Origin of the sequence: Planococcus sp. MB-3u-03 (genome assembly GCF_002833405.1) — a bacterium.
In the GTDB taxonomy this organism is placed as follows: domain Bacteria; phylum Bacillota; class Bacilli; order Bacillales_A; family Planococcaceae; genus Planococcus.
The window spans coordinates 167,501-624,192 of sequence record NZ_CP025135.1 but is presented as its reverse complement, the minus strand read 5'-3'; the positions used below and the strand labels follow the sequence as shown (position 1 = coordinate 624,192).

Below are 456,692 nucleotides of genomic sequence, written 5' to 3'. Positions count from 1 at the left end.
GCGGGAAATGATCCATGCCTTGTGCTTCGAAGTTGCGAAAATAAAGATAGCGTTTGTTTTCCGTTTTGGCGCTGTCGAATGTGGCAAAGCCATCGCTCGTAACAATAAGCTGTTCGGTGTTGTCATCTTTTGCGACCGCTTCAAGCTGTTCGACGTTTGCATCTTGATACTGCACATGCCATTCGCCGTTTTCTTCGATGTCCCCGCGAATCAACAGATCGAGAAACGACACGCCGAGCGTTGCGACGGCGGTGATCATGGCGACAGAGATGATCGCGCCGATAATGGTGACGAGCGAGCGCCGTTTGTTTTCCTTCAAGTGGCGGACGGTGACTTTATTGACGATGTTCATGAGCGGATGACCTCGTCTTTGGCGATTTTGCCGTCTTCGATGGAAATGACGCGGTCTGCTTGCAAGGCAATGCGCTCATCGTGCGTGATGACGATCAAAGTCTGCTTGAAGGTTTTATTGAACATTTTGAGAAGCTCCATGATTTCTTCGCTGTTTTTGCTATCCAAGTTGCCGGTCGGTTCGTCCGCGAGCATGATCGCCGGGTTGCTGACGAGCGCGCGGCCGATCGACACGCGCTGTTGCTGACCGCCCGACAATTGGTTCGGCAAATGGTCCAGCCGTTGGTCGAGCCCGAGCGTGTCGGTGATTTTGCGGAATTGGTGTTTGTCGACGCGTTGTTCGTCGAGCAGCATCGGCAAGGTGATGTTTTCCTCGACCGTCAAGATCGGGATCAAGTTGTAGAATTGGTAGATCAAGCCGATTTGGCGGCGGCGGAAAATCGCCAGTTGTGTTTCGTCCAGCTTGTAGATATTCGTGCCGTCGATCGACACATTGCCGCTGGTCGGGCGGTCGACGCCGCCGAGCAGATGAAGCAAAGTCGATTTGCCGGAACCCGATGGCCCGATGATGCAGATGAATTCGCCTTTGTTGACGGTGAACGACACATCGTCGAGTGCGGTGACTGCCATTTCATCCTTGCCGTATACTTTTGATAAGTTTTTTACTTCCATGATTGTCATGAGTGTACCCTCCGTTTGGTTACTGTTTATTAATTAAGTTGGATTTTCACCACATTCGCAAAACCGCTGCGCTTTCCTGCGGGCGAGCGCCAAGCCGCTTCGTCGCTGCGCTCCTGCAGGGTCTCGGCTGTCTCGCTATTCCGCGGGAGTCTCCGCAGTTTTGCTTCATTCTTTGTCGACTTAAAAAGAAAAACACTACAACTCACCAAAACTTAATGAGATAGTCTGTCAGGATTTCAACCCTTTATCGTCTTACATAACTTTAGTATAGAGAGGGTTAATGACTGCCCGGTGACTCTTAGGTGACAATCCAGTCACTTAAGGAAAATTAGGTAAAGGTCTGTTCTAGTTCACTTGAAGTGGAAGGCAATTTCTAGATATTGATTTCATGTTACAATTTAATTATCAAAACTCCTATTCGACTCAATTTGTTTACACTGGTTTAGAGTAAAACAAATCACTTATTATAGAGGAGGGGTAAAACGTGGATTTTTTATTGTGGTTTATGATCGGTTTCATCCTTATCGGATTGCTTGTATTCCTTTTAATGAAAAAACGAATGGAGACGAAGCTCGCGCATGTTAAAGCAAACCCGGACAGCGAGGCAGCTTCAAGAGATACCAAGCACATGGTTTGGTGGGTATGGAGCGTTACAGCTTGGGGCGTTGTCAGTATAGCACTGGTCGTTTGGTGGTTTAATAGCACCTCCGGATAGCCATTGATGTTAATTAAAAATGCGGAACAGAAATTCCCTGGATGCGGAGTTTCTGTTTTTTTCATTCCACAGAAAAAAGCAGGCGCTAGATCACCTGCTTGTAGAATTTGATATGGAAGCGGGTGCCTTCATTCGGCGTGCTGGCGACTTCGATGTCGCCGCTTTGGCTCGTGATGATGCTATAGGCCATGGCGAGGCCGATGCCGACCGAGTCGTCGCCGGCGTTTTCGCCTTTATAGAAGCGCTTGAAGATATAGGGTAAGTCTTTTCTGGAAATGCCGCTGCCGTTGTCTTCGATGCGGATATCGGTGTACAGCGCGTTTTCGCTATAGCGAATTGTCACCTTTCCGCCTTCCCCGGTATGTTCGACACAGTTCTTCAAAATATTGATGAGTGCTTCTGTCGTCCAGTTGAGGTCGCCTGTAAACGCTGCGTCCTGATCGCCTTCGATGTGAAGTTCCTGCATTTTAATGTCCATCGGGATGTGCAGCGGTTCGACCGCTTTTTCGATGAGCTTGGATACCGGGATGCGGTCTTGTTTAAAATGAATCGTGCCGGCATCGATCTTCGATAGTTTCAACAGCGATGACACAAGCCAGTCCATGCGCTCGAGCTGAACGTGGAGATTGCGGATGAATTCGGTGCGTTTTGCGTCATCCAACTCGCTGTCGCGTAAGAGATCCGCCATGACCATCATTGAGGTGAGCGGCGTTTTTAATTGGTGGGAAATGTCCGAAATGGCGTTTGTCAGCTTGCCTTTGTCTTCACTAAGCAGGGCGCCATGTTCCGACAGCATTTTCGTCACTTTGTAAATTTGCGTTTTTAATAGACTCAGCTCGCCTTCGCGGTTGTCGCGCACATCGAGCTGAAAATCGCCACTGCTGATTTGCTGGAGGAAACCGGACAAGCGCTCGATTTCCCTGTAGCGCCACCAAGTGAAAATGATGGCCGTTGCACTCAGCAATAACGCGACGCCGAGCACAAACCACGCGGCTGAATAAGAAACGAAAATGGCAGAGAGGATCGTGCCAAGTGCGCTGATTGTGATGAGTGTGACCAGCAGCCAGCGGATTTCATTATTGCGCAGCATCCTTACTCACCCGCCTTATAGCCCATGCCGCGGACGGTCTTGATGAGCATTGGCTGTTGAGGGTCATTTTCCAGTTTTTCGCGCAGCCGTTTGATGTAGACCGTCAGCGTATTGTCATTGACGAAATCGCCTCCGACGTCCCATATGCGGTCGAGCAATTGCGCCCGCGTCAGCACTTGGCCGAGGTGGTTCGCGAAAATGAGCAGCAAGCGATATTCGAGTGCGGTGAGGAGAACTTCATTGCCCGCTTTATGGACTTTGCCGTCCGATGTGTTAATGTGCACGTCGCCGAGTTCGACGACCGTTTTCGGCTGCGCATGGCGCTGATAGCGGCGCAGCACGGAATTGATGCGCGACAATAGTTCACGCACGCGGAACGGCTTGGTGATGTAGTCGTCCGCACCCATATCGAGCCCCATGACGACATTCACTTCATCATCGAACGCCGTCAGGAAAATGACCGGGATATCGCTTTTCTTTTTCACGAGCGCGCATAAGTCATAGCCGCTGCCGTCCGGCAAGGACAGATCGAAGAGGCATAAATCGATTGTTGGGAGCTGCTCTTCGATCGCCGCGGCGGCGTCTTTCACGTTATGGCATAAAGCGGTCGTGAAGCCTTCCTGTTGAAGCGAATATGTCAGGCCGGAAGCGATCGTCCGGTCGTCTTCGACTACGAGTATGTTCATCTGTATTCCCCTATCCGTTTTGAAATAAAAAAAGCCGGTACCGGTAGATTTGTTATCATCTACGATACAGGCTTTCGCTGAAAGTGACTAGCTATTGGCTGGAAATAGTGGAAAATCTTAAGAATTGCCTTTTGGCTTTTTCGATTTTTTGACGGCGTTTTCAGAGCTGTAGATAATGCCGAGTGCCATGAACGCGATGCCGAGCGCTGGTGACATATCGCCCGTGAAACTTAAAATCAAAAAGATGAACCCGAGCATGAGAAAGACGTGCCCTGTCGATTTCATCGTCTCCACCCTTTCTTGGTTTGCCGTGTTTTCCATTGTAATGAATTATACGGCTAGCCCTTGAAAAAGTTTCGGTTTACCAAGAGGTCGGACGTCTATTGTATATCTTCTTGCATAAAACCTGTCTATGTAGTAAGCTGTTCAAAGTAAACAACCCCCATAATCTATCTGTATAACCTTAAGAATACGGCTTAAGGGTCTCTACCAGGAACCGAAAAATCCTGATTACAGAAAGCGATCACTCGTTTTCTGTAATCAGGATTTTTTTATTTTCTGACGATACTTCTACAAGTTGAACTTACAAGCCTATAAATGAGAAGAACGCTTAGTTTACAAGCAAAGATATGGAGCAAAACAGCGCAGACTCCTGGGGGACCAGCGAAGTGCTGAAATCCATTCGGGCACATAGCCCGAATTAGTTCAGCTCGAGCCCCCGGAAAGCCAGCTGTTTTGCGGAATATCTGATGAATGTATTAGCAATGTAACTTATTCATTAAAAGGTGCCAAACAGTAAAACTTGTATCTATGAAAGGAAGCGTATGTTATGAATTTGAAAGTTTATATTTTAGCCTTGGCCACGGTGGCTGTTGGGCTTGTGGAACTGATCGTCGGCGGCATCTTGCCGACCATTGCCGAAGAGTTTGATGTGTCGGTGAGCGCTGCTGGCCAATTGATTACTTTGTTCGCCTTAATTTACGCGGTCGCAGGACCGGTGCTATTGATTGCGACCAGCCGCTTTGAGCGCAAGAAAGTGTATTTGATTTCCATGTTCATCTTTTTCCTCGGGAACATCATGACTTTCTTCAGCCCGGACTTCACATGGATGGTCGTTGCGCGCGTCATTACCGCAGCGAGTACGGCGCTCATTGTCGTCTTGTCTCTCACGATTGCCGCGAAAATCGTTGAGCCGCCTTACCGCGCGAAAGCGATCGGCTTGATCTTTATGGGGATCAGCTCATCGCTCGTGCTCGGCGTTCCGCTTGGTATTTTGATCGCTGATGCATTCGGCTGGCGCGTGATTTTCCTTGCGATCGCTGCCCTGTCGCTCGGTTCGATGGCGTTGATCGCGCTCTATATCCAGCCGATTCCTGGAGGCACGGCGATTCCGCTTAAACAGCAATTAAAAGCGGTGGCGAGTGCAAAAATCGGCACCGCCCACCTCGCGACACTATTCATGCTTGCTGGGCATTACACCGTTTATGCGTACTTCACGCCGTTTTTGGAAACGACGATGCAGCTCAGCCCGTTCTGGGTCAGTGCTTGTTATTTGATCTTTGGGATTGCTGCAGTGAGCGGGGGCGCGATCGGCGGCACCATGTCCGATTCAATCGGTTCAAAGAAAAGCATTTTGATCGTCATCTCGGCGTTTGCCGTCAGTTTGTTTGTCCTTCCGTTCACGACTTTCTCGCTCGTGATATTCTTGCCGGTAATGGTCATTTGGGCCGCGCTCAGCTGGGCACTTGCCCCGCCGCAGCAAAGCTATTTGATCGAAACCGATCCGGCCACATCCGACATCCAGCAGAGCTTCAATAACTCGGCGCTGCAAATCGGCATCGCGCTCGGATCTGCAGTCGGCGGTCTCACTTTGACGCAGACCGGATCTGTCACCAGCACTGCTTGGGTCGGCGCCGTGATCGTCCTCGTCGCGCTTGGCTGTGCGGTGTTCTCCATTACGCGCCCGAAAATTGAACGCAATGCGCAAGCGCAGAAAAGCCCGAACTATAGCCAAAACCTCGAACAACATTAAAATGAATTAACACTAGATGAAAGCCCGCCGGGAAATCGATCGATTTCCCGGCGGGCTTTTTTCTTGTATCAGACTTTATTCGACTCATTCATTTTCTTTGAACACTTTTTGAAGAACCGCCACGATAAATTCAAAGTCTTCATCTGTAGACGATAACGGCGGGCTGATTGTCAGTACATTATTGAATCCAGCCACCGTGTCCCCGTTTTTCCCAATGATCAGGCCATGCTCTTTACAGCCGTTTATGATCTTGGCTACGCGCTCAGCTGTTGCCGGTTCTTTTGTTTCTTTATTTTCCACCAGTTCAATGCCCAGCAGAAATCCTAAGCCACGCACATCACCCACGTACGGATGTTCTGTTAAATTCGCCAACTCTTTCAACAAGCGCTCCCCGAGTTCACTGGAACGTTCTATCAGGCTCTCGCGTTCAATGATTTCAATGTTTTTCAGCGCGACGGCACAAGCTGCGGGATTGCCCCCAAATGTATTGATATGCCGGAAGTGGCTATTTTCTTCCTCGGTATCGAATTGGTCGTAGATGTCTTTGCGGATTGCCGTAACGGAAAGCGGCAAATACGCACTGGTCATTCCTTTTGCCATCGTGATGATGTCGGGCTTGATGTTGAAATGTTGATGGCCAAAAGCTTTCCCGGTCCTTCCAAATCCACAGATCACTTCATCTATAATGAGCAGAACCCCGTGCCGTTTGCAGATTTCCTGTACTTTCTCGACATAGACCGGATGCGGGATCAAAATGCCGCCTCCTGTAATGAGCGGTTCCATAATAATACCTGCGATGGTCTCTTTTTGTTCCCAAATAATCTTCTCTTCAAATTCCTGGGCCCGCTGAAGATTATAATCTTCAACCGATTGCCCTGGAGGCCGCCTGTAATTGTCAGGTGGTGCCACGTGCAAAAAGCCTGGCGACAGGGGTTCGTATTTATACTTGCGCAAGGCTTGGCCTGTTGCTGATAAAGCCCCCATGGAACTTCCGTGATATGCACGGTAGCGGGAAATGAATTTAAAGCGTGAAGGTTCTCCGTTTTGCTGATGATATTGCCTCACTAGCTTGAACGCTACTTCGTTTGCATCGGAACCGCTATTGGAATAGAAGATTTTATACTCGCCGCCGAGCAACTCGTTCAATTTCTCAGCGGAAGAATGGCCGGTTCGTGGCTTTGCGTCATCGGGACATACGCCAGCTTTTCATTTGTTCTGCCGCTGCATCAGCCAGCTCCGCCCGTCCATATCCGACATTGACGCACCATAGACCCGACATCCCATCCAGGTAACGATTGCCTTCGTGGTCAGTAATCCACGCGCCCTCTCCCTTTTCTACGACCATTGGGCGCTTTTTTTCATTATATGAGGAGATTTGATGCCATAGGTTTTCTTTGTCTTTTTCCGCTAAAGTGAGTGCCTTTTCTTTTGCTGACTTCATTGCACGTGCCTCCCTTTTCATTTAGAACGCATGACGGGCTGTTACCATCTTTTTGCGGGTGTAAAATTCAATCCCATCGCGTCCATTTGCATGCAAATCTCCATAAAATGATTTTTTATAGCCCGAGAAAGGAAAGAAAGCCATTGGGGCAGGGACGCCTAAATTGATTCCGAGCATGCCGGCATCTATCTCTTCCCTGAACTTGCGGATTGCTTTTGCGCTATCAGTGAATAAGCATGCGCCGTTCGCAAAATCGGATTGGTTGGTTAACTCGATGGCTTCATCCAAGGTTTCCACCCGTACAATCGATAGAACCGGGGCAAAAATTTCTTCTTTCCAAATCTTCATATTTTCTGTAACTTCATCAAAGATGGTCGGTCCGACAAAATAGCCGCCTTCAGGACTTTGATCTCCTCGGCCGTCCCGCAGTAAAGTCGCGCCTTCTTCGATGCCGGATTCGATATAAGCATGCGTTTTCTTTTTATGGGAATCGCGGATCACCGGCCCAAGGAAAACATCTTGATCGAGCCCATTGCCTATCGTCATTTGATCAGCTTCTGCTACTAGCCTTTTCGACAGTTCATCCGCGGCATCTCCTACAGCGACCACGACTGCACAAGCCATGCAGCGCTCTCCCGCAGAACCGAAGGAAGCGTTGATGACATTCGTAATCGTCAAATCCATATCTGCATCCGGCATGACAATTGTATGGTTCTTCGCTCCCGCCAGCGCTTGGATCCGTTTGCCATGGGAGGTGCCTGTTTTATAGACATACTCAGCGACCGGCTGGGAGCCAACGAACGAAACGGCTGGAATATCGGGGTGGCTTAAAATGCCATTAACAATATCATGGGCGCCATGGACGATGTTGAAAACACCATCTGGCAAGCCGGCTTCCTGAAACAGTTCTGCCAGGCGGTTGGCAAGTAAAGGCGTCCGTTCAGAAGGCTTTAGGATGAATGTGTTTCCGCTCGCAATCGCCAATGGGAACATCCAGCACGGCACCATCATCGGAAAATTGAACGGCGTGATGCCGCCTACTACACCGATCGGATATCGGTACATGCCCGATTCTACATTGGTTGCAATGTCCGGCAATTGCTGCCCCATCATTAAAGTCGGCGCACCCGCAGCGAACTCGACACATTCGATGCCCCGCTGCACTTCTCCGTAAGCTTCATTGAAGTTTTTGCCGTTCTCTTTCGTAATGATTGTCGCCAGCTCATCCCAATGATCGACGAGCAATTGCTGATATTTGAACATGATCCGCGCACGTTGCGGCACCGGTGTTTTTTTCCACGTAGAGAAAGCTTCCTTAGCCGAAGCGACCGCAGTTTCCAAATCCTCGGAAGTCGAAATCGGCACTTCTGCTAACAATTCACCTGTTGCCGGATTTGGCACTTCTTCATATTTGTCTGTATTTGATTTTACCCATTGTCCACCGATGAAGTTCATCAAAGTTTTCTTTTCTGTATCTACTGAAGTCATCTTTACTTCCTCCTGTCTCATGCTTATTGTCTTTTCCACGTAATTCTTTAGACTACTAAGTGTACTTTACAAATAATTCCGTCTTCTTTCAATTTACATTTTGTCAAATACATATACGGGAAACTTTACTTTATGGAGGACGATACAATGGAGAAACTAACATTGACAATCCGGCATGTGCTGGAAAGAAAATCGTTTCAAGGTGCAAGGTTAATTGCTGGCCACGAGGGCTTGGACCGGGAAGTGAAGTGGTCCCACGTCCTTGAAGTGCAGGATTTAGATTCTCTGATTAACGGGGGTGAACTCATTTTAACCACAGGTGTGGGCCTTCAGCTTGACCTAATGACTCAATTTCATTACGTAAAAAAATTGATCGATCGCCAAGTCTCTTGTTTGTGCATTGAAATTGGCCCCTATTTCGAAGAAATCCCTGAGGAAATCATCAAGTTGGCGGATTTTCACGCATTTCCGATTATCATCTTCGAAAAGAAAGTCCGGTTTGTTGATATCACACAGGATTTACATACATATATCATCAATCAACATCATCAAATGCTTTCGCAATTGGATACTATGTCCCGAAAATTTAACTCATTGTCCTTAACGCATAATGGAATCCTGAAAATACTTCAAGAATTGAATCATTTCTTCAAGCAAAGTGCTATTTTTATAACCGAAAAACCAAAACTCTATTATTATCCTTCTGAAAGCAAAGTGTGGGAAACCCAAATACGCCTTTTATTGGAACAGTCCTCAGGCCATTACGCAGAGCCAAATTCTCTTGTCGTGGGTGGGCAATCGTTCGCGATACTCCCGATAGAAGGCCTTGGCCAAGTTCTCGGACATCTGTGTCTTCAAAGGAGCCAGACAGTTCCAGAAGATTTTGCCTTCCTCATCCTTGACCGCGCGGCACTCGCTATTGCCCAAATTCTGTTGAGGGATCGGACCATCGAGGAGCGTAAACAAAACAACGAAGATGACTTTGTTCGCAACCTGATCAATGGACGTCCTGTAGATGATGAAGACCTGCAAACCTTTGTTCCAGTCCCAAGTAAGAATATGTATTATCGTATTTTCCATATTCAACTGGCTATCTCTGAAAAGAACCTCCACCCGAGCGATTGGGAAGAAATCAAACTTCAGCGTTTGATGAGCATCCGGACCCTGCTGAAGCGCTGCGGCTTTTTCCCTGCTCTTTCCTGCAGCAAGAACAGCATTACCGCAATTGCTTGTTTTTTGGCAGACAATCGGGTGAAGGAAGAGAAAAGCAGGTCACTTCAAGCAATTGAGCAAATCCGGGAAATGAATGGCAGCAATTATATCGATGGCCAGTTATGCCAATTCGGCATCAGTTCGGTATACCAGGCGTTCTCTCAAGCCAATAAAGCTTATGCCGAAGCATTGAAAGTCGAGGAAATGTGTCAAAAAGGAGTAGCGGAATCGCCTTTTTATGAAGACCTTGGACTCTATAAAATATTATTGGAAATTAAGGACCCTGATTTTTTAAGAACGTATGCCGACAGTTATTTAGCTCCGATTTTTGAATACGATAATAAAATGGACAGCAATTTATTTGAAACCTTAGCCGTTTACCTTGAATCCAATGGTTCTAAAAAAGATACTGCCGAACGCCTATTTATTGTTCGGCAGACACTTTACCACCGACTCGAAAAGTTGGAAATGATTCTTGGAGCGGATTTCATGGCACCAGCGAACCGCTTAGCTCTTGAAAGTGCAGTGAAAGCCTATCGGATTTTGCTATAATCCGTACCAAATCGTCCGCTTGAGAATTCATCTTCTAATTTCCATACTTCACGGCTATATTTTTGATTTCCAAGTAATTACGGAGCGCGACGAAGCCTTTTTCCCGTCCGATTCCGCTTTTTTTGTAACCGCCAAATGGCATTTGAATGCCACCCGCCGCTCCGTAATTATTGATAAATACTTGTCCAGCCTTTACTTTCGCAGCGACAGTGTGAGCAACGTCTATGTCTTTTGTCCAAACTCCAGCAACGAGTCCGTAATCCGTACTGTTAGCTAAATTGATTGCTTCTTCAGCTGACTTAAAAGTGAAAACAGACAGTACGGGGCCGAAAATTTCCTCTTGTGCCACAGAACAATGCGGCTCTAAACCATCGATGATCGTCGGTTCAATATAGAATCCACCTGCTCCACCTTCGGGATTGACTGCACGCCCGCCAGCGATGATTTTGCCCTGCTTCTTCGCTTCATCAATACGTCCCATAATTTGCTTGAATTGCTTTTCATTTAAAATGGGGCCGATATCGGCATCGCTTTCCCCCGGGCCTATTTGAAGCGACTCAAACTTTTGGCGCAGCCTGTCTAAAAACTCCGCTTTGCAGCTTTCTTCAATCAATAGTCTTGAGCCAGCCGAGCAAGTCTGCCCGGCATTTTGTATGATTGCCCGCGTAACCCCTTCGACTGCTTTGTTCCAATCAGCGTCAGCGAAGACAATGTTCGGTGATTTGCCCCCCAGTTCCAATGTTGATTGAACCACATTTTCTGCAGCTGCTTTCATGACTGAGATACCGGTTTGAACCGATCCAGTGAACGTTACATGGTTTATGCCTGGATGCGCTACAAGAGGCGCTCCGACTTCCTGCCCTAACCCTGTAAGATGCTGAAAAATTCCCTTCGGCAGTTCACTAGCAGCAAACCATTCTGCAAGCGCATGGGCAGATAAAGGTGTATCTTCAGCGCTTTTTACGATGACGGCATTTCCGGTGGCAAGAGCTGCACCCACACTTCGCGCAATAATTTGCAGTGGATAATTCCATGGAACGATATGGACGGTGATGCCCACAGGTTCCAATACCGTGACATTTAAAAGCCCATTTTCTATCGGGATGGTTTCCCCTGCCACTTTATCAGCTGCGCCACCATAAAATTCGAAGTAACGCGCTGCCGCTTCTACATCTGCGTATGCTTGGCTCAAAGGCTTGCCAACGTCTTGGCATTCACGCGCTGCCCATTCATCGCGATGGTCACGGATATGCTGCGCCAAACGGACGAGCAATTGCCCGCGCTCGAACGGTTTAATATTTTGCCAGGCATCACTTTCAAATGCTGTCTGCGCGGCTTGAACTGCCCGTTCCACATCTTGTCCATTGCCCCTTACAATTTCCGCTAACTTATGCCCATTGGCTGGGGCATAAACAGAATAGACATCTTCACGCTCTTCTCCAATCCATTGTCCATCTATTAAGAGTGGAATCCGTTGAACTTTTTCGGAATTCATCTCCTCTTTACTCATAAGCCTCTACCTCCATCCACATGAAGGACTGCTCCGGTCACCATCGCCGCTCTATCTGATATTAAATAGGAAATTGATTCTGCAATGTCACTAGGGGCCACGAGCCTCCCCATTGGCACACTATCGGCGAAAATTTGTTTTTTTGTTGTTTCCACATCCGCTCCCGATGCAGCAAATTGGCCGAGCATGCCCGTGTCTGTCGGGCCGGGATGTACCGTGTTCACCCGGATTCCATGCGGTGCAAGTTCGATCGCCAATGCGCGTGAAAAACTTTCTGCTGCTCCTTTTGAAGCGATATATGCCTGAAGGCCGGGTCTTGGACGGACGGCTGAAATAGAAGCAATCGTTATAATGGATCCTTGATTTTGCTTTTTCATATACTTGGCTGCCTCTTTAGAAGTAAGAAACAAGCTCGTGACGTTAACGTTCATCAACTTATGCCAAAGCTCTAGGGAAACGTCTTCTATTGGAGATGCAGACTGAGCCATTCCGATGGCGTTCACTAGACCGTCTATTTTTCCAGATTGTTTATGAGCTTCCGCAAAAGCACTTGCTACCGCTTCTTCATCCAAAATATCAACGGCCACAGCCGTGAATTGTGAATGATCCTGGTCTTTCATCGATTCTTCTTTCAAGTCCATCCCAATCACACGTGCACCTTCCGCTAATAGCTTTTCGCTGATAGCTTTTCCCATTCCGCCGCCAGCACCGGTGACGACCACTACTTTTTCATTCAATTCCATTTCCACACGCCCTTTATGTGTATTGTGCGTTCAATTTTTCGATAATGGCTGTGCCCATCTCCTCTGTTGTCGCTTGCCCGCCGATATCTTTTGTCAATACACGGTTCTCTTCCAGCACTGCCTGTATCGCGTTAATCACTTTGCCTGCAACTTCTGTTTCTCCTATATGCTCCAGCAGTAAAGCAGCTGACCAAATCTGAGCTATCGGATTAGCGATTCCCAACCCTGCTATATCCGGAGCAGAGCCATGGACTGGTTCGAACATTGATGGATAGTCTTTTTCAGGATTGATATTCCCTGAAGGCGATAAGCCCAGGCCACCGACTATCCCTGACCCGAGATCCGATAAAATATCACCGAATAGATTAGAAGCGAGCACCACTTCAAAGCTTTTCGGACGCTGGACGAAATAAGCGGCCAAAGCATCGATATAATACGACTCTAATTCCAGTTCCGGAAATTCCTCGCGCATGACGCGCTCTACACATTCGTCCCATAATGTGTTCGTATGAATGATCGCATTCGATTTTGTAGCACACGTCACTTTGCACTTCCCATGTTTTCTGGCATACTCTCCGGCTGCACGAGTGATTCGCTCAATTCCTGTACGGGTCATGATTGTATTTTGAATCGCCATTTCCGATGGCTCCCCTTTAAACATCCGGCCACCGCTATTCGAATATTCCCCTTCGGCATTTTCCCTGAAGATCGAAAAATTAATTCCTGTTTTGTCTTCCAGCGGAGAAGCGATATTCGGCAATGATTGAACTGGCCGGTAATTGATATACTGGCGGAATTCCTTGCGGATCGGCATGATCAACTCCCAGATGGTCACTTCATCTTTAACTCGAGCGTCTCCAATGGCCCCAAACAAAATGGCATCTTGCGGCATCAGAATGTCCCGCCAATTCTCGGGCATCATGCGTCCGTGCTCCAAGTAATAATCCGAACTCCAATCCAATTGTTCTAACTGAAATGAAATTTCTGGTTCCAACTGTTCCAGTTCGCACAATATGCGCAACGCCTGCGCCATTACTTCTTTTCCGATACCGTCTCCTTCGATGATAGCAATTTTATATGACCCCATTCTGTTTACACCCGCCCATTCAAGAATCGAAGTGCGGCTTCTTTAAAGATGGCCGTAGTCTCAGCGAGTTCTTCAATGTCTACATATTCATTGAGTTGGTGAGGAATTTCACGATCTCCAGCACCAATGGTGACAATAGGAATGCCCTCCATGTGTAGGAAAGTTCCATCCGTTGCTCCTGGCACCCCGTTGTAAATAGGTTCCTTGCCGGTAATTTCCTCAACCGCGCCATAGATTGCCTTTACCACTTCATCTTCTTTAGCTGTTGCGGTGGGTGGGCGATTATCGAGTACCGTCAAATCGATCCGGCAATCCGAATCCTCCGCTTTCATATCAGAAACGATTCCTTCGATTGTTTGGAGCAATATGTCGTGATTTTGCTCCGGTACCGTGCGGATATCGAGCGTCAAGCGGCAATGGTCAGGGATGACATTAATCTGTGCATCTCCAGTTACAGGGGACTGGATAATCGTGGGGGTTATCGAAGGCCATTTTAGATAAGGGTCTTCCCCGAGGCGTTTTGTCTCAGCCTTTTCAAGTTTTTCTATTTTCGTAATGAAACGTGCCAAGCGCCAATTCGGGTTGATACCGCTCCAAGAGATTGCGCCGTGGGCCATTTTTCCGTGAAAATCAACTTGTAAACGAATGGCACCCCGTTGCGCGATGCATACATTATTTTCTTCTGGCTCACAGATAATGGCACCATCTACACCTTTTGCCCACCCTTGCTTTATGAAATGTTTGATACCAAGCATGAGGCCTTCTTCATCACAAGGAATACACAAGATGATTTTGCCGCTGAATTCTTCTTCATCTTGTAAAATCGAGTGGACCGCTGTAATCATACACGCCAGATTTCCTTTCGTATCATTCGTGCCTCGTCCATACATGCGGCCATCCACAATTTCCGCACCGAACGGATCGTATTTCCAAGCCTTGCGGTCTCCTTCCGTCACGACATCCGTATGCCCTTCAAACAATAAAGTTTTTCCTGGCTTTCCAGAATCAATGATGCCGATCACATTTGGCCGTCCTGGAACGACTTCTTCAATATGCGTCTCGATTCCAATTCCCTTTAAATGCTCGGCGACGTAATTCGCTACTTTTTCCTCGTTGCCGCCTTCTACACCTTCACCTCTATAAACACTCGGAATCTGTACCAATTGTTGTGTCAATTCGATTACCGCTTTGCGGTCTCTTGTATAAGAATCACTCTTCAGTCGCGTATTCATGTTTTAATTGCTCCTTTCTCGCTTGTTTAAAGCTATATGCTTTCCGCTCGAATGCCAGGCTTCCTATGACAAATGCTAAAAACGATAGGAGAACCGGCAAAGCCACTGTATGGAGGCCGAACAAATTGCCGTTCGCCTGATTATAGAAATGAAGGCCTATGTAGCTTGATATCCCCATAATCATCGAAGCAATGGCCCCGTATTTATTGCTGTATTTCCAGTAAAGCCCCATGACGATCGGCCAAATAAATGCCGCCTCCAAACCACCGAAAGCAAAAAGGTTCAGGAAGATTAAAAGATCCGGCGGGTTCAGCGCTAACATATAGACGATAATCCCCAGAACTGCCGTTACTCCGAAACTTGCCCGTTTAACGGTTTTCATCGAGGCGTCCGGCTTAATGTAGTTTAAATACACATCTTTTACTACAGTCGAACTGACCAGGATCAGTAAAGAATCCACGGTCGACATAATGGCAGCCATTGGGGCAGCAAGCACAACCCCGGCAAGCCAGGCCGGCAAAACTTCCATTGAAATAAGTGGAATCACCGTATCCCCTACTTCAATCCCTGGAAGGATTGGCCGTGCAAAGACCCCGATTAAATGCATATTGAGCATGATGATCCCAGTCACGATAGTTCCGATAATCAACGCTCGGTGCATCGAGACAGAGCTTTTATAAGACATGGAACGAACCGCAATTTGCGGCAAGCCCACAACCCCGACCCCGACTAATATCCAGAAAGACGATACATATGCTTTCGATAGATTTCCTTCATTCCCATACGGGGTGATTAGATTCGGATTCTCGCTGACTAAATCTCCAATAATGTTCGGGATGCCGCCTCCCGCAATGATTACAGCTACAAGAAGCACGAAAGTCCCTACTACCATTACAGCACCTTGTACCGCATCCGTCACAGCTACTGCACGGAATCCACCGATTGTTACATAAACCAATACTGAAATGGCAAATATGAACAACGCGGTATTATAGGAAATCCCGGTTAATGACTCGACAAGGCGCGCTCCGCCAATCCATTGGGCAGCCATTGCGGAGAACAAGAAAACGATGATTGCAAAAGCAGACAACAGAACCACCGCTGTACTTTGATAGCGCATCTTCAAAAAATCCACTAAAGTGATCGCGTTATAGCGCCTCGCCAAAATGGCGAATTTCTTCCCTAAAATCATTAATACGAAATAACCCGTCACTACTTGGGACATGGCTAGCAAAATCCAGCCAAAGCCCATCGTATAGGCAGTACCTGGGCCACCCAAGAAACTGGAAGCGCTTCCATAAGTGGCTACCATAGTCATCGCTAGAACAAATCCGCCTAGCTCTCGACCACCCAGGAAATAATCTTGAATAAAGCCATCACCAGAAGCGGCTGTTTTTCGGCTAGACCAAATACCGATAAAGAAGATAATCACCAGAAACCCTAGCATCGGAATTATTACAGGCCAGTTCATACCTCATCCCCCTCTTCTGTAAACGGCACTTCTTTAAAGAAAAAGCGAACAACTATGATAACCAATATGGCAATCGTGACGAATCCTACCACACAACTGTAGAAGAACCAGCTAGGCAGCCCGAACACATACGTATATTCTTCGACTGGCCGCGATCCTAAACCATAAGCAAAACCAAACCACCAGATAAAATTGAAGACCGCTAACGCTACACCGATCAATGCTTCCCGATTGGCAATTTTAAAACGCCAGTCTTCAGTTTCTTCCATCCCCTTCATCTTTCTCCCCCCAGTCAAAACTTTTGGTTTAAGTTATAAAATAATTCTAACTTATTAAATAAATTATTATATTGGACATTATGTAAATAAAACTAGAGCTATTTCCTCCATAAGGTAAAGTTGGAAGTAGTGAAATGACAAAAGCCCGCCAGGAAATCAAACGATTTTCCGGCGGGCTTTCATCTCCATCAGTTCTTCTGTTCAACAAAATAATGTTCTGTCACATATTTAAAAGACTCCATCAAAAACTTCCGCGCTCTCTGGCTGATGTCCGCTTTCGGATGGATAATATCAAAGCCGTGATAAGCGCCTTTGAAGAGCTTAAAATCGGCTGGCACCCCTGCTCCCCTTAAACGATCGACCAATTGGATGGTTTCGTCATGGAAAGGCTCGATATCCCCGACGAATGTGACAGCCGGCGGCAAATTGCTGAAATCATTGGCCCGGGCAGGCGCTGCATACACCGGCACTTCTTTCCATACAACCCGCCGAGATAGGCTTTCCACGCCCAGCGGTTCATGTCGGAATTCCACACGTAAGCGTTATTGTCGCGGGCCGATTCCGTCTCCATCCGGTCGTCAATCATCAGGTACAGCGGCATTTGAAAAGCGAGCTGGACCTCTCCTTGGTCTCTCGCGTATAAACTGAGCGCGACGGTCAAGCCGCCGCCTGCGCTTTCCCCGCCGGCCATCAATTGAGCGTCCCGGATGCCCAGCTCTTTGGCATGCTCTTTCATCCACTTCAGCGCGTCGTAGCAATCGTCCAGCGCTGCGGGGTACGGTGCATCGATCGATAAACGGTAATCCGGTGCGACGATGACGCATCCGCTGGTCTCGATGAGTTGTTTGTACATAGCCCCGCTCATCTCCGGCGTCCCTTGCGCGTAACCGCCCCCGTGAATCCATAATACCCCGGGCAGCCGGCGGTCGTGCTGCACCGGTTTATATATGCGCAGGCGAATGGACGAACCGTCGCGCCGCGGAATCCTCACTTCGCTGCAATCAAGCCCGTCGACATCTTTTCCTTCATAGGTTTTGGCCATCTGTTTTTTGGATTTCTGCATCGCTTTGAGAAACTTGTCTTCACTGGACTTCGTAACGAGCCAGTCCAACAACTTTCACCGCATACGCAATTGTTTGACGACCATGTCGCGCGTCACTTTCAAACGGCTTCCCCCTGTTCATGAGAATTCCTTTTGGCTCCATGGTTTTCATTCGCGGAATCCCGCATCTTTCATAATCCAGACATACGGCCTTTCCGGCAAGGCTTCTTCCAAGCTCCGGATCAATTCCAACAGCTCCCGAGTGAAAACTTCATACTCTTCTGCTGGCGCCACCACTTTCAGCACCTTAACGAGTGATGCTGTCGTGCCACGGGTGATGTAGCCTTTTTCCTGATGCAGTTGCGCTTCGAGTTTCTCCAGTTCAAGCGGAGACCTTAACCGGAACGAATACAGCACTTCTTCATGTGCTGCTTTATTGCGGAACGGAAACGCGATCGACAGGATCTCGTCGAGTTCCGCTGCACTCAGTGTGATGACGTGTTCGCCCGCGTCGTCTGCGAAGTCCTGCGCGATGCGCGTGCGCAAGTCTTGGTCGATGACCGTATAAAAATTCGTGATCTGGCCGAGTGACAGGAAATTGACGAGCACCCATAGCGGCAAGTTCTTATGTTTTTCGTAGAACTCGCGGAGCTCCGGATAGCGCACGCGGTGGCGCTTCCGATGGCTTTCGATCAAATTGTTGAGCGTCGCCGTGATGCGGTCGCGTTCGTGAAAATGGATGTTGTCCGGGCTGTAATTCGCGCTGTCGAGAAAGCTGTCGACTTCCGGGAAGCGTTCGGAAAACCGGTAGGCGAGCTTCGATTTGATGCTGCGCTCGAACTTCAAGAGTTCGCCGAGCAATAACAAACGCAGTTTGCGGTCGAATTGATACAGCGCGAGGATATGATTGAACGCCGTCCCAGCTTCGTACAGTTCTTCGCCGTACGGGTTTCTCGTCTCACTGCGCTCAAGGAACGGCTCCTTGTAGCCGTCGATGAGCGCGTAATAATTATCGCGCGACAACACGCGTCTTGCGGCCGCTTCGTCTTCAATAACGAGCCCGCGGCTTTTCAAGATCGCGAGCTGTTCGTCGTGCGTCGCAAAGCTTTTCATGGCCACCTCTCCCTGTTTAGTCATCGCTGAACAATGCGCCGGCAATGGCCGCTGCGTCTTCCTCATCTTCCATCATGACCGTCGCGCTCAAATTGCCGACTTTCGGGTCGTAACCGGCGAACCAGCCCATGTCGCCGTCACCGGTTTTGATGACGGCCGTCTTGCCGGCAAAATCATGGCCGTCTTCTTCACCGGCTTGGACGAGTGCCGTGCGGACCAATTCCGCTTGCTCGGCGCTCAGAAGCTCTTGCTTCAGGTTTTCTTCTTCAGCGTCCCCGAACAGGACCGGCTTTTTCATGTCGCCATCCGCTAAAAAGGTGCCGTACATGAGTGCCGCGTGGAGGATGTTGACGCGCACTTGGCCCTGCCCGGAGGCGGAACTCGCGAGCTGGCCTTCCGAGCCGAACGTTCCGCTTTCCGAAATTTGCGAAGCCGCTAGCGGCACCGGGTAATCGAATGCCTGGCCGAAGCCAAATTCATTCAAGCCTTCTAAAAAGCTATCGTCCGGCATATTGCTCGCCTGGATCGCAAAGTAGATGCTGTCGGAATGGACGAGCGCTTTTTGCATGTCGATCGGATTCGAAACACCCGGATTCGGGCGGGTGATGCGGAAATCGTTCCAGGACGGGAATTTCTGCCACGTCTCCCCGTCGATCTCGATGCCTTCCGCAGGATCCAGCGTCCCTTGCTTCATGGCCACGGCCGCAGTGATTGGCTGCATCACATAAGACGGTGGATACGCTGCCGCTGCCCGGTTGAAGAAGGGCTGGTCCGGATCGTTGGCCAGCTGGCGGAAACGGCTTTCCTTGATTCCCGGAATGAAGTCGTTCGGGTCGTAGGCCGGCGAACTGACCAACACATGCGTCTCGCCCGTGTACGGGTCGACCGCCGCGGCAGTGCCCGGTTTCTTGCCCATCTCTTTATAGATTTCCTGCTGCAAATCGGCATCGATCGTCAGTTCGATCGTCTCGCCGGCTGCCGAGGAGTTGTCGACGGCGGTAATCGTTTCGTTCTGTGCGGTCTTTTCGATCAAGATCTTGCCGCCGCGTTTTCCGCGCAGCTCGGTTTCAAAGATCTCTTCCAAGCCTTCCCGCCCGACGATATCGCCTTGGCCGTATCCCTGGCCGCTGCGCTCTTCCAGCTGTTCAGCGGTGATCGGCGCGATGTAGCCGGTCAAATGCGCCATCGATTCGCCGTACGGGTAATGGCGCATCGTCACTTTCGTGCGCTTGGTCCCGGGAATCGCAAACAGCCGGTTCAATTTTTCGCGGTCCGGCCGGACGGTTCCGAGCGGCACGTAATGATGCGGCTCGACCCACGGCTTTTCGAGTTCTGCGTCAATGTCTTCGACGGACAAATCCAAAAGCCCCGCGAGCCGCTCCGTGTAATCGTCGCGGTCGAAATTCCCCGGCACGACGCCGATCTCATAGGCATCCGTATTGCCGGCGATGACCTTGCCGTTGCGGTCGACGATCTCACCGCGTTCGGTATCGCTGATCTGCACGGAGACATTATCGCCTTCCGACAGGTTCGGCAGGATGAAGGAAGGATCCCATTCCGCGAACCATTCGCCTTCTGCGTTTTCTTCCGCCTCCTCATAGACAAAGCTCAGCGTCTTATCGAATTCGATCTCGCCGATGACGCTGTCCATCGAAATCGCCAGCGGGATATCCGCCGGCTCGTTTTTCAGCCACGGTTCTTCGCCCAATTCCCAATCGATCTCGCGCTCTGTCAGCGATAATTGCTCTTCGAGTTCCACTTGCCATTCAATGAAGGTCTCTTCCCCGAATGCCTCTTTGGCACGCTCCGTCAAAAATTCCTCGTACAGCGTTTCGTATTCGCCCGCCTGCCACAATTCCATGAACTGCTCTGCGCGGGGTGCCGGCGATGCGACCGTCTCCGGTTCCGCTTCTTCCGGCACCGGCGCTTCCGTTTCCTCGTCCGAACACGCCGCAAGCGCAAGTGCCGCGCCAAGCCCGATCATCCACAGCTTCCCTCTGCTCATTTCTACCCCTCCGTCTCCTTAGCCCTTTTTACCATCTTACCCTGAAACCGCTTGCTTCAATACGGAAATTTTTGGGTGAGGGAGTGAAAAGAAGAAATTGAGCTCTTCATTATCCAACGACAGCTGGTGTAAATGTTCCTTATACACTCTTACAAAGACAGTTCAAAGTATGGAGCAAAATTACGAAGACTCCCAAGGGAGCAGCGCTCTTTTAAGCGACGAGATAGCCGAGACCCCGCAAGGCGCGAAGCGACTGAGGAGGCTTGGCGCTCGCCCGCAGGAGGCGAATAGACGAAGCATTGCTGAGTCTGTTCGTTTGCGATGCTCGAGTGCAACGAGAGTTGAGCAAAGCTTTTCGTAGTAATTTTGCGGAATACTAACATTTAAACCGAAGAATCTCGTTCATTATGAAACAAACCGCCCCATCTTCCGTATAATTAAGGAAGAAAAGGAGGCCATTTATGTTCGCTGAAATGAAATCGCGCTATTTAATTCTCTTTACCATCCTCGGCGTCATCGCGACGTTGATCATTTTCATGTTGATCGGCGCGGATCCCGTTACGACCGAAATCGCGGTGCAGATTGCCTTTTATATTGTTGTCCCGTACTTTTTCTTTCATTATTATTGGAGCAAAAACCCCGATTGGTCATTCCGAGAAGTTTTAACCACGAAAGGCGTTAAACCATGGCTTCCCGGCATTACGGGCATGGTCATTGTGTCGATCGCGTTCTCACTCACCATGTTCTGGCTGCAGCTCGCGATTCTTTATCCAGCATTTCCGTGGCTTGCGGAATTATTGCTGACGCCGGTTGAGATGCCGGGCGGGGTCGGGTATGAGTATTTCATGCTGCTGACGCTCGTGATCTTGGCGCCGATCGTTGAGGAATTTGTCTTCCGCGGCGTATTCTTGACCCGGATTGCGGCGAAAACTTCGATGTGGGGTGGCATTTTGATTTCGAGTTTGATGTTCGGCGTGCTGCATCTTGATTTTGTCGGTTCGTTCTTGTTCGGCATCATTGCTTCGCTCCTGTATTTGCGCACCGGCAATTTATTGCTGCCGATTTTCTTCCACATGCTCAATAATGCGTTGGCGGCTTTATCGATCTATGTGCCGATCGACAAGTTTTTCGCGATCGACTGGTTTATCGTGAACACAGCTGCGGATATCGAAGCGAAAGCGTTCGCCAATATCATCGTCTTGATCATCAGCACACTGCTTACCGCATGGATCATCTACCGCCTCGCAAAGGGCTTGAAGGATAAAACCGATACACACGAAATCGCTGAACCCTTGACCGAAAGCGAAACGCCGTAAAGAAAATTGTCGATGATCTGTCACGCCCCGTTCATATAGCGTTTATATTCGTGCGGTATGATACAGTCATACGAACTCAGGGATGTTCCAGCGGCCCATTTTGCCGCGGCGCCCTAAAGCTATAGGAGGATTTTCATGAACAACACAGCTACACCACGCAACAATTCTTTGGAGAAAAAATGGAGCTTGCGCTTGATCCAGTTTTCGGCCATCTTCGGATTTATCGGGACGTATCTCGGCTCACATATGGCGGGACAGATGGATTACGCGCTGCGCCCGATCCACGCCCATATCTTGCTCGTCGGTTGGCTCTCAGTTTTTGCCTGGGGCGTCTTCTACCGCTTGTATACGGTCAAGTACAAAAAGCTCGTCACCATTCACGGATTTCTCGCGATGATCGGTGCCATCGGCTTGACCGCCGGCATGTGGTTCTATAATTTGAATCCGTTCAATATGAACGATACGTTCGTTTTGATCTTCTTCATCGCAGGCGGCACAATTTTGTTGCTCGCGTTCTTATTGTTTGCGATTATTACGTTCTTGACCGAAAAAGACTGACGAAAAACGCCCGGGCGCATCCGGGCGCTTTTTCATTTCACCCTATCCGGCGAAATACCGTATAATGGAAGCATCGTGATACGGAAGGGGAAATGGTGAATGACCCTGAATAATTTGATTCAAAAACGCATGCTTGTGCTGCTCGGCCTCGTGCTCGCCGCAGCGTTGATCATCGCGCTCGTGTGGAGTTCGGATACAGTCGATACGGCGGAACAGGCCGTGCGCGATGGCGATGATGACCTTGTATTGACGCCGATCTACGAATTGAACGGCCGCGCCTTATTTTTCTTCATCCGCGGCGACGATAATTTCGGGGCGGCGACTGCAACGGAATCGTGGTTTGGCTGGCGACTCGAGACGCGAAGCGAAGCCACCATCCCCTCACTCGACGACCCGGATCGCATCGACAGCTATATGAGCAGCGACGGCTTGGTCTACGGACTGTTTGACTCGGCTGACGGACACCACGTGCAGATCGGCGAAGTGCCGGCCGATCAATTATTGCTGGGCGAGCGCTTCCCGGCCGAATTAATAGAAGAAACCGGCCTTGCCGGAAAAGCCGTCTGGTTTATCGAAAATGCGCCAGAAGAACGCCCGATCTCGCTCCAATTGCTCGATGCAGACGGGCAGGAATTGCAGCGGTTGGAAATGTATTAATTTAAAATAGCCTCCACCGTGCAGCTCTCTCATGCACGGCGAAGGCTATTTTTGTGTGTTGCATAATTTCAAGGAAACTTTTACAGACTTGATTCGTATTTCCATTGAGCATCAGCTACTATTTTGCAGCGGGAGGAACAGCTTTTGACAATTAAATCAGATGACCCAATTAAATACCCCACTCAACGCACAAGTGGAGTTTGGCTTCTCTATATCGGAATGATTATTATCGCTGCGGCACTTGCCGGCGGGCCATTGCTCGTCCAGCCTGTGTTGCTTGGGGCCGGTTACGCGATCGGCTTCGTGTTGATCTTGGCATTGCCATTTGTGAACCGCAAACTGGCATACGGCAAAAACTCCAAGTTCCAAGATCGCTTTGAAAACATCGCGATTTTTCTAAATATCGCCTTATGCACAGCATGCGGACTTATCGTCGGCTTTTCGGACCTGAGGGTATTTTGGCTGAGCCTGTTTATCGCCGTCGGAATCCATTTCGTCCTCTTTTATTTCTCTCAAGGCAGTTGGATGGTAGTGCTCGCCATTTTAACAATCGGCAATGGCGTTCTTGGCTTGCTGCTTGTGGATGTCCCTTTTCTTGTGTTCGCGATAATCGATGGCGGCTTGAAAATGGCCATCGGAATAAAGCTGCTTTTGCAAAAGCATCCTTCATTTAAAGCCACTAAACAGATTTCCGCCTAATATTCAAGATTCTCGGGAAGCTGAAATTTATGCTTAGTGTTTTTCTTTTGTCCTCTCGGCTTCTGCTTTCCCGATTGAAAATCCGTCAAATAAGCGGCCGCCGTAAGGCTCGAGGACACTTTCAACAAATTCGATAATATGTTCCGTTTCGTCAGTCCGGTAAAAATGCTCGAACGCCTCGACAAAGCGGACCGCAAGTTCATGGTCATGCGCTTCAAGTGACCGAATGACCCACTTGGATGAGCCGATCCATTTTTGTTCCGTGCGCAAAATGAATTCGCTCACCAAATCCGAAAGCGTGTTGACACAAAACAGCCGTTCTTTCCGGTCGTCGCTGCCCCGCAAATCGTCCAGCACATCGGTAATGAAATAGCGTTTTGTGCGGATCGTATCCGTGCTCCACGCTTCCGGGCCTGCTTCAAGCAAGGCTTTTGCTTCTTGCTGTATGCTTTCCATGATGCCGGAATCTTTCAGAATGATGCCTTCGCTGACCATGCGCGGCATGCTTGGCTTCGCGGCTTTTCGGTCTTTTTCAAAAAAGTCCTTGTACGAACTTAAGTTATAGACAAACACTTCGACCGGCCAGCCATAAAAAATCATCGATTCACGATATGAACTCATCAAAGTTTCATCGAATACGACAATGTCCAGATCCGACGTCGCTGTCTCTTGCCCGCGTACTACGCTCCCAGCCAGCAGCGCCCCGCGGCAATGGCGGAAATTCGTTTCGACAAATACTTTCGCTGTGTGAATCGGTTCCCAACGCTGTCTCATTACTTTCTCCCACACTCTCTTTTATTGATCTTTCCTTAGCATACCCTACATAGTGCACTATTGCGCATAAAAATACAGACATTCTATTGAATGCCTGCAAGTCTGTTAATTATTCAATTCACCCAGCGCATTTCCGAGCGCCGGATAGCGGAAACGGAAGCCTTCCCGCACGAGCCGTTCCGGCACGACCCAACGGCTTTTTAGGATCAATTCCGTCTCGGTCCGAAGCGCTGCCGCCCCTGTTTCGAGCATCCATTTCGATGCCGGCAGCCCGGTCCGGCGGTTCATCGATTGTCTCAGTGCCTTCATCCATTCTTTATTCGCCACGGGATTCGGGGCGGAAGCGTTGAAGACGCCCGAGAGTTCATCGCGGTGCTGCATGAAACGCACGGTCCGGTACAGATCTTCAATATGGATCCAGCTGAACATCTGACGGCCAGTTCCTTGTTTACCGCCGAGCCCATATTTCACGAGCTTGCGATACGGCTCCATGACGCCACCGTCTCCTAGGACAATCGCGATGCGCAAGGCGACTTGGCGCGTGTCGGGCAGTTGGAATGAAAAGAAGCTGTCTTCCCAGGCTTTTGCGACTTCTACGGAAAATCCGCGCCCGATTTCCCCGCCGTCTTCAGTCATCGGGCGGTCTTCGGCATGGCGGTAAATCGTTGCGGTGCTGGCATTGACCCATAATTCAGGGGCGGTGCTGCACGCTTCAATCATTCGTCCAAGCGATTCAGTCGTCTCGGTGCGTGAATTAAAAATCTCGCGTTTATTCGTTTCCGTGTAGCGGCAATTGACTGATTTCCCCGCAAGGTTGATCACCAATTTCGCCCCGTCCAGCGCATCTTTCATGCTGTCTTTATCGTCCCATTGAATATGCTCCGAATGCCGTGAAATGATGTAAACGCGATAGCCGAGCCGCTCGTATTTTTCTTTTAAATACGTTCCGATAAACCCTGTACCGCCTGCGATGACTGCTTTCTTGACCATATTTTTACCTCTTTTCGCCGTAATTCTATCATGTTTGACGACAGACCTATGGGAATAGTTGCAGTTTTTTAGGAAATCGCTTCCCAAGCTATAAGGTCTGTTGAAACTGTTGCTTTTGTTCCGCTTCGGTTACACTAGTTTTTATGTGTTTCCTTAAATGAAGAAAGTTGGTGGATGAATTGAAGAAAAAGAGAGGCTTAACATTTAAAGTCATCAGTGCTTTGATCTTAGGTGCGATCACAGGACTGCTTCTAAATCTTTTTGCGCCGGAAGTTTTCGCAATACTCAATCCTTACGTCTTCGTGCCGGTCGGGCAGATTTTCCTTGCCCTCATCAGCATGCTCGTCGTACCGCTTGTGTTCTTATCAATCGTCCTCGGTACCGCAGGGCTTGGCGATCCAGCGAAGCTCGGGCGCATCGGCATCAAGACGATTTCGTATTTCCTGGTAACGACGACCATCGCGATAGTGATTGGTCTTGGCTTGGCAACAATCGTCCAGCCGGGTGCAGCAGGTGATTTCGATATCGACGCGGCGACTTACAGCCCGGAAGATGCTCCATCGATCGCTGACACACTCCTCAACATCATTCCGAAAAATCCGCTTGAAGCCATGACCGAAGGCAATATGCTGCAGATCATCGTCTTCGCCGTCTTTGTCGGACTTGCCCTTACCGCACTTGGCGACAAGACAAAAGGCATTTTGAGTCTCGTCGAGCAAGGCAATGACGTGATGATGTACCTCGTCGGAATCGTCATGCGTTTTGCTCCGTACGGCACATTCGGTCTGATCGCCACAGCGATCGGTTCGCAAGGTCTCGCCGCCATCCAGGCCATGGGATCTTACATGCTCGTCGTCATCGGCGCCTTGTTGATCCACGCAGCCTTTACCTACGGCGGCACTGTTTATTTCCTGGCAAAGAAAAGCCCAATCTGGTTTTTCAAAACCTTTATGCCGGCTATGACAGTCGCTTTCAGTACTTCCAGCAGCACGGGCACACTTCCGGTTTCGATGGAAGTGGCGCAGCGTGACTTGAAGATTCCGAAGTCGATCAGTTCATTTGTCCAGCCGCTTGGCGCGACAATCAATATGGACGGCACGGCGATCATGCAAGGTGCCGCGACGATGTTCATCGCGCAAGCCTTCATGGTCGACTTGACGCTCGGCCAATTATTGACGGTCGTCTTGACGGCAGTGCTTGCAAGTATCGGGACCGCCGGAGTTCCAGGCGTCGGCTTGATCATGCTCGCGATGGTCTTATCCAGCGTCGGGCTTCCGGTAGAAGGCATCGGCCTCGTACTCGGAATCGACCGCTTGCTCGATATGTCCCGCACAGCAATCAATATCTCCGGTGACGCGGCTTGCGCATTGATGGTCGCTGAATCCGAGAAAAAGCACGGCTTGGAAACAGAAGAAGTTTTGAACCCACAAGAAGCATAATTAACAAAAGCCTCCCGGCGATGTCGGGAGGCTTTTTCTATGGAAAGAATAATAGGAAAAGCTTCCGCTTTTCGACTGCGTTTCAGAGGCACGCTTTCCGGAGGGCTCACATTGAGCCGCTTCATCGCTGCGCTCTTGCAGGGTCTCAATTGTCTCGCTGATCCTCCCGGAGTCGGCCCCTTCCACTCCGTCTTTAGTTTTAGAGTGCAAGTAAATTTATTCTTTCTACTCACTGGAAAATGTGGAAAGGCATCAGGGATTGTAACTTCAGTCATCTTGGCCATGATATAGAAGCCAAAAAGTTCCGATCCATTTCCAAGTTTTTCGACTCAAGCTCCAATGTACTTGATGCTAGTTTAGGGAAGCGATTCCCCCGCTAGCCGGCAACTGATTTCAGAAGCAAAACAATTTAAACAAACTTACCCGCAATGAAATCTCTCAGCTGTCTAGCGTCAAGGGTGAGCCGACGCAGTAAGACAGGCGTTCTTCCTGGCTTGCTGCCAAAGGCCCACCCAAAGCAAGGCAGCGACTATTTGCTGAAGCTCTAATAGAATCCAAAAAACACTTTCACAACCAAACCCTCGCTATCTTCATCTACACATCACCCAAGAAGCATGAAACTACTCTTCTTAAATCGCTGTCCAGCCACCGTCAACTTTGATCGTCTCGCCGGTTACGAAATTCGACAGGGTCGATGCCAAATACAACACCGCGCCGGATGTGTCTTTCGGTTGCGACAGGCCGTCGAGCAGGATTCGGCGATTGACATCTTCTTTAAACGCTGCGTCCTCAAATTGCTTCTCGGTAAATTCCGTTTCGACGAATGTTGGGGCAACAGCATTTACGCGGATTCCGTGCTGTGCCCATTCAACCGCAAGCGCTTTGGTCATCTGCACCATGCCGCCTTTGCTTGAGCAATACGCGGCGCGCTTGATATAACCGACGAAGGCCATTTGCGACGCAATGTTGATGATGCGGCCGCTGTTTTGTGCAAGCATGTATTTCGCTGCCGCCTGGCTCGCGAAAAAGGCGGATTTCAAGTTCAAGTCGAGCACCGTATCCCAATCTTCTTCCGTTACTTCCATCGCAGGCTTCGCAATATTGACACCGGCGTTATTGACGAGCACATCGATTGTGCCGAACTCAGTTGCAGCGGTGTCGATCAATTTTCTCACTTCACTAATATCGCTCAAATCTCCGGCAACCGCGATGCAGTTTGGGTTATGGGCGCGCAGTTCTTCGAGCGTGGCATCAAGCGCTTCTTGGTTTCTTCCGGAAATCGCGACGTTTGCGCCGAGTTCCGCGAATGTCAGTGCAATGTCTTTGCCGAGGCCTTTGCTGCCGCCAGTGACGACGACCGTCTGCCCTTTCAGTTCCGAGAAATAGCTCTTCATTTTAGCCCTCCTGTTCCAAATCGTTTTTCAAAAACTGGATCAAGGTCCGTTCGCGTTTGCGGTTGATCTCTTCGGACACAGCAGGCTTCCAACTGTAGAAGCCTTCACCTGTTTTATCGCCAAGCTTTTGCTGCTCGACCAACTCCGACAAAATCTTTCCGGAGCGCTGATCGTCCGATAATTCTTCGAATAAATAATTCGAAATGGCCGAGAATACGTCGAGACCGCCCATGTCCGCTGTCATCAACGGACCCGTCACCGGAAGCCGCCGCCCGATGCTGTATGTAACCGCTGCATCAATATCTTCCTTGCTGGCAGCACCCGCATCGAGCAACGCTTGCGCTTCACGAAACAGCGCGTATTGCAGGCGGTTGCCGATGAATCCCGGCAGTTCCTTGTTCAACAAGATCGGCTTTTTATTCATCGACTTCAATAAAGCCATCGTGCGTTCTGTCGTCTCCGCTTGGGTCCGTTCCCCGTTGACGACTTCGACAAGTGGGATCAAATGTCCTGGATTCCAGAAATGGGCGACGATAAAGCGTTCGGGATGCGCCATCTCTTCAGCCAGCAGTGAAGGCTTGAAGCCGGACGTATTGCTTGCGATGATGACTGATTGGTCGACTAAGCTTTCTAATTGCTTGTACAAGTCCCGTTTCAATTGCAGATTTTCAGGGACGACTTCCAGAATGAATGTTGCATTCTGTACAGCTTCTTTGAGAGATGTCGTAAAACGGATTCTCTCGCGGATTTCCTGCGCTTCATTTTCATCAAACAAGCCATTGTCTGCCATGACGGCCAGTTTCTGCGCCAAGCCTTTGTCCGCATTCGCCACGTCTTGTTCGTTGATGCCGTAGACAGTCGGCGTCTGACCGGACCAGGCGGCGGACAGAGCGATCGAATGCCCCATCGTTCCGGCACCGAGTATTGTCAATTTCTCCATATGAATGCACCTCTTTTTAGAATGGATGATACAAGGAAACCCAACAGCTTCCGGTTGGGACAGCTGTTGGGCACGTAAATCTTATAGACCGATCGAGAACAAAATCACAGCGAGTACTGCACCGAGCAGCGGTACGACAACGGACAATGCGCCGAATGCCGGGTAAGCGTCGCGGTGGGTCTCCCCTGCGATCGAGCGGATCGTCGTGACGACATAGCCGCCTTGAGGCAAGGAATCCAGCGAACCGGATGAAATCGAAACGGTCCGGTGCAAAGCTTCCGGGTCCACGCCCATATCGAGATAATGAGGCGCGAGCAAAGGAAGCGCAATCGCCTGGCCGCCGGAAGACGATCCGGTGAGACCCGCGATGACCGCAACGGCTAGCGCCCCGCCGATCAATGGGCTGCCCGGGATGCCGGTCATGACATCAACAGCTGCTTCAAAAGATGGCGTCGCTTTGACGACTCCCCCGAAACCGACGACTGCTGCGGTGTTGGCGATCGCAATGACTGCCCCCATCGCGCCGTCGCCGAGCGCTTTGCTCAAGTTGCGGATGAATTTGATGTTGATCAGGCAAGTCGAGATGATCCCGCCCGTCAAGGCGATGATCAACGCAGACGTGCCGAGCGAATCATGGAAAATATACGAGAAGCCAAGGACAATCAGGAGCGGAAGCATGCTAAGGAGCGGATTCGGCAACTCCTTGCGTGATTCGTTGTTCGGGTCGGTCGGGCGCGACTCGAACTCTTCACCTTTTGATTTCGCTTTATTGATCATTTTCGTCAGCCACCAATAACCGAAGACCATCATGAAGACCGCGACGATTGCACTGACTTCCCAGCCGGCGTATGGAGAAGTGCCGAGGAATTCAATCGGGATCCAGTTTTGGATTTCCGGAGATCCGGCAGACGTCATCGTGAATGTCGTCGAGCCAAAAGCGAGTGCCGCTGGAATAAAGCGTCGTGGCAAATTCGCTTGTTTAAAGAGACTGAGTGCCATCGGATATACCGAGAATGCGACGACGAACAAACTGACGCCGCCGTATGTAAGGACAGCACAGGCGAGAACAACCGCAAGTGCAGCGCGTTTCATCCCCATCTTGCCAACAATCCAACGCGATACGCTATCGGCAGCGCCCGTGTCTTCCATCACTTTCCCGAAAATCGCCCCTGTCAGGAACATCAAATACCAGGACGCGATAAAGCCGGTGAAGCCATCCATGTAATTCGTCAAATAATTGGCCGCCCCTTCTCCCGCGAGCTGCGGGAATAAAGGCAATCCGTTCAATACTGCCACGAACAATGCCGTCAGTGGCGCTGCAATCAGCAAGTTCATGCCGCGCATCGTCAGGACAATGAGTAAAATTAATCCACCAAACATGCCTATTAAACCGAGCATTTACATTTCCTCCCCTACCACCTAAATGAAATTAATTTTTGCCGTATCTTCTGACGCGGAGGAGTGCCTGCTCGGCATGCCCTGCGAAATTCTCAAGTTGGCATAAGCGCGCGGCATATTCCCCAATATAGGCGCTCGCTTCCGGTGTCGTCACTTTCTGGTAGGTGACGGTCTTGATGAACTTCCCGACCCACAATCCGCCGGTATAGCGAGCGGCGCCTTTTGTCGGCAAGGTATGGTTCGTGCCGATGACTTTGTCGCCGTATGCCACATTCGTTTCCGGTCCGAGGAACAAGCAGCCGTAATTGGTCATGTGCTCTAGGAAGTAGTCCGGATCTTCCGTCAGGATCTCGACGTGCTCAAATGCCAGACGGTCTGCTTCGATGCGCGCTTCTTCAATCGAATCAACGAGCAAAATCTGTCCGTAATCTTCCCATGACACGCGAGCGACGTCCGCTGTCGGCAAGGTCTCCAATTGACGTTCGATTTCTTTGACGGTTTCATTCGCTAGTTCTTCGGAAGTCGTGATCAATGCGCCTGGTGAAGTCGGCCCGTGTTCGCCTTGTCCGAGAATGTCCGTTGCGACCATTTCCGCATCTGCCGTGTGATCGGCAACGACTAAAGTTTCCGTCGGCCCTGCGAACAAGTCGATGCCGACGCGGCCGTAAAGTTGGCGCTTCGCTTCTGCGACGAAGGCATTGCCCGGCCCGACGATCATATCGACCGCCTCAATCGTTTCAGTGCCGATCGCCATCGCACCCATTGCCTGAATGCCACCAAGCAGGTAAATTTCATCCGCTCCAGCAAGGGACATTGCCGCAATCGTTGCATATGGAATTTCCCCATTGATCGGCGGGGTGCACGCGATGACGCGTTTGACGCCAGCGACTTTTGCGGTCAAGACGCTCATATGGGCGGAAGCGACCATCGGGTAGCGGCCTCCGGGGATGTAGCAGCCGACGCTGTTGACCGGGATATTTTTATGCCCCAAAATAACGCCGGGAATCTGTTCCACTTCGATATCATTCAAGGAATCCAACTGTGCTTCCGCGAACGCTTTGATGTTCTTCTGTGCGAATTTAATGTCTTCGATGACGCTGCCCGGAACTTTGGAAACGATTTCATTGATTTCCGCATCAGACAAACGGAACGATTCAGGCGCCCATTTATCAAATTTCTCGGACAGTTCACGAACCGCCGCATCCCCGCGCGTTTCCACATCTTTTAAAGCCTCTGCAACGATCTGTGAAACTTTCGAATCGTTTGCGCTCACTTCTTCTGCTGATTTACCTGCTTTCAATACTTTGACCATTATGAAAACCTCCATCTTCTTTTTCTTGCATACGTATTCAAAATAGAATAAAGCGCTTTCTTGAATACGTATGCAAATATGTTGTTAAGAACAAGAATATTTTAATTATTTCAGAAAGTCAACCACTGATTAAGTGGTTTTCCTTTCCACAAAGCTTCCTTCTACTTCGACAGCCCGCGCCTGGCCTGTGTATTCGCCGATTTCCCCCAGCAAATAATTTACCGTTTCATCGACCATCTTTTCGATCGGCTGCTCCCACGTCGTCAGTTCGTACGCCGGCCAAGAAGCCATTTCAATATTGTCAAACCCGATCACTTTCACCTGTTCCGGAATCTTGACGCCCTGCTTGCGGAAAGCATCCACGACGCCGAGTGCCATAATATCGTTCGCCGCAAAAACGGCAGACGGGACTTTTCCTTCCGACAGGATTTTCTGCGCAGTTTCGTAACCTCCATTATACGTAAAATCCGAATTGTATTTTTTGTATTCGATGCCTTTCTTCCCCAGCACTTCCGCAAATCCCTGTTCGCGCTCTCGGCTCGTCGAGGTGTCTTCGTTCCCGGAAATATACACCATCGGCCCCGTTCCGTTTTCTGCCAGGTACTCTGCGATTTGCCGGCTGGCGTTCAAATTATTGCAGCACACCGAATGGAAATGGCTGCTCGTCAGTTTACGATTGAAAAAGACCAGCGGGATATGGTTTGCTTGAAATGCTTCTGCGACGTTCATCGACATCGACGCATCGGTGATGATGACACCTGCCACATTGTAATTGAGCAAAGTCTCGATGTCTTCGCTTTGAATTTCGTCATTATTTGTATGGACGAATAAGACGCTGTATCCCTGCTTTTTGAATGAAGTCGTAAATTGCTTAAGGACTTGTGGATAAAAGGGATTTTGGACGCCTTTCATGACAAGCCCGATGATTTTCGAACTGTTGGTGATCAGGCTTCTGGCGTATTCATTCGGCCGGTAGCCAAGTTCTTCGGCTGCAGCCAACACTTTTTGGCGCGTTTTTTCTGTAACTTTCGCTCCGTCGAAAAACACTCTGGACACAGAAGACTGCGAGACCCCTGCGAGCTTTGCGACATCCTTGGCATTGACAGTCGATTTCATACAAATTCATCCTTTTCCGTTGATCTGCTTGGCTTTCAGATTACACTATCCCTCGCGATTTTGCATCTGTTTGCTGGGAAATGAATATTTGGGGGATGGAAAATGATAGCAAAACAAGTAATTGAAAAAGCTTCCGCTTTTCGACTGCGTTGCAGGTGGATGCTTGAGGCTCGCAGGATGCGAGTCATGCAGCTGATGCGACAGGACGTCGCGCTTTCAGCTGCCCGTGGATGGGCAGGAATCGAGCCTCCTCTTCGCGCAAAGTACGCGCTCATGCGGGGTCTCTCAAACCCGCTGATCCCTCAGGCGTCACCACCTTCCACTCCGTCTCTAGTTTTAGAAGGAAAGGGAATTTCTTCTGTCCACTAGTTAAAAAATGTGAAATTGCGTCATGTTTTGTCGCGTAAGTCATTTTTGGTGTAGAGAGACTAATTAGTTCTGATTCGCCAATTAGAATCTCGACTTAAGCGTCAGTTTACCAGACCCTATGTCTCGGGAAGCGATTCCCCCACTAGACGGCAACTTGTTACAGAAGCAGATCCAGCAAATCACACTTCTCTCAGTGAAATCTCTCAGCCGCCCGGCGCCAAGGGTGAGCCGACGCAGTAAGACAGGCGTTCTTCCTGGCTTATTGCCAAAGGCCAACCCAAAGCACGGCGGCGGCTATTCCGATGACACTTTAATTGAATACCGGAACAATTCCACTGTTAAACTCTCACTATCTACTCAAAGATTGTCTCAAAAAGCGGCTTCTCCATTATTCTCATCTACACACCACCGAAAAAGCAGGAAGCGATTCCCCCTCCACCCGACGAAAAGTATAAATGCACAAACAGATGCGGCAATTTTCATCGCAATGAAATCATTAAGCTGCCTAGCGCCAAGGGTGAAGCGAAGCAGTAAGACAAGTGCCCTTCTTGGCTTACTGCGAAAGCTCAACCCCAAGCAAGGCAGCGACGACCAAGTTGACGAAGCATCCAAGCATCTCAATTCCACAAAAACCGCACCTGCTTGGATGCAGCTTCGCTATTCTTGCTCCACACTTTTCTGAATACATCCCAGCTGCCGTCTTGCCGTTTAGTGAGGAGCACGTCAGGGTCTTCGTTGCTTCTGTAAATTTCAGCGTCTTCAGCGAGGAAGTTGGAAGATAAATCAGCGCTCGGCATGACTTCTGGTGCTGTCGACTGGGTGACGGCACCAAGCCTTGTCGACTCGGTGTATTCACCGCCGTCCAGTTCGCCTTCCCACAAGTACTCTTCGCCTTCAACGATTAAAATGCCGGCATAGGACCCGGTCTCTTCGCCATTGCTGAACGTCTGTTCGCTGCATGCCCCGAGCAACAGCAGAGCGGCGATCAAGGCCATCGCTTTCCAAAACAGATTCATTCGCATGCCCCTCCTTTCGTCTCGTTTATTCGACGTTTGATGAGCGCCTCTGTTTCACACCAGAACCCTATCAGCCATATTTTTTCTGGTGTTCTTTTTTGCGGCGCAAATAATCTTCGTCTTCGCGGATCTCGTCCCAGCGTTTTTTGAAGATCGCAGCGGACTCGGCTTTTTCTTCGTCAATCTCGCGGTCCTTGATCGAGCCGTCTTCGTTGTATTTGCGGCCGCCTTTGTAATTCGTGTAACGCCTGGCGCGGGTGTAGCCCATTTGGATGAATTTGCGGGCCATGTCCATGCCGACAAAATCATCCTGTTTGCGGTATTCTTCGAACAGCTCGGAAATTTTGTCGCACGATTCCTGGGCGATGTCCGGCGTCTTGAATCGCCAATGGGGCAGGATTTCACTTTTATACGGTTCCACCATCAACACGCCTTGCTCGCCTTTGCCGACGCGGTACAGTTCGGGGTTTTTCCGCAAGTCCAAATTCTTATAGTCCAAATCGTAATCGAATGCCATGCTGCACCCTCCTTTTGCAGAAACTATACCCTGTCGCGCTGCTTGAAAAACGGCATGAAAAAACCGCCTCAGTGGGCGGCAGTTCATTACGCATGTTCAATGGTCTTTTTCGAGAAAGCGTGGATATCGGTGATGACGTCTTTTAAGACATCAATCGATTTCAATGGGTCGCCGATGAAATCCATGCCGTGGTTGACGTCTTTTAGGACGTGCGAATCCAACTCCTTATTGGCTTGGAGTTCTTCCATCCGGCCGCGGTCGTAATAATGGTCTTTGTCGCCGATAAAACTCAGCGCCGGATTCGGGTGTTGCTGCATCGCCTGGAAGACGTCCTCGTGCTTGATGAGCGGCGTCAGCCAGACGGTTTTCGCGCCTTTGAATTTCTTGCGCTCGAGTTCGTTGGCAAGCGCGATCGTTCCGAGCGATTTGGCGACGAGGAAGAATTTTTCATAGAGGCTGCCTTTCAATACTTGGTCAATCACTTGCTTGACGTCGTGTTTCACCGCTTCGTCGATTTCCGCCATCGTGTACTCGTCGTATAAAGGATTCGTGTAGTCGTAATTAATGCGCAGGATGTCGTATTCCTGTTCCGCCAGCAGCCGCTCCGTGTAATGAAATAGCGGGCTTTTCGCTGTATAGCCGATGCCCGGCAGGAAAATCGCGAGTTTTCTCGTTTGGTCTTGGTTCAGGACGAGGCTGTAGTTGATTGCTTGGCCTTTATCCGTTGTGATGGTTCGGTTGATCGTTTTCATTGTTTCCACTCCTTTCCTATATTATAAAGTTTTTCATGTTAATTGCATGTAAATTTTTCAAAGAATTCGAAAACTTCATGATGGCTCTTTTTTCTACTCTGTTATAATATCCATATCATGAAAGTTGGAGGCGGGTCTCATGTGGAAAGGCATTCGATGGACTGCGTTTTCGGTCCTATTGGCCATCAGCATCCTATTTGCCGTCAAAGGCGTCCAAGTGTGGCTGATGCGCCATGCCACAGAACCGGTCGCGATCCATTTTTATATCTTTGAAATTGGCGAAGCGGTGCTGCCGGGCAATCTGGTGTCCTATGCCGTGGCATTTTTCGTCGCGGCGTTCATTACCGCAGTCGCGGCATTCGCCTTTATCGCGAAGCGGTTATTCGGATTTTAATTTGAGCGGGAAAGAGGGATTTTGATGCATACAGAAAAAGACAAAATGCTCGCTGGTGCGCTTTACCGGGCGGACGATCCGGTACTCGTGCGCGAGCGCGTCAATGCGAAACGGCTATTGCGCTTATTTAATAAATCGATGGAAACCGACAGCCAGGAGCGCAAGCGTTTCATGAGCCAATTGCTCGGCTCGAGCGGCGACCATTTGTATATCGAGCCGAACTTCCGCTGTGATTACGGCTATAATATCCATGTCGGGCATAACTTCTTTGCCAATTTCGACTGTGTCTTCCTCGATGTTTGCGACATCCGCATCGGCGATAATTGCCTGGTCGGGCCTGGCGTCCACATTTATACGGCGACCCATCCGCTCGATATCGAACAGCGGCTGAGCGGTGTCGAATTCGGCAAAGCGGTACGCATCGGCAATAATGTGTGGATCGGCGGGCGCGCTGTCATCAATCCGGGCGTCACGATCGGCGACAATGCCGTCATCGCATCCGGCGCGGTCGTCGTCAAAGACGTGCCGGCGAACACCGTCGTCGGCGGCAATCCGGCAGTCGTCATCAAGATCATCGAAAGCTAATCTGAAGACCATAAGAAAGGGAAGCAAATCCAATCGATTTGCTTCCCTTTTTCATGACTCCATTGTTTGGCCGTTCCGTACCGATTGCTCATGCTTTAATAGCCATTCTTTGCGCGTCAGGCTGCCGGCGTATCCCGTCAATTTGCCGTTCGACCCGATGATGCGGTGGCACGGGATGATGATGCTGATCTTGTTTTTGCTATTGGCATTTCCCACTGCCCGGACGGATTTCTCGTTGCCGACAGCTGTCGCGATATCGCGGTAGGAAGCCGTTTCTCCGTAAGGGATGTCCGGCAGCGCCGCCCATACTTTTTGCTGGAATTCGGTTCCGGAAGAAATGCAGGGAACGGTGAATTCCGTTCGTTGCCCTTTGAAATATTCGTCCAGTTCCTGTAAAGCGTCTTTCAGCACTTGCGGTGTGTCCGGTTGCACCGCATGCAACGGCTGCTCGCGTTCGCTGAAATAAAGCGACACGATGGCTTGTTCGGTACCGGTGATTTCGACGACGCCAATCGGCGATGGATAATCCACTTGATGCAGTTCATTCATAATAATACCCTCCATAAGTAAAATGTCGCGTACGCTTGCCAGCCTGCCCAGTTTTCCGCCAAATTCTCAATCTCGGCAATGCTCGGCTTTTGCTCCAGCCCCAATTGATGCTTCAAGGCATTGTGCAATCCGACATCCGATATCGGAAATGCAGAAGTGAAGCGCAGGCATTTCATCATGACGTAGTGCGCGGACCACGGCCCCACCCCTCTGATCGCCACCAATTGTTTTTCTACTTGCTGCTCTGTTTTTTCGAGCAGTTCGTCTTTTGCGAGACGCCCGTCAGTGATTTGCTCGGCGATGTGGATGATGTATTCCGCTTTTCTCCCCGAAAATTGCAGCGTTCTTAATTGTTCCACTTCCAGCGATGCGATTCTTTCAGCGGATGGAAAGGCCCAATATTCGACTCCGTCCACTGTATGCGAAGTGCCGAAGTGTTCGATCAAGCGCCGTTTTAACGTATAGGCGAAAGTTAAATTGATCTGCTGGCCGGTGATGGCCCAAACGAACGCTTCAAATAAATCGGGCATGCCCATTATCCGGAGTCCCGCGTGCCTCTCCACGACTTCCCGGAGGACCGGGTCGCTTGCCGCCATCGCATAAAACGGCTGCAGGTCAGTTCCCAAGTCGAACCACTCCTTCACATACCGGACGACTGCTTGTCTCCCTTGTTCAGACGGTGAATGATGCGGAAATTCGATATGCAAGGCACTGCCGGAATGACTCAAATCGAATATGACCATTTCATCTTCAATCGCCAACAGCTTCGTGAGGCGCTCATCCTGAATTGTGTTAAGCAACTCTTGATCAGAACGCCCGAGAATGGCCAGGCATTCCGTGAAATTAAAATCTGCTGGCGTGGGAATTTTTAGCCGCTGTGTTTCCGTTTCGCTATCCATTCCGTCCCGCTCCTTTCTCTTTCCGGTATTGGCCCGGCGATTGCTGTTTCAAATCCCGGAACACTTTATAGAAATGAGACGTGCTTTGAAAGCCAGTCTCGAGGCAAATCTCCAAATTCGTTTTGTCGGTGTTCGCAAGTAAATATGCCGCTTTATCGATGCGGATTTTTTCCAAATAACAACGCGGCGTTTCGTCCATTTCCTGCTTGAACAACCGGTCTACATATGACGGGCTCATGCCGACATGGGCGGCCACTTCTTCCAAGCCGATTTTTTGCTGGTAGTGGTCCATTAAAAAAGCGATGACTTGCTGTGTAAATTCCACATAAGGCGATTGTTCGATTTCAGGCTGGCATCTTTTGCATGCCCGAAATCCGCGAGTCTCCGCTTCTTCAATGGAAAAACAGAATTCCACGTTGCGCTTTTTCAGCTTGCGCGATCGGCAGGACGGGCGGCAATAGATTTTCGTCGTTTTCACGCACGTGAAAAACAAGCCGTCGTATTTCCGGTCGCAATCCAGGATCTTCTCCCACATCTCATCGAACGTGAACTTCGCTTCCATTTCCATAGCCGCCGCCTCCCCTCTTTTCTCTATCTTATCTCTTCTCATTTTATCATTACAGTTTCCAGCATTCGTCCTCGTTTTTGCACTTATGGTCTGAAGCCGGGAGATTCGATCTGCTGTTAATTGCCGAAAAGCATATTGACACCTTCTGACACGTTCGGATATTATTGAGTTAACTTATTTTATAAATTAGTTAACTCAATAACGAAGGGACGTTTTCACATGGCACACTCAAACAAAAAATTGCGGATGATGATCGTGACAGCTTTGTTCGCCGCCATTATCGGCATACTCGCTCAAGTCACCATTCCTTTGCCGCTCGTGCCGATTACCGGGCAGACTTTGGCAATTGGGCTTGCCGCCACGATTTTGGGCGCACGCTATGGCACATTGTCCATCTTGGTGTATCTCGCAATCGGCGCTGCCGGAATCCCGGTATTCGCCCAAATGTCAGGAGGCTTGGGCAGTTTGTTCGGGCCGACGGGCGGCTATTTATTCGGGTTCATCCCGACCGCTTTCGTCATCGGCTATTATCTCGAGAAGATGGGCTTTACGCTTATGAACGCTATCATCGCCAACATCCTCGGCATGTTTGTCGCACTCGGCTTTGGAACAGTTTGGCTGAAGGTCTTTGCGGAACTTTCCTGGACCGGCGCCTTTATGGGCGGGTTCGCGCCGTTCATTCTCGTCGGCGTCATCAAGGCCGTGCTCGCTGCATGGATCGGCATATCGGTGCGAAGCCGATTGGCATCGGCGAAGCTATTGCACGGTTTGGAAGCACGGAATCATTCTTCACTATAATTAAATTACAACTTTCAAAGAGATGAACCGGTAACGGTCCATCTCTTTTTGAATTAGCCAATTTCCGTTTAAGTTGGGGTACATCCTGGGTATGCATTGGAAGTATAAGTAAAAACGACAGCAACAAACAACCCGAGGAGGAATTTAGAATGGCAAACGAAAAAATACTAATCACAGGTGCTGGCACCGGATTCGGCAAAAATATTGCGTTCAGCTTGGCGGAAAAAGGCAAATCCGTCATCGCGGGTGTTGAAATCATTTCACAGGTTTCTGCTTTGGAACAGGAAGCGAAAGAGCGCGGCGTATCGATGCAAATCGAAAAATTGGACGTCACGAACCCGAAAGACCGCGAAAAAGCATGGGGCTGGGACATTGATGTCTTGGTAAACAATGCGGCAGTATCTGAAGGCGGATCGCTCGTCGACATCCCGGAAGAAAACCTGCGCCACCAATTCGAGGTCAATGTATTCGGCCCGGTATTATTGACGAAAGGCTTTGCGCGTCAAATGGTGGAAAGAAAATCCGGCCGCATCGTCTTCGTCTCTTCTGTATCCGGCTTGATGGCAGACCCGTTGATGGGGCCTTATTGCGGCACGAAACATGCGACTGAAGCTTTCGCAGATTCCTTGAGCAAAGAGCTGCAGGAGTTCAATGTGGAAGTAGCGACGATCAACCCAGGGCCATATTTGACAGGCTTTAATGACCGCGAGTTCGAAACGTGGAAAACTGGCAGTCTGATTTGGAAAACACAGTCTTCGACTACGAGAAAGCCGCTTTCCTTACGAGCAATTCGATCCGAAAGAAGTCACCGAACCGTCGGTAAAAGTGATTCTTGGCGAGACGAATCAATACCGCAACGTCATTCCGGAAAAATGATTCCACAAGTGAAAGAACGCATGGAAGCCATGTGGAGCAAAACGACTACTGAAGGACTGGGCGAGCGCGACGAAACCGTCCAGAAATCGTACGAGATTGAACCAGGCACTCCAGCTGAATAATATGTGAATGTGAAAAGCCCAGAGACATGATCTCTGGGCTTTTTCTAACTAAATTTTTACTAATCAAGTTCTGACCCACTTCCAGATTTCTCCTGGTGTCGCATTTTTCCGTACATCAGGATGCCGATCTTGAAGATCTTGCCGGCGAGTTTCATGAAGACCCACACGCTGATGGCCAAAATCGCAGTGGCGATTATGATTTCCACCCACGGCCATTGTTCCAGCAACGACAAGCGCATAATAAGGACACCGGGTGCGGTGAACGGAATATAGCTTCCGATTTGTGCCCAAATGCCGCTTGGATCGCTGAAGACCGGGCCAATGAACAGAAATGGGCTGAACGGGAGCATCATGACCATTCCTGGAAATTCCCTGCAGTCGAGATGTCGGCCATCGTTGCGCCAATTCCGACAAATAATGCTGCATACAATAGGTAGCCGAGAATGGCGATGAGCAATAGCACCAGCAATTCAGGGACAAACAAATACTCGACGATTGGAACATCGACTCGCCAAATGAGCACTGGTAGCGCAATCAACACATAGACCACCACTTGGATGATGCCGAGTACGAAATAGCCAATGATTTTACCCTGCATCAGCTCTGCCGGCGTCAATGATGACAGGATAATTTCTGCTATTTTGTCTTTCTTCTCCTGCGAAGCACTTTGGAATATCGCCATGCCTGTGAAGACGATCGACAACATAACGACCGCCGCAAATGCACCAGGCACGACGCGCTCGAGCATCGCCTCACTGAACAAGCCAGCTTGTTCCGGTTCATTCGATGCGTCTTCAAAGACGATGCCTTGTGCGACTGTCCCTGCTTCTTCCGCCGTCAGGCCGAGCTGCTCGATTTGCACCATTTGCAATGGCCCGCCGAGCTGCTGGACTTCATCCATGAAGGCGTCACTGGTTTCGTCGTTCGTATAGACAGGCACCGTGCCGCTTTCGACCGATTGTTCGCCGATGAAAATATAGGCAGCGTCCGTGCCTTCTTCAAGTGCCTCCTCGGCTTCCTGTGGGGTACTGTTAGTCAGTTCCATGTTCCATTCGGTGTTCGCTGCAGCTGCTTCCAATTGTTCGTAGACACCGAGTTGGTCGTTGACATAAACCGTCGTCGTTGCCGGTTCATCGTCTGAACTGAACAATTCAGGCAGTAATAAGAATGCCAGGAAAATGAGCGGAGTCAGAAACAGGCCGATGATAAACGATTTGCTTTTCAGGTTGCGTTTGATTTCCCATTTCGCGACTTTCTTCGTGTTATGCATGCAACTCACCCGCTTCCTTCAATAGGTTTTTGTCCGTGGCGATGTCGATGAAGATTTCATGGAGGGAAATCCGATCGATGGACAGTTCCTGGACGTCGAGTTGTTCCGGCAGATTTCTCAACCAAATCGCGGGTTGCACACGTTTCGACAAGTACAGCACCGCCGCTTCCTCGCTATGTTCGATCCGTTCCACTTCCGGTAAGCTTTCCAACACTTGATGGCTATTGCTTCCATGGATGGTGCATTTAAAATTGGCGTATTCCTTTTTCACTTCACTTAAGCTTCCCGAGATGACTTTGGTTCCGCGATGGATCAAGAATAAGCGGTCCGCCATTTCCTCGACGAGATTCATCTGGTGCGAAGACAATAAGATCGCCGTGCCGTTTTTGGCCAACGAGCGAATTTCATCTTTGAATAACTCCTGGCTGACCGGGTCGAGCCCTGAAAACGGTTCATCCAAAATGAGCAGTTCCGGCTCGTGGAGAATGGAGGCGATAAATTGCACTTTCTGCCCCATCCCTTTCGATAATTCCTCGACCGACACATTGTCCTTGCCCTCCAAGCCGAATTTCTTCAAATATTCCAGCGCACGTTCTTTGGCGCGGTTCAACGGATAATCCTTCAACTCTGCCAGGTACAGCAGGATATCCATCACTTTGACGTTTTTGTACAAGCCCCGCTCTTCCGGCAAATAGCCGATTTTATTGCGGGGGATCTCGTTATTTGTACTATTGCGGAACGTGATGGCCCCTTCATCCGGATACATGATGCCCATGATATTGCGGATTGTCGTCGATTTACCTGCCCCGTTCGGCCCGAGCAGCGCCATGATTTCCCCTTGTTTCACTTCAAACGAGATATTTGAGATGATTTGCTTGTCTTTGAAGGATTTCCCCAATCTTTCTACGGTGAGCATCGTTTCCATTCCCCTCATCCTCTCTTTTTGGTTCATGCTAATAACAGGCTAATAATTTCTTCCAGTTCCAACGCTTTGTCGTCTACAATCCCGATCCCGTGTTCCGCACAGTATTTTTCTGTGCCATCTAAATTATCAGATACAAGTTGCCGGCCCGAGCGCGACCGTTCTCCAGGCACCACGTCAGCAGGCATTTCCGTCAGCCAGTAGCGGCGAAATCCACTGACGAGCTGGTCTTTTTCGTAATGGCCGATTGCCTGCCCATCTTTCATCAAAAACAAATAGTCCGCCAGCTTGCGGAGGCTTTCGGGCTGATGGGTTGTCAAAATGATCGCCCGGTCTTCCCGTTCCATCCAGTCGACCAATAAATCCATCACCAAATTCTTAGAAGGAATGTCCAAGGAAGCGGTCGGTTCGTCCAGAATAAGAATATCCGTATGGCGCGGCAAGGCCAGCGACAAACTTAACTTTTGCTGCATGCCCGGTGATAGTTTGCCGAAGCGCTTGTCCAGCGGGATGTCCAAGAGATGTATCATATGTTCAAAAAGAACGTCATCCCATTTCGCATAGAGCGGTGCAATCAATTTTTTCAAGTCATTGCCTGTATAAGCATTCCAGCCAACGGAAGCTTGCGGCAGGAAAGTGACATGCCTTTTCCAACTTTCGTCTTCCCCACCCACCGGTTTACCGAAAACTTGGATGTCGCCTCCATCCATATTGGCAAGATTCATAATTAACTTCAGCAAGGAGCTTTTGCCCGAACCGTTATTCCCTACAAGTGCGGTGATCGTGCCAGGTTCAATAGCCAGACTGACCGGGCCGAGCCGGAAGTCCTCGATTTGCTTGTTGACTTGCGTTAATTCAATCCATGGAATCATCCGTTATTTCCCCTCCTTCAGCTTGCTCAATGTCTCTTCAAAAACGCGCTTGATGTCATCGGCTGTATAGTCATAATCCATCGCGTTGCGGATGGCCTGTTCAAATTCCTTTTCAACCGAAGCCGTCATCACTTGCTGCTTGGTCGTATGTTGTATTTCTGCGACAAAGGTCCCTTTTCCGTGAAGTGTCTGGATAAAGCCTTGCGCTTCCAGATCCTGATAAGCGCGGCGTATCGTGATGACGCTGATTTCCAAGTCTTTCGATAATGCACGGATTGATGGAAGCGGCGAACCCGCAAGCAAATGTCCTCCTGCAATCAAGGCTTTTAGCTGCTTTTCTATTTGGTGATAAATCGGTTCACGAGAATCTTTGGATAAACGTATCGGCAGCACAAGCAAGCCCTCCTCTCACAGATAATCCGTTTTCTTTATCGTCTTTTTCATATCCGCTTGCCAGTATTTCCAACCGGCAATCATGAGGGCTACAGCTGTGATGCCCGTCAGTAGCGGCCATTCCACAGCAATGGCCATTGTCCACTCAATAAAACCGCTTCCCGACAGCATAGGGAACAGCAAGTAGATGGCGGCTGCCGCGATTAAGATATAAATGAACGACAGTACAATCTCTTTCATCCTGAAATTTCCTCCCGCTTCACTGGCAGCCATCATAAAGCCGACCGCAATCGATATGGCAATCCACAACAGCACGAACACCGGATAAGCAACCGGCGTCATTCCTTCACGAAAATTGTCCGACATGAGCGGCATGGCAATCAGCAGGATCAATTGGAAGGGAAATGAACAGAACGCATGGATGATGAAACGGCTTTTGACAATTGTGTTTTTGCTTATCGGCAATTGCTGGAGCATGATGATCGGCGGGGACGACCATAGATTGCCATCCATTTTCTGCATTTGAAATTCTTTTCCTTTCATCCAGGCAGGAAACATGAAGAACACCAGCAAGAACATGATATCGAACCCTTTGAAGTCGCCTTCCAGATACACATCGAACGACATCATGAAGATGAGGCTCATGGCGATATAAAAAGCCAGGATCAACAATAAGTTGCGCAGCGATGCTTTTATTTCGAAAGCTGCCAAACGGTACGCTTGATTCCAGTCATTCATTTATATACACTCCTTCTCAACTTTTATACTGTTTATACTCATATACACAGTATAACTGTTTATTAGTTTCGTCAACTCTTTTAACTGAATATGTATAGGAGTTCCGCTAATTTTCCGGATAATAGCGAATAAAAAAAGGCTTGGATTTCTCCAAACCTTTTTTATCTCTATTAATCATTACTTCACTGCAAACGGGTACGTGGTGCTTTCTTCTAAAGTTTCGTTTATTAAACGGAGTTCCTCTACGCGGAAGTCAAGGGCTGCCAGTTGCATTGCGTTTTCAAAGACGATCAAGTCGGAGTCTGTGATTGTCTCTTCATCTGATGTGAAGCGAACTGTCGCCGTATCGTTTTCAAGTGAAGCGTCAACCACTTCCAATCCTTCCACCATGGCTGATGAGTAAGTTGCTCCTTCCTGATCCACTGCTTTCATCGCTTCCACTGTCTCAGGGAAGGACAACGGCTCTCCGTTCTCATCCGCCACTTGCTCTCCCACTTCTACGCCAGCTAAGAAGTTCGTCTGCTGCAACTCTTTATCGTAGATTGTATAGTAACCGCGCGAAATTCCTCTTTCTTCTTCAACAATCAAAGGCTTGTCCACTAAGCGCTGAGCTACAATGACATTTTCTTCGCCCTCGGGATTGGTAAACACAATTTCTTCAATGCCATATAGATCGCTGATTCCAAACAATGAACTATAGAAAAAGGTCGTTTGCGCAGAAGTTGTGGATAATGCACCTCCATCCTCTTCATTAAATTTCACGTTAAGCGTCGGCATATCAACAGTCAGCTCAGCATAAGATCCTAGAATTTCTAGTGTGGTAGGGTCGTTTTCAATCAGAGATTGCGTTAAGCTTTCTTCAAATGTGACTTCTTCATTTTCATCGCGTTCAATGTTGAATGCGGTGAGATAGCCGGTTTCTGTGACATAGGCATGGGTCTCGATAAAATAGGATGGACTCACCTGAGTTTCTTCAAAGCCATCTGAAGCATCGTCATTTGGCTGATCGATCGGTTCATCCGAGGCTTCCTCATCCTCATTGTTCTGGCTATCTTCGTTACTTTCCTTTTCTTCTACCGCTTCTTCCTCATTAGGTGTCGGTTCACTTGGAGAATCTGTGTCCTCTGTGCTAGGCGGTGGATTTTCAGTTTCTTGACAGCTTGCGAGTAGAAGTGCGGCAAAAGCCATTCCGGCCATTTTGTTTATATTCCTCACTCATAACGCCTCCTTGTTATTCACGTACCCGTCCTCTGAGTACTAAAAGCGCTTTGAGCGGATATTTTTCCATAGATCATATAAAAATTCATATATATGGGATTTCAAAAATTTAAGTATGCCGGTACTAAGCTTTTGTAAAAGACCATTCTGATTACCCAATCAGTGATTAACATTTCTTTTAAGACCTGCCAATAAAGAATTTTTTTTGTCTATTCAACCATTATATAAATAGCAGGAATTTCCAAATCTAAATCGAAATGATATACAATCGATTACTTTAAAGGAGGGCTAATCATCTCAATTGAAAATTTATTCACTCCCATTAAACTAGCAATCACTTCTCTGGCGCTATTGCTGATATGCGCAGGATTGTCAGGCTTCTTAATCTTCTCGTTTGATGACAATCAAATTGCCCAAAACCAATTAACAGAGCTATTCCAGAATGACCCGAAAGTCCAGCGGGAAATGACACGTACAGAAGCTCAGATGAATTCGGAAATATTCGCCGCCGATGTGGTGGAGGGTGCAAAACAATTGCTCTTTTATCCTTTTTATTTGCTCGTCGCATCCGCCTTATTGAGTGTTGGCGGGTTATTGACGATCAATTTGAACCGCTTTGTGCCCGCTGTACTGTTCTCGCTAGCAGGTGTGCTGTCCTTATTCACCTTGCTGCCTCCGGTCCTGTTGTTTTTCGCCTCGAACCGACTCTTTGCTACTTCCCCTGCCATTAACACCCAATGAAAGGATCGATTTGATGACAGATTTGGGATTGCTATCACAAGAAGATTACTTTATAGCCTTTGAAGGATTTGCAGAAACGAGACTGCCAGGAACAGCATTGCGTATTTCTATACGCGGCAGCGAGAATGAAACAGACCTGCTCTTGAACCTTCCCGGCACAGTGGATAGATGGCATATTGATTTCCGTTCATATGCCACGTATTCCGTAACTTCCGAAGATTTCACAAGAATGTCTGACTCTGACACAGCACATGCTTATCGCATTCATCAACAGTCTGATCTTCTCACTTATTTGGAGAATCGGACGAATTTGAAGCAACGGGAAAGACAAGAAGAAATCAGCTACCAGCATTTCTCTTTCGCCTGTATGGAACATCAATTGGATATAATTTCTTCCGAATCGCCGATTATTCAATTACTTGGCACGAATTAGAAGACTGCATTAGCTCAAAAAAACCACCTGGAGATCAATCCCTAGGTGGTTTTCGCAATACTCAACATCTCGTTTCACTTCAGCCGCTATGCCCCATGCCTTTCATTTTCTTGCCTTTCCCTTTTTTCTCGCAGCGTTTCCCGGCTTGCATGCGCTTCTTGTGCTTGCCGCCTTTGCTTTTGTTCTGGCTCGATGCCATCAAAAACCCAAGGCCGGTCATCATAAGCGGTAGCATCACGATGAGCTCAATCGGGACAATGGGCCGGTAGACGGTTTTTTCCGCCGTCACGTCGTAGATGCCGATGGGTTTGACTGAGAACGATCCGCCTGCCCCTTCCCCGTGGCCGCCTTCGAATTCCTCGAAGCCTGGCGATTCTGCATCTTTGTCTTCTCGTTCGTAGCCGCCGCCAGCACCCGCACCGACGCTATACCTGATTCTCGCTACTGGAATGATGGTCCTGCCCTGCATCTCGATCGGGTCGCCGTATACGAGCGACACATCACGCGCACTTGAAAACTTTTCGAAAATCGGACGTACCGGAGACGATTGGAACGGAATCATTTCTTTTTCATCCATGTTCTACACTCCTTTTTTGACGATGAATTCTCATGGCCAAGGCAGCAGTAATAGCAAGCGGCATAGATCCGCACTGTCGATTGTTAGTATATACATTCGCCCCGCCCGCCACTAACCCTCTAATTTTCATTGCTGAATCCCAGTTAAAAAGCATATAAAAAAACGCCTGGATTTATCTCCAGGCGTTTTCGGCTAAAATATTCTTCTTTTCCATAGAGAAACCGCGATGACAAGCATCAAAATGGCGGACAGAACCAGTGTCGTAATCCATGAACCAGGCTCCTGCCCGGAAATAGGCAACGCCACGTTCATGCCGAAAAAGCTGAAGATCAAGGTCGGAAGGGTTAAGAATACCGTGAAAAGGGTCAAGGTTTTCATCGTGTTGTTCAATTCATTCGATATGAGCGAAGAATACGAGCCCGTGATGCTGTCCAAGATTCTGGTATACAGCTCAGTCGTTTCAATTCCTTGATTGTTTTCGATTTTCACATCTTCCAACAAGTCTTCATCGTCTTCATACAATTTGATGGAATGCGTCCGGAACAACTTCGTGATGACATCGCCATTCGCTTTTAATGATGTCAGGAAGTACACCAAGCTTTTTTCAATCTCCATGATCTTATATAGTTGCTTGTTCGTTAAAGAATCCTTCAAATTGCTTTCGATTTTGAGGCGCTGTTTGTTCAATTTCTTCAACTTCATTATGTACTGGGTAGAAATCGACAATAACACTTCAAGCGCAAAGCGATTTTCATCGACGTATTCACGTTTTTCTTGATGACGTTTTCCACGGAATTCGTCGCTTGGCTGCATATGGTGACGATGAAATCTCCCCCTAAAATGATGCCGATGGGGATTGTAATATAAGAGTCGAGCTGCGGGCTGTTGTCATCGACAATCGGAAGATCGTTAATGATCAATGTAGAATTTGTCTCTTCGTCATATTCAATCCGTGCGCTTTCTTCTAAATCCAATGGGTCTTCTAAAAATTCGATGGGAATATTGAAGCGTTCTACTATTCCTTTGATTTCCTCTTGTGAAGGCGCCACCATATTGATCCAACTATTCTTCTCGAAGGTATCAATTGTTTGTAAATCTCCGCCAGCAGAGGTTTTATGTATTGTAATCATGCTCGATCCCCCTTTTCTTTCTATCTGAAAGCCTCGCTTATCTAGAAACTTCCTATGATTGCAGTTACAGCGATTTTACTTCCAGACCTTTACGAGTTTACCCGAATTAGCTGCAAATCTAACTTTTTTGAAAAGCTACAGTTTCGTTCCAGATTTTCATGAGTGGAATGAAACACCGTCAGCCAGTCCTATATAGAATTTCGGTCATACAAAAAGCTGTTTGGATTTTTTCTCCAAACAGCTTTTGATTTTCAAATATGTGCGATTGCTTCAAAGGTGACGGCATGCTGAGCGTTCTTTGGGTATTGGCCGTATTCGTAATTGGACGACACGATGATGTCTTCGAAGCCTTGGCTGCCGAGCAGCAGCTTGAATTCCTCGACGCCGTACCAGCGCATCGGGAAGCGTTCGAGTTCGGTTTGGATCAGCTTGCCGCCTTGCCATTTCTCGTAGCGGTTATGCGACACGGAACATTGCTTGATCCAATCGACTTCGACGGTCTTGCTCTCGAGCGTGATCACTTCCCCGGCTTTTGTCTGCCAGGTCCGCGTTCTCGGCCGGTCGATCTCAAAGCCTTGCGGAACGTACAAATCGACGAGCAACCGGCCGCCCGGCGCCAGATGCTTACGGAAATTCTTCAAGGCTTTAATCGCCTGTTCACGTCCTGCCAGCAACTGGAACGTTCCCGCCGGCAAAATGACAGCATCGTATTCGACATCGATGCGGAATGTTTCCATATCCGCTTCGAATAATTTCGGATGCAACCCACGTTCTTTGCAATGGGCTCGGCAAATATCAAGCATTTCGGACGAACTGTCGAAGCCGTCGATGTGAAGGCCGTCTTCTAGGAGCGGCACGAGCAAACGGCCGGTCCCGGTAGCGGGCTCTAAAATACGCCCTTCATTCCCGGCAAGGCGCTCCCTGTAGAACTCGACATCGCCGAACGATTTGCCGATCGGCTTATCGAGGTCGTACACTTCTGCAGACAAGGAACTATAATAGCTGAGCATGACATCCCCCTCTTTCGTTTAAGAAAGTATGAACAACCCGTAAAGCGCCAACACGAGATTCGGCAACGCGAACAGCACGAGATTTTTCACTTTGGCGTTGCGCGCCTGCTGTGCCCGGCGGCGTTCTGAACTCGTGTTGAATGAAGATTTCACTTGCTTGCCTGCTGTGATGGACGAGATGACCGCCCAGACAAGCGCGATGACTGCGACCGCACCCGCAATCGGGAACAATAGCGCCCAGTCATCCGCTAGAAAAGCGATAAGTGCGATAAGGCCTGATACTAGAAGGCCGAGTAGAAAATGCTTCATAATAGTATTCCTCCTGTAATTCTAGTTTCCTTCTTATTTTACTAAATGAGGAAGGCTGTGGGAAACATTGCGTAAAAAAAGATGTCTTAACTTCATGAGTCTTTTTCTGTGTGGTCGAGAAAATTAGAAACCCGTATTTTCCGAAGCTTATCGCTCGCTTTCCGTGGGCTCGCGCCCAAGCCTCCTCAGTCGCCTCAAAACCCTTGTGCTCCCACATCTGCGTGGCAGATGCGTCGCAAATGAATTCGCTCAGCTAAGCTTCGCCCATTCATTCCTTGCGGGGTCTCGGTCGTCTCGCTAGTCCACAGGAGTCGAGCGAACGCTTCTCCAAATACTGAGATACAATATTGATTTTTGAATGTAGAAGGGTGCTCTCAATTTTATTCATAACGAATCATGATCTTCTCCAACACTCTGAAAAGTATAGGTGAGTTTCATTCGCCTTTTTCAGATGGCCATTCCGATTTCAGCATGCCGTAGACGACACTGTCGACAAAGTGATCGTAAAGCCATTCTCCCTGGCGAATGGTACCTTCTTCCGTGAAGCCGAGACGGATCGGGATGTTGCGGCTTTTCTGGTTGCCGACCGCTGCACGGATCTCGACTTTATTGAGCCCGCGCTCCGTTAGCGCATAATCCGTCAGCGCCTTTGCGACTCGCGTCATGATGCCTTTTCCCTGGTATTCCGTGTCGAGCCAATAGCCGATATAGGCCGTCTGTTTCGCTTCATTGATTTCGTTGAAGCCGGCGATTCCTGCCAGTTCGCCGCGGTAGACAATCGCGCAATTCAAGCTTTTGCCGAGCGCGAAACTCTCTGCACCCGACTGGATGAAATTTTTCGTATCCTCGATGGTTTTCGTGTGATCGAGCCACGGCAGCCACTCCTTCAGTGCAGCACGCGAACGATCCGTCAATTCAAAAATCCGTTCCGCATCTTGCGTCTCGACCAATTTCAACGCCAACTCTTCATCAATCTTATGTGTAAACATCCCGCTTCCCCCTTTTTTTGAATTATCCATAAGCGTAGCATATCCAGCATTTTACAAGAAGTGATTTTTGCAACTTTAAAAGACGCAATTTTCAGTGTTATAGCGTAAACTGGAAGAAAAGAAAGCGAACGGAGTGAACGCTTATGTTCAGGCTCTTTATTGTCCTCGTCGCTTTGATGGTCGTGCTCATCATCCTCTGTCTCGTCTTGTTTTTCATTCGCCATAAACCGCATAAACTGCCCGCCCCCCACCACGAAGCGCAGTTATTGAAAGAGCGCTTTTCGCGCGGCGAGCTGTCGGAAGACGAGTTCCGCAAGCGCATGAAAGAGCTTGAACAAAAGCCGGGACTGCGTAAAAACGGATAGAATCTACTGGCCATTGTTTATTTTCCTGACAGTCGGGAAATCCAAGGAATAAGCGAATGAACATAATTCTTATAGGAGGTTTTACGGAATGGTAGAACATGCAAAACACGCAGAACTATCCAAGACGCTCCATGACTGCATGGTGGCGTGCAATCATTGTTTCGATGCTTGCCTGAAAGAAGACGATGTGAAAATGATGGCCGAGTGCATCCGGCTCGACCGCGAATGCGCAGACATGTGTGCCTATTTGGCACAAGCCATTGAACGCAACTCGCCGTTTGTCTCACAACTCGCGAAAGTATGCGCGGAGATTTGTGAAGCATGCGGAAACGAATGCAAACAACATGACCATGAGCATTGCCAAAAATGCGCGGAAGCTTGCCTGAAATGCGCAGAAGCTTGCAGACAAGTGGCATAAGAGACATGCGTCCGGCTGATCTGCCGGGCGTTTTTTCATGGGAGAAATGAGGGGACATGATGACAAAACGCATATTGGTCGTCGGCGCCGGCATCGGCGGATTGACGGCCGGATCCTTGCTGGCAAAAGAAGGTTATGAAGTGACCGTGCTCGAAGCTGCTGCAGAACTCGGCGGCTGCGCCGGAAAATACAAACGCCATCCGTATTTATTTCCGGTCGGCGCCACACTCGGCATGGGACTCGAGCCCGGCGGCATTCATGAACGCATATTCCGCCACCTCGGAAAGCAAATGGAACTCGAACCGCTCGAGCGGGTGATGGAAATGGTCCACCCGACAGGAACTTTCGTTTTCCATAAAGACCGCAGGAGGCATGTGCGCGAACTCGCTGCGCATTTTCCACAGCATAAAACCGCGATCCTGTCGTTCTATGCGGAATTGTACCGGACGGCACGCATCACCCGCACCTTGATGGGGCCGCTGCCTGCGCTGCCGCCAGCCAATGCGCGGGAATGGGCTGCGCTCACCAAAGCCTTGCGCCCGGTTCATTTGCGCCTGTTGCCGAAATTCCAGCTGACACTCGGTGACGTGTTGAAAAAGCACGGCCTCCACGAACTCGATGCGTTCCGCCATGTGCTCGATGGGCTGTTGATCGACAGCATGCAGACGTCAACGGAAGATGTCTCGTATCTGCTTGCGGCAGTGGCGCTCGATATTTACCATGAAGGCGCTTATTACGTCCCGGGCGGCTTGTACCGTTTCGCGGAATTGATGGCGGACAGCATTAAAGAAAATGGCGGCAAAGTAAAAAAGCCGCGCACCGTACAGACGCTTGAGTATCAAGAAGGCGTCTGGCATGCCCGCGACCAGCGCGGCAATTCCTACGAAGCGGACGCCGTCGTCTTCAATGCGCCGATCCAGCAATTGACCGAGCTGTTGCCGGTCGATCATCATCACCGATTGAAACGCCCGCTGCAAGAAGGCATCGGCACCGAAACCTGGACGACTTTGACTTTATACTTGGCGATCGATGCAGAGAAACTGTCAGAACCTCTCCCCGAATTCCGCCAGCTCTCGAGCGGTGCGGCCATGGACGAAGGGCATCATTTCTTCATGTCGGCATCACGGCCCGATGACCGGCTGCGCGCCCCTGAAGGCTTCCAGACGGTGACCATTTCGACGCATTCGAAGCCCGGCTATTGGCAGCCGCAGGAGGATTATGAAGCGATGCGCACCGAACTCTCAGAGCGCATGCTGGAGTTGATCGAGCAGCATATCCCAGGATTCCGTTCGGCGATCGTCCATGTCGAAAGCGGCGCCCCGCTCGCCTGGCAGCATTATACCGGACGTCCGAACGGCTATGTGGGCGGCTTCGCGCAGACTTTGGATGCGGCGTTGTTCAAGTCCATTTCACATCATAGCGGTTTGCCGGAACTGTATCTGACGGGTGACCATATCTTCCCTGGCGGCGGCACGATCGGCGTCGCCGCAAGTGGCATCCACTGCGCACGCTCAATTTCCGGAAAAGCTTTGCTGACGTAAAAAACACCCGCCCTCAGATTTGAGGGCGGGTGTTGATCGTTTGTCATGCTAGGCTTCCATTAGATAAGGTATTCACTCATTACCGCTTACTGCACTTGCCCCGCATTCAAGATTTGTGTCCAGTTTTCACCGGCATCCTGCGTCTCCCATGCATGGCCTTTGGCTGTATAAATTGCCAGCTGCTCTGGGTTCTCCGGATGCTGCGCGAGGTAGACAACACCGTCTTCTGTCATCTCCGGCAAGGAAATCTCCTCTTCGCCGCCTGACAGATCACGTTTCACGAGTTTTGCTTCTTCGCTGTACGTAGCGTAATAAAGCGCATCTTCACTGAAGAATGCAGCGGTTCCGAGTTCGCCTTCCGTGATGCGCGTGAAGCTCTCGCCGCCGTCTTCAGACAAGAAAATCCCCTGGTTCGACGCTGCTGCGATCATCATCGAATCATCGGGATGCATCGCAAGATAGGTCACTTTTCCCTCAAGCCCTTCTGCTGCTGTCTGCTGCCAAGACTCTCCGGCATCGTCGCTGCGGTGGAAGCCGGTTTCCATTTCGGAGTTGGCTTGCGGATTGAAGACGAATAAATTATTCGTATTGTAGCCGACTGCCATTTCATGAAAATCCGTTTCTCCTTCAAATCCGAGGTCATCGAAGGTTTCTCCCCCATCATCGCTGCGTTTGATGCCGAGCGGATTTTGCATGCCGGATTGCATATCTGGATGCCCTGATGACACAAAACCAGTCGCCGTGGCGTTAAAGCCCATGAAATCATGGTATTGATCTTCTATTTCTGTCCAGTTTCCATCGCGATTCACTTTCAAGCCGTGATGCGAGGCGAAATACAATCCGCCGTTTTCTTCGATATAACCCATGCCATGAACATGGTCCATCATGCCGTCAAACGGGACTTCAAGCTCCATTGCCGCACTATCCACTGCTGAAGCTGTTTCGGTTTCCTCAGCTGATTCAGGTGCCGCGTCGGTTGAATCTTCTGTTTCCTCTTGAGCCGTTTCTGCGCTACAAGCTGAAATGAACAGCCCGGCTGCCATGACCGGCCATAACCAGTTCTTTTTCATCGCTCGATCTTCCTCTCTGTTGTGCTATTTCTATAGTTTCATGGTCCGCATAAAAGGTCAACTAATTGCGCAAAATGATGCATCTTTGTCACAAAACACATACTCCGCCACGTATCGGGTATGTGGCAAGTAGAACAAGATTTTCAGGAAATGAGGGAATTGCATGATTAGGAAAAAACTCATGATGGGCAGCGCATCACTCGCAGCAGCCCTGACACTTGCCGCGTGCGGAGGCGAGGAAGCTGATAATTCATCCGCTCCCGAAGAACAAGCCGAAACGACCAACGAAGCAGGTGAAGTGCTCGAAGAGATCGATGACCCAGAAGAGCGCGAAGAAAGCGATGGCCATGAAGGCATGGACCACTCGAGCGATGGCGAAGTGCCAGACGAGTTGATGGAAGCCGATAATCCAACCTATGCCGTTGGGGATACGGCGACCATCCAAGCAAATCATATGCCTGGCATGGATGGCGCCACAGCAACCATCGCCGGTGCGTATGACACGACTGCCTACAGCGTCAGCTACACGCCAACTGACGGAGGCGCACCGGTCGAAAACCATAAATGGGTCATTCACGAAGAACTCGAAGACGCACCAGATACCCCTTACGCTGAAGGCGATGCCGTCACACTCGACGCCGAGCATATGGAAGGCATGAAAGGCGCAAGCGCAGCGGTCGACAGCGCTGAAGAAACGACCGTGTACATGGTCGATTTCGAAAATACCGAAACCGGAGAATCAGTCACCAACCATAAATGGGTTACAGAAAGCGAATTAGCCGCTGAGTAATGAAAAGAACGCCTGGGATTTTCATCCAGGCGTTTTTTTATTGGATGAAAAAGCGATATCTCTACGGCATACAGTCACTTCCTTAATCAATTCTCTGCGAAACCGTGGGTTAAGCATGTCCGCCCCCATCACGCTGGTTCTAGGTTCGCTTTTTCTTCAGCGCAATCATTAAGTTTCAAGGCAGCCATTCAGGGAATAAAACTACGTAAACTCTTAATTTTTTCCAGAAGGAAGGCACAAATTATGAAGGAATTTATCGGATTACTGAAGTTCGGCACGAAATCGGCTTTGTGGGCAGCTATTGTAAACACAGTGGTCGCCATCATAAAAACCGCCGCTTACCTCATTACCGGCAACGTCGCGATGTTTGCAGAAATGATGCATAGTTACGGCGATGCTGCTAACCAATTTTTTGTTTTTATAGGTTCTGCACTCAGCAAAAAAGAGCCTACAGAACGGTTTCCAGGTGGATTCGGCCGTTTGGTGAATCTTGTTTTATTAGGTGCGGTCCTGGTCGTCGGGGTACTTGCCTACGAAACGATTGTTGAAGGAATCCATCACATTTCAGATGCCACCCATTCCGAGGACTGGTTCTGGCTGAACATCGGCGTCTTAGGAACAGCAGCCATGCTCGAAGCTGCAGTGCTTTACAAGGCCATGAAAGAAATCACCGAGCATTTGCCGAAAGACGAAGTGAGCGGATTCAAAATCATTCCGGCAAGTTACAAGCATGCCAAAGAAGCAAAACCAGCCACCAAACTGGTCTTTCTAGAAGACAATGTGGCAGTCGGCGGAGCCTTATTGGCGTTATTGGCTATTGTTATTTCCACCTATACACCATTTCATAGCGCAACTGGCTATGCCTCCATCATCATCGGGATTTCGCTTATTGTAGTCGTCGGCCGAATTTTCCTCGACAATGCAGCCGGCGTTCTCGGAGTTGCGGATCTCGGGCTGCAGGCACGCATTGGCAGTAAAATCATGGAGCACCCACAAATAATGGACATTCAAGATTTATATGCCATCAAAGAAGGAGACAGCCTGCATATCGAAATCAAAGTGGAAGTAGATCCATCGATGACGATTGAAGAAGCAGACGATATCCGGGATTATATCGAACAACAACTCAAAGAAAAGATAAAGAATGTCACAGACGTCATCATTGAATTTGATGAAGACGATGGAAAAGTTACTTGGATTAAACCGCAGGAGTGAGAAACAACCGCTTCCTGAGATGGCACGTCTGAAAAGCCGACCGTTGAATGGGTTAAGTTTGTTGGTTTGTTTAACGGATCGAGATATCTGATACTTCATTCTTCGAGCTGTTTGAAGAAAACTATAGAATATGATGCACTTCCACAATTCACTTTAAAACTGAAGAAACAATCTTACGCTCTAAAACTAAAGACGAAGTGGAGGGGGCTGACGCCTGTGGGACCGCGCGAATGAATAAGTGAAGGGGAGCTGAGCTTATTCATTTGCGACATATCTGCTTGCAGATATGTCGCAGGCTTTTTTTCTTTGGCACGTTGGCCGGGCACCCGCCCCATACCCGGGCAGCTGAAAGCGCGACGTCCTGTCGCATCAGCTGCATGACTCACATCCTGCGAGCCTCAAGCAGCCCCCTGCAACGCAGTCTAATAGCGCAAGCTATTCTACTCACTCGCTTACTTACTTCTCTTAAAAGATTTGCCACTTCGTCACTCAGCATACGATTAAAGCACAAAAACCCGCCAGAAATTTTCCTGGCGGGTTCACTTCATTCATCAGGCCGTGTTTGCGGCCTGATTTTTCTTGCGTGCATTCATGTAATTCAAAGCGAAGATTCCGAGCACGATGATTAAGCCGATCGTGTCCGTCAAGGTTTCCGGGAAGATCGTCATCAATGCACCGGCGCCGAGCAGGATCCGCGTCACGACATTCATGCGCGTTTGGAAATAGCCTTCTGCTGCAGCACTGAGTGCGATGATTCCGATAATCGCCGTCACCGTGATCATGACGATCTCGAGTATTGGCGGCAAGGCGAATTCTGTCGCGTTGACGGCCACATCCGTCGTATCGATCATTAGCATCGCTGGATTGTAGACAAACAGATATGGAATGATAAACCCGGCGATGGCAAGCTTCAAAGCATTGAAGCCGGTTCGCATCGGATCCCCTCCGGACACCCCGGCACCCGCGAAGGCGGCCAGCGCGACAGGAGGCGTGATGTTCGCGAAAATCCCAAAGTAGAACACGAACAAATGCGCAACGAGAACCGGGATGCCGAATTCAGCAAGTGCCGGTGCTGTCATGGTCGCTGTGATGATATACGCCGGGATGGACGGCAAGCCCATGCCAAGTACGATGGAGGCGAGCATCGTCAGGAACAAAGTCCAGAACAGGGATCCTGCACCGAACGCCGTGATGGCAGAAGTCATGACCGTTCCGAAGCTTGTCAGGCTGACGACGCCGATGATGATTCCGACGACCGCACAGGCGATCATGACGGAAAGCGATTGGCGCGCGCCGTTTTCAAGCGCTTCGAGGATATCGCGTACGCCCATGCGCGTCGATTTTCGGAAAGCCGCGACGACGACTGTCAGGACGATTGTGTAGAAAGCGGCATAAGCAATCGGCATGCCGGTATAGAGCATGAACACAAGCCCCACAATCGGCAATAGCAGATGCCCTTTTTCTTTCAATACTTCTTTGGTGCGCGGCAAGTCAGCTTTCGGAATCCCGCGTAAGCTGTCTTTGCCGGCGCGGAAATGGACTTGCATGATGACGCCGAGGAAATACAGGACCGCTGGCAAGAGTGCGGCGAGCGCAATCGTGCCGTAGGCGATGCCTGTCGTTTCCGCCATGATGAAGGCACTGGCGCCCATGATCGGCGGCAAAATCTGTCCGCCGACCGAGGCGCTTGCCTCAACGGCGCCTGCAAAGTTTTTATTGTAGCCAATTTTTTTCATTAAGGGAATGGTGAATGCGCCGGTTCCGACGACGTTTGCAATCGCGGAGCCGTTGATGCTTCCCATAAATCCAGACGAGATGACCGCCACTTTTGCCGGTCCGCCCTGCTTGGATCCGGCAAGCGCCATCGCCAAATCATTGAACAATTGGCCCATCCCCGATTTCGCGAGGAACGCGCCAAATAGGATGAACAGGAAAATGAATTGCAAGGAGGCGGAAATCGCCGTCGAGTACAAACCTTCCGTCTTCAAATACAACTGGCCGAAAATATCGCCGAGATCAAACGGGCGCGTCATGAGCATATCCGGCATCCACAGATTGTGGCTGATGAACGGATAGACGAGGAACACGAGCGCGAGGATCGGCAGGATAATGCCAGTCACGCGGCGCGCAGCTTCGAGTACCAGGACGACAGTCGCGATGGCCATGATGATGTCGAGCGTATTCGGAATCCCGCCACGCGTCGTCATGATCGCTTCGTATTCATAGATCAAGTACCCCGCGGTCGCCAAACTGAATAAGAACAAAATCCAATCATAGAATGGGATGCGCGTCTTGTCCTGCTTTTTGAATGCCGGATAGACCAGGAACACAAGCCCCATCCCGACGGCTACGTGAATCGAGCGCGCCTGAAGTGCAGGCAGCGGATTGAATGTCACCCAAAGGTGATACAAGGAGTACGCGATAGCGATTGCCGCAATGGCAAAGACGATATTGCGATTGCGCAATTTGCGGACTTTGGCGTCCGTATCGTATTTCTCCAGCACTTCCTGGCTGACGTTTTTATCTTCTGTATGTGCCGAGACGCTCTCAACATCTAAATCCCGGTTGTCTTTGGTCATAATATCTTCCCTCCTACATAATTCCATAAATGAATATACTCGACCGAAATGCGGAATGTTTCATAATCATCGGTTAAAGCGTAAAGCGGGATTTCCCGGCCGCCTGCGCGTATTAAGGTGTGGGCATTTTCCGAAACGGTCAAATTCAGTTCTTCAAATTCCCGGTCGATTTGCATATGGACGAATCCGTCATCGGATGGCAAAATTGTGCCATCTGACGGCACCCCTGCGCCGAATGTCTTGAAATGGGTTTCCGTCAACAACAGCGTCTGCCCGTTGCGTTCGTAGTATTCGCGCCATTCTTCTTTTTCAACTGAATGAATCCACGACAATTCGAACGCCTCTTCCTTCAAATAAAACCGCTCGCCATCTGTTTCAAAGGCAATGACCGGCAGTTTTATTAGCAGGAAAAAAAGGAGCACCGCAATGAATGCTCCTCCCCACAAAAGCTTTTTATTGTTCACTATAGTAGCGTTCAGCGCCTGGGTGCAATGGCGCCACTAGCCCTTCTTGTGCTTCTTCAAGTGTGATGTCGGTTGCTGCCTGGTGGGAATTCCCGAGTGTTTCCAAGTTGTCGAAGAAAGTCTGCGTCAATTTATAAACATCGTCTTCGCTCATATCCGAACGGACGACCAAGGCGTTCATGATCGCTGCAGTCGGAACCGCTTCTTCATTTCCGTATGTGTCTGCAGGGATATCAAGCGCGACGAAATAACTTTGATCCTGGGCAATTTCCTCAACATCGGCAGGGTCAATCGACACCATACGGATATCCAGTGTTTCCGAAAGCTCCAGTAGCGATGCGTTCGGCAAGCCGCTCGTCAAAAATGCTGCGTCCAATTGGCCGGCACGCAAGCCGTCAGCCGCTTCTGCATAACCGAGGTAATCAACCTGGATGTCGTCGTATGTGATGCCGTGGCCTTCAAGAAGAGTGCGGGCATTGACTTCAACGCCGGAGTTTTGGTCACCGACTGCGATGCGTTTGCCGACCAGGTCATCGAAAGTTTCGATGCCGGATTCAGCGGTCGTTACGATCTGCACATAGTTCGGGTAAAGTGCTGCAATTTGGCTAATTTTATCAGTCGGCTCTGTGAAGCTTTCTTCGCCTTCAACCGCTTGGCTGACGACGTCGCTCATCGTAAATGCCATTTCAATTTTGTCTTCTTTCATTAAGTTAACGTTTTCAACGGACGCACCGGTCGTCTGTGTACGCGAGTTCACGCCGTACTCATTACTGTAAACATCGGCAAGTGTTGAACCGATGATGTTATAAGGGCCGGATGCACCGCCCGTTGCAATCGTCACGATATTCGATTCGAGGCCTTCGCCGCCGCCCTCGCCGCCGGATCCTGATTCTTCACCACCGCCGCATGCAGCAAGCGTCATAGCGCCAGCGACTACAGCCGTGAAAGCGCTTAATTTATATTTGTTCATATGTTCTCCTCCTAATAGCTTTTTCACTATTATAAAGGACAATTTCCTTAAATAAAAGGCAATATTGCATATTCTCAGTTTTTATAGATTTTTCCGAATACTTATTCACCTAAACTATCCCGTTATCAGGAAAATACTAAGAAATCCTGGCTTATATTGGATTTCTTAATAGTTTCACTGCATATCAAATGCTTCAGCCAGCAAACGCACAGTATCTATACGCGCTTGATGGCCGGCAATATTCGGGATGATGGTGATTTCATCAGCTCCGAACTGGCCGGCAACCGTTTCAATTTGCTGCTTGACTTGTTCAGCCGTGCCGACGAGCATGCGGCTCCGGTTGCGCTCGACGCGTTCTTGCTCGACTGCACTGAGCCGCCGCTTTTGAGCCGTTTCGACCGATGGATAATACGGCGGCTGGAAATCCGATTCGACGAACAACAGCCACAAATCGAATGCTTTGGCGAGCTGTTCGGCTTGTTCTTCCGTCTCGCCAACAATGGCGAAAACAGCAATGGCGACATACGGCTGCTCACGCAATCCGGACGGGATGAACGTCTCGCGGTAGCGGTCGATCGCATCGATTCCCGCTTTTTCAGGGCGGGCGAAATGAGCATAGGCATAAGCCATGCCCTGTTCCGCCGCGAGTTTCGCAGAGCCTTCACCTGTACCGAGCAGCCACAATTCAGGCGCTGTCTCCGTGATCGGTGTCGCTTTCAGTTTCTGGAATCGGTGGTCGCTATCCACATCGTCGGTGAAATATTTTTCCAGGTCGATGAGCTGCTGGGCATACGGAACGCGCTTGCCTTTCGATTCATTGAGTGCCTGGTTGACGAGCCGGAAGCTCGGGGAACGCCCGACGCCGAGATCGATCCGGTTCGGGTGCAGCGCTTCAAGCAGACGGAAATTCTCCGCCACTTTATAGGCGCTGTAATGCGGCAGCATGACGCCGCCCGAGCCGATACGGATGCGTTCGGTCAGTGTCGCGAGGTGCATCATGAGCATTTCCGGCGTACTGCCGGCAACTGAAAACACTTGATGGTGTTCCGCGACCCAATAGCGTTTATATCCCAATCGATCTGCCAATTTCGCCAATTCCGCAGTTGAGCGAAGCGCGGAAGCTGCCGTTTCGCCTTCATCAATCGGCGAGTAATCCAAAATATTCAAGACGGTCATACGTCCGCACCTCCTTTTAATCTCTATTCTTCATCATACCACTCGAGCCCATAGAAAAGATAAGGTCGAACTACGTGAGACATTATCTTTGCGAAGTAATGCGCAGCATTATTGAGCAAAAGGTTTTCCGGGCAGACACTTCTCCAAACCACTTAGCTTCATCATTGATCTTTTAATCTGATAACAGTATCTACTCTTACCATGAGTTTCGACAGTAATTACTTCTTTGAAACAATTAAAACGGACCAGGCTTCCCTGGTCCGTTTCCATTATTCTACATTGAAATAACGCGCATCCGGGTGGGCGAAGACGATCGCTGATACCGATGCTTCCGGGTCCATCATGAATTCTTCCGTCAAGTGGACGCCGATGTCTTCCGGTTTGATGAGGCCAAACAGTTTCGCCTGGTCTTCCAGATTCGGGCAGGCGGGGTAGCCGAACGAGAAGCGCTGGCCTTGGTATTTCGCCGCGAACCGGTCGCGCATTGAGAAGTCCGTTGCGTCCGGGAAGCCCCATTGGTCGCGGATTTCCTGATGCATGCGCTCTGCGAAACCTTCCGCTAGTTCCAAAGCGGTCGCTTGCAGCGCATGGCTTTCCAGGAAACGGCCCGCCTCTTTCAAGCGTGTCGCTTCATTGCGGACGCCGTGCCCTGCCGTCACTTGCATGAACGCCACGTAATCCATCTCGCCGCTCGCGGTCGATTTCAAATAATCGGCCAGACAAAGGAACGGCGCTTTAGCTTGGCGCGGGAACGTGAAGCGCTCGATTTCCCTCTTGGCGTCTTTCGGGTCGTAGATGATGACATCGTCTCCGTCCGATTGCGCCGGGAAGAATTGATACATTCCTGCAGGCTTCAGCAGCCCTGACTGGAGAAACTTCGTCGCGAGTTCGTGCAGTTCAACCGCCCGTGTATCGCCTTGCTGCAACAGTTTGTCGCTATAGCCGCGGAGCCCCAAGTGATGGCCAATCAATGTGCGCATATTGACGTACGGATACAAGTGCGCCACTGAATACTCTTTCGATACATGCCTGCGCAAATCGTTCGGCACGTAAACAGGCGCATCTTCGCGTACGGTCTTGACCGGCTTTTCCAAAATGGCGACGGCGCCTTTTTCTGCGCGCGCCGCATCTTGTGCTTGGCGCTTTTCCTGTTGGGCGCCGAGTTCTTCGAGCAAGACCGCTTTGCCGGCACCGCTTTGCAGACGGTTCGCGAGGTCCAGCCCTTGCATCGCGTCTTTGGCGTAAATGACCGGGCCGTTGTATTCGGCGGCGATTTTCGTTTCGGTAAAGCGTCGGGACAAAGCTGCGCCACCGACTAAAATCGGCACATCGATATCCGCTTCACGGAAATCCTGTGCTGTCAGCACCATCTGCTTGGCGGATTTCACAAGCAGCCCCGACAAGCCGACGATATCCGGCTGTTCTTTGCGAATCACTTCGATAAGAGCGGCTGGCGTCACTTTGATGCCGATATCGATCACTTTAAAGCCGTTGTTCGACAAGATGATGTCGACCAGGTTTTTGCCGATATCATGGACATCGCCTTTGACAGTCGCGAGAATGACCTTGCCTTTGCCGCTATCGTCCGCTTTCTTTTCCATAAAGCCTTCGAGATACGACACAGCAGCTTTCATAACGCCGGCTGATTGCAGCACTTCCGCGACGATCAGCTGGTTGTCGTTAAACAAGCGCCCGACTTCGGCCATGCCTTCCATGAGCGGGCCATTGATGATCTCGAGCGGATCTTCATACATCTCCCGCGCTTTTTCAAGATCAGGGATGAGCCCTTCTTTCGTGCCTTCTAAAATATAGTAAGCGAGGCGCTCCGGCACGGTATCCGGAATATCGTCCTCGGTTTTTTCCTTTTTCTTATCGCGGTAGAAATCCGTGAAGTCCGCCAAGTTCTTATCGGTCGTCTCGAACAATAGCTCTTCCGCCATCTTCACTTCTTCTTTCGGAATCGACGCAAAGCGCTCGAGCTTCTCGGTATTGACGATTGCGTAATCAAGCCCCGCTTGCGTGCAATGGTATAGATAAACGGCGTTCAATACTTCGCGGCCGACCGGCGGCAAGCCGAACGACACATTCGACACGCCGAGTATCGTCAACGCGCGCGGCAGCTTTGCCTTGATGAGGCGGATGCCTTCCACCGTTTCAACCGCCGAGCCGATGTATTGCTCGTCGCCTGTTCCGACCGGGAACACGAGCGGATCGAAAATGATGTCTTCCGGGGCGAGTCCCCATTTTTCCGTCAGCAATTGATACGAGCGTTCTGCAATTTCGAGTTTGCGCTCACGCGTGACCGCCATGCCGACTTCATCGATTGTGCCGACGACGACCGAAGCGCCGTATTTTTTCACTAGCGGCATGACTGCATCGAAACGTTCTTCTCCGTCTTCCAAATTGATCGAGTTGATGATCGCTTTGCCCTGGGAGAATTTCAGCGAAGCTTCGATGACGTCTTCGTCCGTAGAGTCGATGACGAGCGGCACTTTCACTTTTTTGACGACTTCCTGCATGAATGCCGCCATATCTTCAAGTTCTTCGCGGTCCGGGTTCGCCAGGCAAATATCGATGACGTGCGCCCCGTTCTTCACTTGGGCGCGGGCAATTTCCGCCGCTTCCTCGAATTTCCCTTCGATAATGAGCCGCTTGAATTTGCGCGAGCCGATGACATTCGTGCGTTCGCCGACAAACAGCGGGCGCATCGAATCGTCGTATTCAAGCACTTCAATGCCGGACACCGCATGGCCATGGCTCGTTTCATTGCGCTCGCGCGGAGCCAGCCCGTCGACCGCTTCACGCACCGCCGCAATATGTGCTGGTGTCGTGCCGCAACAGCCGCCGACGACATTGAGCCAGCCTTTTTCAGCAAAGCCGCGCAATTTTTTCGATAAGGATTCTGGCGTTTCGTGGTAATGCCCTTCCTCGTCCGGCAGACCGGCGTTCGGGTAGCAGCTGACATAGCCTGTCGACAGTTCAGACAGCGAACGCAAATGATCGGTCATGAATTCCGGCCCTGTCGCACAGTTCAAACCGACAGAAAGCGGCTTGATATGTTCGATCGACACGTAAAAGGCTTCAATCGTCTGTCCCGCAAGCGTTGTGCCCATCGGTTCGATCGTCCCTGAAATCATCACCGGCAATTCCACTCCGGTTTCTTCAAAGGCATCGCGTATCGCAATCGTCGCCGCTTTGACATTGAGCATATCCTGGCTCGTCTCCAGCAATAATAGATCCGCGCCGCCTTCGATCAAGGCTTTCGCCTGCACCTGGAAATCGGTTTTTAATTCGTCGAATGTAATGCCGCCCGTTACCGACAAAGTTTTCGTCGTCGGGCCGAGTGCACCCGCAACAAAGCGCGGCCATTCCGGCGTCGAATATTTCGCTTGGCTGATTTTGGCGATTTCGACCGCTTTTTATTGATTTCCGCTGCACGATGGCCGAGCCCGTATTCATCCAAAACGACTGGCGTGCCGCCGAATGTGTTCGTGCAGATGATGTCTGCGCCCGCTTCCAAATAAGCGTCGTGCACCCCTTCAAGCACATCGGGACGGATAATATTCAAGTATTCGTTGCAGCCGTCGTACTCCTCGCCGCCGAAATCTTCCGCGGATAGGTCCGCATTTTGGATCATCGTCCCCATTGCACCGTCGATGATAAGGATGCGTTTTTCGAGTTGCTGTTCAATTAGATGTTTAGGCATAGGCACGATCGCTCGCTTTCTTTAAATCTAGTTGTCGGATGTGGCGAATCAATTCCACCGTCATGTCGTAGCGTACAAATGGCGTGATCAAATAAATGCCGTTGAACAGTTCCGCTGCGGTATCGATCAATTCTTTCGCGATCTGGATGCCTTCCGCCGTCGCTTTTTCCTTGTCTTCGCCGCAAGCCCGCATGCGGTCAAGTGCCTCTTCCGACAATTTGATGCCCGGCACTTCGTTATGCAGGAAATCGGCGCTGCGTATGCTCGTCAGCGGCATGACCCCAAGGAAAATCGGCGTGTCCAAATGCTTTGTCGCCTCGTGGATCTCGATGATTTTCTCTTTCGTATAAACTGGTTGTGAAATGAAATAATCTGCCCCGGCTTCAATTTTCTTCTCGAGCCTTGCTACAGCCCGCTCCACGACGCGAACGTTCGGGTTGAACGCGGCGGCGACAGAGAAATTCGCTTTTTTCCGCAATGGTTTCCCGGAGAATGAAATGCCTTCGTTGAGTTTTTTGATGAGCTGGATCAATTCCATGCTCGATACATCATAGACGCTTGTCGCGCCCGGGAAATCGCCAACTTTTGTCGGATCGCCCGTGACGGCAAGTATGTCGTGGATGCCGAGTGCATTCAGTCCCATAATATGCGATTGCAGGCCGATCAGGTTGCGGTCTCTGCAGGTGATATGCGCTAGAGGTCTGACGTCTTGCTTACGCTTGATGATCGAGCCCATCGCCATATTGCTGATGCGCGGAGAGGCGAGTGAATTATCGGCCATCGTGATGGCGTCAATGCCTTCTGCATCCAATGCTTTTGAACCTTCGAGGAATTTATCGATATCCAAATGGCGCGGCGTATCGAGTTCGACGATGATCGTCCGTTCGGTTTTCGCTTTTTCGTGTAAAGGCTTGTCTTTCAAGGCTTCTGCTTCGCGGATGACGATCGGTTTTTTCTCTTCGACTTTCTTTTCGGTAATCGGCTGCAGATGGCCGATGCGTTTTTTCACCGCTTCGATATGCTTCGGCGTCGTGCCGCAGCAGCCGCCAATCAACCGGACGCCTTCTTCACGCAAAAGCAATGCCGCACGGCCGAAATAATCGGCTTCCGATTCATAGACGATGCGCCCGTCTTCGATATCCAAAAGCGAAGCGTTCGGGTAAGCCGACAAAAAGGCTTTTTCCGGAAGTTCGACGCCTTCGAACGCTTGGATCGTATGGTGCGGTCCAAGGCGGCAGTTGACGCCGACAATTTCCGCACCGAGCGCGTCGAGACGTTTCAATCCTTCGTTCAAGCTCATGCCGTTTTGCAAGATGCCGGGTTCGTGCATCGATAATTGCGCGATGAGCGGGGCGTCGGTCAGTTTCTTCAGATGGCTGACGGTCGCCGCCAGTTCCTCGAAATCGTAATAAGTTTCCAGCAATAAGCCGTCCGGATTGCCGGACAATAGATGCTGGGCTTGCTGGTCGACCATGGCGACGATCTCATCCAAAGTCGCATCGCTTTTGCGGATGCCTCGGATGCCGCCGATCGTGCCGACGACAAACTGTCCGCCGTCTTTTGCGGCTTTATTGGCGATGGCGATCGCTGCTTTATTGATCGCTTCGGTCTGTTCTTCGAGCCCGTAGCGCGCCAGTTTATGGGCGTTCGCCCCGTATGTGTTCGTTTGGATGATATCCGCCCCGGCTGCGATATAATCGCGGTGGATCTTCTCGATCACTTCCGGTCGCTGGATGTTCAATTCCTCGTTGCAGTATTCGATGCCGTAGGAGTACAACAGCGTTCCCATGGCGCCGTCCGCCGTCAGCATTCGTTTTTTCAGTTCATCTAATAACATGATTGGTCCTCCTCCGTCTATTTTGCCGTGCAGCTGCGGACGCATCGATATGAAACAAAAAAAGCCTTCCATGAAAAAGAAGGCTTTACGATATCGGACTCGTTCCTTTTCATCTGCCAGGCGCATGCCTGCTGGAATTAGCACCTGACCGCTAGCGGCTGGTTGCTGAAGCGTCATCGGGCCAGTCCCTCGACTTCTCTAGATAAGAATTCACTATGCAGTTTTTAGTATTCCCACATGATACCCCCTGTGGTGATTTGGGTCAAGGTGATTCATCAAAAAACAAAGAACTTTCTGTTACATTTCTGACTTGCTCACCAGGCATCCGGAACACGCGGATTGAATTTAGCGGCTTCGACGGTGAACTTATACCAAGTGAACGCTTGGCCGTCGATGATCCAAGTGATGTCGATGCGCCGTGGGATTTCGATGCCTTCGACTTCCTGCCATTCATGCACTTCCGCAATGCACGGCAAGCGCTTCGCATCTTCGCCAACATCTTTATAGCGCATCGCGCGCGCCCGCTTCATGCGCCCTTTTTCATCAAATTCAAAGGTCACATTGGCAGTCGACCCGTTATAAGTCATTTCCGCTTCCACAGAACGTTCGTTGCTGTTCAAAAACCGCACGTACGGGCTGAACACCAGTCCCGGCAGCCAGGCCATCTCCATTAAAAAGCGCTGCAAGGCCGATTCATCGAGCTTGCCGTCCGGAATCGCGCGGTTGATCGGCACAAGCCCCGCGAAGCGGATACGCATCCCCGCGCGGCCATTGCGGAAACTATCGGATCCGGTTACGAACAAGCCATCCACTTTCATACGCGCTTTCCAATAGAACGACGGCGGTTCGACAAAGCTGTATTGTTCGGCAGTCGATTCCGTCCATTCTTCCTGATCGGGTTTGGTCTTCATCCAGCCTACTTGCTTTACATAGACGCCCATCACCTGTTCACGGCCGACCGCGCCGATCGTCTCCAGCCACTTGGCGATCGGTTTCGGGAGATTTTCCGTTCTTGCCTCTTCCACTTCCCCGGCGTGCCGGACTTCCGGCCACGTCGGCTTGACGAGCCGCGTCATGTCTTTGTATTTTCGGTAAGCTCCGTATGCCCCAAGCGATGTCAATGCTAAAACCGGCCATCTGCGTTTCATGCCTCATACCCCTCTCCGATTTTGCTGCGCACTTTGTTCCTTGCTATTCTCTTTCGACACGGCATTTATTTTCCCTGCTGGGCGCGGCAATAGAAAACGCCTCCGGAAGAGTGTCCTTCCGGAGGCGTTCGGTATTCATCAGTTTAGATTTTCAAGAGCCGGTTCAAGATGTTCCTTCAATGCCGGCCCCATCGTTTGCGAATAAAGTGTCGTCAAATGATGCTTATCGCGGTAGACGAGCACATTGCCGATCACCGGCGGGCATGTATCATCCGTGCAGAAATACTCGGACATATCGGCGAACGTCACATTATCCGGAATGCCTTCCGTATTTTCCCACGGCACGACATCCGCTAATGCTTTATCGCGCTCGACCGAACAATTGTCGACGCTCAATTCATCGAGGCAAAGCGTCGGGTCGACTTTCATGCGCGGATTGTCGCGCACGGCGAAAATCTCCGCGATCCCTTCGAACTCTTTCCATTTATTGATATAGCCTTTTGGCACCGTATCGCCTGAATTCACCGTCGCTGTCGTGAAAATTAGGTCTGGTGGATCTGCCATTAGCCGTTCCTGCAGATTATCGTTCCAGGTCATGCACGCTTCGTCCAACTGGCCATCGAAATCACCGCTCGAGAAACGGCAGGCGTCTTTATTGTAGACATCGATACGCATGTTCATTTCTTCTGCGACCGCTTCAAGCGCCGGGAACCAATGCCCCGAATGCGAGCCGCCGACCAGCGCGACGACATGCTCTGGATTTTCCGTTACGCCGAACGAACATTCCTTGAGTTTCGAGCTGACACTGCCCGTCAAGAAGCAGTCTTTGTCGCTATAGAATGTCGGCAAATCTTCCTTCGCCGACAAAAAGTCCGGCTGCAGTTCCGCATCTTTTGCAGGCTGGACGTTTTCCAATACGGCGCGTGCGCCGGGGTTATCTTCTACCGTCGCCGTGCCGCCACTGCTCGCCTGGACGAAGACGCCCCATGAGACGCCGACCAAAACAGCGGGCATCATTAAAGCGACAAGCACTTTCGCCAAGCGTTTTTTCGAATGCTTGACCGGCATCTCGCGCACCGGCTTTTCCACGAGGCGGATCGTCATGATCGACAGCACAAGCGTGATCGCCAAAATACTAAAGCCGCCGAGCGCCGTGACTGTCTCTGTATTGAAATAAGCATAATAGAATACCAGCAGCGGCCAATGCCATAAATAAAAGCCATAGGAAATGCTGCCGAAATACTGAAACGGCTTCGAACCGAGCAATTTCTGCACGCCGAATGCCTGCCCGTTTTCACTGGCGATGATGACCAAGATCACCCCGCCGGTCGGCAGCAATGCCGCAAAGCCGGGGAATACGGTCGATACAGGAAGCACCATGCCGGTGAAGGCTATGATCGCAAGCCCTACCCAGCCCATGATGAGATGTGCGCGGTCCGAAAAGCGTAAATACGGAAGCATTAGCGCAAGCATCCCGCCGAGCGAGAATTCCCAAGCGCGTGCGAAGGTATCGAAATACGCCCACGGCTGATTGACCGCTGTGATATAAACCGAATAGCTGAGTGAAGCGAGGAAAATCACCGACAGCACGGCCAGCAAAGTTTTGCGCACCGGCGTCTTAAGGATTTTCGTCGCCAACAGGTAAACGAGCGTAATGACGATTGGCCAGGTCACATAAAACTGGCCCTGGATCGACAATGCCCAGAAATGCTGGAACGGGCTCGCCGTGTTGTTCTGTGCCAAATAATCGACGGCGCTATTGGCGAGCTGCCAGTTCTGGAAATAGAACATTGATGAAAACAATTCAGCGATCGTCTGGCGCCATGTGCTGAGCGGCAATAACACAATCGACAGCACTGCCGAGACGACCATTACCGTAAACGCCAGCGGAAACAGCCGTTTCGCGAGCCCCAGTAGATTTTCCGTGTAATTGATACGGCCATCGCGCACCATCCGTGACAAAAGAGACGTCGTGATCAAATATCCCGAGACGATGAAGAATACATCGACGCCTCCGGATACCGACCCGATCCAAATATGATAGACTGCCACCAAAAGCGCCGCAACCGCGCGGATTCCTTCCAACTCAGGCCGGAAGCGCTTTTCGGGCACCCGTAAATCTGCCATTTCGAGTACCTCGCCATTCTTTAATTTTGTGGGGAAGGAATAGCTGAATACAAAATACTTCTAGCTGTATAATTATTGTTAAAGTGTAAATTTTGAATAATTAAAATCCATTCCTTGCCATTTTCAGTGTACCCCACTCACCCGCAAGTCTCAACAGCTTATGCGATAGTCGAAATATTCTTTGCAACAAAAAAACCTTGCCATGTCCGGCAAGGCCCTTCATTAAAATAAGAAACTGAACATCAATCCGGTGTAAGTCGCTGCGATGAACCCGAGGCTGAAAATAAACGACAGCCATTCGGGCAGCTGCTTGCGATATCCCAGCCATTGCAAACCCAGGAATATCAGGCCGATTGCCATCATCAGGAATCCATCGATATTCGGCGTCCATACTGCGTGGACGGGAATATACTGCGGCCCAGCGAACCACTCGACAAACGGCGCGCCGCCTTCCATGCGGAACGTTTCATTGATATTATGCGGTGGAGCGAGCTTGCTCATGAATGCGGTGATCAATAACACCAATAGCAAGAGCCAGCTCTCCACTTTGAGCCAAGAACGGTTCGGGGCGTCGCTTCTGGATAAGACAGCATTGATGAACGCTGCGAGCAGGAGCGGCACGATACTCAAATGCTTCAGCAGCAAGAGCTGTCCGTAAGGCAAGATCCACGAACTTGCGTAATCTTCCGGCGCCACGAAAAACAGCATGAGCCAGATGCCGCTGCCGATCAAAATGATCATCATGGCCACGGAAAACGGCGTAAACCATTTGAGAAACGCGCGCCAATTGCGACCGTCGCGCAAAAACCAGGCGATGTGGATCAATACGCCTGCCCAGAGCACAAGCGCCAGAAAATGAAGCGCATGCCCGGCAAATCCTTGCCAGTCCGCAATTGACGCAGCGTGGCTGGCATATGCCACATTGAGCACGCTGAGCACGAGCCAAAACGCACGGAGCACCGAAGATCCGTCGCGCCAGACCACGACCAACCACGCCAGCGCCATCAAGACACCGAATACATAGCTTTGGCCAGCGCGAAATTCCGTCGTGACATCAACGACTGCCTGCATCAGGCCGAAGCTCTCCCCCAACAATAAAACGAGCTGAATAACAGGGGGTGCAAGCAAGAGCGGAATGAGCGCGAGCGCAATCAAGACAAGTTTTTTCGGGACTTCAATAAGCGGCTTATTTTCCGGCTTGATGAACCGCAAGACGGCATCGCCCGCAAGAAACGCCAACACCACATAAAGGAGGAAATCCGACAGCGCGATCAACCAGCTCATCGTTTTCTACGCATCAAGACAACGGCAGCGATCAACAGGATAATGGCGATTCCCGCAATGATCAAAGTCATGCTGGAGCCGCTGTTTTCTGCTGGGGCTTCCGGATCGTTCGCTGCTGCTTGTTCCATATCGGAAGCTTCAGTTTGTTCAGCTTCCTCGGCTTCGGCCTCATCGGCCTCCGGTTCAGCTGTTTCTGCCGCTTCTTCTGTCACTTCTTCTTCCTCACCTGCCTGCAACTCAAAAGCAAGAGAACCTTGTATCGGATGGCCGTCTTCGCTCAATACATCATATTCCACGACATAAGATCCGTCTGCGAGCTCCTCGGCCGGCGTACCGATCAATTGGTCGTCCATGACGGCCACTTCACTGAAATCGACAGCGGTCCCGTCCATTGTCATCGTCATTCCACTGCCTTCTTCAATGCCGGCACTGAAATCGAGCGCAACGGCTACTACCGGTTCGGTTACGAGCTCCCCTTCAGCCGGAGTCGAGGCTTCGAGCACAGAATGCGCTTGTGCTGAAATCGGAAACAACAGCAATGCGCTCAATAAAATCATCGTTTTCTTCATCGGAATAATTCCTTCTTTCTTATTAGGTCAAATCAATTTTTCATCAACTCTTTTCAGCCTATTTCATTTGAACGGAAGAAACAAGAGCGGCGCACTTGGATTTATGAAATTTTCCTGAAGATTGATGGGATAGGAAAAAGCCCCGAATGATTTCGGGGCTTTTCAAAGTGTTAAATAAGTTCATAATCCGCTATAAGTCTAAAATGAACTTAGCTTTTCAACATTTAATAATCAATGGCCTGTCTGAGTATTTGGAGAAGCGTTCGCTCGACTCCAGTGGTAAAGCGAGACGACCGAGACCCCGCAAGACGCGCAGCGGCTGAGGAGGCTTGGGCGCGAGCCCACGGAAAGCGAGCGATAAGCTTCGGAAAATACGATTTCTTAAACTTGTCGACAGCCCAAAAGCCCCGAATGATTTCGGGACTTTTGGGCAGTTTCTTTACAATCCACGAACCGCTTCCTGCGAAGTCTTTTCGCGCTTCTTCACAGTTTCGGCAATCAGGCTCACCGTGATCATCGACGTGAAGCCGAGGATCGAACTGAAGAACATCGCTTGGAAAACGTGTTCGATGACACCGGTGCCGGTCAAGATCATATAGCAGCCCGCTCCGCTGACGACAGAGGCGATGGCGCCGGATTTATTGGCGTGCTTCCAGAAATAGCCGAGGCTGATCGGGGCTGCGATGCCGCTGATGATGGCGGAGGTCCCGAAGTTGGTCAATAAAGCTAAAGATTCCGGCCGGTTGATCGACATATAGAGCGACACCAGGCCGATGAAGACCAGCGACACTTTCGATGCCCTCAGCACCTTGGCGTCGAGTTCCTGTTCCGTCAAATTCTTGTTTTTGTAAAGGACCGGCACGGCCAGCACTTTGAACAAATCGTTGCCGATGCTGTTGGTGATGCCGAGATACAAGCTGTCGGTCGTCGACAGGATCGCAGAGATCAAGCCCATGACAAGCAGCGCGACGATGACAACCGGGAAAGCTTCCATGATATACGCCGGAATGGCGCTATCAGCCGATGCGAGCCCCGGCAAGATGATGCGCGCCGCGAGCCCAGCGAATACCGAGAAGATCGACAAGGTGAACAAAGAGACGCCTGCGGATAAAGTGAAGGTCCGCAAGTCTTCCTCTTTTTCGACCGTCAGCACTTTATTCATCAAATGCGGCAGCAGCACGAATGAAAACAGCAGCCACTGGATGCTCAAGATAGCGAAGCCGCTATAGAACGGCCCGCCTGTCGACAGCGGCGAAACGAGTGCCGGGTCGATCGCGCGAAGTTCCGCTTGCAGCGTGCCGAACACATTCCATCCGCCGCCGATTGTCCACAATAACGAAACGAATAACAATAGCGACACGACCGCCATCGTCGCTCCTTGGATGCCGTCGCTGACAATCTGTGCGAATGCGCCGCCGAGGCTGACGTAAACGACCGTGATGATGACGCCGATCGCAATGCCCCATAAATATGGAATGCCGATGACCGTTTCGAACATCGTAGCTAAGCCGACGTTCTGCCCGACGATGTAATAGATATTGAACAGCACTAGTAATGCGACGAGCACGCGTAAGGCTTTGCTGTTATAACGGTTGCCAAGCCACTGGGGAATCGTCAAGCTGCCGCCATTTTTCTGCCCATAGCGCCAGAAGGTTTTCGTGAACAGCAACAGGCCGAGCCACGTAACCCCGAAGCAGCCGATCGTGTACCATAAAGTCGATAAGCCGTATGTATACGCCCAGCCTGGCACCCCAAGAAACAAGTTCGCACTGGCGTATGAGGCGCCAAAACTCATGCCGACGACCGCTGGATTGACTTTGCCTTTCGCGATGGCAAAGCCTTTCATCGATCCGCTATGGGCTTTGCCTTTTTTCCCGAGCCATGTCGTCAAGGCGAAATAGCCGACGAGCATCGCACTAATCAGCGGCAATAGCCAAGTTGTTTCATCACCCATTGCGTTCGCCTCCTTTCGGTTTCGGTTTTGGGTATAGTTTATTCCATAAGGTCAGCCCGACGATCCAAAAGACGGCGACGGCGATCCAGTAAGCTGTCAGCATGCCCATTCCTCCTTTAATTTCTGGCCGGTTCGTGCAAGTGCTTGAACGTTCTGCCCGGATGATTGTCTTTCAATTGCGCTTGGCCTTTGCCGTAGATTTTCTCGCGGTATGTGCCGTCTGTGTATTCTTTCTGCACAAGCCCACGTTCCTGCAAGACCGGAACGACCAGTTCAACAAAGTCCTCGAAGCTTCCGGGTGCGAGCGTATACGCTAAATTAAAGCCGTCGACACCGGTTTCATCTCTCCAGCGCTCGACTTCGTCTGCGACTTGCTCCGGCGTTCCGACCGCGACCGGCCCTCTTCCGCCGATGCCGACGAATGTCGCCAGTTCCCCGATCGTCCATTTTCTGTCCGGATCGGCACGCGTGAACACTTCGACCGCCGATTGCATGGCGTTGCTTTGGATGTATTCAAGCGTATCGTCCGGCTCGTATCCGGAAAAGTCGATGCCGGTCCAGCCGCTCAGCAAGGCGAGTGCGCCTTCGTAGCTGACATGGCTTTTCAAAGTTTCGTATTTCTCTTGCGCTTCCTGTTCGGTCTTCCCGACAATCGCGGTGAAAGTTGTATAGACGAGCACATCTTCCGGGTTTCGGCCGTTCGCCGTGATGCGTTCTCTTAATGCGTCGACGCCTTTTTTCACAACGGGAATCGTCGGCCCTGCCGTAAACACCGATTCGGCGTGCTTCGAGGCGAATTCCCTGCCGCGCGGCGAAGCGCCTGCCTGGAACAATACTGGCGTGCGCTGTGGCGACGGTTCGGATAGATGAGCGCCTGGCACTTTAAAGTAGTTGCCTTCGTGGCGGATGTCATGGACTTTTGACGGGTCGGTATAGATTTTCGACTGTTTGTCGCGGACGACCGCGCCATCTTCCCAGCTGCCTTCCCATAATTTATAGCAAACGTCCAAATATTCGGCCGCGAATTCGTAGCGTTCGTCGTGGCTCATCTGGTCATCGAGCCCGATATTGACTGCGGCGCTTTTCAAATAGGAAGTGACGACGTTCCAGCCGATGCGCCCTTTTGTCAGATGGTCGAGTGTCGACATGCGCCGTGCGAAGGTGTACGGATGTTCGTGGCTGACAGATGCCGTGACCCCGAAACTCAAATGCTTTGTCACCGATGACATGAGCGGCACGACCAATAGCGGATCGTTGACCGGCGTCTGCACCGCATTGCGAAGTGCCGCATCGCGCGTCCCGCCGTAGACGTCGTAGGTCCCGAGCACATCGGCCAGGAACACCGCGTCGAACTTCCCTTTTTCCAATAGCTTCGCCAGCTCGATCCAATATTCGCTGTCCTTGTACGTATGCGATCGGTCGTCCTCATGAAGCCACAACCCCGGCGACTGGTGCCCGCCTGCGCACACCATCTCAAAAGCGTTCAAATAAATCCGTTTCTTCGTCATCGTCAAATTCCTCCTTTTGAAATCGTAATTTCCGCAGCCCTCAGTGGAAAATAAAAATAGCCCTCTTTTCTCTGAAATGAGAAAAGAGGGCTATATGAATAATCGGGTCCGCTCTCTTATCTCCCAAGGAATCTCTCCTTGCTGGAAGTAGCACCTTCCTGATTGATATCAGGGGTTGCTGAAGCGTCATCGGGCCAGTCCCTCGGCTTCTCTGGATAAGATTATTAAATTAATCCCTATCTTAATACTAGGAAATAGAGAAGTCAACCGAATTTTCAAAAATAATTTATTTCTTTAGAAAGCGGATGGGCGAGTCTCCATAATCTCCGGGGATTCTTCTGTCTTTTGCACAGAAAAACGCCAATCCCCTGCAATGGGAATTGGCGTTTCCTGTTATTCTTCCTGCCCGCGTGGTGCTTTTGGCGGTTGGCACGTATCGCATTTGCGCTGGTTGTTCTTGTTGAACTTCGTGAAAGTCTTCTCGAAGTTATTGCCGCATGCGCATTTGAACAAGAGCTTTTGGGAGAATCCGTGGTATTCCGTCGACAATAACTTGCTGTCGGAATTGTTGTTGACGAATGTCCGGATTTTATCGATCGTCCATCGTTTATTCATTCTGTTACACCTCAATTTAGGATTGGCTGGAGGCTTTTGGGCATCCAGTGCCTTGGGACAACGCATAGTTGCCTTAAGTCATCTATTATAGCACGCCTCGAGCCATTCTGTAGCATTGTTCATGCCTGACTGGCAAAACACCTTCTGCCAAATACGATCTGTAAAAAATTTGAATCTTTTTGTAGATTTGCTGCGTATAATTTAACTGATAGCAACATACATCCATTTCACAAATGAAAGGCATGATTTCATGGGCATTGTCACATTAGTCATTTTGATTTTCTTACTTCCTTACGTCTGGTTTCTCTGGACTGGCATCAGTAACAAAACCGGCATGATGGAGAGATACCGCTGGAAAAAACCGCTGGCCGCGCTTCTTGGGCTTGTCCTTATCAGTGCAGTGCTGAATTATTTTTATTCCAACGCCTACCAACTGGCATTTTTCCAGAACGGTTTCGAATTGATGGTCGGCCTCATTGTCGCCGGTGCCTTCCTGGTGATTCTGTCGATCATCAATATTATTGTCGGCATCGTTTATAAAAACGCCCCCAAATCGTTCCACAACCCGAAAGTGGCTTGGACAGTTTCAATGTTCCTGTGTGCCACGATCCTGTTTTTCATCGTCTGGGTTTATCCTTTGGCGGAAAAAGCATCGTATATTACACAGCTCGAGTCAGCGATTGCCGCTGCGAATGAACAGCAAGATGGCGAGGAGATCACTGTCGTGTTCATGAGCTCCGAAAAACAATGCGTCCGCCGCAGAACCGAGAACTGCAACTCGAGCGATTACCAAAATGCTTTTTTCGTCAAAAATAATTTAGACGACACGAAGCAAGTGCAAGTGCAAATACGTGCGCTCGACTACGAACAAAACGAATTGAAATCTGTGGAGTCCAAGATCATGACGCTTCAAGCAGGCGAATTGAAACTAGTTGAGACGGAAGAAACATCGGACCAAGAAAGCATTTGGAGCCGCTCTTCATTTGAAACCGAAGTCCGGACGGCTTCTTACCAATCCATCTATCGTTACCGCGACGCCAATTAAAAAAATCCCTTCCCGCTGAAATTGCGGGAAGGGATTTTGCTTTTACGATTCAGTATGCGTGCTGCTTCCTGCAGCGACCAACTGGAATGCATCCAGCAAAGCGCGCACTTCATCGGTCGTCTCGGTGTGCATCAAATCATTGCGGAGTTCACCGGCACCGCGTACGCCGCGCACATAAATCTTGAAGAAACGGCGCAACGGCTTGAAGGCGATCGGCTCGGTCTCTGTCGAGTATTTATCGTGGAGGTCCAAATGCAAGCGCAACAGGTCGAACAATTCCTGCGTGCTGTGCTCACGAGGCACTTCCTCAAAAGCAAACGGGTTATGGAAAATCCCGCGCCCGATCATGACGCCGTCGATGCCGTATTTATCCGCCAGCTCCTGGCCGGTCTTGCGGTCCGGGATGTCACCGTTAATGGTGATCAAAGTATCCGGTGCGATCTCGTCGCGCAGCGCTTTGATTTCAGGAATGAGTTCCCAATGCGCAGGCACGGCGCTCATTTCCTTTTTCGTGCGCAAATGGATCGACAAGTTGGCGATGTCCTGCTCCAAGACATGCGTCAACCAGCCTTTCCATTCGTCGACACTTGTGTAGCCGAGGCGCGTCTTGACGCTGACAGGCAATCCGCCCATTTTCGCGGCTTGGATGATCTCCGCTGCGTTATCGGGATAATTGATCAAGCCGCTGCCTTTTCCTTTGGCGGCAACGTTCGGTACGGGGCAGCCCATATTGATGTCGACGCCTTTAAAGCCTTGCGCCGCCATGCCAATGCTCATCTCGAGGAAATGCTCCGGCTTGTTGCCCCAGATATGGGCGACGATCGGCTGCTCATCTTCCGTGAACGTCAAACGTCCGCGCACGCTGTGGATGCCTTCCGGATGGCAATAGCTTTCCGTATTCGTAAATTCCGTGAAATACACATCAGGGCTCGCCGCTGCCGCTACGACATGGCGAAATACCACATTCGTCACATCTTCCATCGGCGCCAATACAAAAAATGGCTTCGGCAATTCACGCCAAAAATTCTCTTTCATAACTCAATTCCAATCCTTTCCTTACAGGATAAAACATTTCTTCATCCAAAAATTCACTGTCATCTATAGTAAGAATGCAAAAATATCAAATGGTTCACTACGTCTCGCTATCTTTTCTTAACCTTATACAGTTTACACGATTCCACGCGCTGTGGAAAGAGAGGCGCTTCTGCTTCCGCTTGAACGCAAAAGCCCTTCCCGCAATCCGTAGATTGCCTGGAAGGGCTGAATAGACCACCTTCTATTCACTAAAGCTTTCTTTCATCTTTTGATCCAATTGCTTGAACGCCTGTTGAACCAAATCTGCTGGTATTTCTGCGTACCTGTCTCCCATCGACATCTCAAAATAACACGACCCGCTGTCGATTTCTTTCAAATAACTGGTGATGCCGATCCCTGTTTCTTGCTCAAGCTCCACGATGAGCGGTTCTATTTCTTCTTTAGGATGCGCGAAATGGACATGGAACATATTCGAAACCGGCACTTCCGGCAAAGTCTCAATGTCCTGGCAGGAATTAAAGAGCGCGGCCACTCGCTTCGCTGCTTCGTAATACTGCCCCATCTTTCCGGAGCGCTCGTCGAAAGAATAATCGGCCGAGATGATATATGGATAGAGGCTGATCAAATCGCCCCCGTGCCGCCTTTTCCACACTTTCGATTGCTTCATGAACGCTTCGTCCCCAGCCAGGACGGCGCCGGCAATTCCGCCGATTCCTTTGTATAAGGATAAATAAACGCTATCGAATAAGGCACAAACTTCCGCTGCGGACTTTTCGTAATAAGGAGTAACTTCCAGCAAGCGGGCACCGTCGAGATGAAGCTTGATCTGGTGCTCGCGGCAGTAGCGGGAGATTTGTTCCAGCGTCTCGAAGCTTGGCAATTGCCCGCCGATTTCACGCTGTGGCAATTCCAACAGCACCGCTGCCACTTCCTCATCCAACTCCACGACATCTTTCAACTCAACGACACGGTCCGGGTCCGTCAAATACACCGATTCGATGCCATGCAATTCTTTCAATCCGTCTTCTTCATGGATTTCCAGATGGCTGAGCGGATGGTAGGCCACTCGTTTCAGCGCTTTGTCGTCGCACCAAATCCGCAGCGCAATCTGCTGGGCCATCGTGCCGCTCGGGAAAAAAACTGCGGATTCTTTTCCTAAAAACGCCGCCATCTTCTCCTGAAATTCTTCAATGATCTACCCTGTTCCATACAAATCACTTTCAACATCATCAGCAATTTCTTCAAAAGCATGCTTCAACACACCCGCATTGCGCGTGCCGTGATTCGCCAATTGATACCTCGATTGCTTAAAGACCGATTGCAGTCGATTGAGTTCAGCCAATGTCCCCACTCCTCAAAACGCTTAATTTTGAACTTAATAGAAAGTATAGCGGTTCTTCCCTGCTTTTTTCGCTTGATACAATGCTTGGTCAGCTTGCTGGAGAAGTTCTTTCAAATCACAATCCCCACCGGCAGGATATTGGGCAATGCCGAGGCTCGCCGACAGCGGATAATCGGCTTCCCAATCACTCAAGCTGCCGAGCAGGCGATTTGCCCATTCGCTCAATTCCGCTGCACTGGCTGGTTCGGTAAAACAGACCAGGAATTCATCCCCGCCAAGACGAATCGCCAAGGCAACCGAATGAACGGCGGTAAATCGCTGCAGCTTTGAGGCCACTTCTTTCAATACCACATCTCCCGTATCGTGGCCGTACACATCGTTGACCTTTTTAAAGCCATCCAAATCGAGAAAGAATACTGCGCCTCCCGCTTTCGAATTCCCTTCAAAGAATCGCGTGAGAAAATGGCGATTGTATAGATCCGTCAGCGAATCCCGGTAAGCGAAGCGCTCGAGATCCAAGTAATAGGTAAACATCCGCACAAGGTGCCGAACCACTCCCCATTAATGAAGGAAATCGGCAATCCCAAATACGAGCGCACATTGGCTGCTTCCAGCTTCTCTTCAAACGCTCCCAGTGCATGTCCGTCTTTGACATCCTCATAGACCAAGGGCTGCTTGTTCTTGAAATCGATGCGGCTGCACAGCGAATCCTCCAGATTCAACACCAATCCCTCCGCTATGGGGATCGTCGTGTCGTTCGGCGAATGCTTAAGGATTATTTGCTGAGCTTCACTGATGGAGCTTAAATAAAACAATTGATCCGGCAAAATCTCTTTGGCCAGGCCGATTACATCTTCCGCCAGCTCATCAAAATTCTTATACATTTCCAATTCCCGAAATGTCACCATCATTAAGCACCTCAATTAGTGTCAGATTTCTTATTTGCATTCTTTTGGAAAATTAATCTACTGATACATATTAATAGCCAATATTTAACTATATTTATTAAAGTTTAACATAGAACGCCATCCCGTGAAGCTTTCTTCAGATACAGGAAAATAACAAAAACCCCGGACGGCAGCGCATAAAAACGCGGCCAATCCAAGGTTCATGGTGATCTTTACTATTTTAATAGCTGACCCAGCTCAAGCCGGTCGTGCCTTCCCCGGCATGGACGCCCACGCAGACGCTTAGCGGAATAACATCTACTTTAAGCCCTGAGAATTCCTTCATCAATTCGTTTTTCCACGCTTCCGCGCCGGCTTCATTATTGCAATGGATGACCGCCACTTCCGGCACCATCCCGGACTCCATATCCGCGCGCAAGGCCGAATTGACGCTTTCCTTGGCGCGTTTGTTCGACCGGACTTTCTCTTTCATCGTCGTGACGCCGTCGACAAAAGTGATGACTACTTTGATGTTGAGGATATTACTGAGGAACGCCTGTGTCCCGGACACCCGCCCGCTTTTATGCAATTGGTTCAAGCTCGACGGAATGAACGATAAATGCGATTTGGCGGTCAATTGATTGATTGTCTCTACGACTTCTTCCGGTTCTTTACCGGCTGCGAACAATTCATTGCCGATTTCGATCATTTTCCCCATCGGGAACGAACCGATTTTCGAGTCGATCGGATACACCTTGAAATCCGCCATCTCGGCAGCTGATAGCGCGCTATTATAGGTACCGGACAATCCACTCGACAAATGGAGGGCTACCGCCAAATCGTAGCCTTCCGCCTGCAGTTTTTCGTATAAGGCCGTCATTTCCCCGATGGCCGGCTGTGAAGTTTTCGGCGACACTTTCGCCGCACGTAATTTATCGTAAAATTCTCCCTGCGTCAGGTCGATCGACTCTCGGTACGACCCGTCGTCAAACACGACACTAAGGGGCAATACATAGACATTATGCCTTTGGATGAATGCATCATCCAATTGCGCTGCTGTATCCGTGATCCATGCGATTTTTTTCATTCTAAAAATTCCCCTCTAGATGCGAATTCCATATCGGAAGCAGTTGTCTGCTTTTGTTAACGTACAGGAGGCGCGGCCATAGCGGCTAGTGACAGATGTCACATAAGGGAAAATTAATGTAAGCGTCGACATAATTTGCACTTATCTCCGTAATTTCTTTCCAATTATAAAAAGAAAAAAGCCGCAGATCACTGAAGATCCGCGGCCCTGCCCCTATTTAACCGGTTGTTTCGATTTCGCTTTGCCGATCGCAAAATCCGCAAGCGATGGAATGAGCATGTCTTCCATCGGCGGGTTGTGAAGTCCCGCCCGCACATCGCGGTAATAGCGCTGCAAAGGCGATTTTTCCGACAGGCTGTGTGCACCTGCGACGCGCATCGCCAAATCCACGATATCGACCGCTGAATTCGTCACCGCGACTTTTACGGCCCCGAGTTCCGCAGCCATCTGTGAGCGCTGTTCTTCGTCCGAACCGTCCCATTGTTTCGCGACGGAATGAAGGAAATGCCGTGACCGCTGCAATTCCAATTCGATTTGGCCAATCTTTTGTTTGACGTTCGGCAGCTCGATGATCGGCCCGTTCAAGCTATTCGGCGAATACTCCTGTGCAAAGCGGATTGCATAGTCCTGCGCGGCCTGTGCGATTCCGAGATAGCACGCCGGGATATGGAGCAGCCATCCCGCCGGTCGCTTCTTCCCGGGCACACTAATCTCGACCAAAGCCTTCTCCTCTACTTGGACATTCGTCAACACCAAATCATGGCTTCCGGTGCCGGTCATCGCCACACTGTCCCAAGTCTCGTCGATCGCTATGCCTTCAGCCGACCGCGGAATGAGGAAATAGCCCACTTCTCCGGTCTCTTCAATCACAGCGGTCACGTTGAAGTAATTCAATACCGGCGCCATCGACGTGAACGACTTGCGTCCATCAATGACCCACGAACCGCCAACTTTTCTCGCTGTGGTCGATGGCTTGCCGCCTCTTGTCGGGCTGCCGGTCTGCTTTTCGGTCGCACAATTATTGATCAATGCGCCGCGTGCTTTGATATCGTCAAATAAAGCTTCAAGCACTGATTCGTCCCATTTACCGGTCTCGCCCAAATCTTGAACGATGCCCATATGCCAACCGATTGACAAACCGGTCGACCCGTCCGCGCGGCTGATCGCTTCCTGATAGCGCAGCATCTCAGACAAGGAAATGCCCGCTCCGCCGTATTCTTTCGGAATCGTCAACGCGGGGTAATTGATCGCTTTCAGTTCCTCAAAATTCTCAAATGGAAATTTTCGTTCCAAATCATTGTGCGCGGCCCGTTCCGTAAACGGTGCGACGGTTTCATTCAATATGTCCATGCGTTCTTCAAATGTCTTCGCTTTTAGGATATCCATCATTCTTCACCTTTCTCCTATCTATTGCGCCCATTCCTCCGTCAAAATGAAGCCGTCATACTGCTCATTCGACTCGATATATTCCTGGAACTCCTCGGATTCGTAAGCGTCTTTCAAATCTTTCGCCCACTGAGTATCCGCGTTATCTTCTTCGATCGTCACCACAATCCGATGCTGTTCGGGCGTATTCTCGATTTTCAACGCATCCGTAATCTTGCGGTCCGGCGCATTGGCAATATAATTGCCGTTGACGACGCCAAAATCGATATCCTGCAGCGACACCAGAATTTGCGCTGGGTCCAAGACTTTCAAGTCGAGATCGTAATCCGCATTTTCCACTGCGTTCAAATTAAAATCCGTCACGCCTGCATCGTCTGACACCGTCACCCACCCGAGTTCCTCCAAGATGCGCACTGCGCGTTCCTGGTTGACCGGATCATTCGGCAAGCCGACAGTCGAGCCGTCCTTCACCTCATCCAACGATTGATGATTCGCTGAATACAAACCTTGAGGCGCGCTCGGCACAAAAGCGATGCCGGTCATGTCCATGCCCAATTCCTCGTTGATCCCTTCCATATACGCCGTGCTCTGGAAAATGCTCGCATCGATCAAGCCTTCCTGCATCGCCGGATTCAACTGCATGTTCTGGGAAAAAGTTGTTGTATCCACTTTATACCCTTTCTCCTCCAAAATAGGCAAGATCCCTTCCTTGAATTGCTGCTCGTACGTCCCGACGCCAAAGCCGACACGCACTTCTTTCTTGTCTTCCTCGGAAGCTTCCCCGCTATCGCCGCATCCAGCTAATAATAGCGCACCCGAAATCCCAAACACACCAATCCAACGCTTGTTCATCTGCCATCTCTCCTTGGTCTTTTTTATTTTGAATGAGACGCTACAATTCTTGCGGCCAATAGAAAAACCCCTCTTCATAAAAAAGAAGAGAGGCTCACCGTCCGGCTCTTCTCATCTCTCAAATGCTTAACAGCACCTGCTGGATTTGGCACAGTTTCAAATTGGACATCCAATCTGTTCCGCTGCCGAAGCTTCAAAGGGCCAGTCCCTCCACTTATCTGGATAAGAAATTATGTACTCAGAATTAATGCCGAGTAAATTGATATGATTAATACAATAGCAGAGCTTGGATTTCATGGCAATAGAAAATTTAGAAATCGTACTATAAAAACACTCCTCCCTACTAAATCGGAGAGATGTGTTTCCACGTACCGCTCCTTGCTAAGATATTTTGTATGTTTCTGTGCCAGCAGGAAAATAGTGTATAATCTTCATTTAAGAACTCTCCTAATTCCAAACACTCTAATATTGAAGTTTCCAGTTTATAAAATGCTGTTTCTTTCACTTCAAGAGCCAGCACAATCTCATGAGAGTTTCATTGTTTCTGCACACTAGCTATCTATTCATTTCAATGGAGGGATTCACATGAAGTACACGGTAATTACAGGCGCCAGCTCAGGAATCGGATATGAAGCTGCACTGGCTTTTGCGACATGCGGCAAAAACCTTATTCTTGTGGCAAGAAGGGAAAACGAGCTCAATAATCTTAAAGAGAAGATTCAAAGCATGAACTCTGAGCTGGACGTCGTCATCAAACCCACCGACCTATCCGACAGCGAGCAGGTCCATGCACTATACGAAAGCCTCAAAGAATACGATATTGAAACCTTCGTCAACAACGCCGGCTTCGGAAACAGTGCTACCGTCGCTGAGCAGGATATGACTAAAACGGAAAAGATGCTGCGCGTAAATGTTGAGGCACTCACTACGCTTTCCACTCTTTATGCACGCGACTATGCGGACCAAGAAGGGGCGCAGCTCATCAACGTATCATCTGACTTAGGCTACAGACTCGTGCCAAATGCTGTTACATACGCTGCGACCAAATTTTACGTGAGCGCATTTACAGAAGGCCTTGCCCAGGAACTGCAGGATAACGGAGCTCGATTGAAAGTTAAAATACTCGCGCCATCCATGACCGAAACCGAATTCGTGAAAACTGCGCGGGAACTTGATGAATTCAGCTATAGCGACAATGTGCAGAAGTTCCATACCTCAAAAGAGATGGCACAGTTTATGCTGGAGCTTTATGATAGCGAACAGATTGTTGGCAAGGTCAATAGTGAGACCTATGAGTTTGAGTTGATGGATCCGGTTTTTCAGTATACCTCGAGGAAGTAGAATTCCCTGTCCTTAAGTTCGAGTATAGTTCAAACATCAAAAAATCCCCTTTCACATTACGTGAAAGGGGATTTTCTAGATGGGCTGATGGCTTACATCATTCCTCCCATGCCACCCATATCAGGCATTCCGCCACCTTGACCTGCTGGCTCCGGAATATCAGCCACTACAGCCTCAGTTGTCAGGAACATAGCCGCAACAGATGCTGCGTTTTGCAGTGCAGAACGCGTCACTTTCGTTGGGTCTACGATGCCTTGTTCAAGCATGTTGACCCATTCGCCTGTTGCTGCGTTGTAGCCGATTCCGACTTCTTCCGTTTTCAGGCGGTGAACGATGATCGAGCCTTCAAGGCCAGCGTTCGTTGCGATTTGGCGAACCGGCTCTTCAAGTGCACGGAGCACGATGTTGATGCCAGTCGCGACGTCGCCTTCTTGCTCTGTCGCAATTTGCGCCACTTGGTTGTAGACATTGATAAGCGCTGTACCGCCGCCTGCCACGATGCCTTCTTCAACCGCTGCGCGTGTTGCGTTCAATGCGTCTTCAATGCGCAGTTTACGCTCTTTCAATTCTGTTTCAGTTGCTGCGCCGACTTTGATCACTGCTACGCCGCCAGCAAGTTTCGCGAGGCGCTCCTGCAGTTTTTCGCGGTCGAATTCAGAAGTCGTTTCTTCCAATTGGCTACGGATTTGCGCCACGCGTGCGATGATTTTCTCGGAATCGCCATTGCCTTCAACGATTGTCGTGTTGTCTTTCGAAACGACGACTTTCGCTGCGCGTCCAAGTTGTGCGATATTTGTGGATTTCAGGTCAAGACCGAGATCTTCCGTGATCACTTCAGCGCCAGTAAGTGCAGCAATGTCTTCAAGCATCGCTTTTCTGCGATCGCCGAATCCAGGAGCTTTCACAGCTACTGCGTTGAATGTGCCGCGCAATTTGTTCACGACAAGTGTTGCCAACGCTTCGCCTTCAACATCTTCAGAGATGATGAGTAGCGGTTTGCTTTGCTGAACGACTTGCTCAAGCACCGGAAGGATTTCCTGGATATTGCCGATTTTCTTGTCAGTGACAAGGATGAACGGGTTTTCAAGAACCGCTTCCATTTTATCGGAATCCGTCACCATGTAAGGAGACTGGTAGCCGCGGTCGAATTGCATCCCTTCCACAACGTCAAGTTCCGTCGTGAAGCCGCGTGATTCTTCCAATGGGATGACGCCATCGTTGCCGACGCGCTCCATTGCTTCTGCGATCAATTTACCGACTTCCTCGTCGCCTGAAGAAATCGCCGCTACTTGCGCGATCGATTCTTTGCCTTCGATTTGCTGGGAAATAGATTGCAATCCCGTAACTGCGCTTTCCACAGCAAGTTCGATGCCGCGGCGGATGCCGACAGGGTTTGCGCCAGCTGTGACGTTCTTCAAGCCTTCGCGGATCATCGCTTGTGCTAGAACTGTCGCAGTTGTCGTACCGTCACCTGCGATATCATTTGTTTTGGAAGCAACTTCCGCCACGAGTTTTGCGCCCATGTTTTCAAACGCGTTTTCAAGCTCGATTTCTTTAGCGATCGTTACGCCATCGTTTGTAATAAGCGGCGTGCCGAATTTCTTCTCAAGCACGACATTGCGCCCTTTTGGCCCAAGCGTTACTTTGACTGCGTCCGCTAATTTATCTACACCTTGCAGCATCAAGCTGCGTGCATCTTCACTGAACTTAATTTCTTTTGCCATGATTCGGTTCCTCCTATTAAATAGAATTTATGCTTATTTAGCCGACAATCGCAAGGATGTCGTTTTCACGTAAAATTAAGTATTCTTTGCCTTCGTATTTCAATTCTGTGCCCGCATATTTCGAAAAGACGACGCGGTCTCCTTCAGTTACGTCCAGCTCTGTGCGCTGTCCATTTTCACGGATAAGCCCATTCCCTACCGCAATCACTTTGCCTTCCTGCGGTTTTTCCTGCGCAGATCCTGGCAAGACGATTCCGCTAGATGTCTTTTCTTCCTTTTCGACGAGCTCAATGATGACACGATCTCCTAATGGTCTTAACAATTGAAACACCCTCCTCAAATTAAATAGCTTCTAGTCATTTAGCACTCTCTAGTCTTGAGTGCTAACCCATAGATAAGTTTAATAAAATCTTCAGTTAATTGCAAGCAGAAACCTTATGGCGTTTTGAATTCTTTGCGCCTTTTTCCGTTAAGCCCTACAATAAAAGGAGCATGCGAAAAGAAAGGAATTTGACTACATGACCTCAACCGATAAAACCGCCTCTCCCTCGAAAGCGAAAGGGTATAAGCGCAAAAACATGCGTACGCCGCTCCTGGTCCTGCTCGTCTTCGTAGCCGTTCAGCTCATGCCGATCCTCTTTATCGGCCCGACACTCGGTTATTTCCGAGACCAAGGGCTTGACGATGCCACCGCCCGCGCTTCCACTTCCGGATGGCTGATCTTCCTGACGATGGGCATCGGCTTTTTAGTTACGATGGTTCTCATCTTGCGCGACCGCAACTTCTTCAATATTTGGAAAGGCAAAAAATCGAGCCTTCCCGCTGCAATCGGCTGGGGCGTCCTCGGTTTTCTGTTGTTGATCATCGGGCAATCAATCGCCGCCATGATCGAAATGGCAATCGGCATCGATCCGGGATCCGCCAATACCCAGACACTCGTCCGAATCGCTGAAGTGGTGCCGTACGCGATCATCGCGGTCGTCCTGTTCGGCCCCATACTCGAAGAACTGGTCTTCCGCCGAGTCGTCTTCGGCTCCTTGAACCAGACGCTGAACTTCTGGATCGCCACCGCCATCTCGGCACTCGTCTTCGCGCTCGTCCATCTCGAGTTCACGCATCTTCTGCTCTACTTCACGACCGGACTGATCCTGGCAGCCCTCTATCAGCGGACCAAGCGCATCCTCACCCCGATCATCGCGCACATCCTGCTGAACGGCTATGTCATGCTTATCCAGCTCAATATGGACAAGATCGAAACCTTCATCAAACAAATGGAAAACCTGCAATAACCCAAAAACCGCCACTTCCTTGTTGAAGTAGCGGTTTTTTCCATCTCTGTTAAGTCATAGCTGGGTTGAAATATTTGATTGGCGACAGTTCCACATCCATAATCGAGCCACAAAATTCCTTAAGGTTGGTTTAATGATATTTCCCGCTTCGAAATTCTAGTGAAGTGACTTCTTTTCAATCTCAACTCAGAGACGGAGCGAAAGGGGCCGACTCCGGGAGGATCAGCGAGACAATTGAGACCCTGCAAGCGAATACACGAAAGGCATTGAGCGGATTCGTTTGCGAAGCTCGAACATCGTGAGAGTTGAGCAGGCGTGGTTTTGCGGAGCGACGAAGCGGCTCAATGCGAGCCCTCCGGAAAGCGTGCCCCTGAAGCGCAGTCTTCTATTTCCAATACTTTTCATTCTAAAACTCTTTATACGTTCCATTCCAAACAAAAAACCTCCCGCCATCATTTCGGCGGAAGGTCTTCTGTCTGTTCTGCAATTGCCTGCTGCTGTTCTGCACGCAGGAACTTGCGATATCCAATGCGCGCAATGACCACACTGAATTCATACAATAAAATCAGCGGCAATGTCACGATCATATGGGAAATAATATCCGGCGGCGTAATGAACGCGGCGATCGTCACCAGCGCCAAATACGCATACTTCCGGTACTTCGTCATCATCATCGGCGTCAAAATACCGAGGCGCGTCAAGAACAGCATCAATACCGGCAGTTGAAAGATAAAGCCGAACGGCAAGGTAATTTGGAACAAGAATTGGAAATACTCATTAATCCCAATCGTCTCCTGGATATCCAGGTTCTCCGAAATATTGAGCATGAATCCGATGACATACGGGAACAATACCAAATAGGAAAACGCAATCCCGCCGATAAACAAGGACAAAGAAAACGGAATATACCCAAGCGTCACTTTTCGCTCACGTTCAGAGAGACCGGGGCTAATGAACGCCCAAAATTGGTACATGATTAATGGCGACGTGATGATCAATGCTAAGATCATCATGACCTGCATATATATCTTAATCGGATCGGTAATTTTAAAAGCATTCAGCGTCAGATTACGTGCCTCTTCGCTGAATTGCAAATAGCGGATCAGCGGCTCGGCGAGAAAGAATCCCGCAATGAGCGCGAACAGAAAGAAAACGACTATCAAGGCCAGCCGTTTTCTGAGTTCACCTATATGTTCAACTACCGTCATTTCATTTTGTTGGTTCATCGGACAAACATCCTATCGTGTTACTTGTGCTCGTCTTTCTTGTCTAGATCATTTTTCTTTGCTGCTTCGACTTTCTTGTCATCTTCGTCGTCATCTGCCAACCCTTTTGTGGCGTTTTTGAATTCGCGCAGGGAAGAACCGAATGCTTTGCCTAGTTCAGGCAACTTTTTCGGACCGAAAATCAGCAACGCGACAATCCCGATGATGATTAAACTTAGTGGACCTGGAGCCATATCAGACACCTCCTGTAGTATGCTTCTAGTGTACATGAAACACGGCCCGTTGGCTATTTCCAAAGGCCGTTCAAATGTGAAGGTTTTATGTTAATCATGCTTGATCTGGTAGATCAGAGTTTGCAGTTCGACCGATAAATCGATCGTCTGGACGCGGATATGTTCCGGCACGGAAATGCGTACCGGCGTAAAATTGAGAATGCCTTTAATGTCTGTCTGGGCGAGCCGGTCGGTTACTTCCTGGGCCGATCGCGACGGCACCGTCAAAATGACCACTTCAACGCCATACTGCTTAATCTTCTCTTCAATCAAATCCGGATGGTACGTATCGATGCCGCTGATCTGCTTCCCTTCATGGGGGCTATTCGTATCGAAGGCGAGGATGATTTTCGTGTTATGGTTACGGTGGAAATTGTATTTTAAGAACGCGCTGCCGAGGCTGCCGACACCGATCAAGGCGACATTCGTCGCTTCATCCTGGTCAAGCGTCTTGCGGAAAAACGCCAAGAGCTCCTGCACATCATAGCCATAGCCTTTTTTGCCGAGTGCGCCAAGATGGGAAAAATCGCGGCGGATGGTCGCTGAATCGATTTTCATCGCTTCGCTCAACTCCTGGGAGGAGATGCGTTTCTGCCCGGCGTTGGCGAAATTCTGGAGAAACCTATAGTACAAGGGCAACCGCTTCGTTGTTGCTTGCGGGATTTTCGCTGATTCGTCAAGCATGTGATCGCTTCCTTCTGAACTGTTGTCAAATCGTATCAATCTTACATGACAGGCCTTGATATGTAAAGGCTTGCGCAATTGCGAAGCACTCGCCCATCAGCTACACTTAAGAAGAATAGAGGTGACCCCAATGATCGTATTGCAAGTCAATCAAATCCATAAATCATTCGGTGCAGAGGAAATCATCTCCGGCGCCAAACTCGAAGTCCAACATCGTGACCGGGTCGCACTCGTCGGCCGCAACGGTGCCGGAAAATCCACATTGCTGAAAATCATCGCCGGGGAAATGTCTTACGACAGCGGCGATTTGATCATGCCGAAAGATTTGACGATCGGCTATTTGGAACAGCAAACCGACTTGAATTCAGACGCCACCGTATGGCAGGAAATGATGAAAATTTTCGCCCATTTCCGTGACCAGGAAACCAAGCTGCGCCAGCTTGAAGCCGCGATGGCCGACCCGGATGTTTACAACGACGCAGAGCGCAACGCCAAAGTCATGCAAGAATATGACCTCCTCCAGACCCATTTTAAAGATGCCGGGGGTTTTCAGTTCGAAGCCGATACGCGCGCTGTCCTGCACGGCATGAAGTTCTATCCGGAAGACTATGAAAAGAAAATAACTTCCCTGTCAGGCGGCCAGAAAACACGCCTCATGCTGGCGAAGCTTCTGCTCGCAAAGCCGCAGCTATTGATCCTCGATGAGCCGACCAACCATTTGGACATCGAAACGCTAAGCTGGCTCGAAAACTACTTGAAGAATTACCCTGGCGCATTGCTTATCGTCTCCCATGACCGCTATTTCCTCGACCAAGTCGTCACGCTCGTCTACGAAGTGTCGCGCAAAAAGGTCCGCAAATACACCGGCAACTACAGCCGCTATTTGAGCGAAAAAGCGAAGCAATATGAACTCGACCGCAAACATTATGAGAAAGAACAAAGCGAGAAAGCCAAGCTTGAAGACTATGTCGCTCGCAACCTGGTCCGTGCCTCAACGACTAAGATGGCACAAAGCAGACGCCGGGTGCTCGAGAAGACCGACTGGATGGAAGCTCCGGAAGGCGACGAAAAATCAGCACGTTTCGGCTTCGATATCCAAAAGCAAAGCGGCAATGACGTCTTGAACGTCCAATCGCTGGCAGTAGGCTATGGCGACCAGCCGGTGTCGAATAACATCTCGCTGAAACTTTACCGCACCGACAGCCTCGCACTTGTCGGGCCGAACGGTGTCGGCAAATCGACGCTGCTCAAAACCATCATTAAAGAATTGCCGGCGCTCGCCGGTGACATCCATTACGGCACCGGCATCCAATTCGGCTATTACGATCAGGAACAGGCCAATTTAAAAGGCAATAAGCTCGTGCTCAACGAATTATGGGACGACTACCCTCAAGTGAATGAAAAAGACATACGCGGCATCCTCGGCCGTTTCCTGTTTACAGGCGACGATGTCCTGAAGCCGGTATCAACTTTATCAGGCGGCGAAAAAGCCCGTGTGGCACTCGCCAAGCTCATGATGCAAAAAGCCAATGTCTTGCTGCTCGATGAGCCGACTAACCATTTGGACCTCGACAGCAAAGAAGTATTGGAAAACGCCTTGATCGACTATCCTGGCACATTATTATTCGTTTCCCACGACCGCTATTTCATGAACCGGATCGCTACTAAAGTGGTGGAACTGTCCCGTGACGGCACCACCGAGTACTTGGGCGATTACGATTATTATGTGGAGAAAAAGCTTGAAACCGAAGAACTTGCGGCACTCGATGCACTCGAAGCAAAAGCGAAACAGCCGGAGACTCAAACCTCCGCCTCCACTTCGCAAATCGACAAAGAAGCCAAAAAACTCGAACGCCAGTTAGTCAGGAGAAACACTGAAATCGAACAGGCCATGGAAGCACTTGATGAAGAAATCGCCGCGATTGAAGAACAACTATGCGAGCCGGATATTTTCCAAGATCACGAACGCGTCATGCCTTTGCAATCGCGTCTTGAAAAGCTCAAGCAATCACACGAAGAAAACATGGCCGAATGGCTCGAACTGCAAGAACAACTTGAAGAAATGAATTCCTAACCGCATACTGGGTATGCGGTTTTTCTTTTCCCTACATATAGGTCAATACCATTTATCAAAATAAATATTTCCACAGATTTGTACACAATAGAAGAGTTGTAAAATCAACTATCAACAGAGTTATAAACATTATCCACAGTCTTCTTTTCTTTTATCCACATAGTTTCCCACCTTACCCTCCACAATATATAGGAAATCCACTATTTATCGATAGGTTGTTAACAGCTTATTCACAAATTGTGCATAAGTACAAATGTTCTCTATTGACAGAAAATACATTTCTATGTCCTTGTAAGATTTGGATATTATTCATAAAAAAAGAAGCATTACCGCAATTCTCAATAAATTGCGGCAATGCTTTTATTTAAATCCATGAACTCAGTGGCATGCCCGGGCGCCCATTCATGGCCATATCTCCTGTTAATCCTTTTTCGTACATAACCGTTCCAGCTGCGGCAATCATCGCTGCATTATCTGTACAAAGCGGCAGCGGTGGAATAAAGAAGGGGATACTCTCTTTTTCAAAAGTCTCAGTCAGCGATTTGCGGAGCCCTTTATTGGCTGCTACACCGCCCGCTGCAATCACTTGTTGTACAGCGAATTCCCTGGCAGCGCGCAAAGTTTTTGCCGTTACAACTTCCACGACGCTGTTTTGGAATCCTGCGGCAACAGCTTCCGGCACGGGCGTTTCCCCGCGTTGTTTCATATTATGCATATAGTTCAGCACAGACGATTTCAATCCGCTGAAGCTGAAATCATAGGATCCTTCTTCCAGCCAAACCCGCGGAAAATCGACCGCTTCCACACTTTGATGCGCCAATCGGTCAATATGCGGCCCGCCAGGATATGGCAAGTTCAATGTCCGCGCCACTTTGTCGTAGGCTTCTCCTGCAGCATCATCCCTAGTTTCGCCGATGACTGTAAAATCACCGTGCTCTTTCATGAGAATCAACTCAGTATGCCCTCCTGAAATGACCAATGACAAAAGCGGAAACTCCATTTCCTGCTCCAATCGATTCGCATATATATGTCCCGCGATGTGATGCACACCCACTAGCGGCAAGCTATGTGCAAACGCAAATGCCTTTGCTGCATTGACACCAACTAACAAGGCCCCGACTAGACCAGGTCCTTCCGTTACGGCCACCGCGGATAATTCAGTTGGCACCAAATTCGCCTGCTGCAAAGCCTCTTCAATCACAATAGTGATTTGCTCGACATGATGCCTCGATGCAATTTCCGGTACCACACCCCCGAAGCGCTTATGGCTCTCGATTTGCGATGCCACCACATTGGAGATGATCTCTGTTCCGTTTTTCACAACTGAAGCCGCTGTTTCATCACAACTCGTCTCTATTCCTAATACAAAAATGTCTTTATTCATCGAAATTCACCCACATAACTATGGCATCTTCCTGGTTATCCGTATAATAACCTTTTCGGATGCCACCATTTTTGAATCCTAGTTTCTTATACAAATTAAGCGCAGCTATATTGCTGACCCGTGCTTCCAATGTCATCAATTTCGCACCTTGCGCTTTTGCAGTTTTTATTGCCTCTCTCATCAATGCTTCCCCAAACTTCTTGCCCCGTTTTTTGGGTGAAATGGCGATATTCGTAATATGTGCTTCATCCATGACAAGCCACATACCACAATAACCGACGATTCCTTCTGCCGTTTCAGCCAGCACATAATAAGCAAATTCATTTTTCAGCATCTCTTGCTCAAACGCCTCTTTTGTCCATGCGAGCGTAAACGATTGCTTTTCAATCTCATAAACTGCATCTACATCATGAATGGTCATTTTCCGGAATTTCACTGATTCATTCATTGGCTTTTTCCTTCGTCCATTTTTGTAAGATTCGCTTCCGCCTCGGTAATCCGGCGATATTCAGGAACCGTATAGTGGACTTCTTTCGCTTCTTCAGCCGCTGCCAGTGCAATCAAATTAGACGCTCTTGGCAGCCTATTTTGGAACGGTGCAAAATGGGCCAAGTCCCCCAGTATTTCCTCAATCACTGGGCGGTGAATTTCAAGGTCAATTCCCGTAAACAAAACCGGACGTCCATCGGTATGGACTTGTTCAAGGAACGCCCTAAAGTCGCTATGGCGATCTGAAAGAACTGTTGCCAGATCAAGCCCGTCATAAAGTGCAGTAAAAGCGGTACCACGCCTTGCATCCATGACAGGGCAAACCATGCCGTTAAATCCCTGTCCGTTCGCTGCAAGCACCTTTAAACTCGATACTGTGGTCAACGGAATTTTCAACGACCATGCGAGAGTTTTCGCGATTGTCAGGCCAATTCGAACGCCTGTATAAGATCCAGGCCCTTCTGCAACAACAATTTGTGTTAAATCTCCTGGAGCAATTTTTGCTTTTTTCATCAATTCTTCTACTGCCGGCATAGCAGTTAAGGAATGATTGATCTTTAGATTTTGAGTTTCTTCTATTAATATTGTATCGTCTTTCACCAAAGCGATAGCTAGCGGTGAATTCGAGGTATCGATTCCTAAAATCATTGTGTTAGCTCCCTGCATAAGTTTTCATAACGGACACCGTGCGGGTGAAACTCCACTTCACGTCCCTCTTCAGACAAGCGGCGAATCACAATATCCAAGCGTTCCTCCGGCAAATAATCATGAATAAACTGAGCCCATTCAATCACCGACACCGCTTCTTCCGCAAATAATTCATCAAAACCGATATCTTCATCACTATTTTCCAAGCGATATACATCGAAATGATTCAGATTTAATCGTCCTTCATATTGTTTGAGGATAGTGAAAGTCGGGCTATTTACTGTTCGCTCGATGCCGAGCCCCTTTGCTAATCCTTTAGTAAAAGTCGTCTTGCCTGCCCCTAAGTCACCTTCCAGTGTTAGAAGATCTTGAGGCTGTAAAAGCGAAGCCAATCGAATGGCAAGTTTCTCTGTCTGATCCGGCGATTGCACTGTAATCGTAAAGCTCATGTCTCTTCACCTCGTTTGAGTCTTTTCATAGTTTAGCGGAGATAGCCTTGCAAATCAAAATATATTGTTTCCATAGAAAAAGAGCACAGCGGGTTCGCTGTGCTCACTTTTTGGAATGACGGTCCCGACCGGGATCGAACCGGCGATCTCCTGCGTGACAGGCAGGCATGTTAACCGCTACACCACGGGACCAAAATTATAGACCAGCGACGTCCCTACTCTCACAGGGGAAACCCCAACTACCATCGGCGCAAAAGAGCTTAACTTCCGTGTTCGGGATGGGAACGGGTGTGGCCTCTTTGCCATCATCACTGGACTATGTTGAGCTTGTTCGCTCAAAACTGGATAAATCGACATTGGGAAACTTGCGTTTCAGTTTGTTGGTTAAGTCCTCGATCGATTAGTATTCGTCAGCTGCACGTGTCGCCACGCTTCCACCCCGAACCTATCTACCTCATCGTCTTTGAGGGATCTTACTTGCTTGCGCAATGGGAAATCTCATCTTGAGGGGGCTTCGTGCTTAGATGCTTTCAGCACTTATCCCGGCCACACATAGCTACCCAGCGATGCTCTTGGCAGAACAACTGGTACACCAGCGGTGTGTCCATCCCGGTCCTCTCGTACTAAGGACAGCTCCTCTCAAATTTCCTGCGCCCGCGACGGATAGGGACCGAACTGTCTCACGACGTTCTGAACCCAGCTCGCGTACCGCTTTAATGGGCGAACAGCCCAACCCTTTGGGACCGACTACAGCCCCAGGATGCGATGAGCCGACATCGAGGTGCCAAACCTCCCCGTCGATGTGGACTCTTGGGGAGATAAGCCTGTTATCCCCGGGTAGCTTTTATCCGTTGAGCGATGGCCCTTCCATGCGGAACCACCGGATCACTAAGTCCGTCTTTCGACCCTGCTCGACCTGTCCGTCTCGCAGTCAAGCTCCCTTGTGCCTTTACACTCTGCGAATGATTTCCAACCATTCTGAGGGAACCTTTGAGCGCCTCCGTTACTCTTTAGGAGGCGACCGCCCCAGTCAAACTGCCCGCCTGACACTGTCTCCCAAGCCGCTAAGGCTTGTGGGTTAGAAGTTCAATACAACCAGGGTAGTATCCCACCGACGCCTCCCCGAAGCTGGCGCCCCGGGTTCTCTGGCTCCTACCTATCCTGTACAAGTTGCACCAAAATTCAATATCAGGCTACAGTAAAGCTCCACGGGGTCTTTCCGTCCTGTCGCGGGTAACCTGCATCTTCACAGGTACTATAATTTCACCGAGTCTCTCGTTGAGACAGTGCCCAGATCGTTACGCCTTTCGTGCGGGTCGGAACTTACCCGACAAGGAATTTCGCTACCTTAGGACCGTTATAGTTACGGCCGCCGTTTACTGGGGCTTCGGTTCGCACCTTCGCTTGCGCTAAGCACCCCCTTAACCTTCCAGCACCGGGCAGGCGTCAGCCCCTATACGTCACCTTACGGTTTTGCAGAGACCTGTGTTTTGCTAAACAGTCGCCTGGGCCTATTCACTGCGGCTCTCTCGGGCTATTCACCCTACCAGAGCACCCCTTCTCCCGAAGTTACGGGGTCATTTTGCCGAGTTCCTTAACGAGTTCACTCATCACCTTAGAATTCTCTTCTCGCCTACCTGTGTCGGTTTGCGGTACGGGCACCTCCCGCCTCGCTAGAGGCTTTTCTTGGCAGTGTGAAATCAGGGACTCTGAGGTAAACCTCTTGCCATCACTGCTTGATGTTATATAGAAACGGATTTGCCTCGTTTCTCATCTCACAACTTGGACGTGCACAACCAACGGCACGCTCACCTTATCCTTCTGCGTCCCCATTACTCAAACGGCGGGGAGGTGGTACAGAATATCAACCTGTTGTCCATCGTCTACGCCTATCGGCCTCGACTTAGGTCCCGACTAACCCTGAGCGGACGAGCCTTCCTCAGGAAACCTTAGGCATTCGGTGGACGGGATTCTCACCCGTCTTTCGTTACTCATACCGGCATTCTCACTTCTAAGCGCTCCACCAGTCCTTCCGGTCTGACTTCAACGCCCTTAGAACGCTCTCCTACCACGGACATCTACGATGTCCATCCACAGCTTCGGTAATCCGTTTAGCCCCGGTACATTTTCGGCGCAGTGTCACTCGACCAGTGAGCTATTACGCACTCTTTAAATGATGGCTGCTTCTAAGCCAACATCCTGGTTGTCTAAGCAACGCCACATCCTTTTCCACTTAACGGATATTTGGGGACCTTAGCTGGTGGTCTGGGCTGTTTCCCTCTTGACTACGGATCTTATCACTCGCAGTCTGACTCCCAAGCATAAATCACTGGCATTCGGAGTTTGTCTGAATTCGGTAACCCGGATGGGCCCCTAGTCCAAACAGTGCTCTACCTCCAGGATTCTCTATCTTGAGGCTAGCCCTAAAGCTATTTCGGAGAGAACCAGCTATCTCCAGGTTCGATTGGAATTTCTCCGCTACCCACACCTCATCCCCGCACTTTTCAACGTGCGTGGGTTCGGGCCTCCAGTAAGTGTTACCTTACCTTCACCCTGGACATGGGTAGATCACCTGGTTTCAGGGTCTACAACTGCATACTCATTCGCCCTATTCAGACTCGCTTTCGCTGCGGCTCCGGCTTCTCACCTTAACCTTGCATGCAATCGTAACTCGCCGGTTCATTCTACAAAGGCACGCTATCACCCATTAACGGGCTCTAACTACTTGTAGGCACACGGTTTCAGGATCTATTTCCTCCCCTTCCGGGGTGCTTTTCACCTTTCCCTCACGGTACTGGTTCACTATCGGTCACTAGGGGAGTATTTAGCCTTGGGAGATGGTCCTCCCGGATTCCGACGGAATTTCTCGTGTTCCGCCGTACTCAGGATCCACTCTGGAGGGAATGAACTTTCAGCTACGGGGCTATTACCCTGTCTTGCGGACCGTTCCAGGTCGCTTCGCTTAATCCATTCCTTTGTAACTCCGTATAGAGTGTCCTACAACCCCAGAAGGCAAGCCTTCTGGTTTGGGCTGATCCCGTTTCGCTCGCCGCTACTTGGGGAATCGCATTTGCTTTCTCTTCCTTCAGGTACTTAGATGTTTCAGTTCCCTGAGTCTGCCTTCTCATGTGCTATGTATTCACACATGGATACTGCTCCATTACGAACAGTGGGTTTCCCCATTCGAAATCCCCGGATCACAGCTCACTTACAGCTCCCGAGGCATATCGGTGTTAGTGCCGTCCTTCTTCGGCTCCTAGGGCCAAGGCATCCACCGTGCGCCCTTATTAACTTAACCACTGAATGGTCAAAAATAAGTTGATCGCAAAGCGATCACGCTACTTGATGCTTGTTTCTTAATCAATGTCGATCTATCCAGTTTTCAAAGAACAAGTTTGAAAGTCAATCCTTGCGGAGTGAACCTTCAAAACTGAACGCAAAACGTCAACCCGATCCATAAGAATCGGTTCCGATATTATCCTTAGAAAGGAGGTGATCCAGCCGCACCTTCCGATACGGCTACCTTGTTACGACTTCACCCCAATCATCTGTCCCACCTTCGGCGGCTGGCTCCCGTAAGGGTTACCCCACCGACTTCGGGTGTTACAAACTCTCGTGGTGTGACGGGCGGTGTGTACAAGGCCCGGGAACGTATTCACCGCGGCATGCTGATCCGCGATTACTAGCGATTCCGGCTTCATGCAGGCGAGTTGCAGCCTGCAATCCGAACTGAGAACGGTTTTCTGGGATTGGCTCCCCTCGCGGGTTTGCAGCCCTTTGTACCGTCCATTGTAGCACGTGTAGCCCAGGTCATAAGGGGCATGATGATTTGACGTCATCCCCACCTTCCTCCGGTTTGTCACCGGCAGTCACCTTAGAGTGCCCAACTGAATGCTGGCAACTAAGATCAAGGGTTGCGCTCGTTGCGGGACTTAACCCAACATCTCACGACACGAGCTGACGACAACCATGCACCACCTGTCACCGCTGTCCCGAAGGAAAAGCCTAGTCTCCTAGGCGGTCAGCGGGATGTCAAGACCTGGTAAGGTTCTTCGCGTTGCTTCGAATTAAACCACATGCTCCACCGCTTGTGCGGGCCCCGTCAATTCCTTTGAGTTTCAGCCTTGCGGCCGTACTCCCCAGGCGGAGTGCTTAATGCGTTAGCTGCAGCACTAAGGGGCGGAAACCCCTAACACTTAGCACTCATCGTTTACGGCGTGGACTACCAGGGTATCTAATCCTGTTTGCTCCCCACGCTTTCGCGCCTCAGCGTCAGTTACAGACCAGAAAGTCGCCTTCGCCACTGGTGTTCCTCCACATCTCTACGCATTTCACCGCTACACGTGGAATTCCACTTTCCTCTTCTGCACTCAAGTCCCCAGTTTCCAATGACCCTCCACGGTTGAGCCGTGGGCTTTCACATCAGACTTAAAGGACCGCCTGCGCGCTTTACGCCCAATAATTCCGGACAACGCTTGCCACCTACGTATTACCGCGGCTGCTGGCACGTAGTTAGCCGTGGCTTTCTGGTGAGGTACCGTCAAGGTACCAGTAGTTACTTGGTACTTGTTCTTCCCTCACAACAGAGTTTTACGATCCGAAAACCTTCTTCACTCACGGGCGTTGCTCCGTCAGACTTTCGTCCATTGCGGAAGATTCCCTACTGCTGCCTCCCGTAGGAGTCTGGGCCGTGTCTCAGTCCCAGTGTGGCCGATCACCCTCTCAGGTCGGCTACGCATCGTGGCCTGGTGAGCCGTTACCTCACCAACTAGCTAATGCGCCGCGGGCCCATCCTGCAGTGACAGCCGAAACCGTCTTTCCGTGCCGCCTCATGAGAGGCCGCAAACTATTCGGTATTAGCACCGGTTTCCCGGAGTTATCCCGATCTGCAGGGCAGGTTGCCCACGTGTTACTCACCCGTCCGCCGCTAAGATCATGGAGCAAGCTCCATGATCTCCGCTCGACTTGCATGTATTAGGCACGCCGCCAGCGTTCGTCCTGAGCCAGGATCAAACTCTCCATTATAGAGTAGTATTGATTGCTCAATAGTTGCTGGCGTATCGCCGTCTAAAAGACGCGCGATTCGCTTTGATCTGCATACGCTGATCAGTAGTTAAGTCACGAACACCGAAGTTCGGAATGGCTGATTGCTCCGACCGCCCAGGGGCGACCATCGCAAAAGCCGTTCGCGCACCAAGGCGCTCGTGACGTCTTTCGTTGACGTTTTGCTGTTCAGTTTTCAAGGTTCAAAATAATGATGGAGCGGGTGAAGGAATCGAACCCTCATCATCAGCTTGGAAGGCTGAGGTTTTACCACTAAACTACACCCGCATATTATAATAGAAAATAAATGGCGCGCCCGAGAGGACTCGAACCTCTAACCGCTTGATTCGTAGTCAAGTACTCTATCCAATTGAGCTACGGGCGCAAATAATAATTGATATGTATGGTGCGGCCGAGAAGAGTCGAACTTCCACGGGATTTCTCCCACTAGGCCCTCAACCTAGCGCGTCTGCCATTCCGCCACGACCGCAAATAATATATTTTGAGACAAATTCTATTATATAACTTCAGATCTTCATTGTCAAGAACTAATCATTCAAGTTGAAGTTCGTCTCAGTAACCCTGAAATTGGCTGGGGTACCTGGATTCGAACCAGGGCATGACGGGATCAAAACCCGTTGCCTTACCGCTTGGCTATACCCCATTGAAAAATGGCGGTCCCGACCGGGATCGAACCGGCGATCTCCTGCGTGACAGGCAGGCATGTTAACCGCTACACCACGGGACCATTTGGTTGCGGGGCAGGATTTGAACCTGCGACCTTTGGGTTATGAGCCCAACGAGCTACCGAACTGCTCCACCCCGCGACAATAATAATATTTTCAATTGTATCGCACACAAGTATTATATTAGAAAAGTAATTCAATATATGTATGGTGACCCTACGGGATTCGAACCCGTGTTACCGCCGTGAAAGGGCGGTGTCTTAACCGCTTGACCAAGGGGCCAATTAAATGGCTCCGAAGGTAGGACTCGAACCTACGACCATCGCATTAACAGTGCGGTGCTCTACCACTGAGCTACTTCGGAATAATGTTTAAGTACTTGTCGACTTTTTCTATTATAAAGAGCCTGACAGGAATCGTCAATACTTTTATTCATCATTTTACATTTTAATTTGAGTTCAGTGTTTCGTTTAGCAATCTACTTCAAATTTGCCGAGGCGATAGAACATTCAGCTGACCCATACTTCTCTTTCGTTAATAGATCATGAACGGCTGAGAACCTATGAACGGCGGGTGATTCCTCCGAACTTTTATAGGTCCGCCCTTACCCTTCTTCTATTGAATACAAGTCGCCAGCATTTTCTTTCGCTCATCTCCGACTAGCGAAAAGAAAATACTGCAAGTTGCTAGACACAAAGAAAGAGCCGCTTTTTCAGCGGCTCTTTCTTTATAAATCCTTTTCTCTTTTCATCCGCAGCTTGCCGCTACAACGTCCGCATCTGTACTTGGCAGTGTTCATACGGATCCTTCTCGGGAATTCTGTTTTACAGGAGATGCATTCATATAGATGAAAGCCATTTGTTCTCCGTCGTTTCTCTGCGAGGAGAGAACAAAAGCGCGGAGACCCTGTCTCTTGTAACAACTCTCGAAAATCCTTGTCCCGATGTTTGTATCCTTTTCCTTCAAGGTGGAGGTGATAATGGCACAGCTCATGCTTAATGATGCCCGTCAATTCGTCACCGCCAAACTTTTCATATGAGGCCGGGTTGATTTCAATGTTATGCGAACCCAGTAAGTAACGGCCGCCTGTTGTCCGAAGGCGTTTGTTGAATATGCCATGATGGCGGAATGGCTTTCCGAAGATGTCGCGGGAAATCTCCGCAATCATCTTAGTCAATTCTTCGTTCGTCATCTTATCTCTCCTGAAGATCAGGCTGTTGTTCTTTTGGTGGCAACATTGTCAAGGCAATGCGGCCTTTTTGTTTTTCGACCTGGTCGACCCATACAGTAACGATATCTCCAACCGCCACGACATCAAGTGGGTGTTTAACAAATCCCTTTTTCAATTTAGAGATGTGGACCAACCCGTCCTGTTTCACGCCAATGTCGACGAAAGCTCCGAAGTCGACCACGTTGCGCACTGTTCCTTGCACTTCCATTCCAGGAGTTAAGTCTTCCATCTTTAAGACGTCGCTCTTTAACAATGGCTGAGGGAACTCATCTCGCGGGTCGCGGAAGGGTTTCTTCAACGCATCCACAATGTCTTTAAGTGTCACTTTGCCAACTTCCCACTCCCGGCTTAATGACTCTAGGTCCAAGTCTTCCAGCTTCGCGATAATTTCTGGGCGCCCAATCATTTTCTTGTCCGCATCGATCAACTTGAGGATCCTTTCGGCAGCTTCATAACTTTCTGGGTGAATGCCGGTAGCGTCTAGCGGATTCTTTCCTTCCGTTATGCGCAGGAAGCCAACTGCTTGTTCATAAGTCTTGGCTCCAAGGCGAGGAATTTTCTTTAACTGGACACGGGAAGTGAAGCGGCCGTTTTCATCACGCACTTTAATGATGTTCTCAGCGACGGTCTTGCTGAGTCCAGCGACGTATTGAAGGAGAGAAGCTGAAGCTGAGTTGACGTTCACGCCGACTTGGTTGACTGCAGTCTCAACAACGAAGGTCAATTGGTCTGCCAGCTTTTTCTGCGAGACATCGTGTTGGTATTGTCCAACACCTACTGCTTTCGGATCGATCTTTACGAGTTCAGAAAGCGGATCTTGAAGGCGGCGGGCGATGGAAGCTGCACTGCGTTCTTCGACTTGCAAGTCCGGAAACTCTGCACGCGCTACATCGGAAGCCGAGTAAACACTGGCCCCAGCTTCGTTGACGATGACGTAAGATGCTTTTTTCGGATTTTCACCGAGGAAATCCGCAACGAATTGTTCGGTCTCACGTGATGCTGTGCCATTTCCGATCGCCATGATTTCAATAGGGTAGGTGTCCGTTAGACGCTGTAAGATTTTCTTCGCGCCTTTTTGATCGGATTTTGGCGGATGCGGATAAATGACCGCTACTTCCAATAATTTCCCTGTCGCATCTATCACTGCTAATTTACAGCCCGTACGGTATGCCGGATCAATGCCGAGCACCATTTTATCTTTCATCGGAGGCTGCAATAAAAGATTGCGAAGGTTTTCCGAAAAGATGTGTATGGCCTGCGTTTCACCTTTTTCACTTAGTTCTGTGCGGATTTCACGTTCAATGGATGGCTGGATCAAGCGTTTGTAGCTGTCTTCTATTGCCTCTTCCACTTCTTTCGCGGCAGGGCTTGCTGTTTTCATCCATTTATCTTTCATTAACCGGATGATCCGGTCGACTGGAGGTGTGACAGTCACTTTCAATACACCTTCTTTTTCGCCCCGGTTGATGGCCAAAATACGGTGTGGGACGATTTTTTTGATTGCTTCACTGTATTCATAATACATTTGGAAGACTTGTTTCTCGTCTTCATGCCCTTTTTTAGCCGTTGTTTCCAGCAAGCCTGTATCACGGGTCATTCGACGTGCTTTTTCACGGATATCAGGGTCGTCCGCAAAAGTTCAGCCAAAATATCCTGTGCTCCTGCTATCGCTTCTTCCGCTGTTTCAACCCCTTTTCAGTGCTGATATATTGTTCCGTCGCGGTTTTCAACTGTTCTTTCCCGGTTTCAAAAGCCAATCTGCCAGTCCCTGCAGCCCTTTTTCTTTTGCGATAATCGCTTTTGTGCGGCGTTTTTGTTTATAAGGGCGGTACAAATCTTCTACTCTTTGGAGAACAGTGGCTCCTTTGATGGCTTTTTCAAGCTCTGGAGTCAATTGTTGCTGTTCTTCAATCGAACGGATCACATCTATTTTTCTTTGTTCCAAATTCTGGATATATGTATAACGATCTTCTACTGCCTTTATTTGAACTTCATCCAATGAACCGGTCGCTTCTTTTCGATAACGGGCGATAAAAGGCACCGTGTTTCCGTCTTCAAGCAGCTCAATGACTTGCTTTGCCTGGTTTGGTTTGACACCGGCTTCTTTGGCGATTAATGCGTGCAATTGCTGAGTATCCATTCTATGCACTTCCTTTCTGCCTCTCTATTTTAACATGCCTATGGTTAACCGGAGAAACAAGCCCCCCTTGCTTTTTCCACAAAAAAAGAAGCCTCTCCTCAATGGAGAAGGCTTCCTGAAATTAATGTGGCATCGTCGCCTGTTTGAATGGACGCAAGAATGTCTTCATACAGACGTCTAGGCGCTCCTGCTCTTCTCATCATCGCTTTTGGATTGCGTAAATCCACGCCATCTGAGTGAATCAAGAACAAGTCATTTTCCAAATACGTATACAGCTGGGTTTTCAGCTTTTGAGGCCTCCCCGATAGGTAGCCCATGACTGGTAGTGGATAAATCACTTCATCGGTTTCTCTTCTATAAAGATAGAAACGGATATTGCCTACACAACTGTATTCCAATGTACGTTTCTTGAAATCCACTTTAAAGATAGCGACTGCTGCCCCACGTTTTTGCATCATCAAACCATTAAAGCGGTTCATCAATTGATCGATCGTCTCATGATGATATTCTTTCAGGATCTGTGGGATGACCTGTGACGATTCGCGCGCTACAGGCCCACTTCCCAAACCATCGGCTACGGAGCAAATAAAGTAATCGTCCGTCAAAACAGTGAAATAGCTGTCGCCGGATTCATAATTCCCTTTTTTCGCTGCGTTGTAGGCATAGGCTTCCACATTTTCATGGCGAATTTCTTCCACTAGGAAACCCCGCCGGCAGCCAAAATAGCTTCCTGAAGCTTTTTGATAGCTTTTCGTTGAAGGCGTGAAACGTGCATCTGGGAAATCCCCAGCCGGTCGCCCGCTTCCTTCTGGCTCAGCTGCTCTATGTAGGTGTATTGGATGATCTGCTTTTCCCGATCGGAAAGGACATTCATCGCTTCCGCCACGAGCATGCGCTGATCCGCTTTTTCATATCCGTCATCTTCTTGGCCGACTACATCAAACAATGTAACCGTACTGCCGTCCGAATCCGCCTCGAGTGAATGGTCCATGGAAAGCGCTTGATAGCTTTTGCCCATCTCCATCGCTTCCAAAACGTCGTCTTCGTCGACATCCAGATATTCAGCGATTTCCCAAACCTGTGGAGAACGCTGAAGCTCTGTCGTCAGTACTTCAACAGTCGCTTTGATTCGTGGGCCCAGCTCTTTTATGCGGCGCGGCACATGGATCGCCCATGTTTTGTCACGCAAAAAGCGCTTGATCTCGCCGATGATGGTCGGCACCGCGAAAGCTTCGAAGCTGCGGCCATAGGATGGATCATAACGCCGGATTGCACCGAGCAAGCCAAGCATGCCCACTTGTGCGATGTCTTCGTGATAGGATTTCCCGTTTGAATACTTGCGGGCAATCGATTCCACGAGACGACGGTAATTAAGGACAAGGTTTGTCTGTGCTTCCTCGTCCTCGGTTTTTTGATAAGCTTCAATCCATTCCAGTACCTGTTCTTTCGTTGGCTGATTAGGATGAGATTGTTTCGACATCCTCTTCCACCCGCTCTCCTTCAACATGCTTGGTCATAAAGACAGTAACGCCTTCCTGATGATGCACTTTCACTTCATCCATAAGCGTTTCGATCAAATACAGGCCGAGACCCCCTTCGCGCAGGAACGCTCCCTCTTCCTGGTCGTGATAAGGGCCCACTTTTGCCTTAGTCTCTTCAAAGTTGAAGCTTTGGCCGTGGTCGGCTACCATGATTTCGATTTTATCTTCATACAATGCACAACCGATGACTACTTCGCCTTCTTCGCCTTCTGAATAAGCGTGCTGTACAGCGTTTGTCACTGCTTCACTCGAAGCGATTTTCAAATCTTCAATATCATCAAAAGAAAACCCGATGCGGCTTGCAAGGCCTGAAATCGTCAGACGGGCAACGCCTACATACTGGGATTTGGCCGGGACGCGCATCTCTACATAATCGAAAGGACGCATGATTAATTCCCACCCTTCCCGACTGCTGCTTCAATATCCATAATATCGCCGAGGCCAGTGATATCAAATAGGCGTTTCAAGCGGCTCGAAAGTCCAGTCAGTTTCAAATGGCCGCCTTTTGCGTTGATGGATTTATAGAACGCGACAAAGACGCCCAAGCCTGTACTATCCATGTAATCGACACCGGATAAGTCCAATTCGGCATTCAAGCCTTCTTGCGCCTGGTACGCTTCTAATTTTTCGCGGAGTACCGGTGCTGTATGCGCATCGATTTCCCCGTGAATATCGCCTTTTAATTTATTTTCATTTTCTGTCAAATTAACTTGAATATTCATCTCTATATGACACCCCGTTTTGTATGATTCAATTCGGCTAAAAAAAGCCATTCTAAGCTTTGTTACCCGCTATTCAATGACTTTAAACATCAAATTAAACCTTCTTGTAAACCACTAAAGTGAAATCATCCTGCAGTTCTGCATTTTGCATCCGTTCAAGCTCATCGTAGACATGTTGAACAATTGCCTGAGCTGGTTGGTCTTTCTTTTGCTCGATCAGTTTGTAAATGACCTCGCGCTCGATAAAACCTTCCTCTGTCCGGCCCTCGGTCACCCCGTCCGTCATCATGATGACCATATCGCCTTTGTCCAGGGTGATCGAATGCTCTTCATAAACCGCGGCCGGGGAAACGCCGAGCAACAAGCCTTTTGCTTCGAGTTCATCAAATTCCCCTGCATTCGCGCGATAGAGAATGGCAGGTTCGTGCCCGGCCGACCCGTAAGTGAGCCTGGCTGCCCCTGCATCGTAATTCGCGTAGAACATCGACACGAACATTGAGTCGTCGACGCTTTTTTCAACGATCCGGTTAATGACACCGAGCACGTCTTTCGGCAAGGCGTGCGAGCTGTTCAAACTGTCCATGCCGAATTTGATCATGGACATGCAAAGAGCTGCCGGCAGGCCTTTTCCGATGACATCGGCAACAGCTACTCCGGCGTATCCATCATAATCACTGACAAAATAGATATAATCCCCGTTCATCTTCTTGGCCGGGATCGACAATAAGCCGATATCGAGCCCATCAAGCGACGGCAATTTCGTCTTGAGCAAAGTTTCCTGTACATTTGCCGCCAAGTCCATTTCCACTTTCAGCTCTTCCTGGCGCTTCAGTAAACTTTGGCGTTCTTGCAAGGCCAAGCCGTAATTGATCATCATTTCAATCAGGAAATCGAATGAATGCCAAACAACATCCGGGAGATCACTATAGAGCTCCCGGATGGCTGCTTTGTGCATGCTGATCACTTCTTCCGGAGAAATGTTCTCCAGAATCAGTTGCCTGCTGAAATTTTGGCCGACGTACAAATTTTGCTCCGTCTGCTTTTTTACGTATTCGTTCAGAATTTCTTGATACTGTGCTTCAATGTGTTGAGGCATTTAGCGTTCCCCCTAGCGGAGCCACTTCGTAGCCCGTATATCTGTCCCTTCGCCTTGGATCGTTTCGATCTTGAAATCGTCCATTAAGCGCTTGACACCTGGCAGGCCTGCACCCAATCCTCCTGATGTCGTAAAACCGTCTTCCATTACTTTTCTGACATCCGGGATTCCCGGGCCGCTATCGGCGGCGATAATCAGGATTCCCTTCATGCCGTTTTCGGTCAGCTGCTGAATCTCAATCCTGCCCTGACCGGCGTATAAATAAATATTGCGGGCAAGCTCGCTGATGGCTGTCGTGATCCGCGCTTGGTCCACAGTGCCGAAGCCGAGCTCTTTGGCGACATTGCGCCCGAGCTGTCGTGCCGCAACAATATCCCATTCCGTTAAAATTTCCACTGAGGATTGGTCGCTCATCTTCAAGCCTCCAATTCCAGTTGAAGTTTCTCCAAGCCGTTCTCTAGGTCAAGTGCCGTCATAACATCTTCAAGTCGAATTCCGAGCTCGATCAAAGTGATGGCAACCGCCGGCTGGATACCGGTAATAACCACTCTTGCCCCCATCAGGCTGGACATGCTGATGACATCCCCAAGCACCTTGGCAATGAATGAATCAATAAAATCGATGGACGTCAAATCGATGACCACCCCACGGGCGCTGGTTTCATGCAATTTAGTCAAAAGATCTTCCTGGAACTGCAATGCCGTCTGGTCATCCAGCTCCCATTGGATCGAAACGATTAATGTATCTTTCAGTTTTAGAATTGGGATTCTCACATTCATACTTCTTCAACCTCCACAATTTTCGGTTTGTCCACGCCAGCGCCTGTTCTACGCCACGCTGCAATGTGCTCGTTGTCGTAAAGTCGTTCAAATTGATGCCGAGCGTTACGATCGTCTGGGCAATTTCCGGGCGGATCCCGACGAGCATACATTTCGCCCCGACCAAACGCACTGCATCTGCGGCTTGAATAATATGGTGGGCGACCATCGTATCGACGACCGGCACACCTGTAATATCCAGCAGCACCACTTCCGCACGATGTTTCACAACACCGTCGAGCAGGTTCTCCATAATCAATTTCGCCCGTTCCGTATCAATCGTTCCGACGAGCGGCATGACAGAAACTTTATCGAACACCGGAATCAGGGAAGCGGACAGTTCCTGCAATGCAATCTTCTGCAGGCTGACCGTGCGCTCCCAGGTTTTAGAGTACGTGTCGATCATGCTGTTGCGGATCGGCGTGGCCCAATTCGCAAATTCGTGGATAAATCCATCCATATTATCCGGATGGATCGTACCGGCTTCACGCATTCCTTCGTAGACGATTTCAGCAAAATGGTCGATCGCTTTCGTCATGAACGTGATCGACCAGCCAAGGCGGACCACTTTCTCGGCAAAATCCTGCAAGCGGTCTTCGTAAACTTGATGGCTTTCAAGAAGACTCGAAGTCATCAGCCCTGCGAATTCGCGGCTCGTCTGGTTCACCATCTCTTCCGACATCACCTGAAATGAGGGTTCGCCTTTCTCATCTCTCATCATTTGTTGCCATTTGGCAATGATGTCGGTCATGTTTTCTTGTATATATGTAGCCATTTGTTTGTTCATCTTGTCGTAAAACCCTCCCGGTGACCCTTGCAGCCACAATTTCATACTTGTCTATCCATTGTATCGGAAAACGGAGCATTTCACATCTTTTTTGATGAACCGTCCCGATTATGATGATTTTCTATACGAAAATACCCCGAGAAAAGCCATCTCGGGGTATTTCCATGGAGTATGTATGCTAAAATTTTACAAGTCCGACACTAATTTCCAAGGCTTCATCTACCTTTTCCATCAACGCATCGTCCAGCTGTGTAATCTTATCAGTCAAGCGCGATTTATCAATCGTCCGCAATTGTTCAAGCAAAATAACAGAATCACGCTCAAAGCCGTATTTCTTGGCGTTGATTTCCACGTGGGTCGGCAATTTGGCTTTCTGGATCTGGGCGGTGATCGCCGCAATGATCACTGTCGGACTAAATCGGTTCCCGATATCGTTTTGTATCACCAAGACCGGACGGGTCCCACCTTGCTCAGACCCGACGACCGGTGATAATTCTGCGAAAAAAACATCCCCGCGTTTTACAATCAAGTTGTCACCCTCCGCTTACGAGTTGCACTGTCGTGTGCTCCGCTTCGTACTCAGCGTGCGAACATTCGCAGGCAATCGACAGGTTGATCTGCGACATTTCCACGTAGCCCTTGATCATCGCTTCCCGAATATGATATGAATCGTAGACATTTTTTGTTACCCGTTGAGTGGATACATAGATGAATTCACCGTTCTCCTCAATGCGTTCACCTGAGTGGGCAGTAAGCTCCGACATGAATTGCTTCGGCAACTTGACTACCACTTCTTTCGTCTTTGACTTCTCGTACACAGCCGACACCTCCGAAAATCCCGATCTCTGTCTAGTTTACCTTCTCATCTTACCATTGAATCGTTCGACTGAAAAGGCGATCCGGCATTTTTGGTGCCATTCACATAGATGCGCGGAACCCGCTTTGTCAAAATACAAGGGATCTCATAGGGGATTGTGCCCAGCTTTTCGGCCCATTCGTCGATCAAGACTTCCCCGTCCCCTTGGCGGCCGATCAACTGGACCGGTTCTCCGACCGGAAGCTGTTCTTTCAGGCGGATCATGCATTGATCCATACAAATGCGCCCGACAATCGGCACCCGTTCGCCGCGCACTAACACTTCTTGCCCTTGCAAGCCGCGCAGCATGCCGTCTGCATAGCCGACAGGAAGCGTGGCGATCCACTCTTCGTCTTCACTCCGGTAAGTCGCGCCGTAGCTGATCGTCGCACCCGGCTGAACTTTTTTGATGTGGACGATTTGCGTTTCTAGGCTGAGTGCCGGCTCAAGCGTGATCGGTGAATGCTCGCCGACATAAGGCGACGGGGAGATGCCGTAAAGCGAGATGCCGATCCGCACGGCATCACAAGCGACGGACGGGTGCATAAGCGCCGCGGCGCTGTTCGACACATGAACCATGACCCCTTCCGGCAACTGCTCCAAGACGCCATTCATCCGTTCAACCTGCTGTTCAAAAAGCGCCGGATTCTGCTCGTCTGCTGCCGCGAAATGAGTGAAGATGCCGTCGAATGAAAATTTTTCCGAAGCCAGTTTGGCAAATGCCTCCTGCGCTTCCTCAGGCTGTATGCCAAGACGCCCCATTCCGGTATCGACTTTCAAATGAACCCGCAGCGGCTGTTCTGAAACAGCCGCTTTTTCAGCCGCCTCGATCCACTCGAGCGACAAGGCGGTGATGATGACATTTTCGCGCTGCGCTACGGGCACGAATGCAGCAGGCACTGCCCCCATTACGAGTAGCTCCTGTTCAATCCCCGCACGTCGCAGCAACAACGCTTCGTCCGGCGTGGCGACTGCCAACATGCGGACGCCGCAATCAACAGCAGTACGGGCAATTTCTTCTGCCCCATGTCCGTAGCCGTCCGCTTTAACGACTGCGATCACTTCAGCGTCGCCAGCCCGTTTTTGAAACGCCGACAGGTTATTGCGGATCGCTTCTAAATTAATGACTGCTTTTGTTGGTCGATACATTTCCATATTCTACACATCCTGTTCATTCGGTTTGCAAAACAACTTGCGCGGCGGCAAATTCTTTTGAATGGGTGATCGAAACGAACCCGCATTCCGCACCGCGGAAAAACATGCCGGGTTTGCCGTTTTCATCTTTTCTGATTTCCATATCCGAAAAAGGGCATGCTGCGCCGATTCCGGTACCGCGGGCTTTGGCGAATGCTTCTTTCGCCGCAAAACGCCCTGCCAAAAATTCAGTTCTGCGTTTATTCTTCAATAGAAGATACTCGACAAGCTCCGATTCGGTCAGGACACGCTCGCGGAATTTCGAAGATCTTTCATCGAGCTTGCGGATTCTCTCCAGCTCGACAATATCAAGACCGATTCCTGTTATCATAAAGGTTTCTCCTTTCATTCGCAAATGGGTAACGGGTATAATAAAGCTATGAAATTGAGGTGACCTTATTGTTTATCAGAAGAGAAAGTTTTTCGCAGTACTTAAGAATGTACCCCGTCGTATCAACTTTGATCGCGTTGAATGTCCTCATTCACTTGCTGACATTTTTGCCGATGCTTGGCGAATACATTTACTATTACGGCGTCGGGTCGAACTTCCACATCGCGAACGGCGAGTGGTGGCGCTTTGTGACGCCGATCTTCCTCCACGGGGGATTTATGCATTTGCTGTTCAATATGTTCTCGCTATTCCTGTTCGGACCGGAACTTGAGCGTTTGACCGGCAAGATGCGTTTTATCACCATTTATATGCTGGCCGGCCTTTTCGCTTCGGCGGCCACTTATTTCCTGCAGCCGCTCGATTATGTACATGTCGGGGCAAGCGGCGCGATTTTCGGGATCTTCGGCGCGTTCGGTGCCCTCGTCTATTACGGCGGACGTGCATTGCCGCAACTCAAACAAATTATACTCCCGATTATCGTCATTAGTATAGTCATGACATTTGTGACGCCAAACATCAACGTCACGGCCCACATCGCCGGCATGATCACTGGCTTTTTAATCGGGCTCAGCTATTTCCATCCAAAACGCATCGTCAGCTGGCGCGCCAAAAACCGCCGCTGACCCTCATGAAAAAACCCTCAGCCGAATTCACTCGGCTGAGGGTTTTTCGTTGGTTCCTGATCCATTACCTGGCGCTGCCTTGATGGTTCATACCAAGCCAGGATGCGTTCAGCATCTTCCCGTGCCAAACTCGGCACGAGCGCGGTGGCTCCGAGCATGCCGGATTTGATTGTTGCATGGACAGAAGCGACATCGCGGCGGCGCTGGAAAATCGTGCGCGTCACCGCTACCACTTGAATGCGTTTTTTCAGCATGTAGAATCGGTGTAAGCTAATGCCGCGGAATTGCGCCGTCAATTGGCGCCCCGAGATGGCATAACCCGCCGAACGGTGCTGCCAGAGGCCGATTGCAATGATGACCGGAACGACCGCAAGTGCCCATAAGCCATAAGGATAGAAGAAATAGCCGAGCGCCGCTAATGCCGGAACGAGCCAGCCGATCGACAGTCGGTAAAAGAACGGACGGCTTCTTTTCGGCAAGCGGGTCAATTCCGGAGACCAGTCGAAATCCGGGAACAGTTCATCCAGGACCGGCTTCATCTTCTCTTGCTTAACGAGCGGGAATAAACGGATCTTTTCATCTTTATCGGCCAAGGTGCCCCCTGCGCTTTCGACCGTGACGTTGACATAGCCGAATAATTGGCGCAGTGGATTTTGCGTCATTTTAATGCCCTGTACACGGTTGAACGGCACAGAAACTTTTTTCTTCTCCAATAAGCCGCGTGTAATGTAGATCCGTTCATCGTCTGCAAGGATGGTGAATTGATAATTGGCGATGAGTGTCATGGCCACTGAAATGACCCATGCAAGCAATAACCCTGCAAATACGGTCAATGCAACGACCAGATAGCCGAAGCGCATGAACAGCATGACTTCCTCGTAGATCGCGTCGTAGGGAATCAGCTCGGCAAACTGCGACAGAAATAAGGCGACACCGGAAATGACGACACCGATTCCTCCCGAAGTGGTCGCGAGCACCAATAATTCCTTCATGCTCATGCGGTACAAGACACGCGCTTGTTCTTCCACAGGCTCCTCGCGCGGCGGCTCCGCTTCGGCCGGCCCGTAGAGCTTTTCACCGGACGCCGCGGTTTGTGTGGCATAGCCGCGCTTCGCCATATGCATTTCCTGTTCGATACGGTCAGCTTCCGCACGGTAAATGGCGGTCAGTTCCGCTTCCGACTGCCCCGCTTTTCCGGAGCCGGCCGTTTCGACTTTCACTTTGACGAGCCCAAACGGACGGTGGAAAATCCCTTCCGTGTAATTCAAGCTTTGGATTCGTTCAAACGGGATATAGCGTTTCTTTTTGACGAACAAGCCGTATTCGATCCGCAGCTCCCCATCTTCAAACCAGTAGACAAAGCGTTTCCATTTGATGATGCCGGCAATCAGCATGAACAACAGCACCACGCCACCGATGAGCAGCGGCAATAAACCTTGCCAGCCTTGGTTGAACATGCCCGAGATCCCGTCCTCGCGGAATAAGTTTGCGCCGAAGATGATTACAAAAGGCAAGATCAATTCTTTTAAGCCTTTCAAGAAATTAATGAGTGCTGAAATCGGATGCAGTTTATAGCGCGTCTCAGACATCATCTTCCGCCACCCTTGCGAGCACGGAAATACGGGAGCGCAGTTCATCCGCTTCTTCTGTAATCAATGCTGGAATGGTATGGGTTGTCGCCGCAGTCGAAATGGAGATCTCCGACAGGTCGTATTTGCGGAGAATCGGTCCTTGTTCAGTGTCGACATGCTGGACGCGGACCATTGGCACAAGCGTCCGTTTGACGATGAACAAGCCGTGCTGCAATTCGATTTCCTGGTCGCGCACTTCGTAGCGCCACCTTTCCCAACGGATTTTCGGGAATAAATAAACGAATAGAAAAGCAAACAGCACTAATAATCCGCCCGCTGCGGCATAGATCCAATTTGGCCAGTCGAAAAAATATGCAAGAGTGCCTACACCGGCCAACAGCACTGCGACGACCACTGTCTCGATCATTCCATAGAGGCGCCAGACAGTCAGCCCTTTTCGAGAGATCCGGTTTTTCGGTTGATGGTTCATTATGTCATCTCCAATCAAGAGTACTCTCTTCATCTATACGTTTCATGAACCGGAACGTTTCATTTCATTGTACCTTATTCCGAAACGACAAAAAAGACGGAGAATCGACAGTTGCTGCCGGTTCTCCGTCTTGTTATCTTATTGATTGGATTTTAGGATTCGTGACGGCGAGTGCGTCCTGGACGCCCTCCGCCTGAAGGACGGCTTGAGCTTGATGACTCGCGACGGCCTTTGTAGCCACCGCTTGATGGACGTCCGCCGCCGCCTTTGCCTTTATATCCGCCGCCGGATGAACGTCCGCCACCTTTACCTTTGTAGCCGCCACCGCCACGTGATGGCAATGGGCGCTCTTCAGTAATTTGGACAGGAGCATCTTCCGGATCTTTCGTTAGCGTTTTAAGTGCTGCTGCAATCAAATCAACTGCATCGTGCTTGTCCAACATTTCTGTTGCAAGTTCACGATAGCTGCCAAGATTGTTTTTCTCAGTCATTGTTTCCAATTGTTCCATCGCAACACGCTGAAGTCCGATAACCGCTTCGTCAGCAGTCGGAGGAACTAGAGCTTCCATTTTCTTCTTCGTCGTTCTTTCAACGATTGACAAGTAGCCCATTTCGCGTGGTGTAACGAACGTTACGGCTACGCCTTTTTTGCCTGCACGGCCAGTACGGCCGATACGGTGAACATAGCTTTCAGGGTCTTGCGGGATATCGAAGTTGTATACGTGTGATACGCCTGAGATATCAAGACCGCGTGCTGCTACATCAGTTGCAACAAGGATGTCGATTTTGTTTGCTTTGAATTGCTTCAAAACAGACATGCGTTTCGCTTGGCTAAGGTCGCCGTGGATTCCTTCTGCAAGGTAACCGCGGAGGTTCAAAGCTTTCGCCAATTCGTCGACACGGCGCTTCGTACGTCCGAAGACGATGGCAAGTTCCGGCTGTTGAACGTTCAACAAACGGGAAAGGATGTCGAACTTCTCGCGTTCTACAGATTTCACATAGAACTGCTCGATGTTCTCGACAGTCATTTCTTTCGACTTGATTTTAACGATTTCAGGTGTCTTCATGAATTTTTCTGCGATGCGGCGAATCGGATCCGGCATTGTTGCAGAGAACAGAAGCGTCTGACGGGTTTCAGGGACATTCGACATGATTGACTGAATGTCTTCGATGAAGCCCATGTTCAGCATTTCATCAGCTTCATCCAACACGAGTGTATTGACGTTTTCAAGTTTCAGCGTGCGGCGGTTGATGTGGTCAAGCAAACGACCAGGCGTGCCGACGATGATTTGAGGGCGGTTTTTCAAAGCGCGGATCTGGCGGCCGATTTCCTGGCCTCCGAATACGGACAAGATACGCACGTTTTTGTCTTTACCTAGGTTGTAAAGTTCTTCAGAAACTTGGATCGCCAATTCGCGTGTCGGTGCAATGACCAAACCTTGCACATTTCCGTCGCGTGTGTCGATTTTCTCGATCAACGGAATACCGAAAGCGGTTGTTTTACCAGTACCTGTTTGTGCTTGCCCGATAATGTCTTTGCCTTCCATGCCCAGGCGGATTGTGCCTTCCTGGATAGGTGTCGCTTCCTCAAAGCCCATACGTCTTACGGATTTCAATGTTGTTTCGCTGATGTTTAATTCTGTAAATTTAACCAAATTTTTTCAATCTCCTTTTGTCTTCATCTTATTTACAAATGGTACACATTTTAGATGAATTTATGACAAGGTCGAGCCTTTATTAAGAACTTTCACGTCGAAAATCATGCTCTGGAGTTTTAAGTCAGAGGGGATGTGTGAACAGGAAAAGCTCGGTCGTTGCCGAGCGGTCTGCACAGCGGGGGTTGTCTTCCCCATTAAGTAGAACAAACCGTTTATGCTCAAAAAAAACCTCTTCACGAAGGAAGAGTGTCTCAAAAATGTATCCATTGCTCTAAACAGAATAACACGCTTTATCTGCACATGCAATTGATATGCAAAGGTTCCAATTATCAGTTTACTGTCCCTGACGCATGAATTCCAAGGCTTTCGGAAACCATTCGGCAGCATCGTCGCTATAGCAGATCAAATGCTTGCCGGTTGCCGAGTGATAAAGATGCTTTTCTTTTGAACCGAGGTGATCGTATATATGCTGAGCTGCGGACGGCGGGACGACACTGTCTTTTTCGCCTTGGACGATAAACGCCGGTACATCGATCAAATGATAATAAGGTTCTACGGTCTTGACGACGCGCAGGAACTCAATCGTCGACCGGATCGGCGTATTACGGAATTTGTATTCATATAGATGGAACAGCGCATTTTGATTGATGCGCCTGCCGAGCACATCACGTATCGCTTCTCGAACTTCTTCCCGGATCTGTATCGGGCTGATGTATTTCACGGCCGCACTCAATAACACAAGCCGGTCGATTTTATAACGCATCGACAAGTAAAGCGCGATCAGCCCGCCCATCGAGAAGCCGACGATGATGACACGGTCGGCTTTCGCTTTCAGGCGTTTCAGTGCCAGCTCCGCTTCCATCATCCAAACTTCCGCACTTTGTTCACCGAGTTCAAGCTTTTCGCCATGCCCAGGCAATGTTGGAATTTCAATGACCCAATCCGTCTGCTCGTTCAAGTAATCGGCAAACGGCTCGACTTCAAACGGCCCGCCGGTAAACCCATGGATGCACAAGACGCCGGTTTTCATTGGCTGGTGAACGGTTCGATGACTTTTTCAAGCGCCATGCCACGCGAACCTTTGACGAGAACAGCTGTATCTTTCTTGACGTTTTTCTTCAAAAGGTCGATGATCGGGCCGTAATCGTCTTCGCTCCACAATAATTTCCCTTCATAAGAAGTGGCCAGTTTGTCATACAGCCATTTCATGCGCGGGCCATACAGGCAAACGCCTTCGAGTTCCGGGCCGATCGAACTTGCCAGCTCTTCGTGGAAGCGCTGTTCGTGTTCGCCAAGTTCGAGCATATCGCCGAGCACTGCCCATTTTGTTTCTTTCATCGTCGTCTCACGGATAAAGTTCAGTGCCGCTTTTACGGAAGTCGGCGCCGCGTTGTATGCATCATTGATGAATACTGCACCGTTATCAGCAGGAATCAGCTGCATGCGCATATCAGTCAGTGCAGCATTTTTCAACGAGCGGCGGATTTCTTCTTCCGTCAATCCAGCTTCTAGGGCAATTAAGATCGCAGGCAAGGTGTTTTTTACCTGATGTTCGCCAAGCACAGGGATGGCGAACTTCGCGTCGATGATGCCATTGACCAAGAAACTGCTGCCGTCTTCGGTCGCTTTAATATCAGTCACGCTCAATTCATTGTCCGGCCCGAAGCCGAACGATACCGCTTGTGTGAAATCTTCGACAAACGGCAGTAATAGCGGCTCATCGCCGTCGTAGAAAAGCTTGCCATGCTGTTCGAGCCCGGCGACGATTTCGAACTTCGCTTCGGCGATGCCTTCTCTCGATCCGAGGTCCTGCATATGCGCTTCGCCGATATTGGTAATGACCGCATAGTCCGGGCGTGCAAGCTCAGACAAGAACTGAATCTGCCCGAAGCCGCTCATGCCCATTTCGAGGACCACGTATTTGGTGTCTTCATCCAACGACAGGATCGTCAGTGGCAGCCCGAGTTCATTATTGAAATTGCCTTGCGTTTTCTGGACTTTATAGTATGGCTTCAAGACGCTCGCGACCAGATCTTTCGTCGAGGTTTTGCCGTTGGATCCGGTAATGCCGATCACGGTCGCCTTCAATTCATTGCGGTAAGCGCGCGCCATTTCCTGCAATGCCTTTTCGCAATCGTCAACGATCAATAAAGGCAAATCGGACGGCGGCTCCGGTTCGTCGCTCTGCCATAATGCAGCGGCAGCCCCCGCTTCGATCGCATAGCGGACATATTTATGCCCATTGGCATTTTCGCCGCGGAACGGAATGAACAAATCGCCCGGCTTCAGCGTCCGCGTATTGATCGACACGCCAGTCACTTCAATCCCTTTTAAATTCGTCTTGATGTCCAGCCAATCGGCTATCTGTTCAATCGTTTTTTCCATAGGTTCTCCCCACTCAATCCATTTTAAATTGCAATAATTGTTTTTCTTCAAAACGTTCAATAGCAAGCGCGATAAGTTTCTCGATTAAGTCTGGATACTCAAGGCCGGTATGCTGCCACAACAATGGGAACATGCTATACGGCGTAAAGCCCGGCAATGTATTGACTTCGTTGATGATGATTTCATGTGCATCTGTCACGAAAAAGTCTGCGCGCACGAGTCCCGTACAGTCGAGGATCTTGAAAGCTTTTTTGGCGGAATCGACAAGTTCTGCATAAACCGCTTCCGGCAGTTCTGCAGGGATGATCATCGCCGTGTTGCCGTCTTTGTATTTTGCCTGATAGTCATAGAAAGCTTTCAACGGTTTGATTTCGCCTGCCACCGAGCATTCCGGCTCATCGTTCCCGAGCACGCCGACTTCGATTTCACGGCCGACAACGCCTTGTTCGATGACGATTTTCCGGTCGAATTTTAGTGCTTCCTCCACCGCGGCAATCAGTTCTTCGCGCGATTCGGCTTTGCTGATGCCGACACTTGAACCGAGGTTTGCCGGTTTGACGAATACTGGCCACGTTAACTCCTGCTCGACCTTATCCAACCACTGGTCCTGGCTGTTTTTCCAATCGCGGCGCAGGAAATAGACGTAAGGCGTCTGGTGCAGACCGGCTTGTTCGAACAATTGCTTCATGACCACTTTGTCCATGCCAGCGGATGAAGCAAGAACGCCGTTTCCGACATACGGCAAATTCATTACTTCAAGCAAGCCTTGTACAGTGCCGTCTTCTCCGTTCGGCCCGTGGAGCAGCGGGATGATGACGTCGAGCGCCGGCTCTTTGCCAGTTGGAAGGAAACTGGAGATATCATTTTTACGTTCCGCTTCCCCTTCGATTTGAAGCTCTTCTATAGAAGAAACAGGCCCAGCTAAAGGAGTACCTTTTCGCCATTCGCCTTCTTGTGTGATGTAGATCGGGTAAACTTCGTATTTATCAAAATCAAGCGCTTTAGAGAATGCGCTGGCTGTTGTCAACGATACTTCGTGTTCAGCGGATTTGCCGCCATATAAAAGCCCAATTCGTTTTTTCATTAGTGACCCTCATTTCGTTTTGCATATTGCTTAGTTTATCACGAACGTTGTCAGCCGAAAAATCTTTTTGTCAGCGGCTGTAAAATCGCCCGAACAAAAAATGATACCCGCGTCTTACCAGGTATCATTTCCAGCCTTTTTGTTTTCGGTCGTAGACAATCCGTCCCGATAGCGGCTTGCCGATCGTTTCCCCGAGATCTTCCCAGAACTCATCCATGAAATCGATCTCGCCGACGGTCCGGACGTGGAGTTCAATCGTATTTTTCGTTTTTTCAGGGTCAGCCAGCGACAGCAGCACCCCTTCGCCCATGTCCATGCGCAATTTATGGAATTGCTCTTTCGGCAACTCCGGTATCAAGTCCTTCATCCGGCGGCGGAAAAAATGTTGGCCGTTCGTTTCTTTGCGGATGATTTGCGTAAAATGATTGGCGATCAATGCACCGAGTTTTTCCATGCGCCGGAAATAGATCTTGGTCCATTCCTTTTCCTCGCCCGCCAAATATACATACTCGTTTTGCAGCGTCGTGAAGAATGGGCTTTTCACCGGTTCTTTTTTATGCCCTAAGTAGAGAAGTTCCGCCTGCTCCTGCGCAGTCAGTGAATTCAATTGCTTTTCACTTCGAAAATCCACCCAGCAGAACTCACTTTTCCGGTTAGAGCGGGCCCTTTTCAATTGACTGTATTCTTCTCTTGTTGCGAAGTCCAGATGGGTGTGCATATTAAAAGAAGCTTCCTCATACGGATGCTTCAAAAGCAAAAGATTCTCCGGCATGTCGACCGCTTCGAGAAAATGCCCGAAGCCAAAACCGCTAAAAAGCGCCATCCGGTCCGCTTCGCTCACATAGATATATAAATGCTGTATGTAAAAATCCGTCTTCAACGGCTTTTTCTCCATGTGCCCCACTCCATTTCCTCTCTCATTATACGGCTTAGGCGCCCGTTAGGAAACATTCCTGTTTTCAAATCGTCATTACTTTTTGCATGCGCACAAGTTTGGCATATGCTGTATAATGATGGGCGTTATAGATTAAGAAAAGTATGGGTGAATTGATATGCAAACTAACAAGAGCTTTTCCGATCGTTTCGATTGGTCGCTCACCTTTATATTGTTCCTGTTTTTCATCGTCAGCTTGGTCGCGATCTCTTCTGCCCAGACTTCGGGGCAGTACTTGACCAATTTCGTCCCGCGCCAGGCGCTATTCTATATCGTGTCGGCAGGGATGATCGCGGTATTGATGTACTTCGATACCGATCAATACAAGAAAATGGCGTATTATTTATACGGAGCGGGCATTTTGCTCTTATTCGCCTTGATGATCGCACCGGACGGGCAAGGCCAGATCGCACAGCCGATCAATGGCGCAAAAGCTTGGTTCCACACGCCATTCGTCAATATCCAGCCAGCCGAGTTCATGAAAACCTTCTACATTTTAGCGCTCGCAAAAATGATTTCTTCGCATCATGAACATCATTTGCTGAGCACCATCAAAACCGATTTATTATTGCTCGGTAAAATTGCGGCGATGCTCGCTGTACCGCTCGGCTTTATTTTGTTGCAACCCGACCTTGGAACGGCGCTCGTATTTATCGCCATTACATTGGCTATTGTGGTCGTCTCCGGAATCTCATGGAAAATCATCTTGCCAAGCTTTGGCGGCGTTGCGCTCATCGGCGTCACTTTATTGTGGATGACGCTTAATATGCAGGAATTGCTCGGACGCTTCGGTTTGAAGCCGTATATGTTCGAACGGATCTACACCTGGCTTGATCCTTACTCCTACGCGGAATCGGGCGGCTATAACTTGATCGCTGCCTTGAATGCGATCGGTTCGGGAGAAGTATTCGGAAAAGGTTATCAAGGCCGCCAAGTGTATGTGCCGGAGAACCACACCGATTTCATCTTTACCGTTATCTCTGAAGATTTCGGCTTTATCGGGGCAAGCGCCGTCATTATTTTGTTCTTCATGCTCATTTATCATTTGACGAAAATCACGATCCAGTTCAAAGATACTTTCAGCACCTATGTGTGCGCCGGTATCATCGCGATGATTACGTTCCACGTCTTCCAGAATATTGGCATGACAATTCAATTGCTGCCGATCACCGGAATTCCTCTTCCTTTCATCAGCTACGGTGGCAGTTCCTTAATTGGTAATATGCTGGCGCTCGGCGTCGTATTCAGCATGCGGTTCCATCACAAGAACTATATGTTCGACCGCTCAAGCCAAAATTCATAAGCAAAATAAAAAACTCCGGCGCATTGGGCGTCGGAGTTTTCTTATGAAGAATGCGATGAGGCTTGCGGCGGCTGAGGCAATGATAGGGTTTTGCTCAGCTCTACACGGGATTTTGTTATCTTCGCTTGGACGCCAAGTTTTGCAAGGTTTGATACAATGTTGCGGATCTCTCCATTTTTAATCATCCATAATCACCTCTTCGGGGAGTAATTGTTGCTATTTGGACGTGTGCAGATCTCGCTGATGTGACTGTTCCGTTCGAAATAGTTGACTTTTCTTTATCTACGTATATAATACCATCATTTCAGAGTTTCAAACGTATCAATTTGATGACAAATGCAAAGCTTGAGTTAATCTCTTGAAGCTCATACCCCCTTAAGGTATACTCGGGGTGTAATCGAAACTGTTCACTTATCGATTGGATCAAGCCGGTGAACGATTCGCTATCCGAATAATTGGAGGGGTTTTGAATGAGTGAAGCAATCGAAGAAATGCCATCCCCAGATGCCTGCAGAAAAAGCCACCATCCTCCTTCGGTCAAACGTGATTTGACGAATCGGCTGAATCGCATCGAAGGGCAAGTGCGCGGCATCAAAGGCATGGTGGACCGGGATGTCTATTGCGATGACATCATCACGCAATTGGCAGCTACCCAGTCCGCATTGAACAGCGTGACGAAAGTGCTGCTCGACGGGCATTTAAAAAGCTGTGTCAAAGACCGCCTCGCTTCAGGCGACGAAGAGATCCTGGATGAACTGCTCGTCACTTTCCAAAAGTTGATGAGAAAATAAAATAGAGGAAGCGATCTGCTTTCCATATAACTAAGGAGGAATTTTTCATGAAAGAACAAGTTCACCTACAAGTAAGCGGCATGAGTTGCCAACATTGTGTCAAATCCGTAGAAGACAGCGTCGGCGCACTTTCCGGCGTCGAAAAAGTCGACGTTTCACTTGAGCAAGGCGCAGTGGATGTCACATATGACAGCGCGAATGTCGATGTCGCACAAATCGCCTCGGCTATTGAAGATCAAGGCTATGATGTAGCGGCATTAAGCGAATAACTGCGGAAACGCAGTTATTTTTTTCAAAACAATATACCCCTATAAGGTATGAAGGTGGGATTATACATGGCTACTAAGCAAACGGAATTGCCGATCACCGGAATGACCTGTGCCGCATGTGCAAACCGGGTCGAGAAAGGCTTGCAGAAACTTCCCGGCGTATCGTCGGCGACGGTCAATTTTGCAACCGAAAAAGCATCGGTCAATTACGATGATGAACAATCCAAACTGAGCGATCTGCATCAAAAAGTCGAACAGCTCGGCTATGGCATCCAGCAAGAAGAAGTCGACTTTTCGATCCAAGGCATGACATGCGCGAACTGTTCGGCGCGCATTGAAAAGGCGCTGAATCGAATGGACGGCGTTGAACACGCGACGATTAACTTGGCACTAGAAAGCGGCCACGTTGTCTACAGCCCGGGAACCTTAACGCCTGAGGCTTTCGTTCAAAAAATCCAATCGCTCGGCTATGACGCCGTGCTTGAGCAGGACCAACAGGAAGCGACCGATTACAAGGAACAGGAAATCAAGAAAAAGACCCGCCTATTCTGGATATCTGCCGCTTTCTCGTTGCCGCTCCTATGGACGATGTTCAGCCATTTCACGTTCACGTCTTGGATGTACGTCCCGGAATTCCTGATGAATCCGTTCGTGCAATGGGCGCTCGCGACACCGGTGCAATTCTGGGTCGGCGCGACCTTCTATAAAGGCGCCTATTTCGCATTGAAAAACAAAAGCGCCAATATGGATGTATTGGTCGCACTCGGTACCTCGGCCGCCTATTTCTACAGCGTCTACCTGGTCCTCGCCAACCTAGGCATGGGCCACAATATGGGCTTGTATTTCGAAACGAGCGCCGTCTTGATCACCTTGATCGTTCTCGGCAAAGTATTTGAAGCGCGTGCGAAAGGCCGATCGTCCGACGCCATCAAGAAACTGATGAAGCTGCAGCCGCAGCATGCGCTCGTCGAACGCGGCGAAGAATTCGTCAGTGTTGCGATCGCAGACGTCAAAGAAGGCGATATCCTGTTGATCAAACCAGGCGCTTCGATCCCTGTCGATGCAGCGGTTGTCTCCGGCAGTTCCGCCGTTGACGAATCGATGCTGACAGGTGAAAGCCTGCCGGTCGATAAGTCGGCTGGCGACGCCGTATACGCCGCAACCGTCAACGCCAATGGTTCGTTGAAAGTGCGCGCCGATAAGATCGGCAAAGATACCGTACTATCAAATATCATCCGTGTCGTTGAACAGGCGCAAGGATCGAAAGCGCCGATTCAACGGCTCGCCGACCAAATTTCCGGCATTTTCGTTCCGATTGTCGTCGGCATTGCGATCGTGACCTTCTTGATCTGGTACTTCCTCGTCGCCCCTGGAGATTTCGGGTCAGCATTGACCAGCACGATCGCCGTTCTCGTCATCGCCTGCCCGTGTGCGCTGGGGCTTGCGACACCGACGTCGATCATGGCCGGTTCTGGACGCGCCGCTGAACAAGGCGTATTGTTCAAAACGGCGGAATCCTTGGAAACGACGAAACATATCGACACGATCGTGCTCGATAAGACCGGGACCATCACCAACGGCAAACCGGTTGTTACCGACTTTATCCCAGTGCCGGATGTCGATGCCGAACAAGTCAAACGGCTTGTTGCCAGCGCAGAAAGCGAATCCGAGCACCCCGTTGCACAGGCAATTGCAGACTTCGGGGCTGCAGGGCTTGGTGTCAGCAGATTCGAAGCAGTTCCTGGACACGGCATCAAAGCGAATGTAGATGGCCAGGATGTTTGGGTCGGCAACCGCCGCTTGCTCGATGGCATTACAGTGGACGAACAAGCGGCCGAACGATTGGAACAAGACGGCAAGACTGCGATGTTCATTGCCATCGACGGAAAATACGCGGGCCTTATCGCTGTCGCAGATACGATCAAGGATTCTGCAAAAGCCGCCGTCGAAGAAATGAAACGCATGGGGCTGCGCGTCGTCATGCTGACCGGTGACCAGCAGCGCACCGCCGATGCCATCGCCAGACAAGTCGGCATCGATGAAGTCGTCGCCGGTGTCCTGCCGGCTGAAAAAGCGGGACATGTTGCGAAACTGCAAGAACAAGGGCGCAAAGTCGCGATGGCTGGAGACGGCTTGAACGATGCACCGGCACTTGCGACCGCCGATATCGGCATGGCCATGGGCACTGGCACTGCCATCGCCATGGAAGCGGCCGACATCACCTTGATGCAAGGCGATTTGATGCGCGTTGCGGATGCCGTCCGCATGAGCCGCCTGACCGTCCGCAACATCAAACAGAACCTGTTTTGGGCGCTCGCCTATAACTCGGTCGGCATTCCGATCGCCGCTGCCGGATTCCTCGCGCCTTGGCTCGCAGGCGCCGCGATGGCGTTCAGTTCCGTTTCCGTTGTCATGAACGCATTGCGTTTGCAGCGCGTAAAATTGAATAAGTAAACGATTCCCAAAGCTCCCGGCTGCCATCAGGCAAGCGGGAGCTTTTCGTTGTCCATCTTTTTCGGCTGCCGTTGTTCTGAGTGGCAAACAAGAGTAAAATGAAAACACCAGTCTTTGCAGAAAGCAGGAATTCCTTTATGAAGAAAACCATTTTATTGCTCATGTCCGTCCAGTTTTTCGTCTATCTTGGCTTCGGCCTAATCATTCCGATACTCCCTGAAGTGATCGTCCAGCAAGGTTATGCGGACATCCACGTCGGAGGATTAATTACGATATATGCCCTCTCGTCCTTTTTCACCGCGCCGTTATGGGGCAGATTATCCGACGGCACCGGCCGCAAAAAGCTGATCTTGGTCGGGCTTGCCGGATTCGCGCTCAGTTTTTTCCTGTTCTCGCTGTTTCTCGATAATCTTATCCTGCTGTACATGTCTCGCGTTATCGGCGGCTTGTTCTCGGGTGCGCTTTATACAGCCGTCACGGGATATGTTGCGGATATCACGACCGATGAAGAGCGCAATAAGTACATGGGCCTTCTCGGCATGTCGATCGGGCTCGGCTTTATATTCGGGCCGGCGATCGGCGGCTTGCTCGGCGCGGTCTCCTTATCCTTGCCATTCACCGCCTCAGCTGCCCTTGTGCTATTGTTGATGGTTTATGCAAGCATCGTCTTGAAAGAACCGGTCCGCAAAGGCGAAGCAGTCAAACGCAAGCTGTTGCCAAAAGGCGCCAGCACGCTTTGGCATTACCGTATCCGTTATTTGTTCCTGTTCTCTTTCATGGTGACGTTCCTGCTCGCGGGCTTGGAGTCGACATTCCAATTGTTCCAGATTGACCAAATCCAAATTACCCCGCTCCAGCTCGGCTATTTGTTCATGGCCTCTGGCTTTGTGGATGCCGCGATTCAAGGCGGCGTTGTCCGCCGTGTAAAAAACGGCACCGAGACGCAATGGATCATCGGCGCACAGATCGTCACCGCGCTAGGCTTGGTGCTATTGCCGTTTACAACCAGCTTGGTGTTTGCAGGTGTCGCACTCAGCATCTTCACTGCCGGCAACGCCCTCGCGCGCACCGTGCTCGTCTCGCTCACTTCGAAAGAAGCGGGCGGCAAATACGGCACAGCGGCCGGCATGACTTACTCGATGGACAACCTCGGGCGCATTATCGGCCCGCTGTTTTTCACGTGGCTGCTCACGATGCAATCCGGCGCCATCTATTATCTTTCGGGCGGATTGGCCATTTTCAGCATCATCTTGATCGTCCTGTTCAAAGCTTCCAAAAAATCGTTGCGCTATACAGAACAACAAGCCGGCCAGACCCGGGCATAGAAAATCCCCAGACAGCTCGGCTGTCCGGGGATTTTTTTCATAGATACAATAAAGCGATCCAGATGATGTGAAGCGACAATATGCCAACATACACAAAATTGGCTGCCAGAAGGAAATAGCGCCAGATTCGGGACTCGAGCCGCACGAGCGGGGTGAAGAGGAACGCGGCAAGGCAGGCGGACAACAACAGCTTAACCGAAAAGATCGCAAGCGGCGGCAAGCCGCTGAGCAAAGGATTCGCTTCTTCGATCGCTCCCGCAAGCAGCCCCCAATAAGTCAAAAAACCATCCGCTAAATTCAACACGACCAATGTCCAGATCGGTTTCTTTAGCGGCGTTCTCAATTGCTCGGACATGTCACGCACCTCTCCTCCCTGTAAATTAATTTTATTATGGATAAAAAAGGCATTCGATCAGTTCGACTGATTGAATGCCTAAAAACGCTTAATATGGAGTGCCTCCATTTATATGAAGTACTTGGCCCGTCACGTACGATGAGTCGTCTGAAGCCAAATAGACATATCCCGGGGCCAGTTCATCGGGTTGCCCTGGCCGCCCGAGCGGCGTGCCGCTTCCGAATCCTTCGACCTCTTCCGCTGGGAAAGAAGCCGGGATGAGCGGTGTCCAGATCGGGCCGGGTGCGACTCCGTTAACCCGGATGCCTTCTTTTGCGAGCGATCCGGACAAGGCGCGGGTGAATGCCAGAATCGCGCCTTTTGTAGAAGAATAATCAATTAAGCTTGGCTCGCCGCGGAAAGCGGTGATCGATGTCGTATTGATGATCGATGCGCCAGGTTTCAAATGGTCCAGTGCCGCTTTTGTCAGGTGGAACATGCTGAAGACATTAGTGCGGAATGTTTTCTCCAGTTGCTCTGCCGTGATGTCCTTAAGCGATTCCTGTACATGTTGCTCTGCGGCATTGTTGACCAGCACATCGAGTTTTCCGAATTCCTCGATCACTTGTGAAATGACTTCCTTGCAAAACGCTTCGTTGCCGATGTCTCCGTCGATAAGCAAGCATTTGCGCCCCTCTTTTTCGACAAGCTGCTTCGTTTCCTTGGCATCTTCGTGTTCGTCCAAATAGGAAATCGCCACGTCTGCCCCTTCTTTTGCAAAAGCGACGGCAATGGCGCGGCCGATTCCGCTGTCGCCGCCGGTTATGAGCGCGACTTTGCCAGGCAAACGCTGTGAAGCCCCTGCCAGATTCCCCTGGAAATCCGGGTGCGGTTTCATTTCATTCTCAAATCCAGGCTGGCGCTCCTGATGCTGCGCCGGCACTTTTTCCACTTTGTCTTTCATCGTGCATCCCTACCTTTCTCGAGTTTTATATCTCCTCCGCTTTTCCCTTTCCACGTTCTCCTAAAACATGGAATCGCTTGGACGCAAAAAACAACCGCCTATTCGAAAGAAGGCGGTTGTTGTGGATTCAGGACAATACTTTATGGAGCGGTTTTTCCGCAAGTTCCGGATAGGCTTCGCGAATGATGGCCGGGCGCATGCTGTAAGCCGTCAAGATCAACAGGCAAAGGCTGCAAGCCCATAACACATATTGCGCCGGCACCAGGTCATAGAGCAAGCCGAACAGCAAATAGCCAAGCGGCATCATGGCCATCGCCATCGATTCCAGGATGCCGAAGACGCGGCCGCGGTATTCTTCGTCGACGTCTTTTTGCATCATGACCCCAATCGGCGTGTTGACGAAGACATTGGAGATGCCGAACGCCAGCATCAAGACGAGCAAGTAGATGACATTGCCCCAATAGGACAAGCCGGCGACAAGTGGCAGGGATACAGCCGCAAGGAGCAGTGACATGACGATGATGGCGCGCTTTGAAAATTGCAGGGGGAACTTGACTTCCTTGCGCACTGAGAAATAAATCGATGCCAGCAGCATGCCGAGCGCAATCATCGCTTCAATAAAGCCGAAATGTGTGGCTTGCACTTTTAATTGCTGGACGGCGATGAACGGCAAGCCAATCATCAAGGCGGAGAAGAAGAAATTCAAGCCGACAGCCGTCGTGACAATGACGGTGATGACGCGGTTTTTCCGTAGATAGACTGCGCCTTCTTTCATGCCTTGCCAGACGCCTTGCTTGTCTTCTGCGTTCTCTGTTTCAGTGCGTCTCGTATAAAGCCGGAAGTTCATCGTGGCCTCAAGTGCCGCAGCGAGCGCATAGGCGACCACTTGGATCAGCAAGAAGACATTCATCGACACGAAGCCGAACAGCATGCCGCCGATGACCGGCCCGCCGATTGTGGCGATGGCAAGTGCCGATTGGTTATAGCCCATCGCTTTTTGGATACGGTCCGGGTCGATCAAATTGGCAATGGAAGATGAAAAGGCGACGCTTGTGAACATGGAACTGACGGAAATCAATGCGGTCGCCGTGTAAATCGCTGCCAGCGACAAGCCGTTCGACATACTGTAGAGCAATAGCCCGCCAACCGACAGCACGCTCGCCGATTGGGACAAGAGCACGACCGCTTTTTTCGGGTAATTGTCCGCGATATAGCCGGCAAACGGAGCAAACAAGGTACGGGGCAGAATGCTGCAGATTAAATTGACGGCGAAACTGGCGGCGGAACCGGTCAAAGCCAGGACGTAGAGGCTGATGCCGAATGCGTAAACCGAACTGCCGAATGTGGAAATCAGTTTGCTGATGGTGAACGTATACAGATGGTACGTAGCCTGTTTGATTTTACCCGCTTCGTTCATGTTACTCGCTCCCTTTTCAAAAAGTTTAATTTAATTAAACAAAATATATCACGCTTTTATTCGCATTACAAGAAAAAGTTTAATATAATTAAACTATATTCTTAATTCATTTCCTGCACGGGGCATCGGGCTGGTTTACAATGAAAGTGAAAATCACATTTTCAAAAGAATCGGCGCATGCATGAAAGCATGGCGCCACTAAATATACGAAAAAAGCAGGTGAGTTTATGGCATCTTTGGGAGAACGGATTAAACAGATACGAAAACAGCAGGGCCTGACTTTGCAGGCACTTGCCGGAGATCAACTGTCGAAGGGCATGCTCAGTTTGATCGAGAACAACAAAGCGAATCCGTCGATGGAGAGCCTTTCCTATATTGCCGAGCGGCTCGGGATCGAGCGCAATGAATTACTTCAGGAGATGCCGACCGCGGAGCTTCGCGCTTTGCTCGATGAAATTGAAGAAAAGTATCGGAAGGTCTCCGGAACGGGCGATGAGATGATAGCGGGATATGAGGAAATCGCAGAGCGCATTCATTCTTATGTAGAGAAATTGCCGTTTCGCTATGAAGCGGCGCGGCTGCTTGAAATCTACAGCCGCTGCTGCTATCACACGAAACGCTATGACTGGAAACCGGCGTTCGACCGCGCGGAAGCAATTTACGAACAATTGCATTTGATTAATTCTGTCGCCGATCTTCATATGTTCCGCGCGCTGATGAAATTCACTGACCACCAATACGCTGAAGCTTTGGCGTCATTGCAAGCTTCGCGGAAGATCATTGAAGAGCAAGCCGGTGTTCTGGATCCATTGAAAAAACTCGACTTCGATTATTACGAATCGATCCTGTATTCCGCAACCGGTGATAAAGAAAATGCCCGCCGCTTGATGGAAGAAGCGATTTCATATTCCAGAAAACGACAAATTTTCTACCAGATCAATGCCTTATATCGATTGGCAGGCTTTGAAGCTTTGCTCGCTGGCGACTTGGAGCGCAAAGATTATTACATCGGGAAGCTTAAACTTTTCGCGGAATTTTCGGAGGACCCGGAAATTGGGGCCTATGCCACGGCCATCGAAATCCATTATTTGAATTCGTTTACTCATGAATACGAAAAAGCAGACCGTCTACTCGAAGAAATGCGCCATCTACTGGATGAAGAGGATTTTTATTTTCTGGAAAAAGGCAAGGCACTCTTCGGCATGGGTCGGATCGAGGAGGCGCTTGACTGCTTCAAGCAGCATCGCATGAACCGCTTTATCCACCACCCATATGACTTGTCGATGCATTACGAAAAGAAGCGTATATGGCACTCATCTTCGAACAGATGGGAGATCACGAGCAAGCAAAAATCTATGCCCAACAGGCCAAGAAGTTAATCGAGCCGATGCCGGAGCTTCCGTACAAGCGGTTCATCTTGGAGACCTACCAGAAAATTTTCGGCGAGTCGGATTGAAATTATAGCTTCATAATAAAAACGGCAGGAAAGATAAGATCGAACTACGGGAGAGCTTATCTTTGCGATGTAATGCAGAGCATTACTGAGCAGTTTTTGTGCGATGTAATGCTCTGCATCATTAAGCAAAAGCATTCACGAGCAAACGCGTCTTCAAATACCAAAACAGGGCTTTGATTCTTGAATACAGAAAAGGCAGGAGACCCGGGTCTCCTGCCTTTTCTTATTTAATTTCTTCGAAAGCTTCTTCAATATCATATAAACCAATATTGAGATCCGTTGTTTCGCCAGTTGCAAGTTTCGCGAGCTGCATGCCGAGATAAGGACCTGCCGTGAGGCCCGACGCACCGAGTGCATTGGCCGCGAAAAGCTGCGCTTGCCCCGGCACTTGCCCGATGAACGGCAAGGCGCTCAGTGTCGCCGGGCGGAACCCGGTCGCGGCTCCCGTGAATTCGGCTGCCGCAAGCCCGGGTGCGACGTCCAAAGTTTTCTCCAGGATATGAAAGATGCCTCCTGCCGTCAGCTTGTCATCAAATCCTGCGTTGTTCTCATGTGTCGCACCGGCGACGATGCGCCCGTCCTCAAACGGCACGATGTATTGCCCAAACGGCACCATCGCAACCGGCCAGTCGCCTGTTCCCGTGTCGGCGGATTGCAAATGCAAAATCTGCGCTTTTTGCGGAACGACTTTCAAGTGAAGCCCAAGCGGTTTGAACAGCTCCGCAGCCCACGCGCCGCCAGCAGAGATGATCCGGTCTGCAGCCAAGCTCTCCCCCTTCACTTCCACGCCTGTCGCCTGTCCCGCTTCTATCAGCAGCTTGGCATCACCTTGGATGAATTTTGCGCCCAGTCGCTTGGCAGAACGGATAAGCGCATCACGGATGGCGCCACCGTCAACGCGCGCCGCCCCGCTGACATACAAAGAGCCGTAGCGATCGCCCGCATACGGGAACCTGGCTTTCGTTTGTTCCGGCGTCAGCCGTTCGAGTTCGCCCATCTCAGGAGATCCCGCTTGGCGTTCGCGCGCTTTTTGTTCCATCTTGTCGAGTTTCGATTCTTCGTGGATGCTGACGATGCCCACTTGTTTATAGCCGGTCTCTTTTTCACCGAGCGCTTCGAGTTCCTTGATGAGCACAGGGTAATAAGCGGCGCCGTTTGAAGCGAGACGGTACCAGGCCTGATTGCGCCTTTGGGAGATCCACGGGCAGACGATGCCTGCTGCCGCACCTGTCGCCTGGCCGCGGTCCGCCCGGTCGATCAATGTGACGCTGTTCCCTGCTTTTGCTGCGTAATACGCCGCGCTTGCCCCGACGATGCCCGAGCCGATGATGACGATCGATTTCATTTTTCTGCACCTTGCTTCCTTGACATTCTTCTTTCCATTCTAACGAATCGCGGCAGGAGACTCAAATTGTGCCGGGCTGGATTGGAAATCTTCATTTCGGGTAAAGCAATCATATGAAGAAAATCCAATGGACGAATCTGAAGGAGGAATCAATGTTTATGGAACGTAGCACTGAAACTGAGGCCATCATGCCGATGACATCGATCCGCAGCGGCTCGGGCATCGAAATCGCTCCGGATACTTATTGCTATACGACGAAAATCTCCAATGTCTTCTTGATCGGGAACCCTTCTATCAGCCCGCGCTGGGTATTGGTGGACGCTGGCATGCCGCATTCCGCCGAAAAGATATTAAAGGAAGCTGAAAAACGTTTCGGCCCGGACCAGCAATTGCAGTCCATCTTGCTGACGCACGGCCATTTCGACCATGTCGGCGCTCTCATCGATATTCTTGAAAAGCACCCGGTCCCTGTCTACGCACATCCTGAGGAATTCCCGTACTTGACCGGAAAAGAAGATTATCCAGAACCCGATTCCACTGTAGAAGGCGGAATGGTCGCGAAAATGTCCAAGACGTTCCCGGTAAAAGCCATCGATATTTCCGAGCATTTGGTGGAGCTTCCGGCAGATGGAAGCATTCCCGATTTGCCGAATTGGCGCTGGCTCCATACACCCGGCCATACAAAAGGACATGTCTCGTTCTTCAAGGACGTCGGCCGCGTATTGATCGCAGGAGATGCATTTGTCACGGTCAAGCAGGATTCACTTTATAAAGTGATGCGCCAGAAAAAAGAAGTGCATGGCCCGCCGGTGTATTTAACGACCGATTGGCGCGCTGCCTGGGAATCGGTGTCCAAACTGGTCGACTTGAAACCTTCTTTCGCTGCCACCGGGCACGGCAAGCCGATGAAAGGTTCTGTCTTGGCGAAAGGCCTTGTCGAACTGGCGGATCATTTCCCGGATGTCGCCGTTCCATCTTATGGAAAGTTTGTCCATACGAAATGAAAAATTAAAAGAGCGCTTACATAGGTGCTCTTTTTTATTGCCAATAAAAGTTTTGGAACTTTTCAGAAATCCTGTTTACCATTACCTAAATATGGGTATACATAATATGCACTCCCGCCTTTTTCAGGGAGGAACTAATGAACGGAGATGAACGACAATGACCAAACAAGTGCTTTTTGTATCAGACCATGGCGATCCTTTGGCAAAGCTCGGCGGAAAGCAAGCAGGCGGCCAAAACAATTACGTCAAGCAACTGGCACTCGCTCTTGAAAACAGAGGGTGGCAGGTGGATGTCGTTACCCATTGGTGCGATGAAAATGCCCCACAAGTGGAACATTTCGGTGAACGTTGCCGTGTGATCCGTGTAGAAGCCGGCTATAAAGGATTCGTTTCAAAAAATGAAATGTACTCCATGCTCCCGGCATTTTATAAAGAAATGAAACGGCTATTGCCGCTATCGAATTATGATATCGTCCACACCCATTATTGGCTTTCGGGATTGATCGGCAAGAAGCTCAAAGAAGAATTCGGGCTGCCTTATATCCATACATCCCACTCGCTCGGATGGGCCAAAGAAGAAGCGACCGGCACGCATGACGCACGGCGTGAAAAAGCGGAAGAAACCGTACTTGCCCATAGTGACCATATTTTGGCGACGACAAATACAGAAAAACAAGTGATTAAAGAGAACGTTTCCGCCGCTTCTCCCATCTCAGTAATCCCCATCGGAGTCGACGAGGCGTTCCGCGTCCGCGGCAGCCGACACCATATCCGGAAAAAATTCGGCTACGAGGATCCTCTCTTCGTTTTTGCAGGCCGTCTGGAAGCAACGAAAGGCATCTTCACTTTATTGAAAGCTTTCAAGCTTCTTGCAGAAAAAAGCGGCAGCCGCTACACGCCTGAATTGGTGATTGCCGGCGGTGAACCTGATGCCATCGATACGGAAACAGGATTGCCGAAAGACCCCGAACTGCGTAAAGCAGTGCGAGGCATTGAACAGCATGTCCGCTTTGTCGGCCCCAAAAACCAAGAGCAATTGGCATTGCTATTCAATTCAGCTACAGCCACCATCGTCCCGAGTTTCTACGAATCGTTCGGCATGGTTGCAGCTGAAGCACAAGCTTGCGGCAGCCCAGTCATTGCCTCAAAAGTCGGCGGCTTGAAAAATGTCGTCGAAGACGGTGTCAGCGGCTTGCTTGTCGAATCGCAGAACGAAATCGACTTGGCGATTGCCATGGAAGTACTTTCCGTCAACTCACTGCTGGTTGAACGCCTTAGCCGCCAAGCGGTGCGCATCGCCCGTAAAGATTTCAACTGGGTTAGTATTTCAAAAAGAATAAATACATTGTATGAGGTGATCATCCGTGAACGGAGCAACACACTTGCTAGCGACCGACCTGGACGGAACCTTAGTCGGTGACAGAGCCGGACTGAAGGAATTGCTGGATTTTTATGAGCAGCAGCCCTACGAAGTCAGCTTGATCTATATTACCGGCCGCCATCTCGCTTCGGCACGACAGCTGATTGCAGATGAAGGGCTCCCGATCCCTAAAGCGCTCGTCACCGATGTCGGGACTGAAATCTATATGGGAACCGGTTTTCTGAAAGATGAACATTGGGAAACCCGTTTGATGGACGATTGGGCGCCTGCACAAATCGAAGCGCTAGCGAAGACAATCGACGGCTTGACCCCACAGGATTTGCCTGTAACAAGCCGGCGCTCCTACCATGTCACGGATGCACAAGCGGTCGAACAATTCCGCAATCTTCTCGAAGCAGAACAAGTGCCCCATAAGCTGATCTTCAGCGGCGGCAAGGATTTGGATATCCTGCCGCCGAATAGCGGAAAAGGCCAGGCACTCCGCTACTTACTGGAACGCCATGGAATTTCCGATGCCAAATTGCTGGTCGCGGGCGATTCCGGAAATGACTTGGAAATGCTGACGCTTGGCTTCCCTTCCGTCATCGTCGGAAACGCTCAGCCGGAACTCAAAACCCACGAAGAGCATCCGCTCATTTTTCGCGCGAATCGCCACTGCGCCGGCGGGATTTACGAAGCGTGGAACCATTTTCATGTAGACTGAACCCTTTGGAGAACTTGTTTCTTCCAAAGGGTTTTCTTGTGGCGCTATGGGTAATCATTTGTTTTTTCAGCCATTTCGTTTATATTTAGAAGGAAGACATTTTACGAATCAAGTGGGCCACGCCCATACATAAGCACGTTTGAAATCCACATAAAGGAGGACTGAAGATGAGCAAAGTCGCCAATCTGCAAAAAGAATCACTCGCGATGCTGAAACAAACGAGCCGGACCTTTTTCATTCCGATCAGCTTTTTGGATCCTGTCCTGAAAAAAACCGTCGGCTCCGCCTATTTGTGCATGCGCGCAATCGATGAAATTGAAGATCATCCCGAGCTTCCAGCTGAAGTGAAAGCGTCTCTTCTGCGCTCCATCCAACATATGCTCGAAACGGATATTGATGAAACGGAATACGCGGCGCTTGTCGCCCCTTACGCGGACTATTTGCCATCCGTGACGATGCGGCTCCCAGACTGGGTCGAAGTATGCCCGCCCGAAATCCGCGGAAAAGTTCTTGAATCGACAGCCATCATGGCTGGCGGCATGGCCAAATGGGTCGAAAAAGACTGGGTCATCCATACGCGCGAAGACCTGGACGATTACACCTATTATGTCGCCGGGCTCGTCGGTGTCATGCTCTCCGATCTTTGGAGATGGCATGACGGCACCGAAACCGATACAGAACTCGCCATCGGATTCGGACGCGGTTTGCAGGCCGTCAATATGCTGCGCAATTACGATGAAGATTACGAACGCGGCGTCACATTCGTCCCGGACGGCTGGACGCGCGACGATATGTTCAGCTATGCACGCGAAAACCTGTCGCAAGCCGACCAATACGTAAAATCCATCAAAAACAAACGCATCCTCATGTTCTGCAAAGTGCCGCTTGCCCTGGCCCACAGCACCTTAAAAGCGCTCAAATCCGGCAAGGAAAAGATGAGCCGCCAGGAAGTCGAAGGCATTGTCGAACAATTAAAAGAAGAAGAACGCCTCAGCTAAATAAAACTGCACTCTCATCCGCAGAGTGCAGTTTTTTTATAGTCAGGAAAGTTGCGAGGAATTTAATTACAATAAAAGTTATAATAAGGAAATAACATCCATTCAGCTCTTCCTTTCTTTCAATTACACAACTAGTCTATACTAGAGGCAATACACAATTATCCACAAAGGAGAATGGCCATGACCGTCACCATTATCAGTGTGTTGACTGCTGCAATCTTCATCTTGAATATTTTCTTGGCAGCGGCGCTGGTGTTTCTGGAACGCCGGGATGCTTCCTCCACTTGGGCATGGCTATTGGTTTTGTTCTTTATCCCGATTGCCGGGTTCTTCATTTACCTATTGCTCGGGCGTAAGCTGCGGCAAAAAAAGCTCTTCAAATGGGAAGAAGGCCGCAAACGCATCGGGATCGAAAGCCTGATCGCCCATCAAATGAATGAAATCCATGATGGCACCTTTCCTTTTCAAGATGTCAGCACGAAGGATTACAGCAATTTGATTTACCTGCATTTGCGCAATAACGGTGCTTTGTTGACCCAAAACAATCATGTGAAAATCTTCAATGATGGCCGGGAAAAATTCGATGCCCTGATTCGGGATATCGAACAGGCACAGGACCATATCCACATCCAATACTATATCTTCCGGCTGGACCAGCTCGGCAATCGCATCATGGAGGCTTTGCTCGCCAAGGCGAAAGAAGGCGTAAAAGTACGCCTGCTGTATGATGACATGGGTTCCCGCAGTTTGAGCAAACGCCATTTCAAGGAATTTTCAGCAGCCGGCGGCGAAGTGGAAACCTTCTTTCCCTCCATCATGCCAATCATCAATCCCCGGCTGAACTACCGGAACCACCGGAAGATCGTCGTCATTGATGGAAAGGTCGGCTATATCGGCGGCTTTAACGTCGGGGAGGAATACCTCGGGCTCAACCGCCGCTTCGGCTATTGGCGCGATACGCATCTCCGGCTGGAAGGAAATGCCCTTTACCCGCTCCAGACGCGCTTTATCCTCGACTGGAACCAGGCTTCCGCCCGGCATGACATTGAATACGATGAAGCGTATTTCCCTCCACAGCCTGAAGAAGGATCGACTTCGATGCAGATCGTCTCCAGCGGCCCGGACGAGGAATGGGAACAAATTAAAGATGGCTATTTAAAGCTCATCCATTTGGCGCGCGAATATATTTACATCCAGACGCCGTATTTCGTTCCGGATGCGAGTTTCTATGACGCCCTCCGGATTGCAGCGCTGTCCGGAATCGATGTGCGCATCATGATTCCGAACAAGCCGGACCACCCTTCGTCTATTGGGCAACGTATTCGTACGCCGGTCAGATGTTGCGGGCCGGGGCCCGGGTATTCATTTACGATAACGGCTTCCTGCATACGAAAATGATCGTCATTGACGACGAAGCCTCGACGGTCGGGACAGCGAATATCGATGTCCGCAGCTTCAAGTTGAATTTTGAAGTGAATGCATTTATTTATGATGAGAAGGTGTCGATGGAATTGGCCGACCTGTTCAGGCAGGATACGGAATTGTCGTCGGAGCTGACTTATGAGATGTATATGGCGAGAACCCGCATGATCAAATCGAAGGAATCCATCGCCCGCCTATTGGCACCGATTCTTTAATCAAACCAGCGAATGCCCTTTCCATATGGAAGGGGCGTTTTTTCGTTTGGTGAATTGTATATGTGATGGGGTTTTTAAATCAGAAAATGATAGTGGAAATGTATGGTGGTGGAGATTTCGCTGCAAGGGGCACGCTTGCCGAGGGGCGGGTGTTGAGCCAATGTGCTGCAAAGGACGCAGCACATTTGTCTCGCCAGCCCGCGCGGTCCCTCCGGCGTCGGCCCCTTTCCGCTCCATCTCTAGTTTTAGAGAGGAAATGAAATTCATCATACACTGAAGTAAGCGTGAAAAACTTTAACCATCTTCGTAAATTCAAATTGAATAACGCGTGGAACTTCTCTGCAATTACCAAGTCCAGCTAAGCGTCCCCACCGGCCGATGAAAACAACTAACAGTGACACGTCTTCGCACTCAATATCCAATGAAATCTTAAAGCCGACACGCGCACACGGGCGAGCCGGAGCCATAAGACAAGTGCCCTTCTTGGCTTATGGTGGGAGGCATGCCCAAAGCGGGAGGCGACTATCTCACGATAAAATACTCAACGAACGTTTCACCTCACTATCAAGTCTAACTAAGCGTCCCCGGCAGTGGATGAAATTAACTAACTGTGAAACGTCTTCGCACGCAACATCCAATGAAATCTAAAAGCCGAACCGCGCATACGGGCGAGCCGAAGCAATAAGACAAGTGTTCTTCTTGGCTTATTGCGGGAGGCATGCCCCAAGCGGGAGGCGATTGCTTCACGTTGAAATAATCACCGGCCGACACATCTCACTCTCAAGTCCAGCTAAGTGTCGATACCAGCGGATGAAGACAACTGACAGTGACACTTCCTCACAAATAATATCCAATAAAAAACCGGCCGCTCCCCTTTCAGGAAAACGGCCGGTTCCATTTATTCGCTTGTCGATCAAATCCCCAAATATTCTTCCAAGGTGATGTTTTGGTTGTAGATTGCGGCGGCGGCTTCTTTTCCGACATAGCGGAAATGCCAGGATTCATGCATATAGCCGGTGATCTGTTCTTTTCCTTGCGGGTAGCGCAGGATGAATCCATACTTATGGGCGTTTTCTTTTACCCATTTGCCTCCTGCCGTGTCGCCGAAGGAAGAAGATGCCCAGTGCTGTTCCTGGCCGGCTTCACCGATATCAAAAGCGAGGCCTGTCTGGTGTTCAGAGTAGCCAGGGCGTGCGCTGTAGCGGTCGGCTGCTTCCTGGCCATCTTTTGCGACATAGCCTTCGTATAATTGTTTTTGGCGTGCAAATTCGCGGTATGTGCTGAAGGCGACCAATTGCAGGCCGTCTTCAGCGGCAGCTTGTGCCATCGAGTCAAATGCGCTGCGGGCGTCCGCGTTTTCGCCAGGTGCATACGTTTCCGGCAGCGGATGCTGTTTATTCGCCAGCAGGATGCCGTTCACGATTGTAGGTTCTGATGGCAATTGATCGATCTTCGGATAGACGGTGGCGTCTTTCGGTGCTGGTGCTGGTGCAGGCGTTTCTTCTTTCGGCTGCTCTTCCGGTTGTGCGTCAGGCTGTTCGGTTTCTTCTGTCGCTTCTTGCTCTTCTTTCACTGCCGGTTCCTCCTCTGCCGGAGCTTGCTGCTCGGTTTCTGCCGGTTGTTCGGTAAAGGCCTGTGCTAATGCTTTCATGCTTTCTTCTGTATCCCAATTATGCATAGAGAGCCAGACTGCGGCAATTGCTGCCCAGATTGCTGTCATTGCGATCACCATCCATTTTATATAAAATTTCTTGTCGAATTCGTTTTTCTTTTTTGTCGATTTCATGGGCTGGCCAACTTTCCTGTCAATTCCTTTTCCATTCTATCATTTTCTTTCCGGAAATTCCCCTGGCGCGAAAATATTTCGGTATACTTTAATCAGACTTCTGGAAAAGAGTGGAGATTTATTTATGCACAATCAAAAATGGCTATCGTTGAACTTTTTTGCGTTTTTCTTTACCTGGGGCGTCTTTTTGCCTTATTGGACTGGTTGGCTGACAAATGAAAAAGGACTGAGCGTTTCGGCAGCCAGCGTCATCATGGGGACCGGCATGGTCGCACGGTCGTTGTCGACTTTGTTTTTCTTCCCGCTCCTGACGCGGCTTTTCTCGCTTGGGCGCTTGATGCAGATTCTTGCCATCGCTTCATTTATCGTAATGGCGTTCTATATCCCGGCCAATTCCTATACCTTGTTGTTCATCATCACATTTGCCTTCAGCTTTATCTATCCGAATCTATTGCCTGCGATGGAAAGCGGCGCGACCGTATTGATGCAGACCGACCGCATTCACTACGGCAAAAGCCGGTCCTATGGTTCGCTTGGCTATACGATTGCTTTATTGATTGTCGGGGCGGCTACCGCTGTCTGGCAGGAAAATGCGATTTTATGGATCATGCTTCTAGGTTTGCTGTTCATGGCTGTCACTCAATCGCTTGCTTCTCCTGTCCCGCTGCAATCAAGGCCGGCACCGAGAACGAAGAAAGGGCCAAGCGCCACAGCGGAACTGCTGAAATCAAAAGGGTTTTTAACCGTTCTCGTCGTGTCCATCCTGCTGCAGGGAGCTCATGCGGCCTATTATAATTACGGCTTTATCTACCTTCAGGATATCGGCGTCAACAGTTTCTATATCGGCCTAATTTTGAATGTGGCCGTGATTTTTGAAATCGTCTTTTTCGTCAAAGCCGATACGCTGTTCGAGAAATGGTCGGTGTCGTCGATGTTCCTGCTGGCAGGCATCGGCTCGACCGTTCGCTGGATTTTGATTTTCCTATTTCCATCGGTCTGGGTGTTCATTTTGGCGCAGACGCTTCACGCTTTGTCTTTCGGCGTCGCGCATTTCGCCTTTATCCGCTATATCTTCAAAAAGCTCGATCCTGTCAATATCCCTGCGGCGCAAGGCATGTATGCCGCACTCGGCATGAGCTTGAGTGTCGCACTTTTGACTTTCGCGGGCGGCTATCTATACGAAATCGCCCCGGGCTATTCATTCCTCGGGATGGCGGCGTCTTCGTTTCCAGCAGTGGTGCTGGTGTTGTTGACACGCAAACGCTTTGCTTATTAAAATATTTAAAATAATGTTCCGACCCCTTAACGGCCGCCACTGCGCCGAATAATTTGGCATAACTGTTAAGGGAGCTGGGAATTTTGAAAAAGATATCAAAGCATGACCTGCTGACCCTCATGAGTCAGTTGGACTTTCTTTTGGAAGAACGCAAAAAAGATAAACACCATTATACAGAAACAGCACAGGCTAATTAGCCTGTGCTGTTTTTCATTAGATAAAGATCGTGCCAAGGACGACGAAAAACAAAATGCCGAAGATGATCGCCATGCCTTTCATCCATTTCGCTTCCCGGTCCATACCGCGCTCTTTCATTTGTCTATAGCGGAACGTATTAGTCAAAACGAACAAGAGCGTCATGAACAATACGGCAATTTCCATGCTGCCCATGAACAGGAAGACGATCGCCAGTATGCTGAGTAATAAAATCAAGATTCCTTGCAAAATTTTCGGGTTCATCAATGATCTCTCCTGAAAAAAAAGCCGGCAGCTGCGCCGGCTTTTTTGTTTATTTGTTCTTGTCGGCTGTTTCAGTTTCTTCAACCGCTTCCAGCGCTTTTTCCGGATGTTCCGAATAGAATTTCCGGCCGATGAACGTCTGGATGATCAACAAGATCCCGCCGACTGCCCAGTAAACAGGCAATGCAGCCATCGATGTGAACGAGATGAACATGATCATGATCGGAGACAGGTAGATGAAGAATTTCATCTGCTTTTGCTGCTGTTCCGGCATGGTCCAAAGCGACACTTTCGCCTGGAAGAAGTACACCGCACCCGCAATGAGGGTCATGGCAATATCCGGCGTGCCAAGGTTGAACCATAGGAATTCGTGCGAGCGCACATCCGGCGAATAGAGAATCGCAAAATACAAGCCCATGATGATCGGCATCTGGATGACGACCGGCAAGCAACCCATATTGAGCGGGTTAACGTCATGCTTCTTGTAAAGCCCCATCATTTCCTGCTGGAGCTTCATTTGCTCTTCTTTATCCTTGGTTTCCTTCAATCGCTTCTGGATATCTTCCATCTCTGGGCGCATTTTATCCATCTTCACTTTCATGCCTTGCTGGCGCTTATACGTGCGCAGCATGAACGGCATCAAGACGAGGCGGATGATGATCGTGATGACCACGATCGCCATGCCGTAGCTTCCCCCGAAGAGGTTCCCTAAATAATCGAGCGAGAAATCAAATGGCGCTACAAAAATCGTGTAGAAAAATCCTTCTTTGTTTTCAACTGCTGAACAGCCACTCAAGAAAGCGATCGTTGCCGCAAGCATGAGCAGTAATGTAAGTTTCTTTTTCACGTTTGTCACCTTCACCTTTTTGGACTACTAAGAAGTATAACGATATGGCCGCAAAAATTCAATGCACTGTCCCGGGACTGGTTGCTTTTTTCATTTCTTGTGACAAAAATTAGGCATAAGAAAAAAGGAGAATTGCTTCTCCTTTACTTGGCATTCGGCAAGGTATAGCGGAAATAAGGAATATGCTGGCTGTCGCGGAATTGCTTCGGCGTGACCGAGGTATATTTTTTAAAGATCCGCGTGAAATAGCTCTGGTTGCAGAAATGGAACTGCTTGGAGATTTCCGAAATCCCTTTATTGGAATGGCGCAAATAATATTGCGATTCTTCCACGCGTCGCACGTTCAAGTATTCCACCAATGTAATCCCTGCATGTTCGCGGAAAATGCGCGACAGGTGGCTGGTTGAAATATTGAAGTGTTTGGCGATTTCCTCTACTGACAAGTCGCGCTCCACTTCGTCGTTGATGAAAATGACGACTTTATTGACGGTTTGGTGGCCGAATGATGGCTGTTTACGTTCCGAGATGATCGATGTGAAAAATTCGATCAATTCATCGGCCACGTACATGAATTCCGAATCATTCATATGCTTATCGACCAATTCGACACAAGCTGCATTGAAAGCGAACGCTTTTTTCGGCGGTACGCGCATTTCATACAATTTACGTGCCATGACGGACGATAAAATGATGTAATAATTGCGGACGGTACGGATGATATCTTTTCCTGCATGAAGGGCGAGCATGTCGATCAATTCACGCAATGTTTCTTTAGCACGGTCTTTCTCCAGGTTATGGATTTCGTGCATTAATTGAGTCTCCACTTCAAAAAAACGTTCGAGCCCCTCCAGCTGTGCGACGTTTTCCGTTTCGTTCATAAAGATTCTGGAAATAGTTTCCTGAATGGATGGCGTTTCGAGTATATTCATCTTCTCCCCGGCTTTCTATGTAAAAATTTAACGAACTTATTCATTTAATGAACTGCTTGAATAAATAATAATAATAGCGTTTTACAGATAATTTTACAAGTTTTAAGTAAATTGAGCTAATTTATTTTTCAAACATATGACATCAGTAACAGTTAAAACCAATTATACATTAACTATACGTTTCAGCGACGAAAAGTTCCAATTTCCAATGTTTTACAAAATTCAAAACAGGCCGTCGATGATAAACGGCCTGTTCTGTGCTGCATTTATATCCGATCGACTTTCACGCGGCAGTTATTAGTCGGTTTCCCCAGGGACGACCGCCCGAATATGGCGCGGCATGATTTCAATATCAAATGGCGTAGTGCTGCCTTCATCGCCATCGATATTACAAGACAGCGGTTCGCTCGTACGGATCGAGACCCGCGTCGTGTGGATGGCTTCCACCGATGGATCTTCTTCGAATTTGCCTCGTACCAACGCAGTCGCCATACGGACAAATGCCGGAAGCGCAGCGTTTTCCACGATATACAAATGGAGCAGGCCGTCATCGGTCAATGCTTCCGGCGCCAGCTTTTCGAAGCCGCCTACCGAATTGGTTAATGCCACAAGGACGAGCTTGGCCTCGCCTTCCCAGGTACCGTGGTCATGCTCGATGACGAACGTAGTGACTTCATCGGAAGTGACTGCTTTGACACCTTCGACGAAATAAGCAAAGGCCCCAAGCTTCGTTTTCTGTTCAGGCTCCACTTCATAAGTCGATTCGGCGATTTCACCGATCGCCAGGATGTTCATGAAGTATTGATCGCCGACTTTTCCGATGTCCACACGTTTTTCACGTCCCGTTTTCAAGCCTTCAATTGCTTCTTCCGGATCCAATGAAATGCCGAGCGCACGCGCAAAGTCGTTGACTGTGCCGAGTGGAACCAACCCGAAAAGCGGTTCATGTTCTTTTTCTGCCAAACCCGATACCGCTTCGTTGATCGTTCCGTCGCCGCCCATCGCCACGACAAGGTCATACTGTTTTTCGCAGGCTTCTTCGGCAAAATGCGTGGCATCTCCCGGCCCTGTCGTTTCACGCGTATCGGCTTCGTAGCCCATTTCCGTTAATGTCTTTTCGGCAAAATCTTTATAATCCGCCGCTTTTTCCTTCCCTGAGGAAGGGTTCCATATAAACATCGCTTTTTTCATCTTTTTCCCTCCGGTGCTATAATAAGGTCATGTGTTTCAATACCCTAAACAAAGCGGAATGTAATCCACCTTGCCGCATTTATTTCTTTTCAATCAGGCGCCTTTCGCCCGCGCCGGTCCTAGTCACACACACGCCGCCGAAGTTGGAAATTCCACTCATCACTACATCTTAAAGGAAGTTGGGGACCCCCTTGCGCTTTTTCATTTATCTTATCATCTTCTTCGCGTTTTTCGATTTATTTGCCCAACTGCCGATCATCAGCCCGTTTGCCGTATCGCTCGGCGCCGGTCCGTTTTTGGCGGGTTTGGCTGTCGGAATGTATTCATTGTCGAATACATTCGGCAATATCATCTCAGGCATATTCTCCGACCGCAAAGGGCCTTTCGCCATCTTGCTGACAGGGCTTGCGACGACAAGTGTGGCGCTGTTCATCTACGGCTTGGCGGACGGCCCTTACAGTCTCCTTGCCATCCGCTTTCTTCATGGCTTGGCTGCCGGATTGACGGTACCGGCTGCGTTCACTTATTTAGCGAACCGCACCGACCATAGCCGCCGCGGCAAAAACGCAGCGATTTCCGGGGCCTTCGTCGGCCTTGCGGCAATCATCGGCCCCGCCTATGGAGCGATTTATACGAGCCGGGGCAGCGTTCCGGAAACCATGGCTGTCACCGGCACCTTGATCGGCTTGCTCGCGATTGCAGCCTTCTTTCTATTGCGGACACATCAAGTAAAAAAACAAACGGACAGTTCTTCGGCTAAACGCCAAGCTTTCCAATGGAACTCTGGGCTTTGGCGCTCGTTTTCAGGCGCGTTCTTTTTGATGTTCTCCCAAGGCGTGCTCGCTTATATGCTGCCGCTGAAAGTGGAAGCGCTCGGGTTTCCCACTCAGCTGAGCGGCTTATTGCTGAGTGCATTCGGCTTGTCGGCCATCCTGGTCTTTCTATTGCCGATCAATCGGCTGTTCGATGCCGTCCGCCCGATCACTACTTTGATCATCGGCTTTGCCATCATGGGGGCTTCGCTTTTCGCGCTCGCCAATATCTCATCAGAACCGCTGCTGTATGCGGCGATGTGTACGTATGGCTTCGGTTTCGCGCTGTTGTTCCCTTCGATCAATTCTTTATTGATCGATGCCACAGAACCCGCTTCAAGAGGGCGGGCTTACGGATATTTTTACGCCTTTTTCTCTATCGGCGTCGTTGCAGGATCCGGAGTCACCGGGGCTTTGGCACTCACTGCAGACGGCGGTTTCCTGTTCAGCGGTGCGTTATTGCTGTCGATCGCTTTAGCCAATTGGCTAACGCTCGAACGCTGATTTTCTCGGCAACGAAAAAGACCGCCTCGGCACAGGTGCCAGGACGGTCTTTTTGGAATTTACAGCTTATCGGTATTCAAACGCGGCTCGGACGAAACCGAATCGGTGTTTTCCGATTTTTCTTTGCTGTCATCGTTTGAAGAAAGTTTCACATCGTCATTGTCTTCTTTCTTTTCTTTCTGCTCTTTTTCATTGTAATACTGGACAGTTGCTTGCGTACCGCCTTCAGAAGTCATCTTGTTTTCCTGCAAGTCGGTCTTGTCCAAGCCTTCAGTTTTTTGGTCTTGCTGGTTTTTGTTCTGGTCTAAGTTTTGGGATTCCATATACTCATTCACCTTCGCTTTCACATCATTAAATGCAACAGTTGCTTTCTCGCGGTTTTCCGGTTTTTTGAAATATGCGTATGCACCGGCTGCCAGTCCTGCCAAAAGCAAGCCTCTGCCGCCACCTTTTTTCCTAGCCATTTGCAGCACTCCTTTTACTTTTCTTGTTATCCCTTGTTTACCCTAATCGCCTAAAGCTAATCATGAATCATCCAGCTGTTTCGGCCGCAGATCGTTTCATGTCGATATGCGGGATGCCGTCCTCGTCGTAAACCTCCGAAATCGCTTCAAAACCGAATGAGCCATAAAAGTCTTTCAAATACTCTTGCCCTTGCAATTGAATCTCGGGTTCTTTCCATTGTTCGTCAATATAGCGGATAGAGCGCTCGAGGAGTTCTTTTGCCAGCCCGCGGCCACGCGCCTCTTTTCGGACGATGACGCGGCCGATCGATGGCGCATCGTATTTTTTCCCTGCCGGCACCAGCCGGGCATAGGCAAGCACCTTGCCGTCTTCTTCGTACACGATATGGGTTGAGACTTCATCCAAGCCGTCCAATTCCGGATACGGACAATTCTGTTCTACAACAAATACTTCGACACGAAGCTTCAATATATTGTATAATGCTTGTGCTGTGAAGTCGTCAAATTGATAACTTTTCCACGCCATAATCAATCGCCTCCTGTGATTTCATTATTCCACATCAATGGCTATTCAGGCTAGAGTTTGATATGATAGCAAAAATAATTCCAGAGGTGATCGCATGATTCGCACAGGTACACCGGCAGATATCGAATCTGTACGGGAAATCGCTCACATCAGCTGGAATGATACGTACGAAGGGATCATTCCATCTCCTATACAACAGAAGTTTTTGGAGCAATCCTACTCGACCCCAATGCTCGAAATGCGCATGGAGCGGACGATCCTCCTGCTTGCCGAACAAGACGGGCAGGCTGTAGGCTTCGCAAACTTCACGAAAGTCGATGAAGACGGCGATGCCGAATTGATCGCCATGTACATGAAGCCCGAGCACCAGCGTTCAGGCTTCGGCAAGAAACTATTGTCGGACGGCTTGTCGCGCTTAAAAGGCGGGCAGCAATTATTCGTCTACGTCGAAAGCGAGAACCAAAAAGGCCGCAACTTCTACGAAGCGAACGGCTTCCTCTTGCTCGAAGAATTTGAGGAATTGTTCGAAGGGCACCCCCTTCAGACAGCCAAATACGTTTTCGACCTTTCTGGCCAAGCTCAATAAACCCATAGCTACACAAAAACTCCCTCGAATTCGCTTCGAGGGAGTTTTTTCTTGCATCTGAAATTCCACTATTTCTCTTTTCTTACAACGGGCGGTACGGCGTGTCGTCTTCACGCGTTACCGCATCACTTCTTGTGGCCGGTTCATTGCTGCGGCCCATCAATTCATCTTCACGGAGCGGCGGCTTGCGCACGAAGCACATGATCGCAGCGATGTAGAAGAGGATGGATGTCAGCGACAAGATCCCGGCGAAGATTCCGGCGAGGATGAAGAAAATGCCTGCCGTGTTTGCGGTATCAAAAGATTTCAATTTCGTGATGGCCAAAATGGCGAAGACCGTACTGATCGCAAGCAGGATAACCAATACCCAGCCAATGACATCGAATCCACCCACTACAGCATTAAAAGTATCCACCGCCATCTCGGCATCTTGTGGGTTCGTGATGTTCGGATCGTTGCGCAGTTCCTCTTCCATCTGCATTTGCATCTGGCTGCCTTCAAAACCGCTCAGACTGGTGATGACAATAATCGATAAAATGATGCCGATTACATTGAAAATGGAACCGATGATGCCAAGAGCTTTTTCTCCTGTCCTTTTAATGGACCCGTAATTCTCTGGTGCCTGATTCATAAAAACCCTCCCATTTCTGTTTCGGGGCACCCCACTGCAATGGATGTTTCACATTGTGTGCGGGCCCTTCGCTTTTCTTATTATGTTTCTTCCCTCATACATACGCTTTCGCGCCGTTTTGGTTTCGCATTACTTTAATTCCCGCTAAAAACTTATTAAAACTTGTTTAAGTTTTATCAAGCTGGGTATTTTATTACTATTAGCAAGACAAATACAAATTATAAAAGGGGTTCTAAAAAATGGAAAATAAACTAATTTTTAACCAAGCAGATTTCATGTACGGAGTAGGCGGCGCATCCATCCTTACAGCCATCGTGTTCTTCATGACAAGCCTGTAAGAAGGAGTGAGCCTATGAGACAAACATTCACCAATACATAGAAAAGCAATCCATCCCAAAGAGGAGACGGATTGCTTTTTTTGTGTCTTATTATGCGGTTTTGTGGATCAGGCTTTGACATCGTTGTATTCGTCGGAACGCTCGAACGCTTCCGCTACATACGAACAGACCGGCTGCATCTTGAACTGGTTTTCACGTGCATAAGCTGCCGCGTGGTCGACCAATTCTTTGGCAAGCCCTTGATTGCGCAGGCTTTCTTCGACATAGGTATATTCCATGACCATCAAATCAGCCATTTGCGTCCACGTGATTTCTGCTTTCACTGTCTCGCCGTCTGTTTCGCGAAAAGCGAATTCATCATGCCCAAGTTCTGTAAATTTCAATTCCATCGATCCAATTCCTCCTTATGTTCCACTTTATCTGTGCAAGTGAATCGAAACTTCCCGTTGCTTCAGGTTTCACCGCGAGTTAACGGTTGATCTTCAAGGGACGGAGAGAGTCTTCGATTTCCTTGCGTCTCGGCTCAAGGAAAGGCGGCAAGGCCAAACCTTCGCCAAGCTCGTCTGCGTTTTCATCAGTCGCAAAACCGGGCTCATCTGTCGATAACTCGAACAGGATCCCGTTCGGCTCCCTGAAATAAATCGCTTTGAAATAATAGCGATCCACTTCACCGGACGTTTGGAAGCCATTGGCACGCAAATATTCGTTCCATTGATTATACTCTTCGTAAGTTTTCACGCGGAACGCTACATGATGGACGCTTCCCCGGCCGGGACGCTCCGGCGGAAGGTCTGAGCGTTCCTCTAAATGTATTTCGCCGCCAGGGCCGCCTTCTCCTGTCGTGAAGACGATTATTTCAGGCTGACCTTCCACTTCCGGCGCATAAGCACCGGCTTTTGAAAATCCGAGAATATCCGTCAACACCTTGGCTGTACGCTCCGCTTTCCGCACGGTCAGCCTGACCGGCCCAAGCCCGCGGATCGCAAACTCTTCCGGAACGCTCGCTTTTGTCCAAGGCTCGCCGAATGGAATCCCTTCTCCCTGATCGACGACAAGCATCAGGCGCGATCCTTCAAAGTCCTGGAATTCAACTGTATCCCGGCCAAAACGCTGGGTTTTTTCGCCGTGCGGGACGCTGAACTCACGGAAACGCTCCAACCAGTAATCAAGTGCCTCGCTTGATGGGATACGGAAGCCAGTGTTGCTGATGGAAGTCACGCCTGGATAGGTCCGGCCCGCCATCGGGATATCAAAATAAGTCATATCGGTACCCGGCGTTCCTACTGCGTCTGCATAAAATAAATGATAGGAAGACGGGTTGTCCTGATTGACGCTTTTTTTGACAAGGCGCATCCCAAGAATGCGCGTGAAGAAGTCATGGTTTTTATCTGCGTTGGCTGTAATTGCTGAAACATGGTGAATGCCTGCAACTTGCATAAAAAGCACCCTTTCTTTATCTCGAATTCGAGATTGTTACCTTTAGTTTAGCATTCATTAGGGTTTTTCTGCAAGACTGCTGTTTTCGCTCTACTCCGAGGCGAGTGAAGAGCAAAAAAATATCCCGGAAACCATTTTCATGATTTTCCAGGACAGCGTTGTTTTCTATTCTTTATTGTTCCACGTTTGCATCATTGTGGAAAGATGGCTTAATTGAACCAACCGCGGACGGTGTTGGCCAAATCACGGAAAAACTGTTTGACACTTTCCCAGAAACCTTCGTCATTGACGACGGTGCCGATTTTATCCCCGATGGTGTTGCTCAAGTCTTCCAACTCAGTTGACCATTTAGAGAAATCGATATCGAGCTGGCGGATTCGGTCCATCAAATCGACCAACAATTGGCGATCTTCAGGGCTTAATTCAATCTGTAGGCGGCTCAATTGCTCTTCGACGATCTGCTCAACATCTTCGCGCGTTGCGGGATTCTGTTCAGCGATCTGTTTTTTGATCTCCGTCAGCAATTCGCTGACTTTTTCTTGGTCAACGCCGCCTTCGGACAATTCCGTCGCAACGGATAATTCATCATTGGCGACATCCGTCCGTTCAGGATCCAGCTGTTCCCCATTCACTTCATAGGCTTTGTAGATTCCAACAAGTGCAGAATGGCCAGTGACCGCTTTCGGCGCAGCCACTTCAACGGTCGCATTTTCAATGCCTGCCGTCAGCATGGCGTTGGCGTACATATCAGTCGTCACTTGGGTAATATTGTCCGGCGTGGCAATTTCAATGACCAGCCCTTCGCCTTCTTCCGTGCGGGTGATTTTGGCAGAGGAATACATGCGTGCACGCGCGTCCCCGTCTGTAATGTATGTGACAAGGTCCTGCCCGGTTACTTCAATTTCTTCCACTTCAGCTTCGCCGGCAACGTCCAGGCTTTCAGCGACTTGCGCCTTTTCATCTGCGGACAAATCGCCTCCGTAGACGACGATCGGCAAGCCGAATTTCTCATTTATCCCGACATTCGCGGATGCTGCGCCGGCAAAAGCCAACACGAAAGCAAGCGCCAATGCGGCAAGTGTCATTGTTTTTTTCATCTTTTTTTGCCCCTTTCTTCAAATATTAGTACGCATTTGAGGCAGAAAGGTTCCTTAACCGAGTAATTTTGTCCAGCCGTCTTCTTGCACGATGCGGCGTTCTTTGTAAAGGCGGCCGAGTGCACGCTTGAATGCCGCTTTGCTCATGCCGAACATTTCCATGATTTCATCGGGCGACGATTTATCTGTAAATGGCATTTGGCCGCCTGCATTTTCCAAATAGCGCAGGATTTCTTCTGCATCATCCGACAGGCGTTCCTGTTTGCGCGGCAAAAGAGATCCGTTGAGCGTGCCGTCGTCTTTGACGTCGATGACGCGCACCATTTTTTCTTCGCCAAGGCGCGGTTCTGCTTCGCGCTCTGATTCATGGACGAAGACGCGGTAGTTTTCTGGCACCGACAGCATGAATGAGCCGACTGGCAACAGGCGGTAAGCCCGTGCTTTCAAATCTTTATTATAGATTTCAGCAGGCGCACGTTCACAAAGTTCCAGCACCTTTTCTTCTGTCGCCAAGCGTCCGTAAAGATCACCGTAGCGGTCTGTGCGAAGCGTCATGAAAATATGGTCGCCTTGAGCTGGCCATAATTCCTGCACCGGCGGCAAATCAGCCGGCAGGACGTAAACTTCTCGTGTCGTTCCGATGTCGACGACTGCGCCTTCTCGCGGAGAAACCTTCAATACTTTTGCCCAGCCGTATTCACTCGGCAAAATATGCGGGATCATCGGCGTGGCGGAAATGCCGCCTTGGCGATTGCGGTACAAGAAGACTTCAATCTCCTCGCCGACCTCTTGTCCTTCTTCAATTTCCGATGCGTTCATCGTCACTTCATCCCCCGAACCATCCGTTAAGATCCACTGGGATGTGGAACGGTCTTTAATGTGCAATAATGCTTTCAATCCTGGATGCAAAGCCATGCTGCATACCTCCTCTATTTGGGTTAATTATTTTTTTGCTCAGTGCTTAACTTCTTCAATTTTTCCGCTACGCCCTTATCTTCTTCAAGCAACTGGACCAGATCAGCGATGCGGTCGATGGAATTCCAGCTCAAATGATGCTCGATTCCTTCTACATCGCCGTAGATCTTATCTTCATCCACGCCGATCAGCCGCAAAAATTGCTCAAGCAAATCATGGCGCTGCAACAAGCGCTTGCCGAGTTTCTGTCCCTTAGGCGTCAGCATCAGCCCCCGGTAGCGTTCATAGATCAAGTAGCCGTCCTTATCGAGCTTCTGCACCATCTTCGTTACGGATGACGGCAGCACCGATAGCGCCTCGGCGATATCCGAGACGCGCGCATACCCTTTTTGCTCTATTAATGAATAAATGATTTCAATATGATCTTCCATACTTGGAGTAGGCAAATTCCGTTCCTCCCTCGCGTCGCTATGTTCAGTTTACTATACTGCTGCCGTGTGAACAACTGAGCACAGGCGCTTGCTGCATGCTTTCCAAAGCGCCGAATAAAGGCAATTTTCCAACTTTCTTAAAAACGGCATTGAACGAATGGTGAAAGGTTTAGCGGAATTTCGCTCAGGGTAATGATAGATATAACACAAAAGATAGATGAAACTGAAAGGCAGGTGGAGAACATGGGACGTATTCTTTGGATTATTTTGGTAGTAATTCTTGCGGTATGGGTGATCGGATTCTTATTAGACGTAGCAGGCGGACTTATTCACATTCTTTTGATCATCGCGGCAATCGTCTTGATCGTTAACTTAGTGACAGGCAGGAAAGGTGTTTAGATAAACACCGGACCCTAAAAACCCCGGGAAAGCAGAGCAATCTGCTTTCCCGGGGTTTTTTCATGCTCTCACTTTCGCATAGACGCATGTATCGCGGATTTTGCCGTCATGTCTCGAGAGGCTATCCTTGCGCATGATGCCTTCGAGTTCAAAGCCAAGACGCTCCGCTACTGCACGGCTCCGGACATTGTCCGGGTCACAGCGGATTTCGACACGGTTCGCTTGCAGCTCTTCGAACGCAAAACGCGTGATGCGCTCTACCGCTTCCGTTACATAGCCTTTTCCTTCAAAACGGCTATCCACCCAATAACCGATTTCGAATTTGCGCACTTCCCAGTCGATGCGGTGCAATCCGCTCGAACCGATAAACTGCCCGCTGTTCTTATCGAAGAAATGCAGCCTCAAGTCTTTGCGCAACATAAAATCCGATTCTGCTTGAATCAAATTCGCCGTCATTTCCGCGAGATTCGGCTCGTGTTGCGCAAAAGGCATCCACGGGCGCAATGCTTCTAGTGAGTGGCGCACCGCTTCAAAACTAAGCACAGCATCTTCTCTTTTCGGTGCTCGGATCATTAAACGCTCTGACTCGAATGTTTCCGGAAACTCCAGCAACAACGGATTGAAAGGGGGTTCTGCCGGCGCTTTGACCGCGTCATCCCACATCACAGGCGTCGTCACACCCGCTTCCCAGTCTTCACGGGTCATGCCGTAAGTTACCGCATCATGATAACGGTTTTGTTTCGGCGAGAACCATGCTTGGCGCAAATGCGCTTCCTTCACGAAACCGGTTCGTTCAAACGCTTTACGCATCGCAAAATTATCGTGGCGCGTATGGCCTTCCAGGCGGATTTTCTTCTCCGGCAAGGAAAAGACGAAATCAGCGATCATGCGCAGCGCTTTCGGGCCATAGCCTTGCCCGCGGTAGGAATCGGCAATCCGCAAGTCAAATAACGGAATCTCATCCTGCAGGTCGAAGATTTTCACCAAGCCCACTTGTTCGCCTTCATCATTTTCAATCCAAAAGGTCTTGACCTGATCCGATTTATAACCGCCTTCTACGATCGTCTTTTCGATCAAGGCGCGCACCGGGTGTTCGTGGCCATGATAAGGCCATGAGTTGGTCGTCATAAACTCGATCAATTTCTCGTGCTCTTCCATGGTCCATTCTGTTAACTTCAAATCGCAACCTCCAAACGCCTCTTACTTCTGGACTTTCACCAAGCGCAATGCATTCAAGATGACCAATAGCGTAGCCCCCATATCCGCAAAGATCGCGATCCATAACGTGAGCCAGCCCGGAATGATCAATAGCAGCGCCAAGATTTTCAGTGCCAGTGCAAAGATGATATTTTCCTTTATTATACGCAAAGTTTTTCTGCTTAGTCGAATAGTATATGGAAGTTTCTCCAAATCATCCGCCATTAAGGCGATATCGGCTGTCTCAAGCGCCGCATCCGTTCCAGCTCCGCCCATGGCAATGCCTATATCGGACGCCGCAAGCGCCGGCGCGTCGTTGATGCCGTCGCCGACCATTGCCACGCGGCCATACTTCGCCTGCAGCTCTTTAACAGCCGCTAATTTATCTTCAGGCATCAAGCCGGCGCGAATATCCGTCACGCCGATTTCCGCAGCAATCGCTTTTGCTGTTGCAGGATGATCCCCTGTCAGCATGATGGTGTGGCCAATGCCGATTTCCTTCAAGCGCTCAATGATGGCCGGGCTTTCTTCCCGAATGGCATCTGCAACGCCGATCACCCCAAACAGATGCTTGCTGGAAAATACCGCCATCGCAGATTTTCCGCTTTCCTGCAGTCGATAAGCCGCGGCCGGTGCATGGAAGCCGTGCTCTTCTGCCCATTTCAAGCTGCCGACACGGATTCGCGTACCGCCGATTTCTGCGTACACGCCTTTACCGGTCAAGGATTGGAATCGTTCGGATGGGTATAGTTCAGGTGCTTGTTTGGTGATGGCACGGGCGAGCGGATGCTGTGACAAGGCTTCGACTGACGCCGCAAGCTTGACCACTTCTTCAGCTGTATAGCCTTCTTCCGGCAAAACATCGGTCATTTCTGGATAGCCTTTCGTCAAGGTGCCGGTTTTGTCGAACGCGACAGCCTGTAGGCGTCCTGTTTCTTCCAAATGGATGCCGCCTTTGATGAGCACGCCCTGTCTTGCCGCATTGCCGATCGCCGTAACAATCGCGACAGGCGTCGATACGACGAGCGCACATGGGCATCCCACGACGAGCACAGCCAAGCCTTGATACACCCACAGCTCCCAATTTCCCGTGACAAATCCCGGAACGAGCGCGACTAGAAAGGCGACAGCAATAATTGCCGGTGTGTAATATTTCGCAAAGCGGTCGACAAATTGCTGTGAAGGGGCTTTTTCCGCCTGCGCTTCTTCCACCAAATGAATGATTTTGGCGATGGTCGTATCTTCCACACGTTTGGTGACGGTTACTTCCAATGCGCCTTCTTCATTCATCGTTCCGGCAAACACTTCATCCCCCGGCTGTTTAGTCGCAGGAATCGATTCGCCGGTGATCGCTGCCTGGTTGACAGCTGATTCACCGCGCAGCACCGTGCCATCCATCGCGATTTTTTGCCCGGGCTTAACGATCAATACGTCGCCGATGCGGATGTCTTCCGTTTCCAATTCGATCAATTCGCCGTCGCGTTGGATCAATGCCCGTGACGGGGCAAGGTCCATAAGCGAGCGAATCGATTGGCGGGCTTTGTTCATCGAGAACGATTCCAGCGCTTCACTGATGGCGAACAAGAATACGACAACTGCTCCTTCCCGCCACTCGCCAATGATCACCGCGCCGATGATCGCGATGGTCATCAATGTTTTCATATCGAACTCCAGGCGGCTGAGGTTTTTCACTCCTGTGGAAAACATTCGATAGCCGCCGATCAACATCGATGCGCCGAACAAGCCGATCGACCATGGATGCGCCTCGCCAAGCTGAAATGAAGCGATGATGCCGGCGATGAGAAAGATGAACGAAATGGCCGTTTCGATTGTCTGGCGCCGTTTGTAAAATGGCACGTGGGCCACGCGTTGTTTTTCCGGATAGACGCGAATATGGTCGAAGGCGCCCGCTTTTTCCAATTCTTCGATCGATACATTGCCATCGACACGCAGTTTGGAAGCACCGAAGTTCAGTTCAACGTGTTTCGCTTCCGGCAAATTGCGGATATTCTGTTCGAATTTCGCCGCACAGCTTGTACACGATAGGTTTTCAAGACGATAAGTTTTGCTCAACTGAAACACCTTCTTTCGCATGTTCATTCGCGATGGTCACAAGCTGGCGCACATGGTCATCCGACAAGGAATAATAAATCTGCTTGCCTTTGCGTTCGGATTTCGCCAAATCCCGCTCGCGCAAATACCGCAGATGATGGGAGGCTGTCGCTGTCGATGAACCGATCACCGCAGCGATGTCGCAGACGCACATTTCGGGCTCAATCGTCAGCGCATAAGCGATCTTCAAGCGCGTTTCATCCGCCAGCGCTTTGAACAAAGCCGCAACGCCATCGAGCTCGACCATATGCTGCTGCACCCGATCGACCGCTTCGGGATGGACTTTTGTAATCTCGCACATATCTTTCATCCTGTTCACACCCTTCATTCAAACCTTCATTTGATTGATTTCAGTATAAGGCTATCCAGCCCAACAGTCAAATGCTCATTTGAATGAAAAATGCGGCCACCCGCTCGCAATTCAGGAAATGCTATACTAATGAAAACAACGACACCATAGAACAGGAGAGACGAATTATGTACCAACACGTATTGGTCGCCATTGATGGATCTGAGCACTCAAAACGCGCCGCACAACATGCGATTCAACTCGTTGAAGGCACGCCTCAGGCACAAGTAACAATTATTTGTGCCGTCGATTACGGAAAATCCGAAAAAGAAAGCAATCGAGGGCTCACAAGCGAGCAAATAGCCGAAGCCGCCCGCGACTATCTTGCACCCTTCGAAGACATTTTCCACCAGGCAAGTGTCCGTGTGAAAAGCGTTATTGTCCACGGTGCACCCGGGCCAGCCATCGTCTCCCACGCGAACGAACATCCATACGATATAGTCATCATCGGCAGCCGCGGCTTGAATCCTGTCCAGGAATTTGTGCTCGGCAGCGTCAGCCATAAAGTGGCAAAGCGCGTCAAAGTGCCGGTCCTGGTCATCAAATAAAGAAAACTGCATTCTGTGGAGCCGTTCGATTCCACATTGTTGAACAATATCGGAATCCGCAGCCTATCATGCAGGAAAACAGAAATGGGGATCATGATGCATAAAGGAAAACGCAACTCCATCGCCGATGTGACAGGCGTTACCGTCGGCCATGTCACACTCGATGAAAAGATCAATGAAGAGGAATCGGTCTGCACGGGTGTCACTGCGATCCTGCCGCATACCGGCAACTGGTTCGAACAAAAAACGCCTGCTGCATCGTTTGTGTTGAATGGCTTCGGCAAAACCGCCGGGCTCATCCAAGTCGATGAACTTGGCGTGCTCGAGTCCCCGATCATGCTAACCAACACGTTCAGCGTGGCAGCGGTGCTGCAAGGGACGCTGGATTATGTGCTTGCTGAAAATCCAGCGATCGGCGATTCGACCAGTTCATTGAATTTGCTTGTCGGCGAATGCAATGACAGCTATTTAAATTCGATGCGGCGGATGGCGGTCGAACCGGCTCACGCTGCCCAGGCGATCCGCACAGCTTCTCCTGACTTTGCACAAGGGGCTGTTGGTGCTGGCAAGGGGATGATTTGCTACGGCGTCAAGGGTGGCATCGGCTCTTCTTCACGCACTGTGGAATACGGGGATGAACAGTTCACGACCGGCGCACTCGTTTTGACCAATTTCGGGCGCAAAGAAGAAATCGCCATCGCCAATTGGCTGCCCGAAAATACTCCGGAACAGCGCCCGGACGGATCTGTCATCATTATCATCGCCACCGATGCACCGCTTGATAGCCGCCAGCTGAAGCGGCTCGCTAAACGTGCGGCGATCGGGCTTGGCCGAACTGGCACGCATGTACATAACGGCTCCGGGGACATCATCATCGCCTTCTCCACCGCCTATACGATTCCCCACCAGCAGCAATCCCCTTTTACCGACTTGCGGGTATTGCGCGATGACCACGAAGTGATGGCTTCGCTGTTCCAAGGCGTAATCGAGTCAACGGAAGAAGCGGTCTATCAATCGCTGTTCCATGCCGAGACCACTTCTGGGCGCATGGGACGCGTCGTCGAAAAAGGCCTGTTCGAATAAAAATAAAACACATAAAACCGTTCCGCTAATTCAGCGGAACGGTTTTTTACATAGAAGCAATTGAATACCCGACAGCAAACAGCAACAAGCCGGAAACAAGCGTTGTGGAAATATAAAATATGCCCTGTTTCCAATGGCCGTCTTCAAAATCCTTCACGCTATCGAGCGCCATTGTCGAAAAGGTCGTGAAGGCGCCGAGAAACCCGAAGATTCCGGAAGCTGCCGGCACACCTGCCCCGAGGCATGCGCCGATGATGAGCGATCCGAGACTGTTGACGAACCAAGTCGCAAGTTTCGGCTGGCGCACACGGTTTTCCACCGCCATATAAAAGAGATAACGGGCAATGGCTCCGAGAAAGCCGAATATCGCGATGCTGATCATTCGACCGCCCCTTGCGCCCCGCCAACAGCCCTAAAGCCGCTGCCACAATTGATGCGGCCGTCATGCCAAGAGCATAAATGAGCCCCGTTAATAAGGACGATTCAAGCAAGCGGAACCAATCCGCCGAAAAGGCCGAAAACTCGTGAACGAACCGATAAGCCCGGTCGAGACGAACAGCCGTGTCTCCGCCGAACGCTTCACCAACCGGGCCGCTGCGATGCCGATGATGAAGCTTCCGAGAATGTTCACAAGCCACAAGCCCATCCCCGCTCCGGTGAATTGAAACACGGCAGTGCGGAGAAGCGATCCGGCCATGCCGCCAAACCCTACAGCCAATATGTTTTTCATAAAATCCCCCGAACGTTTTTCTCCAGTATACCTTATTCAGGGGTAAGCGTTAATTCGGCTCCTTCCACATCGCCTTCGATTCGGGTTTCATGAAACTCGCCTTGCGCCCATTTATCGACTTGGTTATGGAAAAAGTCGGATTTCACATGGCCGCTCAGCCCTGGTCCAACAATATGATAGGCTTTTGATAAATCGGCAAGGTCGGCCACAAAACGCCAAGAGGCCCCGTGATCGACTTCGCCGTCATCATTGAAGGCCGCTGCCTGGACGGTAATATTCGAGCCACCCACCGGCACTTTGTCCGGATTCAAGAACCGTTCGAGAATCGGCGATGCTCCAGCGACGGGATGCGGGAATGTCAATTGGTGGTAATCGCCCCATTCCCAGTCTTGCGGATCGCTGCCTTGTGCATCTTCGATATCATCGAGTGCAAGATCAAGTGAGTCAGCCAGCCATTTGCCTGTGCCGCCGTATTCACGCACCCATGCACCTTCTTCTCCCTCAAAAGCCCGGCGTAACAAGGCGTCGGTGATGTGGTTTTTGCCCGATAGCATATCGTAGACATCTTCTGGAAATCGTTCCTCGAATAAGGTGTCCGGCAATTGGCGCATCCATGTATGGAACACGAAAGGTGCTGACTGGCCTGCACTGTCGACCTGATCCCATTCCCGCAGCATCTTGAATAATTCTTCGTGTTCGTCCGTCATTTTTTCGACTTCTGCCATCATGTCTTCGAGAAATTCTGCCGCGTATAGATTTTTCTGGTCCATCTGTAAGGCCATCATATCTTCAGCCGTCAGTTTATCGCTGCCTTCGAGCACTTCTGCAATGCGCTCATAGCGATAAGGCTGCGCCCAGAAATCCGTGATATGGTACGGATAGCTATTATCTATGACCTGGTTATTGGCGGTCGCGATAAAGCCGGATTCCGGATTGACCGAGCGCGGCAATTCATCGAACGGCACGTAGCCGTCCCAGCCATATTCAGCAGAATCACCCGGCACCGGCAATTGCCCGTCGCCTTGTTTGCGGATTGGGATACGCCCGTTCGCCTTGTACGCCATGGTGCCGTCAGTCGATGCGAACACGAAATTCTGTGCCGGCGCCTGGAAATCTTCCAATGCCGTTTCGAATTGTTCCCAGTTCTCCGCTTTATTGAAATTCAACACGGCCTGCAGTTCAAGCGTCGGCTCAAGCGCGGTCCACTGCATGGAAAAGACGGCAGAAGGCTCTTCTTCATATAAGACCGGCGATACGACCGGGCCGTGGCGGGTGACGAGCACTTCGAAATCGACCGTCTCCCCGTCTTTTACTTGGATTGGTTCTTCCAGCACTTCCGCCTGCTCCCACTGGCCTTCATAACGGAACTGTGTCGGATTGTCAGGGTTTGGCGTTTCGATATACAGATCCTGCACATCCGGCCCGACATTCGTCACGCCCCACGCAATCTGTTCGTTATGCCCGAGAATGATTCCTGGAATGCCAGCGAAGATGACGCCGCTGACATTTTGTTCAGGCGACTCCAAATGCATCTGGTACCAGATCGACGGCGTGCTGAGCCCGAGATGCGGATCGTCTGCCAATAGCGGCAGCCCGCTTTCCGTTTTTTCCCCTGACACGACCCAGTTATTGCTGCCGTTGAACTCTGGCGGAATGACCGATGGATCGAAAGCACCTGCGACTGAGACCGGCTGCTTTTTATTGGCCGCCAAAATGGCAGGTGCTTCTTCCGGATAGCGGATGAACAATTCGCGCGCTTTATCTTCCGGGAATTCATTCAATGCCCAATGCCGGACCGCGAGCGAATTCCAATGGCCGCCGAGATCATAAGCCATGAATTTGCCGATCGCCAAAGAATCGACAGGTGTCCACGGTTCGGGTTCATAGCCGAGCAGCGCGAATTCATAGCTGAGGCGCCCGTCTTCTTTCGCTTCTTCTATATAAGCGTTGACACCTTCCGCGTACCATTCGAGCACTTGCTTCGCTTCTTCCCCGTAGCCCTCCCAAGACGCTTCCCCGGCACGGCGCAAACTGAAGGTGCGGAAATATTTATCGGTATCTACTGCTGCTTCCCCGATCACCTCAGCCAAGCGGCCGCTTGCTTGGCGTCTCGATAAATCCATTTGGAACAAGCGGTCCTGCGCTTGCACATAGCCTTGCGCACGGTACAGGTCCGCATCGCTTTCTGCTTGGATATGCGGCACACCGATATCATCCCGCACGACCGTTACTTGTTCTTCCAGCACCCCTACAGCCACTTCTCCTTCAATGACCGGTTTCGACTTTGATATGTAAGCGTTTGCAAAAAATCCTGCAACGGCTCCCAATGCGATTAGCGACCCGAATGCGATCAATAGCCATTTCACCCATTTCTTCCCCTTCATGATTAAATCCCCCTTTTTGCATTGCATTCGACTGAAACGATGGCAATTCCTTCCTCTCCATCAAAAAAAGCCTGCCACATGGGCAAGCTCAGTTGACGAAATCTTCTTCTCCAAGCACCAATTTCACTTTCGACACTTGTTTCTTTTCGGTGAGGACATACAGCACATCCCCTTTTCTGAGACGCGTCGTTCCGGTCGGCATGACGAGCTTGCCCGAACGGATGATGGCGCTGATCAAGGTCTGGTTCGGAAGGCCGATCGTCTGCACCAACTGGCCGGCAAAAGGCGATTTCTCCGACAGTTCGACTTCAAGCATTTCTGCATTGGCACGGTCCATCGACACCAGTTCCAGGGAATGGATGCGCTTTGGAACCGGGCGCCCGTTCAATCCGAGTTTCTCGGCAAAAAACGGGATGGTCGAACCTTGCAGCAACGCAGACGTCAGCACGATGAACGAAACGATATTGAAAAACAGGATGCTGTTTTCCATGCCCGCGAGCATCGGGAACGTCGCCAGAACGATCGGAACCGCTCCGCGCAGCCCTGCCCAGGACATGAACAGCTTTTCTTTCAAATCATAATCGAAGAACGCCGTACTGATGAAGACGGCGATCGGGCGTGCTACGAAAATCAACACGAACGATAGCACAAGCCCTTTCCAGATGAGATCCCAGTCGGCCAATTGGCTTGGGAAGACGAGAAGCCCGAGAATGACAAACATGACAATCTGCATAAGCCAAGCGAAACCTTCATGGAAGGAGACGATCGAATAGCTATGCGTCAAATCGCGCGTCCCGATCACGAGGGCTGCCAAGTAAACCGCGAGCAGCCCACTGCCTCCGAGGACGGCTGTAAAGCTATAGATGAAAATCGCAAAACCTGCGGCAAGCACTGCATAAAGCCCGGATGCATCAAGCCGGATCCGGTTGATGGTCCATGACGCGAACAACCCAAGCGCCAAGCCCAGAACCAAGCCGAGTCCCATTTGAAGAAGGAAACTGCCGAGCATCGTCCAGACCGATGAATCCGGGATCATAATCAATTGAACAAACGCGATGGTCAAAAACATTGCCATCGGGTCGTTCGTTCCTGACTCCGCTTCGAGCGTTGAGGAGATTTTGGATTTGATGTTTTGGCCTGCGAGAACCGAGAATACCGCTGCGGCATCCGTCGAACCGACGATAGAACCAAGCAGCAAGGCCTGCAGCCAAGTCAAATCAAAAACATAATACGCTGCGACAGCTACAATGCCTGTCGTGATCAAAACCCCAAGCGTCGCCAGGACGATTGAACCGCCAAGAACCGGGCGGATATGCTTCCATTGGGTTTGCAAACCACCTTCGAAGAGGATAATAATGAGGGCGACAATTCCGACCATCTGGGCAATTTCTGCGTTGGAGAAATAGATGAGGCCTGAAACATCACTGCCTAGCACCATGCCGAGGAACATAAACAAAACGAGCGAGGGAACGCCGGCGCGAGCTGATACTTTCGTCATCAAAACGCCAGCCAGCAGGAAGATCCCGCCGATCAAGATTATACCGTCTACACTAAAGCTCTGTATATTGACCACCTACTCCGTAAATTACTTTGAATTCATTATACCATAATAATGGCTCTAATTAAAAAAGCGGCACTCCGTATAAGGAGTGCCGCCCGTTGAAATCAAGCCATATCTTCGCCGACGATTTTCACTTCAAGCTCCAAATCGATGCCGAATTTCTCGAACACCGCTTTCTTCACCATTTCAATGGTTTGGATGTAATCGTTGGCTGTCGCATTGTTTTTATTGACGATAAATCCGGCGTGCTTTGTGGAAACTTCCGCACCGCCAAATCCTCTGCCCTGCAATCCGCTTTCCTGGATCAGCTTGCCGGCAAAATTGCCCGGCGGCCGTTTGAAGACACTTCCGGCAGAAGGGAATTCAAGCGGCTGCTTGCTTTCCCGCTGGAACGTCAAATCAGACATTTTCGCGTCAATGACCCGCTGCTCCCCGATTTCGAGGCCGAACTCGGAAGACAGGACGTAAAAGCCTTTTTTCGTGATGATGCTTTTGCGGTAGCCGAGTTCCAGCTCGTCTTTCGTCAAGACCAGCTTTTCCCCTTCTTTCGTCAAGACTGTCGCCTGGACGATGACGTCTTGGATCTCGCCGCCGTATGCGCCGGCATTCATTGCCATCGCTCCGCCGATCGAACCCGGGATGCCGCAGGCAAATTCCAAGCCTGTCAGCTGGCGGTCTGCTGCTGCGCGCGATACTTTCTTAATGTCCGCGCCGCCTTGGGCAATCACAGTTGTTCCATTGATCATGATGCCATCCAATTTCTTGAACGTCAGCACGATTCCACGGACGCCGCCATCGCGGACAACCATATTGGAACCATTCCCAAGCATCAATAGCGGGATATCATTGTCATATGCGTATTTTACAGTATAAGCTACTTCATCTTCAGTTGTCGGTGCTACAAATATATCGGCCGGCCCGCCCATTTTCGTCAATGTATGCAAATGCAAAGGCTCGTCCATTTTGACGTGATCTTCCGCCACAAAACGGCGCAAATCCGTCAACCAAGTTTCTTTCATCATTCCAAGCAAATCCCTTCTAAACTTTTCGCTCTTAATAGTATCCATTTTCATCATGTTTGACAAGCGATATTGCCTTGTTAAGGACTAAAGTACGGATAAAATTTATCTCTAATTAAAACTATTTTAATTAAAACCTATTGACTTCGAGATATTAATTGTTTATAGTAAGGCTAACACATAAGAAATTGGAGGAATTACTCATGAAAAATGGACAGTAGACCAAGCGCATTCAGAAATCGGATTTTCCGTGAAACACATGATGATCTCAAAAGTGAAAGGCTCTTTCGCTTCATATGAAGCACAGGTGGAAGCAGATGAAAACAACCTGGAAAATGCATTGATCGATTTCAAAATCGACGTGACAAGCATCGACACCAATAACGAAGATCGCGATAACCACTTGCGCTCAGCAGATTTCTTTGACGCTGAACAGCATCCACACATTACATTCAATGCAACCGATATCCGCAAGAAAGACGATGACGAATATGAGCTTGAAGGCGATTTGACAATCAAAGGCATTACCCGCCCAGCGAAATTCGAAGCGGAATACGGCGGCAAAGCCACTAACCCTTGGGGCGTCGAAGTTGTTGCATACAACGTTAACGGCAAGATCAACCGTAAAGATTTCGGTTTGACATGGAACCAGGCCCTTGAAACAGGCGGCGTGCTTGTCGGCGAAGACATCAAATTGAACTTGGAAATCCAAGCGAACCCAGCATAAGCATTGAAAAAGGAAGCAGCCGTCGCTGCTTCCTTTTTTTGTATTTTATATACCGCCTTCTAATTTCTTCAGCGGTTTCACGGCAGGGCCTTCCAATACTTCCCCGGTGTGCGAGAAGCGTGATCCATGACACGGGCAATCCCACGAGGTTTCGGCATCGTTCCACGCTACGTCACAGCCCATATGCGTACAGGTCGGTTTGACGAGATGCACTTGGCCGTATTCATCGCGGTAGCCGCCCGCTTTTTTGCCATCCACTTTGACAAGTCCGCCCTGTCCTTTTTCAAGATCGTCGACAGTCTTGGATGCTTTTTTCAATTTGCCGCTGACCAGTTCTTTCGCCACCGAAGCATTGTCTTTCAAGAAGCTTGCCGCATCGGCCGTTTTCACTTTCGGCCGCGTCGGATCGAATAGCGCAGCGTACGGGTTGTCACGCCCGACGATTTGGTCGGTTAAAATCCGGCCGGCAATGGCGCCGTTCGCCATGCCCCATTTATGGAATCCTGTCGCGACGAGAATATTTTCATACCCAGCGGTGATGGTGCCGACATAAGGGATTTTATCCAAAGTCGTCAAATCCTGCGACGACCAGCGATACGGAATTTCTTGTGCAGCGAAATAATCTTCGCCGAATTTCGCCAAATTCTCGTAATGCTCCATCGTCTCGACTGAACTCTGGCCTGTGGCGTGACCGTCGCCGCCGAGCAGCAAGAGTTTCTCCCCGTCCTCTCCGGGCGTAAACCGGATGGAACGGGATGGGCTGTCGGCGCTGATGTACATGCCTTCCGGAATCTTGCCTTCGGTCCGGACCGCAATGGCATAGGAGCGGTTGACTGACAGCCTGGAGAAATACATGCCATCGAAATCATTGAAGGGATAATGGGTAGCGACAACCACTTTATCGCATGACAGATGAGACAAGTTCTCCGTTTGGATCACCGGGTCTTTTTTGCTCAGGATTTTCATGGCGCGGCTTTGTTCATGGATGTCCACGCCCATTTTCTCCATTTCCTTTACGAGGCCGGTCAAGAATTTCACAGGATGGAACTGTGCCTGGTTGCGCATGACGAGCGCTTCTGTCACAGGGAATGGCAGCTCTGACTCTTCACGTGCAAGCCCACCGTCGATGCCCAGTTGCTGGTACGCTTCCGCTTCTTTCTCCAATAACTTAACCGTGGAATCTTTCGTCGAATAGATGAACGCATCCCGATGCGAGAAATCGCAATCGATGTTCAGTTCTTTTGCCGTTTCTTCGATGAATTTCAATCCGGCCATATTGGCTTCGTAGTAGAGCTTCGCTTGTTTTTCCCCGGCCAATTTGATCAGTGGCGCATAATACAGGCCGTGCTGAGCCGAAATCTTCGCAGTTGTATAGCCCGTGACGCCATCGATCAATTTGCCGGCATCAAGAAGCGTCACTTTTTTCCCTTCTTTCGCCAGTAGATAAGCAGTGATGACGCCCGCGATGCCTGCCCCTATTACTGCAACTTCCGTGGACTTATTGCCGGTAAATGCCGGGTAATCCGGCAGTTCCTTATAGGCTCTCAAAAAGACTCCTTCGATTCGGGAATGCGGCTTTGCTGTTCATTTTGAGACATGCTGCCCCTCCTTTTATTGAATGTTTTGCTTATTGACTGTCTACCCCCATGTGGAAATTGCTAATCAACGAATGCACGAGGCTTGCCTCGGACATTCGTTTGCGAGGCTTGAGCACAGCGAAAGTCGAGCAAATAAACGGGTAATGTAGCTGAGTCCATTAATTTGCGACGCATCTGCCCTGCAGATGTGGGAGCAAACTAGCGAGGCTTGCCTCGGACATTCGTTTGCGAGGCTTGAACGCAGTGAAAGTCGAGCAAATAAATGAATAAAAGAAAAGTTGAACTGATCCATTTGATTGGAAAAGCTTCGCGTCAGCAAATTTAAACAAAAAAAGACGAAAACGCCGAAGCGTTTCCGTCTTTTTCATTCATTACGCGTTTACTTTAGAAAGTGTGTTAGCTGTTTCTTTCACGCGTTCCATGCCGTCTGCAATGATTTGCTCAGCGCGGTCAGGGTACATATTGTGGCCTTCGATGATGACTTCTTCGATGTCTGTGATCCCGAAGAAGTTCATGATGGCACGGATGTAGTTGACGCTCATTTCACTAGGCGCCATTTCTGGTGTCGAGTAAACGCCGCCGCGTGCGTTCAAGATGATGACTTTTTTCTCTGGAACCAAGCCAACCGGGCCTTCTTCCGTATATTTGAAGGTCATGCCTGCACGGTAGACATAGTCAATGAAAGTCTGCAATGCTGCAGGAATTGTTTTATTCCATAACGGGAATGCGAACACGACTACATCAGCATCCATGAATGCGTCCATCGCTTTGTTGGCCGCAGTCAAGATGCGCTGCTCCAGGTCAGTCAATTCTTCTGCTTGTGCAGATTTTTGCATTGCATCGAAGAAATCCTGGCCGAAATACGGCATATCTTCTGCGAATACGTCAAACGTGTTGACCTCTGCATCCGTCTTTAAGTTCTCCATGAATACTTCGTGCATTTTACTTGAAACGCCCTCGGAAGCCGGGCGGTTATTGGCTTTTACGACTAAAATATTTTCCACTTGTAAAACTCCTTTGTACTATTAATATTATTCTTTAATTCGAGACTTTTTAATTATAAGTAATTCGAGATACAAAGTCAACGCGCTTGCTCAATTCATTCGCCGTCGCAGGAATCTCCTGTGCAAAAGCTTGTCTTGGCTTTTCCGATCGGCTTCAATGCCGGGCGCATGCCTTCCTCTTCGCCGATCTGCTCCAGCGCCTCGATGAACGCTTCAAGTGGCTGGGCGCCGGAGATGGCATATTTTCGGTTGACAACGAAAAACGGAACGCCTTGTACACCGATCTGCCCGGCTTCTTGGATATCGCGTTCGACCTCGCCTTGGAATTGATCCGAATCGAGAACTTCCGCTGCCTGTTCGCGGTCGAGGCCTGCTTTTTCAGCAATCGACAGCAATGTCTCCGCATTGCTGATATTATGCGCTTTTTCGAAGTAATGGTGCATCAACAGCTCGGTCAGTTGATGTTCTTCGCCTTGTGTTGCGGCCCATTTGACGAGTCGGTGCGCAGAAAACGTATTGGCGTGGGGCATGTTCTCCACGTCGTAATGCAAATCGAATGCTTTTGCTTGTTCTGCAACGCCAGCTGTCATTTCCTTGGCCCGTTCGAGGCTTTGCCCCATTTTTTCTGCCAAGTGTTCATAGGCAAATCTGCTGGAGTCCACTGGCGCTTGGGGGTCCAATTCGTATGCTTTAAATGTAATCTCTGCTTGGCTCCCGTAGCCTGAGCGTTCGAGTGCTTGTTCCAATGTGCGTTTTCCTATATAACAGAATGGGCAAACGTAATCTGACCAAACTTCAATTTTCATAACTATTCACCTCGCCACTTACTATAGCAATGACATAGATACGCCACAATTTTTTTGCTTGAAAATAATTCCCAGCACAAAAAACTGACTCCCTATAGGGAATCAGCTCAACGCTTCGGTAATGACCGGAACGATTTGTTTTTTTCTTGAGACGACGCCCGGCAAAATCACACGATTGTTGACGACGCTTGACTGGAAGGCAGATTCGATGATGTCTGCGCGGTGCCCGAGGACGATTGCTTCCGAGTTATTGTTCAGGATATCCGTGACGGCGAAGACAAAAAGGTCTAAGCCTTTAGCCGCGACTGTATTGCTGATCAGCACTTCCAATTCCGCCTGGCGATTCAGTACTTCCGCTACATCAATGGCGTTGACTTGCGCCACTTCAAAGCGGTGGTCGCCTGCTTCAAATTCCTTGGAGTCGAGTGAAATCAAATCTTCCAGCGTTTTATTGCTCAAATCGGCGCCAGCTTTCAACATCGCAAGGCCGTACTCCTGGGAATCGACGCCGGCGATATCCGCCAGCTCTTTCGCTGCTTGCATGTCCTGCTCGGTACATGTCGGGGATTTGAACAGCAAGGAATCAGAAATGATCGCAGATAGCATCAATCCCGCAATATCAGCCGGCACTTCGACTGCATGTTCCTTGTAGAGCTTCAATAAAATCGTCGCTGTGCATCCGACAGGCTCAGCGCGGAAATAAAGCGGATCGGTTGTTTCGAAATTAGCGATCCGGTGATGGTCGATCACTTCGATCACTTGGACTTCATCGATATCGTCGATACTTTGCTGGCGTTCGTTATGGTCGACAAGGATGACTTGCTTCACTTCGTCAGACGCGTGTTTCACCAGGCGGGGGTTCGGGGCCTTGAAATGGTCGAGTGCAAACAGCGTCTCATTGTTCGCTTCACCGAGTCGAATGGCTTCAGCGTCCATTCCGAGCTTTTTTTTCAGATGGGCATAAGCGATTGCCGAACAGATCGAATCGGTGTCCGGATTTTTATGACCTAATACAAAAACATTTGACATGAATAATGGCCTCCTGGCTTGTGTAGTTTCTGAGATTATTCTATCACAAATTTCCTCTCCAGAAAAATCTGCGACTGAAAACCTAGTGTTATCTAGCATTTCACCAACTAAATACGGAAATGATTTTAGAATTATCAGTATTTTAAAGTTTAGTGTGTACTTTAGCATATCTGAATGGTATTATATGACTAACTAATCCTATGATTTTGGAAGGAAGAGGTGCCAGTGACTATATTATTGGAAAAGAAATACATTCCCTTGTCCCATTATTTTCAAGCAGCAACAAATTCCAGCATCCGTTTGACCTTCTCGGAAATTGAGCAAATCATGGGCCAGAACTTGCCCAACGCAGCTTACCTGAACAAAAGTTGGTGGAAAAAATCGAAGCCCCCTGCAAAACATTTCCACGCTTGGATGGATGCTGGCTACCGCGTTGCGGAAGTCGAACCCGACCGCTATGTCGTCTTCGAAAAAGCCGATGCCAAGAACACTGCAGCCAATACGGAGGCCGAAGACAAAGATATTTTGTTAATCCGCACCGCTGAACACGGGGATGCCCGCTCGCTGGCCTTGCTCCAAAAAGCCGTGGAGGCGGAATCCGATTTCATGCTTTACGGCAAGGACGAGCGCTCTCTTTCCACGCAGCGTGTCCGCAAACAAATCATTGAGTGGAAGCAAAGCGGCCATTCCGCTATCATCATTGCCATCTTGAATGGCCAGCACGTCGGCTATTTGATGGTCATCGGCAATGAAGCAAAGCGGGCCGAACACCGCGCCGCATTGGTCCTCGGCCTTCTGAAGGAAGCCCAAGGGAAAGGCATCGCCAAGTCCCTCCTTGAAAAAGCGGAAGACTGGGCCAAGCAAAAAGGCATTTCCCGTCTGGAATTGACGGTTCTCGAAGCCAATGAGCGCGCCCGCAAACTCTATGAAAAAGCCGGGTTCGAAGCAGAAGGCACACGCCGCCGCTCACTCATCATCGACGGCAAAGAACACGACGAAATCTACTTGGCCAAGTTTTTGGACTAAGCCAAAATTAAAAAATGCTCGCCATTCACTTTTGAATGGCGGGCATTTTTCATTGTGTTGATTAATTCAAAACCGTTAACCATAGATACAGCCCGGTCAAGGTGATGAACAAAGTCGGGACGGTGAGAATGATGCCGACTTTGAAATAATAGCCCCAGCTGATTTCGACGTCTTTCGTCTTCAATACATGAAGCCATAAAAGTGTCGCAAGCGAACCGATCGGCGTAATTTTCGGGCCGAGGTCGGATCCGATGACATTGGCATAAATCAAAGCGTCACGCATGACGCCGTTCGTGTTCGTCTCGGCGATGGCCAAGGCATTGATCATGACCGTCGGCATATTGTTCATGCCGGACGATAGGATCGCTGCTATAAAGCCCATGCCGATCGTCGCCGCATACAGGCCATGCCCAGCTGTCCATTCAATCGCCTGGGCAAGAACCGAGGTCAAGCCGACATTGCGCAATCCGTAGACAACGACGTACATGCCGATCGAGAAGAAGACGATCGCCCATGGTGCGCCTTTTAACACCGTCATCGTTTCGACGTGCTTGCTGTTGCGCGCAATCGCCAAAAAGATGATTGCGATTGAACCGGCGATCAAGGAAACCGGGATCTCAAGCGATTCGCTCATGAAGTAGCCGATCAGCAAGATCGCAAGAACGACCCAAGATAGGCGGAAAATGCGGATATCTTTGATCGCAGTATCCGGTTTTTTCAAAACGCCGGGATCGAAACCGCCCGGAATGTCTTTTCTGAAGAATAGGTACAGCACAAGCATGCTCGCCAGTATGCTGAATAAGTTCGGAACCACCATATGCAGCGCGTATTCCGTAAAGCCGATGCCGAAGAAATCAGCCGAGACGATATTGACCAAGTTACTGATGACAAACGGCAGAGACGCGGTATCGGCAATAAAGCCTGATGCCATGATAAAGGGCAAAATCATCGTATCGCGGAATTTCAACGCCCTTACCATCGCCAAAACGATCGGCGTCAGAATTAGCGCCGCGCCGTCATTGGCGAAAAGCGCCGCTACGACCGCGCCAAGAAGTGTGACGAGGAAAAACATGCGCAGGCCGCTGCCTTTGGCAAAGCGCGCCATATGTAATGCAGCCCATTCGAAAAATCCGATTTCGTCCAAAATCAAGGAAATGATGATCAAGGCAACAAAAGTCAATGTCGCATTCCATACAATTCCTGTTACGTCCCACACGTCGCCAAAGTCAACGACGCCGAATATCAAGGCGACAACTGCCCCCGCAATCGCCGACCAACCGATCGACAGGCCGCGCGGCTGCCAGATGACAAAAAGCAATGTCACCAGAAAAATAATAATCGCTAACCAAACATCCATTTCATTTCCAACTCCTTAATTGCAATTCACTTTCTTGCCTTCTGCTATGAGCGATTCCACTGTGCGTTCGGGTTCGGGCAGCATCGCAAGAAGCGTTGACAGCACCTCGAAAAGCCCATGTTTTTCATTGAGCGACCAGATCGTCCAGCGCCCGCGCTTTTCTTCACAGATCCATTCCGCCTGCTTGAGTTTGCGCATATGCTGGCTGATGGCTGGCTGCGACATATCAAGCAGTTCCGTGAATTCACAGATGCACAATGCCTCTTTCGATAAGTATTTCAAAATCAGCATGCGGGTTTCGTCGCTTACCGCTTTCGAGCTCTGTTCCATTTGTTTATAGTCCATTTCAGTCACCTCTTTTTGGCAATGGGTTTATTATATAAGCAATCACTTATGTATGCAAGAGGGCATTTCGATTCCCTAATAATTTTCATCACGAAAAAACCGCCCCCAATGACGGGAGCGGTTCCAGCTTGTCGAGAAAGGTCAGAAGTCGTATTTTCCGAAGCTTATCGCTCGCTTTCCGTGGGCTCGCGCCCAAGCCTCCTCAGTCGCTTTGCGCCTTGCGGGGTCTCGGTCGTCTCGCTATTCCACAGGAAAGATAAAGTCGACCTGTGGGAGACATTATCTTTGCGAAAGTAATGCGCAGCATTATTGAGCAGAAGGGGTTACGAGCGAACGCTTCTCCAAATACTCAGATAGGTCATTGATTTTTGAATGTCGAAAAGATGATCCCATTTTAATTCATAACTGATACATAGCCTTCTTCAACACTTTAAAACCGCTCCCAATGACGGGAGCGGTTTGGATAGTTCCTTATTTGTTTTCAAGCAATTTCAGTGACTCGCGGTTGAATGCCGGGATATCGTCCGGCTGGCGGCTTGTTACCAATTGATCTTGGCAGACAGCCACTTCTTCGTCCACAACAGTTGCGCCAGCGTATTCCATATCGACTTGGATCGATTTGAATCCTGTCGCTTTGCGGCCTTCCAAAGCTTTCGCCGTGATCAATAGCTGCGGCCCGTGGCAGATCGCGAAGACCGGTTTTTTGGCATCCATGAAGGCTTTCGTGAATGTCACGAAACGATCATCTGCGCGCAATTGGTCCGGCGAGAAACCGCCTGGCAATAACAGCGCATCGAATTCATCCGGGTTGACGTCATCGATGCCTTTATCGATGGTCACAACGGCTTCGCCTTGTTTGCCGGTTACTTTCTTGCCAGCTTCCTTTTCGATATTGATTAGTTCATGGCCAGCTTCGTTAAACGCTTTTGCCGGTTCTGTATATTCCACATCTTCGAACATATCTGTAATTAACGTTGCAATTTTTGCCACTTTCCTTCACTCCTTCTGTTTAAGTATTCCCTATCAGTATTCCACGAATTGGAAAGCTTAAACATCCGGATTACGGACGGAATTTCGAGACAAACGGATTTTCCGATTCCCAGAAGCGGTACGGATAATGGACCGCTTCCTGTGAATTCCCGATGCCAACGCGCGGCCCTGTCGACACCGCATGCACCGCATCGCCCTCAGCGATATAAAGCGGGCGTTCAGTGAAATGATGGCCGTTATAATCCATCGTGATGCCCATCGCTTTCGTCAGCTTGCCGGGCCCGCTCGTCCATTGCTTCATCGGCATATGCCGCCCTCTCCGCTCCGCCATGAACTCGATGCCCTCGACCGGCTCGACTGCGCGGATCAGGATGGCGCGCGGTGTATCTTGCGGGCCGCTGACGACATTCAATAATGTATGGGTGTGCATCTGATAGGTGTACACAAGGCCGGACCTGCCGAACATCACTTCCGTACGTTTGGTGCGGCGGTTGCCGAAACTATGTGCAGCCCGGTCTTCCGCCCCCATATATGCTTCGGTCTCGACGATCCTGCCGGCGACAATACCGCCAGGCAGTTCATGGACCAGGATTTTCCCTAATAAGTCGCGCGACAAATCAAGTGTCGGCGCTTCAAAATAATTCGCATCCAACGGCTCAAACATGCTAATCCCTCCTAACGGCATTATACCGAATGAGGGGCGGTCACTGCATCGATCAAGGGTTCGACGTCTTCAATGCGGCCTTCATGGAACGCTTGGACAATCGCGCTGCCGACAATAAAGCCGTCGACATCATCACGCAACATCTCGACATGGCTTTCTTTCGAGATGCCGAATCCTGCATAGACCGGGACAGGGCTCAATTCCCTTACTTTGCGCGTGAATGCGCCGACTTCTTCCGCCAACTCATCACGGCTTCCGGTAATGCCGGTCACGGTTACCGCATAGACGAATCCTTCCGCCTGCTTCAGGATTTCTTCCAGGCGGCTGTCGATTGTCGTCAAGGTGACGAGCTGAATCAGCACAAGTCCCTGCTGTTTCGCGAACGGTTCGATCAATTGGCGATGCTCAAACGGCAAGTCCGGAATGATGACGCCTGATGCCCCCGCTTTTTTCGCTTCCTGTGTAAAACGCTCCGATCCGAAGCGAATGACCGGATTCAAATACGTCATGATGATGAGCGGGACTTTCACTTCGAAATCAAAGCGCTGCATCTCATCGAGCACTTTTTCCAGCGTGATGCCTTCAGAAAGTGCACGGTTCCCCGCCGCTTCGATCGTCGGGCCATCAGCGACCGGATCCGAGAACGGAATGCCGACTTCAATCGCCGTCACACCGCGCTCTTGCAGATGCCGGATCTGCTCACCGAGTTTTTCAATTCCGCCGTCGCCTGCCATAATATAGGCGACAAAGGCTTTATGTCCTGCTTGTTTCAGTTCTGCTAATCGTTTCATGACAGCCCCTCCATTTTTTCGGCGTATGTCGCCATATCCTTATCGCCTCTGCCGGATACGCAGATGACGAGCAATTCATCCGCTGTCATCGACTGCGCTTGTTTTTTCGCTTCCGCTATCGCATGGGCAGATTCCAAAGCCGGAATGATGCCTTCAAGACGCGACATTTCAATGACCGATGCGAGTGCCTCATCATCCGTGATGGCCTGATAAGTGACGCGGCCGCTATCCGCCAGATGCGCATGCTCCGGACCGATGCCTGGGTAGTCAAGGCCTGCCGAAATCGAATGCGCTTCCTGCACTTGTCCGGCATCGTCTTGCAATAATTTCATCATGGCGCCGTGGAGCACGCCTTCCGATCCTTTTGTTAAAGTGGCAGCATGGCGTTCGGTATCAACGCCCTCCCCTGCCGCTTCAGCACCGATCAAGCGGACTTTTTCATCATCGACGAACGGGTGGAACATGCCGATGGCGTTGGATCCGCCTCCGACACATGCCACGATGGCATCCGGAAGACGCCCTTCCTTATCCAGGATCTGCCGCTTCGTTTCCTTGCCGATGACGCTTTGGAAATCACGCACCATCGTCGGGAACGGGTGCGGCCCAAGCGCCGAGCCGATCAAATAATGGGTATCTTCTACATTGGTGACCCAGTAACGCAACGCTTCATTCACAGCGTCTTTTAATGTGCCACTGCCTTTCGAGACACTTTCCACTCGCGCGCCCAATAATTTCATGCGGAACACATTGAGCTGCTGACGTTTAATGTCTTCTTCGCCCATGAACACGACACAGTCCAGATCGAACAAGGCACAAATGGTAGCTGTCGCCACACCATGTTGGCCGGCTCCTGTTTCAGCGACGATTTTACGCTTGCCCATACGCTGTGCAAGCAGTGCTTGGCCAATGGCATTGTTCACCTTATGGGCGCCGGTATGGTTCAAATCTTCGCGCTTCAAATAAATTTTCGGCCCGCCCCACGCTTCGGTCATGCGTGCCGCAAAAGTCAGCGGCTGCTCACGCCCGACATATTCCTTTAGGTAATGGTGATATTCTTTTTGGAACTCCGCGTCGTTTTTCGCATCTTCATAAGCCGCTTCCAGCTCTTTGACTGCTTTCATCAAAGTTTCCGGAACAAACTGGCCGCCGTAGCGACCGAAAAATCCTACCGAGTCTATTGTCTTTTCTTTTGTTCTCTCCATCGAATCACCCTTTGCCTGTAGTATGAATTGCTGGATTTTTGCTTCATCTTTTCGGCCATCGGTTTCCACCCCGCTCGATACATCTACCATGAAAGGAGCGGTTTGGCTGATGGCCGCTTGCACGTTGTCTCTATTCAATCCACCGGCTAAAATGAGGCGGCTATGATCCAAATCGACGTTTTCCAGGAGGCTCCAATCAAACACATGCCCACTGCCTCCACGATAGTCGGTGCCTGGTGCATCGACCAATATATAATCCGCAATCGAATTGTTCAATTTCTCTACATCTTCCGGTGTGCGGATGGAGAAGGCTTGAATGACCGGCACTTCGATGCGCTGTATTAATTCGTCGGGTTCATCGCCGTGCAACTGCACCATCGTCAACGGCACCGCCTTAACGGCATTTTCGATTTCTTCGTATGAAGCGTTGACGAATACGCCGATTCGTTGCATGTCATTATTTGCGAGACGCGATAATTCTTGCGCCCGTTCGATCGATACGCGCCGTTTGCTTGGGGCAAAGACAAATCCGATCGCATCCGCTTGTGATGCGGCTTTAACGTGTTGCTCTTCCATCAATCCACAGATTTTAACACGTGTCATTGCGCTGCCTCCTGTCCTGTTGCCTGGCGAATCCAGGCTGCCGGATTTTCCGAACGCATCAACGCTTCCCCGACCAATACGCCTCGTGCGCCGAGTTCGTAAGCTTTGTGCGCCTCCGCCGTATCGTTCATGCCACTCTCGCTGATCAGCACCGAACCGCTGTCGAACGCAAATCTCTCAGCCAATTCCGCCGTCCGCTCCAATGACACTTCAAAAGTTTTTAAATTGCGGTTATTGACGCCGATCAATTGCGCTCCAAGCGCAACGGCTTTTTCCAGCTCTCCTGCATCATGCACTTCCACGAGGATTTCCAAGCCGAGTGAATCCGCATAGCGGAATAATCGCTCGAGCTCCTCATCTTTAAGCGCTGCGACAATCAATAAGATGATCGTCGCTCCAGCTGCTTTCGCCCGTTCGATCTGGATTTCGCTGACCATGAAATCTTTGCACAACACCGGAACCGAAACCGCACGCGCCACTTTCTTCAAATCTTCAATGGACCCTTTAAAATATTGTTCATCCGTCAATACAGAAATGGCGGCTGCACCGGCCCCTTCGTATTGGCGGGCTTGTTCAACGACGTCCACTTCCATGCGGATGGCGCCTTTTGACGGCGATGCGCGCTTGATTTCCGAAATGACTCCGCGGCTTTTCCGCAAGGTGTCGATGAGTTTCGGTTTGTCCGGATATCGCTCGGTTTTGGGATAACTATTTTCATAAGCAGTGATTTCCTGCCGTTTGGTTTCCATGATTTTGTCCAATATGGTCATACGAGCACCCCCGATGCTAGGCGGTGCAATTCATACACACGCGCCGTTTCGCCTGAAATGATTGATTTTCTTGCCTGATGCACGCCTTCCGCAATGCTTGCGGCACGGCCGCTCACATAAAGCACCGTTCCCGCATTCAGCGCTACCGTGTCCAAATATGCGCTCGGCGTCCCGTCGATCACTTGCATGAAAATCTCCGCATTACGCTTCGAATCGCCTCCGCGAATCGCCTCGATCGGCGCGGTTTCAAGCCCGACTTCGTGAGGATGGACTGTCATGCTGCGCTTGCCTTGTTCGTCAAAGACGATCAAATGGTTGGTTCCGGCAAGAGATAATTCATCCAGCCCACCTGCCCCGTGGACAATCGCCCCACGCTTTCTGCCAAGACGCATCAAGGCATCCGCCATCGGTTCCATCATGTCCGGACGGTAGACGCCGCTCATTTGGATGGCGATCGGCAAAGGATTCGCCAGCGGGCCGACCAAGTTGAAGATGGTCGGCGTACCGATTTCCTTGCGCACTTCGCGCAAGCCACCGAGTGCCGGGTGGATCGCCGGCGCGAACAAAAGGCGATGCCTGTCTGTTCGACGAGTGCCGGCAGTTCCGTTACAGCCAATTGGGTGGAAATCCCGATCTCTTCCAATAAATCAGAGCTGCCCGTCTTGCTGGAAACGCTTCGGTTGCCGTGCTTAGCGACGCTCATGCCGCAGCCCGCCAACACGAAAGCCGTCAATGTGCTGATATTGAAGCTAAAGGATTTGTCGCCGCCTGTGCCGCAAACGTCCACCAGCTCGCCCGCCATTTCTGGAAGCTTCACTGCTTTCTCACGCATCGCCAGGACCATGCCGACCAATTCATCGGCCGTCTCGCCTTTTTCGTGCAATTCATTCAAGAAATTTTTCATCTGATGGCGGCTCATGCGCCCTTCCAATAATTCCAACGCTCGCTGTTTCATTGTATGTTCATTCATATTCTCTGCTCTGCTCATCTCAATCTCTCCTCGTCTCGTTTTTAAATGCAAAAATCCCCGCAACCGGGGTCTATTCCGGTTGCGGGGACGGTTTTAACCGCGGTACCACCACGCATTAATGCATTTTGCACTCACTCAAACAGGCTTCTTAAGCCTTTCCCTTTAACGCAGGGATACGTCCGCCATACTCGCTTCCGCTTTCCGGCTGGCTCTCATAAGTCCATTCGCACAGCGCTTCTAATCAGCTTCCACCACCCGCTGACTCTCTAAATAGACGCTACTGCCTACTCGTCTCATTCCTCGATTTACACTCTTCTGTTCTCGTCTCTACTAACTCTTCTCTCGAATAGACTTGCCGCTACCAACAAGTTGTCCTTCATACTAAAAGGTTTTGTATATTCTGTCAAGTGACAAACTTCAACTTCTCTACACGTGCCCCCGATTGCCTTTGTTTAGCGCACTTTGCTGGTTTTCTCGACCGACGCCCGGCCAAGGAAAAAAGGATGGCGATGGCGCTCATCCGCAGTCAAGACTGGCGACAAGCAACAGTCATGAACGAGCGACAACCCATACCACTCTTGCCAGCTTTTCGATTTGAAAAACGCCTCGACTTGCCCGTGCTCCGGCGTGCCCGGTGCGTACTCTCCCCAAGACAACCATTCAGGACGTCCCGCCAGTTCACAGAAATTGCGCCAAAACTTTTCTTCCAAAGCACCGAGCGTCACGAAGCGCCCATCTTTCGTTTCGTAAATTGCGTAGCTGATGCGGCGGCCGCCGATTTCCGGAACGCCGTGATCCGACAAGCCCGCTTTCATGTAAGCATCGTGATTCGGCAGAAACTCCGCCATCACTTCTGCAAGTGCAATATCCAGATAAGCCCCTCGCCTGTCCGGAACTTCCGGATCAACGCGGCAAGGATCTGTTCAGATGCAAGCAAGCCCCGGTATAATCGGCGAGCGTATTGGTCGGATGCACCGGACGGCCGACTTTATCGCGGAGTTGGTCCAAGGCACCCGAAAGCGCCAGGTAATTCAGGTCATGGCTGCCAAGATGTGCAAGCTCGCCTGTTTGCCCATACCCCGATAGCGAACAATAGACGATATCGCCTTTATGCTCTTTGACGCTTTCATAATCCAGCCCCAGCTTTTTCATGACTCCCGGCCGGAAAGTTTCGATGAAGGCGTCAGCAGAACGCACAAGCTCGAGCATCTCACGTTTGCCGCTTTTGGATTTCAAATCCAGCTGGACGATTTGTTTACCGGCGTTGTGGGCACTGTGCACAAGGCCGCCGCCCATCCCGCGCGATGGATCGCCTGCGGGAGGTTCGATTTTGATGACGTCCGCACCAAGTTCGGCGAGCCGCATGCCGGCAAATGGTCCAGGAACGTAATACGTTACATCCAGGACACGGAGGCCTGTCAGCGCCTGTTCCATTTAGAGCCCCATCCGTTTGGCGATGATGGTTTTCATGATTTCATTCGAACCGGCATAAATCGCTGCGACTGGAATGTCGCGATAGCGCCGGGCAATCTTGTATTCTTCCATATAACCGTAGCCGCCGTGCAATTGCATGCATTCACCCGATATTTTCTTCGCCGTCTCCGTCAGCCAGTATTTTGCCATCGATACTTTCGAGACGACATCTTTTCCGGCCATATGCTCTTCGATTAAGGATTCCAGGAACGCTTTGCCGAGTTCGATTTCGGTCGCCATTTCCACTAGTTTGAATTGGGTGTTCTGAAATGCGCTGATCGGCTTGCCGAATGCTTTGCGGGATTTTACATAATCGATCGTCATCTCGAGCATATCTTCCGATGCAATTTGCGCGGCAAGCGCCACGACGAGCCGTTCCTGCTGCAATTTTTCCATCAAGTATGTAAAGCCTTTGTTTTCTTCGCCGACGAGATTTGCTGCCGGCACTTTGCAACCCTCGAAATACAGTTCGGACGTGTCCTGCGCATGAAGCCCGACTTTATCGAGCTTGCGTCCTTTCGTAAACCCTGGCATCCCTTCTTCAACCATCAACAAGGAAATGCCTTTATGCTTCGGTTCCGCTTTCGGGTCGGTCTTCACGACGACCAGCACATGCGTCGAATTGATGCCGTTGGTAATAAAGGTTTTCTGGCCGTTGACGATATAATGGTCGCCGTCTTTAACAGCCGTGGCGGAAATATTGGCAAGGTCGGACCCAGCACCTGGTTCCGTCATTGCAATCGCGGTAATATACTCGCCGCTGATACAACCCGGCAGCCAATCCTGTTTCTGCTGCTCTGTTCCATATGCTTCAATATAAGGGACAGTAATATCATTGTGCAGCCCGACACCCGTCAGGCTCGCCCCCACTCGCTCCATTTCTTCACCGATAATGACGCCGTAGCGGAAATCAAGGCCAAGCCCGCCGTACTGCTCTTCTACTTGAGGGCATAAAAAGCCCATATCGCCGAGCTGTCTCCAGAACGACTTCGGGATCAGGCGGTCTTTTTCCCATTGCTCGTAATGTGGCACCGCTTCTTTTTCCAAAAACTTACGCAAGGATTTGCGGAACATCGTATGCTCTTCTTCTTCAAAACGGTATCTTGCCATTTCTCCCATTCCCCTTTTCTTACTTTATTTCGGCTGCATGCGAATCGCGCCGTCCAAGCGGATCACTTCGCCGTTCAACAGCGGATTTTCAACAATGCTTTCGACCAATTTTGCGTATTCAGCAGGGTGTCCGAGACGCGCCGGAAATGGTACTGTCGCAGAAAGCGAAGCGATGGCGGATTCCGGCAAGCCGTCGAACATCGGCGTTTTCATGAGACCCGGCGCAATTGCCATGACGCGGATGCCGTCACGCGCGAATTCACGCGCAATCGGCAAGGTCATCGAGACGATGCCGCCTTTTGATGCGCTATAGGCCGCTTGCCCGATCTGCCCTTCAAATGCCGCGACGGATGCGGTTGAAATGATGACTCCGCGTTCCCCTTCCTTATTCGGTTCGTTTTGCTGCATCGCCGCTGCAACGGCGCGCAATACGTTGAAACTGCCGACTAAATTGACTTGAATGACTTTTTCGAAACGCTCGAGTGCAAGAGGCTGCCCCTTCGACACGACTTTTCCAGGTGTGCCGATGCCTGCGCAATTGACCAGGAGGTTGACATTACCAAGCTGGCCGACCGCCATTTTTACATTTCCTTCCACTTGCAATGCGTTTGTTACATCCGTTCCGAAATAACTGACTTGCCCCTCACTGAAATCAGCCATCACCTGTTGCGCACGCTCTTCATTCAAATCAAAGATCACCGCGCGTCCGCCGTTTTCTGCGATATGGCGTACCGTCGCTTCACCAAGACCCGACGCGCCGCCCGTGACAACGGCTTTCACTTTAGAAAAATCCATTTCATTCTCCCCTTTGGCTGTGTCTTTATCCGGTTAAATGATCCGTTCAATGATCGTTGCATTGGCCATTCCCATGCCTTCGCAAATCGCAAGCAAGCCATAGCGGCTGTCAGAGCGTTCCAGTTCATGTACAAGCGACACTAATAATTTCGTGCCGGTCGCACCTAGAGGATGCCCGAGTGCGATGGCGCCGCCGTTGACGTTGAGCTTATCCGGATCTCCCCCGATATCCGATAGCCACGCGAGCGGAACAGGCGCAAATGCTTCATTCACTTCGTAGCGGTCCATATCTTCGATTGACAGCCCGGCTTTCTCCAGCACTTTTTTCGTCGCGGCGATAGGCCCCGTCAGCATCAAAGTCGGATCCGACCCAACAACCGTGCGGGCAAGTATGCGCGCTTTCGGTTTTAAGCCAAGTTTCTGCGCTTTTTCTTTTGACATCAATAAAACAGTGGACGCCCCGTCGCTCATTTGGCTGGCGTTGCCTGCTGTGATGACGCCTTGTTCATCGAATGCCGGCTTTAGGCCGGCGAGCACTTCTTCGGTCGTTCCAGGTCTCGGCCCTTCATCTGTCGTGACTTTCTGGAAATCGCCTTGTTCATCCGATACATCAATTGAGACGATTTCCTTGTCGTAAAGGCCTTTATCAATAGCGTTTTGTGCACGTTCGTGGCTCTTTACTGCATAAGCATCCAATTGCTGGCGGCTGAACCCCCATTTTTCGGCAATGCGCTCTGCCGACAAGCCTTGATTGATGATTTCGTATTGATCGGTCAGTTTTTTACTCGGCTTTGCTCCTTGCATATTGGAGAACATCGGAACGCGCGTCATGCTTTCCACACCGCCTGCAATGACAATGTCCATATCGCCAGAAAGGATCGCCTGCGCACCGAAATGGACGGCTTGCTGGCTCGATCCACATTGGCGGTCGATGGTGACCCCCGGCACAAAGTCCGGGAATCCGGCAATCAATGCCGCCGTTCTGGCGATATTGCCGCCTTGCTCACCCGATTGAGAGACACAGCCGAGAATGACGTCTTCCACCATGCCTTTATCGACACCGGCACGCTTCACCAATTCTTCTATCACAACAGCTGCCAGTTCGTCCGGGCGCATCTCCCGGAATTGCCCTTTGCGCCTGCCGACTGGCGACCGGACACCTTCAACGATGACTACTTCTTTCATTAATGATCACTCCTATTTTGAAATCGCTTCCATTTAATTAAACTGAATTGAATGACTATTCACTCACCTTCATTTATTGTACAAGAATCCCACACGGATTACTACACGAAAAACCACAGGCGATCATTTCGCGCAAGCAAAAAAACCTCCGCAGCAAAAGCCGCAGAGGTTTTCATCATTCTTCGATCAAGCCTTTTTCAATCAGGAATTCACGCGCTACTTCGTTCGGGATTTCCTGGTCCACATCAACACGTGAGTTCATCGCGAGCATCTCTTCTTCCGTGATCTGCCCAGCAAGCTCATTCAATAAATCCTCAAGCTCAGGATATTCTTCGAGCGTTTCCATCCGGACGACCGGTACAGCATCGTATTTCGGGAAGAACGACTGGTCGTCTTCTGTCGTCTCTAGGTCGAACAAGGCAATGCGGCTGTCAGTGGTGAAGGCCGGAATGACATCGACATCGCCGTTTTGGACCGCTTCATACATAATCGCCGGATCAAAGCTTTCAGTCGCTGAAAACTCGAATGGATAAGTGGCGACCATATCATCGTAGCCGTCTCCTTGCCGCTCATAGAACGGGTGTGGCGCTCCGAAAGTCATGTCTTCCGATTGTGAGATTTCCGCCAGGTCTGAATAAGTTTCCGCATCGTAATCTTTGGCATAAGCTAAAGTATAGCCATTTTCAAATCCGAGCGGTTCGAGCCATGTAGCACCCAACTCTTCCTCATATCCTGCCCGCACTTCTTCCAATACTTCCTCAGAAGACTGTCCTGGGGTCGACTCCCGCTTCAACACATCTTTCAGGCCGGTTCCGGTGTATTCGACGTAAAGGTCGATATCGCCTTGCTCGAGTGCCGGAGTCAAGATCGACACTTCCCCAAGACCTTCTTCGTATTCCACGCTATAGTCCGAATTCGCTTCGATATACTGCCCGACAATATGCGGCAGGATATACTGTTCTGTCCAAGGTTTGCCGCCGATGACGATCGGTTCCGACTCTGCACCGCCGCTGCAGGCAGCGAGGATCGCAGATGTGCCAAGCAATACTCCAAATGCTGTTTTTTTCATTGATGCTTCCCCCGTTTCGGCCCGTTCCTAGCCTATTTGCTCATTCATATTGCTGCTCCGCTTCAAACCGCAGGCGTTAAAATTAGGTTTTCAAGCCTTTTGGCGTGGCGCGTTTTTCAATCCATTTCAAAATTAAATCAAACCCGATCGCCAACAGGGCAACCGGAAGTGCACCGGCAAGTACCAGCGAATTATTATACGATTGCAGCCCCCGATAGATGATATCGCCAAGGCCGCCAGCACCGACAAAAGTCGCAAGCGTCGCGATGCCGACCGTCAGTACCGTCGCGGTCCGGATGCCTGCCATGATGAACGGCAGCGCCAAGGGCAATTCGATTTGGCGCAGGATCTGCGTTCTCGTCATGCCCATTCCGCGCCCCGCTTCAATGGTGGATCCATCAACTCCGACAATGCCGGCGTAAGTATTGCGCAAAATCGGCAATAGCGCATAGATGATCAGTGCAATCAAAGCAGTCGGTGAACCGATGCCAAGAATCGGCACCAAAAACCCAAATAAAGCTAAACTTGGTATCGTTTGGAAAATGGCGGTAACTCCGATGATCGGTTCGGCAAAGCGCCGGTAGCGGGCAATCATAATGCCCGTAGGCAAAGCGATTGCGATGCCAATCGCCACAGCGACAAAGGATAAATAGATATGCTCGATAAAGGCATCTTGAATCATGTCCTGGCGGCTCACCAGTGTATCGAAAAATGCGTTCATGCAGTCGCCTCCTTCTCAACATGGAGGGCAGCCCTCAATAATTCACGCTCTCCGGCAAAACCGACCAATTTCCCTTCATCGACTACAGCCAGACGCGTTTTGCCGCTTTGCTCCAATAGCTGATGCGCGTCGCTAACCGTTAATCTGGCATCCGCCTCTTCTGCTTCCCCTGGCCAGTCCTTGTCGAAGAGAAACGCGAATTCTTTCAAGCGCCGGTCTCCAAATGAACGTTTCTGGTTGATGCGTTCAGTGCCGATAAAGTTCCGCACAAATTCATTGGCGGGTTCATCGATCAATTGCTGCGGCGTCCCGATCTGTTCAACTTGCCCACCTTTCATCACGACGATCGTATCGGCGATTTTCAAAACCTCATCCATATCGTGCGTGACGAAAATGATCGTTTTATGGATTTCCTGCTGCAAATGGCGCAGCTCGTCCTGCAATTGTTCACGGCTAATCGGGTCGAGCGCCGAAAACGGCTCATCCATCAGCACGATATTCGGGTCGCCCGCGAGTGCACGGACAACGCCGACACGCTGCTGCTGGCCGCCGCTCAATTCCAATGGATAGCGTTCCATGAAGACAGCAGGGTCTAATCCGACTAATTGCAGCAGTTCTTTCGAGCGTTCGTCGGTTTTATCGGCCGGCCAGTTCAATAGCTTCGGGACAAGCGAGACATTGTCAGCGATGGTCATATGCGGAAACAGGCCGATGCGCTGAATGACGTAGCCGATCGACCGTCTCAACTTCACCTCGTCCATGCCGGTGATCGGCTCATCGTCTATGTATATGGCGCCCGCTGTTGGACTTTCGAGCTTGTTCACCATTTTCATCAAGGTCGTTTTTCCGCATCCACTGGGGCCGATGATGGCGGTCAGCTGGCGTGCGGGCAAATCGAGCGTAACGTCTTTCAACGCTTCCGTACCGTCCGGAAAGCGTTTCGTGACCTTGTCAAAGCGGATCATTCGCTTCGCCCCCTTTCAATTGGTCGTTTTTCTATACCCTTATACACAGGCCTTTACTCCCGTTCCGGCTGCCCAAATTTCAAGTGTACCGGATTGGCGATTTGTTCATAGCCGATTTCCTGATAAATCTTATTGGAAGTGCCATTCGCCAAGTCTGTATAAAGCATAGCAAAATCATACTCATTCAGCAGCTCTTCCGTAATTTCCGCAACGAGCGTCCGGGCATAGCCTTTTTTCCGCAGCTCTTTGGGCGTAAAGACGAATGAAACGGTGATGCCATGCTTGGATGGCCGTGCTTTTTTCATGCAAGACACGGCACGCCCCCCGTCTTCCCAGAGAAACACTTCTTTGCGCGAAATGAAGTCGGCTATTTTTTCTTCCGCCTCCTCTTGCGACGGATTGCCGATGCCGGTATCTTCACCGAATAATTGATACCAATCGACGAGCAACGGTGCATCAAGCCGGTTCGCCACACGCCAACTGCCCGGGCTTTTCGCAAGTTTCTTCCGCACTGCGTCGATCCGGTATAAGCCTTGGTCCATCGCAATTTCTGCAAGTCCTCCCCACGCTTCCGCAAATCTCTCAGCGGTCCCTTTATCCCCGATGACTCCGGAAACCTCAATTTCCGCATTGCGGAATTCATTCGCCGCCAGCGCTTCCACATTCGCGCCTTCACGACAGACGATCAATTGCAAAGGATGAGGGGGCGTCATCAAAGCCAATGCCGCAATTCCTTGCGCGTCTTCCGCGAGCCCTAAAAAGAAGGTTTCATAGCGCCCTTGTTCAATTTGACCAAGCACGCCGAGAAATAAACTGTATAGGTCTTCCCTTTTTTCAAGCAACGGCCGTGCTTTTTCCATATATTCGCCAATCTCCTGGTACCATTTCCATTCCATATCTCCACACTCGTTTCCATTAAATTCATTTCTTCATTACTTATTAGCTATTTTTGGCTCATTCCCTCTTTTCACTTTAGAGAAAACGAAAACGCGGACCTCATTCGGCCCGCGTTTCATCATTCCAATTCCATCTGTTTCGTTTCGGTTCCAAGGAAGGCAACCGCCAATGCGCCGATCAAAATCGAACCGCAGAAAATCGCAAAAATAATATTGATGCCGAATCCCGCTGTCAACATCGAACCGACAAGAATCGGGCCGAGAATGCCGCCAATTCGGCCGAACGACGCCGCCATGCCTGTGCCCGTCGCGCGAATGACCGTCGGATACTGCTCAGGAGAGTATGCGTAAAGCGCTCCCCAAGCACCGAGGTTGAAGAACGACAGGAAGGCACCCGATACCAATAGCGTCGTGACGGTGTCCGCGTTGCCAAAAGCCAAAGCGGAAGCCGCCGTCCCGATCAGGTAAGTTACCAGCACGAACTTGCGGCCAGCGCGTTCGATGAGCCAGGCAGCCGAGAAATAACCCGGCAATTGCGCTAGCGTCATGATCAATACATATTGGAAACTTTGGATGAGCGGGAATCCTTTCATCACCATGACACTCGGCAGCCATAGGAACATCCCGTAATACGAGAAGACCACCGTAAACCAGACGATCCACAGCATCATCGTTGGGCGCCGATATGTTTTTGACCAAACCTCACGGATATTGGTGGAAACGGAGCGCAACACATCTTTTTTCGCTGTGAATTGCGGCGAATCCGGCAAATTGATGCGCAGGTACAAAGCGTAAAACGCTGGCAATGCCGTCAGCAAAAGCGCGACCCGCCAGCCGTATGCAGGAATGATGAAGTACGAAATGATCGCAGCCACCAACCAGCCCGCAGCCCAGAAACTCTCCAGCAGCACCACCACTCGCCCGCGGTCTTTTGCCGGAACACTTTCCGATACCAAAGTCGAAGCGACCGGCAATTCTCCGCCAAGCCCCATTCCGACGAAGAAACGCAGAATCAGGAAAGCGGCAAGCGTTGTGGTGAATGCCGATATGCCGCTCGCTAGTGAGAACAGCAATAAGGTGATGATGAAGATTTTCTTGCGGCCGACACGGTCGGCGTAAATTCCGAAAACGAACGCCCCGACCGCCATGCCGATGGAATTGACGCCGCCGATCCAGCCCATCTGCTGGGAAGTGAGACCCCAATCTTCATGAAGCGCAGCAATAATAAACGCCAGGATCCCGACGTCCATCGCATCGAATAGCCAGCCGAGCCCCGCTACACCTAATAGTTTTCGTTGTGATATAGATTTTGTGTTTTTTTCTGTGGCAGTTGTCATGTTCTTTCCCCTTGTCTTGACACTTGTCTGTTATTCTTTACACCCTAACTATAACGTTACAGGCTTGAAGTGACAAGGGATGACTGACTAACTCCGCGATCAACTCCCGGAATTATTTGAAGATGCGATTACAGCGCTCATGCCGAGCATCATCGCCGCCTGCTGCGCCTGCATAAGCATTTCCACAGAAGCCGAAAATACCGCCGCTTCACTTTCCCGCAGCTCCACCGATTCCGCCATGGTCAATTGGACCGCCGACGGCAAGACCCATACGCCATACCAGCGGAATAATTTCGACGCTTCCAGCGCACGGGCTGTCTTCGCGACAGCAGCCAGCGCCGCCCCGTCCGCATTCGCGATAGCTAAAAAACCGAGCAAGGGATAATGCTCCCCGCGCACTTTTATGTTTTCTGCTTTCAGAAAATTGCGGATCGCAATGACACGCCCTGCCACTTCCGGTTGAAACGCCGACGAGTCGAACGTCATAACCTGGCTCAGCCATTGCAGATGGTTGCCGGCTGAAAACCCTTGCGTTCGCAGCTCCTTATAATAGCGGTTCATCGTTTCCGCGCGCTCCCGGACTTCCCCTTCCCGATTCGAAAGCAACGCGACATACGGAATGTCTTCACTTGAAGTGAGGAATGGATGATAGGTTTTCATCGCATTATACAATTCCCTGGATCGCTCCGCTTGTTCAGGAGATTCCATCATTAAGCCCGCCAGATATGTATAGGCGCTCTTCCAGAACTTGCTGTTGTTCAGCGCCTGTTGATTGGCATTGAGCTTGGCCAGCCCAACTTCTGCCGGATCATCCCCGAGCACCAGATATGCCGCGACAATATGGTGAAGATGCGCGCGCAGCGGCGAAGTGAATCCTTCTTTCTTTTTGATGAGCTGTGACACTTCATGGTGTGCATCCGCATCGAATTCACGCCCCCGGCTCAGATAAATCATCGTGACGGCGAGCGACACTTGTTTGTCTGCCGCCCAACCAAGTGCTTTTGAGACTCGACCATAAGTTTCTTCGATTTTTTTGGCTTCCATTGAAAAACGCCTCCTTGACCATTTATACGGTCAAGGAGGCGCGAGGTTTCGAGTTACGCAAGAAGGACGAGGCTGAGAGCCATGACCGCCATTCCGGCAACCAATCCATAAATTGATAAATGTGCTTCATCATAGCGCTTCGCCGCTGGCAATAATTCATCCAGCGAGATGAACACCATGATCCCTGCAACACCCGCGAAGATGATGCCAAATAAAGTATCGCTCAAAAAAGGCATCAGGAATAGCCAAGCTGCAATTGCGCCGATCGGTTCGGATATCCCCGATAGAAAGCTGTATTGGAACGCTTTCTTGCGGCTGCCGGTCGCGTAATAAATCGGCACCGACACCGCAATGCCTTCAGGAATATTGTGGATCGCCACCGCGATTGCAATGGCGATGCCAAGCGCGGGATCTTGGATCGCTGACATAAATGTCGCGATGCCTTCCGGGAAATTGTGGATGGCGATGGCCAGTGCCGTGAAAATTCCCATCTTGCGGAGGCGGGCGTATTCATCATTGGTCGGGCCTTCGTCCATATCTTCTACAGTACGCACTTCATGCGGATTCCCCATCTGTGGCAGTATCCGGTCAAGCACTGCCATGAAGACCATCCCGCCGAAAAAGCCGGCGAGCGTCAGCCAGTATCCAGCCGTCTCTCCTTGGGCAGCCGTCAGCGAATCTTTCGCTTTAAAGAAAATCTCGATCATGGAGACATAAATCATGACCCCAGCCGAGAAACCGAGCGACACTGACAAAAACTTCGTATTGGTGCGCGAAGCAAAAAATGCGATCAAACTGCCGATTCCGGTTGCAAGCCCCGCAAACAGCGTTAAGCCAAGTGCGAATAAAACCGTACTGTCCATAAAGCCAACTTCCTTCCAGTAGTAATGAATAAGGCTATTCTACTCCAGAAGTTTCCTTTGTGCAACTTTTTTCAACAAAGAAAGATTTTCCATTATTCATGCACTTCATTGCGCAGCAATCGGCCAAGTTTTTCCCAATCCGCATCTTTGTGTTCGCGGACTGCCGGGTTATAGAACACGCTTGCCGGATGGAATGTCGGAAAGATGTGGTAGCTCTCTTGCGTTTTCAAAAACGTGCCGCTACCTTCATCCCAATAAAGGATCGGTGTTTCCATCAACGTTCCGTGCAATTGCATGATTTTTGCCTCACGTCCAACGAGCCGCTGCAGGCCGATATTGCCGAGCGTTACAATCACTGGAGGCTTCACCGCACGAATTTCTTCATCGAGGATCGGGGCATGGGCGATAATTTCTTTTTTATTCGGTGCCCGGTTGTACTTACGCTTCACTACTTCACCGCTCCGGGTGCGTTTCTCTCCCCATTTATACGGACGGCTTCTGACGGCGCTGGTGATATAGACATCTTCCCTCGCAAGGCCGATCCCTTCCAATGAAGCCATCAATTCTTTGCCGGCACGCCCTGTAAACGGAATCCCCGTCTCCACTTCGTTTTCACCAGGCGCCTCTCCGACCAGCATCAAAGCCGGGGACTCCGGGCCGCTGCCCCAGACAAAGCCTTCTACCGGAAAATCGGCAATACGCTTTTTCCCCAATTCAGCCAGTTCTTGTGAAATTCTATACATACTCATCACCTTTTCTTTTAAATAAGTCAAAAACATAAATTTCTCTTAATTACCGCCATTTGGAATCGTTTTCACGTAATAAAACCTAACATAAATAAAAAATAACACTTGCATTGTCAGAAAACATTGATTAATATGTTAACAAACCTAACACGATATACATGTTAGAAAACCTAACACGAGGAGGAAGAAGCATGAAAAAGATTGAGACTATCATTCGCCCTTCTGTTTTCGCCGATGTCCGGCAAGCATTAGCTCTTGAAGGAATCGATGGGCTGACCGTAACTGAAATCGCAGGAATCGGCAAACAGGAAGGGCGCGTCGGCTTGTTCCGCGGGAATGCCTACCGAATGGAGTTTTCTCCTAAGCTGAAATTGGAAATGGTCGTCTCGGACGAAAAAGTCGAAGACATCATCCAAGCTTTGCTAGACTACGCTTCTACAGGTGAAGTCGGCGACGGGAAAATCTTCATCCTTCCTGTAGAAGAAGCCATCCGGATCAGAACAAAAGAACGCGGCACTGTCGCGATTGGATAAGGGGAGATCATTATGGAAGCTGTACAAAGTTCAGTCGATATGCTGTGGGTCATGCTCGGTGCCATGCTTGTCTTTTTCATGCATGCCGGATTCGCCATGGTTGAAACAGGATTCACTCGCTCTAAAAATACCCTTAATATTTTGATGAAAAACATGATCACCATTTCACTTGGCTCCATCCTTTATTTCATTGTCGGCTATGCACTGATGTTCGGGCCGTCATCGTTCGGCTTGATCGGCACGGAAGGATTCGCTTTATCGGGTGTCACGGATATCGGATTCTTCGTATTCCAGGCAGTCTTTGCCGCCACATGTGCCACGATCATCTCGGGTGCTGTCGCAGAACGCATGCACTTGAGCGCTTATATCTTGCTTACCGTTGCCATGACAGCCATCATCTATCCGATTGTCGGCCACTGGGTATGGGGAGGCGGCTGGTTATCTGAAATCGGCTTTATCGATTTCGCCGGTTCCACTGTCGTCCACTTGACAGGTGCTGTCGCAGCCTTTATCGCGGCTTGGAAAATCGGGCCTCGCCTCGGGAAGTATTCCGGCAAAACCGTCAATACGATCCCTGGCCACAGCTTGCCGCTTGGCGCGCTCGGCGTGTTCATCCTATGGCTAGGCTGGTTCGGCTTTAACGGCGGCAGCACGCTCGCAGCAGATCCTGCGCTCGTCCCGCCCGTCATCGCCAACACGTTGCTCGCAGCATCCGCCGGTGTTTTGGCTACGGCTCTTTACACCCGCTTCCGCTACGGCCGCATTGACGGCACATTGACGATGAACGGTGCACTCGCAGGGCTTGTCGGCATCACTGCCGGCGCTGCCAATGTATCCTTCCTCGGTGCGATTTTGATCGGCTTGATCGCCGGCATCATCATGACGGAAGCCGTCCATCTATTGGATACGAAAATTCGCGTGGACGATCCAGTGGGGGCTGTATCGGTTCACGGAATCGCAGGGATTTGGGGAACTCTCGCGATCGGATTCTTCGATGTTAACGGTGGATTGCTTTACGGAGGAGGAGCTGAAATTCTCGGCATCCAGGCAGTCGGCGTACTGGCCGTCATCGCTTGGGCATCCTTGTCTACGGCCGCCGTCCTTCTATTGATTAGCATTGTGACGCCGTTGCGTGTGACAGCCGAAGAGGAAGAAACCGGCTTGGACTTTGCAGAACACGGATCACAGGCTTATTCAATGCAAGACGTGCTGAGCGGTTCTTCAGGCGGCTCGGACAACTTTGCTGATCGTTTGAATCAGCTGGGCGAAGAACGGCCAGCTTCAGGCAAAGCATAAAACACAGAGAGAGATAGAACGAATAACTTGGGGGTTCTTAAATAGAAAAACGAACGGAGAAAACTTCTCCGTTCGTTTTTTATTGTGCTAGTTTAGTGCTACCCCATATCTTCCCGCTCAATAGCGCGCATATCCTTGCGCTTGCGGAAATGCCGCTCCCTCATTTCATACCAGATGGCTATCAGGACAAATAAGGTATAGCCGAGAAATAGCCCCGCCAATACATCCGACAGGTAATGCGCGCCGCGTGCCACTTGCGATAAGGCCGTGAGCACCGTCAGCAATACAGCGGCGAGCCAGATCGCCAGGCGAATTGATTTTGTGCCAGCCCGCTCCCCAAGGAAATACGCCAGCGTGAACAAGTACAATAAGCCGACCATCGCATGATCGGATGGAAAACTATAAGATGCCACTTCTTCGGGAAATTCCGGCATCGGGCGGCCGAACCATTGCTGCAGCAATTGATTCAACGCGTTCCCTGCCCCGACCGCCAATAAGACGAAAAACATGCCTCGGTAGTTATGGCGGAACGCCCAAAGGAAGACCAAAAGCAGAAAGCTGACAGTAAAGATCATCCATTGCTCCCCGATGAACGACGTGGCCTCCAGCCACCCCACCCCACCGAACAGCGCAGCCGCCCGTTCATCCAGTTCCCGGACCGCTTCTTGCTGGTAATAATAAAGTATGCCGAAAAACCCGAGCAGTGTCGCCATCGCCAACGGATAAAAAATTCGCTTCATACTTGCACCTTCTTCCTTGCCACATCCATAGGGCATTTTGGAAAAACTTCCGCAACCAATAAAAAACCCGTATGGAGTACACTTCCACACGGGTTCCGGATTTCCTTGTTTTCGCATTCAATAACTTCCACTATCAGGAATTGAAATACACGCAAATCCGGCAATTATTCATTTGTTGAATCGGAATGTCCATATCGTAAATCTCCTTCAATGCATCCGATTGGATGATCTCCTCGGTCGGCCCATCTTTGACGACACGGCCGTTTTTCAACGCCACGATGCGGTCGGAATAAACCGAAGCGAAATTGATGTCGTGAAGGACGATGATGACCGTTTTGCCAAGCTCATCGACTAAGCGGCGCAAAATCTTCATGATCTGCACGGAATGCTTCATATCCAAATTATTGAGCGGCTCATCCAACAAGACATAATCGGTGTCCTGGGCGATGACCATGGTGATGAAGGCACGCTGGCGCTGGCCGCCGGACAATTCATCTAAATACGAATCCTCCATATCCCCAAGGTCCATGTATTCGATCGCCTGGTCGACCATCTGCTCATCTTCTGCGTTCAAGCGGCCTTTCGAATACGGGAAGCGGCCAAATGACACCAATTCGCGGATCGTCAAGCGCACATTCATGAAATTCGATTGCTTCAAAATGGAAACACGTTTCGAGAATTCATTGGACTTCATCTGCTTCGTATTGGTCTTATCGATCAACACTTCCCCGGTATCTGCATCCAGCAGCCGGCTGACCATCGACAAGAGCGTCGATTTCCCCGCTCCGTTCGGCCCGATAAACGAGGTGATCTGCCCTCTCCGAATATCGACCGATACATTTTCCACGACTTGTTTCTTTCCATATAACTTCGTCAGTTCACGGACTTGGATCATTTAGATCGACTCTCCTTTAATAGCAAATAGATGAAATAGACGCCGCCGATGAAATTGATGATGACACTGAGCGTCGTATTGAACGTGAAGACATGTTCGACGACCCATTGCCCGCCAACGAGCGCTACGATACTGATGATGCTCGCGCCAGCAATGACGACCGAATGCTTATAGGATTTAAAAAATTGATAGGATAAATTGGCGACGATCAAGCCGAAGAACGTAATCGGCCCGACCAGCGCCGTCGCAATGGCGATCAATACGGCAGAAAGCACAAGCATTTTCTTGACGAGCGCATCATATCCGACACCGAGATTCACTGCCGTATCACGCCCCAAAGACAGCACGTCGAGCGATGCATTATGGCGCCAAGCCAAGCCGATCAAGACGACAATGAACAATAGCGAGATCCACACTAAATCGGCATTGACGTTATTGAAGCTCGCGAACATCCGGTCCTGGACGATCTGGAATTCATTCGGGTCGATCAGCACCTGCAGGAAAGTCGAGACGCTGCCAAAAAACGTGCCCAGAATGATGCCGATCAATAATAAGAAGTAAATCGGCTGATTGTCTTTCTTGAACAGCAATTTATAGAACAATAAAGCAAAGATGACCATGACCGCAATCGACAATAGGAAATTCACTTGCTTATTGATGATCGTGATATGCCCTGAGCCCAAGAAGAAAATCAACACCGTCTGGAGGAGCATGTACAGCGAATCCAAGCCCATGATGCTCGGCGTCAAAATGCGGTTATGGGTGATTGTCTGGAATACCACCGTCGCATAAGCGATTGCCACACCTGTCAACACCATAGCGAAGACTTTCACGCCTCTTCTCGGCAGCGCATAATCGAAGCTGCCATTCAAATTGTCGAATAAATACAAACCGCATGCCGCTGCGGCAAGCACAATCAAAATCCATAATTTATGTACATCACGCATACGCCTTCCTCCTAAACAACATGATCAGGAAGATAAAGCTTCCGATGACGCCCACCATCAGGCTGATTGTGATCTCGTACGGATAAATCAAGACACGCCCGAGAATGTCACAGACCAATAGGAAGATGGCACCGAGCATCGCAGTATGCGGCAAGGTTTTCTGCAGATGGTCCCCTTTGAAGATGGAGACGATATTCGGAATGATCAATCCGAGGAACGGGATCATGCCGACGGTCAAAACCACAGTCGCCGTAATAAGCGCAACCAGGGTCAAGCCGATGTTGACGACGCTGCGGTATTTCAGCCCTAAGTTTTTCGAGAAATCCTCACCCATACCTGCGACGGTAAAGCGGTTGGCGTACATATAGGCGATGATGAAGACCGGTACACTTATGTAAAGAAGTTCATAGCTGCCTTTCATGACCATCGAAAAATCGCCCTGCAGCCAAGCCGACATGTTCTGGATAACGTCTGCCCGGTAGGCAAAAAATGTGGTGATCGACGACAGGATATTGCCGAACATCAAGCCGATGAGCGGAATGAAGATGGCGTCCTTGAACTTGATGCGGTTGAGAATTTGCATGAACAAGAAAGTGCCGGCGAGCGCGAAGAAAAATGCTACCGCCATCTTCTCGATCATCGACGCGTTCGCAAACAACAGCATCGACACGAGAATCCCGAGGCGCGTCGCATCGAGCGTCCCGGCAGTTGTCGGCGAGACGAATTTATTGCGGCTCAATTGCTGCATGATGAGTCCCGCCATGCTCATGCCGGCCCCTGCAAGTAAAATTGCGACAAGCCGCGGAAAGCGGCTGACGAGGAAAATCTGTGTTTCTTCCGATTGAAAATCAAGGAGGTCCAGCGGGCTGATGCTGCTGACTCCGACAAACAGGGAGATGAACGACAGAAGGATCAATATGGGTATTAGAATACGTTTTTTCATGTAATGCCGCTCCCTATCTAGTGCTATTGCCAATCGAGAATGATAATGATTATCACTGACTCATTGTTTTTTAGTATAGCAGTATAAAAAATAGCGTCAAGAGATAATTGAGAACTATTTTCATTAAGAATACAGGCGCTGTGAAATGTTCACTTGTTTTTCAAATTTGGTGACCGACTTTTTGCATCACTTATGGAGTCGCTTCTTAGGTTGGAAATCAGGATGTGGCGAGGGATTTGGCGTCGCTTGTGGAGTCGCCGCCTTGCTTTGGGTTGGCCTTTCACAATGAGCCAAGAAGAGCGCTTGTCTCATTGTTTCGGCTCACCCTTGACGCAGGTCGGCTGAGACATTTCATTGTTTGGAGCTTGTTTACCGGTTCTGCTTCTTTAAGCAGTTCCCGGCTAATGGGGGAATCGCTTCTTGGGTTGGGAATTTGGATGTGCAAACTGTTAGCTTGGTCGGGCGTCGCTTGTGGAGTCGCCACCTTGCTTTGGATCGGCCTTTCACAATGAGCCAAGAAGAGCGCTTGACTCATCGCTTCGGCTCACCCTTGGCGCAGGTCGGCCGGGAGATTTCATTGAGTGAAACATGTTTAGCTGGATCTGCTTTTTTAAGCAGTTTCCGGCTAGTTGGGGAATCACTTCTTGGATTGGGGATTTGGATGTGCAAACTGTCAGCGTGGCCGGGCGTCGCTTGTGGAGTCGCCACCTTGCTTTGGGTTGGCCTTTCACAATGAGCCAAGAAGAACGCTTGACTCATTGTTTCGGCTCACCCCTTTGCGCTGGGCGGCTGGGAGATTTCATTGTTTGAAGCTTGTTTACCGGATCTGCTTCTTTAAGCAGTTCCCGGCTAGTGGGGGAGTCGCTTCTTAGGTTGGAAATCAGGATGTGGCGAGGGATTTGGTGTCGCTTGTGGAGTCGCCTCCCTGCTTTGGGTTGGCCTTTCACAATGAGCCAAGAAGAGCGCTTGTCTCATTGTTTCGGCTCACCCTTGACGCAGGTCGGCTGAGACATTTCAGTGATTGATGTGTATTTAACCAGATCTGCTTCTTTAGGCGTTCCCGGTTAGTGGGGAATCGCTTCTTGGGTTGGGAATCAGGGTGTGTACTGGCATCGGGCGACGCTTCTGGATTCTCTGCCATGCACGTGTTTCAGCGCACAAAAAAGCAGAGGAAAGTTCCCTCTGCTTGCTGTTTCGGTTATTAAAATTCGATTTCCTGTGCTTGTTCCAGTACTTCCGATGGAATTTCGATCGGCTCGATGGCATTGTAATCGCTATAGTCTACTTGCATCTGTGATTCGATCGCCATCATTTCGCCCCGCACGTCGACATCGAGTTCCATATCAACTTCCATGCGGTCGGCTAAATAGGTTTCCTTATCCAGCGTGATGACGTAATTCACAGCGTGCACTTCCAGGTCTTCTGGAGCCAGAGGGGCTTCGATTTCCATTTGGCCCAGCGTTTTCTCTAATTGTTCATCCGTCAGTTCCTGGAACTCTTCTCCCGAGGCATCGAGCGTCAGGATGTAGGCTTCATCCGTTTCCTCCAGCACGAAATCCTCTTCGAAATCACCGAGTTCGTCCAATTGGCGCGCAGGGTCAGCCGATTGCTGTCCGGCAATCGACTGCATGTTTTCGTGCATTTCTTCCGGCATCTTCAGCCACATATCGACGGACGTCTCGTGCATATATAAGCCCTCTTCCGTCATATACATTTCCGTAAGCATCGGGTTGGTATTGTCGATATCATCCGATACAATGCTGGTCTCACCTGTTTGATGAAATGCCAAGGGCTCATAGGTCATTTCCATCTCAGAATCCACCGTCATGTCGATCTCCATGCCATCCGGCTGCATCTTCATCTGTTGCTCGGTGTTCGACTGGGCGCGCAAGCTTTCCACTTGCTGTGAAGCCTCCACCGCTTCTGCGTAAACTTCCGAAGCGCTCTTCGTTTCTTCCGGAGCTTCTTGTGCAGGATTCTCGCTCTCTTCTTCAGTCGTCGGCGCTTGCGCATCGCTGCATGCGCCAAGGCCGATGACAGCGGCACCCGTTCCTATGACTGCCACCCATTTTCTCATGGCGTTCACTCTCCTTATAAAGACTTGTCGTCCACTATACAGCATTCTGCCCTTACTCACAGTTTACCCAATTTACAGCCGGTTAATTGCCGATCCTTTCGAATATGGAATTTCCACAAGAAAAAGCCGGAGAATTCCCCCGGCTTTTTCCTGTTTTTATCCATTTGCATATAGCTTGATTATTTACCGACAACGAATTGTTCGTAACGGTCATAATCCGCGCGGCTCAATTCCACGGTAATTAACGTGCCTTCTTCGCCGTATTCGGTTTCTTTGATGCTCGCATGGTCGTTCAAATACGCGACAACGTCTCCACGCCCGAACGGAATTTCCATCCGGCACATGACGTGGTTCGCAAAGAGCCGGTCGCGGATGCTTTCGACCAGTTCATCGAGTCCCGCGCCTTCTTTGGCTGATATCCAGACAGCGTCGGCGCTTTTTCTTGGATATACAACGCCAGCGAGGTCTGATTTATTATAGACATATAAAGTCGGGACATTCTCCACGCCCACATCCTGCAGCGTCGCGTCGGTCACTTCCATCATGTAATCATGCTCATCGTTCGAGACATCTACAACGTGAAGCAGTAGGTCCGCATTGCGTGCTTCTTCGAGTGTCGAGCGGAATGCTTTAACGAGATGGTGAGGCAAGCGGCTGACAAACCCGACAGTATCGGACAATAAAAAGGTCTTATTGTCTTCAAGCCGGATTTGGCGGATGGACGTGTCCAAAGTCGCGAACAGCATGTCTTTCTCGAATACCTGCTTGTCGGCATCCTGCCCTGTCTTCGAGAGCAAACTGTTCATGATCGTCGACTTGCCGGCGTTGGTATATCCGACAAGCGAGACGACCGGCATGCCTTTTTTCAATCGTTGCTTGCGCTGTGTCGTGCGCTGTTCTTTTACTTGATCGATTTCCCGTCTAAGCTTAGTGATCTGGTCTTCGATTTTGCGGCGGTCAAGCTCGAGCTTGGTTTCCCCGGCGCCGCGGTTGGCGAGCCCCCCACTGCTGGCACCGCCTTGGCGGCCGAGCGACGCGCGCAAGCCGACGAGGCGCGGCAGCATATATTGCAATTGCGCCAATTCCACTTGCACTTGCGCTTCGCGCGTTCTGGCGCGTCTCGAGAAGATGTCCAGGATAAGCATCGTCCGATCGATCACTTTGCATTCCAACTCTTCTTCAAGGTTGCGAATCTGGGATGGCGACAGTTCATCGTTGAAGATAATGAGATTGGCGTCTGCTTCTTCGTATAACGCTTTCACTTCATCGACCTTTCCCGTTCCGATATAATGGGCGGGATTGACGCGGTCCAGATTTTGATGCAGTTCGCCCACCACTTCAACGCTTAATGCTTCCGCTAAATTGCGCAATTCTTCCATGCTGTATTCAAAATGGGTGTCTTTTTGCAATTGAACGCCCACGATAATCGCTTTTTCAATCAATTGTTCCATCTCTTGTTGCCTCCTTCGGCAGAATGCTGTTTCTGCCCGGTCCCTTATAACTTCATCAATTTGAAGTTTTCTTTTATCCTATCACAGTACCACGCCCGCCCCTATCCGAAACGCGGTACCTGATAGCTTCCTTGTTCAAAAACGATTTTTTGTCCAGCCGATTCGAAACGCACTTCACGCAGCCGCTCTTTTCCCTCGCCCGCCTCAAACACAAGACGGCAATTTTCCAAGTCAATGTCTCCTCCGAGCAAGCTGCTCCACTGTGCTTCCAGTTGTGCCGGATCTTTTACCGAGAACACAAGCGCCTCCAAATGCAGGCTTTCATTCAGCTCCGTAATCGCGCCTTTTTGTTTCAAGCCGGCCAAACGCGCTTCATCCGGTTCTTCCCACTCAATAAAAAACGGCAGCGGCAAAGCGGATGTAATCGGCTCATCAATAAACAGCAGGCGCCAGCGGATGGTTTCGCCTGTATCAGTCAGTCGTTCGGCGTCCATTGGGCCAATAGTCTGGAACCCGCGCCCTTCGATTTGTTGCGCCAATTGGTCAAGGTTATCAGAACGCAGACAAATGGTGCCGAAGCCCTTTCCGTCGAGGCGCAGTTGTTGAACCAGGGGGTGGTCAGAAGCTTCAGCGCGCGTTTTATCTTCTACCGCGAGCCACTCGATATAATAATCCGGCCCGTACATGAGGGCATTTTGAGTTCCCCAGTTTTTATGGCTGCCTCCAGTAACTGCGTGGAAACCTTTTGCGTTCCAAAACTGGCTGCTGGCTTCCGGGCTGGTGTGGGTAAAATGAACGATGTGATCCAATTTCATTTGCAAGCACTCCTTTTCTTTGCCTATTGATCTCTTTCTTCTATTAAATATAATACCCTCTAGCGTTGTCGATTTGTTATGTATATGGTCACTTTTTCGCTGTCAATTCTGATTTTTCCGGAAAACGGGTGGTTTTTAGGCCTCATTTTCGATAGTCTAGTGTATAGGAAAAGATAATTACCATATTTCAAAGGAGGTCATCATGGATAAAAAATTATTGAAAAACCCTGTGTTTATCATATCGACAGCCGTGATCCTGCTGTTGGTAGTTGCTGGGGCATTTATGCCGATTCGTTTCGGTGAAGTCGCCGGCACCTTATTTAACTTCACCACGCTTAACTTCGGTTGGTTCTACTTGCTAGCTGTCTTCATCATCACCCTTTTCCTGATCATCATCGCCATTAGCAAATATGGCAGCATCCGGCTCGGAGCCGACTCCGACCGCCCGGAATTCCCGTTCTTCACGTGGATCGGCATGCTGTTCTCAGCTGGATTTGGTGCAGGGCTTGTCTTTTGGGGCGTAGCGGAACCGATGAGCCATTTCTTTACGACACCGTTCGGCACTGAAGGCCAGACGGAAGAAGCCGCGCGCATCGCGATGGGCTATTCGTTCTTCCACTGGGGCATCAGCCAATGGTCCGTCTTCGCTATCGTCGGCTTGGTTATCGGCTTCTTGCAGTTCAGACGCAAAAAGCCTGGCTTGGTCTCTACTGCACTCGAACCGGTCTTGGGCTCGAAGCCGGTCGTCAAGCATACAATTGATTCACTCGCAGTTATTGCAACTGTCATGGGAATCGCCACTTCGCTTGGCCTTGGGGTCTTGCAAATGAACGGCGGCTTGAACGCCGTCTTCGGCATCGACAACGCCTTCCCGATCCAATTGGCGATTATCGGCGTCATGTTCGCCGCCTATACCCTATCTTCTTCCACAGGCCTTCATAAAGGAATTGCTTATTTAAGTAACTTGAACTTAGGCTTGGCACTGGTATTGATGGTATTCGTCTTCTTTGCGGGCCCGACAGTGTTCATCATGGACACATTTACGCTCGCAATCGGCGATTACATCACTAATTTTGTTCAGTACAGCCTGCGCATGGAACCGTACACAGGCGGAGAATGGGTGCTTGGATGGACCATCTTCTACTGGGCTTGGGCAACTGCCTGGTCTCCATTTGTCGGAGCGTTCGTTGCACGGGTATCACGCGGGCGTACCATCCGCGAATTCGTCTTCGGCGTGCTGGTCATTCCGCCAGCCATCGCCTGTGTCTGGATCGCCGTCTTCGGCGGTACAGCTTTATGGTATGACCTGAACGAACAGGCGGGCATCGCGGAAGCGGTCAATGTGGATTTGACTTCTGCCTTGTTCCAAACTTTTGATGTTCTTCCGCTGTCGACCATCATGTCCGTATTGGCGATTCTGCTGATCTTTACATTCCTTGTGACATCAGCTGACTCCGCTACGTACATCTTAGCGACGATGACAAGCTTCGGCAGCTTGAACCCGCCGACTTTGTTTAAAGTCATCTGGGGCGTTTTGATGTCAGCCATCGCAGCCGTTCTTCTTTACGCTGGCGGACTTAGCGCCTTGCAGACCGCTTCACTCATATCGGCCTTACCGTTTACGGTGCTCTTGCTTCTGATGCTTTGGTCATTCACCAAAATCATCCGTGGGGAGTCACCGCCGATCCGCAAATCGGAGCTGCGCCGCTTCCGACGCTTGGAACGCGAAGCGCGAAAACAACAGAATAAGTAAGCATACAATCAACACTGCCTTAAAAGCTCGAGATCCAGAGCTTTTAAGGCAGTTTTTGAATAAGCTGATGTTGCATTCGCTTAGACATCAAACTAAAAACTGATTATTAAATCAATAATCCTTTACTTTTCCCTTCAAGAGGCTATAATAAAATGGAAAGGGAATGTTTGTTCGTATTTTACATATTATATTGAAAGGAGTTTTCACGATGACTGTCAACGTCTATATGATCTTCAATGGCAATTGCGAAGAAGCCGTAGCCTACTACGCAAAAGTATTCGATGCAGAGCTGGCGGAATTCTCCCGCTTTGGGGATATGCCTTCAGAGCCTGGGCAAGAGATGCCCGAAGAAATGAAAAGCCGGATTATGCATGCGAGCTTGGACATTCATGGAAGCACCATCATGTTTTCAGATGCCATGTCAGACGCCCCCATTGCATTCGGCAAGAACATTAACGTAACGGTGATATCGGATGACTTGCACAAAATGACGGAGGAATTCAACCGGCTGGCGCAAGAGGGAAAAGTTCAAATGGCGCTGCAGGAAACGTTCTGGAGCCTCGGGTATGGCATTGTGGAAGATAAATACGGGGTCGTCTGGATGTTCAGCCATGACGACGGCCGGCAATGAACCGGAGATCCCGCTCCACCTCCTATGGCCGGGTGTTCATCGGGCATTAAAAAATAGGCTATCCTCATTTGAGAGGATAGCCTATTTTGATGGATCATTTTTTATCTTCTTGAATCAAACGCTCTGTTTCATCGAATTCTGCTTCGATTTCAGCGTTCGGCTTGTAAGTCACCAAGCTGACAGCCCATGTAACCAACCAGCTGAGAATGAAGCCTGGAATGATTTCATAGACGCTGCCGACGAAGTTCGTCAAGTCAGTAGCCCCTGCATCCTCAGGCGCAGTACCAACAAGGTCCCAGATGATGACCGTGACGGCACCGACAATCATACCGGCAAGCGCACCTTTAGAAGTAAGCTTGCGCCAGAATAGGGAAAGCAAAATGATCGGGCCGAAAGCGGCACCGAATCCAGCCCATGCATAAGCGACCAATCCAAGAATGGTATTGTTCTGCTCCCATGCGAGTGCTGCAGCGATGACAGCGATGACAGCTACGGCGATTCGGCCGAGCGTGACATAGCCTTTAGCGCTGGACTCTTTCTTAAAGGCAATTTTATACAAGTCTTCAATCAAGGCAGAAGAGCTGACGAGCAATTGGGACGAAATCGTACTCATGATCGCGGCCAGGACTGCCGCCAGGACGAAACCTGCAACTAGCGGGTGGAACAGTACTTGGCTCATGTCCAAGAATACCGCTTCCGGGTCAACCAAGGTCGCATCCGGGTTTTGCTGGAAATACGCAATCCCCACCAATGCCGTACCTGTGGCACCAATAAGGCTCAAAATCATCCAGCCCATGCCGATGCGGCGGGCAGAACGAACTTCCGCTAAAGTTTTGATTGCCATAAAACGGACGATAATATGCGGCTGGCCGAAGTAACCAAGGCCCCACGCTACGGCAGAAATGATGCCGATCGTGGATGCTCCCGACACCAGGCTCAGCATGTTCGGGTCGACTTCCCGGATGCTCGCTGCTGTCTCACCGAACCCGCCGGTAACGAAAATCCCGACAACCGGCACTGCAATAAGCGCCAGGAACATCATGATCCCCTGCACAAAGTCCGTGTAACTGACGGCGAGGAATCCACCGAATAAAGTATAAGCGACAACTACCACCGAGCCTATGACCAGGCCGAGATGGTAATTCATTCCGAATGAACTCTGGAAGAATAGCCCAGAAGCTACCATACCGGATGAAACGTAGAATGTGAAGAAAATCAAAATGATAATACCTGAAACGATTCGCAAAAGGCGCGAGCGGTCTTTCAATCGATTTTCTAAGAAGCTTGGGATGGTGATGGAATCACTGGTGACAAATGAGTAGATTCGCAGACGAGGCGCAACAAAGAACCAGTTCAGGAAGGCACCGATCGTTAAGCCGATGGCGATCCAGACTTCCACCAGGCCGCCAACGTAAATAGCCCCTGGCAAACCGAGCAATAGCCATCCCGACATATCGGATGCACCGGCGCTGAGAGCCGCAACGGATGGCCCGAGTCCCCTTCCCCCGAGCATGTAATCGGATAAGTCAGCTGTCTTCTTATACGCATACCAGCCAATGAATAGCATAGCCGCTAGGTAAACGATTAAGGCTATGATTTGATAAGTTGTATCTGTCATGACATCTCCTCCTTATTAAACACTTTAACATACTGAGCTTATATGAAAAGGGGGCGATTGCGTTTTATTTCCTATTTAAATGGGGATAGAAAGGCAAGGAGGCGATAAATATGCCGTGGAATAAGAATGATTACCCAGATTCCTTCAAAAATTTGGATGAAAATGTCCGCAATAAAGCAATTGAAATCGCTAACGCTCTCTTGCGGGATGGTTACGAAGAAGGCCGCGCTATACCGATCGCTTTAGACCAGGCACGTGACACCGTGCAAGGGGACAGTGAAGCACCGGTTTACGAAATCCGGAAGCATTCAGAAGGCTGGCAACTTAAGAAAAAAGACAGCAAAAAAGCCATCCTCATTGAAGAAACGAAGGATGACTTGATGGATGAAGCGAAGCGTTACGTCAACCGCAATAACGGGGAGCTTCATATTTACGCGGAAGATGGCTCGTTGCAGGAAAAGCTATACGATTGATAGCTCAAAACAACAGGGCAGGAAAAGCGGCCGCTTTTCCTGCCCTGTTTTCTCTTGTTCAGCTTTTTTCACGGTAGCGGGCAATGGCTTCAATCCGGTTGCTCGCCTCGAGTTTATCGAGAATGGTGGAAATGTAATTGCGCACAGTGCCTGTCGTAATAAACAACTCTTTGGCGATTTCTTTCGTGCTGCGGCCTTCGGTGATCAATTCCATCACTTGCCGCTCGCGTTCAGTCAGTGGATTGCTCCCTGCATAAGCGAGGTCGACAAGTTCCGGGGCATAGATCCGCCGGCCGTCCATGATAGTACGGATCGAGGTCCCCAGCTCTTCACTCGGGCTGTCTTTCAAGAGATACCCGCTGACACCGGCTTTCCTGGCCCGCTCGAAATAACCTGATCGGGCGAATGTCGTCAGGATGATGGTTTTGCACGAATGGTCTTTCAAGGCTTCTGCTGCGTCCAAGCCGCTCTTGACCGGCATTTCAATATCCATGATGCAGACGTCCGGATTCAGCTCCTCGACCAAGCGGATCGCTTCCTCTCCATTAGACGCCATGCCAACCACTTCTAAATCATCTTCCAGGTCCAGTAACGATCCAAGCGCCCCAAGCATCATGCGCTGGTCTTCCGCCAGTACAATTCGAATCATGAATTTCTCCCCTCCACATCTTGATAAAGAATGACATTCGGCACCCGGATATTCAAGGTCGTCCCGTCCATGACTTCCACATCGACTTGGCCATTGACAAACTCAAGCCGCTCCCGCATTCCAGCAAGCCCGTTGCCCTGGAGCATCGGATTGCCTTCCGGGAACCCGACACCGTCGTCCTGCACCTGCACGAGAATTTCGTTCGGCGTCTGCTTGATCAGCACGGTGCAACGGGAGGCTTCGCTATGCTTCACGACATTGGTGACCGCTTCCTTCAAACACATGCTCAGCACATGCTCCATCAACAGCGGCGTATTGTTGAGCTTGGCGTTGCCATAGAACACGAAATCGATATCCGCGGCTCTCAAAATCTGCTGGATGCGCAATAATTCGTCTTCGAGTTTCGTCCCGCGCATATCCGTCACCAGTTCCCGCACTTCCTTCAAAGCAGTGCGCGCCGTCTGGCGGACATCCTGGATTTCAGCAGCCGCGCGTTCCGGGTCTTTATTGAGTAGTTTCCCGGCCAAATCACTTTTCAAGCCGATCAACGATAATTTCTGGCCGAGCGTATCGTGGAGATCGCGCGCTATCCGTTCCCGCTCCTCGATCAGCACAAGCTGCGAAATCCGTTTATTGGCATCTTCAAGCGCCCCCTCCAGCTTTTCGCGTTTGTGCCGGTTATAGGTGTTGAACGGCAGCAGGATGACTCCAAGAACGCTCAGGATGATGAACGGCAGTTGAGTGATATATAGATTAAAGTCGACAAGCAAACCGTAGATGATCGCGGCGATCGTCGTCCCGATATGCAGGCCGTAGATGATGAAAAAGCCGACTTTGCTGCGGATATTCCCAATGAAGAACGCCAGGAAAATCGCCAGGTAGACATAGCCGAATAAAAAGATCATCGCGATATTGATGATCATCTCGACACTTACCCATAAATACACGAGAAACGAATGTGAACTGAAAGACAAGCGGTAAGCGATAAAAAACGCCACCAACAGGAAGATGCCTGCTGCGATTTCAGTTGGAGAAGACGATCGAAAAATGAAAAAGAATGGCAAAATGCAAAAAATCGTCCATGCATAGATGCTTAACCACGTATTGCGGGGAAAAATTTGATACCAGTTCTGCATAACTGCCTCCTAAAGTTTCTTTGCTCTCATCATACCAAAGCTCACAGGTAAAGAGAAAACCTGCGCAGTTTACCCGTTGCAAACAAGCTTTTCCGCAAAGAAAAAACTGTCCTTGCCTCTAGGTTGAGGCAAGGACAGTTCCGGTTTATTGCTGTGCTGTCCGGGAGTCGCCAAGCAAATGCTTGATGGCGCCGAATGTCACAAATCTCTTGTTCTCTTCGTCATACACTTTATACTTCAAGGATTGGAAACTTGTCTTCAAATTGACTGTCGTCGCTTTTTGAAGCGGCGGCGTAGAGACATGTGCTTTTTCCAAGTTATAGTTCGGAACGCGCGGGCTCAAGTGATGGACATGGTGGAAACCGATGTTGCCAGTCACCCATTGGAGCACTTTCGGCAATTCGTAATACGAGCTGCCTTCGATTGCCGCTTTCACGTAATCCCATTCGCTTTCGTCCTCGAAATAAGAATCTTCGAATGTGTGCTGGATGTAGAACAACCAAATGCCTAGTGCACCAGCAGTGAACATGATCGTACCTTGAATCAACACAAACGCCTGCCAGCCGATTGCCAAGATCATGATTGTGTAAAGGACCACTAGCGAAATGTTGATCAAATACGTATTGTTGCGCTCTTTCTTACGTGCATCTTTACGGTTGAAACGGCTAGAGATCAAGACCAGGAATAACGGCCCTAACCCAAACATTACGAGAGGGTTGCGGTACATGCGGTACTTGAAGCGTTCCCACTTGGAAGCTTCTACATACTCGTCAATCGTCATGACCCAGATGTCGCCGACTCCGCGCTTGTCGAGGTTACCGCTCGATGCGTGGTGGATAGCGTGCTCGCGTTTCCATTTTTCATAAGCGAAAAGTGTCAATATGCCGGTAATCGTTCCGACGATCGCGTTCGCTTTTTTATTTTTGAAGAACGATCCGTGTGTGCAGTCATGGAAAATGATGAACATACGGACGACAAATCCAGCTGCGATAACGGAAATCCCTACTGTCAGCCAAACGGAGACGTCCAGTGCGAGATAAGCCAAAAACCAAAGAATGAAAAATGGGGGTATCGTGTTAATCATTTGTTGAACGCTTGCTTTAACATCTGCTTTTTCGAAAGGGGCGACAAACTTACGTAATTGCGCTGTCTTTTCTTTGCTCATATCTTGTCTTCCTCCTAGAATGGGCGTGCCCATCGGTGTACTTGTTAACTATCATATTACGCCCCTGCCGCCTTGTTCATAAGACATAAACGTCTGTTTCTAAGTATGACACCTGTCATGGATTTTGCCTTTTCCGTAACTTTCTAAAATCAAGGAAAACGTGTATACTGATTTATATACAGAATAATCTGAATAGAGGTGAACACTATGACAGGACTGGTAGCTGTCATCATGATCTTTTCCATTCCCCTCGTCGCTATCTGGACGGACTATTTGACCAAAAAGAAAAAAATGCACCAGCGTGCGCTGGAAACGGAAGTGGAACTCGAAAAGCTCAAGCATGACAATTACGTCATTGAAACGCAGAAGCTGCGCTTGGAACTTGAACAGATGAAACTAGACGACGCCCTGAAGCACCAACCACTCATAGCCGAACGGCAAAAAGACGCGTCTGCATAGACGCGTCTTTTTCAGGCCGTCGAGAAAGGTAAGCAATCGTATTCTCCGAAGCTTATCGCTCGCTTTCCGTGGGCTCGCGCCCAAGCCTCCTCAGTCGCTTTACGCCTTGCGGGGTCTCGGCCGTCTCGCTATTCCACAGGAAAGATAAAGTCGACCTGTGGGAGACATTATCTTTGCGAAAGTAATGCGCAGCATTATTGAGCAGAAGGGGTTACGAGCGAACGCTTCTCCAAACACTTAAAGAGATCATTGATTGTTAAATGTAGAAAAAACGATTCCATTCTAATTCGTAATGAATTAATAGACTTCTTCAACACTCTGAAAAGACGCGTCTGCATAGACACGTCTTTTTTATTGCGCAGTTTTCGGCCACCCTGAACAGCTCAGACGAAAACTTGTTCCTCTATTTTCTTCAGCCCGTAGAAATAACCTCGGCGGTCCATTAATTCCTGATAATTGCCTTGTTCGATCAAGCGTCCGTTTTCCAGTACCAGGATACGGTCCATGTTTTCAAGCCCTGATAAATCGTGGCTGATGATGACGAAAGTATCCTGTGGGTGACGGGTGAACAGCTCGCTGTAGATGGATTGGGCCGTTACGCCGTCGACCGATGAAAACGGTTCATCCAGCAGCCATAGCCGTTCGCCTTTCAGAAACGCACGGGCCATCGCGAGACGCTGCTTTTCACCGCCTGATAAATTGCGGCCCTTTTCGAAAACCGGCGCAGCCAGCTCCAAGTGCTCTAACCGTACGAGTTCGAGTGCTTCACGCAATTGTTCTGCGTCTGCCTGTTCATTCGCAATGCGCAAATTACTCTCGATTGTCCCCGAAAAGAAGTGGTTCTCCTGAAGCACAATGTTCATGCGTTCCCATACGTTTTCCGGGCGCATGCCACTAAGCGCTTCATTTCCGAAACGGATTTCGCCATCCCCGGGCACCGCTACTTTCAGCAATAGCTGCAATAAAGTCGACTTACCTGAGCCGCTCGGGCCGACAATCGCTGTTTTGGACCCTTGCCGCAAATCGAAACTGACTTCATCGAGCGCCAAGCGACCGTCATTCGGATAGCGATAAGAGATGCGATTCGCCTGAATATCCACTGGTCCCACCGGCATCTCCCCTGCGCTGTTGTCAGGTTCTTCGTCCACCACTTCTTCGAGCCTGCGCGCAGCGATCCGGCTTTCTTCATAATACGCCGGAAGGGCCGCAAGCGGGCCGACATTCTCAAATGCCCCGAGCGATACCATAACAAGCATCGCCAAATACAAACCGGATAATTCCCCGATGGACACGAAATACGCGCCGGTCGCCAAAACGAAAAACGAAGCCAGGAAAGCCACGAGCGCATTCACTGACTGAACACGGTTTTCCTCAAGCCCCTCGTTTTGCTGGGCCTGTTCATAACGGTTTGCTGCATCCTGCAGTTCCGCGCTTTTTCGATCGAGCGCCAAATGGATTTTCAAATCCTTGAATCCGTAGAGAAATTCTGCTGATGCCGCCGCAAACTCTCCGCGGGTTTCCCCTGTCGCATGCGTTTTCTTCCGTCTCCGAAGAGCGAAGAACGCGGGCAGGATGACGACCACGAAAATTGCGCCCGCCAAGACGACTAAGGCCATAGGCAGCGAATAAAACGAAGTGAAGAACACCGTGGCCACTAAGACCATGCCGACGACAATCGGCGGATACAATACGCGCAGCAGGAAGTTCTGCAAACTTTCCACGTCGCCAACGATGCGAGACAGCAGATCACCGCTCTGGTGGCGCTGGAAAATTCCCGGTGCGAGCGGTGCCAGCCGCTCAAAAAAACTGCCGCGCAAATGGCCGAGCATTGTAAACGTCGCACGGTGTGAAAACAGCCGTTCCGCGTAGCGGGTAATGGCTGCTGCAAAGCCGAATAATTTGAGCGACGCTGCCATAACGACCAAGGTCGTCATTTGGGCAGTCAAAGCCGCCTTTGAAATCAAATAGCCGCTCGCCCCAAGAAGCGCAACGCCGGCAAGCCCCGCCAGAAAGCCGAAGACCACGGCAAGGGCAACATCGCGTTTTTCCTTTAGCGTCAGCCAGAAAACCGTCTTTAATTCACCCATGCCTGTTTGCCTCCTTGCTGCGCTTCAATCATGGACCGGTAAGGGCTGAAATTGTCCATCAGCTCTTCATGCGTGCCGATGGCTTCCACCCTTCCTGCGTCCAAGACGATAATGCGTGATGCGTTCCGGATCGTGTGCAGACGGTGTGCAATCGTGATGACGGTAGCTTCTTTTGATAACTCTTCGATTGCACTTTGCAGCACTTGCTCTGTATGAAGGTCAAGCCCTGCAGTCGGTTCATCAAAAAACAATAACGACGGCTTCTTGAGAAATGCACGCGCTAAAACGAGCCGCTGCTTTTCGCCGCCGGACAATCCGCGCCCCGCTTCACCGATCACCGTGTCGAATCCTTCAGGGAGCGATTCGACCAATTCCAGGATGCCCGCTTTCTGTGCCGCCGCAATCAGTTCTTGTGGCGCCACAGCGCGGTTCGCCCCGAGTTCGATATTTTCTTTAATCGTCCCAGCAAATAAATAAGGATCTTGCGTAATATAGCTCAATTGCCCGAACCATTCATCTTCGCTCACTTGCTCTTGCGGGAGGCCGTTGATCAGCAAGCGCCCGCTCGTGGCCGGCAATAATCCCGCCATCACATTCATCAAAGTGCTTTTTCCGGAGCCGCTCGCCCCGACCAGCGCGGTAGACGTACCCGCTTCCAGCTTGAAACTTGCCGGTTCTAGTTGAAATCCTTCCCCGTATTGGAAGCTCAGTTGCTCCAAAGCCAAATCGATCGGCGCATCGACTGGGGATTCGCCCCACTCAACCGGTTGATGGCTTTTTGCCAATTCTTCCGACAACAGCTCAGCAGAAGCTGCACTGCCCCTCGCCGTATGAAAAGCGCTGCCGAATTCTTTTAATAGATTAAAGAAATCCGGAACGAGCAACATGACGAGGAAAGCCGGGAAAAACGTGATGCTGTCGAAGACGACAAGGCGCAAACCGATTTCGAGCGCCACGATCCCGATGCTCAGCATGGAAATGTATTCGAGCGTCAAAGAAGACAGGAAAGCTGATTTCAAAACGTCCATGGTCGAATCGCGGAACTTTAAGCTATTGTCCCGAATGGTATCGCTTTGCCGCTTTGCCTGGCCGAATAAGCGCAAAGTCGTCAAACCTTGCAGCACATCGAGAAAAGCGCCTGAAAACCCAGCCAATTGTTCAACTTTTTCATCAGCCTTCTGTTTCGTTCTTTTGCCGACAATCGCCATGAACAGCGGGATGAACGGCGCCGTGATCAAGATGATCAGCCCGGTCGTCCAGTTCAGGTAAAAAATCACCCCGAGGAGCATCAGCGGGATTGTATAACTTTGGATCATCTGCGGAATATATTTACTGAAATAACCGTCGGTGTCATCGACTGCTTCGAGCAGCAATCCGACTTTCCGTCCCGACTGCCCGGCAATCGATCCCTGCAGCGGATTTTCCTTATACGAAGCGATCAATTCCCGGCGCAAACCGCGTCTCGCTTCCACAGACAGCGTGATGCCGAGCCGGCCGATCGCATAACTTGCGCCAGCCCGCAGCAAAATGACTGCCAGCAAAGCAACCAATAAAGGCAGCACGTCTTCAAAAGAGGCGGATTTCAGAAAAACTGAATCAGCTACCCATACAAAAAACAAAGCCTGCCCGATCATCGCAAGCCCCTTTGCCAATGAGGCTAGAAACAACAACCGTATGCGATTGTTCTGGCTGTAGGCCATTTGTTTCAAACTTCCCATTACCATCGCCCTTTCTTTCACTTACCCCTATTATAAAGGAGCATCAAGGAGATTCCTTTGGGGACGCACGCCCTGAGCGCCATTTCCCGGGAAATTGTTACAGAACGGTTCACATTTTCATAAAGAAAAGCCACGCAGCAAGGCTGCATGGCTGAGATAGCGGATAAACGCTTATTTAGGGCTTTCTTCCAGAAGTCGGAAAAATAACTGCCTGTAACCACAGGGCATCGTCTTGGATCTTCCTTTTTAACGGACTATCCAGACATTCTTTATACTCTGTCGTCAATTTCTGTAGTTCATATTCAAAAACTGCCTCTTCCTCTTTCGTGATCATGGCATAAACATCACCTTTCGACACCAGCGCGAGGATTGCGCACGTGATTCATTACCTAATACTGTACCCGATATTTGTAATATTATTCTTGTTTTTTATAAGTAGCATCATTTATTTATCTAAACGAACAATAATAGCACTGAATAGATGGACAGTCCTATTACAAAAGCACCCAAACTGCTTTCCCGTTCCTCCGGCAGTTCTTCTTTCAATACGTTCAAAATGACACCGCCCGCAATCAAGGCCATGAGAAACGCAATGATCAGTTCGTGAACTTCCGTTATCCAGCCGATTCCCCAGCCGGCCGCGATTGCCGCTGCGAGAAGCCATCTTCCGTAACGGTCATATTCGCCTTGATGCGCTTCCCGAAGTCCCTTGTCATTAGTGATGAAATGGACGCCGAGCGCAACGAAAAATAAGAACATTCCCATCGTGCCTTCATACTCCTCGCGCAACATCAAATAGCCGATGACCCCGTTGTACATGGCAAAAGATCCGATATGAACCCAAAAGACACCGCTCGAGGATTTGCCTTCCGCTGTCCTGCGCTTCGAACTTTTCACCAGTTGTTCCAAGCCATAAAAAATGACGAGCCCGGCCATAGCCGCGAGGTAAATATGATTGCTCAGGAAGCCTTCGCCATGACCGCCGAACTCTTCATGGACTTCTTCTTGGAATTCGCCTAATTCAGGCAATAAATGCAAAAATACATAGGCGACGGAAATGCCGCCTGCAACCGACAGAAAGCGGCTGCGCGGAACGGCTCTCAAGAAATTCATGTTCTTTGAAAATAGATGTATGAGTATAAATCCGATAACAAACAGCAAACTAAGCCATTCCAAGCTATCCCTCCTCAACTAAAAAAGCAGACGGGCGCATTCGCCCATCTGCCAGCACTCGCCTGTTGGCGTATAGTGTTTCGTTACCCGTTCAAACCGTTTTTAACCCATCCAGCAACTTGTACCGTGCGTTTTGCCTGATGCGTCACGGCATCTTGTACATCTTCAATCATATTGCCATCCTGGTCGACCGTGACGCTTGTTCCGTAAGGATTGCCGCCTGCCTTGAATAGCGCTTGGTCGGTATATCCTGGAGCCGCGATGATCGCACCCCAATGATGCATCGTCGTATAAACCGATAATACCGTCGCTTCTTGTCCGCCATGAGGGTTTTGCGCAGAAGACATGGCGCTCACCACTTTGTTCGCCAGCTTGCCTTGTGCCCACAAGCCGCCTGTTGTATCAAAGAATTGCTGTACTTGTGAAGATACATGGCCAAAACGAGTCGGCACGCTGAAGATGATGGCGTCTGCCCACTCGAGCAGATCATTGTCGGCTTCCGGTACATCCTGCGTCGCCTCGTAATGCTCTTTCCAGGCCGGATTCGATTCAATCGCTCCCATCGGCGCATTCTCTTTCACTTTTGCGACTTTCACTTGTGCTCCTGATTCTTTTGCAGCTGTTTCTGCCCATTGCGCCATCTGATAATTGGTTCCTGTCGAGCTGTAATAAATGATTGCTAAGTTTACGTTGCTCATGTCATAACCTCTCCTTTATCGATTTGCTCCGTGGCTTGCACAAAATATCCTACATTCAAGATATCTCTTTTACTTGTGTGCCCTAATCGGAAAGACATTAAACTTTCTTTTCTGAATATCCATGATTATTTAAAAACCACAGCTGATGATTCAATCCAATAGAAAACCAGATGAAGGATCTCCTTCACCTGGCCATTGTTCGATCAATTGACTTTCTCAGCGATTTCTTCCGACATCTCACGAAGCTTGAACTTTTGGATCTTCCCCGAAGCCGTCATCGGGTATTCTTCGATGAATTCGATATAGCGCGGGATTTTATGATGGGCGATTTTTCCTTTGCAATACGCGCGCAGTTCATCTGCACTCAGCATCTCGTCCCCTTTCAGGATGACCCAGGCCATCAATTCCTCCCCGTATTTCGGGTCCGGCACACCGACAACCTGGACGTCTTGGACGGAAGGATGCTGATACAGGAACTCCTCGATTTCACGCGGGTAAATATTCTCCCCGCCGCGGATGACCATATCTTTGATGCGGCCGGTGATCGAGATATAGCCGTCTTCGTCTTCTACCGCAATATCGCCAGTGTGCAGCCAACCCTCGGGATCGATTGCTTCTTTAGTGGCTTCTTCGTTCTTATAATAGCCTTTCATGATCAAATAGCCTCGTGTGCATAATTCACCTGGCATGCCTTTCACGACTCGTTCGCCGGTCGCCGGATCGATGATTTTCACTTCAACGTCTTCATGCGGCTTGCCGACGGTCGCAACGCGCTTTTCGATGGCATCGTCTTTGCCGGTCTGGGTGATGACCGGTGATGATTCGGTTTGCCCGTAGGCGATGGTGATTTCGCTTGCCCCCATATCGCTGATGACTTTCTTCATTACTTCGATCGGACAAGTGGAGCCTGCCATGATGCCCGTGCGTAATGTCGAAGTATCGAACGAGTCGAAATCGGGATGGTTGAGTTCGGCAATGAACATCGTCGGCACACCGTGAAGCGCTGTGCATTTCTCGTCCTGAACCATCTGCAATACGCGCTTCGGCTCGAACTGTTCCGCAATGACCATTGTCGTCGCGTGCGTCACTGCTGCAAGTGTCCCGAGCACACAGCCAAAGCAATGGAAAAACGGCACCGGGATGCACAAGCGGTCCGTTTCATCCAAATTCATCATATCTCCGACGAGGCGTCCGTTGTTGACAACGTTGCGATGCGTCAGCATGACCCCTTTCGGGAAGCCGGTCGTCCCGGATGTGTATTGGATGTTGATGACTTCGTCCGGAGCCATCGAACGAAAGCGCTGTTCTAGCTGCTCATCCGTCACTCTTTCGGCGAATGCTTCAAACTCGCTCCATGTGTAGATTCCCGGATAGCTATTTTCGCTCATGACGATGACGCGCTTCAGATGCGGCAGCTTAGGCGAATCGAGCTGCCCTTTTTCTGCATGCTCCAGCTCCGGGCATACTTGATTCAACACTTCGATATAATCCGTCCCCTTGAATTCTTCCCCCAGAATCAAAGTCGCGGAATCCGATTGCTTCAACAGATACTCCAGCTCATTCGCCTGGTAGCTCGTATTGACAGTGACCAGTACGCCGCCCATCTTGCCTGTGGCATATTGGCTGAGCAGCCATTCGCGTTTATTGTCCGACCAAATGGCGATATGCTCGCCTTTTTCGATGCCCAGCCCCATGAATGCTTTCGCCAGTGCATCGGTCTCTTGGTCAAATTCGGCATAGGTTTTGCGGATGCCTTCTTCCGGATAGACATACGCTTCCGTCTGCGGAAACTTTTTCGCCTGCTCCCGTACAATTTCCCCTACTGTTTGATCGAGAATTGCCATTTCTTCGTCCCCCTTGTTGAAAACGGTTTCATCCATTTTATTATCGCAAAATTCCAAATAAAAGGAAAGCGCCATTTCCAGCTTGCGAAGTCGCCCCAGGCTGCCAGCCGTGCTAAAATGAGGCTATCATAAAGACGGAAGGGATTTTCCATGGAACTCCAAACTATGCACGCCCAACTTGCAGAAAAACTGCACAGCCACGCACTCGTCACGGCCACCATCAGCCAGCCGCGCCAAAAATCGAACGACTTGAAACGCATCAAATTAAAACCGGTCGAACTGAAAGAAGGCTACCGCATCCAGTTCGAATATCAATATGAACAGATCTTGAAACACCAAAACCTGACAATCGAACAGGCAGTCGCCGAACTCGAACAATTATTCACCGAATTCCGCCAAGGCTTGTTCCAGTTCACCGACGAAAAAGTCCAGATCCAATTGACCAAAAAATTCAAAGTAAGCTATAAATCTGAGGCCAGTGCACGCGCTGCCGCCGATCTGTCCCATAACCGGAAGAAAGACTATCTGCTAGAGGACGGCATCCCCTACCCGTTTCTTGTGCGCCTCGGCGTCCAGTCGCCAGACGGTAAAGTCAAGAAACAGAAATACGATAAGTTCCGCCAGATCAACCGCTTCATCGAATTCATCGATGACGCACTCGAGCATTTGCCGAAAGACCACCCGATCCGCATACTCGATTTCGGCTCCGGCAAGTCTTACCTAACCTTCGCGCTGTATCATTATTTGCGCATCGAAAAAGGACTCGACTTGCGCGTCACGGGGCTTGACCTGAAAAAAAGCGTCATCGAGGAATGCCAGAACATCGCCCGTGACCTCGACTACCAGCAACTGGAATTTCTCGTCGGCGATATCAACGATTACGACCAAGACACCGCAGTCGATATGGTCGTTACGCTTCACGCCTGCGACGTGGCGACCGATATGGCACTCGCACGCGCCGTTAAATGGAACGCCGGCGTCATCTTGAGCGTGCCGTGCTGCCAACATGAACTCAACAGCCAGATCCAATCGTCTCCGCTCGATGTCATGCTGCAGCACGGTTTGATCAAAGAACGCTTCAGTGCACTTGCGACCGATTCGATCCGTGCGGAACTGCTTTCTTTGGTTGGCTATGAAACCCAATTGATGGAGTTCATCGATATGGAGCACACGCCGAAAAACATTCTGATCCGCGCTTATCGCACGAATAAAAAACCGGCAGCGGGGCAATTGGAACGCTACCAGGAATTCACCAAACTGTTGAACGCCAAGCCGTTTCTTGAAAACGAATTGAAGGAGCTCCTATGAAACGAAAAAATTTAGTCAACGGCATGATTCTTGCTTTCTCGGTCATCTTCATCCGTTTTATCGACGTCCGCGTCTACGATATGCCACTCATATTGACGTTGGCCTTGTTGATGGTGCTGATTTACGGGGGCATCCGCCTGGTCGAACGCTTCCCGGCACTCGATGAACCTGTCAGCAAACGGACATCGCTGATCACCAACACCTTGGTCATTGTCACCATCTTCCTGGCATTCTTCGTGCTCGGGCTCTAACTTCAGATATGTGTGGAAGGAATCAATGCTCAGCATTGGTTTCTTTTTTTATGAGAATAAATTTGCTTGTGGAATTGTTGCTGATGTTGATTTGAGCTTCATCTACTAGTCGCCGCCCTGCTTTGGGTTGGCCTCTTGCCATAAGCCAGGAAGAACGCCTGTCTTATTGCGTCGGCTCACCCTTTTACACTGGGCGGCTTGGAGATTTCATTGATTGGAGTGTGTTTAATCTGATCTGCTTCTTTATTACGTTGCCGGCTAGCGGGGGAATCGCTTCTTGGGTCTAGCTAGATGAGATTTGATTGTGCAATGTTTCTGGAGTTTATTCGGGATTCACCTTGGTATTCGCTGCCCGGCTTTGGGGTGGTCTCTTGCAATAAGCCAGGAAGAACACCTGTCTTATTGCGTCGGCTCACCCCTTTACGCTTGGCGGCCGAGAGATTTCTTTGATTCGGGTTCGTTTAATCAGAACTGCTTCTGCACGAGTTGCCGGCTAGTGGGGAATCGCTTCCTGGGATGCAGCACCTGACATATTATAGCTTGAGTCGAAAATCTTGTTGATGGAACAGAAATAATCAGACTCTCTGCATCAAAGATGATTTAAACTGCAAAACATGAAGCATTTCTACATTTTCTGTCGAGTGAACAGGAAAAAGTTCCTTCCACTCTAAAATTAGAGACGGAGTGGAAGGGGGCTGACGCCTGTGGGACCGCGCGGGCTGGCGAGACAAACGTGCCGCGCTTTTGGGCACGTTGGCTCAACACCCGCCCCATCCCCGGGCAGCTGAAAGCGCGACGTCCTGTCGTATCAGCTGCATGACTCACATCCTGCGAGCCCCAAGCAGCCCCCTGCAACGCAGTCGAAAAGCAGAAGCTTTCCGCTGTACTGACCCGAATCTCGTCCCATCGCGCAGTTATTATCGCCAACTATTTTTCACACAAAAAAGCCGCTTCTTGAAAAAGAAGCGGCTTTCAAATATTCAAGGCGTGTTGTCGTTCGGCTTTTCATCCGCCTGTTCTTTGACGACTGACTCTATATAGGTTTTCACCGGCTCCAGCGTCAGTTCCAGGTGGCTGGTCTCCAGATGCTTCGCCAAGTAATCGAGCTGGTGGTCTTCTACCGCATCGGACTGCAGATTGAGGACATCATTGATATAGAGCATTCCCTCATTTGTCGCCATCGGGGAATCGACGCCGTCTTGATTTCTTTCCTCGACGGTGTCCAAGCCATGAATCAGCCCCTGTTCTTTCAATTCACCCATCGCCTTTTTATACTGCTCTTCCCCAATGCCTTGCGACAAGCTGCGGTCGAGCTCTTGGATTTCCTCCAAAGATGCGCCTTTGTAATACTGGGCATAATACGCCATGAGCACTTGTTCTTTTTCCTGCAATTCATTCATAAGGCCAAACCCTCCATATATTCGTTGTTAATTGGTTTATTCCCTCTGAGGCGATAGTTAAGCCTGCCGGATTTCCAGAAAACTGAAACTTTCTGGGAAATGAATCGTTAGTACTGAAGGAAGCAAAACGGAAAGAAGGTGGCTCATATGAGCAATGAGAAAATTGTTGAGATTCGCAAGCTTTCAAAGACGATCGGCAAAAAGCAGATCATCAAAAACTTGAACTTGGATCTCCATAAAGGGGAAATTACCGGGTTTCTCGGGCCGAACGGAGCGGGCAAGACGACGACGATCCGGATGATGGTCGGATTGATGAAGCCAACGCAAGGCGATATCCTGATCGGCGGCAAATCGATCCGCACCGATTTCGAGGGAAGCATCGAAAAAGTCGGCGTCATTGTCGAAAATCCGGAGATGTACAAATTTATGTCCGGTTATAAAAATCTGGTGCATTTCGCGCGTATGCATAAAGGCGTGACAAAAGCCCGCATCGACGAAGTGATCCAGCAAGTCGGAATGCAAAACCGCATCAAGGAAAAAGTCGGTTCGTATTCACTCGGCATGCGCCAACGCCTTGGCCTTGCACAAGCACTCCTCAATAATCCGGAGTTCTTGATTTTGGATGAGCCGACTAACGGCCTGGACCCTGCAGGCATTCGCGAATTCCGCATGTATTTGCGCAAAGTGGCACGTGAGAACGATGTCGCCATTTTCGTCTCCAGCCATCTATTATCGGAGATCGAATTATTATGCGACCGCATCGCCATTATCCAAAACGGCGAATTGATCGACATCAAGAACGTCAACGAGCACCAGCAATCCCGCTATTACATAGAAGCCAAGCCTGCTGACCAGGCGAAACAAGTGCTCGAAGAGATCGGCTTCACCGTGCATCCGCATGAAAACGGCTATTTGATCGATACCGAAGCGGAGCACATCCCGGGCGCCATCAAGCTGCTCACAGCTGCAGGCGTAGATTTGTACGCTGTCCAGCCGCACCGCACGACCTTAGAAGATCAATTCCTTGAAATGACTGGAGGCGGCGAAATTGCTCAAACTCATACAAAATGAATGGATGAAATTATGGAGTAAAAAAGCGACATGGGTCATGGCCATCCTGCTTATCGTTATCTTATTGGCAAATGCAGGCATCACCAAATGGATCGAATCCACTTCTCCTGCGCCGGAAATGGGATGGCAGGAAATGGAGACAATGAACTTGGCTTCAGCCGAGGATCAATTGCAAAATCCGGACATCGGCCCTGCCCAAAAAGACTATTATGAAGGCCAGGCCGCCATCGCAGAATACCGCTTGGCCAATGATGCCGAGCCGTTCAAAGTCGAAAGCCTGCAGCAGCAAGTGCTCGACAGCCATATGATGCTGTCGCTCGTGACGCTTTTCACGGTTATCGTGGGCGCAGGCATCGTTGCTTCTGAGTTTTCACAAGGAACGATCAAGATGCTGTTGACGCGTCCGGTCAAGAGATGGAAAATACTTACATCTAAATACATTACGACGATGTTGTTCGCCTTATTATTCGCCATCCTTACTTTCGCATCGATCGCTTTATTCAGTTGGATTTTCTTTGGTGTTGCAGACGGTGCATTCCTAGTTTGGAACGGATCCGAAGTCGTGGAAGGCTCTTACTGGGCTGAAGCATTGAAACTATCCGTGCTCAGCTTGGCGAGTACATGGATGATCGGTACGTTCGCGTTCATGCTCGGGACGGTTTTCCGCTCCAGTTCGCTTGCGATCGGCGTGTCGATTTTCCTAATGTTTGTCGGCGTGCAACTCGTCTTCTTGTTGCAGCGATTTGAAATCGTCAAATATTATTTGTTCACTCATACCGATTTGACTCAATTCTATACAGGCTTCATGCCTATCCCAGACATCACGATGGCCATGTCGCTCATCGTTTTGACGGTCTATTTCCTGGTCTTTATGATAATCAGTTATTGGACATTCTCAAAACGCGACGTTACCGCCTGATGCACACAAAACCCCTTGAACTGTTCACAGTTCAAGGGGTTTTGTCATTCAATACGCAATGCCAACGCGGCTTTTCAGGAAATCATCCGAATCCAATTGTTCGTAAGCGAACAATGCGGTATCGCCGGCTGTGATTTCTTTGCCATCTTCAGGCAAGTAATTTTCTTCGAAACGGAAATAGCCTTTCGGTTCGCCGTCCGGCAAATACGTCGGACATACGATCGTCCAGTCCAAATCACTTTGTTCCAATGCTTTATAGGCTTTTTCATGTTCTTCAGCGGCAAAGGTCAATTGACGCTTTGAATCACCACCCTGATAGCGGAGCAGCCCCGGGCTCAAGCGGCTGTTCAGAATGCCGGCTGTCCCGATCGTAATGATGCGCCGTACACCTTCCGCTTCCATCGCTTTTACGATCAGCGGTGTCGCATCCGATAGCGTGGTCGTGCGGTCGGTGCCGATTGCGCTGATCACGGCATCCGCCCCTTGCAGCGTCTGGCGGATGTCCTCTTCGTTACGGACATTGCCGACGATCAGGTCGAGATTCGGGTGGGCTTCAAGATCTGCTCTGCGGACTAGCGCTTTCACTTCATGGCCGTCGCGAAGCGCCATGTTCAAGACGTATCTGCCGACTCTTCCCGTTGCTCCAAATAACGCGATTTTCATTGCTTCTCAGCCTCCTCAATACTTCCCGTGATTTATGAATGCAGTGATTATTTGAATAGATACCCGCGTTTAGCCAATACGTCCTTTAAATCGGGACGATGGGGCTTGTTCAAGAACGTCGCCATCTGTTCACTCCATTTGGCGGTTTTTTGGTTGTTCGAGCGCGCGGCATAATAGGCCATGATCGTCTCGTCATACGCCGGCAAAATCTCCGCGTATTTCGCTTCGTCGTATTCATTTTCATGAAGCACGGCTTCTACAGGAAGGCGAGGCTTCACTTCATTGGCTTCGTTCGGCACGCCGACCGTCAAGCCGTAGACCGGGAAAACGCCTTCTGGCAAACCAACAAGCTTACTGATCTCTTCCATATTGTTGCGCACTCCGCCAATATAGCAGATGCCATAGCCTTTTGATTCAGCGGCAAGCGCCAAGTTCTGCGCGAGCAACCCGACATCCGTGACTGCGACCAGCAAGTTCTCGGCCTGGTCGAAGACAATGTCTTCCCCTTGCAGTTTCGCGGCGTGGCCCAAGCGGTTATAGTCGGCGCACATTAAGAACACAGCTCCGGCCCCTTCCATCTGTTTCGGGTTTTTGGATAACTCGCCAAGGCGTTTGCGCTTGTCTTCATCTGTCACCCAAACGATGGAATAAGCTTGCACGAAGTGGGACGTTGCCGCATGCTGTGCCGCTTCGACCAATTCATGGACTTGCGCACGCGTCAATTGCTGGTCTTTGTAATCGCGGACCGATGCGTGTGATTTCATTAATTCAATGACCATTATGTATCCCTCCAAAAAATCTGTTTCCCCTATCGTACCAAAAACTCCTGCCGGATACTTGCTTAAGGATTTTTGCTACAATCAAGTTACGAGGTGAAATTACTTGAAAACATTCCGCACCGTCTTTTCATTGCTGTTGTTGTTTATCATCGGTGCATTTTTGTTCATTTGGATTGATCGGGAAATCGAAAAGCGCAACGAACGCGCTGAACGGCCGCTTCCGACCGGCCTACACCCGATCGTCGAATCCAAACGCGACCAGCTGATCGCGCAGGCTGAAGAAGTCGGCATCGATATCCTCATCACCGACGGTTTCCGTTCCGTCGAAGAACAAAACGAAATCCATGCCCAAGGCCGTTCGCGGGGCGGGAGTGTCGTCACCTATGCTGAAGGAGGCGAGTCCTATCATAATTACGGGCTGGCCATCGATTTTGCGCTGCGCCTGCCTGACGGGTCAGTCGTTTGGGATATCAAGCGAGACGGCAACGAAAACGGCCGTCCCGACTGGTTTGAAGTAGCGGATATCGCCAAAGAGCTCGGATTCGAATGGGGCGGCGACTGGCAACGCTTCAAAGATTATCCGCATCTTCAACTGGATTTCGGTTTATCGATCCGCCAGCTGCAGGATGGCTACCGCCCCGAAGATGTTGTCTCTGACTAAGCTGTATGCGGGACTATGAATCGATTCCTATCAAGAATCACCAAGGAAATCCTGGAGGGTACGACTAAAGAACCGGAATTGGGGTAGTATCATTATATAGAGATAGAAACATATGCCAGTAGCTTATTTCTGGGTGCCAGAAATGGAAAGAGGTTGCCTGTGAAACAATTCGCCATCGTCATTCCGGCTTATAAACCGGAAGAGCCATGCAAACTTATAATTGAAGAAGCGATATCAGCCGGCTTTTCCCGGATCATCGTTGTAAATGATGGCAGCGGACCCGACTATGCCGGCTTTTTTGATGAGCTGGAAAAACTGCCGCAAGTGACTTTATTGACTCATGCGGTCAACCAAGGGAAAGGGCGCGCGCTGAAAACGGTGTTCCATTACATCCTCAATCATCAATTGCCGATCGAAGCCATCATTACTGCCGATGCAGACGGCCAGCATTTGGTGTCTGACATGGTCAAAATCGCAGATGAACTTGAAGCCTCGCCAAACCATGTCGTGCTGGGAGCTCGGGATTTTTCTCAGCCCAATATCCCGTTCCGCAGCCGCTTCGGCAACCGGTTCACGCGCCTGTTGTTCCGCTTGTCGACTGGCGCGGACTTGAGCGATACACAGACCGGCCTGCGTGGCATTCCGGTAAAGTTTTGCCAAGGCCCTGCTCGACGTGCTCGGCGAACGCTTTGAATATGAAATGAATATGCTCGCGGCGCTGAAAAAGAATTACATCCCGGTGTCGGAAGTGACGATCGAAACCGTTTATTTGGACGAGAATAAGTCGTCCCATTTCCACCCGCTCCGCGATTCTTACCATATTTACAAGATTTTTTTATTTTACGGGATATCAGGCGCCGCCTCATTTGGGCTCGACATCGCCTTGTTCTGGCTGTTCGTCCAGCTATTGCGCGACGAATCGCCGGAAGCGTTCATCATCATCGCCACGGTGGCGGCACGCATCCTGTCTTCCCTATTCAATTACTACGTCAACCGCAATAAAGTCTTTAAGCAGGGCTCCAAACGATCCTTGCTGCGCTATTACATATTGGCCGCCTTCATCATGGGCGTTTCCGCCGCATCGGTCCACTTCTTGTATGCGGAATGGCTCGGGCGCGGAGAAGTGATCTTGAAAGTGATGGTCGATACCGTGCTGTTCATCTTCGGCTTCGTGGCTCAGCGCGCTTGGGTTTTCCGCAAAGAATAAAGACACACACACATAAGATAGACATAGAAAAAGAGCGGAAGCCTAGGCTTCCGCTCTTTTTTCAATGCTCCGGACGTTTTGTTTCGACCGGGTCGGTGCGCCATACTTCACCGTCTTTATATGTCATGCCTTCTGGATAGCGCAAGTCCAGAACTTCTTCTTGCGTTTCTTTCGATGGCGGCTTCGTCGCCAGTGAAACGATGATGATCGTAAGAATCGCCGCGGTTGCCCCGAAGACTCCGGCACCTGTATCGATAATGCCGAGAATCGTAAAGCCGCCGAATTTAGCAGCGAAAATATAAGTCAAGGTTACCGTCAAACCGACCAGCATGCCGGCAATAACGCCCGGCCCATTTGCCCGTCTCCACCATACGCCGAGAATCAGCGCCGGGAAGAAGGTGCCGGATGCAAGCGCAAATGCCCATGCTACGATCTGCGTGATCGCGCCCGGCGGATTCAGTGCCACGATGCCGGCTGCGACAGTCGCGATGATGATCGATGAACGGCCGACAAGCAAGCGCTGGCTTTCCGTCGCTTTCGGGTTGATTGAACGATAATAGATATCTTGTGACAAAGCGGCTGAAATGGCGATCATCAGCCCGCCAGCTGTTGAAAGTGCCGCGGCCATTGCGCCGGCAGCCATCAAGCCGACAACAAAGACGCCGAGATTGGCGATTTCAGGCGTTGCCATGACCACGATATCATTGCTGATGACGATTTCTTCCCATTGCAGGATGCCATCGCCATTTGTATCAGCTACCGACAATGAGCCGGTGTTGACCCAAGAAGTTGTCCAAGCCGGAAGATCGGCGATCGAAGAGCCGGCCACTTGAGTCATCAGGATAAAACGTGAAAATGCCGCGTACGCTGGTGCAGACAAGTAAAGCAAACCGATGAACAATAACGCCCATGCGCCGCTCCAACGGGCTGCTTTCATTGTAGAAACCGTATAGAAGCGCACGATAACGTGAGGCAAGCCGGCTGTCCCGGCCATCAATGTAAACATGAGTGCAAGAAATTGCCATTTGGTCGCTTCTGTAAATGGCACGACGTATTCAGAAACCCCGAGCTGCTGATCGAGCTGCTGGAGTTCCCCGACGATCTGCCCGTATGACAGCCACGGAATCGGGTTGCTCGTCAATTGCAGTGACATGAAAATAACAGGGATCAAATAGGCGATGATCAAGACCAGGTATTGTGCCACCTGCGTCCACGTAATCCCTTTCATCCCGCCAAGCGCCGAGTAGAAAGCGATCAATACGACACCGATGATCGTCCCGACGGCTGTAGGCACTTCCAAAAGCCGGCCGATGACGACACCGGAACCTGAGAGCTGCCCAATCGAATATGTAAAGCTGATGATGATGGTGGCAACGGCCGCGATCAAGCGCGCGCTGCTGCTGCTATAGCGGTCGCCGATAAATTCCGGTACCGTGTAGCGCCCGGATTTCCGGAGCTGCGGCGCCAATAGGAAAGTCAAAAGTAAATATCCGCCTGTCCAGCCCATGATATAGGCAAGGCCGTCATATCCGAGCAACATGACCGTCCCGGCCATCCCGATGAATGACGCGGCGCTCATCCAGTCGGCACCGATCGCCATCCCGTTGAACACGGCAGGAACATTGCGCCCGGCTACATAAAAGTCTGATGTTTGCCTGGCCATATTGTAGACGGCGATGCCGATATACAAGCCGAATGTGGCCAGGATCAATACAAGTGATACGAGAAATTGTGAATCCACTGCTTCTCCCCCTTGTCAATTATGCAATTTTATCCATCGCTCTTATTTAGGTGGAAGCGCTATGTTATTTCTTGTCTTCCAGGTCTTGGTCCAAGCCGAATTTCTTGTCGATCCGGTCGTTGATGATTGCGTTAACGAACAGCAAGATGATGAAGGTCAACACTGCCCCTTGCGCTCCCATGAAATAATGGAAAGGCATTCCATTGACGTTGAAGCCCGACAATTCCTCCGCGAACATGACGACCCCGAAAGATGCCGAAAACCCGATCAATAAATAGATGGTGACCAACGTGGTACGAGTCCGGAAATACGCATCTGCTTGTTTTTTATCGATCTTCCTCAAATTACCCACCCCTTTGTCGGTTTACAAGCCGAATTCCTCTATTGCGAAGTTCACCCCCTCAACTGGAAAATGAAACGGACCGTATCCAGGAATGGGAGTGGCACCATAATGACTTTGACGAGCATGAATGCAAAAATCGATGCAAATGGAAGGAAAAAATAAACAACCTTCCGCTTCCTTAACCCTGCTACTACGGACACGATGGTGATAAGGCTCAATGTAAGAACCCAGATCATCGACTCACTCCTTCTTTGAAAACGCTAACAAATACGCCTACGGACGGCCTATCATAGGTGATGATTCGCCTTTCCCCCTCCCTTTCCATTTTAAGGATAATAGATGGTTTCTTTTTTCATTATTCTAAAAATTCTGTTAATTGTCAATGTATTATTATAATAAACTTCAATTAAAATATCTTTTGAACTCAAAGCATTATAAGCTGAAATTTCAACAATATGTTGTTGTATCAAGATAAATGCCACCAAAAAATGAGCATGCATTCATAAAAGAATGCATGCTCATTTTATTTATTCACTCGTATGAAATGATTGATGACCAGAAAATACCTGGTCCCATTCCTTCAATCAAAAACCTGTCTCAGCTCTTTTTTTGATCAGTCGAATGCTTTCATCAAATTACCCATTTCAACTGCAGAAACCGCCGCTTCGTAGCCTTTGTTTCCGGCTTTCGTGCCAGCGCGTTCAATCGCCTGTTCGATCGTCTCCGTCGTCAACACGCCGAAAATGACTGGAACGCCTGTCGACATGCCGGCTTGTGCAATGCCTTTCGCCGCTTCGCTGCAGACATAATCGTAATGCGTTGTCGAACCGCGGATCACGGTGCCAAGTGCGATGACGGCATCGTATTTTTTCGTTTCCGCCATTTTCTTCGCGACCAGCGGCAATTCAAATGCCCCCGGCACCCAAGCAGTGTCGATGTTTTCCTTATTTACGCCATGGCGCACCAAGCCATCGACTGCGCCGTCCAGCAGGCGAGACGTGATAAAGTCATTGAATCTGCCTGTAACGATCCCTATTTTTAAATCCGATCCGATCAAATTTGCTTCGTAAACTGTTTCCATTATGAACACTCCTTAGTCGATTAGATGATGCATCCGTTGTTTTTTCGTTTTCATGTATTGCGTGTTGTCTTCAGTCGGCGGGATGACCAGCGCCAGCCGCTCTTCCACTTTAATGCCGTATTCGATGAGCGCGTCTGTCTTGGCTGGATTGTTCGTCAGCAACCTGACGCGCGACACGCCCAAATCCTTCAACATCAAAGCGCATAAAGTATAATCGCGCATTTCTGCCGGGAAGCCCAGCTGTTCATTCGCTTCGACCGTATCCAAGCCCTGCTCTTGCAGTTCATACGCTTTTAGCTTGTTCAACAAGCCGATGCCGCGCCCTTCCTGCCGCATATAAAGGACGATGCCGGCACCTGCCTGTTCGATCAATTCAAGCGATTTGGAAAGTTGGGCCCCGCAATCGCAGCGGCGCGAGTGGAAAATATCACCGGTCAAACATTCTGAATGAATGCGCACGATCGGCGCTTCCTCCAATTCCGGATTGCCTTTGACGATGGCGACATGCTCTTCTGTATCCAGCCGGTTGGAATAGCCTACCATCCGGAACTCGCCGAAATCGGTCGGCATGTGGACACTCGATTCCCGCGTGATGAGCGGGTCTTTCTCTGCACGATAGGCATACAGATCCTCGATCGTGATGATTTTTATATCGAACTGCTCCGCCAACTTTTCCAAGTCCGGCATGCGCGACATCGTGCCGTCAGGGTTCATGATTTCACAAATGACCGCTGCGGGTTCGCTTCCGCTGAGACGCGCCAAATCGACTGACGCCTCCGTATGGCCTTGGCGCTGGAATACGCCGCCTAGTTTCGCGACAAGCGGGAAGACGTGCCCCGGCCGCTTGAAGTCCTGCGGCACGGCTTTCGTATCGAGCATCTGCAAGATGGTGTCCGACCGTTCAAAGGCACTGATGCCCGTCTTGGCATCTTTATGGTCGATGCTGACGGTAAACGCCGTTTCGTGGTGGTCGGTATTGTGGCTGACCATTTGGTCGAGTTTCAGCCGCAGGGCGATGTCGGGCGAGACAGGCGTGCAGATGAGCCCCCGGCCGTGCGTTGCCATGAAATTGATGTTTTCAGGTGTCGCATGTTCTGCGAGGCAAACAAAATCGCCTTCGTTTTCCCTTGATTCGTCATCTACCAAAATAATGACTTTTCCTGCCTGCAAATCCTTTACTGCTTCTTCAATTGTATTTAGCATCGGTTTGCTCCTTTAAAATCCGTGGCGCCGCAAGTAATCGGCGTTCATCGGTTGTTTTGGCGCATGCTCCATAAAACGCTGCACATATTTTCCGAACATATCGGTTTCCAGATTGACCGAATCGCCTACTTTTTTGCTGCCCAAAGTCGTTTCCCCCGCTGTATGCGGGATGAGCGAAACGGTCAAATGGTTTTCGCTAAGTTCGAAAATCGTCAAACTGACGCCATCGATTGCCACTGATCCTTTGACGATCGACTGCGCAAGCAATTCAGGGGGCGCTGCTATATCGATATACAGTGCGTTTTCCTGGGGGCGCTTGCGCAGGATCTTGCCGACTCCGTCGATATGGCCAGCGACAAGATGCCCGCCGAAACGGCCGTTCGCCGCCATGGCCCGCTCTAGATTGACGGCACTGGATGTACTCAACGAAGAAAGGGTCGTGCCGTGAAATGTTTCCGGCATGACATCCACTGTGAAACGGCCTGTGGATAATGAGGTCACTGTCAGGCACACCCCTTCGACTGAAATGCTATCGCCGATTTTCGTTTCTTCGAGGACGACATTTGCGCGTATCGTCATTTCCATGCTGGCCGCGCCGCGCTTGATACCGGCAAGTTGCCCCTTTTCTTCTATAATGCCTGTAAACATTCATGTCACTCCTTTAAAGTGGAGATAATCTTCAGATCCGTTCCGATGCGCTCTACCTTCTGCGTCTCCAGGGGAATGCCGTTTGCCGTGGAACTGGCATGTAGATCACCAAATACGGAAACGGTTCCTTCGCCGCCGAGAATGATTGGCGCGATATACGTAGCAACTTCATCTACTTGCCCGCTTTTCAAAAAAGCGGTATTGATTTTTTGGCCGCCTTCCACAAGGACAGATAACACCTTATGCTCGGCCAGCAATTCCAATGCAGCGACGATTTCCACATCGGGCGTATCCAGTTGCAGAATTCGGACATGCTCAGGAAATGCGCCGCGGCTGTCGATATCAGCTTGTGATCCGACGATTATCCAAGTAGGGGCATCAGGTACTTGAATGACGTGGCTCTCTATCGGGATGCGCAGATGGCCATCTAAAATGACGCGGATCGGCTGCTTCGGGGAATCGGCAAACCGATTGGTCAAACGGGGGTTATCGAGTGCAATGGTCTGTGCGCCGACGAGGATGGCGTCGTGCAGCAAGCGCAGTTCGTGGACGTCGCGCTGCACTTCAGGCCCCGTAATTTTTTCCGAACGGCCGCCGTATACAGCGATTTTGCCGTCTAGCGTGATGGCATGCTTCAATGTGACGAATGGCCGGTTTTTGCGGATAAAGGTGAAGAACATCCGGTTCAGCTCCGCAGCTTCCTGCTCGCAGACACCGGTCTCTACAATCACCCCGGCGGCTTCGAGCTTCTTGATGCCCTGGCCTGAAACGAGCGGATTCGGGTCAAGCACAGCGACGACGACACGGCGGATGCCGGCTTTTATAATCGCGTCTGCGCAAGGTCCAGTCCGGCCATGATGGCTGCAAGGCTCCAGCGTCACATATAAATCCGCGCCTCGCGCTTCAGTGCCTGCCATATTCAGCGCATGGATTTCTGCATGCGCCTGTCCCGCTTTCAAATGCGCGCCCATGCCGATGATACGGCCATCTTTGACGATCACCGACCCGACAAGCGGGTTGGGGGAAGTCTGCCCGGCAGCTGATCGTGCCAATGCCAGTGCTTGCTTCATGATTTGCTGATCGTCCACTTGATCACACCTTTCAGAACAAAATAAAAACCCATTGATTAGCCAATGGGTTAGAAGACAATAGGAAATAGAACTATAGAAAACTCTATAATTTCCGTGTTCTTCCTTCTCCCATCCAGACTTTAACTGTCGGCTTTGGACTTGCACCAAATCCTGCCCCGAAAGGCTCACGGGCTTCGAATTGCTTCGTTACCGTCGATTGGGAATTTCACCCGACCCCGAAGGAATACTATTCAGTTGATCATCCACAGTATGCAAAAAGGCCCCTTCCATAAAAAGAAAGGGGCCTTGAAAGTGCATATCAAAGAAACCTAAGCGATTGCTAGTAGGCTGCTTGACGGTTCTTCTCCCATCCAGACTTTAACTGTCGGCTTTGGACTTGCACCAAATCCTGCCCCGAAAGGCTCACGGGCTTCGGATTGCTCCGTTACCGTCGATTGGGAATTTCACCCGACCCCGAAGAACGCTATAGATGATTATCTGTAAGTTTAGCGCAAGCTTCAGGGGCTGTCCAGAAAAGAATCTTCATTTGTTGTGCGCAGCCAACTCAATCCCTAGAAAGAAACTCGGATTTCTACTAGTCACCACATTGGCCCGCGCTCGTCTGTCAATTCGATAAAGAATGGATAAATGCCCATGATTACTAAAAAGGAAGCCAGGAACAGGGCGAGGGAAACGAACGGATCGATGCCGAAAGCGACCGAAATGAACATGATGAGCGGAGCGGCAAAGACGAACAAGCTGGTCTTTTTCCGCGATTCCATCGATACGAATTGCTCCTCGCGGCATGAGGGGCACTTCATCCCATCCCCGAGTGTGCACAGTCGGCATACGGTCTGTGCCCACGTCCATAACGCTCCGCAATTCTGGCATTTCGGCATCGCCCTTCTCCCCTTTCTTTGTGTTAACTATACTTACGCATATAAGTTGAATAAGTTCCCAAAATCGTCCCATTATTTCAGATTCTCTGCATCCTCTTTGTTATTGGCAGTGAAAAAGCACTGCCCATGGGGAGCAGTGCCAATTTTTCCTATAGGTATTCTTTTTCGATATCCTTCGTGCTGCGCACCGTATCGATCGGCCGCACCATGCTCTCGATCTGTTCGCGCTTCGGTTCCAAAAACGGCGGCAAAGAAAGTTTCTCCCCGAGTGTTTCATATGGCTCGTCACCCATGAAGCCCGGGCCATCCGTTGCCCATTCGAACAAGAGGCCGGGGGCTACCCGTGCGTACAATGATTCAAAGAAGAAGCGGTCGACATAGCCCGAAGTCGAGAACCCGATTTCCTGCATATGGCCGATCCATTCATTCAATGCTGCGCGGTCCGCCACGCGGAATGCGGCATGATGCACCGTGCCGTAACCCTGCTGCCCGGACGGTAAATCTGCATTATGCTCAACGATTACTTGTGCACCGTTTCCGCCTTCGCCCATCTCGAATAAATGCAGCGATCCCTCGTTGGCGATCTCGCGCATATGCATCGCCTTTTCGAGCACTTCTTTCAAGTAATCGAATTGGCCGATGCGGATATGGATCGGCCCGAGCCCGGTGATGGCAAATTCAAGCGGGACCGGGCCGTCCTGCCAAGGCGTCCCCGCTTGCACGCCTTCATTGTTCTCGTCCGATACGAGCATATACTGCTGGTCATCGAAGTCTGTGAACGACAAAGTTTTGACGCCGAATTGCTCTGCGATTGCACTGTGGTTCACTTCGTATTTGTCAAAACGTTTCTCCCAATAGCTAAGCGCTTCGTCTGTCGGAACGCGGAAAGCCGTTTTGTAAATTTCGTTGGTTCCGTGAGAGCCTTTCGGGATTCCCGGAAAATCAAAGAAAGTCATATCCGTCCCCGCTGAACCCTTATCGTCAGCGAAGAACAAGTGATAGGTTTGGATATCGTCCTGGTTCACCGTTTTCTTGACCAGCCTCATGCCCAATACATACGTGAAAAATTCATAATTCTTTTCGGCACTGCTCGTAATCGCCGTTACATGGTGGATCCCTTTCAATTCGTTCATGCATACCGCTCCTTATTTTTTAAAATTCCATCTGCTGCTGCATTGCTGTCTTGCGCTTCGTAGCCGACCTTTTTCAGCTTTTCGATCAATTCCACTATTTCCTCTTGCCCAAGGCCGGCAAACACTTTATCCATCTGCCGTTCATGCTCAGGGAAAATCCGCTTCATCAATTCCTGGCCATTTTCCGTCAAGAGTGCATAAGTCACGCGCCGGTCTTCCTTGCACGCTTCCCGTTCGACGTAGCCTTTCTGTTCCAGTTTGTCGACCACATAAGTGATGCTGCTGCTCGCAATCAATACCCTCTTGCCAATCGCCTGTATCGGCTGACGGCCCTGGTGATAGAGCAATTCGAGCACCGAGAATTCCGTCGCATTCAAGCCGTACCCGGCAACGTCCCGTTTAATGGCATCATGGACGGCATCCGCGGCGCGAATCAAAACCGTTACAGCTTTCAGGTTCTGGTTGGAGAACTCCATTTATTTCACCTCTTTATTTCGAATTAAAATATCTTTAATTAAAAGTAATCATATCAAGCTATAACTCACCGGTCAAGAGAACGGCTTCAGATTGCGGTTAATCCAAAAAGCTCCTCCCCGCCGTATGCGGAAAGGAGCTTTTGCAATCATAGTTTGAATGTTCCGGTGCTATAGGCCAATAATTCGTCTCGATCGCTGACGACGCGCCCTGTCAGGATTGCCGTACTGTTCGTCTGATGTAACAGTTCAGCGTGGAAAACGGCCGTTCCCTCCGCCAAACTTTTGATGAAGCGAACTTCCATTTGAATCGTCGAGACCGCATCGCTTCCGAGCGACCGGGAGGCAAGGCCCATGACAATATCAATCCCTGACATGATCGCGCCGCCGTGCAGCATATTTTGCATATTGTCATTTTCAGGTCTTTTCTCCAAGCGCATGGACGCCTTGCCATATTCCACCCCGTTGATTTCAAAACCGAGCATCTTGAAATAGGGGCCGTTCTCGAATTGCTCGATCAATTGAGTATATTCCTGTACGTTTTGCACGCGATCTCCTCCAGTTGATTATTCTTCCGTAAGTATAGCATTCCTTTTCAGGGAAAATGAATGGGCAGGATTTTCCTGAAAAGCAGCGAATACTTAAAGACTATCCCAAAAGGAGGTTTTTGGATGACACATGATTTCGATGTCCTTCCAGGCGCAGAGCCGTTCATTTCCGAAGGCGGGAAAACAGGAATTCTCGTATCCCATGGCTTTACCGGCACGACCCAAAGCATGCGCCCGCTTGCCGAGGCTTTCGCGAACGAAGGATATAGCGTCTATGCCCCGCGCCTGAAGGGGCATGGCACGCATTATGAAGATATGGAAACAAGCACGTATCAGGATTGGATTGCCTCTGTCGAGGAGGCCTACGCTTGGCTGTCGGAGCGCTGCGATAAGATATTCGTGGCAGGTTTGTCAATGGGCGGTACACTCGCGCTTTATATGGCGGAAAACCATCCGGAGATCCGCGCCATTTCATTGATTAACGCCGCCGTCGAAGTCCCGGACATGGAAGGTGTCAAGGAATTGCAGGATGTGCGTTTTTTGGATGCCATCGGATCCGATATTAAAAAGCCTGGAATCACTGAGCTTGCTTATGAGAAAACACCGGTCGCTTCCGTTAAGGAGATCCTTTCTTTCATGGATTTGGCCAGAAAAAACCTGTCGGCCATTCATTGCCCGACACTGCTGTTCGTTTCGCCGGAAGATCATGTCGTCCCGCCGGATAATTCCAGGTTCATATATGAACATATTTCATCCAAGGAAAAAGACCTCATTGAAATGACGGATAGCTTCCATGTGGCGACGCTTGATCACGACCAGCAACGGATCATCGACGGCACACTCGCCTTTTTCCGCAAATACGAATAAATTCTGCTCTATTTATAGAGCAAAGGACGGAAGGCGTGAGAGCCTTCCGTCCTTTTGTCATTTTTTCACTCTTGCCACAAGCAATCCATCACCAACCGGCAGCAGGATCGACTCCAACTGCGGATGCCTTGCAGCCGTTTCGTTGAACTTCTTCATCGCTTCGGTGTGCTGGCGCTCTTTACCCACAGCTGCCACACTTCCCCCAGCCAGTACATTATCGGCGACAATCAATGCCCGGTCTTCTGCAAGTTCAAGGCAAGCGGCTAAATAGTTTTCGTAATTCACCTTATCGGCATCGATGAAAAAGAAATCGAACGTCCTCCCCTGGCCTTTCAACTTTGCCAAGCTGTCCAAGGCAGGGCCTGTCAGATAATCGACTTGGCTGCCGAATCCCGCTTTTGCCAGATGGGCGTTTGCCAGTTCCGCATAGTCCTGCTCCAATTCCAGCGAAGTCAAATGCCCTCGTGCGCCAAAGCCCCGTGCCAGGCAAATCCCGCTATAGCCGCCGAGTGCGCCGATTTCCAATACCCGTTCCGCTTCCGCCATGGCCACGAGCATCGTCAGCAGTTTTCCGGACGCTGGCGATACCGAAATCGGCCGCATGCCTTTTTCGTTGATGGCGGCAAGCACGCCTTCCAGAACCTCTTCTTGCTCAACAAACACTTTATCGATATAAGAATGGATTTCCTCCATATCCTTATCCCTCCTTATGATTGAGAAAAAGCCCCGGCGATGCCGGGGCTTCGGTACTTTAAAATGCTGATTCGATGGCCTTGACCATTTCGCTGACAGACTGCAGCCCGCCGCCGGATAGGTACCAGTAATCAGGGTCCAAGTAAATGATCTTATCGTTTTGATAAGCGTTCGTTTTCTGGACCAATTCATTTTCCAATGAATCTTTTGCGCTTGCGTCATTGCCGACTGCTGCATTGCGGTCGACGACGAACATCATGTCCGGGTTTGTATCAAGGATGTATTCATACGTGATGCTTTGGCCATGCGTAGACGCTTCAATGCCTTCGTCCGCCTGCTTTACACCAAAGACGTCATGGATGATGCCGAAGCGTGAAGCTGCTCCGTATGCGCTGACTTTTCCTTCATTGGCCAGCACGATCAAGCCTTTTTCTTTAGAACTTGCTGTTTTCTCTTTGATGCCTTCGATTTTCTCGTTGATGGCTGCAAGCTCTTCTTCAACTTCCGCTTCTTTGCCGAAGATTTCCCCGACCGTTTCCATGTTTGTTGTGAACGAATTCATATAATCTGTTGTATCTACGCCCAAGTGAATAGTCGGTGCGATGTCGTTGAATTCATTATACATTTCTGCCTGGCGCCCAGAGATGATGATGAGGTCTGGATCCATTGCGTGGATCGCTTCAAAATCCGCTTCTTTCAATGTGCCGACATTCTCGTATTTCCCAGTGTCTTCAAACTTCTCCAAGTAGGATGGCACATTTCCTTGAGGCACGCCGGCAATCGATTCGATTCCCAATTGATCCAGTGTATCCAGAATCCCGAAGTCGAAAACGACGACCTTCTCAGGGTTTTTCGGAACTTCCGTCTCACCCAGTTCATGCGTCACTGTTACCGTTTCCGCAGTCTGAGCATCCGCCGTTTGGCTGTCTGTCGCCTCTTTTTCCGCCCCGCAAGCCGCGAGAACTGCAAACATCATTAATACTAAAATTGCCGCTAACCATTTCTTCATTTTTTCCGTCTCCTCTTCTATTGAGATTATTGGATGATGGACATCCGCACTGCATTATGTAATCTTTTCCGGTGACTCTTGAAGAATCGCCCCTTTCGTCAATCAGGTGATACTGATAATCATTATCACTCAATCACATTCATTAGTATAGCAGAATAAAAACACTTTCAATACCTAAATGAGAATTATTTTCATTTGTTTTCGTATCAGGATGCTCTCTTTTGTTTCCTGCAAAAGAGCTTGGCATTCCCGTCATCAACAAGACACAAAAAGCCCGTCCATAAGAAGGACGGGCTTTCCTATATTCATTATTCATTCAATGCGTTGGCAGCTTTGCGTTCGAGCTTTTGAAGATTGCCAATTGATCGATCAGTTTCTGGCTTCCGGCATCCAGGCCGGTCACTTCCACTTCATTGGCATTTTCGCGGAACTTCAGCACGACCCTGTCGACGGCGCCGACGCCGGAATCGTCCCAAATATGGGCATCCGTGAAATCGACAATCACTTTCTCACGTTCGATATCGAAATCGAATTTCTCCAGGAAATCTTCAACCGAAGCGAAGAACAATTGGCCTTCGACGCGGTATTGTGTCGCATCGAGCAAACGTTTTTCCACTTTGATCTTGGAAATTTTCGAGACGAAGAAGATGGCGCTTAGCAAGACACCCGCCAGCACACCGATCGATAAATCGTGCGTATAGACGACGATGGCGACAGTCGCGACCATAACGATGGAATCGGTTTTCGGTGCTTTTTTCAAGTAAGTGAACGAAGCCCAGTCGAATGTCCCGATCGATACCATGATCATGATGCCGACAAGCACTGGCATCGGGATTTGCACGACGACATTGCCGAGAACGATGATCAAAAACATCAGGAACGTACCGGCAACAAGCGCCGACAATCGGCCACGGCCGCCCGATTTGACATTGATGACCGATTGCCCGATCATCGCACAGCCCGCCATTCCGCCGAAGAAACCGGTGACGAAGTTGGCGATTCCTTGACCTCTGGCTTCTTTGTTCTTGTCACTTGTTGTATCGGTCATGTCGTCGACGATATTCGCCGTTAAGAGCGATTCAAGCAAGCCGACAATAGCCAGCGCAAGTGAGTACGGGAAGATGATCGACAGTGTTTCCAAGTTGAATGGCACATCCGGCAACAAGAAGCTCGGGAGCGTCTGGCTGATCGTGCCGAGATCGCCTACTGTGCGCAATTCGAATCCGGAATAGATGGCCACTGCCGTCAACACGACCAGCGCGATAAGCGGGGCCGGGATGGCTTTGAAAAAACGCGGCACGATATAGATGATGGCCAACGTGATGGCCACGAAGAGATAGGTCATATTGTTGATGCCGATGAAATGCGGCACTTGCGCCATGAAGATCAAGATGGCCAGCGCATTGACGAAGCCAATCATGACAGCACGCGGGATGAACTTCATCACTCTTGCCACTTTGAAGACGCCGAACAGGATCTGGATGACCCCTGTCAAAATCGTGGCAGCGAGCAAATACTCCAGCCCGTAGTCACGGACGAGCGGCACCATCAATAGCGCCATCGCGCCGGTAGCGGCCGAAATCATGCCGGGACGCCCGCCGACGAAAGCGATGATGACCGCAATGCTGAAGGAGGCGTACAAGCCGACCATCGGATCGACCCCTGCAATGATGGAGAAGGCAATGGCTTCCGGAATAAGCGCAATGGCGACGAGAATCCCTGACAATATATCACCGCGGATATTCCCGAACCATTGGGTTTTCAGACTTTGTTTCACGTGGTCGTGCTCCTCTATTCTTTATTTGAAAGTTTCTTCATATCCTGGAAACCTTATTTTTTCACAATGAAAATAGTTTAGCACCGACGCTCCATTAATGGAACCTTTTTGGGCCCGTTTTTACAAAAAAATTAATATGTTATAATGTATTCACTTTGTACAGCGAGGAGTTTTTTACGTGCGAATCGGTTACGCAAGAGCCATTGAAGAAGATTTAGACTGCCAAAAGCAACGCGCCCTGTTTGAAGAATTCGGCTGCGATGTGATCCATATAGAATCCCACAGTTCTCCGAAACAGCGAACCGAGCTGGACCACATGCTGGAAGCGCTCGTTCCTGGAGACCGCATCATCGTGATGAAACTCCATGTGCTGACAGATTCAACCCGCCAATTGGTGGACTTAGTTGAAGCGCTCGAAGAAAAAACAGCTTTCCTTCATGCCATTAAAGAAAATATCGACACCGCGAAAGGAACGTCGTTTTCATTTTTGGAAATCGCGAAATCCATCGCTGAATTCCAGAGCGATTCCATCAGTGCGAAGACCAAAGCAGGCTTATCGGAAGCCAAGCAAAAAGGCATGCACGCCGGGCGACCGCGCAAGCCCGATGCCAATGTCAAAAAAGCGATCGAGATGTATAAAAGCAAATCCTATAGCTTGGCCGAGATCAAAGAACAGACCAGCATCAGCAAGTCCACTCTGTATCGTTATTTGGAGAATTAAAAAAAGAGCGCCGAGGCGCTCTTTTTTTTCAGGCTGTCGAAAAGGTAAGAAGTCGTATTTTCCGAAGCTTATCGCTCGCTTTCCGTGGGGCGGGAATCGAGCCTCCTCGTCACTAAAACCGTGTGCTCAACTCTCACTGCGTTCGAGCATCGCAAGAAAATCGTTGCTCCCACATCTGCTCGGCAGATGCGTCGCAAATGAATGTGCTCAGCACAGCTTCGCTCATTCATTGCCTGCGGGGTCTCTCAAACCCGCTAGTCCCACAGGAGTCGAGCGAATGCTTCTCCAAATACTCAGATAGAACATTGAATTTTGAACGTAGAAAAGGTGATTCCCTTTTTCATTCATAGCGGATTGTAGACTTCTTCAACCCTCTTTTTCTATTGCCCGGTTTTCAACTCTTCTTTCACGGGTGGTTTTGCCAGGATGGAAGCGACGATTGCTAAAGCCGGGATGATGAGCAGGAAGCTTAATGCTTCATCATAGCCGCCAAGGAAATCGTAAAACAAGCCGAACGGCAAAGGCCCTAAGGCAGAGCCGATGACCATGATCGCCATGGCGATGCCGCTGATGCTGCCGATATACTGGCGGCCGTAATAATTGGGCCAGACAATGCTCAACGTGACCCGCTCAATTCCTGACACGACTCCCCATACGACGCCAAACAGGATCGCTAATGACAGAACGGTCGCTTGCTGGAGCAGCAAAATGAAAATGATCTCTCCGGCAAACAAGGCGACCAGCATCCAGCGCACTTCGATTTTATCCAGCAAATAGCCGGCTAAAAACGTTACCGGGAATCCGACGACCGCCATCAAGCTCAGTACAGTCGCTGCGGCTTCAGGCGTCAGCGATTGCTGTGAAAAAATCGATACTAAATGGAACGTGATTCCCGTGTTCACCAAGGCTGGCGTGGCGACGCAAAACAGCAGCAGCCAAAAGGCGCGGGTTTTCTGCGCTTCTTTCACGGTCCAGCTAATATCTGCCGATAAACTCTTCTCTGCGCTTTCCCCTTCAGGAATCACTTCCCCGTCAGGACGCAAGCCGATATCTTCCGGCTTGTTGCGGATCAGCAAAAACGCGAGCGGCGTAAAAATAACCAACACAGACGCGCCGAGCAGCAGCCATGCAATGCGCCAATCGAAGGTTTCAATCAGCCACACATTGAGCAATGGAAAGATGGCAGAGCCGACCATCGCCCCGAGTGCTGCGAGGCTGAGCGCGCGCCCCCTTTTGGCGATGAACCATTGCGGCACGAGCGACTTCGGCGTGAGTGACATCGAGCCTTGCCCGAGCAGGCGAATCAAAAAGAAGCCGATGAACAGCATGAAGGTGTTGGCGATCAATCCGTTAAATAAACAGGCGAGCCCCAGCAAACTGGAGATGATGACCGCCATCTTACGTGCTCCCTGGCTATCGAACAGCCTGCCGACCATAAAAATCAGGAAACCTGCGATCAATGTAGCCGCAGAATAAATCCCTGACACCGTGGAGCGGCTCCATCCGAACTCTTCAATATAATAATCGATGAAAATGGCATTGGAAAAGGTTTGGCCGGGTCCCGAAAAGAAATACGATAACGCCGAAATCGCGACGATGACCCAGCCATAATAAAACGGCGTATGTATCGGCGCAGTATGTTTCACCTTGTTCTCCCCCTTGCCTGCTGCAGCAAAAAGGGCTCCCAGGTGGAGCCCTTTTTTATTTTACGATCAGTACCGGGCAGTTCGCACGCTTGACCACTTTGTGGCTGACGCTGCCGAGCACCATCTCCTGCAAGGAGTTCAAGCCGCGGCTGCCAATAACCAATACATCAAACGATTCTTTATTGGCATACTCAACGATTGTTGGCCCTGGTGTACCGTGCAGAATTTCTACGCGGTATTTGATAGTGGCTGCTCCGATTGCTTCCTCCACAGGCTGTAATTTCTTGCGGCGCTGGAAATCCAGCTCCGCGGAACTGCCGCTATGAAGCACTTCGTTTTTTGCGTTGTCGTGATCTGCTACAAAGACGATGGTAATCTGCGAATCATCCGATCCTTTAGCTAATTTCACAGCTTCTTTAGCTGCGCGGACTGAATGGTCGGAACCATCTACAGCAAGTAAAATTTTCTTGTACACTTCTCAACACTCCCCTTTAATGAGTCGGTAATTTGGCGTGCTTGTGTATTAACACAGAGATAGCAAGCTGTGAAATCGATAGCGATACCTTTATCTTCCACGCTAAAATCGAATTTGTCCAGAATTTCCTCGGCACATCCGAGTCCTTGCATTAAAAAACCCAGCTCCCTCATGATGGGGAAGACTGGGTTTATTCAATCATTCGACTAATTATTCACTTTTCGTTTTCTGTTTTGACCGTTTCAAAGGCGTTTCCTTGTCTCGCACATTATTGAGCCACGCACGGTCTTGGTCCATCATTTTCTTCGCCGAATAAATCATCAGGAAAGTGATGAAAATGATCGGCAAGCCCATCAAGCCGGACACCACTTCGAGCGGTGCCAAGCCGCCGATTCTCATGAGCACCAGTGAAATGACGGTGATGATGCCGGCAACCAGGATACGCAAAATTTTCGGCGGTTCATTTTTGCTCATATCAAGCGTACTCGTATAAGCAGCAATCGTGTAAGTCGTTGAGTCGAGCGTAGTCGTCAGGAAGATGAGCGCGACGATAATGAAAATCACAATCGCCAATCCGCCAAGCGGCAAGGTCGAAAGAATTTCAGGAATGACCGCCATCCGGTCTTCTTTCACCATATCCAAAATCGGCAGTTCACCCGTCAAGTACCGGTGGACGCCGAGCCCGCCAAGAACGCCTGTCGCGATCCATGACAACAGCGTCGGCGCTAATAGATAGGTCATGATCATCTCGCGGATGGTGCGCCCTCTTGAAATACGGGCCGCAAACACCGAATGCAGCATCGCCCATGTGGCGCTGTAAGCAAACCAGAACACCGTATTGCTTTGCACATGCGACGCCGCACCTTGATAAACCGAGTCCGTATTGAGTGAAAAACTCAAGTAATTCGTGAACAGCGATGCAACGCTGTCTGAGAAATAATTCAGGATAAAGACACCTGGCCCAGCCAATAGAATAAACAGCGTAAAGGCACCAGCTAAATAGATATTGAAGGTACTGAGCCGTTTGATGCCTTTTTCCACACCGAGATAAGCGCTGACGGAAAACAGTGCCACCCAGACGATGGTGACGACGAGCGTCAACCCGAACGTTACGTCAATGTTCATCAACGCAGAAATATTATACGTGATGATCGGTGCGCCCAAGCCGAGCGTTACCGCAGCCCCTGTCATGATGCTGAGCAAGAACAGGATATCGAGCAGGCGCCCTGCCCAACCGTCCGTCAACTTATCGCCGAAAACCGGACGGGCCGCTTCGGACATGCGCATCATCGGCTTTTTCTTGACATGCAGCGTATAAGCCATCGCCGGGGCGATCATGACGAAAATCGCGAATACTTGGAAGCCCCATAAGAACATGCTGTAGGCATTGCCCATTAAAATCGATTCCGGTGACCCCGCGTCCATTCCTGCTGGCGGGTTATTCGCCACGGATGTCCATTGCAGCATGCCTGTACGCATGATCGTCGAACCGAGCCCCATGGCAATCAAAATGGATGCGTACTCGAACAAAGTCAAACGCGGCTTTTCTGCCGGGTCGCCGAGTACGATATCGCCGTATTTGGAATAGGAAAAATACAGCGCCGCCCCGACCAGGATAATGCCGTACCACAGATAGCCCCAGCTGAATACTTCAACAATTGTCGTAAAAATCCCATTCAGCAATTCCAGTGAACGGCTTTCATAAAGCGCGAGTGGAACGCTGATTGCGATGATGATGAAAAAGCCGGAAGAAAATCCGGTAATCGATCAAGCCTTTTCTTTTCATCGAATCCCCTCAATTATTTAATCCCTTTCTTGCCTTCCCGACAGTTTTACGCTGTAATCATAAAAAAAGAAAAAACTACACAGAAATGTAGTTTTTTCAGAAGAAGGCCTGGGAAATATCGTCATTTCGAGCACGCCTACGAGTATAACGAAGCTAGTTTTCTTGAGCAAGTAAAGCGATGCTTCCTTTTCAGTCGTGGCCGTGCGCCCATGAAATGCGTGGGTCGATCTGGCGCGACATCCGGACCATGACGGGCTGGAAACCCATCCGCGGCCAGAAATAGGAAGCCATTTGGTTTGGCGTATGCCAGTCGGCAAAAATATAATCATAGCCCTCTTTCTTCAATTCGGCGAAGCAATGGTTTGCCAATGCGCGGCCGACGCCGCGGCCACGCATATCCGGGTTGGTCGAAGCAGCTGGCAGCTCTACGCAATTTTCGGGCGTCACCAAACTGAAAGGGTCCTCTTTGCGAAAATATACATGGAAGCCGGCAGCTTGTTCGCCTTGGTTAACAAGCCATAGATAGGCTTCTTTGTCTTCCGTCAGTGCCACATAGCTTTTCTGGACATTTTCCATCGTTTCTCTCGTGATCGGATGCCAAGAAGGTGCGGCTGCCTGATGGATGCTGTTCCACACCGCCATTTTTTTCAAGAGCGGCGCATCCACCTTCGTGCCGCGCCGAAATTCAAGTTCCGGCAACGCGCCATTTTTCGGTTCGTAATCATCCAGCGACAGGATCGCGTATTTCTGCTCGAAGGCGAATCCTTGATCCAGCCATTGTTCGAACACCATTTCATCTCCAAGCGGCGCCATCAACACATGATGGAAATAGCCATGCTTGACCCATTCTGCTCCAGCATCTGCATATAATAAGCGCAACAGACGAGGGTTTTCATGCTCGCTGATGGCGATAGATTCATAATCCATCCATACATAGCGGCCGCGATGGGCTTCTTCCTTGAATTCATAGATCAGGTATCCGATCACATCAATGCCGCGGACAGCGACCACTCCGCTGACATAAGGGCGCTCGAGCAATTTACGGATGACAATCTCCGCCTCGTCGATTTCCTCGAACTTATCCGGCAGGCACGGGAAAATCTTCCGCTCCTGCGCCTGGCGTTTTGAAAGCAATGCAGACATTTGGCGGATGTGCTTTTCTTCTACACTGATGATCTGGATCACATTCGATCACTCCCCTGTTTGAAGTTTCACTTCAAGCATCGCATACTGGCCGTTGCGCACAACGTTTCCAAGTTCCACTGGCAACGGTTCAACAAATATCGGACCGTCTATCAATGTTGTATGGAATTCCCCTTCCTCTCCGCAAGCATCGATGCCGAATGCCTCCAGCTCTTCGATCAGCTCACGGGTGAAAACGCGTCCGAGAAACTCCTCCCCCACACGTGCAGTGTCCACTACTGTAATGACGGCTTTAAACTCTTCTTCGACCAGTTCTTCCAACAATGACCGGTGGGCTTCTTGCCATAAGGGATGGAAGACATCAAGTTCTGCCTTTTCGCTGACTTTCACGACCCAATCAAGATGGTCCTGCAGATCAATATCGCCGTAAACGCCCATTTCGATGCCTTGTTCTTTGAAATGCTGCAGATGGCGAATAAATTCCTTTTCATATCCTGACCAGTCGGCTTGCCCGATCACTAAAGGCAAGCCCATCCGTTCCGCTTGTGCTTCCAAGATCTGCTTTTTCAGCCCATGGGATTTCGAGCGTTCTCCGTCTTCTTCAAACATGGTGAACAACGCAATCGGCACATGCCCTTGCTGAACCGCGCGGTAAAATGCTAAAGCGGAGTCTTTGCCACCGCTCCATGATGTAATAAATGGTTTTTGCATACTGCACCTCTTCTGTAATTTCTTGTGTCTTACTTTTTCGTTTCCTTGTTCCCTCTACTTCTATTTCCTGCCGCCAAACTCCTTGTTCCACAAAAAAACAGCCGGGAAAATCCCGGCTGTTTGCATTATTTTCCTACCATATTCTCCGGGCGCACCCATTCGTCGAATTGCTCCGCTGTTAAATGGCCGCTCTTGACTGCTGATTCTTTCAGCGTCGTGCCTTCGTTATGAGCTTGCTTGGCAATCGCAGCCGCTTTTTCGTAACCGATATGCGGGTTGAGCGAAGTGACGAGCATCAAGGAATTCTTCACATGGTTTTCGATGACGTCCAAATTCGCTTCGATGCCAATTGCACAGTTGTCGTTGAAAGAAACAAGTGAATCCGTCAACAGGCGGACCGATTGCAGGAAGTTATACGCAATGACTGGTTTGAAGACATTGAGCTCAAAGTTCCCTTGGCTCGCTGCAAATCCGATCGCTGCGTCGTTGCCCATGACTTGGGCCGATACCATCGTCAAGGCTTCGCTTTGCGTCGGGTTGACTTTCCCCGGCATGATCGAGCTGCCTGGCTCGTTAGCCGGAATCGTGATTTCACCGATGCCGCTGCGCGGTCCGCTCGCAAGCCAGCGCACGTCGTTGGCAATCTTCATCGCATCCGCCGCAAGTGCTTTAACCGCACCGTGCACATAGACCATTTCATCATGGCTTGTCAGTGCATGGAATTTGTTTTCCGCTGAAGTGAATTCCGTGCCGACCGCTTCTGCGATGAATTCCGCAACATAGCCGCCGAATTTCGGGTCTGCGTTGATGCCCGTTCCAACCGCTGTTCCGCCGATTGCCAGTTCACGCATATGCTCGACGCTTTCTTTGATCATGCGCTCGCTTTTCTCCAACATATGGCGCCAGCCACTGATTTCCTGGCCCAATGTCAGCGGTGTGGCATCTTGCAAGTGTGTGCGGCCGATTTTGATGACGTCGTCGAATTTCTTCGCTTTTTCATCCAAAGTCGCTTTCAACTTCTGGACCGCTGGAATCAATTGCTCCGTAACCGCTAGAACGCCGGCAACGTGCATCGCCGTCGGGTATGTATCGTTCGAGCTTTGGGACATATTGACGTCATCGTTCGGGTGAAGTTTTTCATCCGATCCCTGTTCCGCTAAGATTTCGTTTCCGCGGCGTGCCAATACTTCGTTCATGTTCATGTTGGATTGCGTGCCGCTTCCTGTCTGCCAAACGACGAGCGGGAAATGGTCGTTCCATTTGCCTTCGATTACTTCGTTGGCAGCCGCTTCGATTGCGCGCATTTTAGCGTCGGACATCTTGCCGAGCTTGTGGTTCGCTTTAGCTGTCGCTTTTTTCAATTGAGCAAATGCCATGACCACTTCATGGGGCATGCGTTCTGTTCCGATGGCAAAGTTTTGGACGCTGCGCTGAGTTTGCGCGCCCCACATTTTGTCAGCTTCAACTTGAATTTCACCGATCGTGTCTTTTTCTGTACGATACTGCATTCCATTCACTCCAATTCTTAGTCTTTAACTTGCTTCTCTTCTATTAAACACATTCCACCCGAAAAAAGCGACCCTCGCCGCTAAAATTCCCCGGTTTTGCTCGAGAAAAACGCTTCGATTATCGCTTCATCTGAATGCGGGATATGTTCCCCTTTGATGATCTGTGCGCCGTTGATGCAGCCGCTCGACAGCAAGATGATGTCTTCCGGCCCGCTTTCCGCGAGCGCTTTTTCCACTGCCTGTTTGCGCGTTGGCGCCTTCAGCACTTTTTGCATGTACGGGACACTGAAGCCTTTGATCACTTCCGAAACAACTTCTTCCGGATCGTTGTAACCCGGATGGTCTACTGTAACGACCAAAACATCCGCTTTCCCTTCAGACGCTTTTGCCATTTTCGGCATCTTGGCAAAATCCCGGATACCGATTCCGGCAATCAGCGCGATCAGGCGGCGATGGGGCAATTTACGGGCTTCCGTCAAGACCGCATCGATCGCGACTGGCGTATGGGCATAATCCAAAATGATGGTCCGCTCTTCAGGGCCTCTAATCACTTGAAAACGCCCTTCTACTTGAGGCATATCCGGCAAGACCGCAATGATTTGGTCGATTGAATGCCCTGCGTGTAAGGCAGTCGCAATCGCCGCCGTCAAATTCGCAGCATTGTAATCCCCGAATAATGGAGCTTCGATCATCCGGACATCGCCTTTATAATTCAATTCAAAACGCATGCCTTGTGCAGATGCGCTGTAATTCCCCCAAACGAGGTCCGCGCCGCTCGACGGATTTTGGCTATAGCTCAGCACCGGATAATCCGCCACCGCTAAAATGCCGCCGCTTAAACCCGGATCGTCGAGATTAACGACTGCCGCTTTCGCGCGTTCGAACAATTTCAGTTTGGACTCCCGGTAATGTTCAAAGGTTTTATGGTATTCGAGATGTTCTTCGGATAAATTCGTATGAATGGCTACATCGAAAACGATCCCTTCCACACGTTGCTGATCCAGCGCAGTCGAAGACACTTCCATCGCGACTGCCTTTGTGTCAGCATCGACCAGCATGGAGAAAATCTGGTGGATGTCAGACGCAATCGGTGTGGTGGGCGTGCTTTTCTCAAACGGGACTTTGCCTTCAGCTGTTTCGACGCCAGTTGTGCCAATAAATCCACAAGGCGTTCCCAACAGGTTGAATAAATTTCGGGCATAGGTAGCCGTCGTGGTCTTGCCGTTCGTTCCCGTCACACCAATTTTAAACAGCTCTTGCTGAGGCGAGTCGAAAAAGAAATCTGCCGTATGGGCGAGCGCATTGCGCACATCCGCCACCAGCACAAAGCTGACAGAAGGATAGCGCTTGGCTTGCTGCGACAGAATTTCCTCATTGGAGCCGATAATCGCCTGTGCACCGTTTCCGATCGCAGGCTCTATGTATAAATGTCCGTCCGTGTTCTCCCCGATGACGCAAAAGAAAGCAGACCCGTCCCGTGCAGCCGATGAATTATAAACAATCGACTGGATCTCCGCAGACTCTGGCCCGAACGATTTTATTGTGCGTACTTCGGGGATTCGTGCAAAATGCAACTTCATATCGTAACTCCTCTTGAAGATAAATTTATGTGAATTTCTGATAATTTTACAGGAAAGCGCTAGAGTGTTCCAAAATTCGAGACGCTTTTTTAAAAAAATTACCGATCAACTAAGAGGTTTGGCAAATTGCAGTGCGTGAAAGCCTTTGACCATCTGAAAGCCAATTCCAACATATCCCTCATTTAACAATTCCTTCTGTTTTTGCAAATCGTCGATCGGTGCCGTGATTTGATTGCCGTAATCTGCGTTTGGCTGCTCGAGGTCTTTCACCAAGATATAGCGTTCCAGCCCGTCGTACTTTGTTTTCAACGCGGCAATGTGCATTTGCTGAGTGAACTTGTCCTTTAAGCTCGGGATATTCATCGGTGCCACTGTACATGCTACGTAACGAAATTTCTTCTCCAGTTTCTTCAATTCCTTCATGACCACTTCGGCCAACTTCTGCTGAAGGCGGTTTCCACGGTAATCGGGAACCACAGCCGAAATTTCCTGATAAATCATGTTGCCAAGTTCAGCTTCCGAGAGGCCGATATCGTGTCCGAGATGTTCCGCGTCGATTTCCGGAACGAGCAATGCCCGAAAAGCCACCAACTCCCCTTCCACAAAAGCCCCGACGATCAGCCCGTTATGCTGCAAAATAAACAGAAATTCTTCAGTCGACAACGGCTGCAACGTATTTTTCTCTGGCAGCGAGTCGATAACCGTTTGCTGAACCCGTTCGATTTCAGCCAAATCCTCCAGGTACAGGCGCTTCATATACATTGGCACCTGCTTGTGCAAACGCACATTGGTCAGTGTACCTTCATATAGCCGGTCTTTCAAAGCCCATTCCCCCTCGTTTCTTTCGTACTATCAGAATACCATGTTCCCTATCCATCGTCTCCAAGTTTTTTCAATTGACTGTAAAATTGAAACTATTTACCGGCCTGTTCCAAAAAAGCCTCAATTTCCTTTTGTGTACGGAGGATATACACCTGTTTTTCAGGATATTTCCTAATAAATTCTTCTATTAAATGGTGTTGCGATTTTTGCCGCTCGTGATAGGTCATCACAATAAACTTCAAAAACTCGTAATCCAGCTTTTCAGGACATCCTGGTGCCATATCCGGCCTAGCTTGTTTACGGTATTGAATGCGCCTTTTCAATACCCGCCATAAACAGCGCCACAGCGGCAGCTGCAATTGGATAAGTGCATCGCAAGCTGCCAAGCGGATAGCGGCCGTGCTATTATAATTCCCTTCAATGATCCAGCGCGGTTCGTTCGCCAGCTCCTGCTGCTTGTGCCGAAATTCTTTCTCCTCTGCTTCAACCCAGCCCGGCTTCCAATAATACGCATCCAAATGATGCACCGGCAGATTAGCCACTTTTCCTAAACGTCTTGCAAACGTTGACTTGCCGGCACCCGCTGACACACCGATCACCATAATCCGCTGCATCGATCCCCCTCCTATCCCTCTTCATTCAACTATAACGAATGGCGGGAAAAAGAAGCAACCGAACTTAACCCTTGCATTCCAAAGAGTACCGTGCTATTCTAAGGAAGAATTATTTTTGTTCGATGGCTTTTCATTAAGTATCAGATTTTATCTGAAGGATTTGAGCAAGGATAGTAATACAATGTATGCATTAGCATACGAGGAGGAAACACACATGGAACAAGGTAAAGTAAAATGGTTTAACTCAGAAAAAGGATTCGGCTTCATCGAGCGCGAAGGCGGAGACGACGTATTCGTACACTTCTCAGCTATCCAAAGCGAAGGATTCAAAACTCTTGACGAAGGTCAAGAAGTTACTTTTGACATCGAGCAAGGCCAACGCGGTCTTCAAGCTACTAACGTATCAAAAGCTTAATTAACCCTTAAACTTTCAATGGACTCTTCTTCGGAAGAGTCCATTTTTTATTGTCTAAAAATATAGGCATGCAATGGAGCGGTTTCTTAAGGTGGAGATAGCGAGTGTTTGGGTGCGGAAATGTTCCGGCGCATTGATATAAGCGTCGCTTTGGTAGTCGCCGCCCTGCTTTGGGTTGGCCTTTGGCAACAAGCCAGGAAGATCACCTGTCTTATTGCGTCGGCTCACCCTTGGCGCTAGGCGGCTTGGAGATTTCTTTGGATGATGCTAGTTTATATAGCTTTCTTTTTGTATTCAGTTGCCGGCTAGCGGGGGAATTGCTTCCCGAATAGAACAGAAGTGAAGATAGCTAGGGTTTGCGTGTCGAAGTGTTTCTGCATTCGATTCAGGATTCACCTTGGTAGTCGCCGCCCGGCTTTGGGTTGGCCTTTGGCGCTGGGCGGCTGAGAGATTTTATTGGATGATGCTAGTTTACATAGCTTTCTTTTTGTATTCAGTTGCCGGCTAGCGGGGAAATCGCTTCCTGCGATGAAGCATCTGATCCTGAAATGCTTGTGCAAAGAATTATTGTTGGTGGATTAGAAGGGCCATGAGCTATCCAGACTGGAGCTCTTTCACATTTTATATTGTATGGTCGGAGAAATTATCCGCCACTCTAAAATTAGAGACGGAGTGGAAGGGGCCGACTCCGGGAGGATCAGCGAGACAATTGAGACCCTGCAAGCGAATCTGCGAAAGGTATTGAGCATATTCGTTTGCGAAGCTCGAACATCGTGAGAGTTGAGCAGGCGGGTTTTTGCGAAGCGACGAAGCGGCTCAATGCGAGCCCTCCGGAAAGCGTGTCCCTGCAACGCAGTCGAATAGCACAAACTTTCTCTACTCACTTCCCTCCCCTATTTCATCAGTCACAAAGAAAAAAGCTGCCCAATGGCAGCTTTTTTTTAATTCATGATGAAATACAATTGGAAGACCAGGAAAATGATCGCGACCAACAGGAGCGTTCCGACCACTACGCTCATGGCCAGTTTTTTTCCGTCCATCGACTCACCCTCTCAGTTTTTTCTCGCGTTCAATGGCCTTCACTATATCATACGCGCCTTCCCTGGCATTTGACAATACAGTAACGATGGATTTTTGCTGGGGATAATAGCCCGAATGGAAATTCACGCCAGGGTCGTACCCCATTACATGATACTTCACCGCTACTCCTTCTTGCTCCTCAATCCACACACCGTAGCCGTAAGCTTCGTCACCTTGTTGCGCCTGGACCGTCAGCAGGCGGTTTTTCATCTCTTCAGACAATAAAGTCCCGTCCATCAACCGGCTCCAGAATTTCGCCATGTCCCCTGCCGTGACGAAGGCGCCTCCGTCCGCTCCACCGCGAACTGGAATCGCGTATTGGTTCGTGCGCCAAGAGCCGTCTTCCTCAATATATCCATACGCCGTATTTTTCGGCAAACGATCCAGGCGGAAATAACCCGAGTCCGACATATCCGCTTTCGCCAACACTTCCCGCTCGACGTAATCGGCGAATTCTTCGCCAGTCACTTGCTCGATGATCAGGCCGAGTGCGATATAGCCCGCATTATTATATCGGAAACGTGTCCCCGGTTCTTCGACAGGCGGCAAGTCGCGGAACAATGGAACAAAATCAGCTGGCGTCTCCATCCGGTACATCGGAGTCTCTTGCCACAATTGTTCGAAGTCATCCATCGCCTCTTCGTCGAAGTAATCAGGAAGGCCTGATGTATGGCACAACAGTTGGTGAACCGTCGCGTTGAAATTCGGGAAGGTCTTCGGCAATAGCTCTGACAGCTTCGCTGAAAGTTCGAGCTTGTTTTGCTCCACCAATTGCAACACAGCGACAGCTGTAAAGATCTTGCTGCCGGACGCGATGCCGAAGCGGCTGTCGACAGCAATCGGCCGTTCATCCGCACGGTTCGCGAATCCCTTGGCAAGCGACCAATTTTCATTGCCGGCCATATGTGCAGTCCCTGAAAATGAGGCCGATTCCATTAAGTCGGAAACCGGATTATCTGCTTGCTTTTGCACCATATGCCCTTCCGCATCGATCTCGATCATCCGCCCGTCCGTAAGTTCGATTGCCAACGGATGCGTTTCGCTTTTCAGTTTAGAGAAGAACCACGTACGTTTTGGCGGTACGAGCACCAGAAAATGGGGATCTTTGCCGAGAAAATTCAGCGTTGTCGGATCGATCCCTTTATTGCCGCGTACGGGAATTTCCATCCGTTCCAATGACTCGCCCACTTCCTTGACATATGGCGAAACGATGCCGACTTCACTGATGTCGAGTAAGGAATCGATTGTGAAATCATCCATGATGTCGACGTGGCGGCGTCCGATAAACTCAACGATATTGCCGGCAGGATCCTGAAAATAGAAGGCATCGGAATTGAAATTCGAATAATAAATTTCGTCCATGCCTTCCTGGCGGTTCAGCTCAACGCGCGCACGCGCCCAGAATTTGGCCAAACTGAATTGGTTCCCTGGAATATTGATTGCATAATGGTAAAAAGACGCACTGTCCGACTGGCGGAATTCCAAAACGGACGTGCCGATTGAAAGCGCAAAGCTGGTGTCGTCTTCTTCAACAATCCGGAAGCCCAACTGGTATTCGTAAAACCCTTTCATTTCATCCAAACGGTTTGTGTACAGTATCACTTTCTTGAACATGTCCTCACCTCTTCTCTCAGCATACCGAAAATGGTCAGAATTTTCCTCTTTTTCGCCGCATACACAGCGGTCTTTTTGGTAATAAATGAAAAAAAGCGAATGCATCTGCTGCATTCGCTTGTTACCACCGATAATCGAGCCGGACCATATCCCGGCACTGCAAGCCATTTTCAAAAATCGGTTCTTCGTAATGGCGGGTGAAAAAATCCCGGTCGATCGATTTCATGCGGAAATCACATTTTTGGTAGAGCGCCAATTGCGCCAAACTTGAATTTCCGGTACCGATCTCAACAGCCGAGAAACCGAGTTTTTTCGCTTCTTCGAGAGCTGAAAACACCAAGCGCTTGCCAAAGCCTTTTCCGCGCTCAGACTCAGCGAGTGCAATATTTTTGATTTCAGCGGTGTCCGAATCCAGCGCAATCAAGACGAACACGCCCATGACGGTTTCCTGCTGTTCGGCGATAAAGCAATGGCCGCCAGCACAATAGTCGCGGACCAATTGCTCAGAAGGATCCGCTTCCAATAACAGGCCGAGCGGCAATTCCTCGTACATTCCCAGTTTTCGGATGTTCATTATTTCCGCTCGCTGAATCCTTGGTCGAGCAGATAATCTTCAGCGTCATCGAACGTGCCGAAACTTTCTTCTAAATTTTTACCTGTATAAATATTCCAGAAAGGTTCTTCATAGACAAGGTCGAGCTTTTCGCCTTCTCTATTGGTCCACCGCTTGTCATAAGGGGGTTCTGGTTCCTGGCCCAAATAATCGATCGAATCGGCAATGATGCTGCGCAACTGGCTCGCCGAAAAGTCGCGGATATTGATCAAGCCGCGGCTGTCCGCTTCGTATTGCGGCAAATCACCGACGAAGACAAAGCCGTTGCCGTTCGGGTGAAGATGATAAACCACGTTTTTCTTATCGTAGAGGCTTTCTTCAAATTGGAAGTTAACTCGTTTCATCGATACTTCTTTTCGTGTCAGTTCCGGAAACGCTTCGATCACTTCTAGTTTTTGCTCAAATGTCAGCACTGGACATCCCCATTTCTTCTTTGGATTTCTGACTTCATTATAACATGCATACGGTGTGCTTCACCGTTTGCGAAATAATAGAAAAAGGGCTGCCTATAAGAAATGAGTGATGTCCATTTCGACGGACGCTTTCCGCGGGCACGGCTTCAGCCGCTTCCCTCGCTGCGCTCAGTCCAGGGTCTTCAGCTCGCGTCGCTCCGTCGCAAGGCTCCGTCACTGCTCCCGCAGGAGTCACCGTCTCCATTCCCATCACATGTTCTGAATTGAAGAGAGTGGACGAACACGAACATACAAATAAAATATCCGAAGAAAAAGGACTTCTTTTTCTCCGGACATTTCAAGGTAATTATAAGGCAGCCTTTAAAACTTATTTTTTCTTTTTCAATCCGAATGGCCACCAAGCGCCGCCCGCAAATGAAACGGTAATTGCCGGCACGAGCAGCGGCAAGACGATCAAGCCGTAAAGCAGCAAGCCAGTGATGACGATGGTTGCGATCTGCATCAGGCTGAGCACTCCGGATGGCAGCATCGCGCCGAACGTTCCGGCGAGCAAAATGGCAGCCGTGATGATGACTGTTCCCATTTTCGCCATCGACCGGTGCATCGCTTTCGAGAAGTCTGCGGCCGTTAAAGCTTCTTCACGGTAACGATCGAGCAGGAAGATCGAGTAATCGATGCCGAGCGAGACAAGCATGACAAAGCCAAAGAACGGAACGGCCCATGTAATGCCGTCATAACCGAGCCATCCGACGAAAATCAACTCGGTGATCGCAATCGAACTGTAATAGGTTAATAAGAGAGAGCCGATCATAAACAGCGGCATGATGAAAGAACGCAACAGCACTGCCAATACCACGAACAAACTGATGAGCATAATGCTGACTGTACGCGTAAAGTCACTCTCGGAGATGTCCTTCAAATCGCTATTGATACTTGGCACCCCACCGTATGCAATGTCCACGTCTTCAAGAGGCGTACCGTTAATGCTTCTCTCAGCCGCTTCTTTCAAATTCGTGACGATGTCAATCGCTTCCGGAGAATAGGGATCTTCTTCGAGCACCACTTCCATCAACATGCCTTCGCCATCGGCAAATGCATACTGATCAAGCAGCGGTTCGAACTCTTCTTGTTCCAAAGTGCCTTCAGGCAGGTAAATGCCTGTGCCGCGCACTGCTTCGCTATCGCTGATGCCTGTCAGTGTATCGGCGATTTCAGTCAAGCCTTCGCTGATTTCCGTAAGGCCGTCTGATGAAGCGCCGACGCCTTGCGCAAGTTCCCCGATGCCAGCAGCTAATTCATCGTATTGGCCAGCGCCGCCGTTTAAGCCTTGTTCAACTTCTGAAAGCCCAGCATTCACTTGAGCGAGCGCACCGACCGTCTGTTCAATATTGTCGGTCTGCTGGAGGCCGCCTGAAATCTGTTCAAGCTGCCCGTTCACTTGCGACAAGCCTGCAGCTGCTTCGCGAAGGCCAGCGCCTCCTGCCTGTCCACTGATCGTTTCCAGGTTTTTTTCAATTTCACCAAGGCCGGACTGGACTTCGCCAATTCCGGCATTCGCCTCTTCAAGCCCTTCTGCAATGAGGCCCAGCTGATGATCGACGAAAAATTCATCAATCACCGAACCGGTAGGGCGCGTAATGGCACGAACCATGTCGACACCTTCAACTTTTTCCATATCTTGCGCCAAAGCATCCAGATACGGGATCGTTTCTTCTGCCGTCAGGCTTTCTTCGCCTTTAATGACGACTTGGACCGGCATCGTATTGCCTGCGCCAAATGCCGATTCAATGGCATCGAGGCCTTTCACCGATTCATAATCCGAGCTGATCTCGTCTACTGTATTGAATGACAGGTCGTTGTTATAAGAGAACAGCAAAGGAACAGTGATGGCCGCCACCAGCAGCATCGACCAAAGCGGACGGTTGACGGACAATTTGCCGATCCAGATCCACAACTTGCTGTCTTTATGGGACGCTGAGCCCTTACTTGGCCAGAACAGCTTGTCTTTTAGCACCGCCATGAAAAACGGCATGACGGTAAACAGAACAACGAGGAGGACGGCGATGCCGACCGCAACGGCAACTGCCGATTTGAAAATCGGGAATTCCGCAAAGCCGATAGCCGCAAAGGCAATAAAGCCGGAGAAGCCGCTGATGAACAAAGTCTTCCCAGCCGTCCGGTATGTGTTCAGAATCGCTTCCTGTACACCTTTCCCTTCTGTCAGTTCTTCTTTATAGCGGCTGAGCAGCAAGATGCAGTAATCGGTCCCGAGACCGAACAGAATCGCCACCAGGAAAATCTGCGTGTAATTCGAAACCGGGAAGCCGAACCAATCGATGAAAAACGCCACGAGCGATTGACTGAGCAAATAGCTGAGCCCTACCGCCACAAGCGGGATGATTGGCGTGATAAACGACCGGAACACCGCCAGCAGCAAGCCGAAAATCAACACTACCGTGATGATCTCGGTTTTCTTCAGGCCTTCCTGGGCACTGGTGTTAACGTCTTGGTTGATGATTGCCTCACCCGTCAAGTAGACGGTTAAATCGTCCGGCACAATCGTTTCACGGATTTCATCCGCGAGTGCCGCCGCTTCTTCATCTGTTCCTTCAATCGATACCGGAAGCAAGACCGTCTGGCGATCTTCTGCAACCAATTGCGCTTCCAATTCTTCATTTTCAAATGGGTCCAACACTGTCGTCACAGGATCGCCGAGCGCTTCGATTTCCGCTCTCATGTCCGCGATCTGCTGCTCGCTTGTTTCATCGAGTTCCGACTCCAGTTCGATCACCAATGAAATCGTCTGCCCTGACACATCATCCGATTCCAGTATCGTTGCCGCACGCTGCGAGTCCGCTTGTTCGGACAATTGGAACGAACCTGCTTCTTCCGCTTGTTCCGTTAAATTTGGCGCCACTAAAAACAATGCCGCTGTCAATACGATGAGCCCGATCATGATCGGCCATTTTAATTTCAGTATCGTTTGCATCCCTTACACTCCATCCGTTTTCATGATTGCGCTGAGCTTTCTGAAAATCACCAGGAATTGCTCGATCTCTTGCTCGTCGACTTGTTCTGACATCAGCTTTTCCAAGTACTCCGCCAGAATTTTATCCGACTCCTCGAGGACCGATTTTCCGGCATCGGTCAATTCAAGCAGCTTTTCCCGCCGGTCTGCCGTCTGGACCACTTGAATCAATTCTTTTTGCAATAGTTTTTTTGTCCGGTTCGAGACGGCGCTTTTATGGACACCTTGCAGCACCGCAAGCCTTGCCGATGTGATTTGGCCTTCTTTGCCGATGAGTTTCAGCGATTGCATCTGCTCAGGGGAAAACTCTTCCCATAACGGATTGTCCACTGAACGGATGACCCGCTCTGTCCCGTAAAACAAAACTTCCTGAAACAATTCAACCGCTTCTTTGATGCGCATATCCATAAATGGTTTACCCCCTCAACTAATAATGATAGTTTAGGGGCTGAACTATTTTTCGTCAAGTAATTTCCTCATAATAAAAACCCGCAGCACAGGCTGCGGGTTTTTGCTTAAACTTCTCTTGTGGCAGTCGAACGGATTTCTTGGCGCCTTGCGTAAATGTTTTTGACGATCGTTTTGACAACCGCATAAAACGGAATCGCAAGGATGATTCCCCAAATGCCCGCGATGTTCCCGGCTGCTAGGATCAACGTGATGACTGTCAGCGGGTGGACATCGAGTGCGTTGCCCATGACGTTCGGCGTGATGAAATTACTCTCGATCTGTTGTGCAATCAACATGATGATGGCGACATAAACCGCCATGATCGGGTCCTGCACCAATGCAATCAACATTGCCGGAATGACGGCAATGTATGGCCCAAGGAATGGAATAACATTTGTTGCCATGCCAATCAATGCCAATAATAAAGCATACTCAAGGCCGATAATCAAATAGCCGATTAACAACATGATTCCGACCAAAAAGCTGACGAATAGCTGGCCTTGAATATACGAACGCAAGGTATGGTCAATGTCTTTCAAGGTCTTGATGACCCATAGCTTGCGCTGTCCACTGAAAAACCCGGAAATGAACGGCACGAATTTCCGATGGTCGATCAATAGGTAAATCAAGAAGAACGGCACAAGCACGAGCGTGATGACGCCTGATATGAAACTCGTGAGGAACGATACGACCCAGCCGCCGATATCGCCAATGCGGTCGCCGATTTGGCCGCTCATATCATTGATCTGCTCTTCTAACGAATCCGGCAAGCGGTCGCGTTGAGCGAGTAAGTACTGCGTATAATCCTCGACGTCGTTGATAATGCCTGGCGCGTTGTCGACAAGCGAGTTGACTTGCTTGGTTACCATCGGCCCAACCATTGCAAATAATAGATAAAAGACCAATACGATCAAAAGCACAATGATCAGGATGGCGGACCATTTCGGGAATTTGCGATTCTCCAAAAAATACAGCAGCGGGCGCGTTAGATAAAACAAGACGCCCCCAAGAAGCAGCGGTACGAAAATCGTTCCCGCAATGATGAACAGCGGGTCGAAAATCCCCTGGACTTCGATGAATAAACGAATGATGACCAGTGTCAGGATAATTCCGACGCCTGCTTGAAACCACAATTTATTTGTCACCTATTACACTTCCTTTCTTCCATGTGTATACCCAGTTTATCATGATTATATGGTATTATATGTTTTTATGTAGTGTGAACTTTTTCAAACACTGCGCGTCCTATGATTATGGATTTAAGAATGAACAGAATGTGGAGGATACATACAGATGGAACAATTATGGCTTACAATTAAATTCTTGCTGCTGGGCCTATTCCAAGGGCTTACGGAACCAATCCCGATTTCTTCGAGCGGGCACTTGCTGATTGCGCAGTATTTCCTCGATGTCGAAATCGAAGGAAGCAATTCGACTTTTGCGTTGCTCGTCAATAGCGCGTCCCTGATCGCCGTCTTGATCATTTACCGCGAAGACATTAAACGGCTGATCATCAACGGCTTGAAATTTTTCAAAGAAAAAACGCCGGAAACACGGCGCGATTTCATGTTTGTCGTTTATTTGGTCGTCGCGACCATTCCAGCAGGCATCATCGGCGTCTTATTCCAGGATGTGATTGATTCCTACTTGTCGACGATCGTCACGGTCGGCGTCACCTTGGTGGTCACCGGTCTTGCCCTCTGGTTCATCCGCAATATGCGCGGCCAGCGTAAAGATGGCAATATGACGATGAAAGACGCCATCATCATCGGCGGCGCACAGGCCGTCGCTTTGATTCCAGGCATTAGCCGCAGCGGTGCCACGATTGTTGCCGCTATGGCACGGGGCATTAACCAAGAGACAGCGCTTCGCTTCTCCTTCCTGCTGTTCATCCCAGTCAGCTTGGGCGGGGCTGTACTGAGCATCACCGACATCATCAATGATGATAATTTGTCGACGATGGCGGTGCCGTATATCATGGCGTTTATCGGCTCTCTCGTCGCTTCGTACTTCTCGCTGAAATGGTTCATGAACATCATGGCAAAAGGCCAGCTGAAGTATTTTGCGATCTACTGCTTTATCGTCGGACCGCTCGTCGTGCTCGCTTGGTTCTTGTTGAACTAATTAAAAAAATCCCTCTATTGCGCAAATGCAATAGAGGGATTTTTGCTTAGCGATTAAAGAAGTTTGCCGTAAAATATGGCTGCTTGTCCGAGTTGAAGGCAACGCCGACACCGAGATAGCCGAAGTCGGGCTTAACGATGTTTTCCCGGTGGCCCATCGAGTTCATGAGCCCTTCATGAGCGAAGACGGCGCTATACTGCCCGTACGCCAAGTTTTCACCGGCGATAAAGAACGTGATGCCATCTTCTTTCATGCGGTCAAAAGGCGATTGGCCATCTGGGTTGGTATGGCTGAAATAACGCTCGTCCGCCATTTCCTGGCTATGGTCACGCGCCGTCTCCATCGTTTCACCATCCCATTTCAAGAGCGGCAACTCACGCTGGATTCTCGCTGAATTGGTCAGCTCGAACAATAAAAACTCATAGCCTTCCTTCACTTCCGGTGACGGCTCCGCATAAATCTCGCTACGCTGCTCTTCCAAATCCTTGTCGATGACTTGGACCGCCGTGACCGTATCCCCTTCGTGAACATCATAAAAAACCGTTGTATAGGAATCCGCTGTTTCAAACAAATCGTACTCATCGCGCGAATCCAGAATATATTGCACACGCCCTTTTTGCAGGCTCGTCAGCGGTGTCCCGAACAACTCACGCACTTGTGCTTTGGTCGAATCCATCGAGAAGCCTTCCGTAGAAGAGATGAGATCCTGGTTGGTAAACATGCCGTTGACCTCTCCGTTCTCATCGTAGGACAACAATACATAATTCTGGTAATCCTGATGGTAGCTATGCCAATCGGTTCCGTATTCATTCTCCATTAGACGCAACGGCAAGCCGACTTTTTGCTGGGCTTGCTCCTTGCTCATGCCAAGCGTGACATTATGGACCGCCACCATGGAATCCGTATCCGAGAGCTCTGGTTTTGCGACCGCTTCAGGCAAGGCGGCTGAGCTTTCTGTCACCATCGCCTGCAGTTGATGACTGATGCGCGTCGTGAAATATTTGGCTTCATCGAGCGCTTTGGAAACATCCGTGTCAGCTGTTACATTTCCGATCACTTCATCCACCGAGTCCAAAAAGCCCAGGTCGACGTATTCTTCGACAGACGCCTCCCATACCGGGCGGGTGAAAAACAACAAGACTATGAGCAACAGGATGCCAAACAATTTCCGCACACGCATCACCTCTTTCTCTTCATTTCAGTGTAATCGCAAAAGCGAAATCCGGAAAGCAAAAAGCCTTTTTTACTTTTTCCCTTAAATAAATACCAAAAGCGGACAGGAAAAGGAGTGCTTTTCACTGTCCGCTTTGCCATTTTCATTTGTTAAGCTTCTACATTGTGTTCGCTTGTAATATCGGTTTTCTTCGGCGAACTAAACCACAGCGTAAACAATAAGCCAATCGTGAACGTGATCAGGCTAGTCACTAAAGTCATCGGATCGGCTGCAAAGCCAGGGAATACGACAAACAGCGAGCCAAGAATCAAGCCGATGATGGCCGCATACGTCACATACGTAAAATGCTCCAGCAAATAGCTGATCGCTTTACTTGAGACGACAAACCCGACCATGACGCCGGCACCGATTGCCAGGACGATCGGCAAATTCAATGTCGACAAGGCGTTGATGGCCGTCGAATAAACACCGATCAACAACAGGATGAACGAGCCGCTAATGCCAGGCAACAGCATCGCCATGCTCGCGATCCAGCCAGAGAAAAATAGCAGGAAGAACGTTGGCAAGCTCAATTCCGTAATCGGCGCTACATTATCATCGGTCTGGATAAATGCCATGGAAGCAAGCGCTGCCCCGATGACCAGCAAGATGACCAAATGGCGCGCCGTGAAATTCTTTTTCACTTCCGCTTGCTTCATGATATAAGGCAAGACCCCAAGGATCAGCCCCATGAAGAAAAATTGCGTCGCTTCGTAATGGTTTTCCAGCAAAAATTCGATAAAGCGGCTGAACAATAATAAGGTAATGACGATCCCCATGCCAAGAGGCACGAGAAAGCCCAACTGTTTTTTCCATTCGCGGCTGAAGAAGCCGCTGATCGATTCAAGCAGGCGATCATAAATGCCAAGGATAAAGGCAATCGTTCCTCCGCTGACCCCCGGAATCAAATCGCTGATGCCCATCAAAATACCGCGGTATATATTTTTCCATTCCATTCGTTCAATCTCCTCGTTTCAAAATCACTTTTAACAGTATAGCACGCAGAAACAGGAAACTCGAGCCGAATTACCGCAAGAGCGCACGTGCTTGATCCATCATGGAAGAGACGATTTCCGCCGCGCCTTCTTCCTGCGTCATACCTCTTGTTGCCTGACCTGCCCATAACGACATGAATTGCGGATTGCCGGCTTTTGCCGCTGCTCCGCGAATTTCTTTCGTCACTGTATTATGAGACGGAAATGGCAGCGGCTGGGTTCCCGCGGATTCGAATTTTTCGATGAAACGATTTTTGATACCGCGCGCTGGTCGTCCCGAGAAACTTTTGGTCACGACGGTGCTTTCTTCATCGCTTTCGAAGATTGCTTGCTTGTATGCCTGATGCGCACCCGATTCCTTCGCTCCAACAAAACGCGTCCCGACTTGAACGGCTTGCGCCCCGAGCGCGAGCGCCGCTACCAGCCCGCGCCCGTCCGCGATGCCACCAGCCGCAATGACCGGCACATCCACCGCATCTGCAATTTGTGGAAGCAGTGCCATCAAGCCGACCTGTGCACCCATTGGATGGCGATCGAACGAAAAGCTGCCGCGGTGCCCTCCTGCTTCGCTGCCTTGTGCCACGATAACGTCGGCTCCTTTGCCTTGCGCTTCCATCGCTTCGCCGACAGTCGTCGCCATGGTGATGATATGGACGCCTTGTGCTTTGGCAGAAGCCATATGTTCAGGCGCCAATGAACCGAACGCCGTGCTGATGATCGGCACATTCATTTCAAGGCAAATGCGGAACAGCTCTTCCCCGTGATCTGGAGAGCGGTATTCAGCGCCTTGCTCTTCAATCGCAAGTTCTTCGTAGATCGGCTGCAATGCTTGTTTCACTTCTCCAATGCGCGAGAAATCATCTTTCGGCACGGGCGCGAACAAATTGACGGCAAAAGGCTTGTTTGTCCGTTTGCGTATCTCTACAATATCTTCCCGTAGCTTGCCAGGTGTCAAATAGGCAGCGCCGAGTGTCCCCAAGCCGCCTGCCCCGGAAACTTCCGCCACCAGTTCAGCGGTGGTCGGGCCGCCTGCCATTCCTGCCTGGATGATTGGATACTCGATCCCAAGCAAGCGGCAAATTTCTGTATTTAATGAAATCATGGTTTCCCCTCCCGTTTGTATGCTTATGTATAAGTATCCCAGTCTTTGGGATTTCTTCAACCGGGAACCTTTTCCGAACGGTTTGCGTTCTTAATATCAGCATCTATGAGAAGGCGGGATTGAATCATGAAAGGTTTCCTTTCGTTACTTGGGATCACATTGATTGCCGTATTTTGCGGATTGATCCTTTTAGGCTTTTACAATGAACCTTTTGAAGACTGGCAAAACCAGGAACGGCTCCAGGCATATACGGAAACAAGAGATAACCTGATGCCCGAACAAACGGGCAATGTCCAGCAAGCCGTTGCGCCTGGACGTTCCACACAAATCTTATTATATGCGGATGCATCCGCTTCGTGCCCGGCACCTTAATGCAAAAATCCCCGAGACACCATAGTCCCGGGGATTTTCTTATGCAGTTAAAATGCGAATGCGGTTGCCGGATGGGTCAGCTGTCTCCAACGCCGCACCGTCCACGTGAATGTCAGCGCCGTATGCCTGCAAGCGGTCGCGCATGGCATTTTGTGCTTGTTCATCTGCGACACGGATGACGTAATGCGCGAGTCCTGCCGTCTGATCCGGCAAAGCCGGAATGCCTGTGCCGTTCCAGATATTCAATCCGATATGATGGTGATAGTTTCCGTCCGAGACGAATAGCGCTTGATTGCCAAGATTCGCGACCAGGCCGAAGCCGATCGCACCGGTATAGAAGTCGTGCGCTGCCTGGAGATCCGAAACATGGAGATGGATATGCCCAAGCACAGTGCCCGCTGGCATGCCGCTCCATTTTTCGCCATTCGATGCTTGCGCAACTTCCTGAACATCGAGCGGATCGACCGTCATATGCACTTGATCTCCGCGCCATTCCCATTCACCGGGTTCGCGGTCGCGGTAGATTTCGATGCCATTCCCTTCAGGATCCGACAGGTACAAAGCTTCGCTCACTTGATGATCGGAAGAACCGATCGGAATCCGCTGCTCATGAAGATGGAGCAATATTTTACCGAGTTCTTTCCGGTTCGGTAATAGCACCGCGAAATGATACAATCCGGCAAAGCGCCCTGCCTTTGCCTTGAACTCCGGCGCATATTGAAGAGTCAGTATCTCTTCCCCACCCACACCGAGAATGGTTTCCCTTTCCTTTTGTTCGATGGTCTCAAACCCCAATACCTCCGTGTAGAAACGGCTCATTCCCTTCAAATCCAACACTTTCAATGTTAGGCTTTCGACATAATGCACAGGCTTTTGATGAAAATTCATTATAATTCCTCCATCCACTTACTATTTGTAACTAATTTTATTTTAATAACCTAGTTACGTCAAGTCATCTGTTTTTTAATTCTTATATGGATATGCTATTATGAAGAAAAAGGAGCGGTGAACATGAAAAGCCAGGAAATTTGCCCACGGTTTGAAGCAGCTATTTCCTTATTGGGACAGCGTTGGACAGGGCTGATCATCCATCAATTGATGGCCGAACCCAAGCGCTTTGGCCAATTGACGGAAGAAATCGGGATCAGCGGCCGCCTCCTTTCTGAACGGCTGAAAACCTTAGAAGGAGACGGTTTGGTCGAACGCACCGTCCACCCCGAGACCCCCGTACGTATTGAATATTCGTTGACCGAAAAAGGTGCTTCGCTGCAGCCGGTCATGAAGGAAATCGAACGTTGGTCACAAAATTGGATAGAACCTGCAAAGACGGCGGAAAGCACTTCATGAATTAGGATGGAGAAGGGTTTCCGCCATCTTTTTGCCTATTATTATAGACAGAATATTCTAATATCTGTTAATGTAAAAGTATAAATGGCGGAGGAGGAGCATGCATATGTCGATGTATTCCAATATGACCTATGAGAACGACACACGGAAAATTGACAAGGCATTGAAGAAGTATGAAGAAAAAAAGAATGCCGCATTGGTACTGCTCGCAGAAATCGATATGCTTAACAAAATGGAAGACGTGGAAGATACGATCCTTTGGAAGCAGAAGTCGATGAAAGAAAAACTCATCGCAGCCGAGCGGCAACGGCGGGACGTCGAGGAAATGCTGATCAATTATATCGGCAAATACGACGACCGCGACTTGCATCGCTACACCGAAGTGCTCGAAGAACTGAAAAAAGACAAACCGAAATGACAAAGGCAGGACTGGGATCAGTCCTGCCTTTGTTTTTCTTTGCCTTTGTTGTCGATCGAGCGGAGAATATCTCCTGTCCAGCCTTTTTGCTTGAAATACAAATACAGTAAGAACGTGGAAGTCAAGATGACAGCAATTGACAGCACATAACCATACCTCAACTCAAGCTCCGGCATTATGCGGAAATTCATTCCCCATAAGGCACCCCAGGCCATAACCGGCGTAAACAAGGTGGTCAAGACGGTGAGTGTTTTGACGATTTCATTGCCTCGATAATTGGCGACGACATTTTCCATATCGACCATATTGCGAATTTCGTCTTCGTACGATTCAACGAGCATGACACAGCGATCGATTCGCCTAGAGGTCCGCTTGTACTCTCTCCGCTCACGAACACCTTCGCCAAAGGTCTCTTCAACCGCCATACTGATTTCCCGGAATCCCATGATCAAGTGCTTCCATAACAATATCTCGTGCCGCACTTCTTCGATGCTTTCCAGGGTTTGGCGGTTATTGTGTTCTTTGATATTCCACAGCAATTGATGGAGCCGCTCTTCAAAGCCGTCGATTTTATGCAAAACCGAACCGACCATTCCCCCGAGCAAAATCATCATCACTTCAATCGGCGATTCCGCATTTCCCATCTGCTGGATCATCAAATGCCTTGGCATATCCAAGTCTTCCTCGAAATCAAGCGTGCTGGTCACCAATAGTTCCGGAGATACATAAAAATGAAAGACGTCCTGGGCGTCCCGTGCATGACGGCTTTGCTTATAAATCAATGAGCCCCATAAGACTTCCTTGCCGAGCTGGGAAGTGTCGGCATGAAGAATATTGACGGTTAAATTTTTCGATTGATCAATCCATTGCTGAAGCTTCGGATTATCTGTGAGCAATTGGCGGAAATCCGCCGCCTCCATCGCGTTCTCCTCTTGCCACACTGCATTCGCAAATTGATGTCGCGGCATAAGCCTCCCCCTTTCCTTCCTGATGAACAGGCTTCGAAACCTTTCTTATCTAAACCACATGAAAAATGCCGCTCTATTGCAAGCGGCCGATCGATCTAATCATTCTTGTTTTCATCCGGTGTCTGGTCCCGGTATTTTTCATTGGAATTTTCTTCGTATTCCAACTCCCTGTCCGGCATCGGATCCATTTCCTTGTCCGTTGGCTGATGGCGGCCCGGTTCCACATCCGGCAGCAGTTTCTCGCCTTCTTTGTACTTCCGTTCCTTGTCCATGCGATCGCCCTCCCGAAAACTTTGTTTCTTGTTCTTTACCCCAGCCTCATTTTTTTAAATCCTGCTGCATTCAAGCTGCAATAAGAGACTTGAAAAGCTCCAAATCATCCGGATAGGCAAGCTCCAATTTTTCGATGTCTGTGATGGATTTCCAGGCGATGTCCTCGATTAAGAAATCATCTTTCGGGATGATTAATTCGCCGCCTGTCACTTCGACCCGAAAATAATGCAGATCAAATGACACGGCAGCATCTTCATAATTGCCGTCCCGTGTCTTCAAGATTTCCCCTGCCTTGACCGTTAGCCCCGTCACTTCCTCAAACTCACGTTCACAGCATTGTTCAAGCGTCTCGCCCGCTTCCATGCCGCTTGCGGGAACCGACCATTTGCTGTCTTCTTCCGGTGCTTTCATGAGCACCAATAAAATTTCGTTCCGCTCGTTTACACAGACGCCAGCAGCGCCTTTCCAATTCGCCATTTCCATCAAATCTCTCCCATCGCCTTTTTCTCAATTTCCTGGACCATCGCCTGTTTTCCTTTTATGTATTGTTCGATGTCCAAGGGGTATTGTTTCGCTAACTTCATCTTCAACTCACCATATGCTGCGGCAATTTGCGGATTCGCTTTCAAGAAATCCCGAAATGCCAAATGGCGAGAAACCTCAGGGTTGCCTTGTTCATAACAATGGACATGATGCGTTCGTTCATTGCCGCCGCGTTCAAAATAACGTCTCCCCGGCAGCCCATTTTCGCCTTTGGCTTGATAGCCGAGCTTTCGGAAATCCTCCTCAAAGCGGTCTATAGCTTCTATATCAGAAACGATCACGAGCAAATCAATCACCGGCTTGGCCGCAAGTCCCGGCACTGCGGTACTGCCGATATGCTGCACATCCAGGCAGTCGGATTCGAGCATGCCGAGAATTTCTGCTGCGGCATGTTCAAACGCATTTGGCCATCTCTCATCATACGCCGTTACAATCACTTTGCGCATTCTCTTCCACCTCCGATGCAATTCAAAAAATCACCTTTTCTGAAATGGCAGCCCTCCGACTTCCATTGTACAAGAAAAGGTGATTTAGCAAACGGAGTTTTAGCCGTTCGTTCAATTGGGTGAATGATGTCAAAAGCTTGAAATCGGATACTCGGGCTTATTTTTTTGCAGCGTGCTGCTCCAGAACGAGCCGGTGCGTGACATCCGGCAAGCCGACGTCACCCGAGAAACCGTTCGCACGGTAAAAGGCATCCGCTGAAGCGGAATCCGTCCGCACCACAAGCTCACTGAATTGGCCTTTGGCAAAATCGATGATCGCTTGCAGCAATTTCGTTCCGATTCCTTCTCTTCTTACAGCATCTGCAATATAAATACGCCGCAGCCTGCCGATTCCTTCTTTCGTGGAATAAGGGTCCCGGTTCAATCCACCGATTGCGAACAATTTGCCGTGAGGGTCGAACACACCGTATAATACTTCCCCTTGTTGGTCGAAACGATTGCTTCCGTCCTCGTATTGATCGACGAGCCTCCTCAGGAAACGGTATCCTTCAGATTCACTTTCTTCCACAAGGTATATAGCATCCACTTCGCGCAAGTCTTCGATTTCTCTGATTTCCATCGGCATCTTCATGTCCTCCTTTTGAGTAAGCAATACAGGAAAAGGGCTGGCCCAAATCATATCATGATGTTTTGGGCAGCCCTTTTTTCTTTCCATTATACAGTCGTATCTTCCATGCGTTCGTTGCGTGCTTCCATTTTCTTCACCACATAAATACTGGCTTCGTAAAGCCCTGCCATCGGAATCAACACCAGCAGCTGGCTCAGAAAATCCGGTGGCGTAATCAAAGCTGAGACAACCGCTAAGCCAAGATACGACCATTTCCGGACTTTCTTCATCGATCCAGAGGTCAAGACACCGATCGATGACAAGAACAAGGCCAAGATCGGCATTTCAAACAACAAGCCCAGCGGAATCGTCGTCATGATCAAGAAATGGACATACTCGTTCGCTGAAATCATTACATCAAAATTCGCTGCCCCGAGGCCAATCAAAAATTGATAGCTCAACGGGTTGACGATAAAGTAACCAAAAGCGACGCCGAATACAAACAATAACAGCATGACCGGCGAATACAATCCGAGAAATCGGGCTTCGGTTTCTTCAAGTCCCGGTTTGACGAACTGCCAGATGAAATGGATCAAAAACGGCAGCGATAAGCCGAGCGCCATGGTGGCGGAAATCGACGTATAGAATTTCACGACTTCGAGCGGACCGAGAATCACCAGATCATTGCCTTTCACCACATAAGGAAACCAGAAATTCAGCGTGGAAAATACGAGCAATAGGAAGAATAGGAAAACGATGGAACTTTTAATCAATTGTTTTCGCAAATCCCCCAAATGGTCGACTAAGGTTTCCACTCTGTCTTCCGGCTCTTCAGGGGGTTTTTGCCCCCCTCCCGGAGTCGGCTCTTTTAACACGTCTCCGGTTTCATGTTCCGTTCCGGAGTCGGCTTTCTGCTTTTCCTGTCCCGCCGGATCTTCGCTCGCCTTTTTCTTATGCAAGGGACTGATCAGATTGTTTTCTCCGTACGGATCCATTTAACCACCTTCATAAACTTTCGGTTTTATTCGTTTCTGCTGTGTCTTTTTTGTCTTTTTTATCTTTATCGTCTTCGTCATCATCGTCCATGAGCCCTTTCGTCGAACGTTTGAATTCCGAGAAAGTTTTGCCTACGGCCCCGCCGATTTCCGGCAGTTTTTTCGGCCCGAAAATAATCAGCACGATAACCAAGATGATAATCAATCCTGGTACACCAATTGAAGCCAATCCACCCATATCTTTTCCTCCTCACAAATTAAACTAAAGAACCGCCTTCTTGGCTGTATCTGATAATGCCTTCTGCGCAGCGGTATGCCAGCGCACCGACTGTGCCGGTTGGGTTATAGCCGCCGTTATGCGCGAAGTTCCCTGCGCCTACAACAAACAGGTTTTCCATATCCCAATGCTGCAAGTAGTTGTTTACGACACTCGTTTCAGGATCTGCCCCCATGATGGTGCCGCCTGTATTATGCGTCGTTTGATAAGGGACGATGTCATAATCGGAAATCGGCGATCTGCCGACGACTGTTTTCGCACCCATTTCCTGCATGATTTCAGCAGCTCTTTCCGTGACGTATTGATGCAATGCACGGTCCTGGTCTGTGAAGTTATAAGTCAATTGCAGAAGCGGCACTCCGTAAACATCTTTGTATGTCCCATCGAGTGTCATGTAATTATCGCGGTGAGGCATGGATGCACCTTGTCCGCCGACAGACAGTGTCCGCGTGTAATTTTCAATGGAAGCTCTCTTGAAATCAGCGCCCCAAGACGGCGTATCAGGCGGCAGTGGATTGGATGCGATCGGGCGCGATCCAGTTTGTGTCATTGATAGGCTGGCGCCGTGGATAAAGTCAAGATCTCCATGGTCAAAAGAATCGCCGTTGAAATCATCAATCGTCATACCGAGTGCGCCCGCTCCCATGAAGACATTCATCTGGTCATCGAAAAAGCCGGATGCACCCGGAAGAATTTGGTATGCGTAGTTTTTGCCAAGAGATCCGCGACCTGTTTCAGGGTCATACATTTGGCCAATTTCAGATACCATCAGCAGTTTCGCATTGTTCAAAACATAACTTGTCAACACGACCACTTCTGCCGGCTGGATGAATTCTTCGAAAGTCACCGTGTCGAGATAGCGTACACCCGTAACACGATCGCCTTCTTTCATCACTTCTACTACATTGGCGTTAAAGCGGATATCGTAATTTCCAGTGTCGCGAGCTGTTGGAACGACGGTGATTTCAGGTGATGTCTTTGCGCCGTACTCACAGCCGAAGCGTTCACAGAACCCACAGTACTGGCAAGCGGCGATTTGCTGGCCGTCCGGATTTTCATATGCTTCCGATAAGTTTGCAGAAGGCATCATGAACGGTGAATACCCCAGGTTGGTGGTGGCGGTTTCAAACTTTGACAATAACGGTGTCTTTTTCATTGGCGGCGTTGGATAATCCGACGACCGCTCGCCCCAGAACGGGTTTTTATCTTCACCTGAAATACCCGCCGTTTTTTCGAATCTATCGAAATATGGTTCGAGTTCGTCATAAGTGATGCCCCAATCCTGCAAAGTATATTCCGCAGGCAGCTTATTCGCACCGTATTTCGCATCTGTCATGGATTTGATTTCAAAGTCATAAGGCAAAAATCTCCAGTTTTGGCCGTTCCAGTGAGTGCCTGCGCCTCCCAATCCTTCACCTAGCAAGAAAGAGCCCATCTGCCGCATCGGCAGGGCGCGCTGGTTTCTGGAATTTCGGAACGTGATGGTCTCTTTTGATAAATCCTGCATCAATTCATAGCGGATGGCATAACGGTATTCATCATGGACCATCGAGTAATCCGCAGTCGAACGCTCTTGCCCGCGCTCAAGCCCGACGACTTTCAGTCCTTCTTTTGCACATTCGGCAGCGATGATTCCGCCGGTCCAGCCGACCCCTACCGTTACTACGTCTACTTTATCTAGCGTTGTCGCCATACGTAATCCCCCTTCTTAATTTAGCTCAGCATGTCTCCTACTGAATGCGGATCCATTTCCACAAAGTCTTCGCTTTCGATTTCATTGATATAAGACGGACGGTGGCCAGGGAACCCTTTCATGCGCCACGCTTCCATGTTTTGGTTGCCTCCGTAAATCGGATCGGCGTATGCGCCGTTCAATGTCGCCTGCCGCAGAAGGCGGAAAAAGAATTGGGCGCTAGTCCCCTGCATTTCCACTTCGTCATCCTGGAAAGCTGTCAAAATTTCATCCATCTGCTCGCCTTCTAAATCGACGAAATTCGCTTCGAAGCGGCTTTGCGCTTCCTGCTGCATTTTCTGCAAGCCTTGTCTGAACAACTCATTGCGCTTCAGGCGGCTTTGATAGCCCTGAGTCGTTTCACCTTCTTCAAATGGCGGCTGCATATACTCCCTCGAATTCTCGCCGTAGCTGCCTGCAAGCTGGTGATCGATAAAAAATGGAACACCAAGACCGATTGCGCCTGGCCCCAAATCATCTTCCGGGAAAATACGTTCGGTCGCTTGCTGCAATACCGCAAACTCCTGTTGGTTCTTGAAAAATTGCAAACCACGTACCGCTTCGGTCGTTTCTGCCCCGCCGCTATGGCCAGCTTCACCGCCGCTTGGAGCTGCTGTATCCTGACGTGTATTTGCCCCAATCACTCCACCTATGATTCCTCCACCGACGAGAGCGCCTGCCGCGATCCCTGACGTCTTCAGGAAATCGCGTCTGGAAACATTCTTCTTCTCTGCCATCTCATGCGCCTCCTTTAATAGGTATAAAAATTATAAATACTTAATAACTATACCCCACATTATATGCCTCCTAACTTTGATTTCAATAGATTTCTGACTATTCATTAAAAAAAGTCATAGTTAACAAAAAAAAGCCTTTGCATAGGTGCAAAGGCAGACATAAAAAAAGGCCGAGGGAATGGTCACCTCGGCTTTGTAGCTTATATAAATATTAGTCTAGAATTTTAATTGTTACGTTTTTACGTCCCCAGTTCAAAGCTTCGCCTTGAGTTGGGATGAAGACGTCGATCTTGTTGCCTTTGATTGCTCCGCCAGTGTCGCCAGCGATTGCTGTTCCGTATCCTTCAACCCATACTTTTGAACCGAGTGGGATAACGGATGGGTCAACTGCGATGACTTTTTGGTTCGGGTTCGAACGCAAGTCGATTCCTGTACGTGTAACTCCTGAGCAGCCCGCGCAATAAGCTGTGTAAGCTGTTGCGGATACTGTCATTTCTTTACCTGATTGTGTAGAAGCTGCTGCTGGTTTAGCTGCTGCTGGTGCACTTGCAGGTGTTGGTGCTGCTTGAGTTGATTTTGGTGCTTCTTTAGCCGGAGCTTTTGCTGCCGGTGCTGCTGGTGCAGGTGCTGCCGCTTTTGCTGCGGCGCCTTTAACTGCGAATTCTTGTCCAGGGTAGATCGTGTGGCCGGAGATGTTGTTCCAGCTCATCAATTGATCCAATGAGATTCCGTGGGCGGAAGCGATCTTGAACAAAGTGTCGCCGCTTTTAACTGTATAGGTAGATGATGAGTTCGATGATTTCTTAGATGCCTGTTCTTTTCCTTCAACCGAAAGCGTTTCGTTCGGGAAGATCAAGTCAGAAGACAAGTCATTCCAGTTTTTAAGGTTTTGCACTGAAACGTTCTTTTCTTGTGAGATTCCCCAAAGAGTGTCACCTGATTGGACTGTATACGATGAATTAGCGCTTGCTGTAGTTGCTGCGCCTACACTTAATGCTGCGATGGCCGTTAGTGTAACGATTTGCTTTTTCATAATTGAAATTCCTCCTTTTCACTAACACAAGACACAGCTTAACACGTGCGCATTTCAAGAACATGACAGGACGACAGTTCAAACTTAACAATTACATTACGGCATCCTTATAATTATGACAGGCTGTAATAAATCAGAACATTCTTTCTTTCAAGTTGATATAAGGCCTTTTTTGCCCCTCTCTCTTTTTTTCTTCTATTAATAACGATAGGATGGATTAGCCTCCCTTTGTTGGGGAATAACTAATTACAGCTTTATTCATCTGGGAAAGCATAGCTTTCAGTTTAGGAGGAACTCATTTGAAAAATGTCACGATCGTCTTTTGGATTTCGATCGCCATCTGCCTGGCCATGGTCGCCTGGGGATTTTTCGTGCCTGAAAACTTCCAAGCGCAGACAGGTGCGCTCACTTCCTGGATTTCATCCACTTTCGGCTGGTATTATCTAGCTTCCGTTTTTGTTATCCTCATCTTTTGTCTTTATTTGATTTTTTCGAGATTTTCCAATATCAAGCTCGGAAAAGCCGGCGACGAGCCGGAATTCAGCCTGATTTCCTGGTTCGCGATGTTGTTTTCTGCCGGAATGGGCATGGGGCTCGTTTTTTGGACGACTGCCGAGCCCATTTCACATGCCTTTATCAGCGCACCGCGTTCTGACCTGGGTTCTGATGAAGCCGTCAAGGAAGCGATGCAGTTTTCGTTTTTCCATTGGGGCATTCACGCTTGGGCAATTTATGGGCTTGTGGCTTTATCGCTCGCTTACGCCAAATTCCATAACGGTTCACCCGGCCTGATCAGCGCGACACTCATTCCGCTGTTCGGCAAAAAGCGCATGAGCGGCTGGTTAGGCAAACTGATCGATACGCTCGCCGTCTTCGCGACGGTCATCGGCGTCGCTTCTACGCTTGGCTTCGGCTCCGCGCAAATAAACGAAGGGTTGTCATTTTTGTTTGGCACACCGAATACCTTTGCCTTTCAATTATTGATCCTTGCCGTCGCCACCATATTGTTCATCATTTCCGCATGGTCCGGCATCGGGCGGGGTATCAAGTATTTGAGTAACATCAATATGGTGCTGGCATTCATCCTGCTCGGCATGCTGCTGATCGTCGGCCCGACGCTCTATATCTTGAACATGTTTACGGATGCACTCGGCGGCTATTTTGCCAATTTCCTGTCGATGAGCTTTAATTTGGAGCCGTTGAACACAGACCGCCGCGCCTGGGTGGATGGCTGGACAGTCTTTTACTGGGCATGGTGGGTGTCCTGGGCACCATTTGTCGGCATTTTCATCGCCCGTATCTCAAGAGGACGTACGGTCCGGGAATTCATGCTTGGCGTCCTTGTCGTTCCGTCACTCGTTTGCTTTATTTTCTTCTCAGTGTTCGGGGCTTCTGCTTTGGACTTGGAACAAAAAGGCGTTGACAAGATTTCCGAATACAGTTTGGAAACCGCCACATTCGGCGTCCTGCAACATTACCCGCTCGGTACTGTCATGTCGATTCTGACTTTGTTCGTGGTCGCTATCTTCTTCATCACTTCTGCCGACTCCGCGACATTCGTGCTCGGCATGCAGACAACCGGCGGCTTATTGAATCCGCCCAACTTGGTGAAAATCTCTTGGGGATTGATTCAGTCAGCTGTTGCTGCCATCGTCGTCTACAGCGGCGGAACACAAGGCTTACAGAATTCATTGATCATCGCTGCCTTGCCGTTCTCGGTCGTCGTCCTGCTGATGGGGGCCGCGTTCCTGAAAGCGGCCAGCCAAGACCCCGTAGCAGTGAAGCAGAAAAAACATCCCTTGTGATGGAACACAAAAATGCCCGGCAAGCTGAATCAGCTTGCCGGGCATTTTTCGTTGGTTATTTAAATACACTCGTGCTATGCAAAGGCTGTACTCTGGATTTCGGATCCAAGTAAGATTTCGCATTATTGATGGCGGTCGGTGCTTCACCGAAGCCGACAGCGATCAATTTCACTTTTCCTTCGTAGGTGGCAATGTCGCCAGCTGCATAGATGCCCGGTACGTTCGTTTCCATTTTGGAGTTGACGATGACCGAGTTCTTCTCCATCTCGAGGCCCCATTCCTTGATCGGGCCGAGTGATGTAATATTGCCATAGTTGACGACGACGTGGTCGACTTCCAGGCGCTCTTCGTTGCCTTCTTTGTCTTCCAGCACAAGTTCACGGATTTCGCCGTTCTCGCCGACAAGTTCCTTGACGTTGAAAGGCTTCTTCACTTCCACTGTCGACTGCATCATCGTATCGATATTCGCTTCATGCGCCGTCATTTTCTCGCGGCGATGGCTCAAAGTCACTTGCGAAGCCACGTTCTCAAGCATCATCGCCCAGTCAACCGCAGAGTCGCCTCCACCGAGGACTACGACTTTTTTATCGCTGAACAAAGTCAAATCTTTCACGCCGTAATGCAAAGTCTTGCCTTCGAATTGTTCAGCGCCATCGACTGCCAATTTGCGCGGGTGGAAAGCCCCGACGCCAGCCGTTAAAAGAATCGCTTTCGAGTAATGTGTGCCTTTGTCCGTCGTGATAACAAAATGCTCGTCTTCACGTTCGACAGATGCCACGGTCTCTTCCAGGCAAATCTCCGGATCGCCGTATTTGGCCTGCTCGACCAAATTATCCACCAAGTCTTTTGCCAGCACTTTCGGGAAGCCGCCGATATCATAAATGAATTTATCCGGATACAATTCCATCAATTGCCCGCCGAGCTGCGGAAGGCTGTCCAGCACTTTCACTTTCATTTTGCGCATGCCGCCGTAAAACGAAGCGAACAAGCCGGTTGGGCCGCCGCCGATGATTGTAATATCGAAGATTTCACGTTCTTCCATTTCCAACACTCCTAATCTGATCAATATATCCATCCTACCACATCTATATAGGGTCTCCGCCATTGGACTTATGGCGGAAATCCGAAACAAGCATTTCCATCCCCTCTATTCTATCGTAAACTGAAACAAGGAACCAAATGGAAAGGATGATAAATGTGGATCTTGGATTAAAAGAAAAAGTAGTTGTCGTCATGGCTTCCAGTAAAGGGCTCGGCAAAGCATCCGCCTTGGAATTCGCCAAAGAAGGAGCGATCGTCGTCATCTCGAGCCGACGCCAGGAATCGGTCGACGCAGCTGCGGAAGAACTGCGCAGCGAAAGCGGAAACGAACACGTCCACGCATTTGCGTGCGATATGTCAAAAGCTGAAGACATCAAGCAATTATTCCACAAAGTCAACGAACAATTTGGGCGTATCGATGTGCTCGTCAACAACACAGGAGGCCCGAAAGCAGGCGGATTCGATAATATGAACGATGACGATTGGTACGCGGCATTCGACCAAAACTTATTGAGCTATATCCGTACATGCCGAGAAGTGCTTCCTTATATGAAAGAACAGCAATTCGGCCGCATCATCAATATCTCTTCGTCTTCGACAAAAGAAGTGATCGATGGATTGATCTTGTCCAATACGATGCGCGCGGGCATGGTCGGCTTCGCGAAGACACTGGCCCGGGAAGTGGCTGGCGATAATATCATGGTCAACACTGTCGGACCCGGCAAGATTTCCACTGGCCGCATCACAGAACTCAACGAAGCCGCAGCCAAAAGACAGGGCATTACAGCAGACGAAGTATTGAAGAATACAGAAGCGCAGATTCCAAGCGGTCGCCTGGGCGAACCCGCTGAATTCGCCCGCACAGTCGTCTTTTTAGCTTCTGCTGCCAATTCGTATGTTACTGGGCAATCCATCGTCGTCGACGGCGGATTCCTGAAAGCGCTGTAAGCCCCTTATCAGTAGGCAGTCGAACCAAAAGCCGATATACTAAGGGATGAACCAATTGAAAAGGAGATGTTAGTTATGGCGAAAAAAGGCCACATGCACATGGAAAACGGCGAAGTAATCGAATTCGACCTTTTCCCGAACGAAGCACCGAACACAGTAGCAAACTTTGAGGAACTTGCAAACTCTGGATTCTATAACGGCGTTGTTTTCCACCGCGTTATCCCAGGTTTCGTTTCCCAAGGCGGCGACCCAACCGGAACTGGCATGGGCGGCAGCGGCAAAACGATCAAATGTGAAACAGAAGGCAACCCGCATAAACACCAGCCAGGCAGCCTCTCTATGGCACATGCCGGCAAAGACACTGGATCTAGCCAGTTCTTTATCGTCCATGATTCACAGCCGCACCTTGACGGCGTGCACACAGTATTCGGCCAAGTAACAAAAGGCCTTGAAACTGCAAAAGCCATGAAAAATGGCGACAAAATGGAGAAAGTCCACGTCTTTGACGCTGAATAATCCATTATAAAAAAACGTGCCCCTGCGGCACGTTTTTTGTTTTGTTGGAATTTAGGGAGTCTGACAATAAAAGATTGAATGATTAATGATTAAGAGATTAGAAAAGCTTCCGCTTTTCGACTGCGTTTCAGGGGGCTGCTTGCCGTGGGGCGGGTGTTGAGCCAACGTGCCGCAAAGGACGCGCCACGTTTGTCTCGCCAGCCCGCGCGATCCCACAGGCGTCAGCCCCCTTCCACTCCGTCTCCTAGTTTTAGAGTAGAAAATCGTTTCTTCAATCCTCTTGATAAAAAGATTAAAACGCATCATATTCTATAGCTTGCCTCAAACAGAACAAGGTCTGAAGTGTTCTGAGTCTCCATTTGCAAAACAACAAGTTTTCCTGTTTCACTATCAACCTGTGAGATGCCCCGTCTCGGGAAGTGATTCCCCCGCTAGCCGGCAAAATCTACAGAAGCAGAGCTGATTAAACAATCCCCACGCAATGAAATCTCCAAGCCTCCGAGCACCAAGGGTAAGCCGACGCCATAAGACAGATGTTCTTTCTGACTTATTAGAAGAGGCCAACCCAAAGCACGGCGGCGATTGCCAATATGAAGCTCAACTAGAAAGCCGAAACACTTCCGCAAGCAAACCCTCGCTTTCTTCATCTACACTCAATCCGGGAAGCGATTCCCCCACTAGCCGGCAACTATATATAGAAGCAGATCGATTTGATCAAGCAGGAAACAATGAAATCCCCAAGCCGCTGAGTGCCAAGGGTGAGCCGATGCAATAAGACAAGTGCTCTTCTTGGCTTATTGCAAGAGGCCAACCCAAAGCCGGCCGGCGGATACCAAAACGATGCTCAACTCAATCCCCAACAATAGTTCCGCTCGAAAACCCTCACATTCTAATTCCAGCTTTCCAGCCAAATAAAAAAAAGCGCACCCAATAGGCACGCTTCTCCACTCATCTTTACAACACTTTACTCAAGAATGCTTTCGTCCGTTCGTGCTGCGGATTGCCGAACAATTCCTTCGGTACGTTTTCTTCGACGATATAGCCGCCGTCGATAAACAGCACGCGGTCGCCCATTTCTGCCGCAAAGCCCATTTCGTGGGTCACGACGACCATGGTCATGCCTTCTCTCGCAAGTTGCTTCATAACATCCAGCACGTCCCCGACCATCTCCGGGTCGAGCGCTGAAGTCGGCTCATCGAATAGCATGATTTTCGGGTCCATCGCGAGCGCCCGCGCAATCGCGACACGCTGTTTCTGCCCGCCGGACAATTCGCCCGGATAGGCTTTCGCCTTTTCGCGCAAACCGACCTTATCCAGCAATTCGTAAGCTTTCTTCTCGGCTGCTTTCTGGTCACCCTTTTTCAATTTGATTGGCGCCAGTGTCACATTCTGAAGAACCGTTTTATGCGGGAACAAGTTAAATTGCTGGAATACCATCCCTACGTCTTGGCGCACTTTATTGATATCGACTTTCGGGTCGGTGATGTCCGTCCCTTCAATATAAACATGGCCTCCGCTGATGTCTTCCAGGCGATTCAAGCAACGAAGAAACGTACTTTTGCCGGAACCGGAAGGGCCGATGACACAAATGACTTCCTTCTCTTCGACAACCGTGCTCATGTCTTTGATGACTTCCAAATCTCCGAATGATTTTTTGAGGTTTTCTACTCTGATCATACTCATCGCAATACAAACTTCCTTTCCACAAAGCTCGCGAGCATCGAGAGCAAGTAAATGACGATAAAGTAAATGATACCAAGGATCAAATACACGTTAAACGCATCGAATGTGGCACTTGCCTGGATGCGCCCTTCCTGTGTCAAATCCGCCACGCCGATAACCGACAGGAGCGAGGTATCCTTCAAGGAAATGATCGCCTGGTTGGTAATCGTCGGGAGCATGCGGCGGAACGCCTGAGGCAAAATGATGTGGCGCATGGTCTGTGTCGAGTTGAGCCCGAGCGAACGCGCCGCTTCTGTTTGCCCTTTGTCGATTGACTGGATCCCTGCCCGGATGATTTCCGAGAAGTAAGCACCGGCGTTGATTGCAACTGTCACGATCCCGGCTGTCGTGTTATCGAGCGAAAAGAACCCAAGCGAGTTCAAGCCGAAGTAAATGAAGAACAGCTGGACGATGAACGGCGTCCCCCGGATTGCATCGACGAAGATTTTGGCGATCCAGTTCAAGATTTTGAACGGTGCCAAGCGCAGCAAAGCGACAACCAGCCCGATCAAGAAGCCGAGGACGATGGCAATACCGAAAATATATAACGTAACTTGCAAGCCTTCCATTAAGTACGGAAAAGCATTGATGATTGTCTGCACCCTGAGTTCCCCCTTGCATAAAAAAATGCAGCGCGCGAATGCGCGCTACATGATTTTATTCTGCGATGTATTTGTTTAAGATTTCGTCATATTCGCCGCTGTCGCGCAATTCCTGCAGCCCTGCATTGATTTGTTCAAGCAATTCCGCATTCTCGCCTTTCAACACAGCGATGCCGTATTGATCGCCGGTCAAGCGTTCGCCGACAGTTTTCAAAGCCAATTCGCTTTCTGCGATGGCATAAGCGATGACAGGGTAATCTTCAAGAAGCACATCAGCATTGCCGTTTGATACTTCCTGGAACATCGATGGGCTGTCTTCGAACTGGGAAATTTCATAGCCGTATTCAGCTTCGTTGTCACGCGCGAATTGAGCGCCAGTCGTTCCGCTCTTCACGGCAACCGTTTTGCCTTCTAAATCTTCGAGTGCTGTGATGTCGTTATTGTCTTCCGCTACAACCAATGAAAGGCCGGCATCAAAATATGGATCCGAGAAATCCACGATTTCTTTACGCTCATCCGTAATACTCATGCCCGCAATCGCAACATCCAACTGTCCAGCCTGAAGGGCCGGGATGATGCCCCCGAAATCCATCGGGTTGAATTCGATTTCAAAGCCTTGGTTTTCAGCAATCGCGTTGATCAAATCGATATCGATTCCTGTATATTCGCCGTCTGCTTCAAATTCAAATGGTGGATAAGTGGTATCGATGCCGACACGGTATGCTTCCCCTTCGCCTCCGCCGGATTCACCGCCGCCTGATTCTTCTTCCGAACCGCCGCATGCGGCAAGCACTGTAAGAACTGCTAGCAATAATGCTAATAAGGTCCATTTCTTCATTAATAAACATCCCCCTCTGTTCTGTATTGGTCATTCCACTGACTAATATATCACAATATTTGCAAATTCAGAACCTTTCGAATGAAATTTACTAGGAAGTAGGATGGATGCTTGCGCCTAAATGACTAGCCTTAATGGCTGACGGCACGTTTTTTATGAAGCCGGTAAAACAAACGGAAATTATGCGTCAGCGTCTTCAAGACGGCATAGGTCGGAATCGCAATCAAAATCCCGATAAACCCGTATAAGGAACCTGCCACCATCAACAATAAAATGATCGTTAAGGGATGGACATGAAGCCGGTTGCCCATGACATTCGGTGTGACGAGATTGCCTTCGAGCTGCTGGACCACCAATAGCACAAGAACGACTTTGAATGCCATGAACAATCCATCGTTCAAAAGGGCAACGAAAATCGCAGGGATGATCCCGATGATCGGCCCGAGAAACGGAACGATTACCAAGAACATCGCGAACACGGCAAGCGTCAAAGCGTATTCAAGGCCGATGATCAAATAGCCGATGTACATCAAGACACCGATCACCGCCGCGACTGTTGCCTGGCCGATCACGAAAGTGGATAAAGTTTCATCTAGATCTTTCAGAAGTTTCTTCCCTTCCGGCTTGTGGTCTTCCGGGAGCCGCTTCACAGAATATGGAATGAATTTATCATCGTCTTTCAACAGGAAGAACAGGATGAACGGCACCACGATCAAAACAATCGCTGCGTTGACCAACATGCTGAGGATGCTAATGACATTTTCAAACAAATTACTCGAGAGGCTTTCGGCATAGCCGTAGATGCGGTCGCTGATTTCCTGTCCGGAAATTCCCCCGAATTCAAATCCTTTCAAGAGATTGTTAGATTCCGAACTCATTTCTTCCATTTTCTCGGGCGCCAAATCCAGCAGGCTTTCCCCCTGTTCGATCAAAGTCGGTCCGAAGAAATAGACGAGGCTCGCAAACGCCAGCGCAATTACCGTGAAAACAATTCCGATGCCGGCGATCTTCGGCATGCGGCGTGCGAGCATGCGGACCAATGGCCGGAGCAGATAGTATAGAATCCCGGCGATGACGATCGGCGCAAATAGCGTAGCGATGACGATGCGGATCGGTTCCCAAATATAGTCCAACTTGCTGAGTACGTATAATGTAAGGGCGAGTAATAATATTCCCGCTGTGTATTCGAAAAATGGTTTTCGGATCCACACTTGCTGACACTCCTTTCAAATTTAGTTCCACATTCAAATCATACACGAAGAAAAAGCGAAGACAGATGTTTTTCTGCCTTCGCTCGCTCGTATAATTTATTTGTCTTCTTCCAGTTCACGCAATTCTTTCTGAGTTTGCGGGAAAGCGTTCGCTTGCCATTCTTCACGGTAAGCTGAATCCAATTGCGAGAGTCCCTGTTCACTTGAATCTTCGATGGCGTAGACACTTTCGCGCTCATCGATCTCTTTGCTATTATGCATGTCGATGTCTTCGTGTACACGGACTGTATTTTTTTCTTGATAGGCTTTGTAGACGAAAACCCCTGCAGCTGCTGCAAGCGCGCTGCCTACTACTGTATTCATCGTTGATCTCTTCATCAGAATCCCTCCAAAATAATGCGTCTTTCTGTCACTTCTCTTCTGTATACCCCGAATATCGGTTTTTAAGCAAACAGGAATTTTTTTTGCTCAAGTACGCTCCTGGCCCATTGGCCCGTGCCGTTTACGCGTAGCGGTCCATATCTTTCAATTGCTCGCGCAGCTTTTCCCCGACGCCTGACGCTGAAGCCGGATTTTGCCCCGTGATCAAGCGCCCCGATTCAATGACACATGCTTCGAGCGGCAGCTGGGCGATTTGGACAAGTGCGCCCCGCTCCTTCATTTCATGCTGCAAGGAAAACGGGATGTCTTTATAGAGGCCAAGGAGCTTTTCTTCCAGGTCCGAAAAGCCGGTAGCGAGATGACCCGATAATAAGGGGCTGCCGTCGGACAGGCGGACATTCAATAAGCCGCTCGGCCCGTGGCAAACAGCTGCGACAATGCCGCCTTTTCGTAAATGCTAGCCGTCATCCGCTGCAATTCCTTATTGTACGGAAAATCCCACATCGTTCCGTGCCCGCCGGTAAAGTAAATGCCGGCATATTCGGCAGCTTTCACTTCGCCTGGTGTCAGCGGCCGGTCAATTGTCGCTGGATCTCTTTATCCAAGTAATAATGGCGCGTCCGGCCATTGACTACTGCGGCCGGAAGGCTTCTCGGATCGATCGGCACTTTTTCAGCTTTCGGGCTGATGATATCGATTTCGAAATCATCTTTTACTTCATGATAGAAATCCGTCAATTCCCGCAGCCACAAGCCGGTCTTTTTGCCGCGATGCCCTAAATCTTTATGGTTCGTCACGATAACCGCTATTTTCTTCATGGCATATTCCTCCCCATCCATTCATATCCCTCTCTATTCCCTATCGCCTGAAAATTACTCGCGGCAAGGAGATCAGGATGCGCTTGCCTATTGAAAAAGGCCCGCAGTGCTGCGGACCTCTCAGGCTTCCAATATACGCGTCAAGCTGTCACGAAATTTGTCGTTGTCGGCTTGCTGGCGCTTTTTCGGGCCTTTCATGCGCCCACCGCTTTGGCGGATTTTTTTGGCGACGTGGCGGCCGTGGAGCAATTGTTCAATATTTCCTTCATCATAGACCCGCCCGTTCTGGTCGATCGGCACGCCGCGTTTTGCGAGCACCATCGCGGCAAGCCCATAATCCTGCGTGACGACGATATCGCCTGGGTGCACACGGTTCACTAAAACAAAATCGACCGCATCCGCTCCCTTCGATACCGTCAGCGTTTCCGCTCCTTCGCGGTACATTTCATGGGACGTGTCGCAAATGAGCAGCACGGACCAATTGAAACGCTTGGCCAGTCCAATCGTCAAATCGACTACCGGGCAGCCATCTGCGTCAATAAGAATTTTTGCCATCGGCTTCCTCCCTTACCAATTCATCGGCCAGTTTTTCAGCGGCCCTTCTGTACAGATTGCTTTTATGGACAAGCGATGCGATGAACAGCACTTTGGAAAGTTCCCCATTCTCTTCGCTTTGTGTATTGGCGACGGCTTCTGCCTGCCGCTCGAGCTCTTCTTTGAACGCGGCATGATTGTCCTGCTGAAGCGCCAAATAAGTTTCGTAGAACACGGATAGATCCAGTTCCCGCGCTTGCGCTTTTTCATTCACTTTCTCCAGCACTTTTTTTACGTCGTTAATCGACAGCGTACTTTTCATCTGATAAATCAAGCTGATGAGCATAATATGGTCAGGGGTGTATTTTTTATGCTGCACCGGATAGAATAGTTTTCCTTTGGCATAATTATTGATCATCGTTTTCGTCAAAATTTTATCGTCCGGATACCTTTTTGTATCGTGGAAGGCCGTCTCGAATAATTGAATGACTTGATCCACGTATAGATCGATTTTCGGGATATCACTTGTGCGGATTTGGCTGTCGAGAGCCAATTGGCCAACAAGCCGATCGATGCTTTCCATTCGCTTCACCTCAACTTCTGTTTCTCCATTTTACCCTATGATGGAAAAGCCGACAAACTTGACCGGCGAAATCAATACATATATCATTATATGTAGTTTCAATAACTACGTATCAGGAGGTACAGATTTATGACTGCATTCATCCGAGAGCCTTTCAACGCTTTATCGCATTTGGCGGGAGCCTTACTGTCGTTCATCGCGTTACTCGCCATGACCATCAAAGCCGCCTATTCACAAGCTCCTGCCGCACATCTCACCGCGGTGATCATTTTCGGCATCAGCTTGATCCTGCTTTATACAGCTTCCACGGTCTACCACACGGTAAAGGCGCGCCCCGGGGTCATCGCTTTTTTCCGTAAACTCGACCATTCCATGATTTTCTTGTTGATTGCCGGCTCCTACGCGCCGTTTTGCTTGATTGCGCTTGAAGGCACACTCGGCTGGTCGATTTTCGCCATTGTCGCCTCGCTTGGCATCAGCGGCATTCTCTTCAAGATGATCTGGTTCCATTCCCCTCGCTGGCTGTCGACTGCCATCTATATCCTGATGGGCTGGATCATCATCTTCGCAGTGGGCCCGCTCGCCTCCAGCCTGCCTGCTGCCGGCTTATGGCTGCTCGTTGCCGGCGGCCTTCTGTACACGGTCGGCGGTGTCATTTATTGGCTCAAGCCGGACTTCCTGTCTTCGCGCTACCTCGGATTCCATGAAATTTTCCATATTTTCATCTTGCACGGAAGCACTTGCCATTTCCTTGCTGTTTACTTATATGTGCTATAACTAAAAAAAGAGCCGCTCTCAACGAGAACGGCTCTTTTTTAATGATCGAGTGCGTCGAGCGCCTGCATCAGGTTAGCGTAGACTTTGATATTCTTGAAGTCGATGCCAAGCGTGACCGCGGTCTGCGCAATTTCAGGGCGTATTCCGGATAGAACAGACTCCACGCCGATGATTCTCAGCGAATCCATCAGTTGGAACAATTGATGGGCCACCATCGTATCGACGATCGGCACCGCTGATAGATCGATATAGAGCGTCGTCAATTGCTGCTTGGCACTCTCTTCAAGAGCCGTCTCCAAAATCACTTTGGCGCGGTATGTATCGATCCCCCCGACCAATGGCAGGATGCCCACGCCTTTACGGATCGGAATGACCGGGCTGCTCAATTCGTCGATCACTTCCTGCTGGCTCGCCAGCAATCGTTGATGTGCCTCGTGGTGATGGCGCGCGAAGCTTTCGATGATGAAGTCGAACATATCATTCAACATTTCGCTCCAGCGCAAGGCATCCCGGCTGTCCGCTTTTTCGACTTCCTCAAAAAATTTGCGTACATAATTCCAGTAAATCCTGCGCAATTGCCCAAGATACTCCATCACTTCATATAGCGGGACGGATTGCTGGGCACGTTCTTTAGCAATCGTCGAAGACCAATCTTCAACATAGGCAAGCGATTCTTCTTTATCGTGGATAAAAATCGCAGTGACTGCCTCGATAAAGCCAAGCGATTCCTTTCTCAGCTTCTCTACCGTGTCTTCGGAAGCCGTTGCGGAATATACGGTATTCGAATGGCTGCTGCGTGTTTCGAGCCATTCTTCAACCATGGATTCCTTGTTTTTTAGAATGAAATTATGTAGCTCTCTGCTAATTTCTCCCATAATGTATGCCGCTCCTTTTTCTAACTTGTCCCTATCATCTTATAAGATAAGACAATCGAAAAGCAAATTTACCTTCTCCGGATGCAAGCGCCAGGGTTAAAGTGATAAGATGAAACCAAGGAAAGGAGACTGAATAATGGCATCATTCGAATCTGAAAAACAGGACTATGCAGAACGCCTCTACAAGGCATATGAAAACCGGCAAGCTTTCGGGAAAGAGCAAATTCCCGAATCGCTCAATCCCTGCCTGGCCTATGAGATACAGCAGGCGGTGACAGCAAAAAAAGCACAGAACGGGGAACCGCTGGCAGGCTATAAGATCAGTTTGACGAGCCCTGAAACGCAGCAATTGTTCAGCTCCGAAAAACCGCTATACGGGGCATTGACCGCTCCTGCCATTTCCGGCAATACCATTGAACTGTCTTCCATGCTCTCGCCATTGATCGAAATCGAATTGATATTCCTCATCCAGGAAGACATCGATGCCGCCGATTCAACAGCGGCGATTCTTGAAAAGACATTGGTGGCACCGGGCATCGAAGTTCCAGACTCGCGGTTCACAGAATGGTTCCCGAACATCAGCCTCGGGCAGGTCATCGCAGACAGCGCCGTAGCTGGCCGCATCGTTGTCGGGAAACCTGCACAGGGCCGCTCTTACGATCAGCTGGATCAAGTCCGCGGCGAATTGTTCCTCGATGGTGAACCGATTGCTTCGGGAAGCTCATCTGAAGTCCTGGGACACCCTGTGAATGCCATCAAATGGCTGGCTGCCGAACTCGAAGAGCACGGCTCAAAGCTAAAGCGTGGATTAACCGTATCGTCCGGTACATTCATCTTGCCGAAGCCACTCCAAAAAGGGCGTTACGAAGCGAGATATGAAGGAATCGGCACTGTCGAACTGACCGTCCATTAAGAAAATCCCCGCCTGCAAAAGCAGACGGGGATTTTATGTTCCTGCAAAATGGAGACTCTTACAGCAAAAAACCATTCTTTTTCGCATCGAACATCAGCTCTTCGCGGAATTTCGGGTGGGCGATATTGATGAGGCGCTTCGCCCGCTCCGCAAGGGATACGCCGTGTAAGCGCGCCATGCCGTATTCCGTGACGATGTTGTCGACATCGTTTTTGCCTGTCGTCACGACCGATTGCGGCGCCAAGTTCAGTTTGATGCGCGATAAGCTCCCGCCTTTTGCAGTGGACGGCATGCAGATATAGCCTTTTCCGTTTTCTGCAAAGCGAACGCCCCGCGCGAAATCGACTTGGCCGCCGCTTGACGAATAATATTTTCCGCCTACTGTTTCAGAAGCGCATTGGCCGTACAAATCGACTTCTGTCGTCGCATTGATCGAGACGATATTCTTTTCTTTGGCGATTTCCCGCGGATCGTTGACGACACTCACCGGAAGCATCTCCACCGCTGGATTGCCATCGATAAAATCATATAAATTCTTCGAACCGTAGGCAAAAGTCGCGACAATCTTTCCAGGGTTCGTATATTTCCGGGTACCGTCGATTGCGCCTGAGTTGACCAGGTCCGCTACGCCGTCCGGCAGCATTTCCGTGTGGATCCCCAAGTGCCGATGGTCTTTCAGCATGCTTATGACCGCATTCGGTACAGAGCCGATGCCAATCTGAAGTGTATCGCCGTTTTCGATATCGCCGATGATCGATGAAGCAATCTGGATATCCATCTCGCTGATTTCACCGACTTGCTCTTCCGCAAGCGGCGCATGATGTTCTACATACCCTTCGATTTGGCTGATGTGGATTTGGTTGCGGCCAAAAGTGCGCGGCATATGTTCATTCACTTCCAAAATGAACGGCACTTTGCCGACGAATTCAGCGACGTAATCGGCTTGTGTGCCGAATGTGAAATAACCGTGTTCGTCCATCGGCGAAGCGACCGTCATGATCATCGACATCTTCGTCGCTTTTTGCAATAGACGCGGCATCTCGTGGAAATTATTCGGCACCAGGTCCATTTTCGCTTGCTGGTACACTTTGCGGGTCGCACCGCTCAGGAAATACGATACATGGCGAAGCTGCTCGAGTTCCCCGCGGATATAGGCGCGGTCACGCAAAGCGAGCATTTGGTGGATCTTGACCCCGTCTAGTTCCTGGGCATGTTGTTCCAGAATATCGAGCAGCCGGATCGGCTCTCCATTCGCGATCGGCACGATGATATCCGCTTGCGCTTCGATCAAATCGACCACTTGCTTCGGGCTAAGTTGTTTGGACATCTGCATTCACTCCTGATTTCTAATATTGTTTCCACTTTATCATAGAATTTGCGCTTGCTTGAGTTGCCAAACTTTCACCGCTATTCTGCTTTTCAGTCAAAGAGCCGCCGCAAAACCACAATGGGTTCTGCGGCGGCTCTCCCTATTTATTGTTGCGTTTTTACGGCGAAGCTCGCGATGATGCCGCCAATGCCGAAAGCGGCCATCACACCCCATAAAATAAGCAAGATGATCGAGCCGATGCCGGTGCCGCCGTCCATGACCGATGACAACTGCAGGAGAAAGAAGCCAAGACTGAAAAGGACAATCGCCCCGAAATAAATCAGTCTGGCATTGAAACTGAAATTCTTCATCGTCACAACCCCTTTGCCGATCTGCTCCACTTGCCCTTTTCAAAAAGATAGTTTCCGAAAGCAAGCTTTGCTCTTATCATTCACGTTCTTCTCTCATTGTAAACGTTGCTCGTCATTTCAATTGGAAACGGGTCCGGCTGATGCCTTCTTTCGTTTTCTCTACTTCCAAAATGGCCGGAATAGCTGCTTTTAATTCCTGCACATGGGAAATGACCCCGATCATCCGCCCTGATTTCTGCAAGTCCACTAACGTCTCGATTGCCTTGTTCAAAGATCCCTCATCAAGCGATCCGAAGCCTTCATCGATAAACATCGTTTCAATCGATACATTGCCTTCAAAACTTTGAATAACATCGGCCATTCCTAGTGCGAGACACAGGGAGGCATTAAATTTTTCCCCGCCGGACATCGTTTTGACGTCGCGCGTCTGGCCGGTATAGGCATCGTACACATCCAGGCCGAGGCCGCTTTGTTTCCCGCGCGCTTCCTGACGGTCGCTTCTCGTCAAATGGAATTGCCCGTTCGACAAATGCTTGAGCCGCTCATTGGCCGCTTCCAAAATCTGTTCCAAATACTCGATTTGCAAATAGCGTTCAAAGGATAGCTTCACGTCGTTCTGCCCGCGGATCGTATCGTAAAGATCGACGATGCGCGCGAATTCGGCTTCTGCCGCAGCTTCTTTTGCAGATGCATCGGAGACTTCATCAAAAAACGCTTGGGCTTTTTTCTTATATTCTTTAGACGTATTCAATTCAGAAAGCGCCCGTTCGTAATCGGCCTTCAATTCGGCAAGTGCTTGTTCCACATCCGACACATCAACACGGCCACGGCCGGCGAGCGCACTTTCGAGTTCCGCCATTTGCCTCTCTGTCGTGTGACGGTCTTGCTTGTACTGCTCAATTTGCGTTTTCAATTCTTCGTAGCGGGATGCTTCCAGTTTGGCCTCTTGATAAGCTTCCTTCGTAGCGAAAGCGGATTTTACGAGCGCTTCCTCGAAACGGCTTTCAGCATGTTCAAGCTTTTCTTGCAGTTCTTGCACGGACTGCTTGCTATGCCGAAGCGACACCGCCGCCTCCGACAATTGGCGCTCGGCTTTTTGCAGGGCATCCTGCGCTTGTTGCCAAGCCGCTTCTAAGCGGTCTTTCGTTTCCTGCGCTTTTGCGGTCTCTGTTCGAAGCGATCCGAGATCACGGAGCGCTTCCGGAATCGAGGTCAGCTTGCTTTCCAAAACCGCCTGTGCCGATTCATGCGCGGAGCGTTTTTCGTGCGCGCTGTGCTGGGCTTCTGCTTGCTGTTTCTTCAATCTTAATAACTGGTCCTCCATCTCCACGAATGTCACTTTACGCTTGCGCAGCTGCTCCTTATCGGACTGCAATTGCTCGAGCTCTCCAGTTAATGAATGCTGTTCAGCCCGTACCGTTTCCAATTGCGCTGACGCTTGTTCAGCCGCAATAGACATGCCGTCCAGTTCCTCGCGCTTCAGTGCCACCTGCTCACGGACCGCGCCTTCTTCCGCTTCCGTTTTGCGGAATTTTTGCTCGCTTTGCGCCAACACTTGCTTGGCCTGTTCCATCGCTTGTTGGTTCACTGCTGCAGAACTGCCTAGCTGTTTTGCTGGATGTTCCAGGCTTCCGCAAACAGGGCACGCTTCCCCCTCGTGCAGATTCGATCCGAGCAGCGCCGCCTGGTTGGCGAACCAATCATGTTCCATCGTTTGATAGGCTTTGTGCGCTTGTTCAAACTTCGCCTGATCTACCGTTGACTGTTCGGCCAAACCTTCGAGCTTTTGGTCCAAGCGAAGATATTCCGCCAAGACGCGCTGTTGTTCCGCCAAGCGGTTCTGGCGGTCCCGCTTATCGTCGAAATGCTCCAGTCTCTCTTCCAGTTGTTGAATGAATGATTTCGTTTGTGTCAGCTGTTGCTCGGCGCTTGCTGCTTGTTCATCCGTTCTTTGTAATGCCGTTCTGGCGTGAATAGCTGCTTTCTCCAATTGCTGGACAGCTGTACGCTGCTGTTCGAGTTCCTTTACGCCTGCTTCCATATCATGCAAACGGATCAGCGCTTGCTGTGCGGCCTGACGCTGTTCATGGCGGTTTTCTTCTTCGTCCTTCACTTGCTGCGCCTGCCGATTCATTTCTTGGGCTTTCTGTTCAGCCGTCTCGGCACGAAGCAATTCTTCGCGTTTTTGGCGTTCATTGGCTACAAGATCCATCACCTGCTCTTCCAAGCCAGTGATCATGCCAGCTTGATCGGCTGCTATGACTTGTTGCTCCCATTCTTTGACCTTCGGAAGTTGTTGTTCGAGTTCCTGCAAATGGCGCTTTTTCGCTTCTAATTCGTCGAAGCGCCCATTCCAGCCTTTTGCTTCGTGAAACTCGGCCATTTTTTTATTGTGGAAATCATAGGATTGCTGATAGCGCTCCTGCAGGCCGATGCTTTCCGTTTCATAATGGCTGATTTCCCCTTCAAGCCCTGCGAGCAATTGGCTGCGCTGGAAATCGCCTTGTGCGAACACTTCAAAAAGAGCCGATTCACGCTGCGGCAAAGAACCCGCAATCGCCTGCACTTGCTCTTTGTAAAGCATCTGCTGCGCTTTAAACCGCTCCTGCGCTTCGTCTTTTTTCTGCTTGAGCCGCTCGGCAACCAAGCGGTACGGTTCGGTGCGGAAAATCTTTCGTAAAATCGCTTCTTTATTATCCGTTTCAGACGTCAATAGCTTGCGGAATTCCCCTTGCGGCAGCATGACGATCTGGTTGAACTGGGAAAAAGTCAGCCCGAGGATTTCTTCGATGCGGCGATTGAGCTCCGAGACGATTTGCCGCTCGACACACGGATTTTCGCCCGCATCGGTCATTTCGAAAAATTCATAGCGTTCACCGGTCGCGCTTTTATTGCCTTTTTTCACATGGCTCATCTGACGCAGAATGCGGTAAGTTGTGCCGTGCACTTCAAAGGTCAATTCTGCCGAAGTATGGACCGAATCCTTGGCGAAATCGCTGCGCAGGTTTTTTGGTTCGCTGCGGTCCGAGCCGCTTGCCGAACCGTAGAGCGCGAAACAAATGCCGTCGAAAATGCTCGTTTTGCCAGCACCGGTGCTGCCGGAAATGACAAATAAACGATTGCCTTCCAAGTCTTCAAAATTAATTTCTTCACTGTCACGGTATGGGCCGAATGCCGTCAGTTTTAATTTGACCGGTTTCATGACTTCACCTCTTCACGTTCAGAATCTGCCTGAAGGAATTCCTGCAACACGTCACCGAACAGTTCAGCCGTTTCCGCTGTCGGCACATCGCCTTTTACTTCTTCATAGAATGCGTTGAATAATTGCATCGGGTCCATCTTCCGGCGGTTGCCGATGGTCGATTCGCCGGCTTCTTTCGCGAACGTTTTGCGCTGTACATGCATCGCGTTCGGATACACCGAGCGCACTTTTTCCATCGGATACAAAACGGGCGTCTCATCGAGCAAGGTAACGAAGACATAATCGTCGCTTCTCTCATGCTCCATAATTTCCGCGATTGTCCCTTCCACTGAACGCATATCGCGCTTCGCTGTGAATAAGCGCTTGTCGACTGTGACAGATCCATCTGCAGCTAACTCAACCACATGAAACCCTTTTTGGTGGTGCTCTTCCGATATCGAATATTTTAATGGCGACCCTGAATAGCGGATCGTTTCATTCAATACATAATGCGCTTTATGCAAATGGCCGAGCGCTGTGTAATGGAACGGCTGGAAATGCTGCGCGCTGACGTGTTCCGCCCCACCGATCGCAAGCGGCCGTTCGGAATCGCTCGTATTGTCTTCCTGTTCTCCGCGAGGCGTCACGAACGCATGGCCGACGAACACGTGACGCGCCGACGGATCCATTTCAGCGGAAATGCGTTCGGTCATCGCTTTCATCGCATCGTCATGGGTTTTGATGTCCGGGTCTTCAAATACATGGCGCACCATCGATGGATCCGTGTACGGCACTAGATGAAAATGAACTTCGCCCGCTTCATCGCTCAAAACGACCGGGTCGAATTCTGGCCGGATCGGGCCCGCGATATGGAGGCCGTTGCTTTTCAATGCGCGGCTCCCGAAATCAAGCCTTCCCGGGCTGTCATGGTTGCCTGCCACGGCAATGACCGGCACTTTCATATCCAGCACGATTTTCGCGAGCAGATCATCCAGCAAACGCACCGCTTCTGTCGGCGGCACGGCACGGTCATACAAATCCCCCGCAATAACCAGTGCATCGGGACGCTCCTGTTCGATTGCTTTGATCAATTGATCCAGCACAAATCGCTGGTCTTCTGTCATATGTACGCCCTGCACCAATTTCCCGAGATGCCAGTCAGCCGTATGGATGAATTTCATGAAAAGATCCCCTTTCTTCTATATAAAAGAATATACGTTCGTTCCATTATACACGATTCATTTCACTTGTTTCATTCCCCTGCCCGGTATATAATGAGAACAAACGTTCTTATCTGAGGAGGGTTATCATGAAAGCGCAACTTCTAAAAGCATTCAAATACCGGCAATTGATCGACATCATGTATATGGCAAACGACGGCACCATCAGCAAACGACGCGTCAAAATCCTGAAAGTCAGCGGTGATTCGTTCCAGGCTTATTGCTTTTTGCGCCGCGAGAAGCGCCACTTCAAAATCAGCCATGTGCTTTCATGCATGCCCGTCCGAACGAGAGAACGCCAAATTGTCTGAATCCTTTTCCGACTCTTCCTGCTTTATGCTACACTAAGAGGAAATGGAAAATGGAGGATGAGACTCATGAGATTAACCGTTTACCTTGCAGGCGAAATTCACAGTTCTTGGCGCGAAGAAATCAAAAAGAAATCCTTGGCGCTCAATCTGCCGGTCGATTTTGTCGGGCCGATGGAAGACCACGACCGCTCCGACAATATCGGCGAAGAGATCCTGGGTGAACAGCCGAGCGCCATCTTCAAAGACGCCGCTGCATCCAGCTTCAATAATTTGCGCACAAGCGTGTTGATGGAAAAATCGGACCTTGTCATCGCCTTGTTCGGCGAACAGTACAAGCAGTGGAATACAGCGATGGACGCAAGCTCCGCTTTGGCAAGCCATAAACCACTCATCGTCATTCGCCCTGAAAAATTGCATCACCCGTTAAAAGAACTTTCCCAAAAAGCGAACGCCACCGTCGAAACCTGTGACCAGGCGATCAAAGCTTTGTCCTATATCTTCGAATAACAGAAAGTGCAGCGGCTCAGGCCGTTGCACTTTTTTTGTTGGTGAATTTGAATGGTGGAAAATCAAAGTCGCTTGGCGGTCGCGCTTAGCTGGACTTGATAGCGAAAGTTTTCTTGTAACAAGGTTGCTGAATATTGAATGGAGCTCCATGTTGGTATTCGCCGCCTTGCTTTGGGTTGGCCTCCCGCAATAAGCCAGGAAGAACGCCTGTCTCATTGCGGCGGCTCATCCGTGTCGCTCGGCGGCTTAAAGATTCTGTTATGTGAAGAATGTATAATCAGATCTGCTTCTCTAACCAATTGCCCGCTAACGGGGGGAATCGCTTCCCGAGATGGTGCGTCTGACAAGCCGCTAATTGAGTAAGTTAAATTTATGGGTTTGTTTTGTGGATGAAGACACGTGACCCTCCATTCTTCTACCTGTTTGAAGTTAGCTATATAATAAGATGAATTTCTACATTTCATTTTAAAGGAGCTGAAGAAATGATTTTCCCCTCTAAAGCTAGAGACGGAGTGGAAGGGGGCTGACTCCTGAGGGACCGCGCGGGCTGGCGAGACAAATGTGCCGTGCACTTAGCGGCACATTGGCTCAACACCCGCCCCTCGGAAAGCAGCCCCCTGTAACGCAGTCGAAAAGCGGAAGCTTTTCTACTCACTTTCCTATACTATACTCTTCACGTAGTCCGAGCTATATGGGATGTTCGATTGGAGCGCAATCCCCCATATAAAAATTACTGCTTCCCCTCTCTCGTACTTCACACACTTGATTCCACAAAAAACCCGCCGGAGAAAATTCCCGGCGGGTTTTGTGATGCTGCTTCTATTCCATTATTGATACCATGCCCCGACTACCGGATAATCGTATGGCTCGTTGTTCAAGGCTTTGATGATCGCGATGATCGGCACGATGATACCGATGGCACCGAACAACAGCAAGAGCGGGAATCCGATCAGGACGACCGTCAGCATGCTCGATACAAAGAGCAATGCACCCATGACCAATTGGAACAACAGGGCTTGAATCGACAGTTTCTTCAATTCATGGTCGTCCGTGACGAACATGGCGACGAAAAAGACAATCACCGGCACAAGGAACGGAGCGAAAAACGCACTGGCGTGGACGAGAATCTTTAGCCCAGTTTTCTCCATTAAAATGACCTCCAGTCAAATTACTTTCTTATCCTTATATACGGCCGATGATCAAAAAAGTTTCATTTTTTATTCGGAAGCACGCAAAACTACTTTGCCGAATTGCTTGCCTTCCGCCAAATAATCAAAAGCCTCTTGCGCTTCGTCCAAAGAGAAGACGCGGTCGACGACAGGATGGGTATCATGTTGTTCAATGTGCTGGATCATGTCGCGCAATTCCTCGCGGCTGCCCATCGTCGAACCGAATAATTGATATTGCCCATAGAAAAAGCTGCGCAAATTGAAATCGACATTATCCGCGGTGGTCGCACCGAAAATGACAATGCGCCCACCCTTTTTCAATACGTCGAGCGAACGGTTGAACGTGGCGCCCCCGACGCTGTCGATGACGAGGTCAATCGTGTGGCCTTCGAGTTCCTTGACCCAATCGCTGTCGGTCGGAATGGCAATGTCTGCGCCGATTTCTTTCGCGCGCGCAAGCTTGTCTTCACTGCGTGATGTGACGATAACCGTCGCCCCTGCATTTTTCGCAAATTGAATCAAAAACGTCGCAACTCCGCTGCCTGCGCCTGGAATGAACAAAGTATCGCCTTTTTTCACTTGCCCTTTCGTGAACAAGGCACGATAGCCGGTCATCGCAGGGAGCGCGAGCCCGCCTGCTTCTTCCCAGGACAGGTGCGCTGGCTTTTTCTCCAGCTGCTGTGCAGAAATGGCGATTTTCTCTGCAAACGTCCCGTGGTCCGGCATGCCGAGAATATCAAAGCCTTCTGGCGGCGCATCGCTGTTTTGTTCCCAGCGGAGCCCAGGATTGATAATCACTTCATCACCGATCGCAAAAGCGGTGACGCCTTCACCGAGTGATTCGACAACACCTGCCCCGTCCGATCCGATGATCAGTGCTTCCGGGTTGTCTCCGTAGCGCTTCAAAAGGCCGAGGTCGCGGCGGTTGATTCCGGCATCCCGGATTTTCACGACAACTTCTCCTGCTTGTGCTTGCGGTTCTGGCATGTCTTTTAATTTATACTGGCCTGCTTCCATTACAAATGCTTTCAAACTGCGTCACCCTCCTGAAAATGTTGGCTGAATTGTTCAAGCTGCTGCTTGCTGATGATGTCCTGCGAAAACAGCGGAATATACAATAGCTGCTGTTTCGGGAATGTTTCTTTGATCATGTCCATATACTTGGTTTCGTGCTTTTTGCGTTCTTGGAAAAACGCGCCTTCCACTTTTTCCGGGAGCACTTTATTGATGATCAAGGTTTTCACGTGGAGATGGTATTTATCCAATAGCTCCAATGCTTTTTTCGTCTCCAAAATCGGCAGGCGCTCCGGGTTCAAGACGAAAACGAAACCGGTTTGCTTAGCGTCCAACAAAATATCACGCGCTTTCGAGAAGCGTTCCTGACGTTCGCGCAAGACATCGTAAATCGGGTCTTCGCGCGGTTCGCCGTCATTCAATAGCGCTGTATAATTCTCATTGGTTTTGCGGCGCTTATCGAGCAAACCTTCAATCCACACCCCCATCAGCTCCGGCAGCGATAACAGCCGGATCGTGTGACCGGTAGGCGCCGTATCGAACACCAGCTTGTCGAAATGCTGGCGCTCCTCAAGAATGATGTGGATCAGTTTGTCAAAAAGCGCCGCCTCGTCCGCACCAGGAGAGGCTTTGGCCGTATCGAGCTGGCGATTCACTTCTTCCATCATGCTCGTGTGGACCGTTCCGCGAATATTGTTTTTGACACCTTTGATGTAATTTTCCGTCTCGATTTCAGGATCGATTTCAAGCGCGTATAAATTGTCGGCGATTTCTTTTGTGCGGCCGCCGATTTGTTCGTTGAAGATGTCCCCGACATTATGTGCGGGGTCTGTGGAGACCAGCAAAGTCTTATGCCCGGCTTTTGCGGATTGCCAGGCGATGGCTGCAGCGGATGTCGATTTGCCGACACCGCCTTTGCCTCCGACAAAAATAATGCTTTTCGATAACACATCCATGCCATTCCCTCGTTTCATTAAAAGTCAGCAGCAACGGATTCCAGACAGCGGGGATTTTTCCATGCCCATGCGTAAATGCCAGTCGTGAAATTCCTCGATCATATACGGATACAGCTCGAGCGTGTAATAATAGACCGGATTCGGGATGCCGAGCATTTCCGAATACAGCATCAACAGGAATAAATCGTCTTCGCTGCGGAGCTCCCGGGCGATTTCTGTGCGGTGCGGATGTTCCAAGACAGCCTCATACCAGTCGATTAATTTTTTCAGTTTGTCGCTGATCGGCATAACGGCACCTCTTCCTGAAAAAAGTACAAGGGATCATGAATATGATCCCTTGGCACTTCCTACTATAATAATGAACGTTCTGCTGGCAGCAACTTTCCTGCACCTTCTATAAAGCCATTATTTCAAATCTTCGTCCGAAAATCCAGGATTTGATTTACTCATGAGCGCCTGTGCAGCAGTCAAGATGATCCATAGCGTAAAGACGAAAATGATGGCCCCGAAGACGAACAGCAATGTATTCGATCCTTCGTTGTACCAAGCCCATTGCAGGAACACTTGCTGGAACATCGCCCATAGCGTCATGAACATCAAGAATACCATCGGAATAATGGTGATCATGTAATTTCTGCCGAGCTTCCGCAGCCAGATCGAAATCAACAGCAAGCTGATTCCGGCCAATAGCTGGTTAGATGTCCCGAACAGTGGCCATAGCAAGTAGCCGCCAGAACCGAATCCGTTCGGACCTTCCGGCAAAATGACCAGCGCCATGCTGGAAAGTACCGCAATTGAAGTCGCGACATGCTTTTTCTCAAGCTGAGGCACTTTATATTCGACACCTAGCTCAGAAATGATATAGCGCATGAGGCGGACCGATGTATCAAGTGTGGTGGCAGCGAACGAAACGACGATGATCGAAACGATCGTCGAAGCGACCGATCCCGGAATCATCAAACCGGAAGCAAGGACCGTCGCCCCTTCAATGAAGTTTCCAAGACCGGCGCCGCTTGCTTCAGCAAAGCTGCTGTAAGATGCGCTAAATGCGGCACGGTCAGGGAATAGCGTGATGACGGCGATAATCGAGATCAGTGCGAGCACGCCTTCCCCGACAGCTCCCAAGTATCCGACGAAGCGGGCATCTGTTTCTTTATCCAACTGCTTCGATGAAGTACCCGAAGAAACGAGTCCGTGGAAACCGGAAATCGCACCACAAGCAATGGTGATGAAGAGTAACGGGAACCAGGAAACGTCAGCGCCCGGGTTGGTTGCCGGCGCTGTGATTTCAGGATTCGTGAACAAGAGACCCAGATACAAAATCGCCAGTCCGACGATCAATTGGTGGGAGTTGATGAAGTCACGCGGCTGGAGAAGTTTCCAAACCGGCAGCGTGGATGCAATGTAGACATAAATCATCAAGACGACAATCCAGATGAAGAATGCGCTGGAAATGGCCCCAAGACCGAACAGGCCGGCACCTTCTTCCCCGCCCATATAGCGGACAAGGTCAATTTGCAAAAAGTCCACTTGGCTGGAAATAACCGCTGTCCCATACATGATTGCAAGCGCTATCAAAGAAGGGATGAGCATTTTCATGTTTTTCTTATAAGCAGCATAGCCAATCCAAACCGCGAGTGGAATCTGGATAAATACCGGAATGACGCTTGCCGGGTACGAAATGAACAAGTTCGCGATGACCCAGGCGAATACCGCATTGACCATAAGAACCAAGATTAAGATGATAAACAAGAACAAGATTTTTCCACGCTGGCCGATCAAGCGGTGGGCAAGCGTCCCGACAGATTGCCCTTTGTTGCGGACCGAAAGCGCGAGCGTACCGAAGTCATGGACGCCGGCTGCGAACACCGTACCAAAGACGACCCAAAGGACCGCCGGCAGCCAGCCCCAATAGACCGCGATAGCTGGCCCGAGAATCGGCGCAGCCCCTGCAACGGATGTAAAATGATGTCCCCATAAGACGAACTTATTGGTCGGGACAAAGTCGACACCGTCTTTGTAACGGTGGGCTGGTGTCACGTAATTCGGGTCGAGCTTGAAGATCTTTTCTGCTACGTACTTGGAATAAAACCGGTATCCGAGAACGAATATAAATAATCCCATAGCAGCTAAAGCGATTGCATTCACATTTCCCAACTCCCTTTTGTCTTTTTTGAAATTTCTGCATACCTTGTTTAATCATAGAGTAATAATTTAATATTGTAAATGTTCTGTTTTTCATTTCTCTCTCTTGTTATTTTCTTCATAAAGTTTCAGCTTCGTATAAACGGTCTCCAGCACGGGAACCGGAACATCGGCTTGCTGTGCTTTTTCAATGAGATGCCCTTGCAGGTGGTCGGCTTCAATGCCTTGGCCTTTCTCCATATCGCGCTGCATCGATGATTTCATGCCGTCGTCCATGCTATTCACTTTGTCTAACTGAATGGCGGCGATGCCTTTTTTGATCGGTGCATCGATCGCCGTCATGACCGATTCGAGTTCTTCGAGCAGCGATTGGATGGCGGATTGGCCGGACGGCAGCTTGCGGATCGGGCCGATGGGCGATTCCATGAGGGAGGTGATGCCGGACATCGCCGTGATGAACATATATTTATGCCACATGTCCTGGTCAATATCCTCACTCAAAACAAATTCCGCTTTTGTTCCATCGAAATGCGATTTCAATTTATCGATGCGGGCTGTCCGCTCGCCGCCCCGTTCCCCGTAAACCAATTGATGGATCGGGCTCGTCTGGACAATCGACCCGTCTTCGCCGATGGTTGTCTCGATAAAGCATAAGCCGCCAATCACTGCATCTTCCCCGAATGCAGAGACGAGCTGTTCGACGTGTGCGATGCCATTCAACAGCGGCAAAATCATTGTCTGCTCGCCGACAAATGGGCGGATGTCTTCAATGGCTTGTTCAAGCTGGTACGCTTTTGTCGATAGAAGAATAATATCGAACGGCTCGGCTTGCATCGTTTTCGTCAAAAGAGCAGGCTGGAGATGCAGATCTCCGTGCCGGCTGTTGACGCGTAAGCCTTCTTGTTCAATCTTTTTCTTGCGCCCTTCCCTGACCAGAAATGTTACGTCTTCTCCTTTTTCCAACAAACGCGCACCGAAATAACCTCCGATGCCGCCTGCTCCTACCATCAACATTCTCATCGTGACACATCCTTTTTAAGTTTGTTTATAAATCCAGCGCTCCGCTTCCAGCATCCGTTCGCATCTGCCCTCGGCGCGCAAATACTCAAGATGGGCCAAAGTTTCACCGACCGCAAAGCGCATTTCGTGGACCGTCAACGGCCGGTCGAATAAACGCTCGCGCACTTCGAAAATCGTCAGCGGCTGTTCAAGCATCCGCCAAGTTGCATCCAAGCGTTCTTCGTGATGGGCAAGCAATTCATCGATCCGTTTGTTTGCCCCTTGGAACGCTTCGCCATGCGATGGAATGACCCATTCCACATCCAATTTGCGAATTTTCTCCAAAGAATTCATATATGTCAGAAGCGGATTCGGGTCGCCATGGAACCAATAGGAAATATTCGGCGTGATGCGCGGCAAAATATGGTCTGCCGCCAACAGAGTATTGTGCTCGCGTTGATAAAAACACACCATGCCATCCGAATGCCCCGGAACGAACAGCACTTCGTATTCGAAGCGGCCGATGCGGATTTTCTCTCCTTCTTCGAAATGATGATCCACTTTCGGAAGCGGGGAAATGAGCGGTTGAAAGGCTCTCGTATTGTCTGCCATTTCCTGCGCCGCTTCCTGCGGGATGCCCGCTGCCTTGTAATAGCCAGGCAACGCGTCCAAAAATGCATCATCCCAGGACTTCATGCCTGCGTCTGCATCGATTTTGCTCATCGACAGCCGTGCGCCGGTCTTTTGCTGCAAGCCGCCCGCATAGCCGAAATGATCCGGATGGTAATGGGTCAGGAGAATCTGCTCTACGTTTTCATCACCGATTTTCCGCTTCCACAACTCTCTCGAAACGTCATTGTTCAATCCGGTATCGATAATCGTCCAGGCTTCTTCCGCTTTTGCCATAAAGCAATTAACGTGGTTCAGCCTAAACGGCAAAGGATGCCTTACGAGCTTCAATCCAAGTTTGTCGAAAAGCTCTTGGCAATCGGTTTGTTGGACCTCATTCATGGTTTCAGTACCAGCTTGCCGATCGTTTTGCGGCTTTGCAGCAATTCGTGCACATCAGCTGCTTGTTCAAGCGGATACGTGCCGCCGATTGTCAATTTCAATTGCCCGCTATCCATATATCCGAGCAATTCCTGAAAGCTTTTCTGGAATAATTCCGGCTTGCGCATGATCTGCGGCAGGAAAAAGCCGATGACCGATTGATTGCGCTTCATCAATTGACCCGGTGCGAATGTCGCCTGCTCTCCGCTTGCCGCCCCGAAAATGACCAATCGCCCAAACGGCGCCAAAGTCTTCAGCGTATCGTTGAAGACGCTGCCCCCGACCATTTCAAGGGCTAAATCGACGCCATTTCCCTCAGTGATATCTTTGATGCGCCCTACCCAGCCATCTTCGCTATAATTCACCAAATGAGTAGCCCCCATCTTCTCTGCATGGAACAGTTTTTCTTCCGTGCTCGCCGTAGCGATGATTTTTCCGGCACCGAAAAGTTTCGCAAGTTGCACGGCAATCGTCCCGACGCCTCCTGCGGCAGCATGGATCAATACCGTTTCTCCAGGCTCCAAACGACCCATCGTTTTTAAAATATGGTAAGCGCTCAAGCCCTGAAGCGGCAATGCCACTGCTTCTTCAAAACTGACGCCTTCCGGAACCGGCGTCAATACCTGCTCCGGAATCGCCGCATATTCAGCGTAGCCCGATGATTCGATCAAAGCGACGACGCGGTCTCCCGATTTGAAGCGCGTGACGCCCGCTCCTGTTTCGATAACCACTCCTGCCACCTCAGAACCAGGAATATAAGGCAATTCGGTCGGCACGACATATTTCCCTTCCCGTCTTGCCGTATCGGCATAATTGACGCCTGCCGCTTTCACTTCAATCAGCACTTCATGACCTTTCGGCTTCGGCTTTTCAGAATCAATATACTGAAGCACTTCCGGCCCGCCGTATTCCTCGAATTTCACCACTTTCATCTCTTTTCCCCCTTAGCTGATATAGTGCCCTGCCTGATAAATCGTTTGAGCCAATTGGCGTTTAGCTGTAACTGTCCCGCCGCGCTGAAGGCGACTGAGTTCTGCTATCGCCATCGCCGTATAGCGCGCCAATTCTTCTCCTTCTGTAATGCCTTGGATTATTTGGCGCGCTGTCGTCTCGGTTTCGAGCAAGGCATCATCGATGAACACTTGCGTCATTTCCACTTTATGCCGGGCTTTTTTCTCATCCTGTTCGAGCGCTTGCTGCGCCCGTGCGACGGCTGATTCGGCGGCATACAAGGCAATTGCGATGTCTGCCAGCTTCAAAAGCGCCTCTTGCTGCTCGCCGATTCCAGCTCCGTAGGATTTTGCGGCAAGGCCGAGCGTGCTGAGGAAGACGCGGCGCATCGCCCGCACGGCTTCCGTTTCGCGGGCAAGCGTTCCGATATACGGCACTTCCGGTGTCTGCATTTCCTCCACTGCCTTCATCGCTGCTGCTTCGAGATCGAATGTGCCTTTTGCGGCGGCTTTTAATATATTGCCTGGGATGAGCAGACGGTTGACTTCATTCGTGCCTTCGAAAATGCGGTTGATGCGTGAATCCCTGTACACTTGCTCGATTTTATATTCTTGGATATAACCGTAGCCGCCAAACAATTGCAGGCTCTCATCCGCGACAAAATCCAAGGTCTCAGAGCCGTATACTTTGCAGATGGCGCATTCGGCGGCATATTCCATCATCCGCTTTGCGATCAATCCATGGTCCTGCGATTCATACAAACCGCCAAGCGCTTCTTCGAGATAGCCGGCGGTCCGGTATTGCAGCGATTCCAAAGCGAATATGCGCATCGCCATCGTCGCCACTTTTTCTTGTGTCGCCGAAAACTTAGAAATGGCACGATTAAACTGCTTGCGCTCCTGCGTGTAGCCAAGTGCCAGCGACAAACTGAATTTGGCAGCGCCCATGCAGGCAGAGCCTAAATTAAAGCGCCCGAGGTTCAGGACGTTCAATGCCACAAGATGGCCTTTCCCAACTTCGCCAAGCACGTTTTCTACTGGCACTTCACAATCTTCGAAAATGACCGGGCGCGTCGAGGAACCTTTGATGCCCATTTTCTTCTCTTCAGGCCCGAGCGATAAGCCCGGATGTTTCTTTTCGACGATAAATGCCGTGAACGCTTTGCCGTCGACCTTTGCATAGGTAATGAAGGTATCGGAAAACGCGGCGTTGGTGATGTACAACTTCGAACCATTCAGCAAATAATGCGTCCCTTGTTCATTAAGCACCGCGGTCGTTTGGGCAGCTAAGGCATCCGAACCCGCTCCCGGTTCCGTCAGGCAATAAGCCCCGATAAACTCGCCGCTTGCCAGTTTCGGCAAATAGTATTCTTTCTGTTCAGGTGTACCGAAATATGTGATGGGCAAGGTCGCGATGCATGTATGGTTGGAATGCGCCACGCCGTATCCGCCTGCCGGGCCGAGCGATTCGCCGACCAGCCCTTTACTGATTTTATCGAGCCCGAGCCCGCCGTAAGCTTCCGGAATGCTGTGCGCGAGGAGGCCCAGTTCTCCCGCTTTGTGAAAGAGCTCCTGGACGAGTTCGAAATCCTGCCCTTCCAGCCGCTCGTTGTGCGGGTGCACTTCTTTCTCCAGAAACTGCTTCGCTGTTTTCGCAATCATTTTATGTTCATCGGTAAACTGTTCAGGTGTAAAGATCGGACCCGCGGCTTTCATCAGGAAATCAGCGCCCCGGTATACATTCGCCTCAGCTTTCATCTTCTCCGTCCCCTTTTTTGTTCAAATATGTACTGCATTCAGTGGCTAGTTTCCCTACATGGCGTGCATGCCACCGTCGACCATCACGACATCGCCTGTCACATAATCCGAGGCTTTCGCCGCCAGGAACAAAGCCGCGCCTTTCAAGTCTTCATCTGTCCCGAAACGGTTTAACGGCGTCCTGGCCAACAAGCCTTCCTCGCCATGCTTCATCACGTCTTTCGACATTTTCGTTGGGAAGAAACCAGGCGCGATGGCGTTGACCTTGATATTATGGCGCCCCCATTTCGCGGCCAGGTCTTTCGTGAATGTGATCACTGCCCCCTTGCTCGTATTGTAGCCGATCGCATCCATCAGCTTCGGGTCAATCCCCCCGAGCCCGGCCACTGAAGAGATGTTGATGATTTTGCCGCTGTTTTGCGGAATCATCACTTCCCCAACAGCCTGGCTCATAAGGAATGTTCCAGTGACGTTGACTGCCATTACTTTATTCCATGCTTCAAGCGGCATCTCAGATACCGGCGCTCCCCAGGAAGCCCCTGAATTGTTTACGAGAATATCAATCGTTCCGAACGCCTCGACAGTCTTCTCGACGACATTTTTAACATCTTGTGGATTGGTGACATCGCATGCGAGCGCCAAAGTTTTCACACCCTTCGCTTCGAGTTGCTTAGCGACTTCCTCGCACGCTTCCACTTTGCGCGAACACAACACCACATTGGCGCCAGCTTCCGCGAAACCTTCGGCAATTTGTGCGCCAAGGCCTCGGCCGCCTCCCGTCACGATTGCTGTCTTGCCTGTTAAATCGAATAAATCCATCACTGGCATATTGTTTCCTCCTTCATTATAAATACCGACTAGTCGGTATGTTCAGAATACTTAAACTTTATGTTACCGTTTTCATCGCTAATATGCAATCGCCTTCCCGCGCCAAAAAGCCGAGCACCATCACGATCAGGGCTCGGCTCAAGGCAATTTGATTTATTCGGTTTCAGCAGCGTTCAGCAAGTCGGCGAAACGCGGCAGGTCGACATTGCCTCCTGAGATCACCGCGATGATGGTTTGATCCGGTGTGCCTGCTTTGCCCGACATGACGGCAGCTGCGGCAACTGCACCTGATGGCTCCACCAGTTGCTTGGTGCGTACGGCGATATCGCGCATCGCTTCGATGATTTCCTGTTCCTCCACCAACACCAGCCCGTCGAGCAGCTCGCTGACAATCGGGAATGTCAGGTCTCCCGGCTGCGACGTCCGCAAACCATCGGCAATCGTTTCGGTCGGGCCGATCGCTGTAATCTCTCTCCGCTCCAAAGATAAGGCCGTGTCATTCGCAAGCGCCGGCTCTGCGCCAATCACCAATACATCTGGACGCCGTGCTTTCACAGCCGTTAAGATGCCGGAAATCAATCCGCCGCCACCCACGGGCACAACGATAACGTCAGCATCCGGCATTTGCTCGACCATCTCCAATCCAGTTGTTCCTTGTCCAGCAATGATGTCGCGATGGTCATACGGAGGAATGTAGACGCCGTTCATTTGATGCGCGAGCGACTTGGCATGCGGAATCCGCTCCGCTGAAGTCGTGCCGCAATATTCCACCTGCCCGCCATACTCTTTGATCGCTGCGACTTTCGCGGGGCTTGCATCCGTCGGCACGACGATGACAGAGGAGATGCCGAGCTCATTGGCCACATAAGCGACCGCTTGGCCGTGATTGCCCGAAGAAGCGGCGGTCACGAGCGATGCCCCGTTCGATACTGCATTCGTCACAGCGTTCGCCGCCCCACGGATCTTGAACGATCCCATCTTCTGCAAATGCTCCGCTTTAAAGAACACTCGGCGCCCCCATTTTTCCTGGAGCGACTGTGAATGCACGATCGGCGTTTTATGGATGATGTCTTGAATGCGGCTTTTTGCTTGCTCCACGTCTTCAATATTGAACACTGGCCTCACTCCTTTTTCCGTCTAGCTTAACATAAGAGTGAATATTCAGTTACCGGAAGATTGATGATGCGAACGATCCGTTCATTCTCCATAATGAAAGAAAATGCGTTAAACTGATAACACTGATTTGCATAGAGGAGGAGACGATATGCTCAAACGCTTAGTCATCACCGGCTATAAACCACACGAGCTCGGCATATTCGACGACAAACACGAAGGCGTCCGCTTTATCAAGAAAGCGCTCGAAAACCGTTTGCGCGCACTGGTCGATGAAGGGCTCGAATGGATTATCCTGAGTGGCCAGCTCGGCGTCGAAACATGGGCTGCTGAAGTGGTGATCGAGTTGCAGGAGGAATTTCCACAGCTGCATTTCGCCATTCTCACACCTTTCGAGGACCAGGAGAAAAATTGGAACGAAGCCAAACAGGAAAAATACGAATTCCTGTTATCCCAAGCCGATTTCCACCGCAGCTTGACGAATAAACCTTACGAAGCGCCTTGGCAGTTTGTCGAGAAAAACAAGTTTTTCCTCAGAAATTCTGACGGCATTCTGCTGATTTACGACGAGGAAACGGAAGGCTCGCCAAAGTTCATCAAACAGGAAGCGGAACGTTATGCCGAAAAAAATGAATACGACATCCTCCTCATCTCCGCCGACGATCTGCGCATCGTCGCGGAAGAGGAACAGCAAAACGAATGGAATGGCTGGTGAGCCGATGCCCTGCACGTAATGTGCAGGGCATTTTTATTGTTCTCGATGAATTACGGTTTTAGCTGAAAAAAACTAAGCAAGTAAGACAAAGACACAGTCGCAAAAAGAAGTCCCATATCTCATTTCCCTGAAGTTCTATATGAAAATAGGATGTTTTTTTATGGTAGCTAAGCATTTGACTATTCTTTCGTAATCCTATACCTTTAATAGTTATGTTAAAAAAACATCATAGGAGGAAACATGAACAAAGCAACTAAAGTTTTCTATATCGCATTCGCACTCGTCATTTTGACTGTCGGTTTCGGGGTTATCGCTCCGGAATTATTTGAGCAAGGCACTGGAACCATCCGCAACTATATCAACAATGCCTTTGGCTGGTATTATCTTACAATCATGGCAATCCTCCTGATTCTCGTTATTGTTATTATTTTCAGCCCTTACGGCAAAATCAGGCTTGGGCGCGATTCGGACCGCCCCGAGTTTTCTACTTTCACTTGGGTCTCCATGTTATTTTCAGCAGGCATGGGAATCGGCCTTGTATTTTATGGGGCAGCTGAGCCACTTTCGCATTTTGCAATTCAACCGGCCACTGCCGAAATAGGGTCGGACGAAGCGTTTAAAGAAGCCCTGCAGCGAACTTACTATCACTGGGGCATCCATATTTGGACCATGTATGGAATGGTCGCCTTGTCATTGGCTTTCTTCCAATTCCGCAAAGGAGAACCTGCGCTCATTTCTTCTACATTAAAACCTTTATTCGGTGATCGGATGAACGGCCCGCTCGGTACATTGGTCGATGTTTTGGCTGTATTCGCTACCGTATTCGGCGTAGCTACTTCGCTCGGATTTGGCGCTGCCCAGATCAATGGCGGGATAGCCTATCTTTTCGGCGCCCCTCAAGAAGAATGGGTGCAGATGGTCATCATCGGTGTTGTGACATTGCTGTTTATTATGTCGGCCTGGTCCGGCCTTAATAAAGGCATCAAGTATCTTTCCAACACGAATATGGTGCTGGCGATCACTCTTCTTGCACTCGTTCTTGTTCTCGGGCCAACCATCTTAATTTTGAATATCTATACAGAAACTTTTGGGGCTTATATTCAAAATCTGATTGGATTGAGCTTCGAATCCGCTCCTCTTAGTGCTGAAAATCGCAGCTGGCTCGATAGCTGGACCATTTTCTACTGGGCATGGTGGATTGCTTGGGCGCCATTCGTCAGTATGTTCATCGCCCGTGTCTCGAAAGGCCGGACGATCCGTGAGTTTTTGATTGGCGTTGTTTTAGCACCGACGATCTTCGGGTCATTCTGGTTCGGAACTTTCGGAACAACTGCTATTGATATGCAAAAAAGCGGCATTGATTTGACTGCCTTTTCCACAGAGCAAACTTTGTTTGCGGCATTCAGCCATTTGCCGCTTGGCATGATCATGTCGATTCTGGCCATTTTGCTTGTCAGCACATTCTTCATCACGTCCGCTGACTCCGCGACTTTCGTGCTCGGCATGCAGTCGACGAACGGCTCCTTGCTTCCGAGCAACCAGATCAAGATTCTTTGGGGCATCGCCCAGTCGCTCGTCGCCGCAATCCTGCTTTCGGTCGGCGGGTTGACTGCAGTACAAAACACCATCATCATCGCGGCTTTGCCGTTTTCATTTATTATGATCCTGATGGTCATCGCATTGTTTAAAGCCTTGAATACCGAACTTCAACTGATGCAACGCAAAAAATAATTTCCTGCCCGCCATTACTTCAATGGCGGGTTTTTTCTATAGCTTACTGGCAATGCAAGAGGGTATAGGACAGTAATGATATTTTGGAGGTGCTTGCATTGGAAGAAGAAACGAAGAAAATCATTCAGGAATCACTCGATGCCCTATACGAAAAAAAGGAATTTCTTCCTGATTTGACTGACGGCGTCCGTACACAAGCATTCAACTCATTGAGCGCCATTATCTCCACACCGAACAATATCCATAAATCGTTTTTACGCGTTCCCCGAGAAGACGGGACGATCGAACGAATCCCTGCTTACCGTGTGCAGCATAATGATAGCTTGGGGCCTTATAAAGGGGGCATCCGCTTTTATGAAGGGGTCAATGAAGATGAAGTCGTCAATCTGGCCTTTTTGATGACTTTGAAAAATGCTCTTCACCAAGTGCCTTTTGGCGGAGGCAAGGGCGGCATCGTCATCAATCCGCGCAATTACAGCGAAAAGGAATTAAATATCGTGTCGCGTAAATATGTCCGCTACTTTGCCGATGTCATCGGGCCGGATAAAGACATTCCAGCACCCGACATGGGATCTGGCGAACGCGAAATGGACTGGATGATGGCGGAGTATAAAAAGATCCACCACGGCAAGCCTTATCTCGGCAGCTTCACCGGAAAAAGCGTCGTCAACGGCGGTTCGCTTGGACGCCGGGAAGCGACCGGAAAAGGCGTCTATTTCACTTTCCGCTATTTGATCCACGATTACGTATTGGCACACAAAGAGCACCTGAAAAATTCAGGGAACCTATTTGCGCAGACAGCTTTGGAGCATGCGGAGCGTCCCTTGAAAATGGCGGTCCAAGGGTTCGGGAACGTCGGGTCTGTCGCTGCACTTGAAGCCTATCAATGCCGCGCCTTGAACAACCAAGTGATCGCCGTCAGCGACCGCAATGTCACGCTGTTCAACGAAGACGGCCTCGATATCCCAAGTTTGATTGCTTTCACTTCCGGCAATCGGGGAGATTTGCCAAAAGATGCGGCAGAACTTGGCGAATCCGGCATCAAAGCAGAAATCCGGGGTCGCGAAGAATTATTGACTTTGCCTGTCGATGTGCTCTTTTTGGCGGCGCTTGAAGACCAGATCCGCCAAGACAATATGGAACAGATCCAGGCCAAAATCATCGTAGAAGGCGCAAATGCACCGACGACACGTGTTGCCGATGAGTATTTGGACAAACAAGGGGTTATCATCATCCCGGATATTTTAGCCAATGCCGGCGGCGTCATCGTTTCTTATCTCGAATGGCTGCAAGGCCGTGAGACCCAATACCACGAGGAATCGGAAGTGTTCCGCCTGTTACTGGAAAAAATGCAGGAAACGATGGACACGATCTTCCCCCAATATTTTGGGGACCCGTATCCACTTCGCGAAAATTGCTTTATCCATGCTGTGCAGCGGTTATCGACTGTGCTGCATAAGCAAGGTAAGCTCTATTAAAAAAGACAGCCCGTTTGGATTCCACGCGGGCTGTCTTTTTCCTTTGGCGCCGTTTTCCAGTCGCTTGTTATCTACTTCTGTGCGGAATGCAAGTCACGGCGGCATGTGCTAGTGTTTCTTGGTTCCTTCATTTTCGGCTATTCGTTTTTCATAGGAATGCCGGTATGCTCCCCGGCGGAACTGAAGGATCGGGTCATCCGAACAGCTGATTCCTGCGGTCATTACAGTCGGGTCGTATAGCGCTTGTTCGGCTTCAGCTTCAGGCGCTTCGATGGTCAATCGACCGAGATAGACACGTTCACGGTCTTTCGGCCAGTCGCGCGTCGGATCATCCGTCGGGTCGCCTGCTTCACCGATAATGGCATACAGTTTAAAAGATGCAGGGCTGCGCGCAATCCGCTCTGCCAATTCCTGTTCGTAGTACCCGAAAGGCAGGTCTTTCATATCCTTCAACGATCGCTTGTCTTCGCCCGCCTCCGGCTCGAATAGATATTTGACCGCTTGCCTTTTTCCTTTCTTTTCAAAGTAGAAAGCATGGATCGAATGATAGATGCCCGTCGCAAAACTTTCGGGCACCGTCATTTTCTTCACGCTTGAAAACATCGCCCGCACCTCAGGAAAGTCCGTCAACAGCTCTGCCAGCTCCCCCAATTTCGGGCGGCCCTTTTGAAAAGAGCGGGACACTTCAAGCATCTCCACGAAACGTTCCGGCGAACGGGTAAAGAACACCCGTGAAGTCACCGACACGATATTCGTCACCTCTTCCGGCCCGATCTTGAATTGGACTGCCATGCCTTTGACTGGCGACATGGCATCCGCCCAAGTGGGATCCGGCGAGAAATGGGAAAAGCGCACAAGCACCGTTATCTTTGCGTTTTGAAAATGCGCAGCATCGGTCAATTCGACGGCCTCCCCGCTTCCTTCGAATAGCCCTTTATATCCCGCACCCCTGGCATGCGCACGCCGATAGCCTTTATGCTCACCGAAGACTTCTTCGATCTGGTTGACTGCCTGTTGTTCTTGTTGATTGGCTTCCATGCCATCCCTCCTTTTTTCTTTCATACCCGCTATGCATATTATTGAAAAGAACGGGAATACCTTTTAAGTAGAATGCTTTTTAAAAAGGAGGACATTAAAATGGATTTTCAACATCAAGACAACCGGATTGCCATGCTCGACGGTTCAGAAGAAGTCGGTTTTGTCAGCTACGTCGAAAACGGTGACGTGCTGACGGTTGACCACACTGAAGTAGCCCCGCAGCTTAGCGGGCAAGGCATGGGCAAAGAACTGGTCGGCAAAATGGTCGAGCACGCAAGAAACGAAGGCAAATCAGTGGACCCGCAATGCCCATACGCCAAAAAAGTGATCGAAGGCACAGAAGAATTCCAGGACGTCCTGGTGAAATAAAGAATTAGTGAAGTACAGAATTGATCAATTATTGAAGAATAAAAAAAGGCAGCCACATTGGCTGCCTTTTTTCAGTATTAAGAAACTCTAAAACGGTATTTTCCGAAGCTTAGCATTTGTTCTGCTTTCACTTTGCTCAAGCATCGCGTAAAAGATGTGCTCCCACATCTGCGCGGCAGATGCGTCGCAAATGAATGAACTCAGCGGATGCTTCGTTCATTCATTGGCTGCCTTTTTTCATTACAAGAAATTAACGGAAATCGCCGTCTGCTACGTTGTAGAGGTAGCTCCAGTTGTCCGCTTTATGCAAGTCGTGGAACGTCAGCTTATCGCCTGTGCCAAGCGTCACTTCTTCGCCCATGATGGCGACGACCATGGCCGTTCCTGCGTTATCCAGGTTCAAATAGACATCGCCGATCGACGGGCGGATCGAGCTTCTGTCGCGCAAATCTTCTGCGAGCTGAGCATCATGCCGCTTCTGTTCTTCGGATACTTTCCCTTTGTCGTAATACGCAATGTCGTTGCTGCCTTGCTCTTCTCCCGGGACCATCACGAAGAATTCTCTCGACTTGACCGTATTTTGTCTTGTCGTGATGACATTCTTGCCTTCGACCGACTCGATCTTCTCGAACTCGTTCAAGGAATAATGGTCCATATAATCCGGATCCGGCTTGGCGATCAGGATGTAACCGCCTTCTTCTGCCGGCACGTCTTCGCGCAAGGTGTAGCGCTCACCGAAGAACATGAACGAATCCATGTGTTTCGGCTTGTAGAGCGACACTTCGTCAGCGCGGCTTGCCACTTGCTCCATGTCCTTGACGCGGAACATCAAAACCGATTTCTTAGCGAGCGGCTTGACGGAATAAACTTTGTGCAATTCGTTTTTGTAGTAGACGAATTGGCCTTTTCGTACTTGAAGTAATTTCATTCTTTCCCCTCCGATACTATCAGTGCTATGGACCATTTTAGAGTAAATAATGCAGGAAGTCCATGCAGCCGAACGATTTATCTGCTATTGTGAAAACATCCCAAGATTCTGTAAAAGGAGTGACCGGCATGGACTATGAAAGCCGTGAAGAATTTATCATCAAAAAATACCAGCAAGATGAAGAAACGATGGTCCGCGTCTTTGTGCAATGGTGCGTCAACCATAAAATCGACCCGCTCGCACTGTACACGGCAGCGTATCCGGCACAGGCTGAGAATCAGCTGTTGAAAACCGCGATGGAAGAAACCGAATCGTTCGAATACGACATCGACGGCGACGTCCTGCTCGAAGTGCTCCAGTCATTCGGTAACGATGACTTGGCATTTGAAGTCGCAAGCGCCATGGAGAAATTGCCGCGCGAGGAATAGCTTAGCGGTGTCCTTTGCGCGCCAATTCCTTCGCCTTGTTTTCGATATGGGTCGTGCGCAAGTTTTCCAGGCGGTTCGAGGAGACACGGCTATAGATGCCGTCGAATTTCGATGCCGTTTTTAATTCCTTGCTTTCCACGTCCGCCACGTCTTCCGGTTCCGAAGGCGTCCGCTCTTCCACTTCCTTTGTTTCTTTATCCATCGCGAGTTCACTCCCTTCCGCAAACAAATCCCTTTTTTCAACCGTTCCCTTGAATGGTGGGAGGTAAACGTCGAGCCTCTGGGCACGAAAGAAAGCACGGCCGGATTTGCTCCGGCCGTGCTTTTTCATGTTGATCTCCATTTACTTAGCAAAAGTCGTGAGGGTTTGCCGCTGATGCTCCAAATACTTCGCCAGTTCCAGCATGCCGTATTTGCCAGCCACGGCTTCCGCATCGGCATTGTAATTTGTGTTGGTGTTGACATCGTAAGTAAATAGCTCGCCCTCGGCATTTTGGATAAATTCGATGCCCGCCACTTCGATCCCGTTTTCTTTAAAGAAACGTTCGTACTTGGCGATAATGGGATCATCGAAGCCTTCGATGACCTGGAATTTCGGGCGCGTTTCCGATGCCCCGTTGGCTGGGCAAGAAAGGACTTCAAGGCGGCATGCATCAGCCGGGCATAATTCAAAGCCTTCTGATGTATCCACACGCACCGCGTATAGGAATTTGCCGCCGACGAATTCACAGCGCGTGATGAACGGCTCAGGTGATTGGATGTATTGCTGCAATAAAGTGATGCCATCCACGGATTCGTCGAATTCATCGCCGCCCACGTATTCCTCCAGCGCTTCTTTCGAGTGGAACAATCGGACGCCGAGCCCTTTTCCGGCGCGGTTGTGCTTCGTGATGAATGATTCGCCCTCAAAAGCGGACGCCGCTTCGAGAAGCTGTTCCTTACCGCTCACCGCCACCGTTTTCGGCGTCTTTATGCCGGCTGCGTCAAGCGCCATGTATTGGTTCACTTTGCTCACTTCAAGCCGGAGTGCGCGGCTGCCATTGACGACGCGCCGGTTGTAGCGCTCGAGCCAGGCGATTTTCGCTTCGGCCATTTCCGGCGCAAACCGGTGCCCTCTCGTATGCGATGATGCGCTCATGCGGTTATAGAACACCCCTTGCGGCGGCTCATTCGTTAAATCGAACGATCCAGTGTCGGTAAACCAGTCTTCATAGGGCACGCCGAGCTCTTCCAAGCGCCGGAATAAATGGACTGTCCATTCTTCGTTTTCATGAATTACGTAAACTTTCTCCGTCATTCGGGTTCCTCCTCAGAAATAGAGCTTTGAATACATTGAGCATACAGTATCCTTTTAATCCCTACAAGCCTTATAGACTTTAAGGGATAAAACGTATAAAAAAACGCCGGATGGCTCCGGCGCCCATTTCATTTCAAGATGTGAAAGTCGATGGCATCAACACGGCAACCACTTCGCCGTTTGCGACTTTTACATCTCCTGCAAACACTTCCACATTCACTTTGAATTTTTTCGGATGGATCTCTTCGACTTTTCCTACCGCTTTTAAGGTCTTGCCTTGAGGTGTTGGCTTCAGGAAATCGACATGCAATGAACCTGTCACGAAGCGCGGCGGCTCTTCCCCGCTGCCAGGCTCATGCCCATTTTTACGGTGAAGGGCGAGCGACGCGGATCCCGTGCCATGGCAATCCACAAGCGACGCCAATAAGCCCCCGTAGACAAATCCGGGAATTGCTGTATGTTCTTTCCGCGGTTCGTAGAAGGTCACGGTTTCTTCGCCATCCCATCCCGTCCGGAGGTGAAGCCCATCTTCGTTCAGGCGGCCGCATCCGTAGCACCAGGCAAAATCTTTTCCATACTCATCTTGAATTGCATGTTCTACCGTTTCACTCAATCCAGTCCACTCCTTTTGCAAAAGTTATCCTCTGCTCTATTCCACATCGTTTCGAAAGATGCCTGCCAAGAAACTTCCTTAATGCTAGAAGACATAGAAAAAGCATGACCCGATAAACTCAGGCCATGCTCTTCCTTACCTTATCCTCCGATTCGTCCGTGGAGGATTTTCGCACGCGGAAAATTCTATTCAATTCTTCTACAAACGTACATGTTGGCGATGTAAAACTCCCGCCTATGCAGTTTAATGGCGCTGGCCGTCTTTGGATTTCTCACATATACCTCTCAGTGATCAATAGACTTTGCAGCCAGGCGTTCAGTTGCACTTACACAAAAAATCTACCTGTTACTGTTGAAACTTCTTAGGCTGAACCATTTTCATCTGGTTCCCGACAAGAGCTATATCGCCAGTAAAGCAAATTTTCCGCCAAGGCTGTGCATATTCTCATCAGAAGGCGATTCCGGTAAAACCGCTCGTGTCTTCTGACGGTCATTCCGCCTTGTATTAACTGGATACCCGCGCCATTTCACGCTTAAACCTATTTTCATAATTTTCTTATTAATTTTAAAATTTTTACTTTTCGTGATTTGGACATTATACTTATGATTAGTTCGACATCCGGAATACAAGGGAGAAAAATCATTGGTTAAAAGTTTACCGCCACGTTCAGAAATATCTATAGAAGAAACATGGAATTTAGAAAGCTTGATGGCAAGCCCCGAAGCATTCGATGCCGCTCTCGAGGAGATTGACCAGGAGACAGCAGCCTATGCCGAGAAGTTCCAAGGCCAGATCACCGACGCCCAGTCGGCACTGGAAGCACTTGAGGCGTATCTCACGATTGCCGAAAAACTGGTTGCTCCGGGCACTTATGCGAGCCTGTCCTACAGCACAGATCAAACCGATACGAAAGCCCAGATGCGCGCCGGAAAATACAGCGCATTCTCCGCAAAGATCGGCAGCCGCCTCGCTTTTGTGACGAGCGAACTGCTGGAATTGCCGGAAGACACGCTGAAACAGGCGATGTCGGAATCCAAGGAGTTTGAAGGCTATTTAAAGAAATTGCTGCGCAAAAAATCGCATCAATTGCATCCGGCCGCCGAAAAAGCATTGGCTTCCTACTCCTCTGTCTTCCAAGCTCCTTATGAGCTATACAATACGACGAAAATGGTTGATATGGATTTCCCGGATTTTGAAGCAGGCGGCAAATCCCATCCGCTCAGCTATGTGTCGTTCGAAGGTGACTGGGAAGCGGAAACCGATACCGAGCTGCGCCGCGCCGCATTCAAGGCGTTTTCCGATAAACTGCGCGATTACCAGCACACGACGGCCAAAACTTATGATATGCAATTACAGACCGAAAAAACGACTGCCGATTTGCGCGGTTATGAGGATATTTTCGAGTACCTGCTATTCAACCAGGAAGTCGACCGCGCGCTTTATGACCGCCAAATCGATTTAATCCAGACGGAACTGGCGCCGCATATGCGCAAATACGCACGCCTGCTTCAAAAAGCGCACGGTTTGGACAAAATGACCTTTGCGGATTTGAAGATTTCCTTGGATCCGGAATACGACCCGGAAATCACGGTCGAGGAGTCGAAACAATATATCAATGATGCGCTCGGCATTATGGGAACGGATTATTTGCATATGGTGGAACGGTCGTACGATGAACGCTGGATCGATTTTGCCCAGAACAAAGGTAAGTCGACAGGCGCATTCTGCGCGAGCCCTTACGGCGATCATCCGTATATCTTGATTTCCTGGACCGGCCGCATGAACGAAGTATTCGTGTTGGCGCATGAACTCGGGCACGCAGGTCATTTCTATCACGCGAACCGCGAACAGAACCTATTCAACGCGCGCCCTTCACTGTACTTTATCGAAGCGCCATCGACGATGAATGAAATGCTTGTGGCGAATCATTTGCTGAAGAATTCCGAAGACCCGAAATTCAAGCGTTGGGTCATTTCATCGATTGTGGCCAGAACCTATTACCATAACTTCGTCACCCATTTGCTCGAAGCGGCCTACCAGCGCGAAGTGTATAAAAAGATCGATGCCGGAGAAAACGTCAACGCCGGTGTACTTAATGCACTGAAACGCGGCGTACTCGAAGAATTCTGGGGAGACGATGTCGAAGTCACAGAAGGCGCGGAATTGACGTGGATGCGCCAGCCGCATTATTATATGGGTCTCTACCCATACACTTACAGCGCCGGGCTAACGATCTCCACGCAAGTGTCGAAGCGCATCTTGTCGGAAGGCCAGCCAGCCGTCGATGAATGGATTGGCGTATTGAACGCAGGCGGAACGAAAACCCCTGTCGAATTGTCCAAGATGGCCGGCGTCGACATTACGACCGAGCAGCCGCTTCGTAACACGATTGCCTATATCGGCGAATTGATCGACGAACTAGAACGCTTGACCGAAGAAATCGAACAGCAAAATTAATAGAAAACAGGCGGCATAAAGGATTTCCCTTTATGCCGCCTGTTTTTATTTTACCCGCACGAACCGCATCATTACTTGTTCAATAAGGATGGCAATGATGGTCCCTGTTATCAGGCCATTTGATAAAATAGCAGCGACAGCTGACGGCAACCCTGCCATGCTTTCCGTCGGGATGAACATCAAACCGACCCCTGTCATGAGGCCGAAAGCCGCTACTTTGTAAGCTCGTTTACTATTTTCTTCCGCTTCAAGCGCGTTGAAAGCCATTTCCACCATTTTGGAGAAAATCGCAAAGATGACGGCATAGGCAACCGGAGCCGGCAAGGCAGCGAGCACGGCCATCAATTGCGGAAACAAACTGATGCCCGTGACGATGACACCGCCAACGATAAACGGGCGCAGTCCCGGAGTCCTTGTCGCGCTGACAAATCCCGCTGCACCGGAAATCGGCACAGGGCCGACAGAAGAAAACAGCCCTGCAAGCAGATGGTTCAAGCCGGATGCAACAGAAGCTTGCTTCATGCGATCTTCTGTCTGGATCAAAAAGGCATTTTTCAGCAAGCTTTCCATCACATGGACCGAAGCCATCATGTTGGCGATAAGCAAGACGGTCAGGAACAAGGTCGTAACAAGCATCCCTCCGTCAAAGACGAGCGGGCCAAAGACCAGCATATCCGGGAATGTTACCCATGCCCCATCAGCCTTTGGAATACTTGGCGCTTTGCCGATAGCCCAAAACAACAGCCAGCCAAAAGCGACGGAAAGAAGTACTGAATAGCGGCTGATGAACGCTGAACGGTGGAACATGAAATAGAAAGTGATCAGGATGACGGCAATTGCTGCCAGCAGCACCCACACATCCATTAAATCTCCTTCCGACGCAATGCCGAACAGGCCTTTCATGATCGATTCGCTGATCTGCAGCACGAGCAGCAGCAAATAGACAAAGGTGACCGTCGGAGTGAAAAACTGTTTCAGCTTATCGACCACTCCCATCACGGCGAAAACAATGAATAATATACCGCTATAAAACAAACCGCTTTGCAGCACTTGCAACGATTCCTCGGCAGTTGAATACAATACGCCGACAAGCCCGGCGTAGACGATAAACACGCCCCACCATAAGCCAGCCGGCCCTTCATTGATCGGCAAGCGATGGCCGATAAAGGCTTGGATCAGGCAAGCGATACCGAGGACGAAAATGGTGCGCTGCAAGAACAGCGCGGTATCGGCAGTGTCCATGCCGAAGATGTTTGCGATGGCGATGGGGGCTGCAATGGATGAAGCGATAAGGAAAATCGCCCATTGAAAGCCGCCCGCTAAATTTTTTGTCATGATGGCAACTCTTTTCATTTAAAGTATTGTTTCACTATACACGCTCCACTAACTAGAAAAAGCCCTGAAACCTCAGGGCTTTTTGGTCGGCGGGCCGTTTGTGTCTTTCGGCTCTTCCGGTGTATTCGGATTTGTTTGCCGTTCTGCTGGTGCTTGCTCATCAGAATCTTTCAGCATCTCACCACGGTCGTAAATCACCGGGTATCCTTGCTCGTTCAATTTTTTGACTTGCTTCCGCGATGCTTTCATCAAAAGACGCACGATCAGGATCGATAGGATGAAAATGATGACGACCGAGATGATTCCCGGAATATATTCTGATTTATCTTCAGGAAAATAGAGAAAGTCCATAACGTTATTACCACCTTTAAACTTCAAGTTTCCCTAGTATTATACATGAAGCCGAGCGGCTATTGCCGTCGGTCAGGTGAACATTTCATGGCAATCGGACAGCATTCGATACCGCTTGTTTCAGGATTTCGTAAGAACGCACCCGCTTGTCCTGATCATAAATATAGGAAACAGCCATCAATTCATCGATTGGCAACTCACCGGCAAAACGGCCGATTTGTTCTCCCAGTTGTTCGGCATTCCCCTTGAATGTATAGCGCGCCATCGATTTGACCATCGCTTCTTCTGCATAGCTCCAGCGGCCGTCCATCGTATCGACAGGCGGCATCAATGGGTTTTTCGTGCCACGGACGACGTTCAAGTAAAACTGGTCGCTCGACGTCGAAAGCTGCTCCGCTTCTTCCACACTATCGGCACCGACCACATTCACGCAAGCGATGACGTACGGCTCTGACAATGTATCGGAAGGCTCGAAGCGGCTGCGGTAGATGGCGACTGCCGACTCCAGCTGCTGCGGGGCGAAATGCGCCGCAAACGCATACGGCAAGCCGAGCTTCGCCGCAAGCACCGCACTCGATGTGCTCGAGCCGAGAATGAATAACGGCACTTCCGTCTCTACGCCTGGATAGGCTTTCACGGATTCCTGCACCTCGAGCGGCCCCAGGTAGCGCTGCAGCTCTTCGACATCTTCAGGAAATTGGAACGCGGTTTCCTGTGTCGTCCGGCGAAGTGCGCGGGCTGTTTGCATATCAGTGCCCGGTGCGCGGCCGAGACCGAGATTGACGCGTCCCGGATGCATCGTCTCAAGCGTGCCGAATTGTTCGGCGACGACAAGCGGCGTGTGGTTCGGCAGCATGATGCCGCCGGAGCCCACTTCGATCGTATCGGTCGCTTCGAGCACTTTGGAAATGAGAATCGACGTCGCGGAACTCGCGAGCGTCGGTGTATTGTGATGCTCGGACAGCCAAAACCGTTTATAGCCGAGCTGTTCGGCATGGCGTGCGAGGTTTTTCATATCTTCGAATGCTTGTTGCATCGGATAGCCTTGGCGCACTGGAACCAGGTCCAGGATGGAAAGCGCAAGCTCTTTTGATTGTTGTGTCATGTGTCAACTTCCTTTCATCCATTCGGATGCTTTAAGCATAGGAGGAAATTCCTTCAAATTCAAACTATCTGCTTTACTTACAATTGATAGCTTTTGCCGATTTCAGCGAATGACACATCGCCGCCGTAGGTTTTCTTCGCTTCTGCGAGGATTTCGGATAGTTCCCCGTATTGCGGCAGATGGGTCAGCAACAGCTGTTTGGCCGAAGCGGACGAGGCGAGTGTTCCTGCCTGGCTGCCGCTCATATGGCCTTGGATGATGCCGAGGTATTTTTCGTATAAATTCGACTCTGCAACGAGCAGGTCAGCTGATTCTGCAAACGGCACGAGTTCATCTTTCCATGCCGTATCGGCCGTGAAGACCGCTGACCGCTCTCCGTTCGTAAAGCGCATCGCCAGGCAGTAGACAGGATGATCCGTCTCACAGAAGGTCACTTGGAACGGCCCGAGTTCGAGCGTGTCGCCCACTTGGATCGCGCGGCCTTCCGTTACGCCTTTATAGGACAATGCAGCAAATCCTTGCTCATCTTTATCATGCGCAAATATCGGCAACGGCACATCCCATTCCTTCAATTGCATCCCGACCATCGCCGCATGCTGCAAGACGCCAATATCCGCCACATGGTCCGGGTGATAATGGCTGATGACGACCGCATCGATGTCTTTCAGTTCCGTATAATTCTGCACCGCCGCGACCACTCCGCTGCCGCAGTCGAGCAAGCAGCGGTAGCCGTCCTGTTCGATCAAATAAGCGCAGGTCGCTTCGTTTTTATTCGGGTAGCCGCCCCAAATCCCGATTGGCGTAATCTTCATTGTCACCACTCCTCCAATTTTCCCTCAGTATATCATTTCAACACACGCCGCATAGTTTAAGAGTTTTGGCATGTGGTATATAGGAAGTAAGAAGAAAATATTGGAGGGATTCGTTTTGGTAATTAAACTATCAGTTGAAAACGCAGTACAAGCAAAAGCAGAAATTGAAAAGCTTGAGTCACAAGGGTTCACGCATGACGACATCTATATTTTCGCTCATGACCCGAAACGCACGAAAGACATCACAAAAGCACTTGATACAGAGTCGGTTGGCATGAAAGAACAAGGCTTCCTCGACAGCATGAAAAACATGACTTCTTCCCGCGGCGATGAATTGCGCGCAAAATTAGAAGCAGCTGGACTTACAAAACAAGAAGCTGACGAGTACGAAGAAGTGCTCGACACAGGCAAATTGGTTATTGTAGCCAATAAAGACCATTAATATTCAGCTAAACCCCTCACGGCATTTTGCCGAGAGGGGTTTTGTTATGCCTTGAATTAATTTCTTTCCAAAAATGCTATATCACGAATATTATTATGTTACCTATCTCGACTCAAAAAACTAGTAAAATACTCTTGTTTTCCCGATTGGATTTGTGAAAACGTTTTAATTTTGCTATATTTGAAAAAGTTTAATTTTCAAATAAGTAAATTCGTACGCTTAACGAGGGGGAGCAAGATGTTTAAAAGTATCAAAATGGGGAGCGCCTTTATCGGAATCATTGTCGGTGCCGGTTTCGCTTCCGGGCAGGAAATCCTGCAGTATTTCACCAGCTTTGGAATGATGGGAACTGTGGCAGCAGTGATCGCCACCGCACTTTTCGCTTATCTCGGGATGAGCTTGACGCGCCTCGGTAGCCGCATGCGCACTACTTCCCATAAAGAAGCCATTTTCGGCATCAGTGGGCGATTGATCGGCACGATTGTCGATTACATCATCATTTTAACGCTATTCGGCGTCGGGGTCGTCATGATTGCCGGAGCCGGTTCGATTTTCTCTCAGCAGTTCGGCTGGTCAGCCGCTCTTGGCAGCACCGTAATGGCCGCTTTGATCATCTTGACGATCATGTTGAATGTCCAAAAAGTCATCAATATTATCGGAAGCATCACGCCGTTTCTGATTCTCTCAGTCATCGCGCTTGCTGCCTATAGTCTGACGACAATGGACGGTTCGTTTTCAGCGCTTGAATCCATCGCCAAAGAACAGGAATCCGCGGTTGGAAACTGGTGGCTGTCCGCCATCAACTACGTATCCTTCAATATCGCGGTCGGCGCTTCCATGTCCATCGTCATGGGCGGAACTGAAAAAGACGAAAAGATCGCGGCACGCGGCGGATTGATTGGCGGGCTTGGGCTCGGTATCCTGATCATCTTGAGCCATTTGGCGATCTTCTCGAAAATCGATGTTGTCGGCACGGCGGAAATGCCAATGCTGCAAATTGCGGATGACCTATCACCAGCACTTGGCGTCTTCATGTCGGTCATTTTGTTCGGCATGATCTATAACACCGGCGTCAGCATGCTGTTCTCGTTCTCTGCACGTTTTGTCGAAATGGGAACAGCGAAATTCCGCATATTCGTCATCATCGTCGGAGTCGCTGCATACATCCTGAGCTTTGTCGGCTTCACGAAACTCGTCAACTGGTTCTACCCGGTCGTCGGGTACCTCGGATTGTTCCTGGTCGGCGCATTGATCTATGCCGATATCAAGAAACCGAAACGACAAGAAACACGCGCAGAAAAAGTCAGACACCAAAGCACATAATTGTGCTTTGGTGTTTTTTTCATGGTACCGTTACTATAATGTTTTTTGAAAATGAGCCTATCCCCATCGGGTCGCCAATTTTCAGCAAACGGAATGGAGGAATAGACGATGAGCGAAATCATTCAATTGAACGGCCGCCCAATCGAAACAGACCAGCTTGAACTTCACAGCTTAGCGGATGGCCGCAGACACATCTCCTGTGACTTCAAAGTGACAAGCGATGCCTACCATGACATTGCCGTGCTATTATATGAGATGAATTTCCGCGTCGCTTTGCCGGCTAAAGGCCAGGAATTCGACGCTGCCATTTCCAATTACTTTACCGATACGACCAATCTCTATAAAGGCAATGAAGTAGCGGACTATCATCTGGAACTGACCGAACTCACATCCACTTAAAAATAAGTACAAGAAAAGCGTATGGAGAAAAAATCTCCATACGCTTTTTCATTTTCGCTTGAACCGGCTGCCTGTGTTTTTGCTGCGTAAACGCGCCATCAGTTCTTCAGCTTTACCTATGCGCTCCTTCGTCTGCGTGAGATCCGCTTCGATATCCACGATGCGCCCCGATTCGATGCTCAGCGTGAACCACATGCCCTGCCTGCTGCCTTCCGGTAAATAGCGCAGCGGCACATGGAATTCGCGCCCGGCTTGTTCTGCGATGATGACGGCCACACCGCCATCTTCAAAACGATCCAATACTCCCCTCATCTGCTCACTCCCCTACACAAGCTAATCCCTGTTCTTTCAATCCGGCAAGTTTTCCTTCGCCGATGCCGCTGACACGCGTCAAGTCATCAAGCGTTTCAAACGGACGCTCATCGATAATCGCTTCCGCCAATGCTTCTCCGATTCCTGTCAGCTCCGACAGCTCCGCAGTTGAGGCTCCATTGATGTCCACACAGCGGTTGCTGCCTTCTTTGGCGATGCCTTCCCGGTCAGTTTCGACGCTATATTCCTGTCCATCCGTCTCGACGACGATTGTGCCATTGACGTCAGTGCCATACACTTCCGCCCCTTCATTTTCCACTGATGCCAGCACTTCAGCGTAAGGATGTCCATATGGATTATCAATGCCCGCACTGTAAATCGCCACATCGGGTTCGACTGCCTGTAAAAATTCCAAGTCCGTGGACGTATTGGAGCCATGATGGCCCATCAACAAAATATCCGCTTCCAGCGGCAAGTTGCTGGCGACCATTTCCTGCTCCGCCTGGATATCTGCATCGCCTGTAAAGATGAATGCTGTCTCCCCGTAACTGATGCGGAACGACAGCGAATCGCCATTTGTATCGCCGCTCAATTCTTCGGGATGGAGTACTTCGATTTCCAGCAACCCGATTTCGTATTCGTCCCCACGCCGCGGTTCTTCATATGGGATTCCGGCTTCATCGACCGCTTCCAGCGTCCGGATAAACGTATTGGAGGAACTCGGGTTTCCTGACATCCACACTTCCCCGACTTCGTAAGTTTCGATGACGCGCGCCAACTGGCCGATATGATCGGCGTCCGGATGGGTCCCGACCGCGATATCAATTTTTTCGACTTCCAGTTTGTCCAAATACATCAGCACATCACTGGCGTTCCAATCGCCGGCATCGATCAGCATTGAATAGCCGTCCCATTCCAGATACGCGGCGGACCCTTGGCCGACATCGATATAATGAACAGCGAGCCCCCCTGGTTGTTCTGGCGCTGCGCCCTGTTCCGGTTCCGCCGGTTTCGGGTTAGCCGGTTCACCGAGCGGCACGCAGCCCATTAAACCCAGCAGCAAAACGGCGAGCCACATTGTCTTTTTCATGTTTTCCACCTCTTACCCGAATTTTACCATAGCTCACGAAAAACGCGGAAATTCCATATAAAAAAGCACGGGTTATCCCCGTGCTTTCATGTCGACATATAGTCGCCGCCGTTCATATGCAAGAATTGCCCGGTCATATAGGAATTTTGCGGATCCGCTAAGAACACATAGGCTTTTACGAGTTCATATGGCTGTCCCGGGCGTCCTGCCGGCACGTCTTCACCGAAATCAGACCCGACGTCCGGGTTCAAATCACCGAAAGTTTTCGTGATGAGCGGCGTCCATATCGGGCCTGGCGCAATGCCGTTGACCGCAATTTCCTCACGGACGAGCCGTCTGGCCAAGGAACGAGTCATGGCGACCATCGCCCCGTTTGCCCCTGAATAATCGATGAGATCCGAATGGCCCCGGTAGGCATTGATGGAAGCGGTATTGATGATGCGCGACCCTTTTTTCAAATGAGGCAAAGCCGCACGCACTAAATAAAACATCGCAAATGCCTTGATTTCAAAAGTTTTCAGCATTTGCTCGTCGCTGATATCGAGCGGCGACGTTTGCGGATATTGGAACCCCGCGTTGTTGACGACGATATCCAACGCGCCGAACTCTTCGAGCGCAAAGTTCACGAGTGCATCGCAATTCTCGGATTTCCCGAGATCTGCGCCCAGAGCACGCGCCTCGCCCCCGTAGGATTGGATGATGCCCAAGGTTTTTTCGGCGCCTTCATCGTCATCGAGATAGCCGATGACTACACGCGCTCCTTCTTTTGCATAGGCGATCGCGACCGCTTGCCCGATGCCGCTGCTTGCGCCGGTGACAATCGCCACTTTCCCTTCCAAAGCGCCGCTCGCTTTGTAATCAGCCAGATCGGTATTATCGAAACTTGCTTGTGCCATTGCTCATCCTCCTGCCGGTTTCAGTTAGTCGGAACTTTCGACAATCCCCATACTTCTTCGGAATACTGCTGGATCGTCCGGTCGCTTGAGAAAATGCCGGAAGCCGCGATATTCCTTACGCACATGCTCGCCCATTCGACGGGATGGCCATATGCATCAAGCACACGGTCATGCGTCTTAGCATAGTCCGCCAAGTCCTTCAGGACGAAAAACGGGTCCCCATGCTCTGTCAATTGGCGTACGATAAAATCGGAATTATGAGGGCCATCCGACCATTCTCCGCGCGCTAACTCTTCAATTGCTTCGCGGATAGACGGATCTTGTTCGATGATGTCTTTCGGGTTATAGCTTCCGTCATGCTCGAAACGCATGACTTCTTCTGAACTCATTCCGAAGACGAAGGCATTTTCTTCACCGACCGCATCGAAGATTTCCACGTTTGCCCCATCATACGTCCCAAGGGTCAACGCGCCGTTCATCATGAACTTCATATTACCTGTGCCTGACGCTTCTTTGGAAGCCGTGGAGATTTGTTCGCTGATGTCCGCTGCGGGAATCAGGAACTCTGCGTGGCTGACGTTATAATCCTCAACGAAAACAATGTGCAGATGGCGCCTGGCGACAGGATCATTATTGACGCGCTCGGCGACCGTATTGATTAACTTAATGACTTGTTTGGCAAAATGATAGCTCGGGGCGGATTTCCCACCGAACAAGAAGGTCCTCGGATACGGCCGGTAATGCGGATCGCTTTTGATGCGCTTGTATAGCTGCTGGACATGCAAAATATTCATCAGTTGGCGCTTGTAACCGTGGATTCGTTTGATGTGGATATCAAAAATCGAATCGGGGTCAACGATGGTATTGTGCTCTCTTTCGAGGTGGTGGATCAAATGCTCTTTTTTCAGCCTTTTGATGGCCTGGAAAGATTCCAGGAACGGCCGGCTATTCGCCAAATACCCAAGTTCACTCAATTGTTCAGGCTGCTGGATCCAATCCGGGCCAATGTGTTCGGTAATGAGTGAGGACAATTCCGGATTTGCCGCAAGCAGCCAGCGGCGATGTGTGATGCCGTTGGTCTTATTATGGAATTTATGCGGGAAGTATTCATTCAGTTCTTTCATTTCGCGTTTCTTGAGAATCTCAGTGTGAAGCTTTGCTACCCCGTTCACTTTATAGCTGCCGACGACGGCCAAGACGGCCATTTTCACCACGCCTTCATCGATGATCGACAGTTTGTGGACGGCTTGTTCATCCAATTCCTTCGATTCCCATTCGGCTCTGAAGCGCCGGTCGATTTCTTCAATGATCTCGTAAACGCGTGGCAGTAACTGGCGCAGCAGGCGGCTCTCCCATTTTTCCATCGCTTCTTCTAAAATCGTATGATTTGTATAAGAGATGGTCCGCGTCGTCAGCGACCAGGCTGTATCCCAATCCAGCTCATAGTCGTCCATCAATATCCGCATCAATTCAGGAACGGACAACGCCGGGTGCGTATCATTGATTTGAATCGCTACTTTTTCAGGCAATTCTTCGATAGCGAAATTGCGCGTTGAAAGGATCGTGCGGATCGAAGCACTGCACAAGAAATATTGCTGTTTTAGGCGCAGCAGCTTTCCGCTATCGAGTGCATCATCCGGATAAAGACGATCGGATATTTTAGCCGTCTCGAGTTCATTCACCAAATACCCGAGTCCATAAGGCAGCGGCCGATCAGACGTTTCCGCCTGCCAGAGCCTGAGCGTATTGATGGTACCGCCCTGCGCCCCAACGATCGGCATATCATAAGGCACGGCTTTGACCCATACCGCATTTTCCAGTTCCGTGCGGACGCCTTGTTCTTCGACAGTCATGCTTGCTTCCCCATAAAACGGGATATCGAGCGCGAGGTCATCGCGGCGCACTTCGAGACTCTGGCCTTCTTTAATCCAATCGGTCGGCAACTCCACTTGGAAGCCTTTGATGAAATGCTGTGTGAACAAACCACCGCGGTAGCGGATCCCGCAGCCATGTCCGGGCAAGCCGAGCGAAGCCAATGAATCCAGGAAACACGCAGCCAAGCGTCCGAGCCCGCCGTTGCCAAGCCCCGGTTCCTGTTCGAGTTCTTCAATCTCCGATAGTTTATAGCCGAGTTCGCCGAGCGCTTCTTCTACCAGATTGTAAGCACCCAAATTGTACAGGTTTTGCCCGAGCAAGCGGCCGAGCAGGAATTCGATCGACAGATAATACAATTGTTTATCACCGCTGTCCCGGTTGGCTGCTTGCTGCTTGTCCCATTCCTGCAACACTTGTTCACAAACCATTTTTCCTAATACGTTATAGGCTGTGTTTTCTGTTTTATCCCCATTTTCCACTGTTAATCGCCGGTTGAATTCTTCCTTGAATTGCTCCTTGGAGTAAAACATTCTCAACACACCCTTCAGTTTAAGCTCGTATATAATTTCTCGTATTCTTTCGCCGAACGCGACCATGAGGAATCTCTCGCCATGCCATTATCGATCAACGCATTCCAATGGTCGGGCTTGTCGTAGAAGGACAGCGCGCGCGATAAGGCTTCATCGAAATGATGGCCGGCTTTGAAATCGCTTAAGAAGCCCGTTCCTGTCTTATCGTCTTCATTATATTCGTCTACCGTATCGCGCAAGCCACCTGTCCGGTTTGCCACCGGAATCGTGCCATAGCGCATGGAAATCAATTGGCTCAAGCCGCATGGTTCAAAATGCGAAGGCATCAGGAAGATATCCGCGCCTGCGTATAATTGATGGGCAAAGGCTTCATCAAAACCAAGATGGACAGAGACTTTTCCCGCATAATCCACTTCAAGTCGCTGGAAAAACTCTTCGTAATGAACTTCCCCAGAACCGAGCAGCACAAACTGGATATCCCCTTCCAAAAATTCAGGCAAGCTTTGTTCGAGCACATCGATCCCTTTCTGTCCCGAAAGCCGCGATACCATCGTCAATAATGGAATATCCGGCTGTTCCGGCAAGCCGCAGCGTTTTTGAATGGCGCGCTTGTTCGCTTGTTTCCCCTGCAACTCCTCTGCGCTAAAAGTCTGCGCGATGTGTTCGTCGGTTTTCGGATTATAAGCTTCTGTATCGATGCCATTCAATATGCCATGCAAATCTGCTTGCCGTTCAGTGAGCAGGTTTTCCAAATGCTCCCCGTAAGCTGCTGTTAAGATTTCATCGCGGTAGTTTGGGCTGACAGTCGTCAATTTATCAGCATATAAAATGCCGGTTTTCAAAGAGTTGAAATTTTCGAGCCATGCCACTTGGCCATCATCGTAAAACCTTTCATCCATGCGGTACTGTTCCAAAAACACATCTTTCGAAAAATTCCCTTGGAACTGGATATTGTGGATCGTCAGGACTGTTTTCACGCGGCCGGACATTTGCTGGTATTGCGGATCTTCCTTCAATAGAAATGGCAAAACAGCCGTGTGCCAGTCATGGACATGCAAAATATCGGGAGCGGTTTCGGAACGCATTAGAAAATCCAGTACGGCCCGGCTGAAAAACGCGTAGCGCTCAGCATCATCCGGCCCGTAAATGCTGTCCCGTTCAAAATACGAATCATTTTCTAAAAATAGGAATTCAACGCCGTGCATATTGAGTTCATGTATCGCATAATTACTCTCTTCACCTTTAAATCCAAAGGAGTGTTCTTCCACTTTCCGGAATTGTTGCTGGTAACGTTCATGGATCAAACTGTATTTTGGGATGATGACCTGCACCTCGTGTCCGAGACGGGCCAACTCCTGCGGCAGCGCACCGATCACATCAGCAAGCCCACCCGCTTTGGCAAAAGGGGCGCATTCCGCAGCGGCCATCACAATTTTCATTGAGAATCCTCCTTCGTGACCCGTTCGCCTTTTCTGAGGACGATAGGCCGATCAGCTGTGCCGCTCAATTTCACGCCTTTTTCGATATAGACGTCCTTGTCAGCAATGACATAAGAAAGATCACAATTTTCTTCGATCGTGCACTTCTGCATAATGATGCAACTGTCCAAACTCGCATTAATGCCCACCGTAACTGCACGGCTGATGATGCTGTTTTTGACATTGCCCAAGATCGTGCTGCCGTTTGCCATCATCGAGTTCGATACGCTTGATCCATCCAGGTAACGCGTCGGCGGTTCGTCTTTTACTTTCGTATAAATCGGAGCTTGAGGCAAAAACAGCAATCGGCGGTTGTTTTCATCCAATAGTCCGAGTGACTCTTTAAAATACTGTTGAATCGAGTCAATGATAGCGAAATATCCTTTATATTCATAAACGCCATATGAATAGGGCGCTTTTTTCAAATTCACTAAATCTTCGACGCTGAGAATGCGCTTTTCCCGATAAGAGCGGATCAATTCAAGCATCAATCTGCGCGACAAGATATAGGATTTCAAAGAGCCGCTTGCACCGACCGCTTCCGTAATGTCTTTTCCGGATGCCAGGTGATGGGCAAGCATTTCTTTATAATCCAATTGCCCCGCGACAAAACTGCTCGTGACCACCACATGCGTTTGGCGGCTCTTTTCAAAAAACTGAAGATGCTCTTCAAAGTCACGGAATGAACCCACTGTGGCGATGCCCCCATTTTGATGGGTTGTCGGAAGGAAGAACAAGCCTTCTTTACGTCTATCCAGATCCCAGCTTTTCCCGACGCCGATATGGTCAATCAACGACCCAAAGGGCTGCGAAGCGAAAATGCCGACGGAGTTGATATCCGCATTCACCAAATTCGACAAAGCGAAATCGATTAGGCGATATCTTCCGGCGAACGGAATCGAGGAGACCGATCGATGAATGGTCAGGTCTTGGAGCCCTGCTACTTTTACAGATGCGTCCACTGCGGCCATCAAAGTCATTGCTGCCCACTCTCCTTCCATGAATCGATTAAGTCTTGCGTTAATAGCGTGATGCCCGCTGCCGGTTCGAGCAGCCGGTAATTTTCCGGAACTGTCACGTCCGGTGGAACGATGACCCGGCTCAAATGGGCCCCTCGCCCGATTTTCGTGCCGCTCATGACGACGCTGTCTTCTACGACCGCTTCTTTATCGATCAGCACGTTCTGGAAAATGACCGAGTGTTTGACCGTCCCGCTAATGACACAGCCTTCATTGACCATCGAACCTTGCACACGCCCAGTTTCTGTGATGACTTGTGGCGGCAGCTGGGGATTTGACGAATAAATCCGCCAGGCGGGATCGTGCAGCACGAGCCCTGCTGATGGGTCAAGCAAATCCATATTCGCCTCCCACAGGCTGTCGACCGTCCCTACATCTTTCCAATATCCCTTGAACGGATAGGCCACCATTTTTTGTTGGTCCACTAACATTTTCGGCAAGATATCTTTTCCGAAGTCATGTGTAGACTCTTCAATGCTATTGTCTTCCTCTAAATAGCGCTCCAGTTTTTCCCAATCAAAAACATACACACCCATGGAAGCCAGATTGCTTTTCGGTTTTTCTGGTTTTTCGTCGAACTCGACGATATTCATGTCTTCATCAGTGTTGACGATGCCGAAACGGCTCGCTTCTTCCCATGGCACTTCCAACACAGAAACGGTGACATCCGCTTGTTTTTCCTTATGGTATTCCACGAGTTTTTCATAATCCATCTTGTAAATATGGTCGCCCGATAAAATCACGACATAATCAGGTTCGCAGCTGGTCAGGAAATTGATGTTCTGGTAAATCGCACTCGCTGTGCCGGCATACCATTTGATGCCATCGATTTCAGCGTAAGGCGGCAGCATGGTCACCCCGCCTTTATGGCGATCCAAATCCCAAGGCGTGCCAAGCCCGATGTAGCGGTGGAGAGCATGGGGCTGATACTGCGTCAAGACACCGACCGTCGTGATGCCGGAATTGGTGCAATTCGACAAAGGAAAATCGATGATCCTGTATTTCCCGCCGTAAGGAATCGCGGGTTTTGCAATATCGTGCGTCAATGATTTCAAGCGGCTTCCTTGGCCGCCTGCGAGAAGCATAGCAACTACTTTTTCATTCACAATAAGTCACTCCCATCTTTTCTTTTTTTCCAGATGCTCATCGTGAACGGCGGCAAGTCAAGCTTCAGTGAGTAATCCTGATTGTCGCACGGAACATCGAGCGTTTTTGCCGCCTGCTGCAAATCGGCAGCCGTGCCGCCAAATTTTGCTGAATTTGTGGAGAAAATTTCTTCATAGGAGCCTTTGCGCGGTGCTCCCACATGAAAGCTTTCATAATGATGTTCAGAGAAGTTGCACAGCACGAGACACTCGTCTTCCGGCAAAAATCCTCTGCGGATAAAGGTCGCCACGCTTTGTTCATGGTTATCGGCATCGAGCCACATAAAGCCATCGCGTTCATCATCGAGTTCGAAAAACGCTTTTTCGCTCCGATAGAATGCCAGCAATTCTTTCATGAAATCAGCGATCCCTTTATGTTGCGGATCTTCGAGCGATGCCCAGTCGAGTTCGGGCTGGAATTCCCATTCCTCGAAGTGGCCAAACTCCTGGCCCATAAACAATAATTTCTTGCCCGGATGCGCCATCCAAAATCCAAACAGCAAACGCAATTGGAGGAAACGCTCTTCCCTTGTGCCAGGCAGCTTGTTGAGCAGGGATTTTCGCCCATCCGCTACAGTGTCATGGGAAAAAATCACTTGGTAGCGCTCTTCATATTGATACACCATCGAAAAATTCATTTTCCCATGGGCTTTCGACCGTTCTGCGGGCGGCGTTTTCATATATTCGAGCGTGTCATGCATCCAGCCGAAGTTCCATTTATAGTCGAAGCCGACACCGCCGGATTCGACCGGATGGGTCACTTTCGGATAATGCCAGGCATCTTCTGCAATCAACAATTTCTCCGGATAATGGAGCTTCAAACTAGCCGTCAGCTTTCTGAGAAAATTCGCCCCCTCCGCATTATGGGGGCGCTCCTTGATATTCGGGATGAACAATAGATTAACGAGCGCATCCATCCGGTAGCCGTCGAATTTGAATTCCTCCAGCCAATAATGGGCACTCGACAAGATAAAGCTCACCACTTCGCCTTTATTGATATCAAAGTTCAAGGTGCCCCAATCCGGGTTCATGCGGCGCTCTTCACGTGCTTCTTCGTAAAGTAGCTGACCGTTGAAATTCGCCAATCCGTGCTGGTCGACGCAAAAATGGCCGGGGACCCAGTCCAAGAACAAGCCGAGGCCATGCTCTGTGCAGGATGTGACAAAATACTTTAAGTCTTCGGCTGTTCCGTAACGTCCTGTCGGCGAAAAATAACCCGTTGTCTGGTAGCCCCAGGATTCATCAAGCGGATGTTCAGTAATCGGCAAAATCTGGATATGCGTGAAGCCCATCTCGATAACATACGGAATCAGCTGATCTGCAATTTCACGGTACGTATAAAATTCCCCATTCTCCTTGCGCCGCCACGTACCGATATGCACTTCGTAAATGGCCATCGCCCGTTCCAGATGCTTATCGTTGATCGTTTGCTTGCGCTTCAAGACTTCAAGCGGCCAAGCGTATTCTTCGGGACCCGAGACGATCGATTTGGTGAACGGCCGTTTCTCGCTTTGCCGTGCATACGGGTCCGATTTCCATAGCACTTCGCCCCTTAGCGTCCGAAGTGCATATTCATAAAGTTGGCCTTCCAAATTTTCCGGGATGCTCACTCCCCATATGCTCGCGTCATGCGGATGCTGCTCTAACGGATAAGTGGATGTGTCTTCCGTCTCGGGGTTCACGCAGACTACGTCGATGCCTTCAATGTCAGGAGCCCAAACCGAAAATGTCGTTTCTTCCCCAAATGCATGTGCGCCGAAATACAAATAGCCATCGACCATTTGTCCTTCATGAAAAGCTTGCAACCGTTCTTTTGTCCATGTATTCAACAAAAATTCCATGCAGCGCCTCCTTTTGGCCAAAACCAAGTTTAGTTTCTATTCTACATTTGAAATGTAAAGTCCTTGTTAAGATGCCGATCGCTGCCAAGAAATTCCACAAACGGCCTCAATGTCGCAATGTCTTCATATTTTTCGTAATCTAACGGCTTGTCGTCAGGCACGGTTTGGAATAGGCTAAAGAAAGACTAGCTTCAACATAGAAAGGACGCGAATTTTTTGCGAGCCCAAACTTATTTACTGAGCCTCTTGCTGATTGGCATCTTGTTTTTGGCTGCCTGCGGCCAAGGCATTGACGACCCATTGAATTGGGAAACAGAAGAATTCACTTTCACTGACCATAATAATGAAGATTTCGGATCCAGCGACCTCGAAGGAAAAGTCTGGCTGGCTGATTTTGTCTTCACCAATTGCACGACTGTCTGCCTGCCGATGATGGCGAATATGAAAGGCGTCCAGGAAGAGCTTCAAGCGCAAGGGCTTGATGTGGAGATTGTTTCATTCAGCGTGGACCCGACCGTCGACACGCCGGAAACCTTGAAATCGTATGCGGAAAGCTACGATGTCGATTTGACCAGCTGGCATCTGCTGACGGGCTACTCCCAGGAAGAGATCGCCGACTTTGCGCTTGAGAACTTCAAGGCGATTGCCCAGAAGCCGCAAGATGACGATCAAGTCATCCATGGCACTTCGTTTTATTTGATCGACCACGAAGGCGTCATCATGAAAGATTATGACGGCCTGAACCCGCCAGTTGAAGACATCGTCCGCGATGCGGAGATCCTCGTCGAGGAGGCGGAAGGATGAAACGCAAACCGCTAGTCCTAGTGGCCGTAGTGGTACTCGTTGCTGCTGCGGCTGCCTGGTTTTTCATGCCTCAGGAAAACGAACCTTCCACAGAAAGCCGGATCGTGCTTGAACATACACATCGCACGTTTATCGCACCATCCTGCTTTGAAGAATCCGACCCGACGAATTTTCTGGAAGAGTCGACGCTCGGCCATGCGCAGGAATTGAATTATCCGCCGCATTCCGAATGTACGGAAAAAGCGTTCGAAAGCAATCAGGACAGCCCGGCAGTCCGGCTATTGAAAGAACTTGGGCTGAAGGAAAAAACGCAAACCGATTGGTAATCGGCAGGGCTTCGGCTCTGTCTTTTGCTATTTCAGCAAGCGCACGCAGACCGGCGTGACCGTGTCGACACTGTCGGCTGTCTCACCTGGCAGCCCGTCTTCGCCGATTTTCTTGACGGCGATCGTTCCCGACTCTTCATGCGCGATGACAATCCACGGGCTGTTAGGAACCAGCGTGAAATGCCGCGGCCCCGCTCCGCCGGCATCCGCATGGCCAACCGATTCCAGTAAGCCTTCCGCAACCCGGAACACGGCTATGCTGTCATGGCCCCGATTTGAAACATAGACAAAGCGCCCGTCTCCCGATACGGCGATTTCAGCGGAAGTATTAGTTCCTGTGAAATGTTCCGGCAGTGCGGAAATGTTCTGTACCTCTTTCAAACCCTTGCTTTCCAGCGCATAAACGGAAACGGTCGAATCGAGCTCATTCACCCCGTAAGCGAAATCTCCGGATGGATGAAACGCAAGATGGCGCGGCCCTGCACCGGGTGCCGTCTTGGTCACAGCTTCCTGCTCAAGCGTTCCTGAATGAAGGTCAAGACGGTAGCGGACAATCGCATCCATTCCGAGATCGGAGACGAAAAAGCGATTCGTTCCCGGCAATTGAAAGGCCGAATGCGGATGGGCGGCGTCTTGCCGATCCGCATTCGCCCCGCTTCCTTTATGGCGCTTGGAATCGGTCATTTCACGAATCGATCCATCCGCAGACAGCGGATGGACAGTGACATGCGCCCCGGAATACGTAACGGAAACCGCCCACTGCCCGTCTTCATCGATCGTGATATGGGCAGGATGGTCGCCCCCCGCATTTTGGCGGTTCAGTTCCTGGATCAGTCTTTTTTGAGGATTAAGCCAATAGGCGACCACTTCCCCGTCACCTGTTTCGCTAACGGCAACAAAGCTGGTGCCGTTTGGATGGACCGCCAGGAACGAAGGGCGCTCCACTCCCGCGACCTCTGCTTTTTTTGTCAATTTGCCTGTTGCAGATTCTAATTCCCAAAGCGTGATACCCGCCTGTTCAGCAGTCGCATAGGATCCACTTAATATGTATGTGCTGCTCATCCTATCCCTCCTTTTTTTCTCTTTACCCTTTATTCCCTGCCAATGATCCATCAAGCTATGGTGTAAAGTTTCTTTATATTTTTCATTTCTTCCTTTCAATTCACCGATGCAGTGCGGTAAAGTGGTGAAGTGAAAACTTACATTATTTAAAACAGAAAGAGAGTGGTTGCGTTGAATTTCCCTTTGTCCGTCCGCGAGAAAAGCATCGTCTGCACAGGTTTTATGGGAGCTGGAAAAACGACAGTCGGCAAATTACTGGCACGCCAGCTTTACCGCGATTTCATTGATATCGATGAAGAAATTGAAAAGGCATTCGGCTTGCCGATCCCGGAAATTTTTAAGACCTACGGGGAGAAAGCGTTTCGCGACAAAGAACGGGAATTGATCAAAGCTTTTGGCAGCCAGCCCTTGCTCGTGATCTCTGTCGGGGGAGGCGCTTTTCTCCAGGAAGAAAACCGCCGAAATTGCCTGTCCAATTGCACAGTTCTGTATTTCGATATTTCCTGGGATTCCTGGAAAGAACGCATTCATGTGCTGACGGAAACACGGCCGCTCCTTAAAGATAAGACTCTTCAGGAGATGGAACAGCTTTTCCGCGAGCGCCAATCGATTTATGCAGCCAACCACTCCCAATTTCAAGTCGATGATTTTGAAGCCATGGAAGCCGCCGAGTATTTGGCTGATTCCTTGAAATTATCCTGGGACATCCATGCGCCGCAACTGTGACAGATGCGCAAAAACCCGCCATTCAGCATTTGAATGGCGGGTTTCCTATTATCCATATTGCGCTTTCGCAAGGTCGAATAAGCCCGCTTTTTTCAAATAGCTTTCCGGTGCCAAGAACGTTACGGTGACCACGCCTGGATGGCGGCCAAGCATTTCCCTGTCATTATCGAGTACTCCATCGACATAATAGTCGACCTACAAAGTATCGACAGCATTCTCGGACATTAGACAGCCTCCCTTTTCTATATTTTCTAAATTATATGACAAAATGACTCTACTTTCAATGAAGACCCAAAAATGCCCGAAGAACCGTGAGGCTCTTCGGGCATTTTTTCAACTCCAGAAATACAATAAAGTCTGGACAAATACTTGAATCATGATATAGAAAGCAATGGCGAATTTTAAATTGAAGCGCAGGCCATTGCGGATGCCGCTCAAGCCGTTGACGCTGCTTAAGATGATCACCGGCATGACGAACGGCGACAGGATGATGGAAATGACGCTTCCTGACGTCACCGCAAGCACGATCAGTTCAGGTGGAAACGGCAGGACCGCCGATTCCAATACCCCTGTCACGAGAACGATGACCGGCAGCGGCCCGAGCCCGATAAAGCCGAGGAAGATGACGATGAACGGAATCAGGAACAACAAATTCAAAAATGGCACATGGCCGGTCAAATAATTCATCGCACCGATGACGTAATCGCCGACTGTCGATTGATTGAGCGCATAGATCAGCAAGCCTGCAGCGAGCAGGATGCTGAACTGCTGGGCTTGTCTCGATACGCCCTCTCTGTAATAAATCGCCGCTTCCCGCGCATAGCTTCCTGTGCGTCTTTTGAGCAGGAAGTACAAGAAGGTCCAGACGAGAATGACGAGCGGGATGACGACAAGAAAGTCAGCCCCCGTCCATTCGTGGAGGATGAAGATTGTGCCGAACAGCGAGATGAACAGGAAAGCGAATTCGGCTACGTCTTTATTCCAACTGCCCGCATTCCGGGAGTTCGCCACCGCCTTATCGATTTCATTCGTCAGCACTGCCGAGAAATCTTTGCCGTAGCGCTTCTCATCGGCCGTCGCAAAGGCAACCGACAGCAAGGTCCCAGCAATGGCTGCGCCGAGGCCGAGCAGCATCGACTTCCATAACACCGCATCCATCGCGCCCACCGCGAAGATGAAGCTCGGAATGCTGATGACCCACATGGTCGACAAGGCGAAACCGCGGAGAATCGCAGTGCCTTTGTAATTTTCCCACGCTTCGTCTTTATGCTCTTTCAGAAATGAATCAATGAACCTGTACATCATCGGCACGACCCCGAACAACAGGAAATGCGAGATAATCTGCGTCATCCCCATCAGCCCTGCGTAAAAAGTTTGGCTCTTGTTCAGCCATTTATTGCCGAAACTCATGATCTCTTCTATGTAAGGCTCTTCCCTGAGCACCCAGCTGATCATCGGAACGATCAGCAATAAGGCAATCAGGCTTTCCATCTGGACGAGTGCTGACGCCAGATCCTGCCAGAAATTCTGGCTCGTCGCCGCCAGCACGCCGATCGCAGTAACGGCGAGGAATGTCTGCAGCTGCAGCTTACGGAGCGGCAATACGCCGAAAGCAAACACCAAACTGAACAATCCGGCAATCGGCAACAGCGCCTCCGTCCATGGATTGGCATGAAAATAATGAATGAAATGAAGAACGGCATAAATAAGCACAGATAAAGTGAATCCTTTTTTTGCTAATGCCCTCATCTGCAAGCCCTCCTTCCGTATATAGGAAATAGTTTTAAACACATACCGACTATTTTACACGTTTTGCTTTCCCACTGCGGCTACAAAGGCTTTGTTTTCTTCCAAAAGACAGGATTTTCATTTTCCAGAAAAACTTTTTTGAATAATTTGTTTACTAAAACCCAATAAGTGGAAGGTAGACAATAAGAAATATAATTATTTCAATAGTTATTTTTATTTTCAGTCATTTATATGATATGCTCTAGCCACACGGAGAAAGACCTCTTTTAGGAGCTCAGCACCCGCTGGTACTACTGGGTTAATTCACGCTTAGATCCGCTATTTCCAAGGGGCGGATTGCCATCGATATTTTATTCTACTGGAGGGCTAGTAATGGGGATCACAAGGAGTTTCTTTATCGCATTATCCAATAACCGGCTATTGAACAACGGAGCCAAAAAATGGGGTTTTCAACTCGGCGCCGCAAAAGTCGTTGCCGGAACCGATATTCCGAATATGATGGCGTCCGTCCGCGCTTTGAACGAGGATGGCATCTCCGCCACAATTGACCGGCTCGGTGAATTCGTCACCAGCCGCGAAGAAGCCACACAAGCAAAAGATGAAATCATTCAGACAGTTAATGCCATCACAGAAGCCGGCGTAGATGCACACCTGTCAGTCAAATTGACCCAGATCGGGCTCGATATCGACGAACAGTTCTGCTTGGAAAACATCCGTGAAATCGCGGCCGAAGCGGAGCAGCGCGGAATTTACGTTAACTTGGATATGGAAAATTACGAGCACCTTCAACCTATACTCGATATATTGCATACGTTAAAAGAGGAATTCGATAGTGTCGGAACCGTTATCCAAGCTTATCTATTCCGCTCTGAACAGGATTTGGATACGCTCCAAAACGTCAGGCTGCGCCTTGTGAAAGGAGCTTATCAGGAAAGCGAGCAAGTAGCGTACCAATCGGCAGAGGAAGTCGACGCCAATTTCCTTAAGCTTATCAAGCTGCGCCTCGACCAGCCGGTATTCACATCGATTGCCACGCATGACCACCACATTATCAATGCGGCCATCGACTATATTAAAGAACAAGGCATTCCAAAAGACCGCTTCGAATTTCAGATGCTCTACGGATTCCGGACAGATTTATTGAAGGAACTGTCGGAAGAATACCAAGTGACGTCATACGTTCCGTTCGGCAAAGATTGGTATGGCTATTTCATGAGGCGTCTTGCCGAAAGGCCGCAGAACATCCAGTTGGTGCTAAAAGGCGCTCTCTCCAAATCTTGATGAACCCAAAAAGCAGCCCGGATCGAAACCCGGGCTGCTTTTTTATATTTATTCAAGCGGGCGCGCATACACTGGCGGCAGCTCCGCCAATAAGCGTTTCCGATACTGCTCGTATTGCTTCGGCAATTTCAGTTCCTCACCAAGCGCATCCGGGCTTTCGTCGATCGAAAAACCTGGCGGGTCGGTCGCAATTTCAAATAACAAATCGCCGTATTCGCGGAAATAAATCGACCGGAAATAATTGCGGTCCTGGACAGGCGTAACACCGAGCCCGTAAGCTTCGACCCGGTTTTTCCATTCCAATTGATCAACATCATCGTCTGCACGGAATGCAATGTGATGAACGGTGCCGACGCCCATTTGGCCCGTACCGACACGGGTCTGCTTGATATCCAATATGCTTCCAAGCTCGCCATCCGAGACAAAACGGACGTAATCGCCTTGCTCTTCTTTACGGGCGAAGCCGATTACTTCTTCCAATAACTCGGCAGTTTTAGCGGCATTGACCGTAAACAGTACAGCACCGGCAAAGCCTTTAATGGCATTGTCTTGTGTAATGCCGCCTCCGGTCCATCCGCTCGCCTCGCCTGCCCCGCGTTCGACCAGCTCTAGCTGAAGCCCATGGGGGTCTTCAAACTTCAAATAGTGTTCGCCGAAACGATGATGCTCTTCAAACGAAATATTATAGCTTTTGAGCCGGCTGCGCCAAAATGCAAAAGCGCCTTCAGGGACAGCGAAAGCTGTAACGCCGACTTGGCCGTCTCCCACTTTTCCTTGGTAGGCTTTGCCCCAAGGGAAAAAGGTCATGATGGTGCCGGGTGCCCCTTGGTCGTTTCCGAAGTACAAATGGTACGTCCCGGGGTCGTCAAAATTCACCGTTTTCTTGACGAGACGCATACCGAGCACCCCTGCGTAAAAATCGGTGTTTTCCTGCGCTTCCCCGACGATAGCTGTAATATGATGAATTCCTTTTGTTCTTTCACCCATGTATATTCACTCCCTCTTTTTCGACATGATCATCATATCATGACAAGCCTAATTGCATGCGGCCTTCAATCAGTGCGCTCTTCTTTTGCTTCGTGGCGCTGTTTGATCGTTAATTTCTTCGCTTTTTCCAATTCCTCTTTTTGTCTCTCCTTGCTTTCTTCAAGATTTTCTTTCTCGCGGCGTTCTTTTTCCTGCTGCTCTGCTGAGTCGTTATCTTCATTTTCAATAATATCTTTCTGGTTTTCCTTCATTTCCTCTACTTTTTCCATTTCCTCTTCATACTGTTCCTCGACTTCAGTTGTCGAAGGCAAGAACGGTTCATCGTTATAATCCGTGCGCTTACCATAGCGCAGCATTTCATAGATGATCATGCCATTGTTTGGCATGCCGTTCGCCGTTTTCATCGGCACTGCATCAAACAGCACAAAATAGAAACCGTAGAACACAAACCGGTTCCAGAAAGTCTCGTATTGGTCCAAAACCCCGTTGGCCACTAGTGCATTGATAACGAATGCCACAATCACATTCGCTAAAATCGGCCCGGCATATAGCATGATATATGCGAATTTACTTTGCCTTTTTAGATCATCATAGGCAAACCAACTATATAAGTGATAATATTTCCTCACGTCGAACATGCCGATCTTGAAGACTCGGGGACCTGAACCGATTGTCAAACGCGGATTCTTCGCGCCAAGCAAGGTACTGACGAGTAAATAACCCGCTTCCCGGATAAAGACAACGACCGGCAAAATGATAAACGCAGATATGACCAGTGCTATCAAATCGCTCAATCCGAACATGAAACCCCCTCCTTCAACTCTTGAAATGACCCATCGGCCTCTCCTCTAAATACCCGATTTGGCCGGCGGCGAACCCCCAAGACCTTACAGTTCCGTTTCAATTTCATGACAGTTAATCTTTTGAGAAGCTGCATGGCACATGATAGGATGGCAATAAGCTTGTTTGAAATTTCGGTGTTTTTACCGTGCAGAGGATGGGAATCATGAAAGGCAAACGACCTATTTCCAAGAAAATAATAGCCCTGCTCGCAGTAGCGTTTCTTGCCTCCGCAGGGTTCGTGCTGGCCAGTCATTTAAAGGAAGATGAAGCGGCCGCTCCACTGATCGGGTCCGCTATTTACAGCCCGCCGCCGAACATCGCAGAAATCGCGTCCCACGTCGAAGTCGTCAAAGACCTCCGCTATCACGCATCCGACAATGCCTTCCTGGATCTCTATTTTCCTAAGGAGGCTACCGGCCCCTTACCAGTCATCCTGTGGATCCATGGCGGCGGCTTTATCGGCGGATCGAAAGACAGCCGGCAGGATTACGGCATGACGCTGGCGAACGCCGGTTATTTGGTCGCCAATATCGACTACGCATTGGCGCCCGGCCAATTGTATCCTGGCCCTGTCATCCAGGCCAATGAAGCCTTGAAGTTCCTAAATGGATCTGCTGCAAAGTATGGCGGCGATATGGAGCGGATTTTTGTCGGCGGCGATTCCGCCGGCGCCCAGATTGCCAGCCAATTGGCTGCCCTGCAATCTACGCCGGCCCTTGCCGAGACGATGGCGTTGACGCCGGCCCTTGCTTCAGAACAATTGCGCGGGGCGTTATTGTTCTGCGGATTATACGATATGGAAACCGTCCGCGAATCCGGCTTCCCGAATATCGATTTCTTCCTGAACGCCTATACAGGCGCAGAAAGTTTCGAGACCTTCGGCAATATCCATGAAATGTCGACGATCCAGCATGTGACGCCCGCTTATCCGGACGTCTTCATTTCAGCCGGCGATGCCGATCCCTTAGAGCCGCAATCGGTCGCGCTGGCCGACAGCCTGCGCCTCAAAGGCGTTGATGTCACCGATGTCTTCTTCCGCGGCACCGATAAGAACCTGAAGCATGAATATCAATACGCCTTGGACACGAACGATGGCCAGGAAACCCTCCAGAAGACATTGGAATTCCTGCTCGAAAAAAGCCAGGCGCAAAAATAAAAGCTGTCCCCTCGCATTAATCGAAGGGACAGCTTTTCTATTCACCCATGGGGTGTGACTGCTTGATTGGATTGTACTGCTTGCGCCTCGCGTTTTCGTTTACGGGACGGCAACATATGGAAAACGATATTCAAGCCGATCGCCGTCAAGCTCCCGGCAACGATGCCGTTGCTCGTCAAGATCTGGACGCCTGCAGGCAATAGCGCGAACAGTTCCGGAACGACCGTTACGCCGAGCCCGATGCCGACAGAACAAGCGACGATCATGGAGTTTTCCTGTGATTCCGAGATGACGCCGCTCAGCATTTTAATGCCTTGTGCGATGACCATGCCGAACATCGCGATCATCGCCCCGCCAAGGACCGGTGTCGGGATGATCGTCGTCATGGCACCGATTTTCGGCACGAACCCGAGGACGATCAGCATGATTGCCGCGATGAAGATGATCTTGCGCGATTTCACTCCGGACATCTGGATCAGCCCGACGTTTTGCGAGTAGGCAGTGTACGGGAAGGCATTGAAAATGCCACCAAGGAAAATCGCCAAGCCTTCAGAGCGGTAGCCTTTCGCCAAATCTTTTTCTTTGATTTCTTTTTTCGTGATGTCGCTGAGTGCGAAATAGACCCCTGTCGATTCAACAAGTGACACTAGCGCGACCAGGATCATCGTAAGGATCGCGGACCATTCGAATGTCGGCATCCCGAAATAAAACGGCTCCACCATATGGAAATAAGACGCTTCTGCGATTGGCGTGAAATCGACTCTGCCCATGAAGCCGGCAACGACCGTTCCGGCAATCAAGCCAACGAGAATCGACACGGCGCGCATAAAGCCGCGTGAGAATTTATAGAGGAAAATGATAAACCCTAGTGTCCCGAAAGCCAAGGCGATGTTGGACAGCGAACCGAAATCCGCCGCCCCCTGCCCGCCGCCCATATTATTGATGGCGACCGGAATAAGCGTGATGCCGATGATGGTGACCACTGAACCGGTCACAACTGGCGGGAAAAAGCGCACGAGGCTTCCGAAAAATCCGGAAACGACAATGACGAATAGGCCGGAAACGAGAATCGACCCATAAATCGCTGAAATGCCATATTGGCCGCCAATGGCGATCATCGGCCCGACTGCTGTAAATGTGCAACCGAGCACGACCGGCAAGCCGATGCCGAAAAAGCGGGAATTGAACACTTGCAGCAGCGTCGCAACGCCGCACAGCAAAATATCGATCGATACGAGGTAAGTCAATTGCTCCGGCGTCAACCCGAGCGCCGCTCCGACGATCAAGGGAACGAGAATCGCTCCTGCATACATCGCCAGGACATGTTGAAGGCCGAGTGCCGCTTCTCCGAATGCTTTTTTCATCAGTTCGGCACCTCCCCGTAAAATTCAACGTGCCCAGGTTCCATCCATTTAATATTCGCCAATGTTTCCACGCGTATGCCTTTATCGCGCAGCAATTTCCCGCCTGGCTGGAATCCTTTTTCAATGACGATGCCGATGCCTGCACATTCTGCCCCAACCTGCTCGACGATATCGAGCAAGCCGAGTGCCGCTTGGCCATTCGCCAGGAAGTCATCGATGATCATCACGACATCGTCTTGCCCGAGAAAATCGTGGGACACGGAGATGTCGTTCGTTTCATTTTTTGTAAAGGAATGGACAGGAGCTGAGTACAAGCCATCCGTCAAGGTCAGCGATTTGCGCTTTCTCGCGAAGACGACCGGTACGCCGAGCAAGAGTCCAGTCATGACCGCAGGCGCGATGCCTGACGATTCGATTGTCAAAATCTTTGTGATTCCCGCCGCTTTAAATCGGGAAGCGAACTCTTCCCCAATTGCTTGCATCAAAGCTGGGTCGATCTGATGGTTTAAAAATGAATCAACTTTCAATACGGCTTCGGATAAAACCCGTCCATCCGCTAAAATTTTCTCTTCCAACTGCTTCATGTTTTCCGCTCCTTTTCCCGCATCCTCCGCAAAAAAGCCCGGAGGACGCGCATCCATTCATAACCATGAGTGGAGCAAGGTCCTCCGGGCTTCGCCGAAAGGAAACGCAAAAGGAAGCCGCCTGTCGAAATAGGCGGTTTCTTTTCGTTCCATTGCTTCTCATAGTCAGTCCGTTTACGGCGGACCGGTAGAAACTTGCGGGCCATATTCCCGCTATTATATGAGTGAATATTCTTTTGAATGGACTTATTATAGCATGTCCAAATGGCCTTTCAAGAGCCGCATTAATTAAAAAACTATTCAGAATCCGCAAAGCATCAGTGAAGTTCGATCAGACCAAGTTTACTATAATAGGTTAAATTAAAGGTTGATGATACCTAAAGAGATTGGTGAAATCGCTCCAGGCGGACGCTTTCGGGCCCACAGGATGCGGGTCATGCTATTCCCGCAGGAATCGCCGCCTTCCACTCTTTCATCAAGTAGACAAACAATAAAATAGGGGGGGTTTTCAACTTCACCTGCTAATGAACGAATAGGGTGTGATTTGATGATTTCCGTTTTTTTGAAATATCGTTTCGTGTAGGTAATGATTTAACTTATATAGTTTAGTGTCCGTTCGCCTCAAGCAAATGCTTGTTCAGTTCAGCGCGGATTTTGGGCGGAATCGGCTCACTGTGCTGCCGTGCCAGATTGAAGTTGACGTAGACGGCCCGGTTTTTTGCGCATAGGCGCCCTTCCTGGTACAGCTCTTCGTACAACTCGAGGCTGCTGTTGCCGATGCGTTCGACCCAGGTATGGACTTCGGCGTCTTTTCCGAAATACACTTGCCCGGTGAATTCGAGTGTTGTTTTGACGATGACCATTTTCCAGTTGGCGAAATCGTGGTCTGGCGTGAATAATTCAAAGAGCGGGTTGCGGCCGGCTTCGAACCACACCGGCAAAGTTGTGTTATTGATATGCCCAACCGCATCCGTTTCGGATACGCGCGGCGTAATCGTCGTTTTGTACATGCTGCCACTCCTTAAGTTGTCTGGAATTAGAAAAGGCGCCCCAATGTGAGACGCCTTTACTTACTTGCGTTTTTAGTTGCGCGGCCAAGAACAAATGCTCCAGCTAGCGCCCGATGGCGATATTGTTCTTTTCGTGAACACTTGTTTGAATACAAGGTTCAAGTTTTGCGGTCGTTCTGCCAGCCGGCGCATGAAATAGGCATACCAGTCATCGCCGAATGGCACGTATGTGCAGAAGTTATAGCCTTTATTCGCGAGCTCGCGCTGTAATTCTTTGCGGAAGCCGTAAAGCATCTGGAATTCAAATTTATCGTATGAAATGTCGTGTTCTTTGATGAAAGCTTCGACATGGTTGATGATGTGATGGTCATGTGTCGCGATCGACGTGAACTTTCCGTTCAGTAAATGATATTCGATCAGCTTGATGAAATTTTCGTCGATTTCTTCACGTGTTTGGTAAGCCACATCCGCCGGCTCTTTGTATGCGCCTTTAACGATGCGCAGGCGGAAATCTTTATGTTCCTGCAAATCGTCCATGGCACGGAAGAAATACGCTTGGATGACGGTCCCGATATTATCGTAGTCTTTCGAAAGCGTATTCAAAAGATCGTATGAAGGCTGTACATGCCCGTAATCTTCCATATCGATGTTGATATGCATATGATAGTTATGGGCAAGTGCGACGATGTCTTTCAAGTTTTCCAGGCAGAAATCGTAATCGATATCCAAGCCGAGCTGGGTCGGTTTCAAGGAAATATGGGCATCGACCTCATTCTTATGAATCGCTTCGATCATATCCATGATGTTCTCTTTCGCTTCGAGCGCTGCTTCCTTCTCGAAAACGAATTCACCCAGGTTGTCGACCGTCGCGCTGATTCCCTGCGCATTCAAACTGCGGATACTTTTAATGGTCTCTTCGATATTGGTCCCGGCCACTACAGTTTGGGCCCCCAATTTCAAGCCGTACTTTTTGGCCGCAGCCGTAAGGAGACGGTTTTGAGACAAGCCGATAAACACATCTTTTAACATTGATTTCCCTCCTGATACCATTCAACTGCGTTGATTTCAACAGTCCCAAAAAGGCCATGCCTCGAACGTTGTCAACTTCCTTCATTGTAGTCGTTTTCCTATCACTATGCATCATAATTTTTTAACAGTTTGCAGTGTTTGAAATACTTTTTTAAAACCAGGTCAAAAAATGGACAAAAGTGCCGAAACCGCTGGGGATTCCGACACTTTGGACGATCATTTATTCAACTGCCAGAATGAATAATTCAACCCAAGCGCAAACGCCACCCAGGCGATATAAGGTACCATCAAAACTCCAGCCAGCTGATCGACTTGATAGAATTCATACGCCGCCCAGATGACTGCACCGAGAAGCGCCGCCATTTCGATGAGCGCCGTCCCCCGAAGCCCCCATTTAAAGAACAAAAACGACCACAGGAAATTCAAGCCGAGCTGCAATTCATATGGGGCCAGCACCTGCCGCTCCCGCCCAAGCGGTTTGGCTGTTTCTTGCGCGCGGTATTTGGCGACGCCCATCATTTTGTATAGCGCTATCCAGACGACCGGAAACACCCAACCGGGCGGCGCAAATGAAGGGTTTTTTAGCCGCTCGTATTGCTCGCGGGTGCCTCTATTGGCAAGCGCTCCGACAAGCGACCCGCCGACGACCGGAACGAGTATACTTACGGCCAGATTTTTCACATGTATGCGCCCATTGACTGATGCGACTTCCATATTGTTCTCCTCCTTTTTCTAATAGCCTCGCTCTTCTCGCCGTTTATCGACTTTATACGTGAACTCCAATTCAACCGTGGTCTCAGGCTGGATCCGGAGGACAAATTCCACTTTCGAACTGCTTTTCCGTTCATAATCGTGGCTGGACGATTCCATTTCCCAAATGGGATCGAAAATAACGTGTTCAACCAGTAAACGGATGCTTTCTGTCTTTTCATTTTCGAGTTTGTACACATAAGTGATGTATTCATGGACGCCATGCTTTTCACGCAATTTTTCATGGCTGTCGCTCGTAACGTCCGTCGCTTTTCCGATATAGATACGCAGGTTTTTCCCAGGCGCTATGTGTTCGATTCGACCTTCGCCCGTGAAAAACGTTTCACCCGAATCCCCGGCTTCGTATACTTTCACCACCCCTTCCGGCAGCGGCATGCCGAGACCGTTTTCGCTCGAGTTGAAAAATTCGAGCTGGATATCGGCATGGGTATCACCTGACCTCACTTGATAAGCCCGCTTGAATTGTGCGCCGTGCGCCGAGAATAGCGATAATTGCTTGAGCTGTTCGTTCATGACGGTGACCGGCCGGTTGATCCTGTAGACAAGACGGTCCGGCAAAGCTTCCGCTGTAATCAATGACTCTTGCATGCGCGAATACAAAATCGGTGAATCACCATTCTTCATTTCCTGTTCCCGGTGGACATGCCCAGCCACCAAAGCAAGCTCTGCCTTTTCGTAATGCGCGCCGCTGTGATTCAAAATTTTTATCCAGCCATCAAATTGGAACCCGTCGTCTTTGATTTCCAGAGTGTAATGGGCATGCCATTCCAGGCTTTTCGTCAAATACGATACTCTGATTTCCTGGTCCACCGCTGCTGGCGCTATTTTCCACACCAGTGCCGGTTTCAGCAATAAGCCTTCCGGCAACGCCGGAAGAATCAGTTCCCCGACCGGATCGATGACGATTTCTTTCGTATCGGCCCGTTCGCCGATGATGCATTCCGACACGCTGAGCAGACGCATCTCCCACTCTTCCCCGATTTCGCTGTTCCGCACATGAACGTTGCGGTTGATATAGCGTTCCAATAATTTCCCTTTGCTGACCAGGTCGTAATCGTAATTCTGCTCCAGGATATCGAGCCCTTTCACAATAATCGAGTCTGTCTCCACCCGTTCAGCAAGGTCCAGGAATTGCACTTCCTCCACTGGCCCGTCCGATTTCAAATAACGCATCTCCTGCACAAGCGCAAACCCTCCGTTATACGCCGCCACCGATAAATGTTTTTGTTGGCTTCGTGTAGACTGCAGTTTCATGGCAACCGCTCCTTTTTGAATCGCTTATTCATTCAGGCTCTTCATCTCTTTCACCTTAGCACATCCGGCATGGAATCGACTATTAATAATTGAATATTCAGTCACAATAAAGAAAGAAAAACCCACTCCGGAAATCATTGAACTGAACCCCAAATGGTAGACACTTTAAAAAGTGCCCCCCATTTGGGGTTTTTTCTGTTTTCAGACCCCGGTATACTGAACATATCTACTGGAACGGGAGAGGTTGTCATGAGTAAAATCATCTTTAACGAACATCAACGACGCACATTGGAAGCGAATCCGAATGTCAAAACGGTCTCGGATCGAACGATTCAATACACACCTGAATTTAAGGTGAAAGCCGTCAATGAAAACTTGCAGGGCAAAGGTCCGGCGCAAATTTTTGCCGAAAATGGATTTGACCTGACGGTAATTGGATCGGACAAACCGAAAGAGACATTAAAACGTTGGCGGAAAACGTTCCGACTTTACGGCGAAGAAGGGTTTTGGGAAGAGCGCCGTGGAAAAGGCAGTACCGGCCGGCCGTCTACCCAAAAGCTCTCTGCCGAGAAAAAGTTGGAAAAGGCGGAAGCGCGCATAAAATACCTGGAAGCCGAAAATGAGTTGCTAAAAAAGCTCGAGGAACTCGAGAGGCAGGCGAAGAAACGCAGCTGACCCCAGCGGAAAAATTCGAAGCGATCAATGTGGTGGTCCGGAAATTCCAACTGAAGAATATGGTGGATGCCCTCTGCCAGACAGCGGAAGTCAGTCGAAGTGGCTACTATGCTTGGCTGAAGAAAGTGGAACAGCACGCCATTCGCGAAGAACAGGACTATGAAGATTACCTGTTGCTGAAAAGCATCTACGATGCGCATCGTGGGAAAGTCGGGTATCGCACCTTTTACATGATCCTTACGGAACTGCTGGAAACCCCGATGAATCACAAGAAGATTCTGCGCCTTATGCGCAAATTCAATCTCTTTGCCAAAATCCGGCGAGCGAATCCTTATAAGCAAATCGCCAAAGCCACACAGGAACACGCCGTCTGTCCAAACCTGTTAGACCGTAAGTTTAAACTAGACGAACCCGGCAAGGTCTTCGTCACGGATATCACGTATCTACCGAACCGGTCGGGACAAATGGCGTATCTGTCCGCTGTAAAAGATATCGCCACCCGCGAAATCGTCGCCTACGAAGTGACGACGACGCTTACGATGGAAATTGTGTACCGCACGTTACAAAAACTGAAGGAAGCATTGGATGACAATGTTCACCCGGAAGCGATGATCCATTCCGATCAAGGCTTCCACTACACCCACCCCGAATACCAACGACGCGTGAAGAAAATGAAATTGACCCAATCGATGTCCCGCAGGGGCAACTGTCTCGACAACGCCCCCATCGAATCGTTTTTTGGTCACTTTAAAGATGAAGTCGAGTTTAAACAAGCGACCAGCCTAGCCGAATTAAAGGGGCTGGTGGATGAATACATGGAGTATTACAACGGAACGCGCAAACAATGGAACCTAAAAAAGATGACTCCGGCACAATACCGAAGTCATAGCCTAGCTGCCGGGTGCTTTTATTAAATCGTCCACTAAATGGGGCTCAGTTCACATCTTCCGAAGTGGGTTTTCAAATAAGCGATCGTTTCAATGCGCGCCTGATCCGTCAGCGGCGACTTCTTTTCGTGGATCAATTCCCCGTATAGCAACTCCCCAAGAAAACGGACCTCGCCTTCAACTGTCGTTCCAGCTTCCGCATCAATCACTTTCAATTGAATATAGAGCGATTGGCCTTGTTCGACATAATCTACAATTTGCACGCTGGCTTTCATCAGAACAATCCGAGCGCTTGCCCGTCTTCCGCCACATCCATATTGAGTGCAGCAGGTGATTTCGGAAGGCCAGGCATGGTCATGATATCTCCTGTCAGGCAGACGATGAAGCCTGCGCCGAGTTTCGGGATCAATTCGCGGATCGTCACCGTGAAGCCTTCCGGGCGCCCGAGCAGTTTCGGCTGGTCGGATAATGAATACTGAGTCTTTGCCATGCAGATCGGCAAGGCGTCCCAGCCGTATTTCTTCAGTTCGGCCAATTGCTTCTGCGCTTTATCCGTCAACTGGACATCCGCACCGCCGTATACTTTTTGCACGATTGTCCGCAGCTTTTCTTCGACGGCATCTTCTTCTGCGTACAGATAGGTGAAATCAGCGCCGTTGTCGAGTTGACGTTTGACGAGTTCCGCGAGTTCGAGCCCGCCAGCCCCACCTTTGCCCCATACTTCCGTCAGGGCAATCGCGACTTCTTCCGCTTTCGCCCAGTCCATCACTTGCGCGAGCTCCGCATCGCTATCTCCGGTGAAGCGATTGAGTGCTACGACCGGCTCGACGCCGAATTGGCGTATTGTTTCCACATGCTTCGCCAAATTGACGATGCCGCGGCGCACGGCATCCGCATCTTCAGCACCAAGTTCTTTTTTATCGACACCGCCGTGCATTTTCAGCGCGCGCACTGTCGCAACGATGACGACTGCATCCGGATGGAAGCCGCCTTTGCGTGATTTGATGTGCATGAATTTCTCAGCACCAAGATCCGCACCGAAGCCGGCTTCTGTGACGACGACATCTGCCAGGCTTCTTGCTGTATTCGTCGCCATCAAGGAATTGCAGCCATGGGCGATGTTCGCAAACGGGCCGCCGTGAATGATCGCCGGCGTCCCTTCGATCGTCTGCACCAAATTCGGTTTGAATGCTTCTTTCAAGAGTAACGCGAGCGCGCCTTGCGCTTCCAAGTCCCTGACCGTGATGGGCTCGCGGTCATACGTATAGCCGATGACCATGCGGGCCAAACGTTCTTTTAAGTCTTCGCGTGAAGTGGCGAGGCACAGCACCGCCATGATTTCCGATGCGACCGTGATATCGAAGCCATCTTCGCGCGGCACGCCTTGCGCAGGGCCGCCGAGACCAATCGTCACGTGGCGCAGCGCCCGGTCGTTCATGTCCAGTGCGCGCTTCCATGTGATGCGCCGCGGGTCGATGCGAAGCGCATTCCCCTGGTGCAAATGGTTGTCGATCAAGGCAGCGAGCGCATTATTCGCCGACGTGATGGCGTGAATATCGCCCGTGAAATGAAGATTGATGTCTTCCATCGGCAATACTTGCGCAAAACCGCCGCCTGTCGCGCCGCCTTTGACGCCCATGACCGGTCCGAGAGAAGGCTCGCGAAGCGCCACCATGACCGACTCGCCGCTTTGTTTTAATGCATCTGCAAGTCCCACTGTCACCGTCGATTTCCCTTCACCTGCGGGTGTCGGGCTGATTGCCGTCACAAGTACGACTTTTCCGTCCTTCGTGGTTTTCGGCAATTTATTCACATCGATTTTCGCTTTGTATTTCCCGTATAGTTCCAAAGCGTCTTCCGCAATCCCAGCTTGCTGTGCAATTTCCTGGATCGGCCGGATAGCCGCCTCTTTTGCAATCGTCAAATCGGTCATCGCCATGCATAGTCCCAACTTTCAATTTTTCTTCCCATTATAAACGGGATGCCGGAAAACACAAGCCTGCCAGCATCCCGAAAAATCTTCAGCCATATAAAAAAACGCACCCTCATTTGGGTGCGTTTGATCAGAAGCGCATTTCTTCGATAAACAAAAGTTCCGGGAAATCCGCTTCAATATGATCCTGCAACTCGTACTCTTCCAGCAAATCATAAAAGCCTTCATCATCCAGTTTCAGAAAACGCGGGGAATCCGGTTCATCGTAATGATAGAACTCCACAATGTATTTTTTTCGGCTATTGCGGGAAATGCTATAGACTTTGAAGCTTTCGTATTCCACTGCCTGGCCAATCTGCTGGCATGCCAGAATCGTCTCTGGGTCCATCTTTTCCAGATGCATGTAGAGAAAGGCTTCTGAGCGCGGCTGTTCCGCAGAGATCGCCGCCATCTTATCGCTATGGCGATTGATGAACCGCTCCGACAATGCCTGATGAAACGTTAGTGTTTCCCATTCCACTTGGCCTTTGTGTTTTTCGATAAACCGCTCCGTCAATTTTTGCCCGCGCGTCACAGCGAGCCAGTCGACTTTATCTGCATGGCGGCCGATCAATGTCATCGGCAATTCCTGCTGGTCGCTAAGTGTCTGCCAATCGACTTGATCATGATGTTTCTCGATGAACATCGGCGATAAGCGTTTGGCGGATACGAGCTTCCAGTATTCCCGTTCATCGAAAGGCTGGCCATGCGCTTCCAAGGCTTTCAACTGCTTTGGAGATAGCTGGCCTTCTTCGGGCTGCCATTTTTCAGGGACTGAAAACTCCTCTAGAAAGCGCTCCGATACTTGCTGGTGGCGGAGGATTTCATCCCAATAAAGAAAGCCGCTGTATTGGCGGATAAATCCTTCAGACAGTGGTTGATGCTTGGAGACCAGCTGCCAATGGATATTGCGCGCATTATCAGTGAGAAATTTTTCCGATAACCGTTCTTCTTCGCTGATTTTCTTCCATGCGACCGAACGCTTGCTGTTTATTCCTTTTTCTTCCACCAATTGTTCAAGGGTGTCAAACATGAAAACCACTCTTTCCTAAAAAAGTATTATGTACAATACTACCACGCTTGCACGCCTAGTGAAAACAGCCCGCCCACCGGATTTTCCGGTGCACGGGCTGTTTTTGGCATACGGCTTATTTTTGCTGGTTCTGTGTATCGTTCATCCGGTTCTGTTCGTCGAGGTTTCTGGCACTATCCTTAAAAGCCTGTTGTTCTTCACGCAACTCTTGTTCGCGGCGCTCTTCTTCCAGTCTTTCTTTGTTTTTGTCTCTTGCCATGTAGATCCCTCCTTATGTCTTATCCCTCGTATTCCCGTTCTCCATAAGCTCAAACAGGAAATCTGCTTGCTGAAAAATGTCCTCGCGGAGCGTATACTGAAACTAAACTATGGGAGGATGATGGCTATGGCACAGACCATCCACTGGGCTTACGCCGAGCACCACGGATTCCGGCTGCTTCTCGCCAAAAGCAGCAAGGGCCTTTGTTATGTGGGTTCGCCGGGCGAAGGCCTTGTTGAAATGCAGCAGCATTGCGCAAAACGATTTCCAAACGCCGATTTCGTCCAAGACCAACAAGCATTAAGGGAATATCAATATGCAATCGAAGCTTGGCTCGGAGGTTCCCGCGAAACATCTTCGCTGCCCCTTGATGTGGGAGGCACTGAATTTCAACATTCCATCTGGCAAGCCTTACAGGAAATTCCCTACGGTCAAACCATTTCTTATTCTGAATTGGCTGAACGCATCGGCAAGCCGCAAACTGTCCGTGCAGCCGGTTCTGCAGTGGGCGCAAACCCTTTGCTCCTTTTTATCCCGTGCCACCGCGTGATCCGGAAAAGCGGCGATGTAACGGGCTTCCGAGGCGGCATGGAACTGAAACACCATTTGCTGGAGACAGAAAAAGATTAAGCGTTCAAAAGCCGCGATCCGGATAAACGGATCACGGCTTTTAATATTGCGCTGGCATAATGCCATAAAGAATAAAATCGGTATAAAGTTCTGCCAGCTCGCCAGTGGTCAGCTCACCGCCTGGCTGAAACCATTGATAGCTCCAATTGGTCACGCCGAGCACGGCGAAAGCGATCATCTTCGGATTCAACTCTTTGCGGAACTCGCCGCTTTCGATGCCTGCCAGCAGGACCGATTCGATCTGTTCGCGGAATTCCGCCCGTTTTGCACGGATTGTCTGAGCGTTTTCTTCTTTTAAATGACGCAGTTCACGGAAATAGACATTTGCGATCGGCCCTTGCTTTTCCATGTCGCCGATCAATAAACGGATAATCTCTGCGAGCTTGTCTTTTGCCGGCGCTGCGTCCTGCAGAATCGATTGCTGCCTGGTGAGCAATTCGTCGATGTATTGCTGGTGGATGTCCATCAGCAGTGCTTCTTTGCTTTTGTAATGATAGTAGAAAGAGCCTTTTGTCACGCCGAGCGCATCTACAATATCCTGGATCGACGTTGCGCTATAGCCTTTGTCGACAAACAGCGCAATGCTCTGTTGCATAATTTCCCTTTTCAAAACCTGTCACTGCCTTTCCGGTCCCCGGATTCCTGGTTCCTCCATTATAACATGGCCTCTTCGTTAAACCGGTTTTTGGAGTGGACAAAAAGGCCGGATCCTCAGCGCGAGGTCCGGCCTTTCGGCGTCATTCAATTGGTTTTTGGACAATCGCCACCGTGCAGCGCGAGACGCAAATGAGCCGCTCTTCTTCATCCATGATTTTGATATCCCAAATCATCGTCGTACGCCCTTTATGAAGCGGCGTGCCGATGGCTGTCACGACGCCGTCTTTTTTCCCGCGGATATGGTTGGCGTTGATTTCCAGCCCGACCGCAATTTCTTTTTGCTGGTCAATTGCATGCCAGGTCCCGAAACTTGCCACCGTCTCCGCGAGCACGACCGATGCCCCTCCGTGCAACAAGCCAAATGGCTGATGCGTCGCTGCATGCACAGGCATCGTCGCGACAATACGTTCTCCGGACTGCTCGGTCAGTTCAATGCCCAGCACTCCCATGATCGTTTCTTCCACTGGCTTCATTTTCACCATTCTTAACCCTCTTTTCCCGCCTTTTCAAGACGATAATTCTTTGTATTGTTCCCGCAGCAGGAACTTCTGGATCTTGCCGCTTGCATTGCGCGGCAGCTCATCGACGAAACGATACGAACGCGGCCTTTTGTAGCGCGCGAGGTTTTCGTGATTGACGCAGTATTCTTCCAAATCCTGTTCAGTCAGCGATGGATCTTTTGAAACGACAAAAGCCAGCACCGATTCGCCCCATTTTTCATCCGGTACCCCGAGCACCGCCACGTCCTGCACTTTGTCATGGCCATGAAGCGCATCTTCCACTTCACGCGGATAGATGTTCTCTCCACCGCTGATGATCATATCATCGACGCGATCGGCGACATACAAATATCCCTGTTCATCCAGGTAACCGAGGTCACTTGAATGATACCAGCCTTTGTAAAGCGCTTTTTTCGTCGCGTCTTCGCGTTGGAAATACCCTGCCATCATGCTCGGACCGCGCACGATGATTTCCCCGACTTCAAACGGCGCAAGCACATCTTCCGGTTCAGACGGCCCGTCTTCATTCGGCCGAACGACACGGATTTCATGATTATAGGCAGGCTGTCCCGCCGATCCGGCTTTCGTTAATTGATCTGCTTCCGACAAAAAGGTAATGGCCGGGCCCATTTCCGTCTGCCCATACGCCTGGATCAGATCGATGCCGAGCACCTCTTTGACGCGTTTTACGAGCACAGGTGCCATCGGCGCGGCGCCGTATAAGCCGCGCGTCAAGCTCTTCACTTTTTGCTGCGCGCCATCGATTTCGGCAATCATGCTCCACATGGTCGGCACAGCAAACATCACCGTCACTTTTTCTTTTTCGATGGTATCCAGCGCTAAAAACGGATCGAATTGATGCATGATGATGCTCGACGCCCCCGCCTGGACACGCGGAATGATATTGCAGTGCAGTTCCGCGCAATGAAACATCGGCGCAGCGACCAAGCCGACATCATTTTTTGTCGTCTTGAGCATCGCAATGCACATCATGCTCTGTTCAGCCATGCTCCGGTGCCGGTGGATGACGCCTTTTGGCCGCCCTGTCGTTCCGCTCGTATACATGATGGCGTACGTATCCGATTCCTCTATTTCTACCCCTGGATCGTCTGTCGATGCTGTGGCGACCTGTTCATGATAGTTCTTTGCAAACGATGGCGTCTTGTCATCGATCGTCCAGAACTGGATCGCCGGGAACTGCGCCGCAATGGTCTGCACGACGCCTTCTAGCACTTCTTCGAACAGCACCACTTCAGGCTTGGCATCTTCTAAGATGAATGCCAGTTCTTCCGCTTTCAGGCGGAAGTTGATCGGGTTGAAGATAGCGCCGATTTTGGCGCAGGCAAATAATGCAGTCGCCAGCTCTTGATTATTGAAAAGATACGTAGAAACGCGATCCCCTTTAGCGACGCCAGCTGCCGTCAGCGCATTCGCCAAGCGGTGCACGTCATCCCGCCACTGCGCATACGTCCAGCGCTTATTTCTTCTTAAATCGACAAACGCTTCACGTTCCGGGTGCAGGGAAACCGTATGGTCAAATATACTTCCGAGTGTCGCATACATTATTTTTTCCTCCCTCTACTGAATGGTGATTCACCAACAAACTACTTCCATAATGTCAGATTAGAATAAATATTTCAACAATTGTTTTAGGAATAGCTTGTTATGACCCACATCTAATAGACTAGAAGAAATTTTTACCATTATTATTTTTATAGGCAAAATAAAACTGTAAATTAAGCCTTTAGATTTTTGTAACACAAATGTAACATAAAACTTATTGCCTATATTCGTGAAACTGAATACACTTAAAGAAAATTGCATACGCAAGTTAAGTTGCGGAAACCAAAGGGGAATGAGCATGAAGAAGCTGATCGGCATGGCAATCACGGCAGGAGTCCTATCTTTGGCACTAGGGGCTGCGGATACAGAAGCAAGTTCGTATAAAATCAAACCAGGCGACACATTATGGAAAGTGGCTTCAAGCAACGATGTATCTGTTGCCAACTTGAAAACATGGAATCGCCTGAGCACGGATGCCATCTATCCAAACCAAGTGCTGCGCTTGACCTCACCAGCTGCAGCGAGCACTCCGGCGCCATCCGCCCCGGCCGCACCAGCTGCCGCAAAGACTAGCACTTATACTGTCAAAGCCGGTGATACTCTTTATAAAGTTGCCAAGGCACACGCCACATCTGTCGCAAAAATCCAGCAATTGAACAATTTGAGCAACTCCACTATCCACGTCGGCCAGAAACTGAAAGTCAGCGGCACGGCATCAGCTGTCGTCGCATCACCTTCACCTGCTCCGGCCGCACCGCCAGCACAAGCCAATACGACTACATACCGCGTCGTCTCAGGCGACACGCTCAGCAAGATTTCCAGAAGCTATAAAGTTTCCGTTACCCAGTTGATGAGCTGGAACAATTTAAGCACGAGCAATATCCGTGTCGGCCAAGTATTGAAAATTCAGGGCGGCACAGCTCCTGCCCCTTCACCTGTCCAAGTTTCTAAACCGGCTGCTTCTTCGAAAGCCGGGCAAGTTCTTTCCATCGCACGCACACAACTCGGAGTACCTTATGCATGGGGCGGCACGACTTCAAGCGGCTTCGACTGCAGCGGCTATTTATACTATGTCTATAACCGCGCAGGCATCACAATCCCACGCACGAACACAATCGGCTATTACGCAAGTTCATTTACGGTAAGTTCCCCGCAACCTGGAGACCTGGTGTTCTTCAAAAATACATACCGTCCAGGAATTTCCCACGTCGGTATCTATGTCGGCAACAATAGCTTTATCCATGCCGGCGGAGACCGCGTCCAAATCACTAGCCTCAACGACAGCTATTGGGGCAAGCATTTCGACAGTTACAAACGACTCAACGCCATGAGATAAAGCGGCATATAAAAAAGCTCCGGAATTTTTCCGGAGCTTTTTTGCGTGGTGATGAAGATATTTTTGTTCTGCTATATTTCACCCAGCGCTTGTGCAATATTCTGCGCCAGGTCTTTGCCGTTTTGGATGCAGGCGCCGATGCCGACCCCGTAATAGGAAGAACCGGCTAGATAGACGCCCGGATAGGCGCCGGCCAACCGTGCTTCAAGCGACATGACTGCTGTTTTATGCCCCATATGATAATTTGGCATGAGCTCATTCCAAGGCGTGATTTCAATGACAGCCGGCTGTTGCTCGATGCCCAGGCTTTTCTGGATATCCGCTTTGGCTTTAGCCGCGATCTGTTCGTCAGAGCTGTGTTGCAGTTCAGCGAATACCGGGTTTGTGCTCTTATAGAACAAACGCACCAACAATTTATGCTGCGCCGAAGTATGCGGCCATTTGCGGCTCGTCCAGGTGCAGGCATTGCACGCCAGGTCGCTGCCTTCCGACACGATAAAGCCGGTGCCATCCGCTGGCAATTGTTCGTCCGGCAAGTCATATCCGAGATAAACGCTGATCAACGACGAGTTAATCAATTGGCCAAATTCCTCATCAAGTGCGTCGTCCTTCACCAATGCTTGGGCTTGCTGGTGCGGAATCGCCAACACGATGAAATCCGCTTCGCTTGAGGTGCCGTCTGAAAAGCCCAATTTATAGCGTCCGTCTCGCTTCTCCAACGAGCTTGTCTCGACGCCTTTTCGGACGAACGCCGTTTCCATCTGTTCTTCGAGGCGGTCGATCAAGGCCGCCATCCCCCCGTCGAATGAGATGAATTTCTTATTCGCTGCACCTTGGAATGTTTCCTTATGCGCTTCGAACCCTTTGATAATGCTGCCGTAGTCATTTTTATAATCGATCAAATACGGCAAGGTGGAAGCTAAGGTAAGTTCACGCAATGAACCCGAATAGACGCCGGATAAGACAGGCGCAATCTGGCGGTCCACCAATTCTTTGCCGAGAAACGCTTCCAGGAATTCCCCGATTGAGCTGTCTTTCGTAAAGCGGTCGTTTACGGTTTCAAAGTCTTGCATAGCCCGCTCTTTCCCCTGTTCCGACACGAGCGTCGAGCTGAACAGCGCTTCGCGGTCCATCGGGATGCCGAATACTGTATCTTTTGGGATGGCATGCAATTGATTGTCGGTATACAGATAAGAAATGCCGGTCCCGTTGTAGACCATCTGTTCTTCAAGCCCGAGCTCTTCCACTAGCGGCAATACGCTGGCATGGCGAGCGACGATGGAATCCGCGCCCACTTCCATCGTAAAGCCCTCTTTTTTCACCGTGCGGATCTTCCCGCCCAGCTCCTCATCTTTTTCAACAAGCTCCAATTCCAACTCGAGCCCGTGCTGCTTTTTCATTCGTTCTAAATAATGCATGGCGGAAAGGCCTGTAATTCCTCCGCCGATGACCACGGCTTTCTTCATCCGAATCACTCCTTGCTTATATATAATTCCGCATTTTCTATAACGGAAATAGTCGTAAATGAATTTATTCAGCTTACTGCTTCTATCTATATTTTACCAAGAAGCTGCACATTTCCCATCCATCAATATGTCATTTTCAACACGATTTTCGCCATTCGTGGTAGGATTTAACCGTAGTCATTTAAAGGATAGGAGAGGTTCAAATTGATGAATCCGATTGATCAATTGATCATGGAAAGAAGATCGATCAAAAAGTTCAAACCAGACGCTGTCGATGTCGAAGAGATCATCGACTTGCTGAATATTGCCAAATGGGCACCTAACCATAAAGTGAACGAACCTTGGCGCTTCCAGCTATATGCCGGTGCCGGCAAAGAAAAATTCGTCCAGGCATTCCTCGATTCGATGAAAACACCGGACGGCGACATTCCACAAAAGCGCTCAATAAAGCTCAGTATTTTCGCGACATCCCGCTCCATCTGGTCGCCATCATGCCGGTCGACCCGCGCCAGCGACGCTTCGACGAAGATTACGGCGCGCTTAGTTCGATGCTGCAAAATTTCCAATTGGCTGCCTGGCAGCGCGGCATCGGCATGATCTGGCGTTCGAACGACTGGATTTACGATCCCGTCTTCCGTGAGGCAATCGGCGTGCAGCCGGGCGAGAAAATCGTCGCGACAATGATGATGGGCTACCCTGCCCACGTGCCGGAAAAGCAAGCTCGCACCGACATTCGCGAAAAGCTGGAAATCATCGACCAATAACGAAGAAAAAGAGCATCACGGCTGATGCTCTTTTTTTATTCCAAAACAGATAAAGCACCGACTGCGCCGGAATATTCGCCATTATCCGGGAACAACGGCGTCGAGCCGCGCAGAATGGTGTAGCTTGTGACAACTTCTTTCAAAAGGGGGTTATCGCTGAATGAAGACCCAATATAGACGATCGTCGAGCTGCGGCACTGGCGCGCTGCATGAACACTGACTGTGCTGACTGTTTCGCCGACCAGGCCGATGACCGTCGCAAGCAATTCTTCTTTCGACAACTCATGTGAAATGGAAAATAGATCCTGCCCAAAATTACTGGCAGTCAACTCACCCGAAATCGGCGGCTCTTTGCCCTCATAAATATGCTTCACTTTTAAATCGATGCGTTCACGCGAGCCGCGCTTGGCGTGTTCAACGATCTCATCGAAACTGGTGATCCCGGTCAATAAATGGCTGAGGCCGATAAGCGTTCCGCCCCCGATTCCCGTACCGCCGAGACGCTCCTGCGTATTATCCTGCACGCAATGGATCGACGTGCCGGTTCCGACATTGGTGACCAAATAGGCTTCCTCGTGAAGCCCCATGCGTTCAAGCAAAACTTGGACGCCCAAGTGAGTCGCTTCAAATTCCACCATTTCCTGGACGGATTTTTCCAGCAAAGATGCAAGCACACCTGATTTGCCACCGGTCACACACACTTCACTAGCCGAAAGCCCGTTGATCCACTCCGCTACCAAACCGATTTCAGCAATCGGATATTTCGCAAAATGAATCGGGCCTCCATCGGTATAGGCCACTTTGATCAGCGTCCCGCCCGCATCTATTCCGACTTTCATCTATCTGCACCTTCTCTTCTTAAAAGCACTTTTACTGCCTTACATAGTTTTTAACATATGGGGAAATTCTAACATATTCGCGCTTCGAGCGGGAGGAGTTTGCCCTGTTCCCCTTTGCGCTTTAAAAGTTTTTCAGTTTTTAGGATTAACCTTCAGAAAATATGGGAATAGAATCTTCAGCAAACCGTTTAATAACTCGTACTGAATTTTCTTTGCTTCTGCAAGGAGGATTTTGTGGGAGGTGATTAAATGGGGAAGATCCAGGGAATACCGAAATTGCTCGAATATCTGGAGCAGCGAAGTTGCCCCATGACAGAGGAGCAGATTCAGCAACTCCTGTCGAAACGAACAATTCCGCATGCCCGGCCTTATGGCGATATGATCCTGTTCGACGAAAACCATATTGAGTGGTGGATTGAAGAGCAGCGGAAAACGGATAAATTAGTGACGGATTAAATGCAAGAAAACCCCCAGACATTGCGTCTGGGGGTTTTTGAATGGTTTCAGTTACCGGTCCAATCCATTAGCATAGGAATTGCTGAGGATCTTGAACAATTGCTCGAATTTATTGAGGATGTCGAGCGCCAATAAACCATTGCCTTCCGCTGTCTTCGGATAACCGAGTGGAATCGTGCGCCGGACAAGCTGCGCATACAATTCCGCCTCTGTCAGCTCACGGTCGAACTCGCGCTCGGAAATGTTGCGGATCAATGCCAAGGCTCCCGACACATGCGGCGTCGCCATCGAAGTGCCGGACAAACTGGCATATTTCCCTTCCAAGTAGGTTGAATAGATATTGATGCCCGGTGCCACCAAGTCGATCTCGTTATTGGTATTGCTGAACGGGGCGATGCGCCGGTCGAAATCGACAGCGCCGACTTGAATGACTTCGCCGTACGCTCCAGGATAGGCAAATTCATCGGTATCGTGCGCATCGTCTCCTTCATTGCCAGCTGCACAGATGACCGGAATCCCGGCATCAACTGCCCGTTTCACGGCTTCGTACAATTCGGGATGATCTTCAGGTCCGCCAAGCGACATCGAAATGACCGTCGTCTTTTGCCCTTCCGGACCGCGCCAATCGATGGCATAATGGATGCCCGCAATAATGCCTTCATAGCTGCCGCTGCCTTCTTTATCGAGCACTTTGACAACGAGCAGATCAGCGAGCGGCGCTACGCCCACTACGCCCTCTTCGTCTCTTAAGGAAGCGGCGACCGTCCCGGCAACGTGGGTGCCATGCCCGTTATAATCCTCGAATCGTTCAGGGTCCCCTCCGTCATCATGCGTGAAGTTGCGGCCGCCCGCAATCCGTGCTGTCAGATCAGGGTGGTCGGTTTGGCAGCCTGTATCCAATACGGCCACTACATTGCCTTTGCCATGTTCAGCGCTTTCCCACAGTTCAGGAGCCTGGATCATCCGCACGCCTTCCGGTATACGCGGCGGTGCAGCCGTCACTTGTTCAACGCGGTATGGAATCAAATGAATATTTTTCATCGAAAATTCCTCCTTCAACTCGTTTCCTTCATTCTACCTGACAGCCGCTATTAAAATCAAACATTTGTTCGCATTTAAAAATGGAAAGTTGTTCTTAATTAGTTTCAAGAAACAGACAGGAATTTCCTGCTTATTGAAGAACACAAGAAAGACACCAAATGACGAGGAGACCGAAAACAATGACTACATGGCTATTGTATGGAGCGACAGGCTATACAGGAAAGTTGATCGCACAAGAAGCAGTCGAACGCGGATTGCGCCCGGTCCTAGCTGGGCGCAGCAAAGAAAAAGTGCAGCCGATCGCCGAAGAACTCGGCTTGGAATTTCGCATTTTCGAATTGAATAACCAGACAGCTGAGCATTTAAAGGGCATCGATCTCGTGCTGCATTGCGCCGGCCCATTCGAAAAGACCAGCAAACCGATGATCCACGCCTGCTTGGAAGCCGGCGCCCATTATCTCGACATCACTGGGGAGATCAGTGTGTTCGAACATACCCACTCTTTGCACAAAGAAGCGCAAAAGAAAAATATCATTTTATGTTCCGGAGTGGGCTTCGATGTCATCCCTACCGATTGCACCGCCCTGAAGTTGAAACAAGCATTACCCGATGCCGTCGAGCTCGCACTTGGTTTCGATTCGGATTCCGGCATCTCTCCAGGCACGATGAAGACGATGGTCGAAGGGCTAGGCGGAGGCAATATCATCCGTAAAGATGGGCAGCTGACCGCTGTCGCGATCGGCAAGCACCAGCGGGTGATCGATTTCGGGCGCGGCCAAAAATCCGCCATGGCGATTCCCTGGGGTGATGTGGCTACTGCTTATTACACCACCGGCATCCCCAATATTACGGCGTGGATTCCGACACCGAAACTTGCTGCCAAAGCGGCACTGCTCATGAATGCAGCGAGCCCTTTGCTGTCTTCTGAAAAAGTGAAGCAGCCTTTGCTGAAATGGATCGAGCGACGCGTACAAGGGCCAGATCAGGAAGAGCGCGCCGGAAGCACTGCGTACATTTGGGGACAAGCCAAAAATGCAGACGGTGTCGTCAAGACGTGCCGAATCGATACCGCGAACGTCTATGACCTGACCGTTTACGGCGCACTGGAAGTGACAGAGCGCTTACTGTCAGGCGACTACCCAGGCGGCAGTTGGACCCCCGCCGCATTGTTCGGCTCGGATCTGCTCGAAAGCCTGCCCAGCTCGGGGCGCTTTGAAATCGACAGCTTTTATCCGGGAACCGCCAACTGAATCTACCCAAAACAAAAAGGCTGACATAGAGAAGAAGTCCATGATCCGCTATGAATAAAAAAGGGATTCCTTTTTTTACATTTAAAATTCAATTTTCTATCTGAGTATTTGGAGAAGCGTTCGCTCGACTCCTGTGGGACTAGCGGGTTTGAGAGACCCGCAGTGAGCGTAGCGAACGAGGAGGCTCGATTCCCGCCCCACGGAAAGCGAGCGGTAAGCTTCGGAAAATACAACTTTCTGAGCTTCTCGACACTAAAAAAGGCTGACATAGCGTCAGCCTTTTAATAATTGCATGCGTTTATTGAACAAGGTTGGATAGGACAAGTATCCGAGGAAAACGCTCGTCACAGCAGCCGTCGTCAATAACAGGAACATGATGAGCAACTGGAATTGCACCGCTTGTATCGGGTCTGCGCCCGCGATGATCTGCCCGCTCATCATGCCCGGCAGTTGGACGAGACCAACCGTTTTCTGGCTCTCGATCGTCGGGATCATGCTCGCCTTGATCGAGTTGATCAATTGGCGGTGAATGGCCTGTTTCGGCGTTCCGCCAAGCGACAAGATCAATTCCGTCTGATCCTGATGGTCTTCGACTTCCGCCGTGAAACGATTCAAGAACAGGATCGACAGCACCATCGAGTTCCCGATGACCATGCCGCTGATCGGGATGATGTATTGGGCAGTCGCCGGCGTGATGTTGAAGCCGATCAGAATTCCTTGCGTCAACACTTCCACAAAGATTAAGGTAACGGCAATCTTCCAAGTAATGCCTTGGATGGCTGCGCCTTTTTTCTGCGCGTTATGGGTTGCCGCGATGATCATCAACGCGACCATCAAGAAGATGTAGAGCAAACTTTCGGAGTCGAAGACGAATTTCAAGACATACCCAACAGCGAGCAGCTGGATGATTGAGCGGATTGTTGCGACCGTCATATCGCGGCCCAGCCCTAAATTCAATGTTTTCGACAATAAAAGCGGGATGAGGACAAAAATGAGCGTCAGCGATAAAGCCCAGTAACTCATGACACCACCCCTTTCACAAATTCATTGACGCGCTGATTCTGTGGATCTTCAAGCAGCGAACTCTCGCCGGTTTCTACCACTTGGCCGTCCATCATGACCCATGTGTAATCACCGATTTCGAGTGCCTGCTGGAGATTATGGGTAATCCAAATGATTGTCGTCTTGTATTTCCGGTTGATTTTGCTGATCAACTCCTCCACTTCGAGCTTTGAAGCGCGGTCGAGCGAAGAAGTGATTTCGTCCATCAAGAGAATCTCTGGCTTGTTGACAAGCGTTCTCGCGATGGAAACTTTCTGGCGCTGCCCACCTGATAGCTCTTTCACTTTACGGTCCAGCAAATCACCTTTCAAGCCGACATCTTCAAGCAGCTCAAGGGCATCTTCTTTCGCCAATTGCTGCCCCTGCAATTCCAAAGGCAAATTCAAGTTTTCGTATACAGTGCCGCTGATCATCGGCGCGCTCTGCAACGCCATTCCAACCATCCGGCGCAGTTCCACCGGATCGTATTCGCCAATCGCTTTATCTTTCACGAAAATTTCTCCGTTCGCCGGCGATATAAGGCCATTGCATAATTTCAGCAGCGTCGACTTCCCGGCGCCAGAAGGCCCTACTAGAGTGGTGATACGGCCTTGTGGAAATGAACCGGTAATATCGTTTAAGATTTCTATGTCTCCAATGCGATAATCCACGTGCTGAAAGTGGATCGCAGGTTTGTACTGGGTGCCCATGCCCACACCTCCCAAATTCTCAAGTTTCTTATTTATAATTATTCTAATGTAGATATCATAGCACAACTTTACAGCCGAACCAAGTAATTGAGAATAACTATTTTTAATTGAGAATACATATCAATTAATGCGTTTTCACAGGCTTCTTAAACGATAATTATTATCATTAAAAAACCAAAAAACAAAGCCCTCCACAAACTCCAAATGGAACTTGTGGAAGGGCTTAGTTCATTCCTCTAGCATATTGCTTGATCGTGCTTGAAATCTCCGCTTATTTTACTTGATCGCTCTCGCTCAATCCGCTTTCCCCGAAAGCTTCATCCAGTTCATCAAAGCGCCCAATGCGATGGATTTTCTTGTCGTCCATCTCAAAATAGTGGAAGATATGGGATTCTCCCGGCTCGCCTTGTTTTTTGGCGAGCTGTTCGAAGATGACCCGATTGCCTTTGGCGAATTTGTTGAGCGTCTCCAATTGCATGCCAGACCCTTTCACCCATTCGGCAAGCATTTCGTGGCCTGCAGCTGATTTTCCAGGACTGATCAATTCGACATTATGGTCCGTGACGGAAAGCACTCCGTCGACATCCTGTTCATTGACATAATCGGTAAAGCGTTCCGCAAGCTTGATCGGTTCAATCATCATGTGTGCTCCCTTCTTCCGGTAATTTTTCGAATATCACCAAGGCCAATGTCGCGATGGGGCCCAAAAGGAGCGACGCCAGAAACCACATGAGGCCGCTCCGGTTTTTGCCTTGGGCGAGCCCTGCATTGATCAGCGCAAGCGTTCCCCATCCGACTGCATATTCGTTTCCCATATCCATTCCCCCTTTTCTTCCATTCTACTCGAAAAAAAGAAGCCAGAAATTCCGGCTTCTCAATAATTGGCGTTTTTCAGTTTTTTGAAGGTCTTGACGAAACGGTCGGGGTCCCTTGGCACTTTATAGGTCAGGACGCCGCGATGCGTGTGCAAATATAATAAATTGGCATCGTCGGAAAAGGTCTTATAGGAAATGTCCCAGACATGCATCAAATTGAACTCATTTGTCGAAGCGGTCAATTTATCTTCGTATAAGTGGATTTCGTATTCGGTGTGAATGATTTTCATCTGGCCGGCTACGATCGAGCGTTCCGTGTCGACATAAGTAATGGAAGACAGCAAACTTTTCGGATCCATTCGGTTCGCCTCCCGGCTGTTTTCCTAAAGTCTACTGCACCCGCGCGCGACTATGCAACTGATACGGCGTCTACATTTCATCGAAATATTCGTTTATCAAATCCCCGCATACCCCGATGGCTGCGGCACTGCCTTCGCCCGCTGCAATGACGAGCTGCGATGGGACGATCAGCGAAGCATCTCCTGCCGCGTAAACATTCCACACATTCGTGCGCCCGTAATCATCCGTCAAGATTCCGCCGTGCTCGTTTTGCTTGCAGCCGAGCTCTGTGGCGAAATTGGTGGCGTGGCTCCATAAAGGCGTGACGAACCCGGCACTGCGGTCGATCAAGGTTCCATCTTCCAACCGGACACTGCGCAGCTTGCCGTTATCCCCTTCCAGGCCGGAAATCGTATCTTCATAAACTTTGATTCCCTTGGCGAGCAGCTTCTGCTTTTGCTCTTCTTCCAGACGCCCTTCACCGTTCGTGAAGACCGCCAAATCCCGGCTCCAGGTGTAGACTTCCTTCGCTAGAGTAAATACTTTTTTATCGGCAATGACCGCGAGCGGCTGGTCACGCATTTCCCACCCATCGCAATAAGGACAGCTGAACAGGGTGGTGCCGTAGAACTTCTCGATATCCGGCACATTCGGCAGCTCTTCTTTCAATCCCGCCGCAATGATGATTTTGATGCTATGAAAAACCTTTCCGCTGGCGGTCGTCAATTCGTAATGGGTTTCAGAAATACGGTCGATGTTGACGACGCGTTCGTTTTCCGTTTTGACGCTTCCGTATTTGCGGATCTCCTCATGCCCCAGCCGTTTGAACTCTTCCGGGCAAATGCCGTCTCTTGTAATGAACCCATGCGCTTCGCGGGTCACTAAATTGCGCCCATTATCATCATCAAACAACACAGCATTCTTTCTCGAACGGCCAAGCACCAATGCAGCATTCAAACCTGCAGGGCCTCCGCCGATAATGGCACAATCGTATAGCATAGCGTTCATCCTTTTCTAATTTCGTTTTCCTCCCCTCTTCCCCCTTCGCATCTGCGTTAAACAGAGGGACAGCCTAAAAAAACCGATTGCCCAGGATCTCCCGGACAATCGGTTTTTTAACGCAGGCTTCGTGCCCCACGCTTTATTTTTGGATCAATTCACGCAATGCCTGGACAAAGAATTCGTTTTCTTCCGCGGTGCCGACTGAAACCCTCACGTATTCCGGAAGGCCCCACCCTTTGCCGTAGCGGACGATAACGCCTTTTTTCATCAGGTCTTGATAAAGTGCTTCTCCTTCGTCCCCCAATTTGACCAATACGAAGTTCGCCATGCTCTTCGTATACGGAAGACCCAGTTCTTCGAATGCTTCATAAAGGAACTCGCGCTCGCGGCTATTCGCCTCGCGGGATTGCGTCACGTGTTCATGGTCTGTCACTGCCGCCGTCGCAGCAAGCTGTGCCAGCGTATTGACGTTGAACGGCTCTTTCACTTTCAGGATCGACGTGATGATCGAATCCGCCGCAATGCCGAAACCGACACGCACTCCGGCAATGCCATAGATTTTCGAGAAGGTCTTCAAAGTCAGCAATGGATAGCCTTGACGGATGAATTCGGTGCCGTCCGTATAATCGTCCGCGTCCGCGTAGTGGCTGTACGCGGCGTCAAAGACCACCAATATGTCTCCCACAGCGTCCAATAATTTTTGGACATCCTGTTTCTTCATATAGGTACCGGTCGGGTTGTTCGGCGAACAGATGTAAATGATCTTTGTCTTGTCGGTCACTGCCGCGATCATGGCATCTACATCAAATGCGAAGCCTTGTGCGAACGGCACTTTTACGACTTTCGCACCCATGATGTGCGCACCGAAATCGTATTCGCTGAATGATGGGTCTGGCACGACGATTTCATCGCCCTGTTCGAGAAACGCTTCCGAGATGAGCGTGATCAACTCGTCCGCACCGTTTGTCGGAATGACTTGGTTTTTTTCGACGCCATGCTCTTTGGCAATTGCTTCCTTTAAATCACTCGCATCCGCATCCGGGTAGCGGTTCAAGCCAAGAACGCCTTGTTCGATGGCCGCAACAGCCTTTTTCGACGGGCCAAGCGGGTTTTCGTTGGACGCCAGCTTAATGACGCGCTCCAAGCCCAGTTCTTCCTGCACTTCCCAAATCGGCTTGCCTGGTGAGTAAGGTTGGATTTGATCCAAGGTTTTGCGTGCTTTGATATTCTCCAAATTCGCCATTATGTACGCCTCCGTCATCTATTTTTGATAATATTGAATGAATATGTACTGCCATCAATAATGATACCATTAAAGCTGGATTTCCTGCATATCCACCTTAGTTAAAGAAAAATAATAGTTTCTATTATTACAGAAAAATCCGTTTCCTGAAAGGGGCACGGCCTACAATTTGAAACCCTCACCTAAATGTGGTTTACTTTAACGAGACTGACGAAAGAGGAGTTTTCACATGATTAAAAAAATGACATTTATTTTTGCCCCATTCGCCCTCGCCTTAGTGCTCGGCGCATGTTCTGATAATGAAGAATCTACCGCAAACGAAGAAGCTGCGGCTCCAGAAACCGAACAGGCAGAAGGAACTGAAGAAGCAGCAGGAACCGAAGAAGCAGCACCTGCTGAATCGGCACTCGAACTTCCTGAAGAAGACGCAGTCGTAGCAGTTGTCAACGGCGAAGAAATCCAAGGCAAAGTGTATAACAGCGTCGCTCGCCAGTTCGAATCGACATTGACTTCACAAGGACAGGACCCTTCAACTGAAGAGAACCTTCAATTGATTGAAGATGAAGCGATGTCCGTCGTCATCGGAAACGCTGTTCTATTGCAAGATGCCAAGGAAAAAGGCCATGAAGCGGATGATGCCGTCGTAGAAGAGCGCATGGAAGAATTGAAAGCCAACTTCGAGGACGAAGAAGCCATGAACGAAGCACTTGCTGAAACAGGCTTCACGCTTGAAGAAATGGAAGAGCAATTGCGTGAACAGCTTGTCTACGAAAGCTATATGGAAGAAGAAATCGACTCACCTGAAGTGACGGACGAAGAAGTCCAGGCAGCTTATGACCAATTCGTTGAAAGCTCAGAAGAAGAAGCACCGGCTTTAGAAGAGATGGAACCGACCATCCGCCAATCATTGCAAGAGCAAAAAGACCAGGAAGCTACTTTCGCGCGCGTAGAGGAATTGCGTGAAGAAGCTGAAGTCGAAGTAAAACTTTAATTTTCAAAAACCCCTACCGCAATCGGTAGGGGTTTTTTGGTCTTACAGCCGTTATTTATTCAGCGAGACGCTCTTTGCAAAATGCCAAAACTTCCTGTTCTTCCTCTTCATCCAACGCAAAATCGAGCGGCTTCTCACTGTCATTGTCGATAAAATGATAATCGGCAATGCGCGCATTGCCGTCTTCGACCGCCAGGATCAGGCGCAGGTCAAGTCCGCCCGGGCGGTACAGTTCGTCTTCCTCGTCCACTTTGATCGCCATTGTGTACTCATAGCGTTCACCTGTCAGGATGCCGGTCGGGTCTTGCAATTTTTCAACTTCGTAATTAATGATTTCCATTATTGCACCTCCATTGCTCTATTTTAGCTTTCATCTTGCCATTTGAATAGCATAGCGGGAAGGTTTGGCGTTTAAGTGCACTGGATACGGGAAAACACCAAACAGACATAAAAAATTAGGAGTGGATTTTGATGAACGTATTAGTTTTGGGAGCAAATGGCCAAGTGGGCCGCAACATTGTAGAAGAATTAACCGAAAAAGGCCATGACGCGGTAGCGATGATCCGCAAAGAAGAGCAGCGTGAGGAAATGGAAAAACGCGGCGCGAAAAAAATCGTCCTTGGCGATTTGGAAAAAGACTTCAGCCATGCATTCGACGACGTCGACGCAGTCATTTTCGCAGCAGGCTCAGGCCCGAAAACAGGCGCTGACAAGACTTTGACCATCGATCTATGGGGCTCTGTCAAAGCAGCGGATTATGCGAAGCAAAAAGGCGTTAAACGTTTCGTCCAGCTCGGCTCGGTCGGATCTGATGACCCAGATGCCGGCGGCGAGGAAATGAAGCCTTACCTGGTAGCCAAGCGCACAGCGGATGACCTTCTTGAACAGAGCGGTCTCGACTATACGATTGTCCGTCCCGGTCCATTATCGAATGATGAGAAAACTGGTCATATCGAAGCAGCCTCACACTTTGAGTCTTTCGAAAACCGTTCGATTCCACGCGCAGATGTAGCACGTACACTTGTTGAAGTGGTAGATCGTAAAAACACCTACGGAAAAGTCTTCGAGATTCTTCAAGGCGAAGCTGAAATCGCTCAGGAACTCGACCGCCTGTAAGCCTTAGGCGGATGGCGTTCACGGCATTTCTATGGTAGACTAGCTTTACGATAATAGAGGACGTGATAACATGATTAATATTCAAGCACCGAAAGCTGACATTACCATCACTCAGCGCAAACAGGAGATTCAAGGCGACGAAGCAGTCATCAAACCGCTATACGGGTTTATCGACTTGCATGAGATTCCGCGCGACAAAGGCGGCATCATCCAATTCTTTAACCACAGCGGAGAGTTGCTGTTTGTTGGCAAAGCCCGCAAACTGCGCCAGCGCGTCAAAAAGCATTTTGAAGACAATGTCTCGCCATTGAAAAACCATCGCGATGAAGTTCATCGCATTGCGGTTTCCATCGTGGAAGACCCGATGGAACGCGAAATTTACGAGACTTACCTGATCAATACAGGAAAAGCGAAATACAACGTCGATAAAGTATTTTATCGCGACTAAGACAAACGGGCGCTCTTAAAGAGCGCCCGTTTTTTCTATTTCTGGATTTCTTTTCAGCTAAGCATACAAAAAACTTACTGAGAGCTTCATCCAAGCAAATTCAAATAAATCCTTTTCCAGGTTTTATGAGACTCCGAAAAGGAATAGTACTGTAAAATCATGCTCTTTGGAGGAACTCACTATGTCCACACACGCCAAGCCAGTCCCAGCGGCCGATTGCCGCAGCGAATATGACACATTGCGCCACGTGCTCCTATGCCCGCCGCGTTTCATGGAAATTCGAGACGTCATCAATGATGTACAGAAAAGATATAAAGAGGAAAACATTGACGTAACGGAAGCCTTACGCCAGCACACCGCCTTTGTCGAGGCACTGGCTGCGGAAGGCATCGATACTGCTTTTCTTGAAGCCTCTGAAGAATATCCGGAGCAAGTTTTTACACGCGACATTGGCTTTACGATCGGTGACACGGTCTTCATCAGTGAGATGGCTGCAAATGTCCGCCAAGGAGAAGAACAGGTGCTGCAGAACTGGCTCGCTGAAAAAGGCGTCCGCTTCAAGCATTTGCCGGGGCACCGCATCGAAGGCGGTGATGTCATGGTGGATCAGGATACGGTATTCATCGGTATCAGCAGCCGCACTTCCGAAGAAGCGATTGAAGAATTGCAGCGGCATATGCCGAATTTCCGCGTCGTCCCTATCCAACTCAACGAAAAATACTTGCATCTCGATTGCGTTTTCAATATTTTATCGCCGACCGAAGCGCTTATTTTTCCGGAAGCGTTGGAACAAGCGTCAATTGACATGCTGAGTGAGCGCTATACACTGATTCCTGTCGAATCCGACGAACAATTCAAACTCGGCACGAATGTGCTGTCGATCGGTGACCGCCGCGTCTTCAGCCAGCCGCAAAACACCAAGGTCAATAAACAGCTGCGCGAACACGGCTTCCGCGTCATCGAAACCGATTTCTCGGAAATCATCAAATCCGGCGGCGCTTTCCGCTGCTGCACGATGCCTGTCGCCAGAGGCTAAACAGAAACAGCTGCCCGCATCAGCGGGCAGCTGTTGTTATGTCCATATCTTTAATCACGGTCGGCTGGCTGCATATGCAGCCGGCTTTCACGCGCAAGTTCCACAAATCTTGCCATCATATCGGTGCCTTCCGGCGTCCCGATCGATTCCGGATGGAACTGCAGCCCGTAGACCGGATACTCTTTAAGCTTGATTGCCATGACGGTGCCGTCATCCAGCGCTTCCGCCTGCATGTCAAAGCAGTCAGGCATGGATGCTTTTTCTATGGCCAGCGAATGATAGCGCATGACTGGGACGCGCTCTTGCATTCCCGCGAACAAATCCGTTCCGCTATGGGACAGCTCGGAAACTTTCCCGTGGCGGATGACCGGTGCTTCGGTCACGCGTCCCCCGAATGCTTCACCCAGCAATTGCTGGCCGAGGCAGATGCCAAGGATCGGCACATCGCGGTGGAGCGCACGGATCAACTCGATCGATTCGGGTACATCTCTCGGATGGCCCGGGCCTGGGGACAAGATGATCGCCTGCGCTTGTTTGTCGCGGATTTCATCCAGGCTTAATTGCCCGTACCGCACAACTTCCACTTCTTCACCGAGAGCTGCGATCGCTTGATAGATATTGTATGTGAATGAATCGTAATGATCGATTAACAGAATCATCCGAACACCTCCGTCAGCGAACGCGCTTTATGAAGCGTTTCCTCGTATTCGGCTTGCGGTTCGGAATCGAAGACGATGCCCGCTCCCGCTTGAACGTGGACCGTGCCGTCTTTAACGACGAAAGTCCGGATGGCGAGCGCCACATCGAGATTACCGTTGAAGCCAAGGTAACCGACAGCGCCGCCATAAACGCCGCGCCGTTCCTCTTCAAATTGCTGGATGAGCTGCAGCGCACGCACTTTCGGGGCACCCGATACCGTACCAGCAGGCAGGCAGGACACAAGCGCATCTAGTGGATGCATCGTGCCTTCCAATTCGCCGGTCACTTCCGACACGATGTGCATGACGTGCTGGTACTTCTCGATGACCATGTATTTCGGGATCGCGACCGTACCGACTTTTGCGACGCGGCCGACGTCATTGCGGCTGAGGTCGACGAGCATTTGGTGCTCTGCCCGCTCTTTTTCATCCCCCAGCAATTCGTTCTCAAGCGCTGTATCTTCCGCTTCGGTCTTGCCGCGCTTTCTCGTGCCGGCGATGGGATTGGTCACCATCTCGCCGCCGCGGATCGTCAATAGGCTTTCAGGCGAAGCGCCGACGACGGCATAGTCGCCGAAATCGATATAAAACTGGTAAGGCGACGGATTTTGCTTGCGCAGTTTTCTATATAAAGTGAAAGCATCGCCTTGGTAATCCGCAGACAAACGCTGCGATAACACCAACTGGAATACTTCCCCTTTGCGGATTTCCTGTTTGGCCAGCTCGACTTTTTCGCGGAACCGTTCAGCTGTCGTTGCGGACTGGAAATTTAATGTTTCCGGCCGGTCTCCCGGTTCTGTCTCCGCTGCCTGCTCAAGCTGTTCTGCGATTTCGCTTGCACGCCCTTCAAACGAGATGACCGTCACATCATGGCGGACATGGTCGAACACGACGATCGTTTCGTATAGCTGCAAATGGATATCCGGCATGTTCAGGCTGTCTTTACGGGCGCTTTCGACCGGCTCATACGCCGCGATTGCATCATAGCCGATATAGCCGATCGCTCCGCCGGTAAACGGCAAGCCTTCAATATCCTGATCGTCTTTCGGCATCAATTCCTTGATCCGTTCGAGCGGGCGCCCTTGTTCCACTGAACGCTCACCGCTCCGGTAATCAATCACTTCCAGTTGGTCTTTCAATCCGATAAACGCTTTCGATGGATCCGCCCCGATAAATGAATACCGGCCGCTTGCACTTGTTTTCAGCGAGCTTTCGAGCAGGCATTTGTATGGTCCTTGCAAGCGGTTGAACACCATGATCGGCGTCAAGCTATCTCCTTCTACTTTCTTGATCTGTACATCTCTTCTCATCTCGGCTCAACTCCTTTTTCTTCCGGGCACCCCAGGTTCAATAAAAAAAGCCCCCTGCACGAAATAAGATCATTTCGTACAGAGGACGGATCGACCGCGGTGCCACCTCATCTTGAAGCTCTCAGCTTCCACTTGAACCCCAGTAACGCGGGGCAGACGGGCCTTCTTTTCAGATGGCCACTCATAAGTCCATTCACGCATGTGCCACACCGGTTTCCAGCTGTTCCCGGCTCTCTGTCAGAAGCTATCCATGCGCTACTTTTCTTAGTCAACGATTTTTAATGTGGCGCTTTGTTTCCGCAGTCCTGTAAGGTTGCCGCGCAATTAAAAGCTTGTGACCATCTTATGGAATTCGGAGCCGTCTGTCAACTGAAAGCAAACACTTAATTTAGATAATTCTGTATTTATATGAAGATTTGGGTTATAAATAATAGTAGAAGAATGTTTCTAAAATCGAAGGGGGTATCAGAAAATGAAAAACAGACTTTGGCTGGCAACAGGAACAGTAGGACTCGGGCTCATACTCGGCGCTTGTGCAGGCGAAAGCGGAGGCGGTGATTCTTCTTCTGAGAGCGGCGATGCGACACAGATTAGCTTCATGCACTGGCGCGGAGAAGACAAAGCCGTGCTTGATGAAATCATTGCCGATTTCGAAGAAGCGAACCCTGATATTCGCGTAGAGCAGAACATCTATCCGTCCGACCAATACCAGGCGACGGCACAGCGCATGCTGCAGGAAGGTTCAACAGGAGACGTCTTTACTTCTTTCCCGGGCGCGCAATTTGAATCAATCCAAAGCGCCGGCTTTTTTGAAGACTTGAGCGGAGAAGAATTCGTCTCGAATTTTGACGAAAGCCTGATCGCTGTAGGCCAGAGTGACGGCACGCAATATGCACTGCCGTATCAATTGGTATTCAATATGCCGGTCTACAACAAAGGCATGTTTGACGAACTCGGCCTTGAAGTGCCGAAAAGCTGGACAGAATTTCAGGAAATGGCAGATACCTTGCTTGAAAACGACATCACGCCAATCGCTTTCCCAGGCGCTGACATCGGCCCGAACCAATTCATGAACAGCATGATGATGAATAATGCGCCGGATGAAGATATTTTCGAAAAGCTTCAGAACGGCGACGAGTCCCTAACGAATGAATGGTGGGTCAAGACACTCGAAGACTTTAAACTTCTCGCGGACAAAGGCTATATCCAGGACGATGCACTCGGCACCAATCAGGATTCCGCCATGGCGATGGTAGCGAACGAAGAAGCGGCCATGCTTGCGACCGGTTCCTACCATATGAATTCCCTGCTCGACTTGAACCCGGACCTTGAACTTGATTTGCTTGCCCCAATTACAGTGGAAGAAAGCGAAGCCACTTATGAAGGCATTAATACCGCCACATTCATGTTGGCTGTCAACAGCAACTCCGACAAGAAAGACCAAGCAAAAGCGTTCATCGACTATTTGAGCCAGCCGGAAGTGGCTTCCAAATACGCCAATGAAACGGGGCAGCACTTGACTGTCAACGACGTCGAATACGAGTCCGAAGCCCTGCAGAATACCTCGTATTGGATCGACGAGCGCAATACGCGCTTCCAGCCGCGCTTTTTGATCACCAACGCCCAAATTGAAGATGCGGTCCTCAGTTCAATTGAAAACGTTCTTGGGGGCGAAGATCCAATGGCGGCGGCTGAAGCAGCCCAGCAAATCGTAGAAGAAAACAGGGAATAATAAGTCCATGAGAATCTCCAAATCCATCTACCTGTTCTTTCTTCCGGGGCTTGTCCTATACAGCTTGTTCTTTTTGTATCCAACCATCAGCGCCCTGTTTTATTCCTTTACCGACTGGGATGGCTTAAGCACTGCCTTCCAGTTTGTCGGCATCGACAATTACACCCGGGCATTTACGGGCGATTCAATTTTCCAGAAAACGATCGGCAATAACTTGAAGTTCATGCTGACGGTCGTCGTGTTCCAGACGCTTGTCGCACTGGCTTTCGCGCTGATCGTCATCAAGAACACAAAAACGAACGTGTTTCTCCGGGCGCTTTACTTTTTCCCGACCATTCTTTCTTCGGTATCGGTGGCGTTCATCTGGGCGTTCATCTACGATCCGTCGATGGGCATCCTGAATCAAGTGCTCGAGCTCATTGGCCTTGATTTCCTTGCACAGAACTGGCTCGGCAATGCCAATATCGCGATCTACTCCCTGGCCATCACGCAAGTGTGGTTCCATGCGGGACAGATGCTGATCATCTTTGTCGCGGGGCTTCAAGCCATTCCAGAGGAACTGTATGAAGTGGCAAAAATCGAAGGCGCCAGCAAGTGGCAGACGTTCAAAAGCGTCACTTGGCCGCTTCTTGCACCTTCCGCCACCATCGTCGTCGCCTATACGACCATCCAGTCGTTTAAGGCATTCGATTTGGTGTTTGCGATGACCGGCGGCGGGCCGAATAACTCTACTGAAATCATCGCGACTTATATTTACGATGTCGCGTTCAAGAGCTATCAATTCGGCTACGCTTCTGCGATCTCCATCATTTTCATGGTCATCATCGCGTTGATAACTTACCTGCAGTTCAAGGCCTTGCGCTCAGACCGCGTATCTTACTAGAAAGGGGGCGGCAACTTTGCTGTTCAGGAAATTCTCACTGCTCATCTATGCGCTGCTGATCCTGATTCCGTTGGTGGTCGTCCTGTTGACGTCCGTTAAAACACTTCAGGAGACATTCAGCGACCCGCTCGGCTTGCCGGACGGCGGCTTTAAATTCGATAATTATGTCGCGATATTCCAGGAACAAACCATGGCGGGCTATTTTCTCAATAGCACCATCGTCACCTTGTTCTCGGTCTCGTTCACTCTGCTGCTCGCCGCGATGGTCGCATTTGGCATTACGCGCATGAATAATTGGATCGGCAATGTACTGTTCGCCGTGTTCACACTCGGCATGATGGTGCCGGCACAAGTCATCATGGTGCCGCTGTATTCGCTCATGCTGGATTTGGGGCTGACGAATAGCCTTCTTGGGCTGATTCTCGTCAACATTTCCTCCACCTTGCCGATTGCCGTCTTCATCCTGACCGGCTTCATGAAAACTTTGCCGAAGGAATTGTTTGAAGCGTCGACAATCGACGGGGCCGGCAATTGGAAGATGTTCACGAAAGTGGCGATTCCTTTATCCTTGCCTTCCATCTCAGCTACAGCGATTTTCCTGTTCGTCATGCACTGGAACGACCTTTTGTACCCGCTCCTGTTCATCACGGACAATGCCTACAAAACCTTGCCGCTCGCACTTCTAGAGTTTCAAGGGCAATATTCCACCAATTATCCGATGCTGTTCACAGGCGTCATCATCGCCTCAGCGCCGATGGTCATCGCCTATGTCTTCCTGCAGCGCTACTTCGTCGCAGGCATCACAGCCGGTGCGGTCAAAGGATAATAAAAAAGCCTCCGGAGTTTTTCCGGAGGCTTTTCTTATTATCTGGCAAAGACGTGCTTGCCGATTTTCTTGATCGTCGAACGGGTGAAGATCCACTGGTCAGTTGCCGTGACCGGGTTGTAATAGTATGTCGCGCCGGAAGATGGATCCCAGCCTTTCGCCGCTTCCCGTACAGCACGGTAAGCGGAAGCGTTTGGCGTCAGCCAATACTGTCCATCATTCACTGCTGTAAAAGCGTTGCGCTGGAAAATGACGCCATATGTACTGCTCGGGAACGCTCGAGATTGCACACGGTTCATAATGACTGCCGCTACCGCGACTTTTCCTTCGAAGATTTCACCGCGGGCTTCGCCGTGGACGGTGCGTGCCATCATATCGACTTGCTTCATCTTTTCGCGTGTCATCGGGCCGGTAAAGCCGGTCGCTTTCACGCCGAAATCGCGTTGGAACTGGACAACGGCATCTTTCGTGATCGATCCGTAATAACCAGTCGGTGCGAGGTTGAAATAGCCGAGTTTTTGAAGCTTCGCTTGAAGCTCTGTAACTTCGCTTCCGGAAACACCTTCGTGTAAATCAGGCGCATGGGCGGAAACTGTTGAATGTGAAAATGTTAGAAAGAAAATCGCTGCTAAACTGAATAAGAGCACTTTAATTGTTTTCATGCTTCCTCTCCTTTTCCTTTTTGACAAGAATCGACAATTGATTCCTTTTTAAAGTATATCTTTGGCAAATACCAAAAACAACATGACGGAGTTACTTTGTTTTCGAATTTTTCTATCAACTCACTAGGCCTTTCTATGGTCAGTGGATTCTTTAGACCTACAAAATCCCACTTCAACAATCAGGCAACGAAAAAAAGGCGAGCTATGCGCTCGCCTTCCTCGAAATTTCGTCGATTCAATTTCTCCGTCTCGTGTAATGCAATTGCCCGATTTGGCCGTCTTTTGCCACACCTTCCAATGTGAAATCAAGATGGCGCTGCGCTTTTTGAAATAATGGGATCCCGTCCCCGAGCGTTACTGGCGCGATAGAAATGATAAACCCATCGACCAGGTCTTCTTGCAACAGGCGCTCCAACAGCAAACTGCCACCGACTGGCCAGATGGTGCCGCCGGGTTGCTGCTTCAATTTTTTCACGACACTGGCCGGATCTTCCGATGTAAAGCTGATTTGGCCCTCGTCTTCTTTCGGATGGCTTGTGAATACATAGGAACGCTGATCGACATAAGGAAATTCTCCGCTTTCATGGGAGACCACCCATTCATAGGTGCGTCTGCCGAGCAAAATGGTATCGACCGTTTCGATGAATTGCTGATAGCCGGCATCTCCATCCATTTCCACATCCAATAACCAGTCCAGAGTCTCTTCCTGATCGGCGATATAACCGTCCAAACTTTGTGCAATATAACAAATGACTTTCCGTTCACCCATCGCAATTGCCTCCTTCAGCGGATCGTTGCCGCCGCTTTCTTCATCATACGCCCAATCAGGATTCCAATTCTTCCAATTGTTTTTTCGTTTGCGGGAATGCGTTTGCCTGCCATTCCGAACGATACGCCGAATCCAATTGGGTCAACCCTTGTTCTGCATGGTCATAAGGAGCGTTAACGCTTTCCTCATGGTCGATTTCGTAGCTATTGTGCATGTCGCTGTCTTCATATACCCAAACATTGCGCTTTTTCCCATTATAAGCCTTTAACAAGATCAACCCTGCGCCGAGTGCTGCGCCTGATGCGATGAATTTTTTCATATCGATGCCCATAACGATCCCTCCAAGTTGTTCTTTCTATCTTATCTTCCCCTTTTTCAATCGCCTTAACCTCTCCAGCTTTTAGACGTACGGCCAAGAGTTTGGTAAAGTGGAACAAAATGATCCTGGAGGCGATTTGATGAAGAAAATAGTCATCGTATCTGATACGCATATCCCGAACCGGTCGAAAAAACTTCCGCAGCCGCTTGTTGACGCTTGCGATGGAGCCGATTTCATTATCCATGCCGGCGACTGGCAGATACTCGATGTCTACCATGAATTGTCGGCTTATGCTGAAACGGACGGCGTGGCCGGCAATGTCGATCCTTGGGACATCGTCGACCGTTTCGGGCGGAAGAAAATTTTCACGTTCGGCGATTTGAAGATCGGCGTCGTCCACGGAGACGGCATACGGAAAACGACCGAGCAGCGGGCTCTGGATAGTTTTGAAGGGGAAAATGTCGACATCATCGTTTTTGGCCATTCCCACCAGCCGCTCATGCGTGAAACGGACGGCCCGACCTTATTCAATCCCGGCTCACCGACCGATAAACGCCGTGAACCGCAATATTCATTCGGGTTGCTTGAAATTAGCGATACTTGGGAACTCAAACATGTTTTTTTCGATAAAGAAGATTAACAAAAAGGCCATTTCCTAATTTATAGGAAATGGCCCTTTTCAACGGGTGGAAGATAAGCGGCATCGGCAACATCACTGAATTTCAATCTTTTTGGAAGCTGAAACCGAGTCGCTTGAGCGCTGTCTCGAGATTCGCCTCGATCATCGTCCCTTTCAAGGCCTCTGCAAAATGCGGGACTTTCAACGCCATATAAGGCTGGATGCCTGTCACAACCGGCTGGACGCCGATCAAGCCCAAGACTTTCACGAGCTTCAATAAATATTCGCCGACCTGTGAGTTGATCTGTGACACGCCGGATACATCGATCACCAGTACTTCGATGCCTTTTTCTGCACACCCGTGCATGGCATGGTCGATAATCGCCTGTGCCCTCAATGCCCTGACTTCGCCGATGATCGGCAGGATCGCCACCCTCCCGACAATTGGAACCATCGGCGCAGCCAGCGATTCAATTTCCCCGTATGCCCGTTCAAGCTCTAAGACATACGTCAATAAAGTGGCGAGCGTTTCAAAGATGAACGGCAAATCGGCCGGCAGCTCGCATGGGCCATCGTCGAGACCGCAAACGGTGCCATAGCTTGAGCCGTCTTCATAAAAAATCGGCACGCCGACAAAACAACCTGCTTCGAATCCATCCGCAACCCCCAGGGAACGCGTCAATTCATGTTCTCCAATGTGTTCGATGATCAACGCCTGTGCCCCATGCTCGACGCTCAAAGCCGACAACATGCATGGCAGTGGGGAAGCTTCTCCTTCTTCAATCAGATGATGTTTTGTGTTATGTACCTTGACGATTTTTTGGACACCGCCCTCTTGCTTCGCGATATAGAAGCTGTTCATGCCTGCTTGCTTGCTGAGAATTTGGAGAATATATGAAGCTGCCTCATTGAAATCACTGAAATCCCTTATTTTTTCCAGATTCCCCCTCATCATTCACCCATCTCCCCTTTTCAACTTGTCCTTCAGCCGAAAATTACACTAGCTCTTTTATCTACTTTCATTATAACGCTCTTTATTATCTGAAATGTTTAAATTGTGTAACAAAATAAGTTTTTTTAGCATGTTCACTATTTCCAAATATCGGGTATACCTTATCACAAGCGAAAAGGAGGTACATCAATGAAGAAGGAATGGGACATTGAATTATTGGAACAGACCGATAGCATGATTTCTTTCACCTGGACCCCCACGGATGAAATTTCACGAATAAAAAAAGACGGAGAAATCGTCTATACAGGTACGCAGGCATCATTTCACGATGAAGGCCTGAGCGCCGGCGAATTGTTCTGTTATACGATTGAACGCCAAACCCCGCAAGGCAGCTGGGTGCCAGCCTTGAAACTTTTGACCGGCACCGAAAAACGCGACCCTGACTGCATTAATCAATTGGAACAGATTGTCTTGTCTACCATCGTTTCTCACAGTCGGGTATCACTCGCTTGGGGCGCCATCGACGGCATCGACGAATACGAAATCTACCGCGACGGCGAGCAAGTTGCGAAGATCGCGAAGACCCAATTCACCGACCGGAATGTGCCGGAAGACCGTGAAGTGGTTTATTGGGTGCGCGGAAGACGCCCAGTCGAACGGACCGAAAGCCCATTGCGCAAAATCAAATCGCTCGCCGCCAATATATTCGGGGCCTTGAACCTGGGTTCGTCGCAAGAACAGGCAGCCGTAGAAAAATTCTGGCTGTCGAAAAAGATCGCCCCGCTCAATCAATTGCTCAGAGAAGGCCAGGGCAAGCCGCCGGAGCTGCAATGGCACCTGCGCTACCTGACCTTTTTGCCCGATGATGTGTTGAAAAATCCCAACCTGATATCGCCGAACCCTTATTTCCAGGGGGATAATCGTACATTCGATCCCGAATCGAAACATTATCGCTCACTTACCAACTCCATCGTCAATCTGGTGGAACAGCAGAGCACGTTCGATTTCGACAAAGATATCGGCACCAGCATCGCCTATAATTGGCGCCGGAAATTCCGTAAAGCGGATGTCGCTTCGAATGAAGGTGTCAGTGCCAAAATAACGGAAGAGACGCCCCTGAAAACCGAAATCCTAATCACCCATAGCGTCGGAAATCCGTTGACGACATCGCCGAATATCGATTACGAACTATCTGCGACGTTTTACCGGAACGGTGTGTATGATTTCATCGGGGTCCATGACCAATCGCCGAATCATGAGATTTACTTGAAGCTCGGGGACGGCGGGACATGGCAGCCGCTTCACCAGACTGAAAGCGAAGGGCTAGCCTGGATGGCCGATCCGATTGCAGCCCATTATTGGCGCTTTTCGAATTTCCTATAATGAACATTCGCAAGACAGTTCCATATAAAAAAAGGGCAGTTCCAGTTTTTCTGGAACTGCCCTTTTCTGTATTTAACATTGATCCAAAAAACGCTTGCGGATATGCGGAGGCGGCAGCATGCAGCTGTCGAGCTTGCCGAATACTTTATAGCGGTTTTTTGCGATGACGTCATATGCCCCGTCGCGAAGTACGCGCGGGAACGGCTGAAGATGATACGCCAGTTTCCAAAGGCCCGTCAAATGGTGTGAAATCTTGAGCGCGCCTTCTGACTTTACGTACGCTTCGCCGCCTTCAATCAACACCAGGCTGTCAACGTCGTCCGGGACATTGTGCTTTTTGGAAAGCTCCTGTCCGATCTCGCTTTGCAGGGAAGCGAATTGAAAATAACCTGCCGGGTCATGATTGATGATGAACTGCACACTGGAATCGCAGAAATTGCAGTCTCCATCGAATAAAACAATCGCATGCTCCATAGATGATCCTCCTTTAACTAATGCCTGTCTTTCATTTTCCCTATTCCCATTTCTTGAAACCATCTGTCTTCGTTCCTTGATGAAAGAAGAGCTTCCAGCCGTCCTGGCGTTTTTTCCATACTGAGCTGCGGTGGCTCCATATCCCTGTCGTTCGGTTCTCCAACGTGTATATTGTCAGGACTGACTCTGGGCCAAGCATATTTGCTTCAAAGCGGGAAATCCGATAGTCGTCTTCTTGCAACTCATAGTCCCCGTTAAAATCGGAACGCTGGCAAATCCCGCCGGAGAAGCCGAATTCGAAAAACTCGTCATCCAGTATGTCCGTCATGTTCCGGTTCGACTCTCTGGCAACCGGCGACAAATGGCTGTTCTCCAATGCCAGGAATTGTTTACGCAAGCTTTCCATCCAGATGCCCCTTCCATTTAGGTTTATTGAAGAAAAAAAGCCCCGGCGAGCGCCGGGACCGGATTATTTAAATTGTTCGTCTTCTTCTGCCTCATCGTCTTTATAGAAATCTTCCTGGTCTTCACCCGGCTGGTCTTGAGGGCCGTCTGAGGAACCAAAATTCTCGACATCTTCAAAGCTGTTTTCGTAATCGCGAATTCTGCCGTCTTCCGATTTTGCTGGGCGGTCAGTCGACGATCCGATAACATCTTCCTCTGAAGGGCGGCTTTCAAGGTCCAGGCTGTGATCTGCGTGATCGATGCAGGTGAGCGCGATCGGTATGGCTTCAAGCCGTTCATACGGAATGTCTTTTCCGCACACTGCGCACTTGCCATAAGTTCCATCTTCAATGGCTTTAAGCGCAGCGAGCACGTCTTCATGCTCTTCTTCCTTGAATTGCTCCATCGCCATTCCACGTTCTTGGTCATACAAATCAGTGGCGTTATCGCCTGGGTGATTATCGTAATTGGATAATTCGCTAGTTTCGAATTCCTCTGTATGCTCCATTCGTTGCTCGAGCGATTTCAATTGCGCTTCGAGTTCTTGCTTCAAGTTCTTTTGCTGTTCGTCCGTCATTATGACTCCTCCTCCAAATACTTGCTTGTGCTATATATATTGCCTTTCTCGGAGAAATCAAACCTCAGGCCCACAGCTCAGAAATCATCGAAGCGGTCCATCAAGCTCATCAAATACTCATCCAAGCGGTAACGAACCAATTCATCGGACAAACCGGTCATGCCGAACGTCTTCCATCCAGGGTAGACTGCCGGGCTGCCATCCAAGGTATCGATCAGCGACAGCAAATCCCAATACGGATCGTAAGCAAACGATTCACCTGCATGGCGTTCGTAAGCATCCAAAAATTCATTGGCGACCTGTGTGCCGTAAAGCTGGGCCAAGTTGACGCGGCAATGCCCGACATCGACACCCGCCGGACCGCGGCACGTATTGACCCAATCGACAACACTGCTGACGCGCCCCTCTTCCCATAGAATATTTCCCGGGTGATAATCGCGATGGATCAAGCAATACTCAACCGGTGGACCACCCGCGGCTACAATATAAAATGCGCGCATCCAATCGCCTTCTACACGTGACCACTTCGGCCGCTCGAGGCGCCGTGCATCATTATAAGCAAAATATTCGTAAGGGAAGCTTTCCGCTTTATGGCGATGGATCTTAGCGAGCGTTTCAGCAAGGCCGTCAAGCCAGGCTGCATCATACGCCGGCGGCAAGATGACCGCTCCTGGAACTTTCGTCATCAAGACGGCTGGCATGCCGCATGCTTCGCCGCTTTCATCAAACGCCAAAATGCGCGGGGCGGGAATGCCCGCTTTTTCTGCAAGCTCCAGGCTCATCGCTTCATGCTTAGCCAAATCCGGTTCCTGGTCGAGCCACTCCCCTTTATGGTGAAGCCGCAAAACGACGCTCTGCTGCTCCCCATCTTTGCTTGCGCGAATTTCATAAAGCAGTGAAGAAGTCCCACCTTCTAAGGGGACGGCTTCTTCCAACGCAGCTCCTGGCCATTTCGACTCGACCCATTCGAGTGCCTGGCGGGATAAGCCGCCGAATCCATTTGTCATCCTTGCCGCTCCTTTCAGCCTATCTTTTGTTTTAAGTGTACCATGAAAAAACGCCTACTCCAGCTTTTTGATATGCCCCATCCGGAAATTCCGGAAGCGTTTACCGAGGCGCCAGAAGGGTATGGTTTCCTACAATGACTTTTCAACTTAACAGGTAGATCACCTGCATTGAACATACTGAAGGAGCTGACGTTACATGAAAGTGAAGCACCCGATCCCGAAAGCAAAAGAATTGGACAATACCCTATCCCTTCTCGGAGAAGGATTTGATTTCCTGCCCGGACGCCGCAAAGAACTAGGTTCGGATATTTTCGAGACCCGCCTGCTTGGGAAAAAGGTAGTGTGCATGGCCGGCGAAGAAGCGGCTGAACTGTTCTACAATAACGATTATTTCAAACGCAGCGGCGCAGCGCCGCTTCCGCTTGAGCAAACGCTATTCGGGCGCGGTGCGGTCCACGGCCGTGACGGCGAAGACCATCACCAACAAAAGCGCATGTTCCTGTCGATGATGACACCTGAGCGTTTAGAAGACGCCAAACGCATGGTAATCCAAGAACTTGAGGCGAAGGCCGAACAATGGGAGCAGATGGACGAAGTCGTCCTATTGGATGAAATCGAAGAAATCTTCACGCGCTCCATGATCCACTGGGCTGGTTTGCCGATGAAAGAAAGCGAAGTCAAGCAGCGCACATGGGAACTCGTGACGATGGTCGATTCATTCGGCCTCACTGAAGGGCGCTATCTTCAAGGCATGAAAGCGCGCAATGCGCACGAAGACTGGCTGAAAAAAATCATCAAGCAAATCCGTAAAGGCGAATACAATCCACCGGCCTATACGGCAGCATATATCGTCGCCCACCACCGGACACCGAATGGCAAACTGCTCGACCTTGAGACGGCAGCTGTCGATTTGAATAATGCCTACCGCCCGATGATCGCCACAGCTTACTTTATCGTCTTCGGCGTCATGGCGATGCACGAAAACCCAGTCACGCGCGGTAAACTCCAAGCAGACGAAAACAATTACAGCCACAATTTCGCCCAGGAAGTACGCCGTTATTATCCGTTCGCACCGGTCATGGCAGCGATCTCCAAAAAAGATTTCAACTGGAACGGCGTCCATTTCAAAAAAGACATGCGCGTCATTCTAGACCTTTACGGCACGAACCATCACCCGGATTCCTGGGACAACGCCGATGAATTCATCCCAGAACGCTTCAGCACATGGGACGGCAGCCCGTTTTCTTTCATTCCGCAAGGCGGCGGCGACCATCATACCGGACACCGCTGTGCAGGTGAATGGATGACGGTCATGTATATGCAATCAATCTTCAAATACTTTGCGGAGAACTTGAAATACAGCGTGCCTGAACAAGACTTGTCCTACGACATGTCCCGCATGCCAACTATGCCAAAAAGCCGCTTAATCTTAAAAGACGTGCAAAAACTGAAAAACCGCCCAGACAATGTGTTCTATCACGAACAGAAGAACACAACTGTTCAATCAGGGTGCCCATTCCATTAATAATGAAAAGCTAGAGATTCTGTCTCTAGCTTTTTTTATTTGCTGGAAAAGAAGATAACGAGGGCTTGTTTGGCCAAATGTATAAGTGTTCTATTTGTACTTCATTTTGGTAGTCGCCGCCCGGCTTTGGGTTGGCCTCTTGCAATAAGCCAGGAAGAACGCCTGTCTTACGGCGTCGGCTCACCCGTGGCGCTTGGCGGCTTAGAGATTTCAATGTGTGGAACATGATTAGATAGATCTGCTTCTATAATCAGTTGCCGGCTAGTGGGGGAATCGCTTCCCAAATCGGGCGTATTATGAATATAGCGAGGGCTTGTTTGGTCAAATGTATAAGTATTCTATTTGTGCTTCACCTTACTACCCGCCTCCCTGCTTTGGGTTGGCCTCTTGCCATAAGCCAGGAAGTACGCCTGTCTTACGGCGTCGGCTCACCCGTAGCGCTGGGCGGCTTAGAGATTTCAATGTGTGGAACATGATTAAATTGATCTGCTTCTATATAAATTTGCCGGCTAGTGGGGGAATCGCTTCCTGAGATGCGGCGTCTGACACATTGGTGCTACAGTCTAAAATGTTGTGGGTAGGGTCAGAACTAATTAGCCTCTCGACACTAAAGATGAGTCTAGTTAAAAATATGAAGCATCTCAGCATTTCCTATCGAATGGACAGAAGAAATTCCCTTCCTTTCTATAACTAGAGACGAAGTGAAAGGGGGGCTGACTCCTGAGGGACCGCGCGGGCTGGCGAGACAAATGTACGGCGCTCTTTGCCGTACATTGGCTCAACACCCGCCCCTCGGAAAGCAGCCCCCCTGAAACGCAGTCGAAAAGCGGAAGCTTTTCCAATCACTTCTTTTCATCTCACACTTTCTATCGCATCAACTATATACCTCACAAATTACAGCTTCCAATCCTTAACAAACCAACAATTGACAGAACCGCCCCTATCTTATACGATAAGGCAGGAAATTAAATAACCCGGCAACGGGAGAGGTTCATAGCATTCCACCCTCTATAAAAAACTATGGATTTTGAAATCAAGCCGAATCCACATGCGATTCGGCTTTTCGTTTGTCCGAATTTTTTATAGCTCTCCCCCAGCCGGCCCATTATAAGGAGGCCACTCACATGGCAGGAAGAAATGAAGATACACTCGAGCATTTGTCTTTGCTCGGCAACCAGAACACGCGCTACAAATTCGAGTACGACCCAGGCATTCTAGAAGCGATCGACAATCTCCACACACGCGATTACTTCGTCAAATTCAATTGCCCGGAGTTCACTTCGCTGTGCCCGCAAACCGGCCAGCCAGATTTCGCGACAATTTACTTGAGCTTCATTCCCGACAAGAAACTCGTCGAAAGCAAAGCCTTGAAGCTGTATTTGTTCAGCTTCCGCAACCATGGCGATTTCCATGAAGATGTCGTCAACATCATCATGAATGACTTGATCGAACTGCTCGACCCGCGCTATATCGAAGTATGGGGCAAATTCACTCCGCGCGGCGGCTTGTCGATCGACCCGTACACGAACTACGGCAAGCCTGGCACGAAATACGAAGAAATGGCGACGTACCGGATGATGAACCACGACATGAATCCGGAAACGATCACCAACCGTTAAGGAGAACCGTCCATGTTACTTTATTTGAACGGCGCTTTTGTCGGTTTGCTCATCCTGTCGAATATCTTGGCCGTAAAACTATTTTCCATCAGCGAATGGGCCGTACTGCCGGCTGCAGTCATCGTCTATGTCTTCACGTTCCCAATCACCGACACGATTGCGGAAGTGTACGGCAAAGAAGCCGCGCGCCAAACGGTTATGGCTGGGTTTATCACACAACTCGCAGCCCTGGCGTTCATCTTTGCGGCCATCCATTTACCGTCTGCGCCATTTTTTGCGGACCAGGCAGCGTTTGAATCGATCTTCTCGGCTGGCTTCCGGGTAACGCTCGCAAGCTTAGTATCTTATTTCATCAGCCAAAACCTGGACGTCACGATTTTCCATAAATTAAAAGCCAGAAACGGCGAATCGAAATTGTGGCTGCGCAATAATGCCTCAACGATGGTCAGCCAATTGGTCGATACGACGATTTTTATCACAATCGCTTTTTACGGCACGATGCCGCTGTCGGCTTTGGCCGCCATGATTTTGACGCAGTATGTATTCAAATGGGTCGTCGCAGCAGCGGATACGCCACTCGTCTACCTGCTCGTCAAACTCGCGCGCCGCTCCAAGACAGTCACTCAAAAAAGCTTCGCGTAATCGATCCATGCATAAAAAAGCCGCCGGCAGTTAAACATTGCCGGCGGCTTTTGGTATTTAAATTTTTTGTTTGGCTGGCTGGGCTACAGGCACAAGGATTGCAGCCGAGTCGTGTTTCTGTGTCCAAACGAGCTCTGCGGTGATCGGCAAATGATCCGATACAGCCGTTTCGATTTTTTCTGCATCCCGCACGTCAAAGCCGCGGTCTGCAAAAATGTAATCGATACGCGTCATCGGCTTGAACGATTCGCCGGTTTCGTGATTTTCATAAGGAGACGGATACGTATAGGCGTCGCCGCGCTTCGTTTTCAAGAAGACGTCTGTCATAGTGTGGTGGAGATGGGCCAAGTGGCGATGTGTCGGCGGTGCATTGAAATCGCCCGCGATGATTTTCGGGAAATGGCTTTTGCCGGCAATCTCCAATATTTCCGCAACGCTCATTTCAAGCTCTTCATCTTTCAACGCTAAATGGGCATTCAATACTTTGAGGTATGTGCCCCCGACTTCAATTACTGTCTCGAGAACGCCTCGCTGCTCATTATTGTAGATGTCGGTAACGACTTGCGTCAAAAAATGATTTTCTGCGTATTTGATTGGATAAAGGCTTAACGTAGCATTGCCGTACTGGCGGTTCGGGCGTTCCGGATCATCGGGCGCCTGGTTCAAATTGGCGCCATATGCGGCGTACATCCCTAGCCGTTCAGAAAGCCATTCGACCTGGTCCATATAAAAACTGCGGGCCGAAAAATAACGGTCGACTTCCTGAAGTGCTACAATAGTGGCTCCCGACGCTTCGATCACTTGTGCGGTTCTTTCTAAATCCACTTCGCCGTCCATTCCCATTCCATGGGCAATATTGAACGACATCACTTTCACTGTTGGTGTCCTGCTGGCATCGCCGTGCATGAGACCATCTCCTTTTCTGGTTGAAACGAATCAGTGGCAGCTGCAATTGTCCCCTTAATTATAGCAAGGATGACGCTTTTGTAAGTTAAAAACAGGTTAAAAATTGTTAGAGTTTTGTAAATTTCTGATTTTTGCCACAATTGGTACATGATCTGATGCCTCGGTGTCGATGGTCCATGCTTCTATCGCCTGAAAATGGGCATCGTGAAAAATATAATCGATTTTTTGGCCGTGATCACCTTGTTTTTTATACGTATCCGGATAAGGCCCCGAACCGAACGCGTTGTAAAAATGCTTGGAGAATCGCTTGATGTGCTTAGTAGAAGGCGCAGCATTAAAATCCCCCACCAGCACTTGGGGAAGCGGGTTATCGGTTACGATGGTCAGGATTTCTGTCAAGCTGCGGTCTACTTCCTCGTCAATCAGCGATAGATGCGTATTATAGAAAGAAAACCGGCGGCCTGCCACCTCGATGACCGCTTCGAGCATTCCGCGCGGTTCGAATTCTTCCGGATGGACTTCAACTGCGCTCAAATCATGGTTTTGGGAGGACACGATTGGATAACGGCTCAATATGGCGTTGCCGTATTCACGCTTCGGGCGCCCGCCACCGGCTCCCCTATCGACCAAATTCGGCTCGTACGCCATGTGCATGCCGAGCCGATTGGACAGCCATTTGGCCTGGTCCCAAAAACGGCTGCGGGAAGAAAAGTTCCGGTCCACTTCCTGCAATCCAGCGACATCCACTTTTCCTTGTTCAATTGCCTGGGCCGTTAGTTCAAGGTCGAGCTTCCCGTCGATTCGTTTGCCTGATGCAATATTAAAGCTCATCACTGTCAGCATCTTCCACACCCCCGCCTTCTCTTAATATTGTGTACTTCCATTCCCCTGCCTTGCCGATTGAAACCAAAAAGACCCGCTAGCAGGCGGGCCCATTTTTATTCGCTTCGCTGATCTGTATAAGCGATGATCGCATCCCGCAGATATTGCGCTGCCCCTTCGCCGGCTTTTTCATAATAGGCCGCAAAACGTTCATCTGCGATATACATCTCCGCCAGTCCTGCGTGTGCTTTCGGCTCGTAGCTTCGCCATGTAAATCCGAGCCACTGCCGGTGCAAATCGGCTACTTCCTGCCCCGAGGTTCCTTCCGGTTCGCCTTCTTGCAGCGCATGCTCCAGCTTCTCCAGGATCTCCTGCTCAAGGCGCTTGAACGCTTCGTATCGTTCTTGGTCCATGCCGAGCATTTTGGCGTTTGAACGATCGACTTCCGTGTCGCCGTATTTGTCGCGGATTTCTTTCCCGAAAGCCGCTTCATTGTCATCGACCAGCTGCTTCTTGAATCCTTCGAACTTTTCGTGATCTGCCATTCGACTCTCCCCTTGTTTTGTGGAAATCGTTTTCTCCACATTGGTAATCAAAAGGTCCAGGCGGCTGCGTTCACGGAGCAGCTGTTCCCGCTGTCCGATCAATGCTTCGGTTTCATCAAAATCCGGCTCATCCAAAAGCTTCGCGATGTCGTGAAGCCCAAAACCGAGCTCCCGGTAAAACAAGATGAGCTGAAGACGGTCAATTTCTGCGCTCCCGTACAACCGGTAGCCGGATTCATTTTTCTGTGGTGTCAATAAGCCGATCGAATCGTAATAACGCAAAGTGCGCGCACTCACACCGGCAAGCGTTGCCAATTTCTGCACTGTGTACATGCCGCCACCTCCTGATGACTTCATCTTAAACCTTGACGCAGCGTCAAGGTCAAGAAAAAACATTACGTCAATTGTTGCTCGGCGAATTCACGGTATAGCGGGTGTTTTCCGGTCAACTCTCGGTGGTTCCCAATGCCGGTGACCCGTCCGCCTTCGATAAAGACGATCTTATCGGCATCGACGATCGTCGACAAACGATGGGCGATGACCAATGTCGTGCGCCCTTCCATCAAACGGCCCAGCGCCTGCCCGACGATGCCTTCCGATTGGCTGTCGAGGCTCGCTGTCGCCTCGTCCATCATCAATAATTTTGGGTCGCGCAAAAATGCGCGGGCAATGGCAATGCGCTGCCTCTGCCCACCGGACAATTTGACGCCGCGTTCCCCGACTTGCGTATCCAATCCGTCCGGAAACGAAGCGATGAATTCCTCGGCATACGCCATGCGGGATACGCGCCACAACTCTTCATCCTCATAGTTGTCGGCATCCGGCAAGCCGTAAGTCAGATTCGCCCGGATCGTCCCGCCCATCATGGCACTTTCCTGTGATACATAGCCGATCTGGTCGCGCCAAGAAGCAATCGCCACATCCCCAATCGGCACATCACCGATTGTAATGGTCCCAGCGGTCGGTTCGTAAAAGCGCTCGATCAACCCGAAAATGGTGGTCTTGCCTCCGCCGCTCGGCCCGGCAAACGCAATCTTCTGGCCGGGCCGCGCTTCAAACGACACGCCCTGCAACACCGGCTCTCCGTTTTCGTAGGCAAAGCTGACGTCTTCAAGGCGCAGCGTTTTGCCGGTGATGTCCAGTTCGATGCCGCGCTGTTGTTCTTCAAGCGGCAATTCCAAAATATCGATGATGCGTTCTGTCGCCCCTTTCGCTTTTTGCAATTCCGTAAAGAACCGCGCAAACGTAGCGAGCGGCACGACGATCTGGAACAAATACAGAAGAAAGGCGACTAAAGATCCGGTCGACATTGACCCTTCCGATACACGGATGCCGCCGTAGCCGATGATCATCACGATGACCACCATGACGACCAAATACATGAGCGGGCCGATCAAAGCATAGACTTTCGCTTCTCTCATGCCGAGCCCGTATAATTTCTGGATGCCCGAAAGCCCGCGCTGCTCTTCCACTCGTTCCGCTGTCGATGATTTCATCAAGCGGATTTCCCCGAGCGTCTGCTGGACGTCACCCGTGAATACAGCAGTTTCGTCCTGCAAACTGCGGGAAATCTTCGCCATCTTGCGCCCTAAAGGGATCATGATGGCAATCGTCAGCGGCACTGCGAGCATCATGATCAAGGTCATTTTCCAGTCAAGCACAAGAAGAATCGCGACCGCCCCGATGATCGTAATGATGCCGGTAACGAAATTCGGGAAATGATCGGTGATGAGATTCCTGACGATGCCGGTATCGTTGACGACACGGCTTACCGTCTGCCCGCTTGCGTGCTGGTCGAAATAGCCGACACGCAAACGCAGCAAATGAAGCCACATGCGCTCGCGCAGCCCAGCCACGATCCGCTGCCCGACCATGCTCAATAAATAAATCGATACGCCGTTGATGACAGCCTGCACGATAAAGGCAGCGGCAAGCGCGGCAATCAATCCTCCGCTCAATGCCTCTACTGAAAACCCGTCCACCAATTCTCTTGTCAGCAACGGGACGAGCAAGCCAACGATCGTCGTGACCAAACTGGTCGCCAGCCCGAAAACCAATGCCCATTTCGGAATTTTAATCGACGTTAATAGTGCGAAAAACGGCTTGATTCCCTGTTTTTTCTGAATTGATTCCATAACTCCATCTCCTATCTATCCGGTCAAACCATTTACGCAGCAGCAATTTTCCGGTCTTTCGGCAAAGCCAGCCCGACCAGCCCGAGAATCGGCAGCACGGAAATAATGATCATCGTTTCATAAACGCCGATCGAATCCATCAACACCCCAATCGCGACGGCTCCAATGGCCCCCATCCCAAACGCCAAACCGACCGTCAACCCGGACATCGTGCCGATTCTGCTCGGTACGAGCTCCTGGGCGTAGACGACCATGACGGAAAAGCTCAACATGAGGAAAAAGCCCAATATGGAAAGAATGACAGCGACAATCGGCAATGCTACATACGGCAGCACAAGCGCCAACGGAATCGGTACGATCAACGACAGCACAATGACGCGCTTGCGGCCGATGCGGTCTGCCAGCGGGCCACCGAAAAAGGTCCCGAACGCCCCTATCCCAAGAAATAGGAAGATGAACATTTGTCCTTGCTGGATTGTCACACCGTAATTATCCATTAAATGGAATATATAAAAACTCGTAATAGTCGTTATGTAAAAAGTGCGCGCGAAAATAATCAACAACAGCAAAGTCAAGGCAGTGCCCACTTGCTTTTTCGTCAAAGGCGGCAAGGAAGATAGCACGGCTTTCTTCACTTTCTCCAATTTATCGCGTTCTAATTGCGCCTTGTACCAGGCAGAAATTTTGGATAATACAAAAATGCCAAGTGCTGCGACAAAAAGAAACAAGGCCGCTCCCCGTTGCCCAAGCGGCACCAGGATAAAGGCACTGATCAAAGGCGCCAGTGCTTGACCGGAGTTGCCGCCGACTTGGTAAATCGATTGCGACAAGCCGCGCCTTGAACCCGCTGCCATATACGACACGCGTGAGCCTTCTGGATGAAATACCGCAGAACCGAAACCGAGGAAAATGACCGACAGCAAGATGAGCCAATACTCCGGCGCAAAGGCCAAGCCTGCAATCCCGATAAACGAAAACACCATGCCGAGCGGCAATGCATAAGGCATCGGTTTTTTATCACTCGCAAAGCCGATAACCGGCTGCAACACAGACGCCACCATATTGAGCGCAAAAGCGATCAGCCCGAGCTGCGTAAAGCTGAGCCCCAAATCCTTCTCTAAAATCGGGAACATCGCCGGAATTACTGCCTGTAAGGAATCGTTCAATAAATGAACACCGCCGATCGCGAACATCACCGGATAAACCGGATTCCCCGCGAGCGATGATGAGGAAATTTCTTTTGCCATAGTGCCGCCTCCAAATTAAGTAATCGCGTTCTTTTCCATTATAAACCAATTCATTCAAGAGACGAAATGCACAAAAAGCGCAGTTGCACATTCGCCATTGAATGCCCATCTGCGCTCTTTGTTTCTGCTTATGAGCCCGCCTTACAGTAAACGGAGGAATAGCACTTTCAAGTAATCGCCTTCCGGAAATCTCCGGTCGACATGGAAATCCGCCGGCAGACTATAAGTCTCCACTACTTTGTATTTCTGGTTTTTATCTTTGAATGCTTTATCGATCATTTGGGTGAACCTCTTCATATTGAATGAAGCGCTGTTGGTCGAGGCAACGATCAAGCCGCCCGGCGCCGTAATATCGATCGTTTCTTTCATCAAGTTGGTGTAATCTTTCGCCGCACTGAAGACATGCTTTTTCGAGCGCGCAAAGCTTGGGGGATCGAGGACGACCATATCAAAGCTTAAGTTTTTACGCTTCGCGTATTTGAAATAATTGAAGACATCCATGACCAGAATATCCTGCTCGTCGAAATCAATGCCATTGATGCTGAACTGTTCAATCGTTTTCGCCGAGCTGCGCTTCGCGAGATCCACACTCGTCGTCTTATCCGCACCGCCAAGCGCCGCCGCCACAGAAAAGGCCCCTGTGTAGGAGAAGGTATTGAGCACGGTTTTGCCGTCCGCATATTTCGTGCGGATCGCCTGGCGCACATCGCGCTGGTCGAGGAAAATACCGGTCATCGCGCCGTCGTTCAAATACACTGCGAAATTCATGCCGTTTTCTTGGACGATCAACGGGAATTCCCCGCGCTCGCCCGCTACGAAATCATCATCTTCGATATACTGGCCTTTCGTATCGAACCGTTTTTTCTCATAAATTCCGATGCACTCCACTACATTTTCCAAAGCTGCCACGACGTCTTCACGGAACGAGTAGACGCCTGCGCTATACCAGGACAGCAGGTAGAATCCGGCGTAATAATCAATCGTCAATCCGCCGAAACCATCGCCTTCGCCGTTGAAGACACGGAAAGCGGTCGTCTCCGGATTGTTGAAGAATTTCTCGCGGCGGCTGAAGGCCAATTCCAATTTGCGTTCGATAAAGGCTTGGCTGACCGCCTCGTCTTGGTTTCTCGTCAAGACCCAGCCGGCACCTTTGTTCTGTTCGCCGTAATAACCTGTGCCCAAATATTCCCCATCTTTGTCGACGAGTCGCAGCAAAGTTCCTTCCGGCGCCTCGATTTCACTCATCAATCCATCTTTTGTAATGAGTGGCGACCCTTTCGCCAATTCATTTCTCAAAATATCTTTCACTGTTGCCGTCAATTCGTTTCTCACAATTCCTCATCCTATCTATGCCGTTGCGTTTTGCATTATAATCAGTGTAAAGGAAATCCGTCGCCCTGCCCACTTTCAAACGCCCTTTTCAGTGAATTGGATAAGGAAAGGAGGAGCCGTCGTGAAAAAGAAATTCTACATCTACAACATCCTGCTGACCAACGGGGATATGCTTGAAGGCATTCGCATTGAAGGCGCGCTTGAAGACCATTTTATCGGCATTGCCGTCAGCTTGCTTCCGGTTGAAGATGCAGCGGGCAAGACAATCGTCTTGAACCTCTTCCACATCGTGCGTGCAGAGCTTGAGCGTATTGAAGAAGCTTAGTGAAGATAGCGAGGGTTAGCTTGTGGAAATGTGTTTGATGTTCTATCGGAGCTTCAGGTTAGTAGGGGAATCGCTTCCCGGGACATGATTGGAAAAGATAGTGGGAGTTTAGACGTTGAATTGTTTTTGCTTCTGTTTGAGTTTCGTCTGAGTAGTCGCCGCCGTGCTTTGGGTTGGCCTTTGGCAGCAAGCCAAGAAGAATACTTGTCTTACTGCGTCGGCTCACCCCCTTACGCTAGGCGGCTAGAAGATTTCATTGATCCGGGTATGTTTAATCAGGTCTGCTTCTTTATTCAGTTACCGGCTAGCGGGGGAATCGCTTCCTGAGATGCAGCGTCTGGCATATTGATGCTTTGGACAAGCTAGCTTCTCTATACCAAAGATGACTTGAGCTAGAAAACCTGATTTGTTTCTACATTTAATATTTAATGAGCTGAAAAAACAGTCTTTCACTCTAAAACTAGAGACGGAGTGGAAGGGGCGACGCCTGGGGACCGAGCGGGCTGGCGGAGACAAAGGTGGCGCGCTTTTTGCCACCTTGGCTCAACACCCGCCCCGGCAAGCGTCCCCTGAAACGCAGTCGAAAAGCGCAAGCTTTTCCAATCACTTCTTTTCACTTCTTTTCATTCCAAGTATTCTAATTTCTGGCTTCAATAGTTCACTCAAAGAAAAGCGCTCCGCAGAAATGCGGAACGCTTTGTATCCATTATTCATTCTTGCATCCATTCCCATGCATCGTTCATTTCGTCAAGGTTGAAATGGCGTGTTTCCAGGCCGTCCGCGAAGCCTTGCCAGCCGCTCGCTGCCGAGGTCCAGTCCTTTTCGCTGATAACCGCGAACTTGCGCGCTTGGCTCCAGCTATGCCGGTCGATTTCCGCACTGTCTGCCGCATCGAACAAGGTTGAATCTTCCACTTTGTAGATAATCGCATACATATTGAAATGCCCTTTTTCGCTCACTTTGTCGCGGATGACGTGATCCAGTTTCTCGATATCGGCTTTGCTGGCACGCCCTTCCACTTCAATCGCAATCGTTTCGATGTCTTTACTCGGTACAATTGACAACATATCTCGTCACCTCTCCTTTATCCAATCCCAGGCTGCTTCCATCTGGTCCATTGGGAAATGTTTGGCTTGCACGCCAGGCAGTTTGTCGAGTGCGCCCGATACTTTGTCGAGCCAGTCTTTTTCACTGACGACCGCGAGTTTATTGTATTGGCTCCAGCGTTTGGCATCGATGGCCAACTCTTCGAACATGGCGCCCGCTGTAGGCGTGTCGATATCGCCGATCACGGCGTACACATTAAATTTCTGATCGTTGCGGAATTTTTCGAACACCACATTGTCAAATTTCTTCAAATCGTCTTTGGTCACTTTGCCCTCGACTTCGATAGCAAAGGTTTGTTCGTCTTTACTGGTAAAGAATGATAGCATGGCGGCTCCTCCTTAAAGTTTCCTGATAATGCTGTTATTCCCTTTACAGAGGGCATCAAACTGACATTCGCAAATCAGCGTTTTAGATATATTGCATTCTGCATTTTATTGCTTTGCAGATTAGTGTATAATGGAGTCAGATAATTTCGAAAGGAGATTTACTATGCCGATTCCTGTAGACCATACAAGGCCGGTACGCGTTTCCGCTAAAGAAAGTGCCCACTTACAATTGCAGCAATGGATCATCGACGGCACCTTACAGCCTGGTGAGAAACTGGTTGACACCGAACTCGCTGAAGCGCTCAATTTGAGCCGGACGCCGATTCGTGAAGCCCTGCAGCTTCTTGAAGTACAAGGATTCATTGAAATGTTTCCCGGCAAAGCGACACGCGTTACGGATATCCATATCGAAGACATCAAACACCTCCTGCCTCCTCTTGCTGTGCTGCAAGCACTTGCCGGTGAGCTGGCCATTCCGAATTTGACCCCTGAGATTTTTGGGCTGTTGGAAGAAACCAACCGGAAATTTGCGCGCGCCATCCGCAACAGCGATTCCTTCTCTGCTTTGAAAATCGATGAAGAATTCCATCAGATCATCGTGGATGCAGCCGGAAATCCATATATAGATTCCATTCTCGGCCAGCTTCAATCACATGTCCGCAGACAATTTTTCCACCATTCCCTAGTCTTGACGATGCGCTCCCATGACGAGCACATCGAAATCATCGACACATTGAAAGCCGGAGATGCCGAAAAGATTTCACATTTGATGAAATCCAATTGGGTCCGCACCATCGAAGACTTGACCGCTTCGAAAGGTATTTAAAAAAGCTGTTTCCAACGTGTCTGACACGTTGGAGACAGCTTTTTTTAGCGATTTGTAAGTGCTGGAGATTCCGCTTCACCGCGGTTTTTCAAACGGGTGGCTACACCTGAAATGATGATTGCAGCCAAAGCCGGCACTAGCCAACCGAGCCCGTCTCCGTAGAGCGGCAGGACCTCAGCATAAAAGTCGATGATGCTTTGGAGCCAAGCCGGATTTTCAATGCCGAGCGAGCCTGTCAAAGTTTTCAATCCGTCAACGATCGCGATGAAGAACGTCACGCCGATAGCCGATACGTAGACGATGCGGCTGTGGTTGAAAAGCGGCGACATGAACGCCAGCATGATCAGGACGATTGCGAGTGGATACAAGAACATCAATACCGGAATGGAATACGTGATGATATTCGAAAGTCCAGCGTTTGTTACCACTAACGAAAAGATGGTGAAGATAAAGACATAGGTGCGGTAGCTGATGCCAGGCGTCAGCTTATGGAAAAATTCTGAAGTGGCGACAGTCAAGCCGACTGCTGTTGTAAGGCATGCCAAGATGATGATCACGGCCAATAGCATGGCGCCGAATGTGCCGAAATAATGTTCAGAAGCCCCGCTCAGAACCGGCCCCCCAGTTTCCAAAAGGCCCAGCTGAGAAGTGCTGGTCGCGCCAAGGAAAGCGATTCCCGTGTAAACGACAGCCAATAATCCGGCTGCCACGGCACCGCTGAGAAGCGTCGCCTTCAGCAAGCCTTTAGATGAAGTGACGCCCATTTTCTGGACCGCTGAAATGACGATGATCCCGAACACGAGCGAAGCGAGCGCGTCCATCGTGTTGTATCCTTCCGTAAAGCCGGTCAAAAATGCGCCGCTTGCGTACCCGTCTTGTGCAGGACCAGCCTCGCCCATCGGAGAGATGAACGCCGCGACCAGCAAGACGCCAAGGACAATCAAGATGGCCGGAGCCAGGAATTTACCGATGCTGTCGACCATTTGCGTTGGGTTCAACGACAACAATAAAGAAACCACATAAAAAATGAGCGAGAAGACAATCAAACCGATCGTAATCGATCCGTCTCCGATAAATGGCACGATGCCCACTTCATAAGAAACGGCTGCTGTCCGCGGCAATGCAAAAAACGGCCCGATCGTCAAATAAAGCGCGGCGGTGAACAATAAGCCGTACACCGGATGCACACGGCTCGAGAGATCCTGCAAGTCCCGGCTTTTCGAAAAGCCGATCGCCAAGATGCCGAGAAGCGGCAAGCCGACCCCTGTCGTCAAGAAACCAGCCATCGCCACCCAAACATTTTCACCTGCGTACTGGCCGAGCTGTGCCGGAAAGATCAAATTCCCTGCCCCGAAAAACAATGCGAAAAGCATTGTCCCCATGATAAGATAAGCCTTCATCGATAATTTGCTGTCCATACTTACTAGCTCCCTTACTTTTTTGAATATTCATTCTTCTTTATCCCAAAATACTATCAACGAATAATTGTATGCGATATATTGCATAAGGTAATACTACAACATCCTCTACAAAATGCAAGTCTTAAATTCTTGTTTTCGGAAAATTTCATTATTCGCTCGAAATGCAGTTATATAGAGCTTTCGCGCTATAACATTTTCTTCCTTTCCTTACAGTTATTCCGCCTCAGTTCCCGAAACTATTGGCTCGCATTTCCAGTCCATTGCTGTAAAATATCTACATATATGAAGACGTCCATCGTTTTCCAAAACTGACCGGAAGGCGGAGGTGCCCAATGAAGATCGTACGCATCATTTTGCAATTGCTTGTCCTGTACGGATTTTTGCTGATCGGCGAAGCCATTCAAGCTTTGCTCCAGTTGCCGATGCCCGGAAGCATCATCGGCTTTTTGCTATTGTTCAGCGCTTTATTGCTGAAAATCTATCCACTGGAATGGATAGACGCTGGCGCTACTTTTTTATTAAGTTTTCTTTCCTTATATTTTATTCCGGCAACGGTCGGCGTCGTTGACTACGGCCCCTTGTTTTCCGGAAAAGGCGTGTTGCTGCTGCCGATCGTGATCATCAGTACGCTCATCACGATGGCGGCTGCCGGCTTTGCAAGCCAGTACATTGCGAATCGAAGCGCAGCGCAAAAGGAGGAATCGTAATCATGGCATTCACTCCCGCAGCCATTGTGTTCTCCGTCCTGACCGTAGCGACTTACGTTATCGCTAATTTCGTGTACCTGCGCTTTCGTAAAACGCCCTTGAATCCGGTCATCACAGCGACGGTAGCGCTCGTGGCCATTTTGATCCTGTTCGATGTCCCTTATGAAACCTATATGGAAGGCGGCGACTGGGTGGCGGCTTTTCTCGGCCCGGCTGTCGTCGCGCTTGCCGTCCCGCTCTATAAGCATCGTGAATTGCTCCAGAAAAACCTGGTCCCGATCGCTGCCGGAATTGTCGCCGGCGTCATTGCAGGTCTTGTCAGCGGCACCTTGTTTACACGCTGGCTTGGTTTTACGGAAGAATTGATCTTGACGGTCTTGCCGAAATCATTGACCACCCCTGTCGCCATGCAAGTCGCCTCAACCATCGGCGGCATTCCATCGCTGGCTGCCGTATTCGTCATGGTCGCCGGCTTCACGGGCATCCTGCTCGGGCCGTATTTGCTGCACTTATTGAACATCGACTCCCCGATCGGGCGCGGCATCGGCCTCGGCGCTTCTGCCCACGGGCTTGGCACAGCCAAAGCGTTCGAATACGGCCCGGAAGATGCTTCGATGAGTTCTGTCGCGATGACCTTGGCCGCCGTTCTTGGCGCCTTGCTCAGCCCGCTCGCTGCCTGGCTGCTGCTTTAACCTATTTTAAAACGAGAAATCATCTCTCCTTACCATCATCGCAATTCAATAGCTCCACAAAAAATCCCCGGTGCACGGATGCACCGGGATTCTCTAGTTGATCGTCACTTGCCAGGATACGCCGAAGCGGTCATTGCACCAGCCAAATTTCCGGCTGAAGCCGTAATCGCCAGGTTCCATCAGTACTTTTCCATCTTCGCTTAAAGCACTAAAGACTTTATCGAATTGCGCTTCATCATCCACTTGGACAAATAGCGACACAGCAGGCGTAAAAGTGAACTCATGCGGAATCGGGCTATCGATGCACATGTATTCGGTGCCTGCCAACGTAAAGCTCGCTCGCTCTACTTTACCATCCTCCCGATGCTTCACTGAATCGATATGGGAATTTTTGAAAATGGAAGTATACAGTTTCATCGCCTCTTCTGCTTGCCCTTGAAACAATAAAAATGTCGTAATCGTTTGAGTCATGTGATCAACCTCCTTAAGTTTTCAAATCACGCCGTCGGAAACCATAGGCCCCCACAACAGACAGGAGAACAGCGATTGCAATCATCAGCGCGAGCACGCCGTAATTGACCTCATCCAGTGGAATTGCTGGAATATGTCCGTAAGGCGTCAGCTTTTCCACCCAATCCGGAAGCTGCAACAGCTCGCCCAAATAGACAACGAAAAACGATAGACCTAAGTAGAGCCAGATAACGCTCGCAAAACTTGGCAAAAAGCCGATGAACACGAGCGCTAAACCGATCATGATCAACACTGCCGGCAAATACACGAACGAAGCGCCGATGTACGTGCCAAGCGGAAGATCTTCATCGAGCACGGCATTGCCTGCGAGGCCGAGCCCGCTACCGGTCAAGAACAGCATCGTAATCGCCGTCAACGCGGCAAGCAGCCAATAGCTGAACGCCACGCGCCAGCGGGAAACCGAGCGGCCGATGACGTGTTCCATACGTCCATTCTTTTCTTCCGTCTTCACTTTCAGCATCACCATGATGGCCGGAATCGAGGCGAGAATCGCCATGACCGAAGACAGCACCGGGATGAACAGCTCGATCAAGCTAAAGCCTTCCTGCTCGACGATCAATTGCTGAAATAAATCGATGCCTTCAAAAAAGCGTTCGATTTCCCCGAGCACCGAACCATACGAGATGCCCAGGATGAACAAAGCGACCGCCCAGGCAATCAACCCGGTACGCTGAAGCCGCCACGCCAAGCCGAACGGCCCGCGGAGCGTCGCCGGGGCTTGCGTACGGCCAGCGCGCGTTGGCAAAAAGCCGGAGTCGTGATCGCGGATGCTGTTCAGATACAGCGCCAAGATAGACAGCGCCACCGCCAAACCGACCGATAGCATGACCGGCCACCATAAGTTTTCGACAAACGGCTTGGCGCGCAGGATCCAGCCGAGCGGCGAAGTGAGCGACAAGGCCTCACTCATGACGTCGCCAATCGCGCGGATCATGTAAAACACCAGCAAAGCGGCAATCGACAAGCCGGTCGTCGCGCGGGCATTTTGCGTAAGCTGGGCAAACACGGCCGTTAACGCCGCGAAGAACAAGCCAGTCGCACCGAGCGCTGCGCCGAACAAGAGCGAACCGTGAAGGTCGACGCTCTCGACTTGCAGCGCGGCCATCGAAACACCGGTCAATATCGCAAGCAGCACATTGACAGCTGTCAGCACCAGCAACACCGCCGTTAAACTGGACAACTGCCCGACCGGCAGCGCACGGACGAGCTCAAGCCGCCCTTCCTCTTCATCCCCGCGTGTATGGCGGCTGACCAGCAGGATATTCATCAAGGCGACAATCGCTGCGGTCATGACCAGCATTTCATGTGCCGTCATGGCGCCGGTCGTATAATCCGCCCCGCCGTAATTGGGCCCGACCATCGCGACCATGGCTGGATTTTCCATCGTTTCCGCAATGGCCTGCCGCTCGATATCATCTCCGTATAAATTGTCGAAGACGAGGACGATCCCTGCCGATACAAAGACGAACGACAAGATCCAAATCGGCAGACGGACGCGGTCGCGCCGCAGGATAAAACGCATCAAACTCCATGTATGGTCAAAAAGCTGGCTCATCACACGCCACCTCCTGCTCCTGTCTCCGTTTCCTCGTAATGGCGGATGAACAAATCTTCCAGCGTCGGCGGCCGGCTTTCCATCCGCTTGATGCCAAACGCACTTAAATGACGGACGACCGCGTCGAGTTCATCGGCGTCCACTTGGAACGACCAGCCCCCGTCAAATGCCTGCACACGGTGTACGCCCCGAAGCTCCGCCAAATCCGGTATCGGCTTGTCGGTTTCGATGAACATTAGCGATCCGGTCAAATGGCGCATTTCCTTCAGTGTCCCGGTTTCGATGATGCGCCCTTTACGGATGATCGCTACCCGGTCACACAGCTTTTCCACTTCCGACAGGATATGGCTCGACAATAGGATGCTCTTGCCTTGCGCTTTCGCTTCCTGGACATATTCTGAAAACACGCGCTCCATGAGCGGGTCGAGGCCAGAAGTCGGCTCATCGAAGATATAGAGATCCGCATCTGCGGAAAAGGCGGCGATGAGCGCCACTTTCTGGCGGTTCCCTTTTGAATAGGTCCGGCATTTCTTGCCCGGGTCGAGCCCGAAACGGCTGATCAACTCATCGCGCCGGTCCTTATCATAGCCGCCGCGTAATCTTCCGAACAAATCGATCACTTCGCCGCCGGTCAGGTTTGGCCATAAATTGACGTCACCCGGCACATACGCCACCCGTTTATGGATATCGACCGCATCTTTCCAGACATCTTTGCCGAAAATCTCGGCACTGCCTTCGGATGCTTTCAAAATTCCAAGCAGGACGCGCAAGGTCGTTGACTTTCCTGCCCCGTTCGGCCCGATAAAACCGAACACTTCCCCCTCTTTCACTTCGATGTCGACACCATCCAGCGCTTTGAAATCTCCGAAGGTTTTACTGAGCCCTTGTGTTTTGACGACCGTCATCGCGATTCCTCCTCCGTTTCGTAAAAGCTCTTCTTCAAAATAGCCAAATACGCATAGAATTCTTCCCAATGCGGCGCAAAATCGATCTCGGCAAGTTTTTGCCCTGTCAACCTGGCAAGCAGTTCCTGCTGGTAGCCATCGATTGACCAACGGATCAAATGGAACACTTTCTCGGGATCCGCGTCTTTTCGGAAACGGCTATGGTCGATGCCTTCATACATAAGCCGGTAGCCAGATTGCTTCAATTCCTCTATTTTCGCTCCCAGCTCTTTCGGCAAATGCGCTTCCCCTTCTTGCAAAAAAACCGCCGAGAACTTGAACACTTCTTCATTTTCCGCTTGGGCTTCCATTTTCAAGCGGGCCAGTTGCGTGAGCCGTTCGATTAAATCTGATTCCCCTGCGTCCACTCGATTCAAATAGCGGCTTTGGATGAATTCAAGGCTATACTTCACCAAATACTCGTAGAGCTCCTGCTTGCTGGTGAAATAATAAAACAACATTCCCTTGCCGATCCCTGCCGCTTTGACGATGCGGTTGGTCGACGCTTTCTTGTAGCCATGTTGCGCAAACTCCTCGAGCGCTGCCTGGCGGATGGTGTGTTGCTTGCTTTCTTCCAAACTTTCAAATCGTGCAATGATGATATCCACCTCCTCTTCCTTCACGCAACTAGACCACCCTGGTCGACTTAAATATACAACATTCGACCACCCTGGTCAAACTTAAAAATCAGATAATTCCGTGTTTATCTCTGGAAGTATTTCAGCTTCCCTGAAAGCGCTTCTCATGCTATGTTTTACATAAGTATGACAAGACAGGAGGAGCTTCTTTTGAATAAAATCATGACACCTAAGTTTTCTGTCGCCGCACTCACTGCAGCCGCAGCACTTACCTTGTCCGCGTGCGGCAGTGACAGCGAAGAAACTGCTGACACTGCAAGTGCTTGGGACGAGATTCAAGAACAAGGCACATTGACCGTTGCGACATCCGGCGCGCTTTACCCGACTTCGTACCGCGAGGAAGGCACCGATGAATTGACCGGCTTTGAAGTCGAAGTGGTCCGCGAAATGGCTGAACGCCTCGAACTTGACGTGGAATTCTCTGAAATGGGCTTTGACGAGATGATGACATCCGTCCAGACCGGCCAAGTTGATATCGCAGCGAACGATATCGAAATCAACGAAGACCGCAAGGAGAAATTCGTGTTCTCCACGCCGTTCAAATATTCATACGGTACCGCCATTGTCCGCGAAGGCGACCTTTCTGGCATCGAGACGCTCGAAGATCTCGAAGGCAAAAAAGCAGCTGGCGCTTCGACATCCGTCTATATGGAAACAGCCCGTTCTTATGGCGCTGAAGAAGTGACGTATGACAATGCAACGAACGAAACCTATTTGCGCGATGTGGCAATTGGCCGCACCGATGTCATCCTCAACGATTATTATTTGCAGACGCTTGCCATCGAAGCATTCCCGGAACTCGACATCGTCATCCATCCGACGATCAAATACCGCCCTTCTGAAGGCGGCATGGTCATGAACAAAGGCAACGATGAACTGGTCGAAAACGTCAACAAAGCAATTGATGAAATGCTAGAAGACGGCACCATCGCTGAACTTTCCGCTGAGTTCTTTGACGGCGCCGATGTGACACAGCCAATCGACATTGAAGAATAAGCTCTACTGACCCGATGCCCGCTTCTGCGGCCATCGGGTTTTTTTACAGAATGCTATTATTTTAATAGCATTTCTCAAATAATTTTCGGAAGCGCTTTCTCTCTATTTCCACGATCATCCTTTTTGCTGAGCCTATCTATTTAGTTATTTCTTTTACTTCAACGATTATTTACTATATTAAGATGATAAACTCCAACTATTCTCCACTTTCATTCACTAGTGAAAAGCATTATACTATTAAAGTATTTAGAATAATCTGCAGATGAGGTGAACTTTTGGAATTCACATTTTCCCCGCTCAGTGAACAGGCGCTGGTCATCGAAACCGGTACCATCATCAATAAAGAGTCGGAACAAGCAGTACGCAAACTGTCTTCTCTTCTGGAAAAGCAAACACCGGATTGGCTGGTTGAATTCATCCCGGCATTCACGACAGTGACTGTTTTTTACGACCCATGCCAGATCAGGCAAGCAGAAGTTGAACAGGAATTGCGGCTCCTAGCGGCCCATTTAGATGAGGTCGAAGCACCCACACCACGTCAAATCGAAATCCCGGTTTGCTATGGCGGTGATTTCGGCCCTGATCTCAGCTTTGTCGCGGAGCATAACGGCCTCACCGAAGAAGAAGTCATCAAAATCCACACGTCCGGCGTCTATAGCGTGCACATGATCGGCTTCGCCCCAGGATTTCCGTTCATCGGCGGCATGTCCGAAAAAATTGCCGCCCCACGCAGAAAGTCGCCGCGTTTGCGCATTCCTGAACGCACCGTCGGCATCGCCGGCATGCAAACCGGCGTCTATCCGATTGAAACACCGGGCGGCTGGCAATTGATCGGCCGGACGCCGCTGCGCCTGTTCGTTCCGGAACAGGACATTCCGAGCTTGCTGCGCGCAGGCGATGAAATCCGCTTCACGCAGATCGATGAAGCCGAATACCGCAAACAGGAGGCGAAGCGAGATGCTGAACATTCGTAAAAGCGGGCTGCAGACAGCGGTCCAGGACCTCGGCCGAACAGGTTTCCAGCGCTACGGTGTCATCGCAAGCGGTGTCATGGACCCGTTTGCCCACCGCATCGCCAATTTGCTCGCGGGCAACGCGGAAACGTCCCCGACCTTGGAGATTGCCTTATCCGGGCCGATCATCGAGTTCGACGCCGACCATTTCATCGCCATTTGCGGAGGCGACCTATCCCCTTCGCTTAACGGCGAACCACTGGCCATGTGGCGCGGCCATTTCGTCCCAAAAGGCAGCGTCTTGTCGTTCGGCGAACCGAAACGCGGCGCCCGCAGTTATTTGGCGGTAGCCGGCAGTTTTGACGTTCCGGCCGTCATGGACAGCCACTCGACCTATTTACGGGCAGGCATCGGCGGCTTCCAGGGACGCGCGCTGAAAAATGGCGACAGTTTAAAGACCTTACCCATTTCGCCTCAGCGCCTAGATGCCTTGAAAAACCAGAATGCCCAAACGCCTGATTGGCTCATTCCCCCTGCCCGCTACCACGAGGAGCCGATTGTCCGGATGATGCCAGGCCGGCAGTACGCACTCTTTAATGAAGCGAGCCGCTTGCGCATATTCGAGGAAACCTTCACCGTCTCTGCCAATTCAGACCGGATGGGCTATCGCCTGGAGGGGCCTGAACTGGCGCTCGAAAAGCAGGAAGAATTGATTTCGGAAGCGGTTGCGTTCGGCTCTGTGCAAGTGCCGGCAGACGGCAACCCGATCGTCTTGCTCGCCGACCGCCAAACGACCGGCGGCTATCCGAAAATCGGCCAAGTCGCATCGGTCGACTTGCCGCTGATCAGCCAATTAAAACCCGGCGAATCGCTGAAGTTCCGCCACATATCCGCGGACGATGCACAACAACTTTATATCGAACAAGAACAGCAGATCCGCCAATTGAAGATCGCCATCCAAATGAAACGGGAGGAATGGACATGAACCACAAAGTAGATTTGAACTGTGACATGGGGGAAAGCTTCGGTACGTATACACTTGGAAACGACCAAGTAATTCTTGATTATGTCACGTCCGCCAATATTGCCTGCGGTTTTCACGCGGGCGACCCGGCGACGATGCGTGAAACCGTCAAGCTCGCACTCGAGAAAAATGTTGGCATCGGCGCACATCCTGGGCTCCAGGACCTTGCCGGCTTCGGCCGCCGCCAGATGGCTGTATCGCCCCAGGAAGTATACGACCTCGTTGTCTACCAGATCGGCGCGCTCTACGGCTTCGTCAAAGCAGAAGGCGGGAAATTGCAACACGTCAAAGCTCACGGCGCTATGTACAATATGGCGGCAGGCGATGCTAAGTTATCCGAAGCAATCGCGGAAGCGGTCTATAAAATCGATCCGGAATTGGTTTTGTTCGGCTTGTCCGGCAGTGAAATCATCAAAGCTGGAAACCGGATCGGCCTGCGCACTGCCAATGAAGTATTCTCAGACAGGACCTATCAGCCGGATGGGACGCTCACCCCGCGCAGCCAAGACAATGCGCTCATCACCGACCCGGATGCCGCGATCCAGCAAGTCATCCGCATGGTCAAAGAAAACAAAGTCACCACGACACAAGGCACCGATGCTTCTTTGAAAGCCGACACCATCTGCATACACGGCGACGGCAAGACCGCAAAAGAGTTCGCAATGCATATTTCCAGTTCCTTGAAAGAGGCGGGAATCGATATCCAACACATCCAAAAAATCGTCTAACACCGCCTAAGGAGGAACTTCCATGAACAATGTCAAAAAGATGAAAAACACCAACCGCAGCGTGTTGCTAGGCGCTGCATTCTTGATGGCGACTTCCGCTATCGGGCCAGGGTTCTTGACCCAAACGACCGTTTTCACTGAAACCTTATTGGCTTCATTCGGTTTTGTCATCCTCATTTCCATCATCATCGATATCGGTGCGCAAACGAATATCTGGCGCATCATCGCCATTTCCGGCAAGCGCGCACAAGACATCGCCAATGACGTCCTGCCAGGGCTTGGCTACGTGCTGGCGTTTCTCGTCGTCATCGGCGGCCTTGCCTTCAATATCGGGAATATCGCCGGTGCCGGGCTCGGTACGAATGTGCTGTTCGGCATTTCCCCGGAACTCGGCGCCGGTCTTAGCGGCTTGCTAGCCGTCGGGATCTTCATGGTCAAAGAAGCGGGACGCGCCATGGACCGCTTCGCCCAGATTCTCGGCTTCGTCATGATTGCATTGACCGTCTACGTCATGATCACGGCACAGCCACCCATCGGTGAAGCCGTTGCAAAAACCTTTGTGCCTGACACGATCGACATTTTCGCCATCGTCACGCTCGTCGGCGGAACGGTCGGCGGCTACATCACATTCGCCGGCGGCCACCGCCTGATCGATGCCGGCATGACCGGCAAACGGCATTTGCCGGAAGTAACGCGCAGCTCCATCTATGCAATCGGTGTCGCTTCGATCATGCGCGTCATCCTGTTCCTCGCCGTACTCGGTGTCGTCTCGCAAGGGCTTGCGCTCGACCCGGACAACCCGCCGGCTTCTGTGTTCCAGCTCGCCGCCGGCAATATCGGCTATAAGATCTTCGGCGTCGTCATGTGGGCAGCCGCTGTCACTTCGGTCGTCGGCGCTGCTTACACATCCGTTTCCTTTATCCGTTCGTTCAGCCCGGTACTCGAAAAATATCACCGCTACTTGACCATCGGCTTTATCGTCATCTCGACCATCGTTTTCATTTCCATCGGGCGCCCGGTCTTGATCCTCGTGCTTGTCGGCTCGCTCAACGGCTTGATCTTGCCGATCGCGCTCGGTGTCATGCTGATCGCCGCACACAAAAAGAAAATCGTCGGCGACTACAAACACCCGCTGTGGATGACAATCTTCGGTGTCGTCATCGTTATTGCCATGTCCTGGATGGGCGGTTACACATTATTGAACGGCATCCCGCAATTATTCAAATAAGGAGTGGTTGAAACATGCAATTCACATCTCCAGAAGAGCTGCGCAGCGCCATCAGAACAGGCGAATTCCAAGCACCGACTTCCGGCTTTGCCCCAGGATTCATCCAAACGAATCTGGCCATTTTGCCGAAAGACATGGCATTTGAATTTCTGCTGTTCTGCCAGCGCAACCCGAAATCCTGCCCGGTCATCGATGTCACAGAACCCGGTTCGTTCGTTCCGGCCCTGTCAGCACCGACTGCAGACTTGCGCACTGACATTCCCAAATACCGTGTCTACCGGGATGGCATATTGGCGGAAGAGACGACAGATATCCGCTCATTATGGACTGACGATATGGTGGCATTCCTGCTTGGATGCAGCTTTACATTCGAAGAAGCGCTGACACAAAACGGCATCCCGATGCGCCATCAGCAACAAGGCTGCAACGTGCCGATGTACAAGACTTCGATTCCTGCCGTTCCAGCTGGCCGCTTCCAAGGCCCGACCGTCGTCAGCATGCGCCCGATCAAAGAACAAGACATCGTCCGCGCGGTCCAAGTGACGAGCCGCTTCCCGAACGTCCACGGTGCGCCCGTCCACATCGGCAATCCCGAATCGATCGGCATCCAAGACATCACAAAGCCCGATTTCGGTGACGCGGTGGAAATCAAGCCAGGAGAAGTGCCGGTCTTCTGGGCATGTGGTGTGACGCCTCAAGCTGTCGCCATGGAAAGCAAGCCTTCCTTGATGATCACCCATGCACCAGGCCATATGTTCATCACTGACTTAAAATCAGAAGACTTCAGTGTGTTTTAAACAATTGAAAAAGCGCTTGTATGGAAAATTTCCATACAAGCGCTTTTTGTTTTTCTGTTTAACTATCCATCAATTGCTGGCGGATGCGAATCGCCACTTGCTTCCAATACGACGGTTCATGCGGCACGAAGTCGGACAAGCCGAGCTTTTGCTGCATTAGCTGTCTGCCATCCTGTGTTTCAAAAAAACCATGGGCATCGATGGTCTCCGTTTGCTTCATGCACAATTCAAAGAATGCCCGGAAATCGACAGCCGCCATGCCCGCTACTTCCTCGGGCTGCAGACGATAATCCGCCAGGTCGATTGACGTGCCTTCGTATAGATGAATGTAAGCCCGCTCACGATCGGTGAATCCAGATAGCGAAATCTCGTCGTTCACCACACCAAGCGGCGTCAATTGCTCAAATGCCACCGTCAAGCCAAGCTCTTCCTCAATTTCCCGGACGCCGTCTTTCATCGATTCGTGGGCTGCGATATGTCCTGCTGCTGTTATGTCAAAAAGCCCCGGAAAATCCGCTTTGTCCTGGCTTCTCAGCTGGAGGTGAATCATGGTACGGCCCAATTCACGCGACACGACCCAACAATGAAAGGTCTCGTGCCACAAGCCTTGGCGATGGACTTCATCACGAGTCGCGACGCCTGTCAACGCGCCATCCTCTGTCACGCAGGCGATTTTTTCAATAGCCATCGCGCAATCTCCAAAACACCAGCTCTTTCGACTGCGCGGTGCGTTCAAACCCCAGTTTTTCAAGCACGCAGATCGAAGCTGTATTGTCTTCGTAGCATTCCGCCGTCACTTCACGCACTTCCGGAAATGAAAAAGCCCAATCAATCAAGCCTTGCACGCCTTCTGTAGCGTAGCCATTCCCTTGAAAAGATTCTTTTACGCCGTAGCCGACTTCCACTTTTCCGGCTTTATCCGGACGCCCTTTAAACCCCATATCGCCAACCGGCGCGCCGGATTTATCGAAAGCGATCCATGCGCCCCAGCCGTAAAGCCGCTGATCTTGTTTCAAATCATCCAAATGCAGGCTGATATGCGCGCCCATTTCGTAGCTGCCGTATAAATTGCGGTACAGTTCTTCGCTTATCGGGACCAGCTTCAGCCGCTCCGTCTGGATTTCTTTCGGTAATGAATTGGTGTTCATGCGCTTTGCCTCCTTGCCTTGCTTTGCTCAGTCCATGCTTTTATAAAATGCGAGTGCTTCTTCTATTATATCGCGGTCATACCCTGACCGCTCATGAATGCGCTCCACCCATGCGTCAAAGGAAGGGGCAGGCTCTTCCTGGAACAAGCCCTCGTTCGTGCTGAGCTCACTTTGCCAATCGTTGAATTCCCAATGGGCGGTGTCGCCTTCGAAAGGGACACGGACTTCGATGAGCGGCGTTTTGCCGAGCTGATGCTGCGAATATTCCGCTGCCTGCCAAAATGCTTCTTCGCCGATTGGCTCGAGTGAATACTTCTGCACCGACAATTTGCCGCCGGGACGTTGATAGATGATCGTCAGGCCATCCGGCTCAGCCGACAACTGCACGTCCGCTCCTGGAAAAAACCCTGATTGCGGGGCATCCGAGAAAGCTGGATCTTGCGAGTCTACTAAAATCGGCTGTATCCATTGGTCCCCTAAATCGCATAGAAAACGCCGGCCTTTTTCATCGAGCGCCAATACCACTGCATGCGCTTCTTCTGTGCTAAGTTCGGAACCAATCGCATAAGCCTCGATCCCAGCCTCGCGAAATTCCGCAATCAGCCAAAGCGCCAAGTCAAAGCAATTTCCGCCAAGCCCATGCGCTTCACGATGCTCCCGCATTTGCTCGACGCTTCGCTGCTTTTTCAACCCGGCCCGCTCATAATTCCAAGCCTTCACCAAATTATCCATCGGCAGCCCATCAAAGCGCCGCCATACATTCAGAAGATGTTCACCTGCCTGCATTTCCCAATCCCCTCTCCTCATCCATCTCCCATTACTTTCGATTCGAGACATCTATATTCCTGCATGAAAAAAAGAAGGCCGGAGCCTTCTTTTCAAGTCTTGGCGAATCGCCTCTTCGCATATATATAGGTTACTGCCAATGCTGCGACGAGCACGCCGCCTTTAATGATGTCGAATGCATAATAAGGCAAGTTTTGGATCGTTAGCCCGTTGAGCAAAATCCCGATGACCGCTGCACCGAAAAACGTACCGAGGACATTCGGCTTTCCGGCGCCCAAAACTGCATATCCGACGAATACTGCCGCCACTGCTTCCATCAGCAGCGGTGCTCCCGCATCAATCTGGCCTGAGCCGACGCGTGCAGTGAACAAAATACCCGCCATCGACGCCAACGCACCGGAAACGACATAAGCAATCGTTTTCACTTTTTTGACATTGACGCCCGACAAGGTCGCCGCTTCCGGATTGCCGCCAGTCATATAAAACACGCGCCCCCATCTCGTATGCTGGAGAATGACGTAAGCGACCGAGACGATAGCGAGCATGATCCACACTGGCACCGGCAAGCCGAATAAATACCCTTGTCCAATCCATAAAAATGCAGAGGACATTTCACCCGGCGCCGTACCTCCAGACGTCAAGGGCATGTAATTGTAGATCGAATAGCCTTCCGTATAGGTTCTGTGAAGTCCCGCGACAATATACATCATACTGAGCGTCGCGAGCAAATCTGGAATGCCGACGATGACAATCAGGAAACTATTGAATAAACCAACAAGCACACCGATCACCAGCGGCAACAAAAGAACAAGCCACAGCGGCAAATCGTACCAGACCATCAATGAAGCCGTGAACACCGTCGACAGAGACATCGTTGAACCGACAGAGAGATCAAACCCATCCACCACCAAAGTGAACGTTACCCCAAGCGCCAACAAGGTGACGATGGAAATCGAACGCAGAATGTCGGTGAAGTTGCCATAGCTGAAAAAGGCGCTGCTAATGGAGCTGAAATATAAAATGATGATTGCGAGTAAGCCGAGCGCCCCGTATTTATACAGAAATCCGATGACTTTCTCTTGTGTCGTGTGCTGTTTGGACAGCTTCTTCTCCACCGCTTGCATATAACAAAATCCTTTCCTGGGTCGCTTGTTCCCTTGTTAATTCCTTGACGATGCGGCCGTCGCACATCACGAGAATGCGATCGGAGATGCCAAGCGCTTCTTGTATTTCACTCGTGAAGTACAAGCAGGATTTTCCACTTTCCGCCAACTCACGGATCAGGTGGAAAATATCCACTTTCGCTCCGATATCGACGCCTTTTGTCGGTTCATCAAATAGATAGAGGCGTGAATCCAACGACATCCATTTGCCGATTGCCACTTTTTGTTGGTTGCCTCCGCTCAACTGTGTGAGTGGTGTGTTTGTATCAGACGTTTTGACTTTCAACTTGTCAATAATCGAGTGGGCAAATTTTTGCTCCTCTGCTTTTTTCATGAACAACCGTCCAGAGAACTTGCGTAAATTCGGAAAACTGGCGTTCGTTTCAATCGATTCATGTACGAAGAGCCCTTCTTTGCGCCGCTCTTCGGGAATGAGCGCAATTCCGGATTTGATGGCGTCAGCTGGATGCTTCAAGCGCAGCGATTGACCGCCGAGCGACACGTTACCGCGGATGGTTTCTGCAGCGCCGAACAGCGCTTTAGCAAGTTCGGTTTTTCCTGCCCCCACCAGCCCAACGATGGCGACGACTTCACCTGATGCTGCCGTGAAGGAGATTTCTTTTAATTTTCTTCCATCAGACAAACCTTCCACTTTCAGCAAGGTATCTTGTACGGCATGTTCCACGTGCCGCAATTCACGGCTCAGCGTGCGCCCGAGCATCGCTTCGACGACTTGTTGTTGTTCGGCTTGTGCTGTATCGAATTCCGCAACATGGCGGCCATCGCGCATGACGGTGATGCGGCTGCACAGCTCGAACACTTCCGGCAAACGGTGCGAGATAAAGATGCAGCCAACGCCTTGTGAACTGAGCGCACGGATCACTGAGAACAGCTTATCCGCTTCATGGACCGACAGCGGGGCCGTCGGTTCATCAAAAATAATGACTTTCGCTGAATGAACCAGCGCACGTGCGATGAGCACCAATTGCTTGTCCGCTAAGCTAAGTTGCGCGACCTTCTGCTCTACATCGATATGGTCAGATTGGAGACGCGACAGTGCTTCGCGCGCACGGACGTGTATGTTCCGTTTGGAAACGAACAATGGGCCAGCTGCTGCAAAGCTGTCGAGCAAGATGTTTTCAGCGACACTCAACTCTGTAATTAGCGCGGTGTCAACTTCCTGATAGACGCAATAAATGCCGTTCTTTTTTGCTGCTTTCGGTGAATTCAATGCAAGTTCTGCACCGTTCAAACGAATCGTTCCGGCGTCTTGCGGATAGACGCCTGATAGCACTTTGATCAATGTGCTTTTGCCGGCGCCATTGACGCCAAGCAAAGCATGAATTTCACCACTTTCCAGCGAAAACGCCGCTCCGTCCAGCGCTTTGACAGGACCGAAACTTTTCATAATTTCCTGCATTTCCAATAACTGGCGACCCATTGTTGTACCTCCCTTCTCAAAAGCCATTAACCCTTTTCTTTAGCGCCCTTCCAATTCTTCAAGCGCTGTGGTGTAGCCTTGCTCGCTCACGCCCCAGCCTTCAATGTATTCGCCCAATTCTTCTGTAGTCACTGCTGTCTCCGGCAGTTTGTCCGCATCGATGAAGATCGGTTCAAGCGTTACTTGTTCTTCCGGCGTCTCGCCACCGATCAATTGATACGCATAGCGCACTTGGATGCGGCCGATATCCTGAGGGTCAACTGCTGCCGATGCCGCCCACGGGCTGCCGTCTTTTTGGATCATCTGCAGATCTTCATCGCTCATATCGATGCTATACACCTTGATGTCGTCGCGTCCTGCTTGTTCAATCGCGCGCACGGCGCCTTTGGCGAACTCATCCCATGCTGCCCACACCGCTGTGATTTCGCCTTCTTCAGGGTATTGCTTCAACACCGCTTCCATCTGCGCTTGCGTATCGAGCGCCGTGTTTTGGGTAGCGGCACCGAATGCCGTCACTTCCTGGATGCCTGGATTGTCAGTGAGGAATTGTTCGTATGCCACTTGGCGGCGTTCCATGGGCGCAAAACCGGCTGTCCAGATTTTTACGATATTCGCTTCCCCGCCATGATCTGCAGCTAATTTTTCGAGCGTCAACTCTGCCATTAATTGATCGCCCTGTTCAAGCGACACTACGCCATCGACATCCACGCCTGCGTCAAAAGCGACGACCGGAATGCCTTGCTCTACTGCGCGTTCGACCCCTTGGTTCAAAGCTTCTTTCGTTCCGTGGTCGATCAAAATGGCATCAAACTCTTGGTTGATCGATGCATCCAAATTGGACGCCATTTTCGCCAGGTCACCGTCTGAAGTGAACACCGTCACGCTGCCGCCAAATTTTCCGACCTGTTCCTCTACACCTGCAATATATTGTGCCGAAAAAGTACCGAGGTTTTGCTGCATGATGAGTGCGACTTTCTTTCCTGAAAGCGGATGGTCCGCTGCCGCTTCCGGAGTTTCCGAATCTGCATCTTCTGCCGTCGCTTCCCCCTTTGGCTGGCATCCTGAAAGTAAGATGGCGAGCACTAAACCGAATAAAATGAACCACGCTGATTTGTTTTTCATATTGTTTCTCCTTTTAGCGGCGCCGCATAAAGCTGGGCCTCGATAGTTTGTTCATCGTTCGGGCGGATGACGCCGCGCTCGGTGATAATGGCGGTAATGTATTTTGCTGGGGTGACATCAAAAGCTGGATTGAACACTTTCGTTCCGGCCGGTGCGATTTGCTGCGTGCCGATTGTTGCCACTTCTTCCGCCGCCCGTTCTTCGATCGAAATGGAGCTGCCGGTTTCTAGCGATAAGTCGAATGTCGAGACAGGGGCCGCTACGTAAAAAGGAATGCCGTATGCCTGTGCCAAAATCGCTAAATTAAGCGTACCGATTTTATTGGCCGTGTCGCCGTTTGCCGTAATGCGGTCCGCGCCGACGATGATCGCTTCGATTCCTTTTGCAGCAATCGTGTGAGCCGCCATGCTATCGGTGATGAGCGTAACGTCGACTCCTGCCTGCTGCAATTCCCAGACGGTCAAGCGCCCCCCTTGGAACAGAGGACGGGTTTCGCATGCATACACTTGAAACTCTTGGCCGCGTTCTTTGCCGAGATGGAACGGTGCGAGTGCGGTGCCGTATTTGGCTGTCGCGATCGATCCGGCGTTGCAGATTGTCAATACTCTCTCTTTGTCTGCAAGCAATTCGAGAGCATGTTCACCGATATTGCGGCATGCCGCTTCGTCTTCATCGCGGATGAGTTGGGCTTCTTCAATCAGCTGTGTTTTTGCCTGGGCAACGGTTCCCGTCTGTTCGATCCGATTGATTAAGCGTGCGACCGCCCAGGCCAGGTTGACCGCTGTCGGACGGGAAGCGATGAGGTAGTCAGCATCTTTTTTTACATCCTTGCGGAATGACTCGATGTCCACCGTCTGATGCCGTCTTGCCGCCAAAGCCAAGCCATAAGCGGCTGCAATGCCGATCGCCGGTGCTCCGCGCACTTTCAACTGAAAAATCGCGTCGTGCACTTGTTCCAAAGTTTCAAGCGTTTCGTATTGGACGGCCTGCGGAAGCAGCCGCTGATCCAAAATGGTTAGTTGTTCATCTTTCCAGATAACCGATAACGGAATGGTCATTTGCTCAGCTCCTTGATCGCCGCTTCCAGTTCAGCGATGGAATGATAGCTGCGGCGAGTTTCGATCAATGCTTCCCCGGCTTTCAAGGTTTGCCGCTTGCGGTCGATGCGTGTTGACTCGTCTGCAATATCATCCAAGTCGCGGACATGCGCCAAGCCGATCGTCCGGCGGATCAATTCACATCCGGCAAAGCCAATCGCATCGTGGAAGATTTTTTCGATGGCGTATTCGCGGTAACCGGCCGTCGTTTTATACGTTTCGATTCCGTCGCTTTCCCACAAGCTTGAAAACTGCTCTTCGAACACTTGCCATGTTTGTGTGATGTCTTGCACAATCAGTTCACGTTCTTCGCCGCTGCGCGTAATCGCCTGAACGATCAAATTGGCGAGGAACAATCCGATATCAAAACCGATCGGCCCGTAAAAGGCGAACTCCGGATCGATCACTTTTGTTTGTTGCTCATCGACGAAAATACTGCCGGTGTGCAGATCGCCATGCAAAAGTGCTTCCGCTTCCGTCAAAAAGCTGCGCTTCAGTTTAGCCACTTCGAATTTCAGCGGCTCATTGTTCCAAATCGTCTGAACCTCTTCGCGCAGCGGCTCTTCAAAGTCATTCGTCTCGTGGTCGAAAAACGGATCGGTGAAAATCAGGTCTTCCGTGATTTTGCACAGCTCCGGATTGGAGAACTCAGCCGCAAGCCGCTTTTTCTCGAACGGATGCAAGCCGAAATCCGAGGTGTGGAACAAAGTGTGCGCCAAATAGCCGCCGATATGTTCCGCAAGCTTCGGGTAATGCTTGCCGTCAATCAAGCCGTTGCGCAAAATTGTCAAATGCGACAAGTCTTCCATGACCGTGACAGCAAGCGCAGCATCCGTCGCATACACTTTTGGCACATGGCCTTTTGCGAGCTTGCCGTGCAGCTTCAAGGCATTCGCTTCAATGGTCGCCCGGTGAAGCGTCAGCGGCCAGCTTTCGCCGACGACTTTCGCATAAGGCAAAGCTTGCTTGATGATGAGCCCTTGCCCGTTCGCAGAATCGCTGATGCGGAATACGTAATTCAAGTTGCCATCTCCGATTTCTTCACTTTGCAATGCAGCTTCAGGGGCAAAAACGCCCAGCTCATGTGCCAGCTGAATCGCTTGTTGTTCAGTCAATGCTTTGTATGTAGATGATGCTGTAAGTGTCATATATTATTTGCCTCTTTTCTGTAGAATAATAAAAAGCCTCTTTCCCGAAAGAAAGAGGCGCAGAATAAGAGATCCCATGCCTCTTATCTTTCAGAAATGTACATTTCTGATGGAATTAGCACCGTGCCTTGCGGGAGTGTTCCCGGCGCCAAAGCGCCCCGTCTCACAACGGTATTACGGTCGGTTGCTGGGCGTCATCGGGCCATTTCCCTCTGCCTGCTCTTGATAAGAGTTTGCTATGCAACATTTATGAAGTTCTGAAACGAATGCTAGCATGATTCAGAATTCATTGTCAATAAAATATTTTGAAAAAATGAAAATCTTTCCGCTAAAGGCGAGTTCGCTACTCGGGTTGTCTATGTCGCTGAGTTCCATCTGATCTTCCGTGGACTCCCGTGGCGATGGGTGGATGAATCTCCTTCTTGAAATGACCAGGGGATATTTTTCAGATATTTTGATTTCCTTCGTTGACAGATACTGCTTGCCATGGAATAATCAGAATTACTTTGCAACACCAACAATTCTATATTCTATTCTTATTCAGAGCAGGTGGAGGGACAAGCCCTACGAAGCCCGGCAACCGGTCCGATCATGGACACGGTGCTAATTCTTGCAGCCAACACAATTGAGTGGCTGGGAAATAAGAAGGCGTTAATTCTTAACCTCTTCTTATTTGTGAAGAGGTTTTTTTATGTCCACTAAGCAGGAGGGTTATTCATGAGCGGTGTTATCGCAACATATCAATTATTCGGCAAAGCCGGTTCATTCGAAAAAAAAGCAGAAGCCATTGCACTCGGTTTGACGGTTGGATCGTGGACCGATTTGCCATTGCTCGAGCAGCAGCAATTGCAACAGCATAAAGGGCGCGTCGTGTCGGTCGAAGAATTCTCGCACGTCACCCATCCCACTAAGCACGGAGTCATCCAAGCCCATTTGAAAATCCATTACCCGGCGGCCAATTTCTCAGCGGATCTGCCAGCCATCCTGACGACCGTTTTTGGCAAGCTGTCGCTCGATGGCGAGATCAAATTACTTGATTTGGATTTTGAGGAATCCTTGCTCCGCCAGTTCCCAGGCCCGCGTTTTGGCATTGACGGCATTCGCGACACGCTTGGCGTCACGGGGCGCCCGCTCGCCATGAGCATTTTTAAAGGCGTCATCGGACGTGACCTCGATTATTTATCAGATCAACTCCGTCAACAGGCACTCGGCGGCGTCGATTTGGTGAAAGACGATGAGATTTTATTCGACAACCCGCTGACGCCGTTTGACAAGCGCATCCTAGCAGCACGTCGTGTGTTGGACGAAGTGTACGCAGAAACCGGCCATCGCACGCTCTATGCCGTCAATTTATCCGGACGGACGTCGAGCTTGCGCGACAAGGCGCGGCGGGCACGTGAACTCGGGGCGGATGCTTTATTGTTCAATGTCCATGCCTACGGATTCGACGTCTTGCAGGAACTGGCTGAAGACGAAGAAGTGGCACTCCCGCTGATGGCACATCCCGCATTCAGCGGCGCCTACACGTCATCTGATTTTTACGGCGTTTCCACGGCGCTGGCACTTGGCAAACTGACACGACTAGCCGGAGCCGACTTTAGCTTATTCCCATCCCCTTACGGCAGTGTGGCACTCGAGAAACAAACGGCATTGCAGCTCGGGCGCGAACTAGTCAGCAACAGTCCATTAAATCGCAGCTTCCCGGTGCCATCTGCCGGCATCCACCCGGCACTCGTGCCCTTGCTTTTGGAAGACTACGGCATCGACAGCATCATCAATGCCGGAGGCGGCGTCCATGGCCATCCGGACGGCGCTGCTGCCGGCGGAAAAGCATTCCGCCAAGCGATCGACGCCGCCCTTCAAGGACAGCCTTTAACAGAAGCCGCCAAACACCAAGAAGAATTACAAAAAGCTTTAGCATTATGGGGTGAGACCGTATGAACAAACCGGTAATATTTTGCGACTTCGACGGAACGGTGACTTCCCGCGATAATTTGATCGCCATTATGAAACAGTTTGATCCGCCGGGTTGGTCGCCGATAAAAGATCAAATTCTTGATCAGCGCATTTCCATACGTGAAGGCGTCCAGCAAATGTTTTCCTTGCTGCCTTCTTCCGCCAAACAACAAATCATCGCCTACACGCTCGACCAAGCGGAAATCCGTGAAGGCTTCGCCGATTTTGTCGCCTACACGAAACGCCACGACATCCCGCTCTATATCGTCAGCGGAGGCATCGACTTTTTCGTCTATCCATTGCTCGAGCCATACGGTCCATTCGCTGGAATTTATTGTAACGAAGCGGATTTCTCGAATGACAAGATCCATATCCGTTTCCCACACGGCTGCGACGAACAGTGTGACAGTCAAGGCTGTGGCTGCTGCAAACCATCCGTCATGCGTCGCATCATGTCGGAGCAATCGACGAGCATCGTCATCGGTGATTCGATTACCGACCTGCAAGCCGCCAAGCAAGCAGACCTCGTCATCGCCAGGGATTTTCTGATCGACAAATGCGAGGAGCTCGGCATTGCATATGAAGCCTTCAAAAGCTTCCACGACGTGACGGATATTCTCGACGCCAAGCTAGGGGTGATTTCATGAGTGCTTACGAAACCCGCTGGCAAGAACTTGCCGAAGTGAAGCGATCGCTCGCTGCGCGCGACTGGTTTATGGGTACGAGCGGCAATTTGGCGATCAAAGTATCAGATGAGCCGCTCGAATTTCTTGTCACTGCCAGCGGCAAAGACAAATACAAAGAAACAGCCGAAGATTTCCTGCTCGTCGACAAAAACGGGCAGCCGACACAAGATAGCAATCTTAAGCCTTCAGCCGAAACATTGCTGCACCAAGCCATTTATTCAGAAACATCAGCCGGCTGCAGTTTGCATGTCCATACCATTGCAAACAACGTCATCTCCGAGCTCTATGGGGATGGCGGGTTCATCCAATTTCAAGGACAGGAACTGATCAAAGCTTTCGGCTTATGGGAACAAGACGCCAAGCTAACGATCCCGATCATTCCGAACTACGCCGACATTCCAAGGCTCGCAAATGAATTCCAAAACTTCGTCAACGCCGATAAAGGCGCCGTCCTGATCCGTAACCACGGCATCACCGTGTGGGGGAAAGATGCTTTTGAAGCGAAAAAACTGCTTGAAGCGAGCGAATTTTTATTTCAATATCAACTGGCGCTCCGCCAATTCAAATCCTAAAACAAGAGAGGAAGATTCATCATGGCCATCATTAAAATTCAAGGAACAGAAGAAACAATCGAAGCCCAGCAAGAGGTTGCCGCATTTCTCGAAAGCCAGGAAGTCGTCTACGAGCATTGGGATATCCATAAATTGCCGGAGCCATTGCGCGAGAAATTCGACTTGAGCGACGAGGAAAAAGAACAGATCCTTGAAGCATTCCGTTCAGAAATTGATGACATCTCGGCGCGCCGCGGCTACAAAGCGGCAGACGTCATATCTTTGTCCGACTCGAACCCGAAATTGGACGAGCTTTTGAAAAACTTCCAACGCAAGCATATCCACACAGACGATGAAGTTCGCTATATCGTCAGCGGCCACGGCGTCTTCATCATCCAAGGCAAAGACGAGCGCTTTTTCGAAGTCCACCTGACTCCGGGCGACTTGATTTCCGTACCGGAAAACATCACACATTATTTCACGCTCGCCGAAGACCGCAAAGTCGTCGCCGTGCGCATCTTTGTCACCACGGAAGGATGGGTTCCGGTCTACGAGGACGAAACCGTCAAAAACTAAAGAAACAACCGAAAAAGACATGCCTCCTGTTAACGGGGGCATGTCTTTTATGCTTTTTCTTAACATTTTGTTGGTATTGCGGAGATTAAAATTCAGTGAAAACGGAGATTTTCAATCGTTCAATACGCTTTTTCGTTTGCGGATCTGGTATGTATTCAATTGCTGAAATAGTTTCGATACAGAATGCTGTCCGGCATTGAATTGCACAGCGTATTCGAAATTATGCTCTTTAGCTATTTTTCGGATGATTTTTCCTTCCAGTTGAAAAGGTTCACCCAACAATTCAAAGCTACAGATTACCTGTTCATACAACGCGAAATCAAGATAGGCTTCGAACACAAGCCCTCCGGCACTCAGGCTGGAAATATCTACAAGAACCTCTTCTTTCTCAGATACCCCTACCTTGCCGCTGATCGCGCGGACAAAAGACACGCGAAAAAATTCCCTACGGTTGTCGCTCACATCGTTTCTCCCTTTCCCCCAAGCTTGTTACATATACAAATTGAGCAGCAAGCCTTTTATTTCCCCTACCGTTTCGAGTATACCAATATATTCCACTTCATTATCCAGTAATTGATCTTGAAGCGCAATCACTTTTTCATCAATGATTTTCACAATTTGATGAGGCGGCGCCCCGTCACCGAAACCAGACGCAGCCTGGTCGCTTAGCTGGAGCCCATGGCGGAGCGATTCATTAAGGAATTGCTTGATGGATTGTTTATACGCAACCAAGTTTTCCAAAGTCCTGTGTTCAGCCAGGCGTTTTCCGCGCTGTTCGACATTCGCGAATAAGGGCGTGAGCGCATCTCGCCGGAGTTCGGTCCGGGACTGCTTCATGGCCTCTGCAAATGCACCGCCTGGCGGTTTAGCAATTGCCGTATTGGGTTGTTCTGAAGGCCTAGGCCTTGCTGCATCAATGCGCATCTACATGTCCCACCTATCGAATCTGTCTTTTCTTTTCTAATTGGACGGCGACTTCCGCTTCGCCGATCGGCAATTCCAGAAGCTTCGCGATATGGGCAGCCGAGAAGCCTTGTTTCGTCAGCTGACGGACTTTCTCGCGCCGGCTTGTTTCAACTGGAGGCTTATCGGCAGAACGAACTGCGCTTTTCGGCTCTTGCGCTGGGTCTTCCATTTTTTCTAACTGCGCCATTTTCGCTTCCGTTTGCTCCAGCCGATCCATCAATTTGTCGTATAAGGCATCGTTTTCCTGTTCGACGGCTGTGATAAATTCCGCCATAGCCGCTTCCAGCCGATCGGACTCCTGCTCGATCATCAGCTTTCTCGACATTATCAGTTTGACGTTCAGCAATAACAATAAAGTGCTGACCACTATCAACAGTGCTATCATCTGCTCCCTGCTTTCCTTCAATTAATAATGTTCATGGACCGATAGCATCGCTGCGTGCAACCGGAGCATCGCTTTTGAATGCAATTGCGACACTCTGGAAACGCTGAGCCCGAGAATCTCTGCGATTTCAGTCAGCTTCATTTCTTCAAAATAACATAAAGAAACCGTCAATTTCTCTTTTTCCGGCAATGTGGCAATGGCTTTGGCCAACGCCTCTTTGGTCATCTGTCCAGACAGCTCGCGTTCCGGCGAACCGATAGTGGCGCGCGGCATGCGCTCTTCCAAATTCGACTGGTCATCATCCATCGACAGCATTGCCGATAAGGCAGCTTCTGAGACGGCGCGGTTCAATTCTGCCGGGGTCATCCCCAAGTACTCGCTCACTTCTTGGTCACTGGCACTTTCGCCTTTCTGTTGTTCCAGTTCGGCGTATGCTTTTTCGATTTTTTTCACTTTGTCCCGCAAGGAACGCGGCAGCCAGTCGCTTTTCCGGAGGCCATCGATGATTGCGCCTTTGATCCGCCAAGCGGCATAGGTTTCGAACTTCCAGTCTTTCTCCGGCTTGAATTTATCGAGTGCGTCCAGCAAGCCTTCATAGGCGTAGCTTCGGACTTCGTCTTTGTCGACGGTTTTCGGCAGGCTGATAAGAAAGCGTTGAATCACATAATCCACCAAGGGCAAATACTTCGCGACTAAATAATCGCCGGCATCCCGTCGTCTCTGCGCTATAGGCATTGAATGTCGACTGAAGCCGCAAATTACTCGCGCTCGTGCGCAGATTCGAGAACGCCAAATTCTGTTCACGGATCGCTTCTTGCTGCCACTCCGTCCATACTTTTTGCTGCATCAATTTATCTAAAGGCATTTTCTGTATTTGCATCATTTGTTTAACGATGGAGTCGGTATCCATCCCAGAAGCTAATCCGCCTACGCGCATATCGTCCACTCCATTTCCATAATCCTGTTACTCTTACTATCGGCAAGATAAGCGATTTTTTTAGCAGGAAAATGAATCTTTTTAACATATACGTTAAAACTGTTCGCTGTTTTGACATATAAATAAAAAAAACCGACTCCCACGCGGGAATCAGCTTTTGAAGATTATAAAGTATTGTAAAAGCGTTGAACGCCTGTGGTCCAGTGGTTGTTGAGGCCAGTGGGATCGTTCGCCGCGCCGACCGGAGCATATTTCGCGCCGATCTGGGCGATGCTTTCCTTGCCTTGGTTCAAGTAATTCTGCCGCAAATTGCGCGCCATATCGTAGATGCTATCCGCCACTGTTTCGTAACTGCGGAGACCGTTCTTGCCCATCATGCCGGCAATATTGTTTTTCTCATTCGCCGCTCTCGATGAACCATTTCCGGTTTCATGCACCGCAATCGCTGACAAGAGTTTCGGGTCGATATCGTATTTCTTTCCGGCTTCGATAAAATGTACAGCCGCGCCGCTCAATTTCCCGGCGAGTTGCTCATCGAGTTTTAAAAACTGGACCGGGCGGAATTTCAAATCACTTTTATCCGCACTACTGGTCGCCACGTCTTTATGCTCCATCGTCAAATTCGCGACGGCTGGATTATAGGAATTCCTTGGCGCCATGAAGGACAGGCCATTCGCAGCCGGCGCTTGCTGCGTGAGCATTTGCGTCTGCTGGACATTCTCCATCATCGCCGCCATCAATAACATCAAAAACGAACCAGGCCCCGCCATTCCCGGCCCCTGGTTGTTCGCAGCTCCACTTCCATTCATCGGCGTCGACTGCTGAAGCGAACTCATCGCCGACTGAAACAGCCAATTTGAATTGATCGGCCCCATCATAATTCTTCCACACCTTCCGTTTCCATTTGTTCGTTTAGTTTACAAGAATCTTTTGGAAAAAAGAATAGGCGGATTGGGGGTAAGCAGAAGTTAGGATTATTTTGTTTGGAATGAAAACTGTGACTTTTTACCGCTTTCCGCATAAAAAAGAAGCTTCACTATAGAAGCTTCCATTTTGAAAACAAATTTCCAGCTACCTTAGCCTTTTAAATCAATAGACCCGCCAATATGCGGCTGAACCGATTGTTCAAGCATCTTCACAACACTAGCGCTGTTTGTCTCAGCCTGATTCATCGCTTTCTTAGTTACTAAAACACTCGCTTCTTGCCGGACATTCATCTGGCTAAGCAACATCGATAAAGCTGCGATATCCATATAAGCACCTCACAGAATTATTTGAAGAAAGATTGTATCAATTTAACGGTTAAGTTTCAGTTCAATTTTAACTGCGCCTTCACAGTTTTTCCGCTGCCGCTTATATTCAAAGGCGTACTTACCGCATGATATGGAAAATCATGATTTAAATGGTGTTCAACCGTAATCTCAAACCATTCCCCTTCAATCTCCTTTTGATATCTTTCAATAATTTGCATGTTTGATTACCTCCAAACTATTCTTAATAAAAAAGGAGCCTAGAATCAGGCTCCTTTTCATATTGTTAAAATTAACGTAGCAATTGAAGAACTTGCTGCGGAGCTTGATTTGCTTGCGTTAGCATTGCTTGTGAAGCTTGTGCAAGAATCGAGTTCTTTGTTTGTTCCATCATTTCTTTTGCCATATCAACGTCGCGGATACGTGATTCCGCTGCTGTCAGGTTTTCAGCCGATGTGTTCAAGTTATTAGTTGCGTATTCTAAACGGTTTTGGTTTGCACCAATGTTAGAACGTTCAGCGGAAACTGCTTTAATTGCATCATTGATAGTTGTAATAGCTACTGTTGCCACTGCAGAAGTTGAAGAAATATCAATTGCTGCTGCCGCTTCAGTGTCGTCTGTAGCAATTGATAGACCAGTAGCTCCCGTCATGTCCGCAAAAGTAACAGTGATTTGTTGATCTTGGTTAGCTCCGACCTGGAAAGTAAAGTCACCATCTCCAGCTGGACCGCCTATACCAGTTAAGAGGTCTTGACCATTAAACTGGGTATCTTTAGCAATACGGTTGACGTCTTTTGCTAATTGATTGGCTTCATTTTGAATTGCTTCACGGTCTTCAGTAGTATTTGTATCATTCGATGCTTGTACTGCTAGCTCACGCATGCGTTGAAGAATATCATGAGTTTCGTTCAATGCGCCTTCTGCAGTTTGCAACATTGAAACTCCATCTTGAGCGTTACGTGATCCCTGTTCCAACCCACGAATCTGTCCGCGCATTTTCTCAGAGATTGAAAGTCCAGCTGCATCATCTTTCGCGCTGTTGATGCGAAGACCTGAAGACAATTTCTCCATGCTGTTCATTTGTGCGCTTTGAGCTGAGCCCATTTGGCGGTGCGTGTTAAGTGCTGCGATGTTGTGATTGATAATCATTGTGTATTACCTCCGTGTAATGTTTTTTTGTTTTTTGCAAGCGTCCAAATCCGTTTGGACTGCCTTACACTCTATTTATCGGTAGGCGTTTTAAAATGTTTAGCTTTTTTGAAAAAAATTCTAAAAACTTTTTGAAATCGATTAATCTTAGTACGTGAACTTTAGAAATAAAGCAAAAAAAACCTGAAGCAAGCTCAATTTAGAGCCCGCTCCAGGTTTTATTTTTTCATTTTCAAGAAATCACTAATATCAATCACATTCGACACCGCGTTCTTGTTCTCTTCCTGAATCTCCAAATAAATCTCTTTCCGGTGGATCGGAATTTCCTTCGGTGCGGAAATCCCCAGTTTGATGAGGTCGCCTTCGATGGAAGTGACCGTGATTTCGATGTTGTCGTCGATGACGATTGATTCGCCGACTTTGCGTCCGAGTACGAGCATCGCTTACACCTGCCTTGCCGCTTGTTGGAACAGCGGATGTTTCACTTGGTAGTTCAAGTTGTTAAGGACGATCTGTTTGCCGAGTTGTTGTTTATTATTAATGACGACTGGTGCTTTTAAGTTCGCTGTCGCGTCCCCGATTTGTTTGTTCGGCGTGACCGTCACCAAGACGATCGCATCGGACGAGTCTTCCAGCTTCAATTGTCCGCTAAGAGCGTCATCCAACTTCACTTCATAGTCCGGCAAAAAAACGAACGGATCCGCCATGAAGAAGCTGATTGCCGTATGTTCCGTTGACTGGAGGAAAAAGAATGGCGAATCGCCTGATGGGTCTGCCGGAAGTAAGACGAATTTCGTCTCCTCTTCAAATCCCGGGATGCCGCGCTCGAATGTGAGCAAACGATTGTCTTCGAGTTCAAGTTCGCCGAATTGTTCGGTGTGAATTTTCATCATTAACTTCCTTCCCTAAAAAGCTTTCAGTTTGCGCAATGCCACGTCAAGGGACTTATAAACGCCCCCCCTTTATCTAGCAGTGTATCATTTGTTTGTTCATCCTTGGCGGTGAATTAATATCATCCATTTATAATTATCGGCTTTTAACCACTTATCTTTACAGGACGGCATAAAAAAACCGGACCCATTTGAGGCCCGGTTTCCTAATTTATTACGATTCGATTTTCTCCAAGCTTTCCAGTGCTTGCTTGACGGTCGCATAGGCATCCGCGGATGCTAATTGAATGCCCGAATGGACAATGGTTTGCACCAAGTCCGGACGCAGCCCTGCCACGACGACGTGGATACCCATCAAGCTGAGCGTGCTGCCGATATGATGGATCGCTTCTGCGGTCTGGTCGTCAATCTTCAAAACACCCGAGAAATCCGTGATGACATGATACACATCCATTTCCGCAATGTGCGGGATGACATTCGTCAAAATGTGGTTGACCCGGTAGCTATCGAGATAGCCGATCAAAGGCAAGACGACGACATCGTCCGCAACTGGAACGATCGGTGCTGACAGCGCAATCATCTCGCTTTGCATTTCCGCTTCGTATTTTTCCTGAAGTCGTTCAAACGCAAAGAAGGTTTCGTTCAGGCTGACATCGAGCAAGGTGTTGATGCGTTTGATGACCAGCGCATTCTCTTCCAGGCTGAGCCCTGATTTGACGCTCAGTTCCGTGAACAATTCCGCCATGACGACGCGCGTCGGTGGATAACGCACGACGATCTCCGAAATCTTGCCGCCGGAAGATACTTGCATTTCTGCATTTTGCTTGCTCCACTCGATGAGTGCATCCGGCACCTCAAGGTCGGCTTCATTGCCGATGGTCTCGCCGAGATAGCCAAGCAATTCTTCGTACATTTCCACCGCGCGTAAGTGTTCCTCTGCCGGGATGTCCTGGTCGATTTTCGCAAGCACCCGGTCCACTACTTGTTCAGCGAGCGTACGCGGGCTCGCTGTGATATATCCGCAAAACTCCGTAAATGAAGACATTCCGTCTGCCACCTTTTCTAATGAATTGCTTTCAGTATACCATTTTGTATAAGGGCCGGCACGCCGATATGACCACAGAAATGACAATGTCATACTCCTGTAACAAAGCCCCACCTGCAGTTTCAGGCGGGGCTTATGTCTAGTTATTGAATTTTGATCGTTTTGCGGATAGCGCTCATCGTTCCAAGATGAAGCGCATCATGGGAAATCATGAACGCCAAGACTTCCCCCAGCGTCTCCATTCCGAGAAATGGCTCGAGCAATTTGCTGTCGAGCTTGCCGGCAGTCACATGTTCGATTTGGTCGGGCTGGTCGCGCAGCACTTGCTTGAGTTCTTCTAATGACGGCACTTCGCCTTCCCAGTTTTGCGGGGATGTGCCGCTGGCGAATAATTCTTTATAGCGTTCCGGCAAAAACGGGGATGTGCCGAGTGATTTCGAGACGAAACTATCGATTCCCGTGGCCAGATGCCCCGCATTCCAACGAATCGAGTTGCGGAACGGCGTCGGCATTTGGTCCGCTTCCTCTTCACTCATCTTATCCAGCAGCTTGATGATCATGCCACGCCAGGTTTTCCAGTGCCGAAACATTATTTCTTCGTTCATCCTATCGCCTCCCGAAAAGTTAATAGTCCCATTTTAGCGTTTTCATAGGAAGCTAGGCAAAGCTTCCGACTTGCAGCAATAAAGTCATATCATAAAGCTAACCATTTTTGGTATATACTTTGCCTTTTATGCCTTAAAAGCTAATCTTGTAAATACTTCTTGTGAATTAAGTCACATCCGATATACTTTAATTACCACAAATTTAAGGGGAGCATGTTTGAACTGCAATAATTGTTCTGTCTCGATACTGACATTTGATATTCGCCTAAGCGGTGAATTAAACCATTCCATTATTCCCATTGCCATAAATCATCTAGAGCGCCAAGGCTTGGACGTCTCTTTGAAAGACAGCCGGCTGCGTATGGGCGAGTTCGGCGCACGCGAATTTTTGAGTTTTTGCGAAGACTTGCTGGAAACTGAGTTGGCTGAATTCCGCATCAACCAGGAGAGTTACCAGCCGATCACCGATATGCACCAAGTATTCGATATGGAGTGGATCGATGAAGTCATCCAGAATGAACGCATCGTATCCCATTTCCAGCCGATCGTCGACCAAGACCGCAATGTCTTCGCCTATGAAATGCTCGCACGGTTCCACGACGCTGACGGCCAGGTCATTTATCCGAATACGATCTTCCCTGCGGCGAAAAGCCGTGGCCGCTTGTACGCGCTTGACCGCGTCTGCCGGATGACCGCTGTTCGGGCGGCTGGCCAATTGTCCGGTGAAAAAGCATTTATTAATTTCATTCCGACGTCGATTTACTCGCCGGAATTTTGCCTGCGTTCGACCATCGACCTCGCCCACCAAACAGGCGTCGACCCGAACCAATTGGTGTTCGAAGTTGTCGAATCCGAGAAAGTCGATGACCTCGAACATTTGAAGCGCATCCTTGGCTATTACAAATCGAGAGGCTTCCAATATGCACTCGATGATGTCGGCGAAGGCTATAGCACCGCCGAAGTGCTCGGCGAATTAAAGCCGCATTTCATGAAACTCGATATGAAATACGTGTTTGGCGTTTCTCAAGACGTTGAAAAGCAGCAAGTGGCACAAAGCTTCCTTGAAAAAGCCCAGGCAGTCGGCTCGACGCCGCTTGCAGAAGGCATCGAAACCGAAGAAGATTTCCTATGGCTGAAAGCACAAGGCTACGAATTATTCCAAGGCTATTATTTTGGCAAGCCGGCAGCAGCACCGCTTGCCGTCAATACGGCTTCATAACAAAAGGAAGAGACCGCGGTCTCTTCCTTTTTTCATTGCATTAAATCGGATCATGAGAAGGAAACCCCAAACCCTCTCGTTACGAAATAGTTTCATTTACCGCCAAAACTTCTCATAACCCGCTTTGTCTTCAATATTGAATTCGATCAATTTGCCAAGCAATGCGTAATCGACGGGCCGGTTCCAGCTCATGCGGATCAATTGCTTCGTGATCGAATGGCCGCCTGCTTCAATGTCCTCCTCAAAGCGGTCGATCGCTGCTTTTTCAGGCGCCACCGCCATGTGTTTTTTCGCGGTGCTGAACGCGATGATAAAGGTGCCGTGATCGGTGAACATCGGTTGATTCCACGCAACCCGCGGGGCGAGCTGAGGATAGGTTGCCATGACCCATTTCAATACTTCTTCGATCCGGTCGCGGTGATCCGTGTCGTCAATCTGCGCCAAGTACTCTGTAATTTCATTCATATCATTTGCCTCCTTAGAATAACAGCTTTCCATTACTCCGTTTCCACGAAATACTGGTCTTTCCGGTACGCTACCCCGTCAACCGTCGCGATGATCTCGTCTCCGCGCAGCACGTCGACGCGGTAGAAGCCGACGCGGAAATTGCGCTTGGTCTCGATTGCGCGCGCCGTCAGCAGGTCTCCCGGTTTTGCTGCTTGGATGAACTGGGCATTGGTCGACAAACCGACCGACGCTTTGCCGTGCGCATTGCTCGCAACCGACATGACGTGGTCAGCGAGTGCATAAATGACCGCACCGTGTGCAGTTCCGTACGCATTGACCATATGATCTTGCACGACTAGCTCCGCCTCGGCCAGCGTCTCTTCGAATTTCGTCAAGCGGATGCCGAGCGACTGGGCATACGGGTCGCTCGCCACTTTGTCGCGGATTTCTGCGTAATATTGTTGATGGAGCGCTTGTTCATCGATTCGTTTTGGCATAACCGTCCCCTCCGTCTTCGCTGCACATTATTTCCCCGGGAAATCCCGAGAGCTGCTTTTCAATAGCCGCCGCCAAGTTTATGCGCGTATCGGCCAGTCGGTTCTTCAACGCTTCGTTGTCCCACTCATCTCCTGTATAAAAACTCGCGAACGGCTGATTTTTCTCTCTTGGCACGATATGCAAATGAAAATGCGTCAATTCATCAGGCCCGCCGCCGTTTTGCGTCTGCGTGATGCCAAAAGGCGTGTAAAGTTCCCGGATGGCCCGGCTCATCAGTTGTGAAGCCTTTAAAATAGCAAGTGCTGTCTCATCGTCCATATCGTCAATAAAACGGTAATGGGCTTTCGGCAAAATGAGCACATGCCCTTCGTTGAACGGATCGTGGTCCAAAAAACACGCGACCCACTCGTTTTCATACACCATGTACACCGGCAGCTCGCCGTTTGCCAGCTTGCAGCCTAAACAATCTTGTTCTTTATGACGTAAAATCTCGCTCATCGCCCACGCCCCATATTCCCATGCAGCACAATCGTTGATGCTACAGTTGTTTTCTTTCTATTATACAAGCCAATTTCATCCATGAAAGGAAAATCTAACGTCTTTTCACGCTATGTCCTATACTAATAGGCAAGGAGGGTTTTACATGATTCGTATACTCGCAGTAGACGACGATTTACATATGCTCCAGTTTGTCGCTGGGGAGCTCCGGCAACACGGCTACGAAGTGATATCCGCCGAAAACGGTGAAGAGGCACTGGCGCGTCTGGAACAGCAGACGGCAGACCTCGCGATTGTCGATGTCATGATGCCCGGAATCGACGGGTTCGAATTAACCGAACGCCTACGCACAGACTTTGAGATCCCGGTCATTTTACTGACGGCGCGCCACCATATCGAAGACAAAGAACGCGGCTTTCTCGCCGGATCCGATGATTATTTGGTCAAACCGTTTGAATCCAAGGAATTGTTGTTCCGTGTCAAAGCCATCTTGCGCCGCTACGACCACCCCGAAAACAATACCCTTACGATAGGGTCGTTGACCATTGACTTAAAAAGCTATGAACTGCGTTCGCCAAACGGCTTGTCGTTCATTCCATTAAAAGAATTTGAACTGCTCGCCTTGCTCGCCTCCAAACCGCGCCATGTGTTTACGCGAGACGCCATCATTGAAAGCGTGTGGGGGCTCGATTTCCAAGGGGACGAACAGACCATCAACGTCCACATCAAACGGCTGCGCACGAGGCTTGAGTCATTCGCACCGGATGTCAAGATCGTCACGGTGCGCGGCGTCGGCTATAAACTGGAGGCCGACTCATGAGCTTGTACGTCAAATTTATCTGGTTCACGTTCCTGACCATGCTCATCAGCAGCGCCATTTCGTTTTTCGCGATGAACACGCTGTATCACCAATTTTTGAAAGAAGACAATAACGATAAAAACCTGGCGATCGCCGAATCGTTTGCCGGCCATTTGAATAGCCTGTCGCCTGGACAAGTAGAAAGCACACTCGAAGTGCTCGGCGACGCCGGCTATCAATTGTATTTGACCGATGGTAGCGATATCTCACGCTTCGGCGGTGAATTCCGTGATGAAACGATCGCCCAAGAAGACGTGGAGCGTGTGCTCGGCGGAGATATTTTTAACGGCATCCGTGATTTTCCGCGCCAAACTTTCGTCACCGGCTTTTTCGCCAATGAACTGCAAAATTCCATCGGCGTCCCGTTGACGCTCGGCGGCGAACCTTACGCTTTATTCCTGCGCCCCGACATCGAGCTATTGTTCCAGGAACTCCATCTGTTGTTCGGCGGCTTGGCTGTAGGGATTGTATTGCTGAGTTTTCTTGGCATGCTGTTAATTGCGCGCTTGTTGATTCAGCCGATTACGAAATTGACCGAAGCGACCGAGAAAATGGCGACAGAAACCTTCGACGTGCCGCTCACAATCGACAGAAAAGACGAAATTGGGCGTCTAGCCGACCAGTTCCGGTTGATGCGTACGCGCATTGAACAATCGACCGTCAAGCGCAAGGAATTCGTCCATAACGTCTCCCACGACATCCAGTCGCCGCTCCATACGATTCAAAGCTACCTCGGCTTGTTAGAAAAACCAGGCATTAGCGATTCCGACAAGCAGCACTACGCGGACATCATCCGCGAAGAGACGGCGCGGCTATCGCTGTTGACGACGCAATTATTGACCTTGGCATCGGTCGACAAGGAAACCCCTGAAGCGCTCGAGACCGTTGCACTTCACGAGCAATTGCACGCCACACTCAGCCATTTGCGCTATGCGTTCGACGACAAAGAACTCGCGCTGTCCGCACAGCTCACCCCAGCCTATACGCTAGGCAATGCGGTGCTGCTTCAAACCGTCTGGGAAAACTTGTTGACCAACGCGGTGAAATACAGCGAACAAGGCGGCGCGGTCGATGTAACGCTTACGCGAAGTGAGGGCTACGTACATGTGACGGTGCGCGATCACGGCATCGGCATGACAGAAGACGAAACGATGCACGCTTTCGACCGTTTTTACCGCGCTGACCAAGCCCGCACCCGCGGTCAAAAAGGCTCCGGACTTGGACTATCGATCGCCAAGGAAATCATCGAGCTCCACGGCGGCCAGATCGAACTCGACAGCGCGCCAGATGCTGGCACAATCGTCACGGTCACTTTGCCGGTTTCACTGAACAAGCCAGTTATTGTCGAAAAATCAAATTAACTGTCCCAGTGTTTGGAGAAGTGTTCGCTCGACTACTACGGGATCAGCGGGTTTGAGAGACCCCGCAGGAACGAAGTGACGAGGAGGCTCGATTCCCGCCCCGAGGAAAGCGAGCGTTAAGCTTTGGAAAACACGGTTCTCAATGTTAGTTGAAAGTTTCCACCCCTCCACAACCGGAGGGCTTTTTTTATTCCAAACTGTCAACGCCCGTTCACCTTCCATTCACCTTGCCTCTGTAAACTGAAGCTATACCAAAACGGAGGCGAACAACGTGAATTTAGCATGGAAAGAAATGAAAAAAAGCAAAATGAAATTCGTGATTCTCGGATCGATCGTCTTTTTGATCAGCTTATTGACCTTCATCATCTCAGGGCTCGCGAACGGCTTGTCACAAGACAACGCCGCCTTGATCAAGAATTTACCGGACGGAACGATCTATATGGAAACGGCAGCGGAAGAAACCCACGCCTTGTCCGCGATCGACACAGAAACCCAGCAATCTGCCTTGTCGGAAAACGACGGCGCGTTTGCATTTTCCATCCAGATGGGCTTTTTATTAAATGAACAAGACGAACAGCAAAGCGTCGCCTTCGCCACGTCGACCGGCTCGACTGAATTCCCTGATGTCGCAAAAGGCGAGATCGTTCTCGACCGCTCGCTCGAAGAAGACGGTATCAAGCAAGGCGACATCTTCGCCAACAGCCAGTTGGATGGGGAATTTACCGTTGCGGGCTTTACCGACGGCGCGAAATACAGTCACGCCGCTGTCGCTTTTATCCATTCGAATGACTTCGCAGATATGTACCGGACAGGCGAACTGCAAATGCTATTCGTCCCAGAGACGGCAGAACCCGGCGCAATCGCCGGCTTGCAAAGCTTCTCGATTGAAGAATTTCTCAACACTTTGCCGAGCTATAGCGCTGAGCAATTATCATTGTCGATGATTGTTTGGTTTTTAGTGGTCATCAGCGGCATGCTGTTCGCGATTTTCTTCTATATGATGAACATCCAGAAGCTCGGGCTGTACGGCATCTTAAAAGCGATCGGCGTGAAGACCGGTGCATTGTTCCGCATGATCTGGACACAGATGCTCGTCATTACCGCGATCGCGCTCATCTTATCGATTGCCGTCAGCCAATTGTTCGCGACCCTGGCACCAGGCGACATGCCGTTCTACTTGCCGATCACCGTCACACTTCAATTATCGGCGGTATTCTTTGCCATCGGATTTGCCGGGGCCACTTTGTCCGGCATTCAGATCCGCAAAGCCAAGCCGCTTCAAGCCATTCAACAAGGAGAAGGATAAGCATGATTTTCACAACACAAGACATCCGAAAGAACTTCCAAACCGGTGAGGTAGCAGAAGAAATTTTAAAAGGGATCGACCTGTCACTGACGGAAGGGGAAATCACCGCACTCGTCGGCGCATCGGGTTCCGGCAAAAGCACGCTTTTGACGATCGCGGCGGGGCTTCAGTCCGCTTCTGGCGGCGAGATTCATTTTGACGGCGAGGAATTGACCGCCATGAACCAGGAACAGATTCGCCAAATCCGCGCGGAATCGTTCGGCTTTGTATTTCAATCCTCTCACCTCGTGCCATTTCTCACGGCCGAAGAACAATTGCTGCTCATGCTCGAGACAGCAGGCTCCCCGCTTTCGAAAAAACAACGCCGCGATGAAGCCGACAAAATGCTCCATTCAGTCGGCATGGCCCACCGGAAAACCGCCTATCCTGCCTCGCTGTCCGGCGGCGAAAAGCAGCGCATCGCCATCGCCAGGGCCATCGTCCACCAGCCCAAGCTATTGTTTGCGGATGAACCGACGGCAAGTTTGGACTCCACCAAATCGCACGAAGTGATGGAATTGCTTCAGAAACTGACGAAAACATTGAACATCGCCACCTTGATGGTCACTCACGAAGAAGATTTGCTCGCTTACGCGGACCGCGTCATCACCATGAAAGACGGCCGCTTAGCATAAAGAAAAGAGACGGCTGCGGCCGTCTCTTTAGAATATTGAAGAAGTCTATGGTCTGCTATGAATCGAAAAGCTGCTTACCTTTCCTACTATTAAACTTCAATGAACTATCTCAGTATTTGGAGAAGCGTTCGCTCGTAACCCCTTCTGCTCAATAATGCTGCGCATTACTTTCGCAAAGATAAGGTCTCCCGTAGGTCGACCTAATCTTTCCAGTGGATTAGCGAGACGACCGAGACCCCGCAAGGCGCAAAGCGACTGAGGAGGCTTGGGCGCGAGCCCACGGAAAGCGAGCGATAAGCTTCGGAAAATACGATTTCTTATCTTTCTCGACAAACTGAAAAAAGAGACGGCCTGAGCCGTCTCTTTTTCGTTATCATGCTCTACTCCAGTTCCTTCAATTGCTTCGTCAGTTCCATAAAACGCCGATCCAGTTCTGCGTAGTCCTTGTCTTTCGGCTGCATGAAGCTGAGCTTACCGAGCACGGCCTGGCGCTCCGTTTCAAGTTTCAACCGGAGTTCACCGGTGCTTCCGAGCGCTTCTTTTTGCGGCGCTTCTCCGAGCTGCTTGCGAATCGTTCCGTCTTCAAACACCAGTTTGCAAGACGTCGCCTTGTCGAGCAAATAGCGGTCATGCGACACGACCAGAAGCGTCCCGCGGTAGTCCGCCAAGGTCGATTCCAATTGTTCGCGCGACGGCAAATCCAAATGATTGGTCGGCTCATCAAGCAGTAAGGCGTCTTTGTCCTCCAAGATGAATTTCATCAATTTGCATTTGACCCGCTCACCCATGCTCATTTCACGGATCGGCTCCAGCCATTGCTCTTTACGGAAGCCTAAATGCTTCAATAAGTTTTGCACACGCCCCCGCTCTTTGAACGTGAATTGCTCAAATAATTCGGCAGGCGTCCGGTCGAGCGGCAAATCAAAGACATCTTGCGTCAAATAGCCGATAGAAGCGGAAGGCGATAGCCATAGCTCCCCATCGCTCACTGGCTCTTCGCCCGCCAGCATTTTCAAAAATGTCGTCTTGCCGCTGCCGTTTGCGCCGACGACGGCGATTTTCTCCCCGTGCTGGACCGTAAACGAAGCGTTCTTGAATAATGGCATGTCGCCAAACGATTTACCTAGCTTCTTCACTTCCAAAAAGCGTTTGCCGGCTTTCGGATTGGCGCGGAAGGCAAAGTCCACCTCGTATGCCGGTTCGACAGCGTCGACCGCTGCCTTCGCCAATTCCTTCTCCAGCCGCTTCTGTTTTGATTTCACTTGCGCGTCCATGCTTTTGGCTTTGACCCGATAATATTCCTTATAGCCTTCCTGCTTGGTGGAATTGGCATGCGCCGATTCAGACCACGAGGAAAGCTGCTTCATCTGGGTTTCGATCCGGTCGATGCGTTTTTGTTGTATGTCATAGGCATGCTGCTGGCTTATACGCTTACGTTCGCGGAATTCCATATAATCGCTGTAATTGCCGTTATGGCTGTGGATCTTCCCGTTTTCGATCGACCAAATCTTCGTCGCGATTTGATCGAGGAAATAACGATCGTGAGACACGATGGTGATGGCACCCGGATAAGCGTTTAATTCGCGCAGCAGATGCGCCGTGCCTTGTGCGTCCAAATGATTGGTCGGCTCATCCAATAACAAGAGATCCGCTGTCTGAGCCAAACCTTTCGCAAGCCTCGCCTTTAGTTTTTCGCCCCCGCTCAATTGAGCGAAATCGCGGAGTGGGACTTTCCATCTGTTCAATAGCGTTTGTTCCGCTGCCGTCACGTCTTCAAAAGCGTACTCCGGCAATTCCTGTTCGACTGCCTGCACGCTCATACCCGGCGCGCCTTGAATCAGCTGTCCACTGGGCGGTTCGATTTCACCAGCGATCAGCCGCAAGAGAGTTGTTTTCCCGGCACCGTTTTTCCCGATGATGCCGATACGATCACCGCTCATGATGTTCGCAGTCACGTTCTCGAATAGTGGTTGTTGTTCGATTTCCACGGATACATTCAGTAATTTCATCAGTTCTGTCATGCAGAACCACCCCTTCTCGTTTTGACAGGGAGAATTAAAAAAATCCTCCCAAATCTAAATTTGGAAGGATTAGCCGGTACATTTGGGTGCGCCGAATAAACAGCAACACCTTATGGTTGAAATGGGCAGACTAATCCTATGTTTTTGCCTTCGAAAATAACTATTTCAAATGACTAAAAATATAGGTTAGTTACGCATTGTCCACCCATCAACTCGTTTCATTTCAGAATTGAATTGATTTTATCATGCAGGAACTTTGCTTGCAACCGGGCCAGCCGGGATTACGCAGCGCTTTGTTCACGCTTTTTCTTGACGCTGACAAGTGCACCGACTGCCACGATGGCAAGAAGGACGCCCCAGAAGATCAATTTCCATTCTGTCGAGTGGGCGAAATCGTACGGCAAGATACCGACGCCTTCGTGTCCAAGCGTCAAAACGGTCAATTTTACGCCGACCCAGCCGACGATGACGAACGCTGTCGTTTCGAGCTGCGGGTAATTCGCCAAGAGTTTAACGAATTTATGCGCCGCGAAACGCATGATGACAAGTCCGACCAAACCACCCGTTAACATGACGGCGAACTGGCCGCCGTTGATGCCCCCGACCTCCATCGAGCCGAGGTGCGGCAAGGTGATGGCAAGTGCCACCGCTGCAAGCATTGAATCAACCGCGAACGCGATGTCCGCAAGTTCTACTTTCAATACCGTCATCCAGAAGCCAGAACCTTTTGTCGCTTCCGGTTCGATGGTGTGTTCTTTGCCTTTTCGCTGATCGTAAATATGCTTAAACGCAATGAACAACAGATACGCTGCTCCCAAAGCCTGGATCTGCCAGACATCGACGAGCAAAGTGATCATGAATAATGCCGCGAAACGGAACACGAACGCCCCGAGTAACCCGTAGAACAATGCTTTCTTCTGTTGTGCTTTCGGCAAGTGCTTGACCATGACCGCCATGACGACGGCATTGTCCGCAGCAAGCAAACCTTCAAGTGCTACTAACACGAGCAGCACCCATAAATACTCCAATAAAATTGCTTCCAACTGAAAAACCTCCTTATTTTTGGCAACAAAAAAGACCTCTGCCTATAGAAGGCAAAGGTCTTGCTAAGCAAAATGATTTTGCTATCACAACCGATGGAACGGGTCCATGTAATGACGACTGTGAAATAGGTTTCCCCATAGCTACTCCCCTTTGACGTGATGTCAAGGTCTATTGAGTTGTTAAAAAAAGTATAGCACAAAAAAACAAAAAAGCTACTACATAATATCGCCAAATTTCGGGATTGTTTATCCATCATTCTTCTGAATAATTTGCAGATTCCTGTCATTAATATGGTATTATACTTCTTAATCACTGAAGGAGGGGAAACCATTGGGAAGGGACTAGCGAACATTCTTTACACATTCAAACGAATCATCCGCTTTAAACCGTTTTGCATGAACAGCTGCACCCGTGCGGACCGCCTCATTTCAACGAACGGAGTTCACCTGTCATCGTAAGCGGCCATTTCGACCAATATCAGACGTGCCGCGTGGGAAATTAAGTCCCAGGCCACGGCTGAATTATTTATGGAGGTGAATCCCTTTTTAGGGAATCTTACGTGGACATAATCACATTATTGAATTTAGCTTTGCTTGTACTATTGCTCGCTTTGACCGCCTTTTTCGTCGGCTCCGAATTTGCCGTCGTCAAAATCCGCATGTCGCGCTTGGACCAGTTGATTGCAGAAAGCAATAAAAAAGCCGTGCGTGCCAAAGAAGTCGCCGGCAATTTGGATTACTACCTCTCTGCCTGCCAGCTCGGCATCACCGTGACGGCACTTGGCCTCGGGGCACTCGGGAAACCGACCGTCGAACGGCTCATGTATCCGGTCTTCGACTTTTTCCAAGTGTCGGATTCGGTTGCATCCGCCGCTTCCTATGCTATCGCTTTTCTATTGGTGACGTATCTGCACGTCGTCCTCGGGGAAATGGCGCCGAAAACGCTCGCCATCGAATACGCAGAAAAAATGTCGCTGCTGTTGGCCCCTCCGCTGTATTGGTTCGGCCAAATCATGAAGCCATTCATTTGGGCATTGAACGGAGCCGCCCGCCTGTTGCTGAGAGTTTTCGGTGTCCAGCCAGGACATGAACAGGCGTATTCTGAAGACGAGCTGAGAATCATCATGGCGCAAAGCTATGAAGGCGGCGCCATCAATAAAAATGAATTGTCTTATATGGAAAATGTCTTCACATTCGATGAACGTTCGGCCAAAGACATCATGGTGCCGCGGACCGAGCTCGTAACACTCGACCTCGACATGCCGTCGCAAGAAATCATCGATGTGCTCGACGAACATAATTACACCCGCTATCCGGTCACGGAAGACGGCGACAAGGACCGGATTATCGGCTTTGTCAGCGCCAAGAAAATGCTGCCGCAAATTGTCGCAGGGCGTGATTGGAAGTTGCACGATTTTGTCCGCGAAGTGCCGACCGTTTTTGAGATGACGGATTTGCAAGGCGCTTTGCTGCGGATGCAAAATGCCCGTGTCCACCTCGCGATCGTCGCGGATGAATACGGCGGGACCGCCGGCATGCTTACGCTCGAAGACATTCTCGAAGAAATCGTCGGCGAGATTCGCGACGAATTCGATGAAGACGAAGAACCGGAAATCAAAAAAATCGAAGATCACCAGTACTTATTGAATGGCCGCGTGTTATTGAAAGAACTCGAAGAACGCTTCGGCATAAGTTTCGAAAATAGCGAGGACATCGACACGATCGGCGGCTGGATACATTACCGCACGACCGGAGAAATCCAAATCGGCGAACCGTTGACGTATGAAAATACGGAATGGACAGTCACCGATATGGACCACCAGCAGATCAAGCAAGTGCTGTTTAAGCAAAAACCGAAAAAATCAAAAGACCAAATCAACTAACTGGAGGTGAGCCCCCGATTCTGGGGGATCCAACTTGGATGGACAAATAATAATTAACTTATTGCTCGTAGCTTTAATGATTTTGGCGACTGCGTTTTTTGTCGGCGCCGAATTCGCCATTTTGAAAGTAAGGATGTCACGGATCGACCAATTGATTTCGGAAGGCAATAAAAAAGCCGTGCGCGCCAAAGAAGTGGCAGACAAACTCGATTATTACCTCTCTGCCTGCCAGCTGGGCATCACGATTACGGCATTGATTCTCGGGGCGCTCGGGGAACCGACTGTTGAACGCTTATTGCATCCACTGTTTGAGGAATTCAATTTGTCCCCTGCCATCGCAACCATTTTATCCTATGCCATCGCCCTCAGCATCGTGACCTTCTTGCACGTTGTCATCGGCGAACTGGCTCCGAAAACTTTGGCGATCCAATACGCAGAACGCATGACCTTATTGCTTGCCCCGCCACTCTACTGGTTCGGGAAAATCATGAGCCCGTTCATCTGGCTGTTGAACGGCTCAGCGCGCTTGTTTTTGCGCTTGTTCAAAGTGGAGCCGAGCGGCCATACGGAAGCCCATTCCGAAGAGGAATTGAAGTTGATCATGGCTGAAAGTTACCAAAGCGGCGAGATTAACCAGACCGAGCTGACGTATTTGAAAAATATTTTCGATTTCGATGAGCGCATCGTCAAGCACATCATGATCCCGAAAGAGAAAATCGTCTCGGTCGAAAGTTCCTTGACCCAGGAACAACTTTTCGAAGTCCTCGATGGCCATGAGTATACACGCTATCCCGTGACGGAAGGTGGAGACCCCAACCGCCTGCTCGGCTTCATCAACACGAAAGAATTGCTGACGAGCATGGCAGCCGGCAGAACCCCGGCCCCGGATACGTTCCTGCATCCGATGCCGAGCTTCCCGGAAAACACGCCGATCCAAAAAGTGCTCGCCAGCATGCAGCAAAGCCGGACGCATATGGCCGTCATTACCGGAAAAGACGGACGCATCGCAGGCCTCGTGACGATGGAAGACATTCTCGAGGAAATCGTCGGCGAAATCAGCGACGAATCGTTCGAAGCCGGCACCGTTTATTGATTCATAAAAGAAGAGCTGCTGCGGCAGCTCTTCTTTTCGTTGCATATGATTGGTTTCCTGAAATTTTTCAGCTAAACTGAAGCTAATCAGCACCTTCACAACTCTCCGTTTTCGTTAGGCTTTCAGGTTCAACCGGCTCGACTACCGAGGATCACAAGGGGGCTTCCATGATGGGATGGGCACTTGGAGTATTGATTGCATTGATTTTCGCCAAACGCCTTGTTTGCGGCGTCTGAAATCGCGTTGATTTCATTGAATGACTACAAGATCAAGAAGATGGCCGAGTCAGGCAATAAAAGCCCAGCTAATCGACGCCATGCTGTCGCAGCCGAGCCAGTTCCTCGCGACGATCCAGATCGGCATTACGCTCGCGGGCTTTTGGCGAGCGCTTTCGCTGCGGATAGCTTTGCGGATGAATTGTCGCTCTATGTCCAAGGGACGTCGCTTCCCGTCTCCCCGGTATCGTACAAATCACTTCCTTGATCTTCATCACGTTACTGTTGTCCTACTTCACGCTCGTCTTCGGGGAATTGGTGCCAAAGCGGCTCGCCTTCCAAAAACCGCAGCCCATTGCAATGGCCATGATCTATCCGCTGCGCGTGCTCGCGGTCCTCACCAGCCCATTCGTCACCATTCTCTCTTGGTCAACAAACGGAGTAATTCGCCTGTTTGGCATCGATCCCCATCAACCTGTGCCGGAAGAAACAGAAGAAGAAATCCGGCTCATGCTCGAAGCCAGCAAGGAAAAAGGCACCATCGAAGACATGGAGCAATTCATCATCACGCGCGCTTTTGAATTCAACGACAAAGCTGTCGAAGACATCATGGTTCACCCGACAGACATCATCGCTATTTCCATCGGCGATTCATTGGCACAAGTCGTGCAGCTCGTCACCGACCACCCTTTCAGCAAATTCCCTATATATGAACAAGATACGGACCATATGATCGGTACGCTCCACATCAAAGACTTGGTCCGTTATCGGGAAACTCCCCAGCAGCAAGCCTTCGATATTCGTCAAATCATGAGGGCGCCCCATTTTGTGTTTGAAAAGCGCGGAATCGACGAAGTGTTCCTGGAAATGCAGAAAAGCCATAACCATTTAGCCATCGTGCTTGATGAATACGGTGGAACGGCCGGCCTCATCACCTTGGAAGATTTGCTCGAAGAATTGGTCGGCGATATCCAAAGTGAAGACAAGCCTTCTGTTTAACTGATGACTTAAGCCGTTTTATGCCGTTTTCGCATCAACAACCAGATGACCGCAATACCGATCAAGACGAAAATCCCGATGGCCACGGCGATATAAAACGGGTCTTCATTTACATTCTTAGGGATCCATTTTTCCGCAAGCGGCCCCGCACTCATTAACGCCGCGACGATAATCGTAATCCAGGATTTCGTGTACAGCGCATAGGCGATAAACGCGACAAGGCAGACGGCGACAATCATATAATTCTGTTCAGCCGTTGCCGTGAAGTAAGCCGCTGTATTCTCTGGAACCATCCATAAATAAAATGCCACCCAAAAGCCGATGACCAAAGTTGAAATAGTTACCGCGATCACGCCGAGCTTTACCGGCTGATCGTGAAACTTCGGAAACACTTTGAAAATCAAGAAACTGTAGATAACAAGGCTCAAGACGACCGGAATGATGCCCCAAAGTACCGTTTGCGATAAGTTGAAATCCCCTGACAAGGCTGGTACATACGCCAAATATGCGACAATCACCAGCACCGTCGCCGGGATGAGGACCATCAATTCTTTCGCCGCAATCGGCAGCGACGCCCCAATGCTTTTCATATACTGTTTCGGGTCTTTCCCGACGATGCTCTCGACGCTTTTGCCGTGTTTCTCCGATTCGATCAAATGGCTTTCCAGTTCATCGACCACTTCATTGATGTCTTCATCGCTTTTTCCCCGCTGTACCAAATACATGCGCAGTTCGATCAGGAATTGTTCAGATTTTGCAGATAGCATATCAGTGCCCTCCTTTAGTGATGACCGCATCGACCGATTGCTTCAAATCAGCCCAGCGTCCGAGAAATTGCTCCAGCTCCGCTTGTCCCGCTTCCGTTAATGAATAATACTTACGCTTCGGCCCGGCTGTCGATTTCCGCTGCACACTCGACACGAGCCCTTCTTTTTGCATCCGCAATAGCAGCGGATAGATGCTGCCTTCGCTGAATGATTGAAATCCGTAGCTCTGCAGCTTTTCGGCCAGTTCATAGCCATAAATCTCGCCTTCTTCGATAATCGACAAGATGCAGCCATCTAAAATCCCTTTGAGCATTTGTGTAGAATCCGCCACTTTGCGCATCAGCCCTTTCTCTGTCACTTCGCTACCTTGCAATGCAAGTGTTATAAAATCATCATAAACGATAAACCCTTGCATTACAAGTTAGTGAATGAAATTTTTTCCATAGAAAAAACCAGCCTGTAATCAGGCCGGCCTTGTCTGCTAATTATCCAATCGCTTCTGCAGAAAATACTGGCTGAAGCCTTTCGGGTGATCTTCAAGCATGCCGAACACTTCGTAGCCGTTTCGTTTGTAGAAATCAGGCGCCTGGAAGCTGAACGTATCGAGCGTGATCAAGCGGCAGCCTTTTTCTTTCGCCGCCTGCTCCATCTGCTCAAGCAATGCACTGCCTTGGCCTTGCCCTCTCAGGCTGTCATCCACCCACAAAAAGTCGACATGCAAATGCTGCCAGAACGTAGTAGCGGTGAGGCCGCCCATGATTGTGCCGTCCTCGTCTTTCAGCACAAAATTTAGATGCTCAACCGGCGTCTTCACCTCGTCCGGCAAGTTCTTCATATTGTGCTCAATCACTTTGTTTCGAATAAATTCACTATCTTGTCGATCTGATCCAGCTATCACTTTCATTGGCTTTCTCCCGCCCCTTCCTGTTGAATCATTTCCACCCGGTTGCCGAACGGATCGCGGAATTCAAAACGCGCAAATCCCGGAATCGGCACCGCCTCCAGAATTTCAACAGCGTTCGTTTCCAGCCGCTCGCGCCAATAGTGGATGTCTTCTACTTGATACGCTAGATGCGCCTTTGTCGCCAAACGGTCAAATCCGTCTTCAGTCCCGACATGCACTTCCTGTTGTCCGACGACGAGCCAAAAGCCGCCGCGTCCTCTCAATGCTTCCGGCTTATCGATTTCCTGCAAGCCGAGCAGGTCACAATAAAACGCTTTTCCTTCCGCTTCTGCCCCTTTCGGGATGGTAATTTGTGCGTGATGCAATCCGATGATCATATCGTCTCCCCCTGTTTCATTAATGGATATCGCGCTTCTTGAAATTCCCGCCTTTTACTTCAGCGACATCATACACCGCCACAAAGGCCTGCGGGTCGATTTCGTAAATGATTTCCTTCATCTTGCTGTCTTCGAGGCGGTTGATGATGCACGTAATTTCCTTATAGTCTTCGTTGGTATACGCCCCTTTGACCAAATTGTATGTAGCACTGCGCCCCAAGCGGTCGCGGATCGTCTCGACCATATTCTCGGGTTCACTCGTGATGATCTTATACGTCTTCGAACCGCTCAAGCCTTCCTCCACCATATGGATCACTTTGGAAGCGATGAAATAAGCGATCCCCGACAAGAACGCGCCCTGCAATCCGAAAACCGTCGACACGACGATAAAGACGAATAAGTTCAGGAATAAAATCAAATCACTCGTGCCAAACGGCAATTTCCGCGATAGCAATACCGCGAGCATATCGATGCCGTCCAACGCGCCGCCATTGCGCAGCGCAAGCCCCATGCCGAAACCGATAATGATGCCTCCGACCACAGTCACGAGCAGCGAGTCGCCTTCGACAATCGGCGGGACATGGTGCATGATGGTCGTTCCGTATGCCAAAGCGGCAATGCCGATCACCGAATAGATGGCAAAACTCTTACCAATCTGTTTGTATCCGAGATAGACGAACGGGATATTCAGCAAGCCGATTAAAATCCCGAGCTGCATGCCGGTCAGCTGTGAACCGACGATGCTCAGCCCCGTCACGCCGCCGTCCGATACATTATTCGGAATCAATACGGCTTCGAGCCCATACGCTGTAATGAATCCACCGATGACGACCGCAATGGCCCGCAACAGCTTCTTGGCCCGCTTGCTTGTTCTTTTTTCTGTTATCTTCCCCACTCAAATTCCTCATTTCCTGCAAACTCTTTGTTGTCTCTTTTCATAATACACTTTCTTCCATACCGGTTAAAATGATATCGCAGCTTTCATTCTCAACAAAAATAAAATCCTGGATGACAGACGCCATTGTTCGCGTCTGTCATCCAGGAAAGAAGGGAAAGTGTTATTCGTTGGATCCTTTGCGTAAAGGTTCCAATGCGTTTGTCCAAGCGTTCACTTGATCAAGCATGGCATTGACCGATTTTTCGTGGACTGCTGCCGGCTTAAATTCACTCATTTTCACGAAATCCGTAAACAAGGACATGGCAGGATGGGTCCTCACCGTGGCCACTTGCAGTTCCGCCATGATGATGCGCAAGGATTCCGCTGCCCGGACACCGCCTGCTGACCCATAGCTGACAATGCCTGCCGCCTTATTATTCCATTCGATGTACAAATAATCGATGGCATTCTTTAACGCTGACGTAACGCCATGGTTGTACTCCGGGCAAATGAATACATAACCGTCCAACTCCGCAATCTTTTGCGCCCATGGAATGGCTTCAGGCGTCTGATAGTCCTGGCTATACGCCGCAGAAACCGGCTCTGCATACATCGGCAGATTGTATTCAGCCAAATCCACGAGTTCATAATCAGCATCGCCGCGCTGGTCGGCGATGCCTTTCACCCATTCCGCCACTTGCAGGCTATTGCGCCCTGGACGTGTGCTGCCGGTAATGATGCCTATTTTCGTCATAACTCCGCCTCCTTTATGATGAACCTCTCGTGCCGCATGTATGCAGATCTCGATGCCTTTTCATCATAGGAGAAAAAACAACTTTTTTCAATGAAAAGAGTGAATATTCTTTCTTCTATTCATATCAATTTCATGCCATCATTTTGTCAGAGTCGTTTTACGAACTGCCATCCAAATCTCACTTTTCACATGAGCGGGATCTGACAAATCACCAGTAAATGAAATTTCCGGTGCTTCGGCCAGTTCATAACCGGACGATGGCAGCCATTCGGAGACGATTTTTCCCCATGTCTCTTGCATCACACGAGGAAATTCCCCTTCTGCTTTAAACACCGCCCACGTAAGTGCGGGCACTTCGACTCGATCAAGTCCGTTACCAGCCTCGACATTTTTCGCCGTCAAAAAGCCGATCATGTGATCCAAACTGCCTTGTTCATCCATGCGCCCTTCGTCAAAATTGAATGATGCATTGATCACTTGATGCGGTTCCATATCTGCATAGCTGCGCATTTCCTCACGTTGTTCCGCTGATATGCTTTTGGCAAGCGTCATAATTTCTTCATTTTCCCCTTCGAATTGGATTGCCACTCGTTTCTTCACGCCAATAATAGTGAACGCCTGTTTTTCTTCGATGCGGTATTCCATTTCTACTCCTCCTTTTATAGTTGACTGGAAGGTCAGTTTTGGGAACGACTTCAACATGCCGCTCTTTTGGACCGTTGAAGGATTGATCCCTGCCCATTCCTTGAAAGCACGCGAGAATCCATCGGCTGAATCATAGCCATATTTGAACGCTGCTTCCGTCACACTCATGCCAGCGTGCAAGTCCGCTGCGGCGTTCGACAGCCGCCGCTTTCTCATATACTCGCCCAATGTGAAGCCTGACAAGAAAGAGAACATTCGCCGAAAATGGTAAATGGACGTGCCAGCTATGCGCTCCAGCTCGCGTTCGTCGATTTCCTCTTCCAAATGCGCTTCAATATAGGCAAGCGCTTCGTTCATTTGTTTCAGCATATCCCCTGCCTCCTTACTGCTTTCATTATAGATGCCCGATGTTTCCCACACCCGACAAAAACGATACGGCTTTTGGCGGATTCCAGGATATTCCCCGGGAAATAAAAAACCCCCGCACGGATGCGGGAGTTCACTCATTGCTTATTCAACTGTTACGGATTTTGCCAAGTTGCGCGGCTTATCGACGTCACAATCGCGGTGAAGAGCAGCATAATAGCTGATCAACTGAAGCGGGATGACCGATACAAGCGGCGTCAACAATTCATGGACTTTCGGCAAGACGTGGCTGTCGCCTTCTTCGTTCAAGCCTTCCATGGAGATGATGCATGTATTTGCGCCGCGTGCCGCCACTTCTTTGACGTTTCCGCGGATGTTCAAGTTGACGGATTCCTGCGTCGCGAGCGCGATGACCGGTGTGCCTTCTTCGATCAATGCGATCGTGCCGTGCTTAAGTTCCCCGCCAGCAAAGCCTTCTGCTTGGATGTAAGAGATTTCTTTCAGTTTCAATGCGCCTTCAAGGCCGACGAAATAATCCATCAAACGCCCGATGAAGAAGCAATTGCGTGTAGTTGAAAGGTAATCCGTTGCAATCTGTTCAAGTTCTTCTTTCATATCGACTTGTGCTTGCACGGCATTCGCCACGATGCCCATTTCCTGGACCAAATCGAAACCGATATCACGGCCGCGGCGCTCTGCCGTTACTGCTGCCAAGATCGAAAGTACAGCTAACTGCGCTGTGTATGCTTTTGTAGATGCTACCGCAATTTCAGGGCCTGCATGCAACAATAAGGTATGGTCAGCTTCGCGTGAAAGCGTAGAGCCTGCCACGTTCGTGACCGTCAGTGATGGATGGCCCAATTCTTTGATGCGCACCAATACTTGACGGCTGTCCGCTGTTTCGCCGGACTGGGAAATGAAGATGAACAACGGGTTTTCAGAAAGAAGTGGCATGTTGTAGCCGAATTCGCTCGCTACGTGTACTTCTACTGGAATTCCCGCCATTTTCTCCAAGTATTCCTTGCCGATCAAGCCAGCGTGGTAGCTTGTGCCTGCTGCAATGATGTACAGACGGTCTGCTGTTTCGAGTGCATCCAAAATTGAAGAATCGATCGTCAATTGATCGTTCTCGTCTTGGTAAGCTTGGATGATTTTGCGCATAACCGCTGGCTGCTCATCGATTTCTTTCAGCATGTAATGCGGGTATGTGCCTTTATCGATATCGCTCATGTCGATTTCTGCTGTGAATGGGTCGCGGGCTACTTCTTCGCCGTCGAGCGTCAAGATCTGTACGCTTTCTTTTTTCACGATGACGACTTCTTTATCCATCAATTCAACGAACTGGTCCGTCACTTGCAGCATCGCCATTGCATCAGATGCGATGACATTGAAGTTCTCGCCAAGTCCGACAAGAAGCGGGCTCTTGTTTTTCGCTACGTAGATCGTCTGCTCTTCTTCTGCATCGAGCAATGCAATCGCGTACGAGCCTTTCATCAATTTCAAAGCTTTGCTGAATGCTTCTTTGGTCGTCATGCCTTCTTCAACAAATTTGCCGATCAATTGCACGATGATTTCCGTGTCCGTATCAGACTCCATTTCCACGCCTTCCAAATGGTCGCGCTGGATGTGATGGTAGTTCTCGATAACGCCGTTATGAACGATCGTGAAGCGGTCTGATGTATTCTGATGCGGGTGAGCATTGACTTTGCTTGGCTTGCCATGCGTTGCCCAGCGCGTGTGCCCGATTCCTGTGTTTCCTGTCACATCGTCTTCCACGACTCCGCGCAAATCGGCAATGCGGCCTTTTTCTTTGAATACTTTGATGCCTTCGCCGTTGCGTACTGCAATCCCCGCTGAATCATATCCACGGTACTCCAGACGCTCCAAGCCTTTCAATAAAATCTCTTTTGAATCCTGTTCACCAATATACCCGACAATTCCACACATAATTTATATTCCTCCAATTTTCTAAATGTCAAAATAAGCGTTCGCAAACGCTTTGTTGTGAGCCCGTGCAAGCTGGTTGTCCAATCGATCACTCGACTGTTTTAAGCATGCACATAACGACCGGGCTTCGCGGCCGGGAGGTATCCGCCGAAATCTCGATACTCCTCCTCCTCGTCTACTGAAGACTGACTGGTCCGTCCGAGTTCTTCAGTACAGGCGCTATAATTGGTTTCCTTCGCACTTACCTCTATCCCCCTTTTGCATCGGCGCTAAACCGACTCCCTAATCATAACCGCTCCTTACAATTCCGTCAATCAACGCACAACTTCCCTTAGGACAATCCACACAGTCATCTTCCAGCGGCTGGTTCATAGCTCCTCACGTTTTCTAACTATTTTCAGCTCTAAACAACTTACAGGCGGCCCGAAAACCTGTGAGGACAAGCATGCTAGCTTTTCAATATGTATTTTTGCCGAAAATACCAAAACCTATCTTTTTGAATTCCTTGGTAAACTTTTGACGGCGCAGCCCCTTGAAATGACGATAAATAACCGAAAAGGTTTCAGCTAATGAAAATCTTGTGGAGTAAGTCGGACAAGCGAATGAGAAGAAGTTATCATTGACCCTTTCATCGTCAAACAGCCGCCTCCCGCTTTGGGCATGCCTCCCGCAATAAGCCAAGAAGAACACTTGTCTTATTGCTCCGGCTCGTCCCTGTGCGCGGTTCGGCTATTAGATTTCATTGATTGCTTTGAGCGACTGAGCTTCAGCTTCTTGTATTGCATCCACTGGTTGTCGATGCTTAGTGGGATGTGTGAGTGTGGCGTTATGGCCGATGATTGTTTCATCTGTAAGAAGAGGCCTAGCTAGAGTTGATAGTGGAAAAGATGGTTAACTAGCTATTCTTTATGTAATTACAAAACTGTCTAAAACTATTCCTGCTAATTTCAATGACAGTTGAATTTGATTTCCACACTACACTTAGAGATGGAGCGAAAAGGGGCCGACGCCGGAGGGACCGCGCGGGCTGGCGAGACAAACGTGCGAATGCACGTTGGCTCAACACCCGCCCCTCGGCAAGCGTGCCCCTTGTAGCGCAATCTCCAGCACAAGCATTTACTATATCTCATCTCGATTTCATTTCTACTCTACATCTAGGCGTGGAGCGAAGGATGTCGACTCCGGGCAGCCGATAACGCGACGTCCTGTCACATCGGCTGCATGACCCGCATCCTGCGGGCCTAAAGCGCCCCTTGAAGCGTAATCTCTTCCACTAACAGCTCCACTATCCACTTTCATATATCTCCTAATTCTACACTCAACGTCGTATCATTTTGCCCATAAAAAAAGGCCAGAGCGGATGCTCTGGCCTTTAGCTTATTTATTTCATGCCCATTTCTTCACGTACAACCGCCGCAATCCGCTCTACGTACTCTTCGCACGCTTCTGCAGACGGCGCTTCGACCATGACGCGCACCAATGGCTCGGTTCCGGAAGGACGCACCAGCACACGGCCATCGCCGTCCATGTCGCGTTCCACTTCCGCAATCTTCTTGGCAACGACAGCATTATCTGTCACGCCGTGTTTGTCCGTCACGCGGATGTTCACCAGTTTTTGCGGGAAAATCGTCATTTCATTCGCAAGCTCTGACAATTTCTTGCCCGTAATCTTCATGATGTTCACCAATTGAAGACCTGACAACAATCCGTCGCCTGTCGTGTTGTAATCAAGGAAAATGATATGGCCCGACTGTTCGCCGCCCAAATTGTATTCATTTTTCTTCATTTCTTCCACTACATAGCGATCGCCGACAGCCGTCTTGACGCTCTTCATGTCGTTTTCTTCAAGCGCTTTGTAGAAGCCCATATTGCTCATGATTGTTGAAACGACTGTATCCTGTTTCAAGCGGCCTTCTGATTTCAAATGCTTCGCGCAAATATACATGATCTGGTCGCCGTCGACGATCGTTCCTTTTTCATCCACCGCAATCAAACGGTCACCGTCGCCATCAAAGGCAAGGCCCACGTCCGCGCCTTTATCCACGACCAACTTCGCAAGTGCTTCAGGATGTGTCGATCCGACGCCTTCGTTGATGTTTAAGCCGTTTGGCGAAGCGCCCATTGAGCTGATGTCAGCGTCCAAATCGGCAAATACGTGAGTCGCCAATGTCGATGTCGCACCATGCGCGCAATCAAGCGCCACGTGGATGCCATCGAATTCCTCGTCCACTGTTTGCTTCAAATACTGGATGTATTTTTGGCCGCCTTCGAAATATTCGGTGATGCTGCCAAGATCTCCGCCAGTTGGGCGCGGCAGATCGTCTGTTTCTGCATCAAGCAAGGCTTCGATTTCCGCTTCCTGGTCGTCCGACAATTTAAAGCCGTCCGAACCGAAGAATTTGATGCCGTTATCTGCGACCGGGTTATGGGAAGCTGAAATCATGACTCCCGCTTCCGCGCTCATGACACGTGTCAAATATGAAACACCTGGAGTGCTGATGACGCCGAGGCGCATAACCTCTGCGCCGACTGATAATAATCCAGCCGCTAATGCATTTTCAAGCATTTCCCCGGAAATCCGTGTATCCCGCCCTACGAGCACTTTCGGTTTTTCCTTTGAGCTTTTTGTTAAGACATAGCCGCCAAAACGCCCAAGTTTAAATGCCAGTTCAGGCGTCAATTCGCTATTGGCCACCCCTCGTACACCATCGGTCCCAAAATATTTTCCCATTCTTTTCGCTCCTTCAATCACTCTGTATTATGATTTGTTTATATTAACCTAAGTTTACATTTTTAGCTATTTTTATTCTTCATCATTGCTATCGGCAATTTCTGGATTTTCCAACTCTTCCGGCACGATCAAAGATTCATCCACCGAGATATCTGCTTCTACTTGCATCTCTCCTGGCGAAACCCCAGAAGCTCCCGACGGAATCGGCAATTCGACCGTCACCGTCGTATCGGATGCCGTGACGCTGTTCGCTTCCACTTCGATGACATATTCCTCCATCGCATCCACTACGCTACGCGGTCCGAAGACTCGTACTTGTTCACTTGTAGGCGTCCAGGAATTGATGGTGATGCCTGTCTGCGGATCGCCAGTCGATTCGATACGCACCGGCAGTTCGCGGCTGTATTCCTCTACCGTAACGTCAACCGCCACGGATTCCGGCTCGATCGTGACATTGTCGAGTTTCGTCAAATCTTCTGCCAGCACGCGGACACGCGCTTCAGCAGTGAAAGATTCCTTGATTTCCGGTTCCCCGGTCACTGTCGCTTTGACAAAGCTGATGGCATTGATGACGCTTTGCGGTCCCGTAACGGTCACAGTATCCGGTTCGACAGACAGGCCGTCCAAGACAAATCCTTCTGCCAGCAAGCGTTCGTTCATTTCAGCGTCGATATCGAATTCCTGGGACACCCGCTCCTCGAGCACGACATTAACGAATGCCGGATCCACGCGTGCGCTCAGTTGTTCCGATAGGTTTTCCGTCTGAATCGGCACTTGATGCTCCCCTAGAGGCAGGCTGCGCAAATCGATGAACAGCGTGTAATCATCGAGCTGGCGCGTCGTCTGGATGATGCTTGCCGGGCCGCTTAAATACAGGTCGACCGTTTCCGGCACGCCGCTGACCATCAAGCTTTCATCATAATATACTTGCAGTTCCACATCTTCGATTATTTCCGACACTCTTCCGGTTTCGGTCGTGGTCGTATTGTTTTCCGTCTGGACGGAAAAGAAGAGCAGAAAGGCCAGGAATAATGCCATGATCCGTAGAAACCACGGATTGTCCATCATCTTATCCATTCTTTTTCCCCCTCCAATTCCACCAGGAAGTCGTCGCCTGCTGTTGTTCGGCACCGAACCAGATGCGGCGGAGCTTCACTTCAAAGTCTTCGAGCGACAAATTGCGGTGTAAATCACCGTTGGCCGTCAAACTGATCGCACCGGTTTCTTCCGATACGACAATAGTGATCGCATCCGTCACTTCACTGATGCCGAGTGCTGCACGGTGGCGCGTCCCCAGCTCTTTCGAAATGAACGGGCTCTCGGACAGCGGCAAATAGCAGGCAGCCGCAGCGATGCGGTTCTTCTGGACGATGACCGCACCGTCATGCAGCGGCGTGTTCGGAATGAATAAATTGATCATCAATTCCGACGTAATGTCCGAATTCATCGGAATGCCCGTCTCTATGTAATCGCTGAGCCCGGTTTCACGCTCGATCGAAATGAGTGCCCCGATCCGGCGCTTCGCCATATAGCTGACCGATTTGCTCATCGCTTCAATCAAGCGGTTGCGCTCGGATTCTTCATTAAGCGTACTGCTCGAGAACAATTTCCCGCGCCCGAGCTGTTCGAGTGCGCGCCTTAGTTCCGGCTGGAAGATGATGATGATGGCAAGAAAGCCCCATTCGAGCACTTGCTGCATGATCCAACCGAGCGTTTCCAGGTTGAGCGCCTGGGTCACAAGACGCGCGATGATGATAAAGAAGATTCCTTTTAATAATTGGACAGCCTTCGTTCCCTTGATGACAGTAATAAGTTTGTAAATAACGAACCAGACCAACAGGATGTCGATAACATTTCCGATCATCTGAAGCGGCGTCTGGTCATTGAAGTTTTCCAAAAAAGGCATCTGCAACCCTCGCTTTTCTCCATGTACATATAGTTTCAGTATATCATATCCCGAGACATCTGCCCCCATGCAAAAAGCCCATCCAATGAATGGATGGGCTTTACTCGTCTATTGATTGGTCATTGCCGCCAAAAAAGCTGACGGCATCTTGGAATGTCCCTTTGATCGTATACCAGAGCCACTCGAATGCTTGGTCGATTTCCTCGATTTCACCATTGATGACGCCACTCGATGCCATATACTGGCCGTTGACGATCGTCACGTCTCCTTCAAGTTCCCCGTCCACACGTAAATCGCCATTGCGAATCGTCAAATCCCCGATAACTGTTTGGCCTTCCGGCACGACGACGGTCTGACCCTCAACCACCAAGTGCTCCTGTTTGGTGAATGAAAATTGCTGGTCGTCGCTGAAGCTCGACAGCATCGCTGCACTCATCAACAAGACGAAAAGTGCCGCCGCAATCATTAACGGGTGATGGCGCATAAAGCGTTTCATCCCGACGCGCTGCGATTCTTTCGGCAAACCGGCCATTGTCTTTTGCACAAAGTCCGACGGTGCCTGGACATGTGAAGCACTTTGGACAAACGCAATGGTCTTGGTCAGTTCTTGATATATTTTTCTGCAGTCGCTGCAGCTCTGCAAGTAATCTTTCAGTTCTTTTTCCTCTGATGGGCTGATTTCCCCGTCCAGGTAATCGTCCATCATGCGAATGACTTTTTCCGGACACGCATTCATCATGCTCGCCTCCTACAAATTGCTCAATTGCTTGCGAAGTGCTTCGCGCCCGCGGTGTATCCGCGTTTTCACCGTGCCAAGCGGCAAATCCAGGATTTCGCTGATTTCAGCCAGCGGCAATTCCTCGATATATTTTAACACAATCGCTGCCCGGTACTTATCCGGCAAGCGGCTTATTTCGTACTGCACCCGCTCCTGAACTTCCATCCGCATTAATTCTTCTTCCGGAAGCTCTTCATCATTGGCAATCTTCGAATACATATTCAAGCCTTCCGTGCCTTTGACTTCCGCATCCAAATGATAATCCGGCTTTTTCTTGCGAATCCGGTCAATGCACAGATTGGTGGCGATGCGGTAAAGCCACGTGGAAAATTTACGGTTCTGGTCGAAGGTGTGTATGTTCACATAGGCCCGCGTAAATGCTTCCTGTGCAATATCTTCCGCTTCATGCCGATTGCCGAGCATGCGGTAGCAAATCTGGAACAACTGATGTTGATACAGCTCCACGATTTCGGCAAATGCGTCTTGGTCGCCCTTCATGACTCGTTTTATTCGTTTATTCACTAACGCATCCATGATCTCATTTCCCTCCGCCATGCGGCTGTCTTTTATATACGGTCCAGTTCTGAAAAGGTTTCATTTTTTTCTCTTCTTCTATCCTATCAAACCATCCCCAGAAAAAACCAGCCAATTTCCAGTTCTTTGAATGAATTCATCAGTTTATTATTTCGCTGATAAGAATCATGCAATGTAATACCTTTCAGTCCTACACCCTTCTTCCTAATCCCCTATACATTCTGTGCAATTAAAAAAAGCTGCCCGGAAATTCCGGACAGCCCCTTCATTCTTATACCAATTTTTCACCAAGCAATGAACCGATCAATGCGACCGCCACATCTGCTGTACGGTTCTTTTCATCGAGGATCGGGTTGACTTCGACAAATTCTGCAGAAGTGATCAATCCTGCATCAAACAGCATTTCCATCGCTAAATGGCTTTCGCGGTAGCTGATGCCGCCTGGCACCGGCGTACCGACACCCGGCGTATACATCGGATCGATGCCATCAAGGTCAAGCGACAAATGGACGCCGTCGGTTTTGCGTTCTTCGCGCAAATAGCGGATCGACTCCTGCATGACGTGATCCATGCCCAATTTATCGATTTCGTGCATGCTGAACACTTTGATGCCGTGTTCTTTGATCAATTCGCGCTCACCTGGATCGACAGAACGCGCCCCGATGATGACGATGTTTTCCGGCTTCACTTTTGGAGAATAGCCGCGGATGTTCGTCAATTTTTCATGGCCATGCCCAAAGCTTGCCGCAAGCGGCATGCCGTGAATATTGCCTGATGGCGAAGTTTCGCTCGTGTTCATATCCGCATGCGCATCATACCAGATGACGCCCAAATTCTCGTAATACTCTGAAATGCCAGCAAGCGTACCGATCGCGATGCTATGGTCGCCGCCCAGCACCAATGGGAAATTTCCGGCTTTAGCTACGCCTGAAACAGTTTCTCCGAGTGCTTCTGTTGCTTCGGTAATTACGTCCATATTGCGCAAATTGGTGTTTTCATCCACTTTGCCGTCCGCTTTGCGGATTTGGATATCGCCTTCGTCATTTACTTCGTGCCCAAGATTTTCAATGCGGTCCACAACGCCCGCGTAACGGATTGCGCTTGGCCCCATATCGACGCCGCGGCGCATTTGCCCGTGGTCCATTGGTACACCTATAATAGAAACATTTAATTTTTTCATTATTTTATACCCCCTCAGTAAGATATATTCATTGTACCCTCTGAGGTTCTCTTGGCTCAACCTGACATTATTCCGAATATTTATTCATTTTCTCTTCTAGTGATTTTTTCACTTCCGGCCATTCCCGGTCAATGATGGAATAGACGATGGCATCCCTTGGTTCACCGGTCGAGCGGATCCGTTCGTTGCGCAAATGCCCTTCTTTCACCGCTCCAATCCGTTCAATCGATTTTTGGGAACGGATATTCTCAGCATCGGTTTTGAACTGGACGCGGATCATCTCCCGTTCTTCGAAGCAATAGCCCAACAGTGCATGTTTGACGGCCGTATTGACATGTGTGCGCTGTGCTTTTTCGCTATAGAAGGTCGCCCCGATTTCACAGCTTTTGTTCGTCTCATCAATCGAATACATGCGGGTCGTGCCGACAATCTCACCGCTTTCCGGAAGTTCCACGGCAAATACCAGAACATTGGATTGATTCATTCCAGCCGATAACCACGCCTCTAAATCTTCGAAACGCTCCACCTTTGTCAGCATATATTCGAAGATGTCCGGTGTATAAAGCGCCCATAATGCCTCAAAATCCTCACGTTTCAGCAAACGAAGCCGAATATTGCGCTGTTCAATATACATATCCATCCCCTCCTTATCTGCAGTATACCAGTGCATCCGACAAATTCGCCATTTTCAATAAAACTATCGTTTCTTCAATTCACCGGAAATAAACCGATTGAACGCGACTTAAAAAATCTCTCTCAAGTCCCCCCATGCTGCGCGATAAGAAATACGTCGCAACACTGGGCAATGGAAACAAATCAAAACGGGCTTCCATCAAACGCCCTTCAATCAACTCTCGGCGCACCATCGACTTCGGCAAAAACGATACGCCGAGCCCTTCCTGGATAAACCGTTTCGCGATATGGGCCTGCGTCACTGTCATCGTGCGGATACCCGGCAGCTGCACGCGTAATTTCACCAGCAACTCTTCCCAAAAAACGGGATGATGATGGGTAAAGATGAAATTCTGCTGCAAAACCTCTTCAGCTGAAACCACCGGGCCCCGCTCATCATCATAAGCATCCCTCGGCACAATGAGCAGTAGAGGATCTTCATAAACCACTTCATGGAGAATCACTCGTTTTACCGGCAGCAAAGCGGAGATGCCAGCAGACACTTCCCCGCTCTCTACCAGTTCTTCAATCGCTTCCGACTCTTCCACACGGATCACCAGCTCAAGGTCCGGATGCGCTTTCGTAAACGACTTTAGGATATACGGCAGCACCGTCTCTGCCATTAACGGGGAGATCGCGATGGTCCATTTTCGCCGGTAGCCTTGGGCAAATGATTGAAGCTCATCCACCGTCGAATCGAATTTTTCTACCAATATTTCTGCCTGCTGTTTAAAATGGCGCCCTTCCTCTGTTAACACCACGCGGTTCTTGATACGGTCAAACAGGCGAATCCCCAAATACTCTTCCAATTGCCGAATATGTACCGTCACACTCGGCTGCGACAGCATCAAGCGTTCGGACGTCTTACGGAAATTCAAGGTTTCCGCAGCATCCGCAAAGGTCCTCAGCCATTGCATCTCCATTTTTGCTCTCCTTTCAATTAGTATTTTTAATTATTTTAATTATAAATCTTTAATTTTCATAATTAAAGTTCCAGCTTATACTTTAAAAAAAAAGGAGGAGTTTCCATGTTTCAAAAAGGCCTAAAAGGCATTGTTGCCGTTCAAACTGCCATTGCATCTGTCGAAGGAGATAAAGGCGAACTCCGTTACCGCGGAAAATTGGTCAATGAAGTAATTGAAGGAAAAAATTTCGAACAAACAGCTTACTTTCTCTGGCATGGCCATCATGCTTCAAAAGAGGAACTCGCAAGTCTCACTGAACAATTAAAATCCTATCGCCAGTTGCCGGATCATATCATGAGCATCGCACAGGCCCTGCCTAAAGAGACTTCATTGATGGACGGAATGCGGACCCTTGTCTCGGCTTATCAGCATGCCGAATTCAAAAAATTGGCGAGCCAACAGCAAGCCATTGCCCTGACTGCTGCACTTCCTGTAATGACGGCTCTTCTATACCGGCAAAGCACCAGACAGGAATTCGTCGCGCCAAGAAGCGACCTAGGCCATACCGCCAACTATCTATGGATGATCAAAGGGCAAGTGCCGACACACGCACAAACCGAAGCCTTGGAAACGTACTTGAACTTAACGATGGAACATGGCATGAATGCATCCACTTTCGCTGGCCGTGTCACCATTTCCACCGAATCCGACTTAAGCGCTGCCATCGTTTCTGCAATCGGTACGA

459 protein-coding genes, 9 tRNA genes, 3 rRNA genes, 10 pseudogenes, 10 riboswitches and 2 other annotated features (2 of these 493 running past the window's edge) are annotated in these 456,692 nt (G+C 49.9%); of the genes and pseudogenes, 126 read left to right on the top strand and 355 right to left on the bottom strand.

Annotated elements, in window-relative coordinates:
• Positions 1 to 352: the beginning of an ABC transporter permease gene (locus CW734_RS04455; RefSeq protein WP_101189596.1), read on the bottom strand. Its footprint begins 2,234 nt before the window's first position; the window shows 352 of its 2,586 coding nt (coding positions 1-352); the start codon lies at positions 350 to 352; its stop codon lies beyond the left edge, outside the window.
• Complete coding sequence (locus tag CW734_RS04450; RefSeq protein WP_101189595.1) at positions 349 to 1,032, bottom strand: ABC transporter ATP-binding protein; 684 nt, start codon at positions 1,030 to 1,032, stop codon at positions 349 to 351. Before CW734_RS04450 ends, CW734_RS04455 begins: the two co-directional genes overlap by 4 nt.
• 484 nt (positions 1,033 to 1,516) lie before the next feature.
• On the opposite strand from CW734_RS04450, the gene CW734_RS04445 reads away from it, so the two are divergent.
• A complete protein-coding gene (locus CW734_RS04445; RefSeq protein WP_101189594.1) occupies positions 1,517 to 1,747 on the top strand; it encodes a hypothetical protein in 231 nt (76 codons plus the stop codon).
• A gap of 85 nt (positions 1,748 to 1,832) precedes the next feature.
• Here CW734_RS04445 and CW734_RS04440 read toward each other — a convergent pair whose 3' ends face one another.
• The 3 genes from CW734_RS04440 to CW734_RS04430 all read right to left on the bottom strand — a co-directional run bounded on the left by CW734_RS04440 (position 1,833) and on the right by CW734_RS04430 (position 3,808).
• Positions 1,833 to 2,837, bottom strand: a complete 1,005-nt coding sequence (locus tag CW734_RS04440) for a sensor histidine kinase (protein ID WP_101189593.1) — start codon at positions 2,835 to 2,837, stop codon at positions 1,833 to 1,835.
• A 2-nt stretch (positions 2,838 to 2,839) separates the two neighbouring features.
• Positions 2,840 to 3,523: a response regulator transcription factor gene (locus tag CW734_RS04435; protein ID WP_101189592.1), complete on the bottom strand. Its 684-nt coding sequence runs from the start codon at positions 3,521 to 3,523 to the stop codon at positions 2,840 to 2,842.
• A 117-nt stretch (positions 3,524 to 3,640) separates the two neighbouring features.
• Positions 3,641 to 3,808, bottom strand: a complete 168-nt coding sequence (locus CW734_RS04430) for a hypothetical protein (RefSeq protein ID WP_157824114.1) — start codon at positions 3,806 to 3,808, stop codon at positions 3,641 to 3,643.
• Between the two features lie 148 nt (positions 3,809 to 3,956).
• Positions 3,957 to 4,056, top strand: a riboswitch (purine riboswitch).
• Between the two features lie 296 nt (positions 4,057 to 4,352).
• Here CW734_RS04430 and CW734_RS04425 point away from each other — a divergent pair.
• Positions 4,353 to 5,555, top strand: coding sequence for an MFS transporter (locus tag CW734_RS04425; protein ID WP_101189590.1), 1,203 nt, complete (start codon positions 4,353 to 4,355; stop codon positions 5,553 to 5,555).
• A gap of 84 nt (positions 5,556 to 5,639) precedes the next feature.
• Here CW734_RS04425 and CW734_RS04420 read toward each other — a convergent pair.
• A pseudogene (locus CW734_RS04420) lies at positions 5,640 to 6,996 on the bottom strand (aspartate aminotransferase family protein).
• 21 nt (positions 6,997 to 7,017) lie between these two features.
• The gene (locus CW734_RS04415; RefSeq protein WP_101189589.1) at positions 7,018 to 8,484 is read right to left on the bottom strand and encodes a CoA-acylating methylmalonate-semialdehyde dehydrogenase; all 1,467 of its coding nucleotides are present in this window, start codon (positions 8,482 to 8,484) and stop codon (positions 7,018 to 7,020) included.
• A 147-nt stretch (positions 8,485 to 8,631) separates the two neighbouring features.
• Between CW734_RS04415 and CW734_RS04410 the strand changes: the two genes are divergently transcribed.
• Entirely contained in the window at positions 8,632 to 10,248 is a 1,617-nt protein-coding gene (locus tag CW734_RS04410) for a PucR family transcriptional regulator (protein WP_101189588.1), read from the top strand.
• Between the two features lie 34 nt (positions 10,249 to 10,282).
• On the opposite strand, the gene CW734_RS04405 is transcribed toward CW734_RS04410, so the two are convergent.
• The 10 genes from CW734_RS04405 to CW734_RS04365 all read right to left on the bottom strand — a co-directional run bounded on the left by CW734_RS04405 (position 10,283) and on the right by CW734_RS04365 (position 20,729).
• Positions 10,283 to 11,758 (bottom strand): aldehyde dehydrogenase family protein, encoded by a 1,476-nt coding sequence (locus CW734_RS04405; protein WP_232787152.1) that lies wholly within the window; start codon positions 11,756 to 11,758, stop codon positions 10,283 to 10,285.
• Entirely contained in the window at positions 11,755 to 12,501 is a 747-nt protein-coding gene (locus CW734_RS04400; protein ID WP_101189587.1) for an SDR family NAD(P)-dependent oxidoreductase, read from the bottom strand. The genes CW734_RS04405 and CW734_RS04400 overlap by 4 nt, the downstream gene beginning before the upstream one ends.
• A gap of 13 nt (positions 12,502 to 12,514) precedes the next feature.
• The gene (locus tag CW734_RS04395) at positions 12,515 to 13,588 is read right to left on the bottom strand and encodes an isocitrate/isopropylmalate dehydrogenase family protein (RefSeq protein WP_101189586.1); all 1,074 of its coding nucleotides are present in this window, start codon (positions 13,586 to 13,588) and stop codon (positions 12,515 to 12,517) included.
• A gap of 5 nt (positions 13,589 to 13,593) precedes the next feature.
• Complete coding sequence (locus CW734_RS04390; RefSeq protein ID WP_101189585.1) at positions 13,594 to 14,820, bottom strand: M20 family metallopeptidase; 1,227 nt, start codon at positions 14,818 to 14,820, stop codon at positions 13,594 to 13,596.
• Positions 14,798 to 16,291, bottom strand: a complete 1,494-nt coding sequence (gene panF / locus CW734_RS04385) for a sodium/pantothenate symporter (RefSeq protein WP_101189584.1) — start codon at positions 16,289 to 16,291, stop codon at positions 14,798 to 14,800. Before panF ends, CW734_RS04390 begins: the two co-directional genes overlap by 23 nt.
• The gene (locus CW734_RS04380) at positions 16,288 to 16,560 is read right to left on the bottom strand and encodes a YhdT family protein (RefSeq protein ID WP_101192134.1); all 273 of its coding nucleotides are present in this window, start codon (positions 16,558 to 16,560) and stop codon (positions 16,288 to 16,290) included. The genes panF and CW734_RS04380 overlap by 4 nt, the downstream gene beginning before the upstream one ends.
• Positions 16,561 to 16,757: 197 nt before the next feature.
• Positions 16,758 to 17,033, bottom strand: coding sequence for an alpha/beta hydrolase fold domain-containing protein (locus CW734_RS19365; RefSeq protein ID WP_269801491.1), 276 nt, complete (start codon positions 17,031 to 17,033; stop codon positions 16,758 to 16,760).
• Positions 16,919 to 17,680 (bottom strand): alpha/beta hydrolase, encoded by a 762-nt coding sequence (locus tag CW734_RS04375; protein ID WP_269801490.1) that lies wholly within the window; start codon positions 17,678 to 17,680, stop codon positions 16,919 to 16,921. Before CW734_RS04375 ends, CW734_RS19365 begins: the two co-directional genes overlap by 115 nt.
• A 99-nt stretch (positions 17,681 to 17,779) precedes the next feature.
• Positions 17,780 to 18,724 carry an Abi family protein gene (locus tag CW734_RS04370; RefSeq protein WP_101189583.1) on the bottom strand — a complete coding sequence of 315 codons (945 nt, stop codon included), beginning with the start codon at positions 18,722 to 18,724 and terminating at the stop codon, positions 17,780 to 17,782.
• Positions 18,725 to 18,740: 16 nt separating this feature from the next.
• Positions 18,741 to 20,729, bottom strand: coding sequence for a penicillin-binding transpeptidase domain-containing protein (locus CW734_RS04365; protein ID WP_101189582.1), 1,989 nt, complete (start codon positions 20,727 to 20,729; stop codon positions 18,741 to 18,743).
• Between the two features lie 461 nt (positions 20,730 to 21,190).
• Here CW734_RS04365 and CW734_RS04360 point away from each other — a divergent pair, with 461 nt between their 5' ends.
• The 4 genes from CW734_RS04360 to CW734_RS04345 all read left to right on the top strand — a co-directional run bounded on the left by CW734_RS04360 (position 21,191) and on the right by CW734_RS04345 (position 23,959).
• A complete protein-coding gene (locus CW734_RS04360) occupies positions 21,191 to 22,045 on the top strand; it encodes a CPBP family intramembrane glutamic endopeptidase (protein WP_101189581.1) in 855 nt (284 codons plus the stop codon).
• Positions 22,046 to 22,213: 168 nt separating this feature from the next.
• Positions 22,214 to 22,603: a hypothetical protein gene (locus CW734_RS04355; protein WP_101192133.1), complete on the top strand. Its 390-nt coding sequence runs from the start codon at positions 22,214 to 22,216 to the stop codon at positions 22,601 to 22,603.
• 99 nt (positions 22,604 to 22,702) lie between these two features.
• On the top strand, positions 22,703 to 23,260 hold the full coding sequence (locus CW734_RS04350; RefSeq protein WP_101189580.1) for a hypothetical protein: 558 nt from the start codon (positions 22,703 to 22,705) through the stop codon (positions 23,258 to 23,260).
• A 144-nt stretch (positions 23,261 to 23,404) separates the two neighbouring features.
• Positions 23,405 to 23,959: a DUF6609 family protein gene (locus CW734_RS04345; RefSeq protein ID WP_101805318.1), complete on the top strand. Its 555-nt coding sequence runs from the start codon at positions 23,405 to 23,407 to the stop codon at positions 23,957 to 23,959.
• A gap of 33 nt (positions 23,960 to 23,992) precedes the next feature.
• On the opposite strand, the gene CW734_RS04340 is transcribed toward CW734_RS04345, so the two are convergent.
• Together CW734_RS04340 and CW734_RS04335 are read right to left on the bottom strand one after the other, a co-directional pair.
• The gene (locus tag CW734_RS04340) at positions 23,993 to 24,733 is read right to left on the bottom strand and encodes a nucleotidyltransferase domain-containing protein (protein ID WP_101189578.1); all 741 of its coding nucleotides are present in this window, start codon (positions 24,731 to 24,733) and stop codon (positions 23,993 to 23,995) included.
• Positions 24,734 to 24,838: 105 nt separating this feature from the next.
• Complete coding sequence (locus CW734_RS04335) at positions 24,839 to 25,723, bottom strand: TIGR01777 family oxidoreductase (RefSeq protein ID WP_101189577.1); 885 nt, start codon at positions 25,721 to 25,723, stop codon at positions 24,839 to 24,841.
• A gap of 170 nt (positions 25,724 to 25,893) precedes the next feature.
• Between CW734_RS04335 and CW734_RS04330 the strand changes: the two genes are divergently transcribed.
• A complete protein-coding gene (locus CW734_RS04330) occupies positions 25,894 to 27,162 on the top strand; it encodes a dicarboxylate/amino acid:cation symporter (RefSeq protein ID WP_232787151.1) in 1,269 nt (422 codons plus the stop codon).
• Positions 27,163 to 27,791: 629 nt separating this feature from the next.
• On the opposite strand, the gene CW734_RS04320 is transcribed toward CW734_RS04330, so the two are convergent.
• From CW734_RS04320 to CW734_RS04280, 8 genes are all read right to left on the bottom strand, one after another.
• Positions 27,792 to 28,556, bottom strand: a complete 765-nt coding sequence (locus CW734_RS04320) for an SDR family NAD(P)-dependent oxidoreductase (RefSeq protein ID WP_101189575.1) — start codon at positions 28,554 to 28,556, stop codon at positions 27,792 to 27,794.
• A 1-nt stretch (position 28,557) separates the two neighbouring features.
• Entirely contained in the window at positions 28,558 to 29,496 is a 939-nt protein-coding gene (locus CW734_RS04315; RefSeq protein WP_101189574.1) for a 3-hydroxyacyl-CoA dehydrogenase family protein, read from the bottom strand.
• An 81-nt stretch (positions 29,497 to 29,577) separates the two neighbouring features.
• Positions 29,578 to 30,894: a GntP family permease gene (locus CW734_RS04310; protein ID WP_101189573.1), complete on the bottom strand. Its 1,317-nt coding sequence runs from the start codon at positions 30,892 to 30,894 to the stop codon at positions 29,578 to 29,580.
• A 31-nt stretch (positions 30,895 to 30,925) separates the two neighbouring features.
• Positions 30,926 to 32,206 carry a histidinol dehydrogenase gene (gene hisD, locus CW734_RS04305; RefSeq protein WP_101189572.1) on the bottom strand — a complete coding sequence of 427 codons (1,281 nt, stop codon included), beginning with the start codon at positions 32,204 to 32,206 and terminating at the stop codon, positions 30,926 to 30,928.
• A gap of 129 nt (positions 32,207 to 32,335) precedes the next feature.
• Entirely contained in the window at positions 32,336 to 33,322 is a 987-nt protein-coding gene (locus CW734_RS04300; protein ID WP_101189571.1) for a LacI family DNA-binding transcriptional regulator, read from the bottom strand.
• Between the two features lie 986 nt (positions 33,323 to 34,308).
• A complete protein-coding gene (locus CW734_RS04290; protein WP_101189569.1) occupies positions 34,309 to 34,707 on the bottom strand; it encodes a hypothetical protein in 399 nt (132 codons plus the stop codon).
• A gap of 70 nt (positions 34,708 to 34,777) precedes the next feature.
• The gene (locus CW734_RS04285; protein WP_101189568.1) at positions 34,778 to 35,224 is read right to left on the bottom strand and encodes a DUF4385 domain-containing protein; all 447 of its coding nucleotides are present in this window, start codon (positions 35,222 to 35,224) and stop codon (positions 34,778 to 34,780) included.
• Between the two features lie 86 nt (positions 35,225 to 35,310).
• Complete coding sequence (locus CW734_RS04280; protein WP_101189567.1) at positions 35,311 to 35,976, bottom strand: alpha/beta family hydrolase; 666 nt, start codon at positions 35,974 to 35,976, stop codon at positions 35,311 to 35,313.
• Positions 35,977 to 36,115: 139 nt separating this feature from the next.
• Here CW734_RS04280 and CW734_RS04275 point away from each other — a divergent pair, with 139 nt between their 5' ends.
• The gene (locus tag CW734_RS04275) at positions 36,116 to 36,370 is read left to right on the top strand and encodes a hypothetical protein (RefSeq protein ID WP_101189566.1); all 255 of its coding nucleotides are present in this window, start codon (positions 36,116 to 36,118) and stop codon (positions 36,368 to 36,370) included.
• Between the two features lie 24 nt (positions 36,371 to 36,394).
• The gene (locus CW734_RS04270; RefSeq protein WP_101189565.1) at positions 36,395 to 36,955 is read left to right on the top strand and encodes a maltose acetyltransferase domain-containing protein; all 561 of its coding nucleotides are present in this window, start codon (positions 36,395 to 36,397) and stop codon (positions 36,953 to 36,955) included.
• 51 nt (positions 36,956 to 37,006) lie between these two features.
• Here the strand turns inward: CW734_RS04270 and CW734_RS04265 are convergent, their stop codons facing one another.
• From CW734_RS04265 to CW734_RS04255, 3 genes are read right to left on the bottom strand one after another with little or no spacing between them, the layout of a single operon-like run.
• Positions 37,007 to 37,504, bottom strand: coding sequence for a methylated-DNA--[protein]-cysteine S-methyltransferase (locus tag CW734_RS04265; RefSeq protein WP_101189564.1), 498 nt, complete (start codon positions 37,502 to 37,504; stop codon positions 37,007 to 37,009).
• Entirely contained in the window at positions 37,501 to 38,403 is a 903-nt protein-coding gene (locus CW734_RS04260; protein WP_101189563.1) for a DNA-3-methyladenine glycosylase family protein, read from the bottom strand. Before CW734_RS04260 ends, CW734_RS04265 begins: the two co-directional genes overlap by 4 nt.
• Positions 38,396 to 38,971 carry a bifunctional transcriptional activator/DNA repair enzyme AdaA gene (locus CW734_RS04255; protein WP_232787150.1) on the bottom strand — a complete coding sequence of 192 codons (576 nt, stop codon included), beginning with the start codon at positions 38,969 to 38,971 and terminating at the stop codon, positions 38,396 to 38,398. The genes CW734_RS04260 and CW734_RS04255 overlap by 8 nt, the downstream gene beginning before the upstream one ends.
• 219 nt (positions 38,972 to 39,190) lie before the next feature.
• On the opposite strand from CW734_RS04255, the gene CW734_RS04250 reads away from it, so the two are divergent.
• Both CW734_RS04250 and CW734_RS04245 read left to right on the top strand, forming a co-directional pair.
• The gene (locus CW734_RS04250) at positions 39,191 to 39,769 is read left to right on the top strand and encodes a biotin transporter BioY (RefSeq protein WP_101189562.1); all 579 of its coding nucleotides are present in this window, start codon (positions 39,191 to 39,193) and stop codon (positions 39,767 to 39,769) included.
• A gap of 149 nt (positions 39,770 to 39,918) precedes the next feature.
• Positions 39,919 to 40,767, top strand: a complete 849-nt coding sequence (locus tag CW734_RS04245) for an SDR family oxidoreductase (RefSeq protein ID WP_198551100.1) — start codon at positions 39,919 to 39,921, stop codon at positions 40,765 to 40,767.
• 59 nt (positions 40,768 to 40,826) lie between these two features.
• On the opposite strand, the gene CW734_RS19560 is transcribed toward CW734_RS04245, so the two are convergent.
• The 7 genes from CW734_RS19560 to CW734_RS04215 form a co-directional block, all read right to left on the bottom strand.
• A complete protein-coding gene (locus CW734_RS19560) occupies positions 40,827 to 41,126 on the bottom strand; it encodes an ABC transporter permease (RefSeq protein ID WP_332871014.1) in 300 nt (99 codons plus the stop codon).
• On the bottom strand, positions 41,117 to 42,037 hold the full coding sequence (locus tag CW734_RS04240) for an ABC transporter permease (RefSeq protein ID WP_332871013.1): 921 nt from the start codon (positions 42,035 to 42,037) through the stop codon (positions 41,117 to 41,119). The genes CW734_RS19560 and CW734_RS04240 overlap by 10 nt, the downstream gene beginning before the upstream one ends.
• Positions 42,030 to 42,962 (bottom strand): ABC transporter ATP-binding protein, encoded by a 933-nt coding sequence (locus tag CW734_RS04235; protein ID WP_101189561.1) that lies wholly within the window; start codon positions 42,960 to 42,962, stop codon positions 42,030 to 42,032. Before CW734_RS04235 ends, CW734_RS04240 begins: the two co-directional genes overlap by 8 nt.
• 23 nt (positions 42,963 to 42,985) lie before the next feature.
• Positions 42,986 to 43,831 (bottom strand): ATP-binding cassette domain-containing protein, encoded by an 846-nt coding sequence (locus CW734_RS04230; protein ID WP_101189560.1) that lies wholly within the window; start codon positions 43,829 to 43,831, stop codon positions 42,986 to 42,988.
• Positions 43,832 to 43,834: 3 nt separating this feature from the next.
• A complete protein-coding gene (locus CW734_RS04225; RefSeq protein ID WP_308302143.1) occupies positions 43,835 to 44,224 on the bottom strand; it encodes a GntR family transcriptional regulator in 390 nt (129 codons plus the stop codon).
• Between the two features lie 15 nt (positions 44,225 to 44,239).
• Positions 44,240 to 44,962: a hypothetical protein gene (locus tag CW734_RS04220; protein WP_101189558.1), complete on the bottom strand. Its 723-nt coding sequence runs from the start codon at positions 44,960 to 44,962 to the stop codon at positions 44,240 to 44,242.
• Between the two features lie 177 nt (positions 44,963 to 45,139).
• A complete protein-coding gene (locus tag CW734_RS04215) occupies positions 45,140 to 46,177 on the bottom strand; it encodes a hypothetical protein (RefSeq protein ID WP_145990596.1) in 1,038 nt (345 codons plus the stop codon).
• Between the two features lie 372 nt (positions 46,178 to 46,549).
• Between CW734_RS04215 and CW734_RS04210 the strand changes: the two genes are divergently transcribed.
• Entirely contained in the window at positions 46,550 to 46,921 is a 372-nt protein-coding gene (locus CW734_RS04210) for a hypothetical protein (RefSeq protein ID WP_101189556.1), read from the top strand.
• 13 nt (positions 46,922 to 46,934) lie between these two features.
• Positions 46,935 to 47,354, top strand: coding sequence for a hypothetical protein (locus CW734_RS04205; RefSeq protein WP_101189555.1), 420 nt, complete (start codon positions 46,935 to 46,937; stop codon positions 47,352 to 47,354).
• A gap of 79 nt (positions 47,355 to 47,433) precedes the next feature.
• Here the strand turns inward: CW734_RS04205 and CW734_RS04200 are convergent, their stop codons facing one another.
• The 5 genes and pseudogenes from CW734_RS04200 to CW734_RS04180 all read right to left on the bottom strand — a co-directional run bounded on the left by CW734_RS04200 (position 47,434) and on the right by CW734_RS04180 (position 51,369).
• The gene (locus CW734_RS04200; RefSeq protein ID WP_101189554.1) at positions 47,434 to 47,931 is read right to left on the bottom strand and encodes a GerW family sporulation protein; all 498 of its coding nucleotides are present in this window, start codon (positions 47,929 to 47,931) and stop codon (positions 47,434 to 47,436) included.
• Between the two features lie 192 nt (positions 47,932 to 48,123).
• Positions 48,124 to 48,983: pseudogene (locus CW734_RS04195) on the bottom strand (magnesium transporter CorA family protein).
• Positions 48,984 to 49,312: 329 nt separating this feature from the next.
• The gene (locus tag CW734_RS04190; RefSeq protein ID WP_101189553.1) at positions 49,313 to 50,071 is read right to left on the bottom strand and encodes a class I SAM-dependent methyltransferase; all 759 of its coding nucleotides are present in this window, start codon (positions 50,069 to 50,071) and stop codon (positions 49,313 to 49,315) included.
• Positions 50,072 to 50,089: 18 nt separating this feature from the next.
• On the bottom strand, positions 50,090 to 50,380 hold the full coding sequence (locus tag CW734_RS04185; RefSeq protein ID WP_101189552.1) for a DUF5316 family protein: 291 nt from the start codon (positions 50,378 to 50,380) through the stop codon (positions 50,090 to 50,092).
• 434 nt (positions 50,381 to 50,814) lie between these two features.
• Positions 50,815 to 51,369 carry a GNAT family N-acetyltransferase gene (locus tag CW734_RS04180; protein WP_101189551.1) on the bottom strand — a complete coding sequence of 185 codons (555 nt, stop codon included), beginning with the start codon at positions 51,367 to 51,369 and terminating at the stop codon, positions 50,815 to 50,817.
• 143 nt (positions 51,370 to 51,512) lie between these two features.
• Between CW734_RS04180 and CW734_RS04175 the strand changes: the two genes are divergently transcribed.
• The 3 genes from CW734_RS04175 to CW734_RS04165 all read left to right on the top strand — a co-directional run bounded on the left by CW734_RS04175 (position 51,513) and on the right by CW734_RS04165 (position 53,693).
• Positions 51,513 to 51,734: an SHOCT domain-containing protein gene (locus tag CW734_RS04175; RefSeq protein ID WP_101189550.1), complete on the top strand. Its 222-nt coding sequence runs from the start codon at positions 51,513 to 51,515 to the stop codon at positions 51,732 to 51,734.
• An 88-nt stretch (positions 51,735 to 51,822) separates the two neighbouring features.
• Positions 51,823 to 52,152 (top strand): four-helix bundle copper-binding protein, encoded by a 330-nt coding sequence (locus tag CW734_RS04170; protein ID WP_101189549.1) that lies wholly within the window; start codon positions 51,823 to 51,825, stop codon positions 52,150 to 52,152.
• 59 nt (positions 52,153 to 52,211) lie between these two features.
• Positions 52,212 to 53,693 carry a phytoene desaturase family protein gene (locus CW734_RS04165; RefSeq protein WP_101189548.1) on the top strand — a complete coding sequence of 494 codons (1,482 nt, stop codon included), beginning with the start codon at positions 52,212 to 52,214 and terminating at the stop codon, positions 53,691 to 53,693.
• 86 nt (positions 53,694 to 53,779) lie between these two features.
• Here the strand turns inward: CW734_RS04165 and CW734_RS04160 are convergent, their stop codons facing one another.
• Positions 53,780 to 54,763, bottom strand: a complete 984-nt coding sequence (locus CW734_RS04160; RefSeq protein ID WP_101189547.1) for a F510_1955 family glycosylhydrolase — start codon at positions 54,761 to 54,763, stop codon at positions 53,780 to 53,782.
• A gap of 163 nt (positions 54,764 to 54,926) precedes the next feature.
• On the opposite strand from CW734_RS04160, the gene CW734_RS04155 reads away from it, so the two are divergent.
• Both CW734_RS04155 and CW734_RS04150 read left to right on the top strand, forming a co-directional pair.
• A complete protein-coding gene (locus tag CW734_RS04155) occupies positions 54,927 to 55,553 on the top strand; it encodes a YdhK family protein (RefSeq protein WP_101189546.1) in 627 nt (208 codons plus the stop codon).
• Positions 55,554 to 55,796: 243 nt separating this feature from the next.
• Positions 55,797 to 56,768, top strand: a complete 972-nt coding sequence (locus CW734_RS04150) for a cation diffusion facilitator family transporter (RefSeq protein WP_101189545.1) — start codon at positions 55,797 to 55,799, stop codon at positions 56,766 to 56,768.
• A 551-nt stretch (positions 56,769 to 57,319) separates the two neighbouring features.
• On the opposite strand, the gene CW734_RS04145 is transcribed toward CW734_RS04150, so the two are convergent.
• From CW734_RS04145 to CW734_RS04085, 13 genes and pseudogenes are all read right to left on the bottom strand, one after another.
• A complete protein-coding gene (locus CW734_RS04145) occupies positions 57,320 to 59,347 on the bottom strand; it encodes a TRAP transporter permease (protein ID WP_101189544.1) in 2,028 nt (675 codons plus the stop codon).
• Entirely contained in the window at positions 59,344 to 59,769 is a 426-nt protein-coding gene (locus tag CW734_RS04140) for a DUF1850 domain-containing protein (RefSeq protein ID WP_232787149.1), read from the bottom strand. Before CW734_RS04140 ends, CW734_RS04145 begins: the two co-directional genes overlap by 4 nt.
• Before the next feature lie 31 nt (positions 59,770 to 59,800).
• Positions 59,801 to 60,781 (bottom strand): TAXI family TRAP transporter solute-binding subunit, encoded by a 981-nt coding sequence (locus CW734_RS04135; protein ID WP_101189543.1) that lies wholly within the window; start codon positions 60,779 to 60,781, stop codon positions 59,801 to 59,803.
• Positions 60,782 to 60,955: 174 nt separating this feature from the next.
• Positions 60,956 to 61,957, bottom strand: coding sequence for an LLM class flavin-dependent oxidoreductase (locus CW734_RS04130; protein WP_101189542.1), 1,002 nt, complete (start codon positions 61,955 to 61,957; stop codon positions 60,956 to 60,958).
• A gap of 269 nt (positions 61,958 to 62,226) precedes the next feature.
• Positions 62,227 to 65,663: pseudogene (gene metH / locus CW734_RS04125) on the bottom strand (methionine synthase).
• On the bottom strand, positions 65,656 to 67,503 hold the full coding sequence (locus CW734_RS04120; RefSeq protein ID WP_101192129.1) for a bifunctional homocysteine S-methyltransferase/methylenetetrahydrofolate reductase: 1,848 nt from the start codon (positions 67,501 to 67,503) through the stop codon (positions 65,656 to 65,658). The pseudogene metH and the gene CW734_RS04120 overlap by 8 nt, the downstream one beginning before the upstream one ends.
• Positions 67,504 to 67,606: 103 nt before the next feature.
• Positions 67,607 to 67,709, bottom strand: a riboswitch (SAM riboswitch).
• A gap of 105 nt (positions 67,710 to 67,814) precedes the next feature.
• Positions 67,815 to 68,648 (bottom strand): DUF6920 family protein, encoded by an 834-nt coding sequence (locus CW734_RS04115; protein ID WP_101189541.1) that lies wholly within the window; start codon positions 68,646 to 68,648, stop codon positions 67,815 to 67,817.
• A 138-nt stretch (positions 68,649 to 68,786) separates the two neighbouring features.
• Positions 68,787 to 70,775, bottom strand: coding sequence for an acyltransferase family protein (locus tag CW734_RS04110; protein WP_101189540.1), 1,989 nt, complete (start codon positions 70,773 to 70,775; stop codon positions 68,787 to 68,789).
• Positions 70,776 to 70,997: 222 nt separating this feature from the next.
• Complete coding sequence (locus CW734_RS04105; protein WP_101189539.1) at positions 70,998 to 72,059, bottom strand: copper resistance D family protein; 1,062 nt, start codon at positions 72,057 to 72,059, stop codon at positions 70,998 to 71,000.
• A complete protein-coding gene (locus tag CW734_RS04100; RefSeq protein ID WP_101189538.1) occupies positions 72,056 to 72,628 on the bottom strand; it encodes a copper resistance CopC family protein in 573 nt (190 codons plus the stop codon). The genes CW734_RS04105 and CW734_RS04100 overlap by 4 nt, the downstream gene beginning before the upstream one ends.
• A 439-nt stretch (positions 72,629 to 73,067) precedes the next feature.
• Entirely contained in the window at positions 73,068 to 74,582 is a 1,515-nt protein-coding gene (locus CW734_RS04095; RefSeq protein WP_101189537.1) for a sodium:solute symporter family protein, read from the bottom strand.
• A 116-nt stretch (positions 74,583 to 74,698) separates the two neighbouring features.
• Positions 74,699 to 76,090, bottom strand: coding sequence for an LLM class flavin-dependent oxidoreductase (locus CW734_RS04090; protein ID WP_101189536.1), 1,392 nt, complete (start codon positions 76,088 to 76,090; stop codon positions 74,699 to 74,701).
• Between the two features lie 113 nt (positions 76,091 to 76,203).
• Positions 76,204 to 76,312, bottom strand: a riboswitch (SAM riboswitch).
• A gap of 171 nt (positions 76,313 to 76,483) precedes the next feature.
• Positions 76,484 to 76,705, bottom strand: a complete 222-nt coding sequence (locus CW734_RS04085; protein ID WP_101189535.1) for a hypothetical protein — start codon at positions 76,703 to 76,705, stop codon at positions 76,484 to 76,486.
• Positions 76,706 to 76,955: 250 nt separating this feature from the next.
• Here CW734_RS04085 and CW734_RS04080 point away from each other — a divergent pair, with 250 nt between their 5' ends.
• Positions 76,956 to 77,750, top strand: coding sequence for a hypothetical protein (locus tag CW734_RS04080; protein ID WP_101189534.1), 795 nt, complete (start codon positions 76,956 to 76,958; stop codon positions 77,748 to 77,750).
• A 42-nt stretch (positions 77,751 to 77,792) separates the two neighbouring features.
• Here CW734_RS04080 and CW734_RS04075 read toward each other — a convergent pair whose 3' ends face one another.
• From CW734_RS04075 to CW734_RS04050, 7 genes and pseudogenes are all read right to left on the bottom strand, one after another.
• Complete coding sequence (locus CW734_RS04075) at positions 77,793 to 78,785, bottom strand: tRNA dihydrouridine synthase (RefSeq protein WP_101189533.1); 993 nt, start codon at positions 78,783 to 78,785, stop codon at positions 77,793 to 77,795.
• Positions 78,786 to 79,026: 241 nt separating this feature from the next.
• Positions 79,027 to 80,127 (bottom strand): annotated as a pseudogene (locus tag CW734_RS04070) (threonine aldolase family protein).
• A gap of 33 nt (positions 80,128 to 80,160) precedes the next feature.
• Positions 80,161 to 80,661 carry a GGDEF domain-containing protein gene (locus tag CW734_RS19555; RefSeq protein WP_308302144.1) on the bottom strand — a complete coding sequence of 167 codons (501 nt, stop codon included), beginning with the start codon at positions 80,659 to 80,661 and terminating at the stop codon, positions 80,161 to 80,163.
• A complete protein-coding gene (locus CW734_RS19550; protein ID WP_308302145.1) occupies positions 80,610 to 81,038 on the bottom strand; it encodes a GAF domain-containing protein in 429 nt (142 codons plus the stop codon). Before CW734_RS19550 ends, CW734_RS19555 begins: the two co-directional genes overlap by 52 nt.
• Positions 81,039 to 81,255: 217 nt before the next feature.
• A complete protein-coding gene (locus tag CW734_RS04060; protein ID WP_101189532.1) occupies positions 81,256 to 82,101 on the bottom strand; it encodes a DegV family protein in 846 nt (281 codons plus the stop codon).
• A 213-nt stretch (positions 82,102 to 82,314) separates the two neighbouring features.
• A complete protein-coding gene (locus tag CW734_RS04055) occupies positions 82,315 to 83,487 on the bottom strand; it encodes an acyl-CoA dehydrogenase family protein (RefSeq protein ID WP_101192128.1) in 1,173 nt (390 codons plus the stop codon).
• A 21-nt stretch (positions 83,488 to 83,508) separates the two neighbouring features.
• Positions 83,509 to 84,339, bottom strand: a complete 831-nt coding sequence (locus CW734_RS04050) for a MetQ/NlpA family ABC transporter substrate-binding protein (RefSeq protein ID WP_101189531.1) — start codon at positions 84,337 to 84,339, stop codon at positions 83,509 to 83,511.
• A gap of 108 nt (positions 84,340 to 84,447) precedes the next feature.
• Positions 84,448 to 84,568, bottom strand: a riboswitch (SAM riboswitch).
• A 356-nt stretch (positions 84,569 to 84,924) separates the two neighbouring features.
• Between CW734_RS04050 and CW734_RS04045 the strand changes: the two genes are divergently transcribed.
• Positions 84,925 to 85,680 (top strand): SDR family NAD(P)-dependent oxidoreductase, encoded by a 756-nt coding sequence (locus CW734_RS04045; RefSeq protein ID WP_101189530.1) that lies wholly within the window; start codon positions 84,925 to 84,927, stop codon positions 85,678 to 85,680.
• Between the two features lie 92 nt (positions 85,681 to 85,772).
• Here CW734_RS04045 and groL read toward each other — a convergent pair whose 3' ends face one another.
• Positions 85,773 to 87,404: a chaperonin GroEL gene (gene groL, locus CW734_RS04040; RefSeq protein WP_101189529.1), complete on the bottom strand. Its 1,632-nt coding sequence runs from the start codon at positions 87,402 to 87,404 to the stop codon at positions 85,773 to 85,775.
• A gap of 37 nt (positions 87,405 to 87,441) precedes the next feature.
• Entirely contained in the window at positions 87,442 to 87,726 is a 285-nt protein-coding gene (gene groES, locus CW734_RS04035; protein ID WP_101189528.1) for a co-chaperone GroES, read from the bottom strand.
• Positions 87,727 to 87,922: 196 nt separating this feature from the next.
• Here groES and CW734_RS04030 point away from each other — a divergent pair, with 196 nt between their 5' ends.
• The gene (locus CW734_RS04030; RefSeq protein WP_180956280.1) at positions 87,923 to 88,693 is read left to right on the top strand and encodes a CPBP family intramembrane glutamic endopeptidase; all 771 of its coding nucleotides are present in this window, start codon (positions 87,923 to 87,925) and stop codon (positions 88,691 to 88,693) included.
• Between the two features lie 452 nt (positions 88,694 to 89,145).
• On the opposite strand, the gene tatC (CW734_RS04025) is transcribed toward CW734_RS04030, so the two are convergent.
• The 3 genes from tatC (CW734_RS04025) to CW734_RS04015 all read right to left on the bottom strand — a co-directional run bounded on the left by tatC (CW734_RS04025) (position 89,146) and on the right by CW734_RS04015 (position 90,875).
• Positions 89,146 to 89,919, bottom strand: coding sequence for a twin-arginine translocase subunit TatC (gene tatC, locus CW734_RS04025; RefSeq protein ID WP_101189527.1), 774 nt, complete (start codon positions 89,917 to 89,919; stop codon positions 89,146 to 89,148).
• Between the two features lie 20 nt (positions 89,920 to 89,939).
• Entirely contained in the window at positions 89,940 to 90,152 is a 213-nt protein-coding gene (locus CW734_RS04020) for a twin-arginine translocase TatA/TatE family subunit (RefSeq protein ID WP_101189526.1), read from the bottom strand.
• A 90-nt stretch (positions 90,153 to 90,242) separates the two neighbouring features.
• On the bottom strand, positions 90,243 to 90,875 hold the full coding sequence (locus CW734_RS04015) for a redox-sensing transcriptional repressor Rex (protein WP_101189525.1): 633 nt from the start codon (positions 90,873 to 90,875) through the stop codon (positions 90,243 to 90,245).
• 130 nt (positions 90,876 to 91,005) lie between these two features.
• Here CW734_RS04015 and CW734_RS04010 point away from each other — a divergent pair, with 130 nt between their 5' ends.
• On the top strand, positions 91,006 to 92,949 hold the full coding sequence (locus tag CW734_RS04010; RefSeq protein ID WP_101189524.1) for an ABC-F family ATP-binding cassette domain-containing protein: 1,944 nt from the start codon (positions 91,006 to 91,008) through the stop codon (positions 92,947 to 92,949).
• 364 nt (positions 92,950 to 93,313) lie between these two features.
• On the opposite strand, the gene tsaD is transcribed toward CW734_RS04010, so the two are convergent.
• The 30 genes and pseudogenes from tsaD to acpS form a co-directional block, all read right to left on the bottom strand.
• Complete coding sequence (gene tsaD / locus CW734_RS04005; protein WP_101189523.1) at positions 93,314 to 94,333, bottom strand: tRNA (adenosine(37)-N6)-threonylcarbamoyltransferase complex transferase subunit TsaD; 1,020 nt, start codon at positions 94,331 to 94,333, stop codon at positions 93,314 to 93,316.
• On the bottom strand, positions 94,326 to 94,781 hold the full coding sequence (gene rimI, locus CW734_RS04000; protein ID WP_101189522.1) for a ribosomal protein S18-alanine N-acetyltransferase: 456 nt from the start codon (positions 94,779 to 94,781) through the stop codon (positions 94,326 to 94,328). Before rimI ends, tsaD begins: the two co-directional genes overlap by 8 nt.
• Positions 94,778 to 95,470, bottom strand: coding sequence for a tRNA (adenosine(37)-N6)-threonylcarbamoyltransferase complex dimerization subunit type 1 TsaB (gene tsaB, locus CW734_RS03995; RefSeq protein WP_101189521.1), 693 nt, complete (start codon positions 95,468 to 95,470; stop codon positions 94,778 to 94,780). The genes rimI and tsaB overlap by 4 nt, the downstream gene beginning before the upstream one ends.
• Positions 95,467 to 95,919 carry a tRNA (adenosine(37)-N6)-threonylcarbamoyltransferase complex ATPase subunit type 1 TsaE gene (tsaE, locus tag CW734_RS03990; protein WP_101189520.1) on the bottom strand — a complete coding sequence of 151 codons (453 nt, stop codon included), beginning with the start codon at positions 95,917 to 95,919 and terminating at the stop codon, positions 95,467 to 95,469. The genes tsaB and tsaE overlap by 4 nt, the downstream gene beginning before the upstream one ends.
• Before the next feature lie 119 nt (positions 95,920 to 96,038).
• A tRNA-Asp gene (locus tag CW734_RS03985) sits at positions 96,039 to 96,111 on the bottom strand.
• A gap of 9 nt (positions 96,112 to 96,120) precedes the next feature.
• A 5S ribosomal RNA gene (rrf, locus tag CW734_RS03980) occupies positions 96,121 to 96,235 on the bottom strand.
• A 64-nt stretch (positions 96,236 to 96,299) separates the two neighbouring features.
• A 23S ribosomal RNA gene (locus CW734_RS03975) occupies positions 96,300 to 99,217 on the bottom strand.
• Between the two features lie 187 nt (positions 99,218 to 99,404).
• Positions 99,405 to 100,944 (bottom strand): 16S ribosomal RNA (locus tag CW734_RS03970).
• The 16S, 23S and 5S rRNA genes sit together here with 9 tRNA genes alongside, the layout of an rRNA operon.
• 233 nt (positions 100,945 to 101,177) lie before the next feature.
• Positions 101,178 to 101,250 (bottom strand) — tRNA-Gly (locus CW734_RS03965).
• Positions 101,251 to 101,270: 20 nt separating this feature from the next.
• Positions 101,271 to 101,347 (bottom strand) — tRNA-Arg (locus tag CW734_RS03960).
• A 19-nt stretch (positions 101,348 to 101,366) separates the two neighbouring features.
• A tRNA-Leu gene (locus CW734_RS03955) sits at positions 101,367 to 101,452 on the bottom strand.
• A 99-nt stretch (positions 101,453 to 101,551) separates the two neighbouring features.
• Positions 101,552 to 101,626, bottom strand: a tRNA-Gln gene (locus tag CW734_RS03950).
• Between the two features lie 8 nt (positions 101,627 to 101,634).
• Positions 101,635 to 101,710: transfer RNA gene (locus tag CW734_RS03945), tRNA-Asp, on the bottom strand.
• Positions 101,711 to 101,713: 3 nt separating this feature from the next.
• Positions 101,714 to 101,789, bottom strand: a tRNA-Met gene (locus tag CW734_RS03940).
• 67 nt (positions 101,790 to 101,856) lie between these two features.
• Positions 101,857 to 101,930, bottom strand: a tRNA-Glu gene (locus tag CW734_RS03935).
• 7 nt (positions 101,931 to 101,937) lie between these two features.
• Positions 101,938 to 102,012, bottom strand: a tRNA-Asn gene (locus tag CW734_RS03930).
• Between the two features lie 363 nt (positions 102,013 to 102,375).
• Positions 102,376 to 102,840, bottom strand: coding sequence for a SprT family protein (locus CW734_RS03925; RefSeq protein ID WP_101189519.1), 465 nt, complete (start codon positions 102,838 to 102,840; stop codon positions 102,376 to 102,378).
• A gap of 1 nt (position 102,841) precedes the next feature.
• Positions 102,842 to 105,019 (bottom strand): annotated as a pseudogene (locus tag CW734_RS03920) (Tex family protein).
• 98 nt (positions 105,020 to 105,117) lie between these two features.
• Entirely contained in the window at positions 105,118 to 105,717 is a 600-nt protein-coding gene (locus tag CW734_RS03915; RefSeq protein ID WP_101189518.1) for a PP2C family serine/threonine-protein phosphatase, read from the bottom strand.
• Positions 105,717 to 106,499, bottom strand: coding sequence for an RNA polymerase sigma factor SigB (gene sigB / locus CW734_RS03910; RefSeq protein ID WP_058381769.1), 783 nt, complete (start codon positions 106,497 to 106,499; stop codon positions 105,717 to 105,719). The genes CW734_RS03915 and sigB overlap by 1 nt, the downstream gene beginning before the upstream one ends.
• Entirely contained in the window at positions 106,477 to 106,947 is a 471-nt protein-coding gene (rsbW, locus tag CW734_RS03905; RefSeq protein WP_058381770.1) for an anti-sigma B factor RsbW, read from the bottom strand. The genes sigB and rsbW overlap by 23 nt, the downstream gene beginning before the upstream one ends.
• A gap of 2 nt (positions 106,948 to 106,949) precedes the next feature.
• Positions 106,950 to 107,282 (bottom strand): anti-sigma factor antagonist, encoded by a 333-nt coding sequence (locus CW734_RS03900; protein ID WP_101189517.1) that lies wholly within the window; start codon positions 107,280 to 107,282, stop codon positions 106,950 to 106,952.
• A 94-nt stretch (positions 107,283 to 107,376) separates the two neighbouring features.
• On the bottom strand, positions 107,377 to 108,378 hold the full coding sequence (locus tag CW734_RS03895; RefSeq protein ID WP_101189516.1) for a PP2C family protein-serine/threonine phosphatase: 1,002 nt from the start codon (positions 108,376 to 108,378) through the stop codon (positions 107,377 to 107,379).
• Between the two features lie 12 nt (positions 108,379 to 108,390).
• Complete coding sequence (locus tag CW734_RS03890; protein ID WP_058381773.1) at positions 108,391 to 108,792, bottom strand: anti-sigma regulatory factor; 402 nt, start codon at positions 108,790 to 108,792, stop codon at positions 108,391 to 108,393.
• Positions 108,793 to 108,794: 2 nt separating this feature from the next.
• Positions 108,795 to 109,157 carry an STAS domain-containing protein gene (locus CW734_RS03885; RefSeq protein WP_058381774.1) on the bottom strand — a complete coding sequence of 121 codons (363 nt, stop codon included), beginning with the start codon at positions 109,155 to 109,157 and terminating at the stop codon, positions 108,795 to 108,797.
• Positions 109,087 to 109,983 (bottom strand): RsbT co-antagonist protein RsbRA, encoded by an 897-nt coding sequence (locus CW734_RS03880; RefSeq protein ID WP_101189515.1) that lies wholly within the window; start codon positions 109,981 to 109,983, stop codon positions 109,087 to 109,089. The genes CW734_RS03885 and CW734_RS03880 overlap by 71 nt, the downstream gene beginning before the upstream one ends.
• 178 nt (positions 109,984 to 110,161) lie before the next feature.
• The gene (locus CW734_RS03875; protein WP_058381776.1) at positions 110,162 to 110,512 is read right to left on the bottom strand and encodes a type II toxin-antitoxin system PemK/MazF family toxin; all 351 of its coding nucleotides are present in this window, start codon (positions 110,510 to 110,512) and stop codon (positions 110,162 to 110,164) included.
• Positions 110,513 to 110,516: 4 nt separating this feature from the next.
• Positions 110,517 to 110,801: a transcriptional regulator gene (locus CW734_RS03870; protein ID WP_068460417.1), complete on the bottom strand. Its 285-nt coding sequence runs from the start codon at positions 110,799 to 110,801 to the stop codon at positions 110,517 to 110,519.
• A 44-nt stretch (positions 110,802 to 110,845) separates the two neighbouring features.
• On the bottom strand, positions 110,846 to 111,994 hold the full coding sequence (gene alr / locus CW734_RS03865; RefSeq protein ID WP_101189514.1) for an alanine racemase: 1,149 nt from the start codon (positions 111,992 to 111,994) through the stop codon (positions 110,846 to 110,848).
• Positions 111,995 to 112,010: 16 nt separating this feature from the next.
• Positions 112,011 to 112,364, bottom strand: coding sequence for a holo-ACP synthase (gene acpS, locus CW734_RS03860; protein WP_101189513.1), 354 nt, complete (start codon positions 112,362 to 112,364; stop codon positions 112,011 to 112,013).
• Positions 112,365 to 112,432: 68 nt separating this feature from the next.
• Here acpS and CW734_RS03855 point away from each other — a divergent pair, with 68 nt between their 5' ends.
• Entirely contained in the window at positions 112,433 to 113,047 is a 615-nt protein-coding gene (locus CW734_RS03855; RefSeq protein WP_058381780.1) for a rhomboid family intramembrane serine protease, read from the top strand.
• Positions 113,048 to 113,064: 17 nt separating this feature from the next.
• Here CW734_RS03855 and CW734_RS03850 read toward each other — a convergent pair whose 3' ends face one another.
• From CW734_RS03850 to CW734_RS03820, 7 genes are all read right to left on the bottom strand, one after another.
• Positions 113,065 to 114,636: a PH domain-containing protein gene (locus CW734_RS03850; protein ID WP_101192126.1), complete on the bottom strand. Its 1,572-nt coding sequence runs from the start codon at positions 114,634 to 114,636 to the stop codon at positions 113,065 to 113,067.
• Positions 114,629 to 115,108, bottom strand: a complete 480-nt coding sequence (locus CW734_RS03845) for a PH domain-containing protein (RefSeq protein ID WP_101189512.1) — start codon at positions 115,106 to 115,108, stop codon at positions 114,629 to 114,631. The genes CW734_RS03850 and CW734_RS03845 overlap by 8 nt, the downstream gene beginning before the upstream one ends.
• Positions 115,109 to 115,260: 152 nt before the next feature.
• Complete coding sequence (locus CW734_RS03840; protein ID WP_101189511.1) at positions 115,261 to 116,763, bottom strand: degradosome RNA helicase CshA; 1,503 nt, start codon at positions 116,761 to 116,763, stop codon at positions 115,261 to 115,263.
• Positions 116,764 to 117,100: 337 nt separating this feature from the next.
• Complete coding sequence (locus CW734_RS03835) at positions 117,101 to 117,796, bottom strand: alpha/beta hydrolase (protein ID WP_101189510.1); 696 nt, start codon at positions 117,794 to 117,796, stop codon at positions 117,101 to 117,103.
• Positions 117,793 to 119,151, bottom strand: coding sequence for a UDP-N-acetylmuramoyl-tripeptide--D-alanyl-D-alanine ligase (locus tag CW734_RS03830; protein ID WP_101189509.1), 1,359 nt, complete (start codon positions 119,149 to 119,151; stop codon positions 117,793 to 117,795). Before CW734_RS03830 ends, CW734_RS03835 begins: the two co-directional genes overlap by 4 nt.
• 13 nt (positions 119,152 to 119,164) lie before the next feature.
• Complete coding sequence (locus CW734_RS03825) at positions 119,165 to 120,235, bottom strand: D-alanine--D-alanine ligase (protein WP_101189508.1); 1,071 nt, start codon at positions 120,233 to 120,235, stop codon at positions 119,165 to 119,167.
• 124 nt (positions 120,236 to 120,359) lie between these two features.
• Positions 120,360 to 121,130 (bottom strand): hypothetical protein, encoded by a 771-nt coding sequence (locus CW734_RS03820; RefSeq protein ID WP_101189507.1) that lies wholly within the window; start codon positions 121,128 to 121,130, stop codon positions 120,360 to 120,362.
• A 157-nt stretch (positions 121,131 to 121,287) separates the two neighbouring features.
• Between CW734_RS03820 and CW734_RS03815 the strand changes: the two genes are divergently transcribed.
• Positions 121,288 to 122,472 carry an FtsW/RodA/SpoVE family cell cycle protein gene (locus CW734_RS03815; protein ID WP_101189506.1) on the top strand — a complete coding sequence of 395 codons (1,185 nt, stop codon included), beginning with the start codon at positions 121,288 to 121,290 and terminating at the stop codon, positions 122,470 to 122,472.
• Positions 122,473 to 122,513: 41 nt separating this feature from the next.
• On the opposite strand, the gene CW734_RS19360 is transcribed toward CW734_RS03815, so the two are convergent.
• Positions 122,514 to 122,657, bottom strand: coding sequence for an Lmo0850 family protein (locus tag CW734_RS19360; protein WP_180958518.1), 144 nt, complete (start codon positions 122,655 to 122,657; stop codon positions 122,514 to 122,516).
• Between the two features lie 285 nt (positions 122,658 to 122,942).
• Between CW734_RS19360 and CW734_RS03810 the strand changes: the two genes are divergently transcribed.
• From CW734_RS03810 to CW734_RS03795, 4 genes are all read left to right on the top strand, one after another.
• Positions 122,943 to 123,263, top strand: coding sequence for a metal-sensitive transcriptional regulator (locus tag CW734_RS03810; protein WP_101189505.1), 321 nt, complete (start codon positions 122,943 to 122,945; stop codon positions 123,261 to 123,263).
• Positions 123,264 to 123,310: 47 nt separating this feature from the next.
• A complete protein-coding gene (gene copZ / locus CW734_RS03805; protein WP_068872065.1) occupies positions 123,311 to 123,532 on the top strand; it encodes a copper chaperone CopZ in 222 nt (73 codons plus the stop codon).
• A 66-nt stretch (positions 123,533 to 123,598) separates the two neighbouring features.
• Positions 123,599 to 125,986, top strand: a complete 2,388-nt coding sequence (locus CW734_RS03800; RefSeq protein WP_101189504.1) for a heavy metal translocating P-type ATPase — start codon at positions 123,599 to 123,601, stop codon at positions 125,984 to 125,986.
• Positions 125,987 to 126,123: 137 nt separating this feature from the next.
• Positions 126,124 to 127,311, top strand: coding sequence for an MFS transporter (locus CW734_RS03795; protein WP_101189503.1), 1,188 nt, complete (start codon positions 126,124 to 126,126; stop codon positions 127,309 to 127,311).
• A 37-nt stretch (positions 127,312 to 127,348) separates the two neighbouring features.
• On the opposite strand, the gene CW734_RS03790 is transcribed toward CW734_RS03795, so the two are convergent.
• From CW734_RS03790 to CW734_RS03780, 3 genes are all read right to left on the bottom strand, one after another.
• Entirely contained in the window at positions 127,349 to 127,666 is a 318-nt protein-coding gene (locus tag CW734_RS03790; RefSeq protein WP_101189502.1) for a DUF5658 family protein, read from the bottom strand.
• A gap of 88 nt (positions 127,667 to 127,754) precedes the next feature.
• A complete protein-coding gene (locus CW734_RS03785; protein ID WP_101189501.1) occupies positions 127,755 to 128,609 on the bottom strand; it encodes an SDR family oxidoreductase in 855 nt (284 codons plus the stop codon).
• 127 nt (positions 128,610 to 128,736) lie between these two features.
• Positions 128,737 to 130,026 (bottom strand): MFS transporter, encoded by a 1,290-nt coding sequence (locus CW734_RS03780; RefSeq protein ID WP_101189500.1) that lies wholly within the window; start codon positions 130,024 to 130,026, stop codon positions 128,737 to 128,739.
• Between the two features lie 227 nt (positions 130,027 to 130,253).
• Here CW734_RS03780 and CW734_RS03775 point away from each other — a divergent pair, with 227 nt between their 5' ends.
• Entirely contained in the window at positions 130,254 to 131,405 is a 1,152-nt protein-coding gene (locus CW734_RS03775) for a helix-turn-helix domain-containing protein (protein WP_232787148.1), read from the top strand.
• A 300-nt stretch (positions 131,406 to 131,705) separates the two neighbouring features.
• On the opposite strand, the gene CW734_RS03770 is transcribed toward CW734_RS03775, so the two are convergent.
• Positions 131,706 to 132,827: an NAD(P)/FAD-dependent oxidoreductase gene (locus CW734_RS03770; protein ID WP_101189499.1), complete on the bottom strand. Its 1,122-nt coding sequence runs from the start codon at positions 132,825 to 132,827 to the stop codon at positions 131,706 to 131,708.
• A 152-nt stretch (positions 132,828 to 132,979) separates the two neighbouring features.
• On the opposite strand from CW734_RS03770, the gene CW734_RS03765 reads away from it, so the two are divergent.
• The 5 genes and pseudogenes from CW734_RS03765 to cls all read left to right on the top strand — a co-directional run bounded on the left by CW734_RS03765 (position 132,980) and on the right by cls (position 138,550).
• Positions 132,980 to 133,831: an MBL fold metallo-hydrolase gene (locus CW734_RS03765; protein WP_232787147.1), complete on the top strand. Its 852-nt coding sequence runs from the start codon at positions 132,980 to 132,982 to the stop codon at positions 133,829 to 133,831.
• Positions 133,832 to 133,988: 157 nt separating this feature from the next.
• Positions 133,989 to 135,251 (top strand): glycosyltransferase, encoded by a 1,263-nt coding sequence (locus tag CW734_RS03760; RefSeq protein ID WP_101189497.1) that lies wholly within the window; start codon positions 133,989 to 133,991, stop codon positions 135,249 to 135,251.
• Complete coding sequence (locus CW734_RS03755; protein ID WP_232787146.1) at positions 135,196 to 135,915, top strand: HAD-IIB family hydrolase; 720 nt, start codon at positions 135,196 to 135,198, stop codon at positions 135,913 to 135,915. Before CW734_RS03760 ends, CW734_RS03755 begins: the two co-directional genes overlap by 56 nt.
• A 167-nt stretch (positions 135,916 to 136,082) precedes the next feature.
• The gene (locus CW734_RS03750; RefSeq protein ID WP_101189495.1) at positions 136,083 to 136,913 is read left to right on the top strand and encodes a squalene/phytoene synthase family protein; all 831 of its coding nucleotides are present in this window, start codon (positions 136,083 to 136,085) and stop codon (positions 136,911 to 136,913) included.
• 180 nt (positions 136,914 to 137,093) lie between these two features.
• A pseudogene (cls, locus tag CW734_RS03745) lies at positions 137,094 to 138,550 on the top strand (cardiolipin synthase).
• Positions 138,551 to 139,463: 913 nt separating this feature from the next.
• On the opposite strand, the gene CW734_RS03740 reads toward cls, so the two are convergent.
• Positions 139,464 to 140,336: a M15 family metallopeptidase gene (locus CW734_RS03740; RefSeq protein WP_101189494.1), complete on the bottom strand. Its 873-nt coding sequence runs from the start codon at positions 140,334 to 140,336 to the stop codon at positions 139,464 to 139,466.
• Between the two features lie 124 nt (positions 140,337 to 140,460).
• Between CW734_RS03740 and CW734_RS03735 the strand changes: the two genes are divergently transcribed.
• Entirely contained in the window at positions 140,461 to 141,612 is a 1,152-nt protein-coding gene (locus tag CW734_RS03735) for a 3-phenylpropionate MFS transporter (protein WP_101189493.1), read from the top strand.
• Between the two features lie 213 nt (positions 141,613 to 141,825).
• Here the strand turns inward: CW734_RS03735 and CW734_RS03730 are convergent, their stop codons facing one another.
• The 4 genes from CW734_RS03730 to CW734_RS03715 form a co-directional block, all read right to left on the bottom strand.
• Positions 141,826 to 142,071: a hypothetical protein gene (locus CW734_RS03730; RefSeq protein WP_101189492.1), complete on the bottom strand. Its 246-nt coding sequence runs from the start codon at positions 142,069 to 142,071 to the stop codon at positions 141,826 to 141,828.
• 49 nt (positions 142,072 to 142,120) lie between these two features.
• Positions 142,121 to 142,918, bottom strand: a complete 798-nt coding sequence (yidC, locus tag CW734_RS03725; RefSeq protein ID WP_101189491.1) for a membrane protein insertase YidC — start codon at positions 142,916 to 142,918, stop codon at positions 142,121 to 142,123.
• A gap of 143 nt (positions 142,919 to 143,061) precedes the next feature.
• Positions 143,062 to 143,847: an AraC family transcriptional regulator gene (locus CW734_RS03720; protein WP_058381804.1), complete on the bottom strand. Its 786-nt coding sequence runs from the start codon at positions 143,845 to 143,847 to the stop codon at positions 143,062 to 143,064.
• Between the two features lie 297 nt (positions 143,848 to 144,144).
• Complete coding sequence (locus tag CW734_RS03715) at positions 144,145 to 145,038, bottom strand: diacylglycerol/lipid kinase family protein (RefSeq protein WP_101189490.1); 894 nt, start codon at positions 145,036 to 145,038, stop codon at positions 144,145 to 144,147.
• A gap of 191 nt (positions 145,039 to 145,229) precedes the next feature.
• Here CW734_RS03715 and CW734_RS03710 point away from each other — a divergent pair, with 191 nt between their 5' ends.
• Entirely contained in the window at positions 145,230 to 146,354 is a 1,125-nt protein-coding gene (locus CW734_RS03710) for an MFS transporter (protein WP_101189489.1), read from the top strand.
• 59 nt (positions 146,355 to 146,413) lie between these two features.
• Here CW734_RS03710 and CW734_RS03705 read toward each other — a convergent pair whose 3' ends face one another.
• Entirely contained in the window at positions 146,414 to 146,818 is a 405-nt protein-coding gene (locus CW734_RS03705; protein WP_101189488.1) for a hypothetical protein, read from the bottom strand.
• Between the two features lie 67 nt (positions 146,819 to 146,885).
• Positions 146,886 to 147,344, bottom strand: a complete 459-nt coding sequence (locus CW734_RS03700; RefSeq protein ID WP_101189487.1) for a GNAT family N-acetyltransferase — start codon at positions 147,342 to 147,344, stop codon at positions 146,886 to 146,888.
• Between the two features lie 94 nt (positions 147,345 to 147,438).
• On the opposite strand from CW734_RS03700, the gene CW734_RS03695 reads away from it, so the two are divergent.
• Positions 147,439 to 147,930, top strand: a complete 492-nt coding sequence (locus CW734_RS03695; protein WP_101189486.1) for a GNAT family N-acetyltransferase — start codon at positions 147,439 to 147,441, stop codon at positions 147,928 to 147,930.
• A gap of 82 nt (positions 147,931 to 148,012) precedes the next feature.
• Here CW734_RS03695 and CW734_RS03690 read toward each other — a convergent pair whose 3' ends face one another.
• The 6 genes from CW734_RS03690 to mntR form a co-directional block, all read right to left on the bottom strand.
• The gene (locus CW734_RS03690; protein ID WP_101189485.1) at positions 148,013 to 148,561 is read right to left on the bottom strand and encodes a DUF4064 domain-containing protein; all 549 of its coding nucleotides are present in this window, start codon (positions 148,559 to 148,561) and stop codon (positions 148,013 to 148,015) included.
• A 445-nt stretch (positions 148,562 to 149,006) separates the two neighbouring features.
• Positions 149,007 to 149,288 (bottom strand): GNAT family N-acetyltransferase, encoded by a 282-nt coding sequence (locus CW734_RS03685; RefSeq protein WP_101189484.1) that lies wholly within the window; start codon positions 149,286 to 149,288, stop codon positions 149,007 to 149,009.
• A 79-nt stretch (positions 149,289 to 149,367) separates the two neighbouring features.
• Entirely contained in the window at positions 149,368 to 150,336 is a 969-nt protein-coding gene (locus CW734_RS03680) for a ring-cleaving dioxygenase (RefSeq protein ID WP_101189483.1), read from the bottom strand.
• Between the two features lie 209 nt (positions 150,337 to 150,545).
• Positions 150,546 to 151,433 (bottom strand): DUF1002 domain-containing protein, encoded by an 888-nt coding sequence (locus CW734_RS03675; protein ID WP_101189482.1) that lies wholly within the window; start codon positions 151,431 to 151,433, stop codon positions 150,546 to 150,548.
• 54 nt (positions 151,434 to 151,487) lie between these two features.
• Entirely contained in the window at positions 151,488 to 152,348 is an 861-nt protein-coding gene (locus CW734_RS03670) for a CvfB family protein (RefSeq protein WP_101189481.1), read from the bottom strand.
• A gap of 23 nt (positions 152,349 to 152,371) precedes the next feature.
• Complete coding sequence (mntR, locus tag CW734_RS03665) at positions 152,372 to 152,794, bottom strand: transcriptional regulator MntR (RefSeq protein ID WP_101189480.1); 423 nt, start codon at positions 152,792 to 152,794, stop codon at positions 152,372 to 152,374.
• Between the two features lie 228 nt (positions 152,795 to 153,022).
• Between mntR and CW734_RS03660 the strand changes: the two genes are divergently transcribed.
• Positions 153,023 to 153,178 carry a lmo0937 family membrane protein gene (locus CW734_RS03660; RefSeq protein ID WP_121300999.1) on the top strand — a complete coding sequence of 52 codons (156 nt, stop codon included), beginning with the start codon at positions 153,023 to 153,025 and terminating at the stop codon, positions 153,176 to 153,178.
• A 60-nt stretch (positions 153,179 to 153,238) separates the two neighbouring features.
• Here CW734_RS03660 and CW734_RS03655 read toward each other — a convergent pair whose 3' ends face one another.
• Genes CW734_RS03655 through CW734_RS03645 form a run of 3 tightly spaced genes read right to left on the bottom strand, consistent with a single transcriptional unit; the run spans position 153,239 to position 156,797 of the window.
• The gene (locus CW734_RS03655) at positions 153,239 to 154,357 is read right to left on the bottom strand and encodes a GNAT family N-acetyltransferase (RefSeq protein WP_058381817.1); all 1,119 of its coding nucleotides are present in this window, start codon (positions 154,355 to 154,357) and stop codon (positions 153,239 to 153,241) included.
• Positions 154,358 to 154,378: 21 nt separating this feature from the next.
• A complete protein-coding gene (locus CW734_RS03650) occupies positions 154,379 to 156,469 on the bottom strand; it encodes a heavy metal translocating P-type ATPase (RefSeq protein ID WP_145990604.1) in 2,091 nt (696 codons plus the stop codon).
• Positions 156,426 to 156,797 (bottom strand): ArsR/SmtB family transcription factor, encoded by a 372-nt coding sequence (locus CW734_RS03645; protein WP_101189478.1) that lies wholly within the window; start codon positions 156,795 to 156,797, stop codon positions 156,426 to 156,428. Before CW734_RS03645 ends, CW734_RS03650 begins: the two co-directional genes overlap by 44 nt.
• Before the next feature lie 167 nt (positions 156,798 to 156,964).
• On the opposite strand from CW734_RS03645, the gene CW734_RS03640 reads away from it, so the two are divergent.
• Together CW734_RS03640 and CW734_RS03635 are read left to right on the top strand one after the other, a co-directional pair.
• A complete protein-coding gene (locus CW734_RS03640; RefSeq protein ID WP_101189477.1) occupies positions 156,965 to 157,384 on the top strand; it encodes a universal stress protein in 420 nt (139 codons plus the stop codon).
• A gap of 96 nt (positions 157,385 to 157,480) precedes the next feature.
• Positions 157,481 to 158,467: a P1 family peptidase gene (locus CW734_RS03635; protein WP_101192125.1), complete on the top strand. Its 987-nt coding sequence runs from the start codon at positions 157,481 to 157,483 to the stop codon at positions 158,465 to 158,467.
• Positions 158,468 to 158,513: 46 nt separating this feature from the next.
• On the opposite strand, the gene CW734_RS03630 is transcribed toward CW734_RS03635, so the two are convergent.
• The 5 genes from CW734_RS03630 to murB all read right to left on the bottom strand — a co-directional run bounded on the left by CW734_RS03630 (position 158,514) and on the right by murB (position 164,164).
• A complete protein-coding gene (locus CW734_RS03630) occupies positions 158,514 to 158,849 on the bottom strand; it encodes a fluoride efflux transporter FluC (RefSeq protein WP_101189476.1) in 336 nt (111 codons plus the stop codon).
• Between the two features lie 87 nt (positions 158,850 to 158,936).
• Positions 158,937 to 159,197 (bottom strand): fluoride efflux transporter FluC, encoded by a 261-nt coding sequence (locus CW734_RS03625; RefSeq protein ID WP_101189475.1) that lies wholly within the window; start codon positions 159,195 to 159,197, stop codon positions 158,937 to 158,939.
• A 32-nt stretch (positions 159,198 to 159,229) separates the two neighbouring features.
• The gene (locus CW734_RS03620) at positions 159,230 to 161,581 is read right to left on the bottom strand and encodes a penicillin acylase family protein (protein ID WP_101189474.1); all 2,352 of its coding nucleotides are present in this window, start codon (positions 161,579 to 161,581) and stop codon (positions 159,230 to 159,232) included.
• An 88-nt stretch (positions 161,582 to 161,669) separates the two neighbouring features.
• On the bottom strand, positions 161,670 to 163,145 hold the full coding sequence (locus tag CW734_RS03615) for a potassium/proton antiporter (protein WP_101192124.1): 1,476 nt from the start codon (positions 163,143 to 163,145) through the stop codon (positions 161,670 to 161,672).
• Positions 163,146 to 163,246: 101 nt separating this feature from the next.
• Positions 163,247 to 164,164, bottom strand: a complete 918-nt coding sequence (gene murB, locus CW734_RS03610) for a UDP-N-acetylmuramate dehydrogenase (RefSeq protein ID WP_101189473.1) — start codon at positions 164,162 to 164,164, stop codon at positions 163,247 to 163,249.
• Positions 164,165 to 164,420: 256 nt separating this feature from the next.
• Between murB and CW734_RS03605 the strand changes: the two genes are divergently transcribed.
• On the top strand, positions 164,421 to 164,888 hold the full coding sequence (locus CW734_RS03605) for a YceI family protein (protein WP_232787244.1): 468 nt from the start codon (positions 164,421 to 164,423) through the stop codon (positions 164,886 to 164,888).
• A 45-nt stretch (positions 164,889 to 164,933) separates the two neighbouring features.
• Here CW734_RS03605 and CW734_RS03600 read toward each other — a convergent pair whose 3' ends face one another.
• From CW734_RS03600 to CW734_RS03585, 4 genes are all read right to left on the bottom strand, one after another.
• On the bottom strand, positions 164,934 to 166,436 hold the full coding sequence (locus CW734_RS03600) for an FAD-dependent oxidoreductase (RefSeq protein ID WP_232787145.1): 1,503 nt from the start codon (positions 166,434 to 166,436) through the stop codon (positions 164,934 to 164,936).
• Positions 166,437 to 166,857: 421 nt separating this feature from the next.
• The gene (locus CW734_RS03595) at positions 166,858 to 167,490 is read right to left on the bottom strand and encodes an FMN-dependent NADH-azoreductase (RefSeq protein WP_058381826.1); all 633 of its coding nucleotides are present in this window, start codon (positions 167,488 to 167,490) and stop codon (positions 166,858 to 166,860) included.
• 95 nt (positions 167,491 to 167,585) lie between these two features.
• Positions 167,586 to 168,296: a DsbA family oxidoreductase gene (locus CW734_RS03590; RefSeq protein ID WP_101189471.1), complete on the bottom strand. Its 711-nt coding sequence runs from the start codon at positions 168,294 to 168,296 to the stop codon at positions 167,586 to 167,588.
• A 102-nt stretch (positions 168,297 to 168,398) separates the two neighbouring features.
• Positions 168,399 to 169,325, bottom strand: a complete 927-nt coding sequence (locus CW734_RS03585; RefSeq protein WP_101189470.1) for a manganese-dependent inorganic pyrophosphatase — start codon at positions 169,323 to 169,325, stop codon at positions 168,399 to 168,401.
• A 225-nt stretch (positions 169,326 to 169,550) separates the two neighbouring features.
• Between CW734_RS03585 and CW734_RS03580 the strand changes: the two genes are divergently transcribed.
• Positions 169,551 to 170,351, top strand: a complete 801-nt coding sequence (locus CW734_RS03580) for a GNAT family N-acetyltransferase (protein WP_101189469.1) — start codon at positions 169,551 to 169,553, stop codon at positions 170,349 to 170,351.
• A 61-nt stretch (positions 170,352 to 170,412) separates the two neighbouring features.
• Here CW734_RS03580 and CW734_RS03575 read toward each other — a convergent pair whose 3' ends face one another.
• From CW734_RS03575 to CW734_RS03480, 21 genes and pseudogenes are all read right to left on the bottom strand, one after another.
• Complete coding sequence (locus tag CW734_RS03575; RefSeq protein ID WP_101189468.1) at positions 170,413 to 171,708, bottom strand: arsenic transporter; 1,296 nt, start codon at positions 171,706 to 171,708, stop codon at positions 170,413 to 170,415.
• A gap of 15 nt (positions 171,709 to 171,723) precedes the next feature.
• Positions 171,724 to 172,053: an ArsR/SmtB family transcription factor gene (locus CW734_RS03570; protein WP_101189467.1), complete on the bottom strand. Its 330-nt coding sequence runs from the start codon at positions 172,051 to 172,053 to the stop codon at positions 171,724 to 171,726.
• 471 nt (positions 172,054 to 172,524) lie between these two features.
• Complete coding sequence (locus CW734_RS03565) at positions 172,525 to 173,043, bottom strand: type 1 glutamine amidotransferase domain-containing protein (RefSeq protein WP_101189466.1); 519 nt, start codon at positions 173,041 to 173,043, stop codon at positions 172,525 to 172,527.
• Between the two features lie 70 nt (positions 173,044 to 173,113).
• Positions 173,114 to 173,707, bottom strand: coding sequence for a DNA-3-methyladenine glycosylase (locus CW734_RS03560; RefSeq protein ID WP_101189465.1), 594 nt, complete (start codon positions 173,705 to 173,707; stop codon positions 173,114 to 173,116).
• Between the two features lie 20 nt (positions 173,708 to 173,727).
• Entirely contained in the window at positions 173,728 to 174,498 is a 771-nt protein-coding gene (gene trpA, locus CW734_RS03555) for a tryptophan synthase subunit alpha (protein ID WP_101189464.1), read from the bottom strand.
• Positions 174,495 to 176,303 (bottom strand): tryptophan synthase subunit beta, encoded by a 1,809-nt coding sequence (trpB, locus tag CW734_RS03550; RefSeq protein WP_101189463.1) that lies wholly within the window; start codon positions 176,301 to 176,303, stop codon positions 174,495 to 174,497. The genes trpA and trpB overlap by 4 nt, the downstream gene beginning before the upstream one ends.
• Positions 176,300 to 177,073, bottom strand: coding sequence for an indole-3-glycerol phosphate synthase TrpC (gene trpC / locus CW734_RS03545; RefSeq protein ID WP_101189462.1), 774 nt, complete (start codon positions 177,071 to 177,073; stop codon positions 176,300 to 176,302). Before trpC ends, trpB begins: the two co-directional genes overlap by 4 nt.
• Positions 177,070 to 177,992, bottom strand: a pseudogene (gene trpD / locus CW734_RS03540) (anthranilate phosphoribosyltransferase). The gene trpC and the pseudogene trpD overlap by 4 nt, the downstream one beginning before the upstream one ends.
• Before the next feature lie 131 nt (positions 177,993 to 178,123).
• Positions 178,124 to 178,353, bottom strand: a binding site (T-box leader).
• 142 nt (positions 178,354 to 178,495) lie between these two features.
• Entirely contained in the window at positions 178,496 to 178,891 is a 396-nt protein-coding gene (locus CW734_RS19355) for a CoA transferase (RefSeq protein WP_269801482.1), read from the bottom strand.
• Between the two features lie 55 nt (positions 178,892 to 178,946).
• Complete coding sequence (locus CW734_RS19350) at positions 178,947 to 179,477, bottom strand: CoA transferase (RefSeq protein WP_269801481.1); 531 nt, start codon at positions 179,475 to 179,477, stop codon at positions 178,947 to 178,949.
• Positions 179,478 to 180,626, bottom strand: a complete 1,149-nt coding sequence (locus CW734_RS03530; RefSeq protein WP_101189461.1) for an acyl-CoA dehydrogenase family protein — start codon at positions 180,624 to 180,626, stop codon at positions 179,478 to 179,480. It lies immediately after the preceding gene.
• A gap of 24 nt (positions 180,627 to 180,650) precedes the next feature.
• The gene (locus tag CW734_RS03525) at positions 180,651 to 181,421 is read right to left on the bottom strand and encodes an SDR family NAD(P)-dependent oxidoreductase (RefSeq protein WP_101189460.1); all 771 of its coding nucleotides are present in this window, start codon (positions 181,419 to 181,421) and stop codon (positions 180,651 to 180,653) included.
• A 33-nt stretch (positions 181,422 to 181,454) separates the two neighbouring features.
• The gene (locus tag CW734_RS03520) at positions 181,455 to 182,606 is read right to left on the bottom strand and encodes a thiolase family protein (protein WP_101189459.1); all 1,152 of its coding nucleotides are present in this window, start codon (positions 182,604 to 182,606) and stop codon (positions 181,455 to 181,457) included.
• 175 nt (positions 182,607 to 182,781) lie between these two features.
• Positions 182,782 to 183,675, bottom strand: coding sequence for a glycine betaine ABC transporter substrate-binding protein (locus CW734_RS03515; RefSeq protein ID WP_101189458.1), 894 nt, complete (start codon positions 183,673 to 183,675; stop codon positions 182,782 to 182,784).
• Between the two features lie 82 nt (positions 183,676 to 183,757).
• Positions 183,758 to 184,396: an ABC transporter permease gene (locus CW734_RS03510; RefSeq protein ID WP_058381842.1), complete on the bottom strand. Its 639-nt coding sequence runs from the start codon at positions 184,394 to 184,396 to the stop codon at positions 183,758 to 183,760.
• The gene (locus tag CW734_RS03505) at positions 184,393 to 185,361 is read right to left on the bottom strand and encodes an ABC transporter ATP-binding protein (protein WP_101189457.1); all 969 of its coding nucleotides are present in this window, start codon (positions 185,359 to 185,361) and stop codon (positions 184,393 to 184,395) included. The genes CW734_RS03510 and CW734_RS03505 overlap by 4 nt, the downstream gene beginning before the upstream one ends.
• Positions 185,362 to 185,414: 53 nt before the next feature.
• Entirely contained in the window at positions 185,415 to 186,257 is an 843-nt protein-coding gene (locus tag CW734_RS03500; protein WP_101189456.1) for a GNAT family N-acetyltransferase, read from the bottom strand.
• A gap of 119 nt (positions 186,258 to 186,376) precedes the next feature.
• On the bottom strand, positions 186,377 to 187,594 hold the full coding sequence (locus CW734_RS03495; protein WP_101189455.1) for an MFS transporter: 1,218 nt from the start codon (positions 187,592 to 187,594) through the stop codon (positions 186,377 to 186,379).
• Between the two features lie 99 nt (positions 187,595 to 187,693).
• On the bottom strand, positions 187,694 to 188,638 hold the full coding sequence (locus tag CW734_RS03490) for a DUF4003 family protein (RefSeq protein ID WP_101189454.1): 945 nt from the start codon (positions 188,636 to 188,638) through the stop codon (positions 187,694 to 187,696).
• Between the two features lie 53 nt (positions 188,639 to 188,691).
• Positions 188,692 to 189,501, bottom strand: coding sequence for a zinc transporter ZupT (gene zupT / locus CW734_RS03485; protein WP_058381847.1), 810 nt, complete (start codon positions 189,499 to 189,501; stop codon positions 188,692 to 188,694).
• 92 nt (positions 189,502 to 189,593) lie between these two features.
• Positions 189,594 to 190,244 carry a uracil-DNA glycosylase gene (locus tag CW734_RS03480; RefSeq protein WP_101192123.1) on the bottom strand — a complete coding sequence of 217 codons (651 nt, stop codon included), beginning with the start codon at positions 190,242 to 190,244 and terminating at the stop codon, positions 189,594 to 189,596.
• Between the two features lie 194 nt (positions 190,245 to 190,438).
• On the opposite strand from CW734_RS03480, the gene CW734_RS03475 reads away from it, so the two are divergent.
• Together CW734_RS03475 and CW734_RS03470 are read left to right on the top strand one after the other, a co-directional pair.
• Positions 190,439 to 190,780, top strand: a complete 342-nt coding sequence (locus tag CW734_RS03475) for a P-II family nitrogen regulator (protein WP_101189453.1) — start codon at positions 190,439 to 190,441, stop codon at positions 190,778 to 190,780.
• 12 nt (positions 190,781 to 190,792) lie between these two features.
• On the top strand, positions 190,793 to 192,076 hold the full coding sequence (locus CW734_RS03470; RefSeq protein ID WP_101189452.1) for an ammonium transporter: 1,284 nt from the start codon (positions 190,793 to 190,795) through the stop codon (positions 192,074 to 192,076).
• Between the two features lie 98 nt (positions 192,077 to 192,174).
• On the opposite strand, the gene CW734_RS03465 is transcribed toward CW734_RS03470, so the two are convergent.
• From CW734_RS03465 to CW734_RS03435, 7 genes are all read right to left on the bottom strand, one after another.
• Complete coding sequence (locus tag CW734_RS03465; protein ID WP_157824113.1) at positions 192,175 to 192,816, bottom strand: phosphatase PAP2 family protein; 642 nt, start codon at positions 192,814 to 192,816, stop codon at positions 192,175 to 192,177.
• A gap of 133 nt (positions 192,817 to 192,949) precedes the next feature.
• On the bottom strand, positions 192,950 to 193,711 hold the full coding sequence (locus CW734_RS03460) for an iron ABC transporter ATP-binding protein (protein WP_101189450.1): 762 nt from the start codon (positions 193,709 to 193,711) through the stop codon (positions 192,950 to 192,952).
• The gene (locus CW734_RS03455) at positions 193,708 to 194,658 is read right to left on the bottom strand and encodes an iron chelate uptake ABC transporter family permease subunit (protein WP_101189449.1); all 951 of its coding nucleotides are present in this window, start codon (positions 194,656 to 194,658) and stop codon (positions 193,708 to 193,710) included. Before CW734_RS03455 ends, CW734_RS03460 begins: the two co-directional genes overlap by 4 nt.
• Positions 194,651 to 195,601, bottom strand: coding sequence for an ABC transporter permease (locus tag CW734_RS03450; RefSeq protein ID WP_068460268.1), 951 nt, complete (start codon positions 195,599 to 195,601; stop codon positions 194,651 to 194,653). Before CW734_RS03450 ends, CW734_RS03455 begins: the two co-directional genes overlap by 8 nt.
• A 1,201-nt stretch (positions 195,602 to 196,802) precedes the next feature.
• On the bottom strand, positions 196,803 to 197,678 hold the full coding sequence (locus CW734_RS03445; protein ID WP_101189448.1) for a DUF6612 family protein: 876 nt from the start codon (positions 197,676 to 197,678) through the stop codon (positions 196,803 to 196,805).
• A 179-nt stretch (positions 197,679 to 197,857) separates the two neighbouring features.
• On the bottom strand, positions 197,858 to 199,129 hold the full coding sequence (gene hflX, locus CW734_RS03440) for a GTPase HflX (protein WP_101189447.1): 1,272 nt from the start codon (positions 199,127 to 199,129) through the stop codon (positions 197,858 to 197,860).
• 101 nt (positions 199,130 to 199,230) lie between these two features.
• Positions 199,231 to 199,944 (bottom strand): VOC family protein, encoded by a 714-nt coding sequence (locus tag CW734_RS03435; RefSeq protein ID WP_101189446.1) that lies wholly within the window; start codon positions 199,942 to 199,944, stop codon positions 199,231 to 199,233.
• 202 nt (positions 199,945 to 200,146) lie between these two features.
• Here CW734_RS03435 and CW734_RS03430 point away from each other — a divergent pair, with 202 nt between their 5' ends.
• Together CW734_RS03430 and CW734_RS03425 are read left to right on the top strand one after the other, a co-directional pair.
• Positions 200,147 to 201,697: a BCCT family transporter gene (locus CW734_RS03430; protein ID WP_101189445.1), complete on the top strand. Its 1,551-nt coding sequence runs from the start codon at positions 200,147 to 200,149 to the stop codon at positions 201,695 to 201,697.
• A gap of 208 nt (positions 201,698 to 201,905) precedes the next feature.
• Positions 201,906 to 202,328: a VOC family protein gene (locus CW734_RS03425; protein ID WP_101189444.1), complete on the top strand. Its 423-nt coding sequence runs from the start codon at positions 201,906 to 201,908 to the stop codon at positions 202,326 to 202,328.
• 94 nt (positions 202,329 to 202,422) lie between these two features.
• Here the strand turns inward: CW734_RS03425 and putP are convergent, their stop codons facing one another.
• On the bottom strand, positions 202,423 to 203,946 hold the full coding sequence (gene putP / locus CW734_RS03420) for a sodium/proline symporter PutP (RefSeq protein ID WP_101189443.1): 1,524 nt from the start codon (positions 203,944 to 203,946) through the stop codon (positions 202,423 to 202,425).
• A 110-nt stretch (positions 203,947 to 204,056) separates the two neighbouring features.
• Between putP and CW734_RS03415 the strand changes: the two genes are divergently transcribed.
• A complete protein-coding gene (locus CW734_RS03415) occupies positions 204,057 to 204,419 on the top strand; it encodes a DUF2188 domain-containing protein (protein WP_068871925.1) in 363 nt (120 codons plus the stop codon).
• Positions 204,420 to 204,477: 58 nt separating this feature from the next.
• On the opposite strand, the gene CW734_RS03410 is transcribed toward CW734_RS03415, so the two are convergent.
• The 3 genes from CW734_RS03410 to CW734_RS03400 form a co-directional block, all read right to left on the bottom strand.
• Positions 204,478 to 205,068 (bottom strand): response regulator transcription factor, encoded by a 591-nt coding sequence (locus tag CW734_RS03410; RefSeq protein WP_101189442.1) that lies wholly within the window; start codon positions 205,066 to 205,068, stop codon positions 204,478 to 204,480.
• Positions 205,065 to 206,204, bottom strand: coding sequence for a sensor histidine kinase (locus CW734_RS03405; RefSeq protein ID WP_101189441.1), 1,140 nt, complete (start codon positions 206,202 to 206,204; stop codon positions 205,065 to 205,067). The genes CW734_RS03410 and CW734_RS03405 overlap by 4 nt, the downstream gene beginning before the upstream one ends.
• Before the next feature lie 145 nt (positions 206,205 to 206,349).
• A complete protein-coding gene (locus tag CW734_RS03400; protein WP_101189440.1) occupies positions 206,350 to 207,369 on the bottom strand; it encodes a Delta(5) desaturase DesA in 1,020 nt (339 codons plus the stop codon).
• A 207-nt stretch (positions 207,370 to 207,576) separates the two neighbouring features.
• Between CW734_RS03400 and CW734_RS03395 the strand changes: the two genes are divergently transcribed.
• Positions 207,577 to 207,828 (top strand): hypothetical protein, encoded by a 252-nt coding sequence (locus CW734_RS03395; RefSeq protein ID WP_101189439.1) that lies wholly within the window; start codon positions 207,577 to 207,579, stop codon positions 207,826 to 207,828.
• A gap of 383 nt (positions 207,829 to 208,211) precedes the next feature.
• Here CW734_RS03395 and cydC read toward each other — a convergent pair whose 3' ends face one another.
• The 5 genes from cydC to CW734_RS03370 all read right to left on the bottom strand — a co-directional run bounded on the left by cydC (position 208,212) and on the right by CW734_RS03370 (position 215,348).
• Positions 208,212 to 209,915: a thiol reductant ABC exporter subunit CydC gene (gene cydC / locus CW734_RS03390; RefSeq protein ID WP_101189438.1), complete on the bottom strand. Its 1,704-nt coding sequence runs from the start codon at positions 209,913 to 209,915 to the stop codon at positions 208,212 to 208,214.
• Positions 209,903 to 211,633 carry a thiol reductant ABC exporter subunit CydD gene (gene cydD / locus CW734_RS03385; RefSeq protein WP_101189437.1) on the bottom strand — a complete coding sequence of 577 codons (1,731 nt, stop codon included), beginning with the start codon at positions 211,631 to 211,633 and terminating at the stop codon, positions 209,903 to 209,905. The genes cydC and cydD overlap by 13 nt, the downstream gene beginning before the upstream one ends.
• 453 nt (positions 211,634 to 212,086) lie before the next feature.
• Positions 212,087 to 212,809, bottom strand: coding sequence for a ZIP family transporter (locus CW734_RS03380; RefSeq protein WP_101189436.1), 723 nt, complete (start codon positions 212,807 to 212,809; stop codon positions 212,087 to 212,089).
• 80 nt (positions 212,810 to 212,889) lie between these two features.
• Positions 212,890 to 213,504: an NAD(P)H:quinone oxidoreductase gene (gene wrbA / locus CW734_RS03375; protein ID WP_101189435.1), complete on the bottom strand. Its 615-nt coding sequence runs from the start codon at positions 213,502 to 213,504 to the stop codon at positions 212,890 to 212,892.
• 203 nt (positions 213,505 to 213,707) lie between these two features.
• Positions 213,708 to 215,348, bottom strand: coding sequence for an AMP-binding protein (locus CW734_RS03370; RefSeq protein WP_101192122.1), 1,641 nt, complete (start codon positions 215,346 to 215,348; stop codon positions 213,708 to 213,710).
• 150 nt (positions 215,349 to 215,498) lie between these two features.
• Here CW734_RS03370 and CW734_RS03365 point away from each other — a divergent pair, with 150 nt between their 5' ends.
• Together CW734_RS03365 and CW734_RS03360 are read left to right on the top strand one after the other, a co-directional pair.
• Positions 215,499 to 216,656, top strand: coding sequence for a class I SAM-dependent methyltransferase (locus CW734_RS03365; protein WP_101189434.1), 1,158 nt, complete (start codon positions 215,499 to 215,501; stop codon positions 216,654 to 216,656).
• Positions 216,653 to 216,907 (top strand): hypothetical protein, encoded by a 255-nt coding sequence (locus CW734_RS03360; RefSeq protein ID WP_058381873.1) that lies wholly within the window; start codon positions 216,653 to 216,655, stop codon positions 216,905 to 216,907. Before CW734_RS03365 ends, CW734_RS03360 begins: the two co-directional genes overlap by 4 nt.
• 980 nt (positions 216,908 to 217,887) lie before the next feature.
• Here the strand turns inward: CW734_RS03360 and CW734_RS03355 are convergent.
• Complete coding sequence (locus CW734_RS03355) at positions 217,888 to 218,307, bottom strand: hypothetical protein (RefSeq protein ID WP_101189433.1); 420 nt, start codon at positions 218,305 to 218,307, stop codon at positions 217,888 to 217,890.
• A gap of 147 nt (positions 218,308 to 218,454) precedes the next feature.
• Between CW734_RS03355 and CW734_RS03350 the strand changes: the two genes are divergently transcribed.
• Both CW734_RS03350 and CW734_RS03345 read left to right on the top strand, forming a co-directional pair.
• On the top strand, positions 218,455 to 219,378 hold the full coding sequence (locus tag CW734_RS03350; protein ID WP_101189432.1) for an ABC transporter ATP-binding protein: 924 nt from the start codon (positions 218,455 to 218,457) through the stop codon (positions 219,376 to 219,378).
• Complete coding sequence (locus tag CW734_RS03345) at positions 219,356 to 220,297, top strand: ABC transporter permease (protein WP_101189431.1); 942 nt, start codon at positions 219,356 to 219,358, stop codon at positions 220,295 to 220,297. Before CW734_RS03350 ends, CW734_RS03345 begins: the two co-directional genes overlap by 23 nt.
• A gap of 48 nt (positions 220,298 to 220,345) precedes the next feature.
• On the opposite strand, the gene CW734_RS03340 is transcribed toward CW734_RS03345, so the two are convergent.
• Both CW734_RS03340 and nfsA read right to left on the bottom strand, forming a co-directional pair.
• A complete protein-coding gene (locus CW734_RS03340; RefSeq protein WP_101189430.1) occupies positions 220,346 to 220,960 on the bottom strand; it encodes an NAD(P)-dependent oxidoreductase in 615 nt (204 codons plus the stop codon).
• Positions 220,961 to 221,007: 47 nt separating this feature from the next.
• Entirely contained in the window at positions 221,008 to 221,739 is a 732-nt protein-coding gene (nfsA, locus tag CW734_RS03335) for an oxygen-insensitive NADPH nitroreductase (protein WP_101189429.1), read from the bottom strand.
• Between the two features lie 103 nt (positions 221,740 to 221,842).
• Here nfsA and CW734_RS03330 point away from each other — a divergent pair, with 103 nt between their 5' ends.
• The 3 genes from CW734_RS03330 (at position 221,843) to CW734_RS18605 (ending at position 223,607) form a co-directional block, all read left to right on the top strand.
• Positions 221,843 to 222,400 carry a M15 family metallopeptidase gene (locus tag CW734_RS03330; RefSeq protein WP_101189428.1) on the top strand — a complete coding sequence of 186 codons (558 nt, stop codon included), beginning with the start codon at positions 221,843 to 221,845 and terminating at the stop codon, positions 222,398 to 222,400.
• A gap of 159 nt (positions 222,401 to 222,559) precedes the next feature.
• Positions 222,560 to 223,093 carry a glycosyltransferase family 2 protein gene (locus CW734_RS18610; RefSeq protein WP_232787144.1) on the top strand — a complete coding sequence of 178 codons (534 nt, stop codon included), beginning with the start codon at positions 222,560 to 222,562 and terminating at the stop codon, positions 223,091 to 223,093.
• Positions 223,074 to 223,607 carry a GtrA family protein gene (locus CW734_RS18605; protein ID WP_232787143.1) on the top strand — a complete coding sequence of 178 codons (534 nt, stop codon included), beginning with the start codon at positions 223,074 to 223,076 and terminating at the stop codon, positions 223,605 to 223,607. The genes CW734_RS18610 and CW734_RS18605 overlap by 20 nt, the downstream gene beginning before the upstream one ends.
• Positions 223,608 to 223,668: 61 nt before the next feature.
• Here CW734_RS18605 and CW734_RS03320 read toward each other — a convergent pair whose 3' ends face one another.
• From CW734_RS03320 to CW734_RS03270, 11 genes are all read right to left on the bottom strand, one after another.
• Positions 223,669 to 225,348 (bottom strand): sodium:solute symporter family protein, encoded by a 1,680-nt coding sequence (locus CW734_RS03320; protein WP_101189427.1) that lies wholly within the window; start codon positions 225,346 to 225,348, stop codon positions 223,669 to 223,671.
• A 64-nt stretch (positions 225,349 to 225,412) separates the two neighbouring features.
• The gene (locus tag CW734_RS03315; RefSeq protein ID WP_101189426.1) at positions 225,413 to 225,691 is read right to left on the bottom strand and encodes a DUF4212 domain-containing protein; all 279 of its coding nucleotides are present in this window, start codon (positions 225,689 to 225,691) and stop codon (positions 225,413 to 225,415) included.
• A gap of 50 nt (positions 225,692 to 225,741) precedes the next feature.
• Positions 225,742 to 225,927 (bottom strand): hypothetical protein, encoded by a 186-nt coding sequence (locus tag CW734_RS03310; protein ID WP_101189425.1) that lies wholly within the window; start codon positions 225,925 to 225,927, stop codon positions 225,742 to 225,744.
• 377 nt (positions 225,928 to 226,304) lie between these two features.
• Positions 226,305 to 226,772, bottom strand: coding sequence for a 6,7-dimethyl-8-ribityllumazine synthase (ribH, locus tag CW734_RS03305; protein WP_101189424.1), 468 nt, complete (start codon positions 226,770 to 226,772; stop codon positions 226,305 to 226,307).
• A 12-nt stretch (positions 226,773 to 226,784) separates the two neighbouring features.
• Positions 226,785 to 227,975 carry a bifunctional 3,4-dihydroxy-2-butanone-4-phosphate synthase/GTP cyclohydrolase II gene (locus tag CW734_RS03300; RefSeq protein ID WP_101189423.1) on the bottom strand — a complete coding sequence of 397 codons (1,191 nt, stop codon included), beginning with the start codon at positions 227,973 to 227,975 and terminating at the stop codon, positions 226,785 to 226,787.
• Positions 227,976 to 227,987: 12 nt separating this feature from the next.
• On the bottom strand, positions 227,988 to 228,623 hold the full coding sequence (gene ribE / locus CW734_RS03295) for a riboflavin synthase (RefSeq protein WP_101189422.1): 636 nt from the start codon (positions 228,621 to 228,623) through the stop codon (positions 227,988 to 227,990).
• Between the two features lie 5 nt (positions 228,624 to 228,628).
• Positions 228,629 to 229,711, bottom strand: a complete 1,083-nt coding sequence (gene ribD / locus CW734_RS03290; RefSeq protein ID WP_101189421.1) for a bifunctional diaminohydroxyphosphoribosylaminopyrimidine deaminase/5-amino-6-(5-phosphoribosylamino)uracil reductase RibD — start codon at positions 229,709 to 229,711, stop codon at positions 228,629 to 228,631.
• 99 nt (positions 229,712 to 229,810) lie between these two features.
• Positions 229,811 to 229,941: riboswitch (FMN riboswitch) on the bottom strand.
• Positions 229,942 to 230,048: 107 nt separating this feature from the next.
• Positions 230,049 to 230,179: riboswitch (FMN riboswitch) on the bottom strand.
• Between the two features lie 113 nt (positions 230,180 to 230,292).
• Positions 230,293 to 230,592, bottom strand: a complete 300-nt coding sequence (locus CW734_RS03285) for a TIGR04104 family putative zinc finger protein (RefSeq protein ID WP_101189420.1) — start codon at positions 230,590 to 230,592, stop codon at positions 230,293 to 230,295.
• A 149-nt stretch (positions 230,593 to 230,741) separates the two neighbouring features.
• Positions 230,742 to 231,725, bottom strand: a complete 984-nt coding sequence (locus tag CW734_RS03280) for a ring-cleaving dioxygenase (protein ID WP_101189419.1) — start codon at positions 231,723 to 231,725, stop codon at positions 230,742 to 230,744.
• Entirely contained in the window at positions 231,722 to 232,201 is a 480-nt protein-coding gene (locus CW734_RS03275) for a MarR family winged helix-turn-helix transcriptional regulator (RefSeq protein WP_101189418.1), read from the bottom strand. The genes CW734_RS03280 and CW734_RS03275 overlap by 4 nt, the downstream gene beginning before the upstream one ends.
• 146 nt (positions 232,202 to 232,347) lie before the next feature.
• Complete coding sequence (locus CW734_RS03270; protein ID WP_101189417.1) at positions 232,348 to 232,746, bottom strand: PaaI family thioesterase; 399 nt, start codon at positions 232,744 to 232,746, stop codon at positions 232,348 to 232,350.
• A gap of 123 nt (positions 232,747 to 232,869) precedes the next feature.
• On the opposite strand from CW734_RS03270, the gene CW734_RS03265 reads away from it, so the two are divergent.
• Positions 232,870 to 233,613 (top strand): alpha/beta hydrolase, encoded by a 744-nt coding sequence (locus CW734_RS03265; protein WP_101189416.1) that lies wholly within the window; start codon positions 232,870 to 232,872, stop codon positions 233,611 to 233,613.
• A 57-nt stretch (positions 233,614 to 233,670) separates the two neighbouring features.
• Here the strand turns inward: CW734_RS03265 and CW734_RS03260 are convergent, their stop codons facing one another.
• The 3 genes from CW734_RS03260 to CW734_RS03250 all read right to left on the bottom strand — a co-directional run bounded on the left by CW734_RS03260 (position 233,671) and on the right by CW734_RS03250 (position 237,092).
• Entirely contained in the window at positions 233,671 to 234,306 is a 636-nt protein-coding gene (locus CW734_RS03260; protein ID WP_101189415.1) for an O-methyltransferase, read from the bottom strand.
• Between the two features lie 58 nt (positions 234,307 to 234,364).
• Positions 234,365 to 235,315, bottom strand: a complete 951-nt coding sequence (locus CW734_RS03255; protein WP_101189414.1) for a siderophore ABC transporter substrate-binding protein — start codon at positions 235,313 to 235,315, stop codon at positions 234,365 to 234,367.
• A 316-nt stretch (positions 235,316 to 235,631) separates the two neighbouring features.
• Complete coding sequence (locus CW734_RS03250; RefSeq protein ID WP_101189413.1) at positions 235,632 to 237,092, bottom strand: SulP family inorganic anion transporter; 1,461 nt, start codon at positions 237,090 to 237,092, stop codon at positions 235,632 to 235,634.
• Positions 237,093 to 237,270: 178 nt separating this feature from the next.
• Between CW734_RS03250 and CW734_RS03245 the strand changes: the two genes are divergently transcribed.
• Entirely contained in the window at positions 237,271 to 237,813 is a 543-nt protein-coding gene (locus CW734_RS03245) for a recombinase family protein (protein WP_101189412.1), read from the top strand.
• Positions 237,814 to 238,193: 380 nt separating this feature from the next.
• On the opposite strand, the gene CW734_RS03240 is transcribed toward CW734_RS03245, so the two are convergent.
• The 9 genes and pseudogenes from CW734_RS03240 to CW734_RS03200 all read right to left on the bottom strand — a co-directional run bounded on the left by CW734_RS03240 (position 238,194) and on the right by CW734_RS03200 (position 248,098).
• Complete coding sequence (locus CW734_RS03240) at positions 238,194 to 239,459, bottom strand: MFS transporter (RefSeq protein WP_101189411.1); 1,266 nt, start codon at positions 239,457 to 239,459, stop codon at positions 238,194 to 238,196.
• 55 nt (positions 239,460 to 239,514) lie between these two features.
• Positions 239,515 to 239,934 carry a universal stress protein gene (locus CW734_RS03235; protein WP_058381899.1) on the bottom strand — a complete coding sequence of 140 codons (420 nt, stop codon included), beginning with the start codon at positions 239,932 to 239,934 and terminating at the stop codon, positions 239,515 to 239,517.
• Positions 239,935 to 240,144: 210 nt separating this feature from the next.
• Positions 240,145 to 241,720 (bottom strand): annotated as a pseudogene (locus CW734_RS03230) (BCCT family transporter).
• Positions 241,721 to 241,909: 189 nt separating this feature from the next.
• On the bottom strand, positions 241,910 to 242,905 hold the full coding sequence (locus CW734_RS03225) for a GNAT family N-acetyltransferase (protein WP_101189410.1): 996 nt from the start codon (positions 242,903 to 242,905) through the stop codon (positions 241,910 to 241,912).
• A 6-nt stretch (positions 242,906 to 242,911) separates the two neighbouring features.
• Positions 242,912 to 243,574: a Dph6-related ATP pyrophosphatase gene (locus CW734_RS03220; RefSeq protein ID WP_101189409.1), complete on the bottom strand. Its 663-nt coding sequence runs from the start codon at positions 243,572 to 243,574 to the stop codon at positions 242,912 to 242,914.
• A gap of 125 nt (positions 243,575 to 243,699) precedes the next feature.
• The gene (gene fumC, locus CW734_RS03215; RefSeq protein ID WP_101189408.1) at positions 243,700 to 245,082 is read right to left on the bottom strand and encodes a class II fumarate hydratase; all 1,383 of its coding nucleotides are present in this window, start codon (positions 245,080 to 245,082) and stop codon (positions 243,700 to 243,702) included.
• 80 nt (positions 245,083 to 245,162) lie between these two features.
• The gene (locus CW734_RS03210) at positions 245,163 to 246,662 is read right to left on the bottom strand and encodes a UDP-N-acetylmuramoyl-L-alanyl-D-glutamate--2,6-diaminopimelate ligase (protein ID WP_101189407.1); all 1,500 of its coding nucleotides are present in this window, start codon (positions 246,660 to 246,662) and stop codon (positions 245,163 to 245,165) included.
• 105 nt (positions 246,663 to 246,767) lie between these two features.
• Positions 246,768 to 247,424 carry a hypothetical protein gene (locus CW734_RS03205; RefSeq protein ID WP_101192121.1) on the bottom strand — a complete coding sequence of 219 codons (657 nt, stop codon included), beginning with the start codon at positions 247,422 to 247,424 and terminating at the stop codon, positions 246,768 to 246,770.
• A gap of 152 nt (positions 247,425 to 247,576) precedes the next feature.
• Positions 247,577 to 248,098: a P-loop NTPase family protein gene (locus CW734_RS03200; RefSeq protein ID WP_101189406.1), complete on the bottom strand. Its 522-nt coding sequence runs from the start codon at positions 248,096 to 248,098 to the stop codon at positions 247,577 to 247,579.
• A gap of 214 nt (positions 248,099 to 248,312) precedes the next feature.
• Between CW734_RS03200 and CW734_RS03195 the strand changes: the two genes are divergently transcribed.
• Positions 248,313 to 248,513, top strand: coding sequence for a cold-shock protein (locus CW734_RS03195; RefSeq protein WP_058381906.1), 201 nt, complete (start codon positions 248,313 to 248,315; stop codon positions 248,511 to 248,513).
• Positions 248,514 to 249,557: 1,044 nt separating this feature from the next.
• Here CW734_RS03195 and CW734_RS03190 read toward each other — a convergent pair.
• The 6 genes from CW734_RS03190 to CW734_RS03160 form a co-directional block, all read right to left on the bottom strand.
• A complete protein-coding gene (locus tag CW734_RS03190) occupies positions 249,558 to 251,207 on the bottom strand; it encodes a serine hydrolase (protein WP_101192120.1) in 1,650 nt (549 codons plus the stop codon).
• A 121-nt stretch (positions 251,208 to 251,328) separates the two neighbouring features.
• The gene (locus CW734_RS03185) at positions 251,329 to 251,781 is read right to left on the bottom strand and encodes a GNAT family N-acetyltransferase (RefSeq protein ID WP_101189405.1); all 453 of its coding nucleotides are present in this window, start codon (positions 251,779 to 251,781) and stop codon (positions 251,329 to 251,331) included.
• A complete protein-coding gene (locus CW734_RS03180; RefSeq protein ID WP_101189404.1) occupies positions 251,781 to 252,233 on the bottom strand; it encodes a hypothetical protein in 453 nt (150 codons plus the stop codon). Before CW734_RS03180 ends, CW734_RS03185 begins: the two co-directional genes overlap by 1 nt.
• 367 nt (positions 252,234 to 252,600) lie before the next feature.
• Positions 252,601 to 255,222 carry an MMPL family transporter gene (locus CW734_RS03170; RefSeq protein ID WP_101189402.1) on the bottom strand — a complete coding sequence of 874 codons (2,622 nt, stop codon included), beginning with the start codon at positions 255,220 to 255,222 and terminating at the stop codon, positions 252,601 to 252,603.
• A gap of 3 nt (positions 255,223 to 255,225) precedes the next feature.
• Complete coding sequence (locus CW734_RS03165; protein WP_101189401.1) at positions 255,226 to 255,669, bottom strand: MarR family winged helix-turn-helix transcriptional regulator; 444 nt, start codon at positions 255,667 to 255,669, stop codon at positions 255,226 to 255,228.
• 107 nt (positions 255,670 to 255,776) lie between these two features.
• Positions 255,777 to 256,856: an AI-2E family transporter gene (locus CW734_RS03160; RefSeq protein ID WP_101189400.1), complete on the bottom strand. Its 1,080-nt coding sequence runs from the start codon at positions 256,854 to 256,856 to the stop codon at positions 255,777 to 255,779.
• A gap of 148 nt (positions 256,857 to 257,004) precedes the next feature.
• On the opposite strand from CW734_RS03160, the gene CW734_RS03155 reads away from it, so the two are divergent.
• The gene (locus CW734_RS03155; RefSeq protein ID WP_101189399.1) at positions 257,005 to 257,835 is read left to right on the top strand and encodes an undecaprenyl-diphosphate phosphatase; all 831 of its coding nucleotides are present in this window, start codon (positions 257,005 to 257,007) and stop codon (positions 257,833 to 257,835) included.
• Positions 257,836 to 257,881: 46 nt separating this feature from the next.
• On the opposite strand, the gene CW734_RS03150 is transcribed toward CW734_RS03155, so the two are convergent.
• The 3 genes from CW734_RS03150 to CW734_RS03140 all read right to left on the bottom strand — a co-directional run bounded on the left by CW734_RS03150 (position 257,882) and on the right by CW734_RS03140 (position 261,145).
• Positions 257,882 to 259,015, bottom strand: coding sequence for a CAP domain-containing protein (locus CW734_RS03150; RefSeq protein WP_232787142.1), 1,134 nt, complete (start codon positions 259,013 to 259,015; stop codon positions 257,882 to 257,884).
• 143 nt (positions 259,016 to 259,158) lie between these two features.
• Positions 259,159 to 260,004: a DUF368 domain-containing protein gene (locus tag CW734_RS03145; protein WP_101189398.1), complete on the bottom strand. Its 846-nt coding sequence runs from the start codon at positions 260,002 to 260,004 to the stop codon at positions 259,159 to 259,161.
• A 70-nt stretch (positions 260,005 to 260,074) separates the two neighbouring features.
• Positions 260,075 to 261,145 carry an NAD(P)H-dependent flavin oxidoreductase gene (locus CW734_RS03140; protein ID WP_101189397.1) on the bottom strand — a complete coding sequence of 357 codons (1,071 nt, stop codon included), beginning with the start codon at positions 261,143 to 261,145 and terminating at the stop codon, positions 260,075 to 260,077.
• A gap of 126 nt (positions 261,146 to 261,271) precedes the next feature.
• Between CW734_RS03140 and CW734_RS03135 the strand changes: the two genes are divergently transcribed.
• Complete coding sequence (locus CW734_RS03135; protein WP_101189396.1) at positions 261,272 to 261,517, top strand: hypothetical protein; 246 nt, start codon at positions 261,272 to 261,274, stop codon at positions 261,515 to 261,517.
• A 39-nt stretch (positions 261,518 to 261,556) separates the two neighbouring features.
• Here CW734_RS03135 and CW734_RS03130 read toward each other — a convergent pair whose 3' ends face one another.
• Positions 261,557 to 262,405 carry a VOC family protein gene (locus CW734_RS03130; RefSeq protein WP_101189395.1) on the bottom strand — a complete coding sequence of 283 codons (849 nt, stop codon included), beginning with the start codon at positions 262,403 to 262,405 and terminating at the stop codon, positions 261,557 to 261,559.
• A gap of 123 nt (positions 262,406 to 262,528) precedes the next feature.
• Between CW734_RS03130 and CW734_RS03125 the strand changes: the two genes are divergently transcribed.
• The gene (locus tag CW734_RS03125) at positions 262,529 to 262,864 is read left to right on the top strand and encodes a winged helix-turn-helix transcriptional regulator (protein WP_101189394.1); all 336 of its coding nucleotides are present in this window, start codon (positions 262,529 to 262,531) and stop codon (positions 262,862 to 262,864) included.
• A gap of 106 nt (positions 262,865 to 262,970) precedes the next feature.
• Entirely contained in the window at positions 262,971 to 263,282 is a 312-nt protein-coding gene (locus tag CW734_RS03120) for a hypothetical protein (protein ID WP_101189393.1), read from the top strand.
• A 17-nt stretch (positions 263,283 to 263,299) separates the two neighbouring features.
• On the opposite strand, the gene CW734_RS03115 is transcribed toward CW734_RS03120, so the two are convergent.
• From CW734_RS03115 to CW734_RS03075, 10 genes are all read right to left on the bottom strand, one after another.
• On the bottom strand, positions 263,300 to 264,250 hold the full coding sequence (locus CW734_RS03115; protein ID WP_101189392.1) for a magnesium transporter CorA family protein: 951 nt from the start codon (positions 264,248 to 264,250) through the stop codon (positions 263,300 to 263,302).
• A 95-nt stretch (positions 264,251 to 264,345) separates the two neighbouring features.
• Positions 264,346 to 264,522 (bottom strand): hypothetical protein, encoded by a 177-nt coding sequence (locus tag CW734_RS18440; protein WP_180956224.1) that lies wholly within the window; start codon positions 264,520 to 264,522, stop codon positions 264,346 to 264,348.
• A gap of 70 nt (positions 264,523 to 264,592) precedes the next feature.
• Entirely contained in the window at positions 264,593 to 265,006 is a 414-nt protein-coding gene (locus CW734_RS03110; protein ID WP_101189391.1) for an NUDIX hydrolase, read from the bottom strand.
• On the bottom strand, positions 265,006 to 265,512 hold the full coding sequence (locus CW734_RS03105; protein ID WP_101189390.1) for a GrpB family protein: 507 nt from the start codon (positions 265,510 to 265,512) through the stop codon (positions 265,006 to 265,008). Before CW734_RS03105 ends, CW734_RS03110 begins: the two co-directional genes overlap by 1 nt.
• Positions 265,513 to 265,669: 157 nt before the next feature.
• Complete coding sequence (locus tag CW734_RS03100; RefSeq protein WP_101189389.1) at positions 265,670 to 266,137, bottom strand: GNAT family N-acetyltransferase; 468 nt, start codon at positions 266,135 to 266,137, stop codon at positions 265,670 to 265,672.
• Between the two features lie 89 nt (positions 266,138 to 266,226).
• Entirely contained in the window at positions 266,227 to 267,114 is an 888-nt protein-coding gene (gene tatC / locus CW734_RS03095) for a twin-arginine translocase subunit TatC (protein ID WP_101189388.1), read from the bottom strand.
• A gap of 10 nt (positions 267,115 to 267,124) precedes the next feature.
• Positions 267,125 to 267,352 carry a twin-arginine translocase TatA/TatE family subunit gene (gene tatA, locus CW734_RS03090; protein ID WP_101189387.1) on the bottom strand — a complete coding sequence of 76 codons (228 nt, stop codon included), beginning with the start codon at positions 267,350 to 267,352 and terminating at the stop codon, positions 267,125 to 267,127.
• Positions 267,353 to 267,371: 19 nt separating this feature from the next.
• Positions 267,372 to 269,084: a GMC family oxidoreductase gene (locus tag CW734_RS03085; protein ID WP_101189386.1), complete on the bottom strand. Its 1,713-nt coding sequence runs from the start codon at positions 269,082 to 269,084 to the stop codon at positions 267,372 to 267,374.
• Between the two features lie 20 nt (positions 269,085 to 269,104).
• Entirely contained in the window at positions 269,105 to 269,860 is a 756-nt protein-coding gene (locus tag CW734_RS03080) for a gluconate 2-dehydrogenase subunit 3 family protein (protein ID WP_101189385.1), read from the bottom strand.
• Between the two features lie 211 nt (positions 269,861 to 270,071).
• Positions 270,072 to 270,893: a LysM peptidoglycan-binding domain-containing protein gene (locus tag CW734_RS03075; RefSeq protein ID WP_101189384.1), complete on the bottom strand. Its 822-nt coding sequence runs from the start codon at positions 270,891 to 270,893 to the stop codon at positions 270,072 to 270,074.
• A 299-nt stretch (positions 270,894 to 271,192) separates the two neighbouring features.
• Here CW734_RS03075 and CW734_RS03070 point away from each other — a divergent pair, with 299 nt between their 5' ends.
• Positions 271,193 to 272,698 (top strand): BCCT family transporter, encoded by a 1,506-nt coding sequence (locus tag CW734_RS03070; protein WP_101189383.1) that lies wholly within the window; start codon positions 271,193 to 271,195, stop codon positions 272,696 to 272,698.
• A gap of 55 nt (positions 272,699 to 272,753) precedes the next feature.
• Here the strand turns inward: CW734_RS03070 and CW734_RS03065 are convergent, their stop codons facing one another.
• Positions 272,754 to 273,740 carry an NAD(P)/FAD-dependent oxidoreductase gene (locus CW734_RS03065; protein ID WP_101189382.1) on the bottom strand — a complete coding sequence of 329 codons (987 nt, stop codon included), beginning with the start codon at positions 273,738 to 273,740 and terminating at the stop codon, positions 272,754 to 272,756.
• 155 nt (positions 273,741 to 273,895) lie between these two features.
• Between CW734_RS03065 and CW734_RS03060 the strand changes: the two genes are divergently transcribed.
• On the top strand, positions 273,896 to 274,687 hold the full coding sequence (locus CW734_RS03060; protein ID WP_101189381.1) for an SDR family oxidoreductase: 792 nt from the start codon (positions 273,896 to 273,898) through the stop codon (positions 274,685 to 274,687).
• A 75-nt stretch (positions 274,688 to 274,762) separates the two neighbouring features.
• Positions 274,763 to 275,203 (top strand): peptidylprolyl isomerase, encoded by a 441-nt coding sequence (locus CW734_RS03055; protein WP_058381931.1) that lies wholly within the window; start codon positions 274,763 to 274,765, stop codon positions 275,201 to 275,203.
• A 954-nt stretch (positions 275,204 to 276,157) separates the two neighbouring features.
• Here CW734_RS03055 and CW734_RS03050 read toward each other — a convergent pair.
• From CW734_RS03050 to CW734_RS03010, 10 genes are all read right to left on the bottom strand, one after another.
• Complete coding sequence (locus CW734_RS03050; RefSeq protein WP_058381932.1) at positions 276,158 to 276,886, bottom strand: amino acid ABC transporter ATP-binding protein; 729 nt, start codon at positions 276,884 to 276,886, stop codon at positions 276,158 to 276,160.
• A complete protein-coding gene (locus CW734_RS03045; protein WP_101189380.1) occupies positions 276,883 to 277,527 on the bottom strand; it encodes an amino acid ABC transporter permease in 645 nt (214 codons plus the stop codon). Before CW734_RS03045 ends, CW734_RS03050 begins: the two co-directional genes overlap by 4 nt.
• A 55-nt stretch (positions 277,528 to 277,582) precedes the next feature.
• Positions 277,583 to 278,365: a transporter substrate-binding domain-containing protein gene (locus CW734_RS03040; protein ID WP_101189379.1), complete on the bottom strand. Its 783-nt coding sequence runs from the start codon at positions 278,363 to 278,365 to the stop codon at positions 277,583 to 277,585.
• 131 nt (positions 278,366 to 278,496) lie between these two features.
• Positions 278,497 to 279,576 (bottom strand): AI-2E family transporter, encoded by a 1,080-nt coding sequence (locus tag CW734_RS03035; RefSeq protein WP_101189378.1) that lies wholly within the window; start codon positions 279,574 to 279,576, stop codon positions 278,497 to 278,499.
• A 96-nt stretch (positions 279,577 to 279,672) separates the two neighbouring features.
• Positions 279,673 to 279,954: a hypothetical protein gene (locus CW734_RS03030; protein WP_101189377.1), complete on the bottom strand. Its 282-nt coding sequence runs from the start codon at positions 279,952 to 279,954 to the stop codon at positions 279,673 to 279,675.
• Between the two features lie 124 nt (positions 279,955 to 280,078).
• Entirely contained in the window at positions 280,079 to 280,360 is a 282-nt protein-coding gene (locus tag CW734_RS03025) for a type 1 glutamine amidotransferase family protein (RefSeq protein WP_101189376.1), read from the bottom strand.
• Complete coding sequence (locus CW734_RS18195; RefSeq protein WP_157824112.1) at positions 280,357 to 280,512, bottom strand: hypothetical protein; 156 nt, start codon at positions 280,510 to 280,512, stop codon at positions 280,357 to 280,359. Before CW734_RS18195 ends, CW734_RS03025 begins: the two co-directional genes overlap by 4 nt.
• Before the next feature lie 11 nt (positions 280,513 to 280,523).
• On the bottom strand, positions 280,524 to 280,775 hold the full coding sequence (locus tag CW734_RS03020) for a type 1 glutamine amidotransferase family protein (RefSeq protein ID WP_157824111.1): 252 nt from the start codon (positions 280,773 to 280,775) through the stop codon (positions 280,524 to 280,526).
• A 120-nt stretch (positions 280,776 to 280,895) separates the two neighbouring features.
• Entirely contained in the window at positions 280,896 to 281,330 is a 435-nt protein-coding gene (locus tag CW734_RS03015) for a YaiI/YqxD family protein (RefSeq protein WP_101189374.1), read from the bottom strand.
• On the bottom strand, positions 281,311 to 281,892 hold the full coding sequence (locus CW734_RS03010) for a DUF1836 domain-containing protein (protein ID WP_101189373.1): 582 nt from the start codon (positions 281,890 to 281,892) through the stop codon (positions 281,311 to 281,313). The genes CW734_RS03015 and CW734_RS03010 overlap by 20 nt, the downstream gene beginning before the upstream one ends.
• A 129-nt stretch (positions 281,893 to 282,021) precedes the next feature.
• On the opposite strand from CW734_RS03010, the gene trhA reads away from it, so the two are divergent.
• The gene (gene trhA / locus CW734_RS03005) at positions 282,022 to 282,669 is read left to right on the top strand and encodes a PAQR family membrane homeostasis protein TrhA (RefSeq protein WP_101189372.1); all 648 of its coding nucleotides are present in this window, start codon (positions 282,022 to 282,024) and stop codon (positions 282,667 to 282,669) included.
• A 38-nt stretch (positions 282,670 to 282,707) separates the two neighbouring features.
• Here trhA and CW734_RS03000 read toward each other — a convergent pair whose 3' ends face one another.
• Positions 282,708 to 283,544 (bottom strand): STAS domain-containing protein, encoded by an 837-nt coding sequence (locus tag CW734_RS03000; RefSeq protein ID WP_101189371.1) that lies wholly within the window; start codon positions 283,542 to 283,544, stop codon positions 282,708 to 282,710.
• 136 nt (positions 283,545 to 283,680) lie between these two features.
• On the opposite strand from CW734_RS03000, the gene CW734_RS02995 reads away from it, so the two are divergent.
• On the top strand, positions 283,681 to 284,457 hold the full coding sequence (locus CW734_RS02995) for a 2-keto-4-pentenoate hydratase (RefSeq protein WP_101189370.1): 777 nt from the start codon (positions 283,681 to 283,683) through the stop codon (positions 284,455 to 284,457).
• A 58-nt stretch (positions 284,458 to 284,515) separates the two neighbouring features.
• Here the strand turns inward: CW734_RS02995 and CW734_RS02990 are convergent, their stop codons facing one another.
• The 4 genes from CW734_RS02990 to CW734_RS02975 all read right to left on the bottom strand — a co-directional run bounded on the left by CW734_RS02990 (position 284,516) and on the right by CW734_RS02975 (position 290,499).
• The gene (locus CW734_RS02990; RefSeq protein WP_101189369.1) at positions 284,516 to 285,784 is read right to left on the bottom strand and encodes an acetyl-CoA hydrolase/transferase family protein; all 1,269 of its coding nucleotides are present in this window, start codon (positions 285,782 to 285,784) and stop codon (positions 284,516 to 284,518) included.
• A gap of 146 nt (positions 285,785 to 285,930) precedes the next feature.
• Entirely contained in the window at positions 285,931 to 286,137 is a 207-nt protein-coding gene (locus CW734_RS02985) for a hypothetical protein (protein WP_101192118.1), read from the bottom strand.
• A gap of 112 nt (positions 286,138 to 286,249) precedes the next feature.
• Positions 286,250 to 289,339 carry an AAA family ATPase gene (locus CW734_RS02980; protein WP_101189368.1) on the bottom strand — a complete coding sequence of 1,030 codons (3,090 nt, stop codon included), beginning with the start codon at positions 289,337 to 289,339 and terminating at the stop codon, positions 286,250 to 286,252.
• The gene (locus CW734_RS02975; protein ID WP_101189367.1) at positions 289,336 to 290,499 is read right to left on the bottom strand and encodes an exonuclease SbcCD subunit D; all 1,164 of its coding nucleotides are present in this window, start codon (positions 290,497 to 290,499) and stop codon (positions 289,336 to 289,338) included. Before CW734_RS02975 ends, CW734_RS02980 begins: the two co-directional genes overlap by 4 nt.
• A gap of 128 nt (positions 290,500 to 290,627) precedes the next feature.
• Here CW734_RS02975 and CW734_RS02970 point away from each other — a divergent pair, with 128 nt between their 5' ends.
• Together CW734_RS02970 and CW734_RS02965 are read left to right on the top strand one after the other, a co-directional pair.
• A complete protein-coding gene (locus CW734_RS02970; protein WP_101189366.1) occupies positions 290,628 to 290,849 on the top strand; it encodes a transcriptional regulator in 222 nt (73 codons plus the stop codon).
• 66 nt (positions 290,850 to 290,915) lie between these two features.
• Positions 290,916 to 291,356: a YtoQ family protein gene (locus tag CW734_RS02965; RefSeq protein ID WP_101189365.1), complete on the top strand. Its 441-nt coding sequence runs from the start codon at positions 290,916 to 290,918 to the stop codon at positions 291,354 to 291,356.
• An 827-nt stretch (positions 291,357 to 292,183) separates the two neighbouring features.
• Here CW734_RS02965 and CW734_RS02960 read toward each other — a convergent pair.
• The 11 genes from CW734_RS02960 to CW734_RS02910 all read right to left on the bottom strand — a co-directional run bounded on the left by CW734_RS02960 (position 292,184) and on the right by CW734_RS02910 (position 303,341).
• The gene (locus CW734_RS02960) at positions 292,184 to 292,504 is read right to left on the bottom strand and encodes a magnetosome magnetite crystal formation protein family (protein ID WP_101189364.1); all 321 of its coding nucleotides are present in this window, start codon (positions 292,502 to 292,504) and stop codon (positions 292,184 to 292,186) included.
• Between the two features lie 69 nt (positions 292,505 to 292,573).
• Positions 292,574 to 293,557 carry a zinc-binding dehydrogenase gene (locus tag CW734_RS02955; protein ID WP_101189363.1) on the bottom strand — a complete coding sequence of 328 codons (984 nt, stop codon included), beginning with the start codon at positions 293,555 to 293,557 and terminating at the stop codon, positions 292,574 to 292,576.
• Positions 293,554 to 294,495 (bottom strand): ArsA family ATPase, encoded by a 942-nt coding sequence (locus tag CW734_RS02950; RefSeq protein ID WP_101189362.1) that lies wholly within the window; start codon positions 294,493 to 294,495, stop codon positions 293,554 to 293,556. The genes CW734_RS02955 and CW734_RS02950 overlap by 4 nt, the downstream gene beginning before the upstream one ends.
• Positions 294,496 to 294,519: 24 nt before the next feature.
• Positions 294,520 to 294,783, bottom strand: coding sequence for a cory-CC-star protein (locus tag CW734_RS02945; protein ID WP_101189361.1), 264 nt, complete (start codon positions 294,781 to 294,783; stop codon positions 294,520 to 294,522).
• Positions 294,784 to 294,900: 117 nt separating this feature from the next.
• Positions 294,901 to 296,643: a carbon starvation CstA family protein gene (locus tag CW734_RS02940; protein WP_101189360.1), complete on the bottom strand. Its 1,743-nt coding sequence runs from the start codon at positions 296,641 to 296,643 to the stop codon at positions 294,901 to 294,903.
• Positions 296,644 to 296,733: 90 nt separating this feature from the next.
• Positions 296,734 to 297,660 carry a ketopantoate reductase family protein gene (locus CW734_RS02935; protein WP_101189359.1) on the bottom strand — a complete coding sequence of 309 codons (927 nt, stop codon included), beginning with the start codon at positions 297,658 to 297,660 and terminating at the stop codon, positions 296,734 to 296,736.
• 15 nt (positions 297,661 to 297,675) lie between these two features.
• Positions 297,676 to 298,650, bottom strand: a complete 975-nt coding sequence (locus CW734_RS02930; RefSeq protein ID WP_101189358.1) for an MBL fold metallo-hydrolase — start codon at positions 298,648 to 298,650, stop codon at positions 297,676 to 297,678.
• Positions 298,647 to 299,621 carry a quinone oxidoreductase family protein gene (locus CW734_RS02925; RefSeq protein WP_101189357.1) on the bottom strand — a complete coding sequence of 325 codons (975 nt, stop codon included), beginning with the start codon at positions 299,619 to 299,621 and terminating at the stop codon, positions 298,647 to 298,649. Before CW734_RS02925 ends, CW734_RS02930 begins: the two co-directional genes overlap by 4 nt.
• A gap of 12 nt (positions 299,622 to 299,633) precedes the next feature.
• Positions 299,634 to 301,397 (bottom strand): acyl-CoA dehydrogenase family protein, encoded by a 1,764-nt coding sequence (locus tag CW734_RS02920; RefSeq protein ID WP_101189356.1) that lies wholly within the window; start codon positions 301,395 to 301,397, stop codon positions 299,634 to 299,636.
• Between the two features lie 54 nt (positions 301,398 to 301,451).
• A complete protein-coding gene (locus CW734_RS02915) occupies positions 301,452 to 302,225 on the bottom strand; it encodes an SDR family oxidoreductase (protein ID WP_101189355.1) in 774 nt (257 codons plus the stop codon).
• A 153-nt stretch (positions 302,226 to 302,378) separates the two neighbouring features.
• Positions 302,379 to 303,341: a threonine ammonia-lyase gene (locus CW734_RS02910; protein WP_101189354.1), complete on the bottom strand. Its 963-nt coding sequence runs from the start codon at positions 303,339 to 303,341 to the stop codon at positions 302,379 to 302,381.
• A gap of 148 nt (positions 303,342 to 303,489) precedes the next feature.
• Here CW734_RS02910 and CW734_RS02905 point away from each other — a divergent pair, with 148 nt between their 5' ends.
• From CW734_RS02905 to CW734_RS02895, 3 genes are all read left to right on the top strand, one after another.
• Positions 303,490 to 304,053 (top strand): SLOG family protein, encoded by a 564-nt coding sequence (locus CW734_RS02905; protein WP_101189353.1) that lies wholly within the window; start codon positions 303,490 to 303,492, stop codon positions 304,051 to 304,053.
• Positions 304,054 to 304,293: 240 nt separating this feature from the next.
• The gene (locus CW734_RS02900) at positions 304,294 to 305,784 is read left to right on the top strand and encodes a glycine betaine uptake BCCT transporter (protein WP_101189352.1); all 1,491 of its coding nucleotides are present in this window, start codon (positions 304,294 to 304,296) and stop codon (positions 305,782 to 305,784) included.
• Positions 305,785 to 305,882: 98 nt separating this feature from the next.
• Entirely contained in the window at positions 305,883 to 307,262 is a 1,380-nt protein-coding gene (locus CW734_RS02895) for a Glu/Leu/Phe/Val family dehydrogenase (protein ID WP_101189351.1), read from the top strand.
• Positions 307,263 to 307,370: 108 nt separating this feature from the next.
• Here the strand turns inward: CW734_RS02895 and CW734_RS02890 are convergent, their stop codons facing one another.
• A complete protein-coding gene (locus CW734_RS02890) occupies positions 307,371 to 308,300 on the bottom strand; it encodes a catalase family peroxidase (RefSeq protein WP_101189350.1) in 930 nt (309 codons plus the stop codon).
• A 99-nt stretch (positions 308,301 to 308,399) separates the two neighbouring features.
• On the opposite strand from CW734_RS02890, the gene CW734_RS02885 reads away from it, so the two are divergent.
• The gene (locus CW734_RS02885; protein WP_101189349.1) at positions 308,400 to 308,669 is read left to right on the top strand and encodes a GNAT family N-acetyltransferase; all 270 of its coding nucleotides are present in this window, start codon (positions 308,400 to 308,402) and stop codon (positions 308,667 to 308,669) included.
• Positions 308,670 to 308,919: 250 nt separating this feature from the next.
• Here the strand turns inward: CW734_RS02885 and CW734_RS02880 are convergent, their stop codons facing one another.
• Positions 308,920 to 309,597: a hypothetical protein gene (locus CW734_RS02880; RefSeq protein ID WP_101189348.1), complete on the bottom strand. Its 678-nt coding sequence runs from the start codon at positions 309,595 to 309,597 to the stop codon at positions 308,920 to 308,922.
• A gap of 128 nt (positions 309,598 to 309,725) precedes the next feature.
• On the opposite strand from CW734_RS02880, the gene CW734_RS02875 reads away from it, so the two are divergent.
• On the top strand, positions 309,726 to 310,025 hold the full coding sequence (locus tag CW734_RS02875) for a hypothetical protein (RefSeq protein WP_101192117.1): 300 nt from the start codon (positions 309,726 to 309,728) through the stop codon (positions 310,023 to 310,025).
• A 1-nt stretch (position 310,026) separates the two neighbouring features.
• On the opposite strand, the gene CW734_RS02870 is transcribed toward CW734_RS02875, so the two are convergent.
• From CW734_RS02870 to CW734_RS02860, 3 genes are all read right to left on the bottom strand, one after another.
• Complete coding sequence (locus tag CW734_RS02870; RefSeq protein WP_101192116.1) at positions 310,027 to 310,227, bottom strand: hypothetical protein; 201 nt, start codon at positions 310,225 to 310,227, stop codon at positions 310,027 to 310,029.
• A gap of 141 nt (positions 310,228 to 310,368) precedes the next feature.
• Positions 310,369 to 311,322, bottom strand: coding sequence for an ATP-grasp domain-containing protein (locus tag CW734_RS02865; protein ID WP_101189347.1), 954 nt, complete (start codon positions 311,320 to 311,322; stop codon positions 310,369 to 310,371).
• Between the two features lie 133 nt (positions 311,323 to 311,455).
• Positions 311,456 to 311,935, bottom strand: a complete 480-nt coding sequence (locus CW734_RS02860) for a PaaI family thioesterase (RefSeq protein ID WP_101189346.1) — start codon at positions 311,933 to 311,935, stop codon at positions 311,456 to 311,458.
• A gap of 642 nt (positions 311,936 to 312,577) precedes the next feature.
• Here CW734_RS02860 and pepF point away from each other — a divergent pair.
• Positions 312,578 to 314,392 carry an oligoendopeptidase F gene (gene pepF, locus CW734_RS02855; protein WP_101189345.1) on the top strand — a complete coding sequence of 605 codons (1,815 nt, stop codon included), beginning with the start codon at positions 312,578 to 312,580 and terminating at the stop codon, positions 314,390 to 314,392.
• Positions 314,393 to 314,437: 45 nt separating this feature from the next.
• Here pepF and CW734_RS02850 read toward each other — a convergent pair whose 3' ends face one another.
• The 4 genes from CW734_RS02850 to CW734_RS02835 form a co-directional block, all read right to left on the bottom strand.
• Positions 314,438 to 315,727, bottom strand: a complete 1,290-nt coding sequence (locus tag CW734_RS02850) for a purine/pyrimidine permease (RefSeq protein ID WP_101189344.1) — start codon at positions 315,725 to 315,727, stop codon at positions 314,438 to 314,440.
• A 72-nt stretch (positions 315,728 to 315,799) separates the two neighbouring features.
• On the bottom strand, positions 315,800 to 316,078 hold the full coding sequence (locus tag CW734_RS02845) for a hypothetical protein (protein ID WP_058381970.1): 279 nt from the start codon (positions 316,076 to 316,078) through the stop codon (positions 315,800 to 315,802).
• A gap of 85 nt (positions 316,079 to 316,163) precedes the next feature.
• Positions 316,164 to 317,183 (bottom strand): LLM class flavin-dependent oxidoreductase, encoded by a 1,020-nt coding sequence (locus CW734_RS02840; RefSeq protein WP_101189343.1) that lies wholly within the window; start codon positions 317,181 to 317,183, stop codon positions 316,164 to 316,166.
• Positions 317,184 to 317,260: 77 nt separating this feature from the next.
• Positions 317,261 to 317,995 (bottom strand): MBL fold metallo-hydrolase, encoded by a 735-nt coding sequence (locus CW734_RS02835; RefSeq protein ID WP_101189342.1) that lies wholly within the window; start codon positions 317,993 to 317,995, stop codon positions 317,261 to 317,263.
• Between the two features lie 115 nt (positions 317,996 to 318,110).
• Between CW734_RS02835 and CW734_RS02830 the strand changes: the two genes are divergently transcribed.
• The 3 genes from CW734_RS02830 (at position 318,111) to CW734_RS02820 (ending at position 320,159) form a co-directional block, all read left to right on the top strand.
• Positions 318,111 to 318,437, top strand: coding sequence for a YflT domain-containing protein (locus CW734_RS02830; RefSeq protein WP_101189341.1), 327 nt, complete (start codon positions 318,111 to 318,113; stop codon positions 318,435 to 318,437).
• Positions 318,438 to 318,674: 237 nt separating this feature from the next.
• Positions 318,675 to 319,760, top strand: coding sequence for a YkvI family membrane protein (locus CW734_RS02825; protein WP_101189340.1), 1,086 nt, complete (start codon positions 318,675 to 318,677; stop codon positions 319,758 to 319,760).
• Positions 319,761 to 319,868: 108 nt separating this feature from the next.
• Positions 319,869 to 320,159: a DUF3219 family protein gene (locus CW734_RS02820; RefSeq protein WP_101189339.1), complete on the top strand. Its 291-nt coding sequence runs from the start codon at positions 319,869 to 319,871 to the stop codon at positions 320,157 to 320,159.
• A 48-nt stretch (positions 320,160 to 320,207) separates the two neighbouring features.
• Here CW734_RS02820 and CW734_RS02815 read toward each other — a convergent pair whose 3' ends face one another.
• The 8 genes from CW734_RS02815 to glgB form a co-directional block, all read right to left on the bottom strand.
• Positions 320,208 to 320,471 (bottom strand): DUF3006 domain-containing protein, encoded by a 264-nt coding sequence (locus CW734_RS02815; protein ID WP_101189338.1) that lies wholly within the window; start codon positions 320,469 to 320,471, stop codon positions 320,208 to 320,210.
• 4 nt (positions 320,472 to 320,475) lie between these two features.
• A complete protein-coding gene (locus tag CW734_RS02810) occupies positions 320,476 to 321,561 on the bottom strand; it encodes an MBL fold metallo-hydrolase (protein ID WP_101189337.1) in 1,086 nt (361 codons plus the stop codon).
• An 86-nt stretch (positions 321,562 to 321,647) separates the two neighbouring features.
• Positions 321,648 to 322,457 carry an SDR family oxidoreductase gene (locus CW734_RS02805; RefSeq protein WP_101189336.1) on the bottom strand — a complete coding sequence of 270 codons (810 nt, stop codon included), beginning with the start codon at positions 322,455 to 322,457 and terminating at the stop codon, positions 321,648 to 321,650.
• Between the two features lie 20 nt (positions 322,458 to 322,477).
• Positions 322,478 to 324,862 carry a glycogen/starch/alpha-glucan phosphorylase gene (locus CW734_RS02800; RefSeq protein ID WP_101189335.1) on the bottom strand — a complete coding sequence of 795 codons (2,385 nt, stop codon included), beginning with the start codon at positions 324,860 to 324,862 and terminating at the stop codon, positions 322,478 to 322,480.
• A gap of 14 nt (positions 324,863 to 324,876) precedes the next feature.
• The gene (glgA, locus tag CW734_RS02795; RefSeq protein WP_101189334.1) at positions 324,877 to 326,301 is read right to left on the bottom strand and encodes a glycogen synthase GlgA; all 1,425 of its coding nucleotides are present in this window, start codon (positions 326,299 to 326,301) and stop codon (positions 324,877 to 324,879) included.
• Positions 326,298 to 327,320, bottom strand: a complete 1,023-nt coding sequence (locus CW734_RS02790) for a GlgC family sugar phosphate nucleotidyltransferase (protein WP_101189333.1) — start codon at positions 327,318 to 327,320, stop codon at positions 326,298 to 326,300. The genes glgA and CW734_RS02790 overlap by 4 nt, the downstream gene beginning before the upstream one ends.
• Positions 327,317 to 328,465, bottom strand: coding sequence for a glucose-1-phosphate adenylyltransferase (locus CW734_RS02785; RefSeq protein WP_180956222.1), 1,149 nt, complete (start codon positions 328,463 to 328,465; stop codon positions 327,317 to 327,319). Before CW734_RS02785 ends, CW734_RS02790 begins: the two co-directional genes overlap by 4 nt.
• The gene (gene glgB / locus CW734_RS02780) at positions 328,462 to 330,345 is read right to left on the bottom strand and encodes a 1,4-alpha-glucan branching protein GlgB (RefSeq protein ID WP_101189331.1); all 1,884 of its coding nucleotides are present in this window, start codon (positions 330,343 to 330,345) and stop codon (positions 328,462 to 328,464) included. Before glgB ends, CW734_RS02785 begins: the two co-directional genes overlap by 4 nt.
• A gap of 216 nt (positions 330,346 to 330,561) precedes the next feature.
• Between glgB and CW734_RS02775 the strand changes: the two genes are divergently transcribed.
• Together CW734_RS02775 and CW734_RS02770 are read left to right on the top strand one after the other, a co-directional pair.
• On the top strand, positions 330,562 to 331,149 hold the full coding sequence (locus CW734_RS02775) for an SCO family protein (RefSeq protein ID WP_058381983.1): 588 nt from the start codon (positions 330,562 to 330,564) through the stop codon (positions 331,147 to 331,149).
• Positions 331,146 to 331,475, top strand: coding sequence for a hypothetical protein (locus CW734_RS02770; RefSeq protein WP_101189330.1), 330 nt, complete (start codon positions 331,146 to 331,148; stop codon positions 331,473 to 331,475). The genes CW734_RS02775 and CW734_RS02770 overlap by 4 nt, the downstream gene beginning before the upstream one ends.
• A 27-nt stretch (positions 331,476 to 331,502) precedes the next feature.
• Here CW734_RS02770 and CW734_RS02765 read toward each other — a convergent pair whose 3' ends face one another.
• Entirely contained in the window at positions 331,503 to 332,537 is a 1,035-nt protein-coding gene (locus CW734_RS02765) for a lactonase family protein (RefSeq protein WP_101189329.1), read from the bottom strand.
• Positions 332,538 to 332,759: 222 nt separating this feature from the next.
• Between CW734_RS02765 and CW734_RS02760 the strand changes: the two genes are divergently transcribed.
• A complete protein-coding gene (locus CW734_RS02760) occupies positions 332,760 to 333,263 on the top strand; it encodes a shikimate kinase (protein WP_101192115.1) in 504 nt (167 codons plus the stop codon).
• A 333-nt stretch (positions 333,264 to 333,596) separates the two neighbouring features.
• On the opposite strand, the gene CW734_RS02755 is transcribed toward CW734_RS02760, so the two are convergent.
• Positions 333,597 to 335,012: a hypothetical protein gene (locus CW734_RS02755; RefSeq protein WP_101189328.1), complete on the bottom strand. Its 1,416-nt coding sequence runs from the start codon at positions 335,010 to 335,012 to the stop codon at positions 333,597 to 333,599.
• Positions 335,013 to 335,384: 372 nt separating this feature from the next.
• Here CW734_RS02755 and CW734_RS02750 point away from each other — a divergent pair, with 372 nt between their 5' ends.
• The gene (locus CW734_RS02750; RefSeq protein ID WP_101189327.1) at positions 335,385 to 336,293 is read left to right on the top strand and encodes a proline dehydrogenase family protein; all 909 of its coding nucleotides are present in this window, start codon (positions 335,385 to 335,387) and stop codon (positions 336,291 to 336,293) included.
• Positions 336,294 to 336,341: 48 nt separating this feature from the next.
• Here the strand turns inward: CW734_RS02750 and CW734_RS02745 are convergent, their stop codons facing one another.
• Entirely contained in the window at positions 336,342 to 337,280 is a 939-nt protein-coding gene (locus CW734_RS02745) for a ring-cleaving dioxygenase (RefSeq protein ID WP_101189326.1), read from the bottom strand.
• Positions 337,281 to 337,345: 65 nt separating this feature from the next.
• Positions 337,346 to 338,083: a hypothetical protein gene (locus CW734_RS02740; protein ID WP_101189325.1), complete on the bottom strand. Its 738-nt coding sequence runs from the start codon at positions 338,081 to 338,083 to the stop codon at positions 337,346 to 337,348.
• Between the two features lie 203 nt (positions 338,084 to 338,286).
• Between CW734_RS02740 and CW734_RS02735 the strand changes: the two genes are divergently transcribed.
• On the top strand, positions 338,287 to 339,279 hold the full coding sequence (locus tag CW734_RS02735) for an alpha/beta hydrolase (RefSeq protein ID WP_232787141.1): 993 nt from the start codon (positions 338,287 to 338,289) through the stop codon (positions 339,277 to 339,279).
• 41 nt (positions 339,280 to 339,320) lie between these two features.
• Here the strand turns inward: CW734_RS02735 and CW734_RS02730 are convergent, their stop codons facing one another.
• From CW734_RS02730 to CW734_RS02705, 6 genes and pseudogenes are all read right to left on the bottom strand, one after another.
• Complete coding sequence (locus CW734_RS02730) at positions 339,321 to 340,643, bottom strand: nucleobase:cation symporter-2 family protein (protein WP_101189323.1); 1,323 nt, start codon at positions 340,641 to 340,643, stop codon at positions 339,321 to 339,323.
• Positions 340,643 to 341,227, bottom strand: coding sequence for a xanthine phosphoribosyltransferase (locus CW734_RS02725; RefSeq protein ID WP_101192114.1), 585 nt, complete (start codon positions 341,225 to 341,227; stop codon positions 340,643 to 340,645). The genes CW734_RS02730 and CW734_RS02725 overlap by 1 nt, the downstream gene beginning before the upstream one ends.
• Positions 341,228 to 341,369: 142 nt before the next feature.
• A riboswitch (purine riboswitch) is annotated at positions 341,370 to 341,471 on the bottom strand.
• A 361-nt stretch (positions 341,472 to 341,832) separates the two neighbouring features.
• On the bottom strand, positions 341,833 to 342,237 hold the full coding sequence (locus CW734_RS02720; RefSeq protein ID WP_101189322.1) for an acyl-CoA thioesterase: 405 nt from the start codon (positions 342,235 to 342,237) through the stop codon (positions 341,833 to 341,835).
• Positions 342,238 to 342,293: 56 nt separating this feature from the next.
• Positions 342,294 to 343,266 (bottom strand): annotated as a pseudogene (locus CW734_RS02715) (proline dehydrogenase family protein).
• A 216-nt stretch (positions 343,267 to 343,482) separates the two neighbouring features.
• Positions 343,483 to 343,980, bottom strand: coding sequence for a TspO/MBR family protein (locus CW734_RS02710; protein WP_101189321.1), 498 nt, complete (start codon positions 343,978 to 343,980; stop codon positions 343,483 to 343,485).
• A gap of 18 nt (positions 343,981 to 343,998) precedes the next feature.
• Positions 343,999 to 345,291, bottom strand: a complete 1,293-nt coding sequence (locus CW734_RS02705; protein WP_101189320.1) for a DUF4139 domain-containing protein — start codon at positions 345,289 to 345,291, stop codon at positions 343,999 to 344,001.
• Between the two features lie 249 nt (positions 345,292 to 345,540).
• Here CW734_RS02705 and CW734_RS02700 point away from each other — a divergent pair.
• Positions 345,541 to 346,880 (top strand): IS3 family transposase gene (locus tag CW734_RS02700; protein WP_101189319.1). Its coding sequence is split into 2 segments (ribosomal slippage): positions 345,541 to 345,919 and positions 345,919 to 346,880, totalling 1,341 coding nucleotides; the frame shifts between segments, so codons are not numbered across the junction.
• An 8-nt stretch (positions 346,881 to 346,888) separates the two neighbouring features.
• On the opposite strand, the gene CW734_RS02695 is transcribed toward CW734_RS02700, so the two are convergent.
• From CW734_RS02695 to CW734_RS18190, 4 genes are all read right to left on the bottom strand, one after another.
• Positions 346,889 to 347,128, bottom strand: a complete 240-nt coding sequence (locus tag CW734_RS02695; RefSeq protein WP_101189318.1) for a hypothetical protein — start codon at positions 347,126 to 347,128, stop codon at positions 346,889 to 346,891.
• Complete coding sequence (locus CW734_RS02690; RefSeq protein WP_101189317.1) at positions 347,128 to 348,792, bottom strand: formate--tetrahydrofolate ligase; 1,665 nt, start codon at positions 348,790 to 348,792, stop codon at positions 347,128 to 347,130. Before CW734_RS02690 ends, CW734_RS02695 begins: the two co-directional genes overlap by 1 nt.
• A gap of 124 nt (positions 348,793 to 348,916) precedes the next feature.
• Complete coding sequence (locus CW734_RS02685) at positions 348,917 to 349,858, bottom strand: hypothetical protein (protein ID WP_101189316.1); 942 nt, start codon at positions 349,856 to 349,858, stop codon at positions 348,917 to 348,919.
• A gap of 115 nt (positions 349,859 to 349,973) precedes the next feature.
• Positions 349,974 to 350,117, bottom strand: coding sequence for a hypothetical protein (locus tag CW734_RS18190; RefSeq protein WP_157073521.1), 144 nt, complete (start codon positions 350,115 to 350,117; stop codon positions 349,974 to 349,976).
• A 126-nt stretch (positions 350,118 to 350,243) separates the two neighbouring features.
• On the opposite strand from CW734_RS18190, the gene CW734_RS02680 reads away from it, so the two are divergent.
• A complete protein-coding gene (locus tag CW734_RS02680; protein ID WP_101189315.1) occupies positions 350,244 to 350,747 on the top strand; it encodes a methylated-DNA--[protein]-cysteine S-methyltransferase in 504 nt (167 codons plus the stop codon).
• Positions 350,748 to 350,787: 40 nt separating this feature from the next.
• Here the strand turns inward: CW734_RS02680 and CW734_RS02675 are convergent, their stop codons facing one another.
• The 3 genes from CW734_RS02675 to CW734_RS02665 all read right to left on the bottom strand — a co-directional run bounded on the left by CW734_RS02675 (position 350,788) and on the right by CW734_RS02665 (position 353,467).
• The gene (locus CW734_RS02675) at positions 350,788 to 351,342 is read right to left on the bottom strand and encodes a TetR/AcrR family transcriptional regulator (protein ID WP_232787140.1); all 555 of its coding nucleotides are present in this window, start codon (positions 351,340 to 351,342) and stop codon (positions 350,788 to 350,790) included.
• A gap of 142 nt (positions 351,343 to 351,484) precedes the next feature.
• Positions 351,485 to 351,886 carry a hotdog fold thioesterase gene (locus CW734_RS02670; protein WP_374703194.1) on the bottom strand — a complete coding sequence of 134 codons (402 nt, stop codon included), beginning with the start codon at positions 351,884 to 351,886 and terminating at the stop codon, positions 351,485 to 351,487.
• Between the two features lie 24 nt (positions 351,887 to 351,910).
• Positions 351,911 to 353,467, bottom strand: a complete 1,557-nt coding sequence (locus CW734_RS02665) for a fatty acid--CoA ligase (protein ID WP_101189313.1) — start codon at positions 353,465 to 353,467, stop codon at positions 351,911 to 351,913.
• Between the two features lie 298 nt (positions 353,468 to 353,765).
• Here CW734_RS02665 and CW734_RS02660 point away from each other — a divergent pair, with 298 nt between their 5' ends.
• A complete protein-coding gene (locus CW734_RS02660) occupies positions 353,766 to 354,803 on the top strand; it encodes a C40 family peptidase (RefSeq protein ID WP_101189312.1) in 1,038 nt (345 codons plus the stop codon).
• Between the two features lie 71 nt (positions 354,804 to 354,874).
• Here CW734_RS02660 and CW734_RS02655 read toward each other — a convergent pair whose 3' ends face one another.
• Positions 354,875 to 356,269 (bottom strand): protoporphyrinogen oxidase, encoded by a 1,395-nt coding sequence (locus tag CW734_RS02655; protein ID WP_101189311.1) that lies wholly within the window; start codon positions 356,267 to 356,269, stop codon positions 354,875 to 354,877.
• Positions 356,270 to 356,476: 207 nt separating this feature from the next.
• Here CW734_RS02655 and CW734_RS19345 point away from each other — a divergent pair.
• A pseudogene (locus CW734_RS19345) lies at positions 356,477 to 357,033 on the top strand (nitroreductase family protein).
• 35 nt (positions 357,034 to 357,068) lie between these two features.
• On the opposite strand, the gene coaW reads toward CW734_RS19345, so the two are convergent.
• On the bottom strand, positions 357,069 to 357,872 hold the full coding sequence (coaW, locus tag CW734_RS02645; protein ID WP_101189310.1) for a type II pantothenate kinase: 804 nt from the start codon (positions 357,870 to 357,872) through the stop codon (positions 357,069 to 357,071).
• A gap of 249 nt (positions 357,873 to 358,121) precedes the next feature.
• Here coaW and CW734_RS02640 point away from each other — a divergent pair, with 249 nt between their 5' ends.
• Positions 358,122 to 358,328: a hypothetical protein gene (locus CW734_RS02640; RefSeq protein WP_101189309.1), complete on the top strand. Its 207-nt coding sequence runs from the start codon at positions 358,122 to 358,124 to the stop codon at positions 358,326 to 358,328.
• Between the two features lie 51 nt (positions 358,329 to 358,379).
• On the opposite strand, the gene CW734_RS02635 is transcribed toward CW734_RS02640, so the two are convergent.
• A complete protein-coding gene (locus CW734_RS02635) occupies positions 358,380 to 359,369 on the bottom strand; it encodes a S8 family peptidase (RefSeq protein ID WP_101189308.1) in 990 nt (329 codons plus the stop codon).
• 179 nt (positions 359,370 to 359,548) lie between these two features.
• Between CW734_RS02635 and CW734_RS02630 the strand changes: the two genes are divergently transcribed.
• Positions 359,549 to 360,619, top strand: coding sequence for a saccharopine dehydrogenase family protein (locus CW734_RS02630; protein WP_101189307.1), 1,071 nt, complete (start codon positions 359,549 to 359,551; stop codon positions 360,617 to 360,619).
• Between the two features lie 273 nt (positions 360,620 to 360,892).
• Here CW734_RS02630 and CW734_RS02625 read toward each other — a convergent pair whose 3' ends face one another.
• From CW734_RS02625 to hisC, 7 genes are all read right to left on the bottom strand, one after another.
• Complete coding sequence (locus CW734_RS02625; protein ID WP_101189306.1) at positions 360,893 to 361,642, bottom strand: ABC transporter permease; 750 nt, start codon at positions 361,640 to 361,642, stop codon at positions 360,893 to 360,895.
• Complete coding sequence (locus CW734_RS02620) at positions 361,639 to 362,370, bottom strand: ABC transporter ATP-binding protein (RefSeq protein ID WP_101189305.1); 732 nt, start codon at positions 362,368 to 362,370, stop codon at positions 361,639 to 361,641. Before CW734_RS02620 ends, CW734_RS02625 begins: the two co-directional genes overlap by 4 nt.
• A 271-nt stretch (positions 362,371 to 362,641) precedes the next feature.
• A complete protein-coding gene (locus tag CW734_RS02615; RefSeq protein ID WP_101189304.1) occupies positions 362,642 to 363,013 on the bottom strand; it encodes a nuclear transport factor 2 family protein in 372 nt (123 codons plus the stop codon).
• Complete coding sequence (locus CW734_RS02610; protein WP_101189303.1) at positions 363,003 to 363,185, bottom strand: hypothetical protein; 183 nt, start codon at positions 363,183 to 363,185, stop codon at positions 363,003 to 363,005. The genes CW734_RS02615 and CW734_RS02610 overlap by 11 nt, the downstream gene beginning before the upstream one ends.
• 59 nt (positions 363,186 to 363,244) lie before the next feature.
• Positions 363,245 to 363,544 carry a hypothetical protein gene (locus CW734_RS02605; protein WP_101189302.1) on the bottom strand — a complete coding sequence of 100 codons (300 nt, stop codon included), beginning with the start codon at positions 363,542 to 363,544 and terminating at the stop codon, positions 363,245 to 363,247.
• 70 nt (positions 363,545 to 363,614) lie between these two features.
• Positions 363,615 to 364,523 (bottom strand): NAD(P)/FAD-dependent oxidoreductase, encoded by a 909-nt coding sequence (locus tag CW734_RS02600; protein WP_101189301.1) that lies wholly within the window; start codon positions 364,521 to 364,523, stop codon positions 363,615 to 363,617.
• A gap of 142 nt (positions 364,524 to 364,665) precedes the next feature.
• Positions 364,666 to 365,769: a histidinol-phosphate transaminase gene (gene hisC / locus CW734_RS02595; protein WP_101189300.1), complete on the bottom strand. Its 1,104-nt coding sequence runs from the start codon at positions 365,767 to 365,769 to the stop codon at positions 364,666 to 364,668.
• A 229-nt stretch (positions 365,770 to 365,998) separates the two neighbouring features.
• Here hisC and CW734_RS02590 point away from each other — a divergent pair, with 229 nt between their 5' ends.
• The gene (locus CW734_RS02590) at positions 365,999 to 366,760 is read left to right on the top strand and encodes a SurA N-terminal domain-containing protein (RefSeq protein ID WP_101189299.1); all 762 of its coding nucleotides are present in this window, start codon (positions 365,999 to 366,001) and stop codon (positions 366,758 to 366,760) included.
• Positions 366,761 to 366,815: 55 nt separating this feature from the next.
• On the opposite strand, the gene CW734_RS02585 is transcribed toward CW734_RS02590, so the two are convergent.
• Positions 366,816 to 367,100 (bottom strand): DUF6509 family protein, encoded by a 285-nt coding sequence (locus CW734_RS02585; protein WP_101189298.1) that lies wholly within the window; start codon positions 367,098 to 367,100, stop codon positions 366,816 to 366,818.
• Between the two features lie 131 nt (positions 367,101 to 367,231).
• Between CW734_RS02585 and CW734_RS02580 the strand changes: the two genes are divergently transcribed.
• The 3 genes from CW734_RS02580 to CW734_RS02570 all read left to right on the top strand — a co-directional run bounded on the left by CW734_RS02580 (position 367,232) and on the right by CW734_RS02570 (position 369,360).
• Positions 367,232 to 367,876 carry an SDR family oxidoreductase gene (locus CW734_RS02580; RefSeq protein WP_101189297.1) on the top strand — a complete coding sequence of 215 codons (645 nt, stop codon included), beginning with the start codon at positions 367,232 to 367,234 and terminating at the stop codon, positions 367,874 to 367,876.
• Between the two features lie 70 nt (positions 367,877 to 367,946).
• Entirely contained in the window at positions 367,947 to 368,324 is a 378-nt protein-coding gene (locus tag CW734_RS02575) for a nucleotide excision repair endonuclease (protein WP_101189296.1), read from the top strand.
• 181 nt (positions 368,325 to 368,505) lie between these two features.
• Complete coding sequence (locus CW734_RS02570) at positions 368,506 to 369,360, top strand: dimethylarginine dimethylaminohydrolase family protein (protein WP_101189295.1); 855 nt, start codon at positions 368,506 to 368,508, stop codon at positions 369,358 to 369,360.
• Between the two features lie 50 nt (positions 369,361 to 369,410).
• Here CW734_RS02570 and CW734_RS02565 read toward each other — a convergent pair whose 3' ends face one another.
• A complete protein-coding gene (locus CW734_RS02565) occupies positions 369,411 to 370,019 on the bottom strand; it encodes an anthranilate synthase component II (protein WP_101189294.1) in 609 nt (202 codons plus the stop codon).
• The gene (gene trpE / locus CW734_RS02560) at positions 370,016 to 371,368 is read right to left on the bottom strand and encodes an anthranilate synthase component I (protein WP_101189293.1); all 1,353 of its coding nucleotides are present in this window, start codon (positions 371,366 to 371,368) and stop codon (positions 370,016 to 370,018) included. Before trpE ends, CW734_RS02565 begins: the two co-directional genes overlap by 4 nt.
• A 78-nt stretch (positions 371,369 to 371,446) precedes the next feature.
• Positions 371,447 to 371,649: a binding site (T-box leader), on the bottom strand.
• A gap of 191 nt (positions 371,650 to 371,840) precedes the next feature.
• Between trpE and CW734_RS02555 the strand changes: the two genes are divergently transcribed.
• The 3 genes from CW734_RS02555 to CW734_RS02545 are packed head-to-tail and all read left to right on the top strand — an operon-like array spanning position 371,841 to position 374,809.
• Positions 371,841 to 373,100 carry an ABC transporter substrate-binding protein gene (locus CW734_RS02555; protein WP_101189292.1) on the top strand — a complete coding sequence of 420 codons (1,260 nt, stop codon included), beginning with the start codon at positions 371,841 to 371,843 and terminating at the stop codon, positions 373,098 to 373,100.
• A gap of 7 nt (positions 373,101 to 373,107) precedes the next feature.
• Positions 373,108 to 373,983 carry a carbohydrate ABC transporter permease gene (locus CW734_RS02550; protein WP_058382023.1) on the top strand — a complete coding sequence of 292 codons (876 nt, stop codon included), beginning with the start codon at positions 373,108 to 373,110 and terminating at the stop codon, positions 373,981 to 373,983.
• Between the two features lie 16 nt (positions 373,984 to 373,999).
• On the top strand, positions 374,000 to 374,809 hold the full coding sequence (locus tag CW734_RS02545) for a carbohydrate ABC transporter permease (protein WP_101189291.1): 810 nt from the start codon (positions 374,000 to 374,002) through the stop codon (positions 374,807 to 374,809).
• Positions 374,810 to 374,847: 38 nt separating this feature from the next.
• On the opposite strand, the gene CW734_RS02540 is transcribed toward CW734_RS02545, so the two are convergent.
• From CW734_RS02540 to CW734_RS02530, 3 genes are all read right to left on the bottom strand, one after another.
• Complete coding sequence (locus tag CW734_RS02540) at positions 374,848 to 375,471, bottom strand: cell wall hydrolase (protein ID WP_101189290.1); 624 nt, start codon at positions 375,469 to 375,471, stop codon at positions 374,848 to 374,850.
• Positions 375,472 to 375,706: 235 nt separating this feature from the next.
• Positions 375,707 to 376,240 (bottom strand): dihydrofolate reductase family protein, encoded by a 534-nt coding sequence (locus tag CW734_RS02535; RefSeq protein WP_101189289.1) that lies wholly within the window; start codon positions 376,238 to 376,240, stop codon positions 375,707 to 375,709.
• A 55-nt stretch (positions 376,241 to 376,295) separates the two neighbouring features.
• On the bottom strand, positions 376,296 to 376,571 hold the full coding sequence (locus CW734_RS02530) for a hypothetical protein (protein ID WP_232787139.1): 276 nt from the start codon (positions 376,569 to 376,571) through the stop codon (positions 376,296 to 376,298).
• 127 nt (positions 376,572 to 376,698) lie between these two features.
• On the opposite strand from CW734_RS02530, the gene CW734_RS02525 reads away from it, so the two are divergent.
• The gene (locus tag CW734_RS02525) at positions 376,699 to 377,199 is read left to right on the top strand and encodes a metallophosphoesterase family protein (protein ID WP_101192111.1); all 501 of its coding nucleotides are present in this window, start codon (positions 376,699 to 376,701) and stop codon (positions 377,197 to 377,199) included.
• An 82-nt stretch (positions 377,200 to 377,281) separates the two neighbouring features.
• Here the strand turns inward: CW734_RS02525 and CW734_RS02520 are convergent, their stop codons facing one another.
• Positions 377,282 to 378,133 (bottom strand): STAS domain-containing protein, encoded by an 852-nt coding sequence (locus CW734_RS02520; protein WP_232787138.1) that lies wholly within the window; start codon positions 378,131 to 378,133, stop codon positions 377,282 to 377,284.
• A gap of 186 nt (positions 378,134 to 378,319) precedes the next feature.
• On the opposite strand from CW734_RS02520, the gene CW734_RS02515 reads away from it, so the two are divergent.
• Positions 378,320 to 379,513, top strand: a complete 1,194-nt coding sequence (locus tag CW734_RS02515; RefSeq protein ID WP_101189288.1) for a hypothetical protein — start codon at positions 378,320 to 378,322, stop codon at positions 379,511 to 379,513.
• 72 nt (positions 379,514 to 379,585) lie between these two features.
• Here the strand turns inward: CW734_RS02515 and CW734_RS02510 are convergent, their stop codons facing one another.
• From CW734_RS02510 to CW734_RS02495, 4 genes are all read right to left on the bottom strand, one after another.
• Complete coding sequence (locus CW734_RS02510; RefSeq protein WP_101189287.1) at positions 379,586 to 379,987, bottom strand: thiol-disulfide oxidoreductase DCC family protein; 402 nt, start codon at positions 379,985 to 379,987, stop codon at positions 379,586 to 379,588.
• A 40-nt stretch (positions 379,988 to 380,027) separates the two neighbouring features.
• On the bottom strand, positions 380,028 to 380,393 hold the full coding sequence (locus CW734_RS02505) for a nuclear transport factor 2 family protein (RefSeq protein WP_101189286.1): 366 nt from the start codon (positions 380,391 to 380,393) through the stop codon (positions 380,028 to 380,030).
• Between the two features lie 63 nt (positions 380,394 to 380,456).
• Positions 380,457 to 381,008, bottom strand: a complete 552-nt coding sequence (locus CW734_RS02500) for a TraR/DksA C4-type zinc finger protein (RefSeq protein ID WP_101189285.1) — start codon at positions 381,006 to 381,008, stop codon at positions 380,457 to 380,459.
• Positions 381,009 to 381,085: 77 nt separating this feature from the next.
• Positions 381,086 to 382,015: a phosphotransferase family protein gene (locus tag CW734_RS02495; RefSeq protein ID WP_101189284.1), complete on the bottom strand. Its 930-nt coding sequence runs from the start codon at positions 382,013 to 382,015 to the stop codon at positions 381,086 to 381,088.
• 196 nt (positions 382,016 to 382,211) lie between these two features.
• On the opposite strand from CW734_RS02495, the gene CW734_RS02490 reads away from it, so the two are divergent.
• The 3 genes from CW734_RS02490 (at position 382,212) to CW734_RS02480 (ending at position 385,801) form a co-directional block, all read left to right on the top strand.
• A complete protein-coding gene (locus tag CW734_RS02490) occupies positions 382,212 to 383,540 on the top strand; it encodes a cytochrome P450 (RefSeq protein ID WP_101189283.1) in 1,329 nt (442 codons plus the stop codon).
• 980 nt (positions 383,541 to 384,520) lie between these two features.
• Positions 384,521 to 384,568: riboswitch (PreQ1 riboswitch) on the top strand.
• A 96-nt stretch (positions 384,569 to 384,664) separates the two neighbouring features.
• Positions 384,665 to 385,159, top strand: coding sequence for a preQ(1) synthase (gene queF, locus CW734_RS02485; RefSeq protein WP_101189282.1), 495 nt, complete (start codon positions 384,665 to 384,667; stop codon positions 385,157 to 385,159).
• Positions 385,160 to 385,171: 12 nt separating this feature from the next.
• Entirely contained in the window at positions 385,172 to 385,801 is a 630-nt protein-coding gene (locus CW734_RS02480; protein ID WP_101189281.1) for a queuosine precursor transporter, read from the top strand.
• A gap of 57 nt (positions 385,802 to 385,858) precedes the next feature.
• On the opposite strand, the gene CW734_RS02475 is transcribed toward CW734_RS02480, so the two are convergent.
• The 6 genes from CW734_RS02475 to CW734_RS02450 form a co-directional block, all read right to left on the bottom strand.
• On the bottom strand, positions 385,859 to 386,707 hold the full coding sequence (locus tag CW734_RS02475; RefSeq protein ID WP_101189280.1) for an endonuclease/exonuclease/phosphatase family protein: 849 nt from the start codon (positions 386,705 to 386,707) through the stop codon (positions 385,859 to 385,861).
• 96 nt (positions 386,708 to 386,803) lie between these two features.
• Positions 386,804 to 387,550 (bottom strand): endonuclease/exonuclease/phosphatase family protein, encoded by a 747-nt coding sequence (locus CW734_RS02470; protein ID WP_101189279.1) that lies wholly within the window; start codon positions 387,548 to 387,550, stop codon positions 386,804 to 386,806.
• Between the two features lie 95 nt (positions 387,551 to 387,645).
• Positions 387,646 to 388,407: a MerR family transcriptional regulator gene (locus tag CW734_RS02465; protein ID WP_101189278.1), complete on the bottom strand. Its 762-nt coding sequence runs from the start codon at positions 388,405 to 388,407 to the stop codon at positions 387,646 to 387,648.
• A gap of 62 nt (positions 388,408 to 388,469) precedes the next feature.
• Positions 388,470 to 390,209, bottom strand: a complete 1,740-nt coding sequence (locus CW734_RS02460) for an ABC transporter ATP-binding protein (RefSeq protein WP_101189277.1) — start codon at positions 390,207 to 390,209, stop codon at positions 388,470 to 388,472.
• 32 nt (positions 390,210 to 390,241) lie between these two features.
• On the bottom strand, positions 390,242 to 391,456 hold the full coding sequence (locus CW734_RS02455; RefSeq protein ID WP_180956235.1) for an MFS transporter: 1,215 nt from the start codon (positions 391,454 to 391,456) through the stop codon (positions 390,242 to 390,244).
• Positions 391,457 to 391,597: 141 nt separating this feature from the next.
• Positions 391,598 to 392,788, bottom strand: coding sequence for a class I SAM-dependent rRNA methyltransferase (locus tag CW734_RS02450; RefSeq protein WP_101189276.1), 1,191 nt, complete (start codon positions 392,786 to 392,788; stop codon positions 391,598 to 391,600).
• A gap of 121 nt (positions 392,789 to 392,909) precedes the next feature.
• Here CW734_RS02450 and CW734_RS02445 point away from each other — a divergent pair, with 121 nt between their 5' ends.
• Positions 392,910 to 393,113 (top strand): hypothetical protein, encoded by a 204-nt coding sequence (locus tag CW734_RS02445; RefSeq protein WP_101189275.1) that lies wholly within the window; start codon positions 392,910 to 392,912, stop codon positions 393,111 to 393,113.
• A gap of 710 nt (positions 393,114 to 393,823) precedes the next feature.
• On the opposite strand, the gene CW734_RS02440 is transcribed toward CW734_RS02445, so the two are convergent.
• Positions 393,824 to 394,180: a SpoIIAA family protein gene (locus tag CW734_RS02440; RefSeq protein WP_101189274.1), complete on the bottom strand. Its 357-nt coding sequence runs from the start codon at positions 394,178 to 394,180 to the stop codon at positions 393,824 to 393,826.
• Between the two features lie 6 nt (positions 394,181 to 394,186).
• Positions 394,187 to 394,546 carry a SpoIIAA family protein gene (locus CW734_RS02435; RefSeq protein ID WP_058382043.1) on the bottom strand — a complete coding sequence of 120 codons (360 nt, stop codon included), beginning with the start codon at positions 394,544 to 394,546 and terminating at the stop codon, positions 394,187 to 394,189.
• 163 nt (positions 394,547 to 394,709) lie between these two features.
• On the opposite strand from CW734_RS02435, the gene CW734_RS02430 reads away from it, so the two are divergent.
• Complete coding sequence (locus CW734_RS02430) at positions 394,710 to 395,372, top strand: GntR family transcriptional regulator (RefSeq protein WP_101189273.1); 663 nt, start codon at positions 394,710 to 394,712, stop codon at positions 395,370 to 395,372.
• A 44-nt stretch (positions 395,373 to 395,416) separates the two neighbouring features.
• Here the strand turns inward: CW734_RS02430 and brnQ are convergent, their stop codons facing one another.
• Positions 395,417 to 396,790, bottom strand: a complete 1,374-nt coding sequence (gene brnQ, locus CW734_RS02425; protein WP_101189272.1) for a branched-chain amino acid transport system II carrier protein — start codon at positions 396,788 to 396,790, stop codon at positions 395,417 to 395,419.
• 335 nt (positions 396,791 to 397,125) lie between these two features.
• On the opposite strand from brnQ, the gene CW734_RS02420 reads away from it, so the two are divergent.
• Positions 397,126 to 397,500: a CidA/LrgA family protein gene (locus CW734_RS02420; RefSeq protein WP_101189271.1), complete on the top strand. Its 375-nt coding sequence runs from the start codon at positions 397,126 to 397,128 to the stop codon at positions 397,498 to 397,500.
• A gap of 2 nt (positions 397,501 to 397,502) precedes the next feature.
• Entirely contained in the window at positions 397,503 to 398,192 is a 690-nt protein-coding gene (locus tag CW734_RS02415) for an LrgB family protein (RefSeq protein ID WP_101189270.1), read from the top strand.
• 93 nt (positions 398,193 to 398,285) lie between these two features.
• On the opposite strand, the gene CW734_RS02410 is transcribed toward CW734_RS02415, so the two are convergent.
• From CW734_RS02410 to CW734_RS02395, 4 genes are read right to left on the bottom strand one after another with little or no spacing between them, the layout of a single operon-like run.
• On the bottom strand, positions 398,286 to 398,663 hold the full coding sequence (locus CW734_RS02410) for a VOC family protein (protein WP_101189269.1): 378 nt from the start codon (positions 398,661 to 398,663) through the stop codon (positions 398,286 to 398,288).
• Positions 398,664 to 398,676: 13 nt separating this feature from the next.
• Positions 398,677 to 400,278: an ABC transporter permease gene (locus tag CW734_RS02405; RefSeq protein WP_232787238.1), complete on the bottom strand. Its 1,602-nt coding sequence runs from the start codon at positions 400,276 to 400,278 to the stop codon at positions 398,677 to 398,679.
• Complete coding sequence (locus CW734_RS02400; RefSeq protein ID WP_101189267.1) at positions 400,278 to 401,183, bottom strand: ABC transporter ATP-binding protein; 906 nt, start codon at positions 401,181 to 401,183, stop codon at positions 400,278 to 400,280. Before CW734_RS02400 ends, CW734_RS02405 begins: the two co-directional genes overlap by 1 nt.
• A complete protein-coding gene (locus CW734_RS02395) occupies positions 401,180 to 401,845 on the bottom strand; it encodes a TetR/AcrR family transcriptional regulator (RefSeq protein ID WP_232787137.1) in 666 nt (221 codons plus the stop codon). Before CW734_RS02395 ends, CW734_RS02400 begins: the two co-directional genes overlap by 4 nt.
• Positions 401,846 to 402,022: 177 nt before the next feature.
• Here CW734_RS02395 and CW734_RS02390 point away from each other — a divergent pair, with 177 nt between their 5' ends.
• The 6 genes from CW734_RS02390 to CW734_RS02365 all read left to right on the top strand — a co-directional run bounded on the left by CW734_RS02390 (position 402,023) and on the right by CW734_RS02365 (position 407,586).
• On the top strand, positions 402,023 to 402,856 hold the full coding sequence (locus tag CW734_RS02390) for a transporter substrate-binding domain-containing protein (RefSeq protein WP_101192107.1): 834 nt from the start codon (positions 402,023 to 402,025) through the stop codon (positions 402,854 to 402,856).
• Between the two features lie 275 nt (positions 402,857 to 403,131).
• Complete coding sequence (pxpB, locus tag CW734_RS02385; protein ID WP_101189266.1) at positions 403,132 to 403,830, top strand: 5-oxoprolinase subunit PxpB; 699 nt, start codon at positions 403,132 to 403,134, stop codon at positions 403,828 to 403,830.
• Positions 403,814 to 404,794, top strand: a complete 981-nt coding sequence (locus tag CW734_RS02380) for a 5-oxoprolinase subunit C family protein (protein ID WP_101189265.1) — start codon at positions 403,814 to 403,816, stop codon at positions 404,792 to 404,794. The genes pxpB and CW734_RS02380 overlap by 17 nt, the downstream gene beginning before the upstream one ends.
• Positions 404,791 to 405,561, top strand: a complete 771-nt coding sequence (locus tag CW734_RS02375) for a LamB/YcsF family protein (RefSeq protein WP_101189264.1) — start codon at positions 404,791 to 404,793, stop codon at positions 405,559 to 405,561. The genes CW734_RS02380 and CW734_RS02375 overlap by 4 nt, the downstream gene beginning before the upstream one ends.
• Before the next feature lie 22 nt (positions 405,562 to 405,583).
• Positions 405,584 to 406,789 (top strand): NRAMP family divalent metal transporter, encoded by a 1,206-nt coding sequence (locus CW734_RS02370; RefSeq protein ID WP_101189263.1) that lies wholly within the window; start codon positions 405,584 to 405,586, stop codon positions 406,787 to 406,789.
• A 14-nt stretch (positions 406,790 to 406,803) separates the two neighbouring features.
• Entirely contained in the window at positions 406,804 to 407,586 is a 783-nt protein-coding gene (locus tag CW734_RS02365; protein ID WP_101189262.1) for a putative hydro-lyase, read from the top strand.
• Positions 407,587 to 407,644: 58 nt separating this feature from the next.
• Here the strand turns inward: CW734_RS02365 and CW734_RS02360 are convergent, their stop codons facing one another.
• The 8 genes from CW734_RS02360 to mtnK form a co-directional block, all read right to left on the bottom strand.
• Entirely contained in the window at positions 407,645 to 408,274 is a 630-nt protein-coding gene (locus CW734_RS02360) for an NUDIX hydrolase (protein WP_101189261.1), read from the bottom strand.
• A complete protein-coding gene (locus CW734_RS02355) occupies positions 408,264 to 408,734 on the bottom strand; it encodes a GNAT family N-acetyltransferase (protein WP_101189260.1) in 471 nt (156 codons plus the stop codon). Before CW734_RS02355 ends, CW734_RS02360 begins: the two co-directional genes overlap by 11 nt.
• A 27-nt stretch (positions 408,735 to 408,761) precedes the next feature.
• Complete coding sequence (locus tag CW734_RS02350) at positions 408,762 to 409,520, bottom strand: hypothetical protein (protein WP_101189259.1); 759 nt, start codon at positions 409,518 to 409,520, stop codon at positions 408,762 to 408,764.
• 92 nt (positions 409,521 to 409,612) lie between these two features.
• Entirely contained in the window at positions 409,613 to 410,644 is a 1,032-nt protein-coding gene (locus CW734_RS02345; protein WP_101189258.1) for an ABC transporter permease, read from the bottom strand.
• The gene (locus tag CW734_RS02340; protein WP_101189257.1) at positions 410,574 to 412,124 is read right to left on the bottom strand and encodes a sugar ABC transporter ATP-binding protein; all 1,551 of its coding nucleotides are present in this window, start codon (positions 412,122 to 412,124) and stop codon (positions 410,574 to 410,576) included. The genes CW734_RS02345 and CW734_RS02340 overlap by 71 nt, the downstream gene beginning before the upstream one ends.
• 39 nt (positions 412,125 to 412,163) lie before the next feature.
• Complete coding sequence (locus tag CW734_RS02335; protein WP_101189256.1) at positions 412,164 to 413,246, bottom strand: sugar ABC transporter substrate-binding protein; 1,083 nt, start codon at positions 413,244 to 413,246, stop codon at positions 412,164 to 412,166.
• On the bottom strand, positions 413,243 to 414,304 hold the full coding sequence (mtnA, locus tag CW734_RS02330; RefSeq protein ID WP_101189255.1) for an S-methyl-5-thioribose-1-phosphate isomerase: 1,062 nt from the start codon (positions 414,302 to 414,304) through the stop codon (positions 413,243 to 413,245). The genes CW734_RS02335 and mtnA overlap by 4 nt, the downstream gene beginning before the upstream one ends.
• A complete protein-coding gene (gene mtnK, locus CW734_RS02325) occupies positions 414,301 to 415,491 on the bottom strand; it encodes an S-methyl-5-thioribose kinase (protein WP_101189254.1) in 1,191 nt (396 codons plus the stop codon). The genes mtnA and mtnK overlap by 4 nt, the downstream gene beginning before the upstream one ends.
• Positions 415,492 to 415,571: 80 nt before the next feature.
• Positions 415,572 to 415,723: riboswitch (SAM riboswitch) on the bottom strand.
• Between the two features lie 301 nt (positions 415,724 to 416,024).
• Positions 416,025 to 416,138: riboswitch (SAM riboswitch) on the top strand.
• A 70-nt stretch (positions 416,139 to 416,208) separates the two neighbouring features.
• Between mtnK and CW734_RS02320 the strand changes: the two genes are divergently transcribed.
• Genes CW734_RS02320 through CW734_RS02305 form a run of 4 tightly spaced genes read left to right on the top strand, consistent with a single transcriptional unit; the run spans position 416,209 to position 419,260 of the window.
• The gene (locus CW734_RS02320) at positions 416,209 to 417,432 is read left to right on the top strand and encodes a 2,3-diketo-5-methylthiopentyl-1-phosphate enolase (protein ID WP_101189253.1); all 1,224 of its coding nucleotides are present in this window, start codon (positions 416,209 to 416,211) and stop codon (positions 417,430 to 417,432) included.
• Positions 417,429 to 418,094, top strand: coding sequence for a 2-hydroxy-3-keto-5-methylthiopentenyl-1-phosphate phosphatase (locus CW734_RS02315; protein ID WP_101189252.1), 666 nt, complete (start codon positions 417,429 to 417,431; stop codon positions 418,092 to 418,094). The genes CW734_RS02320 and CW734_RS02315 overlap by 4 nt, the downstream gene beginning before the upstream one ends.
• Positions 418,091 to 418,705 carry a methylthioribulose 1-phosphate dehydratase gene (locus CW734_RS02310; protein WP_101189251.1) on the top strand — a complete coding sequence of 205 codons (615 nt, stop codon included), beginning with the start codon at positions 418,091 to 418,093 and terminating at the stop codon, positions 418,703 to 418,705. The genes CW734_RS02315 and CW734_RS02310 overlap by 4 nt, the downstream gene beginning before the upstream one ends.
• Positions 418,706 to 418,726: 21 nt before the next feature.
• Positions 418,727 to 419,260 carry a 1,2-dihydroxy-3-keto-5-methylthiopentene dioxygenase gene (locus tag CW734_RS02305; RefSeq protein WP_101189250.1) on the top strand — a complete coding sequence of 178 codons (534 nt, stop codon included), beginning with the start codon at positions 418,727 to 418,729 and terminating at the stop codon, positions 419,258 to 419,260.
• A gap of 111 nt (positions 419,261 to 419,371) precedes the next feature.
• Here the strand turns inward: CW734_RS02305 and CW734_RS02300 are convergent, their stop codons facing one another.
• The 13 genes from CW734_RS02300 to CW734_RS02245 all read right to left on the bottom strand — a co-directional run bounded on the left by CW734_RS02300 (position 419,372) and on the right by CW734_RS02245 (position 426,488).
• The gene (locus CW734_RS02300) at positions 419,372 to 419,722 is read right to left on the bottom strand and encodes a PilZ domain-containing protein (RefSeq protein ID WP_101189249.1); all 351 of its coding nucleotides are present in this window, start codon (positions 419,720 to 419,722) and stop codon (positions 419,372 to 419,374) included.
• 27 nt (positions 419,723 to 419,749) lie between these two features.
• Positions 419,750 to 420,184 (bottom strand): YaaR family protein, encoded by a 435-nt coding sequence (locus tag CW734_RS02295; protein WP_101189248.1) that lies wholly within the window; start codon positions 420,182 to 420,184, stop codon positions 419,750 to 419,752.
• A gap of 13 nt (positions 420,185 to 420,197) precedes the next feature.
• Entirely contained in the window at positions 420,198 to 420,611 is a 414-nt protein-coding gene (locus CW734_RS02290; RefSeq protein WP_101189247.1) for a DUF6115 domain-containing protein, read from the bottom strand.
• Between the two features lie 21 nt (positions 420,612 to 420,632).
• Positions 420,633 to 421,274, bottom strand: a complete 642-nt coding sequence (locus CW734_RS02285) for a FliA/WhiG family RNA polymerase sigma factor (protein WP_308302129.1) — start codon at positions 421,272 to 421,274, stop codon at positions 420,633 to 420,635.
• A complete protein-coding gene (locus tag CW734_RS19545) occupies positions 421,204 to 421,548 on the bottom strand; it encodes a flagellar cap protein FliD N-terminal domain-containing protein (RefSeq protein WP_308302130.1) in 345 nt (114 codons plus the stop codon). The genes CW734_RS02285 and CW734_RS19545 overlap by 71 nt, the downstream gene beginning before the upstream one ends.
• A gap of 164 nt (positions 421,549 to 421,712) precedes the next feature.
• Entirely contained in the window at positions 421,713 to 422,426 is a 714-nt protein-coding gene (locus CW734_RS02275; RefSeq protein ID WP_101189245.1) for a glucosaminidase domain-containing protein, read from the bottom strand.
• A gap of 198 nt (positions 422,427 to 422,624) precedes the next feature.
• Complete coding sequence (locus CW734_RS02270) at positions 422,625 to 422,801, bottom strand: YjfB family protein (RefSeq protein ID WP_101189244.1); 177 nt, start codon at positions 422,799 to 422,801, stop codon at positions 422,625 to 422,627.
• Between the two features lie 56 nt (positions 422,802 to 422,857).
• On the bottom strand, positions 422,858 to 423,019 hold the full coding sequence (locus CW734_RS18185; RefSeq protein ID WP_157824110.1) for a hypothetical protein: 162 nt from the start codon (positions 423,017 to 423,019) through the stop codon (positions 422,858 to 422,860).
• Between the two features lie 71 nt (positions 423,020 to 423,090).
• Entirely contained in the window at positions 423,091 to 423,948 is an 858-nt protein-coding gene (locus tag CW734_RS02265) for a flagellin N-terminal helical domain-containing protein (protein ID WP_101189243.1), read from the bottom strand.
• A 218-nt stretch (positions 423,949 to 424,166) separates the two neighbouring features.
• The gene (csrA, locus tag CW734_RS02260) at positions 424,167 to 424,388 is read right to left on the bottom strand and encodes a carbon storage regulator CsrA (RefSeq protein WP_058382099.1); all 222 of its coding nucleotides are present in this window, start codon (positions 424,386 to 424,388) and stop codon (positions 424,167 to 424,169) included.
• Positions 424,389 to 424,391: 3 nt separating this feature from the next.
• A complete protein-coding gene (gene fliW / locus CW734_RS02255) occupies positions 424,392 to 424,841 on the bottom strand; it encodes a flagellar assembly protein FliW (protein WP_232787136.1) in 450 nt (149 codons plus the stop codon).
• Between the two features lie 211 nt (positions 424,842 to 425,052).
• Positions 425,053 to 425,883: an STAS domain-containing protein gene (locus CW734_RS02250; RefSeq protein ID WP_101192106.1), complete on the bottom strand. Its 831-nt coding sequence runs from the start codon at positions 425,881 to 425,883 to the stop codon at positions 425,053 to 425,055.
• A gap of 143 nt (positions 425,884 to 426,026) precedes the next feature.
• On the bottom strand, positions 426,027 to 426,488 hold the full coding sequence (locus tag CW734_RS02245; protein WP_101189241.1) for a DinB family protein: 462 nt from the start codon (positions 426,486 to 426,488) through the stop codon (positions 426,027 to 426,029).
• A 217-nt stretch (positions 426,489 to 426,705) separates the two neighbouring features.
• Here CW734_RS02245 and CW734_RS02240 point away from each other — a divergent pair, with 217 nt between their 5' ends.
• Complete coding sequence (locus tag CW734_RS02240) at positions 426,706 to 427,707, top strand: EAL domain-containing protein (protein WP_101189240.1); 1,002 nt, start codon at positions 426,706 to 426,708, stop codon at positions 427,705 to 427,707.
• 96 nt (positions 427,708 to 427,803) lie between these two features.
• Here the strand turns inward: CW734_RS02240 and CW734_RS02235 are convergent, their stop codons facing one another.
• From CW734_RS02235 to CW734_RS02225, 3 genes are read right to left on the bottom strand one after another with little or no spacing between them, the layout of a single operon-like run.
• Positions 427,804 to 428,172 (bottom strand): iron chaperone, encoded by a 369-nt coding sequence (locus CW734_RS02235; RefSeq protein WP_101189239.1) that lies wholly within the window; start codon positions 428,170 to 428,172, stop codon positions 427,804 to 427,806.
• 32 nt (positions 428,173 to 428,204) lie between these two features.
• Entirely contained in the window at positions 428,205 to 428,651 is a 447-nt protein-coding gene (locus tag CW734_RS02230; RefSeq protein WP_101189238.1) for a PaaI family thioesterase, read from the bottom strand.
• Positions 428,632 to 429,150: an HIT family protein gene (locus tag CW734_RS02225; RefSeq protein ID WP_101189237.1), complete on the bottom strand. Its 519-nt coding sequence runs from the start codon at positions 429,148 to 429,150 to the stop codon at positions 428,632 to 428,634. Before CW734_RS02225 ends, CW734_RS02230 begins: the two co-directional genes overlap by 20 nt.
• A 145-nt stretch (positions 429,151 to 429,295) precedes the next feature.
• Here CW734_RS02225 and CW734_RS02220 point away from each other — a divergent pair, with 145 nt between their 5' ends.
• From CW734_RS02220 to CW734_RS02200, 4 genes are all read left to right on the top strand, one after another.
• On the top strand, positions 429,296 to 429,970 hold the full coding sequence (locus tag CW734_RS02220; protein WP_101189236.1) for a response regulator transcription factor: 675 nt from the start codon (positions 429,296 to 429,298) through the stop codon (positions 429,968 to 429,970).
• Positions 429,967 to 431,370, top strand: a complete 1,404-nt coding sequence (locus CW734_RS02215; RefSeq protein WP_101189235.1) for a sensor histidine kinase — start codon at positions 429,967 to 429,969, stop codon at positions 431,368 to 431,370. The genes CW734_RS02220 and CW734_RS02215 overlap by 4 nt, the downstream gene beginning before the upstream one ends.
• Positions 431,371 to 431,641: 271 nt before the next feature.
• On the top strand, positions 431,642 to 432,676 hold the full coding sequence (locus tag CW734_RS02205) for an ABC transporter permease (protein WP_101189233.1): 1,035 nt from the start codon (positions 431,642 to 431,644) through the stop codon (positions 432,674 to 432,676).
• Positions 432,677 to 432,678: 2 nt separating this feature from the next.
• On the top strand, positions 432,679 to 433,350 hold the full coding sequence (locus CW734_RS02200) for an ABC transporter ATP-binding protein (RefSeq protein WP_101189232.1): 672 nt from the start codon (positions 432,679 to 432,681) through the stop codon (positions 433,348 to 433,350).
• 380 nt (positions 433,351 to 433,730) lie between these two features.
• Here CW734_RS02200 and abc-f read toward each other — a convergent pair whose 3' ends face one another.
• Positions 433,731 to 435,371 (bottom strand): ribosomal protection-like ABC-F family protein, encoded by a 1,641-nt coding sequence (gene abc-f, locus CW734_RS02195; protein WP_101189231.1) that lies wholly within the window; start codon positions 435,369 to 435,371, stop codon positions 433,731 to 433,733.
• Positions 435,372 to 435,652: 281 nt separating this feature from the next.
• Entirely contained in the window at positions 435,653 to 436,414 is a 762-nt protein-coding gene (locus tag CW734_RS02190; RefSeq protein WP_101189230.1) for a TerC family protein, read from the bottom strand.
• Between the two features lie 560 nt (positions 436,415 to 436,974).
• On the opposite strand from CW734_RS02190, the gene CW734_RS02185 reads away from it, so the two are divergent.
• The 4 genes from CW734_RS02185 to CW734_RS02170 all read left to right on the top strand — a co-directional run bounded on the left by CW734_RS02185 (position 436,975) and on the right by CW734_RS02170 (position 440,604).
• A complete protein-coding gene (locus CW734_RS02185) occupies positions 436,975 to 438,297 on the top strand; it encodes a hemolysin family protein (protein WP_101189229.1) in 1,323 nt (440 codons plus the stop codon).
• Between the two features lie 34 nt (positions 438,298 to 438,331).
• On the top strand, positions 438,332 to 439,390 hold the full coding sequence (locus tag CW734_RS02180; protein ID WP_101189228.1) for a hemolysin family protein: 1,059 nt from the start codon (positions 438,332 to 438,334) through the stop codon (positions 439,388 to 439,390).
• Positions 439,391 to 439,633: 243 nt separating this feature from the next.
• Positions 439,634 to 439,873, top strand: a complete 240-nt coding sequence (locus tag CW734_RS02175) for a hypothetical protein (RefSeq protein ID WP_157824109.1) — start codon at positions 439,634 to 439,636, stop codon at positions 439,871 to 439,873.
• Positions 439,870 to 440,604, top strand: a complete 735-nt coding sequence (locus CW734_RS02170; protein WP_101189226.1) for a hemolysin family protein — start codon at positions 439,870 to 439,872, stop codon at positions 440,602 to 440,604. Before CW734_RS02175 ends, CW734_RS02170 begins: the two co-directional genes overlap by 4 nt.
• Positions 440,605 to 440,612: 8 nt before the next feature.
• On the opposite strand, the gene CW734_RS02165 is transcribed toward CW734_RS02170, so the two are convergent.
• From CW734_RS02165 to CW734_RS02090, 16 genes are all read right to left on the bottom strand, one after another.
• Positions 440,613 to 441,371, bottom strand: coding sequence for a DUF1129 family protein (locus CW734_RS02165; protein WP_101189225.1), 759 nt, complete (start codon positions 441,369 to 441,371; stop codon positions 440,613 to 440,615).
• Position 441,372: 1 nt separating this feature from the next.
• Positions 441,373 to 441,702: a PadR family transcriptional regulator gene (locus tag CW734_RS02160; RefSeq protein WP_101192105.1), complete on the bottom strand. Its 330-nt coding sequence runs from the start codon at positions 441,700 to 441,702 to the stop codon at positions 441,373 to 441,375.
• 150 nt (positions 441,703 to 441,852) lie between these two features.
• Positions 441,853 to 442,275, bottom strand: a complete 423-nt coding sequence (locus CW734_RS02155) for a GNAT family N-acetyltransferase (protein ID WP_101189224.1) — start codon at positions 442,273 to 442,275, stop codon at positions 441,853 to 441,855.
• Positions 442,272 to 442,652 carry a VOC family protein gene (locus CW734_RS02150; protein ID WP_101189223.1) on the bottom strand — a complete coding sequence of 127 codons (381 nt, stop codon included), beginning with the start codon at positions 442,650 to 442,652 and terminating at the stop codon, positions 442,272 to 442,274. The genes CW734_RS02155 and CW734_RS02150 overlap by 4 nt, the downstream gene beginning before the upstream one ends.
• A 19-nt stretch (positions 442,653 to 442,671) precedes the next feature.
• Entirely contained in the window at positions 442,672 to 443,538 is an 867-nt protein-coding gene (locus CW734_RS02145; RefSeq protein ID WP_374703195.1) for a YitT family protein, read from the bottom strand.
• Between the two features lie 172 nt (positions 443,539 to 443,710).
• The gene (locus CW734_RS02140; protein WP_101189221.1) at positions 443,711 to 444,283 is read right to left on the bottom strand and encodes an NADPH-dependent FMN reductase; all 573 of its coding nucleotides are present in this window, start codon (positions 444,281 to 444,283) and stop codon (positions 443,711 to 443,713) included.
• Between the two features lie 138 nt (positions 444,284 to 444,421).
• Positions 444,422 to 445,297, bottom strand: coding sequence for an AraC family transcriptional regulator (locus CW734_RS02135; RefSeq protein ID WP_101189220.1), 876 nt, complete (start codon positions 445,295 to 445,297; stop codon positions 444,422 to 444,424).
• Between the two features lie 141 nt (positions 445,298 to 445,438).
• Positions 445,439 to 447,241: a glutamine--fructose-6-phosphate transaminase (isomerizing) gene (gene glmS / locus CW734_RS02130; protein ID WP_101189219.1), complete on the bottom strand. Its 1,803-nt coding sequence runs from the start codon at positions 447,239 to 447,241 to the stop codon at positions 445,439 to 445,441.
• Positions 447,242 to 448,622: 1,381 nt separating this feature from the next.
• Positions 448,623 to 449,972: a phosphoglucosamine mutase gene (glmM, locus tag CW734_RS02125; protein WP_101189218.1), complete on the bottom strand. Its 1,350-nt coding sequence runs from the start codon at positions 449,970 to 449,972 to the stop codon at positions 448,623 to 448,625.
• A gap of 72 nt (positions 449,973 to 450,044) precedes the next feature.
• Positions 450,045 to 451,049: a CdaR family protein gene (locus tag CW734_RS02120; RefSeq protein WP_101189217.1), complete on the bottom strand. Its 1,005-nt coding sequence runs from the start codon at positions 451,047 to 451,049 to the stop codon at positions 450,045 to 450,047.
• A complete protein-coding gene (gene cdaA, locus CW734_RS02115; RefSeq protein ID WP_101192104.1) occupies positions 451,042 to 451,878 on the bottom strand; it encodes a diadenylate cyclase CdaA in 837 nt (278 codons plus the stop codon). The genes CW734_RS02120 and cdaA overlap by 8 nt, the downstream gene beginning before the upstream one ends.
• A 100-nt stretch (positions 451,879 to 451,978) precedes the next feature.
• The gene (locus tag CW734_RS02110; protein ID WP_101189216.1) at positions 451,979 to 452,614 is read right to left on the bottom strand and encodes a zf-HC2 domain-containing protein; all 636 of its coding nucleotides are present in this window, start codon (positions 452,612 to 452,614) and stop codon (positions 451,979 to 451,981) included.
• 12 nt (positions 452,615 to 452,626) lie between these two features.
• Positions 452,627 to 453,190 (bottom strand): RNA polymerase sigma factor SigW, encoded by a 564-nt coding sequence (sigW, locus tag CW734_RS02105; protein ID WP_101189215.1) that lies wholly within the window; start codon positions 453,188 to 453,190, stop codon positions 452,627 to 452,629.
• 271 nt (positions 453,191 to 453,461) lie between these two features.
• A complete protein-coding gene (gene rocF, locus CW734_RS02100) occupies positions 453,462 to 454,370 on the bottom strand; it encodes an arginase (protein WP_101189214.1) in 909 nt (302 codons plus the stop codon).
• A gap of 67 nt (positions 454,371 to 454,437) precedes the next feature.
• Positions 454,438 to 455,004 (bottom strand): GNAT family N-acetyltransferase, encoded by a 567-nt coding sequence (locus CW734_RS02095; RefSeq protein ID WP_232787135.1) that lies wholly within the window; start codon positions 455,002 to 455,004, stop codon positions 454,438 to 454,440.
• Between the two features lie 79 nt (positions 455,005 to 455,083).
• Positions 455,084 to 455,965, bottom strand: coding sequence for a LysR family transcriptional regulator (locus CW734_RS02090; RefSeq protein WP_101189212.1), 882 nt, complete (start codon positions 455,963 to 455,965; stop codon positions 455,084 to 455,086).
• Between the two features lie 105 nt (positions 455,966 to 456,070).
• Here CW734_RS02090 and CW734_RS02085 point away from each other — a divergent pair, with 105 nt between their 5' ends.
• On the top strand, positions 456,071 to 456,692 hold the 5' portion of the coding sequence (locus CW734_RS02085; protein ID WP_101189211.1) for a citrate synthase/methylcitrate synthase. It continues 458 nt past the right edge of the window; the window shows 622 of its 1,080 coding nt (coding positions 1-622); it begins with the start codon at positions 456,071 to 456,073; its stop codon lies beyond the right edge, outside the window.

What these genes read in the sequence shown, in the direction of transcription:
- CW734_RS03800 (WP_101189504.1), top strand. Translation starts at nt 123,599, where the DNA reads ATGGCTACTAAGCAAACGGAATTGCCGATCACCGGAATGACCTGTGCC.
- CW734_RS04175 (WP_101189550.1), top strand. Translation starts at nt 51,513, where the DNA reads ATGTTCAGGCTCTTTATTGTCCTCGTCGCTTTGATGGTCGTGCTCATC.
- CW734_RS02970 (WP_101189366.1), top strand. Translation starts at nt 290,628, where the DNA reads ATGAAAGCGCAACTTCTAAAAGCATTCAAATACCGGCAATTGATCGAC.
- CW734_RS02535 (WP_101189289.1), bottom strand. Translation starts at nt 376,240, where the DNA reads ATGGGTGAACGGAAAGTCATTTGTTATATTGCACAAAGTTTGGACGGT.
- murB (WP_101189473.1), bottom strand. Translation starts at nt 164,164, where the DNA reads ATGATGAAAGAAACTTGGTTGACGGATTTGCGCCGTTTTGTGGCGGAA.
- CW734_RS02135 (WP_101189220.1), bottom strand. Translation starts at nt 445,297, where the DNA reads ATGCTGAAACAAATGAACGAAGCGCTTGCCTATATTGAAGCGCATTTG.
- CW734_RS03140 (WP_101189397.1), bottom strand. Translation starts at nt 261,145, where the DNA reads ATGATTTCATTAAATACAGAAATTTGCCGCTTGCTTGGGATCGAGTAT.
- CW734_RS04185 (WP_101189552.1), bottom strand. Translation starts at nt 50,380, where the DNA reads ATGAAGCATTTTCTACTCGGCCTTCTAGTATCAGGCCTTATCGCACTT.
- CW734_RS03340 (WP_101189430.1), bottom strand. Translation starts at nt 220,960, where the DNA reads ATGAAAATCGCGTTATTTGGAGCAACGGGAAGAGTCGGCAGATACGTC.
- CW734_RS03260 (WP_101189415.1), bottom strand. Translation starts at nt 234,306, where the DNA reads ATGGAGGAAATCCATTCTTATATCGATAAAGTGTTTGTTGAGCAAGAA.
- CW734_RS03075 (WP_101189384.1), bottom strand. Translation starts at nt 270,893, where the DNA reads ATGAAAAAGCAAATCGTTACACTAACGGCCATCGCAGCATTAAGTGTA.
- mtnA (WP_101189255.1), bottom strand. Translation starts at nt 414,304, where the DNA reads ATGACCATTCCGTTATCGGTTATCTGGAAAGATGAACAACTAACCATT.
- CW734_RS02935 (WP_101189359.1), bottom strand. Translation starts at nt 297,660, where the DNA reads ATGAGAATGTTGATGGTAGGAGCAGGCGGCATCGGAGGTTATTTCGGT.
- CW734_RS19355 (WP_269801482.1), bottom strand. Translation starts at nt 178,891, where the DNA reads ATGGCGGAGTTTCTGCCGAATCACGATGCTTACATGAAAGCGGGCTTG.
- CW734_RS03360 (WP_058381873.1), top strand. Translation starts at nt 216,653, where the DNA reads ATGAAACGAAAAAATTTAGTCAACGGCATGATTCTTGCTTTCTCGGTC.
- CW734_RS02275 (WP_101189245.1), bottom strand. Translation starts at nt 422,426, where the DNA reads ATGATGGGGCCGATCAATTCAAATTGGCTGTTTCAGTCGGCGATGAGT.
- CW734_RS03010 (WP_101189373.1), bottom strand. Translation starts at nt 281,892, where the DNA reads ATGGAAAGCATCGATCGGCTTGTTGGCCAATTGGCTCTCGACAGCCAA.
- CW734_RS02365 (WP_101189262.1), top strand. Translation starts at nt 406,804, where the DNA reads ATGCAATTCACATCTCCAGAAGAGCTGCGCAGCGCCATCAGAACAGGC.
- CW734_RS03400 (WP_101189440.1), bottom strand. Translation starts at nt 207,369, where the DNA reads ATGAGCAAAGAAAAGACAGCGCAATTACGTAAGTTTGTCGCCCCTTTC.
- CW734_RS02925 (WP_101189357.1), bottom strand. Translation starts at nt 299,621, where the DNA reads ATGAAAGTGGTGAAATTCGAGGAATACGGCGGGCCGGAAGTGCTTCAG.
- hisD (WP_101189572.1), bottom strand. Translation starts at nt 32,206, where the DNA reads ATGGTCAAAGTATTGAAAGCAGGTAAATCAGCAGAAGAAGTGAGCGCA.
- CW734_RS03510 (WP_058381842.1), bottom strand. Translation starts at nt 184,396, where the DNA reads ATGAACGCATTTTTCGATACACTGGTGAGCCGCCAGGACATGATTCAA.
- CW734_RS03155 (WP_101189399.1), top strand. Translation starts at nt 257,005, where the DNA reads ATGGAACAATTATGGCTTACAATTAAATTCTTGCTGCTGGGCCTATTC.
- CW734_RS04080 (WP_101189534.1), top strand. Translation starts at nt 76,956, where the DNA reads ATGGGCATTGTCACATTAGTCATTTTGATTTTCTTACTTCCTTACGTC.
- CW734_RS03085 (WP_101189386.1), bottom strand. Translation starts at nt 269,084, where the DNA reads ATGGCGACAACGCTAGATAAAGTAGACGTAGTAACGGTAGGGGTCGGC.
- CW734_RS04180 (WP_101189551.1), bottom strand. Translation starts at nt 51,369, where the DNA reads ATGTTTACACATAAGATTGATGAAGAGTTGGCGTTGAAATTGGTCGAG.
- CW734_RS02515 (WP_101189288.1), top strand. Translation starts at nt 378,320, where the DNA reads ATGAAGAAGGAATGGGACATTGAATTATTGGAACAGACCGATAGCATG.
- CW734_RS02960 (WP_101189364.1), bottom strand. Translation starts at nt 292,504, where the DNA reads ATGGAGAAAACTGGGCTAAAGATTCTCGTCCACGCCAGTGCGTTTTTC.
- CW734_RS19545 (WP_308302130.1), bottom strand. Translation starts at nt 421,548, where the DNA reads ATGCGCGTAGGCGGATTAGCTTCTGGGATGGATACCGACTCCATCGTT.
- CW734_RS02765 (WP_101189329.1), bottom strand. Translation starts at nt 332,537, where the DNA reads ATGAGCAGCACATACATATTAAGTGGATCCTATGCGACTGCTGAACAG.
- CW734_RS03255 (WP_101189414.1), bottom strand. Translation starts at nt 235,315, where the DNA reads ATGAAGAAATGGTTAGCGGCAATTTTAGTATTAATGATGTTTGCAGTT.
- CW734_RS02665 (WP_101189313.1), bottom strand. Translation starts at nt 353,467, where the DNA reads ATGTATGCGACACTCGGAAGTATATTTGACCATACGGTTTCCCTGCAC.
- CW734_RS02565 (WP_101189294.1), bottom strand. Translation starts at nt 370,019, where the DNA reads ATGATTCTGTTAATCGATCATTACGATTCATTCACATACAATATCTAT.
- CW734_RS03105 (WP_101189390.1), bottom strand. Translation starts at nt 265,512, where the DNA reads ATGCGCAAAGTGATTGTAACGGCGTATGATGAGAGATGGCCAAATGCG.
- CW734_RS03770 (WP_101189499.1), bottom strand. Translation starts at nt 132,827, where the DNA reads ATGAAATCGATCGTCATCATCGGCTCGGGCATCGTCGGGGCAAGCGCG.
- sigW (WP_101189215.1), bottom strand. Translation starts at nt 453,190, where the DNA reads ATGGATGCGTTAGTGAATAAACGAATAAAACGAGTCATGAAGGGCGAC.
- CW734_RS03880 (WP_101189515.1), bottom strand. Translation starts at nt 109,983, where the DNA reads ATGAACAAACAAATGGCTACATATATACAAGAAAACATGACCGACATC.
- CW734_RS04060 (WP_101189532.1), bottom strand. Translation starts at nt 82,101, where the DNA reads ATGAAAAAAATCGCATGGATCACGGATACAGCAGCGCAATTGGATGAT.
- CW734_RS04155 (WP_101189546.1), top strand. Translation starts at nt 54,927, where the DNA reads ATGATTAGGAAAAAACTCATGATGGGCAGCGCATCACTCGCAGCAGCC.
- CW734_RS02840 (WP_101189343.1), bottom strand. Translation starts at nt 317,183, where the DNA reads ATGACACAACAATCAAAAGAGCTTGCGCTTTCCATCCTGGACCTGGTT.
- CW734_RS03675 (WP_101189482.1), bottom strand. Translation starts at nt 151,433, where the DNA reads ATGAAAAAAACAATGACACTTGCCGCATTGGCGCTTGCTTTCGTGTTG.
- CW734_RS03730 (WP_101189492.1), bottom strand. Translation starts at nt 142,071, where the DNA reads ATGAACCCGAAAATTTTGCAAGGAATCTTGATTTTATTACTCAGCATA.
- CW734_RS04370 (WP_101189583.1), bottom strand. Translation starts at nt 18,724, where the DNA reads ATGAAAAGCTTTGCGACGCACGACGAACAGCTCGCGATCTTGAAAAGC.
- CW734_RS02315 (WP_101189252.1), top strand. Translation starts at nt 417,429, where the DNA reads ATGAACAAACCGGTAATATTTTGCGACTTCGACGGAACGGTGACTTCC.
- CW734_RS03670 (WP_101189481.1), bottom strand. Translation starts at nt 152,348, where the DNA reads ATGGCTTTGCATCCAGGATTGAAAGCATTATTGCACATTAAAGACCGT.
- CW734_RS04425 (WP_101189590.1), top strand. Translation starts at nt 4,353, where the DNA reads ATGAATTTGAAAGTTTATATTTTAGCCTTGGCCACGGTGGCTGTTGGG.
- CW734_RS03560 (WP_101189465.1), bottom strand. Translation starts at nt 173,707, where the DNA reads ATGTTTGAGCCGTTGGATGCGAATTATTTTGAAGCGCCGACACTTGAT.
- coaW (WP_101189310.1), bottom strand. Translation starts at nt 357,872, where the DNA reads ATGAAAGTCGGAATAGATGCGGGCGGGACGCTGATCAAAGTGGCCTAT.
- CW734_RS02900 (WP_101189352.1), top strand. Translation starts at nt 304,294, where the DNA reads ATGAACAAAGCAACTAAAGTTTTCTATATCGCATTCGCACTCGTCATT.
- CW734_RS04390 (WP_101189585.1), bottom strand. Translation starts at nt 14,820, where the DNA reads ATGAATACGCGACTGAAGAGTGATTCTTATACAAGAGACCGCAAAGCG.
- CW734_RS04255 (WP_232787150.1), bottom strand. Translation starts at nt 38,971, where the DNA reads ATGGAAATGGAAGCGAAGTTCACGTTCGATGAGATGTGGGAGAAGATC.
- CW734_RS02110 (WP_101189216.1), bottom strand. Translation starts at nt 452,614, where the DNA reads ATGAATGCGTGTCCGGAAAAAGTCATTCGCATGATGGACGATTACCTG.
- CW734_RS03900 (WP_101189517.1), bottom strand. Translation starts at nt 107,282, where the DNA reads ATGAATATTCAAGTTAATTTGACAGAAAATGAAAATAAATTAAAAGGC.
- CW734_RS03120 (WP_101189393.1), top strand. Translation starts at nt 262,971, where the DNA reads ATGTCGATGTATTCCAATATGACCTATGAGAACGACACACGGAAAATT.
- CW734_RS03130 (WP_101189395.1), bottom strand. Translation starts at nt 262,405, where the DNA reads ATGAATTTTCATCAAAAGCCTGTGCATTATGTCGAAAGCCTAACATTG.
- CW734_RS03590 (WP_101189471.1), bottom strand. Translation starts at nt 168,296, where the DNA reads ATGAAAATTGAAGTTTGGTCAGATTACGTTTGCCCATTCTGTTATATA.
- CW734_RS03405 (WP_101189441.1), bottom strand. Translation starts at nt 206,204, where the DNA reads ATGCAGAACTGGTATCAAATTTTTCCCCGCAATACGTGGTTAAGCATC.
- CW734_RS03190 (WP_101192120.1), bottom strand. Translation starts at nt 251,207, where the DNA reads ATGTTCAAGAAAGTGATACTGTACACAAACCGTTTGGATGAAATGAAA.
- CW734_RS04015 (WP_101189525.1), bottom strand. Translation starts at nt 90,875, where the DNA reads ATGCTTGACGAATCAGCGAAAATCCCGCAAGCAACAACGAAGCGGTTG.
- CW734_RS02575 (WP_101189296.1), top strand. Translation starts at nt 367,947, where the DNA reads ATGATTAATATTCAAGCACCGAAAGCTGACATTACCATCACTCAGCGC.
- CW734_RS02220 (WP_101189236.1), top strand. Translation starts at nt 429,296, where the DNA reads ATGATTCGTATACTCGCAGTAGACGACGATTTACATATGCTCCAGTTT.
- CW734_RS03810 (WP_101189505.1), top strand. Translation starts at nt 122,943, where the DNA reads ATGAGTGAAGCAATCGAAGAAATGCCATCCCCAGATGCCTGCAGAAAA.
- CW734_RS03620 (WP_101189474.1), bottom strand. Translation starts at nt 161,581, where the DNA reads ATGAAGGGGAAGAAATGGGTGAAATGGCTATTGATCGCATTCGGGTCG.
- CW734_RS03310 (WP_101189425.1), bottom strand. Translation starts at nt 225,927, where the DNA reads ATGATCTGGGTTCTTACATTGAGCCTTATCACCATCGTGTCCGTAGTA.
- CW734_RS02490 (WP_101189283.1), top strand. Translation starts at nt 382,212, where the DNA reads ATGAAAGTGAAGCACCCGATCCCGAAAGCAAAAGAATTGGACAATACC.
- CW734_RS03895 (WP_101189516.1), bottom strand. Translation starts at nt 108,378, where the DNA reads ATGCCTCAACACATTGAAGCACAGTATCAAGAAATTCTGAACGAATAC.
- CW734_RS03925 (WP_101189519.1), bottom strand. Translation starts at nt 102,840, where the DNA reads ATGACGAACGAAGAATTGACTAAGATGATTGCGGAGATTTCCCGCGAC.
- CW734_RS02750 (WP_101189327.1), top strand. Translation starts at nt 335,385, where the DNA reads ATGGGGATCACAAGGAGTTTCTTTATCGCATTATCCAATAACCGGCTA.
- CW734_RS02730 (WP_101189323.1), bottom strand. Translation starts at nt 340,643, where the DNA reads ATGAAAAAAGCATTCGGAGAAGCGGCACTCGGCCTTCAACATGTCCTG.
- CW734_RS02215 (WP_101189235.1), top strand. Translation starts at nt 429,967, where the DNA reads ATGAGCTTGTACGTCAAATTTATCTGGTTCACGTTCCTGACCATGCTC.
- CW734_RS03790 (WP_101189502.1), bottom strand. Translation starts at nt 127,666, where the DNA reads ATGTCCGAGCAATTGAGAACGCCGCTAAAGAAACCGATCTGGACATTG.
- CW734_RS02600 (WP_101189301.1), bottom strand. Translation starts at nt 364,523, where the DNA reads ATGCTATACGATTGTGCCATTATCGGCGGAGGCCCTGCAGGTTTGAAT.
- CW734_RS03490 (WP_101189454.1), bottom strand. Translation starts at nt 188,638, where the DNA reads ATGGAAGCCAAAAAAATCGAAGAAACTTATGGTCGAGTCTCAAAAGCA.
- CW734_RS03735 (WP_101189493.1), top strand. Translation starts at nt 140,461, where the DNA reads ATGCACAATCAAAAATGGCTATCGTTGAACTTTTTTGCGTTTTTCTTT.
- CW734_RS04115 (WP_101189541.1), bottom strand. Translation starts at nt 68,648, where the DNA reads ATGAAACGCAGATGGCCGGTTTTAGCATTGACATCGCTTGGGGCATAC.
- CW734_RS03355 (WP_101189433.1), bottom strand. Translation starts at nt 218,307, where the DNA reads ATGAATGAATTGCAGGAAAAAGAACAAGTGCTCATGGCGTATTATGCC.
- CW734_RS03050 (WP_058381932.1), bottom strand. Translation starts at nt 276,886, where the DNA reads ATGAGTATGATCAGAGTAGAAAACCTCAAAAAATCATTCGGAGATTTG.
- CW734_RS04200 (WP_101189554.1), bottom strand. Translation starts at nt 47,931, where the DNA reads ATGGATGAAAAAGAAATGATTCCGTTCCAATCGTCTCCGGTACGTCCG.
- CW734_RS03275 (WP_101189418.1), bottom strand. Translation starts at nt 232,201, where the DNA reads ATGGAGTTCTCCAACCAGAACCTGAAAGCTGTAACGGTTTTGATTCGC.
- CW734_RS03165 (WP_101189401.1), bottom strand. Translation starts at nt 255,669, where the DNA reads ATGGATATGCGCATCAAAGAAGCGGTTGAATTGTTTCAGGAAGTTTTG.
- CW734_RS02580 (WP_101189297.1), top strand. Translation starts at nt 367,232, where the DNA reads ATGAACGTATTAGTTTTGGGAGCAAATGGCCAAGTGGGCCGCAACATT.
- CW734_RS03200 (WP_101189406.1), bottom strand. Translation starts at nt 248,098, where the DNA reads ATGCAGCGGATTATGGTGATCGGTGTGTCAGCGGGTGCCGGCAAGTCA.
- CW734_RS03825 (WP_101189508.1), bottom strand. Translation starts at nt 120,235, where the DNA reads ATGAAAAAACGAATTGGGCTTTTATATGGCGGCAAATCCGCTGAACAC.
- CW734_RS03365 (WP_101189434.1), top strand. Translation starts at nt 215,499, where the DNA reads ATGGAACTCCAAACTATGCACGCCCAACTTGCAGAAAAACTGCACAGC.
- CW734_RS03205 (WP_101192121.1), bottom strand. Translation starts at nt 247,424, where the DNA reads ATGTATATGAAGCGCCTGTACCTGGAGGATTTGGCTGAAATCGAACGG.
- CW734_RS02865 (WP_101189347.1), bottom strand. Translation starts at nt 311,322, where the DNA reads ATGACGGAGAAAGTTTACGTAATTCATGAAAACGAAGAATGGACAGTC.
- CW734_RS03480 (WP_101192123.1), bottom strand. Translation starts at nt 190,244, where the DNA reads ATGTATAGAATTTCACAAGAACTGGCTGAATTGGGGAAAAAGCGTATT.
- CW734_RS02245 (WP_101189241.1), bottom strand. Translation starts at nt 426,488, where the DNA reads ATGAACGAAGAAATAATGTTTCGGCACTGGAAAACCTGGCGTGGCATG.
- CW734_RS03455 (WP_101189449.1), bottom strand. Translation starts at nt 194,658, where the DNA reads ATGCGTGATGTACATAAATTATGGATTTTGATTGTGCTTGCCGCAGCG.
- CW734_RS02095 (WP_232787135.1), bottom strand. Translation starts at nt 455,004, where the DNA reads ATGTATATTGAACAGCGCAATATTCGGCTTCGTTTGCTGAAACGTGAG.
- CW734_RS02735 (WP_232787141.1), top strand. Translation starts at nt 338,287, where the DNA reads ATGAAAGGCAAACGACCTATTTCCAAGAAAATAATAGCCCTGCTCGCA.
- CW734_RS02505 (WP_101189286.1), bottom strand. Translation starts at nt 380,393, where the DNA reads ATGGAAAGCTTGCGTAAACAATTCCTGGCATTGGAGAACAGCCATTTG.
- CW734_RS02465 (WP_101189278.1), bottom strand. Translation starts at nt 388,407, where the DNA reads ATGTACACAGTGCAGAAATTGGCAACGCTTGCCGGTGTGAGTGCGCGC.
- CW734_RS02090 (WP_101189212.1), bottom strand. Translation starts at nt 455,965, where the DNA reads ATGGAGATGCAATGGCTGAGGACCTTTGCGGATGCTGCGGAAACCTTG.
- CW734_RS03570 (WP_101189467.1), bottom strand. Translation starts at nt 172,053, where the DNA reads ATGGACTATAAACAAATGGAACAGAGCTCGAAAGCGGTAAGCGACGAA.
- CW734_RS03415 (WP_068871925.1), top strand. Translation starts at nt 204,057, where the DNA reads ATGCCGTGGAATAAGAATGATTACCCAGATTCCTTCAAAAATTTGGAT.
- CW734_RS02880 (WP_101189348.1), bottom strand. Translation starts at nt 309,597, where the DNA reads ATGAAATTACTTCAAGTACGAAAAGGCCAATTCGTCTACTACAAAAAC.
- CW734_RS02770 (WP_101189330.1), top strand. Translation starts at nt 331,146, where the DNA reads ATGAAACGCAAACCGCTAGTCCTAGTGGCCGTAGTGGTACTCGTTGCT.
- copZ (WP_068872065.1), top strand. Translation starts at nt 123,311, where the DNA reads ATGAAAGAACAAGTTCACCTACAAGTAAGCGGCATGAGTTGCCAACAT.
- wrbA (WP_101189435.1), bottom strand. Translation starts at nt 213,504, where the DNA reads ATGAGCAACGTAAACTTAGCAATCATTTATTACAGCTCGACAGGAACC.
- alr (WP_101189514.1), bottom strand. Translation starts at nt 111,994, where the DNA reads ATGGAAATGTATCGACCAACAAAAGCAGTCATTAATTTAGAAGCGATC.
- CW734_RS02985 (WP_101192118.1), bottom strand. Translation starts at nt 286,137, where the DNA reads ATGAAGAATTTCAGTTTCAATGCCAGACTGATTTATTTCGGGGCGATT.
- CW734_RS03750 (WP_101189495.1), top strand. Translation starts at nt 136,083, where the DNA reads ATGAGCAAAGTCGCCAATCTGCAAAAAGAATCACTCGCGATGCTGAAA.
- CW734_RS02825 (WP_101189340.1), top strand. Translation starts at nt 318,675, where the DNA reads ATGTTTAAAAGTATCAAAATGGGGAGCGCCTTTATCGGAATCATTGTC.
- CW734_RS02150 (WP_101189223.1), bottom strand. Translation starts at nt 442,652, where the DNA reads ATGATCATCGGATTGCATCACGCACAAATTACCATCCCGAAAGGGGCA.
- CW734_RS03170 (WP_101189402.1), bottom strand. Translation starts at nt 255,222, where the DNA reads ATGCAAACGATACTGAAATTAAAATGGCCGATCATGATCGGGCTCATC.
- CW734_RS02640 (WP_101189309.1), top strand. Translation starts at nt 358,122, where the DNA reads ATGGGGAAGATCCAGGGAATACCGAAATTGCTCGAATATCTGGAGCAG.
- CW734_RS02320 (WP_101189253.1), top strand. Translation starts at nt 416,209, where the DNA reads ATGAGCGGTGTTATCGCAACATATCAATTATTCGGCAAAGCCGGTTCA.
- CW734_RS04165 (WP_101189548.1), top strand. Translation starts at nt 52,212, where the DNA reads ATGACAAAACGCATATTGGTCGTCGGCGCCGGCATCGGCGGATTGACG.
- CW734_RS02655 (WP_101189311.1), bottom strand. Translation starts at nt 356,269, where the DNA reads ATGAAGAAAGCCGTGGTCATCGGCGGAGGAATTACAGGCCTTTCCGCC.
- CW734_RS02875 (WP_101192117.1), top strand. Translation starts at nt 309,726, where the DNA reads ATGGACTATGAAAGCCGTGAAGAATTTATCATCAAAAAATACCAGCAA.
- CW734_RS02410 (WP_101189269.1), bottom strand. Translation starts at nt 398,663, where the DNA reads ATGACTCAAACGATTACGACATTTTTATTGTTTCAAGGGCAAGCAGAA.
- CW734_RS03150 (WP_232787142.1), bottom strand. Translation starts at nt 259,015, where the DNA reads ATGCGTGTGCGGAAATTGTTTGGCATCCTGTTGCTCATAGTCTTGTTG.
- CW734_RS03505 (WP_101189457.1), bottom strand. Translation starts at nt 185,361, where the DNA reads ATGATCCGCTTTGACAAGGTCACGAAACGCTTTCCGGACGGTACGGAA.
- CW734_RS02340 (WP_101189257.1), bottom strand. Translation starts at nt 412,124, where the DNA reads ATGGGTCGCCAGTTATTGGAAATGCAGGAAATTATGAAAAGTTTCGGT.
- CW734_RS02800 (WP_101189335.1), bottom strand. Translation starts at nt 324,862, where the DNA reads ATGTTTTACTCCAAGGAGCAATTCAAGGAAGAATTCAACCGGCGATTA.
- putP (WP_101189443.1), bottom strand. Translation starts at nt 203,946, where the DNA reads ATGACAGATACAACTTATCAAATCATAGCCTTAATCGTTTACCTAGCG.
- CW734_RS02140 (WP_101189221.1), bottom strand. Translation starts at nt 444,283, where the DNA reads ATGACGAAAATAGGCATCATTACCGGCAGCACACGTCCAGGGCGCAAT.
- CW734_RS03690 (WP_101189485.1), bottom strand. Translation starts at nt 148,561, where the DNA reads ATGAATCAGGCACCAGAGAATTACGGGTCCATTAAAAGGACAGGAGAA.
- CW734_RS03445 (WP_101189448.1), bottom strand. Translation starts at nt 197,678, where the DNA reads ATGAGAAAATGGGTGGCAGTCATAGGAACGGGTGCCGCTGTCATCGGC.
- CW734_RS03760 (WP_101189497.1), top strand. Translation starts at nt 133,989, where the DNA reads ATGACCAAACAAGTGCTTTTTGTATCAGACCATGGCGATCCTTTGGCA.
- CW734_RS02920 (WP_101189356.1), bottom strand. Translation starts at nt 301,397, where the DNA reads ATGAAAGCTGAGGCGAATGTATACCGGGGCGCTGATTTCCTGATGAAA.
- CW734_RS04145 (WP_101189544.1), bottom strand. Translation starts at nt 59,347, where the DNA reads ATGACCAAAGACAACCGGGATTTAGATGTTGAGAGCGTCTCGGCACAT.
- CW734_RS02380 (WP_101189265.1), top strand. Translation starts at nt 403,814, where the DNA reads ATGCTGAACATTCGTAAAAGCGGGCTGCAGACAGCGGTCCAGGACCTC.
- CW734_RS02835 (WP_101189342.1), bottom strand. Translation starts at nt 317,995, where the DNA reads ATGAAGATTACGCCAATCGGGATTTGGGGCGGCTACCCGAATAAAAAC.
- CW734_RS02995 (WP_101189370.1), top strand. Translation starts at nt 283,681, where the DNA reads ATGGCATCATTCGAATCTGAAAAACAGGACTATGCAGAACGCCTCTAC.
- CW734_RS04410 (WP_101189588.1), top strand. Translation starts at nt 8,632, where the DNA reads ATGGAGAAACTAACATTGACAATCCGGCATGTGCTGGAAAGAAAATCG.
- cydD (WP_101189437.1), bottom strand. Translation starts at nt 211,633, where the DNA reads ATGGGAAGTTTGAAACAAATGGCCTACAGCCAGAACAATCGCATACGG.
- CW734_RS02290 (WP_101189247.1), bottom strand. Translation starts at nt 420,611, where the DNA reads ATGATAGCACTGTTGATAGTGGTCAGCACTTTATTGTTATTGCTGAAC.
- CW734_RS03530 (WP_101189461.1), bottom strand. Translation starts at nt 180,626, where the DNA reads ATGGCAAGATACCGTTTTGAAGAAGAAGAGCATACGATGTTCCGCAAA.
- CW734_RS02690 (WP_101189317.1), bottom strand. Translation starts at nt 348,792, where the DNA reads ATGGCGATGACCGATTTGACGATTGCAAAAGAGGCGGCTATCCGGCCG.
- tatC (WP_101189388.1), bottom strand. Translation starts at nt 267,114, where the DNA reads ATGGATCCGTACGGAGAAAACAATCTGATCAGTCCCTTGCATAAGAAA.
- tsaB (WP_101189521.1), bottom strand. Translation starts at nt 95,470, where the DNA reads ATGATTTTAGGAATCGATACCTCGAATTCACCGCTAGCTATCGCTTTG.
- CW734_RS02915 (WP_101189355.1), bottom strand. Translation starts at nt 302,225, where the DNA reads ATGCCAGTGATGGATTTATTCGATTTAACAGGCAAGACAGCAATCGTG.
- CW734_RS04360 (WP_101189581.1), top strand. Translation starts at nt 21,191, where the DNA reads ATGTTCGCTGAAATGAAATCGCGCTATTTAATTCTCTTTACCATCCTC.
- CW734_RS02480 (WP_101189281.1), top strand. Translation starts at nt 385,172, where the DNA reads ATGTTACTTTATTTGAACGGCGCTTTTGTCGGTTTGCTCATCCTGTCG.
- CW734_RS02815 (WP_101189338.1), bottom strand. Translation starts at nt 320,471, where the DNA reads ATGAGGGGAGTATTGGATCGTTTTGAAGATGGCGGTGTGGCCGTCATC.
- CW734_RS04130 (WP_101189542.1), bottom strand. Translation starts at nt 61,957, where the DNA reads ATGACCGTCTTGAATATTTTGGATTACTCGCCGATTGATGAAGGCGAA.
- fumC (WP_101189408.1), bottom strand. Translation starts at nt 245,082, where the DNA reads ATGCAGTATCGTACAGAAAAAGACACGATCGGTGAAATTCAAGTTGAA.
- CW734_RS02440 (WP_101189274.1), bottom strand. Translation starts at nt 394,180, where the DNA reads ATGTTGTCAATTGTACCGAGTAAAGACATCGAAACGATTGCGATTGAA.
- CW734_RS18185 (WP_157824110.1), bottom strand. Translation starts at nt 423,019, where the DNA reads ATGCAAATTATTGAAAGATATCAAAAGGAGATTGAAGGGGAATGGTTT.
- CW734_RS04085 (WP_101189535.1), bottom strand. Translation starts at nt 76,705, where the DNA reads ATGAATAAACGATGGACGATCGATAAAATCCGGACATTCGTCAACAAC.
- CW734_RS03700 (WP_101189487.1), bottom strand. Translation starts at nt 147,344, where the DNA reads ATGGCGTGGAAAAGTTATCAATTTGACGACTTCACAGCACAAGCATTA.
- glmM (WP_101189218.1), bottom strand. Translation starts at nt 449,972, where the DNA reads ATGGGAAAATATTTTGGGACCGATGGTGTACGAGGGGTGGCCAATAGC.
- CW734_RS02585 (WP_101189298.1), bottom strand. Translation starts at nt 367,100, where the DNA reads ATGGAAATCATTAATTACGAAGTTGAAAAATTGCAAGACCCGACCGGC.
- CW734_RS04320 (WP_101189575.1), bottom strand. Translation starts at nt 28,556, where the DNA reads ATGAAGAGCTATTTCTCGGAACTGAAAGGGCAGACGGTCGTCGTCACT.
- zupT (WP_058381847.1), bottom strand. Translation starts at nt 189,501, where the DNA reads ATGGACAGTACGGTTTTATTCGCACTTGGCTTAACGCTGTTTGCGGGG.
- CW734_RS02305 (WP_101189250.1), top strand. Translation starts at nt 418,727, where the DNA reads ATGGCCATCATTAAAATTCAAGGAACAGAAGAAACAATCGAAGCCCAG.
- CW734_RS04415 (WP_101189589.1), bottom strand. Translation starts at nt 8,484, where the DNA reads ATGACTTCAGTAGATACAGAAAAGAAAACTTTGATGAACTTCATCGGT.
- CW734_RS04045 (WP_101189530.1), top strand. Translation starts at nt 84,925, where the DNA reads ATGAAGTACACGGTAATTACAGGCGCCAGCTCAGGAATCGGATATGAA.
- CW734_RS02790 (WP_101189333.1), bottom strand. Translation starts at nt 327,320, where the DNA reads ATGACTTTGATGGCCGCAGTGGACGCATCTGTAAAAGTAGCAGGGCTC.
- CW734_RS02295 (WP_101189248.1), bottom strand. Translation starts at nt 420,184, where the DNA reads ATGCGCATTGATGCAGCAAGGCCTAGGCCTTCAGAACAACCCAATACG.
- CW734_RS02620 (WP_101189305.1), bottom strand. Translation starts at nt 362,370, where the DNA reads ATGGGCACCCAGTACAAACCTGCGATCCACTTTCAGCACGTGGATTAT.
- CW734_RS03195 (WP_058381906.1), top strand. Translation starts at nt 248,313, where the DNA reads ATGGAACAAGGTAAAGTAAAATGGTTTAACTCAGAAAAAGGATTCGGC.
- CW734_RS04020 (WP_101189526.1), bottom strand. Translation starts at nt 90,152, where the DNA reads ATGGCTCCAGGTCCACTAAGTTTAATCATCATCGGGATTGTCGCGTTG.
- CW734_RS04285 (WP_101189568.1), bottom strand. Translation starts at nt 35,224, where the DNA reads ATGGCATTCGATTACGATTTGGACTATAAGAATTTGGACTTGCGGAAA.
- CW734_RS02570 (WP_101189295.1), top strand. Translation starts at nt 368,506, where the DNA reads ATGTCCACACACGCCAAGCCAGTCCCAGCGGCCGATTGCCGCAGCGAA.
- rsbW (WP_058381770.1), bottom strand. Translation starts at nt 106,947, where the DNA reads ATGCGTCCTTTCGATTATGTAGAGATGCGCGTCCCGGCCAAATCCCAG.
- CW734_RS03040 (WP_101189379.1), bottom strand. Translation starts at nt 278,365, where the DNA reads ATGAAGAAATGGACCTTATTAGCATTATTGCTAGCAGTTCTTACAGTG.
- CW734_RS03450 (WP_068460268.1), bottom strand. Translation starts at nt 195,601, where the DNA reads ATGAAAAAACGTATTCTAATACCCATATTGATCCTTCTGTCGTTCATC.
- CW734_RS04250 (WP_101189562.1), top strand. Translation starts at nt 39,191, where the DNA reads ATGGCACACTCAAACAAAAAATTGCGGATGATGATCGTGACAGCTTTG.
- CW734_RS03080 (WP_101189385.1), bottom strand. Translation starts at nt 269,860, where the DNA reads ATGGCAGAGAAGAAGAATGTTTCCAGACGCGATTTCCTGAAGACGTCA.
- CW734_RS02945 (WP_101189361.1), bottom strand. Translation starts at nt 294,783, where the DNA reads ATGCCGATCAGCGACAAACTGAAAAAATTAATCGACTGGTATGAGGCT.
- CW734_RS04350 (WP_101189580.1), top strand. Translation starts at nt 22,703, where the DNA reads ATGACCCTGAATAATTTGATTCAAAAACGCATGCTTGTGCTGCTCGGC.
- CW734_RS02530 (WP_232787139.1), bottom strand. Translation starts at nt 376,571, where the DNA reads ATGGGCATCGATATGAAAAAATTCATCGCATCAGGCGCAGCACTCGGC.
- CW734_RS03715 (WP_101189490.1), bottom strand. Translation starts at nt 145,038, where the DNA reads ATGAAAAAAGCGATGTTTATATGGAACCCTTCCTCAGGGAAGGAAAAA.
- CW734_RS03885 (WP_058381774.1), bottom strand. Translation starts at nt 109,157, where the DNA reads ATGAATGTGAGAATCCCAATTCTAAAACTGAAAGATACATTAATCGTT.
- CW734_RS03280 (WP_101189419.1), bottom strand. Translation starts at nt 231,725, where the DNA reads ATGAACGAATTGAAAGGGATCCACCATGTAACGGCGATTACGAGCAGT.
- fliW (WP_232787136.1), bottom strand. Translation starts at nt 424,841, where the DNA reads ATGATGAAAATTCACACCGAACAATTCGGCGAACTTGAACTCGAAGAC.
- CW734_RS03110 (WP_101189391.1), bottom strand. Translation starts at nt 265,006, where the DNA reads ATGGAAATGGCGAATTGGAAAGGCGCTGCTGGCGTCTGTGTAAACGAG.
- CW734_RS02430 (WP_101189273.1), top strand. Translation starts at nt 394,710, where the DNA reads ATGCCGATTCCTGTAGACCATACAAGGCCGGTACGCGTTTCCGCTAAA.
- trpA (WP_101189464.1), bottom strand. Translation starts at nt 174,498, where the DNA reads ATGAAACGATTAGCAGAACTGAAACAAGCAGGACATAAAGCCTTTGTC.
- CW734_RS02845 (WP_058381970.1), bottom strand. Translation starts at nt 316,078, where the DNA reads ATGGACTTTCTCTATTTTCCTGAAGATAAATCAGAATATATTCCGGGA.
- CW734_RS03145 (WP_101189398.1), bottom strand. Translation starts at nt 260,004, where the DNA reads ATGGAATGGAAAAATATATACCGCGGTATTTTGATGGGCATCAGCGAT.
- CW734_RS02350 (WP_101189259.1), bottom strand. Translation starts at nt 409,520, where the DNA reads ATGCAGGCAGGTGAACATCTTCTGAATGTATGGCGGCGCTTTGATGGG.
- CW734_RS02500 (WP_101189285.1), bottom strand. Translation starts at nt 381,008, where the DNA reads ATGACGGACGAACAGCAAAAGAACTTGAAGCAAGAACTCGAAGCGCAA.
- CW734_RS02335 (WP_101189256.1), bottom strand. Translation starts at nt 413,246, where the DNA reads ATGAAAAACAAATCAGCGTGGTTCATTTTATTCGGTTTAGTGCTCGCC.
- CW734_RS02225 (WP_101189237.1), bottom strand. Translation starts at nt 429,150, where the DNA reads ATGAGCGAGATTTTACGTCATAAAGAACAAGATTGTTTAGGCTGCAAG.
- CW734_RS03300 (WP_101189423.1), bottom strand. Translation starts at nt 227,975, where the DNA reads ATGCTAAATACAATTGAAGAAGCAGTAAAGGATTTGCAGGCAGGAAAA.
- CW734_RS02250 (WP_101192106.1), bottom strand. Translation starts at nt 425,883, where the DNA reads ATGTCTTCATTTACGGAGTTTTGCGGATATATCACAGCGAGCCCGCGT.
- CW734_RS03845 (WP_101189512.1), bottom strand. Translation starts at nt 115,108, where the DNA reads ATGAACCATCAACCGAAAAACCGGATCTCTCGAAAAGGGCTGACTGTC.
- CW734_RS04030 (WP_180956280.1), top strand. Translation starts at nt 87,923, where the DNA reads ATGACCTCAACCGATAAAACCGCCTCTCCCTCGAAAGCGAAAGGGTAT.
- CW734_RS04095 (WP_101189537.1), bottom strand. Translation starts at nt 74,582, where the DNA reads ATGGGTGATGAAACAACTTGGCTATTGCCGCTGATTAGTGCGATGCTC.
- rocF (WP_101189214.1), bottom strand. Translation starts at nt 454,370, where the DNA reads ATGAAAAAATTAAATGTTTCTATTATAGGTGTACCAATGGACCACGGG.
- CW734_RS02370 (WP_101189263.1), top strand. Translation starts at nt 405,584, where the DNA reads ATGAACAATGTCAAAAAGATGAAAAACACCAACCGCAGCGTGTTGCTA.
- CW734_RS04010 (WP_101189524.1), top strand. Translation starts at nt 91,006, where the DNA reads ATGATCGTATTGCAAGTCAATCAAATCCATAAATCATTCGGTGCAGAG.
- CW734_RS02230 (WP_101189238.1), bottom strand. Translation starts at nt 428,651, where the DNA reads ATGCCAAAACGAATCGATGAACAAGCGCTCCATCAACAATATTACGCA.
- CW734_RS02930 (WP_101189358.1), bottom strand. Translation starts at nt 298,650, where the DNA reads ATGAATGAGGTCCAACAAACCGATTGCCAAGAGCTTTTCGACAAACTT.
- CW734_RS18190 (WP_157073521.1), bottom strand. Translation starts at nt 350,117, where the DNA reads ATGGCAAGAGACAAAAACAAAGAAAGACTGGAAGAAGAGCGCCGCGAA.
- CW734_RS03775 (WP_232787148.1), top strand. Translation starts at nt 130,254, where the DNA reads ATGGCATCTTTGGGAGAACGGATTAAACAGATACGAAAACAGCAGGGC.
- CW734_RS02630 (WP_101189307.1), top strand. Translation starts at nt 359,549, where the DNA reads ATGACTACATGGCTATTGTATGGAGCGACAGGCTATACAGGAAAGTTG.
- glmS (WP_101189219.1), bottom strand. Translation starts at nt 447,241, where the DNA reads ATGTGTGGAATTGTCGGGTATATTGGTGAACAGGATTCAAAAGAGATT.
- CW734_RS02980 (WP_101189368.1), bottom strand. Translation starts at nt 289,339, where the DNA reads ATGAAACCGGTCAAATTAAAACTGACGGCATTCGGCCCATACCGTGAC.
- CW734_RS02760 (WP_101192115.1), top strand. Translation starts at nt 332,760, where the DNA reads ATGGGAGCTGGAAAAACGACAGTCGGCAAATTACTGGCACGCCAGCTT.
- CW734_RS02950 (WP_101189362.1), bottom strand. Translation starts at nt 294,495, where the DNA reads ATGGATGTGTTATCGAAAAGCATTATTTTTGTCGGAGGCAAAGGCGGT.
- CW734_RS02850 (WP_101189344.1), bottom strand. Translation starts at nt 315,727, where the DNA reads ATGACAAAAAATTTAGCGGGCGGCTTTCAATGGGCGATTTTCCTTATC.
- CW734_RS03475 (WP_101189453.1), top strand. Translation starts at nt 190,439, where the DNA reads ATGAAAAAGATTGAGACTATCATTCGCCCTTCTGTTTTCGCCGATGTC.
- nfsA (WP_101189429.1), bottom strand. Translation starts at nt 221,739, where the DNA reads ATGGTCATTGAATTAATGAAATCACACGCATCGGTCCGCGATTACAAA.
- CW734_RS03640 (WP_101189477.1), top strand. Translation starts at nt 156,965, where the DNA reads ATGTACCAACACGTATTGGTCGCCATTGATGGATCTGAGCACTCAAAA.
- CW734_RS03695 (WP_101189486.1), top strand. Translation starts at nt 147,439, where the DNA reads ATGATTCGCACAGGTACACCGGCAGATATCGAATCTGTACGGGAAATC.
- CW734_RS02680 (WP_101189315.1), top strand. Translation starts at nt 350,244, where the DNA reads ATGGCACAGACCATCCACTGGGCTTACGCCGAGCACCACGGATTCCGG.
- hflX (WP_101189447.1), bottom strand. Translation starts at nt 199,129, where the DNA reads ATGGAACAATTGATTGAAAAAGCGATTATCGTGGGCGTTCAATTGCAA.
- tatA (WP_101189387.1), bottom strand. Translation starts at nt 267,352, where the DNA reads ATGGGTGGATTGGCTTCAATTGGTGTACCAGGATTGATTATCATCTTG.
- tsaE (WP_101189520.1), bottom strand. Translation starts at nt 95,919, where the DNA reads ATGAGCTTTACGATTACAGTGCAATCGCCGGATCAGACAGAGAAACTT.
- panF (WP_101189584.1), bottom strand. Translation starts at nt 16,291, where the DNA reads ATGAACTGGCCTGTAATAATTCCGATGCTAGGGTTTCTGGTGATTATC.
- CW734_RS03780 (WP_101189500.1), bottom strand. Translation starts at nt 130,026, where the DNA reads ATGAACGAAGCGGGTAAAATCAAACAGGCTACGTACCATCTGTATACG.
- cdaA (WP_101192104.1), bottom strand. Translation starts at nt 451,878, where the DNA reads ATGCCTTTTTTGGAAAACTTCAATGACCAGACGCCGCTTCAGATGATC.
- CW734_RS02705 (WP_101189320.1), bottom strand. Translation starts at nt 345,291, where the DNA reads ATGAAACTGCAGTCTACACGAAGCCAACAAAAACATTTATCGGTGGCG.
- CW734_RS02635 (WP_101189308.1), bottom strand. Translation starts at nt 359,369, where the DNA reads ATGAAAAATATTCATTTGATTCCATACCGCGTTGAACAAGTGACGGCT.
- CW734_RS02165 (WP_101189225.1), bottom strand. Translation starts at nt 441,371, where the DNA reads ATGCTATCTGCAAAATCTGAACAATTCCTGATCGAACTGCGCATGTAT.
- CW734_RS19560 (WP_332871014.1), bottom strand. Translation starts at nt 41,126, where the DNA reads ATGGTCATGATGCTCCCGTTCAGCCCATTTCTGTTCATTGGCCCGGTC.
- CW734_RS03785 (WP_101189501.1), bottom strand. Translation starts at nt 128,609, where the DNA reads ATGAAAGACAAAGTGGAAAAAGTGCCGGCGCAGCATCAGGAGCGCCAG.
- CW734_RS02685 (WP_101189316.1), bottom strand. Translation starts at nt 349,858, where the DNA reads ATGTTTGACACCCTTGAACAATTGGTGGAAGAAAAAGGAATAAACAGC.
- CW734_RS04395 (WP_101189586.1), bottom strand. Translation starts at nt 13,588, where the DNA reads ATGGGGTCATATAAAATTGCTATCATCGAAGGAGACGGTATCGGAAAA.
- CW734_RS02740 (WP_101189325.1), bottom strand. Translation starts at nt 338,083, where the DNA reads ATGTTCGGATTGAGCGATTTGATAGCACTGGTCATATCTGCGTTTATC.
- CW734_RS02720 (WP_101189322.1), bottom strand. Translation starts at nt 342,237, where the DNA reads ATGTACAAAACGACGATTACGCCGCGCGTATCCGAAACGGATGCGGTT.
- CW734_RS04150 (WP_101189545.1), top strand. Translation starts at nt 55,797, where the DNA reads ATGAAGGAATTTATCGGATTACTGAAGTTCGGCACGAAATCGGCTTTG.
- CW734_RS03625 (WP_101189475.1), bottom strand. Translation starts at nt 159,197, where the DNA reads ATGAAAAACATATTGGCTGTAGGGTTTGGCGGCATGGCCGGATCGCTT.
- CW734_RS04100 (WP_101189538.1), bottom strand. Translation starts at nt 72,628, where the DNA reads ATGAAGAAAACGATGATTTTATTGAGCGCATTGCTGTTGTTTCCGATT.
- CW734_RS02460 (WP_101189277.1), bottom strand. Translation starts at nt 390,209, where the DNA reads ATGGAATCAATTCAGAAAAAACAGGGAATCAAGCCGTTTTTCGCACTA.
- CW734_RS04190 (WP_101189553.1), bottom strand. Translation starts at nt 50,071, where the DNA reads ATGCTCAGCTATTATAGTTCCTTGTCTGCAGAAGTGTACGACCTCGAT.
- CW734_RS03720 (WP_058381804.1), bottom strand. Translation starts at nt 143,847, where the DNA reads ATGAATATACTCGAAACGCCATCCATTCAGGAAACTATTTCCAGAATC.
- CW734_RS04260 (WP_101189563.1), bottom strand. Translation starts at nt 38,403, where the DNA reads ATGGATAGCGAAACGGAAACACAGCGGCTAAAAATTCCCACGCCAGCA.
- tsaD (WP_101189523.1), bottom strand. Translation starts at nt 94,333, where the DNA reads ATGAATAAAGACATTTTTGTATTAGGAATAGAGACGAGTTGTGATGAA.
- ribH (WP_101189424.1), bottom strand. Translation starts at nt 226,772, where the DNA reads ATGGAAACAGTTTACGAAGCAAATTTGATCGGATCGGATTTAAAAATA.
- CW734_RS03285 (WP_101189420.1), bottom strand. Translation starts at nt 230,592, where the DNA reads ATGCCGAAATGCCAGAATTGCGGAGCGTTATGGACGTGGGCACAGACC.
- sigB (WP_058381769.1), bottom strand. Translation starts at nt 106,499, where the DNA reads ATGTCGAAACAATCTCATCCTAATCAGCCAACGAAAGAACAGGTACTG.
- CW734_RS02870 (WP_101192116.1), bottom strand. Translation starts at nt 310,227, where the DNA reads ATGGATAAAGAAACAAAGGAAGTGGAAGAGCGGACGCCTTCGGAACCG.
- CW734_RS02495 (WP_101189284.1), bottom strand. Translation starts at nt 382,015, where the DNA reads ATGACAAATGGATTCGGCGGCTTATCCCGCCAGGCACTCGAATGGGTC.
- CW734_RS04365 (WP_101189582.1), bottom strand. Translation starts at nt 20,729, where the DNA reads ATGAGCAGAGGGAAGCTGTGGATGATCGGGCTTGGCGCGGCACTTGCG.
- CW734_RS03585 (WP_101189470.1), bottom strand. Translation starts at nt 169,325, where the DNA reads ATGTCAAATGTTTTTGTATTAGGTCATAAAAATCCGGACACCGATTCG.
- CW734_RS04315 (WP_101189574.1), bottom strand. Translation starts at nt 29,496, where the DNA reads ATGGAGAAATTGACAATACTCGGTGCCGGAACGATGGGGCATTCGATC.
- CW734_RS19550 (WP_308302145.1), bottom strand. Translation starts at nt 81,038, where the DNA reads ATGATGGTGACATTTCGGGAATTGGAAATGTATAAGAATTTTGATGAG.
- CW734_RS03815 (WP_101189506.1), top strand. Translation starts at nt 121,288, where the DNA reads ATGCAAACTAACAAGAGCTTTTCCGATCGTTTCGATTGGTCGCTCACC.
- CW734_RS03030 (WP_101189377.1), bottom strand. Translation starts at nt 279,954, where the DNA reads ATGAAGAGATCAACGATGAATACAGTAGTAGGCAGCGCGCTTGCAGCA.
- mtnK (WP_101189254.1), bottom strand. Translation starts at nt 415,491, where the DNA reads ATGACACTTACAGCATCATCTACATACAAAGCATTGACTGAACAACAA.
- groL (WP_101189529.1), bottom strand. Translation starts at nt 87,404, where the DNA reads ATGGCAAAAGAAATTAAGTTCAGTGAAGATGCACGCAGCTTGATGCTG.
- CW734_RS04240 (WP_332871013.1), bottom strand. Translation starts at nt 42,037, where the DNA reads ATGCATAACACGAAGAAAGTCGCGAAATGGGAAATCAAACGCAACCTG.
- CW734_RS03515 (WP_101189458.1), bottom strand. Translation starts at nt 183,675, where the DNA reads ATGAAAAAAACAGCATTTGGAGTATTGCTTGGCACATCTGCGATCCTC.
- CW734_RS02155 (WP_101189224.1), bottom strand. Translation starts at nt 442,275, where the DNA reads ATGAAAGTGATAGCTGGATCAGATCGACAAGATAGTGAATTTATTCGA.
- CW734_RS02470 (WP_101189279.1), bottom strand. Translation starts at nt 387,550, where the DNA reads ATGCTGACAGTGATGAGCTTTAATATTGCATCAGGCAAACGAATCGAC.
- CW734_RS04050 (WP_101189531.1), bottom strand. Translation starts at nt 84,339, where the DNA reads ATGAACAAGCGTTGGATTGGTGTGTTTGGGATTTCGGGTGCGCTATTA.
- CW734_RS02415 (WP_101189270.1), top strand. Translation starts at nt 397,503, where the DNA reads ATGGCATTCACTCCCGCAGCCATTGTGTTCTCCGTCCTGACCGTAGCG.
- CW734_RS03820 (WP_101189507.1), bottom strand. Translation starts at nt 121,130, where the DNA reads ATGGAGAAAAAGCCGTTGAAGACGGATTTTTACATACAGCATTTATAT.
- CW734_RS03850 (WP_101192126.1), bottom strand. Translation starts at nt 114,636, where the DNA reads ATGTCTGAGACGCGCTATAAACTGCATCCGATTTCAGCACTCATTAAT.
- CW734_RS02990 (WP_101189369.1), bottom strand. Translation starts at nt 285,784, where the DNA reads ATGTCCAAACAACTTAGCCCGAAGCAAGTGGTCGATTTGATCGAAGCG.
- CW734_RS04090 (WP_101189536.1), bottom strand. Translation starts at nt 76,090, where the DNA reads ATGACGAAGAAACGGATTTATTTGAACGCTTTTGAGATGGTGTGCGCA.
- CW734_RS02695 (WP_101189318.1), bottom strand. Translation starts at nt 347,128, where the DNA reads ATGAAAGCCAGCGTGCAAATTGTAGATTATGTCGAACAAGGCCAATCG.
- CW734_RS04135 (WP_101189543.1), bottom strand. Translation starts at nt 60,781, where the DNA reads ATGAACAAATATAAATTAAGCGCTTTCACGGCTGTAGTCGCTGGCGCT.
- CW734_RS03460 (WP_101189450.1), bottom strand. Translation starts at nt 193,711, where the DNA reads ATGATCCAAGTCCGTGAACTGACGAAGTTATATGGAAAGAAACAAGTC.
- CW734_RS02675 (WP_232787140.1), bottom strand. Translation starts at nt 351,342, where the DNA reads ATGCAACAGAGCATTGCGCTGTTTGTCGACAAAGGCTATAGCGCAACG.
- CW734_RS02375 (WP_101189264.1), top strand. Translation starts at nt 404,791, where the DNA reads ATGAACCACAAAGTAGATTTGAACTGTGACATGGGGGAAAGCTTCGGT.
- CW734_RS03065 (WP_101189382.1), bottom strand. Translation starts at nt 273,740, where the DNA reads ATGGAAGAACGTGAAATCTTCGATATTACAATCATCGGCGGCGGCCCA.
- CW734_RS03185 (WP_101189405.1), bottom strand. Translation starts at nt 251,781, where the DNA reads ATGAACATCCGAAAACTGGGAATGTACGAGGAATTGCCGCTCGGCCTG.
- CW734_RS02810 (WP_101189337.1), bottom strand. Translation starts at nt 321,561, where the DNA reads ATGAAAAAGACAATGTGGCTCGCCGTTTTGCTGCTGGGTTTAATGGGC.
- CW734_RS02905 (WP_101189353.1), top strand. Translation starts at nt 303,490, where the DNA reads ATGCTCAAACGCTTAGTCATCACCGGCTATAAACCACACGAGCTCGGC.
- trpC (WP_101189462.1), bottom strand. Translation starts at nt 177,073, where the DNA reads ATGACCATATTGGACAAAATCATGGAAACCAAACGGCAGGAAATCACT.
- CW734_RS04450 (WP_101189595.1), bottom strand. Translation starts at nt 1,032, where the DNA reads ATGACAATCATGGAAGTAAAAAACTTATCAAAAGTATACGGCAAGGAT.
- CW734_RS02755 (WP_101189328.1), bottom strand. Translation starts at nt 335,012, where the DNA reads ATGAGGGCATTAGCAAAAAAAGGATTCACTTTATCTGTGCTTATTTAT.
- CW734_RS03135 (WP_101189396.1), top strand. Translation starts at nt 261,272, where the DNA reads ATGAAAGGTTTCCTTTCGTTACTTGGGATCACATTGATTGCCGTATTT.
- CW734_RS03680 (WP_101189483.1), bottom strand. Translation starts at nt 150,336, where the DNA reads ATGCAAGTTGCAGGCATTCACCATGTTTCAGCAATTACAGCCAACGCA.
- acpS (WP_101189513.1), bottom strand. Translation starts at nt 112,364, where the DNA reads ATGATAACAGGAATCGGTCTTGATATTGTCGAGCTGGAGAGAATCCGC.
- CW734_RS04280 (WP_101189567.1), bottom strand. Translation starts at nt 35,976, where the DNA reads ATGAAAACGATCAACCGAACCATCACAACGGATAAAGGCCAAGCAATC.
- CW734_RS03465 (WP_157824113.1), bottom strand. Translation starts at nt 192,816, where the DNA reads ATGAAGCGAATTTTTTATCCGTTGGCGATGGCGACACTGCTCGGGTTT.
- CW734_RS03635 (WP_101192125.1), top strand. Translation starts at nt 157,481, where the DNA reads ATGCATAAAGGAAAACGCAACTCCATCGCCGATGTGACAGGCGTTACC.
- CW734_RS03890 (WP_058381773.1), bottom strand. Translation starts at nt 108,792, where the DNA reads ATGAGCGACCAATCCTCAGTGGAAATTTTAACGGAATGGGATATTGTT.
- tatC (WP_101189527.1), bottom strand. Translation starts at nt 89,919, where the DNA reads ATGAACCAACAAAATGAAATGACGGTAGTTGAACATATAGGTGAACTC.
- CW734_RS02475 (WP_101189280.1), bottom strand. Translation starts at nt 386,707, where the DNA reads ATGCACGGCGATGCCAGCAGGACACCAACAGTGAAAGTGATGTCGTTC.
- CW734_RS04235 (WP_101189561.1), bottom strand. Translation starts at nt 42,962, where the DNA reads ATGGAAACGATGCTCACCGTAGAAAGATTGGGGAAATCCTTCAAAGAC.
- CW734_RS04335 (WP_101189577.1), bottom strand. Translation starts at nt 25,723, where the DNA reads ATGGTCAAGAAAGCAGTCATCGCAGGCGGTACAGGGTTTATCGGAACG.
- CW734_RS03495 (WP_101189455.1), bottom strand. Translation starts at nt 187,594, where the DNA reads ATGACAACTGCCACAGAAAAAAACACAAAATCTATATCACAACGAAAA.
- CW734_RS03000 (WP_101189371.1), bottom strand. Translation starts at nt 283,544, where the DNA reads ATGGGAGAAATTAGCAGAGAGCTACATAATTTCATTCTAAAAAACAAG.
- CW734_RS03220 (WP_101189409.1), bottom strand. Translation starts at nt 243,574, where the DNA reads ATGCAAAAACCATTTATTACATCATGGAGCGGTGGCAAAGACTCCGCT.
- CW734_RS04105 (WP_101189539.1), bottom strand. Translation starts at nt 72,059, where the DNA reads ATGAGCTGGTTGATCGCGCTGTCGGATTTCCTCCTTTATGTGGTGTTG.
- CW734_RS03795 (WP_101189503.1), top strand. Translation starts at nt 126,124, where the DNA reads ATGAAGAAAACCATTTTATTGCTCATGTCCGTCCAGTTTTTCGTCTAT.
- CW734_RS02265 (WP_101189243.1), bottom strand. Translation starts at nt 423,948, where the DNA reads ATGATTATCAATCACAACATCGCAGCACTTAACACGCACCGCCAAATG.
- CW734_RS04245 (WP_198551100.1), top strand. Translation starts at nt 39,919, where the DNA reads ATGGCAAACGAAAAAATACTAATCACAGGTGCTGGCACCGGATTCGGC.
- CW734_RS02520 (WP_232787138.1), bottom strand. Translation starts at nt 378,133, where the DNA reads ATGATGAGGGGGAATCTGGAAAAAATAAGGGATTTCAGTGATTTCAAT.
- CW734_RS03605 (WP_232787244.1), top strand. Translation starts at nt 164,421, where the DNA reads ATGATGATCTCAAAAGTGAAAGGCTCTTTCGCTTCATATGAAGCACAG.
- CW734_RS18440 (WP_180956224.1), bottom strand. Translation starts at nt 264,522, where the DNA reads ATGGACAAGGAACGGAAGTACAAAGAAGGCGAGAAACTGCTGCCGGAT.
- CW734_RS04405 (WP_232787152.1), bottom strand. Translation starts at nt 11,758, where the DNA reads ATGAGTAAAGAGGAGATGAATTCCGAAAAAGTTCAACGGATTCCACTC.
- CW734_RS03265 (WP_101189416.1), top strand. Translation starts at nt 232,870, where the DNA reads ATGACACATGATTTCGATGTCCTTCCAGGCGCAGAGCCGTTCATTTCC.
- CW734_RS04270 (WP_101189565.1), top strand. Translation starts at nt 36,395, where the DNA reads ATGCATACAGAAAAAGACAAAATGCTCGCTGGTGCGCTTTACCGGGCG.
- CW734_RS02525 (WP_101192111.1), top strand. Translation starts at nt 376,699, where the DNA reads ATGAAGAAAATAGTCATCGTATCTGATACGCATATCCCGAACCGGTCG.
- CW734_RS02390 (WP_101192107.1), top strand. Translation starts at nt 402,023, where the DNA reads ATGACACCTAAGTTTTCTGTCGCCGCACTCACTGCAGCCGCAGCACTT.
- CW734_RS03395 (WP_101189439.1), top strand. Translation starts at nt 207,577, where the DNA reads ATGACAGGACTGGTAGCTGTCATCATGATCTTTTCCATTCCCCTCGTC.
- CW734_RS03430 (WP_101189445.1), top strand. Translation starts at nt 200,147, where the DNA reads ATGGATAAAAAATTATTGAAAAACCCTGTGTTTATCATATCGACAGCC.
- cydC (WP_101189438.1), bottom strand. Translation starts at nt 209,915, where the DNA reads ATGGGTGAATTAAAGACGGTTTTCTGGCTGACGCTAAAGGAAAAACGC.
- CW734_RS04440 (WP_101189593.1), bottom strand. Translation starts at nt 2,837, where the DNA reads ATGCTGCGCAATAATGAAATCCGCTGGCTGCTGGTCACACTCATCACA.
- CW734_RS02550 (WP_058382023.1), top strand. Translation starts at nt 373,108, where the DNA reads ATGAGAATCTCCAAATCCATCTACCTGTTCTTTCTTCCGGGGCTTGTC.
- CW734_RS03685 (WP_101189484.1), bottom strand. Translation starts at nt 149,288, where the DNA reads ATGGAATTGAAATTTACAGAACTTGGGCATGATGAATTCGCTTTTCGC.
- CW734_RS02610 (WP_101189303.1), bottom strand. Translation starts at nt 363,185, where the DNA reads ATGGGAAACGAATATGCAGTCGGATGGGGAACGCTTGCGCTGATCAAT.
- CW734_RS02890 (WP_101189350.1), bottom strand. Translation starts at nt 308,300, where the DNA reads ATGGAAGCCAATCAACAAGAACAACAGGCAGTCAACCAGATCGAAGAA.
- CW734_RS03650 (WP_145990604.1), bottom strand. Translation starts at nt 156,469, where the DNA reads ATGCGAAAGAAGGTGTTTCAGTTGAGCAAAACTTATCGTCTTGAAAAC.
- CW734_RS02975 (WP_101189367.1), bottom strand. Translation starts at nt 290,499, where the DNA reads ATGAAATTCATCCATACGGCTGACTGGCATCTCGGGAAATTGGTGCAG.
- CW734_RS04340 (WP_101189578.1), bottom strand. Translation starts at nt 24,733, where the DNA reads ATGAGACAGCGTTGGGAACCGATTCACACAGCGAAAGTATTTGTCGAA.
- queF (WP_101189282.1), top strand. Translation starts at nt 384,665, where the DNA reads ATGGCAGGAAGAAATGAAGATACACTCGAGCATTTGTCTTTGCTCGGC.
- CW734_RS04380 (WP_101192134.1), bottom strand. Translation starts at nt 16,560, where the DNA reads ATGGAAGAAACTGAAGACTGGCGTTTTAAAATTGCCAATCGGGAAGCA.
- CW734_RS02345 (WP_101189258.1), bottom strand. Translation starts at nt 410,644, where the DNA reads ATGCAAGCGGTGGAGAAGAAGCTGTCCAAACAGCACACGACACAAGAG.
- CW734_RS03500 (WP_101189456.1), bottom strand. Translation starts at nt 186,257, where the DNA reads ATGGAATGGAAATGGTACCAGGAGATTGGCGAATATATGGAAAAAGCA.
- trpE (WP_101189293.1), bottom strand. Translation starts at nt 371,368, where the DNA reads ATGAGAAGAGATGTACAGATCAAGAAAGTAGAAGGAGATAGCTTGACG.
- CW734_RS03575 (WP_101189468.1), bottom strand. Translation starts at nt 171,708, where the DNA reads ATGGATGTTTGGTTAGCGATTATTATTTTTCTGGTGACATTGCTTTTT.
- CW734_RS02355 (WP_101189260.1), bottom strand. Translation starts at nt 408,734, where the DNA reads ATGAACACCAATTCATTACCGAAAGAAATCCAGACGGAGCGGCTGAAG.
- CW734_RS03660 (WP_121300999.1), top strand. Translation starts at nt 153,023, where the DNA reads ATGGGACGTATTCTTTGGATTATTTTGGTAGTAATTCTTGCGGTATGG.
- csrA (WP_058382099.1), bottom strand. Translation starts at nt 424,388, where the DNA reads ATGCTCGTACTCGGACGCAAAGTCGGCGAATCAATCGTCATCGACGAC.
- CW734_RS03830 (WP_101189509.1), bottom strand. Translation starts at nt 119,151, where the DNA reads ATGGAAAAAACGATTGAACAGATAGCCGATTGGCTGGACATCAAGACG.
- trhA (WP_101189372.1), top strand. Translation starts at nt 282,022, where the DNA reads ATGACTGCATTCATCCGAGAGCCTTTCAACGCTTTATCGCATTTGGCG.
- CW734_RS03705 (WP_101189488.1), bottom strand. Translation starts at nt 146,818, where the DNA reads ATGGCTAGGAAAAAAGGTGGCGGCAGAGGCTTGCTTTTGGCAGGACTG.
- CW734_RS02420 (WP_101189271.1), top strand. Translation starts at nt 397,126, where the DNA reads ATGAAGATCGTACGCATCATTTTGCAATTGCTTGTCCTGTACGGATTT.
- CW734_RS02435 (WP_058382043.1), bottom strand. Translation starts at nt 394,546, where the DNA reads ATGCTATCATTCTTTACCAGTAAAGACGAACAAACCTTTGCTATCGAA.
- CW734_RS04265 (WP_101189564.1), bottom strand. Translation starts at nt 37,504, where the DNA reads ATGAATGAACTGCATCAAGTGGATTATCCATCGCCGATTGGCGTCGTC.
- CW734_RS03740 (WP_101189494.1), bottom strand. Translation starts at nt 140,336, where the DNA reads ATGAAATCGACAAAAAAGAAAAACGAATTCGACAAGAAATTTTATATA.
- CW734_RS03470 (WP_101189452.1), top strand. Translation starts at nt 190,793, where the DNA reads ATGGAAGCTGTACAAAGTTCAGTCGATATGCTGTGGGTCATGCTCGGT.
- CW734_RS03100 (WP_101189389.1), bottom strand. Translation starts at nt 266,137, where the DNA reads ATGCCGATGGAAATCAGAGAAATCGAAGACTTGCGCGAAGTGGATGCT.
- CW734_RS02820 (WP_101189339.1), top strand. Translation starts at nt 319,869, where the DNA reads ATGAGCGAAATCATTCAATTGAACGGCCGCCCAATCGAAACAGACCAG.
- CW734_RS03020 (WP_157824111.1), bottom strand. Translation starts at nt 280,775, where the DNA reads ATGAAGAAAATAGCGGTTATCGTGACGAACCATAAAGATTTAGGGCAT.
- CW734_RS19350 (WP_269801481.1), bottom strand. Translation starts at nt 179,477, where the DNA reads ATGGAACAGGCGCTGACAGGCCTCCGTGTCCTGGATGTAACGTATTAC.
- CW734_RS04110 (WP_101189540.1), bottom strand. Translation starts at nt 70,775, where the DNA reads ATGGCAGATTTACGGGTGCCCGAAAAGCGCTTCCGGCCTGAGTTGGAA.
- CW734_RS04430 (WP_157824114.1), bottom strand. Translation starts at nt 3,808, where the DNA reads ATGAAATCGACAGGGCACGTCTTTCTCATGCTCGGGTTCATCTTTTTG.
- CW734_RS04220 (WP_101189558.1), bottom strand. Translation starts at nt 44,962, where the DNA reads ATGAATGACTGGAATCAAGCGTACCGTTTGGCAGCTTTCGAAATAAAA.
- CW734_RS03645 (WP_101189478.1), bottom strand. Translation starts at nt 156,797, where the DNA reads ATGAAAGATATGTGCGAGATTACAAAAGTCCATCCCGAAGCGGTCGAT.
- CW734_RS03835 (WP_101189510.1), bottom strand. Translation starts at nt 117,796, where the DNA reads ATGAAAACCGGCGTCTTGTGCATCCATGGGTTTACCGGCGGGCCGTTT.
- CW734_RS04310 (WP_101189573.1), bottom strand. Translation starts at nt 30,894, where the DNA reads ATGCTCGGTTTAATAGGCATGTTTGGTGGATTAATTTTACTCATTGTC.
- brnQ (WP_101189272.1), bottom strand. Translation starts at nt 396,790, where the DNA reads ATGGACAGCAAATTATCGATGAAGGCTTATCTTATCATGGGGACAATG.
- CW734_RS19360 (WP_180958518.1), bottom strand. Translation starts at nt 122,657, where the DNA reads ATGATTAAAAATGGAGAGATCCGCAACATTGTATCAAACCTTGCAAAA.
- CW734_RS04400 (WP_101189587.1), bottom strand. Translation starts at nt 12,501, where the DNA reads ATGGAATTGAATGAAAAAGTAGTGGTCGTCACCGGTGCTGGCGGCGGA.
- CW734_RS03425 (WP_101189444.1), top strand. Translation starts at nt 201,906, where the DNA reads ATGACTGTCAACGTCTATATGATCTTCAATGGCAATTGCGAAGAAGCC.
- CW734_RS02540 (WP_101189290.1), bottom strand. Translation starts at nt 375,471, where the DNA reads ATGAAAACAATTAAAGTGCTCTTATTCAGTTTAGCAGCGATTTTCTTT.
- CW734_RS02235 (WP_101189239.1), bottom strand. Translation starts at nt 428,172, where the DNA reads ATGAATGAAATTACAGAGTACTTGGCGCAGATTGACGACACGGATCAC.
- CW734_RS03210 (WP_101189407.1), bottom strand. Translation starts at nt 246,662, where the DNA reads ATGAAGTTGCATTTTGCACGAATCCCCGAAGTACGCACAATAAAATCG.
- CW734_RS19555 (WP_308302144.1), bottom strand. Translation starts at nt 80,661, where the DNA reads ATGTTTACCTATTACTTGGATCTCGAGCGCTTCGCTTACCGGGATTCG.
- CW734_RS04205 (WP_101189555.1), top strand. Translation starts at nt 46,935, where the DNA reads ATGACAGATTTGGGATTGCTATCACAAGAAGATTACTTTATAGCCTTT.
- CW734_RS02200 (WP_101189232.1), top strand. Translation starts at nt 432,679, where the DNA reads ATGATTTTCACAACACAAGACATCCGAAAGAACTTCCAAACCGGTGAG.
- CW734_RS02965 (WP_101189365.1), top strand. Translation starts at nt 290,916, where the DNA reads ATGAGATTAACCGTTTACCTTGCAGGCGAAATTCACAGTTCTTGGCGC.
- CW734_RS02885 (WP_101189349.1), top strand. Translation starts at nt 308,400, where the DNA reads ATGGATTTTCAACATCAAGACAACCGGATTGCCATGCTCGACGGTTCA.
- CW734_RS02710 (WP_101189321.1), bottom strand. Translation starts at nt 343,980, where the DNA reads ATGGAAGTCGCATCAGTCAATGGGCGCATACATGTGAAAAATCTGGCC.
- CW734_RS02805 (WP_101189336.1), bottom strand. Translation starts at nt 322,457, where the DNA reads ATGGCACAAGCAAGTTTCGATAATACCGATCTGGCTGATTACAAAGCG.
- CW734_RS03015 (WP_101189374.1), bottom strand. Translation starts at nt 281,330, where the DNA reads ATGGCAAAAATTCTTATTGACGCAGATGGCTGCCCGGTAGTCGATTTG.
- CW734_RS03055 (WP_058381931.1), top strand. Translation starts at nt 274,763, where the DNA reads ATGGCGAAAAAAGGCCACATGCACATGGAAAACGGCGAAGTAATCGAA.
- CW734_RS02605 (WP_101189302.1), bottom strand. Translation starts at nt 363,544, where the DNA reads ATGGATCCGAAAAGTTTGCTGTCTTCCATTACTTATGTCGACACGGAA.
- abc-f (WP_101189231.1), bottom strand. Translation starts at nt 435,371, where the DNA reads ATGACAGAACTGATGAAATTACTGAATGTATCCGTGGAAATCGAACAA.
- CW734_RS02670 (WP_374703194.1), bottom strand. Translation starts at nt 351,886, where the DNA reads ATGGTGAAAATGAAGCCAGTGGAAGAAACGATCATGGGAGTGCTGGGC.
- CW734_RS02400 (WP_101189267.1), bottom strand. Translation starts at nt 401,183, where the DNA reads ATGACGGTCGTCAAAACACAAGGGCTCAGTAAAACCTTCGGAGATTTC.
- CW734_RS03525 (WP_101189460.1), bottom strand. Translation starts at nt 181,421, where the DNA reads ATGGATTTTTCTAAAGTGAAAGCCGTTGTCACGGGCGGCGCGTCGGGT.
- CW734_RS04170 (WP_101189549.1), top strand. Translation starts at nt 51,823, where the DNA reads ATGGTAGAACATGCAAAACACGCAGAACTATCCAAGACGCTCCATGAC.
- glgB (WP_101189331.1), bottom strand. Translation starts at nt 330,345, where the DNA reads ATGGAATTTTTGTTGAATACATGGACAAAAGAACGGTTGCAAGCTTTT.
- CW734_RS02310 (WP_101189251.1), top strand. Translation starts at nt 418,091, where the DNA reads ATGAGTGCTTACGAAACCCGCTGGCAAGAACTTGCCGAAGTGAAGCGA.
- CW734_RS03410 (WP_101189442.1), bottom strand. Translation starts at nt 205,068, where the DNA reads ATGATTCGAATTGTACTGGCGGAAGACCAGCGCATGATGCTTGGGGCG.
- CW734_RS03370 (WP_101192122.1), bottom strand. Translation starts at nt 215,348, where the DNA reads ATGGCAATTCTCGATCAAACAGTAGGGGAAATTGTACGGGAGCAGGCG.
- glgA (WP_101189334.1), bottom strand. Translation starts at nt 326,301, where the DNA reads ATGAAAATTGTGATGGCCGCTGCGGAATGCGCCCCTTTTGCCAAAGCG.
- CW734_RS04300 (WP_101189571.1), bottom strand. Translation starts at nt 33,322, where the DNA reads ATGAAATCGACTGTCAATGCCAAGGATGTCGCAAAGCTCGCAGGGGTC.
- CW734_RS02120 (WP_101189217.1), bottom strand. Translation starts at nt 451,049, where the DNA reads ATGGATAAGATGATGGACAATCCGTGGTTTCTACGGATCATGGCATTA.
- CW734_RS02270 (WP_101189244.1), bottom strand. Translation starts at nt 422,801, where the DNA reads ATGGATATCGCAGCTTTATCGATGTTGCTTAGCCAGATGAATGTCCGG.
- CW734_RS02555 (WP_101189292.1), top strand. Translation starts at nt 371,841, where the DNA reads ATGAAAAACAGACTTTGGCTGGCAACAGGAACAGTAGGACTCGGGCTC.
- CW734_RS02510 (WP_101189287.1), bottom strand. Translation starts at nt 379,987, where the DNA reads ATGGAGCATGCGATTGTTTTATTCGATGGAGACTGCAATTTCTGCGAT.
- CW734_RS02405 (WP_232787238.1), bottom strand. Translation starts at nt 400,278, where the DNA reads ATGAGCCAGCTTTTTGACCATACATGGAGTTTGATGCGTTTTATCCTG.
- CW734_RS02615 (WP_101189304.1), bottom strand. Translation starts at nt 363,013, where the DNA reads ATGATGATTGAACCGATCAAGCTTGCGGAACGCTTTACCGATTATGTC.
- trpB (WP_101189463.1), bottom strand. Translation starts at nt 176,303, where the DNA reads ATGACACGTGTTAAAATCTGTGGATTGATGGAAGAGCAACACGTTAAA.
- CW734_RS02745 (WP_101189326.1), bottom strand. Translation starts at nt 337,280, where the DNA reads ATGGGTGAAAGAACAAAAGGAATTCATCATATTACAGCTATCGTCGGG.
- CW734_RS04275 (WP_101189566.1), top strand. Translation starts at nt 36,116, where the DNA reads ATGTGGAAAGGCATTCGATGGACTGCGTTTTCGGTCCTATTGGCCATC.
- rimI (WP_101189522.1), bottom strand. Translation starts at nt 94,781, where the DNA reads ATGAATGAATCAGTGAAATTCCGGAAAATGACCATTCATGATGTAGAT.
- CW734_RS03520 (WP_101189459.1), bottom strand. Translation starts at nt 182,606, where the DNA reads ATGAAAGAAGTAGTCATCGTTGAAGGTGTCCGGTCGCCAGTCGGCAGG.
- CW734_RS02455 (WP_180956235.1), bottom strand. Translation starts at nt 391,456, where the DNA reads ATGGCAAAAGAAATTTCCTCATCATCGCTCGCGGGGAATCCGGTTTAT.
- CW734_RS03435 (WP_101189446.1), bottom strand. Translation starts at nt 199,944, where the DNA reads ATGAAATTGGATCACATCGTTCATTTTACCCACACCAGCCCGGAAGCC.
- CW734_RS02725 (WP_101192114.1), bottom strand. Translation starts at nt 341,227, where the DNA reads ATGAAGCAGTTGGAAGAGAAAATTTTAGCGGATGGACGGGTTTTATCC.
- CW734_RS02590 (WP_101189299.1), top strand. Translation starts at nt 365,999, where the DNA reads ATGATTAAAAAAATGACATTTATTTTTGCCCCATTCGCCCTCGCCTTA.
- CW734_RS03115 (WP_101189392.1), bottom strand. Translation starts at nt 264,250, where the DNA reads ATGCCGCGACATCAATTTGCGAATGCAGTGTGGCAAGAGGAGAACGCG.
- CW734_RS03765 (WP_232787147.1), top strand. Translation starts at nt 132,980, where the DNA reads ATGTTTATGGAACGTAGCACTGAAACTGAGGCCATCATGCCGATGACA.
- ribE (WP_101189422.1), bottom strand. Translation starts at nt 228,623, where the DNA reads ATGTTTACAGGCATTATAGAAGAAAAGGGGCAACTTGCCGGTATCAAG.
- CW734_RS02625 (WP_101189306.1), bottom strand. Translation starts at nt 361,642, where the DNA reads ATGAGTTACTGGGCTTTATCGCTGACGCTCATTTTTGTCCTCATCCCG.
- CW734_RS04230 (WP_101189560.1), bottom strand. Translation starts at nt 43,831, where the DNA reads ATGATTCCATGGATTGAATTAACGCAAGTCAACAAGCAAATCGAGGAC.
- CW734_RS04160 (WP_101189547.1), bottom strand. Translation starts at nt 54,763, where the DNA reads ATGAAAAAGAACTGGTTATGGCCGGTCATGGCAGCCGGGCTGTTCATT.
- CW734_RS02360 (WP_101189261.1), bottom strand. Translation starts at nt 408,274, where the DNA reads ATGGCTATTGAAAAAATCGCCTGCGTGACAGAGGATGGCGCGTTGACA.
- CW734_RS03350 (WP_101189432.1), top strand. Translation starts at nt 218,455, where the DNA reads ATGAGCAATGAGAAAATTGTTGAGATTCGCAAGCTTTCAAAGACGATC.
- CW734_RS02660 (WP_101189312.1), top strand. Translation starts at nt 353,766, where the DNA reads ATGAAGAAGCTGATCGGCATGGCAATCACGGCAGGAGTCCTATCTTTG.
- CW734_RS03630 (WP_101189476.1), bottom strand. Translation starts at nt 158,849, where the DNA reads ATGATCAGCATCGCGATATTCGGCTTTCTCGGAGCCATTGCCCGTTAT.
- CW734_RS04435 (WP_101189592.1), bottom strand. Translation starts at nt 3,523, where the DNA reads ATGAACATACTCGTAGTCGAAGACGACCGGACGATCGCTTCCGGCCTG.
- CW734_RS04075 (WP_101189533.1), bottom strand. Translation starts at nt 78,785, where the DNA reads ATGAAAGAGAATTTTTGGCGTGAATTGCCGAAGCCATTTTTTGTATTG.
- CW734_RS04055 (WP_101192128.1), bottom strand. Translation starts at nt 83,487, where the DNA reads ATGGATATCCTAAAAGCGAAGACATTTGAAGAACGCATGGACATATTG.
- hisC (WP_101189300.1), bottom strand. Translation starts at nt 365,769, where the DNA reads ATGGCGAATTTGGAGAATATCAAAGCACGCAAAACCTTGGATCAAATC.
- CW734_RS04290 (WP_101189569.1), bottom strand. Translation starts at nt 34,707, where the DNA reads ATGAATCTGTTTTGGAAAGCGATGGCCTTGATCGCCGCTCTGCTGTTG.
- CW734_RS03125 (WP_101189394.1), top strand. Translation starts at nt 262,529, where the DNA reads ATGAAAAGCCAGGAAATTTGCCCACGGTTTGAAGCAGCTATTTCCTTA.